General features: G+C 45.3%; 396 protein-coding genes, 4 tRNA genes and 2 pseudogenes (2 of these 402 running past the window's edge). 227 read left to right on the top strand and 175 right to left on the bottom strand.

All coding sequences use genetic code 11. From position 1 onward, the window contains the following. On the bottom strand, positions 1-635 hold the beginning of the coding sequence (locus FK220_RS05365; RefSeq protein ID WP_152573231.1) for an Rne/Rng family ribonuclease. 913 nt of this gene lie to the left of the window's left edge; 635 of the gene's 1,548 nt are visible here — the first part of the coding sequence; the start codon lies at positions 633-635; its stop codon lies beyond the left edge, outside the window. A 279-nt stretch (positions 636-914) separates the two neighbouring features. After that, a complete protein-coding gene (locus FK220_RS05360; protein ID WP_152573230.1) occupies positions 915-1,205 on the bottom strand; it encodes an HU family DNA-binding protein in 291 nt (96 codons plus the stop codon). A 120-nt stretch (positions 1,206-1,325) separates the two neighbouring features. Here FK220_RS05360 and mutY point away from each other — a divergent pair, with 120 nt between their 5' ends. The 13 genes from mutY to FK220_RS05295 all read left to right on the top strand — a co-directional run bounded on the left by mutY (position 1,326) and on the right by FK220_RS05295 (position 18,155). Then, positions 1,326-2,375, top strand: coding sequence for an A/G-specific adenine glycosylase (gene mutY / locus FK220_RS05355; protein ID WP_152573229.1), 1,050 nt, complete (start codon positions 1,326-1,328; stop codon positions 2,373-2,375). 101 nt (positions 2,376-2,476) lie between these two features. Then, positions 2,477-2,929, top strand: a complete 453-nt coding sequence (locus FK220_RS05350) for a single-stranded DNA-binding protein (RefSeq protein WP_152573228.1) — start codon at positions 2,477-2,479, stop codon at positions 2,927-2,929. A gap of 21 nt (positions 2,930-2,950) precedes the next feature. Continuing rightward, positions 2,951-4,279, top strand: coding sequence for a gliding motility-associated protein GldE (locus tag FK220_RS05345; RefSeq protein WP_152573227.1), 1,329 nt, complete (start codon positions 2,951-2,953; stop codon positions 4,277-4,279). After that, the gene (gene gldD / locus FK220_RS05340; protein ID WP_152573226.1) at positions 4,269-4,823 is read left to right on the top strand and encodes a gliding motility lipoprotein GldD; all 555 of its coding nucleotides are present in this window, start codon (positions 4,269-4,271) and stop codon (positions 4,821-4,823) included. Before FK220_RS05345 ends, gldD begins: the two co-directional genes overlap by 11 nt. 297 nt (positions 4,824-5,120) lie before the next feature. Further along, entirely contained in the window at positions 5,121-5,642 is a 522-nt protein-coding gene (locus FK220_RS05335; RefSeq protein ID WP_152573225.1) for an RNA polymerase sigma factor, read from the top strand. Positions 5,643-5,876: 234 nt separating this feature from the next. Further along, positions 5,877-7,055, top strand: a complete 1,179-nt coding sequence (locus FK220_RS05330; protein WP_152573224.1) for a FecR family protein — start codon at positions 5,877-5,879, stop codon at positions 7,053-7,055. Between the two features lie 104 nt (positions 7,056-7,159). Further along, complete coding sequence (locus FK220_RS05325) at positions 7,160-10,663, top strand: SusC/RagA family TonB-linked outer membrane protein (protein ID WP_152573223.1); 3,504 nt, start codon at positions 7,160-7,162, stop codon at positions 10,661-10,663. A gap of 13 nt (positions 10,664-10,676) precedes the next feature. Continuing rightward, positions 10,677-12,197 carry a SusD/RagB family nutrient-binding outer membrane lipoprotein gene (locus FK220_RS05320; protein ID WP_152573222.1) on the top strand — a complete coding sequence of 507 codons (1,521 nt, stop codon included), beginning with the start codon at positions 10,677-10,679 and terminating at the stop codon, positions 12,195-12,197. Positions 12,198-12,358: 161 nt separating this feature from the next. Then, positions 12,359-13,858 (top strand): mandelate racemase/muconate lactonizing enzyme family protein, encoded by a 1,500-nt coding sequence (locus FK220_RS05315; RefSeq protein ID WP_152573221.1) that lies wholly within the window; start codon positions 12,359-12,361, stop codon positions 13,856-13,858. Between the two features lie 299 nt (positions 13,859-14,157). Beyond that, positions 14,158-15,096 carry an RraA family protein gene (locus tag FK220_RS05310; protein ID WP_152573220.1) on the top strand — a complete coding sequence of 313 codons (939 nt, stop codon included), beginning with the start codon at positions 14,158-14,160 and terminating at the stop codon, positions 15,094-15,096. Positions 15,097-15,216: 120 nt separating this feature from the next. Then, positions 15,217-15,669: a nuclear transport factor 2 family protein gene (locus FK220_RS05305; RefSeq protein ID WP_166204781.1), complete on the top strand. Its 453-nt coding sequence runs from the start codon at positions 15,217-15,219 to the stop codon at positions 15,667-15,669. Between the two features lie 57 nt (positions 15,670-15,726). Next, the gene (locus tag FK220_RS05300; protein ID WP_152573218.1) at positions 15,727-16,836 is read left to right on the top strand and encodes a bile acid:sodium symporter family protein; all 1,110 of its coding nucleotides are present in this window, start codon (positions 15,727-15,729) and stop codon (positions 16,834-16,836) included. 41 nt (positions 16,837-16,877) lie between these two features. Next, positions 16,878-18,155, top strand: coding sequence for a mandelate racemase/muconate lactonizing enzyme family protein (locus tag FK220_RS05295; protein WP_152573217.1), 1,278 nt, complete (start codon positions 16,878-16,880; stop codon positions 18,153-18,155). A gap of 29 nt (positions 18,156-18,184) precedes the next feature. Here FK220_RS05295 and FK220_RS05290 read toward each other — a convergent pair whose 3' ends face one another. Beyond that, complete coding sequence (locus FK220_RS05290) at positions 18,185-19,132, bottom strand: RraA family protein (protein ID WP_152573216.1); 948 nt, start codon at positions 19,130-19,132, stop codon at positions 18,185-18,187. A 324-nt stretch (positions 19,133-19,456) separates the two neighbouring features. Here FK220_RS05290 and FK220_RS05285 point away from each other — a divergent pair, with 324 nt between their 5' ends. After that, the gene (locus FK220_RS05285) at positions 19,457-20,392 is read left to right on the top strand and encodes a threonine ammonia-lyase (protein ID WP_152573215.1); all 936 of its coding nucleotides are present in this window, start codon (positions 19,457-19,459) and stop codon (positions 20,390-20,392) included. 3 nt (positions 20,393-20,395) lie between these two features. Further along, positions 20,396-21,532, top strand: coding sequence for an MBL fold metallo-hydrolase (locus FK220_RS05280; protein ID WP_152573214.1), 1,137 nt, complete (start codon positions 20,396-20,398; stop codon positions 21,530-21,532). Between the two features lie 52 nt (positions 21,533-21,584). Here the strand turns inward: FK220_RS05280 and FK220_RS05275 are convergent, their stop codons facing one another. Beyond that, positions 21,585-22,016, bottom strand: coding sequence for a hypothetical protein (locus FK220_RS05275; protein WP_152573213.1), 432 nt, complete (start codon positions 22,014-22,016; stop codon positions 21,585-21,587). A gap of 69 nt (positions 22,017-22,085) precedes the next feature. On the opposite strand from FK220_RS05275, the gene FK220_RS05270 reads away from it, so the two are divergent. The 5 genes from FK220_RS05270 to rpmA all read left to right on the top strand — a co-directional run bounded on the left by FK220_RS05270 (position 22,086) and on the right by rpmA (position 25,545). Continuing rightward, on the top strand, positions 22,086-22,979 hold the full coding sequence (locus FK220_RS05270) for a DMT family transporter (protein WP_238718900.1): 894 nt from the start codon (positions 22,086-22,088) through the stop codon (positions 22,977-22,979). A gap of 156 nt (positions 22,980-23,135) precedes the next feature. Continuing rightward, positions 23,136-23,888, top strand: coding sequence for a head GIN domain-containing protein (locus FK220_RS05265; RefSeq protein WP_152573212.1), 753 nt, complete (start codon positions 23,136-23,138; stop codon positions 23,886-23,888). Between the two features lie 118 nt (positions 23,889-24,006). Then, the gene (locus FK220_RS05260) at positions 24,007-24,462 is read left to right on the top strand and encodes a DUF4199 domain-containing protein (protein ID WP_152573211.1); all 456 of its coding nucleotides are present in this window, start codon (positions 24,007-24,009) and stop codon (positions 24,460-24,462) included. Between the two features lie 99 nt (positions 24,463-24,561). Beyond that, entirely contained in the window at positions 24,562-25,245 is a 684-nt protein-coding gene (gene rplU, locus FK220_RS05255) for a 50S ribosomal protein L21 (protein ID WP_152573210.1), read from the top strand. Positions 25,246-25,284: 39 nt separating this feature from the next. Next, complete coding sequence (gene rpmA / locus FK220_RS05250; RefSeq protein WP_152573209.1) at positions 25,285-25,545, top strand: 50S ribosomal protein L27; 261 nt, start codon at positions 25,285-25,287, stop codon at positions 25,543-25,545. An 81-nt stretch (positions 25,546-25,626) separates the two neighbouring features. On the opposite strand, the gene FK220_RS05245 is transcribed toward rpmA, so the two are convergent. Further along, positions 25,627-25,773: a hypothetical protein gene (locus FK220_RS05245; protein WP_166204779.1), complete on the bottom strand. Its 147-nt coding sequence runs from the start codon at positions 25,771-25,773 to the stop codon at positions 25,627-25,629. Between the two features lie 17 nt (positions 25,774-25,790). Beyond that, positions 25,791-28,175, bottom strand: a complete 2,385-nt coding sequence (locus FK220_RS05240; protein WP_152573208.1) for a TonB-dependent receptor — start codon at positions 28,173-28,175, stop codon at positions 25,791-25,793. 231 nt (positions 28,176-28,406) lie between these two features. On the opposite strand from FK220_RS05240, the gene FK220_RS05235 reads away from it, so the two are divergent. Together FK220_RS05235 and FK220_RS05230 are read left to right on the top strand one after the other, a co-directional pair. Further along, positions 28,407-29,492 carry a sensor histidine kinase gene (locus FK220_RS05235; RefSeq protein ID WP_152573207.1) on the top strand — a complete coding sequence of 362 codons (1,086 nt, stop codon included), beginning with the start codon at positions 28,407-28,409 and terminating at the stop codon, positions 29,490-29,492. Between the two features lie 25 nt (positions 29,493-29,517). Beyond that, positions 29,518-30,276: a LytR/AlgR family response regulator transcription factor gene (locus tag FK220_RS05230; protein WP_152573206.1), complete on the top strand. Its 759-nt coding sequence runs from the start codon at positions 29,518-29,520 to the stop codon at positions 30,274-30,276. Between the two features lie 146 nt (positions 30,277-30,422). Here FK220_RS05230 and FK220_RS05225 read toward each other — a convergent pair whose 3' ends face one another. The 3 genes from FK220_RS05225 to FK220_RS05215 form a co-directional block, all read right to left on the bottom strand. Next, the gene (locus tag FK220_RS05225; protein WP_152573205.1) at positions 30,423-31,340 is read right to left on the bottom strand and encodes a polysaccharide deacetylase family protein; all 918 of its coding nucleotides are present in this window, start codon (positions 31,338-31,340) and stop codon (positions 30,423-30,425) included. 69 nt (positions 31,341-31,409) lie between these two features. Next, a complete protein-coding gene (locus tag FK220_RS05220; RefSeq protein ID WP_152573204.1) occupies positions 31,410-32,756 on the bottom strand; it encodes a M23/M56 family metallopeptidase in 1,347 nt (448 codons plus the stop codon). Further along, positions 32,749-33,132, bottom strand: coding sequence for a BlaI/MecI/CopY family transcriptional regulator (locus FK220_RS05215; RefSeq protein WP_152573203.1), 384 nt, complete (start codon positions 33,130-33,132; stop codon positions 32,749-32,751). Before FK220_RS05215 ends, FK220_RS05220 begins: the two co-directional genes overlap by 8 nt. A 275-nt stretch (positions 33,133-33,407) precedes the next feature. Between FK220_RS05215 and FK220_RS05210 the strand changes: the two genes are divergently transcribed. After that, a complete protein-coding gene (locus FK220_RS05210) occupies positions 33,408-33,806 on the top strand; it encodes a response regulator (RefSeq protein WP_152573202.1) in 399 nt (132 codons plus the stop codon). Positions 33,807-33,887: 81 nt separating this feature from the next. Here FK220_RS05210 and FK220_RS05205 read toward each other — a convergent pair whose 3' ends face one another. The 4 genes from FK220_RS05205 to ahcY form a co-directional block, all read right to left on the bottom strand. Then, positions 33,888-34,574 carry a metal-dependent hydrolase gene (locus FK220_RS05205; RefSeq protein WP_152573201.1) on the bottom strand — a complete coding sequence of 229 codons (687 nt, stop codon included), beginning with the start codon at positions 34,572-34,574 and terminating at the stop codon, positions 33,888-33,890. Between the two features lie 300 nt (positions 34,575-34,874). Next, positions 34,875-35,354 (bottom strand): hypothetical protein, encoded by a 480-nt coding sequence (locus FK220_RS05200; RefSeq protein WP_152573200.1) that lies wholly within the window; start codon positions 35,352-35,354, stop codon positions 34,875-34,877. 29 nt (positions 35,355-35,383) lie between these two features. Further along, positions 35,384-35,773, bottom strand: a complete 390-nt coding sequence (locus FK220_RS05195; RefSeq protein WP_166204777.1) for a hypothetical protein — start codon at positions 35,771-35,773, stop codon at positions 35,384-35,386. A gap of 516 nt (positions 35,774-36,289) precedes the next feature. Beyond that, positions 36,290-37,606 carry an adenosylhomocysteinase gene (ahcY, locus tag FK220_RS05190; RefSeq protein ID WP_152573198.1) on the bottom strand — a complete coding sequence of 439 codons (1,317 nt, stop codon included), beginning with the start codon at positions 37,604-37,606 and terminating at the stop codon, positions 36,290-36,292. A gap of 88 nt (positions 37,607-37,694) precedes the next feature. Here ahcY and FK220_RS05185 point away from each other — a divergent pair, with 88 nt between their 5' ends. The 8 genes from FK220_RS05185 to FK220_RS05150 all read left to right on the top strand — a co-directional run bounded on the left by FK220_RS05185 (position 37,695) and on the right by FK220_RS05150 (position 44,264). After that, positions 37,695-38,330, top strand: a complete 636-nt coding sequence (locus FK220_RS05185; RefSeq protein WP_152573197.1) for a 4'-phosphopantetheinyl transferase family protein — start codon at positions 37,695-37,697, stop codon at positions 38,328-38,330. A gap of 58 nt (positions 38,331-38,388) precedes the next feature. After that, positions 38,389-38,649 carry a thiamine-binding protein gene (locus tag FK220_RS05180; RefSeq protein ID WP_152573196.1) on the top strand — a complete coding sequence of 87 codons (261 nt, stop codon included), beginning with the start codon at positions 38,389-38,391 and terminating at the stop codon, positions 38,647-38,649. Continuing rightward, positions 38,633-39,271 (top strand): nicotinamide riboside transporter PnuC, encoded by a 639-nt coding sequence (gene pnuC / locus FK220_RS05175; RefSeq protein WP_152573195.1) that lies wholly within the window; start codon positions 38,633-38,635, stop codon positions 39,269-39,271. The genes FK220_RS05180 and pnuC overlap by 17 nt, the downstream gene beginning before the upstream one ends. Next, positions 39,226-39,798 (top strand): AAA family ATPase, encoded by a 573-nt coding sequence (locus tag FK220_RS05170; protein ID WP_152573194.1) that lies wholly within the window; start codon positions 39,226-39,228, stop codon positions 39,796-39,798. The genes pnuC and FK220_RS05170 overlap by 46 nt, the downstream gene beginning before the upstream one ends. Positions 39,799-39,802: 4 nt before the next feature. Next, positions 39,803-41,338, top strand: coding sequence for a DUF4301 family protein (locus FK220_RS05165; protein WP_152573193.1), 1,536 nt, complete (start codon positions 39,803-39,805; stop codon positions 41,336-41,338). A gap of 195 nt (positions 41,339-41,533) precedes the next feature. Continuing rightward, a complete protein-coding gene (locus FK220_RS05160) occupies positions 41,534-41,842 on the top strand; it encodes a hypothetical protein (protein ID WP_152573192.1) in 309 nt (102 codons plus the stop codon). A 394-nt stretch (positions 41,843-42,236) separates the two neighbouring features. Then, entirely contained in the window at positions 42,237-42,536 is a 300-nt protein-coding gene (locus tag FK220_RS05155; protein ID WP_152573191.1) for a hypothetical protein, read from the top strand. Positions 42,537-42,896: 360 nt separating this feature from the next. Then, positions 42,897-44,264, top strand: coding sequence for a sigma-54-dependent transcriptional regulator (locus FK220_RS05150; RefSeq protein WP_152573190.1), 1,368 nt, complete (start codon positions 42,897-42,899; stop codon positions 44,262-44,264). Here FK220_RS05150 and FK220_RS05145 read toward each other — a convergent pair. Next, positions 44,239-46,704: a hybrid sensor histidine kinase/response regulator gene (locus FK220_RS05145; protein ID WP_152573189.1), complete on the bottom strand. Its 2,466-nt coding sequence runs from the start codon at positions 46,702-46,704 to the stop codon at positions 44,239-44,241. The two genes, FK220_RS05150 and FK220_RS05145, sit on opposite strands and share 26 nt — an antisense overlap. A gap of 336 nt (positions 46,705-47,040) precedes the next feature. Between FK220_RS05145 and FK220_RS05140 the strand changes: the two genes are divergently transcribed. Both FK220_RS05140 and FK220_RS05135 read left to right on the top strand, forming a co-directional pair. Then, a complete protein-coding gene (locus tag FK220_RS05140) occupies positions 47,041-49,278 on the top strand; it encodes a TonB-dependent receptor (protein WP_152573188.1) in 2,238 nt (745 codons plus the stop codon). Between the two features lie 133 nt (positions 49,279-49,411). Further along, positions 49,412-50,395 (top strand): Gfo/Idh/MocA family protein, encoded by a 984-nt coding sequence (locus tag FK220_RS05135; protein WP_152573187.1) that lies wholly within the window; start codon positions 49,412-49,414, stop codon positions 50,393-50,395. Positions 50,396-50,484: 89 nt separating this feature from the next. Here FK220_RS05135 and FK220_RS05130 read toward each other — a convergent pair whose 3' ends face one another. Further along, positions 50,485-50,922 (bottom strand): Rieske (2Fe-2S) protein, encoded by a 438-nt coding sequence (locus FK220_RS05130; RefSeq protein WP_152573186.1) that lies wholly within the window; start codon positions 50,920-50,922, stop codon positions 50,485-50,487. A gap of 133 nt (positions 50,923-51,055) precedes the next feature. Here FK220_RS05130 and greA point away from each other — a divergent pair, with 133 nt between their 5' ends. Continuing rightward, positions 51,056-51,532: a transcription elongation factor GreA gene (gene greA / locus FK220_RS05125; protein WP_152573185.1), complete on the top strand. Its 477-nt coding sequence runs from the start codon at positions 51,056-51,058 to the stop codon at positions 51,530-51,532. Positions 51,533-51,601: 69 nt separating this feature from the next. Continuing rightward, positions 51,602-51,994: an HIT family protein gene (locus FK220_RS05120; protein WP_152573184.1), complete on the top strand. Its 393-nt coding sequence runs from the start codon at positions 51,602-51,604 to the stop codon at positions 51,992-51,994. Here the strand turns inward: FK220_RS05120 and FK220_RS05115 are convergent. Both FK220_RS05115 and FK220_RS05110 read right to left on the bottom strand, forming a co-directional pair. Next, complete coding sequence (locus tag FK220_RS05115) at positions 51,981-52,337, bottom strand: hypothetical protein (protein ID WP_152573183.1); 357 nt, start codon at positions 52,335-52,337, stop codon at positions 51,981-51,983. The genes FK220_RS05120 and FK220_RS05115 overlap by 14 nt on opposite strands. 29 nt (positions 52,338-52,366) lie before the next feature. After that, positions 52,367-53,515: a sensor histidine kinase gene (locus FK220_RS05110; RefSeq protein WP_152573182.1), complete on the bottom strand. Its 1,149-nt coding sequence runs from the start codon at positions 53,513-53,515 to the stop codon at positions 52,367-52,369. Positions 53,516-53,828: 313 nt separating this feature from the next. Here FK220_RS05110 and FK220_RS05105 point away from each other — a divergent pair, with 313 nt between their 5' ends. From FK220_RS05105 to aat, 3 genes are all read left to right on the top strand, one after another. Then, positions 53,829-54,710, top strand: coding sequence for a flavin reductase family protein (locus FK220_RS05105; protein WP_152573656.1), 882 nt, complete (start codon positions 53,829-53,831; stop codon positions 54,708-54,710). A 328-nt stretch (positions 54,711-55,038) separates the two neighbouring features. Next, a complete protein-coding gene (locus tag FK220_RS05100; RefSeq protein WP_152573181.1) occupies positions 55,039-55,416 on the top strand; it encodes a DUF3127 domain-containing protein in 378 nt (125 codons plus the stop codon). 133 nt (positions 55,417-55,549) lie between these two features. After that, positions 55,550-56,185, top strand: coding sequence for a leucyl/phenylalanyl-tRNA--protein transferase (gene aat / locus FK220_RS05095; RefSeq protein ID WP_152573655.1), 636 nt, complete (start codon positions 55,550-55,552; stop codon positions 56,183-56,185). On the opposite strand, the gene FK220_RS05090 is transcribed toward aat, so the two are convergent. The 6 genes from FK220_RS05090 to FK220_RS05065 all read right to left on the bottom strand — a co-directional run bounded on the left by FK220_RS05090 (position 56,174) and on the right by FK220_RS05065 (position 59,998). Next, positions 56,174-56,860 carry a DUF2490 domain-containing protein gene (locus FK220_RS05090; protein ID WP_152573180.1) on the bottom strand — a complete coding sequence of 229 codons (687 nt, stop codon included), beginning with the start codon at positions 56,858-56,860 and terminating at the stop codon, positions 56,174-56,176. The genes aat and FK220_RS05090 overlap by 12 nt on opposite strands. Then, complete coding sequence (locus tag FK220_RS05085; protein WP_152573179.1) at positions 56,847-57,428, bottom strand: hypothetical protein; 582 nt, start codon at positions 57,426-57,428, stop codon at positions 56,847-56,849. Before FK220_RS05085 ends, FK220_RS05090 begins: the two co-directional genes overlap by 14 nt. Positions 57,429-57,484: 56 nt before the next feature. Then, the gene (locus FK220_RS05080; RefSeq protein WP_152573178.1) at positions 57,485-58,051 is read right to left on the bottom strand and encodes a DNA-3-methyladenine glycosylase I; all 567 of its coding nucleotides are present in this window, start codon (positions 58,049-58,051) and stop codon (positions 57,485-57,487) included. Between the two features lie 35 nt (positions 58,052-58,086). Further along, positions 58,087-59,052 carry a sodium-dependent bicarbonate transport family permease gene (locus tag FK220_RS05075; RefSeq protein ID WP_152573177.1) on the bottom strand — a complete coding sequence of 322 codons (966 nt, stop codon included), beginning with the start codon at positions 59,050-59,052 and terminating at the stop codon, positions 58,087-58,089. Between the two features lie 13 nt (positions 59,053-59,065). Then, positions 59,066-59,368: a hypothetical protein gene (locus FK220_RS05070; protein ID WP_152573176.1), complete on the bottom strand. Its 303-nt coding sequence runs from the start codon at positions 59,366-59,368 to the stop codon at positions 59,066-59,068. Between the two features lie 321 nt (positions 59,369-59,689). Beyond that, on the bottom strand, positions 59,690-59,998 hold the full coding sequence (locus FK220_RS05065; protein ID WP_152573175.1) for a hypothetical protein: 309 nt from the start codon (positions 59,996-59,998) through the stop codon (positions 59,690-59,692). A gap of 97 nt (positions 59,999-60,095) precedes the next feature. Here FK220_RS05065 and FK220_RS05060 point away from each other — a divergent pair, with 97 nt between their 5' ends. Beyond that, a complete protein-coding gene (locus FK220_RS05060; RefSeq protein ID WP_152573174.1) occupies positions 60,096-61,022 on the top strand; it encodes a LysR family transcriptional regulator in 927 nt (308 codons plus the stop codon). A 485-nt stretch (positions 61,023-61,507) separates the two neighbouring features. Here FK220_RS05060 and FK220_RS05055 read toward each other — a convergent pair whose 3' ends face one another. Then, on the bottom strand, positions 61,508-61,891 hold the full coding sequence (locus FK220_RS05055) for a hypothetical protein (protein ID WP_152573173.1): 384 nt from the start codon (positions 61,889-61,891) through the stop codon (positions 61,508-61,510). A 45-nt stretch (positions 61,892-61,936) separates the two neighbouring features. Continuing rightward, a complete protein-coding gene (locus FK220_RS05050; RefSeq protein ID WP_152573172.1) occupies positions 61,937-62,308 on the bottom strand; it encodes a hypothetical protein in 372 nt (123 codons plus the stop codon). A 143-nt stretch (positions 62,309-62,451) separates the two neighbouring features. Here FK220_RS05050 and FK220_RS05045 point away from each other — a divergent pair, with 143 nt between their 5' ends. The 6 genes from FK220_RS05045 (at position 62,452) to FK220_RS05020 (ending at position 69,164) form a co-directional block, all read left to right on the top strand. After that, positions 62,452-63,138 carry a TetR/AcrR family transcriptional regulator gene (locus FK220_RS05045; RefSeq protein ID WP_152573171.1) on the top strand — a complete coding sequence of 229 codons (687 nt, stop codon included), beginning with the start codon at positions 62,452-62,454 and terminating at the stop codon, positions 63,136-63,138. Then, complete coding sequence (locus FK220_RS05040) at positions 63,131-64,798, top strand: peptidase domain-containing ABC transporter (RefSeq protein WP_152573170.1); 1,668 nt, start codon at positions 63,131-63,133, stop codon at positions 64,796-64,798. Before FK220_RS05045 ends, FK220_RS05040 begins: the two co-directional genes overlap by 8 nt. A 6-nt stretch (positions 64,799-64,804) precedes the next feature. Further along, a complete protein-coding gene (locus FK220_RS05035; RefSeq protein WP_152573169.1) occupies positions 64,805-66,160 on the top strand; it encodes an HlyD family secretion protein in 1,356 nt (451 codons plus the stop codon). Then, complete coding sequence (locus tag FK220_RS05030) at positions 66,157-67,560, top strand: TolC family protein (RefSeq protein ID WP_152573168.1); 1,404 nt, start codon at positions 66,157-66,159, stop codon at positions 67,558-67,560. The genes FK220_RS05035 and FK220_RS05030 overlap by 4 nt, the downstream gene beginning before the upstream one ends. A gap of 9 nt (positions 67,561-67,569) precedes the next feature. Continuing rightward, positions 67,570-68,454: a YitT family protein gene (locus FK220_RS05025; protein WP_152573167.1), complete on the top strand. Its 885-nt coding sequence runs from the start codon at positions 67,570-67,572 to the stop codon at positions 68,452-68,454. Positions 68,455-68,531: 77 nt separating this feature from the next. After that, positions 68,532-69,164 carry a thioredoxin family protein gene (locus FK220_RS05020; RefSeq protein WP_152573166.1) on the top strand — a complete coding sequence of 211 codons (633 nt, stop codon included), beginning with the start codon at positions 68,532-68,534 and terminating at the stop codon, positions 69,162-69,164. Here the strand turns inward: FK220_RS05020 and FK220_RS05015 are convergent. The 5 genes from FK220_RS05015 to FK220_RS04995 form a co-directional block, all read right to left on the bottom strand. Further along, positions 69,141-69,875: an energy transducer TonB gene (locus FK220_RS05015; RefSeq protein WP_152573165.1), complete on the bottom strand. Its 735-nt coding sequence runs from the start codon at positions 69,873-69,875 to the stop codon at positions 69,141-69,143. The genes FK220_RS05020 and FK220_RS05015 overlap by 24 nt on opposite strands. 78 nt (positions 69,876-69,953) lie before the next feature. Continuing rightward, positions 69,954-70,652 (bottom strand): tRNA pseudouridine(55) synthase TruB, encoded by a 699-nt coding sequence (gene truB / locus FK220_RS05010; RefSeq protein WP_152573164.1) that lies wholly within the window; start codon positions 70,650-70,652, stop codon positions 69,954-69,956. Next, complete coding sequence (locus FK220_RS05005; protein ID WP_152573163.1) at positions 70,649-71,434, bottom strand: undecaprenyl-diphosphate phosphatase; 786 nt, start codon at positions 71,432-71,434, stop codon at positions 70,649-70,651. Before FK220_RS05005 ends, truB begins: the two co-directional genes overlap by 4 nt. A 6-nt stretch (positions 71,435-71,440) precedes the next feature. Continuing rightward, a complete protein-coding gene (locus FK220_RS05000) occupies positions 71,441-71,704 on the bottom strand; it encodes a DUF3098 domain-containing protein (RefSeq protein WP_152573162.1) in 264 nt (87 codons plus the stop codon). Positions 71,705-71,839: 135 nt separating this feature from the next. Next, positions 71,840-72,718, bottom strand: a complete 879-nt coding sequence (locus FK220_RS04995) for a cell division protein FtsX (protein ID WP_152573161.1) — start codon at positions 72,716-72,718, stop codon at positions 71,840-71,842. 78 nt (positions 72,719-72,796) lie between these two features. Here FK220_RS04995 and leuS point away from each other — a divergent pair, with 78 nt between their 5' ends. The 5 genes from leuS (at position 72,797) to FK220_RS04970 (ending at position 78,638) form a co-directional block, all read left to right on the top strand. Continuing rightward, positions 72,797-75,643 carry a leucine--tRNA ligase gene (leuS, locus tag FK220_RS04990; RefSeq protein ID WP_152573160.1) on the top strand — a complete coding sequence of 949 codons (2,847 nt, stop codon included), beginning with the start codon at positions 72,797-72,799 and terminating at the stop codon, positions 75,641-75,643. A gap of 74 nt (positions 75,644-75,717) precedes the next feature. Next, complete coding sequence (locus tag FK220_RS04985; protein ID WP_152573159.1) at positions 75,718-75,972, top strand: SemiSWEET family sugar transporter; 255 nt, start codon at positions 75,718-75,720, stop codon at positions 75,970-75,972. Positions 75,973-76,119: 147 nt separating this feature from the next. Next, positions 76,120-77,220: an alanine dehydrogenase gene (ald, locus tag FK220_RS04980; RefSeq protein ID WP_152573158.1), complete on the top strand. Its 1,101-nt coding sequence runs from the start codon at positions 76,120-76,122 to the stop codon at positions 77,218-77,220. A 184-nt stretch (positions 77,221-77,404) separates the two neighbouring features. Further along, positions 77,405-78,100, top strand: coding sequence for a zinc metallopeptidase (locus FK220_RS04975; protein ID WP_152573157.1), 696 nt, complete (start codon positions 77,405-77,407; stop codon positions 78,098-78,100). A 91-nt stretch (positions 78,101-78,191) separates the two neighbouring features. Further along, positions 78,192-78,638, top strand: coding sequence for a GNAT family N-acetyltransferase (locus FK220_RS04970; RefSeq protein WP_166204775.1), 447 nt, complete (start codon positions 78,192-78,194; stop codon positions 78,636-78,638). Here FK220_RS04970 and FK220_RS04965 read toward each other — a convergent pair. Both FK220_RS04965 and FK220_RS04960 read right to left on the bottom strand, forming a co-directional pair. Beyond that, positions 78,628-79,098, bottom strand: a complete 471-nt coding sequence (locus FK220_RS04965) for an Lrp/AsnC ligand binding domain-containing protein (RefSeq protein WP_152573155.1) — start codon at positions 79,096-79,098, stop codon at positions 78,628-78,630. The genes FK220_RS04970 and FK220_RS04965 overlap by 11 nt on opposite strands. A gap of 180 nt (positions 79,099-79,278) precedes the next feature. Then, positions 79,279-80,649, bottom strand: a complete 1,371-nt coding sequence (locus FK220_RS04960) for a saccharopine dehydrogenase family protein (RefSeq protein WP_152573154.1) — start codon at positions 80,647-80,649, stop codon at positions 79,279-79,281. 82 nt (positions 80,650-80,731) lie between these two features. On the opposite strand from FK220_RS04960, the gene FK220_RS04955 reads away from it, so the two are divergent. Continuing rightward, a complete protein-coding gene (locus FK220_RS04955; RefSeq protein WP_152573153.1) occupies positions 80,732-81,118 on the top strand; it encodes a DUF423 domain-containing protein in 387 nt (128 codons plus the stop codon). A 68-nt stretch (positions 81,119-81,186) separates the two neighbouring features. Next, positions 81,187-82,803, top strand: coding sequence for a phosphoenolpyruvate carboxykinase (ATP) (pckA, locus tag FK220_RS04950; RefSeq protein WP_152573152.1), 1,617 nt, complete (start codon positions 81,187-81,189; stop codon positions 82,801-82,803). A gap of 190 nt (positions 82,804-82,993) precedes the next feature. Here the strand turns inward: pckA (FK220_RS04950) and FK220_RS04945 are convergent, their stop codons facing one another. The 3 genes from FK220_RS04945 to FK220_RS04935 are packed head-to-tail and all read right to left on the bottom strand — an operon-like array spanning position 82,994 to position 86,070. Next, positions 82,994-83,740 (bottom strand): uroporphyrinogen-III synthase, encoded by a 747-nt coding sequence (locus FK220_RS04945; protein WP_152573151.1) that lies wholly within the window; start codon positions 83,738-83,740, stop codon positions 82,994-82,996. Positions 83,741-83,745: 5 nt separating this feature from the next. Next, complete coding sequence (locus FK220_RS04940; RefSeq protein ID WP_152573150.1) at positions 83,746-84,402, bottom strand: DUF4271 domain-containing protein; 657 nt, start codon at positions 84,400-84,402, stop codon at positions 83,746-83,748. After that, a complete protein-coding gene (locus tag FK220_RS04935) occupies positions 84,403-86,070 on the bottom strand; it encodes an ArnT family glycosyltransferase (RefSeq protein ID WP_152573149.1) in 1,668 nt (555 codons plus the stop codon). A gap of 191 nt (positions 86,071-86,261) precedes the next feature. Here FK220_RS04935 and FK220_RS04930 point away from each other — a divergent pair, with 191 nt between their 5' ends. Genes FK220_RS04930 through FK220_RS04920 form a run of 3 tightly spaced genes read left to right on the top strand, consistent with a single transcriptional unit; the run spans position 86,262 to position 88,774 of the window. Beyond that, positions 86,262-86,990, top strand: a complete 729-nt coding sequence (locus FK220_RS04930; protein ID WP_152573148.1) for a polyprenol monophosphomannose synthase — start codon at positions 86,262-86,264, stop codon at positions 86,988-86,990. 1 nt (position 86,991) lies between these two features. Then, positions 86,992-88,329 (top strand): dihydroorotase, encoded by a 1,338-nt coding sequence (locus FK220_RS04925; protein ID WP_152573147.1) that lies wholly within the window; start codon positions 86,992-86,994, stop codon positions 88,327-88,329. Continuing rightward, positions 88,316-88,774, top strand: a complete 459-nt coding sequence (locus FK220_RS04920) for a DUF4296 domain-containing protein (RefSeq protein WP_238718899.1) — start codon at positions 88,316-88,318, stop codon at positions 88,772-88,774. The genes FK220_RS04925 and FK220_RS04920 overlap by 14 nt, the downstream gene beginning before the upstream one ends. Here the strand turns inward: FK220_RS04920 and FK220_RS04915 are convergent. Beyond that, a complete protein-coding gene (locus tag FK220_RS04915) occupies positions 88,755-89,762 on the bottom strand; it encodes an NAD-dependent epimerase/dehydratase family protein (protein WP_152573146.1) in 1,008 nt (335 codons plus the stop codon). The two genes, FK220_RS04920 and FK220_RS04915, sit on opposite strands and share 20 nt — an antisense overlap. Positions 89,763-89,864: 102 nt before the next feature. On the opposite strand from FK220_RS04915, the gene tyrS reads away from it, so the two are divergent. Continuing rightward, positions 89,865-91,163 carry a tyrosine--tRNA ligase gene (gene tyrS / locus FK220_RS04910; protein WP_152573145.1) on the top strand — a complete coding sequence of 433 codons (1,299 nt, stop codon included), beginning with the start codon at positions 89,865-89,867 and terminating at the stop codon, positions 91,161-91,163. Between the two features lie 51 nt (positions 91,164-91,214). On the opposite strand, the gene FK220_RS04905 is transcribed toward tyrS, so the two are convergent. After that, positions 91,215-93,812 carry a DUF3857 domain-containing protein gene (locus FK220_RS04905; protein ID WP_152573144.1) on the bottom strand — a complete coding sequence of 866 codons (2,598 nt, stop codon included), beginning with the start codon at positions 93,810-93,812 and terminating at the stop codon, positions 91,215-91,217. A 167-nt stretch (positions 93,813-93,979) separates the two neighbouring features. Between FK220_RS04905 and FK220_RS04900 the strand changes: the two genes are divergently transcribed. Beyond that, complete coding sequence (locus FK220_RS04900; RefSeq protein WP_152573143.1) at positions 93,980-95,647, top strand: formate--tetrahydrofolate ligase; 1,668 nt, start codon at positions 93,980-93,982, stop codon at positions 95,645-95,647. 68 nt (positions 95,648-95,715) lie between these two features. On the opposite strand, the gene FK220_RS04895 is transcribed toward FK220_RS04900, so the two are convergent. The 5 genes from FK220_RS04895 to FK220_RS04875 form a co-directional block, all read right to left on the bottom strand. Further along, positions 95,716-96,696 carry a LuxE/PaaK family acyltransferase gene (locus FK220_RS04895; RefSeq protein ID WP_152573142.1) on the bottom strand — a complete coding sequence of 327 codons (981 nt, stop codon included), beginning with the start codon at positions 96,694-96,696 and terminating at the stop codon, positions 95,716-95,718. Between the two features lie 103 nt (positions 96,697-96,799). Beyond that, positions 96,800-97,123 (bottom strand): T9SS type A sorting domain-containing protein, encoded by a 324-nt coding sequence (locus FK220_RS04890; protein WP_152573141.1) that lies wholly within the window; start codon positions 97,121-97,123, stop codon positions 96,800-96,802. Between the two features lie 172 nt (positions 97,124-97,295). After that, positions 97,296-97,604, bottom strand: coding sequence for a T9SS type A sorting domain-containing protein (locus FK220_RS04885; protein WP_152573140.1), 309 nt, complete (start codon positions 97,602-97,604; stop codon positions 97,296-97,298). Positions 97,605-97,750: 146 nt separating this feature from the next. Beyond that, positions 97,751-100,585 (bottom strand): TonB-dependent receptor, encoded by a 2,835-nt coding sequence (locus FK220_RS04880; RefSeq protein WP_152573139.1) that lies wholly within the window; start codon positions 100,583-100,585, stop codon positions 97,751-97,753. Between the two features lie 105 nt (positions 100,586-100,690). Beyond that, positions 100,691-102,139 carry an autotransporter outer membrane beta-barrel domain-containing protein gene (locus FK220_RS04875; protein ID WP_152573653.1) on the bottom strand — a complete coding sequence of 483 codons (1,449 nt, stop codon included), beginning with the start codon at positions 102,137-102,139 and terminating at the stop codon, positions 100,691-100,693. Positions 102,140-102,351: 212 nt separating this feature from the next. On the opposite strand from FK220_RS04875, the gene FK220_RS04870 reads away from it, so the two are divergent. The 9 genes from FK220_RS04870 (at position 102,352) to FK220_RS04830 (ending at position 109,020) form a co-directional block, all read left to right on the top strand. Further along, positions 102,352-103,041: a response regulator transcription factor gene (locus FK220_RS04870; RefSeq protein WP_152573138.1), complete on the top strand. Its 690-nt coding sequence runs from the start codon at positions 102,352-102,354 to the stop codon at positions 103,039-103,041. Positions 103,042-103,144: 103 nt separating this feature from the next. Further along, positions 103,145-104,200: a sensor histidine kinase gene (locus FK220_RS04865; RefSeq protein WP_152573137.1), complete on the top strand. Its 1,056-nt coding sequence runs from the start codon at positions 103,145-103,147 to the stop codon at positions 104,198-104,200. A gap of 36 nt (positions 104,201-104,236) precedes the next feature. After that, positions 104,237-104,908, top strand: coding sequence for a tRNA (guanosine(46)-N7)-methyltransferase TrmB (trmB, locus tag FK220_RS04860; protein WP_152573136.1), 672 nt, complete (start codon positions 104,237-104,239; stop codon positions 104,906-104,908). A gap of 2 nt (positions 104,909-104,910) precedes the next feature. After that, positions 104,911-105,540, top strand: coding sequence for a LysE family transporter (locus FK220_RS04855; protein WP_152573135.1), 630 nt, complete (start codon positions 104,911-104,913; stop codon positions 105,538-105,540). Next, the gene (locus FK220_RS04850) at positions 105,537-105,884 is read left to right on the top strand and encodes an MGMT family protein (protein WP_152573134.1); all 348 of its coding nucleotides are present in this window, start codon (positions 105,537-105,539) and stop codon (positions 105,882-105,884) included. The genes FK220_RS04855 and FK220_RS04850 overlap by 4 nt, the downstream gene beginning before the upstream one ends. A 190-nt stretch (positions 105,885-106,074) precedes the next feature. After that, entirely contained in the window at positions 106,075-107,217 is a 1,143-nt protein-coding gene (locus FK220_RS04845; RefSeq protein WP_152573133.1) for an Mrp/NBP35 family ATP-binding protein, read from the top strand. Position 107,218: 1 nt separating this feature from the next. Next, positions 107,219-107,458: a NifU family protein gene (locus FK220_RS04840; RefSeq protein WP_152573132.1), complete on the top strand. Its 240-nt coding sequence runs from the start codon at positions 107,219-107,221 to the stop codon at positions 107,456-107,458. Between the two features lie 78 nt (positions 107,459-107,536). Next, complete coding sequence (locus FK220_RS04835; protein ID WP_152573131.1) at positions 107,537-108,598, top strand: NAD(P)/FAD-dependent oxidoreductase; 1,062 nt, start codon at positions 107,537-107,539, stop codon at positions 108,596-108,598. A gap of 92 nt (positions 108,599-108,690) precedes the next feature. Continuing rightward, complete coding sequence (locus tag FK220_RS04830) at positions 108,691-109,020, top strand: 2Fe-2S iron-sulfur cluster-binding protein (protein ID WP_152573130.1); 330 nt, start codon at positions 108,691-108,693, stop codon at positions 109,018-109,020. Positions 109,021-109,097: 77 nt separating this feature from the next. Here the strand turns inward: FK220_RS04830 and FK220_RS04825 are convergent, their stop codons facing one another. The 4 genes from FK220_RS04825 to FK220_RS04810 all read right to left on the bottom strand — a co-directional run bounded on the left by FK220_RS04825 (position 109,098) and on the right by FK220_RS04810 (position 115,759). Next, on the bottom strand, positions 109,098-110,834 hold the full coding sequence (locus FK220_RS04825) for an ABC transporter ATP-binding protein (RefSeq protein ID WP_152573129.1): 1,737 nt from the start codon (positions 110,832-110,834) through the stop codon (positions 109,098-109,100). A 270-nt stretch (positions 110,835-111,104) separates the two neighbouring features. Then, positions 111,105-111,485 carry a hypothetical protein gene (locus FK220_RS04820; protein ID WP_238718898.1) on the bottom strand — a complete coding sequence of 127 codons (381 nt, stop codon included), beginning with the start codon at positions 111,483-111,485 and terminating at the stop codon, positions 111,105-111,107. Between the two features lie 52 nt (positions 111,486-111,537). Then, the gene (gene nifJ / locus FK220_RS04815; protein WP_152573128.1) at positions 111,538-115,068 is read right to left on the bottom strand and encodes a pyruvate:ferredoxin (flavodoxin) oxidoreductase; all 3,531 of its coding nucleotides are present in this window, start codon (positions 115,066-115,068) and stop codon (positions 111,538-111,540) included. Positions 115,069-115,405: 337 nt separating this feature from the next. Further along, the gene (locus tag FK220_RS04810) at positions 115,406-115,759 is read right to left on the bottom strand and encodes a 4Fe-4S dicluster domain-containing protein (protein ID WP_152573127.1); all 354 of its coding nucleotides are present in this window, start codon (positions 115,757-115,759) and stop codon (positions 115,406-115,408) included. A gap of 300 nt (positions 115,760-116,059) precedes the next feature. Here FK220_RS04810 and FK220_RS04805 point away from each other — a divergent pair, with 300 nt between their 5' ends. Beyond that, a complete protein-coding gene (locus FK220_RS04805) occupies positions 116,060-117,931 on the top strand; it encodes a 2-oxoacid:acceptor oxidoreductase subunit alpha (protein ID WP_152573126.1) in 1,872 nt (623 codons plus the stop codon). Beyond that, positions 117,928-118,944, top strand: coding sequence for a 2-oxoacid:ferredoxin oxidoreductase subunit beta (locus FK220_RS04800; protein WP_238718897.1), 1,017 nt, complete (start codon positions 117,928-117,930; stop codon positions 118,942-118,944). The genes FK220_RS04805 and FK220_RS04800 overlap by 4 nt, the downstream gene beginning before the upstream one ends. A 410-nt stretch (positions 118,945-119,354) precedes the next feature. Here the strand turns inward: FK220_RS04800 and FK220_RS04795 are convergent, their stop codons facing one another. The 19 genes from FK220_RS04795 to FK220_RS04705 all read right to left on the bottom strand — a co-directional run bounded on the left by FK220_RS04795 (position 119,355) and on the right by FK220_RS04705 (position 141,279). Continuing rightward, entirely contained in the window at positions 119,355-119,813 is a 459-nt protein-coding gene (locus FK220_RS04795) for an META domain-containing protein (protein ID WP_152573125.1), read from the bottom strand. Between the two features lie 252 nt (positions 119,814-120,065). Next, positions 120,066-120,815, bottom strand: a complete 750-nt coding sequence (locus FK220_RS04790) for a glutamine amidotransferase (RefSeq protein WP_152573124.1) — start codon at positions 120,813-120,815, stop codon at positions 120,066-120,068. 45 nt (positions 120,816-120,860) lie between these two features. Continuing rightward, positions 120,861-121,298 carry a universal stress protein gene (locus FK220_RS04785; protein WP_152573123.1) on the bottom strand — a complete coding sequence of 146 codons (438 nt, stop codon included), beginning with the start codon at positions 121,296-121,298 and terminating at the stop codon, positions 120,861-120,863. A gap of 919 nt (positions 121,299-122,217) precedes the next feature. Next, complete coding sequence (locus FK220_RS04780; protein WP_152573122.1) at positions 122,218-124,614, bottom strand: ABC transporter permease; 2,397 nt, start codon at positions 124,612-124,614, stop codon at positions 122,218-122,220. 474 nt (positions 124,615-125,088) lie between these two features. After that, positions 125,089-125,319 (bottom strand): prolipoprotein diacylglyceryl transferase family protein, encoded by a 231-nt coding sequence (locus FK220_RS04775; protein ID WP_152573650.1) that lies wholly within the window; start codon positions 125,317-125,319, stop codon positions 125,089-125,091. A 40-nt stretch (positions 125,320-125,359) separates the two neighbouring features. Further along, complete coding sequence (locus FK220_RS04770) at positions 125,360-127,168, bottom strand: hypothetical protein (protein ID WP_166204773.1); 1,809 nt, start codon at positions 127,166-127,168, stop codon at positions 125,360-125,362. Positions 127,169-127,271: 103 nt separating this feature from the next. After that, on the bottom strand, positions 127,272-128,102 hold the full coding sequence (locus FK220_RS04765; RefSeq protein WP_166204771.1) for an alpha/beta fold hydrolase: 831 nt from the start codon (positions 128,100-128,102) through the stop codon (positions 127,272-127,274). A gap of 264 nt (positions 128,103-128,366) precedes the next feature. After that, a complete protein-coding gene (aac(6'), locus tag FK220_RS04760; protein ID WP_166204769.1) occupies positions 128,367-128,810 on the bottom strand; it encodes an aminoglycoside 6'-N-acetyltransferase in 444 nt (147 codons plus the stop codon). 216 nt (positions 128,811-129,026) lie between these two features. Beyond that, positions 129,027-129,851: a class I SAM-dependent methyltransferase gene (locus tag FK220_RS04755; RefSeq protein ID WP_152573118.1), complete on the bottom strand. Its 825-nt coding sequence runs from the start codon at positions 129,849-129,851 to the stop codon at positions 129,027-129,029. Positions 129,852-130,047: 196 nt separating this feature from the next. Beyond that, entirely contained in the window at positions 130,048-130,398 is a 351-nt protein-coding gene (locus FK220_RS04750; RefSeq protein ID WP_152573117.1) for a nuclear transport factor 2 family protein, read from the bottom strand. Between the two features lie 181 nt (positions 130,399-130,579). Beyond that, the gene (locus FK220_RS04745) at positions 130,580-131,155 is read right to left on the bottom strand and encodes an electron transport complex protein RnfA (RefSeq protein WP_152573116.1); all 576 of its coding nucleotides are present in this window, start codon (positions 131,153-131,155) and stop codon (positions 130,580-130,582) included. Position 131,156: 1 nt separating this feature from the next. Continuing rightward, entirely contained in the window at positions 131,157-131,762 is a 606-nt protein-coding gene (locus FK220_RS04740) for an RnfABCDGE type electron transport complex subunit E (protein ID WP_238718896.1), read from the bottom strand. A gap of 4 nt (positions 131,763-131,766) precedes the next feature. Beyond that, positions 131,767-132,363: an RnfABCDGE type electron transport complex subunit G gene (locus FK220_RS04735; protein ID WP_152573115.1), complete on the bottom strand. Its 597-nt coding sequence runs from the start codon at positions 132,361-132,363 to the stop codon at positions 131,767-131,769. 2 nt (positions 132,364-132,365) lie between these two features. Further along, positions 132,366-133,376: an RnfABCDGE type electron transport complex subunit D gene (locus FK220_RS04730; protein WP_152573114.1), complete on the bottom strand. Its 1,011-nt coding sequence runs from the start codon at positions 133,374-133,376 to the stop codon at positions 132,366-132,368. Positions 133,377-133,378: 2 nt separating this feature from the next. Continuing rightward, positions 133,379-134,707: an electron transport complex subunit RsxC gene (gene rsxC, locus FK220_RS04725; RefSeq protein WP_152573113.1), complete on the bottom strand. Its 1,329-nt coding sequence runs from the start codon at positions 134,705-134,707 to the stop codon at positions 133,379-133,381. Beyond that, on the bottom strand, positions 134,700-135,590 hold the full coding sequence (locus tag FK220_RS04720; protein ID WP_152573112.1) for a Fe-S cluster domain-containing protein: 891 nt from the start codon (positions 135,588-135,590) through the stop codon (positions 134,700-134,702). Before FK220_RS04720 ends, rsxC begins: the two co-directional genes overlap by 8 nt. Next, a complete protein-coding gene (locus tag FK220_RS04715; protein WP_152573111.1) occupies positions 135,587-136,021 on the bottom strand; it encodes a SoxR reducing system RseC family protein in 435 nt (144 codons plus the stop codon). Before FK220_RS04715 ends, FK220_RS04720 begins: the two co-directional genes overlap by 4 nt. 169 nt (positions 136,022-136,190) lie before the next feature. Next, on the bottom strand, positions 136,191-138,518 hold the full coding sequence (locus FK220_RS04710) for a G8 domain-containing protein (protein ID WP_152573110.1): 2,328 nt from the start codon (positions 138,516-138,518) through the stop codon (positions 136,191-136,193). 46 nt (positions 138,519-138,564) lie between these two features. Beyond that, positions 138,565-141,279: a G8 domain-containing protein gene (locus FK220_RS04705; RefSeq protein ID WP_152573109.1), complete on the bottom strand. Its 2,715-nt coding sequence runs from the start codon at positions 141,277-141,279 to the stop codon at positions 138,565-138,567. A gap of 306 nt (positions 141,280-141,585) precedes the next feature. On the opposite strand from FK220_RS04705, the gene FK220_RS04700 reads away from it, so the two are divergent. After that, on the top strand, positions 141,586-143,781 hold the full coding sequence (locus tag FK220_RS04700; protein WP_152573108.1) for an acylase: 2,196 nt from the start codon (positions 141,586-141,588) through the stop codon (positions 143,779-143,781). Between the two features lie 106 nt (positions 143,782-143,887). Here the strand turns inward: FK220_RS04700 and FK220_RS04695 are convergent, their stop codons facing one another. The 5 genes from FK220_RS04695 to FK220_RS04675 form a co-directional block, all read right to left on the bottom strand. Then, complete coding sequence (locus FK220_RS04695) at positions 143,888-144,553, bottom strand: hypothetical protein (RefSeq protein WP_152573107.1); 666 nt, start codon at positions 144,551-144,553, stop codon at positions 143,888-143,890. A 108-nt stretch (positions 144,554-144,661) separates the two neighbouring features. After that, positions 144,662-145,726 (bottom strand): dipeptidase, encoded by a 1,065-nt coding sequence (locus FK220_RS04690; RefSeq protein ID WP_152573106.1) that lies wholly within the window; start codon positions 145,724-145,726, stop codon positions 144,662-144,664. Between the two features lies 1 nt (position 145,727). Then, the gene (locus FK220_RS04685; protein WP_238718895.1) at positions 145,728-146,843 is read right to left on the bottom strand and encodes a D-TA family PLP-dependent enzyme; all 1,116 of its coding nucleotides are present in this window, start codon (positions 146,841-146,843) and stop codon (positions 145,728-145,730) included. Between the two features lie 3 nt (positions 146,844-146,846). Continuing rightward, positions 146,847-147,314 (bottom strand): RidA family protein, encoded by a 468-nt coding sequence (locus tag FK220_RS04680; RefSeq protein WP_152573105.1) that lies wholly within the window; start codon positions 147,312-147,314, stop codon positions 146,847-146,849. 56 nt (positions 147,315-147,370) lie between these two features. Beyond that, positions 147,371-148,687 carry a gluconate:H+ symporter gene (locus tag FK220_RS04675; protein WP_152573104.1) on the bottom strand — a complete coding sequence of 439 codons (1,317 nt, stop codon included), beginning with the start codon at positions 148,685-148,687 and terminating at the stop codon, positions 147,371-147,373. A 146-nt stretch (positions 148,688-148,833) separates the two neighbouring features. Here FK220_RS04675 and FK220_RS04670 point away from each other — a divergent pair, with 146 nt between their 5' ends. Continuing rightward, positions 148,834-152,088 carry a VPS10 domain-containing protein gene (locus tag FK220_RS04670; protein ID WP_152573103.1) on the top strand — a complete coding sequence of 1,085 codons (3,255 nt, stop codon included), beginning with the start codon at positions 148,834-148,836 and terminating at the stop codon, positions 152,086-152,088. A gap of 44 nt (positions 152,089-152,132) precedes the next feature. Here the strand turns inward: FK220_RS04670 and FK220_RS04665 are convergent, their stop codons facing one another. From FK220_RS04665 to FK220_RS04595, 15 genes and pseudogenes are all read right to left on the bottom strand, one after another. Then, positions 152,133-152,588, bottom strand: coding sequence for a DUF1801 domain-containing protein (locus tag FK220_RS04665; RefSeq protein ID WP_152573102.1), 456 nt, complete (start codon positions 152,586-152,588; stop codon positions 152,133-152,135). Positions 152,589-152,879: 291 nt separating this feature from the next. Beyond that, positions 152,880-155,054, bottom strand: a complete 2,175-nt coding sequence (locus FK220_RS04660) for a xanthine dehydrogenase family protein molybdopterin-binding subunit (RefSeq protein ID WP_152573101.1) — start codon at positions 155,052-155,054, stop codon at positions 152,880-152,882. A gap of 18 nt (positions 155,055-155,072) precedes the next feature. Then, positions 155,073-155,546, bottom strand: a complete 474-nt coding sequence (locus FK220_RS04655) for a (2Fe-2S)-binding protein (RefSeq protein WP_152573100.1) — start codon at positions 155,544-155,546, stop codon at positions 155,073-155,075. A 241-nt stretch (positions 155,547-155,787) separates the two neighbouring features. Beyond that, entirely contained in the window at positions 155,788-156,309 is a 522-nt protein-coding gene (locus FK220_RS04650; RefSeq protein WP_152573099.1) for a GNAT family N-acetyltransferase, read from the bottom strand. 14 nt (positions 156,310-156,323) lie between these two features. After that, positions 156,324-157,814, bottom strand: a complete 1,491-nt coding sequence (locus tag FK220_RS04645; RefSeq protein WP_152573098.1) for a glycosyltransferase family 39 protein — start codon at positions 157,812-157,814, stop codon at positions 156,324-156,326. A gap of 91 nt (positions 157,815-157,905) precedes the next feature. Next, a complete protein-coding gene (gene ppk2, locus FK220_RS04640) occupies positions 157,906-158,670 on the bottom strand; it encodes a polyphosphate kinase 2 (RefSeq protein ID WP_152573097.1) in 765 nt (254 codons plus the stop codon). 19 nt (positions 158,671-158,689) lie between these two features. Next, complete coding sequence (gene ppk2, locus FK220_RS04635; RefSeq protein WP_152573096.1) at positions 158,690-159,538, bottom strand: polyphosphate kinase 2; 849 nt, start codon at positions 159,536-159,538, stop codon at positions 158,690-158,692. A gap of 203 nt (positions 159,539-159,741) precedes the next feature. Next, positions 159,742-160,104: pseudogene (locus tag FK220_RS04630) on the bottom strand (GNAT family N-acetyltransferase); the annotation flags it as partial. 21 nt (positions 160,105-160,125) lie between these two features. Then, positions 160,126-160,932: a DUF1801 domain-containing protein gene (locus FK220_RS04625; protein ID WP_152573094.1), complete on the bottom strand. Its 807-nt coding sequence runs from the start codon at positions 160,930-160,932 to the stop codon at positions 160,126-160,128. A gap of 147 nt (positions 160,933-161,079) precedes the next feature. Then, positions 161,080-163,398, bottom strand: coding sequence for an alpha-L-rhamnosidase-related protein (locus FK220_RS04620; protein ID WP_152573093.1), 2,319 nt, complete (start codon positions 163,396-163,398; stop codon positions 161,080-161,082). Between the two features lie 65 nt (positions 163,399-163,463). Next, a complete protein-coding gene (locus FK220_RS04615; RefSeq protein WP_152573092.1) occupies positions 163,464-164,879 on the bottom strand; it encodes a sulfatase family protein in 1,416 nt (471 codons plus the stop codon). A gap of 231 nt (positions 164,880-165,110) precedes the next feature. Then, positions 165,111-166,901 carry a PKD domain-containing protein gene (locus FK220_RS20175; protein WP_152573091.1) on the bottom strand — a complete coding sequence of 597 codons (1,791 nt, stop codon included), beginning with the start codon at positions 166,899-166,901 and terminating at the stop codon, positions 165,111-165,113. A 53-nt stretch (positions 166,902-166,954) separates the two neighbouring features. Beyond that, positions 166,955-168,430, bottom strand: a complete 1,476-nt coding sequence (locus FK220_RS04605; RefSeq protein WP_166204765.1) for a RagB/SusD family nutrient uptake outer membrane protein — start codon at positions 168,428-168,430, stop codon at positions 166,955-166,957. 9 nt (positions 168,431-168,439) lie between these two features. Beyond that, positions 168,440-171,967, bottom strand: coding sequence for a TonB-dependent receptor (locus FK220_RS04600; RefSeq protein WP_152573089.1), 3,528 nt, complete (start codon positions 171,965-171,967; stop codon positions 168,440-168,442). A gap of 152 nt (positions 171,968-172,119) precedes the next feature. Beyond that, positions 172,120-173,265: a FecR family protein gene (locus FK220_RS04595; RefSeq protein WP_152573088.1), complete on the bottom strand. Its 1,146-nt coding sequence runs from the start codon at positions 173,263-173,265 to the stop codon at positions 172,120-172,122. A gap of 119 nt (positions 173,266-173,384) precedes the next feature. Here FK220_RS04595 and FK220_RS04590 point away from each other — a divergent pair, with 119 nt between their 5' ends. Beyond that, positions 173,385-173,984, top strand: a complete 600-nt coding sequence (locus FK220_RS04590; protein WP_152573087.1) for an RNA polymerase sigma factor — start codon at positions 173,385-173,387, stop codon at positions 173,982-173,984. 73 nt (positions 173,985-174,057) lie between these two features. On the opposite strand, the gene FK220_RS04585 is transcribed toward FK220_RS04590, so the two are convergent. The 4 genes from FK220_RS04585 to FK220_RS04570 all read right to left on the bottom strand — a co-directional run bounded on the left by FK220_RS04585 (position 174,058) and on the right by FK220_RS04570 (position 177,665). After that, positions 174,058-174,573 carry a nuclear transport factor 2 family protein gene (locus FK220_RS04585; protein ID WP_152573086.1) on the bottom strand — a complete coding sequence of 172 codons (516 nt, stop codon included), beginning with the start codon at positions 174,571-174,573 and terminating at the stop codon, positions 174,058-174,060. 274 nt (positions 174,574-174,847) lie between these two features. Continuing rightward, positions 174,848-175,267, bottom strand: a complete 420-nt coding sequence (locus FK220_RS04580; RefSeq protein ID WP_152573085.1) for a DinB family protein — start codon at positions 175,265-175,267, stop codon at positions 174,848-174,850. A 164-nt stretch (positions 175,268-175,431) separates the two neighbouring features. After that, positions 175,432-175,878 (bottom strand): nuclear transport factor 2 family protein, encoded by a 447-nt coding sequence (locus tag FK220_RS04575; RefSeq protein WP_152573084.1) that lies wholly within the window; start codon positions 175,876-175,878, stop codon positions 175,432-175,434. A 560-nt stretch (positions 175,879-176,438) separates the two neighbouring features. Then, positions 176,439-177,665, bottom strand: coding sequence for a glycoside hydrolase family 88 protein (locus tag FK220_RS04570; RefSeq protein ID WP_238718893.1), 1,227 nt, complete (start codon positions 177,663-177,665; stop codon positions 176,439-176,441). 339 nt (positions 177,666-178,004) lie between these two features. Between FK220_RS04570 and uxuA the strand changes: the two genes are divergently transcribed. Genes uxuA through FK220_RS04535 form a run of 7 tightly spaced genes read left to right on the top strand, consistent with a single transcriptional unit; the run spans position 178,005 to position 184,866 of the window. Continuing rightward, the gene (gene uxuA, locus FK220_RS04565; RefSeq protein ID WP_152573083.1) at positions 178,005-179,198 is read left to right on the top strand and encodes a mannonate dehydratase; all 1,194 of its coding nucleotides are present in this window, start codon (positions 178,005-178,007) and stop codon (positions 179,196-179,198) included. 56 nt (positions 179,199-179,254) lie between these two features. Then, entirely contained in the window at positions 179,255-180,094 is an 840-nt protein-coding gene (kduI, locus tag FK220_RS04560) for a 5-dehydro-4-deoxy-D-glucuronate isomerase (RefSeq protein ID WP_152573082.1), read from the top strand. A gap of 9 nt (positions 180,095-180,103) precedes the next feature. Continuing rightward, on the top strand, positions 180,104-180,892 hold the full coding sequence (locus tag FK220_RS04555; RefSeq protein WP_394352407.1) for a gluconate 5-dehydrogenase: 789 nt from the start codon (positions 180,104-180,106) through the stop codon (positions 180,890-180,892). 13 nt (positions 180,893-180,905) lie between these two features. Further along, positions 180,906-182,084, top strand: a complete 1,179-nt coding sequence (locus tag FK220_RS04550; protein WP_152573080.1) for a DUF4861 family protein — start codon at positions 180,906-180,908, stop codon at positions 182,082-182,084. A gap of 24 nt (positions 182,085-182,108) precedes the next feature. Next, positions 182,109-183,086: a TRAP transporter substrate-binding protein gene (locus tag FK220_RS04545; protein ID WP_152573079.1), complete on the top strand. Its 978-nt coding sequence runs from the start codon at positions 182,109-182,111 to the stop codon at positions 183,084-183,086. Between the two features lie 21 nt (positions 183,087-183,107). Further along, positions 183,108-183,566 carry a TRAP transporter small permease gene (locus FK220_RS04540; protein ID WP_152573078.1) on the top strand — a complete coding sequence of 153 codons (459 nt, stop codon included), beginning with the start codon at positions 183,108-183,110 and terminating at the stop codon, positions 183,564-183,566. A 4-nt stretch (positions 183,567-183,570) separates the two neighbouring features. Then, complete coding sequence (locus FK220_RS04535; protein ID WP_152573077.1) at positions 183,571-184,866, top strand: TRAP transporter large permease; 1,296 nt, start codon at positions 183,571-183,573, stop codon at positions 184,864-184,866. A gap of 58 nt (positions 184,867-184,924) precedes the next feature. Here FK220_RS04535 and FK220_RS04530 read toward each other — a convergent pair whose 3' ends face one another. The 5 genes from FK220_RS04530 to FK220_RS04510 all read right to left on the bottom strand — a co-directional run bounded on the left by FK220_RS04530 (position 184,925) and on the right by FK220_RS04510 (position 191,096). Then, on the bottom strand, positions 184,925-186,004 hold the full coding sequence (locus tag FK220_RS04530; RefSeq protein ID WP_152573076.1) for a hypothetical protein: 1,080 nt from the start codon (positions 186,002-186,004) through the stop codon (positions 184,925-184,927). Positions 186,005-186,604: 600 nt separating this feature from the next. After that, positions 186,605-188,005 carry a glucuronate isomerase gene (uxaC, locus tag FK220_RS04525; protein WP_152573075.1) on the bottom strand — a complete coding sequence of 467 codons (1,401 nt, stop codon included), beginning with the start codon at positions 188,003-188,005 and terminating at the stop codon, positions 186,605-186,607. A 10-nt stretch (positions 188,006-188,015) separates the two neighbouring features. After that, positions 188,016-188,684 carry a bifunctional 4-hydroxy-2-oxoglutarate aldolase/2-dehydro-3-deoxy-phosphogluconate aldolase gene (locus FK220_RS04520; RefSeq protein WP_152573074.1) on the bottom strand — a complete coding sequence of 223 codons (669 nt, stop codon included), beginning with the start codon at positions 188,682-188,684 and terminating at the stop codon, positions 188,016-188,018. Positions 188,685-188,784: 100 nt separating this feature from the next. Continuing rightward, complete coding sequence (locus FK220_RS04515) at positions 188,785-189,825, bottom strand: sugar kinase (protein WP_152573073.1); 1,041 nt, start codon at positions 189,823-189,825, stop codon at positions 188,785-188,787. A 254-nt stretch (positions 189,826-190,079) separates the two neighbouring features. Next, positions 190,080-191,096, bottom strand: a complete 1,017-nt coding sequence (locus tag FK220_RS04510; RefSeq protein WP_166204763.1) for a nucleoside hydrolase — start codon at positions 191,094-191,096, stop codon at positions 190,080-190,082. Between the two features lie 187 nt (positions 191,097-191,283). On the opposite strand from FK220_RS04510, the gene FK220_RS04505 reads away from it, so the two are divergent. The 8 genes from FK220_RS04505 (at position 191,284) to fucP (ending at position 203,679) form a co-directional block, all read left to right on the top strand. After that, entirely contained in the window at positions 191,284-192,315 is a 1,032-nt protein-coding gene (locus tag FK220_RS04505) for a LacI family DNA-binding transcriptional regulator (protein ID WP_152573071.1), read from the top strand. Between the two features lie 190 nt (positions 192,316-192,505). After that, the gene (locus tag FK220_RS04500; protein WP_152573070.1) at positions 192,506-194,260 is read left to right on the top strand and encodes an L-fucose isomerase; all 1,755 of its coding nucleotides are present in this window, start codon (positions 192,506-192,508) and stop codon (positions 194,258-194,260) included. Positions 194,261-194,280: 20 nt separating this feature from the next. Continuing rightward, positions 194,281-195,951: a ribulokinase gene (locus tag FK220_RS04495; protein WP_152573069.1), complete on the top strand. Its 1,671-nt coding sequence runs from the start codon at positions 194,281-194,283 to the stop codon at positions 195,949-195,951. 27 nt (positions 195,952-195,978) lie between these two features. After that, positions 195,979-197,841 (top strand): right-handed parallel beta-helix repeat-containing protein, encoded by a 1,863-nt coding sequence (locus tag FK220_RS04490; RefSeq protein ID WP_152573068.1) that lies wholly within the window; start codon positions 195,979-195,981, stop codon positions 197,839-197,841. A 13-nt stretch (positions 197,842-197,854) separates the two neighbouring features. Continuing rightward, on the top strand, positions 197,855-198,901 hold the full coding sequence (locus FK220_RS04485; protein ID WP_152573067.1) for a glycoside hydrolase family 130 protein: 1,047 nt from the start codon (positions 197,855-197,857) through the stop codon (positions 198,899-198,901). Between the two features lie 37 nt (positions 198,902-198,938). After that, a complete protein-coding gene (locus FK220_RS04480; RefSeq protein WP_152573066.1) occupies positions 198,939-200,108 on the top strand; it encodes an MFS transporter in 1,170 nt (389 codons plus the stop codon). Between the two features lie 73 nt (positions 200,109-200,181). Further along, a complete protein-coding gene (locus FK220_RS04475; RefSeq protein ID WP_152573065.1) occupies positions 200,182-202,299 on the top strand; it encodes an alpha-L-fucosidase in 2,118 nt (705 codons plus the stop codon). A gap of 54 nt (positions 202,300-202,353) precedes the next feature. Next, a complete protein-coding gene (gene fucP, locus FK220_RS04470) occupies positions 202,354-203,679 on the top strand; it encodes an L-fucose:H+ symporter permease (RefSeq protein ID WP_152573064.1) in 1,326 nt (441 codons plus the stop codon). Positions 203,680-203,685: 6 nt separating this feature from the next. Here the strand turns inward: fucP and FK220_RS04465 are convergent, their stop codons facing one another. From FK220_RS04465 to FK220_RS04455, 3 genes are all read right to left on the bottom strand, one after another. Further along, entirely contained in the window at positions 203,686-205,770 is a 2,085-nt protein-coding gene (locus FK220_RS04465) for an alpha-amylase family protein (protein WP_152573063.1), read from the bottom strand. Positions 205,771-206,037: 267 nt separating this feature from the next. Further along, positions 206,038-206,184 carry a hypothetical protein gene (locus FK220_RS04460; RefSeq protein ID WP_166204761.1) on the bottom strand — a complete coding sequence of 49 codons (147 nt, stop codon included), beginning with the start codon at positions 206,182-206,184 and terminating at the stop codon, positions 206,038-206,040. A 23-nt stretch (positions 206,185-206,207) separates the two neighbouring features. Continuing rightward, positions 206,208-207,350 (bottom strand): response regulator, encoded by a 1,143-nt coding sequence (locus FK220_RS04455; protein WP_152573062.1) that lies wholly within the window; start codon positions 207,348-207,350, stop codon positions 206,208-206,210. 218 nt (positions 207,351-207,568) lie between these two features. On the opposite strand from FK220_RS04455, the gene FK220_RS04450 reads away from it, so the two are divergent. From FK220_RS04450 to FK220_RS04440, 3 genes are read left to right on the top strand one after another with little or no spacing between them, the layout of a single operon-like run. Further along, a complete protein-coding gene (locus FK220_RS04450) occupies positions 207,569-210,655 on the top strand; it encodes a hypothetical protein (RefSeq protein ID WP_152573061.1) in 3,087 nt (1,028 codons plus the stop codon). Further along, positions 210,656-211,879: a hypothetical protein gene (locus FK220_RS04445; protein ID WP_152573060.1), complete on the top strand. Its 1,224-nt coding sequence runs from the start codon at positions 210,656-210,658 to the stop codon at positions 211,877-211,879. After that, positions 211,876-213,411 carry a cellulase family glycosylhydrolase gene (locus FK220_RS04440; protein WP_152573059.1) on the top strand — a complete coding sequence of 512 codons (1,536 nt, stop codon included), beginning with the start codon at positions 211,876-211,878 and terminating at the stop codon, positions 213,409-213,411. The genes FK220_RS04445 and FK220_RS04440 overlap by 4 nt, the downstream gene beginning before the upstream one ends. A 194-nt stretch (positions 213,412-213,605) precedes the next feature. Here FK220_RS04440 and FK220_RS04435 read toward each other — a convergent pair whose 3' ends face one another. The 3 genes from FK220_RS04435 to FK220_RS04425 form a co-directional block, all read right to left on the bottom strand. Next, positions 213,606-214,841: a glycosyltransferase gene (locus FK220_RS04435; protein WP_152573058.1), complete on the bottom strand. Its 1,236-nt coding sequence runs from the start codon at positions 214,839-214,841 to the stop codon at positions 213,606-213,608. Between the two features lie 293 nt (positions 214,842-215,134). Then, positions 215,135-216,367 carry an oligosaccharide flippase family protein gene (locus tag FK220_RS04430; RefSeq protein ID WP_238718892.1) on the bottom strand — a complete coding sequence of 411 codons (1,233 nt, stop codon included), beginning with the start codon at positions 216,365-216,367 and terminating at the stop codon, positions 215,135-215,137. After that, positions 216,354-216,656 (bottom strand): STAS domain-containing protein, encoded by a 303-nt coding sequence (locus FK220_RS04425; protein ID WP_152573057.1) that lies wholly within the window; start codon positions 216,654-216,656, stop codon positions 216,354-216,356. The genes FK220_RS04430 and FK220_RS04425 overlap by 14 nt, the downstream gene beginning before the upstream one ends. A gap of 227 nt (positions 216,657-216,883) precedes the next feature. Here FK220_RS04425 and FK220_RS04420 point away from each other — a divergent pair, with 227 nt between their 5' ends. Then, positions 216,884-218,944, top strand: coding sequence for a tetratricopeptide repeat protein (locus FK220_RS04420; RefSeq protein ID WP_152573056.1), 2,061 nt, complete (start codon positions 216,884-216,886; stop codon positions 218,942-218,944). A gap of 651 nt (positions 218,945-219,595) precedes the next feature. Here the strand turns inward: FK220_RS04420 and FK220_RS04415 are convergent. The 6 genes from FK220_RS04415 to FK220_RS04390 all read right to left on the bottom strand — a co-directional run bounded on the left by FK220_RS04415 (position 219,596) and on the right by FK220_RS04390 (position 224,666). Then, a complete protein-coding gene (locus tag FK220_RS04415) occupies positions 219,596-219,802 on the bottom strand; it encodes a hypothetical protein (protein WP_152573055.1) in 207 nt (68 codons plus the stop codon). A 465-nt stretch (positions 219,803-220,267) separates the two neighbouring features. Next, on the bottom strand, positions 220,268-220,972 hold the full coding sequence (locus FK220_RS04410; RefSeq protein WP_152573054.1) for a LytR/AlgR family response regulator transcription factor: 705 nt from the start codon (positions 220,970-220,972) through the stop codon (positions 220,268-220,270). 2 nt (positions 220,973-220,974) lie between these two features. Continuing rightward, the gene (locus tag FK220_RS04405) at positions 220,975-221,295 is read right to left on the bottom strand and encodes an Hpt domain-containing protein (protein WP_152573053.1); all 321 of its coding nucleotides are present in this window, start codon (positions 221,293-221,295) and stop codon (positions 220,975-220,977) included. A gap of 2 nt (positions 221,296-221,297) precedes the next feature. Next, positions 221,298-223,652 carry a PAS domain-containing sensor histidine kinase gene (locus FK220_RS04400; RefSeq protein WP_152573052.1) on the bottom strand — a complete coding sequence of 785 codons (2,355 nt, stop codon included), beginning with the start codon at positions 223,650-223,652 and terminating at the stop codon, positions 221,298-221,300. After that, a complete protein-coding gene (locus tag FK220_RS04395; protein WP_152573051.1) occupies positions 223,645-224,187 on the bottom strand; it encodes a heme NO-binding domain-containing protein in 543 nt (180 codons plus the stop codon). Before FK220_RS04395 ends, FK220_RS04400 begins: the two co-directional genes overlap by 8 nt. 77 nt (positions 224,188-224,264) lie before the next feature. Further along, on the bottom strand, positions 224,265-224,666 hold the full coding sequence (locus FK220_RS04390; RefSeq protein ID WP_152573050.1) for a response regulator: 402 nt from the start codon (positions 224,664-224,666) through the stop codon (positions 224,265-224,267). Between the two features lie 207 nt (positions 224,667-224,873). Between FK220_RS04390 and FK220_RS04385 the strand changes: the two genes are divergently transcribed. After that, positions 224,874-226,280, top strand: a complete 1,407-nt coding sequence (locus tag FK220_RS04385; protein ID WP_152573049.1) for an ADP-ribosylglycohydrolase family protein — start codon at positions 224,874-224,876, stop codon at positions 226,278-226,280. A gap of 176 nt (positions 226,281-226,456) precedes the next feature. Here the strand turns inward: FK220_RS04385 and FK220_RS04380 are convergent, their stop codons facing one another. The 3 genes from FK220_RS04380 to FK220_RS04370 form a co-directional block, all read right to left on the bottom strand. Further along, positions 226,457-227,062: a hypothetical protein gene (locus tag FK220_RS04380; protein ID WP_152573048.1), complete on the bottom strand. Its 606-nt coding sequence runs from the start codon at positions 227,060-227,062 to the stop codon at positions 226,457-226,459. Between the two features lie 75 nt (positions 227,063-227,137). Further along, positions 227,138-227,773, bottom strand: coding sequence for a response regulator (locus FK220_RS04375; RefSeq protein WP_152573047.1), 636 nt, complete (start codon positions 227,771-227,773; stop codon positions 227,138-227,140). After that, positions 227,763-229,769 (bottom strand): tetratricopeptide repeat-containing sensor histidine kinase, encoded by a 2,007-nt coding sequence (locus tag FK220_RS04370; protein WP_152573046.1) that lies wholly within the window; start codon positions 229,767-229,769, stop codon positions 227,763-227,765. Before FK220_RS04370 ends, FK220_RS04375 begins: the two co-directional genes overlap by 11 nt. Positions 229,770-229,965: 196 nt before the next feature. Between FK220_RS04370 and FK220_RS04365 the strand changes: the two genes are divergently transcribed. The 10 genes from FK220_RS04365 (at position 229,966) to FK220_RS04320 (ending at position 243,531) form a co-directional block, all read left to right on the top strand. Beyond that, on the top strand, positions 229,966-230,580 hold the full coding sequence (locus FK220_RS04365; protein ID WP_152573045.1) for a porin family protein: 615 nt from the start codon (positions 229,966-229,968) through the stop codon (positions 230,578-230,580). A gap of 111 nt (positions 230,581-230,691) precedes the next feature. Beyond that, positions 230,692-231,114 carry a hypothetical protein gene (locus FK220_RS04360; protein WP_152573044.1) on the top strand — a complete coding sequence of 141 codons (423 nt, stop codon included), beginning with the start codon at positions 230,692-230,694 and terminating at the stop codon, positions 231,112-231,114. Positions 231,115-231,119: 5 nt separating this feature from the next. Continuing rightward, complete coding sequence (locus tag FK220_RS04355) at positions 231,120-235,064, top strand: M4 family metallopeptidase (RefSeq protein ID WP_152573043.1); 3,945 nt, start codon at positions 231,120-231,122, stop codon at positions 235,062-235,064. Continuing rightward, complete coding sequence (locus FK220_RS04350) at positions 235,061-235,783, top strand: fibronectin type III domain-containing protein (protein WP_152573042.1); 723 nt, start codon at positions 235,061-235,063, stop codon at positions 235,781-235,783. The genes FK220_RS04355 and FK220_RS04350 overlap by 4 nt, the downstream gene beginning before the upstream one ends. A gap of 28 nt (positions 235,784-235,811) precedes the next feature. After that, positions 235,812-237,104, top strand: a complete 1,293-nt coding sequence (locus FK220_RS04345; protein WP_166204759.1) for an outer membrane protein assembly factor BamB family protein — start codon at positions 235,812-235,814, stop codon at positions 237,102-237,104. 350 nt (positions 237,105-237,454) lie between these two features. Further along, on the top strand, positions 237,455-237,625 hold the full coding sequence (locus FK220_RS04340; RefSeq protein WP_166204757.1) for a DUF6747 family protein: 171 nt from the start codon (positions 237,455-237,457) through the stop codon (positions 237,623-237,625). A 223-nt stretch (positions 237,626-237,848) separates the two neighbouring features. Continuing rightward, entirely contained in the window at positions 237,849-239,063 is a 1,215-nt protein-coding gene (gene dinB / locus FK220_RS04335) for a DNA polymerase IV (RefSeq protein WP_152573040.1), read from the top strand. Between the two features lie 201 nt (positions 239,064-239,264). Next, positions 239,265-242,273: a DNA polymerase III subunit alpha gene (locus tag FK220_RS04330; RefSeq protein WP_152573039.1), complete on the top strand. Its 3,009-nt coding sequence runs from the start codon at positions 239,265-239,267 to the stop codon at positions 242,271-242,273. Positions 242,274-242,355: 82 nt separating this feature from the next. Beyond that, the gene (locus FK220_RS04325; RefSeq protein ID WP_152573038.1) at positions 242,356-242,796 is read left to right on the top strand and encodes a BLUF domain-containing protein; all 441 of its coding nucleotides are present in this window, start codon (positions 242,356-242,358) and stop codon (positions 242,794-242,796) included. Between the two features lie 351 nt (positions 242,797-243,147). Continuing rightward, positions 243,148-243,531 carry a hypothetical protein gene (locus tag FK220_RS04320; RefSeq protein ID WP_152573037.1) on the top strand — a complete coding sequence of 128 codons (384 nt, stop codon included), beginning with the start codon at positions 243,148-243,150 and terminating at the stop codon, positions 243,529-243,531. Positions 243,532-243,552: 21 nt separating this feature from the next. Here the strand turns inward: FK220_RS04320 and treF are convergent, their stop codons facing one another. The 3 genes from treF to FK220_RS04305 form a co-directional block, all read right to left on the bottom strand. Continuing rightward, a complete protein-coding gene (treF, locus tag FK220_RS04315; protein WP_152573036.1) occupies positions 243,553-245,151 on the bottom strand; it encodes an alpha,alpha-trehalase TreF in 1,599 nt (532 codons plus the stop codon). Between the two features lie 43 nt (positions 245,152-245,194). Next, positions 245,195-246,373 carry an acyl-CoA dehydrogenase family protein gene (locus FK220_RS04310; RefSeq protein ID WP_152573035.1) on the bottom strand — a complete coding sequence of 393 codons (1,179 nt, stop codon included), beginning with the start codon at positions 246,371-246,373 and terminating at the stop codon, positions 245,195-245,197. Between the two features lie 93 nt (positions 246,374-246,466). Continuing rightward, positions 246,467-247,558, bottom strand: a complete 1,092-nt coding sequence (locus FK220_RS04305) for an aromatic ring-hydroxylating oxygenase subunit alpha (RefSeq protein WP_152573034.1) — start codon at positions 247,556-247,558, stop codon at positions 246,467-246,469. A gap of 82 nt (positions 247,559-247,640) precedes the next feature. Between FK220_RS04305 and FK220_RS04300 the strand changes: the two genes are divergently transcribed. Both FK220_RS04300 and FK220_RS04295 read left to right on the top strand, forming a co-directional pair. Continuing rightward, positions 247,641-248,954: an amino acid permease gene (locus tag FK220_RS04300; RefSeq protein ID WP_152573033.1), complete on the top strand. Its 1,314-nt coding sequence runs from the start codon at positions 247,641-247,643 to the stop codon at positions 248,952-248,954. A gap of 12 nt (positions 248,955-248,966) precedes the next feature. Continuing rightward, the gene (locus tag FK220_RS04295; protein WP_152573032.1) at positions 248,967-249,845 is read left to right on the top strand and encodes a dimethylarginine dimethylaminohydrolase family protein; all 879 of its coding nucleotides are present in this window, start codon (positions 248,967-248,969) and stop codon (positions 249,843-249,845) included. Between the two features lie 4 nt (positions 249,846-249,849). Here FK220_RS04295 and FK220_RS04290 read toward each other — a convergent pair whose 3' ends face one another. Further along, the gene (locus FK220_RS04290; RefSeq protein WP_238718890.1) at positions 249,850-250,509 is read right to left on the bottom strand and encodes a tRNA1(Val) (adenine(37)-N6)-methyltransferase; all 660 of its coding nucleotides are present in this window, start codon (positions 250,507-250,509) and stop codon (positions 249,850-249,852) included. Between the two features lie 176 nt (positions 250,510-250,685). Here FK220_RS04290 and FK220_RS04285 point away from each other — a divergent pair, with 176 nt between their 5' ends. Further along, a complete protein-coding gene (locus tag FK220_RS04285) occupies positions 250,686-251,903 on the top strand; it encodes a CHRD domain-containing protein (protein ID WP_238718889.1) in 1,218 nt (405 codons plus the stop codon). A gap of 72 nt (positions 251,904-251,975) precedes the next feature. Here the strand turns inward: FK220_RS04285 and FK220_RS04280 are convergent, their stop codons facing one another. The 3 genes and pseudogenes from FK220_RS04280 to FK220_RS04270 all read right to left on the bottom strand — a co-directional run. After that, positions 251,976-253,409, bottom strand: coding sequence for a sulfatase family protein (locus FK220_RS04280; RefSeq protein ID WP_152573030.1), 1,434 nt, complete (start codon positions 253,407-253,409; stop codon positions 251,976-251,978). Between the two features lie 84 nt (positions 253,410-253,493). Next, positions 253,494-254,021, bottom strand: a complete 528-nt coding sequence (gene rimM / locus FK220_RS04275; RefSeq protein ID WP_152573029.1) for a ribosome maturation factor RimM — start codon at positions 254,019-254,021, stop codon at positions 253,494-253,496. Positions 254,022-254,220: 199 nt separating this feature from the next. Further along, positions 254,221-254,808 (bottom strand): annotated as a pseudogene (locus FK220_RS04270) (30S ribosomal protein S16); the annotation flags it as partial. 283 nt (positions 254,809-255,091) lie between these two features. Here FK220_RS04270 and FK220_RS04265 point away from each other — a divergent pair. From FK220_RS04265 to FK220_RS04220, 10 genes are all read left to right on the top strand, one after another. Then, positions 255,092-255,547, top strand: coding sequence for a ferritin-like domain-containing protein (locus tag FK220_RS04265; protein WP_152573027.1), 456 nt, complete (start codon positions 255,092-255,094; stop codon positions 255,545-255,547). Positions 255,548-255,699: 152 nt separating this feature from the next. Beyond that, positions 255,700-260,085 carry a DNA polymerase III subunit alpha gene (dnaE, locus tag FK220_RS04260; RefSeq protein ID WP_152573026.1) on the top strand — a complete coding sequence of 1,462 codons (4,386 nt, stop codon included), beginning with the start codon at positions 255,700-255,702 and terminating at the stop codon, positions 260,083-260,085. Positions 260,086-260,142: 57 nt separating this feature from the next. After that, complete coding sequence (locus tag FK220_RS04255) at positions 260,143-260,577, top strand: hypothetical protein (protein WP_152573025.1); 435 nt, start codon at positions 260,143-260,145, stop codon at positions 260,575-260,577. Positions 260,578-260,663: 86 nt separating this feature from the next. Next, positions 260,664-261,323 (top strand): multiheme c-type cytochrome, encoded by a 660-nt coding sequence (locus tag FK220_RS04250; protein ID WP_152573024.1) that lies wholly within the window; start codon positions 260,664-260,666, stop codon positions 261,321-261,323. 175 nt (positions 261,324-261,498) lie between these two features. Continuing rightward, positions 261,499-261,816, top strand: coding sequence for a thioredoxin (gene trxA, locus FK220_RS04245; RefSeq protein ID WP_152573023.1), 318 nt, complete (start codon positions 261,499-261,501; stop codon positions 261,814-261,816). 135 nt (positions 261,817-261,951) lie between these two features. Then, positions 261,952-262,881, top strand: a complete 930-nt coding sequence (locus FK220_RS04240) for a DUF58 domain-containing protein (protein ID WP_152573022.1) — start codon at positions 261,952-261,954, stop codon at positions 262,879-262,881. Positions 262,882-263,013: 132 nt separating this feature from the next. After that, positions 263,014-263,087, top strand: a tRNA-Asp gene (locus FK220_RS04235). A 329-nt stretch (positions 263,088-263,416) separates the two neighbouring features. Further along, positions 263,417-263,557, top strand: coding sequence for a hypothetical protein (locus FK220_RS04230; RefSeq protein WP_166204755.1), 141 nt, complete (start codon positions 263,417-263,419; stop codon positions 263,555-263,557). A 9-nt stretch (positions 263,558-263,566) separates the two neighbouring features. Then, positions 263,567-263,764, top strand: coding sequence for an integrase core domain-containing protein (locus FK220_RS04225; protein WP_152573021.1), 198 nt, complete (start codon positions 263,567-263,569; stop codon positions 263,762-263,764). Positions 263,765-264,160: 396 nt separating this feature from the next. Beyond that, a complete protein-coding gene (locus tag FK220_RS04220) occupies positions 264,161-265,600 on the top strand; it encodes a sulfatase-like hydrolase/transferase (protein ID WP_152573020.1) in 1,440 nt (479 codons plus the stop codon). A gap of 533 nt (positions 265,601-266,133) precedes the next feature. Here the strand turns inward: FK220_RS04220 and FK220_RS04215 are convergent. Then, a complete protein-coding gene (locus FK220_RS04215; RefSeq protein WP_152573019.1) occupies positions 266,134-267,675 on the bottom strand; it encodes a right-handed parallel beta-helix repeat-containing protein in 1,542 nt (513 codons plus the stop codon). An 822-nt stretch (positions 267,676-268,497) separates the two neighbouring features. On the opposite strand from FK220_RS04215, the gene FK220_RS04210 reads away from it, so the two are divergent. From FK220_RS04210 to FK220_RS04180, 7 genes are read left to right on the top strand one after another with little or no spacing between them, the layout of a single operon-like run. Next, positions 268,498-268,821: an ArsR/SmtB family transcription factor gene (locus FK220_RS04210; protein ID WP_152573018.1), complete on the top strand. Its 324-nt coding sequence runs from the start codon at positions 268,498-268,500 to the stop codon at positions 268,819-268,821. 1 nt (position 268,822) lies between these two features. Next, a complete protein-coding gene (locus FK220_RS04205; protein ID WP_152573017.1) occupies positions 268,823-269,281 on the top strand; it encodes an SRPBCC domain-containing protein in 459 nt (152 codons plus the stop codon). Between the two features lie 11 nt (positions 269,282-269,292). Continuing rightward, a complete protein-coding gene (locus FK220_RS04200; protein WP_152573016.1) occupies positions 269,293-269,679 on the top strand; it encodes a DoxX family protein in 387 nt (128 codons plus the stop codon). Between the two features lie 3 nt (positions 269,680-269,682). Beyond that, positions 269,683-270,324, top strand: a complete 642-nt coding sequence (locus FK220_RS04195; RefSeq protein WP_152573015.1) for a YdeI/OmpD-associated family protein — start codon at positions 269,683-269,685, stop codon at positions 270,322-270,324. Continuing rightward, positions 270,325-271,059 (top strand): helix-turn-helix transcriptional regulator, encoded by a 735-nt coding sequence (locus tag FK220_RS04190; RefSeq protein WP_152573014.1) that lies wholly within the window; start codon positions 270,325-270,327, stop codon positions 271,057-271,059. 36 nt (positions 271,060-271,095) lie between these two features. Next, positions 271,096-271,506: a DUF6157 family protein gene (locus FK220_RS04185; RefSeq protein WP_238718888.1), complete on the top strand. Its 411-nt coding sequence runs from the start codon at positions 271,096-271,098 to the stop codon at positions 271,504-271,506. Between the two features lie 6 nt (positions 271,507-271,512). Next, entirely contained in the window at positions 271,513-271,908 is a 396-nt protein-coding gene (locus FK220_RS04180; protein WP_152573012.1) for a putative quinol monooxygenase, read from the top strand. 30 nt (positions 271,909-271,938) lie between these two features. On the opposite strand, the gene FK220_RS04175 is transcribed toward FK220_RS04180, so the two are convergent. Continuing rightward, the gene (locus FK220_RS04175) at positions 271,939-272,916 is read right to left on the bottom strand and encodes a GlxA family transcriptional regulator (RefSeq protein ID WP_152573011.1); all 978 of its coding nucleotides are present in this window, start codon (positions 272,914-272,916) and stop codon (positions 271,939-271,941) included. A 139-nt stretch (positions 272,917-273,055) separates the two neighbouring features. Here FK220_RS04175 and FK220_RS04170 point away from each other — a divergent pair, with 139 nt between their 5' ends. From FK220_RS04170 to FK220_RS04115, 12 genes are read left to right on the top strand one after another with little or no spacing between them, the layout of a single operon-like run. Further along, positions 273,056-273,469 carry a VOC family protein gene (locus tag FK220_RS04170; protein WP_152573010.1) on the top strand — a complete coding sequence of 138 codons (414 nt, stop codon included), beginning with the start codon at positions 273,056-273,058 and terminating at the stop codon, positions 273,467-273,469. A 13-nt stretch (positions 273,470-273,482) separates the two neighbouring features. Continuing rightward, positions 273,483-273,992, top strand: a complete 510-nt coding sequence (locus tag FK220_RS04165; protein WP_152573009.1) for a DinB family protein — start codon at positions 273,483-273,485, stop codon at positions 273,990-273,992. A gap of 32 nt (positions 273,993-274,024) precedes the next feature. Beyond that, positions 274,025-274,447, top strand: coding sequence for a VOC family protein (locus tag FK220_RS04160; RefSeq protein ID WP_152573008.1), 423 nt, complete (start codon positions 274,025-274,027; stop codon positions 274,445-274,447). Between the two features lie 10 nt (positions 274,448-274,457). Further along, positions 274,458-274,850 carry a DUF1801 domain-containing protein gene (locus tag FK220_RS04155; protein ID WP_152573007.1) on the top strand — a complete coding sequence of 131 codons (393 nt, stop codon included), beginning with the start codon at positions 274,458-274,460 and terminating at the stop codon, positions 274,848-274,850. 3 nt (positions 274,851-274,853) lie between these two features. After that, complete coding sequence (locus FK220_RS04150) at positions 274,854-275,243, top strand: VOC family protein (RefSeq protein ID WP_152573006.1); 390 nt, start codon at positions 274,854-274,856, stop codon at positions 275,241-275,243. A gap of 2 nt (positions 275,244-275,245) precedes the next feature. Beyond that, the gene (locus FK220_RS04145; RefSeq protein WP_238718887.1) at positions 275,246-275,659 is read left to right on the top strand and encodes an SRPBCC family protein; all 414 of its coding nucleotides are present in this window, start codon (positions 275,246-275,248) and stop codon (positions 275,657-275,659) included. A gap of 7 nt (positions 275,660-275,666) precedes the next feature. Next, complete coding sequence (locus FK220_RS04140) at positions 275,667-276,041, top strand: nuclear transport factor 2 family protein (protein WP_152573005.1); 375 nt, start codon at positions 275,667-275,669, stop codon at positions 276,039-276,041. A gap of 40 nt (positions 276,042-276,081) precedes the next feature. Continuing rightward, complete coding sequence (locus FK220_RS04135; RefSeq protein ID WP_152573004.1) at positions 276,082-276,480, top strand: VOC family protein; 399 nt, start codon at positions 276,082-276,084, stop codon at positions 276,478-276,480. After that, on the top strand, positions 276,477-276,899 hold the full coding sequence (locus FK220_RS04130) for a VOC family protein (protein ID WP_152573003.1): 423 nt from the start codon (positions 276,477-276,479) through the stop codon (positions 276,897-276,899). Before FK220_RS04135 ends, FK220_RS04130 begins: the two co-directional genes overlap by 4 nt. Before the next feature lie 6 nt (positions 276,900-276,905). Further along, entirely contained in the window at positions 276,906-277,295 is a 390-nt protein-coding gene (locus FK220_RS04125; RefSeq protein WP_152573002.1) for a VOC family protein, read from the top strand. A 9-nt stretch (positions 277,296-277,304) separates the two neighbouring features. Beyond that, a complete protein-coding gene (locus tag FK220_RS04120; RefSeq protein ID WP_152573001.1) occupies positions 277,305-277,688 on the top strand; it encodes a VOC family protein in 384 nt (127 codons plus the stop codon). After that, complete coding sequence (locus FK220_RS04115) at positions 277,685-278,659, top strand: DinB family protein (RefSeq protein ID WP_152573000.1); 975 nt, start codon at positions 277,685-277,687, stop codon at positions 278,657-278,659. Before FK220_RS04120 ends, FK220_RS04115 begins: the two co-directional genes overlap by 4 nt. 623 nt (positions 278,660-279,282) lie before the next feature. Here FK220_RS04115 and FK220_RS04110 read toward each other — a convergent pair. Next, on the bottom strand, positions 279,283-280,809 hold the full coding sequence (locus tag FK220_RS04110) for a bifunctional GNAT family N-acetyltransferase/carbon-nitrogen hydrolase family protein (RefSeq protein WP_152572999.1): 1,527 nt from the start codon (positions 280,807-280,809) through the stop codon (positions 279,283-279,285). Between the two features lie 496 nt (positions 280,810-281,305). Further along, complete coding sequence (locus FK220_RS04105; protein ID WP_152572998.1) at positions 281,306-281,728, bottom strand: TerB family tellurite resistance protein; 423 nt, start codon at positions 281,726-281,728, stop codon at positions 281,306-281,308. Between the two features lie 184 nt (positions 281,729-281,912). Between FK220_RS04105 and FK220_RS04100 the strand changes: the two genes are divergently transcribed. From FK220_RS04100 to FK220_RS04060, 9 genes are all read left to right on the top strand, one after another. Then, entirely contained in the window at positions 281,913-282,536 is a 624-nt protein-coding gene (locus tag FK220_RS04100) for an RNA polymerase sigma factor (protein WP_152572997.1), read from the top strand. Further along, positions 282,533-282,706, top strand: a complete 174-nt coding sequence (locus FK220_RS04095) for a hypothetical protein (protein WP_166204753.1) — start codon at positions 282,533-282,535, stop codon at positions 282,704-282,706. The genes FK220_RS04100 and FK220_RS04095 overlap by 4 nt, the downstream gene beginning before the upstream one ends. 110 nt (positions 282,707-282,816) lie before the next feature. Next, the gene (locus FK220_RS04090) at positions 282,817-283,878 is read left to right on the top strand and encodes a pyridoxal-phosphate dependent enzyme (protein ID WP_152572996.1); all 1,062 of its coding nucleotides are present in this window, start codon (positions 282,817-282,819) and stop codon (positions 283,876-283,878) included. Between the two features lie 2 nt (positions 283,879-283,880). After that, entirely contained in the window at positions 283,881-284,954 is a 1,074-nt protein-coding gene (locus tag FK220_RS04085) for a DUF1611 domain-containing protein (RefSeq protein WP_152572995.1), read from the top strand. Beyond that, a complete protein-coding gene (locus FK220_RS04080; RefSeq protein WP_152572994.1) occupies positions 284,951-286,462 on the top strand; it encodes a hypothetical protein in 1,512 nt (503 codons plus the stop codon). The genes FK220_RS04085 and FK220_RS04080 overlap by 4 nt, the downstream gene beginning before the upstream one ends. Beyond that, the gene (locus tag FK220_RS04075) at positions 286,459-287,253 is read left to right on the top strand and encodes a creatininase family protein (protein WP_152572993.1); all 795 of its coding nucleotides are present in this window, start codon (positions 286,459-286,461) and stop codon (positions 287,251-287,253) included. Before FK220_RS04080 ends, FK220_RS04075 begins: the two co-directional genes overlap by 4 nt. Then, entirely contained in the window at positions 287,253-288,314 is a 1,062-nt protein-coding gene (locus FK220_RS04070; RefSeq protein WP_152572992.1) for a mandelate racemase/muconate lactonizing enzyme family protein, read from the top strand. Before FK220_RS04075 ends, FK220_RS04070 begins: the two co-directional genes overlap by 1 nt. 251 nt (positions 288,315-288,565) lie before the next feature. Then, positions 288,566-289,255: a hypothetical protein gene (locus FK220_RS04065; RefSeq protein WP_152572991.1), complete on the top strand. Its 690-nt coding sequence runs from the start codon at positions 288,566-288,568 to the stop codon at positions 289,253-289,255. 21 nt (positions 289,256-289,276) lie between these two features. Then, positions 289,277-289,534 carry a hypothetical protein gene (locus FK220_RS04060; RefSeq protein WP_152572990.1) on the top strand — a complete coding sequence of 86 codons (258 nt, stop codon included), beginning with the start codon at positions 289,277-289,279 and terminating at the stop codon, positions 289,532-289,534. 118 nt (positions 289,535-289,652) lie between these two features. Here FK220_RS04060 and FK220_RS04055 read toward each other — a convergent pair whose 3' ends face one another. Then, on the bottom strand, positions 289,653-289,916 hold the full coding sequence (locus FK220_RS04055; RefSeq protein WP_152572989.1) for a hypothetical protein: 264 nt from the start codon (positions 289,914-289,916) through the stop codon (positions 289,653-289,655). 954 nt (positions 289,917-290,870) lie between these two features. On the opposite strand from FK220_RS04055, the gene FK220_RS04050 reads away from it, so the two are divergent. Together FK220_RS04050 and FK220_RS04045 are read left to right on the top strand one after the other, a co-directional pair. Next, on the top strand, positions 290,871-291,179 hold the full coding sequence (locus tag FK220_RS04050; protein WP_152572987.1) for a hypothetical protein: 309 nt from the start codon (positions 290,871-290,873) through the stop codon (positions 291,177-291,179). 500 nt (positions 291,180-291,679) lie between these two features. After that, the gene (locus tag FK220_RS04045) at positions 291,680-291,910 is read left to right on the top strand and encodes a hypothetical protein (protein ID WP_152572986.1); all 231 of its coding nucleotides are present in this window, start codon (positions 291,680-291,682) and stop codon (positions 291,908-291,910) included. A 65-nt stretch (positions 291,911-291,975) separates the two neighbouring features. Here the strand turns inward: FK220_RS04045 and FK220_RS04040 are convergent, their stop codons facing one another. The 9 genes from FK220_RS04040 to FK220_RS04000 form a co-directional block, all read right to left on the bottom strand. Further along, positions 291,976-292,158 carry a CPXCG motif-containing cysteine-rich protein gene (locus FK220_RS04040; protein ID WP_152572985.1) on the bottom strand — a complete coding sequence of 61 codons (183 nt, stop codon included), beginning with the start codon at positions 292,156-292,158 and terminating at the stop codon, positions 291,976-291,978. A gap of 69 nt (positions 292,159-292,227) precedes the next feature. Continuing rightward, positions 292,228-293,616 (bottom strand): TolC family protein, encoded by a 1,389-nt coding sequence (locus tag FK220_RS04035; RefSeq protein WP_152572984.1) that lies wholly within the window; start codon positions 293,614-293,616, stop codon positions 292,228-292,230. 4 nt (positions 293,617-293,620) lie between these two features. Further along, positions 293,621-296,938 carry an efflux RND transporter permease subunit gene (locus FK220_RS04030; protein WP_152572983.1) on the bottom strand — a complete coding sequence of 1,106 codons (3,318 nt, stop codon included), beginning with the start codon at positions 296,936-296,938 and terminating at the stop codon, positions 293,621-293,623. After that, positions 296,935-298,068, bottom strand: coding sequence for an efflux RND transporter periplasmic adaptor subunit (locus FK220_RS04025; RefSeq protein WP_152572982.1), 1,134 nt, complete (start codon positions 298,066-298,068; stop codon positions 296,935-296,937). Before FK220_RS04025 ends, FK220_RS04030 begins: the two co-directional genes overlap by 4 nt. Before the next feature lie 6 nt (positions 298,069-298,074). Further along, on the bottom strand, positions 298,075-298,539 hold the full coding sequence (locus FK220_RS04020) for a MarR family winged helix-turn-helix transcriptional regulator (protein WP_317168303.1): 465 nt from the start codon (positions 298,537-298,539) through the stop codon (positions 298,075-298,077). Positions 298,540-299,033: 494 nt separating this feature from the next. Next, positions 299,034-299,231 (bottom strand): ASPIC/UnbV domain-containing protein, encoded by a 198-nt coding sequence (locus FK220_RS04015; RefSeq protein WP_152572981.1) that lies wholly within the window; start codon positions 299,229-299,231, stop codon positions 299,034-299,036. Then, positions 299,228-300,808 carry an FG-GAP repeat domain-containing protein gene (locus FK220_RS04010; RefSeq protein ID WP_152572980.1) on the bottom strand — a complete coding sequence of 527 codons (1,581 nt, stop codon included), beginning with the start codon at positions 300,806-300,808 and terminating at the stop codon, positions 299,228-299,230. Before FK220_RS04010 ends, FK220_RS04015 begins: the two co-directional genes overlap by 4 nt. Before the next feature lie 175 nt (positions 300,809-300,983). Then, positions 300,984-302,063: a phosphotransferase enzyme family protein gene (locus FK220_RS04005; protein ID WP_152572979.1), complete on the bottom strand. Its 1,080-nt coding sequence runs from the start codon at positions 302,061-302,063 to the stop codon at positions 300,984-300,986. Further along, positions 302,051-302,938, bottom strand: coding sequence for a nucleotidyltransferase family protein (locus FK220_RS04000; RefSeq protein ID WP_152572978.1), 888 nt, complete (start codon positions 302,936-302,938; stop codon positions 302,051-302,053). Before FK220_RS04000 ends, FK220_RS04005 begins: the two co-directional genes overlap by 13 nt. Before the next feature lie 174 nt (positions 302,939-303,112). Here FK220_RS04000 and FK220_RS03995 point away from each other — a divergent pair, with 174 nt between their 5' ends. Further along, positions 303,113-304,471, top strand: coding sequence for a Gfo/Idh/MocA family protein (locus tag FK220_RS03995; RefSeq protein ID WP_152572977.1), 1,359 nt, complete (start codon positions 303,113-303,115; stop codon positions 304,469-304,471). A gap of 72 nt (positions 304,472-304,543) precedes the next feature. On the opposite strand, the gene FK220_RS03990 is transcribed toward FK220_RS03995, so the two are convergent. Continuing rightward, a complete protein-coding gene (locus tag FK220_RS03990) occupies positions 304,544-305,332 on the bottom strand; it encodes a 3-keto-disaccharide hydrolase (protein ID WP_152572976.1) in 789 nt (262 codons plus the stop codon). Positions 305,333-305,431: 99 nt separating this feature from the next. Between FK220_RS03990 and FK220_RS03985 the strand changes: the two genes are divergently transcribed. The 6 genes from FK220_RS03985 to FK220_RS03960 all read left to right on the top strand — a co-directional run bounded on the left by FK220_RS03985 (position 305,432) and on the right by FK220_RS03960 (position 313,507). Further along, complete coding sequence (locus tag FK220_RS03985) at positions 305,432-306,121, top strand: NUDIX hydrolase (RefSeq protein ID WP_152572975.1); 690 nt, start codon at positions 305,432-305,434, stop codon at positions 306,119-306,121. A gap of 167 nt (positions 306,122-306,288) precedes the next feature. Further along, positions 306,289-307,986 carry a ribulokinase gene (locus tag FK220_RS03980; RefSeq protein WP_152572974.1) on the top strand — a complete coding sequence of 566 codons (1,698 nt, stop codon included), beginning with the start codon at positions 306,289-306,291 and terminating at the stop codon, positions 307,984-307,986. After that, positions 307,973-308,680, top strand: coding sequence for an L-ribulose-5-phosphate 4-epimerase AraD (araD, locus tag FK220_RS03975; protein ID WP_152572973.1), 708 nt, complete (start codon positions 307,973-307,975; stop codon positions 308,678-308,680). Before FK220_RS03980 ends, araD begins: the two co-directional genes overlap by 14 nt. A gap of 26 nt (positions 308,681-308,706) precedes the next feature. After that, a complete protein-coding gene (locus FK220_RS03970) occupies positions 308,707-310,332 on the top strand; it encodes a sodium:solute symporter (protein WP_152572972.1) in 1,626 nt (541 codons plus the stop codon). Between the two features lie 60 nt (positions 310,333-310,392). Next, on the top strand, positions 310,393-311,889 hold the full coding sequence (gene araA / locus FK220_RS03965) for an L-arabinose isomerase (protein WP_152572971.1): 1,497 nt from the start codon (positions 310,393-310,395) through the stop codon (positions 311,887-311,889). Between the two features lie 10 nt (positions 311,890-311,899). Beyond that, positions 311,900-313,507: a sulfatase family protein gene (locus FK220_RS03960; RefSeq protein WP_238718886.1), complete on the top strand. Its 1,608-nt coding sequence runs from the start codon at positions 311,900-311,902 to the stop codon at positions 313,505-313,507. Positions 313,508-313,513: 6 nt separating this feature from the next. On the opposite strand, the gene FK220_RS03955 is transcribed toward FK220_RS03960, so the two are convergent. The 3 genes from FK220_RS03955 to FK220_RS03945 all read right to left on the bottom strand — a co-directional run bounded on the left by FK220_RS03955 (position 313,514) and on the right by FK220_RS03945 (position 316,899). Beyond that, positions 313,514-314,911 (bottom strand): Gfo/Idh/MocA family protein, encoded by a 1,398-nt coding sequence (locus tag FK220_RS03955; RefSeq protein ID WP_152572969.1) that lies wholly within the window; start codon positions 314,909-314,911, stop codon positions 313,514-313,516. A 168-nt stretch (positions 314,912-315,079) separates the two neighbouring features. Further along, positions 315,080-316,276, bottom strand: a complete 1,197-nt coding sequence (locus FK220_RS03950; RefSeq protein ID WP_152572968.1) for a hypothetical protein — start codon at positions 316,274-316,276, stop codon at positions 315,080-315,082. A 410-nt stretch (positions 316,277-316,686) separates the two neighbouring features. Then, the gene (locus FK220_RS03945) at positions 316,687-316,899 is read right to left on the bottom strand and encodes a hypothetical protein (RefSeq protein ID WP_152572967.1); all 213 of its coding nucleotides are present in this window, start codon (positions 316,897-316,899) and stop codon (positions 316,687-316,689) included. 304 nt (positions 316,900-317,203) lie between these two features. Here FK220_RS03945 and FK220_RS03940 point away from each other — a divergent pair, with 304 nt between their 5' ends. Next, positions 317,204-318,361 carry a homogentisate 1,2-dioxygenase gene (locus FK220_RS03940; protein WP_152572966.1) on the top strand — a complete coding sequence of 386 codons (1,158 nt, stop codon included), beginning with the start codon at positions 317,204-317,206 and terminating at the stop codon, positions 318,359-318,361. A gap of 1 nt (position 318,362) precedes the next feature. Here the strand turns inward: FK220_RS03940 and hutG are convergent, their stop codons facing one another. The 4 genes from hutG to hutH are packed head-to-tail and all read right to left on the bottom strand — an operon-like array spanning position 318,363 to position 324,215. Continuing rightward, entirely contained in the window at positions 318,363-319,319 is a 957-nt protein-coding gene (gene hutG, locus FK220_RS03935; RefSeq protein WP_152572965.1) for a formimidoylglutamase, read from the bottom strand. Between the two features lie 2 nt (positions 319,320-319,321). Next, on the bottom strand, positions 319,322-321,328 hold the full coding sequence (locus tag FK220_RS03930) for a urocanate hydratase (RefSeq protein ID WP_152572964.1): 2,007 nt from the start codon (positions 321,326-321,328) through the stop codon (positions 319,322-319,324). Between the two features lie 10 nt (positions 321,329-321,338). Continuing rightward, complete coding sequence (gene hutI / locus FK220_RS03925) at positions 321,339-322,589, bottom strand: imidazolonepropionase (protein ID WP_317168302.1); 1,251 nt, start codon at positions 322,587-322,589, stop codon at positions 321,339-321,341. Between the two features lie 45 nt (positions 322,590-322,634). Next, a complete protein-coding gene (gene hutH / locus FK220_RS03920; RefSeq protein ID WP_152572963.1) occupies positions 322,635-324,215 on the bottom strand; it encodes a histidine ammonia-lyase in 1,581 nt (526 codons plus the stop codon). 91 nt (positions 324,216-324,306) lie between these two features. Here hutH and FK220_RS03915 point away from each other — a divergent pair, with 91 nt between their 5' ends. Next, the gene (locus FK220_RS03915; protein WP_152572962.1) at positions 324,307-324,861 is read left to right on the top strand and encodes a nitroreductase family protein; all 555 of its coding nucleotides are present in this window, start codon (positions 324,307-324,309) and stop codon (positions 324,859-324,861) included. Between the two features lie 2 nt (positions 324,862-324,863). Here the strand turns inward: FK220_RS03915 and FK220_RS03910 are convergent, their stop codons facing one another. Further along, positions 324,864-325,373, bottom strand: coding sequence for a DUF456 domain-containing protein (locus FK220_RS03910; RefSeq protein WP_152572961.1), 510 nt, complete (start codon positions 325,371-325,373; stop codon positions 324,864-324,866). Positions 325,374-325,526: 153 nt separating this feature from the next. On the opposite strand from FK220_RS03910, the gene FK220_RS03905 reads away from it, so the two are divergent. The 16 genes from FK220_RS03905 (at position 325,527) to FK220_RS03830 (ending at position 340,265) form a co-directional block, all read left to right on the top strand. Further along, positions 325,527-325,922, top strand: coding sequence for a BlaI/MecI/CopY family transcriptional regulator (locus FK220_RS03905; protein ID WP_152572960.1), 396 nt, complete (start codon positions 325,527-325,529; stop codon positions 325,920-325,922). Further along, positions 325,919-327,874, top strand: coding sequence for a M56 family metallopeptidase (locus FK220_RS03900; RefSeq protein ID WP_152572959.1), 1,956 nt, complete (start codon positions 325,919-325,921; stop codon positions 327,872-327,874). Before FK220_RS03905 ends, FK220_RS03900 begins: the two co-directional genes overlap by 4 nt. Before the next feature lie 9 nt (positions 327,875-327,883). Next, entirely contained in the window at positions 327,884-329,041 is a 1,158-nt protein-coding gene (locus tag FK220_RS03895; RefSeq protein ID WP_152572958.1) for a tetratricopeptide repeat protein, read from the top strand. Between the two features lie 108 nt (positions 329,042-329,149). After that, the gene (locus FK220_RS03890) at positions 329,150-329,626 is read left to right on the top strand and encodes an energy transducer TonB (RefSeq protein WP_152572957.1); all 477 of its coding nucleotides are present in this window, start codon (positions 329,150-329,152) and stop codon (positions 329,624-329,626) included. An 8-nt stretch (positions 329,627-329,634) separates the two neighbouring features. Beyond that, positions 329,635-330,189, top strand: coding sequence for a crossover junction endodeoxyribonuclease RuvC (ruvC, locus tag FK220_RS03885; RefSeq protein WP_152572956.1), 555 nt, complete (start codon positions 329,635-329,637; stop codon positions 330,187-330,189). A gap of 93 nt (positions 330,190-330,282) precedes the next feature. Then, a complete protein-coding gene (locus FK220_RS03880; protein WP_317168301.1) occupies positions 330,283-330,573 on the top strand; it encodes a four helix bundle protein in 291 nt (96 codons plus the stop codon). Positions 330,574-330,707: 134 nt separating this feature from the next. Beyond that, complete coding sequence (gene hemW, locus FK220_RS03875) at positions 330,708-331,841, top strand: radical SAM family heme chaperone HemW (protein WP_152572955.1); 1,134 nt, start codon at positions 330,708-330,710, stop codon at positions 331,839-331,841. A 47-nt stretch (positions 331,842-331,888) separates the two neighbouring features. Next, positions 331,889-332,626: a cyclase family protein gene (locus tag FK220_RS03870; protein WP_152572954.1), complete on the top strand. Its 738-nt coding sequence runs from the start codon at positions 331,889-331,891 to the stop codon at positions 332,624-332,626. A 36-nt stretch (positions 332,627-332,662) separates the two neighbouring features. Beyond that, the gene (locus FK220_RS03865; protein ID WP_152572953.1) at positions 332,663-333,334 is read left to right on the top strand and encodes a DUF4230 domain-containing protein; all 672 of its coding nucleotides are present in this window, start codon (positions 332,663-332,665) and stop codon (positions 333,332-333,334) included. A 90-nt stretch (positions 333,335-333,424) separates the two neighbouring features. After that, positions 333,425-333,748 carry a Dabb family protein gene (locus FK220_RS03860; protein ID WP_238718884.1) on the top strand — a complete coding sequence of 108 codons (324 nt, stop codon included), beginning with the start codon at positions 333,425-333,427 and terminating at the stop codon, positions 333,746-333,748. A 181-nt stretch (positions 333,749-333,929) separates the two neighbouring features. Continuing rightward, a complete protein-coding gene (locus FK220_RS03855; RefSeq protein ID WP_152572951.1) occupies positions 333,930-334,286 on the top strand; it encodes an MmcQ/YjbR family DNA-binding protein in 357 nt (118 codons plus the stop codon). Positions 334,287-334,294: 8 nt separating this feature from the next. Continuing rightward, on the top strand, positions 334,295-334,768 hold the full coding sequence (locus FK220_RS03850) for a DinB family protein (protein WP_152572950.1): 474 nt from the start codon (positions 334,295-334,297) through the stop codon (positions 334,766-334,768). 45 nt (positions 334,769-334,813) lie between these two features. After that, the gene (locus tag FK220_RS03845) at positions 334,814-336,586 is read left to right on the top strand and encodes a MutS-related protein (RefSeq protein ID WP_152572949.1); all 1,773 of its coding nucleotides are present in this window, start codon (positions 334,814-334,816) and stop codon (positions 336,584-336,586) included. A gap of 15 nt (positions 336,587-336,601) precedes the next feature. Beyond that, positions 336,602-337,603 carry a metal-dependent hydrolase gene (locus FK220_RS03840; RefSeq protein ID WP_152572948.1) on the top strand — a complete coding sequence of 334 codons (1,002 nt, stop codon included), beginning with the start codon at positions 336,602-336,604 and terminating at the stop codon, positions 337,601-337,603. A gap of 8 nt (positions 337,604-337,611) precedes the next feature. Beyond that, positions 337,612-338,220, top strand: a complete 609-nt coding sequence (locus FK220_RS03835; RefSeq protein ID WP_152572947.1) for a DUF998 domain-containing protein — start codon at positions 337,612-337,614, stop codon at positions 338,218-338,220. Positions 338,221-338,423: 203 nt separating this feature from the next. Further along, positions 338,424-340,265: a DUF5060 domain-containing protein gene (locus FK220_RS03830; protein ID WP_238718883.1), complete on the top strand. Its 1,842-nt coding sequence runs from the start codon at positions 338,424-338,426 to the stop codon at positions 340,263-340,265. A 34-nt stretch (positions 340,266-340,299) separates the two neighbouring features. Here FK220_RS03830 and FK220_RS03825 read toward each other — a convergent pair whose 3' ends face one another. The 5 genes from FK220_RS03825 to FK220_RS03805 all read right to left on the bottom strand — a co-directional run bounded on the left by FK220_RS03825 (position 340,300) and on the right by FK220_RS03805 (position 347,057). Next, entirely contained in the window at positions 340,300-341,400 is a 1,101-nt protein-coding gene (locus FK220_RS03825; protein WP_152572946.1) for a DUF4407 domain-containing protein, read from the bottom strand. 214 nt (positions 341,401-341,614) lie between these two features. Beyond that, complete coding sequence (locus FK220_RS03820) at positions 341,615-343,771, bottom strand: M56 family metallopeptidase (RefSeq protein ID WP_152572945.1); 2,157 nt, start codon at positions 343,769-343,771, stop codon at positions 341,615-341,617. A 1-nt stretch (position 343,772) separates the two neighbouring features. After that, entirely contained in the window at positions 343,773-344,138 is a 366-nt protein-coding gene (locus FK220_RS03815) for a BlaI/MecI/CopY family transcriptional regulator (protein WP_152572944.1), read from the bottom strand. Positions 344,139-344,298: 160 nt separating this feature from the next. Continuing rightward, a complete protein-coding gene (locus FK220_RS03810) occupies positions 344,299-345,660 on the bottom strand; it encodes a lanthionine synthetase LanC family protein (protein WP_152572943.1) in 1,362 nt (453 codons plus the stop codon). Between the two features lie 8 nt (positions 345,661-345,668). Further along, a complete protein-coding gene (locus tag FK220_RS03805) occupies positions 345,669-347,057 on the bottom strand; it encodes a dipeptidase (RefSeq protein WP_152572942.1) in 1,389 nt (462 codons plus the stop codon). 109 nt (positions 347,058-347,166) lie between these two features. Between FK220_RS03805 and FK220_RS03800 the strand changes: the two genes are divergently transcribed. Continuing rightward, positions 347,167-347,248 (top strand) — tRNA-Leu (locus FK220_RS03800). A gap of 780 nt (positions 347,249-348,028) precedes the next feature. Here the strand turns inward: FK220_RS03800 and FK220_RS03795 are convergent. The 5 genes from FK220_RS03795 to rpiA all read right to left on the bottom strand — a co-directional run bounded on the left by FK220_RS03795 (position 348,029) and on the right by rpiA (position 353,819). After that, positions 348,029-349,795, bottom strand: coding sequence for a serine hydrolase (locus FK220_RS03795; protein WP_152572941.1), 1,767 nt, complete (start codon positions 349,793-349,795; stop codon positions 348,029-348,031). Between the two features lie 320 nt (positions 349,796-350,115). After that, positions 350,116-350,898 (bottom strand): Fpg/Nei family DNA glycosylase, encoded by a 783-nt coding sequence (locus tag FK220_RS03790; protein WP_152572940.1) that lies wholly within the window; start codon positions 350,896-350,898, stop codon positions 350,116-350,118. 307 nt (positions 350,899-351,205) lie between these two features. Beyond that, positions 351,206-352,366 carry an iron-containing alcohol dehydrogenase gene (locus tag FK220_RS03785; protein WP_152572939.1) on the bottom strand — a complete coding sequence of 387 codons (1,161 nt, stop codon included), beginning with the start codon at positions 352,364-352,366 and terminating at the stop codon, positions 351,206-351,208. 108 nt (positions 352,367-352,474) lie between these two features. Further along, positions 352,475-353,056 carry a Crp/Fnr family transcriptional regulator gene (locus FK220_RS03780; protein WP_152572938.1) on the bottom strand — a complete coding sequence of 194 codons (582 nt, stop codon included), beginning with the start codon at positions 353,054-353,056 and terminating at the stop codon, positions 352,475-352,477. A gap of 67 nt (positions 353,057-353,123) precedes the next feature. After that, a complete protein-coding gene (rpiA, locus tag FK220_RS03775) occupies positions 353,124-353,819 on the bottom strand; it encodes a ribose-5-phosphate isomerase RpiA (protein WP_152572937.1) in 696 nt (231 codons plus the stop codon). Between the two features lie 130 nt (positions 353,820-353,949). Between rpiA and FK220_RS03770 the strand changes: the two genes are divergently transcribed. Together FK220_RS03770 and FK220_RS03765 are read left to right on the top strand one after the other, a co-directional pair. Beyond that, positions 353,950-354,687 carry an HAD family hydrolase gene (locus FK220_RS03770; RefSeq protein ID WP_152572936.1) on the top strand — a complete coding sequence of 246 codons (738 nt, stop codon included), beginning with the start codon at positions 353,950-353,952 and terminating at the stop codon, positions 354,685-354,687. A gap of 136 nt (positions 354,688-354,823) precedes the next feature. Beyond that, complete coding sequence (locus tag FK220_RS03765) at positions 354,824-356,203, top strand: mercuric reductase (RefSeq protein ID WP_152572935.1); 1,380 nt, start codon at positions 354,824-354,826, stop codon at positions 356,201-356,203. 355 nt (positions 356,204-356,558) lie between these two features. On the opposite strand, the gene FK220_RS20170 is transcribed toward FK220_RS03765, so the two are convergent. From FK220_RS20170 to FK220_RS03755, 3 genes are all read right to left on the bottom strand, one after another. Next, positions 356,559-356,687 (bottom strand): hypothetical protein, encoded by a 129-nt coding sequence (locus FK220_RS20170; protein WP_262887890.1) that lies wholly within the window; start codon positions 356,685-356,687, stop codon positions 356,559-356,561. 150 nt (positions 356,688-356,837) lie between these two features. Then, the gene (locus tag FK220_RS03760) at positions 356,838-358,184 is read right to left on the bottom strand and encodes a sugar porter family MFS transporter (RefSeq protein WP_152572934.1); all 1,347 of its coding nucleotides are present in this window, start codon (positions 358,182-358,184) and stop codon (positions 356,838-356,840) included. A 368-nt stretch (positions 358,185-358,552) separates the two neighbouring features. Then, positions 358,553-359,788, bottom strand: a complete 1,236-nt coding sequence (locus FK220_RS03755; RefSeq protein ID WP_152572933.1) for a 3-deoxy-D-manno-octulosonic acid transferase — start codon at positions 359,786-359,788, stop codon at positions 358,553-358,555. 96 nt (positions 359,789-359,884) lie between these two features. Between FK220_RS03755 and FK220_RS03750 the strand changes: the two genes are divergently transcribed. The 4 genes from FK220_RS03750 to FK220_RS03735 all read left to right on the top strand — a co-directional run bounded on the left by FK220_RS03750 (position 359,885) and on the right by FK220_RS03735 (position 364,081). Beyond that, a complete protein-coding gene (locus FK220_RS03750) occupies positions 359,885-361,039 on the top strand; it encodes a DegT/DnrJ/EryC1/StrS family aminotransferase (RefSeq protein WP_152572932.1) in 1,155 nt (384 codons plus the stop codon). 127 nt (positions 361,040-361,166) lie between these two features. After that, on the top strand, positions 361,167-362,186 hold the full coding sequence (galE, locus tag FK220_RS03745) for a UDP-glucose 4-epimerase GalE (RefSeq protein WP_152572931.1): 1,020 nt from the start codon (positions 361,167-361,169) through the stop codon (positions 362,184-362,186). Positions 362,187-362,266: 80 nt separating this feature from the next. Then, positions 362,267-363,541, top strand: coding sequence for a metal-dependent hydrolase family protein (locus tag FK220_RS03740; RefSeq protein ID WP_152572930.1), 1,275 nt, complete (start codon positions 362,267-362,269; stop codon positions 363,539-363,541). Between the two features lie 183 nt (positions 363,542-363,724). After that, positions 363,725-364,081 (top strand): hypothetical protein, encoded by a 357-nt coding sequence (locus tag FK220_RS03735; protein WP_152572929.1) that lies wholly within the window; start codon positions 363,725-363,727, stop codon positions 364,079-364,081. A 17-nt stretch (positions 364,082-364,098) separates the two neighbouring features. Here the strand turns inward: FK220_RS03735 and FK220_RS03730 are convergent, their stop codons facing one another. Then, entirely contained in the window at positions 364,099-364,629 is a 531-nt protein-coding gene (locus tag FK220_RS03730) for an alpha-ketoglutarate decarboxylase (RefSeq protein WP_152572928.1), read from the bottom strand. A gap of 162 nt (positions 364,630-364,791) precedes the next feature. Between FK220_RS03730 and FK220_RS03725 the strand changes: the two genes are divergently transcribed. Both FK220_RS03725 and odhB read left to right on the top strand, forming a co-directional pair. Further along, positions 364,792-367,587 (top strand): 2-oxoglutarate dehydrogenase E1 component, encoded by a 2,796-nt coding sequence (locus FK220_RS03725; RefSeq protein ID WP_152572927.1) that lies wholly within the window; start codon positions 364,792-364,794, stop codon positions 367,585-367,587. Between the two features lie 19 nt (positions 367,588-367,606). Next, the gene (gene odhB, locus FK220_RS03720) at positions 367,607-368,884 is read left to right on the top strand and encodes a 2-oxoglutarate dehydrogenase complex dihydrolipoyllysine-residue succinyltransferase (protein WP_152572926.1); all 1,278 of its coding nucleotides are present in this window, start codon (positions 367,607-367,609) and stop codon (positions 368,882-368,884) included. 73 nt (positions 368,885-368,957) lie between these two features. Here odhB and FK220_RS03715 read toward each other — a convergent pair whose 3' ends face one another. Both FK220_RS03715 and FK220_RS03710 read right to left on the bottom strand, forming a co-directional pair. Continuing rightward, a complete protein-coding gene (locus tag FK220_RS03715; protein ID WP_152572925.1) occupies positions 368,958-370,298 on the bottom strand; it encodes a cytochrome-c peroxidase in 1,341 nt (446 codons plus the stop codon). Positions 370,299-370,416: 118 nt separating this feature from the next. After that, on the bottom strand, positions 370,417-370,872 hold the full coding sequence (locus FK220_RS03710) for a retropepsin-like aspartic protease (RefSeq protein ID WP_152572924.1): 456 nt from the start codon (positions 370,870-370,872) through the stop codon (positions 370,417-370,419). A gap of 58 nt (positions 370,873-370,930) precedes the next feature. On the opposite strand from FK220_RS03710, the gene FK220_RS03705 reads away from it, so the two are divergent. The 10 genes from FK220_RS03705 (at position 370,931) to FK220_RS03660 (ending at position 377,404) form a co-directional block, all read left to right on the top strand. Next, positions 370,931-371,698, top strand: a complete 768-nt coding sequence (locus FK220_RS03705) for a TatD family hydrolase (RefSeq protein WP_152572923.1) — start codon at positions 370,931-370,933, stop codon at positions 371,696-371,698. Between the two features lie 31 nt (positions 371,699-371,729). Beyond that, the gene (locus tag FK220_RS03700; protein ID WP_317168300.1) at positions 371,730-372,761 is read left to right on the top strand and encodes an asparaginase; all 1,032 of its coding nucleotides are present in this window, start codon (positions 371,730-371,732) and stop codon (positions 372,759-372,761) included. Positions 372,762-372,830: 69 nt separating this feature from the next. Further along, a tRNA-Ser gene (locus FK220_RS03695) sits at positions 372,831-372,918 on the top strand. Positions 372,919-372,992: 74 nt separating this feature from the next. After that, positions 372,993-373,739: a MotA/TolQ/ExbB proton channel family protein gene (locus tag FK220_RS03690; RefSeq protein WP_152572922.1), complete on the top strand. Its 747-nt coding sequence runs from the start codon at positions 372,993-372,995 to the stop codon at positions 373,737-373,739. Positions 373,740-373,764: 25 nt separating this feature from the next. Continuing rightward, positions 373,765-374,196, top strand: coding sequence for a hypothetical protein (locus tag FK220_RS03685; protein ID WP_152572921.1), 432 nt, complete (start codon positions 373,765-373,767; stop codon positions 374,194-374,196). An 11-nt stretch (positions 374,197-374,207) separates the two neighbouring features. Continuing rightward, on the top strand, positions 374,208-374,828 hold the full coding sequence (locus FK220_RS03680) for an ExbD/TolR family protein (protein WP_152572920.1): 621 nt from the start codon (positions 374,208-374,210) through the stop codon (positions 374,826-374,828). 25 nt (positions 374,829-374,853) lie between these two features. Further along, a complete protein-coding gene (locus FK220_RS03675; protein WP_152572919.1) occupies positions 374,854-375,339 on the top strand; it encodes an ExbD/TolR family protein in 486 nt (161 codons plus the stop codon). A gap of 82 nt (positions 375,340-375,421) precedes the next feature. Further along, complete coding sequence (locus tag FK220_RS03670; protein ID WP_152572918.1) at positions 375,422-376,108, top strand: porin family protein; 687 nt, start codon at positions 375,422-375,424, stop codon at positions 376,106-376,108. A gap of 189 nt (positions 376,109-376,297) precedes the next feature. Then, positions 376,298-376,909 (top strand): ExbD/TolR family protein, encoded by a 612-nt coding sequence (locus FK220_RS03665; RefSeq protein WP_152572917.1) that lies wholly within the window; start codon positions 376,298-376,300, stop codon positions 376,907-376,909. 15 nt (positions 376,910-376,924) lie between these two features. Then, positions 376,925-377,404 carry an ExbD/TolR family protein gene (locus FK220_RS03660; protein ID WP_152572916.1) on the top strand — a complete coding sequence of 160 codons (480 nt, stop codon included), beginning with the start codon at positions 376,925-376,927 and terminating at the stop codon, positions 377,402-377,404. Between the two features lie 16 nt (positions 377,405-377,420). Here the strand turns inward: FK220_RS03660 and FK220_RS03655 are convergent, their stop codons facing one another. The 6 genes from FK220_RS03655 to pyrH form a co-directional block, all read right to left on the bottom strand. Continuing rightward, positions 377,421-378,026: a phosphatase PAP2 family protein gene (locus FK220_RS03655; protein WP_152572915.1), complete on the bottom strand. Its 606-nt coding sequence runs from the start codon at positions 378,024-378,026 to the stop codon at positions 377,421-377,423. Continuing rightward, on the bottom strand, positions 378,026-379,483 hold the full coding sequence (gene rpoN, locus FK220_RS03650; protein WP_152572914.1) for an RNA polymerase factor sigma-54: 1,458 nt from the start codon (positions 379,481-379,483) through the stop codon (positions 378,026-378,028). The genes FK220_RS03655 and rpoN overlap by 1 nt, the downstream gene beginning before the upstream one ends. 44 nt (positions 379,484-379,527) lie before the next feature. Beyond that, a complete protein-coding gene (asnS, locus tag FK220_RS03645; RefSeq protein ID WP_152572913.1) occupies positions 379,528-380,961 on the bottom strand; it encodes an asparagine--tRNA ligase in 1,434 nt (477 codons plus the stop codon). A gap of 90 nt (positions 380,962-381,051) precedes the next feature. Then, on the bottom strand, positions 381,052-383,451 hold the full coding sequence (locus FK220_RS03640; protein WP_152572912.1) for an efflux RND transporter permease subunit: 2,400 nt from the start codon (positions 383,449-383,451) through the stop codon (positions 381,052-381,054). A 255-nt stretch (positions 383,452-383,706) separates the two neighbouring features. Continuing rightward, complete coding sequence (gene frr, locus FK220_RS03635; protein WP_152572911.1) at positions 383,707-384,264, bottom strand: ribosome recycling factor; 558 nt, start codon at positions 384,262-384,264, stop codon at positions 383,707-383,709. Between the two features lie 72 nt (positions 384,265-384,336). Continuing rightward, positions 384,337-385,044 (bottom strand): UMP kinase, encoded by a 708-nt coding sequence (gene pyrH, locus FK220_RS03630; RefSeq protein ID WP_152573639.1) that lies wholly within the window; start codon positions 385,042-385,044, stop codon positions 384,337-384,339. A gap of 154 nt (positions 385,045-385,198) precedes the next feature. Here pyrH and FK220_RS03625 point away from each other — a divergent pair, with 154 nt between their 5' ends. From FK220_RS03625 to FK220_RS03595, 7 genes are all read left to right on the top strand, one after another. Further along, positions 385,199-387,067, top strand: coding sequence for a M61 family metallopeptidase (locus tag FK220_RS03625; protein ID WP_152572910.1), 1,869 nt, complete (start codon positions 385,199-385,201; stop codon positions 387,065-387,067). Positions 387,068-387,213: 146 nt separating this feature from the next. After that, entirely contained in the window at positions 387,214-387,768 is a 555-nt protein-coding gene (locus FK220_RS03620) for an RNA polymerase sigma factor (RefSeq protein ID WP_152572909.1), read from the top strand. Positions 387,769-387,770: 2 nt separating this feature from the next. Beyond that, positions 387,771-388,574, top strand: a complete 804-nt coding sequence (locus tag FK220_RS03615) for a HEAT repeat domain-containing protein (RefSeq protein ID WP_152572908.1) — start codon at positions 387,771-387,773, stop codon at positions 388,572-388,574. A gap of 64 nt (positions 388,575-388,638) precedes the next feature. Next, complete coding sequence (locus tag FK220_RS03610; RefSeq protein ID WP_152572907.1) at positions 388,639-389,511, top strand: DUF4097 family beta strand repeat-containing protein; 873 nt, start codon at positions 388,639-388,641, stop codon at positions 389,509-389,511. Positions 389,512-389,587: 76 nt separating this feature from the next. Beyond that, positions 389,588-390,400 (top strand): DUF4097 family beta strand repeat-containing protein, encoded by an 813-nt coding sequence (locus FK220_RS03605; RefSeq protein ID WP_152572906.1) that lies wholly within the window; start codon positions 389,588-389,590, stop codon positions 390,398-390,400. Positions 390,401-390,494: 94 nt separating this feature from the next. After that, positions 390,495-391,898 (top strand): serine hydrolase, encoded by a 1,404-nt coding sequence (locus tag FK220_RS03600; protein ID WP_152572905.1) that lies wholly within the window; start codon positions 390,495-390,497, stop codon positions 391,896-391,898. Between the two features lie 8 nt (positions 391,899-391,906). Continuing rightward, the gene (locus FK220_RS03595; protein ID WP_166204751.1) at positions 391,907-393,355 is read left to right on the top strand and encodes a serine hydrolase domain-containing protein; all 1,449 of its coding nucleotides are present in this window, start codon (positions 391,907-391,909) and stop codon (positions 393,353-393,355) included. Positions 393,356-393,581: 226 nt separating this feature from the next. On the opposite strand, the gene tsf is transcribed toward FK220_RS03595, so the two are convergent. From tsf to rplM, 4 genes are all read right to left on the bottom strand, one after another. Then, the gene (tsf, locus tag FK220_RS03590) at positions 393,582-394,406 is read right to left on the bottom strand and encodes a translation elongation factor Ts (protein ID WP_152572903.1); all 825 of its coding nucleotides are present in this window, start codon (positions 394,404-394,406) and stop codon (positions 393,582-393,584) included. A 68-nt stretch (positions 394,407-394,474) separates the two neighbouring features. Continuing rightward, positions 394,475-395,707, bottom strand: coding sequence for a 30S ribosomal protein S2 (gene rpsB / locus FK220_RS03585; RefSeq protein ID WP_152572902.1), 1,233 nt, complete (start codon positions 395,705-395,707; stop codon positions 394,475-394,477). 219 nt (positions 395,708-395,926) lie between these two features. Beyond that, on the bottom strand, positions 395,927-396,313 hold the full coding sequence (gene rpsI / locus FK220_RS03580) for a 30S ribosomal protein S9 (protein ID WP_152572901.1): 387 nt from the start codon (positions 396,311-396,313) through the stop codon (positions 395,927-395,929). Then, positions 396,313-396,768, bottom strand: a complete 456-nt coding sequence (gene rplM / locus FK220_RS03575) for a 50S ribosomal protein L13 (RefSeq protein ID WP_152572900.1) — start codon at positions 396,766-396,768, stop codon at positions 396,313-396,315. The genes rpsI and rplM overlap by 1 nt, the downstream gene beginning before the upstream one ends. A gap of 256 nt (positions 396,769-397,024) precedes the next feature. Between rplM and FK220_RS03570 the strand changes: the two genes are divergently transcribed. The 6 genes from FK220_RS03570 (at position 397,025) to FK220_RS03545 (ending at position 405,720) form a co-directional block, all read left to right on the top strand. Continuing rightward, positions 397,025-399,658: a DUF5916 domain-containing protein gene (locus FK220_RS03570; protein ID WP_152572899.1), complete on the top strand. Its 2,634-nt coding sequence runs from the start codon at positions 397,025-397,027 to the stop codon at positions 399,656-399,658. An 87-nt stretch (positions 399,659-399,745) separates the two neighbouring features. Beyond that, positions 399,746-400,204 carry a DUF5004 domain-containing protein gene (locus FK220_RS03565; protein ID WP_152572898.1) on the top strand — a complete coding sequence of 153 codons (459 nt, stop codon included), beginning with the start codon at positions 399,746-399,748 and terminating at the stop codon, positions 400,202-400,204. 117 nt (positions 400,205-400,321) lie between these two features. Further along, entirely contained in the window at positions 400,322-400,828 is a 507-nt protein-coding gene (locus FK220_RS03560; protein ID WP_152572897.1) for a hypothetical protein, read from the top strand. A gap of 128 nt (positions 400,829-400,956) precedes the next feature. Next, positions 400,957-402,099: a DUF4249 domain-containing protein gene (locus tag FK220_RS03555; RefSeq protein WP_152572896.1), complete on the top strand. Its 1,143-nt coding sequence runs from the start codon at positions 400,957-400,959 to the stop codon at positions 402,097-402,099. Between the two features lie 46 nt (positions 402,100-402,145). Next, positions 402,146-403,291 (top strand): DUF4249 domain-containing protein, encoded by a 1,146-nt coding sequence (locus FK220_RS03550; protein ID WP_152572895.1) that lies wholly within the window; start codon positions 402,146-402,148, stop codon positions 403,289-403,291. Between the two features lie 14 nt (positions 403,292-403,305). Then, positions 403,306-405,720: a TonB-dependent receptor gene (locus FK220_RS03545; RefSeq protein WP_238718881.1), complete on the top strand. Its 2,415-nt coding sequence runs from the start codon at positions 403,306-403,308 to the stop codon at positions 405,718-405,720. 1 nt (position 405,721) lies between these two features. Here the strand turns inward: FK220_RS03545 and FK220_RS03540 are convergent, their stop codons facing one another. The 3 genes from FK220_RS03540 to FK220_RS03530 form a co-directional block, all read right to left on the bottom strand. Continuing rightward, positions 405,722-406,069, bottom strand: coding sequence for a T9SS type A sorting domain-containing protein (locus FK220_RS03540; protein ID WP_152572893.1), 348 nt, complete (start codon positions 406,067-406,069; stop codon positions 405,722-405,724). Between the two features lie 86 nt (positions 406,070-406,155). Then, positions 406,156-408,990 carry a DNA polymerase I gene (gene polA / locus FK220_RS03535; RefSeq protein WP_152572892.1) on the bottom strand — a complete coding sequence of 945 codons (2,835 nt, stop codon included), beginning with the start codon at positions 408,988-408,990 and terminating at the stop codon, positions 406,156-406,158. Positions 408,991-409,046: 56 nt separating this feature from the next. Beyond that, positions 409,047-410,036 (bottom strand): isoaspartyl peptidase/L-asparaginase family protein, encoded by a 990-nt coding sequence (locus tag FK220_RS03530; RefSeq protein WP_152572891.1) that lies wholly within the window; start codon positions 410,034-410,036, stop codon positions 409,047-409,049. A gap of 39 nt (positions 410,037-410,075) precedes the next feature. Between FK220_RS03530 and FK220_RS03525 the strand changes: the two genes are divergently transcribed. The 3 genes from FK220_RS03525 (at position 410,076) to FK220_RS03515 (ending at position 412,471) form a co-directional block, all read left to right on the top strand. After that, positions 410,076-410,798, top strand: coding sequence for a copper homeostasis protein CutC (locus FK220_RS03525; RefSeq protein WP_152572890.1), 723 nt, complete (start codon positions 410,076-410,078; stop codon positions 410,796-410,798). 54 nt (positions 410,799-410,852) lie between these two features. After that, positions 410,853-412,082 carry a metallophosphoesterase gene (locus tag FK220_RS03520; protein WP_152572889.1) on the top strand — a complete coding sequence of 410 codons (1,230 nt, stop codon included), beginning with the start codon at positions 410,853-410,855 and terminating at the stop codon, positions 412,080-412,082. A gap of 92 nt (positions 412,083-412,174) precedes the next feature. Further along, a complete protein-coding gene (locus FK220_RS03515) occupies positions 412,175-412,471 on the top strand; it encodes a thioredoxin family protein (protein ID WP_152572888.1) in 297 nt (98 codons plus the stop codon). A 204-nt stretch (positions 412,472-412,675) separates the two neighbouring features. Here the strand turns inward: FK220_RS03515 and FK220_RS03510 are convergent, their stop codons facing one another. Then, positions 412,676-416,056 (bottom strand): DUF2723 domain-containing protein, encoded by a 3,381-nt coding sequence (locus tag FK220_RS03510; protein ID WP_152572887.1) that lies wholly within the window; start codon positions 416,054-416,056, stop codon positions 412,676-412,678. 187 nt (positions 416,057-416,243) lie between these two features. On the opposite strand from FK220_RS03510, the gene FK220_RS03505 reads away from it, so the two are divergent. Beyond that, positions 416,244-416,315: transfer RNA gene (locus FK220_RS03505), tRNA-Gln, on the top strand. Positions 416,316-416,370: 55 nt separating this feature from the next. Here FK220_RS03505 and FK220_RS03500 read toward each other — a convergent pair. Further along, the gene (locus tag FK220_RS03500; RefSeq protein ID WP_152572886.1) at positions 416,371-417,774 is read right to left on the bottom strand and encodes a cation:proton antiporter domain-containing protein; all 1,404 of its coding nucleotides are present in this window, start codon (positions 417,772-417,774) and stop codon (positions 416,371-416,373) included. A gap of 377 nt (positions 417,775-418,151) precedes the next feature. Here FK220_RS03500 and rimP point away from each other — a divergent pair, with 377 nt between their 5' ends. The 3 genes from rimP to infB are packed head-to-tail and all read left to right on the top strand — an operon-like array spanning position 418,152 to position 422,568. Next, positions 418,152-418,613 (top strand): ribosome assembly cofactor RimP, encoded by a 462-nt coding sequence (gene rimP, locus FK220_RS03495; protein WP_152572885.1) that lies wholly within the window; start codon positions 418,152-418,154, stop codon positions 418,611-418,613. A gap of 10 nt (positions 418,614-418,623) precedes the next feature. After that, on the top strand, positions 418,624-419,856 hold the full coding sequence (gene nusA / locus FK220_RS03490; protein ID WP_152572884.1) for a transcription termination factor NusA: 1,233 nt from the start codon (positions 418,624-418,626) through the stop codon (positions 419,854-419,856). A gap of 42 nt (positions 419,857-419,898) precedes the next feature. Then, positions 419,899-422,568 carry a translation initiation factor IF-2 gene (gene infB / locus FK220_RS03485; protein WP_152572883.1) on the top strand — a complete coding sequence of 890 codons (2,670 nt, stop codon included), beginning with the start codon at positions 419,899-419,901 and terminating at the stop codon, positions 422,566-422,568. 79 nt (positions 422,569-422,647) lie between these two features. On the opposite strand, the gene FK220_RS03480 is transcribed toward infB, so the two are convergent. After that, positions 422,648-423,019 carry an SPOR domain-containing protein gene (locus FK220_RS03480; RefSeq protein ID WP_152572882.1) on the bottom strand — a complete coding sequence of 124 codons (372 nt, stop codon included), beginning with the start codon at positions 423,017-423,019 and terminating at the stop codon, positions 422,648-422,650. Positions 423,020-423,259: 240 nt separating this feature from the next. Here FK220_RS03480 and FK220_RS03475 point away from each other — a divergent pair, with 240 nt between their 5' ends. From FK220_RS03475 to FK220_RS03435, 9 genes are all read left to right on the top strand, one after another. Beyond that, the gene (locus tag FK220_RS03475) at positions 423,260-424,642 is read left to right on the top strand and encodes a cytochrome c3 family protein (protein WP_152572881.1); all 1,383 of its coding nucleotides are present in this window, start codon (positions 423,260-423,262) and stop codon (positions 424,640-424,642) included. A 33-nt stretch (positions 424,643-424,675) separates the two neighbouring features. After that, complete coding sequence (locus tag FK220_RS03470) at positions 424,676-427,846, top strand: TAT-variant-translocated molybdopterin oxidoreductase (RefSeq protein ID WP_152572880.1); 3,171 nt, start codon at positions 424,676-424,678, stop codon at positions 427,844-427,846. Between the two features lie 43 nt (positions 427,847-427,889). Then, positions 427,890-429,638: an NrfD/PsrC family molybdoenzyme membrane anchor subunit gene (gene nrfD, locus FK220_RS03465; RefSeq protein ID WP_152572879.1), complete on the top strand. Its 1,749-nt coding sequence runs from the start codon at positions 427,890-427,892 to the stop codon at positions 429,636-429,638. A 2-nt stretch (positions 429,639-429,640) separates the two neighbouring features. After that, positions 429,641-430,174, top strand: coding sequence for a DUF3341 domain-containing protein (locus FK220_RS03460; protein ID WP_152572878.1), 534 nt, complete (start codon positions 429,641-429,643; stop codon positions 430,172-430,174). A gap of 2 nt (positions 430,175-430,176) precedes the next feature. Continuing rightward, entirely contained in the window at positions 430,177-430,737 is a 561-nt protein-coding gene (locus FK220_RS03455) for a c-type cytochrome (RefSeq protein ID WP_152572877.1), read from the top strand. A 16-nt stretch (positions 430,738-430,753) separates the two neighbouring features. Then, positions 430,754-432,100 carry a quinol:cytochrome C oxidoreductase gene (locus FK220_RS03450; RefSeq protein ID WP_152572876.1) on the top strand — a complete coding sequence of 449 codons (1,347 nt, stop codon included), beginning with the start codon at positions 430,754-430,756 and terminating at the stop codon, positions 432,098-432,100. 32 nt (positions 432,101-432,132) lie between these two features. Next, positions 432,133-433,233 carry a cytochrome c oxidase subunit II gene (locus FK220_RS03445; RefSeq protein ID WP_152572875.1) on the top strand — a complete coding sequence of 367 codons (1,101 nt, stop codon included), beginning with the start codon at positions 432,133-432,135 and terminating at the stop codon, positions 433,231-433,233. Between the two features lie 63 nt (positions 433,234-433,296). Continuing rightward, positions 433,297-435,126 carry a cytochrome c oxidase subunit I gene (locus FK220_RS03440; protein ID WP_152572874.1) on the top strand — a complete coding sequence of 610 codons (1,830 nt, stop codon included), beginning with the start codon at positions 433,297-433,299 and terminating at the stop codon, positions 435,124-435,126. Between the two features lie 117 nt (positions 435,127-435,243). Further along, the gene (locus FK220_RS03435; protein ID WP_152572873.1) at positions 435,244-436,065 is read left to right on the top strand and encodes a GIN domain-containing protein; all 822 of its coding nucleotides are present in this window, start codon (positions 435,244-435,246) and stop codon (positions 436,063-436,065) included. Positions 436,066-436,072: 7 nt separating this feature from the next. Here the strand turns inward: FK220_RS03435 and FK220_RS03430 are convergent, their stop codons facing one another. Beyond that, positions 436,073-438,337, bottom strand: a complete 2,265-nt coding sequence (locus tag FK220_RS03430) for an acyl-CoA dehydrogenase family protein (protein ID WP_152572872.1) — start codon at positions 438,335-438,337, stop codon at positions 436,073-436,075. Positions 438,338-438,445: 108 nt separating this feature from the next. Next, the gene (gene pckA / locus FK220_RS03425) at positions 438,446-440,032 is read right to left on the bottom strand and encodes a phosphoenolpyruvate carboxykinase (ATP) (RefSeq protein ID WP_152572871.1); all 1,587 of its coding nucleotides are present in this window, start codon (positions 440,030-440,032) and stop codon (positions 438,446-438,448) included. Positions 440,033-440,192: 160 nt separating this feature from the next. Between pckA (FK220_RS03425) and ruvB the strand changes: the two genes are divergently transcribed. Next, positions 440,193-441,215 carry a Holliday junction branch migration DNA helicase RuvB gene (gene ruvB / locus FK220_RS03420; protein WP_152572870.1) on the top strand — a complete coding sequence of 341 codons (1,023 nt, stop codon included), beginning with the start codon at positions 440,193-440,195 and terminating at the stop codon, positions 441,213-441,215. 37 nt (positions 441,216-441,252) lie between these two features. Further along, positions 441,253-442,638 carry a cytochrome P450 gene (locus FK220_RS03415; protein WP_238718880.1) on the top strand — a complete coding sequence of 462 codons (1,386 nt, stop codon included), beginning with the start codon at positions 441,253-441,255 and terminating at the stop codon, positions 442,636-442,638. A 193-nt stretch (positions 442,639-442,831) separates the two neighbouring features. Here FK220_RS03415 and FK220_RS03410 read toward each other — a convergent pair whose 3' ends face one another. Both FK220_RS03410 and FK220_RS03405 read right to left on the bottom strand, forming a co-directional pair. Next, positions 442,832-444,010, bottom strand: coding sequence for an ABC transporter permease (locus tag FK220_RS03410; RefSeq protein ID WP_152572869.1), 1,179 nt, complete (start codon positions 444,008-444,010; stop codon positions 442,832-442,834). A 3-nt stretch (positions 444,011-444,013) separates the two neighbouring features. Continuing rightward, complete coding sequence (locus FK220_RS03405; RefSeq protein WP_152572868.1) at positions 444,014-444,769, bottom strand: ABC transporter ATP-binding protein; 756 nt, start codon at positions 444,767-444,769, stop codon at positions 444,014-444,016. A gap of 234 nt (positions 444,770-445,003) precedes the next feature. Between FK220_RS03405 and FK220_RS03400 the strand changes: the two genes are divergently transcribed. From FK220_RS03400 to sov, 8 genes are all read left to right on the top strand, one after another. Further along, positions 445,004-447,871: a hybrid sensor histidine kinase/response regulator transcription factor gene (locus tag FK220_RS03400; protein ID WP_152572867.1), complete on the top strand. Its 2,868-nt coding sequence runs from the start codon at positions 445,004-445,006 to the stop codon at positions 447,869-447,871. A 180-nt stretch (positions 447,872-448,051) separates the two neighbouring features. Further along, positions 448,052-449,065: a hypothetical protein gene (locus FK220_RS03395; RefSeq protein WP_152572866.1), complete on the top strand. Its 1,014-nt coding sequence runs from the start codon at positions 448,052-448,054 to the stop codon at positions 449,063-449,065. Between the two features lie 169 nt (positions 449,066-449,234). Beyond that, entirely contained in the window at positions 449,235-449,825 is a 591-nt protein-coding gene (locus FK220_RS03390) for a c-type cytochrome (RefSeq protein WP_152572865.1), read from the top strand. Between the two features lie 21 nt (positions 449,826-449,846). Continuing rightward, positions 449,847-450,764: a tRNA epoxyqueuosine(34) reductase QueG gene (gene queG / locus FK220_RS03385; protein ID WP_152572864.1), complete on the top strand. Its 918-nt coding sequence runs from the start codon at positions 449,847-449,849 to the stop codon at positions 450,762-450,764. Between the two features lie 166 nt (positions 450,765-450,930). Continuing rightward, the gene (locus tag FK220_RS03380) at positions 450,931-452,247 is read left to right on the top strand and encodes an MFS transporter (protein ID WP_152572863.1); all 1,317 of its coding nucleotides are present in this window, start codon (positions 450,931-450,933) and stop codon (positions 452,245-452,247) included. Positions 452,248-452,450: 203 nt separating this feature from the next. Beyond that, positions 452,451-454,754 (top strand): NADP-dependent malic enzyme, encoded by a 2,304-nt coding sequence (locus tag FK220_RS03375; RefSeq protein ID WP_152572862.1) that lies wholly within the window; start codon positions 452,451-452,453, stop codon positions 454,752-454,754. A 79-nt stretch (positions 454,755-454,833) separates the two neighbouring features. Beyond that, positions 454,834-455,415 (top strand): Holliday junction branch migration protein RuvA, encoded by a 582-nt coding sequence (gene ruvA / locus FK220_RS03370; RefSeq protein ID WP_152572861.1) that lies wholly within the window; start codon positions 454,834-454,836, stop codon positions 455,413-455,415. 5 nt (positions 455,416-455,420) lie between these two features. Next, on the top strand, positions 455,421-461,373 hold the 5' portion of the coding sequence (gene sov, locus FK220_RS03365; RefSeq protein WP_152572860.1) for a T9SS outer membrane translocon Sov/SprA. It continues 1,304 nt past the right edge of the window; the window shows 5,953 of its 7,257 coding nt (coding positions 1-5,953); it begins with the start codon at positions 455,421-455,423; the stop codon falls past the right edge of the window.

Below are 461,373 nucleotides of genomic sequence, written 5' to 3'. Positions count from 1 at the left end.
CATTTGTTCAGCAAGTTCTCTAGATCTTTATCGAGTTCCGCGACTTTCTTGCCTTCTGCTACGGTGCGGATGATAACGCCAAACCCTTTAGGCTTGATACTCATTACCAATCGCTTAAGCCTATCTTTTTCTTCTTTGCTACTTATTTTCTGCGACACGGAAACACGGTCGGAAAAAGGTACCATGACAAGGTATCTTCCAGCAAAGGAAAGCTCCGAGCTTATTCTCGGGCCTTTGGTAGAAATAGGTTCTTTTACGATTTGCACCAGTAAAGATTGATTGGCTTTGACCACATCCGTGATAACACCATTCTTGTCAATATCTTTTTCAAAAGGAAAATTTTTGAGGTCATAGTCCCTCAACTTTCCGGAACTCACACTTTTAATGAATTTCAACATAGAGGCCAATTGGGGCCCGAGGTCGTGGTAGTGGAGAAAAGCATCTTTCTCGTATCCTACGTTCACAAAGGCGGCATTTAGGCCGGTGACGGGTTTCCGTATCTTGGCTAAAAAAATATCGCCAACGGAAAAGTTGTTGTTGTCCTCGTCTTTATGCAATTCAGTGAGTTTTCCATCTTTAAGCAATGCAAAATCAACGGCATCCGAACTAGATCTTACGATTAATTCTCTATTCACCTGAATGTATTTATAGTTATCCCTGGAATGGTTTCGATAAAACCGACTCCCTTTAGGGATAAATAGATTAAACAATGATAGAAACAGGTCTTTTATACCTGCCGAAATTCTTTTTTGAATCTCTATGTCAAAGAACGTATTAAAATGAAAAAGTAGTCGGAACAACTACTTTTTCTTGTGTCGGTTGGCTCTCCGGCGCTTTTTTCGCTTGTGGGTAGCCACCTTATGTCTTTTTCGTTTTTTACCGCTAGGCATAAAGTTATACTTTTAGATTATTGATTATTTTACTAGAACGTTACTCTTTACACCTTCTACAAAAACCTTTGCTGGTTTGAATGCCGGTATGTTGTGGGCAGCGATTTTAATAGTCGTGTTTTTGGAGATATTTCTACCTGTTTTTTCCGCCCTGGTTTTGATAATAAAACTTCCAAAACCTCTTAAATAAACATTGTCACCACCTTCCAAAGAAGCTTTTACCTCTTCCATAAAGGTTTCAACGGTCGCTTGTACATCACCTTTTTCCATTCCCAGTCTTTCCGAGATTTTTGCTACAATTTCTGCTTTCGTCATCGTTAAATTATATAGTTTGTTTTAAGGGATGCAAATATATAAATTAAATTGAATCTTTCCGTTCAAAGAATCAATTTTAAGTCTATAAACCACTACTTTAGCACTTTAAGAATGCAGAGAATGTCGTTTTCCAAAATTATCCTGCAATGGTATTCAGGGCATAAAAGAACGCTTCCCTGGCGAGGCTCAAGGGATCCCTACAAGATTTGGCTTTCCGAGATCATACTACAGCAGACCCGAGTGGCACAGGGTACCCCGTATTATCTCAAATTCGTCGAACACTTTCCCACGGTTACCGACTTGGCCATGGCCTCGGAAGCGCAAGTATTGAAATTGTGGCAGGGGTTGGGGTATTATTCCCGTGCCAGAAACTTACATGCGACCGCTAAGAAGGTGGCGTTTGATCTAGGGGGGAAATTCCCTTCAACTTACGAAGAATTAATGAAGCTCAAAGGGGTTGGCGACTACACGGCCAGTGCCATTGCATCGATATGTTTTGATGAACCCCAACCTGTGGTCGATGGCAATGTTTATAGGGTGTTGGCCCGTTATTTCGGAATTGACAAGCCTATTAATGATAGCAAGGGGTCTACCTATTTCAAGAGATTGGCGAGGGAAATAATGGATGTCGAAAACATACGGGACTATAACCAGGGTATAATGGAGTTCGGAGCCATACAATGTGCCCCCCAAAATCCGTATTGCCTCCATTGCCCCCTGAACCAAAGTTGTGTGGCCCTGCAAAAAAACGTTGTGAAGGAGTTACCCGTAAAGTTAAAAAAAACCAAGGTACGCCATCGGTATTTCAACTATTTGGTACCTATAACCAAGAACGAAAATGGCGCGAACAGTACCTTGTTACGACAGCGAAAAAGCAAAGGTATTTGGCAAAATTTATGGGAGTTCCCATTACTGGAATCGGAAGGTGACATCGATCTTTCCCAAATAAAGGCAAGAATTCCAGAGGTACTGCCTTTACATGGTAATTCCGAGGTGGAACTTTTTAATGAAAGCCCTATAGTTCACAAACTATCGCACCAACATCTCTACACTAAGTTTTGGATAGTGCAATCGAATACCGATTTGACGGGTGCGATACCCTTCGATGCGCTGGAGGAATATGCTGTGCCGGTTTTGTTGGCGGATTTCATCAAAACATATAAAATTTAGTACTTTTGCCAAGGTAATTGTCCCTTTTGAGGCATTGTTTTGAGCGATCATATTTTTTGCATATCACAGGGAGCCGTTTAGAAATTATACAAGTAGAAAAAATGAGTGGAACATTGAACAAGGTGATGCTAATCGGGCATCTGGGAGATGAGGTGAAAATGCATTATTTTGAAGGTGGGGGCTGTATTGGACGATTTCCATTGGCGACCAATGAAACCTATACCAATAAACAGACAGGTGAACGGGTGACCAACACCGATTGGCATAATATCGTCGTGCGAAACAAAGCGGCCGAAATCTGTGAAAAATACTTGAGCAAAGGCGATAAGGTATACGTGGAAGGTCGTTTGAAGACTCGTCAATGGCAGGGTGAAGATGGTAATACCCGTTATTCTACCGAGATTCAAGTGCAGGATTTCACTTTTTTGACTACAAAAAAGGAAAGTCAGGCCGGAAATACTCCACAACAACAGCCTACTACCAAGGCTGCTATCGAGACCCAGCAAGCTGCTCCGGTGCAAAAACCGGAACAAGAAGATGATTTGCCCTTCTAATCAATAAAATATTCACCAACGTTGGACCCCGATCCCTATAGTTTACTATTGAATTTCATTGTTTTTGATAGTGCCATAGCGGTAAAGATTGGCTTCTTGGTCATACTGCTGCTATGTTCCGCATTGATTTCCGGGGCCGAGGTGGCTTTTTTTGGTCTCTCCTCTACCGATGTCAATGAACTAGTGGAAAGAAAGACAACCAAGGCCAATATTATTAATAAACTACTGGAACGTCCCAAAAAATTGTTAGCAACCATATTAATCGCCAACAACGCTATCAATATTGGGGTTGTGCTTTTGTTCAGTGCTATTGGTGATGTATTGTTTTCAAGCATTAACTACCAATTATTCGGATTTGTCTCGGTTCGGTTTTTGTTGGAAGTGGTAGTAGCCACTTTTCTGATATTGATGTTCGGGGAAATTTTACCCAAAGTGTATGCCAATCGCAATCGCATGGCATTTTCACACTTTATGGCCTACCCGTTGAAAGTGCTTGATTTTCTTTTCTCCCCTCTTAGCCTGCCCATGCGCTCAGGTACCATTTTCCTCTATAAGAGGTTGGGCAAGGAGAAATCGAATTTGAGTGTAGACCATCTCTCCCAGGCCTTGGAATTAACTTCGGAAGGAGATACCAGTAAAGAGGAACAAAAAATTCTAGAGGGCATCGTATCTTTTGGAAATACGGACACCAAACAAGTAATGCGGCCCCGTATCGACATTTTCGCTTTGAACGAAGAGATGAAGTTTCCGGAAGTATTGACCGAAATCAAAAAGCATGGATATTCCCGTATTCCGGTCTTTTCCGAAAGTATGGATAATGTGCTCGGTGTACTCTACGTGAAAGATCTCTTACCCTACATCGATAGAAAGACGTTTAATTGGATGTCGTTGATCAGGGAACCCTATTTTGTACCTGAAAATAAAAAGTTAGATGATTTGTTATTGGAATTTCAGGATATGAAAAACCACTTGGCCGTTGTGGTCGATGAATATGGCGGCACTTCCGGAATCGTTACCTTAGAGGATATCATCGAGGAAATTGTAGGGGATATAAGCGATGAGTTTGATGACGAAGATCTCATTTTCTCAAAACTGGATGATTTGAACTATGTTTTTGATGGTAAAACGGCACTCAAGGATTTTTATCGTGTGGTCAAAATCGAGGATGAAGAGGCTTTTGAAACACAGAAAGGCGAGTCCGAGACTATTGCAGGTTTTGTGTTGGAAATAGCAGGAAATTTTCCCAAAAAGGGCGAGAAGATCAGGTTCAACGACTACCAGTTCGTGGTGGAAAGTTTGGACAGAAAGCGATTGAAGCAAATAAAAATCACCTTGCCATATGAACCATAAATTCTTTTTGGGCTTTATTCCCATTTTTACGCTGTTCGTCAGTTGCAAGGATGAGGTGCTTCCCAAGCCACAAGCCCAACTACGCTTGGAATATCCCGAAGCGAAATTGGGAATTTTGGAGACAAACCAGTTTACATTCCAATATAATCAAATGGCTAGGGTAAAGGATCAAACCGCGGAATCGCTGACCTTGGATTACCCCAATATGAAGGGCACTATCTTTATCAACTATAAAAAGGTCGATGACAATCTGGAAAAACTATTGGTCGATGCCCAAAAGTTTAGTTACGAGCATGTAGTCAAGGCCGATGCGATCGATACGAAGGTGTTTCAAAATGAGGAAGACCGGGTGTACGGGCAGTTCTTTTCGGTCAGTGGCGATGCTGCTTCCCAGGCGCAGTTTTATGCTACCGATAGCACAGATCACTTTGTGACCGGATCGCTTTATTTTTATGCAAAACCGAACTATGATTCGATTTATCCGGCAGCCGTATACCTACAGAATGATATACTTACTATTATGGAGACCCTAAAATGGAAGTAGGCGCGTAATTATAGGTAAACTGGTGACAGGCACCCACCCATCTTTCCCCCTTGATATAACGAAACGATAATTAGCGCCCATTGGGATTTCTTCTTATTCCCTGTAATTATTTGCTTACGAGGTTTCGAGAAGGACCTCAATATTAATCCATCATTTTTTTACATAAATTCATGTTAATTTAGTATATTGGTAAGGCAAGAAGTAAGAATAACGCAAGAAAAGTGTTGACTACGTTTTGTTGACAGGTTCCCCCATCCCAATTCTTTTGCAATAACAATCATACAGCACGCAACAGCCATGGATGCCGATCAACTTAAAAGAATTGAGGTGCTTTTTGTAGAGCATTATCATGAATGGTGCATGTTGGCCTTTAGTTATCTTGGTGAAAGTTCCGCGGCGGAAGATGTGGTTCAAGAGGTTTTCCTGCGTATGATACTGCCCAAGAGAAACCATATTGTCCATTTAAGAGGTTATGTAAAGGTTTCCATTCGCAATGCCTGCCTCAAGCATATTCGAAAACAAAGAAGGCAGATTGCTTACAGCGATCACGAGGCTGTGGTACCTTCTTATGAAATTAGCCTGATTGATTCGGAAAGAAAGGCCATAATCAACAACAGTATCAATGCATTGCCTGAAAAAGCCAGAAGAATCTTTCAACTGTGCGTTATCCAAGGCGTTCGATATAAGATGGCCGCTACGACATTGGGATTATCGGTCAATACCGTCAAATATCATCTGAAAAAGTCTTTCAAGTCCCTTAGGCTTTCTTTGAGGGATACGTATTTCACCTTCCTGCTGTTACCCTTTGTATGCTTGTAGAACGCCAGGAAACCTTTCTTTGGATAGTAATAGGTTTTCTTGGAACTTCCTACGTGATTTCCGGTAGAAACAACCCCTTTTCCCATAACATTATTCGTATAGGCAGTACCGAGGTAAGTCTATCTTCTCCAAAGGGTGAAGAAGTATGATTTTATTTTTCCTTTGTCTTGGGACTACCCTTTTCGGTAACTAGGTACTCTTAGTAGTATAGACTATAAAAGTGTATACCGTACCATGCATCCAAACCAACTGATAAGAAAAAAACTACTAGAGGATCTCAGGCCCGAGGAGCAGCGACAACTAGATCTATGGCTTTCGGAATCGGAGGAGAACATGCGTTTATACCACCGCCTTCTCGATCTTCAAAAAAGAAATATTGTCATCCCGAATTTTGATCGGAGTGAACCGACCCTTGTTTGGCAGAAGCTGCTCAGGGAGCAGGAGAACCGCAAACAAAAAAAAATACAATACCAGAGAATGGCATTTCGTTTCGCGGCGGTGTTTGCGGGATTGGCTTCAATACTTTGGGTAATATGGATACAGAATCGCTCGGAAGGTGACCGACAGCGGACGACCTCGGAGATAACCCTGCAACTATCGAACGATTATTCACAAACCATTAGGATAGGGGGCGAGGAGCCGATTTTTGACCAAAATGAAAGATTGATGGGAATCAAAAGGTATGATGTATTGAACTACGGCCATTATCAAACCGATGACGAATCGGTTTATCATAGCCTTTGGGTGCCAAACGGGAAGCAGTTTGCTATACAGCTGCCCGATGGCACTCAAATTCGTCTTAACTCCGGTTCTTCGATACGCTATCCAGTGAATCAAGGCCATGAGACCGTCCGCGAGGTGGCGTTGACCGGAGAGGCTTATTTCAAGGTCTCAAAGAACAAGAAGAGGCCCTTTGTGGTTTCCAGTGGAGAAGTCAGCATACAGGTAATGGGAACCGAGTTCAATGTTACTGCCTATGAAGACGACTTTCAGGTCAATACCGTGTTGGTCGAAGGTTCGATCAGCCTTTACGGGGGTGGTGGGAAGGCACTGGCAACACCTATCCGCTTGGTTCCGGGACAAAAAGCGACCTGGAACAAAAGTAACAACGAGCTAAAAACGAAGAACGTAGATGTGGAACACTACACCAGTTGGCGTGAGGGAAAGCTGGTTTTTAGGAAAACTAGTTTTGAGGCGATTTTGAGGCGATTGCAACGAAAATATAATGTGAAGATCGAGAATCGATTCGAGGCGTTGCGCCACCGTATTTTTTCGGCCACTTTCGACAAGGAAACCATATCGGAGGTACTCGACACCTTCGCCGAGGAAACCTATTTCGAGTACCGTCTTGAAGATAAAAAAATTGTTATCGAAAAACCACGGGAACACTTAAAAATGAACGCCTATGATTAGAACCTTTTGAGAATTTCAATCCATAAAAAAAATCGAGAAATGCGGACACATTTCCCGATTAAGGATATCAACTAACACGAGTTAATTAATAAAACTACGAAGATATGAAAAACTATATCAGTGCCGAGGCCTTGGTGCCTCGCCCGTTAAAGTTCGGTGTGCTCATGAAACTGACCATATGCTTTCTTGTACTTTCCTTGTTTTCCACGCGGGCATACGCCTATTCCCAGAAGACAAAGGTAACCTTGAACCTAAAGGATGCAAGCCTCCAACAGGTTCTTGACCAAATAGAGCAGCAGACCGACTTTAAATTCCTGTATGACAATACCAAAATTGACACGGAACGAAAAGTATCGGTAATCGTCGAGAATAAACCGGTATTGGAAGTGTTATCAATCCTTTTTGAAGGAAGTAATACGGCTTATGTATTCAAAGGCAAGCAAATTGTCTTAAAAATACGTCCTGTGGCTACCATCGTGAATGATTTTGAAGGTTCTACCTTCCTTCACAATTCGGAAGCGCCCATACAACAAGAAATTAGTGGTACCGTTACCGATACCGAAGGAATGCCTATCCCAGGAGTTTCAGTAGTAGAGAAAAACACTTCGAACGGAGTTGCTACCGATTTTGATGGCAACTATCGTATAGTTCCAACAAGTTCAGACGCCATACTGGTCTTCAGTGCACTGGGATATGCGACCAAAGAAGTCACAATAGGAGCCTCTAGTAGACTGGACATAACATTGGAGGAAACGACCGAGAATCTCGATGAGGTCGTAGTTACGGCCTTGGGTATCAAAAAGGATGCCCGTAAGTTGGGGTATGCCGTTTCAAAGGTCGAATCGGAAGAATTGACGGTTAACCGAACCACCAATTTCATGAATACCTTAACAGGAAAGGTAGCAGGGGTAAATGTTTCAAATCTGGGATCAGGACCGGGAGGCTCATCAAAGGTACGTCTAAGGGGACAATCTTCCCTAGGGGGCACCAATACGCCCTTGATAGTCGTAAACGGGGTGCCTATTGATAACAGCAATTTCGGGACTAATCCCAGGAGTACCGGGGGCGAACCGGGTACCAGTGGTGGAGGGGTCACCTCAGATGGGGGTGATGGTTTCTCCAGCATTAACCCTGATGACATTGAAAGCATGACCATACTAAAAGGGGCGGCAGCAGCAGCACTTTATGGTTCCCGGGCAAAAGACGGCGTCATTATGATCACTACAAAAACACGTGGTGAGGGCCAAGGTCTGGGAATTACTTACAATTTGAATGTCACAAACAATACGCCTCTTGACTTTACTGATTACCAATACGAATATGGCCAGGGGGAATTCGGGGTGCGACCTACGAGTCCCAATCCAGCTTCGGGACAATGGTCTTTCGGGGAGCGTTTCGAGCCTGGCTTGACACAGGTATTGTACGATGGCATCGAACTTCCCTATGTCCCGCAACGCGACATTCTTCGTGATTTTTATCGTGATGGTGTCAATATTACGAATTCCATCGCTATTTCAGGAGGTGGTGAAAAAGGAGGTTTCAATCTTTCACTATCCAATCTTTCGAGCGAAGGAATCACCCCGAATAATGAATTTGAAAGGCGTACGGTCAACTTGGGCCTTAGCTATGACCTTTCGGACAAAGTCAATGTTACGGCGAGTGTTAACTATTCGAATGAAGAAAATACGAATCCACCTAACATAGGGCAACAAGACAACACTATACCTACTACCCTTTTTGCCTTGGCGAATTCAATGCCCTTGGATGTTTTACGGGATAACGCCTTCGACGAAAATGGGGACGAAATTTTCTATTCGCGTTTTAGAAACCGTACCAATCCTTATTTTATTTTGGAGAAACAGTTCAACAATATTGAACGTGACCGTATTTTTGGGAACGTCGCCCTCAGTTATAAGGTCCTGCCATGGCTTTCGGCCCAGGCGAGGGTCGGGCAAGACTTTTGGTCGCGCGATCAGGAGTACAATGGGTATCCTACAGGTCAAGTATCACGGCCCCCGGCTCCCGAGGGCTTTGTAAATGGTACGTATACCCAGGAGGTGCGTCGTTTTCGGGAAACCAATGTTGACGTGTTATTGACCGCGACCAAGGAGTTCGGCGATTTTGGTATCGACGTCAATTTGGGGGGTAACCTCATGGAACAACGCAATCAGCTGAACCGGGTCAATGTGACCGATTTTGTGATTCGCGACTTGTACACCGTGCGAAACGGAAGGGTAAACCAACCCATCTATCAAGATTTTACACGGGGTGTCAATTCTGTTTACGGGGCGGCCGAGTTTTCCTATCAAGATACCTACTATCTTAATGTAACTGGGAGAAACGATTGGTTCTCGACGCTTTCTCCCGAAAATCGAAGTATTTTTTATCCATCGATTACCGGAAGCTATATTTTCTCCAATACCTTCAAACCCAGCTGGCTAACTTTTGGTAAGATAAGGGCCGCTTATGCCGAGGTGGGTAGCGATACCGACGTTAGGCCTTTTTCCGATCAGTTGTTTTTCGAGATTCAGCCTAACTTATTTCCCGGGCCCAATGGTCTTAGTCCTGTTGGTAGGCCCAGCTCCGATGTGCTGCCCAACCCTGACTTGCGTCCGATGCGGGTTCAGGAAATCGAGGTGGGTCTCGACCTCCGGCTTTTCGACAATCGGGTGCGTATAGATTTGGCCGCGTATCAAAAAACTACCTTTGACCAGATCATCAATGCAGAGATATCTAATTCATCGGGTTTCAGAAGTACCTTGATCAATAGTGGGGAAAGTCGTAACCAAGGTATTGAAGCCTTATTGAGCGTCAACCCTATTCAAACGAATGACTTCAATTGGGATGTTACGGCAAACTTTGCTTATAATAAAACAAAGGTCATCAGTTTACTCACCGACGAGCCTGGAGAGCGTATTTTGGTCGGCCGACATATTTTCAACGGTTTTTTGTTCCAGGTCGTAGGAGAGGAAATGGGCCAACTGGTCGGTACGGGATATCGGTTTGATGAGCAGGGCAGGCAAATATTTGCCGACGATGGTCGACCGCTACCCAGTGAAGAAGATGTGTTGTTCGGTAGTGCATTGCCCACACACGTCGGGGGTATTACCAATACCTTCAACTACAAGGATTTTAATTTTTCTTTTTTGATTGATTTCCGGTTGGGTGGCCAAATGATTTCTGGAACCAACTTTAATGCCGTACGTCACGGCCTGCATCGGATGACATTGCCCGGTCGTGAAGACGGGGTAATCGGTGTAGGGGTCAACCAAGCAGGCGAGCCGAATACCGTTGCCGCTAATAGTCAGGCTTATTGGGAAACCATACGGAACTTTGGTTTGGTGGAACCTGTGGTTTATGATTCCGGCTTTTGGAGGTTGCGACAAATTACCTTAGGATATAATTTTCAAAGGTTCATTCCTGAGAATTCGTGGTTGAAGGGTGCAACTTTGAGCTTGGTGGCCAACAATGTGGCAATACTCAAGAAATGGGTGCCGAACATTGATCCGGAATCTTTTGGTTTCACCTCTGACAATGTTGTCGGCTTGGAAGCCCCTGGTGTTCCGACCACCAGAGATATCGGTTTTAACTTGAATTTGAAACTTTAAAATGAATATGACCATGAAAAATATTAGAAGACTTTTAGGCGTATTCGGCATTTTGTTTATTATAGTTTCTTGTGAAGAAGATCTGGATAGACTAAATACCAATACAGTTGATCCCACAGAGATTGATGAGGTGTTCTTATTGAACAATGCCATTATTGAGACCTCCTTGCCTACGGCACAACTCGTTTATGAAATGGGTATTGTCCAGCAGATCATTAGTCCGAATTCCGGGGTTTTGACGGGTGCCAACTTCAATCAAGATAACCGTAACGTTACCTTACAGATATGGAACAACCACTATCAAGACCTGATCCAGGTGACTGGACTGATCAAAAGCTCACTAGCGGATAATCCGGATCGTGCCAATTTGCTTCGGATGACAGAAATTGTCGAGGCACATGCTTTTATGGTGCTGACTGATACCTATGGCGATGTTCCTTATTTCGAGGCAGGTTTGGGCCGGGCCGAGAATATTGTACTTCCCGCCTATGACGACCAGGCCCAAATCTATCCCGATTTGATCAGTCGTGTTACTAATGCCACCACAGGTCTAGACCCGAACGGTGATACGTATCCCGGCGAAATCTTGTATGGGGGCGACATATCAAAATGGCAAAAACTGGGAAACTCTTTACTGGTGCGGTTAGGAATGCGTTTAACCGAACGAGATTTACAGCTGGCAGAGTCTACGGTGACCGCAGCGTTTAGCAGGGGAGTTCTTGAATCGAATGACGACAATTTTGTGGTACGTCATGATGGCAACTATGTTAATGACCTCGGGCGTCTTTTGAACTCTACCGAAGCCAGTAATTTTTATCTGGCGGCACCCTTTGTCAGTTTTCTTGCGGACAATAACGATCCCCGTCTCGGAGCTATTGCCGTTCGTTACACGGGGGCGGAATCTGGTGCAGATCAAGTACCGGAGGTTGAGAACACCGATCCGGCCGATCAAATCGGGATGCCCTTGGGTTTTGATAATGGTACCATAGTCGGGGTAGCTGATGATCTTGGCCTAACAAGTTTCTACGAATTCAGTCAGGCAGACCGTAATCGTATCGCGAATACATTTACTCCCTTCTTCATATTAACCCACGCCCAAACCCAATTGCTTTTGGCCGAAGCGGCCGAAAGGGGCTGGATTACTGGAGACCCGGCAAGCTTTTATAACGAAGGTGTTCGTGCGCATATGGAGCAAATGGCATTGTACAATCCGACCATCGCCATAGCGGATGCCGATATCGATGCCTATTTGGCGGCCAATCCGTTTGATGCCGGCAACGCCCTAGAGCAAATCAATACCCAATATTGGGTTGCTTCTTTCCTCAATGGTCCGGAAGCTTTCGCCAATTTTAGACGTTCTGAATTTCCGGCCCTGACACCCAATCCATTTCCCGGGCAGGATATTTCTACGGATTTTATAAATCGATTGACCTATCCGCTGGACGAGCTCGCCGTCAATGGTGCAAATGCCCAGGAAGCCATCGCTCGCCAAGGGCCCGATAATCTTGAAACAAAGGTTTGGTGGGATGAATAACTGCTAAAAACGAAACCTGTGTCGGTTAACCATGTAACGGATGCATGTTTCCTTTCAGCTATTGATATTTGGGGGAAAGATTGTTAACTTAATCCAATTGAATGGAAAATTGGATGTTACCCATTCAAAACGAGAAACAAACCATTTGAACCGTACGAACTATGAAAAACAGACTCCAGGAACTGATTGCACAAAACAAAGAGGCCGAACGAAAATATACAAAGACACGGCAGGCCGAAATCGAAAACCCAAAAACGGGGGATGACCGTCGAAATTTTTTGAAAAAGACCGCTCTGGGTGGTATTGCCCTTTCCAGTTTTATGGGGTATTCGTTCGAGGATACGGTTGCCGAGACCACCTCAAAGGTCAACCGTGCATCGGCCCCTTCCGAACTCAAGATTACCGATATGCGATATACCTTGGCGAAGGTGATGGGTGGCACCGCCATTATCCGGATCGATACCAACCAGGGCATCTATGGGTTGGGCGAAGTGCGGGATGGTGCCGACCCCCGTTATGCCCTGATGCTCAAGAGCCGAATTTTGGGTCGAAACCCCTGTAATGTAGAGAAGATATTCAAAATCATCAGACAGTTTGGTGGTCCGGCACGTCAGGCGGGCGGGGTCTGTGCCGTAGAAATGGCCCTTTGGGACCTTTGCGGTAAAGCGTATGGGGTGCCAGCCTGGCAATTGTTGGGTGGGCGGTACCGCGACAAGGTGCGGCTCTACGCCGATACGCCGGAAGCAAGCTCCCCGGAAGAACAACAGCGGTTGATCAATTTTAGGGTCAAAGAGCAAGGGTATACCTGGTTGAAGATGGATGTCTCGATCGGTGAACTTAAAGGAAAACCAAATACCGTCGTCAATGGAAAGTTCTGGGAAAACGAAAAGGGAACACTGGCACAATGGGGCGATCAACGTAATTTCATGTCCTATGGCAATACCATGCATCCGTTTACGCAGATTCAGATGACCGATAAGGGATTGGAACACCTTCAGGAAGTCGTAGAGAATGTTCGCAATATGGTCGGCTACGAAATACCGATTTCTACCGACCACTACGGACATTTCGATTTAAACAATAACATCCGCTTGGCGAGGGCACTGGAAAAATACCGTCTGGCCTGGTTTGAAGACATGGTGCCATGGCAATATACCGAACAGTGGAAGACTATAACCGATTCGATTGAAACGCCTACCACAACGGGGGAGGACATCTATCTGTTAAAAGACTTTAAACCCTTGATCCATGCTAGGGCAGTAGATATCATTCATCCCGATCTGGCTTCTTCGGGCGGTCTCTTGGAGACCAAACGGATTGCCGATTACGCCGAGGAATTTGGTATCGCCATGGCAATGCATCAGGCGGGAACCCCGGTGTCCTTCATGGCCAATGTACACTGTGCCGCGGCCACCCAAAACTTCTTGGCCTTAGAACATCATTCGGTCGACCTTCCCTGGTGGGAAGATTTGGTAAAAACCGTAGGAGGTTATAAAATGATAGAGAACGGATTTGCTACCGTACCGTTGACCGCACCCGGTCTCGGTATCGAGCTCAATGAAGAGGTATTGAAAAAGCATATCGATCCTAGGGACAAAAGCTATTTTGCCCCGACCAAGGAATGGAACGAGCAGCGTTCCCATGATCGAACCTATAGTTAGCATGGGCACCCGTGACAAGTTCATAGAAAAAACAAGGTTGCAATAGCCTATTGGAAGGTAGAGTTTGAGTTAGTTGAAGTTTGGTTGTTGGGCCCCTATTCTTGAGTAGGGCGCCCAGCCCCAAGCTTTTTAGTACCTTGCCAATGCGCCCAAAAGGAACAATACGGATTTTTTGAGTAATTTAAGAGATCGTGTAAAAGTGTCTTAATCATTTCAAAAACTACCTTTTTTACGTGTAAGCCAAAATAACAACTTATAAAAATATCAAATAAACCAAGAACGACAACAAACCATATCACATGAAAAGCATCCAATTCATTCTGACCATTGCATTTTTAACCTTCTCTTCGGTCCAATCCCAAGGAGTAGCGGCTACGCCGGAATATATCATGGAACTGACCGCCGACTGGAAGGGAGAACGTTTTCCCGACGGTAGACCCAAGGTATCCGATGCACTACTCAAACGAATGAAGAATATCCAAATAGAGGAGGCCTGGGGATACTTACGAAGAAAAGGATACCACAATCAGTACGAGGGTGACTGGAAAATTCTTCATCCCGACAGGGTCATGACCGGGCGTGTGGTTACCGCCCAATATATGCCGTTGCGTCCCGATTATAAAGAGTTGATCAAAGTCAAGGGTGCCCAGGAAAATCGGGATACCATTGGGGGAAGCAACTCATGGCCGATTGAAATGCTGGTTCCTGGCGATGTGTATGTCGCCGACGGCTACGGACGGATAATCGATGGCACATTGATCGGTTCCAACCTGGGAAATGCCATTTTTGCGAATTCGCAAAATGGGGTCATTTTCGATGGCGGCGTTCGCGATGTAGCCGGACTATTGGAAATCGAAGGATTCAACGGATGGTATCGTGGGGACGACCCCTCTTTTTTAGCAGAGCAAATGCTGAGCGAGATCAACACTCCCATTCGTATAGGGAGGGCGACCATACTTCCGGGAGATGTGGTACTCGCCAATCGACATGGAACCATCTTTATCCCCGCCCATCTTGCCAGTGAATTGGTACTTTCTTCCGAGGTGGTAGGGCTAAGGGACCAGTTCGGGTTTCAACGGCTTCGGGAAAAAAAGTATGCCCCGGGCCAGATCGATACGAAATGGACCTCAGCGATAGAGGCAGATTTCCGGAATTGGATCAAAGAATATCCAGATAACAAATTACCGATGACACGAAAGGAATTGGACGACTATCTCAATAATACCGATAAAGAATAAGATATGGGATTGTTCCGCTTAAAAGAACACCACCGAAGAGGTTATTGTCCTATTTTTTTTAGCCTTGTAGCCACCAACATATCATCCTATCGATGGTACCATCCTTTTAAATATTTTGCCATGGGGATATTCCATAAATCTGTCATTCCGAAAATTGTTCCTTACCTATTTCTGATTTCAAATGTTCTGGTCAGCGCGCAAAAGGTAGAACCTGGGGAAAATACCTTGGAGGAAACAGTGGGTACTTTTTACCAGGCCATGATCGACAAGAACGAGACAGTGCTCAAGACCTTGACATTACCCGAATTGAGCTATGGTCATTCTAGCGGTACCATAGAAAACCATACACAGTTTTTGGAAGCGGTGATCAAAGGCCCTTTTGAGTTTTTGCACATCGATACGGAAGAGCCTAAATATTCGGTATTGGACGATGTGGGTGTGGTGCGCCATATCTTGCAGGCCGATGGTGCCGACGCAGGGGAGGCTACCAATGTGCGGATAGGAGTGATGATGATTTTTAAGAAAACAGGAGAGGGCTGGAAACTATTGGCACGACAGGCTTACAAACTGTAGCGTCGAGTTTTCGTCCCGTCATATAGGCCCCGGAAACACTTTTAACATCTAACTATTTTGAAAAAAACAACGGTTTACGCATTTTCGCTTGGGATTGCAGCCCTTCTGTTCCTATGGATTGTGGTCTTGATCGTTACCGGAAAAATTCATCAGGCAGGTCCGTTTTTCCTGGGCTTCTTTGCAACCCTAGCTTTTGGATTCAGCGGATATAGGGCCTACAACGGACTCGTATTTACTACCATGATTTTTGCGGGGGTTTCCGTGGCACTCTATTATCCGGAACTCTTTACCGAAATAGCGGGATTTAAGTTGACGGGTCTTATTATTCCCCTGATACAGATTATCATGTTCGGCATGGGAACCAGCATGAGCGTCGGGGATTTCGCAGCGGTTTTTAAAACTCCGAAAGGTGTCTTGATCGGGGTTTCGGCCCAGTTGTTGATCATGCCACTGGTGGGTTTTACCTTGGCCAAGACCAGTAGCTTTCCTCCGGAAATCGCGGCTGGTATCGTGCTGATCGGATGTTCGCCCAGCGGAGTGGCCTCCAATGTCATGGCCTATCTGGCCAAGGCGAATGTGGCGCTCTCCATCACCATTACTTCAATTGCTACACTTTTGGCACCCTTTATTACTCCGGTGTTGATGAAGTTACTGGCCGGGGAGTTTATTGAAATTGATATTCTGGCGATGATGTGGAGTATCGTCAAAATGATTATCCTACCCATTGGCGCAGGACTTTTGTTCAATAAGTTGAGGGGCGATGGAGCCCAATGGCTCGATAGGGCAATGCCGCTGGTCTCCATGCTGGCCATTGGCTTGATTATTACGGTGATTACCGCTGCGGGCAGGGATAGCCTGTTAGACATAGGAGGTATTCTGATGCTACTGGTATTGATCCATAATCTTTTTGGCTATACCCTTGGGTATTGGTACGCCCGTCTCTTCCGGATGTCCGAGCAGGATGCGCGTACGATTGCCATAGAGGTCGGCATGCAAAACGGAGGACTCGCTTCGGGTATAGCCGATTCTTTAGGAAAAATTGCGACTATGGGGCTGGCCCCGGCCGTGTTCGGGCCTTTGATGAATATCACCGGTTCCATATTGGCGTCCTATTGGAGCGGAAAACCAACGGACGAAGCGGTAGGGGCGGTCCCTGAAAAAAGATAGGGGACTCGTTTAAGTTGAACCATCGATAAATTTGAAAAACCATGAAAAATTCAAGAAGAAGCTTTTTGGGGAAAGTGGCGGCGACCGCTGCCCTGACCGGAATGCCTTTTACAAATTACGGAATGGAGTACGAACGTGCCATTGATAGTACTTCCAAGAAATCAGCACCTTCCGATTTGAAAATAACCGATATCAAATGTGGTTACATCCGTGGAGGACACAGTCTCTTTGTCAAAATTTATTCCAATCAGGACATCGTGGGCCACGGTGAGGGGGTCGATGCCACTCCTGGCACCTATCACCTGGTCAAGATTTTTGGAGACCGGCTCAAAGGAAAAAATCCCTTGAACGTTCATCGTTTGTTTGAAGACCTGAGAAGACGCGGATTTTTTGAGGGAGCACAGGCGGGGATGTATGTATCGGTATTGACCGCGGTCGAATCGGCTTTGTGGGATTTAGCCGGAAAGGCGTTGGGCCTGCCCGTGTACCAATTACTCGGCGGCAAGTTTCGTGATCGTATTCGTGTCTATATGGACACTGCCCTTTACCAGAACAAACTTCCCAGTCCAGAGGATTTCGCCAAATCGGCGAAAGAGGCTGTCGATATGGGCTTTACGGCGGTAAAGTTCGATTTGGACCAAGGCAATGACCCCAATAAATATGACCAATACAATTGGACGGCGAGCCCGGCCGAAATCCAGCGTATGTACGATCAAATGGCAGCGGCCAGGGAAGCGGTCGGTCCGAATATCGATATTTGTGCCGATATGCACGGTCGCTACGACACGACCTCCGGGGAACGGGTGGCCAAAGTGTTGGAGCCGCTCAATTTGATGTGGTTGGAAGAGCCCATCCCTGCGGAAAATGTGGAAGCCTACAAAAAAATTACCGAATCGACCAGTACACCCATCTGTGCCGGGGAGAACCACTATCTAGCTTACGGATTCCGGCCACTGTTGGAAGCCGGGGCGGTCGATATCGTCATGCCCGACCTTCAAAAGGCCGGAGGGCTGGGGGAAGCCCAACGCATCGCAAATTTGGCCAACCTATATTATGTGCCCTTTTCACCACACATGGTCGCATCCTATCTTGGTGCCATGGCCTCTTGTCATGTATGTGCGTCGATACCCAATTTTATGGTATTGGAATGGCAAATATATTTTCACAAAAACCCCATGTTCAAGGAAATTGTAACATTTGATGGTGCTATGGTCGAGAATGGATTTATACCGCTGTCCGAAAAACCGGGGATTGGGGTGGAGATCAATGAGGAAGGAATGCGCAAGTACGCGGTCGAGGGAGTCCCTTTCTTTGAATAGGGCCGGTATTTATTGCCCACCGGACCCCTCTACCAAGTACGTGTTTTCAATAGTTCCTGAATCTGTTCCTTGGGTACGGGAAGTTCGTCGATATGGTCGTTGAGCCATTTCGAGAAATCCTTTTCAATTTCATCGCTCCATCGGCTGTCGATTTGTCCGGGGGTATATTTTTGTTCTCGAAGACGCTGATGTCCGAACATATCCCTTAATCGAACGATTTCAGACGTTTTCACCACTTTTTCGGCCAAATGGGGCGGAATAAAAATGACTCCTCCATCCCTTCCCAAAACTACGTCGCCGGGCATAACCGTAGCCATTCCGATACGGGTAGGGGTATTGATGCCGATCAGTGTGGTATTGAGTTCCCCATCCGGGTTGTTCAAGTGATGCGACGGATGGTATGTACGGAAAAACGACGTAAAACCACCAATTTCCTTAAGGCCATCGATATCTCGAATGGCCCCGTCATAAACAATGCCGTTCCCTGTTTTTGCAAAGATTGAATTTCCGAGGTTATCCCCAATGGTAGGACCATCGATGTGTGCGCTAAATTGGTCCACCACATACACATCGGCTTTTACCAATAAGTCGATTGTCCAGGCATTCTGGGATTTGATACGGCCATCTTTATTATGGCCACGGTCGTCAATGGCCCGATGTATATCCGGGCGGCCCGGGACAAAGGTGGCGGTCACCGCCCTTCCGACCAGTACACTATCAGGATTGATCGTTTGCCATCCTTCGGCATATTGGTGTTTGAAATTGGCTCCTTTCAGTACGGCCCAGGCTTCTTCCAAAGTGACCAGTTTCATTCGTTTCAACAAGGCGTCAGGCACTTTGGGCCTTCCATCCTCGAAACGCTCCCCTTTCCATTCCGGGGTCAAAAAAATCAGTTCTTCCTTACTGATTTGTTGGGAGTGAAGATGAAAAAAAAGGCCACCGACAAAAAAAATCAAAATACCACATAAATACTTCATAACCTACCATTTTTAATCCATTGAAAACTTTGCCAAAAAGCGGGCAGAGTTGTCTTGCCAAGGTGATAACAAGATAGCAAAATATTGGGATATTCTAGCGTATTTAAAGGTCATAAAACGCTAATAGTCATAAAATTAAATTAACAAAAGTGTGTCATAGATAGTCTCGATATCTACCCGATTAAAATAGGTGGCGACATATTCACGATGTATTTATCCAACGAGGCCCATTTCTTGTTAATTCGATTTGAATATACCCTAAAATAGTTTTCTATAAGCACATCTCTTACCTTTACGGTATCATAAAAGCTATTCTCCCAACATATGAATTCTCAAACCCTCCTAGACTGCCACGCAAGGATCAAACCCTATATACACAATACCCCGGTATTAAGTTCCAGGCTCATCAATAAGGCAGTAGGGGCGGAGGTCTTTTTCAAATGCGAGAACTTTCAGCGGGCAGGAGCCTATAAGATGCGAGGGGCGACCAATGCCATTTTACGGCTCACCGACGAAGAACGGGGGAAAGGGGTCGTTACCCATTCATCGGGTAATTTTGCCCAAGCGTTGTCTTTGGCGGCACAAAGTTTGGGAATTACCGCACATATCGTAATGCCGACTTCCGCACCGGAGGTCAAGAAGGTAGGAGTAAGGGAATATGGTGGAAAAATATATGAGTGTGAGCCCACATTGGCTGCCAGGCAAGCCATGGCAGATCAGATTGCCCAAGAAACGGGCGCTACTTTTTTGCATCCTTCGAATCAGCTCGAGGTTATTCTAGGACAGGGTACCGCAGCCATGGAGCTGCTTGAGGAACATCCTGATTTAAATGCCATTTTCTGTCCAGTCGGAGGTGGCGGACTCATTGCGGGTTCGGCTTTGGCGGCTCATTATTTTGGAACCGACTGCAAGGTATATGGGGGTGAGCCCTTTGAAGCGGATGATGCCTATCGCTCCCTACAAAGTGGAATAATAGAAAGCAACGAAACTACCAATACCATTGCCGACGGACTCCGTACCACCCTCGGGGATCAAAATTTCCCGATTATCAAAGAATATGTAACGGAAATCATTCGGGTGACCGAAGACGAAATCATTGCAGCCATGCGTATGGTCTGGGAACGTATGAAAATCATTATTGAACCCTCCAGTGCCGTAACTTTTGCGGCCTTGCTCCGCGAACGGCGACAGTTCAGAGGGTTAAAAGTGGGTACTATCATCTCGGGAGGTAATGTTGATCTGGGGAACTTGCCATTCTGATGTATGCGTAAACTCAAAAAAATTCTGAAAAAAATGGGGATGTTCTTTTTAGCGCTTGTCGTTTTCCTGGTTATCGTTGCGGTATTGTTTTTGAATTTTAGTCCGCAATTTGGGGGAACCCCCAACGAAGCTGACAGAACAAGGTTTACCCATTCCGAAAACTATAAGGAAGGCGTTTTTGTCAACAGGGACGGCGTTACGATGGAGATGGGTTTTGACAAGTTTTTTAAATCCCTTACGGGCTATTTCAGTCCACAGCCCAACACCAAACCCGAGCGAGACCTTTCGGTCGAAAAGATTGATTCCCTTAATATAGCCGATTATGAGGGGCCAACACGAATGATATGGTTTGGCCACTCCACTTTTTTGCTTCAGATGAATGGAAAGATTCTCTTGATCGATCCCATGTTCGGTTTAGTGCCGGCACCACATCCTTGGTTGGGAGCGAACCGTTTTAGTGCAGAGCTGCCCATTGCCATGGAAAAACTGCCAAAAATCGATGCTGTTATCTTTTCACACGACCACTATGATCATCTAGATTATGGGTCGGTACAATTGCTCAAAGATAAAGTAGCACGGTTTTACGTTCCTTTGGGAGTAGGTGCCCACCTTCGGGAATGGGGTGTTTCGGAAGATATCATTGTGGAGTCGGACTGGTGGGATGAAATCCAGTTTCAAGACTTAAAGTTTATTTGTGCTCCTGCCCAACATTTTTCGGGTCGAGGATTGAACGATCGGGGAAAAACCTTATGGTGTTCTTGGATCATCCAATCGACCAAAGAAAATATTTTCTTCAGTGGTGATAGTGGGTACGGGCTACATTTTAAGGAAATAGGCGCCCAATATGGGCCATTTGATTTCGCCATGATGGAATGCGGGCAATACAACGAACTTTGGAAAGAAATTCATATGATGCCCGAGGAAACCGTACAAGCGGGAATCGATGTCCAGGCCCAAACTATCATGCCGATTCACTGGGGTTCCTTCAAACTGGCCATGCATCCATGGACCGAACCCGTGGAACGCCTGACCCAAAAAGCGAATGAATTGGGAATACCATGGACAGTCCCAAAAATAGGGGAACCTATCTATTTGAATGGCGATAAGCCGATCCAAGAAGATTGGTGGACCAATTTTTGATTTTCTTATAATCTAGCGGAAAGCGCTAAATCAGCACAAGCAGTAGAACGACCTATTGTTTTAAAAGTGCCTCCGCCTTTGCAATGCTCGAATTGATTTTCTCCTTTACTTGGTTCATTTTGGCCTCTTCCTCATCGAGCCATCGCTGTTTTTCTTCCGACAAGGCTTTTCCGTTCAGGATTTCGTCGGAGTCGAAGCGGTTTCCGAAACCCTGCATCCAGTCCATCATCGATTTATTGGCATCCTGAAGGTCTTTCATGGCTTTTTCATAGGCCATCCCTTGCTCCGTGGAATCGATTTTGCTTTTCAGTTCGCCAACAAGCCTTCCAATTTTGCCCATCTTTGGCATTACCTCGTCATGAACGGCCATCACCTGCTCCATCTGGGAAGGCCCTTCTGATTGCGTTGCTTTTTTTTCCTCTTTGCAGGAAAAAATAAAAAAGAAGATAAGTACTGAAACCAGGTAGTTTTTGAGCTTCGCCATAGAATCGTTTTTTATGTTTGATAAAATTACGAAATAAGCCTACAAATCTTTCTTTGAAAAGTAGCACTTTTGCCAGAAATTATCTCTTTGGGCGATTATGCAAAAAAATGGTTGTATTTAGCACTCCTATCGTTGATTTGGGGTTCATCGTTTATTTTGATCAAAAAGTCGCTACTTGGTATGACCGCCCTTCAGGTAGGAGGACTTCGAATCGTTTTCGCCTCTTTGTTCTTACTGCTTTTTGGTTTTCGAACCTTGGCTTTGCCAATGCTGAAGGATTGGAAATGGTTGGTAATGGCCGGGCTCCTCAGCAGCTTTTTTCCGCCTTTTCTGTTCGCCGTCGCCCAGACCGAATTGGATAGTGGGGTGACTTCCATATTTAACTCCACGGTACCACTGCTTACCACTCTGGTCGGTATCGGTCTATTTGGATTGGTAATCACCAAAAGACAGTTAGTGGGGGTTTTTATCGGTCTGTTCGGTACCCTGTCATTAATTATTACGGGTATGGAATTCAGCCCTGATCAAAATTATTGGTATTCCATATTTATATTGCTCTCGGCCCTTGGATATGCATTGAACATCAACATCATCAAGACCAAATTACAACATTTGAGTCCGTTGGCAGTGACCACGGCAAGTTTTGCGGTGGCTATATTGCCAGCGATTGTGTTGGTGTCCTACTCTGGTTTTTTGGAAGAAATCAACAGTGATGAGGCTATGAAAGATGCTATCTGGTATCTACTGGCACTTGCGCTTTTTGGAACTGCTATTGCCAATATCTTCTTTAATAATCTTATCAAGGTGTCGAGTCCGGTCTTTGCGGCTTCCGTCACCTATTTGATTCCTCTGGTCGCTATACTATGGGGTCTATGGGACGGAGAATCCATTAATGCGTATCAATTGGTTGGAGGACTCATCATTTTGTTCGGAGTGTGGTTGGTGAACAAGAAGAGGCGCTGAAGAAAGGACCTGAACCCATATTGTTGCCTGCGATAGTCGATACAAAACTCTCTTGGCTGTCCCAAGTCTGGGATGAGGGATTAGGTATTGTTAAAAACTGTAACAATTTTATTCCATTACTATCTTTAAAGGGAATCAATCATAAATTAATAGAAAATGAAAAAGTTGACAGTATTCACAACAGTGCTGATGATAACTGTATTCAGCCTACAAAGCGTCAGTGGCCAATTGGAAGCTATTCCGGTAAAATCGTTTGAGAAACTAATCGTTAGTCCACATATCGAAGTAATACTCAAAGAGGGGAACGAAGAGTCGGTGGTCATTAACGAGTCAGAGATTTCCAAGGACAAAATTAATTTTGAAGTATCGGGAAAAACACTACGGGTGTATTTGGATGGCGCCAGGGTAATCACCAAATCCGAAAGGGTAGCTTACGACAACTATGAGGGCCGTCGTTCGATTTACGACGGTACCATGGCTAAAGTAACCATTACTTATAAAAGATTGAAGAACTTGTCGATACGGGGTGAAGAGAAGGTACATGTGGCAAGTGCCATGAACCAAAAAAACATGAAACTCACCATCTTCGGGGAGTCGAAAGTCTATTTTGATAATCTGATTGCAGAGAATCTCACAGTCGCCATCTATGGGGAGAGCTATTTGGAAATCACCGATGGTTCCGTCAACCATCAGGTGTACAGGGCCTATGGGGAAAGCGAGGTAAACGCGTCCGAAATCCGTAACAGATCGACCAAGATTACCGCCTACGGGGAAAGTAATTTCAGGGTGAAGGTATCGGATCGCTTAAAGATTACCTGCTTTGGGGAAGCGACCATTAACTATGCTGGAAATCCCGAGGTCGAAAAGGGCATCGTGATCGGGGAAGCATCCATTCGTAAAGTGGGTTGATTGCACCATTTTTGGACGATACGAATCCCCCCTTTATCAAAAAAGGCTTTAACAAAGAATTTATAGGGAGTTTTAAAAGTATTTCTTAACTTTTGAGCATAATGTTAAAACTCCCTATATGAAACAATTTACGCTGCCCATCCGATTTGGTATCGCGGTTAGTGGGTCGTTGATCGCCTATTTTCTGATACTTTCTTTGTTCAATCTACATACCAATATTTTTTTTAGTTTGTTCAACGGGGTCATCACGGGATTTGGTATTTATGAGGCCATCCGGTATCGTAGAATAGAAGACCCGGAGAAGTTCGATTATCGCAGGGGTTTTATGGCAGGAGTGGTAACCGGTTTCGTAGGGACTTTGATTTTCACCATTTTTTTCGCCCTGTATTGTACCGAGATCAATCCGGAATTTATGCAGCAGATTGCACAGGCTTGGTTCAAGTCATTCAAGAGTTTTGAGGCTATTCTTTTCTTTACTGTTGCCATCATGGGGTTCGCGACCACATTGGTGTTGACTTTGTCTTTTATGCAATTGTTCAAGTCTAGCAATAACCCAAACAAAAAACCGGTCTAAAAACCATCAAAATAGCTTGTGCATTCGGCATTTAGCAGTATATTTGCATCCGCTTATTGAAAAAAATGAGCGTTTATCAATAAATATAATATACACGCTATGTATGCAATTGTAGAGATGGCAGGGCAGCAATTCAAAGTTGCGAAAGACCAAAAAGTGTATGTTCACCGTTTACAGACCGAAGAAGGTAAAAAGGTAACTTTTGACAATGTACTTCTTTTGGACGACGGCAAGAACATCACCGTAGGCGCCCCAGCTATAGACGGCGCAGCCGTAGAGGCGAAAGTCGTGAAGCACCTTCGTGGTGACAAGGTAATCGTTTTCAAAAAGAAAAGGCGAAAAGGGTACAAAAAGAAAAACGGACATCGCCAGTCGTTGACCGAAATCGTGATTGAGAGTATCGTGGCCAAGGGAGCTAAAAAGGCTGCACCGGCGAAGGCGGAGAAGCCTAAAGCGGCACCAAAGGCCAAAGCCGAGGCTAAACCCGCGGTTGAAAAAGAGGCTCCAGCGAAAAAGGCCCCGGCAAAAGCCAAGGTCAAAGCAGACGATTTGAAAAAAATTGAAGGCATCGGTCCAAAAATTGCAGAGACGTTGGTGGCCGGCGGAATCGCTACATTTGCGGATTTGGCCAAGGCGAAGCCGGAAAAACTTTCTGAAATCATTGCCGACGTTCGTGGAAACCACGTTACCGACACATGGCCAGAGCAGGCAAAATTGGCGGCCGAAGGCAAGTGGGATGAGTTGAAGAAATGGCAAGACGAACTGGACGGTGGTAAGGCATAAGTACTTGTCACTAAGTAAAACAATATAAAACCATAAGATATGGCACATAAAAAAGGGGTAGGTAGTTCGAAAAACGGTAGGGAGTCGGAATCGAAACGCTTAGGCGTTAAGATTTTTGGCGGCCAAGCGGCAGTTGCCGGTAACATTATCGTTAGACAGCGTGGTACCAAGCACAATCCAGGCGAGAATGTGTACGCCGGAAAAGACCATACATTGCATGCGAAAGTTGATGGTCTCGTAAAGTTTGAAAAGAAAGCAGGAGGAAAATCCTATGTTTCCGTAGAGCCTTTTGAGGCTTAAGAACCTTTTGAAAGTAAGTTAAAAACCCCGGCATTTTTGTCGGGGTTTTTTGTTTCGTTATGAAAAAAGCACATGACCCCGTTAAACGGTACTTTTGAGTTTAACGACCGAGTCTGTACCCCAGCCCCACCATAATTTCTGCGATAACCTATTTCTTATCTGTTTCTTTTTAAGCCCGATCGTAGTTGGGTTCAAGTCCAATTTCTGTATTTCTTTTTTGTTGCTCATTACATGTGTTTATGAGATTAAAACTGAAAGCGATACCCAAAGTCCGGGAAGAACCCGATTTGGTTCACCTGGTCTACCTGGTTGGTCAAACGGTTGTAGCGCCGAACGAAAATATTCTCATTTGCGGTCACGTTCTGGAGGTCCACATAGAACTGGTGGGAACGTTTTTTCTCCTTACTATTGATTTTGATGCCGAATTTCACATCCCACCGAAAGTAGGGGTCGTACTGTTCGCTAAAGGCGATATCTTCCCGTAAGACTTCGAATCCTGCTTGTTGTGAGGCCTCGAGATTTACCGGGGTGGCGTACCTTCCGCCGGAAGTGGTCAACCGCGTATCTAGGAATAGGATGTTTTTTCCTGCTTTGCCCACCTTGAACTCCCTTCCGGCGAGAAGGTTTACGACATACTCGTTGTTGAAGGGGGTATTACGTTCAATCCCATCACTACCGGCGTATTTGCTTTCAAAAAAGGAGCCCGTTAACAGTCCATAGTATCCTTTATTAAAAAACCGTTCCAAGGTAAGTTCGATTCCCTGATTGGTTCCGTTGCCTTTGTTGACCAGGGAGACCCTGTCGTTCTCAAAACCAAAATCGGCACCTTCGGTAAGGGTAGAGTAACTTGATGCGAACGATTCTACCCCGGCCTTGTCGATATCCTGGTAATAGACCTCTATCTTACCGCGCCAGTTTTGGGATATTTTTACATCATATCCTAGTACGAAATGGTTGCTTCGAACAAAATCAAGGTCCTTGTTGGTCTGTACTAAATTTCCGTTTACCTCCTCATTGAGGAATAGGATGGGTAGGGGCAACTGCTGTTGGTGTAAACCATATCCCAGACTTATGCGGTGGGCGGGAGCTACCTGATACCCTATGGCGGCACGGGGTTCCAAGGCGAATTGGCCATTGAGATTACTATACTGGGCGTGTAGTCCGGCGTTTACGGTTAGTGATTCGGTCAACCTAAATTGTCCCTGTATGTAGGGTTGCACCAATAGGACGCTTTCATCGATATCACGGAATGTGAATAGGTCGGGGTCACCATCTGCATTCGTATCGGGTTGTTCCGTACGATCCTGTAATAAGCTCTTCACTTGAAAGTTTTCTGCTAATATTCCGAGACGTAAGGTACTTCGACTGCTTAATTTGGAATTGAAGAGGGTCGAAAAGGTAAAGCGGTTTTCCGACTCGTCGGCCAAGGTATAACGGATGCTTCTTTCTTGGGGCGTGTTTTGTTCGATGAAGCGATCGACCGTAAAATCATTTCCCGAAAAAGAGCGGGACAGAATGCTTCTTAGATACGAGTTCGTACCAATATTGATACGGTGTTTGATGCCAAGTACGCCAAAACGTGATTCGACAAAGGTGTTCTCATCCTCGGCGGCAAAAAGGTCGTCCTCATCGATATCATCACCCAGGAAATCGATATCCGAAGATCCCAAAATACCGAAGAGCGATAAATTCCCCAGGTTACCGTTGCCAAAATTAAGATTGAACGAAAGGTCGTTGTAGTTTGGGGCGGCAGAGGTGCCACCTGCCCCGACACCCAATAGGCCTACTAAGGAGTAACGGTAGGCCACTAAAAAGGACCCATTTTTTTTCCCCATAGGTCCTTCGGCCATGGCTTCCACTCCGGTGAATATTCCTGTTTGTAAGGTGTATTCATAATCGTCGGTGTTCCCGTTTCGAAAACCAAGATCAAAAACGCCGCCAACGGCATTTCCATATTCCGCTGGGAAGGCAGACGTAAGAAAGTCTGAATTTTTCAAGATGTTGGGATTCAAGGCGGAAACAGGTCCGCCCGTGGTGCCCGCCGTACCAAAGTGGTTCGGGCTTGGAATGGGTACTCCCTCCAATCGCCATAGCAAACCGGTCGGGGAGTTACCGCGTACAACGATATCGTTTCGGCTATCATCGGGAGCGGACACCCCGGCAAAATTGGCCGCTAGTCGACCCACATCGCTCCGGCCTCCCGAGAACCGGGTCACTTCTTCCAATCCGAATTGTCGGGTAGATACCGTAGACATCTTGTTGAGGGGCTGGTCTTTGTTGGTATTGGAGGTCAGTACCACTTCATCCAATTGATTAAAGGCTTCGGTAAGGGCAATGTTTAAAAAAACATCCTTCCCGCTAGTAACATCGATATTGGGTACCGAATAGGTTTCAAAACCGATATAACTAACCTGTATCCCCTGTCTTCCTACCGGGATGTTATTTAATACAAAACGACCGTTTTCGTCGGTGACGACACCGGTGGCATCGGCGGTATTCAGAAGTTCCACAGTGGCACCCATCAAGGGTATTTCCGATTGCTTGTCAACGATAAGACCTTTGATGGTCCCGGTTTGGCCATGGGCCAATAGCCCGAATAGTAGTACGAGTAAGAGGAGTTGATTTTTCATTGTCTTTGTTTTTAGATACCCAAAGATGAAAAACCAAATAGGCGGGAACGGGTCAAAAACGCACAACCGTAAAGGAATCATTTGGACTGTTATTTTAAGGCTTGTACTGGAAAATAAAGCAGACCAAGGATTGTTTTCAGTTCAACAACACCTTTCGACGGTTCAGGTCAAAATATGACGATACATCGGTTATCCTCTTAAGATTCTTTCCATATTGGCTACTTTTATGTCATGGCAAAACAATTGGTAAGCAAAAAAGGACTTCACAAATTCGGTTTTCGGCTGCTCGTGGTCGTCCTGATTTTTTTTGGCGTCAAGCTGACCATTGATCATGGGGAACAGGATGCCCTTTTCGATGCGGCTTCCATCTTTTATTTTTCTACCGCCTTTTTTCAGGTGATGTTTACCTGGGAGTTACACGATTGGTTGGTTAAAAGACAACTAAAGAAGCCAAACGGACTCGATTTGCCAGGAAGCCTTAAAACTTTGGGTCTTACCCTGTTGTTCTTAGCCCCGACGGCGGCTATCTTATATTATATGGGCCTATACGAACTCGATGACATTTGCCAAATCCCGGCAGAGGACAAGGCCCTACAATTTCGGGTCGATTGGATGCGTGCCATGGTAGTGGGGTGTGCCATAATGGTCTTTAATCTGCTCTATTTTTCGGGAAAACAGAAAAAGGATTTGGAACTCAAGATGAACGAGTTACAGAATGAAGTACTCACTTCCAAGTACAAATCCCTAAAGAACCAAATAAGTCCGCATTTTTTATTCAATAGTCTGAACACGCTAACTTCCTTAATGTACGAAGATCGAGATTTAGCCTCTGACTTCGTTACTAGATTGGCCTCTACCTATCGTTATATTCTGGATAACAAGGAGGAAGACGTCGTAAGTCTGGAGAAGGAATTGAATTTTCTGGATTCCTTTATCTTTATGATGAACGTACGCCATACCGATTCGATTATCATCAAGACGACTATCGGAGTAGATGCGGCCGAATACGCCATACCTACCTTATCCCTGCAAATGCTGGTCGAAAATGCGATGAAGCATAACTATTTTTCGAACGAAAGACCCATGCATATTAATGTCTATACGGTCGGTAAGATTGCCTTGGTGGTCGAGAATACATTGCGAAAGCGAAAATTGGAGGAAGCATCGACCCAGGTAGGCATTAAGAATATTCAGAAGCGGTATGCGTTTTATACCCATCAGGAGGTAGCGGTCGAAGTAGACGGCGCTACGTTCAAGGTGACGATGCCGTTGTTGGGAAAGGATGCCGTAACGAGGCCTGTGCTATCGGTTTCTTAGCAAAAGGGTTTAATGAAATAAAGATTTGAAAGCGGTTATAATAGAAGACGAACACATTGCCTCTAGACGACTGGCCCAATTGGTAGGGGAACTCGCCCCTGAAATTGAAATTGTGGGACAGTTGACCTCGGTTGAAAGTGGTTTGGCCTGGTTTCATGAAAATACGTTGCCCCAACTTATTTTTTTGGATATCCAGTTAAATGATGGGTATGGTTTTGATATTCTGGATCAATTGACGGAACATCCGCCGGTCATCTTTACTACGGCCTATAATGAATACGCAATTCGCGGATTTAAATACAATGGGTTGGATTACCTTTTAAAACCTATAGACAAGAACGATTTGCGAACTGCATTGGACAAGTTTCGCAAAACCAATGACAACAGCCAAAAGGTGTGGGGTGATCAGAAGCTCGAACAGATTCGGAACTTCTTTCAGAAAGAATACAAGCACCGTTTTATGGTGAAGGTAGGCAACCAGTTCAAATCGTTCAATGTGGAGGACATCGCGTATTTCAAATCAAATGAAGGGCTCATTTTCTTGTATGCCCATAATGGGAAGTCCTACCCTGTGGAATATACCATCGATCAATTGGAGGATATCCTAGATCCGGTGCAATTTTTCCGTATCAATCGAAAGTTTATGGTATCGGTAAAGGCGGTCGAAGAGATCCATACCTATTTCAACAGCCGATTACTGCTCAAATTGCTGCCCAAAGAAGAGGGGCAGGTAATCGTTTCCAGGGAACGGACCGGCAATTTCAAACGTTGGTTGGATTTGTAGTGAAAGGCGACAGAAAATTTTTGTGGGTCATCGGCCAGGTAAAATGTTACGGTTTCCCGTTGAAGTGGGTGGTCGGGTTTTCAAACTATGGCGTGGTATCTTGGCGGGCGACCATTAGGGAAAAGGAATAGTATTACGGGATGGGTCTACAGCCCTAGCCTATCCATAGCTTCTTTCTCATAACGACCATCTTCCGCGGGATACCTTAATAAGTTTTTAAAATCACCGGAATCCTTTGCCATTGCATAGATAAGGCTTTCACCCGCGTACCTTGGTGTATACCCAAAAATGGGGTCGGTAAATGCCTCTTCCGCCGATACGATCTTCCAGCCCTTTTCCTGGAACATTTTAATCAGGTCATCAATAAATAACGCGGCCAACAGATTGTGATGCAATAATAGCGTGTGTTTAATGTGTCGACCGTTAAGTTCATAGGACAAGTTCTCATAAAATTGGGCACGCTCCCAGATGTGTTGCAGATAATAGTCCCTATAGGCATCGAGGTCGGTCGTTTTGTTTGATTTAAGTCTATCCACCAATCGATTATCAATGTACCAATCGGATGCATCAATCGTGACATACCCATTCTTATAGTCGTTGCCTTTTAGAAATGCCCTAAAAGCATCGATTTTTTGAGGAGTATTGCCCTCTTTTAAATATGGGAACCTAAAGAATTTTCTAAAATTCGAATAAGTACGGAGAAGGGAATCGCCCCGTAGCATGTCTTTGGCAAAGATATCGAAGGTTATCGCTGAATTATTGTAGTTATGATGTTTCCATGTATGATTGGCCAAAAAATGGCCATTATTGTTCCATGAACTTAATAGCTGTGTTCCTCGTTTGGTATCCTTTCGACGTCCGGCAATGAAGAGCATCGCCTTGATATCCGCTTCCTTCAGTTTTTGTAATAATAGATTGTTCCACTCTTCAAAGGAATATTCAGGAAAATCTGCCAGCATCCCATCGTCAAAGGTAAAACTTACCGTTGGTTGGGCATGGCTACCCATTACCATGGAGAGCATAAGCACGAAGAAAAACAAAGGATAGTTGTTACGATGTTTCATCAAATTTTAAGTTTCCCAAATGGCCACTAACTTCCAAAGGCCGGTTTCGATTGGAGGACCATCTGGAAGTTATTCCTTTATGAACTTCATCGGGTCGAGTCGCTTCTTATCCTTGTGAACCTCGTAGTGCAGATGCGGGCCGGAAGAAAGTCCGGTGCTGCCCACATAACCGATTACCTCCCCTTTCTGTACGACCTGATTTTCGGCGACATCAAAACGTTCCAAATGTGCATACCAAGTTTCGTAACCATCGGAGTGACTGATTACAACCAGATTGCCCCAATCGTTCTTCAAATTGGCCATGGCGATGATGCCATCCTCGGTAGCCAGTACGGGTGTCCCTTTGGGCACCTTGATATCGATTCCTTGATGAACGACGATAGTACCTGTTTTTGGTTGTTTGGTTTTTTGGCCGAAGGAACTTGTGAGGTATGCGATTTTAAAATTTTCTATGGGAGCCATGGAAGGGGGGATTGCCACTTTTTCCACGGAGGCCATGGCTCCATTGGGTGTCGGTTCCACCGTCGGCATTGGATTCGAAAAAGCGATTGAAATGAAAATAGCGCTCGGTAAAAGCATTAGGTAGTATAGCGCAAACCCTTTTTTTGATTTTGATTTTGTCATCATGTCGATTCGTTTTTTGATTAAAGAATTATTGAAATAGCTAAATGAGGGGTGGTTATTTTTGTTTTGAATGGTTACCAGCATCAGTTGCAAATAGTCCGAAGGCTTTACCTTTTGATTTAGGACCGCTTCGTCTGCCTGAAATTCGTGCAATGCCTTTAGACTTTTGCGATACAAAGGAATAACGGGATTCAACCAAAACGCAATGGCGTAGAGGTCGGCGAATATTAAATCCAACGTATGTTTCAGTTTTATATGGGCGCACTCATGTTCTAGAACGAGGGCATGTAAATTGCCGCTTTGGTTCTCTGGGATAAAGATCCATTTGAAATAGGAGAATGGTGTGGCTACAGTGGTCAAAAAGACGTCGACTCCACCTATCTTTTGTTTATAAGCCTTTTTTCTAATACTAAAGACAGCCAAATGCCCAGAGACGGTTCGAACGAGAATGGTTGCAACGCCGATTACATAAACGAACAGGAGCCCATGTAAAAAGAGATTATCTTCGGGACTAATTTTTTCCCCGATGTTTGGATTTAGGGCAGTTTCCACGGATGGTTCCAAATAAAGGAAAGACGCCTCAAAGTCTGGAATAAAGATTTCGCTGCTATCTATTCCATAAAAAAAGCCCATATCCCAGATGGGTAAAACCATCGATAAAATGGGCAACAGCAGTAATATGAAGCGGTTGACCTGGTGAAAGGTGAGCTTGCTAAGAAAATACCGGTAGAACAAGGTAGTAGCCTTAAAAATGATACTGACCTCGAGCACGTACGTGAAAAAATTACTCATTGTTCTCTTTAAGCCTTTTAATTTTATGTTCGATCAGTTGTTTCATTTCCTCTAACTGCGTTAGGTTCAAATCTTCATCTTCCGTAAAGAAATGGGCAAATTTGCTTTTGGAGCCTTCAAAGAAATTCGCAATCATGGAATTCATATGCCTTTTAAAGTAGTGCTCTTTTGAGATGGAAGGATAATACTGCCGTATTTTGCCAAACGTATTGAATTTAATGAACCCCTTTTTTACCAGAACCCGAACTACGGTGGATATGGTAGTATAGGCGGGTCGGGGTTCGGGAAATTTTTCTACTATCTCCTTTAAGAAGGCTTTTTTGAGTTCCCAGAGATAGTGCATTACCTGCTCTTCGGCTTTTGTAAGTTCGTTCATAAGGCAAATATATAACTATTTCTTAATAACAACTATAAATATAGTAATAAAACTATAAATATAGTTATCGGTCATATCAACTCTAGTAATGCTTTCCTCAAAGCTCACCACCAACCCCTATCACCTAAGGTTTTGGGGAACGAATCACTTTAAAAATGCAAAAATCCAGCCTATTGGTACTACATCGATCGCTTTATACACTTCATCTGTTTTTAGTAAGATATCCCTTTAAAACACAGTTTTAATACTACATAACCACCTAAAACATACTTGCTATGAAACTACGTGTAATCGTTATCGACGACTCGCCGGTACAACTCCTGATGGCTGCACGGCTGATTGCACAAAATGAACATTTGACCCTGTTGGGAGCCTATGCCAATCCCCTTTTGGGACTCATGGCGGTCAACAGTATGGAGGTCGATATGGTACTTTTGGATGTAGAAATGCCCGAAATGGATGGGTTTGAACTCAAGGCGCAGCTAACAAAACAGGTACCTGTGGTTATGAACTCCACCAGACCCACGTTCGAACCAATGGCCTTCGAGGCGGGGGCCTCTGATTTCCTGTCGAAACCCTTGACTGCCTCCGGACTGGAAGGCATCGTATCAAAAATCAGGAAATCCAGGGAGATCGAGCTAAACGAAAAAGTAGTGACGGCCATTGCTAGCTAGCCAAAGAACATTGCTACTTAGGCACATGCCAGCGCTTTGGTGTAACCGATACGTATTACTTACCCTAAATAGCGGTATTGATCAGACGATAATAGTGATGGTTTCCCCGATGGCAGGGAGCAACAGCTCTTTGTTCTCGTTGCTAAATACATCCTTCGCCTTGATTTTATCAATTTCAATGGGAGGAAAAGTGTCGTAATGATATCCCATAATCTTGCTACACTGAATGTAGTCGCTGGCAATCAGGTCGTCCTCATACCCCATGGTAAAATTATCTCCGATCGGCAAAATTGCCAGGTCTAGTTTGGGACAGGTCTTGGGAATGAGTTTCATATCTTCGGTCAGGGCGGTATCTCCCGCGATATACAGGCAAAGCTGGTCCGACCATAGCACAAACCCGCCTGGATTGCCGCCATAAGTGCCATCGGGCAACACGCTGGAGTGGATGGCGTTGACATATTTGACCGTTCCGAAGGGGAACGAATATTTGCCCCCGTGGTTCATCGGATGGCCTTTCAGTCCCTTTTCCCCGTAGTAGGAAACAATTTCATAATTGGATATTAAAGTAGCACCGGTGCGTTGGGCGATGGCCTCTACGTCCAAGACATGGTCTTGGTGCCCATGGGTAATCAAGATATAGTCCGCTTCAAGATCACCGATTTCGATGTTTTTAGCCAAGGGATTGCCGCTGATAAAGGGGTCGACGAGAATATGGGAACCATTCAGTTCCAGTGAAAGGCTAGCGTGACCGAGATAGGTGAGTTCCATAATGCGTTTTTTAGATACTGGCTTTAAGTTAAAGAAAATAGGGGAATGATGCGAACACTTGGTTGTTGAATTTGGGAGAAACCGACTAAGGCAAATCTTGTTATATCATCTGGTTTTGAAAGAAGTTATTGCTTGAGGTAGATTATCACAACTTTAGAGTATTAAGCTCGTTCTAGGATATGTTTTAAGGAGTACATAAAACCGAATGGCAATGACACTAGACCTTTCCTTGCGACAAAATACCTGAAAAAAGCAGAAGGTTGGCCCTCTAATTGAACTAGATTTACAACGTGATAAACGCTATTCAAACTTATGCGACCTAAAAATAGCCAATACCGTTTGCTCATCTTTTGGGTCAAAGATGTAGAGTCGGTTTAACCGTTGGCGATCCCCGGCATCAAGGTATACCGAGAGCCGTATCTCACCGTTGGATTCGCCTTCCGGGGTATATTCCTTTTCGATAATGGCAGGAACCCCGTTAATAGCGGTAGGTTGAAATGAGATGTTTCGCGCGCTTTTCTCCACTAATTCCAATCCTCCAAAGCTGAGGTACCCCATATCAAAATAAATGGTGTCCTCGTTATTAAAGATTCGGCCAATAAAGGTATCGATGCCCTGGTCTTGCTCCCACTCCCAACCGGAAGGAGCCTGCACGCTAAAACTAGAAATGACCAATTCTTGGGGAAACAATGGGTTGTCGACCTCGGAAGTACTGTTTGAACAACCTCCTAGAAATAGCATGAACGATAAGCCTAGTAAGGCTAGTGGTCTTTTTTTCATGGGAACGGCTTTATCAATAGACCCAGAAATTAATCAATGGTTGCTTGTTGTGAGAAGTAATTGGCAACAATGAAACAAAGTGCCCCAAGCAGCAGTGACATGCCAGGTAGGGTACCCCCCAAATAAAAAGCCAATAGCGCATCGAGAACAACAAGTGCGGACAGTAAAAGCAACACTCTTTTGGCATCTGTTTGTAAAAACAGCGCCAATATTCCAAAAGCGGCCAGTCCGGCAAGGTGCACTGATGGATGCGCAAATAAAACCGGAACGATTTCTTTGAGAAAACCATCCGCGTTCGATTTCATGATCGTATCGCTTACATACCAAAAACCGCTTCCGTGAAATACTGCCATTAACAGTAGCAGAAAACTGCCGGCTAAACAGAGGCCTCTGTACACGCTGGTTTTCTTTCTTTTCAACTCATCCATTGTTGTCGGGACTAGGTTACCAATTACTTTTATAGACATACGATTTCCCCAAATAGTTGCCTGGACCGGATTTAAAGGAAGATAGATTGGGGAAGATACCCCGTGAAATTTGCAGAAATGGCAACGGGTTGTGTTGACAGGGTATATTCCTTATTGTGAGTGGCTCTCTTCCACAAGGTACCGATGTATGTAGCCAAGTATGGGACTTGGAGCAAATAGATAGCGGACGACCTCGTTCCAGGAAACAATCGTGTTGTGGGTGGGAAAGAATGCGAAGCGAAACCAAATAAGGGCCCAATAAATGGGCAAAGAAGGATTTTAAAGGACTAAGTGAAAGGTTGAAGATGTCCGCCAGAGAAGAGTAGCGGCTTTGTACAAACTTAAGGAATGACCAAAAGTTTCTGTCGAATATTAATCTCCCTTGCCATTGCCGACAAGGTAAAAAACAAAGACCCCTGCCAACAATGGCAGGGGTCTTTTTGAAAATGGTTTTCTAAAGGCTACAGTCTAGTACCTATAGTATTCCGGTTTATACGGCCCGTCGACAGTTACCCCGATATAGTCCGCCTGATCTTTCTTCAGTTCGGTAAGCTCGGCCCCTAGACGTGATAGGTGTAGCTTGGCTACTTTTTCATCCAAATGCTTGGGTAACATGTATACCTTGTTCTCGTACTTATCGTTGTGGTTCCACAGTTCGATCTGTGCCAAGGTCTGGTTGGTGAACGAGTTGCTCATCACAAAACTAGGGTGTCCCGTAGCACAACCTAGGTTTACCAATCGACCTTCGGCCAAGATGATCACATCTTTCCCATCAATGGTGTACTTGTCAACCTGAGGTTTGATCTCGTCTTTGGTATCGCCGTAGTTGTTGTTCAACCAGGCCATATCGATTTCGTTATCGAAGTGTCCGATATTACATACGATCGCCTTGTCTTTAAGGGCTTTAAAATGTTCTGCGCGGATAATGTCTTTATTCCCGGTAGTGGTGATAACAATATCGGCGTTTCCGATGACGGTTTCCAACTTCTTCACCTCAAAACCTTCCATACAGGCCTGTAATGCACAGATCGGGTCGATTTCGGTAACGGTCACAATAGCTCCTGCGCCTGCAAAGGAAGCAGCGGTACCTTTCCCGACGTCCCCGTAACCTGCAACGACCACACGCTTACCGGCCAACATCGTATCCGTTGCGCGGCGAATGGCATCCACGGCACTTTCACGACAACCGTATTTGTTATCGAATTTCGATTTGGTGACCGAATCGTTTACGTTGATGGCGGGCATGGGCAAGGTTCCGTTTTTGAAACGCTCGTACAACCGGTGTACTCCTGTAGTAGTTTCTTCGGAGAGTCCTCTGATGCCCGCTGTAAGCTCTGGAAATTTGTCGAGTACCATATTGGTCAGGTCACCCCCATCGTCCAAGATCATGTTGAGAGGTTTACGATCTTCACCAAAGAAGATGGTTTGCTCTATACACCAATCGAATTCTTCCTCGTTCATTCCCTTCCAGGCATACACTGGGATTCCTGCTGCGGCGATCGCAGCGGCGGCATGGTCCTGGGTCGAAAATATATTACAGGAACTCCAGGTCACCTCAGCACCCAGGGCGACCAAGGTCTCGATCAACACGGCAGTCTGGATGGTCATGTGAAGGCATCCTGCAATCCGCGCACCTTTTAATGGCTGCTCTTTTCCGTATTCTTCACGCAAGGCCATCAATCCGGGCATTTCAGCCTCGGCCAGGTTGATCTCTTTTCTTCCCCAATCTGCCAAAGAGATATCTTTTACTTTATAGGGTACATAAGGAACGGTTTTCGTGCTCATATTATTTTTTATTTTTTACTTTCGTTAATGGGCCTTACAGCCCGGCTTTTTTTGCAGATGCAAAGTTACAAATAATAGTAGTATTTCCATGCCCCTTTACAAGACAATACATGTCAGTTCGTCGATTATTGTCCATATTTGGAAAATCCAAGAGTCTGAAAATGAGCTTGGGAACGGTATCGTACTTACGGATCATTGTCAAAATCGTATGATGCGGATGAAATCCGAATTGCATCGGCGGGGGTTTTTGAGCATTCGGCATTTGATGGCCGAAGCAGGCTATAGAGACCACGACCTGTACTACGACGATTTTGGCAAACCCCATCTTAAGGATGGCACCCACATTTCGATTACCCATTCGAACCATTTCACCGGAATCGTGGTCAGTGAAGCGCAGGAAGTTGGAATCGATATTGAAATGCAGCGTGAGAAAATATTGCGCATTGCCCATAAGTTTACCCCGATCGAGGAATACAACACCATCGCCAATACCGAGGCCTTGATCCGAAAGCTAACGGTCGTATGGGGCGCCAAGGAATCGCTCTATAAGATTTATGCCGAACCGGGACTCAGTTTTTTGCACCATATCGACATTCACGATTTCTCGCTATCGGATGCCAGGACCACGGGGGAGGTCCTTTATCACGGAAAAAGGTCCACCTACGAAATCGACTTTTTAGAGTTTGAAGGTTTTACCTGTGCTTATGCCGTCAGGAATTCTTAACTCTATTACAAAATAATTGGGAATCTTGCACTTGATTCCTACACTTGGAACTAAAAAAATGAAAATCTCCGTAGAGCTTACCTTTTCACCCTTACAAGACGATTATGAAGATCATATCATCGCCTTCATCAAGAAATTACGGACCTCAGGACTCACCTTTTTGGAAAATCCTTTGAGTACCCAAGTATATGGGGAATATGATGAAGTGATGAAAGTGTTGAATACCGAAATAAAAACGGCGTTTGAATTGATGGACAAAGGATTGCTGTATCTAAAAATCGTAAAATCGGACCGAAGTGCCTATGAGCCCCATTTTTGATTTTTTTCTGGATAGTTACAGGAATAAGGAGACCTACGTTATCGGCCTGGAAGCAATTGTTTTTATAGCCGGTATCGTTAGTGTTTGGTATGCCCGGAAGGAAAATATTCTGGTATATCCGACCGGTTTGATCGCCACTATCATTACGGTATATCTTTTTCTAAAAGATGGATTGTTGGGCGATATGATGATGAATTTCTATTGGTCGGCGATGAGCATCTACGGTTGGTGGAATTGGTCAAGAAAAAAGAATAATAAGAAAATAGTACAAATATCCAGGACCACCCCCAGGGAAAAAGGAATCGGCATTGGACTGTTCGTTTTGACAATGATCGTGAATTATTCGGTATATCGGATCTTCGATTATGAAATCGAGGCGTCCAATTATATCGACATCCTAACCTCGGGTATTTTTTTCACCGCCATGTGGTATATGGCATTAAAGAAATTGGAGAATTGGACCCTCTGGATTCTAGCAAACATTATCACTATTCCACTATACGCATACCGCGGTTGGGGCATGCTTTCGCTCCAATATGTTATATTTACCGTATTGGCCGTTCAAGGTTATCTCCTATGGAAGAAAAGTTTAGACAAGAGCCCTCAACTATCGTTAAAGTAGTACTGTTTGGTCCCGAATCTACCGGCAAAACCACCTTGTCGGAACAATTGGCGCGCCATTATAACACCGTTTGGGTACCGGAATATGCACGGGAGTATCTTCAGGACAAGTGGAACAACGAGCGCAAGACTTGTGAACCGAAAGATTTATTACCAATCGCGGCCGGACAGATACGTTTGGAAAACCAACTTGCCAAAAAGGCCACGGATGTGTTGATTTGCGATACCGACCTTTTGGAGACCAAGGTATATTCGGAGGCATATTACCTAGGGTACTGTGATCCGTTATTGGAGAAATATGCCCTTGAAAACAGCTATGACCTTTATCTCCTTACCTATATCGACGTACCCTGGGTAGGGGATGACTTAAGGGACAAACCGAACCAAAGGGAACGAATGTTCGCCTATTTCAAGAATGCCTTGGAGAAATATCAACGAAATTTTATTATTTTAAAGGGTGATAAAAAAACGCGATTGTCAACTGCCATTGCCCACATCGATCGACTCATAAACAACAAAGCTGCCTAAACGTATGAAATTTTCCGAAAGTGATTTGCAACAACTTGCCCAAAAGGGAATTTCTAAAGAAAAAGTACTTGATCAGATAGAAACGTTCAAAGAAGGCATTCCTTTTGTGCGTCTGGAAAAGGCAGCAGTGGTTGGCGATGGCATTGCTCGTTTTTCACCCGCCGAGGTAGAGGCGTTAATCGATATATTTGAACAGTCGAGGAAACATCTTTCTTTGCTCAAGTTTGTGCCCGCCTCAGGTGCGGCGTCCCGGATGTTCAAAGCACTTTTTAACTTTTTGGAAACCTATGACCCCTCCAGGGAGGGCTTTAAAGACTATGTCCACAGAACCGGCAGCAAAGATATCAAGGCTCTTTTTGAACAATGGGAATCCCTTCCCTTCTATTCCCTCATTCAGGAAAGAATCAAGGACATCGCTCTGTCCAAGGACGAAGAAAAATACCTTTTTGTTAAGGAGATGCTTTCGGAGGACCGGTTGAATTATGGTTTTTATCCCAAAGGGTTACTTCCATTTCATGTATATGACGACTATGTCGTGACCGCCTTTGAAGAACATATGAAGGAAGCAACCCGCTATTCGGAAACAGACGGTAAAGCCCGACTGCACTTCACGATTTCTCCCCAACATGAGTTCCTTTTCAAAAAGGAATTCGAGATAGCTCGTGCCCGGTTACGCCATCAGACCGGAGTCGATTTCGAAGTGACCTTTTCTTTTCAAAAGCCGGCTACCGATACCATTGCGGTCGATATGGGGAACAACGCTTTCCGGGACACAGACGGCTCGATACTATTCAGGCCCGGTGGGCACGGTGCCTTGATCGAAAACCTTGATGAGCAAGAAGCCGACATTATTTTTATAAAAAATATAGACAATGTGGTGCCCGCGAGATCCCTTGACGTAATTGTTAATAGCAAAAAGGTATTGGCCGGTGCGTTGTTAAAGGTGCAAGGGAAGATTTTCGAATACGCCAAGCTCATGGAGAACGGTATTGCGGATGCCTCCCAACTGATCGAAATCAAACAATTTTTGGAAAAGGAACTCAATGTTCGTTTTTCGGATAGTTTCGACCATTTTAGTCTTTCTGAACAGATCAAGGTGCTTCAAGATAAGATGAACCGGCCAATACGGGTATGTGGTATGGTGAAAAACGAAGGTGAACCGGGTGGAGGACCATTTTGGGTAACGGATACCCACGGGAATATCTCGTTACAAATCGTAGAATCGGCGCAGGTCGATAGGGATGATGAAAAACAGGCTTCCATTCTAAAGAGTTCCACCCACTTCAACCCCGTTGACCTGGTTTGTGGTGTCAAGAACCATAAGGGTGAAAAGTATGATTTATTAAAGTTTGTAGATGCTAGTTTGGGATTTATCACAGGAAAGACCCAAGAAGGTAGGGAACTCAAGGCTTTGGAATTGCCTGGACTTTGGAACGGGGCAATGGCCTATTGGAACACGCTATTTGTCGAGGTGCCCATTACTACCTTTAATCCTGTAAAAACGGTGAATGATTTGTTGCGACCTTCGCACCAGCCGTAATCCTACGTTGTATAAAAATTACACACTTTCAAAAGGATTACACATCATTACACAACAATTGGAAAAATCATCCGCTATTCAATATATTGATTATCAGTTTATTATATATTTTATTGTCCCATACACCAATTGGCACTATTCTTCCTATAAGTAAGTGAATCAAAACAATAACAATAAATTTTAAACACGAACAAAATGAAAAAAGTATTTTTAGTAGCGGCTCTTTCCCTAGGAACTATGACCGCATTCGCACAAGAAGAAGAGGCCACCGAAGCTGTAGCTGTAGCAACAGAAGCAGTGGAAACACAAGATGGATTTGCTGAAGTGGCTTTGGAAGAACTGCCAGAGGCTATCTCCGCTGCTTTGGAAGCTGCCCATCCTGGAGCCACCATTTCCAAAGCGTACGTTAATGAGGCTGCCCAATATAAGTTGGAAGTTACTAAGGAAGACGGCGAAGCTGTTGAATTGTATGCCGATGCCGAGGGCAATTGGATTGAAATGTAAACAAGCCCCACTTTCTTATTGCGTATATTTAGTTAGTTTAAGTTAAAAGTCCCGACAGTCTCCTGTCGGGACTTTTTTTTTGCGAAACCCATACCTACCAAATTCGTTTTCCTTGAATTTGGGTAGGGAAACGGAAAGTCTCGATATGATGAAGCGGCCTTTTGAACTTGATTGATTTTGGAACTATAAGGCAAGCACTTGATTCCTACCATACTTCATATCGAAAAATGATTTTCGTGTATGTTTTATACGATTTCACACAGCGGTACACACATTTACACAGTCAGGAAAAACTTATAAATACACATCTCTTTGATAATCAATTTATTACATTTTGTAGCGGGTTTGGTACTATATTTTCTTTAGATAAAGGGAATAAATAAAATTGAGAATCATGAAAAAAGTATTTTTTGTATTAGCATTATCTCTAGGAAGTTTAACAGCTTTCGCCCAGGATGCAGACGTTGTAGAAGCTACTGCTACTGAAGCCGTAGCCCAGGATGATTTTACTGAAATCGCCGCTAGTGAGTTGCCTGAGGCCGTTACCGCCGCTGTTGCCAAAAACTATCCTACGGCGACTATCGATAAAGCATATGTCAACGAGGCAAAGCAGTTCAAATTAGAGGTGTCTTTGGAAGATGGTACTTCCGGTACCTTGTACGCCGATGAGAACGGAAACTGGATTGAAATGTAATAACTTGAGTTATTTGTTTTGTATCAAGTTGGTTTGGTCGGAAAGGGGTCGTATAAAATGCGGCCCCTTTCTATTTTTAATGAAACCCCGAATACGGGTATTACTTTTGTAATGCTCCTATTCGGCTGGTCGAATTTACCCCGACCGGAGCGTCGAAGTCTTTCGCATACTTTTTTTCTCCGTCGCCTTTCCTTTGACTACCAAATCCTAGCCGGAAACGGCGCTGATCATCAAATTCGACAAACATTCTATTTAGCATAGTTTTAGCAGTCATTTACTACTTCTTTTAAGATAATTTTGGGGTGCTCTCGACTATCAAGTGGTATTTTTACGTAGATACTAAACAACAAGTAGCTCAATATGCCGAACATCTTGATTATTGAGGACGATGCCGCATTCTGTCAAATGTTGCAGAAGTTCTTGACCAAACACAATTATCAAGTAGAAACGAGTTTTACCGCGCCCGATGCCAAGGTCAAATTTTCCGAGACCAACTTCGACGTGGTACTGACCGATTTACGTCTTCCCGACTATGACGGCATACAAATGCTTACCGATATCAAAGAGGTGAATTCAAAGACCCAGGTCATTTTGATGACCGGCTACGCCGAGGTAGGTTCCGCAGTCAACGCTATGAAAAAAGGAGCCTACGATTATATCTCCAAACCCTTCACGCCCGATGAAATCGTGATGGTCATTGAAAATGCATTGAAGGCCCGGCCATCGGAAAGTTTGCCGAACCATGGAGGGGTTGCCAAAACAAGCAACACCAATAGCGCGAAAAGCAATCCTATTGCAAGCCAACATACTATCACAGGTACTAGCGAAGCCTCCAGAAAGTTAGCCGAATACATTAAACTGGTCGCTCCTACCGACATGTCGGTCTTGATTACCGGTGAAAGCGGTACCGGAAAGGAAGTAACGGCAAAGGCGATACATGATCAGAGCAAGCGCAAGGATTTTCCCTTCGTTGCGGTCGATTGTGGAGCCATCCCAAAAGAATTGGCGACTAGTGAGTTTTTCGGACATGTTAAAGGAAGTTTTACGGGAGCTGTAGAGGATAAGAAGGGGAATTTTGAAGCGGCCAACGGAGGTACACTCTTTTTGGATGAGGTGGGCAACTTGTCCTACGACAACCAAATACAGTTACTCCGGGCACTACAGGAGCGAAAAATAAAGAGAGTGGGAAGTACGCAAGAAATCTTGGTCGACGTACGCATCATTACCGCAACCAATGAAGATCTTACCGAATTGGTCGGGAAAGGAAGTTTTCGTGAGGATCTTTACCATCGATTGAACGAGTTTTCCATTGAACTACCTTCCTTACAAGATCGTTTTGAAGATTTGATGCTGTTTGCAGAACATTTTTTAGAGAAGGCCAACCATAACCTAGACAAGAATGTAACCGGTTTTTCAAAGGAAGTTTGGAACGCCTTTAAACGCTATCACTGGCCGGGAAATCTAAGGGAACTCCAAAATATTATCAAACGGTCGGTACTATTGACCGCTGGCGATGAGGTGCAAATCGAGGCCCTTCCTCAAGAAGTGAGGCAACCGTCCCCCAAAAATAAGGTTAGAGACCGGTTTTCAAAGGCGGAATTCGAAAAAGACCGAATTATCCAAGCCCTAAAACGCACAAATTTCAACAAGTCGGAGGCGGCCAAACTTCTCCAGGTAACCAGAAAGACCCTTTACAACAAAATCAGTCATTATAAGTTGGACTTGTAGCCAGTCGATTCTCGAGGGCAACAATGAGGATAACCACACTTTCTTTAAGGGTTCTTAGACTATTGTCCAAACTTACGGCATCCATATCGCCCGGAGTGGCCACTTCCAATCGTTCCAGAATAGGAACACAGCTCGCAACCTTCAATTGCCGAAACATGGGGAGCATACGATGTGCAACGCTGTTTATTTGGGCATAATCCCTAGCCGTAACGGTTTCGTTCAACAACTTCATATTGGTCGAGGTATCCATTAAAAAAGTCTCCAAAACATCATGAATGGCATCTTCGTTGGTGCCCAAGAAGGAATGAATAATATCAAGGTCATAGACTTCTGCGGTGGTTGTTTTTTCCTTTGGGGTCAATTCCTTTCCTAGGTTTTTAGTATGCAACCCCAACAGTTTCAGTATTCCTATCAATTCCCCTTTGGAAAATGGTTTTTGAAGTACTTGGGCAAATCCCAGGGAAGTATAGGCTTCGGATTCCAAATCCCTTCTACCGGTCATCGCGATAATTGGCTGATTCTTATAATGCTTGTATTCGCCGGCCCTCAACCGTTGCAATACCTCAAACCCGGTTATTTGAGGCATTTGAATATCGGTAAGCACCAGATCATAAGCCAAATGCGACTCTTTTTCAACCTGTAAAAAGTTTGAGAAAATATGTGCGCGTATTCCCATACTCCCGGTCAATTCTTTTAACATCCGCAGCAGAGCGGTATCATCATCGATTATAAGCATCCTCAGTTTTGGTGCCATATAGGGAGCCTCGGTTTTTTCGACCGCTTCTATTTTGGTAATCTCCAAGGGGATTTTAAGGATAAAGGTGCTCCCACGGCCGAACTCACTTTCCAATTGCAAGCTGCCGCCGAGCAATTCGGTCAACTTCTTTGAAATGGTCAACCCAAGTCCATAGCCGCCGAATTTTTTATCGGTGTTATCCTCGCCCTGGGCAAACTCTTTGAAAATCACCTGCTGTTTCTCCTTTGGAATTCCAATGCCAGTATCCTGGATCTCGATATGGGTGTTACTATTTTTGCCTTTTCCAATAGCCTTGGCACGAATTTTTATGGATCCCTCCTCGGTAAATTTGAAGGCATTCCCGATCAGGTTGGTGAGTACTTGCCGAATTCGGAAGGGGTCTCCCGACACAGTTTGTTTTAGTTCAGGATCGATTTCCAGAAATAGACTGAGTTTTTTGTGGCTGTAAAGAGCCTGCAGGTTTTCGGCGGTCTCCTGTATCAAATGGGCGGCTATAAAGGGTACTTTTTCAACCTTAAGCTTGCCGGCCTCCAGTTTAGAAAAATCTAACAGGTCGTTGACCAGATTATTCACGTATTCCGAAGAGGATTTGACGTTTTTCAGGTACTGTTTTTGTTTTTCGCTCAAGGGTGTACTTTCCATCAGCTCGGTGTATCCGGTAATGGTATTCAGTGGGGTACGAAGGTCATGGCTCACCGTGGAGATGAGTTGTTCCCTACTTCTGAGCAACGATTCGGAAAATTTCTTTTCCTTTTCCAGTTTTTGACGATAGGTCTGTATACGCCAGAAATCCCTGTTGATGAGAAAGGTAAAGAGCGCTACGACCAAAAAACCAAGGACTGCCGCAAATCCTGCCAAACGCATACTTTTGCGAAAAGCTGCCTGTCTTTTTAAACTTTGGTTGTACGAATTTAATAGCACTTCCTGTTCAAAAGCCGAAATGATGGTACGAAGCTGTTGGGAGAGTTCCAAATCGTTCCTATTGATCTCTTCCTCTTTTTGAGCTAGAAAACGCTGTGTTTTGGCATCTTTCATCTTGGCTTCGACCAACAATACTCTAGAAGCATTGATAATCGAGTCTATTTTTTCAGAATCGGGTAAATCGGAGCTGTCGGCGGGAATGTTATCGTTCAGGTAGGTCACCCAATCCTCCAACACCTTTCGTTCATACGATGATAAACTCTCTGGATTAGGATGAATGTCATAGGCGGTAAGCTTGCCGAAAGACGATTCCATCTTGCGGAATTCCTTTAATGCGATGTCAATGGAATTGTTCGCCTCGTTCTGGACTTTCAGATTACGTAGCTCATTGCTGTTGTCTACCTTTTTACGTAATAGCAGTTGCACACTATCGAGCATGCTTTTTTGGTGTTCGTCCCCCGAGAGCTGTTTTAGGGTATCGATATCCATAGAAAGGGTATCGATTTTGGCGGCATAAGCGTTGAAATTTGCTTGTGTCTTGTTCTGTAGGGCCAATTTTGAAAGGCTTTCGGCCTCATATAGTTCTGTGACCAAAGCTCCGGTCTTGAGTAATTTTATGTCGGTTTCCTCGGCAGTGTCGTTATACAGGATTACTCGAATTTCGGAATAGATAAAATAGCCTGCCACCAGAAAAAGCACGGCCAATACCAGATAGCTGAAGATGATCTTGAAGGTAAATCTGTTTTTGGATTCGTCTTTCATAGAGTGGTCGTAAAACCAGAGGTTACTATAAATACGTAGCAGACGCCTGGATTGTTTATAATGATTCGTTAATATTTACTTCGATTTTTATGGTAGTCTAATATTACCGTGCTACCTTTGCACTATCTCAAAGGGGTGCTTTGGCCCCGAACTTGAAAGGGAAAGGCCCTGAATCAAGTTCAGGGCGGGCTGAGATCATACCCAATGAACCTGGGCGGGTAATGCCGCTAAGGGATGCGTACAACGCTGTTTTGGAATTTCAAAGGTCCTTGGGTGGGCCGAAAATCATGTTTTACTTGGAATAATAGCCCCTTTTATTCGTAAAATTTTTTACGAATGAAACCTATTGTTATACTGTTTGCCCTTATAGGGTTTGGCACCGGTCTCTTGGCCCAAGACCAGCAACCTACCGATTCGCTTGAAGGAAAACAAGTAGTACTTGACGAAGTCTTCGTCTCGGCGGTTCGGGTGACGAACGAGACACCGGTGACCTTTTCCAATTTTAAAAAAGATGAATTCGCTCCGCGAAACCTGGGGCAGGACATTCCGATCCTGATGAATTTCTTACCCTCGGTCGTCACCACCTCCGATGCCGGGGCCGGGGTGGGCTATACCGGTATACGGGTTCGGGGAAGCGATGCAACCCGTGTAAATGTTACGATCAACGGCATACCTTATAATGACGCCGAATCGCATGGTACTTTTTGGGTAAACATGCCCGATTTTGCTTCCTCCACCGAAAGTCTGCAGTTACAAAGGGGCGTTGGAACTTCTACCAATGGGGCCGGGGCGTTCGGAGCTAGCCTCAATCTATTGACCGATGCGGTCTCTGAAGAGGCATACGGACAAATCTCCTCTTCGATCGGAAGCTTCAATACGCTACGAAATAACCTAAAGTTCAGCACAGGCCTTCTTAATGACCATGTGGAAATAGCGGGCCGTTTGTCAAGAATTACCTCCGATGGATACATCGATCGGGCATCTTCCGAACTGGACGCCTATTTTCTACAAGGGGCCTATAAGGACGATAATACTTTGATCAAGGCCTTATTGTTCGGTGGTCATGAAATCACCTATCAGTCATGGTACGGATTTGATGCGGCGACCATCACGGCAATCGGTGAAGATGGCAATATCGAAACCAATAGAACCTTTAACATTGCCGGGGCCCGATTCGATGCGATAGGAAATTCAGAAGGTTTCTATGAAAATCAAGTCGATAATTACAAACAAGACCACGCCCAATTGTTGTGGAACGAACAACTATCGGATGCTTGGAACCTCAATCTGGCCCTTCACTACACCCACGGAAGAGGCTTTTTCGAAGAATATGTAGACGATTGGTACTACACCAACGTCCTCTTTTCAGGGGATTCGCAGTTAAGCTTTATCGGTCGTGAAAACTTTACCTTGAACGGTACGGAAATTACCGCTACCGATTACATCAGAAGACGTTGGTTGGATAATGATTTCTACGGTACCGTGTTTTCCGCCATCTACAGCCAAGAGAAATTGAACCTTATTTTGGGGGGAGGATGGAATCAATACGAAGGCGACCATTTTGGGGAGGTAATCTGGACCAGGTTTAACAATGGCAACGACTTACGGGAGCGCTACTACGATGACAGCTCGAAAAAGACCGATTTGAACCTATATGCCAAGGCTAATTACAGGCTGGATAGTAAATGGAATCTCTTTGGTGACTTGCAGTACCGAACGGTCGGCTATCAGGCCAACGGAAACGAGACAGGTCTTGTCGATGATACCTTTAACTTCTTTAATCCGAAGGCGGGGCTTACGTACGACCTAAATCGTAACAACAACTTTTATTTAAGTTACGCCGTGGCAAATCGGGAACCCAATCGAAATGATTACGAGAATGGTAGCCCCAAACCGGAACGCCTCCAAGATATTGAACTCGGTTGGCGGTATGTTGCCCCCAGCTTTCAAGTAAATACCAATCTTTATTATATGCGATACAAAGATCAATTGGTGTTGACCGGGGAACTGAACGATGTAGGGGCGCCTCTGAGGGCCAACGTTGGTGACAGTTACCGTCTGGGGCTCGAGGTAGATGCGAACATTGAATTCAGTAACCAATTCCAATGGCGCCCTAATGTGGCAGTGAGCGATAATCGCAACATTGATTTCGTCTTTCAACGCGATGGGGTACTGCAGAATTTGGGCAACACAAATATCGCCTACTCCCCTTGGCTGGTCATCGGCAATTGGTTTACCTATTCCCCTTGGGAGACTTTGGATATCTCTTTTCTGTCCAAATATGTGGGCAAGCAGTATATGGGCAATATCGACTCCGATGCTTCGGTTCTGGAGGCCTACTCCCAGCTCGACTTCAATGTGCAGTACGTTTGGAACATCGATGCCTTTATTGACAGTATTACCTTCTCGGGGATGATCAACAACGTGGCGAACGAGGACATTATCTCGAACGGGTATTTTTATACCTTTGATGACGACTTCAGTGATCCCGGAACCATCACGACCGTTGAAGGGGCAGGATACTATCCTCAAGCAGGAAGGAATTTCTTGTTGGGGGCGACTATTCGATTTTAGGGGAACAATTACCTTCTCGATTCCTGCCTTTACAAAGAAAGGGCGAGAAAGTTTCTGCGTCTACGAATAGGTAGGTACCATCTTATTGTTGAGCAAACAAGGTCTTTGATTTTAATCAATACTTTTGTACCGTATGGATAAAAAGTCAAACACCATTCGATGGGGAATCATCGGTTGTGGTGACGTCACCGAGATAAAGAGCGGACCGGCCTACCAACAGGCCAGCGGTTTTGAATTGGTCGCCGTGATGCGCCGTGATGGTAAAAAGGCCGCCGATTATGCCAAACGACATGGGGTTCCCATATATTATACGAATGCCGAGGATTTGATTTATGACGACCGGGTCGATGCCGTCTATATCGCTACACCCCCCGATACCCATAGGCTGTATGCCCTGAAAGTGGCCGAGGCAGGAAAGCCCTGCTGTGTAGAAAAACCAATGGCACCCAGTTATGCGGACAGTTTGGAAATATATCGTGCCTTCGATGAAAAAAAGCTGCCCCTATTTGTCGCCTACTATCGCCGATCGTTACCCCGATTTGAACAGGTTCGCGAATGGCTACGGGAAGGGCAGATAGGTACTCCACGCCACGTTCGATGGCAATTGGTCAAACCGCCTTCGGAGCTTGACAAGGGTGGTACGTACAACTGGCGTACCGATGTTCGAATAGCCCCGGGCGGCTATTTTGATGATTTGGCCAGTCATGGCCTCGATCTATTTGTATACCTGTTGGGAGAGATCGAAACGGCAAAGGGTATTGCCCTAAACCAACAGGGATTGTACACTGCCAAGGATGCGGTGACCGGCTGTTGGGTACACCAGGGCGAAATTACTGGGGAGGGAAGCTGGAATTTCGGGGGTCATGAACATCGCGATGAGGTCGAGATCATCGGTAGTCAAGGGACCCTTCGTTTTGCCATCTTCCATGACAAGCCACTGACACTTCAAAATCAACAGGGCATAAAGGAATTGGAAATAGCGCATCCCCGACACATACAAGAATTTCATGTAAAAAACATGGTGGGGCATTTAAAGGGGGAAAACGTTCACCCCTCCTTAGGTGCCTCTGGTTTACACACGAGTTGGGTGATGGACAGCATTTTGGGCACTTTATAGGTTGTTCGATTGGGTTTTAAAAAATCTTTGGGAATACCTCGGGTATCTTCACCGGGACTGCTTGGTCAAGACCTATATCTATTAGCTTCTTAGTTGGAAACACTCACCACCCCGCCGTTAAAGACGGCCCGGTATTCCAACATATCGTAGTAGCGGTTGCCGTCATCGGGCCGAGATAACTGCTGGCCTGTAAACAGACTGTATTCATAGTCTTCACAGGGGCAAACCGCTGTTTGTCCGTTCAACTCCATGGTAGAACAATCGTTGGGCGGGTGGTTGGGACAACTCGCCTCGAAAGCCCGAAATTGATCAAAGCCGGCATTGATTACAAAAACACCACGGGTACCTACCCCATTGGCACCTACGTAGACCGCGTTGCCTGTATTGGTCAAGGGGCTATAGAGCGGCAGGCTCAGATTTAAATCGAATCGAAAACCGATTTCCTGCAGATACGGATTTCGAGTACCTCTATCATTATCACAGGAAAACAGAAATATCATGAATAATAGGCCCCAAATGCGTTTCATACTCCCTGGTCTATTTAAGTGTATTCGAACAAAATTGAGCAAAAATTATGTATCTTTGCGTTAAATCCTCACTAAAAACCATGCATTGCATCGTAGAAGTAGGGGATTTTGTTATTTATTAAACGAAGATAGTATGAGTAACGTATCTTATTATACAGCGGAAGGGCTTAAAAAGTTGAGGGAAGAGCTAAATCAGCTGCGGGATGTGGAGCGGCCCAAAGCATCACAGGCCATCGCCGATGCCCGGGATAAAGGCGATCTTTCTGAGAATGCAGAGTACGATGCGGCCAAGGAAGCCCAAGGTCTTTTAGAATTGAAAATATCTAAGATGGAAGAAACCCTTGCCAATGCCAGACTGATCGATGAATCGCAGTTGGACACTTCCAAAGTGTTGGTGCTTTCTACGGTAAAGCTTAAAAATATGAACAACAAAATGGAGATGACCTACACGCTGGTGGCCGAAAGTGAGGCCGACCTCAAATCCGGAAAAATCTCGGTAAATTCCCCAATTGGTAAAGGTCTCTTGGGAAAAACCGTGGGTGAAATAGCGGAGATTACCGTTCCCAATGGCACGCTCAAGTTCGAGATTTTAGAAATTAGCCGGGCGTAAGGCCGATTAATTTTTTATATTTAATCCTGCCAACGGCGGGATTTTTTATTTTTGTTCATACCGTGTGCAATGCCGACCCTTTTTACAAAAATCATCCAAGGGGATATTCCCTGCTACAAGATTGCCGAGGACGAGGACTTTTTTGCGTTTTTGGATATCAATCCGAATGCCGTAGGCCATACGCTCTGCATTCCAAAACAGGAGGTGGATAAGATCATGGACCTGGACGAAACTACTTACCTGGGTCTTATGGCCTTTGTTCGTAAAATAGGAATGGCCATCGAGGCGGCACTGCCTTGCAAACGTGTAGGAATCTCGGTTATCGGGTTGGAAGTGCCCCATGTACATGTGCATTTGATTCCTTTGAACGACATGAGGGATGCCACCTACCAACATAAGGTGTCGCTTACAAAGGAGGAATTCGAGACGGTGGCAGCAAAAATCCGTGCTAAAATTGAATGATTCCTTCCAGAAACAGATAAGTCCCAGCTCCGACAAGCACGACTAGAAATAGTACAAGCCCGTAAAACAAGTTGGTGAATTTGATCGACGCCTTTTCGGGGGTCACCATTTTTTGGTAGTATTCAAAAATTCGTTCGATATCATCGGTCCACTTGGCCGGGTAAATATGGGATCCACATTTGTTACAGGTGATTTGATGGGTTACCTCACCGGTGGTTCTGTGAAACAGTTTACCGTATTTGTGTTTTTGGTAGAAAGTAAGTGCCAGTTCCTGGTTGAAACACTCCGGACAGTTGTTCTTAAGTTCCGCCTCTCTAATAACTTCTAATTTCTCTTTTGCCATATTACAATGGGTTCTTACTAAACAATGCTTTACGCCACAACCTGAAGCGATACTTGCATGATGGTTCCACTTTTGCCCGATGACAACACTTTTACTTTTCCTTTGTGGTACTCTTCAACAATTCGCTTTACTAGCGACAGTCCCAACCCCCAGCCACGTTTTTTGGTAGTGACCCCAGGATTGAAAATCGTTTGATAATCGCTTCTGGGAATGCCATGGCCACTATCCGATACCTGTATATGTACGTAATTATTGTCTTTTGCGATTTCAATGGAAATATTTCCTTTTCCCCGCATCGCATCGATACCATTTTTAACCAAATTTTCTATGGTCCACTGATATAGTGACGGATTTAAAAGTACCGTGGCCCGTTCAATTTGCGTGTTGAACGAGAAACTTATAAGCTTGGAGCTCCTATGTTTCAAATAATCAAAGGCATTCTTAGTCTCGGCAACAATGTCGTGTTTTTCGAGTGTGGGAAGCGAGCCTATTTTTGAAAAGCGCTCGGTAATGGTTTCCAGACGCGCGATGTCCTTTTCGATTTCCTTGGTGATTTCCGGGTTGATATTCTCGGCCTTCAGCAGTTCGTTCCAACCTAATAAGGAAGAAAGGGGCGTACCGATTTGATGGGCCGTCTCCTTGGCCATCCCGGCCCAGAGCTTGTTCTGCTCGGAAGCCTTGTTGGTCTTGAAGAAAAAAAAGATGACCGTACCGAACAAAAAGATGATCAGTAAGAGCGCCAAGGGATAGTATTTCAACTTATTGAGTACCTGTGAATTTCCGTAATAAAGGGTCGCCAGTTCCTCTCCTAAATAATCGATGACGATAGGCTGGTTTTCTTTTTTGAACTTTTCGATGGCACGATCGATGTATTCTTTGTCATTGGCCTTTTCCTCGGGCATGTTGTGCGTTTTGGTAGCGCCATCCTTATCGACCAAGATCATGGGGGTCGAGGTATTGTTCTGGAATATTTTGATGGGAAGTTCACCGGGGTCGGCATCCAAGGGGGCCTGTAACAGTTCGGAATGGGCCGTTGCCCATATCTCCATTTTATGCCGCTCCTCTTCCTTGAACTTTTTAAAGAAACTATTGGTGTTCCACAAAATTAGGCTCACGATAACAAATGATGCTATCAATAAAACGATGTTGGAAGCTTTCTTTTTAGGACTAAAGTTCATCCAAAGGTTGTCTTTGGCACGGTTTTGAAATTACGGAACCGTGCCATATTTCAAAGATAGCGTAAAATGGCCTAACATGGTACAAAGGGTTTGCCCAACGGCATCTGCGGGCTATCGTGAAGCCCCGTGAGGGATGGTAGCGGTTACCCTTCGGCCCCGTGGGCGAGGTGTAAAAGCAAACAGCCCGACCCTGGTAAGGCAATAGCCTTTGTCAGCGGCACGCAGGAAAAATGCCTGAATGTTCAAACTATACCATCGCCAAAAAAGAAAAATCCGGCAGTGAATTGTGTACCTTTATCATATGAAAGTTTCTATGATTTCCATTACCCCAAACGAGTTGCCAACCGCTAAATTACACGGTTATTTACTAGGAGCGATAGGGCCGCGCCCCATTGCATTTGCCAGCACGATCGATGGCGAGGGGAGGCCGAACCTAGCGCCATTTAGTTTCTTCAACGTCTTCAGTGCCAATCCACCAATCCTTATCTTTTCCCCTGCAAGAAGGGTCCGGGACAACACGGGCAAACACACCTTGGAGAATGTGTTGGAGACCAAAGAGGTGGTCATCAACATCGTCAACTACGACATGGTTCAGCAGATGTCATTGGCAAGTACCGAATATCCTGAAGGGGAGAATGAGTTTAAAAAAGCAGGACTCACCATGCTACCCTCTGAAACGGTAAATCCCTTTCGAGTGGCCGAATCACCGGTGCAATTTGAATGTAAAGTGACTAAAGTCGAAGCCCTCGGGAATCAGGGCGGGGCGGGAAATCTGGTTTTCTCGGAAGTGTTGAAAATACATATCGATTCCTCGATACTGGATGAAAACGGAAGCATCGACCAGCATAAGATTGATCAAGTGGCCCGGATGGGAGGTAATTGGTACAGTAGGGCAAAGGAAGGACTTTTTGAAGTACCCAAACCTCTTTCGACTATCGGGATCGGGGTAGACCGAATACCCGAACACATACGGCATAGTAAGGTCCTCACCGGTAACGATCTGGGTCTCCTTGGCAACGTAGCGCAACTGCCAACACCACAGGAAGTAGAAAATTTTGTGGCAGAAAACATAGAGATACGCGGTATCCTAAGGGCAGGCGGGCGGGAAGTATTGGAACAAAAAGCAAAGGACTATCTGGATAGGAACGAGGTGTTATCGGCTTGGAAGATATTGTTGGCCCAGGAAAAAGAATAAGGAAAACGGCCAGGCAGAATGCCGTTTTCTTTTTGAATAACCAGATTAACAAACGCGGATCCCATTAAGTTTCGATCGGGTATCTGAAACGGATACAACTTTTTGGGTTCGAAGATCTTCGCTGGTTTCCGACTTGGTTGCGAACGTGTATGACCCATCTTTTAGTGGTTCTTCTTAAAACTATGGGTATCGATCTGGTGTTGGCTGCATTTTAGCCGAAATTTCAAAGCGGGATAACCTTTGATAACTTGTGTTGGTTTTTTTAGGTGAATTATGGGAATAAGGCTATTTTTAGCTAGTTAAAATTTTAGTCATATAATTCATAGTCATGGAAGTAGAAGGGAAAATAAAGTTGATTGGGGAGACCCAAACCTTTGGGAATAACGGTTTTAGAAAAAGAGAAGTGGTAGTGACCACCGAGGAACAATATCCCCAGCATATTATGGTAGAGTTTGTTCAGGACAAAACCGAATTGTTAAATAATTTCACGGTAGGGCAACCGGTGAAAATAAGTATCAACCTCAGGGGCCGGGAGTGGACAAATCCACAAGGTGAGGTAAAATACTTTAATTCGATACAGGGATGGCGAATCGAGAGCCTACAACCCGCGGAATCGACGGAAGGAATGCCACCCGTACCCGCGGCTGAGGCTTTTGAACCCGTTGATAACCTGAACGAGGAAGATCACGACGACCTCCCGTTTTAAAGAAATGATAACACTCCCATAGATATGGGAAATTTAGGCTCCAAAGGTTTTTGAAACCCTTGGGGCCTTTTTTACATTTGTTTATCTTTAAGAATAAAGAAACGGTTTGAAAAAAGATAGGGCGCATAATCCGATGTTCTTTCTGAACGAGCGACTGGAATTTCCACCTGTGGAGCATGCCAATGCCGAAGGGCTATTGGCTGTTGGGGGAGACCTTTCTCCCGAGCGTTTGATATTGGCCTACCAAAATGGGATATTCCCCTGGTTCAATGAGGATTCATTGATTTTGTGGTGGAGTCCGGATCCGAGAATGGTATTATTCCCGTCTAAGATCAAGATATCCAAAAGCATGCGAAAAGTAATGCGTAGCGGACAATTTCGACTCACGAAAAACACTTGTTTTGAGCAGGTACTTAGTCATTGTGCGACCGTGAAGCGTGCGGGTCAACAAGGAACTTGGATAACCAATGACATGAAAAAGGCCTATATCGCCCTCCATGAAAAAGGGCTTGCCTGTTCGTTTGAGGTATGGGAAGGTGACCGACTGGTGGGTGGCCTGTATGGAATCGATTTGGGACACGTGTTCTGTGGGGAAAGTATGTTCAGCCTAGTGGACAATGCCTCGAAATTTGCTTTTATCAAATTGGCGCAGGAGCTCGAACAAAGAGAGTACGAGTTGATCGATTGCCAATTGTATACGGAACATTTGGCCAGTTTGGGGGCAGAGGAGATGCCCAGGACTACATTTCTCAGTTATTTAAAACGATAAGATCAAAGAACTTAGGATAAAGAACACTTCTTGTGTAGAGCCACCGATGTAATCTTCGAAACGATATTCCATTCCAGCCTGTATCCTGGTCTCTTTTGATAGTAATGCTCCCAAACTTACGGTAAACCGATGGTCGTACTGGGGGCGATTACTTTTAGCCACGCTTAAAAGGGTTTCGGTAGAGCCAATCAAATAAGGTTCCCCAATGTCTAATTGTTCCCCCCGTAATGGAAAATCCAATGCAAAACGGTATCGAAAGCGGTGAATGGTAATTGAAGACTGAATTCGCTGCTCAGAGCGAACTCGGTGCCCGAAACGTATCACCGATGGTTTTGAGGTACCATTGTATTGTTGGGTAAGCCTTAATTCGTTTTCCCGGTCGTTCTCAAAGAGTTCCCGGAACCGGTATTGAAGACCTATTGCCAAGCTTTGGTTGACACGTATCTTCAGCTTAGAAAAATGAACCAAATCAATTTGGCGGGAGCGGAGGCCATAAGCACCCTCATCATAAAAATAGGTACGTGTCGAGATTTTAAAGTTATGATCGTAATTGGTGGCTGCCTCATAGTTTACCGAAATATCGGGCTCTATATAACCGGTGTAGTTGTTTTGTGCCATTAGGGATGAGACCACTAAAAGGGAACCCCATAGAAAAAGCCCTCTAATACAATACATGATCGTAGTTGGCGGGTAATGATTTTCGTAGTTTTTCAAAATTGCCTTTGTTGTCGAACAAGACCTCATATTGGTGGTATTCCTTATCCTGTTTTCCAGCTACTATGAACTCATATTTGATACTGGGAAGCATCAAGTTTTGAAAAGCATTGTTTATAGTCGTTTCCGGTGAATCCCCACCGAGCGGATATTGCTGCTGCATTCGCCGAATATGGTACTTGGTAAATTCTTTTTGGAGATATTGTTGGATTCTGGCAAAGGTGTCGTTGGGAATATCTACCTCCTTTATTAGGATTTCCACATCTTCCAAAACGCCTTCCTCACTGAACTCCACACTGTATCGGAGCCGGTCTTTTTTAAACTTGACCTCATAGCTGACCTTAGTGCTGTCAATTTCCTTGTAAAACCGTATTTTCTTGGCCCCTACCAATTTTTCGGAAATATAACTCAAGGCCTTTTCGGGAAATTGTGCTTTTCGGATGCGATGTTCCCGCTCATACTTATTTTGGGCGATGCCTGAAAAACTAATTAAAAATAAGGGTATGAATAAACGTATCGCTAATTTCATTTTGTCGCTTCTTTTTTTGTTTCCTTCTTCAGTTTTCGGTCAAATTCCTAAAATAGCTAAGATACTTCATGGTATCGAAAACAATTTACTTCATGGTCGTTTACCATGCCGGTAGCTTGCATATGGGCATATACCACGGTGCTGCCTACAAATTTGAAGCCCCGTTTTTTTAAATCCTTGCTGAGGGCATCTGAAATAGGGCTGGTTGCAGGTGCATTTTTATAATTTCTAATCTTGTTTTTTATGGGTTTTCCATCGACAAATCCCCAAATGTATTTGCTAAAACTGCCAAACTCTTCCTGTATCCTCATAAATGATTGGGCATTGGTAATAGTGGCGTGTATCTTTAGTTTATTTCTGATAATGCCGGCATCCTGTAATAGGGCATCGATTTTCGCTTGATCGTATGTTGCTATTTTTCCGTAATCAAAATGGTCGAAAGCCTTTCTAAAATTTTCCCTTTTGCGCAGCACGGTGATCCAACTCAGTCCTGCTTGAAAGGTTTCCAAAATTAGAAATTCGAAAATAGTGGCATCGTCCATTACGGGAACACCCCATTCCCGGTCATGATAGGCCTCATACAATGAATCGCCCTGGCACCAGCCACATCGATGTTTCTCCATCAGCATTGTTTAGGGCCTAAAGATAAATCAATAATTTAAAAAGCTTGGATGACGTACAGGTACAGCGGCATGCCCAAGGTGATGTTGAAGGGAAAGGTAATGGCTAGGGCCATGGGAAGGTATAAACTCGGATTCGCTTTCGGGGCGGCCAATCGCATTGCGGCGGGCACTGCAATGTAGGAAGCGCTGGCCGCTAAAATGGCAAACAAAAAGCGATTGCCTTCGCTCTCGGTAAAAAGGGAACTAATAAATGCGACAGTAGAACCGTTGATGATCGGGACTATGACAGCAAAAAGAAAGGCGAACCAGCCTTTTTTGAGAAAGTCTGCCAGTTTCTTTCCGCTAGAGATGCCCATATCCAAAAGAAATACCGCTAAAAATCCTTTGAAGATATCAGTGGTAAAGGGTTCAATTCCCCTTGCCTGTTGGTCGCTGGCAAGAAAACCGATTAGAAGGCTACCTAAAATTAGCAGCACACTACCGTTTGTCAACGAATGGTGTAGTACACTTCGAATTGAAATTTGCTTTTCTTTCTGTTCTTTTTGAAAATAGGACATGAGCAGTACCCCAATGATTATGGAAGGAGCTTCCATCAACGCCATAACGGCGACCATGTGTCCGCCAAAATCGATTTGTTCAATTTCCAAGAAAGAAACGGCAGTTACGAAGGTCACGGCGCTTACCGACCCATAGGCGGCGGCAATGGCCCCCGAATTGGCAACGCTAAACTTACGGCGTAAAATGAAATACGTATATAAGGGTACGAATAAGGCCAAAAAGATACCAAAGAGCAGACTCCAAAAAATCTCCATATCCAGATGACTATGGGAGAGTTCCAAGCCCCCTTTGAAACCAATGGAGAACATCAAATACAGGGAAATAAACTTGGAGGAATTAGCAGGGATTTCCAAATCGCTTTTGACCTGTACGGCAAAGACGCCTAAAAAGAAAAACAGCAGGGCAGGATTGGTCAGATTGTCCAACAATAATTTAAAATCCATATATGGCGGTAGGTTACGAAGGAAGTTGGTTTTGGGAAGTTTTTACCAGAGCTATCGAAATTTCCCCATTTATCTGTAAATGAACCCCCTCATCCCTAGCTTTAATAATCAGCTGTTTTGAAAGATTTTTAGATTCGGTAAGCGATTGGATACGTTTTTGTGACAAAACGAGGTCTTTGCCAGCAAGATTCTGAACGCCCAACATTTGCAGCTGATGAAACTTTATTTTGTCGCCAATCAATGAAAAGAGTACATCCGCCGCATCCGCCGGACTAAATGTACCTTCTACAAGGGTAAATTGATGTTTGGTTTCCATTCGAAAATCGAGTCATTGATAATGTGTTTGAACGAGTCGGTAGCAACGTAAAACCGTATCAAATCCATCACTAGGGTACGGGGATACATTTTTATCCTTTACCAAGGGTTTTAACCATAAAGGTACACGAGAGAATGCCGGTAGAAATTAATAGTTGATCCATGAATAGGTTGTCGTGTACGTGTGAGGTGATTATACACGCTACAAAGAGCAAGGCAGCGATAATCAACAAAAAATGTGTTTTTTTCTGATGCATATTTTGATGTCAAATAGTGGGTTACAAATATTTTAAACGATAATCATGTATTGGAACCAGTAGGTCTATTTTTCCACGGAAATTTCTAACGTACCGTTTATTTTTATGGTCGCCCCCGTATTTCTTACCTCTTTGAAAAAGGCCTTCGCGATTTTTTTCTCCTGTTCCAACTCCGCTATTCGGCCATCCGGATATAAGGTATCGGCGGTAGCAAGACCTTCGCAGAGTGATAGGCGTTGTAATTTGTGAAAGTTGATTTTTTCATTAATTAAGGCCGTTACGACATCGTTGGCCTCCGAAATGGTGAAGGTGCCGTCTACCAATTGAATTTTTTGTTGGGTGTTCACTGCCTGCGCTACTGTGGAATTTTTCATGGAAATTGAATTTTATAAGTTTATGTCGATGCAAAGTTTGGTATTTAATTTCATAATATTTTATTTATATTTATTATAAGAAACATATATAAAATTTATGAATTACACGTTGCATCAGCTACAGGTGTTCCTGAAAGTGTCCGAAAAACAGAGTATTACCAAGGCCGCGGAAGAGCTATTTTTGACCCAACCTGCGGTATCGATTCAGCTGAAAAATTTTCAAGATCAGTTCTCCATCCCACTGACCGAAGTGGTCGGAAGACAGCTTTTTGTTACTGATTTTGGTAAGGAAATTGCGGTAGCCGCCCAGAAAATCATAGATGAGGTGGCAGCTATTAATTATAAGACCTTGGCGTATGAGGGCATGCTTTCGGGGCGATTAAAAATCTCGGTAGTCTCTACAGGAAAGTATGTAATGCCTTATTTTCTATCCAGTTTTATGCACAATAATAAGGGAATCGATTTGAACATGGATGTGACCAACAAGGCCAAGGTTGTCAAGAGCCTGGAAAAAAACGAAGTGGATTTTGCTTTGGTTTCCGTGTTACCTACCCACTTAAAAATCGAACGGGTCGCACTGATGGAGAACAAACTGTTTTTTGTAGGCGGCACCAAGCGCAAAATTGACAGTAGGCTCAGCAGGAGAAAAATGTTCGAAACCTTACCTTTGATCTATAGGGAGCAAGGGTCGGCTACCCGAAATGCCATGGAACGGTTTATAAGTGGCCACGGTTTCCCGGTAAGGAAAAAAATTGAGCTTACTTCGAACGAGGCGGTGAAACAGGCTGTTATTGCCGGGTTGGGGTATTCGATTATGCCGCTGATAGGCATAAAAAATGACCTGAAGAATAAGGACCTACAAATCATCAGGATGCAAGGGTTGCCCATTAGTACTACCTGGAATTTGATATGGCTTTCCTCTAAAAAGCACTCGCCGGTCGCGACTGCTTTCTTGGAATATATCAAGGGAGAGAAGGAAAAAATAATTCAAGAGCATTTTAACTGGTTCCAAGATATCGGTTAAGTGCCCTTACTTTTTAGGCTCGGACGTTGGCCGTGTTTTTGCGAATGTAACGCGTCTGAACGTCGTCTATAAATCTCAGGGGCACCGCATAAAACTCAGGAATGTTTTCAGGGTACTCCTCCAAAAGTTTTTGATTGATTGTTTGGAACAACGTTGGCTTCGTCTTGCCTATGATAAGTGTTTGCTCGGAACGCACCAATACTCCTGAGAGCGCCTCTTCGTGATACCTTGTTTTCTCTAGGAGCAGTTCCGTGCCAAGTAGTTTATGATGGCTAGTGCTTAAAATAGTTCGTCGATCGAAAGGCTTCCAAGGAGTATGTAACGAGGGAATACACTAAACCTTCATCCAAAAGCCGAACGGGCCGTACTACCCCGATTCGACATCCACAACATGGTTAAAGTTAAACACCGGTCATAGCTTCTTCAAATCGGCTAGCGAAAATCGATTTTAATATGACCGGTGTAACAGAGAACAAATAAACACTTTACTTTTGTGCCAGTTGGTTCTTAGTTGGTTCCGCTGCTCTCAACTCACCGCGCTCCAACGCTTTTTCCAAATTGGCATCGACTGTGGGAAAGAACCTAAAAAAGGGCTTTCCATTCTTACGTTTCAAAACGACATACGTATTTTCCGCTCCACTTTTTACTTCGGATACGACCAACTGCTCACCGATTAATTCGTTGAAATTTGCAATTGCCCCTCGTTTTATAATAATGTTTTTTCGTGGAAACTTTATATGGCGGTAATTATCGCCATCAACGGCGGCTAACGTAAATGTAGTACCTGGTTGTATCATAGTTTCCTTTTCTTGGGCGTTCACTAAAAATGAAACCGCCAAAAATACTGCAACAAAAAATGACTTTTTCATGTTCGATAAAATTTATGATTATACTTCGTTGTTAATTCATCATTATTAGGGTACTATTTTTGCACCGCGTTCCATGTGTATAGGTACCAACCGGGCCCGTAAGGTTGGGAAGAGATTAAAAAAATCGAGTCCGTCTTCCCTCCGGAGGACCAATCTAGTGATACCGTCAGATCCCAAATCCGCACTTTCAATAATCAATTTACTTCCAAATACGTAGATATAGTTATTCATGCCATCCCATTGATCGAGCCCCCCCACTACCGGGATAACCTGTTTGCCAGACATCTTTATCAACTGATTCGTCGGGCTTGGTATTGTTTCGGTCTGCTGATATTCATCTACGATAAGCAACTGTTGCTGTGCCATTAAGGGACTAACACTTAACAGTAAAACAAAAATAAGGTAGTTATATTTCATATATCGTAATTTTTGTAACCTATTCTTACAAATATACTAAGGAATGCCGAATAGAAAGTGTCACTTTCGTTAAATATTAGTTAAACTATTAATATATGATAGTAATACTATTATATTTGTCCAGGTAAAAAAATGGCAACGATATGGATCGTTTATTGCAATCGGTAAAAATTAGTATTAACGAAAAAATCTTTCTCAAAGATCCCCAATCCTCCGATTTGGGAAAACGCATCATACAGGAAAGTATTTTAATGATCAGCGAGATGGGTTTTGAAAGCTTTACCTTCAGGAAATTGGGCATGCGAATTGGCTCCAATGAAAGCTCCATCTACCGGTATTTTGAAAATAAACATAAATTATTGCTTTATCTTACCTCTTGGTATTGGGGATGGTTGGAGTACCAGTTGGTTTTTTCCACAAATAGCATGGCAGATCCGGTCGAAAAGTTAAAAAAGGCGATTGAAATCGTGACACGTGCCACAGAGGAAGATTCCGCATTCTCCCATATCAACGAGGTGCTTCTAAATAAAATCGTTATCAACGAATATTCAAAATCCTATTTGACGAAAGAAGTCGATGCCGATAATAAAGATGGTTATTTCGTGATCTACAAGCGATTGGTTTCCAGGATCAGCCAAATGATCCAAGCGGTGAATCCTTCCTATCGCTACCCCTCGAGCTTGGCAAGCACCATTCTGGAAGGGTCGTTGCACCAACATTTTTTAAAAGATCATTTTACTTCCTTAACCAATTGCCATGGAAATGTGGCGCCCACTGACTATTTCATCGATTTGGTATTCAATTCCCTAAACAAGGACCTCAATGGCTAAAAATATTTTGACAGCTTGGCAACGCCTTTTGGGCTTGCTCAAACTGGATAAGAGAGACGTGTTCCAAGTATTCTATTACGCAATCTTTGCAGGTCTTGTGAACCTATCGTTGCCTTTGGGTATACAGGCAATCATCAATCTTATACAAGGGGCACAGGTGACTACCTCATGGATCGTTCTTGTGATTTTGGTGACTTTGGGGGTGGCTTTTGTAGGCATATTACAGTTAATGCAGATTAGGATCATTGAAAACATACAGCAAAAAATATTCACTCGATCTGCTTTCGAGTTTGCCTACCGTTTTCCCAAGATTAAGATGAGCCAGCTGCGCAATTTTTATCCACCCGAATTGGCGAATCGCTTTTTCGATACCCTGAACGTTCAGAAAGGACTTTCTAAATTATTGGTCGATTTTCCCGCAGCGCTCTTACAGATTATCTTTGGGTTGCTATTGCTATCTTTTTACCACCCGTTTTTTATTATCTATGGTATTCTCTTGATACTGCTCATCTATGTGGTCTTCAAATTTACCATCCAACGGGGGCTCGATACAAGTCTGGCGGAGTCGAAGAGCAAATACAAAATTGCCCATTGGATTCAGGAGGTAGCCCGATCCATTATCAGTTTTAAGCTCTCCGGCAACACAGATTTGGCCCTTCGAAAGAGCGATCGTTTGGTGAACAGCTATTTGGAATCCAGGGAAAGCCATTTTAGGATTCTAGTGCTTCAATTCATCCAAATGGTCGGGTTTAAGGTTTTGGTCACGGCGGGGCTTTTATTGATTGGTGGGCTATTGGTGTTGAGCCAGGAAATGAACATCGGACAGTTTGTGGCAGCTGAAATTATCATTCTTTTAGTAATCAATTCCGTGGAAAAACTCATTTTAGGACTGGAATCCTTCTATGATGTCCTTACCTCCCTGGAGAAGTTGGGTCAGGTGGTCGATAAAGAGTTGGAACCGCAGAAGGGAGAGCAACCCTTTAAGGAAACAGAAGCTTTTACCGTGGAGCTAGAAAAGGTGGTGTACCATATCCCGGATACCACTCAACGGATACTGGACGGGGTATCGCTTTCGATTACCCCTAATTGTTCTATTTTGATCAATGGCGCCAATGGTTCCGGAAAATCGACACTGCTGAATTTGATTGCGGGAATCATCACCGCCGATGAAGGTAGCATTTTTGTCAACGGACGCAGACTCGAGAATCTGAACCTTAATTATTATCGCTCACATGTAGGACAGTCATTGAGCGGCGAATCGCCCTTTGAAGGCACTCTTTGGGAGAACATTACCTTCGGTGATACCTCTATCGGTGAGGAAGACATCTACTGGGCCATCGAAAATTGTGGGCTCTCCGACTTCGTGAAACGCCAACCGAAAGGACTGCAGACCTTCATTTATCCCGAAGGCAAGCAAATTTCCTATACCACAGGTAAAAAGATCGTATTGGCTAGAAGTATCGTTAAACGACCTAGGCTTTTGTTGCTGCGCAACCCTTTGGATCAATTCGATGAGGTCGAATCCCTAAAAATCATGAAGTTTTTGGTATCCCCGGAGCGCCCTTGGGCACTCATTGTCGTCAGTCAAGACCCGAAGTGGCTTACCCAATGCGGTCGAATCCTGACCTTGGAAGCGGGAAAAATAATCAGTGAAAAATAACGGACCATGCTCAATATTTCTAAAAACAGCGTGAACAAGAATGTAGATCTTTCGGGATATAGATCGCCCGAAAAGGTCTTTCATAAAAGGCATTACAAACACTTTAACAGATTCTTGCTCATTTTTTCGTTGGTCGCCCTTGTCGTACTTTTCTTGCCATGGACACAGAACGTCACAGGAACGGGCTTTCTGACGACACTGACGCCGGATCAGCGACCACAGACCATACAATCGCCCATTCCGGGCAGAATCGAAAAGTGGTACGTTCGAGAGGGTGATTTTGTAGAGAGGGGAGATACTATCCTGTTCATCTCCGAGGTGAAAAACGAGTATTTCGACCCCAATCTGGTCGAGCGTACAGGGCAGCAAATAAGGGCTAAATCTTCGGCTGTTGCCTCCTATGAAGGGAAGGTGAAGGCCTTGCAAAATCAAATCGGCGCACTGATCAGCGAACGGAAGTTAAAGCTGGAACAAGCCCGAAACAAACTCTTGCAGTCCAAATTGAAGGTTCAAAGTGACAGCATCGACCTGGAAGCTGCCAAGACCAACATTAAAATCGCCCAACGTCAGTATGATCGAACCGAACAACTAGAAAAAGAGGGTTTAAAGGCAGTGACCGATGTCGAAGAGAAAAGATTGAAGCTCCAAGAGACCCAGGCAAAACTGATTTCGCAGCAGAACAAATTACTAACGGCCAAAAATGAGGTCATCAACGCCGAAGTAGAGATCAATCGGATACAGGCCGAATACACCGATAAAATATCCAAAGCCCAGAGCGATATGTACACGGCCCAATCGAACCAGTTCGATTCGGAGGCCCAGGTGACCAAACTGGAGAATGAGTTCACCAACTATGAAATGCGCAACAGTCTATATTACATCAGGGCTCCACAAAGTGGTTATATCAACAAGGCACTTCAGGGAGGGATCGGCGAGACCTTTAAGGAAGGGGATGCCTTGGTGGGCATTATGCCGGCCAAGTACGATATGGCGGTGGAAACCTTCGTAGAACCCCTTGATTTGCCATTGATCCACTTGGGCGAGAAAGTACGAATTCAATTCGATGGTTGGCCCGCCATCATCTTTAGTGGTTGGCCTAATGTCTCGTACGGGACCTATGGCGGTGAAGTGGTCGCCATAGAGACATTTATCAGCGATAATGGAAAATACCGGGTACTATTGGCTCCCGACCCCGACGACCATCCCTGGCCCAAGGATATTCGTGTCGGCTCCGGTGCCAATACCATCGCCCTTCTGGAAGATGTACCGATTTGGTACGAATTATGGCGACAACTGAATGGATTCCCACCCAATTACTACCAGCCGGAGGATTCCAAAATGGCTAAGACCGATAAAAAATGAGGCAGTTCCTCTTTTATATATGCTGTAGCCTTACCTTCCCCTTATTCGCCCAGGAAGCGGATACGCTCGTACTCGATTTTAAGGAGTACATGGGGTATGTGAAAAAATTTCATCCCGTTGCTAAACAGGCCGCCTTGACCATCGATATCGGTCAGGCCAACCTGATGAAGGCACGAGGTGGTTTCGACCCCAAATTGGAAGCCGATTATGAGCGAAAGGTCTTCAAGGATACCGAGTACTGGGATCGGTTAAATGCAACTTTTAAAATTCCTACCTGGTATGGTATAGAACTCAAGGGGAATTTTGAACAAAGTGAGGGAAACAATATCAATCCGGATGAGGATTTTCCAGACAACGGTCTCTACAGTGCCGGGGTGTCGGTGTCGGTGGCGCAAGGGCTTTGGATCAACGACCGTATGGCGACCCTGAAACAAGCAAAGATTTTTAGGGAGCAGACCAAAGCGGATCGTGACCTCTTGGTCAACCAAATCCTATACGAGGCTTCTTTGGCCTATTTCGATTGGCTACAGGCCTATTTGGATGCGCAAGTATTCGATAATTTCCTGACCAATGCCCGTATCCGATTCGAGGGTATCAGAACCAGTGCCCTGGCGGGCGATATTGCCGCTATAGACACGGTCGAAGCGAAAATAGCTGTCCAGGATCGGGCCTTGAGCCTCGAGCAGGCGAATGTAAAATTGGTCAACAAAAGTCTGGAACTGTCCAACTTTTTGTGGTTGGGCGACAATATCCCGGTGGAATTACAGCCCAATGTAAGGCCCGATACCGATTTGGAAGGTGATATCGACACCACCCTAGAAATTTTAGGGAAACCGTTGGATAGCTTTACCATTGAAAACCACCCAAAACTACGCTCTCTGGGCTTTAAGGTAGATGGCCTGCTGGTCGAAAAACGACTGAAAGCCAACAAACTGTTACCCAAAATTGATTTGGAATACAATTTTCTGACCGAGACTCCAGAGCTCATTAATTCATTTCAAACCGAACAGTACAAGGGGGGTATCAATTTTGAGTTTCCCTTGTTTTTGCGAAAGGAGCGGGGCGACTTGAAATTGGCAAAGTTAAAGTTACGTGATGCCCAGTTTGATCTGGACCTCACCGAGGTAACCATACGAAATAAGGTCTTTGCCATCTATAATGAGCTGGAATCCTTCCAATCCCAGAACCGACTTATTTTCGATATCGTGGATAATTACGGCACGCTATTGGCCGCCGAGGAACGAAAATTCAGTTTTGGGGAAAGTTCGTTGTTCCTGATCAACTCCCGTGAGATTAAATTGATTGAAGCAAAGCTTAAGCAGAATTCGGTACAGAAGAAATATTACGATACCAAGGCAAAATTGTTCAATAGCCTTGCCATTAATCCGGAAAACCTTTAGGAAAAACATATGATCGTATCAACCATTGATTTTATAAAGGGAACCGATTGGCGATTGATGGTGAAGGATACGTTCTTTATCGTGACCGGAGTTTTTGGGGCAGCATTCGGCCTGGAAAGCTTTTTGTTCCCGAACCGTTTCATAGATGGTGGCGCGACAGGTATTTCGTTATTGGTGGCCGAGGTCACCGGTTTATCCCTTCCCTTACTGATTCTTCTAGTGAACATTCCTTTTATAGTGCTTGCTTTTCGCGTTATCGGGAAAACCTTTGCCATTAAGGCGACCATTGCGATTATCCTTTTGGCCCTAGTGCTGGCTACGATAAATTTTCCGGAAGTCACGCAGGACAAACTGTTGGTGGCCGTGTTCGGGGGCTTTTTTTTGGGAGCGGGAATCGGACTATCCATTCGTGGAGGGGCGGTGTTGGACGGTACCGAGGTGCTGGCAATATTCTTGAGTAGAAAAATGGGCACCACGATCGGCGATGTGATTATCATGATCAATGTGTTGGTTTTTTTGGCAGCTGCGTACCTTTTGTCCGTCGAGACGGCCTTGTATTCTATGCTGACCTACTTGGCGGCCTCCAAAACACTTGATTTTGTAATCGAGGGAATCGAGGAATATACCGGGGTCACCATTATTTCCGATAATAGTGATGACCTTCGATTAATGATTATCAATAAATTGGGGAGAGGGGTCACCATTTATCCGGCGAAAGGAGGTTACGGCAAAAACGGAGTGCACAACGAATACGATGTGCTTTTTACAGTGATTACAAGGCTTGAAATCAGAAAACTGAATATAGAAATCTCCAAGATAGATCCCAAAGCGTTTGTGGTCATGAACAAACTCAACGATACCCGAGGGGGTATGATCAAGAAAAGGGTTTTGTAAGGAAGCGACCAAAATCCCTACCAACCCAGCCAGAGCAGTCAATTTAATATGCTGCATTGCCTTAAAAATGTCGCCTTATGAACACCCTCCAAATAGATAGTATGCAAACGACCAACAAGGAACTGATCCGGCTAAGTTTATCCAGCGCCCTTTCCTATTCCGAGTACAGAGCACTGGTAGAAAGTCTTGCCAAGGAGGGCCGCACCACCGGTTCGGAACAAACGGAAGCCTTGGTCAACTACACCCGGTTGAACGATCGAAGGATGAAACGGTGGGATAAGACCCTCAAGTTCGATTCGGGAACCGTAGACACGATTGCGAAGTTCAACAAGAAGGTTACGTGGTTGGTGCTTACCGAGAGTTGGTGCGGTGATGCTTCACCCTCAATGCCAGTGATGCATAAAATAGCGGAATTGAATCCGAACATATCGTTTCGTATTGTACTCCGGGATGAAAATTTGGAGTTGATGCAACGTTTTCTCACCCACGGGGCGATGTCTATTCCCAAACTGATTGTCATCGATGATTTAAGCGGGGAGGTCTTGGATACATGGGGCCCACGGTCTGAGGCCGCCACGAAATTGGTCGAGGATTACAAGGCAACCCACGGTGTACTGACTCCCGAATTCAAGCAAGAGCTTCAGCTATGGTACAACAAGGATAAAGGGAAGAGCGTGGTCGAAGACTTAACGGGTCTTTTGTTGAAATAAATAGGTAATGGTACCTTTTTGGGAAGCTCTTGAAGAAGAACTGAACTTCGCTTTTAGTGCATATGCAATGGCGTTGTCGACCAGACATCCGTTCGAAGTGCCTGAACTCTTTTCATTGAAATTGGCATCGACGACATTGCCCAACGCATCCACTTGAATGTTAACCACCACTTTCCCACCTTCAATACAGGTATAGATGGGTGGGGGCAGTCTGTAGTTGTTACGATCCACCAAAGAGTAGGAGACCGAAGTACGGCGTTTGGCCAAATTATTGGTAAATTCTTCCTTCTGCGCTTCTTTTTCACCTAGAAGCTGTTTTTTCTCCTCGCGTTTTTTTGCTAATTCCTTTACCCGCTCCGCGTATTCGGAATCCGCCATTAGGTCTGTGGGATCGCCCTCGTCCGAAGAGGCTTCTTTTTCCGCCATCAATTCCTCCAAGGTCTTCAACGGTTCCGGATTCCCGAAGCTGGGTTTGGCAGTTTCGTTAAAGGCCATGTGACTTTTGATGGGATCGGCGTTGGCTATTTCTTCCAACAGTTTCTCTTTTTCCTCCAAGAGCTCCTCGATATCCTCCTCCGCTAAAATCATCTCCACCACATACTCGTCCTCCCTCTCTCCTTGCCCCATACTGATATTGAATAGAATCAATACGATGATCGACAGTGAAAAAAGCGTAATCAAAAACGATAGTTGTTTACGATTGAGACTCATAGTGCTATAACCACAATTTCCTAAAAATATTTTAAATAATCGTTGAACGGAAAGATTCCTACATGTTTCTTGCAATTATCATGCCTTTCCGAGCAAGTTTTCCGCAAAAACGGAGGGAGCAAGGGCATTATTTACGTTATAATCGCCTATTTTGGTTCTTCTAAGTTTCGACAAATGTCCGCCACTTCCCAAAGCGGCTCCAAAATCATGTGCTAAAGACCGAATATACGTGCCTTTGCCGCAAACTACACGAAATTGTACTTCGGGCATCGAAATACCGGAGATTTCAAATTCGTGTATCGTAACTTTTCTTGATTTAACGGTAACTTCCTTGCCTTCCCGCGCATATTCGTACAAGCGTTTACCCTCTTTCTTCAGGGCCGAAAATACTGGCGGTTGCTGTTCGATTTCACCGAGGAATAGAGTAGTTGTCTCAGCAATAAGCCCTTTCGTAATATGTTCGATAGGGTAACTTTTATCGATCTCGGTTTCCAGATCATAAGACGGAGTGGTAGCCCCTAAGGTAATCGTCCCCGTGTATTCCTTTACTTGGCCCTGCAATTCATTGATTTTCTTGGTGAATTTTCCCGTACAGATCAACAGCAACCCGGTAGCCAAGGGATCCAAGGTACCGGCATGGCCGATTTTAATTTTCTTTAAATCGAATTTTCGACGGATGGCCCATTTGATTTTGTTCACTGCTTGGAACGAAGACCATCCCATTGGTTTATCGATCAATAACAACTGCCCCTCGAGAAAATCCTCCTTGGTCATCAGATCACGGTTAGGGGACGTATAAAATAGTGAATGAGCAAGAGGGCGATGCCGACAACGATGCGGTAGTAACCAAAGACCTTAAAACCATGCTTGCTTAGGTATCCTATAAAGGTTTTTATGGCGAGCATGGCGACCAGGAAACCTACTACATTCCCAATGATGAGCTGGTTCACCTGTTCAGAAGTCAGGGTAAATCCGGCATTGTAATAGTCGTAGCTTTTCTTCAAGGTCGCTCCCAGCATGGTAGGCACGGCAAGAAAAAACGAAAATTCCGCTGCTGCCGTCCGTGATAATTTTTGTGTCATTCCCCCTACGATACTGGCACCGCTACGCGATACTCCCGGAATCATCGCCAAACATTGAAAAAGCCCAATTTTAAAAGCGGTTCCATAGGAAATATCAGTTTCTTCGGCATCACCGAACCAGTCGTCGACCTTTAAAAGCACAAAACCTCCAAGTACCAAGGAAACCGCCACGGTAATCGGGTTTTCCAACAACGAATCGATGACATCGCTCAATAAAAGGCCTAAAACTACCGCTGGAATAAAGGCAACGAGTAGTTTGAAATAAAAATCGATGCTTTGAAAAAACCGCTTAAAATAGAGAACGACTACCGACATGATGGTACCTAACTGTATTACAATCGTGAAAAGTTTGGTAAAGTCTTCCTGGGCGATCCCATAAAACGAGGAGGCGATGATCATATGCCCGGTTGAGGATACAGGCAGGTATTCGGTAATCCCTTCTATGATCGCCAATACAATGGCTTGCAGAATATCCAAAACTGGTTACTTCTTATGCGGATTCAACAAAATAGCATACACCTCGATACCCAGGCCGATAAGCACTAAAGTAGGGGCCAGACGTATTCTGCGGAAGTTGTAGATCTCCTCGTTGAAAACATTGGGGTCGTCGGTACCACCACCGCTCATCAAAATGAAGCCCAAAGCGATGCAGGCAATGCCTATAAACATAAACAGATAGTTCTTCTTCTGGAAAATGAATTCCTGCTGTGCACGCTGCTCGGGTTGGTTGTGTTTATTTTTTGCCATGGCGCAAATTTAGGAAAAAGTTATTGGTTAGTAGGCTCCATTCGTAGTACGCTGTCAGGATATTGCGTTTTGAGTGTCCAAAATCCGTCGATTGAAACCTTGCTTCCTATTATCGGTAGCCAAATAAGGCTATTTCTAATAATAGAGCTCGTCGGTTCGGAGATTCAAAAAGCGTTGGGTGGCGAAAAAAGTACTGATCCATGAAATCAAAATGCCTAAAACGAACACCCCACCGAACAGAACCCCCAGTACCATCGCATCCCCAAAAAGATTCAGTTCCGGGAAGGTGGTGTCCAAATAATAAAGGAGTCCTGCCAAGGCCAACATCGCCAATACGGCACCAAGCATCCCTAGTTGAATGTTCGTCCAAATAAAGGGTCTGCGAATAAAGGTCTTGGTCGCTCCCACCATTTGCATGGTCTTGATGATAAACCGTTTTGCATAGATGCTGAGGCGAATGGAACTGTTGATCAATAAAACGGCGATAAAGGTAAAGACACCGCTTGCCACGAGGATCCAAAAACTGATTTTTTTTACATTGTCGTTCAACAAGCCTACCAAGGGTTTGTCATAGCTTACTTCGTCTACATAGCCTTTCGTCGAAAGGTCCGCAGCGATTTCCTCGATTTGTACGGGAGAAACGAAATCGGCCTTAAGTTTAACGTCTATGGAATTCTTTAGTGGATTATAACCGAGAAATTCCATAAAATTTTCCCCGATTTCCTCACTGTGCTGCTGGGCGGCCTCTTCTTTGGAGATATAGGTGGCCGATTTTACATAGTCGGCCAGCGCCAAACTTTTCTGAAGTTGGTTCACTTCTACTTCCTTGGCACTTTCCTTTAAGAAAACCGAAATCGTAATCTGTTCCTTGAAGTGGTCGGCCATTTTCTTGGTGTTGAGTACCAAAAGCCCCAAAACACCCAGCAAAAAAAGTACCAACCCAATACTCAGTACCACTGAGAAATAGGAAGATATCAACTTTCTTTTTTGATAGCTTTCAAACGATTTGCCCATAGGAGGTATAAAGTGTAAAAATAGGAAAGTAAATCTAATAAACTTATTTTTGCGCGATACAGAAAAGAAACTCCTGAAATGCAATACGATTTCAATAGAATAGAGGCCAAATGGCAGCTATATTGGGCCAAGAACCAAACGTTTAAGGCGGAGAACAGCTCGGATAAGGAAAAATTCTATGTATTGGATATGTTCCCATACCCCTCGGGAGCGGGCTTGCATGTAGGGCATCCGTTGGGCTATATCGCCAGTGATATCTATGCGCGCTACAAGCGTCATCGGGGTTTCAATGTATTGCACCCGCAAGGGTATGATTCCTTTGGGCTTCCGGCGGAGCAGTATGCCATTCAAACGGGACAGCATCCAGCGATTACGACCGAGGCCAATATCAAACGGTACCGGGAGCAATTGGATAAAATCGGATTTTCGTTCGACTGGAGCCGTGAGGTGCGCACTTCCGACCCCAAATATTACAAATGGACCCAATGGATCTTTATTCAGCTTTTCAACTCATGGTACAATAAGGGTTCGGATAAGGCAGAGGATATTACCGGTTTGATCGCCCTTTTTGAAAAGGAGGGAAATAGTAAGGTCAATGCGGTTTGTGATGAGGATACGGAAGTTTTTTCAGCGGAGGAATGGAAACGGTTTTCAGCAGGGCGGCAACAAGAAATTCTTTTAAAATATCGGTTGACCTATTTGGCGGAAAGTGAGGTCAATTGGTGTCCGGCGCTCGGTACCGTATTGGCGAACGATGAAATTGTTAACGGTGTTTCGGAACGTGGGGGGCATCCGGTCATTCGAAAGAAAATGACCCAATGGAGCATGCGTATTTCTGCCTATGCGCAACGATTATTGGACGGACTCGAGAAAATCGATTGGCCACAACCTCTCAAAGATTCCCAGACCAATTGGATCGGTAGAAGCGAGGGAGCGAGTGTTACATTTAAAGTACTGGATTCGGAACAGGCATTCGCTGTTTTTACCACCCGTCCGGACACTATTTTTGGGGCAAGTTTTATGACGCTGGCTCCCGAACATGAATTGGTTCCGTTGATTACCACCTCGGAACGAAAAGCAGCGGTCGAAGCATACATCGAAACTACTGCAAAACGCTCCGAGCGCGATCGTATGGCGGACGTAAAGACCATTACCGGCGTTTTCACCGGTGCCTATGCAGAGCATCCGTTTACCAAAGAACCCATCCCTATTTGGATAGGTGACTATGTATTGGCAGGCTATGGCACTGGGGCGGTAATGTCGGTTCCCTGTGGGGACCAGCGTGATTATGATTTTGCAAGGCATTTCAATATTCCCATACCGAATATCTTTGATGGGGTCGATATTTCAGAGGAGGCCTTTGCCGATAAGGAAAAGACCGTAATCACCAATTCGGGCTTCCTGAACGGGCTACCCTATAAAAAAGCGGTACAAAGGGTCATAGCCGAATTGGAAAAAATAGGCCAAGGCAAAGGAAAGGTCAATTACCGTTTGCGTGATGCCGTGTTCAGTAGGCAACGGTATTGGGGCGAACCGTTCCCCGTATATTACGATGCGGATGGCATGCCCCGGATGATAAATGAGAAATATTTACCGATCGAGCTTCCGGAAGTCGAAAAATACCTTCCTACCGAAACCGGGGAACCTCCTCTGGGCAATGCGACCCACTGGGCATGGGACATTGAAAGATCGGCAGTTGTCAGCAATGATTTGATCGATCACAAAACCGTTTTTCCGTTAGAGTTGAATACCATGCCCGGCTGGGCGGGAAGTTCCCAATACTTTAATCGGTATATGGATCCACATAACGAAACGGAAATCTTCTCCCGGGAGGCCATCGACTATTGGCAAGACGTAGATCTTTATATCGGAGGTAGCGAACATGCCACGGGGCACTTACTGTATTCGCGCTTTTGGCAAAAGTTTATGTATGACAGAGGGTGGGTACCCAAGGATGAATATGCCAAAAAATTGATCAACCAAGGGATGATTACGGGGACGAGTGCATTTGTTTATAGGGAAGAAGGTTCCGGTAAAGTTATTTCCAAAGGCTTGATTACGGATAAAAGGGTGACGCCTATTCATGCCGACGTTTCTTTCGTGAATGCATCGGATGAACTCGATGTCGACGCTTTCAAAAAATGGCAGCCCGAGTATAAGGATGCAGAGTTTGTTTTGGAAGATGGAAAATACGTGGTAGGCCGCGAAATCGAAAAGATGTCCAAGTCCAAGTACAACGTCGTTAATCCCGATGAAATCTGCGAACAGTACGGAGCGGATAGCCTACGGCTGTATGAAATGTTTCTGGGCCCTTTGGAGCAGTCCAAACCCTGGAACACCGCAGGAATCACTGGGGTACATGGCTTCCTAAAAAAATTATGGAGACTTTATCATTCCGGTCCAAACGGGGAATTTTACGTAGAAGGTGCCTCTCCTTCAAAGGGGTCGGTGGAAGACCTCTCAGCCGAAAGTCTGAAAACACTTCACAAAACCATCAAAAAAGTGGAGGAAGACATTGAGAACTTCAGTTTTAATACCTCGGTCGCTACTTTTATGATCTGTGTAAACGAACTTACCGCACAAAAATGCAAGAGTCGCACTATATTGGAACCCCTGGCCGTTTTGGTCGCTCCCTACGCACCGCATATCTCCGAGGAACTCTGGGAAAAGCTGGGGCATTCCGAATCGATTGCGACCGCCTCTTGGCCCACTTTTAATCCGGAATATTTGGTGGAAAGTACCAAGGAGTATCCGATCTCCTTTAACGGTAAAAAACGTTTTACTTTGGAGTTGCCGGCCGATATGGATAAGGAAGCCATCGAAACGGCGGTCATGGCACACGAAAAAACCCAAGAACAACTACAGGGGCGTACACCCAAAAAGGTAATCGTGGTCCCGGGGAGGATTGTGAATATCGTAGGGTGACCCGACTTCGTAATATAGTATCTCCAATTTGTCATTCCTAGACATGAGGAGTGCCGAGAGTAACAAAAAGCACGATGGACAATCTTGAAATCATAGGCCTCATCGCCGCTGCGCTCACCACTTCGGCCTTTGTGCCCCAAGTGTACAAAGCTTGGAAACTCAGGTCTACCAAAGATATTTCCTTAACGATGTATTTGGTCTTTCTTACCGGAATCATATTGTGGCTCTTCTATGGCATCCAAATCGGAAGTTTAAGCATGACGATTGCCAATTCGGTTACGGCAGTACTCTCCCTTATAATCATCATGCTTAAAATTAAGTATAAATAAATTTAGAAACTATACCCCCTAATTTTTAGGGGGTAATCTGGCAAATACTATCTTTTTATCCCTATAACCCCCTATTTTTGTCGATTATATTTTTATTATTGTTGCAATTGTCACAATTTTGTGTTGTAATCTATAAATAATCAACAGATGACTGTAGGAGTTCCAAAAGAAATAAAAAACAATGAAAGCCGGGTGGGGATGACCCCGGCCGGTGTGTACGAACTGGTAAAAAACGGTCATACCGTATACATACAATCTACTGCGGGGGAAGGCAGTGGTTTTTTTGATGCCGACTATAAAAAGGCTGGTGCCATCATCTTGGATACGATCGGTCAGGTATATGCCATGAGCGACATGATCGTAAAGGTAAAGGAACCTATCCAAGAGGAATACCAACTTGTACAGCCAAACCAAGTGGTGTTCACTTATTTTCATTTTGCATCAAGTGAGCCGTTGACAAAGGCGATGATCGACAGCAGCGCCATTTGCATCGCCTATGAAACCGTGGAAGACGATGAGGGTACCCTGCCGTTGCTTACCCCTATGTCCGAGGTGGCGGGTCGAATGGCGATTCAGCAAGGAGCCAAGTATTTGGAGAAACCGGTCAAGGGCCGAGGGGTACTTTTGGGAGGGGTTCCCGGAGTGGCGCCGGGAAAAGTACTGGTGCTTGGAGCAGGTGTCGTGGGAATTCAAGCTGCAAAAATGGCAGCCGGACTCGGTGCTCACGTGACCATCCTCGATATCAATATGAAGCGATTGCGTTATGTAAACGATGTGATGCCCCCACATGTCGTTACCGAGTTTTCGAATGAGTTCAATATTCGCAAACACATCAAGGATCATGATTTGATTATCGGTGGGGTATTGCTGAAGGGAGCAAAGGCACCCAACCTCATTACGCGGGATATGCTTAAGGAAATGAGGGCGGGAACGGTCATTGTCGATGTTGCGGTGGACCAGGGAGGCTGCGTCGAAACGACACGGCCCACTACCCATGAAGATCCGGTGTATATCATCGATGACGTAGTGCACTATTCCGTAGCAAATATGCCCGGGGCGGTCCCATATACCTCTACGATGGCATTGACCAATGTTACCTTGCCCTACGTATTGAAACTGGCCGATTTAGGTTGGGAAAAAGCGACCGAAACCGATGCGTCTTTGCAAAAAGGCCTTAACATCGTGAAGGGTAAAGTGGTTTACGAAGAAATAATGGAAGCCTTTGGGTGGGAACCCGTGATGGCATAAAACGTACATTCTGTCAGTTCAATCCAGCCCCGTCACTTCCTTTTGACTAATTCAGGAAGAATGGCGGGGTTTTTGCTATATAAAGACATGTTATTCCCGTGAAAATGGGAATCGTTAATTAATGGGATTCCTTCAAAAAAGGAATCTTTAGTATCTTTAATAAATTTTTAAAAAGAGAATCGTTATGATGGGATATTATATATTAATCGGAGCTATTGCCTTGGTCAGTTGGCTGGTAAGTAGCCGATTAAAGAGCAAGTTCAAGCACTACAGCCAAGTGCATTTGCAAAACGGAATGAGCGGTGCCGAAATCGCTGAAAAAATGCTTGCCGACCATGGCATCCGGGATGTAAAAGTTGTTTCTACAGGTGGTATGCTGACCGACCACTACAATCCGGTGAACAAAACGGTCAACTTGAGCGAAGGAGTTTACAACCAGCGCAATGCGGCCGCAGCGGCTGTTGCGGCACATGAATGCGGGCACGCTGTGCAGCACGCCCAGGCCTATGAATGGTTGACCATGCGTTCCAAATTGGTACCAGTAGTTCAGGTGACCTCTGGAATGAGCATGTGGGTAGTTTTTGGCGGACTCATGTTGGGAGCCGCTGCAGGAGTCGGATTTGGCTATTGGGTAGCCATCGCAGGCTTGGTCATGATGTGCTTGGCCACCTTATTTAGTTTTATAACGCTACCAGTGGAATACGATGCCAGTAACCGTGCATTGGCATGGTTAAAGTCAAAAAACATCGTGACCCAACAAGAGTACAAAGGTTCTGAGGACGCGCTCAAATGGGCGGCCCGCACCTATTTGGTGGCCGCTATTGGTTCCCTTGCCACGTTGGTTTATTGGGGGATGCAGGTATTGGGAGGAAGGGACTAGAGGACCAAAACCGGGAACCGGAGACGATACGAAGCCTGCCGTGATTGGTTCACGGCAGGTTTTTTTATTTCATACCTTTAACTATAATTGTTTGCGAATTTTGGAGCATCTTGAAATAAAAGTAGCGACAACGGAAGATTTGACCGCGCTGGAAAAAGTCGGGGAGCGATTGTTCGATTATCCCATCAAAAAAGAGAGAACGGTTGAATTCCTATCCGATCCTAGACATCATTTGGTTCTTGCCTATGACGGAATTCAGCTGGTGGGGATGGCCTCCGGGTTTCATTACGTGCATCCGGACAAAGATCCACAGCTTTTTGTGAACGAGGTGAGTGTCTTGGAGGGGTATCGCAACAGGGGAATTGGTCGACGATTAGTGCAATTTCTGGTGAAGGAAGGTCAAAGATTGGGATGTGTAGAAGCTTGGGTCGCTACCGAAAAGTCGAATAGGGCCGCTCAAAAAGCATACCTGGCCGCTGGGGGAACCGAGAGTCGGGAAAGGGTGGTCCTTTATGGGTTTGCAATGGTTAAATCGTAATCTGTCGATCGATTTGCTGTGCCAATGATATAAAGGTCTCGGTTCGGGAGACCCCCTCTATCTGTTGAATTTCGTTGTTTAGTACCTGCATTAAGTGTTCGTTGTCACGACAGAGCACTTTGACCAGAATAGACCAATCCCCAGTGGTGTAGTGGCATTCCAATACTTCGGGAACCTTTTCCAATTGTTTCACGGCTACGGGGTTGCTCATCGCTTTGTCCAAATAAATACCGACATAGGCCATGGTGGTGTAGCCCATTACCTTGGCATTGATCACAAACTTGGAACCCGCCAATAATCCAGAGGCTTCCAATTTGCGGAGTCTTTGGTGAATGGCGGCTCCAGAGATACCGATGCTCCGTGCGATTTCCAACACGGGTTTTCGGGCATCGGCCATCAAAAACCTTAGAATTTTCTTATCGATGCCATCAATCTTTAGCTTTTCGTTATTGAATTTCATGATTCTGGTTATAGATTGATAGTTGAAATATCAAATATAGTATAAAAATTTATCACTTAAGTTACTGACCACTCCGGCCAATCGGGAAGACATCCACCTATTTAGGCCTAAGTTAAAGAAATTGGAGGGTAGACTATAGGGCTATCCACTATTGTTAGGTCTGACAAAGGAAGGAATTGACTAGCTTGCAACAGAGTCCGGGTTGTACCCCAAATAGGGCACTTCGAATTCCTTGAAAACGACCCCATACTTTTGGAGCTCCGCAAGAATAGGTTCGTAGACTTCCCGGGTAATCGGAATCTGTACCCCAGGCGTGGTTATTTTTTTATTCAGGATCAACAAGGTGGCGATGGCTACCGGAAGTCCGACCGTTTTCGCCATGGCAGTGTGCGTGTGGGTTTCCCCGATAACCACCATATTGGCGTCAATTTGCCGTTTTTTACTATGAAGCTCGTACCCGAATTTGTGATACATTACAATCATGTCCTTATCATCTTGCGCGAGCGTCCAACTATCCTCCAAAATGGTCTGTAACACTTGGGCCGGGGTTGCATTTTTCAGGCGAATGCTCTTTTCATGGCTAAAAAGGTCGAGCTCCACTAATTTGTCCCACATGATATCGTCCTGATCGATTTTCAGGTAGTGGCGTAGTTTAAGTTCCACCGAGTCGGTAGGGGAATAGGGCAGGAACAGGTTTACGAATTCGCGATATGACATGCCCTCCGAGTTTTCGATATGATAGCTGTCGTCGGTCATGCCCAATTGTACGAACATGTTCCATGCTTTGGAGAAACCTACGCGCCGCATGGTGCCTCGGTAAAGGGTAAGCACGTCTTGAAGGCCATAAGCCTCTCGATAGTCCAACGAATCCCGATTGGCATATCCTTCAAAGCGCCCATAGCCTTCGATATCGAAAAATTCGGTGCGTCGAAACAGTTTGTGATAGGGGATGTATTTGTAACTTCCCTCCTGAAGGAATTTGGCGGTGCCGCCCTGTCCTGCCACTACCACGTTTCGAGGATTCCAGGTAAACTTGTAGTTCCACAGGTTGTCATCGCTCTCAGGAGCCACCAGTCCGCCTGTAAACGACTCGAATAATAACATCTTTCCTCCTTTGGCGCGAATGCGGTCGATGACCTGCATGGCACTCATATGGTCGATACCAGGGTCAAGGCCAATCTCGTTCATAAAGACCAGGCCTTTCTTTTTGGCCTGTTCATCCAAACTCTTTATCTCCTTGCTAACATAGGAGGCAGTTACCAGGTGTTTTCCAAACGCAATGCAATCGATCGCGACCTTACCATGAAAACGGGCCGGAAGCATCGATACCACGATGTCGGAGGCCTGAATTGCCTTCGTACGTTGTTCATCCTTGAAAATATCCAGGGTAATAGCAGTACAGGAAGGATGGTTTTTTACCTTGTCGGAAATTGACTCGGGATGCAAATCGCCAATGGTCAAATGCAACTTTTCCGTAGGTGCCTTTTCCAGAATATAATCCAATAAATAGGAGGTTGATTTGCCCGCTCCGAGTACCAGTATATTGTGCATGCGCTGTTATGATTACCTTTGTTGTAACGAAATACGAAGGTATCAAATTGTGATATTTTTAATGAAAAGTGATTGTAAAGTTATGAACAGAACAATTTTTGTGACAGGTTGTATACTAGGTGCGTTAGCTGTGGCATTGGGGGCCTTTGCGGCACACGGATTGGAAAAGCTCGTTGATACGGCGGCAATCGATACCTTTCAGACAGGTGTGCGCTACCAAATGTATCATGCCCTCGTGTTATTGATTTTGGGCAAGCTCGGACAGTTGCCCGATACACGCAAACGATGGATTTTTTATGCGCTGCTGACCGGCATCCTACTTTTTTCTTTCTCGATTTATTTTTTGGCGACCAATGAGCTCACCAGCTTTGATTTTAGGACAATCGGTTTTATAACCCCGGTAGGAGGTGTCTTTCTGATGGTAGGTTGGGGCTTGTTAGGCTTTGGTTGTTTACGCTATTTCGACTAATATATTCTCAAAATTTATAGGCCAAAAATATATTTATGATAATTTTGCCCCATCAAATCCGCTACTGAATGAACAATTCGAAAAACCGACCAACTTCCATCTCTCTGGAATCGTATGGAATTACCCATGCCAATATCAACTATCAACTCTCTCCCGATGATTTACACCAAATTACCTTGGAGAGGAAGATGGGCCGGGAGGCTTCCTCGGGAGCCTTGGCCGTGAATACCGGGGAGTTTACCGGGCGATCTCCCAAAGATCGGTTTATTGTAAGGGATGCCATTACCGAGGATAAGGTCTGGTGGAGCGATATCAATATTCCTTTTACACCCGAAAAGTTCGATGCGTTATACGACAAAGTAATTGCTTATTTAAATGATAAAGAGCTTTATGTAAGGGATTGTTACGCCTGTGCCGACCATAATTATCGGATGGACATCCGGGTGGTCAATGAATATCCGTGGTCGAACCTATTCGTCTATAACATGTTCATTCGCCCAACCCAGGAAGAGCTAAAAGACTTCGATCCCGAATGGACGGTCATCAATGCGCCCGGCTTTATGGCAGATGCCAAGGAAGACGGTACCCGACAACACAACTTTGCCATATTGAATTTCACAAGAAAAATTGCTTTAGTGGGTGGAACGGGATATACCGGTGAAATTAAAAAAGGCATCTTTTCCGCGCTGAATTTCATTCTTCCCGTTGAAAAGAATACATTGCCGATGCACTGTTCGGCCAATGTGGGCAAGGATGGTACTACTGCTTTGTTTTTTGGACTTTCGGGCACGGGAAAGACCACTTTGTCGACCGATGCCTCCAGAAAGCTTATCGGGGACGACGAACATGGATGGAACAATGAGAATGCTGTCTTTAATTTTGAAGGGGGCTGTTATGCAAAGGTTATCAACCTATCCAAAGAAAAAGAACCTGAGATTTATGGGGCCATTAAAAAGGGAGCCATATTGGAAAATGTGATTATGGATGGAAACGGGGTGGTCGATTTCGCCGACACGACCATCACCCAAAATACCCGGGTGAGCTACCCTCTTTACCATATTGAAAACGTACAGCGTCCCTCCATCGGAAAAAATCCAAAAAACATCTTTTTTTTGACTGCCGACGCCTTTGGGGTACTGCCTCCGATTTCAAAACTGACACCAAGCCAAGCCGCCTATCATTTTATTTCGGGCTATACGGCTAAAGTTGCCGGTACCGAAGCGGGAGTAGTAGAGCCCATTCCTTCTTTTTCGGCCTGTTTTGGGGCACCTTTTATGCCCTTGCATCCTGCAAAATATGCGGAGATGTTGAGTAGAAAGATGCAAGACAGCGGGGTGAGCGTTTGGCTTGTAAACACCGGTTGGACCGGTGGTCCGTACGGGGTAGGTACCCGAATGAAACTTCAATACACCCGTGCTATGATCAACGCGGTGCTGAACGGTGATTTGGGACTGTACTCCTACGACGATTACCATATACACTCCGTTTTTGGAGTGGCCCAGCCCAGAACCTGTCCTGGTGTCCCGACCGATGTGCTGAGTCCCCGGACCACATGGAACGATGACAAGGCATACTACACCACGGCCTTTAAACTGACCAATGCCTTTCGTGAAAATTTCAAGAAGTTCGAAGCCTATGCTAGCGAAGAGATTCGAAGAGGCGGCCCGCAGCGGTATGCTTTTTGACCTGAAAACACCACCAAATAGAAATGTTGGTTTCTTAACTCCCGCTTTGTAAAAATAAAACCCTGTGAAGTACTTCACAGGGTCGGTATCTTTAACTAACTGTTTTCCTTGTACATTCCGATAAAGCTTGCTGTTGGAAAGAACAAGCTGGTTTTATTCACCAATCGAGATTTAAATGTTCCGAGGTTGTTTATTTCTTGTTGACAGTAGTTATATATTTTTGAAGTGCCATGGTCATTGAGGGGGTTTCGGGTGTAGGAGCCTGGATATCGATTCGTAGTCCGGCCTCGGTGGCGGCGGTAACAGTCGAATTGCCAAAAACGGCGATTCTGGTATCGTTCTGTTCAAAGTCGGGAAAATTCTTCAATAACGACTCGATTCCCGAGGGACTAAAGAATACCAAAATATCATAATAGACATCCCTAAGATCTGATAGATCACTGATGACCGTTTTGTAAAAGATGCCCCTGGTCCAATCAACACCCATTTTGTCCAAGGTTTCCGGTACGATGGGTTTCAAGGAATCCGAGGAGGGTAACAAGAACTTTTCATCCTTGTACTTTTTGAACATGGGTACCATGTCGGTAAAGTTCATCTTCCCAACATAAATTTTCCGCTTCCGATACACCACATATTTTTGCAAATAGTAGGCCACCGCCTCTGATTGGCAAAAGTATTTCATCGTGTCCGGCACCTTATACCTCATTTCTTCGGCCAAACGAAAATAATGGTTGACCGCATTTCTACTGGTTAGGATTATGGCGGTATAATTGTTGAGGTCTATTTTTTGCTGACGTACTTCTTTCGCGTCAACCCCCTCAACATGAATGAAGGGCCTGAAATCCACTTTTACTTTTTCTTTGTCAATAAGTCTTGCGTAGGGGGAGTTCTCCATTTTCGGTTCTGGCTGGGAAACCAAAATCGTCTTTACTTTCATATCTATCAGCGGTTTAGGTAACTTCCTATTATCACCAAGGGTGAAATTTCAAGTGCGCAAAGGTACAAAATAAAATAGAAAAAATGAGTCGCAATGAATTTTTGATGATTCCTTAGTGTAGTGACCAAACCAATGGCATTCACCAACAGAATTAGGAATATCGCTAAATAAACTACAAAGATTGCGTCCCGTAAAACAAAAGAAAGGGTCACATTCGCAAGGAACATGATTACACCGCTATAGTTGAGGTACGATAGCTTTTTGAAAATAATCTCGGAAATGACTTTTCTGGAGCCAAAAATATAGCCGTTGCCCAATTGCAATGCGACTTTTAGGAGTAAAAAAAGTAGTAGGAACGCCAAAATAATCAAGAACATGCCAGGGTATGAATCATGACCAACATCCAAGAGGATATTTTGAGCCAGATAAATAAAAAGCGCAAAATTGATGGTCTGGAAAATAGTAAAGAAAACGTGAAACCAATTTATCAAGCGATCTTTTTTGTTATACATAAAAACGTACTTGTTGTTGAAGGGCAGAATAATGAAGTTCAGAAATCTGCTATAGAACATGCTTTTGGCCATTACAACGAAAAGAAGGCTCGAAAAAATCAGGATGGTGATCCAATCAGTGTTAGTTGCCGTTCTAAGAATGGGTTCCATTTATTCTAATTTGATACTGTTTCCGTTGAGTCCATATCGCAGACCGTTCTCAGAGATCCCTATTCTAAAGTATCCAGGGTCTTTCATTTTTGGTTTCGGAAGTTTAAACGTAAAATTCGTCGTATCATTTGATTTCAAGACCACAATTTTCCCATCGATCGGTCGAACGCTCATCGGAATTATATCCTTGATGCGCTTGTAATCGTTCAAATATCCCACTGCAAACTTCAATTTCGATAAATCGATATCGGTATCATACGGGTTGTAAACCTGTAGCAAATGTTCCTCTTCGCTCGAAAGGGTAAAGGTTTTGGGTTTTACATAGGCGCGTAGCTTTCGGAACGACTCAAAGTTTTCGATATACTTTCCATAGTAAATATCCCCTTTTAAATTGGTAAAGGCCACTTCTTCGTTGGTCATGAATGGAGATACATAATAGACGTTCCGATGCTGCACGGTACGTTCACTTTCATCTATGGAGTATTGGTTTTGCCGGTAATTGATATTGTTCAACGAATAGGTTGGGACATCCCTATAAAAGGCATACATCGGTGCCAGCCGGTACGTATTTTCGAAGACTACAGGGATATCTCCTATCTTTGATTTCAGTTCGCCTGTCCATAGCTTGTTACCATGGCTTTCGTAATGTACGGGAAATAGAGCGGGGATTACCAAGCCTAAGCGCAGATACAGCAATACCGCAATGTTGATCAGTCCCATTCGGAAAATCCATTTTCGCGTCTTGACATCCTTGATTAAATGGTAGAACACCAGAATAACGAGAGGAATCGAAACCACGATAATCCATTGCGTCTGTACACGTCGGTTAAAGCTCGAAACGAAAAAGAACAGCAACACCCCATAGGTAAGGAAAACCAAGGCCCGTGTGAAAGTATCCTTAGGCCGGGTTTTAAATAGCGCACGGTACACCCATGGGAAAGTGAGCCCAAAAAGAGCTACTAGATTGACCAAAAAACCAAGGGTATATTTGTCGAATCGATAGGCATCGTTCGGTCGCTCGAATAAGTGGTATTTGATCGAGATGAAGTTGTTTTGGTATAACCATAAAAAATGGGGTAGGTAAGCGAGTAACGAAACCGCCACGGCCAGCCAGGCGTATTTATTGGTCAGGAGTTTTAAATTGGAAAGCAGCACAAACACAATGACCAGTACTGCGTGGTACTTACTGTACATGAGCGCTGCCATTACGAGGCCTAAAAAAATGCCCGCTAAAGCCGAGGGTTTCTCGGTAAATCTTTTATATACCAACAAAAAAAGTGCGGTAAAAAACAAGAGTGGTGTATCGGGAAGGGTGAAGAATCCGTAGGCATTCAAAAGTGTCATAGAGAACGCCAGGATGAAGAAATGGGGTATGAAATCGTTTTTTTTGGGGTGGTCGATGGTCAACCAAAGTGTTGCCAGTGTTGCAACGGAGAATAGGCAGCTAATAAAACGTACCCCGAGTTCCCCTTCAAAAAAAAGACAACCGGCCCGAATCATCCAAGCGACCATGGGCGGATGATCAAAATAACCAAAGGCCATATCCTGTGCATAGTGCCAATAATAGGCTTCGTCGAAAATAAGTTCCGTAAAGTGTGCCTGCAATAGATTGATGGCCAAAATAGCCCCTAAGAGATATAAAAAGATTTTGGGAAATTTTGATGGCATGTATCGTGGCTGATTCAGAAATCAAAATTACAAATTCTTGCCTATCCCTATCCTCTAAAAAAAGCATAAATACCGTTCACCTATTTTAACACCCTGATTGAAAATACTATTTTTGCCAAAATGAATTTGTTCGCATCTTTCTTTTTACCCACAAACCAGAAACTCGGATACGTTCAATAGTTTAAAAATTAATGTCCGACAGTCTAGTAATTATCCCAACTTACAATGAAATCGAGAACATTGAGGCGATTGTCAAGGCCGTCTTCTCCCTGAAAAAGGGTTTTCATGTACTGGTTGTCGATGACAATTCACCAGATGGCACGGCTGCACGGGTCACCGAAATGCAGCACGAATTTGGAGACAAGCTTTTTTTGGAAGTACGAAAGGAAAAATCAGGTTTGGGCACGGCCTATATTCACGGATTCAAATGGGCCATTGCCCGTAAGTACGATTACATCTTTGAAATGGATGCGGACTTTTCCCATAATCCGCAAGACCTGGAGCGACTTTACCAAGCATGTGCCAATGGGGCCGACATGTCGATAGGCTCTCGCTACAAAAAAGGGGTCAACGTGGTCAATTGGCCACTATACCGCGTTTTGTTATCGTATGGTGCCTCATTTTATGTAAAAATGATTACGGGCATGCGGGTACATGACCCTACCGCCGGTTTCGTGTGCTATAAGCGTCATGTTTTGGAAACTATCGACCTTGATTCGGTTCGTTTTATCGGCTATGCCTTCCAGATAGAGATGAAGTTCAGAACCTATCTTCAAGGATATAAAATCGAAGAGGTGTCGATAGTCTTCCGCGATCGGGTGAAGGGGAAATCCAAAATGAGCGGATCAATTATCAAGGAGGCCGTTTGGGGGGTCTTTGTAATGAAATTGCGTAGTATGTTCCAGAAAAAACGATTTTAATATGGGGAAGCAGTTGCTTAAAAACGTGATGTTGGTCAATGAAAATCGCATCCATGAAAGTGATGTATTGGTAAAGGACGACATCATTCTCAAAATTGACCGTGATATCAGCGACCCGCAAGCAAAGGTGTTTGATCTTCATGGACACTATTTGCTGCCCGGCGTAATCGATGATCAGGTACACTTTCGGGAACCCGGCCTCACCCATAAGGGGACGATTGCAACGGAAAGCAGGGCGGCGGTTGCCGGGGGTATTACCACCTTTATGGAACAGCCCAACACCAACCCACAGACCACTACCATCGAGAAACTGGAGGAAAAGTTTCAAATAGCCGCCCAGAGTGCCTTCGCCAATTATTCCTTTCTGTTTGGCGGTACCAATGACAATTTGGAAGAAATAAAGCGTTTGGATAAAAATGCCTGTTCCGGGGTGAAGCTGTTCCTGGGTTCCTCAACGGGCAATATGTTGGTCGATGACGAGGCGGTCATAGAGCAGATTTTTCTCAATACGGAAATGGTCATCTCGGCACACTGTGAGGACGAAAGTACCATTAGAAAAAATTTGGCGAACTATATCTCCCGTTACGGGGATGACATTCCGGTCAAGTTTCATCCCGTTATCAGAAGCGAAGAAGCGTGTTATCTTTCTTCCTCAAAGGCCATTGCGCTGGCAAAAAAAACGGGGGCGCGTTTGCATGTGTTCCATTTATCTACGGGAAAGGAGACCGAATTGTTCCGAAATGACATCCCACTGTCACAAAAGAAAATAACGGCAGAGGTATGTATTCACCATTTGTGGTTCTCCGAGGCGGATTACGACACCAAAGGAACCTTGATCAAATGGAATCCTGCCGTGAAAACGGCCGCGGACAGGGAGCAGCTATGGAAAGCCCTTTTGGATGATCGTTTGGATGTCATTGCCACCGACCATGCGCCACACTTACTTGAGGAGAAAGACAATGTCTATACAAAGGCCCCGTCAGGAGGACCTTTGGTACAGCATGCCCTACCTGCCATGTTGGAAAAGGTTCATGAGGGGGCGATTTCCTTGGAAAAAATGGTGGAAAAGATGTGCCACAACCCCGCGATTCTTTTCGAGATACAAGGACGGGGGTATTTGAGGGAAGGCTACTATGCTGATATGGTAGTGGTCGATATCAATAATCCTTGGAAGGTAACGCCTTCGAATAGCGTATATAAATGTGGATGGTCGCCTTTTGAGGGGACGACTTTTAAATCACAAATTACCCATACTTTTGTAAACGGACATCTGGCCTACGAGAAAGGTCGTTTTTCCGAGCTGCGAAAGGCTAAGAGATTAACTTTTGAAAGAGATTAAGAACCATCCAAGTTTTTTTTTGCTGTTGGGGGCAGTGATACTGTTTTCCTGTGGGGAGCAGGTACTGGAGCCACCAGAAAGACTAATTCCCAAAGAGAAAATGGTGGAAATGCTCACTGATTTGAGCTTGATCAACGCGGCAAAGACGACGAATGTATCGGTACTAAGGGAAAACGGTATCGAACCGATGCCCTATATTTTTAAGAAATACGGGGTCGATAGTGCACAGTTTGTACAGAGTGATCGCTACTACGCGTCCTTACCGGTCGAGTATGAAGATATTCATACCAAGGTAAAGGAACGAATAGAAAAACAACAAGAGGAAGTAGTGCGACAAAAAAAAATCAATGATAGTCTTAAGTTGTTGGAACGTGAACGGAAAAAATCATCTTCGCCCAGCAAAATGAAAAAGGAAATCACGAAAACTACCGATTCTCTTCCATAAACTTTGAACAGGAGAAACCAATCGCCGCATTCAAGGGCTCAAAACTAAAATCGAAATCTCTTTGGATTTTTGAGTTGTCATAAGACTCCTGATGTCTTAATGAATGGATGCTGTTTTTGGTAAGTCGTCTGCCGCGGCCAGATATACTGTGCCAGAGCCAGTCAAGTAGTCGAAAAAGCCCTAGTTGCCAAAATTGAAGCTGTTTTGTAGGTGCTTCCAAACCGAGGTTGGTCTGCAACAATGTCATTATTTCCCGATAACTCCGGTTCTCGGATACGGCCAGATACCGTTCGTTAGTGACATTGGAATGCATCAATCGATATAACATTCGAACCACATCGTTAACGCCAACAAAACCTGTTCCTCCAGGGAGGTAATAGGAATACCCTTTCTTTGCAATTGCAAAGAGCGTTCCGCTTCCACCTTCCCAAAAACCGGGACCGATAATGATACCGGGATTTATGATAACAACGGGAAGCCCTTCCTGTGATCCGCGCCACACTTCCAATTCCGCTTGGTATTTGGAACGGGCATATACATTGGCATGTAATTCCAAAAACTCATTTTCTTCGTTGATTTTGGCACTATCCGCACTACCTCCCATAGTGGCTATACTGCTCACGTAACATAGTTTTTGTACGCGCTTCGCGAGGCAAAGGTTAACGATGTTTGCCGTTCCCCCCGCATTGATCTTTAGTAGGGCATCATAGTCATTGGGATCAAAAGAGATGAATGCGGCCGAATGATACACCCGGTCGATACCTTCAAATGCGTTTTCCAAGGCGGGAATATCATTGACGTCGGCTTCGACCCAATCTATTTTCTGAAATAGTTCAGTGGGATTCCCGACATAATAGGAAAACACTTTCCGTACGCGCTGAAGATCGCTTCCCTTACGATGAATGGCCCTTACCGAAATACCATTCCCCAACAAGTGCACCAGCAAATGTGACCCCACCAAACCTGTACCGCCAGTGACCAAAACCATGGGCTAAAGTTAGCGATTTGGGCCGGATTATTTTGCTTGGGGCAAAAGACAAAACCCAAGGGGAGTTCTTTATATTTGCAGGATAAACACAAATCAGGAAGCATGGCTTTTAATTTTGTCGAAGAATTAAAATGGCGGGGTATGTTGCACGATATGATGCCCGGTACCGAGGAGCATTTACTGAGCGGAATGCAAGCTGCCTATGTGGGAATCGATCCAACGGCCGACTCCCTCCATATCGGCCATTTGGTCAGCGTGATGATGCTACGACACTTTCAGCTGGCCGGGCACAAGCCCTACGCCTTGGTCGGTGGGGCCACTGGAATGATCGGGGACCCCTCGGGTAAATCCGCGGAGCGCAACCTGTTGGATGAAACTACCCTGCGCTATAATCAGGAAGCCTTAAAGGCACAATTGGCCCGATTTTTAGACTTCGAAAGCGATGCCGAAAACGCGGCGGTCTTAGTGAACAACTACGATTGGATGAAAGATTTTTCATTTTTGGATTTCATCCGCGATGTTGGCAAGCATATTACGGTCAATTATATGATGGCGAAGGACTCGGTGAAAAAACGCCTTTCTTCGGATTCCAAAGAGGGTATGTCGTTCACTGAATTCACGTATCAATTGGTACAAGGCTATGATTTTCTGTACCTCTACCAAAACCACCATTGTTCTCTGCAAATGGGCGGTAGCGACCAATGGGGGAATATTACCACAGGTACCGAACTGATTCGAAGGATAGCCGGTGGAAAGGGTTTTGCCTTGACCTGTCCGTTGATCACCAAGACCGACGGGACCAAGTTTGGGAAGACCGAAGGCGGCAACGTGTGGTTGGATGCACACCGAACCTCTCCCTATCGATTTTACCAGTATTGGTTGAACACCTCGGACGAAGATGCGGAGAAATACATCAAGATATTCACCTTTCTTTCGAAGGGGGAAATCGAACAACTGGTTGGGGAACATCGAGGGGCCCCACATCTACGATTGCTTCAGAAGAAGTTGGCGGAAGAGATTACCGAGATGGTACATTCAAAAGAGGATTTGGAGAACGCTGTGCGGGCGAGCGAAATTCTTTTTGGGAAATCGACCTCCGAGGATTTGAAAAAGTTGGACGAAAAAACCTTCTTAGAAGTTTTTGAAGGGGTGCCTCAGGCCGAAATAGCAAAGTCCGAATTGGAAAACGGTCTCGATATGATCGGGGCGTTAGCCGCCAAAACAGGTTTTTTAAGCTCGAACGGGGAGGCTCGCAGGGAGTTGAAACAGAATTCGATTTCGGTCAATAAGGCAAAGGTCAAGGAAGACCATTTAATTACTTCGAACGACTTGATCAACAATAAGTTCGTGCTATTACAACGGGGAAAAAAGAGTTATTTTGTGTTGGTCTTTGACACCTGAATTTTACAACTTTTCTTCTCTTGACATATTGCTAACATGAATTTATTGGTTTCAGGGTCTGTATTTTGAATGCTCATCTTTAATCGGTGGCGTGGTCGGATTTAATGAGATTTGGTTTTGCTCGATTGAGGAGTCTTGCTTGGAAGCACTATGTTTTTTGATAAAAGTTTCCTTTACTCTTTGGGACGTTAAAAAATATGGAATCCAAATCGCCGCGCCGACAAACCTCTTTCCAATATCGGCATATAAAGCTTGACCGTCCGAATCACTTAACAAGTTTGATGCCAACAGCTTCGTCAAAAAAAGGTCTACTATGGGAACCACTAAGCTAGTACCATAAAAGATGATCATTAAAGTGGGTATGCTTGATCGCTTTTGAAAAAACAATATGATCAATAACACGGAAAACATCAAAAATAAGTAATTATATAGTTGTTCCACCCCGTAAAGGAGCACTAGTGCAATTGGGCTTTCTGTGTCCGCCCGATATAGGGATAGCCATGTATTATGGTTTAAGGGGTCTTCTGTAATTATCTGTACAAGAACCACTATTGGGGTGAGTATCAAGCCAAGTGCCGGTAAAATAAGCCAGCCACCAATAGGTTTTTCCTCAATGTACTGATGTGACTCTGGATTATAGTCCCGATAAAGTTTAAGAAAAAAGAAAATCCCAAGACCAAGTGCGAGTATTAATACTAGAATAGAGGCCCAACTATACTTAAATCCTTCCAAGTTTTTATCATAGCTAATCATAAAGGATAAATCCTTAGTGATTTCATCATTTTTTGTCAACAGGTCCGAGACCTCACTTCCATCGATTGTTTCTATTTCGAGCTCGTAGGAGTGATCGATTGTGATTCTACTTCCAAGCCCTTGAACCGAACTTTTATAGGTAAAACCTTTCCCTTCAATAATTTTATCCGTGTCATTTACGTTCCATGGTTCGGGAAGATTGATAATGGTTTTTTGGTTAAAAGAATGGGGTTCCCCCAAATAGTAGGGCATACTTCTTTTCGCAGAGACGGGATAATTGATGAGCGATTCCAGTACTAAGGGATAGGCTTCGAAATAAAGGACACCTTGGTCGGTAGTAGACCACAATTTATTTATGCGGTAGGTTTCTTCGATATATAAACTATTATAAGAATTTCTAAGTCCATCATTTATCTTAATATCACCAGCAGGTTCTATCTCGTTATACAAACTACTATAGAAATTGGCATATTCCTTTTTAATTGATTCTTTCGAATTTGAGTTAAAGTAACCTCTAATGTAGTCGGCCTTGGCACCGGTGTACTCTGATTCTATCTTAATGAATCCGCTGCCTCCAATAGAGTCGATATTTATAGTCTCTGTAATCGATAAAGTGCTTTTGTCTCGGTTGGGAATAGGAATAAGTTGATTGGTATTAGGTTTTATCACAAGACCAAAATCGTAAGTTGGAAAACTTATGTTTTCAAGGTTTCCCCCTTGGTTGGATACCGTTGGATCAACAAAATAGTCTTGGTTTTCAAAGTTAAAGTATACAATACAATGATCGAACAGATTATGACTTGGTAATAATTCTTTTATCTCCTTTTTTAATTGCGTATTTACCAATAATGGATAAGCGCTCACATCGAGATCGGTCAACAGCGAAACCAACAGCAGCGATTTGTCCTTGCAGTCGCCATAGCGTTGTTTGTAAACTTTTGTTGGACTATTGGGTTTATAGGCTCCCATCCCCGATTCGAGGCCAAGATAGCGTACTTCATCTTGAACAAACCGGATGAGTGTCGTTATTTGTTCGTTCTTGGGGATATCCTCGATATCGAGGTCTTGCATAATATCAAAGTTGTTCCTAGGGTATTTGTACAACTCTTTTGCCCAGTCCACTACTTCTTTCCAGTTGTCGAGAGTAGAGACCGATACTCTTTTTTGCTTATTTATCCAGCTTGGTACGTTGTTATCATATGAAAAATAGTCGTGTCCCTCATTATCCCAAATGTATTCCCTGTATCGTCGGGATTCGATGATTTCAGGTGGTTTTGCATTATTAAAAAGTTTGAAATTCAACTTTCGCGACTTATCGAGTACTACACGGCTATAAATCTGATTTACTGGTGCAGTATACTCTTGATAAAAGGTAGTCGAGTAATGATTTTTATTGATAGGATTGAAACCTCGAATACTATAGGAATATTCCAGAATATCGCCCTCACGAACATCGGAGAGATTTATTACCGCGGTCAGGGAACCATCATATAGCGACCTTTCCATATTGGTCTCCCTTTGAAACACATTGATTTCGCTATCGGCAAGCTTATCCATTTCAACACCTTCCCGAATCAGACTTATCTGGTGGAAATATAGCTTTTGATAGGAGGGATCGTAGGAGGCACTGATGTCTGACACTGCCTGCACTCCTTCCGAATTGATTATCTTAATGATATAGTGGCGATACAATTCCTTATCGGCTACATTGTCCTGAAAATCAAGAAGTAGGTATTGAAACCCACCTTGGTCTTCCAAAAGTTTGTGAGTTGTGTTTTCGGGGCGTGAAACGGGAGCTACCCAGTTTGGATGTGTTGTTTTGGATACTTTTTGGGCAGATGCCCCTAAGTTCCAAAGTAATAGGGCAAGTCCTATGGTTTGTATGAACTTGGACATAAAGTTTGCTGGTCTGCTGGTTTGGTTATGAAACGGCTAAAATAGAATTATATTGAGAAATAAGACGAATTTTAGCACAATCCTTGAGGGATTGTGCACCTCAACGATAAAATCGTTATCTTCTTAGTTATTTTGTGAATTCATACCAACCATTTACATAAAGTTACATGACCGATATCGAGATTGCCAAGGGAGTTACACTCGAACCAATTACGGAAATTGCCGAAAAATTCGGAATAGCCTCCGATGAAATTGAGATGTACGGAAAGTATAAGGCAAAGCTACCACTCTCCAAAATCAGTAAAACCAAGGCCGAACAAAGCAACCTTATCCTGGTCTCGGCGATATCGCCTACACCTGCCGGAGAGGGCAAGACCACCATTTCCATCGGTCTGTCGGAAGGGCTGAACCGCTTGGGCATGAAAACTACGGTCGTGCTTAGGGAACCCTCGTTGGGCCCTGTTTTTGGAATCAAAGGGGGCGCCACGGGAGGTGGGTATTCCCAAGTATTGCCCATGGAGGATATCAACCTCCATTTCACCGGTGATTTTGCGGCTATAGAAAAGGCCCATAACCTACTGGCAGCATTGATCGATAACAATATTCAGAGCAAGATCAATTCTTTGGGACTCGACGCCCGTACCATTTCTTGGAAGCGGGTATTGGATATGAACGACCGAGCGCTTCGACGAATTATCGTAGGTCTTGGGGGTACCACCTTCGGCGTTCCCCGTGAAACCGGTTTTGATATTACCGCGGCCTCGGAGATTATGGCCATTCTATGCCTGGCAGATGATTTGATAGACTTGAAAAGACGTCTGGGGGGAATATTTATCGGATACACCTTCGACAGAAAACCCATCTTCGCAAGGGATCTGAAAGCCGAAGGGGCCATGACCGCCCTTTTAAAGGATGCTATCAAACCGAATTTGGTACAGACGATCGAAGGGAATCCGGCTATCATCCATGGGGGGCCTTTTGCCAACATTGCCCAGGGCACCAATTCGGTCATTGCCACTAGGATGGGTATGTCGTTTTCCGAATATACGGTGACCGAAGCCGGGTTTGGTTTTGACCTAGGTGCGGAAAAGTTCTTTGACATCAAATGTCAAAGTGCGGCACTTTCACCCAAAGCCGTGGTATTGACTACAACTATACGGGCCCTGAAATATCATGGTGGGGTAAGCCTTACTAATTTGACCGATGAAAATTTGGAGGCATTGACCAGAGGGATTCCCAACTTGGAGAAGCATGTAGAGAATATTCGATTGTTCGGTTTGCCCTGTGTGGTAGCTATTAACCGTTTCGCTACCGATACCGACGAGGAAGTGGCACTACTTCAGCGAGAAGCGAAGAAATTAGGGGTGCGCGTGGCCGTAACAGAGGTTTGGGCCAAAGGTGGCGAGGGTGCCTTGGAATTGGCCAAAGAAGTGGTTGAACTAATCGAGACCAATGGTAATGGGTTTACTCCCTTATACGACTGGAACATGGATGTGCCATCAAAGATTGCAACGATCGCCACAAAAATTTACGGGGCAGAGCATGTAGACTATACGGCAAAGGCCAAAAATGATCTCAAAAAAATCACCAATCTGGGCCTTGGGAACCTACCTGTCTGCATTGCCAAAACCCAGAAATCGCTGTCGGACAATCCCAAACTCCTGGGAAGGCCAAAGGATTTTATCATTACGGTGAGGGAAATCGAAATTGCCGCCGGTGCAGGATTTTTGGTTCCGATTACGGGGGATATCATGCGAATGCCCGGTTTGCCGGCGCATCCTTCCTCGGAACAAATAGACATTGATGCCGAAGGAAATATCACGGGATTGTTCTAAATCCGTTTACTTTCCACAGGGGTAATTTTTCACTTTTTACCTGGGCCGGAATACTTTGGATGTTTTGGTCAGAGAACCATCAGATTGCATCCCCGGATATCGGAATGATCGAATCGGCCCGAGATTTCAAAACTACCGTCCTTCAGTACTTTTCCCAAATCTTGGGTAGCGATAAACGAACAGGAGTTGGCATTGGCCAAATCGATGATATTGATGCCTCCTGTTTTCCCTGATGTCTGATTGGTGAGAGGGTCTTCGGTATCCCGAACCATTACCCGCATCCAGGGTGGTGTATTAAAAACACCATTGCCTTTGGAGTAGGCTTGGGATAACAATTCGGTCATCCCATATTCGGAGTGAATGGTGTCCAGGCCAAAGCCCTCACCAAGGAGGAGATGCAGTTCTTTCCGAATCATTTCTTTTCTTCGGCCCTTCATACCTCCCGTTTCCATTACAACCGTATGTTGAAGGTCAAAACGATGTTTTTCCACCAAATCGAGTAGCGCAAAAGACACTCCTATCAGTAGCACAGAAGTTCCCCGGGCATCCAGCTTTTTCAAGGTACTTGCCAAACGATCAAGGTCACCGAGATAAAAACCACTTTCAGGATGTCCGCTTTTTTTGATGAGATCGTCGACCATATACACTAAGGAGGAGCCCTCGCGTTCAAGATAGGAAGGCAGTAGCGCCAATATACAGCAGTCCGTTATGGGTCCGTAGAAATGTTCAAAACCTTTGGTGTAGCTCTGTTGGTACAGTTGCAAATCTGTCACAAAATGTTTGCTGGTACTACTCCCTGTGGTACCACTACTTGTAAAAATGGCTTGGGGCGTCCTGTCATTGGACAGGATTTTTTTGGATTTGAAAAATTCTATGGGCAGAAAAGGAATGTCTAGAACCTGTTCTACGGAAGTGGTGGTGACACCTAAATGGTCACAAAATTGTTGGTAAACAGGATTTTTTTGATACTGATACCGAAAAACTTCCAGGGCAATGGCATCAAATTCCGCCGCGCTGCCGATAGTAAAGATTTTCCGGATGCCGATCATTAAGCAAAATTAGCCAATTTGGCTTTCACTCGATACCTTAAAGGAAAGATAGGTAGCTACTAGCGATATAAAGTAGTTTAGGTATTGAACCGAAAAATCGTGTTTACTTCACTACTAGTTTTCGCGTGCTCGTTTTTTGCGCTTCCATCACTTGAAGTACGTACACCCCTGGGACCAAATCGGAAATGTTCAAGATGTTGTTCTTGATGACATCCCGAAGTACGACTTCGCCAAAGACATCGTAAATGGCTACGGTCTTTTGCGCATTGCGGTCGGTAGTGATGTATACTACATCGTCAAAAACGGGATTGGGGTATAGTTTAAATCCAGGGACCCCCTCGTTTTTGGAGTCCTGTCGTGAAGGCGGATCTTGCCCAAAGGCATGCAGGGTAAACACTAAAAATAGCGCAGCGTAGAATAACTTCATAGGTATTGATTTGGGATCAACATAATAAAGGTAGTGAAAGGGGAAACCTACACCTTAAAATTGTTGTGAAATTCGACAAAATGTAGGTCAATGAAAAAAGGAATGCATTTCATCGGATTTTCTGGCGATTCGGGAACTAAAAAATGGTCGGAGGGCCATTCGGAAGAGGCACTTACTTCACAATCAACTTTCGCGTAGCTACTTTGTCTTTTTCAAAGACACGGAGCACATAAACACCGGTGTCTAGGTCGGAAAGACTCAATTCGGCACCAAAAATAGTCGTTTGGAGCACTTGGGTACCCAGGACATCAAAAATCAGTATTTTCTTGGGGGCATTGGCCGCCGTATTGATAAACACCTTACCATCGGTCACCGGATTTGGGTATAGGGTAAACCCATCAATTTCACCATTCGCCTTGGAGTCTTGGGCCGAGGCAAAAGTGATGAAAAGAAAAGATACAATTAGGTAAAAGTGCTTCATCTACAATAATATACGCTAAAGATACTAAAAATGATGTTTTATCATTACCAAATATCCATAATTGAGCAAAAATCCGGCCAAAATGCAAAGTGACCGCCCAATTGGTTTTGGACGGTCATTTATAAATTATTATAATTGAAACATGATTAAAACTGCATGCTGTACCCCAAAGAAATAGTTTGACCTGGGCTTCTGAACGAGAATATTCTATCTTCCGCCCCGAAAGATTTATAGAAGCTTTCAATATCGTCGTTTAGAATATTGGAGAAATTTAAGGATATTTTATGTTGTATCTCTTTCCCAAATTCCTTACTAAAATTCAATTTTAGGTTATGGAAAGGTTGTGTAAAAACATCTGGAATATCCCCGTTGCCCACAATTTCCAAAGTTTCTCCTTGAACGTTATAAAACAATCCTGCTTGCCATCCATTGTCCTCATTATCATAATTTACACCAAAGTTGATGAGATAAGGAGACTGACCTTGTAACTGCCTGTTATCATCCAGCGTTTCTCCCTCTCGGAGGTTGTCTCTCCTAGCATCTTCCTCATTTTCGCTGAAGTTTTGTTGAGATTCAATGATTGATATATTGGCATTAAGATTGAAGTCTTCCCAGCCTGGTATGAAACCCAAGTTTCTCCTAATTTCCAACTCAGCTCCAAAAACTTTGGCATCACCTAAATTCAAAGGCCTGAACTGACCTCTAGCTTCACGAATAAACTGCACTTCAATCGGGTCATCAAAAGTCTTATAGAAACCACTTACGGCGAAGAAGTTGTTTCCCTCCCCGTAACTCTCGAACCTGATATCGTAATTATTAATATAAGTAGGTTGTATATCGATGTTACCAATGAAAAATGTACTTGAAACCGGGTCAAATATCTCAGCAATTGAAGCCTCTTTGAAAGATGGGCGTGCAGTAGTCCTCGAATAGGAAGCACGTACCTTTTTATTGGCATCTTCATTCAAGTCGTAGATAAAATTTGCCGATGGAAAGAAATCGGTCTTGTCTAATATTTGTTCATCTTCAAGTCGGGTTCCATCCTGTCGTTCCCCCGTATACTTCAAGTCGAACATCTCCATTCGTACGCCCAATATGGCATTTAATCTTGAGGATAGTTTAAATTCTTCCGAAAGATAGGCGGCGGAAACGCTTATTTCTGAATCAAAGGTATCCGAAATATTGGAATCCCTTCGAACATAGGTTCCTTCGCCAGTGTCCAGGGCATAAATATTATCCAGTGCTAAAACCTGATCGGCATCGCCTCCGAACTGTAGACTGAAGTTAGAACCTCTTGACTGTACGGGAAATGCAAACTGGTCTACCACAAAATCTCGTTGTTTATAAGTGTAGGCACCTCCGAACTTCAATTTTGCATCCCTTCCGAACAATTGGTGTTTTCTAGTGATATCCAATTTACCGGCTAGATTGATTTCTTGCAGATCCCTCCAAATGCGGGTGGGATCACCGGCCTCACTTGGTGAAATGGTAAATGTTCCGTTGTCGTTGGCGAGAAAAGGTGTGACCCTAAAGTCCTTATCGTATATTCGGGATAAGGTAGGAGCTATTTTCCATTCAGTAGACCAACTGGCGTCCTGATTGGTATGCAGACCGTTCAGCAAAACATTGGTAATTGAGCGTTCTGTGTATACAAGAACATCTCTGAAGTTTACGTTGGAATTAACACTAAAGTTTTCCTGACGAAGATAAGAGGCATTGCTTTCCCCGTTTTGTATATGAAGCACGTTGAGTTTATATTTTGACTGTTCGGTTTTAAGTGATATACCTGCTAAACCGTTTAGCAATATGCTATTGATTCCCAAATCACCGATTTGCGTTCTATCATCGATCAGCTCGAGAACAGATCTATCTTGGTCATCTTTCCTAAAAACTTGCCCATTTATGTAATCCTCATAAAATTCTGTGGTATTTCTGTAGGAGATTGAGGCAAGGTAACCCAACCTTTTTGTGCCATCCTCGTTTAAATTATACTGATTTCCCGCGGTGAAGCCAAAATTGAAATTCATCAAACTCTGTTCTTGTTGGGCAGCCAAGGTAGACTCAAACCTCCGGGTTAGTTGTCGTACCGTTACACCATCCTGTGCTGGAATAGGAATCTCAGTACTTTGTTGAATTGGCAAATCCCTTAATCCATCGTCAAACCCTAGAAAATCGGTATCGCTACCTTCATAACTAAGATAGTCGTTGTTAAAATGCATCGTGGAATTGTAGCCTACCCCCAAAGAAATACTATATTCCTCCTTTGTTGGAAGGTCTTTGGTAACAATATCAACAACTCCTCCTGTGAAATCGGCAGGTTGATCTGCGGTAGAAGACTTAACGACGATGATATTATCTAAAATGTTAGTCGGGAAGATATCTAGCTGCAACGTGTTTCTATCCGGGTCTAGTCCGGGTACGTCAACACCGTTAAGAATGGATTTCGTGTATCTATCTCCCAAACCACGGACGTACACAAACTTTCCCCCTTGAACCGAAACACCAGGAACACTTTTCACAGCGCTTGCTATATCACTGGCACCCGAACGTTTAATGCTCTGAATTGATAGCCCATCCAAAAGCGCAACGGATCGTTTCTGCAGATTGAGTACCGAAGCTTCAGTATTCTTTGATGCCGTGGTTACTACGACCACTTCATCCAGTTGGCTGGAGGCAGGATTTAGTGTTACGTCCACTATGGTTTCCGACCCAGGATTTACATTTACCTCCGTAATTTCCTTGGTTTCATAACCGAGAAACGAATAAACAATGGTGTAAGTGCCAGGCTCGAGGTTCAATGTATACTTTCCATCGAAATCCGATGTCGTTCCTTTTGAACTGCCTTTAACCAAAACATTTGCAAAGGGCAAAACATCATTAAACTCGCCATCGTTCACGGTACCCGATACAGTTCCTTGTTGTGCCGATCCATAAAATATCGACAAAAAAACAAAGAAGACAAATGTGATTCTGAATTTCATAAAATTCTATCTTAACTCGATTTGTTAATAAATGAATTGCCCGCCTTTGCAAAAAAGACGAGCAACTCATATTAATTAATTCCTTTTTTTAGGAAGACAGCTTTCTTAAAATCCAAGATTAGCCGTGTTGTTGGAATAAGTCCATGAAAACGCAGAGGTATTGGCACCTACTGTAGCTGAGGCTGTATCAGCAACAGAGGAAGAGAAGGTGGCGGCATCTGTCTCAAACGAAGATCCAACATCCGAGCGGTCGTCAAAAATCTCATCAGAAGAAGTAACACCTTCGGGAAGAACAATTTCCCATGCTGAAAAAGTTAGTTCTCCAGCAGTATAGTTTGCAGCTACCCCATCATTATCCAGTTCTACGTCAGACAAGACCAAATCTGTCATTTCGCCATCTACTTCAATCTGTCCTATCCCAGTGAATCCTGTAACTAGTACATTACTGGTAGATCCTTGGGCATTTGAACGATAATCCGCAATTTCACCCTCAGACACATTTTGATCCAAACCAAATAATGTTACATCCGTAAGGGTGAAGGCTCCATCTAAAGAACCTTCCGGACCATCAATCTCTAGAGCATGATCCGAAATGTTTCCTTGTACCACTACTACATTAGTGATGGTTCCAGAATACGCCTGATCAATATCGATGGCATCATCTCCCTGTGCCCAGACGAATAAATTTGATGCGTTGACGGAACCTCCAAAGAATTCGATTCCATCGTCGACGTTGCCCACTACTTCCACATTATCAATGGTAGTACCGCTACCTACTCCGCCTAAAGTAAGTCCATTAATTTCATTTCCTTCACCGATTAAGGCTCCACCGTGTCGAATGGAAACGTACTGGATAGTTCCGGAATCATCAGCATCATCATTCCCTCCATAAAGACCGTTGGTGTCACTAGCGGGTATTCCTTCTATTTGGGCCTCCGTGGCATCGCCATCCAAAGAAACAGGAGCGTTGCCCAAAACTATCAATCCACCCCACAAACCTCGATCATTCTCGGTAAGATTGGTACCGGCAGTCTGTCCAAGTTCGATATTATCAGCTACAGATGTAAACACAATAGGCTGTGTCGCTGTACCCAATGCCTCGATATTCGCACCCCGTGCTATAATCAATACGGAAGCGTTTGCCCCTGTACCTGCAAAAGCCTTGATAATAGTACCAGCCTCTATGGTCAAAGTGGCACCATTCGTTACCGTAATTCTACCTTGCAACTCGTAGATATTGTCAGCGTTCCAAGTAGTATCCGAGGTAATATTTTCCGATACCTCGATAATACCTCCGGTAGTGTCACATACTTCTGGACATGAACCACCACAATCTACCCCGGCTTCATCGCCATTTTGGATACCGTCGGTGCAGGTTGGCTCCACCTCGCAGGCTTGACAGTTTGGCCCGCCGCAGTCGAGGCCTGTCTCCCCTTGATTCTGAACCCCGTCATTACAGGTCGCTACAGGCTCGATGGGGTCATTGTCATCGTCGCCACAAGAGACTAACGCCAACATTCCAACAATTGACATAGCAAAAATTACTTTTTTCATTTTTTTAGATTTAAATTTCATAATTAATGTTTGAATTCACTCTTTTTGAACCACTGCAAATAAACGGGGCTGCTGTAAAAGCCGTGTTACCCCTTTGTTAAACCTTTATTTTCTATTGGTTAATTAAATGTTACGATATTAAATGAAAGTTAAGCGGTTTTGCCCTTAGCGTATTATCTTTACATTTGACGGAGTATGCAATCCGCGAACAGATGAAAAAAAGTGAAACAAAAATCCTGTTAATAGACGACGAACCCGACATTTTGGAGATTGTTGGGTATAATCTCTCTGCAGAGGGCTATCAGGTGTTTACGGCCAAAAATGGGGCCGAAGGAGTTGAAAAGGCCAAAAAGAAGCAGCCGCACTTGATTATTCTTGATGTGATGATGCCGGAAATGGATGGTATCGAGGCCTGCGAGATTATTCGGGGCACTCCAGGACTGGAACACACGATCATCACGTTTTTAACAGCTAGGGGCGAAGACTATTCCCAAGTAGCTGGTTTTGATGCGGGGGCCGACGATTACATTACCAAGCCCATTAAGCCCAAAGTATTGGTAAGTAAAGTAAAGGCACTGCTTAGAAGATTGAAAGAGAACGATAAAAAAGAGGAGGAGGACATTTATCGGGTGGGAAACTTGGTCATAAATCGGGAGGAATACAAGATAGTGAACGAAGGAACCGAAATTATTCTTCCCAGAAAAGAATTCGAGCTGTTATCCCTACTTAGTTCAAAACCCAACAAGGTCTTTAAACGCGAGGTCATCCTGGATCGGGTCTGGGGCAATGAGGTGGTGGTCGGCGGGCGTACCATTGATGTACATATTCGAAAACTACGCGAGAAAATCGGGGACGAACACTTCAAGACCGTTAAAGGGGTCGGCTACAAGTTCGTTATATAGGCAATTGTTCGAAATTTACCTATTATTGCCTGGGGTTCCTCCTTTAGGAATAAGAGTGCCTTTGTTCTTTCAAGAAGGTGCCCATGCATCAAAACAATCCTGAATGGCCATTAAACTCAAAAAATCATACAAGTTTGCCTTACGGTCGGCTTTTCTGTTGACCTTGTGTTCGGCGATATTGTTGGGAGTGTTTTTCTATGTTCAGCGGTCGTTCGATGGGGTTTTCCTGTTGCTCTTTAGTATTTTATTTTTCATCCTTTCCTTTGTCATACTCCAATATCGGATACAACGGTACATCTATCGAAGAATTAAAAAGATTTATGACGATGTGGCACTTTTGGAGTCCTCCTCCTTGACATCGGATCCCATTACGACCGATATGAAAACCCTGACGGCGGAAATCGAAAAGTTTGCCAAGGACAAAAAAATCGAAATAGACACCTTAAAAATCCGGGAAGAGTATCGAAAAGACTTTCTCGGCAATGTTTCCCATGAGCTAAAAACCCCTTTGTTTACCGTACAGGGGTACCTTGAAACACTGTTGGAAGGCGCCATTAACGATAAGAACGTACGTAAAAAATATTTACAGCGCGCCAATAAGGCAGTGGAACGTCTCATCTACATCGTCAAAGACCTGGATCTGATTACCAAGTTGGAAGCGGGGGAGCTGAACGTGGAACGTTCCGACTTTGATATCATCGAACTGATTCAAAGTGTTTTCGAACTGTTGGAGATGAAGGCGGCCAAAAAAGAGATTACCATGACTTTCGACATGGAATATCCCGAACCCATTTATGTGAACGCGGATCGGGAAAAAATACAACAGGTACTGACCAACCTCTTGGTTAATTCCATAAAATACGGGCAACCGCAGGGTACTACCGAGGTGAGTGTTGAAAACCTCATTCGAAACAAAGTGATCGTGCGGGTAACCGATAATGGGGAAGGTATTCCAGAGCAATATATTCCTAGGCTCTTCGAACGGTTCTATCGTGTAGACCAGAGCGGTAGTCGAAAAGAAGGCGGATCGGGTCTCGGACTATCCATTGTGAAACATATTATCGAGGCCCATGGTGAAAAAATCTATGTTGAAAGTGTGGAGAAAGTCGGTTCGGAGTTTTCCTTTACGCTGGAGAAAGCAACCCCTTCCAAGGAATAGTTTTTTTCTAGTTTTGTACCAATAAATCTGTGTCCGGTGGGTAGTAAGAACAAGCTCAAACGATTCAAGGAGAACGAGACCTTCCAAAATGTGATTCAACCCAAAAGGGAGGAAGTCCTGAACGGACATTTTCCCCTCAAGGGTCAATGGTCCGAACATTTTGGGAACAAAAATCCTATTGTACTGGAACTCGGTTGTGGTAAAGGAGAGTATACCGTTGGCCTGGCAAAGTTGAATCCTACCAAAAATTATATCGGTATCGATATCAAGGGGGCCCGTTTTTGGCGTGGAGCGAAAACTGCCTTGGAAAAAGGGCTCGAAAACGTAGCCTTTCTACGCTCCCAAATCGAATTGATCGATGCGCTCTTCGGCGAAGGGGAGGTCGATGAACTATGGATCACCTTTCCAGATCCGCAAATAAAATACAAGCGTACCAAACACCGTATGACCAATCGACATTTTCTCGATAAGTATAAAACAATCCTTCGCCCGGGTGGACCGATCAACTTAAAAACCGATAGCGAGTTTATGCACGGTTATACCCTCGGATTGCTGCACGGATTGGATTTGGAGATCGTCTATGCCAACCACGATGTGTATAAAAATGAAGGTAGCCCCAGAGAGGTTTTGAACATCCAGACCTTTTACGAACAGCAATACCTGGAACAAGGAAAACCGATTACCTATATACAATTCAAGGTTCATTGACCATGCAACACCTATTGATCTTGTTTTTTGCTACATTCTCCGCTGCTGCCATGGCGACCGTACCTCCGGGATTGCTCAACATGAATGCCGCCAAGGTAAGTGTCGAAAAAGGGAAGCTGAACGGGATCATTTTTAGCTTGGGTGTATCGAGCATGATATTGATTCAGGCCTATGTGGCCGTAATGATCTCCAAGTTCCTATACCGAAATCCAGAGGTCATCGATTGGCTGTTAAAGATAGCCTTGGGTGTATTTGCCTTTTTCGCGGTATACTTTTTTGTCGCGGCCAGACGAAACCATGAACAGAAGCCAAAAGAAGTAGTAGTCAGTAAAAAGAACAGTTATTTCAGGGGCTTTTTATTAGCTGCGGTCAACCTATTGACAATTCCCTATTACAGTGGGCTCAATGCGATGTGGAATGCCTCCGGTTGGATCAAATTCGAGTTTGCCGATATCCTTACCTTTATTTTGGCCGCTGGCCTGGGTACGTTTTCCGTTTTGTACCTGTATGTGTTTTATTTTAACAAATTGGAACGAAAGACCGATGGCTTCTCACGTAACAGCAACTACATCCTAAGTGTCTTGATGCTGATGTTATTGGTCATCACTATTTTTAGAATATTTTATCGATGACAAATCCCGACAATCAAAATTTTTTCCAAAAAGTTTACAAAGTGGCCAAACAGATTCCGTATGGCCGGGTTACTTCCTATGGGGCGATCGCCAAGTACCTCGGTGCCGCGAGGAGTGCCAGAATGGTTGGGTGGGCGATGAACGGGGCGGGCAACATGCCCGAGGTACCGGCGCATCGAGTGGTTAATAAAATTGGTTTGTTGACCGGAAAGCACCACTTCGGAGGCACCAATTTGATGCAACAATTATTGGAGAACGAAGGCATTAAGGTCGTGGACAATCAGATACAGGATTTCGACAAACACTTTTGGGACCCCTTCAAGGAATTGGGAACCGATTTCTAAACCCCCTTAAATAGTTTAATTCTCAGGCTCCGCAAAATATATCCTGGAATCGTCACAAGTTCAATAGAAAGCATCACATCAGCCCGCCCTATCGTACCATATTACTTTTCAATCGCAACCCTTTAGCTTCTCGCGCCGATACTGTATCTTTGTAATTTAGAATCAGTTTGAATAACAGGCAGTTGCGGATATGAAAATAGAAAAGAAAGAAATTCTTCGAGCACTCGAAAAGATTACCGTACCCGGGGAAGGCCAAAATATGGTGGAAAGCGGGTCGGTAAAGAATGTGCAGGTTTTTGGGGATGAGGTCGAAATCGATGTCACTATCGGAAACCCGAGCCTTCAGGCGCGTAAAAAGACCGAAGTGGAGATTTTAAAAATTGTTCATCAGGAGGTCTATGCGAAGGCAAAGATCAAGGTGAATATAAAGGTCGATGCTCCTGCCGGCAAACCCAAGGTGAATGAAATCAAGGGGAAACCGATTCCAGGCATCCAGAACATCATTGCCGTGGCTTCCGGTAAAGGAGGGGTCGGGAAGTCTACGGTAACCGCTAATTTAGCGGTTACGTTGGCCAAAATGGGCTTCAAGGTAGGTTTATTGGATGCCGATATTTATGGTCCGTCGATGCCTATTATGTTCGATGTGGCGCATGAAAAACCGCTGGCTGTAACTGTCGAAGGTAAATCGAAAATGAGGCCGATTGAAAGTTACGGGGTGCAATTGTTATCCATTGGGTTCTTTACCCAACCCAACCAAGCCGTAATCTGGCGTGGCCCTATGGCGGCCAAGGCCTTGAATCAGATGATTTTTGATGCACACTGGGGCGAACTCGATTTTATGCTTTTGGATCTACCTCCCGGAACCGGGGACATTCATTTGAGTATCATGCAGGCCATGCCTGTAACCGGAGCCGTGGTCGTTAGTACACCACAGGAGGTGGCACTGGCCGATGCCCGAAAAGGAGTGGCGATGTTTCAACAAGACTCCATCAACGTGCCTGTCCTGGGGATTGTGGAGAACATGGCGTATTTTACGCCGGAGGAACTACCGAACAACAAGTACTATATTTTTGGGAAGGAAGGGGCCAAACATCTGTCCGAGGACTTGAACGTACCTTTCCTGGGAGAGATTCCGTTGGTGCAAAGTATCCGTGAGGCAGGTGATGTAGGAAGGCCGGCTGCGTTGCAGACGGCGACTCCGGTCGAAATGGCTTTTGAGCAGTTGACAAAGAATGTGGTCCAGGAGCTGGTGAAGCGAAACAAAAGTCTTCCTCCGACCGAGGCAATCAAGATAACAACAATGGCGGGATGTTCCGCAGTGAAAAAAAAGTGACATGACATCGGAAGAACTTAAAATAAATGTAGAAAAAGCCTTGGACGAAATCCGACCCTTTTTGCAGAGCGATGGAGGGAATATTTCCTTGGTTTCCATCGACAACGACAGCTCTGTAAAGGTACGTCTGGAAGGTGCCTGCGTCGGTTGCACTGTCAACCAAATGACCTTGAAGAGCGGAGTTGAAATGACTATAAAAAAATACGCCCCTCAAATCGAGGAGGTCATCAACATTTCCTAACACCTTAAACGTTGATGGCTGTTATCATATCACGACAACCTATCAATATTTTGCCATTATTCTAAACGGACGTAGTTAATGATTGAAACAGATATATTGATAATTGGCGCGGGACCTACGGGTCTTTTTGCCGTATTTGAGGCAGGTTTATTGCAGCTCAAATGTCATTTAATTGATGCCTTGCCACAGCCAGGGGGTCAGTGTACCGAGATCTATCCCAAAAAACCCATTTACGATATTCCCGGATTCCCAGAGGTATTGGCCGGTGAATTGGTGGACAACCTCATGGAACAGATCAAACCCTTTCAGCCAGGATTCACCTTGGGGGAACGTGCGGAGACCATTGAAAAAATGGAGGACGGTTCCTTTGTGGTCACTACGAATAAGGGTACCCGGCATCATGCCCCTATTGTCGCCATTGCCGGCGGATTAGGTAGTTTCGAACCGCGAAAGCCCTTATTGCAGAACATCAATGATTATGAGGAGAAGGGTATCGCGTATTTCATCAAGGACCCAGAAATATATCGTGATAAAAAGGTCGTGATTGCCGGAGGAGGCGATTCGGCCTTGGATTGGAGCATTTTTTTGACCGATGTGGCATCGGAGGTTACCTTGGTGCATCGTCGCAATGAATTTCGAGGGGCCTTGGATTCCGTCGAAAAGTTACAGCAATTGAAAAATCAAGGAAAAATCAACCTGATTACCCCTGCCGAAATCGTAGAATTACAGGGAAGGGACCTACTGGAAGCTGTCTTGATCCGAAAGACTACCAATGGTGATGACGACATTCGATTAGCGGTCGACTATTTTATTCCGCTATTCGGACTTTCCCCGAAACTGGGCCCTATCGCAGATTGGGGACTTGAAATCGAAAAGAATGCCATCAAAGTAGATAATACATTGGATTATCAAACCAATATACCGGGAATTTATGCTATCGGTGATGTCAACACCTATCCGGGAAAGTTAAAGCTCATTCTTTGTGGCTTCCACGAAGCTACGCTCATGTGCCAGAGTGCCTACCAACGTATTTTTCCGGATAAAAAGTATGTCATGAAATATACGACCGTAGGAGGCGTTCAAGGTTTTGATGGCTCTAAAAAGGAAGCACCCAAAGCCGTTGTAAAGACGATCGACTAATTTCGACCAACTATCCAATAAAATTGTAATTTTGCCGCTTGTTTCCATGTTGTTGGAACAGAATCGATGTTTGTAAGAGCAGAAATATATCTATGTCAGACATAAAAATTAAGATTACGGATAGGGAGGGCGTTCCCCATGAAGTACATGCCCCGACCGACATGAACATGAACCTGATGGAATTGGTGCGCACCTATGAGCTCGCCCCGGAAGGTACCATAGGGGTCTGTGGCGGCATGGTCATGTGCGCCTCTTGTCAGTGCTATGTCAAATCGGATCATGAACTTCCCGAAAAAACCGACGAGGAGGATGCCATGCTATCCGAAGCTTTCTACGTGGAGGATAATAGCCGGTTAGGCTGTCAAATACGTATTACCGAAAACTTGGAGGGACTCGAGGTGGTGCTGGCGCCGGAGAGTTAAGTTGTTTTAAATACAACACAAATTCTATGGTCAAATACAAGATTGAAACTATTGCATTTGAGCTTGAGGTGTGAGTTTTATATCCTGGCCTGATAGGTAAAGAGGTTAAAATATCTCCCTTCTTTGGCTATCAATTCCTCATGCGTGCCCTGTTCCGCGATTCTTCCTTCTTCGATGACCAAAATTTGGTCGGCTTTTCGGATCGTACTGAGTCGATGGGCAATCACAAACGTAGTTCGTCCCTTGGTCAATTCAGCCAAACTTTTTTGAATCAAAGCTTCACTTTCAGTATCCAAATTGGAGGTTGCCTCATCCAAGATTAGGATTTTCGGGTTGGCCAGCACTGCCCTGGCGATGGCAATCCGTTGTCGCTGCCCGCCGGAAAGTTTGATGCCGCGCTCCCCGATCAAGGTGTCTAGCCCGTCTTCAAAGCGATCGGTAAACTCATCGACATACGCTGCCTTTACGGCCTTTTGCAAGTCGCTATCGCTGGCATCCGGTCGAGGAAAAAGAATGTTCTCCCGGATGGTGCCTTCAAATAAAAAATCATCTTGGAGCACCACTCCCAAGTAGTTCCGAAAACTCTCCAGGTCTACTTTCGACAAATCATGCCCATCGATTCGCACCGTTCCTGCCTGTGGCGTAATAAAACTGGCCGCCAAGCCTGCAATAGTACTCTTGCCGGAACCGGAACTACCCACCAGGGCAACCACGGAACCCGATTTTACCTCGAAACTAATGTTGTGCAATACCTCCTTGTCTTCCTCGTAAGCGAACGAAACATTGTCGAAAACCATATCGCCTTTTACCGACGCCAATTGAACAGTACGCTGTGATTCATCCGCTTCCGCTGTCTTGTTCATCAATTCCTCGGTACGGTCCAGTCCTGCCAGTGCTTCGGTCAATTGGCTTCCGATATTGCTCATCTGTACAATGGGTGCCACCATGAGCCCCAGTAAAAAGGTGAAGGTGAGGAATTCGCCAACGGTCAGCTCATCCATCATAATCTTGTATCCACCAATTCCCATAATCCCTGTCGTGGCAACCCCCAAAAGAAAGATAGAGGAACTCGTCATCGCCGCTGTCGCGGTCAAACTCTTCTTTACATTTTGGTAGAGCCGGTGTACACCCTCTTCGAAAACATGGTGTTCCTGACCCTCCGCCCCAAAACCTTTAATGATTCGAATACCGCCCAAGGTTTCCGTGAGTCTTCCAGTAACCTCGGCGTTGATTTTGCCCCTATTCCGGAAAATGGGACGGATGACTTTGAATGCCTTTAAGGCGATGATGGCAAAAATAGCTAGAGGAATCAACGCAAAGAGGGTCATGCTCCAGCTGATATTCAACAACAAGATCAAAGAAACTACGGCCGTGACGGTACCCCCTACCAATTGTACCAAACCTGTACCGATCAGGTTGCGCACCCCTTCTACATCGGTCATGATGCGGGAGACCAATTCGCCTGATTTGGTGTTGTCAAAAAAGCGAATGGGGAGTGACAATACTTTTTTTTGAACCTGCGCCCGTAATTCGGAAATCATGTACTGGGCCTGGACGCTGAGGATTCTTGTCAATAAAAAGGAGGTGACCGCCTGTACAAAAATCGCTAGGATGACTACACCTACCAGTAATTTTAGAAAGTCGATATCTTTGTTGGGAATGATATCGTCCATCAAGTATTTGAGCGACATAGGTGCCACAAAACTTGCCGCTTTGCTAATGACTATCAATAGCAGCCCTATGAATACCAGGTTTCTTCTGGGCCAGATGATAGTCTTGAATGCTTTGAGAATGCTAACTTTTTTGTCGGCCATGAGGCAAGGAATTCATTTATAAAGGCCACAAAGTTAACGTAAAAAGATGGAGGGTCGGCCGTGTTGCCGGAATGGTACAAATAGAAGTCTCCAAAATTCCATTTTAGGGTCATTCCGGGCTCGGTAGAAAAATATACTTCGGCAAATTAAGCATGTTTTCACAGCGTTTCGGAGTGCATACGATGACAGGATGTTTTTGGATGGAAACCTTCCGGGCACCTCCTAACACCTATCTTCAAATTCGTGACTACGACCAAGTGTACTATTCGCCTAGCGAATGATTTTCTCCCGTCTTAAGAACGTATCCAGGCTATCGGCAATATCAAAACAATGGCTAAATCTCGAAGAGGCATTACAAAACCGGGAGTCTTCCTTGTGGGCATTGCATTCGAAACCTTCTAAATACACTTCTTCGAAATGGTTGTTGATATCTTTGCATTTTTGGTACAGGCTATCGATGGTTTCGTCAGCATCCAGATTGGTCCCATTCAGCATTAGAAATCCTTTTAGATAGTTTTGAATGGCAAACTGGGAATTGCTACAGACCAAAGCTGTAACTACGTCTTCTTCCGGTCTGCAGAGCTCATCATTGGCCTCCCTTAATTTTTGAATGGCCTCATCAAATAATGTGGTAGCTATATCTTCCATCATCGGTCTATTTTAAAGGTTAAACATTGTTCATTATAGGTTCATTCAAACGCGATTACATACTTCTAAAAAGCTCCAATCGTTCCCATCGTGTTTCTACTTCTTCCTGGGCCTGTTGTAGCAGTGCCTCCCCTAACTCGGCATTTTCCTTGACAACTCTTGAAAAACGGGTTTCGTTATACATGAAATCGCTAAGGGGCGCGGTGGGTTCTTTGGAATCCAGTTTAAACTTCTTGCCTTTGGGTTTCGAGGGGTCGAAACGGAACAAGGGCCAATAACCGGTCTCAACGGCTTTTTGTTGTTGCAGGGCTCCATCCTTTAGATCATAGCCATGTTCCCCACAGTGAGAGTATGCCACGATCAACGAAGGTCCGGGATAGGCTTCGGCTTCCTCGATTGCTTTGAGCGTTTGTATATCCTTTGCTCCCATGGCTACCTGGGCGACATAAACGTTCTCATAGGATACCGCCTGCAACGCCAAACTTTTTTTACTGGTGCGTTTGCCCGATACCGAAAACTTGGCACTGGCCCCAAGGGGGGTCGCTTTGGAGGTTTGGCCACCCGTATTCGAATAGACCTCGGTGTCCAGGACCATAATATTGATATCCTCCCCGGATGCCAGTACATGGTCTACACCCCCGTATCCAATATCGTAGGCCCAACCGTCACCACCCAAAATCCAGACCGATTTCCTTCTGAGGTACTCCGTCATTTGGCGTAATTTCTTGGCGTTGGGATCTTCGCTGGTTTTCAATAGTTCCTGAAGGGCCTCCAGTTGCTTGAATTTCTCGTCCCGTTGCGTTTCGTTCGCTTCCTGGTTGTTCAGGATAGCTTCCACGAGTTCGGTGCCTACCAAGGATTCCAATGATTGGAGCAATTGTACCGCTATCTCCTGTTTTTTGGATAACGCCAGTTTCATACCGAAACCAAACTCGGCATTATCCTCAAAGAGCGAATTGGCCCAGGCGGGACCGCGCCCTTCCTTGTTCTTTTTATAAGGAGTGGTGGGTAGGTTACCACCGTAAATTGAGGAACATCCAGTGGCGTTGGCAATCAAGATACTATCCCCATAGAGTTGGGTCAGCATTTTAATATAAGGGGTTTCCCCACAGCCCGAACAGGCCCCTGAAAACTCAAAGAGCGGTTCTAGAAACTGGGACCCCTTGACATTGGTAATCTGCAAGGCGGTTCGATCGTAGTCCGGTAAATCGATGAAGTATTCCCAATTTTTATCCTCTACAGCGTCAAAATCGATTTTTCGATGCATATTGATCGATTTGAAATCTGCTATTTCCTTGCTTTCTGCAGGACAAACCGCTACACAAAGATCACATCCGGTACAGTCTTCCGGCGAAACCTGTAGCACATAGGATTCCGTTTCACCGTTAAACGGTCTTCCTTTGGCCGGCACGGCTTTTAAGGTGGTAGGCGCATCTATCAAATCTTCGTTGCGCACCACTTTGGCGCGAATGGCCGCATGCGGACAAATAGCCACACACTTGTTACATTGGGTACAAAGACCTGCATCGTCCCATATCGGTATATAATCTGCGATGCCTCGTTTTTCGTACTGGGAAGTGCCCGTGGGGAACGTCCCATCGACAGGGAAGGCACTGACCGGAAGCTCATCTCCTTTCCCAGCCAATATTTTTCCCAAGATATCCCGGACGAACGGGTCGTCGGTGCCTGTCATCATAGGCTTGAGCTTCCTGTGATTGGTCACCCGTTTCGGATAGTCGACCTTTTGTAGATTTTCCAAGGAGGTATCCACCGCATCGAAATTCATCTGCACGATCTTATCCCCTTTGTGGGCATAAGATTTTACGATGGCATTCTTAATTTTTTCGATGGCCTCCTCTTTTGGTAAGATGCCCGAAATCGCGAAGAAACAGGTCTGTAGCACCGTATTGGTGCGTTTCCCCAATTTTGCCTCATGGGCTACCTTGGTCGCATCCACGACGTAGAATTCCAGCTCGTTTTCGATAATTTCCTCCTGCATCCGTTGGGGCAGTTTGTCCCAGATCCCCTCCTTGGAATAGGGAGCGTTCAAAAGAAAGGTACCTCCTTTTTTGATGTTCTTGAGGATGTCATACTTTTCAATAAAATTGAATTGATGGCAGGCGATAAAATCCGCCTTGTGTATCAGATAGGACGAGTAAATCGGTTTTGGGCCAAAACGCAAATGGGAAACCGTTTGGGCACCCGCTTTTTTGGAGTCGTACACAAAATATCCTTGTACATAGTTGTCCGTGGTTTCCCCGATGATTTTGATGGAGTTCTTATTGGCGCCTACGGTACCATCGGAACCAAGCCCATAGAACATACAATTAAACGTATTCTTGACGGTCTGCAAGCGTTCACCGACTTCAAGACTGGTATGCGACACATCGTCGTTGATACCGATGGTGAAGTGTTTTTTGGGTGTTGGTTTGTCCAGTTCGTCATAAACGGCCTTCACCATGGCGGGGTCGAATTCCTTGGAAGATAGCCCATATCGGCCTCCGATAATGGTAGGCATGGCCCTCTCACTTTCGGCAAAGGCTGCAACCACATCCAAATAAAGGGGCTCCCCAGTGCTACCGGGTTCCTTGGTTCGGTCCAAAACCGCCACTTTTTTGACGCTTTTCGGTAGGGCGTCGATAAAATGACCGATGGAGAAGGGCCTGAACAATCGAACGATGATAGCACCTACCTTTTCGCCATTTTTGACCATGGTATCTACCGCCTCGATGACCGGACCTTGGCCAGATCCCATGATGACGATTACTTTTTCGGCTTCTTCATGGCCGACGTAGTAGAACAAACTGTACCTACGACCAGTATGCCCGTAAAACTCGTTCATGGTGTCCTGAACGATTTCCGGTACCTTCCCATAATAGGTGTTGGCCGCTTCCCTTGCCTGAAAGAATACATCGGGATTTTGCGAGGTGCCTCGCACTACCGGATGGTCGGGATCTAACGACCTATTTTTATGAGCCATGACGGCCTCTTCAGGTATCATCGCTTTGATAACGTCGTCCGGAATCGAATCGATCTTGGAGATTTCATGGGATGTCCTAAACCCATCGAAAACATTTAAAAATGGCACACGTGATTTTAAGGTAGCTATTTGGGCAATCAGGGCGAAATCCATCGCTTCCTGTACCGAACCTCCGAACAACATGGAAAACCCGGTTTGCCTGGCTGCCATGACGTCGGAATGGTCCCCGAAAATGGAGAGCGCGTGGGTCGCCACCGTCCGCGCCGCCACATGAATGACCGAAGGTAGTAGTTCCCCGGCTATTTTATACATATTGGGAATCATCAAAAGCAATCCCTGGGATGCCGTAAAAGTGGTGGTCAAGGCACCTGCCTGTAGCGATCCATGAACCGCTCCCGATGCGCCGCCCTCACTCTGCATTTCCACGATTCTCGGAACATTGCCCCAAATGTTCTTCTCACCTTTGGAACTGAACACATCTACATGTTCCCCCATGGGGGAAGCTGGCGTAATGGGATAAATGGCGCAAACTTCATTGGTCTTGTGGGCTACTCTTGCAACCGCTTCGTTCGCGTCACAAATGAGTTTTGGAAAGTCTTTTTTCATCAGTAAGGAATTATTGGGCCGGACAAGCTTACCAGCATGTAGGTCGACTTCTCCGGACACCCGTATTGGTTAACTTCGTAGCATAGGACGAAAAGCTATTCGAACTGTATGCCATTGTATTCCCGCAACGTTTTTCACGGCAGGGAGTTTCAGTAAATTGTTATAAAAATAGCCCGCAAATTGCGGGTAGAATATGATTAATGTCAGCTAATACGCTAGGATTGGCCCTCAAAAGAAGCGCCCTGATCTTTTTGGGATCAGGGCGCTCGCAGAAGTCATGTCGAACTACATCGACTAGGAAGTTAGGGTATACACGGATTGGTATATTTCTTGTTATTTACTCATTATACAACCACGCCTTTTTGGCTAGTAGTTGTTCCTCGGTCTCCACATGGTCCTCATCGGGCACACAGCAGTCGACCGGACAAACGGAAGCACATTGAGGCTCATCATGAAATCCTTTGCACTCGGTACACTTATCGGGTACGATGTAATAGAATTCATCGGAAATAGGGTCGTTTGGGGCATCCGCATCCACTTCGTGCCCATTAAATGGTACGGTAACGGTACCACTGAGATCGGTGTCATCGGAGTAGGACCATTCCTCATCCGGTTCGTAAATCGCATGGTTGGGACATTCGGAAATACAGGCATCGCAATTAATGCATTCGTCGGTGATGATGATAGCCATTGGAATCGGTTTTAGAATATAATGCATAAAATTACTGCTCTTAAACCCTCTTATTAATGATAAAAATCATGTTTCATCTTAATTGGTAAAACTATTTTTGGGTAGTATTCACATATCTAAGTCGTTTAGACTTTTTGTTTGTAACCGAAAATTTTGGCTTTTGCGCCGTAATGAAGTGATTTTTTGTAGCATAGTCATTGCTACGGTACTCAAAAATGACAAAATTAGGGTGTAAAATGTATAGTTTGCAGGTAAAGCAAAAAGTTTAAAGGACTTCATCATTCTTAAACTGAGTGTCCTATGGCCATCCCACGTCTTTTAGCCGATGCCGAGAAAGGCAATGAAATCTTGGAGGCGGTCGTGATCCGCTTTGTAGGGGACTCCGGAGACGGTATGCAATTGACCGGTACCCAGTTTACCGATACCTCGGCCATGTTTGGCAACGATGTGGCCACCTTTCCCAATTATCCTTCTGAAATACGGGCACCGCAGGGCAGTCTGTACGGCGTTTCCGGCTTTCAAGTGCATATCGGAAGTATCGAAGTGAGCACCCCGGGCGACAACGTCGATTTGCTGGTGGCCATGAACCCGGCGGGATTAAAAACCAATTTGTATGCGGTAAAACCCGGACATACCATTATTGTGGATACCGATTCCTTCAGTAAAAAGAACCTGGAAAAGGCGAAGTACGATTCGAACCCCTTGGAAGATGGGAGCCTGGAAAACTATCGGGTCATCGAGGTAGAAATGACCTCCTTGACAAAGGAGGCTTTAAAGGACATAGAAGGCATCGACAACAAAAGCATTACCCGTAGCAAAAATATGTTCGCCTTGGGGATGGTCTACTGGATGTACCACCGTTCCCCGGAATACACCATTGATTTTTTAAACAAAAAGTTTAGGACACAACCCCTGATCGCAGAAGCCAATACCAAGGTCCTGAATGCGGGCTATTACTTTGCGGAGACGTTGGAGTTGATACCCAACTCCTATACCATCGCACCAGCAAAAATGGAGCCGGGCACCTACCGCATCATCTTGGGAAACACGGCCACTGCCTGGGGCTTTTTGGCCGCGGCCGAAAAATCGGGTTTGGAACTCTTTCTGGGTTCCTATCCCATCACCCCGGCCACCGATATTTTGCACGAGCTGGTAAAACATAAGCATTTTGGGGTAAAGGCCTTTCAGGCCGAAGACGAAATTGCCGGAATCACTTCCGCCATCGGGGCGGCCTTCGCTGGCGATTTGGCCATTACAACCACCTCCGGCCCCGGTCTTGCCCTTAAAACGGAGGCCTTGGGTCTTGCCATGATGATCGAACTGCCCCTGGTCGTGGTGAATGTGCAGCGTGGGGGGCCCTCCACAGGACTGCCGACCAAAACGGAGCAGTCCGATTTGCTGCAGGCCCTCTACGGCAGAAACGGGGAAAGTCCGGTAATCGTTATTGCGGCGAGTACGCCGGCGAACTGTTTTGAATATGCCTATCAGGCTTCCAAGCTGGCCTTGGAGCATATGACCCCGGTAATTCTGTTGACCGACGGCTATATCGCTAACGGATCGGCCCCATGGAAGATCAAGACCGTGGCCGAAATGCCGGAAATCAGGAATAATAAAGTGACCGGGAACGGGGAAGAGTGGCATGCCTACGACAGGGATGAAGAGACCCTGGCCCGCAGTTGGGCCGTTCCGGGAACCAAGGGCTTTGAACACCGCATTGGAGGGCTGGAGAAGGATCAGGTCACCGGCAATGTTTCCTACGTCCCTGAAAATCATGAGTTCATGACCAAAATACGGGCCGAGAAGATCAAACGGGTCGAAAACTATATCCCGGACTTGACCACCGAATTTGCGGGGGAAGGGGATGTACTGGTCATCGGTTGGGGCGGTACCTATGGGGCTTTGCATACCGCCGTAAAGCAGTTACAAGAAGAAGGGGTCGATACGATTGGATTTGCACATTTCAACTACATCAATCCCCTGCCCAAAAACACGGAGGCCATTCTTGGAAAGTTCAAAAAAATCGTGGTATGTGAACTGAACAACGGGCAGTTCGCCAAAGTGTTGCGCATTCACTTTAGCCGCTTCGAATTCTTACAGTTCAACAAGATACAGGGTTTGCCCTTTGGCAATGACGAGCTGATTCAAAAATTTAAACAGTTACTCCCCAAATGATGGAAACGACTACGGAAGAAAAATATATGTTCAAGGATTTTGTCAGTGATCAGGAAGTACGTTGGTGTCCGGGCTGTGATGATTACGTCATCTTACGTTCCCTACAAAAAGCCCTCCCCGAGATGGGGGTGCGGAAAGAAGATGTTGTCTTTATCTCGGGTATCGGTTGCTCCTCCCGTTTTCCCTATTATATGGATGCCTATGGCATGCATGGCATTCACGGGCGTGCGCCGGCCATCGCTACGGGGGTCAAATTGGCCAACCCCGACCTGAGTGTTTGGGTGATTACGGGCGACGGGGACAGTATGGCCATTGGGGGCAATCATTTCATTCATGTGCTGCGTAGGAATATGGATTTGAACATCATCCTGTTCAACAACGAGATTTACGGACTCACCAAGGGGCAGTTTTCACCTACTTCGTTAGTGGGGCAGAAAACAAAATCGTCGCCTTATGGCAATACCCAACCCCCCTTTTTACCAGGTGAATTGGCAATAGGCGCCCAAGCGCGTTTTTTTGCACGCATCGGGGGCAATATGCCCAAGGAAATGACCCAAATTTTTATCGAGGCCGAAAAATTCAAGGGTACGGCACTGATAGAGGTGCTGCAAAACTGTGTAATTTTCAATAATGGCTGTTTTTCGAAATACACCGATAAGACGGTTCGCGATGATCAGCAGTTATTCATCGAACACGGCAAGCCAATGCTGTTTGGAAAAGATAGGGAGAAGGGATTGGTCTTGAACGGACTAAAACTGGAGGTGGCCACCATCGGCGAAAACGGGGTGACCCAAGAAGACATTTTGGTCCACGACGCCAAAGAGCAAGACCCCACGCTGCACCAGATGTTGGTACGGTTGGAATATCCTTTGGTGACCGGCATCATTCGTAGTTTTGTGGATGTGACCCTAGGGGAGCGCGAGGATGCGCTGACCGCACAAGTAAAGGCCGATTCGGAGTTTACCAAAACGGACGACCTCTTCTTTTCCGGGGAAACCTACGTGGTGAAGTGATCAATACCTTTCTAAATACACTACCGAGAAAATCATCATTTTCCTTGACTACCGGGAAGCCGTTGTGTTCGGGTTGTCGATTTTAACTCGATAATCCAGATTTAGATGCTTGGACATCCTAACGAAAGGTGTACAAATCTACGTTGAATTTCCATTTAATGCCTTGTGGGCTTGTCCACGCCTTCGCGGAGCCGTTTGTGCCTCCGCTAAAGCTATGGCGACACACGGACGGCGGACGAGGGTCCCGAGGTCGTTTACTATGATTTTGTCGTGGACATTCCCAATAGGAAATGTTCTTAAGAAATCCAGTCGAATTACTAGTTCATAGGTTGAAGTTGATAAGCATGTCGTCATGAAATGGTGGCCTTGTTGATAGTTGGTTTTTTAACGGACCTAAAAGCGCTAAGATCCTAATTACTATCAAAGACAATTACATTTTCCTGGTCATTGTAGTATATGAAAAGTCTTGAGTTTTTTATTTCGTAATTAGTTGCCCCGCTGATGCGAAATAAATCCGTCCATTCGGGTTCATTGATAAATGTTGTTGAGATTGGTCCGATTGAGATTTTTCCGTTCTCTCCAATTGTATAGCTGCCCTGATATTGATTGGTCACCCTAATCCCAGAAATAGCTCCTTCACCGCGGTCATTCGGTTCTGTAAAATTCGCGGTAATGTCCCCGTTATTGATGTCGGGCCAAGTATTTTCGTCCGTTTTACTTATTTTCCTATCACCGTCTATGTAATAGATTACCTTCCAACTTCCGGTCAAATCATAAGAAATGTCATTGTCGTCTTTTGAACAATTACCGAATGCGATTAAGGTAATTGCTGAAAGTAATAAAATCCTAATGGAGTAATAAGCTTTCATATGTTGTTTTCTTCAATGATATGAAATCAATGATACGGTTGCGTTGATCCATGGGTCAGTTTGGTGCCAATACGATTCTTTGAGCGGGATGACCCTACCCTTTGGTACCTCTAATCGTCCAAACCAGTATACAGCATAGGAAAATAACAATCGCCATGCATTTTTCAAAGTAGGTTTCGATGAAAATGTTTCCAAGAGTGTTGATGGCGATAGTCGGATTCGATTCAAAGGTCCTTTTGACTGGGTTGCTCGTTACCCGGATGTTTTATAGCGTGCTACAAAACGTTGGAGTAGTATTTTGGGGACGGGCGTATGGGTGCGGCGAACCGCAGCAATTAAACTTTCGGCTTCTTCCGGATCAAAATAGCCATGGTTCCTATAGGTGTGGATACGGAGGATAAACTCATCGGCATCGGCTTCCGGATGGAATTGGGTGGCGTAGATGTTCTTGTTTACCCGGAACATCTGAACAGGGCAGGTGGGGGAAGAACCTAAAAGCACTGCACCCTTGGGTACGATATCACAGGCTTCCTTGTGGCCTACCAAGGCGGAAAAAGTGCGTGGCAGACCCTTTAACAGCGGGTCTCGCATTCCTTCTTCGGTCATGGTCACGTCGACACTCCCGATAGGTTCGCCATAGGTAGTCGATATAGGTGTCCCACAGTAGCTGCCTAGGAGTCCGTTGCCCGAGCAAGCCCCCAAAAAAGGGAAGTCCGAAGGGACTACCTGGTCGAATAAACCGTGATAGAAGACCTCGATGGCTTTTTGGGTATTGCTTTTGTCCTTTTCGGGCAAACTGACGTCAAAAGGGCTCCCACCGGCAATGATGGCCGAATACCGCCGAAGGTCGATGCTGGGAATGCCCTGTTCCAGGCGAAACCGGTCTACTTCGTAGGGCTGTAAACCGCCCACGCGTAGAAAGGCTTCAAATTCGCTATCGGCGGCGACATCCTCGGGCCGCATTTGCAGCAGTAAAATTTTTTTGTCGGAAGCTATTTTCATGTATCCCAAAGGTACAAAGCTCCTTTGTATGCCGGGCAGGCATTTCTAAGATTCCAAAGGAACGATCAAAACGGGAATGTTCGATTTTTTAATGATTTCCCTGGAAACGCTTCCCATAAGTGCCTGGTACAAAAAACCGTGTTCATGGTGTCCCATAATGATAAGATCGATATGGAGTTTTTTAACTTCTTCCATAATCGTTGCGATGGCAGCGCCCTGTAACAATAGGGCCGTGGCCGTTATCCCTTGTTTCTGAAGTTCGGTCGCGTATTCCTGTAATTGCCGATGTTTTTTTCGAAGTTGTGATGCACGGCTGTCCCTAGTGTTTTGAGGACCGATATCGTAGCCGACAAACGCGGGATCGGCTGCGGCCACATGGATGAGCCATACTTTTGAATCAAATTTTGTTGCCAATTGAACGGCCTTGTCCAAGAGTGGGGTTTCGTCCCCATTAAAATCAATCGCAACCAGTAGATTTTCCATGTCTTTTGTTTTAAGGAGTTTCTCGGGCAAGGTTCCTATCTCCCACAGGAAACAGCTAGGGCACAATCTTGCATAGTGCCCAGCCCTAAGGTAGCAAAAAAGTGTATATTTCCGTAACTCGATGACGGAGCATATGGAGCAACGATTCTCTAAAAGAAAATGGTTTTGGACCGAAGGGCATATACCCAGTCTTCGGGAGTCCCCCGCGGTGTTTTCACCCGTACTCGGGATTTATTTGCTCCTACGCCTGCCCTGACTGTGAACGTCAAGCCTCGTGTCGAATTGAGTGTTGGTGCCCTTGGTTCCTCAAAGCCTTGTTTTGCCTTCACCTAATTGCTGCGACGAACAACGTTTCCGAGGTAATTTTCCGGATACGTCGTTGAAAAAGGTTATCAGTCGACCAAAGGGGCCATGTTCCTCCAGCGCATCGAGAACTACCGTTGGTTTTTTGATATGAATGTGGTGTCCGCTATCGACAAGGAGTTACCCAATTTTTTTATTTTAATATTTAGCAAAAATTCCTTCCCCTCATTGGTTCTACAGAATCGTTCTTATCCGCATGCATTTGGTTCCATTTTGCCAAATGCCAAGTCCTATCCCATTGTGTATTCCTGTTCTTCTTTTGTTTCCTGCTGTTCGGCATGGTCACCACAGTACTTGGAAAGAAGCGGGATGCTTAAACATACCTGTCGACGAAAGCTTCCATCAAAAAAGTACATTTTAAAAGTAAAATACCATGTTTAAATAGTTCCGCTACGTCCGCACATCCAGCCAAAAATAAAATAGTGTAAAAGAGCTTAATATCTAGAAATGAAACGTCAGCATACATCCATTCAGTCCATAAAACAGCCGTTTATGGGACTGGTACTAGTACAAACCCAAAACTTCAGATAGGAAAGGCGTACATAAAGAAGGATTCCTATTCCTCCCTCAGCGAATTGACCGGGTTGGCAAATGCCGCTCTTAAAGACTGGAAGCTACAGGTTATCATTGCAATCATCAGTGTTAGAAGACCACCACTTAAAAACATCCAGACAGATAATTCGATACGATAGGTAAAGCTTTCAAGCCAGACCTTGCCAAAATAATAAACAAAGGGGGCCGCAATAACGAATGCCACCGAAATCAAACCAATAAATTCCCCTGTGACTACGGAAAAAATCTGTGGGATACCTGCCCCTAGCACCTTACGGATTCCAATTTCTTTTTTCTTTCTGGCAACAATAAATGACATTAATCCGAAAAGGCCCAAACATCCAATGCCTATAGCGAGAATTGAAAGAATGGTGAACCCATTAAAAATCAACTGTTCCACCACATATTCCTTTTCGATGGAATCATCCAGAAAGCTGTAGCGAAAAACGGAAGAGGCAAAGGTATCTTCCCAATTGGCCTTTATGAATTCAAGCGGCTTGCCACTGTCGATTTTTATAAAAGCCTGGTTTTGAAAATAGGTCCAGTTCATAATAATGCAAGGGGAAATATCCCTCTGAAGGGAATTATTATGAAAGTCCCTGACTACCCCAACAATAGTGGCAATACCCTCGTTAATTTGAATTTTTTTACCTATGGCTTCCCGAGGGTTCCAACCATATGTTCCTAAAAGGGTTTCGTTGACTATGAATTCGTCAAAAGCTTCTTTGTTGGTAGTAAAATTTCTTCCAGACAAAAGTTCTAGATCATAGAAATCCAAATACTTCGTATCCCCGACTTTTATCTCTGCTTCCAAAGCATGCTCCGGAGATTGTTGTGGGAGGCGAAAGCTAGTGCCCAACTGAAGCCCTTCCACCGCCATAGGGGGGCCGGAACCAAAGGAAACCTTGGAAATTTCGTTGTTTTCCAAAAGAGAGTTCCTGTAGACCTCCAATTTTTCAAACTCCGGGGCCGAGGTGATGACAACGGCGTCGGACGAGAAACCCATGGACTTACTTTTGAAATAATCCATTTGCGATGCTAAAATAATAGCCGCGATAACGAAAAGCTGTACGATTATAAATTGAACCGTAACCAATGACTTGCGAATACCTATACCGTCTTTTTTGGAAAACCGAATTTTATTCTTCAGTGCCGCAATGGGTTTGAATGCCGAAAGAACCAAAGCTGGATAAATTGCTGCCGAAAGTAAGGTCAGCAAACCGATGAAAAGAATAAGGCCGACATGGTTCCAGCCCAACGCCAGTTGTAGGTCGATAACAGACAAATTTTCATTCAGTTGGCCCAATACGATGTTGAGAATGGCAACGGAAAGCCCCAAAGAGCCCAGTAGTATGATACTGTTTTCAAAAATGAACTGGAGTATCAAATTCAACCGGTTACTACCGAATATCTTTCGGATACCGACCTCCTTTGATCGCGAGGTTGATTGGGCGGTTAGTATATTGACGAAATTAACGATAGCTATTGTCAAGATGAACAATGCGACGATTGTAAGCATATTAAGTGTGTTCGTGGGCATAACGTAGCCTCCGATATTGCTTCCGTACAAGGTATCGTTATGAATATCGGCCAAGGGTTGAAGAAAATAAGAAATACGCATATCATCTTCGGGCTTAAGATACTTTTTCTTCCACGATTCGATTTTGGATTCCAGTGTATTTTTAAGCGCGCTATTTTGCAAGACTACAAATGTCGTTCCTTGATGGTTGCCCGACCAATTCCCGGAGACATCTGGATTTTTTGCCTTAAAAAGTGCATACGGGATGAGCATGTTAAAACGTTGGTTGGAATTTCCAGGGACATCCTCTATGATGCCGGTAATTGTAAGCGGTTCATTACCATGTAATAGTATGGTCTTTCCCAGTATTGAGCGATAATTTTCTTCGATCTTTCCGAAATACTTCCTTGCAAGTTTTTCAGTAAGTACTACCGAATGCATATCCTTTAATGCCGTAACGGGATTTCCGGATATCCACTCCATATCAAATGTCTTTGGATAGAAAGAATCCACGTATAGCACTTGTGTTTCTTCGAATGTATTCAAATCAGGACCTTCTACGATACCAAATTCCTGAGTTATGGGCCCCATTGTTTGTGTTACCAGATCAATTTCCGGAAAATCATCCCTAAGGGCCTCTGCCAGCGGATAGGCAGTAGTGTTCCAATACAATGTTTGGTCTGGTAAGTTGTTGTGCTGTACCACCCTGTAGGTGTGTTCCGATTTGGAGTGGTATTTATCAAAACTAGATTCATATCTTACGAAAATAAGGATGGCCATACATGCGCTTATTCCAATCGACAAACCCAAAATATTGATCGCGGAACTTATCTTATTCTTTAAAATGGTCCGCCAAGCGATTTTTAGATAGTTCTTGAGCATTCTTTTTCCGATTAAATGTAGTAGGTTAAAGCAATTTTTGAATCCAATTCTATGCCACGGAGCTAAATTATTGGTTATCAACTAATTGAAAGGAATTTTTAGAAAGTATAGAACGATTACCGTCAAGATATTTGACGGTTTATGTCCAATATTTTTACAAGGTTCGGAAAAAATCGGACTAAAGAAGGTTTGGGGACAAAATGGTATTAGACCTTCAAAAAGACAGCATCCTAAATTTATTGATTCTTTACCCTTCGCTCGATGCTATGGGCCGTAAAGCGTGTTGGTGCCCAACCCTACGCCGGCCTTTTAAATTACTATTTAGATGGTAGGCGTGGTAGGGAAGGGATTGGAAGGAAGAAACCCCTCACTTCCATGAACACTTCAACCCGAGTTTTCCTATGTTGTTTTTAATAGCACGCCAACGGGAAAACTAAAGGGTTGGCGTACCTAGCAGGTGTTTTATAGTCCCGTTTAAGACTTTCCAACCACTGGGGCTGCCCTACGTCCTTTTCGCCAGAAAATAATCACCAAACCTACAATGATGAACGGAATACTCAAAATCTGGCCCATATTCAGGGTCATCGCATCCTCAAATCCGACTTGATTTTCCTTGAAAAATTCAATCAGAAACCTTGCTAAAAAAAACACAACCAAAAACACACCTAAAATCAGCCCGTTGGGTTTTTGATGTTGGAATGCTATTTACCTTGGCATACGCTTTCCTACCCTTGGTTGGGTAGGGTTACTCCATGGAAAGGGTTTCCCAATTTCCCGATAGAAATGCCTTATCCACTTGGATGACCTTGTCCTCCTGCCTTGTTTTTGTAAAATAAGTCCTCAAATCCCAATAACAGTAGAAATTAACCCAATAGCCATGGCTGTATTTTTCGCGCAACGATCCGGGTTGTTTGTAAAAGGAATACCATCGGGTGTTGAGGCCCCATTTTTCCAAGGTGGCCACTGCTTGTTCCGCTTTCCGCCATTGCCGCTCACTCATGTCACGGTATAAATTGGAAAGGGAGGTATAATCGGAAGCATACATCTCGATAATATCGTTCACATCGTCGATTCCCAGTGCCTCAAAGGAAAGCGTATGCTCGAATACCGTGTCCCCATCCAGGTCGTACTCGATGAGGTCGATAAAACCATTGCCGTTCGTATCGGAATACTTGACCGTTGCATAGCGCCCTGCCGGGTATTGGGTGCGGGTATAGCCCGACCGGTCGTATAAGCCCCCATAGCCCTGATAGGAATAGGCATCTTGATCCACGCGCCAGGCGCCCCACTCGGCACCGTATAGATGCAGTCGTCCGTCAAACGAACCCAGGTACAGATTCCCTTTGCCGGAGTTGTCCAGATCGAACTCCCCCCGATCTCCCATTTCATCCGCTTGGGGATTGTGGTCCAAGCCCTCTTGAAGCATTCCATGCTTAAAAATGGCTTTGGGCTGCAAGAGCTCCACGCGTTCCCAACGGTTGCAATCGTCGTCCTCATCAAATACAAACCAGCATTCTTCCCAGTTCCCGTCTTTAAAGAGGATGTCCCAGGTGGCCTCCCGATGCGGATAGATTAACTCGGTTAAATGGCGCCAGCGCGCATCGAACAGCAGGTCATCGGCCTCCTTAAGTCCATCGATTGATTGGAAGGGATGTTTCATATGGTTGTAATCGTACCCCTCGTCCCCGTTGAACTGCAGGCTCATGTCAAAATCAAATTCGTTGCCGGGCCCGTTGTCGTTGTCCAGGTCAAAGGAGATGTACACCTTGTCCAGCACACCGATGATGGTCGCATCGATGTCGTCGTCCAGCTCTTTAAAAAGTTCATTGTCGACCCGGCCGTTGATATTCTCGGGCTTGTCCTTGAAAACGGGCGTATCCTCGCACCGAATGGCTATTTCGCTATGGGAATCGCCATCGATATCAAAAAAATAAAACGGATTTTCCCAACTGTAGCGAAAATCGTGGAACCGAAAACTGGAAACATTCATTTTGGTAAAGGCGTTCTGTCCGTGGTAGTCTGCATAAAAATTGGCATGGCCGTAATGTTCCCAGAATTTTAAATCCATTTTGTCCCAATTGATATAGGCAAAATGGGCATCCTGCTCCCCATCATCGATAAACCATACGATGTTCGACGACCAGTCCCACTGGCTCCGTAAGGCGCTATCCCCGTTCTCAACGAGGAGCTGCAAATCGGCCATGCCATCCCCATCTTCATCCCCAAAATCGATGCTCAGGTCATAAGGGCCGGCAAACAGCCCGTCTTTGTTGCGGTCGATAAGCACACAGTCATTATCTAGGTCGCCTTCCCAGTCATCGGGTTTCATATCGTCATCGTCATCGATCCATAGTACGGGCATATCGCCGTGTATCGTATACTTGATGGCGTCCGGGTCGCCGTCCCGATCAAAATCGAGCCGTTCGATTTTTTCCAAATCGTCGGGGAGGGGCATCCGAAAGGGCAGTAGCAGGGAGGATTCCTGCGCGTAGGAAATATAACACCAAGGGATTGCACAAAGTAGTAGGGTTAGGAAATAGAATTTTCTATTCATTAAGTCGGTTTGCATCACTCAAGCTTTTAATATGGTTAAAGGTTCGGTCTATTCCTATAGGATTTCGACTCTAATTTCCGCCAGTTGCAAAGTAGCATAAGGGCTAATTTTTAACAGTGGGTTTCCGGTAATCGACAAGCATCCCTTTGATGGCAGCTATGACGAGTTCGGGTTCGTCCCGTTGCACAAAATGGCCACTTTTTACGGTGGAGATGATGTTGGTTTGAGGCACCTTCCTTTGAAAGTCCCTATACAGTCTTTTCTGAATTTCAATGAGTTTTTTGTGGGACGGGTCGTCCCCATCCACCTTGTTCGATTCTATGAGGGTTATCGGAATATCCGTGTTAATTGAAAAGGTTTTGAGAAGGGAATCGTGAAGGGGGTAGGCAAGGACCTCCATTTGAAACCCTTTGGGAATTAATTTTATTTGTTCCAATAGGATGCTGTCTTCCCTCATGATTTCCTTTTGCGTTTGCACTTTTCGATATTCGTCATTAAGAAATTCGCTTCCTGGATCGATCAATACCATGCCCGCTACATTTTTCGGATACCGGTGCAGGTAATACCGTGCTACGTAACCGCCCATGGAATGTCCGACCAATATCACGGGCACGTCCACGATTCCTTCCTTTACCAATAATTCCCGAAGCTCTTCCACTACATTTTCCAGTGTCCTGGGAACATCGATCATTTGTGATTTTCCAAGACCGGGTTTGTCGTAGGAAAAGGTTTTTGTAATCTGGGCGATTGATTTCTGAACGATTCCAAAATCTTGAAGATCGCTACCCCCACCGTTTAAAAACACTACCACCGGTTCCCCTTTTCCCCAAGTCAATACATGTTGTGGTTTTCCTTGAACATCAATGAAATGATGCTCTGGCCCTTTTTTGCAGGAATGTAGTGTGGCAATAAATAGTAACAGAAGACGCACCATATTTTTCATAAGCAAAAGACCCGCCAATCATTTTGTATCCATGTTCTATGGTTGCCTTCTACCGACAAATGGATGTCTCAAGAGGAAGGGATTTTTACGGTGACTGGCAGCCTGACTTTAAAGATAACCAATTACAGGAATTTCCAAATTTGCGTTTGGCAAAGCCGAAGTATGGAACATCCGACAGCAACCTATCCATCGGTCCGGCGGTGTTAAGAGTACGCTCTTAGTGCCCTTTTTAAGAAAGCTGTTGCTGTCAGACAACTACAAAATAGCTTTTGCAAAGCAGACCACCCGATTGATTTCCTTGAAACCGATTCCTTTGTGGAAAGCGATACTCGCCCTATTGTTGATTTCGGTATCGGAAGCAATTTCGGTGCAATTCATTGCTTTTCCCCAACTTTCCGCTTTATGGATCAATAGTTCGGCATAACCCTTTCTCCGATGGGGAGGTTCCACGTAAATACCTTCGATATAGCACACGGGTTTGGATTTCGTTCCTTCGACAAAGTCATTTCGTAATGAGACCAGTACGAATCCTATACTTGTGGTCTCCATCGTTAAGAGAAAAGCGGTGTGAGTGGTATCGGAAATACAATGATGAAAATACTTCTTTTCTTCTTCTAGCGTACTATCAGGCCATAGTTTGGATGCCAAACGGGCGATTTCCTGATAGTTTGAATGTGCTATTTCAACGATTTCGGCCATCGGAAGGATTATTGTTGTCTGGGTTTTCTGCCAATGCTTGGGTTTTATTTTTTTGTGCCTCCGACAAACAAATACGGATAACGCATCCATCGGCAACCGCTAGTTTTGGAATGCCGTTAATTCCTAAGATACGAAATATGTCATGGATTTTGCCTAGCGTTTGGTAGTTACGTGTTAGACTTGGCTTTTGCTTTTATGGGCCGCTTGTCGCCACCCTTATTTTTGATATGTTCCACTTATCAATTCAAGATCGCCCTTCTTTAAATGGGTCAGCAGATTCGTTATTTTTTGTTCGGTCGTTCCACCCATCAGAACGTTCAGCCCTAGTGGCGGAGGCCCGCTCGTTTTGAGTCGTTCGATGAGGGCTTCAAAAAAATCGATTCCTGCCCGGGTCTGATCGTTGGTTTCTTTTTTGGTGAATCCGAGCGCCTTTAAAAATCCCTCCATTTGCGCTGCCGTAAACAGAAAACTGTGACCGGCATCGCTTGCCCAGGGCATGGGATAGGCGACCGCTCCGTCTCCCTTTTTGAGGATCTCGTAAAAAAGAAAGTACCCCCCTTTTTTCAACACCCGCTTTATTTCCGAATAGAAAGCGTTCTTATCGGGAATGTTCATTTGCGCATGTTGGGTCCACACCACCTCAAAGCGCGCGTTTTCAAACGGCAGCTCGGTGGCATCTGCCCGGATGAAGGTCGTTTTGTGGTCTAGACCAACGAGTTTTGATAGTTTGGCAGCGGTTCGCACGTATTCCTGGCTCAGGTCGATACCGGTCACCGTACACTGATATTCGTCGGCCAGCATTCTGCAAGGTCCGCCCAAGCCGCAACCGACATCCAAGACATGAAGACCGTGCAGGTCAATGGAATTCGCCAGTTCCTTGGATACTTCGGCGCCCCGTACATGAAACTCGTCAACCCCCGAAATGTGCGATCTTTTGACCTGGTCAAGGGCAATCTGTTGTTCCTTTAAGCGTTGCAGGATATCCTCAAACAGCCCTGCTTTCAAATAATGCCGCTCTATATTTTTATGGAGCTTGTTCATTTTTTTGCGTAGCTTCTAATGGTGCCAGCGGTCGGGCCAAATCTCTTCTTTCCTTAGACAAGCCCAAGCCATTGGGGGAGCGGAAGGCACTTTGAATTAAGTAATAGCGGCAATTGCCGTTGGTATTAAATGTAGCGAAAATTATTCGGGAAAGAAGGAAAGCAAAAAAATTTTAGGCATTGTCAGGCACGTTTGTTCACTGATTACCTCTACCCAAATACGCTCTTATGGATTTTATTTTCCCCTCGGAATTCATGGTGATGACATCTACCACATAAAGTTCTTCGATCGAATCGACGGTAATTTTCAGCTCGGCTGCTACGGTGTCCTCGTTTTCATACGTAGAAAGAACTTCTATCGCTATTGAAGCTGCAGCTTCGAAATTTTTACGCGTTTCCTTGAGCGCATTTTCCTTTCCCTCGACACGAATTTTCCAGTCCCGTAATACGATATCCTCCGAAAACATTTTTTCGATACTATGGAGGTCCTTTTCCGCATAGCGGTTCAAATAGGAAAGACAGCGCTCCTTATTGGAATGTTCAGGCATTGACTTGTTTTTTTCTTTGATTGGTAAAGACCTCTCTATTTCATTTTCGGGGGTTCTCAGTTAGGGGCCATTACAACGTGACGAAAAATGACACTGCATAGTTCTTTCATAATTACGGCTAACTCTATTACAGGAACCACCCCAATGTACTACTTTTTGTTAAAAAAGTAAACGAAAAAGCCTACACCAAGCCGGCAAATCCCAAAAAGGCCAGAGAGAGGAGTCCGGCTACCAGCAGATTAATGGGAACGCCTTTCATGCCCTCCGGAATATTCGCCAATTCCAAAAACTCGCGAATACTGGCAAAGACGATCAGGGCCAAACCAAAGCCCAGCGAATTGGCAAAGGCGAAGAAGACCGCCTTTAACAAACTGCCATTGTCGAGCCCCAAAGCCAAAATAGCGACCCCCAACACGGCACAGTTGGTGGTGATCAAGGGAAGAAACACGCCGAGCGCCTGATAGAGGGGCGGACTCACCTTTTTCAAGACGATTTCGACCATTTGTACCAGGGCGGCAATGACCAGAATAAAGGTGATGGTACGTAGGTATTCCAACCCCGAAGGGAGCAATACATAGTGGTGTAGCAAATAGGTGACCGTGGTGGCGATGGTCATTACGAACAAAACGGCCCCAGACATCCCGATGGAGGTCGATACCCGGTTCGACACCCCCAAAAAGGGGCAGATGCCCAAAAACTGCGAGAGTACGATATTGTTGACAAAAACCGCGGCGATGAGGATAACAAGATAGTCCATATCAAGCTGTTTTTAGGGTGAGGCGGTTGAACAAAATGGCAAGGTAGGCCAAGGCGATAAACGCCCCTGGTGGTAAGATAAAGAGGATTAAGGTGTTCGCATCCTCGGAGACAAACTTCCAATCAAAAATACTCCCGTTGCCCAGTACTTCCCGTACGGCCCCTAGCACGGTCAGCGCGATGACAAAGCCCAAGCCCATTCCCAGGGCGTCCAAGACCGAGGATTTCAGCGTGTTTTTGGAGGCAAAGGCCTCGGCCCGCCCCAAGATGAGACAGTTCACCACAATCAAGGGAATAAAAATGCCCAACTGTTCGTACAAGAAAGGAATATAGGCTTCCAGTACCATTTCCACGATGGTCACGAAGGAGGCGATGATGATGATAAAGGCGGGAATCCGCACCTTATTCGGTATCTGGGACTTCACCAGGGAGACCACGATGTTCGACATCAACAACACGAAGAGCGTCGCCACGCCCATCCCGAGTCCGTTAAAGGCCGAGGAGGTCACCCCCAATGCGGGGCACATGCCCAATAGCATCACGAAGACGGGGTTCTCCTTCACGATGCCCTTGAAAAAATTTTGTTGTTGATCAATAGGTTTTGCCATGCGCTTATCGGTCGGTTGTAGTGATCAATTCCTTGTTTTTGACGAATTCTTCGTAGGCCATTTGAGCGGCCTCCGTAAAGGCCCTGGTACTGATGGTCGCCCCGGTAAGGGCATCGACCTCCCCACCATCCTTGGTGACCTTCAACTCAAAATTAGCAGGATGCCGATCCCGGAACTGGCGTAGGAACTTTTCCCCCTTCATCTTGGTCCCCAGCCCGGGGGTTTCCTTTTGTTCCAGCACCACGATGTTGTGTACGGTGCCATCGGGCTCAAAGCCCACCATGATTTTCACGAGGCCGCTATAGCCTTTTTCGGAGGCCCCGACGACCGCGGCCCCGACAAACGCCCCCTCCTTGAAAGCCGGATAAATCTCGACGCTGTCTTTGGCACCTTCCACTTTCACTAGTAGTATTTCGGATACGGGACGGTTATCAAAGTCGGGCAGCACGCGCTCCAAGGCAGTCATTTTTTTGGCCAGTTTCGCCTTTGCTTTGGGTTCCAGGGTGATGTCATTCACGTAGCCCAGGGAGAATCCGGCTACCACCGTAATCACGATCAGTGCCAGCACCATATTCAATAAGGTAGATTCGTTTCGAACCATCGCTATACAATTGTTGCTTTGATCTTGGAGCCAAAGCGTCTCGGTTTAAAAAATTTATTGATCAGGGGTACAAAGGCGTTCATAATCAGGATGGCGAACGAGATGCCTTCCGGATAGGAACCGAATAACCGAATGACCACGGTAATCAACCCAATACCGATGGCAAAAACGACCATGCCCTTTTTGGTAACCGGGCTGGTCACCAGATCGGTCGCCATATAAAAGGCCCCCAAAATGGCACCCCCGGCCAATAGGTGAATGATAGGGCTCACGTATTGGGTAGGATCTGCCCACCAGAAAATTCCGGTCATAACCGCCATCGTTGCCAAGACCGTCACCGGAATATGCCAGGAAATTACCTTTCGGATGATGAGGTACAGGCCGCCCAGCAGCAGGGCCAAGGCCGACATTTCCCCTAGGGAACCACCGGTAATGCCCAACAACATGTTCATGTTCGAGGGGAGTTGGGCGCTGATGGTGCCCATCGTTTCCCCTATTTGCAAACCGTCTTTGATGATGCCCAGGGTCGTCGCCCCGGAAATGGCATCTACCAACGAAGTATTGTTCTCCACCGGGGTTGGCCATAGCGTCATCTGTACCGGAAAACAGATCAATAGGAACACCCGACCGACCAGGGCGGGGTTGAACACATTGTATCCGAGTCCGCCAAAGGAAAGTTTGGCGATACCGACGGCGACCAAACTACCCACGATGATCATCCAAACGGGTAGCGTGGCGGGCAGGTTAAACGCCAAAAGAATTCCGGTAATCAGGGCCGAACCGTCTAAAATGGTGACCTCGGTCCTTAGGAAATATTTTTGAATGAGGTACTCGAACAAAAGGCAGGAGCCCACTGCGGCGGTAGTAGCGATCAAGGCATGGATGCCAAAGACATAGACCGACACTAAAAAGGCGGGCACCAGGGCGATGACCACGTCGTACATGATCCGTTTGGCCGTTCTGTCGGAATGCACATGGGGCGAGGCGGATATGACGATAGGGGGGCTATCCATGCTCAATTCTTTGAGGTTACCATTTTTTTCGCGATGGATTTTCCAAAGCGAATGTAATCCAACAAGGGTCGGTGGGAAGGGCAAACATAGCTGCACGACCCGCATTCGATACAGGTAAGGATATCTTCCTGGGCCGCTTTTTCATAGAGTCCCTTTTCCGACAGGTTCATCAAGAGGTGGGGTTCCAGTCCCATGGGGCAGACATCGACGCAGTCCCCACAACGGATGCAGGCTTTCGGTTCGCCTCGGCTGGCCTCGTCCTCATGAATGACCAGAATGCCCGAAGTACCCTTGGTGACCGGCACATCGGTATTTTTGATGGCCTTGCCCATCATAGGGCCGCCGTTCACTATTTTGCGGGTTCCTTCGGGCAAACCACCTACTTCCTCAACGAGGTCTTTGATAGGGGTGCCGATCTTGACCCAAAAATTGGAGGGTTCTTTCAGTTGTTTGCCGGTAACCGTCACGACCCGCTCGATGAGGGGCTGCTGGTGTTGAATGGCCTGGTAAATCGCAAAGATGGTTCCCACATTGTGCACGACCACGCCGACATCGAGGGGCAGTCCGTTTTTGGGGACCTCCCTTTTTAAAATGGCCTTCACCAATTGCTTTTCACTTCCCTGGGGATATTTTACCCGTAAGGCGGCGACTTGGATTTCCTTTTCGTCAGCGGTCAGTTTTTTAAAAACTTCGATGGCATCCCGTTTGTTGTTTTCGATACCGATGACCGCCCGATGCAAGTGCAGCGCCTTCATTAAAATTCGGATGCCTACCAGGATTTCTTCCGCCTTCTCCAGCATCAAGCGATGGTCGGCGGTCAAATAGGGTTCGCATTCGACCCCGTTGACCAGCAGACAATCCAGTTTTTTATCTTCCTTCACATTCAATTTCACGTGGGAAGGAAAGGTGGCCCCGCCCAAACCTACGATGCCGTAGTCCGAAATACGCCGTACGATTTCCTGGGGCTCCAAAGTGATTTCCTTTTTCAGTGGATAGTCGATCTCCTCGAAGTTGGTTTCGTTCTTCACATCGGTTCGGATAACGATGCACTGTTTTTTATAGCCGCTGCTGTCGACGATCATATCCAGTTTGGTGACGGTACCGGCCACCGGTGAATGGATGTTCGAAGAGACGAAGCCGCCCGATTTGGCGATCACCTGCCCGAGCTCGACCTTGTCCTTGCGATCGACCACGATTTCCGAGGGGATTCCGATATGCTGGGCAATGGGCACGTACACCACCTTGGGCACGGGCATGCGTTTGATGCTATTGGAGGAGGTCAGCTTGTTTTCGGGAGGGTGGATTCCCCCTTTTGGGAAGGTCTTAAGCATCGTTCATCAGATTTACCGATTTCACTTCTATCCCTTTATCCACTTCGACCTTTTTTACCTTTTTCTTTGGGAAATTGGTCTCGATAATCGATTCGGTCGGGCAAACGGGAACGCATTTTCGACATAACGTACAATATTCGGGGTCGATATAGGCCAGGTTATTGACCATGGTAATCGCCTCTTTCGGGCAAACGTCGAAACATTTGGAGCATCCGATACAGGCGACGGCACAGGCTTTTTTGGCGATACCGCCCTTGTCCTCGTTCAAACAACCGACGAAAATTTTGAGGTCCCTTTTGTGTTTGGGGCGCATTTCGATAATGTCGCGGGGACAGGCATCGACGCACATACCACAGGAGGTACACTTATCGGTAATGACCACGGGGAGGCCGGTAGCCTCGTCCATATACATTGCATCGAACTTGCACACAGCGACACAGTCCCCATCGCCCAGACAGCCGTATTGGCAATCGGTTTCCCCACTGTAGATCATCGCGGAAATAGCGCAGGACTTGGGTCCTTGGTATTCGGTGGTCTTGGGCCGTACATCACACCCGCCCTGACAGCGCACTACGGCGACCGTCGGGTCTTGTTCCACTACTTCCTTGCCCAGGATTTCGGAGACCGTTTTCATGACCTCGTTTCCCCCCACCGGACAGAACAGGCCAGAAATATCTTCGGTAGCCACCAGCTTTTCGGCAAAAGCCTTGCAGCCGGGAGAGCCGCAGCCCGCACAATTGGCGGCAGGTAGTACGTCCTCGATCTCTGCGATCAGCGGATCTTCGTACACATAAAACTTCTTAGAGACGATAAACAATACCATGCCGGTAACCCCTCCCAAAGAGGTCAGCAAAAAAACGCTATTGAGGATCGAATCGGTCACGACGATAGTTTTAAAACGGCGATTCGGAAGGTCTTCTTAAACGCATCCCTCAGCACATAGAGGGTCAAATAATAGGGGACAAGCACCCCCAATGATAGGAGGCCGGCCAACCATTCCTCCAAAAAAACGGAACCGATCAGCAGTGTCGCCAGCATTAGGATAAAGGGGAACACATAGGCCCAGAAAACCGCTTTTAGACCCAATTGTTTTTGGAGCACCACCTGTACCGGTTCGTGCATTTGAAAGATGCCTTCCGGATCCGTTATTTCAATCTGTTTGGTGGTAGCGTCGGTAATCCCACAAGTGGCCTTGGCACGGCACGATTCGCAGTGCACATTTTCATCCAAGGAGACGACAAGCGAACGATCGCCCATTTTAGAAATGATGCCTGTATGCGAATAGGTATCGGTATTTGACCGTGTTGGCTGCATGGCATATCGTATCAAAGTATTAAAAGTACGGGATTCAGTAGGCGGATAATATGACTTATGTCAGGTATTGGAGCAGGTCGGACCCCGAACTGATTTGGTACCGGAGTGGTTTTGTCCGAATGGTCGGAAAGAGGGTACGGATTACAGGCCGTTGACCGGCACTAAAGGGCTAATAGGCATAGACCGGACCCTTGTGGGTTTGGTCGTTTACCGTAAGGAAGTAAAGAAAGACCCCTTTTCGCACGTCGTATTCCTGAAGACTGAAGGCAGTTGAAATCTTTCCGGAATCGGAAATCCCTGTATGTAGGGTTTTCAAGGTGTTCCCATAGTGGTCTGCCAACAGCAGCGTAGACGGTAGCGCTTTGGGGAGTTCATAGGAAATAACGACCTTGTCTTCCCGCAGATCGGTGTACATGCTGAGCGGCACTTTTTTACCATCGATCTGTATTTCCGTAAGGATATCGGAACTGTAAATTACCAGTTCGTCCCGGTTGCCGTCATTGTATATTTTTACAAAGACTGTTTCCGTAGCCGCATCAAAATAGTAGGAAGTCTGGTTTTGGTGCATCAAATTGTGCATCGAGGCGGCCCTATCGATCAAACTGCCAAATGATCGTAGCCCTTGCACATTGGGGTGGGTATAGCGGAACTTGAGCATGATCCAATTCCCTTTCGGCGCGTCCCATTCAAAACTCAGATCGTAGAGCGGCCTGTCCGAGCGCCCGTAGTCAAATTCGTAGAGCGTATTCGCCGCCAAAAAGAACGACTCATTGTCTACCGCCTTTTCCTTGGTCATTATTTTTTGGGTATCGGAATTCCGGAGCCAAATTGAATTGAAGATCTGTCGATGTTCGTGAACGGGATCTTCCAGACCAAAACCGGTCGAAATGGTCAGGGTGCCAAAATTAGTGGCGGATGCGGTGTAGATTGACGGATTGGAGGGGTACGGACGGCTGTTTTTGGTGTTGAGAAATGCGTCTTGGTGAAATAGATACAATCCTTTTAAGGGCTGCTTCCCCGCATGGTGGTCATGGCCAGGGACCGCTGCTCCGGGTTCTGGAACCACCTCGGGGGCCTTGGTCTGTGTGAGACTCCTGTCTTTGTCGTACAGAAAGGAGGTAGCATCCATCTCGTTAAATTTTAGCAACCTGGGTACGCCCCGGTAGGTGATTTTTTCAAAATAGTTGTTGGCGCCTGGGGTACCTTCGATTTGAAAACCGATATCGGATCCGGTGATTTGAAGGCCCGAGATTTTTGGGGCCGAGGCTCCCATGGCATCCGTCACCCAAACGGCGGTGGACTTCCCATGGTTTGCATCGTTCAAGAATCGACTGTTTTGTAGGTAGGCGACCCCGGGAATCAGGCCAACGGTATTGTGTTCAAAGCTATAGCCATCCAGCACCGTATTTTTGGAATAGGTTTGAAGTCCCAATCCAAAGTTGGCAATTCGGTTGTTGGTGCTTCTCCAGATAGCCTTGTGATCGAAGGCGTCTATTTGGATCCCTACGGTGCCCGGGACCGGGTGGGCCCCTTTGGCCTCAACAGTATTGTGATTTAAGGCAAAGGTCTTCGTGGGTTTTTCCCACTGCACGTTTTTATGTTCGTTTTGTAATAGGATACCAATGCCAGAGGTCGGCCCGCTGACGGTGATATGGTTTTGGGTCACTGTTTGATAAGGATTGTGAATGGCCAGGGCAAAAATGTGGTTTCCGGTCGTATTCACGATGCGGTTTGAATGAATCCTATTATCTGTAGCGTTTCTGGAGGATGCGCAATAAATGGAGCTTCCCTGTCTGGAGATAAACAGATTGTTTTCAATAACGGCCCCCGCCGTAGCCAAAAAAAGGTCGGTATGACGGGAGTCGACAAAAATGGAATTCCTAATCACCCCGGAATCGGACTGGGTACCTTGCCAGGACAGGACGGGATGCGTTCCCGCTACGCCAAGCCCACGTAACTGCACGCCATCGAATACGGCTTCGGCGGCTTCCGTCAGCCGTATAAAACCAAAATTTCCTTGGGAGCTGATCACGATGGGTCTGGAAGGAACCTCCTTTTCCGTATCCAGATGGATCTCCCCTTCGCCGTACACTTCCGTGTTTCCGAAAAGCAAAAGCCTACCCCCGTTTTTAACCGTCAACTGCGCAGGATGCGCTTCGCCACCGCTCAAATCGATTAAAAATGAATGGGATATTGGTTTTTTAGAAGTTCCCGCCCGCAAAGTCCCACCATCTATTTCCAATACGGCCACCGATAGGTCGAAGTTGTTATGGTCTTCGAATACCAAAGTACCCTTTACCAATAAGGTGTCGACTTGCAGCGACTTCCCGCTTAAAACAAATCGATCGCCTTTTTTAACAATAATCTTGGTTTCGATGGGTTCGGTATGGGATACCGGGTTCGATTTGGGGGTCCGTGGTTCCTTGGCTCGCACAACTGCAAGGCTGCCCGTTAAAAGCAAGCATACTCCATAGACAAAATACCTCTTAACGGCCATCGTAGCTTAGGTTTGTATTCATAACACCCGTACCACTCGATTTATTTTAGGGCTTTATGATTTTTATCGGGAGGGAACTCACCAGAAAATTAATATCCACGACATAGGTACCCGACTGCATCACGTGCTCACCGATAGGAACGCTGTGAAAACCGTCTTCCTGTTCCTCGACCAGCAGCGTCTTCACTTTTCTTCCCAGAATGTCATAAATGGAGATGGCCACTACCTGATCTTGCAAGAGGGTGTATTCCAATCGCGAATCGGCGCTTAGGGGGTTGGGGTATACTTTCGCATCCAATACAAACTGGCGGATGTCCCCGTACTCGATGCCATAGTTGTTTCCTGTTTTTTCGCCCTGTGGTATTAGGTTGATGTTTGAATACCCCGTTTCATCTGTTACCATTTTAAGATACACGGCCCCTTGGGCGGGATCAAAGTAATAGGCCGTAGCCTGTTGGGCATCCAGTTCAGCAAGGCTGTTAACCTGGGTAATGGGATTGTCTTCCCTGTCCAATACCAGGATTCCGGTGTAGGGGAACGGATGTTTAAAGGTCGTCCATTCGCCTTCCTTTTCCATGACACTGCGTAGCTCCAGATAGTTATCCTTCTCGTCGATTTCCCACTGCCCAACGATGGTATAGCTCTGTTGTCCGAAAAAATTAAAAAACCGTTGATGGGCATGTTGTTGTTTGGGAATACGCAATCGGTCAAAATCCCGTATTAGGGACACTTCCTGCTCCAGGTCAAAACCGATGCCGTTCATTTTGAGTTGCATGGCACCCTCGGCCTCTAAAATATACGCCTGCCATTCTTCCCGATACTCGATGGCATCATGGCGAAAGGAAGAGTAGGGGTGCGCAATCAACACGGGTCGATCGTATCCGGTGAGACTCCCATCCTCATCCAACAAAAAGGAAGAGTTCTCATTATCGCCCTTTGATCCCCGGGTGCTCATCCAAACGGGAAGGGTTTCGCCTTTAAGTTGTACGCTCCGGAAGAAGTTTTTTCCTCGATGTCCACCATGGCCTATAACCGCGGCGGCGACCTTTCCTTCCTCTACATCCTTATTGATATCGATAAAGGTGACGTTGGTCAATTTGGGTTGTTTGCGACCACCTTGCGCGATGGAGTAATAGCCGGCCCTTCGGTCGCCGTGTCGTAAATGACGGTTCTTTCCACCAATGGTATTGGCCGATTTTCCGATCACAACGGTATTCTGCACATGCGATTCGGACGATAGCAGTCCGATGGCATTGTCGGCAATCATAAAATTGTCGAGGGTCACGTTGGTAATTTCCGTCCAAACCCCGCTCATGGCATTTTTATAGCTGGTGAAATTATTGAAGGTCCACATCAAGTCTCCTGGATTGAACGTGGTCATAAAAAATCCATGTCCGTGTCCTACTTGACTGTATAAGGCCGTGTTCGAAATCCCTTCGTTTCCTAAGTTTCCAGGCACTGAACAGGAGTGGGCGACATTGCCGTCGAACACCACCTCACGGGGCAACAGATCGATTTCCCTGAAATCCCGGCTACGGCCCCTGGTGTCAAAAAAGAAACCGGTGCCCCTTTCCGAACCGGCAACATGGTTGTCAATCAAATTGTTGTGTACGTTGCGCATCCAAAACCCGCCGACGCGTTGTTCCCCTTGGTTACTGCCGCCACCGCCATCGCGCGGGAATGCAAAAAAGCCTTTTTCTGGTTTGCGCACTAAAATGGCCAGATTGTGCCGAAAGGTGTTGTTGATCTCCGGGCCATCCTCGGCAGGGATAAACACGTGGTTGCGTACGTTATAGGCGACCACATCCTCGACCAACACATTGTCGGTGCGGTGAATGACCACCCCTCTTTGCAGGCTATGGTGAATACTGGAGTTCTTAATATAGTCCCCCTCCCGGTCACCGGCCAAGTGCCAGTGCATATTGTAGCGGGCTTCGATACCGGGCTGCCCCATCAGGGTAAACTCGACCCCTTCGATGTGGATGGGTCCCGATTCGTTCAAGATCATGGTATGCCCCCCGAAACGTTGTTCTTCGGAATCCTGGGCTCCCCGAATCTTGATGTTCCGGGTCAACATACCTACCTCGGCCCGTTCGTCCAATAATTTTCCCTCGTATTCCTGGATTTCGCCAAAATGGGGGAATTGCAGGGCCGGAACAAAGGAAATCGTATTTCCCGCAACGCCGGTGATGGTCAGTTCCTCGGCCTCATACGGCTCATAACCGCTGGGTGCAATGGCGATTTTATCCCCGGTCTCCCAACCTACGGGAGTTTGGTCTAAAGTAATGCTTGTAGCTCCCGGCTGAACGGTACCTTCCAATTGTCCCCAACTAAGTTTGGCGGCGCTGGCACCGTGTAGTTGTAACGACCCGCCCGATAGGGTAGTCAGGAAACGGCCACCAAAAACTTCCTCATCGACCTTGGGGCCGTTTAAGGTAATGGTAGCATTGCTTTGGAACGGGGTTTCGGCGGTTCCTATCTGAAGCAGCCCCATCACCTTGATGGTCTCTGCCGTCAAGGAGAGGTTTTTGTCCTCAAAAATAAGACTTCCCTCAATGACCAAATTCCCCAGGTTTGGTGGTGATACATCCAAGAGAATCGTTTTGTCGGCGGGAATCCTAATGTCCTGATTCGCCTTTGGCACCTCTCCGGAAGCCCATGAAGAGGGGTTCGACCAGTTTTGCTGCGCAAGAAGAGTGCAGGGAATTGCCGTCAGGGCAAAAAACAGATAAAGGAAACGAGCGGCATTTTTGTACGTCATAGCTAAGTCGGTTAAGTTGTAGGAAGGTTGGGGCCAATCCTGTTTCTTAAAGCATAAGAATTTAACGTTTGAAATGTTAAATTGATATGTGCATAACAATGGTATATGGCATTACCCTACTTTTTTTCGATGAAATGCACAGTTTTTTTAAAAAAAGTGCATCGAATTTCAACGGCGAATCCCATGGACAGCTACCCTTATCGGGGAATAAGATCTATATTTAAACACTAAATTAAGTTTGGAATACGTGGGACAAAAAGCTAAGGCAGCTTTTTTCGACCATCCAAGCGAATACCAGGGGTGCTTATGAAACAAGGATGTATTTATTTAGTGGTTGTAGTAATGGTCGGAAACTTTCTCTCCTGTAAGGAACGAGCAGTAGTCCAAACAGAGAAAGATCGTTGGCAGGCTCAGGCCGAGCAGGTCACGATCATCCGGGATGATTTTGGGATACCCCACATCTATGGAAAGACCGATGCCGATGCCGTTTTTGGACTGCTCTATGCCCAATGCGAGGACGATTTTAATCGGGTGGAACAAAACTATATCTGGGCCACGGGCCGATTGGCCGAGGTCGAAGGGGAAGAAGCCCTGTATAGCGACCTTCGCGCCAAATTGTTTATGACCGAGGAGGAGGCAAGGACCAAATACGATAAGAGTCCGGAATGGCTCAAAAAACTCTGTGACGCTTTTGCCGATGGAATCAATTACTACCTCCATACCCATCCCGAGGTACGGCCAAAACTACTGACGCGTTTCGAGCCCTGGATGCCGATGTATTTTAGCGAAGGTTCCATTGGAGGGGATATTGAACGGATTTCCACCCAAAAAATAAAGGCGTTCTATGAAAGTGACATGGAAATTCCGGAGGCCCAGGAGATGGAAATGAAAAAAGAAGCGGAAATGGCCGAGCCCCAGGGGTCGAACGGCATCGCCATTTCCGGAAAACTAACACAGTCTGGTGATGCGATGTTGCTCATTAATCCGCATACGTCCTTTTATTTTCGGGGGGAGGTACATGTGGTCAGTGAGGAAGGCTTGAATGCCTACGGGGCCGTGACCTGGGGGCAGTTTTTCGTCTATCAGGGATTCAATGAAAAAACCGGTTGGATGCATACTAGTACCTATACCGATGTGATGGATGAGTTTAAGGAAACCGTTATGAATATCGATGGAAAATTGCTGTATCAATACGGAGAGGAACTACGTCCGGTGGAGACTTCCGAAATTACTTTGAAATATAGTGAGGGTGACGACCTCAAGGAAAAAACCGTTCCGGCCTACCATACCCACCATGGGCCCATCACCCATTTGGAGGAGGGCCAATGGACGGCCTCCGCGATGATGTGGGATCCGGTAAAAGCCTTGGAACAATCTTTTATCCGTACCAAACAGGATGGGTACAAGGGATTTCGTGAGATGATGGACATCCGTACCAACTCCTCCAACAATACCGTTTATGCCGATGCTGAGGGGAACATTGCCTATTTCCATGGTAATTTTGTTCCGAAACGTGATGTTTCCTTCGATTATTCAAAACCCGTTGATGGGAGCAACCCAAAGACCGATTGGCAGGGCCTACACACGGTCGATGAAAACATTCTACTCCTGAACCCTGAAAACGGATGGATACAGAATTGCAATTCTACCCCCTATACCGCCGCTTTGGAGTTTAGTCCAAAAAGGGAAAACTATCCCTACTACATGTCCCGCGACCAGGAAAACTTCCGGGGGGTACACGCCATCGGATTGTTAAAAGATAGAAGTGGGTACACCATTGACAGTCTGATTCAATTGGCCCACGACCCGTATTTGCCTGCCTTCAAAGCCTTGATTCCGGGATTGATCAAGGCCTACAACCTGTATGACGATAAAAATCCCATAGTACGTGAACCGATAATGCTTTTGGATTCATGGGATTATACGACCTCCAAGGAATCGGTAGCGATGACCTTGGCGCATTATTATGGCACCGCCATGGGGCAACGGGCGATACGACCCGAGGGCATGGGTGGTATGGAGTTGATTACCTATTTCGGAAGTGATTCGCCCCAAGGGGAACGTATCCGAATTTTTGAGGAGGTGATCGCCCAACTAACAGCCGATTTTGGCACTTGGGAAATGCCCTGGGGGGAGGTAAACCGTTACCAACGCCTGAACGGCGATATCCGTCAGGCCTTTGACGATAGCAAGCCCAGTATTCCCATCGGTTTTGCCTCCGGTCGTTGGGGAGCCTTGGCGGCCTATGGCGCCCGCTACGATAACGACACCAAAAAAATCTATGGCACCCGAGGCAATAGTTTTGCGGCGGTTGTGGAGTTTGGGGATAGGGTTAAGGCAAAAAGCATTTTGGCGGGCGGACAGAGCGGGGACTCCGATTCGCCGCATTTTGATGATCAGATCCAACGGTATGCCGATGTGGATTGGAAAGAGGTGGCATACTACCAAGAGGATGTGCAAAAGCGCGCTAATGAAACCTATCGACCGGGAAAGAGAAACTAGTTGATTCATGTTTCAACACCGCAATTGAATCATTTGAAAATCCCGGGTCGGTTAGGGGGAAGACACCTATTGGGCAAGCTAAATGGCGATGAGGTGCGCCAACCGATTATTCTTCTTCTTCTGCTTCCTTTGTGATGATCAAGGTCGCCTTTGATCCGGAGGAAAGGAGCCACTTGTTCGAGTAGATAAGATTTCCCTGATCGTCATAGACGTCCACCTGTGCGGTATTGGGAGAGGAAGAACCCTCGTTCAGGGCGACAAAATCAAGCCGGTTGAAGCCTACTTCCAAATCGACGTTAATGCCTTTGAAACTGCCTGTGAGCAACGTGTTCGGATCTATAACCCTATCGTTATGGACGATTTTGACCCGATCGCCATCCACGTATTCGTGATCTCGACATACGATGCCCACAAACTTTCCGTTGTTCTTGACGTCTCCTAGATACATATTCCCAAAAAAATCCGAGGAACCTTCCTTGGCATTTCGAGGCCCCACTTTGGGGTCGATTTTCATTCCGGTACCTGCTTGCACCAACTTGCGATCAGGCAACATCTTGACCGGTTTTCTGGCATTGGGGTCTTCTAGATTAATTTCCGGGGCATCCCCCACTACCGAAGGTATTTTAAGCGGTGTCCCTTTTTGTTCCTTCCCTTTGGTGTCCAATTTATTGGCGGCCTCGATTTTCAGGGGTTTCGCAGTCGGGATATCCGTCTGCGCCGCTCCTAGAAAAGGGAGTAGGGAGAAAACTAAAAAGAAGCGTAAAGGTCGCATCACCTTGATTATCGTTTTGGTTTATAAAATTAACAAATACCCTGCCACGGGCACTTAAATCGCTGTTAAATTCGATAAATGGGAGGATAATCAGAGTTTTCCGATGCTTTACGACCACGTTCGTTGTAGAAAGGCAATGAAGTTTCCGTGCATAATTTTGAGGATGTCTTGTTCGGAACAGCCTCTTTTGGAAAGCAAGGGCGGAATTTTTTGTAGGTCGGCAATCGTATCGATATCCGAAGGGCATTGCTCCTTCCCGAAACCACCGTCCAAATCGGTACCGATACCCACATGGTCGGCGTTGCCTGCCAGCTGACAGATATGGTCGATATGGTCGATCATATGTTCCAAGGTTAGCCCCATGCCCTTTGGGGTAGAAACCCCCTTCTGCCAGTGGGCAACCATCATCCAGGCATCCAGAGCCACTCCGATGACCGCGTTTCGTGCAATGAGTTCCTTAAACTGTTCGTCCGAAAATTGGCGATTGTGATCTACCAAAGCCCGGCAGTTATTGTGGCTGGCCCAAACGGGCCCGTGGTACACGTTCATGGTTTCCCAAAAACTCTGGTCGCATAAATGGGTGGCGTCCAGGATGAGGTTAAAGCGTTCAATTTCTTTCAAAAGCGCTTTTCCCTTGCTGCCGATACCCCCGACCGAGTTGGTGCCATGGGCATAAGTTCCCGGGCCGTAGTGGGCCGGACCAATAGCTCGGAGGCCTTCTTGATAGGATTTTTCGAGATAGCCCAGGTCGACGATACTGTCGGCACCCTCCAAGGTCAAGATATAACCGATCGGTTGGGTATCAGGGCTTTTTTTCCAAGCCCGCAAATGGGTCTCCAATTGTTCGCTGTTCGTGATTTGTGTCAGCTCCCCTTCCGCTTCCATCGCTCGGTACCATGCCAGTTGTCCCTGGGTTTGTGCCCAGGCCTGGTGGGGAGATTTCCAACCTGGAAGAGTACTTTCCGGTTTTACGTAGCGCGCAATTTGGGTAGCCATGCAGAGCCCGATATTGCCTTTGCGCATGGCTTCAAAGGAAACGGTATTGTGGCCACGATCAGGTTTATCGGTCATTCCCTGTTCATGCTGTCGAATGGCCTCGACCGACCAGCGGAGGTCGCGGTTCCATTCCATGGCGTTCATGGCAAGGTCTAAATGGGCATCGAATAGGAACATGTCAAATCGTGATTCTTTGATTTCTGGCCGCTACTTTCCAAGAACCGGTGACGGCCCCATCGGTGACGGTGAGTACCTCCTCGTACTTGGCCACCGTCGGACATATATGCATCGGGATGGCATAAAATGCGTCACCTACTTCAAACTCATTGGCCCTAGTGCTTCTTACGACGAGGTGCTCTTCGCTCTGTCCGATTTGTTCGCTGTCTTCCAAACCTAAAATACGTACCCGGGGAAAATCCATTTCAGGGGCAACCGATTTATGGCCAAGGTCAAAGCATAGGGTGTCTTCGGTGGGTTTGCTGATGATTCTTATGAACAGCACGGCCGCATGTAAAAAATGCATGTCGGGGAAAAGGTCCCCATACCGGGCATCCCATAATAAGGTGGTGCCAGGGCTAGCCTCCACCGAAGGTCGCTTGCTATGAATGGGAAAGGAGGGCGACCCTCCAGCAACTAAATTGGGAACTATGACCCCGTCTTTTTTGATGGCCTCCTTGAGCTTTAGTATTTGATCAAATGCGGCATTACAACGTCGGCTGCGTTCTTCGATATCGCTGTCCCGGATATGACCGTCGTACACATGCAAACCCTTCGCCACGATATGGGGGTGTTCTTCCATGGCACGATATAGTCGTACGGCCTCGGCGTCCGGTAGGCATCCGGTCCGGTTCATGCCGTTGTTGATATCGAGATACAGGAAGGCGATTTTGCTTTCTGCAGCAGCGGCCTCCCCAATCTCTCCCAACGTATGTTGGTTATCGACCAAGGTAGCGAACTGTGTGCTGGGAAAGGTAGCCATTAATTGAAAAAAACGCTGGATGTTCGACCCCACAGGCTGCATGGCCAATAATACGTCTTCGGCCTTGCACCTGCCCAATAGCTCTGCTTCGGCGATGGTGGCACACTTGAATTTTTGAATACCATGGCGTTGCTGCATCTGTACGATTTGGGCCATTTTGTGGGTCTTGATATGGGGGCGTAGCATGGAGTAGCCACCTGCCATTGAAATCATTGTCCGGATGTTTTCCTCGATACGTTCGGGATATACCAGTAGAGAAGGGGAATTGACGTTGGAGGTATCCTTTAGGGCATACCAGTTAGTGTCTGACATCATATTTTAGGTGTGAAGTTCGAACATGGCCTCGATTTCTACGGCCACTTGACTGGGGAGCATCATGCCTACGGCACTTCGGACCCCGACTCCATCATCGGGACCGAAGACGTCGGACATTAATTCGCTATAACCGTTGATGACCAGTGGTTGGTCTCCAAAATTGGGGGTACAATTCACCATTCCCAAGGTTTTTACCAACCGTTTAATTCGATCCACATCCCCAAAATGGGTGGTAATCGTTGCCAACATGGTCAACGCTACTTGACGGGCCGCCTCTTTCCCCTGTTCCAAGCCCAGGTCGTCACCCACGCGACCGGTATACAGGGTACCGTCGTTGCGCATGGGCCCCTGACCTGAAACATAGAGAAAATTATCGACCACCAAAACGGGTTTGTACAAGCCGGCCGGTGGTGGGGCCGGTGGAAGTACCAATCCCAATTCCTTGATTCTTTCCGAAGGTTTACTATTCATTTTTTAGCATTTTATAGTACGTAATTTTTAACAATACACTACTTTTTTTATCCTTTTCAAAGAAATATATCCAACACCAACACCCCCAATAACCCCATCACCCCGACCGTGGTTTCCATCACGGTCCACGTACGAAGGGTATCCTTGACCGAAAGGTTGAAATATTCCTTATAGAGCCAAAAGCCCCCGTCGTTTACATGGGAGAGCATCAAACTTCCCGAACCAATGGCAAGGACCATCAATTCTGGGCTTACACCCGAATTTGCCAATAAGGGTGCCGCTATTCCCGCCGCCGTCAAACCTGCCACCGTAGCGGAACCGACACAGACCCGGATGACGGTAGCAATCAACCAAGCCAAAATCAAGGGGGAAATAGTAGACCCTTTGAGCATGTTCCCGATATAGTCACTCACCCCACTGTCGATCAATACTTCCTTTAAGGCCCCGGCTCCGGCGATAATCAACAATACCATGGTAATTCCCGCAACCGCGCTGGACACCGAATCCATGACCTCTTTCATATTTTTACCGCGAGCCAGCCCCAAGGTATAAATGGCGACCAAAACGGAGAGTAACATGGCAATGACCGGGTCGCCGAGTATACCGGTAACTTGGGCCATCGTACTTCCTTCGGGGAGCAATACCTTGAAAATGGCCGCAATTCCAATCAAAATCACGGGTAACAAGGCTGTAAAAATACTGATAAAGGTTCCGGGCATCTCCTCTTCCGTCAATACCCTTGGATTTAAAAATTCCTTTAATGGTGTGGCCTTTATTTTTTTGATGGTTCTTGAAAATAAAGGCCCTGCGATGATAATGGCCGGGATGGCAACTACGATTCCGTATAGCAACGTTTTACCAATATCGGCCTTGAACATCACGGCAATACCTGTCGGGGCAGGGTGGGGCGGCAGGTAGCCATGGGTCACCGAAAGCGATGCCAACATGGGAAGGCCTACATAGATCAAAGGAAGTCCCGTCGCAGCGGCTACGGTAAAAACCAAGGGTACCAATATCACAAAACCCACCGTATAAAACATGGGAATGCCTACGATAAAACCAGTAAGCACCACAGCCCATTGAATGTTCTTTTTCCCAAATTTATCCACTAGCTGAGTCGTAATTCGTTGCGCGGCCCCACTGTCGGCAACCAACTTTCCAAGCATGGCTCCCAGGCCTAAGATCATGATGAGCCCGCCCAAGGTCTTGCCCAGACCTGTCTGTATCGAATCGACAACCTTGAGGACCTCCATCCCTTCCGCAACACCCACAAAAAGTGAGACGATGATAAAGGCGATAAAGGCGTTGAGTTTGAATTGGGCGATTAGGACAAAAAGGAGGATAATTCCAATGATTACGATGGCGAGCGGCATTGTTGGCTATAAATTGGATAGGTTGTAGCCCCTAAGATAGTAAAATAGAGCGACGTTGACGAACCTTAAAAAGGCTTTCGAGCCTTTCCGTCGGATACCCTTTTTTTTGTAATTTCAGGGCTGGCTAAATCAAAATTCTAACAGAAATGAAAATGAAGAAAAATACCTTTTATGTATTCTTGCTTTCCCTCCTACTAAACGGATTAATGGGATTTTCCCAAGATGAATCAACCGATCTTTGGAACGAAAAAACCTTTTCGGGATTAAAATTTCGAAGCGTTGGTCCGGCTTTCATGTCGGGACGGTTATCGGACATCGCCATTGACCCTACCAATGAAAATGTCTGGTATGCCGCGGTTTCCTCAGGAGGTTTGTGGAAAACCACCAATGCCGGTACCACTTGGAAACCACTGACCGATAAGGAGTCGTTCTACGCGACCGGATGCGTCACTATTGACCCCCATAACCACAATACCATTTGGTTGGGAACGGGAGAGAACAACGGCGGCCGTCATATTGGGGTGGGCCACGGGCTATACAAAAGCGAGGATGGGGGCAACACCTGGACGAATATGGGCCTGAAGAAATCGGAACATATCTCGAAAATCATCGTGCATCCCGAAGATCCGGACGTGGTTTGGGTCGCTGCCCAAGGGCCCCTCTGGAGCCCTGGGGGTGAGCGGGGCCTTTACAAAACCACCGATGGGGGCAAAACGTGGAAAAATACCCTGGAAAGTAACGAATGGACCGGCGTTACCGATTTGCTTATAGATCCCAGAAACCCCGATGTGCTCTATGCAGCCACTTGGCAACGACATCGAAATGTAGCCGCCTACATGGGCGGGGGTCCCGGAACCGCTTTGTACAAAAGCACCGACGGGGGTGAAAACTGGACAAAATTGGAAACGGGCCTTCCAAAGGAGGATATGGGAAAAATAGGATTGGCGATGTCACCCATGAATCCTGATGTGCTTTACGCGGCCATTGAACTAAAACGAAGAACCGGGGCCGTGTATCGTTCCGAAGACGGGGGTGCCAGCTGGAAAAAAATGTCCGATACCGTGTCCGGTGCTACCGGCCCCCATTACTACCAGGAGTTGGTGGCCTCTCCCCATGTTTTTGACAAGATTTACTTGATGAACGTCCGGGTATTGGTCTCCGAGGACGGGGGAAAAAACTTTTCGACACTCACCGAGGAGGATAAGCATAGCGATAACCATTCCCTCACCTTCAAAAAGCAGGACCCCAATTATTTGTTGATGGGCACCGATGGAGGTATTTACGAAAGTTTCGACGACGCCAAAACCTGGAAGTTCGTAGGCAACCTGCCCATTACCCAGTTCTACAAATTGGCCGTAGACGATGCGGAGCCCTTCTACAATATCTACGGCGGTACGCAGGACAACAATTCCCAGGGGGGACCTTCACGCACTTTTAGTACCCGTGGTATTGCCAACCAAGACTGGTTCGTATTATTGGGCGGCGATGGGCATCAACCTGCTACGACTCCAGGGAATCCCGATGTGATGTATGCCCAATCACAGCAAGGAAATTTGCACCGAATCGACCGTACTACCGGAGAAGCGGTGTACATTCGACCCCAATCGAAACCAGGGGAGGATTACGAACGGTTTAATTGGGATGCGCCCATTCTGGTAAGCAACCACGATCCCAAGCGATTGTATTTTGCCTCCCAAAGAGTGTGGCGTTCGAATGATAGAGGTGATAGCTGGACACCGATTTCCACGGACCTTACCAAAAATCAGGAGCGCTTGACACTACCCATCATGGGAAAAAGGCAAAGCTGGGATGCGGTATGGGATGTATATGCCATGTCGACCTATAACACCATTACTTCTTTATCCGAGTCGCCCCTGGACGAAAATATCCTGTACGCAGGAACCGATGACGGACATATCCAGTATACGAAGAACGGAGGGGATAGTTGGACGAACATCAATGTAACCCAATTGCCGGGCGTTCCTGCCTCCGCCTTTGTGAATGATATCAAGGCCGATTTGCACGATGCGAATACCGCTTACGTCGCGCTCGACAACCATAAATTTGGGGATTACGCGCCCTATCTGTACAAAACCGTGAATGGTGGCAAAACCTGGAAGGCCATTACCAACGGGCTGCCTAAAGGAACGCTGGTTTGGCGGTTGGTGCAGGACCACGTCAACAAAAATCTACTGTTCTTGGCCACGGAGTATGGCATCTATGTATCCTTTGATCAAGGAGGGAAATGGATCAAGTTCTCAAACGGTCTCCCCACCATCTCGTTCCGTGATCTGGCCATTCATAAAAGGGAAAACGATTTGATCGGGGCCTCCTTCGGAAGAAGTTTTTATGTCTTTGACGACTACAGCCTATTACGGGAAGTATCCGAAGAAATGTTGAAAAAGGAAGCCACCTTGTTCAAGCCAAGAAAGGCCCTTCAGTACATCCAAATACGTGGGGGAAGTGCTAGTCAAGGCGGAAGTTTCTTTACGGCCGACAATCCCCCTTATGGAGCGGTGTTCAACTATTACCTGTCCGACGATTACAAGACGACGGCCGAGGTACGAAAGGATAGGGAGAAGAAATTAGGAACTGGGAACGATGTTCCCTTTCCAGGATGGAAGACCGTCGAAGCTGAAAAAAATGAGACAAAACCGACCGCTATTTTAGTGGTCAAAAATGGGGAAGGCCAAGTGGTTGCCCGTGTAAACGGTCCCCTGAAAAAAGGGTTCCAACAGGTATCCTGGGATTTGACCCAACCCGTGGAGATGACATTGGATACTTCGACGGAAGAACCGGAAAATCGTAGGTTTAGAAGAGCGATCATGGTAGACCCGGGAACGTACACCGTGAGTTTGTACAAATCGGTCGACGGAACCGTTACCGAACTAGGGGATTCGCAGTCGTTTACGGTGGAACGGATCCGTAAGAATGTATTGGAAAATCCGTTGGAAGTACAGATTTCCGACTATACCGATCGATTGATCGATTTTGGAAGAGAGCTGGCGGTGACTCAACATCGTTTTCGCAAGGCGACAAAAAAGGTAAAAGCCTTTGACAATGCGTTGCGATATGCGAAAAGTGCTCCAGGGGCCTTGGAGAAGGAAGTGGCCGATTTGAAAACCGCGATGTTCGAACTTGAAGGCGCTCTATTCGGTAATTCTGCCAAGGCCGAAGTAGGGGAGAAAGACGACCCTACGGTGCAAAGTCGTTTGGGAGTGGCTCAAAGAGGGTATTTTGGGAATACCTACGGACCGACCAAGATGCACATGGAAAGTTTTGAAATGGCGAAACAACAGTATGCAGGATTGGAATCGAAACTGAGCCAATTTTTGGATACCGATGTACCAAGGGTGGAGAAAATGCTATTGGATGCCGGTGTCCCGCCCATAGTAGATTGATACCAGTCGACTTTATCGTCTTATTTAATGAAATACGGCCGCTATTATTTTGGCCGTATTTTCTTTTCGGATATTGACATTACGATACTTTTGGGGTTCGATTTGCAATCAACCAATTCAGGGTGAAGCTGCTCGGAACGTGCAACGGCATCTAATAACAGTTTGCGGACTCCCTCTTGTGGAAAGGTGTCAAAGTGGTTCACCTTGATATGACGGATGAGTTTTCCCTTGCCAAGCAGTGGAAGATAGTCGCTCGATAGTTCCGCACCGCGATTAAAGCCGAAATTAACATGTTTTGCATACACTGCAATATGACAAAAGGCGTCACGGAGTCGCTCCGACTTGGAATAAGCCAATGCAACGGCATTGTAATTATCCCATAGCAATTCATTCGTTTCGGGAACCGAGTCCAGAACAAACGTCCTCAATTGAAGTGTCAACTCTCGAATCGATGGGGGATAAGGTTCCAAAAAGGCCGATAAGGCAGGGTTTGCTTTCATTTGTCCAATGACCAATTTATAGTGTCCTGTTGGTCCAAGTCCTGAAGCTTTGTCCGGGACAGACAGGTCGGGGACCGTGTTGCGCTTTGACGTTTCCGGCTGTTCTTTGTGAAAGGCATTGTTTATAGCGATGTAAGTGATTCTTTATGCAATCGTGCCATGTCAAAGCTATTTTGTCAGTCCGAGTGTGTCGAGGACCTTTTATTGCGCTTTGACACTTCGGCCTTGCTTGGTGCAGGCGAACCCGGCGTGACATTGATGCTTCTTTTTGGCTAACGGACTTTTCTACAACTAACTATTTAAAACTTCCAACACCCTTTCGGGGGTAAAAGGCAAATGACGCAGTCGTTTCCCGGTCAACCGTAAAAAAGCATTCGCAATGGCACCGGCCACCATGGGGGTTGCCGTTTCGCCCACCCCTTCCGGGTGGTCGTAGGATGCAATGAGGGCAGTTTCGATACGATCGGGAATGTCTTGCATTCGAAGTAATTGATATGTGTCAAAATTGGACTGCTGTACTCTGCCATCTTCGATGGTAATCTGTTCCTTAAGCACGCTGCTCATTCCCATGATGATGCCCCCTTCCATTTGGGCCTTTACATTGTCGGGTTGAACGATGACTCCCGCATCCAAAGCAATCCAGAAGTTATGTACCTTGATTTTTCCCGAATTCCGGTCTACCGAAATTTCGCAAACACCAGTTCCTAAGGATCCATGTTCTACAAATGCCACACCCTTGGCCCGACCCTCTTTAACAGGTCCGTTCCAATCGGATAGTTCGGCAGCCTTTTCCAAGGTGGCCAATGCTTTGGGCGATTTGGCCATTAGTTTTCTTCGCAAGTCTACAGGATCTATTTTTTGATCCATGGCGACTTCATCCAACAAACATTCAATGGCAAACTTGTTAGGACCATGGCCTACGGAACGCCAATGCTTGAGGCGAATTCCATGGGTGGCCTCCCGCCATTCGACCAATTGATTGGGAATATCGTAATGATCGTTTCGCGCTCCGCTGGCTACTAGATTCCCCCCGTCACCGACTACACAATGGGACAAGCCGGTAATGTTAGCTGTGGCATCCACCGTGGCCTGAAGGCGTTGTAGCGATAACGGACGAAACGTCCCGTACGTAATATCATCTTTCCTGGTCCATATCAGTTTTACGGGACGAGGGGCCATTTCCATGGCCAATACGGCGCATTCCTCCACAAAATCGTTCATACTTCTTCGTCCGAACCCTCCCCCAAGATATTGTAAATGAACGGTTACTTTTTCGGGTAGAATCCCCAAAAGTCCGGGTACACCCAGCTTGGTATCGGGTCCCTGTTGGCTGCCAACCCAAACTTCGGCACTTTGTAGGTCTTCTGCCACTTGGACTACGGCATTTAGTGGTTCCATTTGCGCGTGGTACACATAGTCGTTTTTAAAATCGATCATATAGGTTTTTGACGCGGAGCGCAGCGCGTTCCCCACATCCCCGATTTCGACCGTGACCTCACCTTTTTGTCGCCGGTCTGCTATTTTTTGATATTCAGCGTAGATTTGCTGGGAATTGTAACCCGACGCTTGGGATTTGCTCCAATCGATTCGCAGCTGTTTTTTGGCGTCCAAGGCCTGTTCGAGGGTCTTGGCGATGACACCAATGGCATAATCGAAAGGGACAATTTTCAAGACGCCGTCCATAGCCAGGATTTCCTCCTCATTGGTCAAGTCGGGTTTGGCACCGTGAAGGTTTCCACGTTCCAACACCCCGTAAACCATTTCGGGCAAACGGATATCACAAGCGAATTGGGCGGTACCATCTACCTTTGCAGGGATTTCCGTTCTGGCAATTTCTTTTCCGATCAATCGAAAATCCTTTGGATTTTTCAACTGGTCCTCCGCGAAATCGGGCAGGGTCTCGGGCATCTTCAAAAAAGGGACCAATGCGCCATAACCTATTTCGCGATTTGTTTTTTGATGAACGACTTGGCCGTTGGTAGCGCTCAATTCCGAAAGGGGAACATCCCAGTGATCGGCGGCGGCGGTCAACAGAACATAACGCGCCTGTGCCCCTGCTTTTCGCATTGTCGAATAATAACTATTGGTGGTGCGACTACCTACGGTAAACATAAGTTTGCTGCCCGGTCTCCATCCCTCACCGCCATAGATTTCCGCCTCCTGCGGTGAAAATTCGACTTTTACCTTAGACCAGTCGGCATCCATCTCTTCGGCAAAAATCAACGGAAGGGACGTCATAGACCCTTGTCCCATTTCAGCGGCGGGATTGTAAATGGTCAGCTCTCCCGCTTCGGTCAATTGCACCCATGCGGTCAGCCGATGTTTCTCCAACTGTTCCGCAAGTTTTTTTGGTTCCTTACAGGAAATCAACTGAGGTAAAATGCCGGAAACCCCAATAAAAAGGGCCACGCCACTGGAGGATTTTAAAAACTGCCGACGGTCGATGCGCTTTGAAGTAATTGACATAACGTTTCTTTATAAGGATTAGTTTGTCGGGATTTTTGCTCCAGCCGCTAGTTCAATCGCTTCCAAGATGCGGAGATAGGTACCACAACGGCAGAGGATACCGTTCATGTATGTTTTGATTTCTTCCCGTGTCGGATTGGGATTTTCTTTCAACAGGGCAACTGCCTGCATGATCTGACCGGACTGGCAATAACCACATTGTGGCGCTTGGGCCTCGATCCATGCCTTTTGGACAGGATGGTCCCCATCATCGGACAGCCCCTCGATGGTTTTGATTTTTTGTCCTTCGGCAACAGTATCAACCTGCAGGATGCATGCTTTCATGGGGGTATCGTCTACATGGATGGTACAGGACCCACATTGGGCGATACCACAGCCATATTTAGTGCCCGTAAGGCCCAGATGTTCACGGAGTACCCAAAGCAGGGAGGTGCCCTCCGAAACGTCGACCTCATGTTTGATATTGTTAATATCTAGCGTGTAAGTGGCCATTGTAATGTGTTATTTTAGGGTTAAGTTACAGAAAAAGAAGGGAGCAATAGCTATAAATCAACTATTTTGAACGGGGCTAAGGGAGTTTCCCTCCCACTTGCCGAACTAGGGTCACTTAGTATTTCGGGAGCCTATCGCTTTCTTTGGTTTTTTTTGGTCTCAGTAAGTTTTAGGACTTCTTCCGAGTGAAGGGTAGAATAGAAAGTATAAAACTGTTTTCTTCCTATGGTTTTACGAAAAGTCATTGGTCTAGCTTTTTGCTCATTACCCAGTTTTTGTAGGTATTCGATTCCATCGGGAAGTCTACCATCCCTAGGGTGGTATAGCCTTGTCTTTTGTAAAATGAAATCGCCCTGTCGTTGTGGACATAAACTTCGAGGTTCAATTCTTTATGTCCTCGTAAGGCTAGCTGCTTTTCCACTTCCTTCAACAAGCCGTATCCCATTCCCTTTCCATAAAAGCGTTCGAGCAGATATAGCTTGCTTAATTCGGGTACAGAAATGTTTCTTATAGGACAGTTGCTCTCGTAAATGATTTCCGCGACTCCGACCGGATTTTCATTAAAACAGGCCAAAAGCACTCGGTCGGGATGCGCTCTAATATTCTTTTCAATCAGTGATGCAGCGAATCGATTCGTGATAAAATTGGCAAACTCGAATGTAACCCCCTCCACCGCGTATGTTTGAACATAGACCGTTTTCAATAAAACGGATATTCGCAACGAATCGGATGGTATTGCTTTTCTGAATGAAATTTCAGCCATATGCTGTCTTTGATTCAATCGAATATATGTTCCTCATAGTCGCCCCACCAGGTTTTAATGTCGATTTTAGGTTTTCTACAGATATATAGGGGAATCCCATTTTCCTCCCCGATGGCGTATTTGTGATAGATTACTTTCACCAGTGAAATCTCTTCGAACACCTGTTCGACCGTGGGTGTCTCGTTCCCCAAGCTGATCCAGACGGCTGCCTCTTTGTTGCCGTACCCCCAGCTCCAAAAACTACCGTGTCTGCTAATCGGATTCGGGAGGCCGTATTTCTTTCCAAGTATCTTGAGGGCACCCGCCTCCCCATAGTTTTCGGCCCATAAAATGCAATTGTTTCTCTCCTCGGGAGGTAGCGATTGGTATACACTATCGACCAGTTTCACCTGTTCTTCCCAACCGAACATGTCGGCATAATCCCCCGTAAGTTCAATACGCCCCTCCTCGTTTTCTTCCAGACCCCAGTATTTCTCGAATTTACGGATGGGCAATACCGGGGTCGCCTCGGGAATAAAATAGAGGGATGGTAATACTATAATACCCGCTATTATATAGGTCCATACCGGTTTCTTGGCAAGCAACGCCTCGATTTTTACCGCCCCCCCGGCAAACAAGACAGGATAGATGGCATATACATAGTAGGCCTTGGACTTTAAGATCCAGAGAGTGCCGAAGATTACCAAGGCCGCTACACCAACGGTCCTATATTTTTGCAAAGTATTATCGAACAGAAATGCGTAAACGCCAAGCAGACTTACTGCCAATGTAAAAGGAAGTTCGAGTTGTTGCAAAACAAAATCCCAGGGACCAATCGCTTCAAGCTGGTTTTTATTCAATGCTTGAAGGTGTCTCAGAAGTGGAAAATCGTTTTGGAACTGCCAGATGATATTGGGCAGGAAAATCAACAACGCCAAGAGTCCGGAAAGATAGAACCATTTGTTTTTATATACCTTCCCTTTTTCATGGAAAAACAAGCCTACCAAGAGGCCGAACGCCCAGACCAGCATGGTATATTTATTTAATAGACCTAAGCCTAAGGTTATTCCCAGGAAGAACAGCCACTTTTTGTTTTGTGAGTTGATCCAGCGGATGACAAAATAAAAGCCGAGCGTCCAGAAAAATTGGTCGAAAGCCACAGGTTGGAACAAGGTATGGTTTCGGTAAAACGGAAGAAAGGCCAGCACACAGATTCCAGCGATCAATAGCGCCTTTGACCTTCCGCCCAGTGCTTTGGCGATCGAACAGCATAGCACCAGAATCGCTACCCCGGCCAAGGTCGGAAACAATCGAACCCCAAAGAGGGAGTAGTCAAAAATCCAAAATGCTATTTTACCCAGAAACCCAATAAAGGGGGGGAATTCCATAAATCCCCAATCCAAATGCTCGCTCACGGACAAATGAAGCAGCTCGTCGCGATGAAAACCATAATTGCGATTGCCAAAAAACTGGATTGTCAATTTAATAATGGCAAGCGGTAGAATGATAGGGAGATAACGCTTCATCGTTTGGGCTCAAGGTTCAAATCTTTTTTCGATCAGTGGGCAGCGGATGTACTGCGGTAAGGAAATAGCGGTTTATGATAGACCCTATGACTTAGTGATAAAGTATTGTTTTGAGTACGTGGGAAACGGCATTCAAGCGTGCCTGTGTCTTTTCGTTGGCATCCACAATCACCCATGGGGCATGAGCGGTGTTGGTTTGCTCGAACATTTTCTCTTTGTACCTGCTATAATCGTCCCAAAGGTCTTGGGCCTTCTCATCTACCGGGGTCATCTTCCAGCGTTTTAAAGGGTTCTTTTTTATCTCCTTAAACCGTTTTGCCTGCTCCTTTTTATTGATGGAGAAATAAAACTTGATAAGGTGGGTGTCCGACTCGATCAACATTTTTTCAAAATCGTTTACATGCGACATGAAGATGTTGTATTCCTTTTCCGTGCAGAATTTGTTCACGGGTTCTACCACGGCCCGATTGTACCAACTTCTATCAAAAAATACGATTTCCCCCGGTTTGGGAAGCTGGTTGATATAACGTTGAAAAAACCATTGCTTTCGTTCATCATCCGAGGGGATGTCAAGGGCAACGATGCGAAAATGCCGTGGGTTGATATATTCGGTTAATCTGCGAATCGCGCCACCCTTTCCTGCGGCATCCCGACCTTCGAAAAGAATGACCACTTTTTGGTCATTTTCTATTACCCAATTCTGAAGCTTTATAAGCTCCTCCTGTTTTTTTCGTAACTGGGTTAGGTATCGGGCCTCTTTCAGGGCACTTTTCAGATTCACCTTTTTGTTTCTCAACAGTGCGTGAAGCCCCACTTTGGAATTCAGGAGGGCTACATCTTCGTCCGTTAGTTTCATGTTGGTCATGGTCGGGTCATTAAATATCGATTTGTATCACACTTCGATGGTATCTCATAATTACGTTGGGATCCGGTAAGAGCGAAATGTTCGACTCCCCTTTCCCGTCATAGTCGAATTGTGAAAGCACGTATCGAATGCTTTCTAGGCGTGCTTGTTTCTTATCGTTTGTCTTTACAATGATCCAAGGGCTGAAGTTGGTATGGGTTTTACTGAACATCTGTTCTTTATAGTGGGTGTAATCGTCCCATAATTCCTGTCCCTTCATATCGACCGGACTAAATTTCCAACGTTTTAAAGGATTGTTCAGTCGGGCCTCGAAGCGTTTTTGTTGTTCCTCTTTGGAGATGGAAAACCAAAATTTGATGATTTTCAGGTTGTCCTCATAGAGCAGGTGTTCAAATTCCGGGACTTGTACTATGAATTTGTCGTACTGTTCCTTGGAACAAAACCCCATAACAGGTTCTACCACGGCCCGGTTATACCAACTTCTATCAAAAAAAACAATTTCCCCTGGGTTGGGTAGCACCTTGATATAACGTCTAAAATACCATTGCCCCTTCTCGACCTCGGTGGGTTTCGTTAATGCAACTACCCTCGAGGAGCGGGGATTTAAATGCTCTTTAAATCGTTTGATGGAACCTCCTTTCCCGGCCGCATCCCGACCTTCAAAAATAATGGCGACCCGCATCTTGTTTTGTGCAATCCACTTTTGGAGGTTAACAAACTCGGATTGGAGCAGTGCGAGTTCAGCTTCGTACCTTAGCTTATCAAGCGTTTTTGAAATGGCAATATCATTTTTTTTTGCAAAGGCAAGCAGGTCTTTTCTTGTTTTGGCATTTACCAACTGTTCTGCGTTAAATTGCATATCTGCGGTTAGCGGTTTGGTTATCAAAGATTTTGAACAAAATGCGGGATTATCCCTAAGTTGTGGTTGATGGGTCTACAGGCGACAAAATAGTTTTTAAAATACTAAACCGTAAAGTTAGCTTTTTGTCTCAAATTTATGGTATGGAAAGCTACCTGACGCCAATTTTTACCATCTTGATGTTGCGTTATTCATTATTATCACTATTGGGCGCTTTTTTCGATGATATACGTTTCGTTCTCCTTACTTTTTTTAGGCATCATGGCCCGTTCGGACTCCGATAATTTTCGACCGTTAATTTTTTCGACTGCCTTTTGAGAACGAATATTTTGTTTGTCTACATAGAAGATGACATTTTGCACGTAGTTGAAGGCATATGTCATCATTAAGCCTTTGACCTCTTTGTTACAGGTTCCTCCCCAATAGTTTCGGCCAAGAAAGGTCCAGCCAATTTCAATCGCATTTGGACGTCCTTCAACTGTGTTAAATTGGGAACTTCCGATGATATTTTCGGTTAATTTATCCAAAATGGCCAAAGCACCTTTTGACGTGATGGATTCCGCAAAGAATTTTTCAAACTCCTTTCTTTAGTATCGTTTGCTCGGGTGTTGTTCCCATATTTTCGGGTCCTTGGCAACTTCATACAAGGGTTCCAAGTCCTGATGTCCCAAAGGTCTAATTTTTACCCGTTCGTTTTCCAAGGTGGGTTGTAAATCCATTTTTACGCTATACGCTGAGTTCTCTTTTTGATGGTGTTTCCCAATATACCTGTGCGACCCATCACAATTCGGCATTCGCTTTGAATGATCACAGATACAATCGCGCAATCCCTTACCGTTCATAACCCTTTCCGTATATTGGTCGATTCTTGCAATACGGGTTTTGGATTGTTTCGGTTTTGAAAAATAAAGTATATATCCTTTTTGTCGTCCTGGTGTCAGCGCTTCAAAGGCATCCTGAAAATCAGGGTTCTTTTCGAATTTTTGTTGTAGTTCATCCGGGATACAGAAATCAGATGCCTCCTTTATCTTTACCTGGAGTCCTGCTTTTTCAATCCCGATCGCCTCGAAGATGTACCTTTTGAGGGTTGGTTCCAGTTTTTCGATTTCAATTGCATTGGTGAAACGCAATTGCCGCGCAGCTTGCACATTTTCGGTTTGTTGTACCAAGAGATGATTCGTGTCTTTCAACAGAGCGCCTTTGTGGAATAGCACGGCACAATATGCCTTAAACCCGTGAATCAAAACGATATTCTTCTTTTGATAGGTGTAGCAAGGATGCATCCATTTAAATTCTTCCGTCAAACCGCAATCCAGAATGATTGTTCGCAGTTTTTTTAACTCAGTTTGCCAGCGGTCGACGTTTTCGGGGTATTTGTCAACTTTGGGGTTCACGCGATGTGTTGTTCGGGTTTAGGGTGCTTTTCAGACATTTGGTTGCTATAGAGTTGTTTCATAAATCGTATCGACATGATACGACCAAGATACCAAATCTATCAGGTATATCGGGAATAATCCAAAGTAAACAAACGCCCGATAACTTTATCTTGCCTTGAACACATGCTCACCCGAAGCAACTTCTATCTTGAAGTATTCACCATAAAGGGTTGCCGGGGTTTCTCGTCCGTTTTGTTCGATTTTCTTGTATTTGGAGGGAATAAATACGGTTGCAGTGGTTTCCTGGGGCACGGTAATACTCATTCTAAATGTATCGTCTTGCTGAATGGTTACCCTAATTTTGCCCCTTATCGAGGGAACCGTGGCCTGTACATTTTTTAAAAAGCCCAGCTGCGGTCGTATCTGAAAGGTTTCGTACCCCGGATCGGTCGGATAGATGCCGGCGACGTACTGGGAGAGCAGGGTGAGGCCCCCGCCCGACCAGGCGTGATTGGTAGTGCCGCCCCCGAAGCCCTCGGCACCGATACCCCAACCTTCCCATAGGGTGGTCATTTCGGGGTGTTCGACCATCTTTTCAAAACGCTTTTTCATCCGGTGCAATGCAAAATCGGCATACCCCATTTGAAACAAGGCTTCTAGAATGTATTTTTCCATATACGGACTCGCATGCATTTGCGTTTGGAGTGTGTGATAGATGGCCTCAAATTTGTCCGGGTCGGCTAATCCCGCTACTACCGCCAAGCCCTGCGAGCGGTCATCGGTCTTACCTTTATAATCTCGCGAGCGATAGTGGTCGTGTTGCCAGAAGGTTTTGTTAAAGGCTACTTTGAAGGTTTTCATTTTGGCCTTCAAAGTTTCTGCTTCGGTAGCCTTTCCCAAGGCTTCCGCCATCAATTGTTGTCCCTTTAAAGCCATATAGTACTGGGTATTCATCAACAAAGGAACATCCTTGTTTTTCCCCCAGTCTCCCCATGTCCAACCACCTTCGCGAAGCATTACGGTGCCGTCGCTTTTTACCTTCCACACGCCCATATAGTTCTTGACCGGGTCGTAGATTTTCCTCAGGGTCTCCAGATCACCGGTATGCCAATAGTAATTCCAAAAGCCGTAGTACCCGACGCTCGCCAACATTTGTCCCGGCAGTTCCTTGTCCCAATTGCCGGTCGGCAACGGCGAAAAAATGGTACTATCGGCCCGTTGCCAATACATCAGTTCCAAGATGCCCTTTCGCACCAATAAATCGGATTTACGGTCCAATGCGTAGAAGGCCTCACCACTTTCCAATACCTCATCGCCCCACCATTGGGCACGTTCCCTATCGGGGCAATCCATATAATTATCGCGCATGGTTACATAGAGTGTCCGCAAGGCCTTTTGCCATAATCGATTGTAGAAAACATCGTCGCACTCAAAGCTACCTAAAAACTCGGTGTTATAACCTGTTTCCCTAAATTGTAGGTCCAGCACTTCGACCCCTTTTGGAATCACGTAGTACATCATTTCCCCGTTGATCCATCCGAGCGATTCGTAGGCCTGCTCCCCATCACCGGTGATATATTCCGAGCGCATATTGTAGGCCGATCCGCCTTGATAATGGTCGGTAAGCATCGTGATCCGATGACCAGGAGCGGCCCTGACCTTCAGGTAAGGGGTGACCTGCGCATTGTGTGGAAGTTTACAGGAAAGGGTGTCCCCGGTACTCATGAAGGGAAATGACAGGTTGTTTTCGTAGGCACGATACCCATAATCTTTCCAAAACGGAATCGGTCTTTTCACCAGGTTGTTCCAGGGTTCCGAACCAGCCTTTCCAATGGTTTTGGCCGAGGGCCAATCGGTATCATCAAAATTTGGAAGTTCCCAATTGGGAATGTCTTTTCGGGCATCGAAGACAATATTCGATTCCGGAAGGCGCCAATTGGGTTGGGGACCTGCACTTTCCGATGCATAGGCAGGATGTGGAATGGCTTTCCAACCGGTATCGGTCTGCGTGACCAAACGGTTTCCTTGCCACAGCTCGGCAATCAACGCTGCCCTGCCGCTCGACTTATGACTCATGCCTTCCTTACCAAAATACCATACCAGTATGGCCAAGGTATTTTGCCCCTGTTTCAGTTTTCCGGTGAGGTCTACCTCATCGTAATAGGTATCTTCCGGTGTTGGCCCTCGTTTTAGGCCACCTTCGAAGACGACAAGTTCGCCATTCAGATACAGCCAATATTTGGAATCTACGGCTATACGGAGCTTGACGGAATCGGTTATGTTTTTATTGATAAAGCTTTGTCGATAGGCGATCCACGCATTTTTTTCGGGAAGACTATCCTGCGCGGTGATCCAATCGGCTTTCCAAGAACCTCCTATTGCGGACCCTTCAAGAGGAAAGGCCGCACTACGGTCCTCAGGACTACTCTGACATGCCAGGAGGATCATGATGAATCCTCCAAAAAAAAGCTGTTTGAACGCCATGTTAGGATATTATCTGGTTAATTGGATTGAGATGAAGATGGGCGCCCATGACGAAGCATCTTCGGCTATTCCGCCGATTTTTTGAGTTCTACATACTTTTGTCTCAGACTTGCTTCCAGTTCGGCCGCTTCCCACTGTCCCGATAGATTATTGATTTCGAGCGGATCTTGCCCCAAATCATATAGTTCCTCAAAAATGATATGGGTCGTATCCCTGTTCATAAAATACTTCATGTATTTTTTATCCCCGGAAACAACCCCTTCGGTGCTGGGAATATAGTATTGGTCCGAAGACTGCCATAAATGTTCGTAGAAGAAGGAATCCCGCCACTCCCTTTCTGGATTTTGAATCAGCTCGGTCAAATCGCTTCCTTGCATAGTGGAAGGTATGGGGACTCCTGCGAAGGATAAAATAGTCGGCGCTATATCGATATTCAATACCTTGTGGTCAACCAGTTTCCCTTTTACCGCCTTGGGTCGGGGATCATAGATGAGCATAGGCACCCGAATCGAAGGTTCACTGCCGTACCACTTGCCGGCAAAACCGTATTCCCCCAAATAAAAGCCATTATCACTGGTAAACACGATAACGGTGTTCTGATCCTTGCCGGTTTCTTTCAAAGTTTCCAGAATTTGGCCGACCACTACATCGACTCCGTGAATCAAACGGTAATAGCCCTTGATGGATTCCTGTTGCATCCCCAGAGTCTTGAAACGTTGCTCCCATCGATTTCGGGCGACGTTGTTGGCGGTAAATGTTTCAGGGAAATAGTCAAAATAGGTTTCGCTCGACGTTATCGGAACGGGGATGGTATCGCTGGCATATTCGCTATGGTAGGCTTTGTCGAACAGGAAAAATCCGGGACCGTAACTCTCATCCACATGGGGCGCCTTAAAGCTGATCGATAGGCAAAAAGGGGTGTCGCGTGTTTGTTGGCCAGTAATAAATTGTATCGCCTGCTTTCCCATTTTTTGGGTCAGGTGTACCGAATCGCCTTTGTCATCAACGGCTTTGAAGGTACCTTGCCCCGGAAAGCCCCGCCAATAGTTAAAGGCTTCCTTCGGCATTTTGTTGCCGACCCCATATTTACCGATAAAACCCACGGTGTACCCTGCTTTTTTAAGGAGCATCGGATAGGTGTTTGCGAATTGTTCTTCGGACAGATTCTTGTCAAAACCCCAAATGCCATGCCGGCGGGCGTATTGTCCTGTTAAGATGCTGGCCCTGCTTACCGCACAGATGGAAGTCGTAACAAAGGCATTGTTAAAGTAAACCCCATTCCTTGCCAAAGAATCCAAATGGGGTGTTTTTAGGATGGTGTTTCCCGCAAAACCCAATGCGTTAAAACGCTGGTCGTCGGTCAATAGGAAAAGGATGTTCGGCGGTTCGTTCCCGTCGCTTGCCTGCCTTACATTCTTCGTGTCGTTCTTGCAAGCGAAAGAAAACAAGGTTAGATAGAGTAGAAGATACTGATATTTCATTGTTTCGGGATTAGAAAAAAAGCGGCATAACCCAAGATGCGGATTATACCGCCAAACTAACCAAACTAAACTAACTCAAATTAACTCGATAATCGAGATGTAGGTACTCCGACGTTTGCTTCGAAATGAAATGTTGACTTTCTTTTCGTCGTCTCATAGACTTATCCCAAGATTGTCTGCCCGCTTTTAATGATTCGGTATTTGATTACCGACCTGGATTCTGTTCGTTTCTTAATAATTTTCAGGGGTAACATCCGCAAAGCGATATCCCAGGTAAATGTCATCAATTTTCGCGGTGGTGGCACCTCCATTAAATTTAAAACCGATACCCTGCCAGCCTCCGTTCAGTTCAGGGGCGGCAAAGGATACTACCTCTGTCCCGTCCGCAGGTGCGGTACCTGGGGTAGGATTGACAAACACCCGTACCAGGTCAGGCTCAGCGGTTCCATTGGTTTCGATCTTGGCCACCACCCATAGCGGTCCATCCTCTACGCTTACATCTGTCGCGTCTATGTTATTAAAAGGGCCAAAGGTCATGATGCCAAGAGGAGCACCTGGGGTAATGGTTTTGCCGATGCCCAAAAATTGGCCATTTCCTCCACCCCCGCCGAAGGTCTCCGCATCATTATCGACCAGCATGACCACTAATTCCCCAGTGTCTTCGGTTGCACCGTCAAACTCTGCCTGGAAGGCAAACCAGTACGTACGGCCATCATCCAAAAAGGCTTCCGATAGCCCTCTTTTATAGCGAGAAGCACCGACCGTTGCATCGAGCAATAGGGAATTCCCCGTTGTTTCTACTGACAGCGTGCCATTGCTAACGCCGCCTGAAACCACATTTACGGCACCCCCGGATAATTGTGTCCACGGACCGGCCCACCCATCCGCTGCGGTACCTTGTCCCGCCACGGTAGCGTCAGCGGTATAGCTATCGAAGGTTTCAAAAATCGGTGGTGGAAGGTCTACATAATTGAGGGGCGTCACATCTTGGTAGGTGTTGCCTACATAAATGTCATCGATGGTCACCGAGGAAGCATTGCCACCAGCATATTTAAAACCGATACCCTGCCAGCCACCGTTCAGTTCAGGCGCGTTAAAGGTAACTACCTCTGTTCCCTGCGCAGGTTCTACGCCTGGAGTAGGATTGACGAACAATCGGACCACATCGGGATCTTCGGTGCCATTGGTTTCAATTTTGGCTACCAACCATAACGGGCCATCCGCCGTCGCTGTTGTTGCCTCTACATTATTGAACGGGCCGAAGGTCATGATACCTAGGGCACCAGGAGTGATGGTCTTACCGATGCCCAAAAATTGGCCATCGCCTCCACCAGCTCCAAAAGCTTCTGCATCGTTATCGACCAACATGACCTGTACTTCACCACCATCAATATCAGCATTGGCAAACTCGGCATGGAAAGCGAACCAGTACGTATTTCCATTGTCCACATACGGCGTTGCGAAATTACGTTTGTAGCGCGTGTTGGTACCACTGGCATCGAGTACTAGTGAATTTCCTGAGGTCACCACAGCAATGTCGTTGTTGATAATAACTTTAGATACCACATTGAGGTCATCCCCGGTCAATTTTGTCCACGCACCTGCCCAACCGTCCGAGGCACCACCTTGTCCTTCTACCGTAGCATCGGCGGTATAACTATCGAAGGATTCAAAAACTACCGGTGGTAGCGGTTCTTCAGGTTCCGTAACCGAAACTGTCCTTTCAAATTGGTCTTCTCCTGAACCATTACTAGCCGTTAGAACAACCGTGTAGGTACCCCCTTCTTGATAGGTATGGGTGGGATTTACTTCGGTGGAGGTTTGCCCATCGCCAAAATCCCAATTGTAACTCTCGGGATTATCCGTTGATCCATTTCTAAAGGCGACTGTAAGATCAGCCACTTCAAACGTAAATAAGGTGTATGGCGCATCTGCGGTTGGATCGTCCTCCTCGCACCCTATTAAAATAACAAAGAATAGGAACGAGAGAGGAATCAGCGCCGAATTAAGTTTGGTCTTCATATCGTCTCATTTTTTTAATTTATTGATAATCATAATTTGGTAAGCAAGATGCACTACCAGCCTTCATTTTGCGTAAAACCAAATTCCTGCACTTGACCCAGAGGAATGCCCAGTAGGGTTCTAATGTTGGTATAAGCTTCGGCAGGGACGTTGGATTTTTGCGCTTTTTGGTCGATACCATGGGCGGTCATCACCTCGACCAACTCACCACGGCGTAGCAAATCGAAATAACGATGATTTTCGAAAGCCAATTCCCTTCGGCGTTCGTCGGCAATGGTTTGATCGAGATCGGCTAGTTCGGCCGCACTTAGACTTCCATCGGCCAGCGAGCGTGAACGCACTTGCTCTACCAAGGCCACCGGATCACCCCCGCCAACTTCATTATATACTTCGGCCAACATCAATAGGGCATCGGCATATCGAAACATGGGAAAGTTTACACTTTGGGTGTTGGGACCCAATGCTTCAAAACCAAAATTGAATTTACTCATCCAGGGTTCGACCACGCCGTTAGTACCTGTGTAAAAGCCAATATTATGCTGAAACCGGACATCTTCAGGGTCATACAGATCAATTAAACTTTGGGTAGGTTGGTTTTGCCCGGCCCTTGAATTTGCCGGTCCGTTTTCCCCTAAAATATCATTGCCGCTATTAAAGGGCACAAAACGCGAAACAAAATCAGACCCTTGACCTAGGCTAAAATCGTATTGAATTTCAAAAATTGACTCACTACCCTCATTGTTCGCCGGGTCTGGGTCAAATACGCTAGCGTAATTCTCTTGCAGGGAATACCCCATGGTTTGTAGCGTTTCAAGCGCCGCTCGGGCTGCCTGAAAGTTTTGACGTACCATTTGAATTTTGGCGAGTAACATCAAGGCGGCCCCCCGACTGGCCCTACCGGTGGCGGTATTGGCTTGCGTGGGTAACAAGTCTATCGCTTGCCCAACCTCCTCGATGATAAAATTGTAGACTTCTTCAGCGGGCGCCCTTTGTAAAAATTCATCGGTTAAAATAACCTCCGGTGAGGTGCCGGGGGAAGTGACCAGGGGCACATCACCATAAAGCTGCACCAAATTAAAATAAAACCAACTGCGCAGGAACAAAATTTCTCCCTTACGGGCATCGCGAATATCTTCATCGCTAAATTCTACGGCATCGATATTGGCCAGGGCAAAATTAGCCCTGGAAATACCCGTGTAAGATCTGTTCCAGTAGCCGCTAAGATTGTCATTGGCCGTCAACATTAAAAACAAATCAACTGGTTCATCATTAAGTTCACCACCTCTGTCGTTCACGTTGTATTGAAAAGAAGTGTTGTCGGATCGATTTTCACCAAAGCGCCAGTGCTCATCGTTATTTAAAGCGCGATTCGTATTGTAAATAGCAGCCACCGCCTCATCAATTTGCGCCTCGGTCTTAAAGAAATTGGTCGGGGTTTGAAAGGTTTCAGGACTTTGGTCCAAGAAATCATCACAAGACCAGAGGAGTATAAAGGCAATCGATAAAATAATATAGTTTTGCGTTTTCATCTTCATAGTTTAAAAAGAAACATTAACACCCAAAGTAAATACCCGAGCAATCGGATAAGCCCCGTAATTTACGTTTCGCACCAATGCGGTGTCGGCCGAGCGGTTTACTTCGGGATTCCCATTTTCGTACTCGGTAAATAAGAACGGATTTTGAATACTGGTGTACAACCGTATGTTCGAAACGACATTATTGACCATACTCCCAGGCAGGCTATAGCCTAGGGTAATATTTCTCACCCATAGATAACTGGCATCGTCGACGGAAAGGGAATTGGGCAAGCGAAAACGTTGACGGCTGGTTGAACTTGCGGTACCGGGTATCACCGCGAAGTTGGGGTCATCACCGGGTCGCCAGCGATCAAGCTGTCTTCGGTCAACATTGAACACCCCATCCTGGTTGCCATTGTACTGATTGGTGCCATTGAACACTTGTTCCCCGACAGACCCGGCAAAAACCAAACTCAAATCGAGATTTTTATAGGCAAAATTGTGAACCATACCGTATAGAAAATCCGGATTAGGGTTCCCGATGATTACAAAGTCTTCCTCGTCGCCCAAAATACCATCGCCATTGCCATCTTCATATTTTAAAGAGCCTACCACCTGTGAATTATCATTGTACTTGGGTACGTTGGGATCGTCCAAATCTTCTTGTGTGAAGAGTCCGGTAACGTTGAACCCACGATACAGACCCACTTCTTCCCCGATGCGGGTTTCGGTAAACTGACGGGCAATGGCACCACGGCGAATAAAGCCCGCTTCGGCGGCCAGGTCTAATACTTCACTGCGATTTCGAGTAAAATTGAAAGTGGCGTTATAAATGAAATCGTTGCTATTGAATACATTGTTGAATTGCAATTCTACTTCAAAACCCTCGTTTTGGATACTTCCTAAGTTCGTCAAAACTTCAGAAAATCCAGAAGATCTTGGCAATGGCAATCCCGACAAAAATCCGTCGGTTTCAATATTGTAATAATCAACGCTTAGAGCCAAACGGTTGTCCAAAAACCCGAGATCCACTCCAAAGTTGGTTTCCTTGGCCTCTTCCCAGGTAACCAGCGTGTTGGGCAGTACGGTTACGGCACTACCGGCTGCAAATTGTCCCCCAAAGATATAATCTGGGTTAGGGTCCCTGGGGTTTGCCGGATTGATTCGCCCTTGGGCCTGAAAGTTTCCGATATTGGCATTACTACCACTGATACCGTATCCCCCTTCTAATTTAAAATCCGAGATTAGGTTGCGAATACCTTCCCAAAAAGGTTCGTTCGATACCCGCCATGCCGCGGCCACCGAGGGGAAGTTTCCGTAACGGGTATCAACCCCAAAGCGGGAAGAGCCATCACGACGAATGGTACCGGTTAGGTAGTATTTGTTTTTAAACGAGTAATCAAGCCTACCGATGAGTGAAACTAGACTATTCTCATCAGCCTGCCCACGCCCAGTGAAATTGTCAGGATCGGCCGGGTCGACATTATCGGAATCAGGAATGATTCTAGATTCATCGATCAGGTTTCGGGCGTTGATGACGGTATTGTCAGCGCGACGATTTTCCATGGTAAAACCGGCCAATGCCTCGATACGATGGTTTTCACCCAAGGTAATGGAATAACGGAGCGTGTTTTCCCAAATCCAATTGAAATTGGTAAACTCGTCAATGCCCGCACGAGCTTGACGCGTACCTTCCAAGTTGGGTTGTAAGGCTGCATCACCGGGGAAATCAGAAGGTTCGAACGAATTGTTTCTACGGTCGATATACTGTATGGACCCAAAGGTTTTGGCAGTGAGTCCCTTTAAAATATCAACCTCTAAAAAAGATCCTGCCAATACTTGATTGGTACGCCGATTATCGACCCGACCTTTCAATAGATAAACCGGATTTACATTATAAAAGGGTATCACATTACCTAGGGCAACGTTGGTCAGTTCACCGTTCCCATCAAAGACAGGGGCCGAAGGATCGGTCCACCGCGAGAGGGGTACCGCCGCGAAAATGTTGAAATTTTGGCCTCCGGCATCGGTTCTACCTCCGGTAGCGATGGTTTGGGTAGGTGCTAGGTTCAGACCGAAACGAATTTTATCGCTCACATCTACATCAATATTGGCCCTGACGCTGTACCGCTTAAAATTGGTATTGATCAAGGTACCGTCTTGATTGGTGTAATTCCCCTGAATGCTATAACGCACATTCTCGGTACCGCCACTTACGCCCACATTATATTGGGATAGGGGGGCTTGTCGGGTAATTTCATCAAACCAGTTCGTGCCAACCCCTTGATTACCTAAATTGATCAAACGGTCTAACTCGGCTATCTCTCCTTGTCCTAAAGTACCTGTCGCAAAACGTTGGTCTTCAAAAAACTCTATTCTGTACCGTCGTAATTCCTCTGCATTTAAAACATTGGGTTCTTCAAAGGATGGAATCGATTGAAAACCGGTCGATACACCAAAGGTAATTCGGGGTTTCCCGGTCTTCCCCCGTTTGGTGGTGATGACGACCACTCCGTTCGATGCCCGCGACCCGTAAATAGCTTTTGAAGAAGCATCTTTTAAGATACTGATCGATTCGATGGAAGAAGGGTCGATTGAACTCAGCACAAAATTATCGCGCTGACTGTTGACATTGCCCAGAGGTATACCGTCGACCACGTAAAGCGGCGCATTATTATCCCCGGTGGAGGCAACCCCGCGAATTAATACTTCCGGCCCACCACCGGGGGCACCGTTTTGGCGCAACTGTACCCCAGATACCTGCCCCGAGAGCGCTTGTTCGAAAGTAGTTACCGGCAATTCGGAAATACCTTCGGCCTGTACCGTTGATACTGCTCCGGTAAGATCGGCTCGGTTCCGGGTTCCGTAGCCAATGATCACGACCTCATCAAGACTTGCGGCAGATTCTCTAAGTTGCACCGTTATTTCGGTTTGGTCGCCAACCGCGATTTCCTGGGTGGCAAAACCGAGATAGGAAACTACCAAAACCGGATTTTCAGTGGTCAAGCTCAAAGAGAAATTACCGTCAAAATCGGCATTGACTCCGTTGACCGTCCCTTTTTCAACAATATTGGCCCCTGAAAGTGGTACCCCATCGGTATCGGTTACCGTTCCAGTCACCGTTTGGTCTTGTGTTACGGTAATTGTCGTAGCTACGTCAGGGCTCGTAGTTTCGGCTTTTTTCTTCTCGCTTCTTTTTAAAAGAATTTTTCGGTCGTCAATTTCAAAAGCGGTGTCCACATTTTGAAAAAGGAGTTTCAGAACATCGGCGACCGGGCTTTTTGCCACGCGTATGAATACTCTGCGTTCCAGATCTACCGCTTTGGTATTGAAAATGAATCGAAACTCGGTTCTTGCCTCGATTTCGTCCATGACCTCTTCCACGGTGACATTGTTCATGTTCAGGGAAATCTTGGTCCGCTGGCCATAGGTAGAATTTGCTTGTAAGGCAAAGGACATGAAAAGAACCAGTAGAAGCGAAATTTTCATTTTCCAATCAAAATTGAAGTCCATGGCACGGGAAGTCCCGGACTCTAGTTGTTTTTTCATAATTTTGAATTTTGCTAGTGATTACTCGTTTTGGTTTAATCACTTCATCCTAAATCGGGAAATGTGCCAGCATTTTCCGATTTTTTTCTCTTTGGTTTCGAGGAGTGGACCAAGTGATTTTCAGGTGTTGTTCATTTCATGGGCATGCCGGTTTAGTTGATGATAATTTTGTTCTCGATAATGGTGTATTCTATTTGATGTACCTTGTTAAAATAACCCAGTACTTCCTCGATCGTATCGTAGTTTGTCTCGAGCGTAGCGGAAAATGTTTCCTTGGCCAGTTCCTTGTTGCTATTGAAAATTTCAACATTGTAGATGCGTTCCAGCTTTAGGATAATATTCCCAAAGGATTCATTGCGGAAAACGACGCTTCCGTCCATCCAGGAAACATAAGAGGCGGTATTCACTTTTTTAAGGGTGATGCCGCGATTCAATTTGTGATAGCTTCCCTTAAAGCCTGGATCTAAAAGAACGGTATCCGTGGAGTCTTTGGCAGTGGATAATTCCACGACACCCTCGAGCAGCACCACTTCGGTATCGATTTCCTCTGGATAATTGGAAAGATTGAAGGTGGTTCCCAAAACCTCGACCTGTAGTTCCTCGGACACTACTATGAATGGATGTTTTTTGTCATGCGTTACGTCGAAAAAGGCCTCTCCCTCTAAAAAAACAGTTCGGTCGTGGCCCTCCACGAAGGCCACTGGAAATCTCATAGAGCTTCCAGAATTCAGGAATACCTTGGTACCATCGGAAAGCTTTATCGCGAACCGCTTGCCAAAGGGTACTTTGAGCGTATTGAACACCAATTCGTTTTTGGCAGCAGTACTCTTGTAAATGAGGGTATCCCCTTCCTGTACACCGATGAGGTCTCCTTCGGAATCGACCAAACGCGTGTTTTTGTCCTTGCCGACGATTTTCATCTTGCCATCCTGCAACTGGAGCGTAATATCATCGTCTTTGGGAACCACGCTGGGCGATTGGTCGAAAAGCGATTGGCTCAAAAAATAACCCACTCCCATAAATAAAAGGGCCATCGCGGCATACTTCAAAAATGAATTTCTTTTAAGGCGATGGTAAAGGTTTTTTTCCTTTCTGATTTCCTGTAATAATCGCTCTTTGATCTGTTCTTTTTCAGGTTCGTTCATGGCTAGTTCTATCGCAAAATAGGTATTGACATAGTCTTTGAAAACCTCCTCATTTCTTGGTTTTTGAATCCATTTATCAAGGATATCAAGGTCATTGGCATCCGCAGACTTGGTCAAAAATTTAATGATATGATTTTCGATATTCGGTGCCATTGGTGGTTCGGTCTTGTATTAGTTATTACAGAGCCAATTGACAACACCCTAACTTTTTAATTACTTTTTTTTCATATTCCTATTATATTTACGCAATAATTTGAGTATTCATATTGCTAATGGATTATAGGAACAACGAGGTTTTAGTAGCGCATCTACGGAAGGGGGAGGAAAAGGCTTTTATTTTTTTGCTGGATACCTACCACCGAAGGCTCAATGCATATGCCCTCTCGTTGATCGGAGATGGGGCCATGGCGCAAGACATCGTACAGAACGTTTTTCTACGAACGTGGCAGTTTCGGAAAAAGCTCAAAAGCGAGTATCCGATCAGCAGTTTTTTGTACAAATCGGTGTACAACGAGTTCGTGAACAAGTACCAGAAAGATAAATCGATGATGCTACTGCAAAAAAAATATCTGGAATCTTTGGAAGCGGTGGTAGAAGCGACCGACGAATCGGCACTAAATCGAATGATCGCCATCGTAAACCAAGAAATTCAAAATTTGCCTCCCAAATGTAAGCGTGTATTTATGCTAAGTAAAAAAGAAGGACTCACCAATGTCGAAATCTCCGAGCATTTGAACGTCTCTATTAAGACGGTTGAGGCCCAGATTACCAAGGCGTTTCTCATCTTGCGCAGAAAGCTGGGCGATAAATATGAGATGATACTGATGTTTTTGCTTCACGGTCGCAAAATAGCTATGACGGGAAACGGATAAAGCAGGAGTAGATCTTGTAGGAAGCGATGCTCAAAATCTTACGTGGGGGTCTTGTAAAGCAATTTTGAAAGGTTTATTCTTCCCTTTTGAAGCCATAGATAGTCGTTTGCATACTGGCAATTTTCCATGTCCCATCTACTTTCTCCATGAGCCTTGTTTCTCGTTTTAAGCCCCTTAACGAATCTTTTTGTTCATAGGTTACCCATGCTCCATTCCCGTAAAGGCGTACCTCTATATCATCAAGCAATGCTGGAAGCGGTTCCGGTTCGGGATGTTCTTTAAAAAAGTTTTTTACAAAACCGCTGATCTCTTGCCATCCGATGGCCTCGGTAAAACTGCTATCGGCAAAGTTGATGTAGGTCTTGGAGATAGTAGGGTCGTGCACCCATTTTTCCTTCCACCCTTCATAGTCCCTTTGAAATGCGGCTTTCGTTTCATCGTTCAAGGTTTGCAGGATAGCGCTCTTCTCAGCTTCATGGCTTACGGCTATATTTGTGGTTTCCTTCAGCTCTTCTTTATGTACCTCGCGGCAATTTATTGCAAAAAGCAAGGTTGAAAACACTAGCAATGCTACCTTTTTATATGACATACTCGAATTTTTTCAGGTCATTTCCATTGACCGGTTATGGTCTATGGACTAGTTCAATTCAACCTTGTCGAATTAAAACCTATTGTAGAGCGAATATCCAGGGGGCATTACGTCGTTCATTCGTTAACAGGATATAGCTTGGGCTCTGTGATGTGCCGTATGACTCGCTCCCCGCAAAATTAATCTAAATTGGTGTGGACCTATAAATATTCCGGTTTTTCTTTGTTTTCCCCTTCGGTCAACATTTTATCGCTTAGGTTGCCTGAACTGGAGATCACATAATCAAACGATCGGCATCATATTTCGATACCAACGCTTTATTAGTTTTTGGATTTCTTTTTTTTAAGTAATCCGGTTGGAACGAGTTGATTTGGTCTGGAGGCTGCATCAGGAATTCGGCTTCCATGAGCGCGTAAAAATCCGGATACGTTTTGGAATCCACTATTATTCCGATGTAAGAACTATTTACAAAACTCAAATGCATAAAGTGCTGGGCAAAACTCATCTGATCCCTTGAGGGTGTAAACTCCATTTGATCTGCTGGCATAGCCTCGAATACCGCCATGGTGTATTCCTTGGACTTTTTCCACCTTTTTATAAGCGTATCCGGGATGGAACGATCCGTTGGAATTTTGGAAGAAATGAGTGTTAGGGGAGCGAGTCCGATGAGACTTACAAGTAACCTTCGCGTCATGTTGACGCTTTTAAGGATTGCATATGTGATAAATGTATCCATCAAAACTAAAACCGAGAAGAGAAGGTCGGCAAATTGGCCGTAACAAGCTAAAAATCAGACGGGACTAGTGCTTTTTTCGTATCAGGGATTAAGGTGTTATGGTGTTTTGAAGTTCCGGTTTTTTAGTCTTGTTGGTTGAAAAGTTCCTTTTGCTGTATCACATCAACTCTCGAAATTTTACCAAGATCATTGAATGTAAAAATCTCGACAATATCACTACCTTCCACAACCGTTGGATTCAACCACACCTTATCATGCATGATCACCCGATTGTCTATTTCGGCCAAATGTTGGATTTCGTTTCGGACATTGGGGTACCTTTTAAAATGATCCGACCTATTATTAAGTAAGGCCTCGAGACCGTCAATACGGAGTTCAAACTTCTGGTTTTCGTTATACATGTAAACCTTGACATCCTTGGAGAAGTTTTCTACATATAGGTTCGCATCCTTTTGATTAACAGCTATAACTATATTTTTGGCTCTTTCAATTTTTGAGGGTTCTTGGGAACTGGCATAGTGGGTAATCAGGGTTAGTAGTGCCAATGCTATCCATTTTTTCATCTTCATTTTAGATATTTTAAATCAAAACCTAGGTGCCCTTGATTTATGAAACTTCTTATACTTTCAATTCAATTTTAAGTTTTTTAAAATAACATATATCCTCTATTATTTTTTAAACTAAACTATATAATTAATTCAATAATGGTGTTCGCCATATGGGCCATCATTGCTGTCGTAAAAAGGTCAACCTTAATTTTTCAGAATAGTATTAAACGTAAATGCAAATTTGGATTTCAACGAATTCATCGAGTTTTTCCAGGATAGTACTTTCATTAAGAGAAGAATCTATAACGACGGCACTAGTACCGCTGGGGGAGACTACCTATAAAAGGAATTGGAGCAGGGAGCTTTTTTTGAGCTTAGCTTCACCTACGAGAGCCATCTTTTCCAAAGTTGCGTAGCATCACCAGTAGAAAACCTAAGAATTCTGAGCGATAAAGAGCTTTACAATGGAAGCTATCTCCTATACTATGGTCCCGGGTATGGCTATCGTCTGGTAGATTAGCAATCGTATGGAGAAACTTATAGGTCTTTTAGTAAAAACTAAATTTGGCCATTCTTTTTCGCTATTTTTCATTTCGCCGTATCATGGCTTCCAAAAAGTAATAATCGGCATATACAATAGGCACGTCGATTTCATCATTAGCGGGCCAGTTGCCCGTACTATGGTCAAGAATGAACGGTATTTCCAAAGAAGGTTCTAGTACATATTTATCCGATCGCAAGCTTTCCAATACCTTTTCAGAGTATTTCTGGTAGGCCGAATTTTCCGTGTATTTGGACAACTCAAGCAGTGCCGACGCCACGATGGCAGCGGCAGATACATCCCTAGGGGCTTCTGGAATTGCAGGGTCGTTGAAATCCCAATACGGAACGCCATCTTCCGGTAAATTGGGATGGTCGATAAAGAATTGGGCGCTTGCTTCCGCTTGAGCCAAATACGCTGGATCTCGGGTGTATCGATAGCACATGGTAAAGCCATAAATTCCCCAGGCTTGTCCGCGTGCCCATGCAGACTCGGCATTGAATCCCTGATGGGTCACTTTTTCCTTTACGGCCCCTGAAATGGTATCGTATACCACTACATGCACACTACTGTGGTCGTCCCGAAAATGATTTTTGAGGGTTGTATTGGCATGTTGGACAGCTATTTCGTGAAAGGTACTATCCCCTGACATACGGGTAGCTATGAAAAGCAATTCCAGGTTCATCATATTGTCGACGATGACGGGAAATTCCCAGACATCCTTATTAAAATCCCAAGAGCGAAGGCTGCCTACATTTTCGTTAAAGCGGGTCGACAAGGTTTTCGCACTTTGCAAGATGATATCTTTATAAACTTGGTTGTCCTCTACTTTTAATCCCTCACCAAAACTGCAAAAAATCTTAAACCCCATGTCATGGGTGCCGTCATTGAACTTTTCTTTTTCGATGAATGTGGTCCATCTCATGGCCCTATTTTTAAAGTTATCATCGCCAGTAAGCCGGTATAGATGCCATAAGTTCCCTGCGAAGAAACCACTGGTCCAGTCTTTGGAAGGCACACCGCGCACCACGCTAGCGGACTTCGTGTAACTTCTAGGAATTTTGGTGGAATCGAGTGGATACTCCAAAAGTTTCTGGTAGCGTATTTGTAAAACAGAGTCGATTGAAAGGGTTTCCGCTCCTGTCCCGGCTTTTTTTGTTTGATTGCAGGCAATCATAAAAAATGAACATAAGCCCAGGGCAATGACCCAAGTCAATCGGTGGGCTCTATCCCTGACAGATAGGAAAGTACTTTTATCGTTATTCATAACTATGGTATTTGCAACCTTTTATTTCCGATGGATTTAGTTTTTTCCGACCTTTCGGTTCGGTATAAAGGGTCAAATTTCTGGAAATCAAATCGTTGTTGATGATATGTTGATAAGGTCAAACAATGTTACGCATATCGGAATAACTGTGCAAACAGATTTATCCATCACTAAATATTCCCGTTGACACAGTAACCAGGTCGGTACCTTATCAAAAAAATCCATGGAACTAGTGTAATAGCCGAGGAAGTATTATCTTAACCAACAGAGGGAAAAATGGCCCCGAATCTCTGGTCAACCTTATCTTTTAATATCCTAAAATACGTAGTGCCTTTAAAAATGGTTTCTGGATTAGAACAAACATGGCGGTGGTACGGGCCGGATGACCCGGTATCCCTGGCGGATATACGTCAGGCCGGGGCGACCGGGGTGGTATCGGCGTTGCACCATATTCCAAATGGCGACGTATGGCCCGTTTCGGAAATCAAAAAAAGAAAGGAAATCATCGAGACGGCCGGACTCACTTGGTCGGTCGTGGAAAGTGTACCCATTCATGAGGCCATCAAAACCCAGGCCGATGGGTATCGACAATATCTCGAAAATTACAAAGCCACCCTTACCAATTTAGGAGCATGTGGCATCAATATAGTGTGTTACAATTTTATGCCGGTGTTAGACTGGACACGCACCCACCTCGATTATGAGGTAACGGATGGATCTACAGCCTTGCGATTCGAAGCTGTGGCAATGGCGGCCTTTGAGTTGTTCCTGTTAAAACTCCCGGGGGCTGCCGAAGCCTATACGGACCAACAGAAAGAAGCGGCAAAAAATTATTTTGAAGGTTTATCCGATAGCGAAAAACAGCAGCTTGCCGATACTATTATCGCCGGACTTCCAGGAGCTGAAGAAGGCTACTCCCTGGATCGTTTCAATGACATTCTGGCTACTTACGAGGGAATCGGGCGTACCAAGTTGAAAAGGCACTTGTTCGAGTTTTTGGAACAAGTTGTTCCCGCAGCCGAAAAAGCAGGCGTGTTGCTTTGCATCCATCCCGATGATCCGCCGTTTCCGATTTTGGGACTACCCAGGGTGGTAAGCACCGAACAGGACATCATGGACTTGTATTCGGCCGTGGATAGCCCCCATAACGGGCTTACTTTCTGCACGGGTTCCTTTGGGGTAAGACCGGATAATGATTTACCGGGGATGGTAGAACGTTTGGGCCATCGTATCCATTTCATCCATCTCCGTAGTACACAACGGGATTCGGAAGGTAATTTTCATGAGGCCAATCACCTGGAGGGCGATGTGGACATGTACGCAGTGATGAAAGCATTGGTCGCCGAACAAGGGAAACGTAAGAAGGAGGGAAGGGCAGATTTTCGCATGCCGATGCGCCCCGATCACGGGCACAAGATGCTCGATGACCTTCATAAAAAGACCAATCCAGGCTATTCCGCCATCGGCCGTTTGCGAGGCTTGGCCGAACTGAGAGGCCTTGAAATGGGAATCCGTAGAGCGCTGTTTACCTAAGGAACCAAACGCTATCGGAAAATTTAAAATTTATTATCTAACTTCTAATATTTAAAATGGCAACAACTTACGAAACGCGCTATGCTTCAAGCCCCGAAGCCGTAAAAAAATACGACACTACCGAATTGCGTGATGAATTTCTCATCGATAATTTAATGCAAAAGGGAAAAATCAATCTGACCTATACGCACTATGACCGCTATATCGCAGGTTCGGCGGTTCCCGAAGGTCCGTTGAAGTTAGAACCCATCGACCCGTTGAAGGCCGAATTCTTTTTGGAACGCCGCGAACTGGGAATCATCAATGTTGGTGATAGTGGATCGGTAGAAGTCGACGGAACCTCATACGCGTTGAATCGCAAGGATGCCTTGTACGTGGGCAGGGGTGCCAAAGAAATCGTGTTTAAAAGCGACAATGGGAGTACACCGGCCAAATTCTATTTGAATTCGGCTCCTGCGCACACAAGTCACCCCACCAAAAAAGTAGGTTTGGCCGAGGCCAATAAGTTGGAGTTGGGTTCTTTGGAAACCGCCAACCATCGCACGGTAAGCCAAATGATTATTGGAGGAATCGTCACCACTTGTCAATTGCAGATGGGCATGACCGAACTGAAAACGGGAAGCGTTTGGAATACGATGCCCGCACATGTACATGACCGGCGTATGGAAGTATATTTTTATCTGGATGTCCCAGAGGGGCAATCGGTTTGTCATTTTATGGGGCAACCCCAGGAAACACGTCATATCTGGATGCAAAACCATCAAGCGGTTATCTCTCCGCCCTGGTCGATTCATTGTGGGTCCGGTACCTCGAACTATACCTTTATTTGGGGCATGGCCGGTGAAAATTTGGATTACAGTGATATGGATGTCGCCAAAATAACCGACTTGAGATAAAGTATGGCTATGGAACTATTTAGTTTAAAAGGAAAAGTAGCGCTGGTGACGGGTAGCACCCACGGACTGGGAATGGCCATGGCAAAAGGATTGGGAAAAGCCGGTGCCACCATCGTCGTCAACGGGAACTCCTCCCAACAAAAAATAAACGACGCCGTGTTGCATTATGAGCGGGAAGGTATCAAAGCGGTCGGATACAAATTTAATGTGGCAGATGAAGCACAGGTAATCGATGCAGTAAACAAGATTCAGAGTGAAGTAGGCCCCATCGATATCCTTGTCAACAATGCCGGAATTATTAAAAGAACCCCCCTTGAGGAGATGGAAGTGGCCGACTTCAAGGAGGTCATCGACATCGATTTGGTAAGTCCGTTTATCATGTCAAAGCATGTAGTAAAGAGCATGATGGCACGCAAGCAGGGAAAAATTATCAATATCTGCTCTATGATGAGCGAGCTAGGTAGAAATACGGTGGGTGCCTATGCGGCCGCCAAGGGTGGACTCAAGATGTTGACTCGGAATATGGCAACGGAATGGGCCAAATATAACATACAGATCAACGGTATCGGACCTGGTTATTTTGCCACTTCCCAAACCGCCCCCATTCGGGTCGATGGGCATCCGTTCAATGAATTTATCGTGAATCGAACTCCTGCCGCCAAATGGGGGGATCCGGATGATTTGGCAGGGGCTGCGATTTTTTTGGCATCACGGGCCAGTGATTTTGTAAACGGACATATTTTATACGTAGACGGGGGTATCTTGGCAACGATCGGAAAGCCCTCCAACGAAAATTGAAATTTAAATAATCATGCAAGGAGCCAACCTTTTCCTAATGCTCTTCTCCGCAATACTCGTGATATCCTGTGGGGAAGAGACTAAAACCAATAAACAAATCGTGGTAAAAAACACCATGGACGCCAATCGTGCATTTGAAACGGTTTCCGTGGATATCGCATCCCTCGACCTTGATAATACCAATGGCGGAATCGTTCTGAGGGATGCTGCCACCCAGGCCGAGGTAGTGTCTCAAGAAATCGATTCGGATGGTGATGGAAAGATGGACGCTATTTTATTTCAGCCGGAAATCGGACCAAGCACTGAAAAGATATATGAGGTAACGGTTACTGATCAAAAAAAAGAAAAAGACAGTGTCCCAGCTTGCTATTCGAGATTTGTTCCGGAAAGAACCGACGACTATGCTTGGGAAAATAACCGGGTTGCCTTTCGGACCTATGGGCCAACCGCCCAAAAAATGAAGGAGGATGGCATACCGGAGGGTACGTTATCCAGTGGTATCGATGCTTGGTTGAAACGGGTCGATTACCCCATCATCGATAAATGGTACAAAAAAGAATTGGAAACCGATGGCAGTTACCACGAGGATACCGGGGAGGGTCTTGACAATTTTCATGTGGGCATGAGTCGTGGGGTAGGAGGTATCGCTAAAAAAGTGGATACCACTTATCATATTTCAAAAAACTTCGTCTCTTGGAAAACATTGACCAATGGACCAGTGCGAACAAGTTTTGTGCTAACTTATGCCGATTGGGATGCTGCCGGTAAGGTCCTCTCCGAAGAAAAAAAGATTTCATTGGATTATGGAAGCAATCTTTCCAAATTCGAGATTACATTAAAAGGCACCGACACCATTTCCGCCGGACTCACCCTGCACGAAAAGGATGGTGAAATAGGGGTCAACCAGCAAAATGGCTGGATCAGTTATTGGGAACCCCACGAGGATTCGGAATTGGGAACGGCGATTGTAGTGCCGGGAAATAGGATGGTGGGCCATGAGCACTACAGGACCGATAGAAAAGACGAAAGTAACCTGTACGCCCATCTGGGAACAAATGATGGGAAGGCCGTTTATTATGCTGGTTTTGGGTGGAAAAAAAGCGGCCAATTCGTCAATAAGGCCGAATGGGAAGCCTATATCGACCGCTTTGCGGAACGGTTGAAAAATCCTTTGGAGGTAACGGTGAGGTAGTGATGTATAACCAAACGATCAGTTATGAGGGTTAGAAATTTTATACTGTTTATCGTTCTAATGGGTATTGTTAATTCGTGTTCCCGGACCGACGGTGCAAAAACCCTGCGATTGGGACATGGGCTCGATGTAAGCCATCCGGTCCATAAGGCCATGGTGAGAATGGGGGAGGATTTGGAAACACTTTCCAACGGAAAACTACTACTAGAGATTTATCCCAGTCAGCAATTGGGTACCGAACGTCAATGTCTGGAATTATTGCAGATTGGAAGTTTGGATATGACCAAGGTCTCCGTGGGGGTGCTTGAAAATTTTGCTCCAAAAATGAAGGTGCTGGGCCTTCCTTATTTATTTCGAGATAGAGAACACTCCTTTCGTGTGTTGGACGGGCCTATCGGACAGGAATTGCTTGACGAGGGCACGAAATATTGGTTGAAGGGCTTGGGCTATTACGATGCCGGAAGCCGCAGCTTTTATACGAAAGACAAACCTGTAAATAGCCCCGCTGACTTAAAAGGCCAAAAAATAAGGGTGATGGAAAGTGTGACCGCGATGGATATGGTGAGCGGTCTGGGAGGTTCCCCAACCCCTATTTCATGGGGCGAGTTGTACACCGCTTTGCAACAAGGGGTCGTTGACGGGGCAGAGAACAATCCTCCCAGTTTTTATCTATCACGACATTATGAGGTTTGTAAATATTACTCCTTGGACGAACACTCGGTAATCCCCGATGTGCTCTTGGCCGGCACGCATTTATGGGATACGCTCACGGAAGAGGAACAGGGCTGGCTAACGCAAGCGGTCCAAACCTCCGTCGTTTACCAGCGTAAATTGTGGCTCGAGGCAGAAAATGAGGCCTTGGAAGCTGTTAAAAAAGCGGGGGTAGAAGTCATACGCCCTAACAAAAGCCTATTTTCCGAGAAAATCAAGGATTCGTTCGAAAAATACAAGGAAGACAAGGAACTGTACCAGTTGATACGGGAAATACAAGCCACCAAATAATACCACTTAAGTAACCAAGCCATGCAACTACGCCAAACAATCGATAAGCTACTCGCCAATTTTTTGATCATCATCATGTCCGTTATGGTCATCAATGTATTGTGGCAAGTTGCCAGTCGTTATCTATTGGGCGCTCCCAGTTCGTTTACCGATGAACTCGCCCGCTACCTTATGATATGGATCGGTATTTTGGGTGCCGCCTACGTATCGGGTCGCAACATGCATGTAGCGATTGATGTGCTCCCTTCCCGCCTGAATGGGAAAACCCAGAAACGACTCAAGCTAATCGTACGGGTATTGATTATCCTATTTTGCCTAGGTGCCATGGTCATCGGAGGGTCACGATTGGTATATATCACCCATGTATTGGATCAAAACTCCCCGGCACTGCAAGTTCCTTTGTCTTTGGTGTATGTGGTCATTCCGATTAGCGGTATTCTTATCATCTATTATAAATTATCGGACATCTTAGAAAGCTGACCCCATGGAATATATACCAATACTCGTTTTAGTGTTAAGTTTTGTCTGCTTGTTGGCCATAGGAACGCCGGTGGCATGGAGCATCGCTATTTCCTCGTTGTTGACTTTAATGGTAAGCATACCTTTTGTACCGGCCGCTACCACTGTCTCACAACGAATGGGAACCGGGCTCGATAGTTTTGCCCTCTTGGCAATCCCGCTCTTTATACTCTCTGGCGAGTTGATGAATAAGGGAGGTATCGCCCACCGGTTGATTGCCTTTGCGAAAACCTTGGTGGGTGCCTTGCCGGGTGGTTTGGCCTTGATAAATATTATCTCGGCCATGTTGATGGGAGCGATCGCAGGATCAGCAATGGCGGCCGCTTCGGCCATGGGTAGTATTTTAGGTCCTGAAATGGAGAAAGAAGGGTATTCCAAACAATTTGGGGCGGCGGTGAACATCACTGCGGCGACTACCGGATTGGTAATTCCGCCCAGCAACGTGTTGATCGTATATTCCCTCGCCAGTGGTGGCGCCTCAATCGCGGCCTTGTTTTTGGCGGGATATATTCCAGGAATCCTTACCGGTTTGTTCCTTATGATCGTTGCCTCCATATGGGCCAAGAAAAAGGGGTACAAGGTCGGGAAACGAAGTAGCTTAAAGGAAATTTTTAAAACCTTTATCGATGCCCTACCCAGTTTGTTCATGCTGGTCGTTGTTATCGGCGGCATAGTAACAGGAATCTTCACGGCTACCGAGGCTTCCGCCATTGCAGTACTCTACAGTTTGTTACTGGGGCTTTTTTACCGGGAAATTTCTTTCCCAAAGCTACCTCAAATTTTGTTGGATTCCACGGCCACTACGGCCATTGTGATGCTTTTGATAGGGGCATCCATGAGCATGTCATGGGCCATGAGTTACGAAAACATTCCACAGGAAATCAGTACAGGCTTATTGGCCCTGAGCGATAATCCCATCATCATCCTTTTGATAATCAATTTGCTCCTGCTGTTTGTAGGGGTTTTTATGGACATGACCCCGGCCGTGCTTATCTTCACCCCGATTTTTCTCCCGGTGGTTACCAAGCTCGGCCTAGATCCCGTACACTTCGGAATCATTATGGTACTCAATTTGTGTATCGGCCTGTGTACACCGCCCGTAGGTTCGGTCTTGTTCGTTGGGGTGGGGATTGCCAAAACCACCATTGAAAAGGTGGTGCGGCCTTTGCTCCCGCTCTTTATAGCGATGATCTTCGCACTCTTTTTGGTCACCTATTTCCCCGAACTAAGCCTGTGGCTGCCCCGGCAGTTTGGGTTTTGATGGATTGAGATTTGAATTTTAGACCGTAGGAAAATAGAGAAGCTTACAGCAAATGTTTTTATTTAATAGTTATTTCCCTCAGCTTCTTAAAAAAGGCTCTTTTCCTTTCTGAATTAATACCCCAATCAACGGGAACACTTTGGAAGCCAGATTCAAATCCTTCATCTTTCATTCTATAGTCAAAGAGACCCCAGGATGCATATGCTTTAACTGCAGTGACAAAATTGCACGAGTCGGACTCGAAACCGTAGTGATCGTCTTCATTAAAAACTAGAGGTTTTGCCGTGTACCCAACAACATTCCTGGTGGCTTCGATTAATCCGGTAATTTGTGACGGCTCATCCACGTCATTACCGTGTAGTAAAATAAAATCTGCGGCGGTTACAACAGATGGTTCAGGAACATAACCACCCCCATAACTGGTACTAACAAGCAGATTGTATCCGTCCTTTTTTGTATGCTGAACTCTTCTGATCAGCTCATGAACTCGTTTGGGTTGTAGTATTTCATGATCATACTTAACATTGCATTCATTGTTTATCTCAATCAAGATGTTCTTGTACCCTTTGTTTAGTATCCAATTGGTAATATTGTCCGTTGAATTGATTACTGCCTGCTCATTTTCTAAATGCTGATCCTGACCAAAATAAAAATATCCTAGAATTACAACCATTTGCAGCTCGTCAGCTTTGTCCAGTATACGTTCGAGTCTCCCCATATAATCCGACCTCAATTCACCTTTCTCATCAAAAGCCGAGTTGATCCAATCTTTATTTCCATATCCCAAGGGACTCCCTCCTTGAAGATTAAGGGTAAAAGAAAGTAGGCCATGCTTATGCCATTCTTCCATATTGGAAACAAATTCATTCGTATTTCTGTCCGCATCCCAAAGTTTGGTGTCGGGGTAGGCAAATTGAGCCCGCGTATCGGGATTTAAATCATCAAAGATTCCTTGAACCATTCTGGAATTGAAAAGAAGACCTTCAATCTTATTGCCCTTCCAATATCTTTCTTTATAGGTGAGCTCTCCATTAATTAAAAACTGATTCCCGGATATGGTTACGATCGTTTTTCGTTCATCGTTCGAGCATGAAATAAATGCAAAGAACAGAACAGGTACCAATAATTTGATTTTCATAGTTTCCAATCTAAATCTATGCCAATGCAGCACTATGTGCACTCCGCGCGATGTTTATGGAAAGATAGCGAAAATCCCGATAGGGTTTTCAGCGGTATTGGGAATAAAATCGTGCGGTCCATCCGAGCGTAGCGAACACATGAATTCCTTTAAAAAAATAATATGACATGAATAAATTGCATACCCGCCTGCCGGTCGGGCAGGTAGGGTCCTGATGTGTTCTTGCCTCCGACGAGCAGAGGGAGAGGAAGGCACCCAGGCCGTCGCGGCGTTGTCGGCCGGTAGACCTAGCGCCTACTGCGACTGCAACACCATCACGTAAATAAGTCTGTATTTGTGATGGTACTTGCCAAGATAGTATTTATTTCGTATCTCCTACAAATAGGGGCATACGAAAAAATTCTTAGTCATGCATTTTATATATCATTGTTTGTGTTCCCATAGCGACTGATATATAAAATACCTGCTTCGTTATACAAGATGCCCGTCTCTTTTAGAAGGAAGACATGACTAATGCCCAGCTCAAAATAGACCGAACAGACATAGTGTATGGCTTTGCCCTACGAAACACGTTTAATTGGGTCATTACGGCGGTGGGTACTATAATCCAAAATACCCCTTCGCATTGTGGTAACAGATATCCCCAACGATTTTCCCCAACCATTTTTCATCTGCCGGGAGTTCCCCGTTTTCCACATCAGTGCCGATAAGGTTGCAAAGAATCCGCCGAAAGTACTCGTGTCGGGGGAAGGAAAGAAAACTACGGGAGTCGGTGAGCATGCCCACAAAACAACTAAGCAATCCCATATTGGAAAGGGTGTTCAATTGCTTTTCCATGCCGTCTTTTTGATCTAAAAACCACCAAGCAGATCCGTATTGCACCTTTCCCTTGATGCTGCCGTCGTTGAAGTTGCCGGCCATGGTCGCAAAGACCTCATCGTCAGCCGGATTCAAATTATAGAGTACGGTCTTCGCCAGTTGGTTGGTGCTGTCGAGGTCGTTTAGAAAACGGCTCAGCGCCTTGGCCTGTGAAAAATCGCCCATGGAGTCAAAACCGGTGTCCGGCCCCAAAATGCCCAATAGGCGTTTGTTGTTATTTCGAAGTGCCCCGAGGTGAAACTGTTGTGTCCACCCCTTTGCATGGTAGGCACGACAGAGAAAAACAAGGGTGTTGGCCTTAAAGTAGGCTACCTCATCGGGCGTCAATTCCCGGCCTTCTTGCACCTGTTGGAACAGCTTTTCGCAATCGTACCGTTTTTCGTCAAAATAATAAAGCTGTTCCAGGCCATGGTCGGCCAGTCGGCCGCCCTGTTCGTGGAAATAGTCGATGCGGTTTTCCAGTGCCTGCAACAAATCGGCGTAGGTGGCAATAGTACTGTTTACCGCGGTTTCCAGCTTTTGAAGGTAGGCCTTGTAGGCAGTCGCATCCTCTACCGCAAAAGCCTTATCGGGACGAAAGGTGGGGTAGACCTTGGGAGTGCCTTTTTGTGTCCGAATACGTGTATGGTGTTCCAAGCTATCGGTCGGGTCATCGGTGGTACAGAGGTATTCCACTTTATGCTGGTGCAACAGCCCCACGGTGTGGTGCGAGGCCTCCTGCAGTCGGTTGGAGGTGGTTTCATATACCGCCTCGGCATTGGTCGCCGATAATAGGCTGTCAATGCCAAAATACCGATGCAGCTCCAGATGGGTCCAATGGTAGAGCGGGTTGCGAACGGTGTAAGGCACCGTTTCGGCCCATTTTAAAAACTTTTCCTTGTCCGTCGCGGCACCCGTAATATAGTGTTCATCAATGCCCAGGGCCCGCATGGCCCGCCATTTGTAATGGTCGCCCGCCAACCAGACCTGGCTGATATTTTCAAAGACCCGATTTTGTGCAATCTCGGCCGGGGGCAAGTGGTTGTGGTAATCGATGATGGGCAGGTCTTTGGCATGGTCGTGGTACAGCCGTTTCGCAAACGCGTTTTGCAATAAAAAATCGTCCGTGATAAAAGTCTTCATCCCTATTCTTTTACGAGCGTAACGTTTGTATCAAGGCCAAGGTGTCGCGTACCAGTTGCTCCAACTTGTCAAAATCTTGCTGGGCCAACAACTCCTTGCTGATCAGTTTGGAACCCATGCCCACACAGGTAACCCCGGCATCGAACCAAGCCCGAAGATTCGCCTCTTCGGTGCTTACACCACCGGTTGGCATGATACTGGTCCACGGTTGGGGTCCACGGATGGCTTTTACAAATCCCGGTCCGTAGGTAGCACCCGGAAAAAGTTTGATGATTTCACAGCCGAGTTCCTCGGCCCTATTGATTTCCGTCAGCGAACCACAGCCTGGGGACCAAAGTACCTTTCTGCGGTTGCAAACAATGGCAATATCTTCCCGAAGCGAGGGGGTCACCACAAAATTGGCGCCCATTTGTAGAAAAAGACTGGCAGCGGCGGCATCGGTAATCGAACCCACGCCCAAAATCATTCCAGGGAGCTCATTGATCGCGTATTTATTCAATTCGGAAAAAGCCTCAAAGGCAAAATCGCCTCTGGCGGTAAATTCCAATAAGCGGGCACCTCCTTGATAACAGGCGTTCAATACTTTTTTTCCCAGATCGATGTCTGGATGGTAGAATAAGGGAACCATCCCGGTTTCCCTCATGACCGTTGCGACTTCAATTCTTGAATATTGTGCCATCTAAATTGGTTTATGTTCAACCCGCCAAGGCAGGAACCTACTAAAAGCGTTTACATAATCCCCAAATGTATGGAATCTTCCATGGAGTATGTTTACGAGCTTATCGAGCTACCCTACCCGAGGCATCGCCGCCCATTAATTTTTCTACTTCCGAGACGGTTACCAGATTGGCATCGCCCTTTATGGTGTGTTTTAAACAGGAAGCGGCTACTGCAAAGTTCAGGGCATTTTGATCATCATCGGGATATTGAAGGAGCCCGTATATCAATCCGCCCATAAAGGAATCACCGCCCCCCACGCGATCTACAATATCGGTAATCTGATATTGGGGTGATTCATACATCGTTTTACCGTCGTACAAGACGCCTGCCCAAGTGTTATGGGACGCCGAGATAGATCCCCTTAAGGTGGTGATCACTTTTTTGGCACGCGGAAACTTCTTCATCATTTGTTGGCATACCGATAAAAAGGCTTCGGCCTTTACGTGTTCGCCTTGGGTGGTAATGTCCAACCCCTCAGGCTTGATGCCAAAATGCTTTTCCGCATCCTCTTCATTGCCCAGGATAATATCGCAATAGGAAGTGAGTTCGGTCATGATGGCTTCCCGATCACCATCGTAATTCCAAAGTTTAGCCCGGTAGTTAAGGTCCGTTGAAATGGTAACCCCCGTATTGCTGGCGACTTTCACGGCCTCCAAACAAGCATCGGCGGCTCCTTGGGAAATGGCGGGTGTGATGCCTGTCCAATGAAACCACTCCACCCCCTTAAAAACCGTTTCCCAGTCAATCATCCCTTCTTTTATTTCGGCAATGGCAGAGTGTGCCCGATCATATACTACCTTACTCCCGCGACTCACGGCTCCCGTTTCCAAAAAGTAGATGCCCAAACGGTTCCCCCCATAAATAATATGGTGGGTGCCTACGTTTCGTTTTCGGAGTTCCATCAAGGCACATTCCCCAATATCATTTTTGGGCAGGCGTGTCACGAACTCAACCGGCACCCCATAATTTGCCAACGAAACGGCTACGTTCGATTCCCCCCCTCCATAGACAACATCAAAACTAGTGGTTTGTGAAAACCTTAGAAAACCGGGAGGGGACAAGCGTAGCATAATTTCACCGAACGTAACGACTTTTTTCATAAATGGTATTCAAGATATTAGACGAGTTCAAAGCTACTAATTTTTGGTATGAGAATCGTTCATATTGGGTGCTCAGTCGTACAATACCGCATCCTATGGGAAATGCCGGACATCGTTTGCCTCCTGCGCGGGACGAAGCTGAGCTACTTTTGTATTTGACCTGTCCGGACGTAGTAGATACGAGCAATTCATTCACGCTGCTCCGTTTCATCCGACGCGGGTGGGTCCTTGGGCCCGCTCTGTAACTGATCCCATTACTGCTGCGACCGGGCCTCTGTCATCAACAAGGGTTCAATAATGGTATCGGCGTAGATCTTTGGATCCATTTTGGCTACGAGGTACGAATGCTGCTTATCAGGTTGGGATTGCCATCGGTTGGTCCCATCTTCTTCGAGCTGGTTGTATCCCTCCGAAACCACATCAAAATAATCCTTTGCTCCTGTGACAGCCATTTGTACGGTGATAATATCCCAGATAGACCATGGAGCGATGGTGTCTGAGGAGGCTAGACCTGTCCACTTTGGTGGATTGCGAAAGAAGTAACCATAACCCGCTTTCAGGATGTGCCCATCGGGCCATTCGTTGATTCGGGTTCCGGTACTGTACCCAAATTGGGAGCCACCGATTTCCCCGCCGTTGAATATGATAGGTCTCGGACAGTGTTCGATAACATATTTGCTCACTCCTGGACCACCATGTTTAAAATTGGCTTCCTTTTCCAATCCCTCGGTGTAGATGCCGCCCATGATAAAAAAGCGGTCGACCTTTTTGGAAACGAGCTCCACACCGTCTAAGGATGAAAACCGGTCCGGCTGTGACTTGAACAGCTTGTAAAGGTTATTCATCCGCCCTGTTACCACAATAGTGGTACTGTGGTCTTCAGCTTGGGATAGCAGTTGGCGATACAGTTCCGTGGCCTTCATAGAGGTGGCATGCGTTTGATCGCTTTGATAATTTTCACCAAGGTACCAGGTATATTCCTCCTTGGCAAACACTTCACCTTCGTGAGCCCCGATTGGAATATCAGGTCTTCCAAAATAGGTATTCACGGCATCGATACCGGTAACATGATGCTGCATCGACCAGGAAGACATAATGGCTTCGATAGTACATTGACCCTGATCTGCATACACGTGTAGGGCGTACAGGGCACCCAGATCATCGATATCCCCGCCGATATCGGTATCAAAGATAATTTTAGGAATGTTTTCGGGTTGCGATTGTCCCAGTACGGGAGTCGCACTAAGTAAAAGGAGATAGAGGATTCTCACATGAATTTATTTTGGCAATGCTTTTATAATAATAGGTCTAAGGTTTTTTTCAAAGAGTTTGGAATCAATAGCTGGGTACTTTAAAGGTACGTAAAACCACGGTAAAAAGGAACTACAAAAAGCCCTTCCTCCCCTAATATTCGATACTTTATAGCTTTTAATATATCTTTGCCTCACGAACCAGCCCATGAAAAAAAAACAAGTATCCCTCAAAGATATTGCGAAAGAGGTAGGGGTTTCGATAGCGACCGTTTCTTATGTACTTTCCAAAGGAAAAGATAGCCGGGTCAGTGATGCCATGTCCGAAAAAATTCGGGAAGTGGCAAAAAGACTCAATTATCAGCCGAACATCATCGCCCAAAGTCTCAAAAGTGGCACCACGAACACCATTGGGCTAATCCTGGCCGATATATCGAATCCTTTCTTTGCCAATTTGGCCCGGGTCATCGAAGATGAAGCAGCCAAGTACAACTACACAGTAATTTTCGGAAGCTCGGATGAAAAAGCTACCAAGTCAAAACAGCTCATCGATTTTTTGTCGAGTCGGCAAGTGGATGGTTTTATCATCGCTCCCTCAGAGGGTTCCGAAGACCAGATACATGCCTTACAACAGCAGGGTATTCCAGTAGTTCTAATCGATCGGTTCTTTCCAAATATTTCAACCGATTATGTAATCATAGACAACTATGAATCATCGTATCGGGTGGTAGCGGAATTGATACGTTCAGGCCATCGTAGAATAGGAATGTTGGCCTACACTGACGGACTGTATCATATGCAGGAACGAATCCGGGGTTATCAAACCGTTTTGAGCGATAATCAACTCGTTGAAGCACCGGAGTGGTTGGGAAAGATTTCTTATACCAATGGAAAAAAGGAAATTGAGGCGGCCATTGACAGTATGCTTGCAGGTGACAAACCTATCGATTCTATTTTTTTCGCCACCAATACCTTGGCCATACATGGACTTAAATATTTAGGAAAGCTCAATAAGAAAGTACCCGATGACATCGCGGTGGTGAGTTTCGATGAGGGTGAGGCCTTCGATTTTTATTACTGTCCGTTGACCCACGTTAGGCAACCTTTGGAGGAGATGGGCAAGGCAGCCGTACAATCCTTATCGAACCGCATCAAGAATCCAAAAATTCCACAGCAAGCCATCTGTTTATCTGCTGAGGTAGTGGTGCGTAAATCTTCCTCCACCACGACCTCCAAATAGCAAGACACCGCCATACCTTTATGGTATTCATTTTGAATGCATTGATTTTTTTGTTTAAACGATTAAGCATATCTTTGGTAAAAGGGCAAAAGGGATTCCGTTGCTACGTTTGGTAGTCGTATGGTTCTCACAAAAAGACAAACCCTTACAACCAAACTTTCTAATTCTATTATCAAACTAACCAGTAGCTATGTATCCTAAAATTGGAATTCGTCCGATTATCGATGGCCGATTGGGCGGTGTACGTGAATCACTCGAAGAAACCACCATGAGTATGGCGCGCAATGTGGCGCGTTTTTATACCGAAAATCTTAAATATCCCGATGGGTCGGCCGTACAATGTGTGATTGCCGACAGCTGTATCGGTGGAGTCAAGGAAGCAGCCGACTGTGCAACCAAGTTTCAATCGGAAAACGTGGGGGTATCCCTTTCGGTCACCCCCTGTTGGTGTTATGGTACCGAAACCATGGATATGGATGCCGCCATCCCAAAAGCCATTTGGGGCTTTAACGGCACGGAACGTCCGGGAGCGGTTTATTTGGCAGCTACCCTGGCAGGACACAATCAAAAAGGGCTTCCCTCTTTCGGAATTTACGGTAGGGACGTTCAAGATTTGGGTGATGAGGCAATTCCCGAGGATGTACGCGAAAAACTCTTGAGTTTTGCCAAAGCAGGCTTGGCCGTTGCCATCATGAAAGGCAAATCGTACCTCGCCATCGGTACCGTTTCCATGGGAATTGCCGGATCGGAGATTCAATCCGATTTCTTTCAATCCTATTTAGGAATGCGGAACGAATATGTAGATTCCACGGAAGTAATGCGTAGGATCGAACAAAAAATCTATGACCAAGAAGAATATGTAAAGGCCTTGCAATGGACCAAAGACCATTGTCAGGAAGGGGAAGATTTTAACGAAGCCGCCAAACAGCGTTCGCGTGAGCAGAAAGACAAAGACTGGGAATTTGTCGTTAAAATGACCCTGATTATCCGGGATTTGATGGAGGGCAACCCCAAACTGGCCGAAATGGGCCATGGGGAGGAGTCGTTGGGACATAACGCCCTGGTCTCAGGATTTCAAGGGCAACGACAGTGGACCGACTTTCTCCCCAACGGGGATTTTTCGGAGGCAATTCTTAATTCTTCCTTTGACTGGAATGGCATTCGCAGACCGTTTATGGTTGCGACCGAAAACGATTCACTGAACGGTATTTCCATGTTGTTCAATTATTTATTGACCAATACCGCGCAGATATTTGCCGACGTTCGTACCTACTGGAGTGCGGATGCGGTGGAACGCGTCGCTGGTTGGAGGCCCAGTGGCCAGGCAAAAAATGGTTTTATTCATTTGATCAATTCCGGTTCCGCAACCTTGGATGGCTCAGGACAGCAACGCGAAAACGGCAGTCCTGCCATGAAACCCTTTTGGGAAATCACCGAAGCCGAAAAACAGGCTTGCCTGGATGCGACGACCTGGTACCCTGCAGATTTGGGCTATTTTAGGGGAGGGGGGTACTCCTCCAATTTCTTGACCCAGGGAGGTATGCCCCTGACCATGTGCCGGATCAATCTGGTCAAAGGTTTGGGACCTGTACTACAGATAGCCGAAGGATGGAGTATTGACCTGCCCGAAAAAGTGCATCACACCTTGGATGTGCGTACCAACAGAACATGGCCAACCACTTGGTTCGTACCCAATTTGACGGGGAGCGGAGCCTTCACCGATGTCTATTCCGTCATGAATAATTGGGGTGCCAATCACGGTGCCATCAGCTATGGCCATATCGGAAAAGATTTGATAACCCTCGCTTCGATGTTGCGCATTCCGGTCTGTATGCACAACGTACCGGACGAGAACGTATTTCGGCCAGCGGCCTGGAACGCCTTTGGAATGGATAAGGAAGGGCAGGATTACAGGGCCTGCGACACCTACGGACCTTTGTACTAACCAGTTCAAGTTACTGCACCATGGCATCACCGGAAAATTATGTGATCGGCGTCGATTTTGGTACCGCTTCCGTGCGGGCCATTGTCGTTGACGCAGCCAATGGGGAGCAAAAAGCATCCGCGGTCACTACGTACGAACGTTTCGGCCAAGGGCGCTATTGTGATGCCGCCAACAATCAATTCAGACAGCATCCACTGGATTATTTAGAGGGCCTGGAACAATCGGTGACGGAGGTCTTGAACGACTGTGACACAGCGGTGCGGAAGAACATCAGGGCCATTTCGGTCGATACTACGGGCTCGACTCCGGTAGCGGTCGATGAAAAGGGAATGCCGCTGGCGCTGCATCCTGAATTTAAGGACAATCCCAATGCGATGTTTTTCCTTTGGAAGGACCATACGGCCTTGAAAGAAGCCGAGGAAATCAACCAACATGCCAAAAAACAAAAAACGGACTATTTAAAATATGTCGGAGGGATTTATTCCTCCGAGTGGTTCTGGGCCAAATTGTTGCATATGCTGCGGAACGATGCAAAAGTACGTAAGGCAGCCCACTCCTGGGTGGAGCATTGCGACTGGATTCCTTTCTTATTGACGGGGGGAAGTAGTGCCAAAGAAATAAAACGCGGTGTATGTGCAGCGGGCCATAAGGCAATCTGGTCCCGGGAATGGGGCGGGTTCCCGCCCGATCATTTTTTCACCGGCTTGGACCCCCTGCTCGAGGGTTGGGCCGACCGTTTGCCCAGTAAAACCTTTACAGCGGACGAATGTGCTGGTAATTTATGTGCCGAATGGGCCGAAAAATGGGCCTTGAATACGGATGTGAAGATTGGTATAGGAGCCATGGATGCCCACATGGGAGCCGTAGGCGGACAAATAGCCCCCTCCTATCTGAGTAAGGTGATGGGGACCTCAACTTGTGATATGCTGACAATGCCCCCTGAGGAGGTCGGGGAGACCTTGATTGATGGTATTTGCGGACAAGTGAACGGTTCCGTAATTCCTGGAATGATCGGGATGGAAGCGGGTCAATCGGCTTTTGGCGATGTGTATGACTGGTTCAAGCAAGTGTTGGCGTGGCCGCTTCAAAACTATCGGTCGAGCCAAAAGGGCGCAGCATCCCAAGTGGAGCTCTTGCAGGAAATCGAGGATGGTATCCTGAAAGGATTGAATACAGCGGCAGCGGCGATTCAGCCTAATACTGACACCGAACTGGCACTCGATTGGCTCAACGGTAGAAGAACACCCGATGCCGACCAGACGTTAAAAGCGGCCGTAACGGATTTAAGTCTGGGTTCCGATGCGCCAAGAATTTTCAGGGCGTTGGCCGAGGCCACCTGTTTTGGCGCCAAAAAAATCGTGGAACGCTTCCAGGAACGAGGAGTAACCATTAAGGGAATCATCGGGGTGGGAGGGGTCGCGAAAAAGTCGCCTTTCATCATGCAATTGATGGCCGATGTGCTTGAAATGCCCATACGGGTACACCGATCTGAGCAAACCTGTGCCTACGGGGCGGCGATGTTCGCTGCGACCGTAGCCGGCATTTACCCTAGGGTAGAAACCGCCATGCAGCATATGGGCCAGGGATTTGAAATCGAATACCTTCCAAATACGGAAATGTCTGTGCTCTATCGCGAACGGTATGCCCGATATAAAAAATTATGTGCGTTCATTGAATCGGATACAAAATAAAATGAGCCACTCTAAAAAATTAGCTGAATGCCAATAACCGTAACCACCAATGGTACCACCTTGCTTGAAGCTATCGCCGCATGCAGGCAACTTCCGAAATCGGAACGAAAAATTACTTTATCCGAAGGGAATCACTTTGTAGGTGAAACCATTCGATTGGGGGGCATGGATTCGGGTCTTGTAATCAAGGGAAGCGGTGATGCAAGGCTCTATGGCGGTCAGCGCATCGCGAATTGGGAGCCGAAGGGCGACACGCTGTGGCGTGCCAAACTTCCCGAGGTACTAGCGGGCAAATGGGATTTTCGAATGCTGATGGTCAATGATCGTTATGCCGAACGTGCCCATTTTCCGCAGAAGGGTTTTCTAATTCACGAGACCGACTTTGACGTTACCTGGAAAAGTACCTATGAAGGCGGATTTGAGCGGGAGCCTACCTATGAAGAGCTGACCACATTAAAATTCAAGCCGGCGGATATTCCCACTAGTTTTGAGCCTAAAAATGCGGAACTTACGGTATTTCACATGTGGGACGAGTCCTTGGTTGGGGTCAAACAAATTGATCGCGGGTCGAACACCATTATGTTTTCAAATCCGGCAGGCTGGCCGCCGGGGGCGTTTGCCAAGTATTATCAATTTGACAAACGGTATGTTGTATGGAATACCAGGGAGGGCCTTCAAAAACCGGGACAATGGTATTTGGACAGGGCCGCCGGCGAATTGGTTTATTGGCCCCAGGAAAACGAAGATATGGCCAAAGTGGAAATCTACGCACCCGTGCTCGAAAATGTACTGGTACTTGAAGGGGACGATCATAACGATGTAGCGGATATTGAACTACAAGATTTCACGGTAGCCCTTTCCAACGCCCCTTTGATGAGCGGTGCCTTTGGGGCCAAACTTTTTGACGGGGCGATAGCCCTGCGTGGCGCAAAGAATTGCAAGCTAGAAGGGCTTACCATTAAGAATGTGGGCGCCCATGGAATCAAGGCAGATGGGGACGATATCAGCATAACATCATGCCAAATATACAATGCCGGTGCCGGTGCCATTCGGATTACCGGATCCCGGGCCAACATCCACAATAACTACATCCATGACATTGGCAAGACCTTTCCCAGTGCCATCGCTCTTTATGTAGGTGCCACGGATCCCAATGTACTGGAAGAGTGGGAGGCCGGCAAGGCGTATACCGATTGTGTCATTGCTCATAACGAACTGCACGACGTACCCTATGCGGCCATTTGTGCCGGTGGTAAAAATCTGGTCATTGAAAAGAATCTGATATATCGGGCCATGCAGAACCTGTACGATGGAGCCGGTATCTATATCACTTTCTGCACCAACTCCATGGTGCGTAACAACTTCATCCGAGATATTAAGGACGCTCCGGGGGCAGGTACCTCGGCCTATTATTTGGATGAAAAAGCAATTGACTGTCTGGTGGAAGGCAATGTCGAAATCAATGTACCTCGGGCAAGTCACAATCACATTGGAAAGAACAACACCTTTCGCAATAATTTCTTCTTTATGAAGGAGAAGGGTCGATTTTCCATGGAACGCAGTGAGGGTTATGTTTTTGAAAAAAACGTAGTGGTCACCGGAACCGGTTTTGAGTTTTACGACCCTGCGACCTGCACCGATTTTAACAATAACATTCTCTTTGCCGGCTCGGGAAAAGTAATCGGGAAATCCTTGAACAGATACGAAGTGATTGACGAGTTCGAATTACCGCTCACTGATGGCAATACGGATGAGGACCCTCTGATTTTGGAATATGAGGAAGGAAAGATTCGGTTCGCCCCAAATTCCATAGCCCACGAATTGGGCATTCAGGAAGTAGATGTGTCCGACGCAGGACGGATACCTCTTAAAGAAACAAACAACCTATAATCCATACAATACAATGAAAGTAACGCGCTCGGTAAAAAACCCGATTATTGCCCCGAAAGATGTAAAACCGTCCAGGGAAGATTTTGAAGTAGTATGTGTCTTTAACTGCGGGGTGATTCGTTTTCAAGGAAAAGTGCTCTTGATGCTTCGTGTGGCAGAACGACCCAAAGCAAGGCACGGGAATGAAGTCCGGACGGTTTTTTACGACCATATTCAAGAAAAGATTACTGTCAAAAGCTTCGAAAAGGATATGCCCGGCATCGGCCTGCACGATAGTCGGTACATCTACACGCCTGAGCGTATTTACTTATCCTCCATGTCACACTTCCGCTTGGCGACCAGCACCAACGGAATCGACTTCGATATTGATGAACAACCCTGTATGGAAGCGGCCAATGTCTACGAAATGTATGGTATCGAGGACCCCCGTATTACCAAAATAGGGGATGATTATTGGGTCAATTACAGCGCCTGCTCTACTATCGGCGGCGTTACCACCTGTTTGGCAGTCACCAGGGATTTCAAAAATTTTGAGCGAAAAGGGGTCATGTTTACGCCCGACAATAAGGATGTAGCAATTTTTCCTGAAAAGATCCATGGAAAGTACTATGCGCTAAACCGTCCCATATCGGCAGAATACAAGTTAAAGGATATTTGGATTTCCGAATCTCCCGACATCGAGGCCTGGGGCAACCATCGGTTTCTGATTAGTACCCGGGAAGGTTATTGGGACGATGGCCGAATCGGATGTTCGGCGGTACCTTTTCGTACCGAAGCTGGTTGGTTGGAAATCTATCATGGAGCCTCTAAGGACAACGTGTATTGCCTGGGAGCGGTGTTGCTCGATTTGGAAGAACCTTGGAAGGTCATTTCCCGATCGGAAAATCCGATCATGCTGCCAGAGGAAGACTATGAAATCAACGGTTTCTTTGGCAATGTCATCTTCAATTGTGGCGTATTGGTCGAAGAGGGAATCGTTAAAATATATTACGGTGCGGCCGACACCTACATTGGTTATGCCGAGGTAGCGCTCCAAGACATTTTGGACGATTTGAAATAGTGTTCAGGAGCCTTTCATTTCATTTAATTCAACCGTTATGACCAATAGTATTCGGGCATTTTATTTTTTATTTCACGTGGGGCTCGGCTGTGTCTTGGCTTTTCTACCCACCTACTTAAAGACGGAAGGGTTTACCGGTACGGAGATCAGTTCGGTGATGTCGTTAGGGGCCTTGTGTGGCCTCTTTGGGGTGCCCATGCTATGGGGCTATATTTCCGACCGGATCGGGAAGCCCCAACTAATCCTAAGGATATTGGCTTTCGGCGTGTTTGCGGGGAGTTTGCCGCTTTTGTTTTTGAAAGACTACTGGCTTGTTTTCAGCACGTTTTTCGTGTATTCCTTCTTCTCGATCGGTATCATGGGTATTTTGGATTCCATCGCTTCCGTACGGGCCAAGGAACAAGGATTGGACTTCGGCAAAATGCGGTTGTTTGCCCCTGCTGGATGGTTCGTAGGTTCCGTAGCCCTGGGATACTATATTGAATTGAGCGGTAAATCTTGGAACGACTTGTCCGTCATCATCGCCTTTGTTTTGAGCTTTGGATTGATGTTCCTCAGTTCATTAGGACTTAAAAAAACCACTACCGAGAACCAGGAGCGACCGACACTAAGCGAAATCAAGGAGCTGTTCCAAAATAAATATTTGGTCTTGTTCTACATCATGGGGCTGCTCAACTTAGCAAGTGTGTCGGCCTATTTGGTCTATTACGGCCCCCTCATCGAACATTTGGGGCTCAAGCCTTCGGTGGTAGGACTCAGCATCGGCGTGGGCACCATGGCTGAAGTTGTCTTTATGTTCTTTTTTGACAAATTCAAAAAGTGGTTGGGACTGGACCTGTTGATTCTGATTTCCATTGCCCTTAGCATTACACGTTGGGTGGTCATTGCCAATACGTCCAATCCGGCCGTATTGATCGGGATACAGGTATTGCACTCCGAAATCGCCCTCTTTACCTTAGCATGTGTTACTTTTATTACGGGGAATGTTCCGGGGAAATTGGTAACCACTTCCCAAACCATTTTTTATTCCTTAACCTATGGAGTAGGCCAGTATCTGGGCATCATGTTGATGGGCTATTTGTTCGATTATTTTGAACAGCCCTCCAAATTGTTTTTGGTGGCCGCGGTTATCCAAATGGTTCCTTTGGCCTTGGTGTTGTATATTTTTTATGTAAAAAGGAAGGCAAACGGATTTGTCCTGAAATGAATAAAACGGTTGAAGGTTTCGATGGAAGGTGGTTGCCCAGCTAATTTGAATACGGACGAAAATTAAAGAAAAGATGAGAACTAAATTATTATTTTATATCAGTGTTCTTGGAATGCTGTGCGCCTGTACTTCAGAAGAAAAGGATACCATAAAATTCAAGGACCTCAGTGAAAATCCAAAGCTGGTTTTTGAAGAACCTACTCGGCAGATCCATCTTGATTTCCATACTTCCGAACTCATCGACAGCATCGGGTTTAAGTTCGACAAGCAACAGTTTCAACAGGCATTGAAAGCAGGTAAGGTGAATGCCATCAATGTTTTTGCAAAAGGGCATCACAGTTGGAGCTATTATCCCACCAAAATCGGGATGATGCATCCGAAGCTCGACTTTGACCTCTTAAAGGAACAGATAGCGGCCTGTCGTGAAATAGGGGTCGAGGTATTCGCCTATTTTACGGTCGGCTGGTCGGCGAACGATGCCAAAAACCATCCCGAATGGGCCGTGGTACGTAAAGATGGTTCCAATGAATATCGCGACCAACTAAGGGATTTGGGACCTGACGACCCCTTTCGGGGATGGGAATATTTGGAACCCTCGGGGCCCTACGCTGAATTGATCTATGCACAGACCGAGGAACTTATTAAAAATTACGATTTGGATGGTATTTGGTACGACATCCACCAACCCGAAAGCCTCAATTACAATGCCTGGAGTCTTCGGGATTATCTCACCAAGGGCATCGATGTGAACGATTCCATAGCGGTGGTGAAACGCACCAATGAAAAGTATGAGGAATTCTTTCAGAAGACGGGTGCCATCATCAAGAAGCACAAACCCGACGCCACCATTTATTACAATGGTACGACAAGAACCTATAACACGGACAATATCAAACTTTTTAAGCATGGATTTTTTCAATACAATACCAAACATGATTTAGAGGATTTGCCTACGGCCTGGGGCGGGTATGATATCTTCCCCTGGCGATCCAAATATTTCGCCAACACCGGGAAAGATATCGTTGCGATGAGCGGTAAGTTCCATAAGGCCTGGGGAGAGTTCGGTGGCTTCAAACACAAGGACGCACTGCTATACGAAGCCGCATCCATGGTGGCCTTTGGAGCCTCCTGTAATATGGGAGATCAACTCCATCCCTACGGGGAAATGGATATGGCCACTTATGGGAATATCGGGTATGCGTACGACTATGTGGAGAAAATCGAGGATTACGGTATCGGTGCAGACCACGTGGCGACCACCGGATTGTACATCGGGGAAGATTTACCGGCCATTGAAGGGGCGGTGGCCATGTTGCTTGAAAGGCAAGTAAACTTTAATGTTGTCAATACGCTGGAGGATTGGTCCCCCATTGAAGTTATCGTCATTACCAGTGGCGGAGTGTTGGCACGCGATGTTCCAAAACTGCAGCAATTTGTACAGAAAGGCGGAAAGGTCATCGCCATGGGAGATGGTATCTTCCAAGAGGGAAAACCCATCATCGATATCGGGGCCGACTATCTAGGAAAGGCAAGGTATGACATTGATTATACTGTTGTGGAACCGACCTTGGGCGATGGTTTGGTGACCTCTCCCTTCCTCAATTACAACGCGGCCTTAAAGGTACGGCCCAAAGATGAAACCGAGGTATTGGCAGCCATACAGGAACCGTTCTTTTCACGTGGGGTGGCACACTACAGCTCGCACAACAATACCCCGAACCGTTTGAACAGAGCGGAACATCCGGCGGTCATTCGCAAAGGAAATATCATATACATCGCTCATGACCTCGATAGGCAATACAGCAAGGAAGGGGCACGTATGCATCGAGACCTGTTCTACAATGCCTTTCAATTGCTCCGGGAGCGACCGATGCTGGAAACCGATATGCCCAGTATGGGGCGCATCAATCTACTACATCAGCCAGAACAGAAACGGTACGTCGCCCATTTGTTATATGCCTCCCCGATCCAACGAGGGTCGGTGCGGGTCATTGAGGATTTGGTGCCCTTGTACGATATTCCGGTAAAGCTGAACGTTCCAGAGCAAATTAATGAAGCCTATTTGATCCCTTCGGGGGAACTGCTGCCTCTTAAACAGGTTGACGGCCGCCTGCAGGTAACGGTACCGGTTGTGGAATGCCATGCGGCCATAGTATTTGAATATCAATCTGACCAACCTGAGGCCAAATGAGCTTCCTAAAAAACGAAACTTTGAAAGAGTCGAATCGCCATCTATATCCCATCAATGTCTGAAACAAGTCACATTCCCGTTGTTCGAAAGCAGTTGCTTTTTCCCTTTATTGCCATTACCTCCCTCTTTTTCCTTTGGGGCATTGCCAACGATTTGACCAACCCCATGGTATCGGCCTTTAAAAAAGTGATGCCGGAACTATCGAACTTCGAGGCCGCCCTGGTTCAGCTCGCTTTCTATGGGGGCTATGCCACGATGGCGATACCCGCGGCGCTATTTATTCGAAAGTACAGTTACAAAAAAGGGATTTTATTGGGTTTGGTGTTGTACGCCACGGGCGCATTCCTGTTCTACCCCGCCGCGGCTTACGAGGAATTTGGCTTCTTTTTGGCATCCTTGTATATCCTTACTTTTGGATTGGCATTTTTAGAAACGACCTCGAACCCCTTTATTCTCTCGATGGGAGATGCGGAGACCGCCACACGGCGGTTGAATCTTTCACAGGCCTTTAATCCCATGGGTTCCCTATTGGGCATGCTGGTGGCGCAATTGTTCGTGATTCAGTCCCTGAAATCGGACGATTACTCGGCAGAAGCCTATGCCGCCCTGAGCGTAGCGGAAAAAGCCGGGATTCGGGAAAATGACTTAAACATCATCAGTTTCCCCTACATCGCTTTGGGCATTTTAGTGGTTATCATCCTGTTGGTCATTGCTTTAACTAAGTTTCCGTTGTTTCGTGAGGAATCGAAAATGTCGCTGAAAACCTCTTTTTCCAAATTGATCCGTAACCGCCGCTACTATGAAGGGGTGTTGGCACAGGCTTTCTATGTGGGTGCTCAAATCATGTGTTGGACGTTCATTTTTCAATACGTAGACCATTTGAACGATTCCCGTGGCCCCGACGAACAGTTGACAGCTACTTGGTATAACATGGCCGCCATGGCTTTGTTCCTTTCAGGACGTTGGCTTTGTACCTGGTTGTTGAAATATATCAAAGGTCCAAGATTGATGTTGTTTTTTGCCTTGGCGGGAATCCTGTTTGCGGCAGGGACAATTTTACTTCCCGGAACGGCCGGGCTGTACTCCTTGGTCGCCATTAGTGCATGCATGTCGTTGATGTTCCCGACCATCTACGGCATCGCCTTAAAAGGGATGGGCGATGAGGCCAAGTTGGGTTCGGCCGGGTTGGTCATGGCCATCGTCGGCGGTGCTTTGATGCCGCCTCTACAGGCCGCTATTTTGGACTGGGGTGGTCCCGGTTTTTCAGAGGTAATGGTCGCAGGAAGTATCCCCGAGGTAAAATTCTCATTTATTTTGCCTTTGCTATGTCTGGCAGTGGTTGCCATTTATAGCTTTCGGTCCTTAAATGTCAGCGACTAGGCAGTATTACTCGTACTTAAATACGATGGCGGTATGCATCGTAAAAGTGGGTACGGTCACCTTCACGGTGCTTCCTTCTTGGGCAAAGGGAAGTGGTGTGCCGTCCGGAATTTGAACGACTTCCTTGATAGATTCTGGAACCGCTAGCGAAAGTTCCACTCCCGGAACCGGTAAAAAATCCTCCAAAACACTTACTTCGCCCCGCAGCAACGGCGGCCCGTAGAGCAAATGTGCCACATACCGATTTTTAGCAGCCTGCTTCAAAAGGCTCACGCGGCCCGCACTGGGCAATTTTGACACCTTTAACAGCGGTTTTTGATAGAGTAGTCGAATCGCATTTTTGACCAACTGCCGATGTAGGAGCACCCCGTCGGTGTAATAGAGCTGGTCTAAGGGATGGGCAAAAAAGAGCACATTGCCATTTTTCACAATGGCCGGATAGGAGGCATCCTGTAAGCGATAGGGTGTTTCGCGATGTCCGTTGAATTTATCATAGGTGCGATTGAAATAGGGTTCCCGGATGCTGGCGAGCACCTCGCCACTGGTAGTTTGGGTCATTAAGCCCGCATCGTAATTGAGAAAAGGAGTGGAAACGATATTAGTGGTTAAATCTTTTTTTACCACGGTATAGTCAAATTGGAAGTCGGACGGCTTTAGATAGGTGGCCCCGACATCCAATAAAAAAGAGCTGCGATCCTGGTTCAAGGCACCGTCGGCAAATACGATCAACTTCCCACCCTTCTGCACCCATGTAGCAATTTTTGCGGCCTGTTTCTCGTTCAGGGACGGTTCGCTCGGAATGATCAACAGTTCGAGCTGGTCTAAGTTTTGTTCATCGGCCACGATAAAGTCTTCGTGAATTTCCAACAACATGTTTACTACCCCATGATCGGCCGCTTCGTTGAGGGTCAGCCACATTCCCAATTTGGAAACAGGAACACCTCCCGGTCCATAGTCCTCTATTTGCTCCACGTACTCATAAGCATGGCCGATATTTTTATAGGTCTCCATATCCATCTCGCCCGACGGGTGTAATTGATCTCCAAAATTGCAGGAGGCCCCGAACGAGATCATGGCAGCCGCCTCGTATTTGATGGCATCCGGATTTTTAAATCCGCCAAACTCACCCCACGCTTTATGAAATTTTCCACTCATCCCTGCCGCGGGCACTCCTTGTTGCAGATGGTATTTGGCATCCAAAGGCAATTTGTTGTAGCCACCCCAGGTGGTCGGTAAATCTTCCAGGTCTTGATGTGTGTCCATATCAAATAGTCGTTCCTTGAAAAGAAACACATCTTCGATACGGGTCACCGCATTGAAGTAGACGGTCGCCTCAGGCTTGTATTTTGCTACGAGTTCCCTTAGGGCTTTCATGTGCGCCTTTAAGGCCAGGGCATGGCTGCGTTCCACCGCCAATGTATCATTGATATCAATACCTTCCTTCTTCATGCGCTTCATCGCGTAGGAGTTGTAGTTTCTTTTGGCCACATGGTAAATATCGAACCAAAAACCATCGAGGTCGGGATAGCGCTGGCAGATTTCCTCCACCTGTTTCATGATTTGCTCGTGATAAGGGGTACCGATACTCGGATCGAGCCGCTTCCATAAATAAGTGGGCCGCTCGGTATCCGGAGTGGCAGCCCAATCATAGCCAGGGGCATTGATAGAACCGTCTTCATTGCGAATGGTCCATTCGGGATGCTCGCGTGCATCAAGTTCGCTCCAACCAATGGTAAAATAAAAGGGCGCCTCGACCCCTATTTCGTGACAGGCTTCCAATTGGGCACCCAACAGATCAAAATCGAGGTTTGGGTGTGTTTTTCCGATTTTGGTGGGGTAGTACGACCAACCGTGATGGCCTTTGCTAAAGATGTTGATATGATTCACATTCCCGACTTTCAAGGCCTCTTGAAATTGCTTTTTGTCAAATCGCGTACCGATATCGGGAATATACTCGGAGGTATGAAAGTCAAGATGCACCTGTCGGGTCGGCATTGGATTATCAATAGTACGTTGCGATTGTGCTTGTAGCAGGTGGATCATCATACAGAACAATGACACAAGGAACAGGTGAAGCTTCGTTGTTTTCATGTTGGTTAAACGTTTAACCAAAGATACGAAAGTTCTTTCGAATGTGGGAATGAATCAATGCCGTGATGTACTAAGAGCGGTATACTACCTTGTGGCGAGCCCACAAGGCATTAAAAGGAAATTTAAAATTCAATTTCCCACGCAGGGCTACATGAACGTTTGTCGGCATGACCTGACCTGACATCCGTCGTTTTGGCGTCGGAGTATTAAATCTCGATTATCGAGTAAAAACCGGTAGTGCCAAGAGCGACTACCGGCCTATTTGAGTTAGATGAGTTGTAAGACGGTGGGGGTCAGGACACTCAGGATAATTTCCTTTTTGTTGATGTGTACCTCACAAATTTGATAGACTTCTTTGGTGGCATCCATTCTAATAAATCCCTTGTTTCTTTTTTTTCTTCCTGGTGTTTTCATTTGGTCTATTTTAAGATTATTGATCACTTTTGATAATGTATGGCAATCCGGGCCAGTTGCCCTACAATTTTTACGGAATCCGTCATCGAGAGCTTCGAACCGTCGGCATGGATCCATCTTCTTAAAGGTTGTTCACAAATAAACTGTTGAACCCGTTCTTTTCCGAAATGTTTTCGCATACGGATGAAGATTTCGACATCGAACAGCCAACGGGTAATGAACGACTTTTCGAACACGACGGGGACTAAGGAACGCTCCATAATCTTGGCTCCGCATTGGGTATCCTTAAAAGGCATCCCTACGATGTTCCGGATAATCAGGTTGATGGTCTTACTAATTACCTTTCGGGCCGATTCCTTAGTGATGTCGGCCCCCATGCGGCTGATACGTGATCCACTGACAATTTTGAATTCGGAACGGTCTATGGTAGCCACCAAATCATCAAAGTCGCTGAAATCGGTCGAAAGGTCGGCATCCAGGTAGCCAATATAGTCGAGCTGGGAATCCTTGGCGAGATATAACATTCCCCGCCGCACCGCCTCTGCCTTCCCGCCATTTTTTTCGCAGTTGTAAATACTGATCATCGCCTCATTGCCCTTTCGCAGTTCTTCCAAGACCTCTAACGTATTGTCGGTACTTCCATCGTTGACGAAGCACAAATGGTATCCTAGGTTTTTTTGTGCAAAGGATTGAAATACAGTGCTTGAAAGCCGTTCTTCTTCGTTGTAACAGGGAATTACCACTCCCACACAATACTTCTGAAGCATTTGTGTTTCAATAGAGTTTCTTACAGGGATTTTATCGGGTCGTTTACCCAAAATACGTTCGACACGGGCCACCATTTCATCCAGGCTCACCGGTTTTTTCATGTAGTCGTCGATGCCTAGATGGAATCCGTTCATAATAACGGTTTCGTTGGTATTGCCCGACATCACCAAAATAGGAGTTGGAAGGTTTTTGGTAATTCGAATGTGTTTGACGACCTCTAGTCCGGACATATCGGGCATATTGATATCCAAGATGACCAAATCAGGTTGAAACGAATCGAACAAAACCGTCCCTTCTTGTCCACTCTCGGCAGTTAGCACCTCATAGCCCCTTTCGGTCAGTTTCTTTTCTACGGATAAACGAATCAGTTGTTGATCGTCGATAGCTAAAATTTTCATAGGTCAAGTTTTAGGTTTTTAAGTATTTGGGTTTGGAAATCGATTGGTTTTAGCTGATTTCCGAAGCAAATATATCCTCGATAGACTGCCGATTCGCGGCCAAAAAGTTCGATGGTCGCTTTCTGTAGACGAACGGTCGTTTCGGTTCGATGGCCGATAAGCGGAAAGCTCCACAATATTCCTAGCTTTATCCTGTTATATTTTCCTACAGTTTTGACATGCAGCGAACAAATGTTTTACTGATCATTTCACTGTTCATAGGACTGGCCTTTCACGGTTCAAGCATCTTTTTCACCTTGGAGACGACCTATGATGCACTGATCCATCTTTTTTTTGCCGATCATTATGCCGATAGTTGGTTCGAGCCGTGGGAATATCGGTGGTACACGGGATTTACGGTACAGGGCTATCCACCATTGGTGCATCAGTCAATGGCTTTGTTATCCTATATCGGCGGACTCAAGTTCGGATTGTTTGCGGTCGCCTTGATCGCCATAGTACTCTTTATCACAGGTGCGTATCGTTTCGGATTGTTGATATCGGGAGACCGCAGGGTTGCGGGTTACACTGCTCTGTTGGCTGTTTTTTCCTCGACCTTTATCGAGACCTTACATATTTTTGGCCAGCTGCCCAGTATCGTGGGGCTCTCGGTGTTATTGCACGCCCTGCCGGAAATCTATTCATGGATCAAAACGGGGACACCGCGGTATTTGGCTACCAGTCTTTCTTTGATTGCTGTTACCGTGACCTCGCATCATGTGACCCCTATTTTCGGGATGGTCTTTTTTATTTTCCCGTTGATCGGGATGGTCATCATGGATGCGGCCAAAGACCAGGTACAAATGTATAAGGCAGTAACCTTCAAGATATTTCTGGGGGAATTTAAAAAGTTGTTTTGGCGCATCGTGGGCTTTGGTTTTTCATCGCTTCTGCTGATTGTTGTCTGTATTTTACCATATTGGATCAATTCGAAGAAAAACCCGATTACACAGGTGCCGATTCCCCATGGGTCCCGGGATAATTTTTTGGAGGTCACCTCTTCGGGAATGGTCTTTTTCTTGATTCCCTGGGGAATACTGTTGTTCGTATTACCCTATCTCTTGTATCGGTATTTCAGCAAGCGTTATCTTTTTTTTGGACTTTCTTTTTCGATGCTGGCACTTTTGGGAACGGGCGGTACCACCCCGATTCCTTTAAAACTACTTGGAGAAACCGCGTTCAACATCTTGACACTGGACCGCTTTACCCTCTGGGCCACGATTATGGCTCTCCCCATTTTTGGGGAGCTTGCCTATCGATTGGTCGAAGGGGATCTTCGGACACAGCTACAGGAACGTTTTGGCAGTGTGTACCATCGGATTATAGGCGGACTTTTAACAGGGGGGCTGCTCTTCATGGTGCTGTTTACCATGAGCCTAGGATACTTTCGGCCATCCCAGCCCCAAAAGATCAATATGCTACCCATCGTCAACTTCTTGAACCAGGACCAGCACGATCATTGGCGTTATCTGCCCCTAGGGTTTGGAGATCAGATGGCGTGGTTGTCGGCACAGACCAATGCTATGACGGTGGATGGCAACTACCATTCGGCCCGTAGATTGCCCGAACTAACGACCCGTGCCATTGAACGGATAGAAAATTCCAAGTTCCGAGGGGTGGAAGGTATCGGTTCCTTACAGCAGTTTCTAACGGTTCCCGAAAAATACCATTTGAAATATATTTTTTCCAACGATAAATTTTACGACCCCATTCTTTATTTCTGCGGTTGGCAACGTCTGCAACAGCTGGAAAATGGAATCATGGTATGGGAAAAACTAAACGTACCACCCCTACCGGCCCTGATCTCCAGGGAAGAAGTGCCCTTAGAGCTAAAAATGATGTGGGCGCTGATTCCGTTGTCGACCGTGCTATTGGCCTTTATGATCAATATTCAGTGGGTCTGGTACCGCATGCTTAAATCAAGACCGCTGCCCGATGGCGTTTACCTGAATTACGCGATATCTTACAAAGGGTTTTCCCGGACCTTGGTGAACCTGAACCATTTTTGGGCCGTGGCAGTCTTACTATGTCTGGGCTATGGCCTCTATCATTTTTATCTTAAAAATACCGCTCAAATCGCTCCCGAAAATGTAGTGAAAGCCTATTATGACGCTTTGGATTTTAAGGAATTCGAACGGGCCCATTCGTATTTAGACCCGCAAAGTGGAGTAGATTTGTCGCAGTACATGCTCCAAGTCTCTGTCACCGACGGTATTCTAAGCTCTTATGGAAAATTGGATGCCATTAAAGTTACCATTGTTGACAGCACAGCGAGCACGGCAAAGGCCAAAGTGACCACCCAATGGATTACCCCTTTGGAAAAAATACACAAAGCATATGATCACCTGTTGGTCGTGCGCGATGGCTCTTGGCACATTGTCCCAAAGGAGTTCGATAATGATTTACCACCTGATCAGCTCTTCAGTGACGCAGGTACGACATTTTTGAACCACGGTAGACGACGGATTGCGACCCAACAAACCCATCATGAAGATGTACTACAACAACCCGTTCTCGAAATCCTGTCCGCCAAATTGGTGCAGCATGAAGGGCGGTACAGCATTATCGGGGAGCTTCAGAATATCGACAACGTACCGGCCGATGCGGTCATCAAGGGCACTTTGTATAACGACAATCACCTGGAGCTGGCAACGTATGCGGCCAAGCACCATATCAAACACAAACTGATGCCCAAAGAGACCACCCCCTTTAAGGTCGATTTTGAAGGGATTGCCTGGTCCTCCACTAAGGATACCTTGCCACCGACCTTTGACCCGGACGAGTTCACACCTGTGTCTTTGGCGGAGCAGCCGACGCAGTTTAATTTGCAATGTGCCGGGAATATTGCCAACAGGGACCTTTACAAACAATTGGCCCTCCAGCAATTGCGTTTGTCTGCCGATAAAATGGATGGCATACTTTTCAACTCCGGGGTGCAGGAAGTGACGATTCCCCAGTTATTGATCTCCTATTACGATGAGGCAAAGGAATTGATATGGGTCGACCATCACTTTTTGGAAGAGGGCGTACGGGTGCAACGGAAGCAATTATTTGAATACGAACCCAGTGATTTGAAAGGGTTAAAAGTGATAGCCTCCAATCTGAAAAATTGTTTCGTGAACGGCTTGCCCAACACGGATATTGCGAGCAAACTGCTTCCGGACCGTAACCTGCTGCACAGGAAAGCAATGTTGCAACCAGTGGAAGGAAAAGGGTATTCCTTTATCAAAATAGATATCAATAGCTATATCGGAAACCCCAACTAAATGAAAGCGTTTCGAACCATCATCATCGTGTTTGCGTTGCTTCAAGCCTGTACCGAAACAACTACGGTTTCCCGAAAGCCCGAAGTGCCGGTACGACTGCTTACGGAACAACACCATTACAAGGCAGGGGATTCCGTCGAACTACAGTTTGAATCCGACCTTGGAACAGCTGCTTTTTTGGTCGTGCGCAATGGTATAGGGACTTCAATTCTGACACCGGAAGCGAAAAACGACACCCTCCGATTTCGGATACCTGACCCTTACGTCCAAAAGGCGGGGCCTTGCCAGTGGGAACTTTTTATCCGACAAAACAGCAAGGCATCGGGTACCTTGTACATCCGACCGGCCATCGGGAAGAAGTTACGGATAGAAACCTATCTGGGACCCAGAAGTATTAGTGCGGGGGGCGATGATTATTCCATGTTGGTATCGGTACCTGTCGACCGTTACGATAATCCGTTGCCTGACAGTACCCTAGTGGTCGCTAAAAAGCAATTTAAGGAAAAATATATCGAAAAAGTACTGCGCACCCAACATATGGTGGCATGGACAACACTTTCATCTCCAAGCCAGACAGGACGATTGTTGATTTCCGCTGCTTGTGGCGACGTTATTTCAAAGGAACTGACAAGCAAGGTGTACGCCGCCAAACCTGTCGATTTTCAAATCGCTTATGAACGCAATCATGGCTTTGCCGATGGCAACCAAGTAATTACCTTCCGTACGGATCGCGTTCATGACGCTTTCGGCAATACCATCGGCGACGGTACCTTAGTGGCTTTCGAGGTGATCGATGAGGCAGGTCATCGGCTGCAAACCACGGGAACTAGCTTGAACGGAATCGCGCAAGCCCGATTACTGCATCCTATGCAACGTACCCATTGGAAAATAACCGCCTACATTGCCGGTGCGGCAAAGAGTAATACGTTAAAGGTAGAATTTGAATCGGCGGTGTTGGACTATCAGGTGTTGTTTTCCAACGACTCGCGAACCCTGACCATTGGTCCATTGAAGAGCTTTATGGGGCAGCTGGTTCCCGACGGAATGCCTATAAAGCTTACCATTACCAACGACAAAGGCGATTTGGTCAAGCACTTACGAACGACCAGCCGAAACGGTTTGGGTATTTTCGATTTTTCGGCAGGTTTTTGGTCCGAGGGAACTTATCAATTGCAGGTCGAGACAGCGGGCATACGAAAGGTCAAAACCATCGATTTGCCATGAGGGGAAACAAGACCACATACCGCATTGTGCTACTGCTCTCCTTTTTAGGATTGAATGCGGCCATTTTAGCCGGTATCGGCTCGGTTTGGTCGTATCTTAATACCGGGGCGGACCGCACCTCGATCTTGCATTTGCCCAAAGCACTTGATCAGGCCTACCTGCCCAAAATGGTCTGGGATTCCTTGCAGGTCGAGGGCCGGCCGATGGAATCACCAACACTTCAAGAAATAGAACGGGATTATCTCAGTGCCTGGTACATTCGCAACCGGGCTTTGGAGACCAATTCAGCAGAAGGCCTGGCCGACTATTTTACCGATAGTGCCCGTACCAAACTTTATAAGATTCTGGATTTCAACAGGCAGCAAGGAACCCATGTGAAGGTCACTACTTTGGAACATCACCCGCGGCTTGATTTTTACAGTGCCGACGGCAAAATGGTGGTTCTGACCGATTATCAGGTTCGAACCTATGAAGAGGTCTACCGGAATAAGTTATTGGTAGCAAAGCGCCGTAGTATACGAAGCTATCAGATCTTGCTATTGCTGGAGGATGGTTTCTGGCGTGTGCGTCATTGGCAGGAAATAACTTCGGAACCGGATTCGAAGACTTCAATCACCGAACCTTCCCTAGGGGAGGAAGAGGCCATCCAACAAATCAAAGGAATCAATTACTATCCCCAACAAACCCCTTGGAATATGTTCGGGACAAATTTCAACGACCGTATTATCCAAAGCGATTTTAAGAAAATTCGGGACATGGGATTGAATACCATCCGTATTTTTGTTCCGTACACAGCTTTTGGAAAGGCGAAGCCAGATGCTGAAAAATTGGAGCGGTTGAAACAAACCTTAGTGTTGGCCGAAGCAAACGATTTGAAGGTAGTTGTGACACTTTTTGATTTTTACGGGGATTATTCCTTGTATGATTGGACCTTGACCCACCGATATGCCGAACAAATCGTCAATACTTTAAAAGAATCCAAAGCCCTGTTAGCATGGGACTTAAAGAATGAGCCGGACCTGGACTTCGAGTCGAGGGGAAGGGAGCGGGTACTAAAATGGTTGCGGCAGCTGATGATTGAAATGCGCCGGTGGGACTCGGAACATCCGATGACCATCGGTTGGTCCAGTCCCGAGGCGGCGGTCTATCTTTCCGGGGAAGTCGATATGATATCGTTTCATTACTATCGGGAAGCGGTACAATTTCCGAAGGCGTATACCCGTTTGCGCGATGCTGTTCCGAACAAGCCACTGGTCTTGCAGGAATATGGTTTTTCTTCCTATGATGGACTTTGGAATGCATATACGGGATCAGAGGAAGAGCAAGCAGCTTACTATGCGGAGATACAACCGTTGCTGCAAGCCGAGAACATTCCCTTTTTATTATGGACTTTGTACGATTTTGAGGAAGTACCCTCTTCCGTGGTGGGGCGATTGCCCTGGCGTACGGAGCGGCAGAAACATTTTGGGATCCTCGACTCAAAAGGGACCCCAAAAGCTGCGTACAATTACCTCTGTTTCGATTGCCGTTAAACAAAAAGGGAAACAGCTAACCAAGCCATTCCCCTCTTCTACTTAACCTAACCTAAAATCATTCTTGAGACCCGAATTTCAAAAGCTTGGGCGCCTTGAAATTCGATGGGTATTGAACCCCGCCGCTTTCGGTCGGGGTCTGTTCTTAATGCCGACCTATAGGTCATTATCTGTCCGGAAAACAAGTGTGCGCTTTAAAGAGTGTTTGTGGGTTGTTCTTTCTTAATAGTGAGGTTGACATCGAATCCGGTCGATTTGGCAAATTGTATGCCCTTAAAGTAATCGATGTAACGTTCCGTGATTTCCGACATGGGTAGGGAACAGGCCGCTTTGTAATTGGTCATTCCAAGATGTACGCGATAGGCATCATGGGCCAGAATATTCTGGATGGCATCTGCCAGCGATTCGGTGCTCCCGGGATCAAAGAATTCCCCTAGGTATCCTTCCTCTTTGACCAAAATGCCCAGGTCACCCAAATCGGGAAGGGCTACGGCCTTTCCATAGCTTCCTGCCTGGTGCAGTACCCCGGAACTTCCGGTCGTCGATGTGTACGGAAAAACCACTACCGCACTTTGACCAAAGATATCCGGCACTTCTTCCTCCGCTACATATCCCGTAAACCGAAGCTGAGATACATATTGATACTGTTCTTTCATTCTGTCCAAATAGCCCGGAGTGTTGGGACTATCGGTTCCGGCAATGACGATTTCGATATCTTCTTTGGTCCGTTCGCGGATCAGCTCGACCGCTTCTATCAGGATTTCCACTTTTTTGTAGGTACCGAATTTACCGAAGGCCATCACTTGCTTGGGACCTGAAGGGAGGCGATAATCGGGCTCGGGGGGTGTTTCAAATGCTCCATGGGGTACCAAGGCGACATTACGGGCCTTGTATTTATTTTCAAGAATGGTTTTGTATTTGCTGATGGTCACGGCCAGCACATCGGAGGCCAAAACGAATCGGGTGAGGGTGCTTCCGATGAAATTATAGGCCTTTTGTAACCACTTATTTTGAGTGATCCCTGCATTCTCCAAATCTACCTGTTCCAATATGTTATGGAGTAAGGAGATGGTCGGGATGCCTTTGAGTCTGCATATCAACGGAAGCATCAGACCCAGGGCTGCAGGGATTTTTTTATCCCCGAACTTCAGGAACTGTAGGTTGAACAAGATGGCATCGGGTCGGGTCTCCAAAATTGTTTTGGAAATGTTGATACTATTCAGATAGCTGTTGAAGCGCCAGCATTCCCTTACGGTGATCTTGCAACCGTCTTCCTCAAAGGAGAGGTCTTTTTCACCTTCTGTACGGTCGGTGATCAAAACTATTTCGGATACTTCCTTTTGTAATCGAAAGTGTTTTACCAAATGGTACCCGTACTCCGTCAGGGTTACTTTGCTCGGTGGATAAGCGGTTACGATGGCTAATTTCATAAGGATAGGTTTTAATGGATATTGGGTTGAAATTCAGCTACAAATATCCGTTTTAAGCCTTGTTTTTGTAGATGGTTTGGGATGGATGGGGGGTTGCTGTAGACGAATGGGAAAGTAGTATCGATAAGGCAAAAATCAACGGTTACAACCCATCCGGGTTTTTACGTTCCGGGTTGTATCCAATCGCTTTATGGTATGTTGGAATCCCTGCAGAAATAGGAAAAACAGAAAGCCGGAAACAGGTTGGAGGTGTTTCCGGCCAGGCCATGTTGGCCACCATAAAAGCAGGTAAACTATAAGGTCTTTTTGGCGAAGTAGATCAGTTGTGTAATCAACAAGGCGACCATCGCAATGATCTGTGCTTGAACGACCTCTAGTAGGCTATCGTGAAAATATACGATCAATATAATTTGGGAAACGCCCAGCACACCCGATAGGATTACCGGAACGTATTGGTCGAGAGACAAAAAGTAATAGGCAAAAATGTTCGAGATGGCAAAGAGCGAGGTGGCCAGGGCGTACTGCCATAGAAGTCCGGCCATGTCGATATAATCCTCCCCGAACAAAAGTTCAATGATCGTTTCAGGAAAGAGATAACTGGCCATCACGATGGTCGTAGATAAAAGCGACACATAGCCCACATATTTAAAGAGAACGGGGGTGGTAGCCTCCCCATCTTTGTGTTTTTGCACCACCGCTGGCAAGAGCAACATAACGAACATCCAGGCTACAAAGTACACTACGCGCCCGATGAGGGCCAGCGAGGCATACAGGCCGGCTTCCGTAGGGTCGAAAAAATGCTTTACCAGTAAGATATCGCTGTTGTTAATCATGATTTGGGTAAGCTCATAACAAGCCGTCAATACTATGAATCGGGATACGAGTTCCAGATTTTCAGGGGTCAAGTGTTTGGTTTGGTGCCACTGAAGGTTTTTGATGTCGGAAGGAATCAATCCGAACAGGCAGGAAAATGCAATACCCAAAGCAACCAATAAGGACGGGTGCATGGGAGCCACGAACAACAAGGCCAACGTGAGCAACAAGCGGCTCCACATTTCAGTCTGGTAGGTAATTGAAAGCTTGGTGAAGAGCTGCCGGCCTTGATAGGAACCCCTGTTGACCGACATCAAAAAGTATAATGGCACACCCAGGCCGAAAATGATGAACATGCTGGGGGTAGCGGTGTTGAACACGACTTGCAGTTCGCCCGCAAAAAAGACCAACAAAGCACCCGCAAAACAACCAATGATCAGCGCATACCGGTACATGATTTGCTGAAAGGCCTGCCATTGATCATGTGAGAACAATACGGCAAATTTGGCGGTGGTCAATTGAAAGGTCATCCCGACAAAGGAAAGTACCAGTAATAATGTAACCATCAAAGCGGCATCGGCAAAGGCTTCAGGTCCCAAAAGGCGACCCAGGACCAGGTTGTACAGATAGTTGCCCCCGTTCACCAACAGTACACTCCCCATGAACAAGCGTTCGGGCGACAGTTTTTTTTGTGCGATATTAAACACGGTCATGGCTCAAGATATAAGAGGTTCGTGTTTTGTGCATCGCTGGAAGAATACGTTCGTTTTCCTGCCCGATGATTATGAGAATGCAGTTGTTGCGCATGGCATAGCGATACAACCGCTGTAGCATATAGGCGGCAGAAGCGTCCATATCCTTAATTTTTTCCAGGTTGAGGATGATTTGGCTGCGTTCGTGCAGGTATCGTAGGATGTGCGAGTGCAAGGTGCGCGAGGTCTCGGCACTTAGCGAACCCAGTACTTGGAACATGCCATGGGTTTCTGTGATTTGTAAAGCCATACTGATTTTGTTTTAGGTTACGTATGATTTGGGTTTATGCTGGCAAATATCCACCGATTTGACGCTCTATTGGGATGGATTTCGACGGATGGCGATTTACTGTAGGTCAATGGTAGATTTCACACTTCCGGTGCGGGAAGGCCTGCCGTACCTTTATATCACCTAAATCATACGGGCAAACCAGGTTCTTTTTTTCTGTTTTTCCCGTAGCAAAACCTACTTGACCGATGTTACGAACAGCACTTGTTTACACCTTATTGATGTCCTCGCTTTTTACTTCGGCGCAGGCCCCTTTGGAGAATGGCTTTACCCTTTTGGAAAAGGGACGTTTTGAACAGGCCGAATCTTTTTTTGGCACGTACCTACGATCTGACCCCGATAACAAGACCGCCCAAATCTGTTATGGTCGGGCAGTAGGGCTTAGTGGTGAGCCCCAAAAGGCCACGAGTTTGTTCGCCGGCCTTCTGAAAACCTATCCCGATGATTTTGAGATACGGATCAATTACAACGAATCGTTCCTATGGGGAGGGGAATACGATAAGGCCAAGCCCCTTTATGCAGAGTTGGTAGCCCGGTATCCAGAGAATTTCGGGGCGTTGTTGGGCTATGCCAATACCTTGGGCAACCTAAAAGAGTACACAGTGGCCCTAGAGTGGATCGAGAAGGCGTTGGCACTACAGCCCGGGAACGAAAGCGCCAAAGTCTCCCGAAAGTACATACGTCTTGGATATGCGAACACTTTTGTGAACAAGCAAGACTACCCTCGGGGAAAGGAAATGTTGAAGGAAATCTTTACGGATTTTCCCGAAGATAAGGATGCGTTGCTCAACTTGGCCAATGTATATTTGATCACAAAGGAAACGGACAGTGCCAAAGCTGCCTACCGGCGTTATGCCACTACGCCAAAGGATTCGATTACCGCTTTGAACGGTATCGCCCTTGCGGAACATATCGGGGCGCACAATAGGGAAGCCCAGCGGGTGGCCGAAAGTGCGAAAATAAAAGTAAGAACCTTCAAAGACACCGAGCTTATCGAGCGAACCTATGAACGCCATGTGCAGGCCTTGATATGGAACCGCAAGTTCGGCAAGGCACGGCAGCAGATCGATAGCCTGTCTGTCACCCATTCCGGACGTAACTGGGTCTTGGCCTTAAGAGCGACTTTGGGCATGTACACGGGGGATTTTAAAACGAGTCTCCAGAGTTACGATGCCATTTTAGCGAACGATAGTACCTCTTTCGATGGTAATTTGGGCAAGGCGAACGCCTTGTTCGCTTCCGACCGGATTGTTTCGGCCTACAAATCCGCTTTTCAAACTTTAAAGGTATTTCCCCATCAAAAGGATGCGATGGGCCTTATCGAAAAAATGAATGCACGGTATGCCCCGATGATAGGCCAACAAGCCGGATACACCTTTGACAACGGTAATAATGTGGTCTATTTTACGAATACAACGGCGAACATCCCCTGGGCGACCCGATTTCGGACTACCTTATCCTACCAATACCGCAGCACCGAGAATACGATAAGCACGAACAAGGCAAATTCGCACATACTCTTGGCCGGTTTCGAATACAGCCCCTTTCCGAATACCCGATTAAAGACGGTGGTGGGGCTGAACAATTCCCGCTTTATGACAGAAGCATATACACAGCCCGTTTTGGACGCCAAATTAGTGCTGAAGCCTTACAAGTTACAAAACCTGGAGTTGGGCTATCAACGGGAAGTGCAGAATTTCAACGCCGATTTGATCGAACGGGAGATCGTCATGAACCACTACGGAATCAACTATAACCTAGGCACCAACTTTAACCTGGGCTGGTATACCCAAGTGATGCATACCCGGCAGACCGATGAGAATAGCCGCAATCTTTTGTTTACTTCCCTTTACTACAACTTATTGCATAAACCGGTTTTAAAAGCGGGCGTTAACTATCAATATCTCAGTTTTGAAAAACAGGTACCCTCCATTTATTTTAGTCCGGAGGAGTACCAAGCATATGAGCTCTTTGCCGACTTTCGTGGCGACCTTTCGAAAAAAACCGGTTTTTGGACCAGTGTCGCGACTGGGTTGCAGCAAGTAGAAGAAGACCCCCAAACCACCATTTTCCGTGCAGAGGCCGGACTCCGACACCAATTCGGCAAGCGGTTGAGCGGCAATCTTTATGGTAAGTACAGCAATATCGCTTCGGCCACCGCCGCTGGATTCGAGTTCACCGAGTTAGGGGTGCAGTTGAATTGGTTGTTGACAAAAAGGCCCTTGTTCTATGGGAGGGTAGGGAAGTAGGATTATGATGTTGAGCGAAATCTTTTGTTGATAATTACGTTCTCGACGGAAGCTATTTTCGGGTAATTTAAGCACGCTCCGCCGCAAGGTGCTACCACCGCATCCAATTAGTCGATCTAATTATTATTCAGTCCAAGATTCATCCGATTCAATAGCTAGGTACTATGCTACCTGATTTGCATAATTTTATATTCTGCTTACTTAAGTCGCATTAGATCGCTATCCCTATAGGTATGCCGAATCTGTATCAGGGAACAATTTGTGACGCTACAGGGCCAGTTTCATTGTCCTTCGGTTAATTTAATCTTCATATACAATAGAAGATTTTTGTTTAAATATTCTGTTGAACATTTTCAAAGAACCTTGTAGCGTTGGAACAATTAGGTCCTCGTTTCAAAAAGATTGAGCCCTTGTCCCTTTTTGGGAAGGGCAGCCTCGCGGCATCAATTGGTTTCGTAAAAGAGGTTGGGTCCCATGGGTGGCCAAACTAGGAACACCGGAAGTTCCAAAACCCTTAGAATTTATTTAACTATCCAAATAAAATGGTCCCGCGATTTCACGGGACCATCTTCATAAGAAACCTAAAAAAAGACCCTCCCCCCGAACCCAAATTTAAAAGGGGGAGTGGTCTTAAGGGAGGAACTATCTAATTTATTGTTTCAGCAGTTTACGGCGATACGTTTTACCGCCCTGTATGTCGGGAAGGCGATACAGATAAAGACCGTAGGGCGGGCGTATAGTTTCCAAGTGCACGGTTTGGCTACTGTACAAGCTATAGTTACGTATGCAGCTCTGATTTTGTGCTGTGGCCAGGGCCATGCTTAGCAGGGTCGTGATGAGAAGTAAAAATCGTTTCATGATAAGTAGGTTTCAATTCTATAGACAAATATCAAATGAATTATGAGGTATTTAGCACCGTTTTCGGTGGATGGCGGTTTAGTATGGATTGATGGTACCTATAGGGGGGTAAATGAAAAAAGGTTTTGAAAACACTTTTGGACCTGTAAACGGAATAGTTGACACAAAAAAAAGCCCCTTTCCGGAGCTCTTTAATAAGTGGGTATACAGATGTTAGATCAACCCGACCAGCGAGAAGGTGGTAGCGATGGCAACGCAGGACAAAACACCCATCAATCCGGTAATCAAGGTTTTCAAAGCAGTATGTAATACGGATAAAGCTTTCATAACTTTTATATTTAGATGAAACATTGTTTTTAATATTTAATCCAAATGTATGTAGCTTCCATTTCTTTTTGTCAGCGGCTTCGGTCAATGGCGCGTTCCTTTAGACCGATGGTAATATGAGAGGGGGGAACCGATTGCCTATAGCAAGTTCAACCGCCGCATCAGCTCTGGCCGGTTCGAACGGCTAATGGGCACTACGTTCTTTTCGATAAGGACGCTGTTGTCCTCAATATCGATAATCTTGGTAAAATTGATGATATAGGAACGATGAATCTGCAAGAAGGTTTTTTCGGGTAGTTTTTCCTTGATTTTCTTCAGCGTATTATGTACCCGATAGCTTTCCGTATCGGTTTTTACTTCGATATAATCCCCTTTCGCCTCGATCAATTGAATCTCGTTCATTTTTAGTTTGATGAGCCTTCGGTCAATATTGATGTAGAGGTCTTCCCCGGTATCCGAGGTAGCCTCCCCCGTTTTGGAAGCAGGGCGTACGGTCGTATTCTTGATTTTTTGGACCGACTTTTCAAAGCGCTCCATGGTAATCGGTTTTACGAGATAATCAACGATTGCTTCGTACTCATAAGCTTCGATAGCAAAGTTGGTATCCGAAGTGGTCAGAACGATTTTTGGAGGATTTTTTAAAGTCTGTACAAAATCAACCCCCGTGAAACCTGGCATATGAATGTCGAGAAACACGACATCGATGTTCTGTTGGTTGAGAAATTTGATGGCATCGATGGCATTGTCGAATTCCTCGATAACGTCGAGGTCCGGTACTTGGGTGCATAGTTGGGAGACAATCGCCCTGGCGGCCGTCTCGTCGTCTATAATGATACAGTTCATGGTCAAATGGTTTTAAGGTAGCGGGTAATTGTATCGAGTATTTTTCTGAAATCAAGGTCATGTTTCATGTCGCCAATTTGTAGCTGTTCTTCGTATTCAACAGCGAATGCATAGGCTTTTTCCATACTCAGAATATTGAATTTGTGTTTAAGCTTGTGCACGATTTCCGCGGCGGCCCTAGGTTCATCATGACGAATATGGCTTAAATACAGCGTGGCCTCGTCGGGAAATTCCTCTTTGATGATTTGAATGAATCTTTGCTCAAAATCCGTATCACCGGCGGCAAGGGTTTGAACGTAGGATAAATTGGGACATTCTTCCATAGCTATTTTTTTAAGGTAAAGTGAAAAGTGGTTCCTTGGCCAATGGTACTATCCAACCAAATAGAACCCTCATACAAGTCGATGATTTTTTTAACGATCGATAGGCCAATACCTGTCGAGCGTTCGCCATTCCCGATCGATTGAAATATTTTGAAGATTTTTTCATGGTACTCGGGGGCGATGCCAATGCCGTTGTCCTTGATATTGAATTGCCAGTGGGTCCTTGTTTCGCTGGAACTGATTTCCACAAGACCTTGTTCTGCTTCGATATGTACCACGGCGTTTCCGATCAAATTTTGAAATAATTGATATATTTTGGTGCGATCGGCCAATACGACAGGTAGCGTATTCATAATCAACACATTGACATGTTCTGGAATGAAAATAATTTCACGTATCTCATTGACTACCGCATTCAAGTCTACTTGTGTATGTTCCGATGTATCATGGCTGATGCTCGAGTATTTCAAGATACCACTGATGAGACGATCCATGCTCTCGACCTTTTCTTGCATCTGCTGAAGATTGAAAAGGCCGTTATCGTCGAGTACTTCTTTATAATCTTCTGCGAGCCAAGAGGCTAGGGCACTGATCGACCGCAAAGGCGATTTAAGGTCGTGCGATACAATATGCGCATACTCTTGGAGCCCTTGATTACTGGACTCGAGCTCTCGTAGCAGCTTCTCTTTTTGTAATTCCAATTGCTTCTGATCCGTAATGTCGAGATGAATCCCAATCGAACCAACAGCCTGGCCTGCCTCATTGTAACGGGGTGCCCCGCTTATGAGCCAATGCCTCGTACGGCCATCTTTATGGGCGACACGTACCTCATAGGAATCGGACTCACCCAGTAACCGTTTTTCATTCTTTTCTTTCAGCAAATCCCGCTCTATAAGATTCAACACTTCCGAGGCTTTTTGTCCTACCAACTCCGTTTCGGCAAAACCGCTCATGTTACAGAAACTTTGGTTTACCAATTGTATGGTGTCTTCCAGGTCTACTTCGATGAGCCCTAAGTTCATATTGGCGATAATGCTGCTGTATTTTTCCTTTTGAGCTTCCAGATTGCGTTTGTAGTTCTTTCGCAAGGTCACATCTTGGTAGGTCCATAGATGTCCTTTGTAGATATCCTGATTAAAAATGGGGATGTAGTCCCGTTCCAGGATACTCCCGTCGATCATCTCCAATTCGTCTTTCAGCACTACTTTACGGTTTTGTAATATCGTTTCGATCCGGTTTACAAAGTTCTCCGGGTCCTTGAAATACTTTTTGTTGTCCTCGGCGGCATTGCTACAGTCGGCTCCTTTGAGACTTTCAGGGGTTACTGGAATGTGGAACAAGTCGCAGAACATTTGATTGGTCAATGAGATGGTACGATGCTCGTCTTCCAGAAGCACCCCGGTCTGTAGATTTGAAATCAGGGTGGCCAATCTGTTTTCTGAAGCCTTCGTCCGTTCCTCTGCCTCCCTTTCTTTGCTTATGTCTTCTACAAGGGCAACTTGATAATCGACGTCGCCTCTATGGTTTTTGACGGCACTTACAGTAGTCTTCGCGAATAGGGTAGTCCCATCTTTTCGAAGGTATTTTTTAACGATGGAAAAGGTGTCGAGTCGCCCCTTGTTCATTTGATCGATGAGTCGAATACTTTCCTCATTTTCTTCCGGCACCGTAATATCTTTAACATGCAACCGTTTTAATTCGTATTCCGAATAACCCAATAGGTTCTCAAAGGCGGGGTTCACTTTGATGATTTTGCCTTTGATGGTGAGTGCGATGCCCAAGGGAGAATTACCAACAATGATATCGAGTTGTCTTTTTTGCTCGTCCAACAACTGTCGTATCTCGGTTTCATTTGTAATATCGCGTATGATGCCTTGTGCGGCGATGGGTTTCCGCTCCTTATCATAAATTAAACTACTATTGATTTGGACCCATTTTTCGGTACCGTCTTTCGAGAATATTTTGGCACGATAGTTTTTAAGAGTCCCAACCTCCAATAACGATTGAATCGACTCCCAGGTATATTCGAGGTACTCGGGGTGCACCAGCTGTTTCAAATTCAGTCGTTCACGGTTGTGGTCATATCCCAAAAATTCTTTGGCCGATCGGTTCATGTTGATGACATTGAACTTCAAATCCATCACTACATAGGGGTCGATGATATTGATAAACACTCCGTCGAGCTCCGAGGTTTTTTCATTTAATAGATTCTCTAGTTGACTGTTGGCTTCTTTGAGATGTTGGGTCACGTCATACAGTTCCTTAGACTTTTCCTCCAGGATTTTTTCTGCTTGGATACGTGCTTTTTTCTGTCGTTCCAAGGCTTTTTTAAGAAGCAACACTTCTTTTTCAGCCATTTTGCACAACATCAAATTTTACTTCTGTCCCGTCTTCCTTCAACAGCTCGTACGAAATGTCTGCGGTACCATTAAAATGTACAAATGTTTTTTCGATGAGCCCATGGGCCAAGCGGTATAAACCCCTCGAAGAACTGTAGACCATCGAGATCGACGTATATGTCTTTTCCAGTATCTTGAAAGTGGGCAGTTCGGCATCGGGATATAGTTTTTTTACGTGCACATGTATATGGTCTTCAATGGAATAGAGCAGCCCCAAAGGAGAATTATAGCTTTGGATTACTTCTGGATGAGCTTTGCCTAAACTGTCGAATAGGTATAGTCCAAAGGAATAGATGAGGTCTCCGGCCGGAAGCTGGGTTTCATGGCTCAGTTGGGTAATTAGGCTCACCATTTCATTAAAATCATACGTTCCGACCGAGGTATAGATACCTTCAGAAGGCAGCGTGCCATTTTCAATAATGGTATCGACCATTTCGAGCCCGAATTTCGACTCGACCATTTCCATAAACTCGGTAAAGACAATGCCTTTCATATTTGGTAGATTTGGAAGTCGAAAGTAGGAAAAGTAATACGTACTGAATAATTTTTGTTGTGAAATGCACTTTTTTGTTAGGCTTTGACCAATTCGTTGATGTCCCAGTATGCCAGTACTTTTTGCAGCTTCAATTCGTAGTCTTCGTATTTCAAGGGTTTAATGATGTACCCGGCAATACCGATTTCGTAACACTCCAACAAGTCGGCCCTGTTTTCCGATGTGGTGAGAACAATGGTCGGCAGGTATTTTAACCTGTGGTCGGCCTTCAATATCTTGAGGAATTCGATGCCACTCATTCGGGGCATGTTCAGATCCAATAAGATAATATCCGGAAGAGCGTTGGTAGACTCAAGAAGGGATAGCGCCTCTTCCCCATTTTTCGCCTCGAGTATACCGTGCCTCAATTGCAATTTGGAAACGGTTCGCTGCAATTTCATCGTTTCGATCGTGTCGTCCTCAATCAGTAAAATGTTCATAGATACCAAGCTTCAATTTAATCTGCAATATGCAAACAGAACGTTTCATTTTGGGGAGAAGTATAGACGAATGGAAATTTGCTGTAGACGAATGGTACTTTTCGACCGACGACTTTTTTAGAAAACCGGAACCATTCACATGAAGCGCTGTCTTAAGGATTATGTGTAAATTGTAGTACGATCGAATTTCCACCAAAATCAGTATCAATGACAATCCGTCCAAGTAAAAGCTTTCTGAAAACCACGTCGCTTATCCTTATACTCCTAAACCTATGTTGTAAACAAAAAGAGAGGAAGCCACAGGAAGTCGTTCAAAATACAATGGTCGATTCAATGCTGACCTATTCGGAGTACATTCCAAAACCGACCGACATGCAACTTTCACGGGCCGACTATGCGGACAGATTATACGGATTTTGGTTGGGCCAATGTATTGCCAATTGGACCGGCCTGGTGACGGAAATGGACAAGATTGGGATCCCGACCAAGGAGGGGAAAGGAGCCGGATTTTATACAAGGGAAGACTGGGGAAAACCTGACCAGCCCAATTTGTGGGGTTCGAATAACTATTCCGACACTATCGACTTTCTTTTTGCGGACCAAGACAGTATCTGGGGAGCCGATGACGATACCGATATTGAATACATCTATCAGGATTTACTGTACCGAAACAGGACCGGTATATTGAGCGGAGAGCAGATAAGGGAGGGTTGGTTGACCCATATCAAGACCGAGGAAGAGAATTATTTGTGGGTGTCGAACGAAAGAGCACTCAAGTTAATGCAGGAAGGATTGGTACCGCCGGCAACCGGAGCGCCGGAAAACAACCCCGATTATGAAATGATCGATGCACAGTTGACTACCGAGATTTTTGGTTTTTTTGCACCTGCTCGCCCCGATGTTGCCTTGAAAATGGCCCGATTGCCTATACGGAACGTAGCCAGGTATAATGCGGAGTGGATATCCGAATTCAATGTGGTCATGTACGCTATGGCACCGCTAGCGGATTCTTCCAAGACCATCAAGGAAAATATACTATGGATGGCGCGCGAAGCGCGAAAACGATTACCCGATGATTCCTATTCGGCCAAAATGTATGATTTCGTCAAGGCCCAATACGAATCGGGAGCTACCTGGGAAGAAGCCCGTGACAGCCTGCACGAAAAATACCAGATTCGACAGGAAGATGGATATCTGTGGGCGACCAAAGACGAATCGTGCAACGGTTGCTTTGCAGCGGGCATTAATTTTGGGGCAAGCATCGTGAGCCTTTTGTACGGCGAAGGGGATATCAAGGAAACTATTAAAATCGGGGCGTTGTGCGGATGGGATTCCGATAACCCCACAGCCACCTGGGGCGGATTATTGGGTTTCATGTTGGGGAAAGAAGGGGTCGAAGAGGCGTTTAACCGAAAGTTTTCCGATAAATTCAATATTCACCGAACCCGCATCGGATTTCCGAATAACGGGATCGACACCTTTGGAAACATGGCCAAAAAGGGAGTGTATATCGTCGACAGGGTCGTTCAGGAGGAATTGGGCGGTGGTGTGGATTTGGAGAAAGACGTTTGGTACATTCCCCAAACGGATTATCAGATCGAACCGGGCTCTTGATTTCGACCACATGGGTTATCTGCACTAAGCGTCAATCTGCGGTCTAAAAGGAAGTGATTGTGAACGAGTAAAAAAGCAACATGGACAAAGTTCGGACAAGAAGTGTACCCCTTCCCCTCCCCTCTGTACAGTTGTTGGGTTGATTTAACCAAGAATGAAAAGTTTAGACAGGGGGTCTACGGGCAGTCACCGGTGTCTACGTATTGCCTGCCTGCCCATATACCATGTAATAGCGCCTGCCAGTTGTTGAAGCCGGAATCAAGAGAACCAAGATAGGTATCGCATGCGCAGGCCGCGGCATTGGAATCTCTGAAATCCCGGTAGTAGACTTCACAGGCACTTGGGCGTTCCGAAAAATCGGGTAGGTAGGGGGGTAACAAAGGCAATTCAGGAAGCATAGGCCGAGCGAATTTGAACAACGGATTGTGGGTATAGTGAATTTCAAAGGCCTCCTTTACATCTCGAAGGGGAAAGTCTTTTTTCGAAAAACTATGTTCGAAAATTGCGGAGAGATTCATTTCATCCACTTCGGTCAGGTATTTTTCAAAGGCTTCCTTCCCGATGGGGTACTCCAAATCGACCAATGCCTGGATACTGGTTAACACAAGGTGGAAATCGGTCTCGGCAGGCTGATTGAAATCGGTTTTAAAAGACCTGGACTCTATGTTTGTTCGATTTGAAGTCGAATCAAATACAGGTTCGGTATTTTCATGGGTACAGGATACAACCACCAGCATAACAATCGCAGCACTAATAATTGGGTAATTCAAGACGGTTCTCATAAGACTACACATTTAAGGTTTCTATGTAGCTTTATGTTTATGTTGTACGAGAGGTTAACATGAAATGAACGAAATTTAAATCAATTTTTTTTCCACCGCGATCTTTATCAGGGAAGCGGCGTTGGATACCTCCATCTTTTGCATGAGGTTTCTCCGGTGCGTCTCAACCGTCAACGGACTGATGAAAAGCTCTTCGGCAATGTTGTTGGTAGTCTTTCCCTCGGCGATCAATCGCAATATGTGGGTTTCCCGACGGGTGAGTTTCGGCACATCCACCTTTTCCTGGGTAACCGAATCGGCCAATATTTTCTGCACTTCCGTCCCGAAGTAAAAGTCGCCTTGGTGCACCCGCGTAATGGCATTGACCAATTCGTCGGAGGTCGCATTTTTTAATAAGTAGCCCTTGACCCCGTTTTTGATCATCTGATTAATGATGCTGGGTTCGCTATAGGTACTTAATCCTAAAATTTGTATGGTGGCCCGTTTGTCCAGTATCAATTTTACCATTTCAACCCCATTGATGTCCGGTAGGTTAACGTCCAGTAGAATTACATCCACGATTTCCTTTTCCAGAAAGGCGAGCGTATCCTTTCCATTGGTAAAATGGGTTTTTACCACCACCCTTTCGTCGTCGCTCAAGAGCGTTTTGAGACCCTCGATAACCATTGGGTGATCATCTACGATTAAGACGCTTATCGGCTTATGCTGCATCGATATTGATATGTACGTTAACGGTAGTGCCTTCGTTTTCTTCACTATGAAAATCCAAATCCCCCTTTAAATAGGCCACGCGGGTCTGTAGGTTCGACAAGCCCATTCCCTTGCCCCCTTCTTCCTTTATTTTTTGGTCGGCCATGCCAATACCATTGTCCTCTACCGTAATGTCGATTTGGTTGCCTTCACGTATGTACTGGACCAAGACTTCGGAGGCCTTGGCGTGTTTAATGGCATTATTGATCAATTCCTGTATAACGCGGTACATAGTTACTTGTTGGTTGAGGTCGATACCCTTATCACTCCCATAAAATTGCAACATCACCTTGGTGTCCTTACCGGTCATACTACTACAATAGTCTTTGAGCGCGGCCTGTAATCCAAATTTAACCAGGGTCTCGGGCATGAGGTTTCGTGCGATGCCCCTTAGCTCGGTCAACGAATCGTCCAAGTCTTTCATCATTTTCCGCAACTGTTTTTTGGGGTACTCTTTCGGTTCATCCTTATCGAGTTTGGACAGGTTCAGACTAATCCCCGATAACCTTCCGCCTAAGCCATCATGTAAGTCAATGGCCAGTCGTTTACGTTCTTTTTCCTGCCCCTCGATCATGGCGGAAAATATTTGGTTCTGTTGTTCCTGTTTCAGGAGGGCTACTTCCGCTTCGCGCATCCGCTCTTTTTTTTGGGCCTTTCGTAATTTGGAGCGATAAAACAAATACCCCATCGTCAACAGGAAACCAAGGGCGCCTATGATAATCGCCATCAGATACGCTTGTGATTTTCGTTTTTCAAGTGCTAGGGCAGCCTCGTTTTTCTCGTTTTTTAACGCCAGAATTTCTTTTTCCTTGGTAGCCGTTTTGTATTCTATTTCCAATTGTTGCATATCCTTTCCCAATTCACCGACCCGCATACTGTCAAAGGCAACGATATAGGATTGTAAGTATTCGTAGGCTTTACGGTAATTACTAAGGCCTGCCTCTTGCTTGGCCAATCTGTAATAAGACCCTACGATGTCACTGTTGGAATGCTCCCGATCATAGAAGTTTAGGTATCGTAGCATGTAGTCCTTTGCTTTTTGGTAGTTCCCCATTTTCTCATGGATGTCGGAATACCGCTGATAAAGGAGCTTAAGATAATAATGGGTAGGGTTGCTTTCAAAATAGGCGTAGGATTGGTCGAGCGCCTCCAGGGCTTTTTCGTACTCGCCTATCCCACCGTAGTAAAGTCCGAGTTCGCCGTAATAATTTCCTTGATAAAAGGAATTCGGTATTTTATCCAGATTTTTCTTGGCCAGGTCCAAGACCGACTTCAGACGTGGCAAGGAGTCCATATTGGCCAAACAGGTGGCAAAGGCGAGACAGTGGTAGACCATGTCTTCCGGACCGCCAATTTCCTGAAACTGCCTTTGGCTTAAGGTAAACATATCATAGGCCTTGCCGTACAGTCCCAGGTTGCTGTACTTTATTCCCAGATTCGTATTGCCGTTGGCCACAAACATCTTGTCGCCCATACGCTCGGCAATGGGAATGGTTTTTGACGCCAGTTCGATTTCTTTTTCCACATTACCTTCGAACCCATACGCTACGCCCAAGTTATAGACTCCTCGGAGCCATATTTTTACGTGGTCTCGAGCCGAGTCCTTGGCAATCAATTTGTCTGCAAAACCGTTTCCGATTCGATAATATTTTTTGGCATTTTCAATGTCAAAATAGTCGAGATAGACACCGGCCACATCGATATGGGATATGGCCATTCCCTTCAGGTATTGCAAATCTTTGCTCAGTTGAATGGCTTTGAATCCGTTTTGAAATGCCTTCAAGGAATCGACCCCTCCGTACACTCGCGCCATTTCGCTAAATACGAGCACTTTGGTGGTGTCATGAATTGCTTTTTTGAGCTCCTTTTCAAGACTGTCGATTCGCTTCTCGCGCCCAGTTTGGGCCCGGCCGAAAAGTATGAACAGCATTGAGAAAACAGCAATAAAAATTCGCATTACGCTCGATTTTTTACAGTTGGTATGGCCAATATACTACAACTATACGGGACTATAAATACCTCGAATTCAATATACTGGAAAACCAGTAGAAAAAAATACAACCTAAGGGGTATTTCATAAACGGGCATTTCAAAATACCTTGCTATCAGAAAATCGGAACAGATTTCAATCACTAAATTTTAACTAAACTATTATGAAGAAAACAATCAAAGTATCGGTGCTACTGGTAATTGCGCTAGTCGGTTTAAGTGCTACCGCCCAAGTGGGTATCAAAGCGGGTCTGGGGGTTTCCAATTGGGTCTTAAAAGACAATGATGTAGACGTAAGTGCCGAGTTGTTCGATGCAGGTTTTGCCTTTAGCACGGGGGTAGGATTTGAAATCGACTTTTCGGACAACATCGCTCTGGAACCCGCCTTGTTATTTACACAAAAGTCGTTTAGTGCCGACCTCGATGAATTTTTTAAGGTCAAGACCAACTTTATCGAATTGCCGGTCAACCTAAAGGTCTACATCCTTGACCTTGGAGATGTCGGTAGACTTTACGGCCTAGGTGGTGGATACGTGGCTTATATGTTCTCAGGAAAATCCAATGATGTTAAAATCGATATCGGTAACAAAAGCACCGACTTCTTTAAACCGCTCGACGGCGGTATCAATATTGGCGCGGGAGTACAGTTTTTCGAGGCTCTCAATGTAGATTTTTCAGGGAGTATCGGGGTGGCCAACCTGTCGAACGACCGTAGCAATGGACTGAAAAGTCGGTTAAACGTAGTACGTCTATCCGTTACCTATCAGTTTGGAGGCTAGAGGGGTTTTCAATGATGGAAAGGTGAAATGGTTGAGAGGTGTATTCGTGACCTACATCATTTTTCCAATAGGGTTCGATAGTTTGACACCATTAACTTTTAAGATTAGACCATGCGACGAGCACACGTATTGAAACTACTGCTACTGTTATCCTTGTATAATTGTAAGCCACAACAATATACGTTCGGGAATCTACCCCAAAGACAATTGGTCTTTGGAAGCGGCGGAGGCATCACCGGGGGCTCGGACAGTTATATATTATTGGAGAACGGACAACTGTTCCATACCAATTCGTTCACTCGTGAAAGCGAGGAGCTGCCCTCGGTAGGTAGGGAAAAAGCAGGGAAACTCTTTAGTGAACTCGTACAATTGCAACTTGCTGAAATGGACGTTAACCATCCCGGCAATCGCTATTATTTTTTGGAGTCCGTCGACAGGGATGCAGTGCATAGGGTTACATGGGGTTCAAACGATTACGAGGCTCCGGCATCCTACAAAACATTGTATAAAAAACTGGTCGCCACCATAAAATAACGATTATGAAAAGAACACTACTCTTCTTACTCCTCCTTTCCTTTTTGTTACCGGTCGTGGGCGTATTAGCCCAAAATACCTTTGATGACAAAAGGCATAAAAAGGGTATCGTCTCCAAAACGGTAAACCCCAAAAAGTTTAACTATCCAAAAACAGGGGCCGAAAAGAGGCAACGGTATGTATCTACAGGACGCACCAATTTTCAAATGCCCTCCGTTTTCCAGGTAGACCAGACACCTGCTCGCTATATGCACCGGGTATTGCAGCGATCTGGCAATGGGCTCCCTCTGTTTATTCAAAGCGTTCCCAGTGCAGAAACAGCCCGATCGGTGGCACGACAGTCCGTTGAGGTCATTGCCAAGGAATATATGGCCGATGTAGGCCGATTACTTCAGGTCGAAGATGCCGCCGGTGAATTCGTACTGGCGGCCCAGAAAACCGATGCATTGGGGCAGACCCATATAAAGATGCAACAGGTTTTTCAGGGAATCAAGGTATATGGGGGCGAGATGGTGCTGCATCTTGATAAAGGCAAGCAAGTGCGATCCCTAAATGGAAGAAATCGGCCAACCCCTGTACTGACGACCACAAAGCCGAAATTATCCGAGGCAAATGCTTTGGATCTTGTAGAGAAAGACCTAGGGGTACCCTTGCCAAGGGTTTCGGCAGACATCGACAGTTCGATGATGAGTCGCCCCGTGCATGAACAAGAACTGTTGATTTACCAAATGGACGGAAAGGACGTATTGGTAAGACATCTAACGGTATACCCTAACATTATGGATCGTTGGGAGTATTTTGTGGATGCGCAGTCAGGGAAAATCATCGATAAATATTACCATACCTGTGCATTTCATGCCTATCCGTTGGAATATTCGGAACCGACTATGGAAGAAGCCTCCCCTCCTGAAACAGGGTCGGGCACCGACCTGAATGGCATTACAAGGCAATTGAATACCTATAGTGTCAATGGTACCAATTTCATGGTCAATACCTCGAAGCCGATGTTCAACGCTGCACAATCACAAATGCCCGATAGGCCCGTTGGAGGTATTATGACCTTAGATTTGCGAAATGAACCTGCCCTTGAGGGAGTGCAGATCTTTCATGTGACGTCCACCAGCAACACCTGGAACAATCCCACGGCGGTATCGGCCCACTACAATGCGGATGTATCCTACGAGTACTTTAGGAACACGTTCGGACGAAATTCCATTAACGGACAGGGAGGGACTATTATTTCCTTCATCAACGTTGCCGATCCAAACGATGGCGGACCCTTGGAAAATGCCTATTGGAACGGACGGGCCATGTTCTATGGTAATGGCCGTGTCGCTTTTGAACCTTTTGCCGGTGCCCTTGACGTGGGCGGGCATGAAATGTCGCATGGGGTGATTCAAAACACCGCCAATCTGGAGTACCGCTACCAATCCGGTGCGATCAACGAATCGTTTGCCGATATTTTTGGGGTGATGATCGATCGCGACGACTGGCTGTTGGCAGAAGATATTGCCAATACCCAATACTTTCCCTCAGGTGCGATGCGCGACATGCAGAATCCAAACAATGGCCGTACCCAGTTGGGCGAACCGGGTTGGCAGCCCAAAGATATGACGGAATATTACACCGGCGATCGGGACAACGGAGGGGTTCATATCAACAGCGGTATTCCCAATAGGGCTTATTACCTGGTCGCCACGGATATCGGAAAAGACAAGGCCGAACAAATTTATTATCGTGCCTTGGAGACCTATTTGACCGTATCGTCACAGTTTATTGACTTGCGGTTGGCGGTTATTCAATCAGCCACGGATTTACACGGTGCAAATTCTCTAGAGGTACAGGCAATCCGAAATGCGTTTGATACCGTCGGGATTACAGATGGTGCCCCGACCGATACCGATAACGATGTTCCCGCGGCTGAAGGGGATGACTTTATTTTGAGTCTTGATATCAGGGACACCGATCCCAATACCTTGTACATTTCCGATACACAGGCTACGGAGTACTTCCCCTTAACGACTACCAGGGTCTATCGCAAACCAAGTGTTGCCGATGACGGAAGTCTGGCCATTTACGTCACTGAGGACCATACGATCAATGCCGTTACCCTCGACCGCAACAATCCCGAAGAAACAGTGATTTCCGAAGAACCCATCTGGGCGGCCGTGGCCCTTTCAAAAGACGCCACCAAGTTTGCGGCAGTACCGAACGATGAGTCGAATGTTGTATATATCCTTGATTTGGTTGGAGGTGATTTTAGGGAATTTGAATTGTACAACCCCACTTCGGCCGATGGGATAGCGACTGGGGAAGTACTATATCCCGACGCCTTGGAATGGGATTATTCAGGCCAATACCTTATCTACGATGCCTTGAATCGCCTTGAAAACCCAACCGGCCAAGATATCCAATATTGGGATGTCGGTGCCATGAAAGTCTGGGACAACGCAACCAATACCTTCGGCGACGGTACCATCCAAAAGATTTTTTCCGACTTGCCCGAAGGAGTCAGTATTGGAAACCCATCGTTCTCCAAGACTTCCGGAAATATATTGGCTTTCGACTACTTGGATGAATTGAACGATGAATATGCCGTAATCGCCGCCAATATCGAAACCGGGGAAATTAAAACAGTCTTCTCCAATAACAAATTGGGTTTTCCCAATTATTCAAAGAACGATGATAAGATGATTTTCGACACCTTTAATGGAGGTGATGAGGACATTGCGGTCATCAATATAGCAGCCGATAAAATAAGTCCGTCCGGTAATGCCAGTGAATTGATTCCGAACGGCAAATGGGGCATATGGTATACCGTCGGAACACGAAGCACCTTGAGTAACGAGAAGGAAATTACCGATTTCCGGTTCAATGTGACCGCTCCACCCGCAGTAGGTGTCATTTCGGGTACTGAGATTACTATTGATCTTCCGAACAACATCAATCCTGCCAATTTGGTGGCCACTTTTGCCCATTCGGCACGGTCGCAGGTCTCGATCGGAGGAGTCTCGCAACAAAGCGGGGTCACGATCAATGACTTTACCAACCCGGTGGTCTATACCGTAACGGCCGAAGATGGATCGTCGAAAAACTTTACCGTACGCTTGGGGAACAGTGCGCCGAACGATCCGAACGACGAAGATGGTGATGGGGTGCCCAATACTGCGGATCAATGTCCGAACACACCGGCAGGGTCGGTGGTGGATGTTACCGGCTGCGGGATATTTTCCCTTCCATCCGATAATTTCCGGGTGCTGGCCAAAGGCGAGTCCTGTATGGCCGGCAACAACGGGAGCATACACATCGATGCAGCGCAAAACTTGAACTATACCGCCAGCCTAGAGGGAAATGGATTGGATCTTAGCTTCAATTTCAATACCGGTATTCTATTTGAAAATTTGGAAGGCGGAACCTACAATGTCTGCATAACGGTACAGGGTCAGGCAGGCTATGAAAACTGTTTTGAGGTAGTCGTCGACGAGCCGGAGGCCCTTTCGGTGGCCTCAAAGGTGAATCTGGATTCAAAAGAAGTGACCTTGGACCTATCGGGAGGGGAAACCTATACGATCGCTTTAAATGACGAAATCGTTGTTACGAAGGAATCCAGTATTACCTTGCCCTTGAGTGCATCTGCCACCAAGCTGACGGTGAAAACCGATAAGGAGTGCCAGGGCACCCATGAAGAGACCCTAACGCTCTCCGATAAACCGATCATTTATCCAAACCCGGTACGAAGCGGCACGATTACCTTAGTGATGGATGTTCCTTCCGATGGTTCCACGAGGCTGCAGCTACATACGTTGAGCGGACAGCTGGTGATGCAAAAAATGGCTGTGCCGAATACCAAGGTCATCGAAATCGATGTAGACCAACTGGCCAGCGGCACCTACCTACTATCGGCACAAATGAATAGTGAAACATTTACTTACAAAATAATAAAGCAATGAAACTATTGAAAATAACCATTTTGATTGGGGCAATGCTAAGCTTCACGGCATGTTCGAAGAGCAATGGAGGCGATTCCGAAATCGACCCACCCAGACTGCCAGGTGGAGGGGGAGGAGACCCCGACGGGGTTTCCTTGATATTCCCCGAAAACAATTCGGAATGTACCGAGGGTGTTGTTCGGAACGACCTACAGAGCAGTGTCACCTTTGAATGGGAGGCCGGGGAGAGCGTGGATAGTTACGAGTTGCACTTGCGCAACCTGGAGAGCAATTCATCGGCTACGACCACTTCACAGAATAACGAGGTGACCATCGATTTGGAAAGGGGTCGACCCTACGAATGGTTCGTTGTGTCAAAAAAAGAAGGGACCGATGAGAGCCCTAGCAGTGCCAAATGGCGTTTCTACAACCAAGGACCCGGCGTCGAAAATTATGCGCCCTTTCCTGCCGAGGCGATTGCACCGACCCGTGGACAAACAGTAAATGCTACCACCAGTATCGTTCTCGAATGGCAGGGCAGTGATGTGGACAATGACATAGTGGGGTTCGAAGTGCTGTTCGATACAAACCCGAGTCCGGCTACAAGTCTTGGTACTACGAGCCAAAATAGCATCGATGCCAACGTTGGTTCAGGCCAGACCTATTTTTGGAGAGTGATTACCAAGGACGCTGCCGGCAATACCTCCCGGTCGGAAGTATTTGATTTTATCGTACAGTAGTGAACCAGCGAATTTAAAATGAATGAATATGAAAAAGACATTTTCGGTTTCCCGTATTCCTCTATTATGGTTGATTTTAACGACGGTTGCTTTCGTCGGATGCTCCAAAGATTCAGATGGCGAAACAGCGCTACTGGAAAACCCTGATCCAGGAGGCGAAACCGGTATCGTTTCAGGTAATCCCGAACTAAATACTTTCTTGATTACCAGCAATGACGAAAGTGTAGTAACCGTTGATGCCCAGACCGGTGAGGAAGAGGTCATCTTCACCTTTGAAGACCTCACAGAACTGGAGGTCATGCCGGAATATGACAACGGACGCATTTTTATCTCGGCGGATGATAATTCGGTCAACGCCATCGACTTTGAAAACAGAAGCTTTGTTTGGGATACCCCGATGCTGGAATACGATTTTAATAGCTTGGGGGTAACCGAACCTGTTTGTCTTGAAGGTATCTGTTACGCGGTCGGTGGAACGGGAGTAGTGGTCGCACTGGATGAAAATACGGGCGATGTGAAATGGTATTATTCAACAAATCCGGATGGGGAACTTGATGACGTGCTAAGTGAAGCGGATACACCCATTGTATATGGTGATAAAGTATACCTCTTTTCCGATGAGGGCTTTATTAGTGATTTGCCTCCCTACTTGCACATACTCGATAAAGAAACTGGAAATCTAGTGGAAAAAATCGAATTGCCCTATGAGATTACTGGAACCCCACTGTTTATAAACAATACGCTATACCTACCTGCCAAAAATTTATATGCGGTAGATGCGGTTACTTTGGAGACCCTTTGGGTGTTTGAGGCAGAGGCGGTGGGCACCCCGGCCGTTTCAAACGGACTCGTGGTATTTCAGGCGAATCCGCTAAACGACGGTATATCCTCCAAATTATACTGTTTGGGAGCCGATACAGGAAATCTACAATGGCAAGTAGATACCGGCTTTGATAGGCTGTGGAGTCCGTTAATAGTTGAAAACGTCGTATTCGGTGTATATGACGAAGCGACAGAATTTGCTTTTTCCCGATCAGGGAGGCCTTTTGCCGTAAGTTTGTCCGATGGACAACGGTTTTGGTCCCGTGATGACGTGTCTATCGACCACAGTCCTGTTTATGCGAACGGACGCTTGTTTTTTCACGGGCACGATTTCAATCGCACCGATGATACCGATAACAACGTTGGACTATTAAGTATGGATGCCAATACCGGGGAGGTACTGTGGCTTAACAATAGTTTTCGGTATCAGTATACATTGATACCTTTGGTAGTAGCTCAAAATGGGGTGTTTGGACCGTCGTACTATAGGGGAAATTGAAAAAGAAAATGTTTCGGTACTGCCAATGGCAGAAGTGTTTAGTTAGTTTGAGTTAGTTTGTTTGGGAAGGCTTCGTTCCGTTTTTAGGGATGGGGTCTTTTCGTTTCTCCGAAATTTGATAGCACGTTCCTTATTCATACCTCGAACTAAATCACCCGTGCTTTTCCGAAAATGGTATGAAATGTATGAAAACACGTTTTTTAGAGCAATGGCGATTAGGTTGTTCTTTTCGGGAAAAGAAGTAGTTTGTCCGGTTTTTTGATGTCTTTGACCAATATTTAAGCCCGATTTTAATCCTAGCACAACTCTTGGTATCCAATGGATATGTGTAACGATTAAATGAAAAGGATATGAAAACGACATTACTTATTAGGGAAATTTATTTGGAAGGATTTAGGAATTTGGGACATTACCTACTCAAAAACTATATGAAAGCATTCGCATGGTTTAGTTTTGTCCTGGTAGGCGTAGGACTGTATGCGTTGCTATTTAGAATGTTGACCGGTTTTGCATTTGATTAGGGACGTCTCGTACAGCTACTTGTCATATGGGTTACATAAAAGGATGATTGCCAAGTGGCACATCGTACCTTGACCATCATGAAAGGCCTTCGGTACAATCCGAGGGCTTTTTATGATTTTATATATTGGAAATATTCCAAAAAATAGGAAATATTCCATATATTAGCTATCCGATTTTTGGATAGCCGATGAATTCGCATTTGCTATCCTTTTTAGGCTAGCAATGACCAAAACCATCTTACATATCGATTTGGATACGTTTTATGTATCCGTGGAGCGGCAGCTGAACCGTGAACTACAAAATAGGCCTTTATTGGTCGGCGGCACGGGCGATCGTGGGGTCGTAGCGGCCTGTAGTTACGAGACCCGAGGCTTTGGAGTGCACTCGGGCATGCCCATGAAGATGGCCCGGGAACTCTGTCCCGAAGCAGTGGTCATTCGTGGCAATGCGGGTACTTATAGCCAATACTCCGATGTAGTCACTGAAATTATCAAGGAAAAAGTGCCCCTCTTCGAGAAATCGAGTATCGACGAGTTCTATGCCGATCTGTCGGGAATGGACCGCTTTTTTGGGGCTTACAAGTATGCGACCGAGCTACGACAAAAGATTATAAACGAGACCGGCCTCCCGATTTCCTTTGGGTTATCGGTCAATAAGGTGGTTTCCAAGGTCGCCACCAATGAGGCAAAGCCCAACAATCAGTTAAAGGTCGATAAAGGTTGGGAAAAACCCTTTTTAGCCCCTCTATCCATCAAAAAAATACCGATGGTGGGTGATAAGACCTACCAGACCCTTCGGAATCTGGGCCTGCGACAGGTGCGTACCGTACAGGAAATGCCGATGGAAGTGATGCAGCGTGTGCTTGGTGCCAACGGCACCGTCATCTGGAAACGCGCCAATGGAATGGACAATACCCCCGTTATCCCCTTTTGTGAGCGGAAGTCGATTTCGACCGAGCGCACCTTTGATCGCGATACTATCGATGTACACAAGTTAAAGGGGGTTTTAATCGCCATGACCGAGAATTTAGCGTACCAACTGCGCCGAGGGGAGAAGCTCACGGCCTGTATCTCGGTGAAGATCCGTTATTCCGATTTCAATACGTATTCCAAGCAGTTGCGCATTCCTTACACCAGTGCCGACCATATTCTGATCCCTAAAATCCTGGAATTGTTCAAGGCGTTGTATAATCGGCGGTTGCTGGTGCGATTGATAGGGATTCGTTTCAGCCATTTGGTAAGTGGTAACTATCAGATCAATCTGTTCGATGATACCGAGGAAATACTAAACCTGTACAATGCCCTGGATACCATTCGGGAACGTTATGGCGATAAAAGCGTTATCCGTGCCGCGGGCCTAGGGGCAAAAACCATTGGCCGAATGCACAACCCCTTTAATGGGCAGCCACCTGTGGTGTTGGCGCATCGGAAACAGTAATCGGTAAGCAGTGAGCAGTTGGCAGTGGCAGGGAAGGTTCAATCCTCGATTTCGCTCAGGGCGAGGGTTCAATATTCAATTTAGTTCCTGCGTTCCGGGTCGTACTTGAATTTGCGTTTGAACTTGAGTTTGAATTTGCGTTTGAACTTGTCACTCGCGCTTGAACTTAAAAAGTCTAATATCTAAAATACAACATCTAACATCTATTTAAATTGTCACACATATTACAGCCTTCGCTACGGTACCTTTTCGGAGGAGGAGCTTTTGCGATTGGCGCAAGGGAACCAGGTAGCCCAATTGGTATTGACCGATATCAACAATACCTCGGCATGCCTCAATTTTGTCAGGAAGGCCCCTGAATTTGGTATCAAACCCTTGTTGGGTGTCGACTTTCGCAACGGGGTCGATCCCTGTTATGTTGGAATTGCCAAGAACAATGAGGGATATTTGGAACTGAATAATTTCTTATCGGAACACCTACACCGGGAAAAGGAATTTCCGCCCGTTGCCCCCTGCTTTGAAAATGCGTATGTCATTTATCCTTTTGAGAAGGTACTGCTCCATGAAATAGCATCCTTCCGGGAACATGAATTCATCGGTATTTCCGTTGCCAACCTCAAAAGATTGCGTTTTTCGAAGCTTGTTGGTTTCAAGGAAAAACTGGTAGTTCAGCAGCCCGTTACATTTCGGAACAAGCGAGACTTTAACGCCCATCGGTTGTTACGTGCCATTGATAATAATACGTTGCTGAGCAAGCTATCGATTACTGAGCAAGCTAGTGAGGAGGAGAAGATGTTCCCTATTAAAAATCTGGCGGCGGTCTTTGCCGAACACTCCTTTATATTGGAAAATACCGAACAACTATTAAACGCCTGTAGCATCGAGTTCGACTTTTCCGAGGGACGGGAACCGCAGAATCTAAAGACCTATACCGGAAGTAAGGAGAAAGATGTAGTATTGTTGGAAAAACTTTGCGAAGAAGGCCTGCCCTACCGCTATCCGGAAGGGGGAGATGCCGTGAAAGCGCGTTTGGACAAAGAATTACAACTCATCAAGAAAATGGGTTTCGTCTCCTACTTCCTGATCAATTGGGACATTGTTTCCGAAGCGAGGAGAAGAGGTTTTTACTACGTAGGCCGCGGTAGCGGGGCAAACAGTATTGTCGCCTATCTGCTGCGTATTACCGACGTGGATCCCATGGAGCTCGATCTCTATTTTGAACGGTTCATCAATCTCTATCGGGCCAATCCGCCCGATTTTGATATTGATTTTTCACATCGCGATCGGCCCATCATGACCGAGTATATTTTTAAACGGTTTCAACATGTGGCCCTGTTGGGTACTTACGTTACGTTCAAATGGAAAGGCATGGTGCGCGAGTTGGGAAAGGTATTCGGACTCCCCAAGGAGGAAATCGATGCCTTGTCCGACGGTCATTTTCAAATGTCCCGTTTAGACGGGGTTTCCTCCTTGGTAGTCAAATACACGCGACTGCTCGAAGGCATGCCCAATTATCTGAGTATTCACGCAGGAGGTATCCTCATTAGCGAAAAACCCCTACACTGGTTTTCGGCCACCCATTTACCGCCCAAAGGGTTCCCCACCACCCAATTCGATATGGTCATCGCCGAGGATGTAGGGCTTTACAAGTTCGATATCCTTGGGCAACGGGGATTGGCGAAAATCAGGGAAAGTATGGAAATCCTGGAACGGGATCGTCCGGAGGACTTTGCCAAAATCGACATACATGACATCAAGCGGTTCAAGGAGGATTCTAAAATCAACGACCTGATCAAGACTGCGCAATGCATGGGCTGTTTCTATGTAGAGTCGCCCGCCATGCGCATGTTACTCAAAAAGTTGGAGGTCGATAACTATCTGGGTCTCGTAGCCGCTAGCTCCATTATCCGCCCCGGGGTCGCTAAAAGTGGTATGATGCGGGAGTATATTCTACGGCATCGAAACAAGGGTAGGGCCGAGGAAAAGGCACATCCTGTGATGTTGAATATTATGCCCGATACCTATGGGGTGATGGTCTATCAGGAAGACGTGATAAAAGTGGCCCACCATTTTGCCGATCTTACCTTGGGTGAGGCCGATGTATTGCGCCGAGGGATGAGCGGTAAGTTCCGTTCCCGGGAAGAATTTCAAAAAGTAAGGGAGAAGTTCATCGACAACTGTCGAAAAAAAGGCTATGGCGACGAACTGATTTTTGAGATCTGGGACCAGGTGGCCAGCTTTGCCGGCTATGCCTTTGCCAAGGGGCATTCCGCTTCGTACGCTGTTGAAAGTTATCAGACGTTGTTTTTACGGGCCTACTATCCATTGGAATATATGGTAGCGGTGCTCAACAATGGCGGGGGCTTTTACCGCTCCGAGTTTTATATCCATGAGGCACGTATGCTGGGGGCTACGATCCACCCTCCTTGTATCAACAGCAGTTTTGGAACCAACCGTCTTTATGGGAAACAACTGTATCTGGGCTTTGGGTACCTCAAAGACCTTGAAGCCCGGGTAACCGAGCGGATCCTGAAGGAGCGTATCCTGAACGGAATCTTTCTTTCGTTGGAAGATTTTCTAGATCGGGTCTTGATATCCATTGAACAGTTGGGCATCTTGATCCGCATCGATGCCTTTCGGTTTACCCATACCAATAAGCACGAGCTCTTATGGAAAGCCCATCTATTTTTAGGAAAGTCAAAAAAAATCGACCATCCCAAGCTGTTCGCTCCCAAGCAGCAAGATTTTCGAATCCCCCGGTTGCATACCACAGACCTTGAAATGGCCTTTACGCAGCTGGAACTGTTGGGTTTCTGTTTGTGTAGTCCGTTTGAACTGTTGCAGGAGCCCCCGATGAATGCCAATGGCAGTAAAGACCTGGCACGGTATCTTAATAGGTATATCGATATTTACGGCTATCTGGTTACGGTTAAGAACACCAGCACCCACAATGGTAAAAAAATGCATTTTGCGACTTTGGTCGATCAACAGGGCGAGGTGTTCGATACGGTGCTCTTCCCACCAGTGGCGGCAAAGTACTTTTTTAGGGGTAGGGGGGTGTATCGCTTTTATGGCAAGGTGGTCAGTGAATTTGGTTTCTTGAGTATCGAGGTAATCAAGATGCGCAAGGAAGATTATGTTCAAGATCCCAGGTATGCCGACATGAAAACGGCCAATCGGGAACTGTTCCTGAAGAAGGATAGTAAATAAATATCAATCCCGAACGGTTCTTTATATTATGTTTAATGAAAAATGAGTATCTTTCAACGTATTACCAATAGGACTACCGCTTATGTTTAGTCTCGTATATCGCTCCAAGGCACGTCCAGGGTTTGGGCAATCGAATATCCAAGACATGTTGGAACATTCACGAACTGCGAACAAAGCGAATGGCATCACCGGATGTCTGCTATTTTATCAGGGAGAATTTCTACAATATTTGGAGGGAAGTCAGATCAAGGTGCTTCGGCTTTTCGATAAGATCAAGGAAGATGACCGGCACACCGATATAGAGGTGCTGGCGCATGGCGATATCGAATCCAGGGAATTCGATAGTTGGGAAATGGCGTATGAGAATTTTATGGGGACCAACCATCAATTGCAATACCTGATTTTATTAGTGAGTTCCTATATCGAGAATCCCGCCAAACCCATGGACCTGAATCCAACCTCCAGTAGTTTTTGGAATACCGTCGCCAAACTGCTCAAGGCCAAGTCGACCCAAAGCTACTAAGGCAATCACCACTTCGCTCGTTCGTTCCCACGACAGACCTTGGTTTTCTTTTTTTTACATCAGAGTTGACCAAACATTTTTATTACTAAAAAGAGCCCTATCTATAAAGACGGGCTCTTTTACGAGAACACTATATGAAAATGAAAAAATTTACGTTTCGTTGATTACGGTGTAAACATACCAACAAGGTTCGAGGGAAGAAAAAAAATGATGTGTAGCCCTTATATTCTGTGGTGTGTTTCTATGTTTTTAGTGGTTTGGGATTATTTTTTTTCGAAAAAATCGCTTGGGCACGATACTTGTGCCACAAATAGTACGTTATAGTAATGGAGGTACCACCACTTAAATGAAATGAAACGAATAACCACCTTACTTCTTGCCGTCCTCTTGATGGCCTCTTGTTCCAAAGGCAGCGATGATATCGTTAATGTAGAATTGGAAGGAAAATGGGAATTGACCAATGCGTTTTGTTTTTGCTTTTTCGACCCTGACACCGATTTTTCGGTGCATGGTATTTCCTTTGAGGGCAGCATGCTTACAGTAACAAATTCCGAAGAACTCCGATTCTTGGGAGCTTCCGGTACCTATTCGTATGCCGCCGACGGAAATTTGATTACCCTTGAAAATGGCAATCAATACCGTTATGTGATAGAAGATAATGTTTTAAGGCTTACTTATGTAGACAATCCCGATATCGCGGATGATGAACTGGTATTGGAGTACATTCGGGATTGAACATGTTGAAAGGGCTGTTTCTTACTTCTTTTCCAGATGGGATTTTAAGGCCAAGTACACCCCGTTGCTCCAGCCAAAACCATCCTGAAGGGGATATTCTCCCCCTCCGGCCTCAAGACCCATATCCTCCACATTGTATTTCTCGACGAATTTCCCCGTATTACGGTATACTTTTTCGTTTAAGGCCACCCATCTTTCGGCAATGGTACGGGCCAAATCATGATGCCCGTAATTTTCAAGACCAATGATAGTCATCCATTGCAAAGGCGCCCAGCCATTGGGTGCGTCCCATTGCTCTCCGGTATTGTTCAGGGTGGTGACGACCCCTCCCGGCTTCAGAAAGTGTTCCTTAATATAACCGGCTACCGCGTCGGCCTGTATTTGACTGGTCATTTTAAAGTACAACGGATACACCATTGCCAACGATTGAACACCAGTTCTTTGTTGTCGTACCCAGTTGAAATCCTCATAAATCCCCTCCTTGGCATTCCAACAATAGGTATCCAAGAAGGTGGCACGATTCGCCATACTAGTTTTTAAGGCGGCTACATAGGCTGCATCATCGGCATAGCATACCGTCAACACTTCTTCAAGTCCGTAAAGCAAGGCATTTAGGTCTACGGGAATAATATCGGTGGTTTCGATGGTCTCGATATCCTTTTTATTGGCAAACCACCGCGAGGTATAGTCCCAGCCCGATTCGGCCCCTGAGCGCAAATCCCTATACATTTTTTTACCCCCTGCGAGTTTTTGTATTTGGAAGAAGTCCTCCCGATACGATTCCTGCCTCGGGGTGTCCCCTGAATCATAATACCGGTTTACGATCCCGTTCGGGGTGTTCACGCAATGCCTGATCGGTTGATTGGTGGCCATACGGCCATCCATCCAGAATTCATACTCCTTTTTTAAGGCTTCCTTATATTTTGTGTAAATGGTATCCCCTTTTTCCTTGGCCAACAGTTTTACCATCTGCGCGAAAAAGGGAGGTTGTGACCGGGTGATGTAGTACGTCCGATTTCCGTTGGGGATATGGCCCACGGTTTCAATGAGGTGCGCGAAATTATCGAGCATGTTCCCAATCAATTCAAATTCACCACTTTCTACCAATCCGAGCATGGTGAAATAGCTGTCCCAATAGTACACTTCGCGAAAACGGCCGCCGGGAACAATGTAGGGTTTGGGTAAGGGAATCAAGGTGCTGCCTTCTTGATTGCTGTCCGATTCCCGTTTTAAAACCGGCCACAATACCTTCACATGTTCTACGGCCGATTTATTGGGATCTGATTTAAAATCGGAAGATACGGAAGGTGGAATATCAAAATGGGATGCAACAAATTGTTTTAGATCAAAGCCTTCCTTCTTCTTTTCCGTATTGTATTTGACCCGTATCTCCTCATAGGGGTATTTCGCGGTACAATCTACAAATGTTTTGCTGTCTGGGAAAACCTCCTGTAATTGCACATCGATGAATAGACTGCCCAGTAGAACATCCGGGGGCTGTACTCCTTTATTTGGTTGACTTACGAAATGTTCCGAGGAGGTCGATGTCTCGGCTTTTTGATTGGTTTCGGTCTTGCACGAAACGAATAGCAGAAAAAGAAATGCTAAAAAGTATCTCATAAGGAATCATCAAAGGTGTTTGACGATGCCAAAGTATTACTTTTTATTGAAATGCGGGCATTCCGGTGATATCGGCGCCGGTGATGAGTAGGTGAATGTCATGTGTTCCCTCGTAGGTAATCACACTTTCCAAATTCATCATATGTCGCATAATACTGTATTCACCGGTTATCCCCATACCTCCTAGAACCTGACGGGACTCCCTGGCGATTTTGATGGCCATTTCCACGTTGTTACGCTTTGCCATGGAGATTTGCGCAGTAGTAGCTCTCCCTTCATTTTTTAATTGCCCCAAGCGAAAGGCCAATAACTGTGCCTTGGTGATTTCAGTGATCATTTCGGCCAGTTTTTTCTGCTGCAACTGTGTGGCCGCAATCGGTTTACCAAACTGGACCCGCTCTTTTGCATAGCGAAGAGCCGTATCATAACAGTCCATCGCAGCTCCAATGGCACCCCATGAAATGCCATAACGGGCAGAATCCAAGCACCCTAAGGGCGCGCCCAATCCGGTCTTATTGGGAAGTAGGTTTTCCTTGGGCACTTTTACATTGTCGAATATCAATTCTCCTGTGGCAGAGGCGCGCAACGACCATTTGTTGTGGGTCTCCGGGGTGGAAAACCCTTCCATACCTCGCTCCACAATGAGTCCGTGAATGCGTCCTTCCTCATTTTTTGCCCATACCACTGCGATATCTGCAAAAGGGGAGTTCGAAATCCATAACTTTGCCCCGTTCAGAAGATAATGGTCACCCATATCTTTGTATTTGGTTTCCATGCCGCCGGGATTGGAGCCATGGTTGGGCTCCGTAAGACCAAAACAACCCATTAACTCCCCGGTGGCCAGCTTAGGCAAATACTTTTTACGCTGTTCTTCCGTACCATAGGTAAAGATAGGGTACATGACCAGGGAAGACTGTACCGAGGCGGTGGAACGTACCCCACTATCGCCCCGTTCGATTTCTTGCATGATGAGGCCGTAACTTATTTGGTCCAAACCTGCACCACCGTACTCCTCCGGAATATAAGGCCCAAAGGCCCCTATTTCGGCCAAACCTTTCAAGATTTGGTTTGGAAATTCTGCTTTTTGGGCATATTCCTCGATGATGGGTGACACATCCCGCTTTACCCACTGGCGAGCCGCATCGCGTACGAGTTTATGTTCTTCCGATAGTAAATCGTCAAGTTGGTAGTAGTCGGGTGCTTCGAACAAGTCGGGTCTCATAGCTGAAAAAATTTTAGCAAAGGTAAGAATGAAACGTAACATGGCATGGGTATATTGTTACCTTTTTAATCCATGTTCCGGTGAAAGGTCGTACTAAACGGTATTCAAAAAATTAGCCAATAGGGAATGAAAATGGTGTACTCCTTTTTCCCTGGTTGGGGAGAATCGACCTGCTTTGTAAAATCTGGAACGAACACCTTTCTGCACCCCATGAACAACCTTCTCGTCTTCGAGTTCGACCTTGTCCAAGATGGCTCCCGCTCCTTGATCCAGTTTAGAGGCGTCCCATACATAGCTGAGGAACGATACTTTCGTGCGACTTGTTCCCAAAGGCTGCACCAGATTTATCGAAAGGCCCCAAGGATAAAAGTTGAACATCATATTGGGAAATACCCAATAGTAATACGCCGCTACTTTTTTGCCATAATCCATATGCCCTTCCGGTAGATCAAAAACATGTTCGCTACCTTCCGAATACCCTATCTGTAGATTCATGTATGGATGCAACACCGTATCATAGTCTCCGTAATCCAATACCGCATCCAGGTCTTCATGCACAAAGGGAATATGGAACCCCTCTAAATAATTATCGCAATACAGGGCCCAATGGGCGTCGACAAAATAGTCCTTACTTCGGCTTATGTCCAGTTTGAATTCTTCCAGAGGGAGAAAACCGACCCGGTTGTTCATACCGTCGATGACCTGTTGAAAATCGAAGGAAGGTTCCAGCCCGGCGAACAGAAAAGGGCCCCAATGTCGCAAAGGGAACCGATACAAGTGATCACAGGGTCTTGGAAAATCCCGGGTCTCCTTGAATTCGGGCATGTGTTCAAAACTACCATTCAACGAAAAACGCCTTCCATGATAGCCGCAAATCAATTTCTTTGTTTTTCCTGTTTGATCGACTACTAAATTACCACGGTGGGTACAAACATTACTCAAGCAATGTAAATGCCCTTCCGAGTCTTTGGTCAAAACCATGGGTTCGGTCAAAAAACCATCTAAAAGCACAAAGGGGTGGACGTTGGCAGCTTCATTTAACATATTCTCATGCCCGATCCACTGCCATGATCGATAAAAAATGGCCTCTTTGAGTTTCTCGAAGACCTCGGAGTCTCGATAAAATGAGGCCGGTAAGGTCTCGGCTTTGGTAATGTCCTTATCGATATGGAAGGGCTTTGACATGATTTTTTTATTTGTACTTTGGGGCGTAGCTTACCAAATGTAATTATTTAGAACCGAACATTAAACCAGGGGCAAACGAATAATGAATTCTAAGAAGGGTAAAAAGTTAGGCCTTTGGATGAGCACTTCCCTGGTGATAGGGAATATGATAGGGGCGGGCGTATTTTTAATGCCTTCCGCCCTGGCTAGCTTTGGGGGTATTAGTATCATAGGATGGCTGGTTTCCTCATTGGGCGCATTGCTTTTGGCAATGGTATTCGGCAAGCTTAGCACCATGGTCATTAATAAAAGTGGCGGCCCTTATGCTTTTGCCAAAGTAGGGTTTGGCGATTATGTAGGTTTTCTGGTAGCCTGGGGATACTGGATCTCCGTATGGGTTGCCAATAGTGCCATAGCGGTTGCCTTCGTAAGTGCCTTAAGCGTTTTCTTTCCAATCTTGGAGCGAAATCCGCTAGTGGCGGTTCTGGTTAGTCTTTCTGCAATCTGGGTTTTGACTTGGGTCAACACGAGGGGTGTGCGCACTTCGGGAAAAATCCAAGTGGTAACCACCATGCTCAAACTGGTACCCATAGTAGTCATAATCATAGGTGGTTTCTTCTTTTTTAATTTCGATAATTTTATGCCTTTCAACAGTAGTGGCCAATCGTCTTTTTCCGCTATTGCCGTCACTGGTACCATGACGCTTTATGCTTTCTTGGGCCTGGAAAGCGCTACGGTGCCCGCAGATAAGGTTGTAGATGCGGAAAAAACGATTCCAAGGGCTACTATTTTGGGTACCATCGTTACAACGGTCATCTACATACTGAGTACGATAGTGGTGATGGGCATGATACCCTTGGACCGGTTGGCGGAATCACCCGCTCCCTTTGCGGATGCCATGCAAATCATGAGTGGCAAGATAGGTGCCGAATTCGTGGCCGCCGGTGCTGCCATTGCTAGTTTTGGAGCCTTGAACGGGTGGATATTGATACAGAGTCAGGTGGCCAGGGCCACGGCGCAAGATCGACTATTCCCCAAAATTTTTAGGAAAGAAAATAAGATGGGAGTTCCTGTTTGGAGTTTGATTATTGGAAGTGTTTTGAGCTCCATACTCATACTAATGAATTATTCGGAGGGTTTGGTAGCTCAGTTTCGATTTATGATATTGCTATCGACCCTATGCTGTTTGGTTCCCTATCTATTCTCTGCGGCGGCCTATGTTTCTATTGCTGTTCATCGTTCTTCCAAGGGAAATTCCGTTATCAGTATTTTTGTATTGGGGAGTTTGGCCTTTGCCTATGCCCTATGGGCCATTTACGGAGCCGGCGAAAAATCGGTTTTTTGGGGATTTATACTGCTGCTTCTGGGAACGCCTTTCTATGTATGGATGAAATGGAAAAATAAAGATGGATATTAAAAGAAAGTACCCATGAAGTTCACCTGTCACTCCGAGTACGGAAAATTACATTCGGTTTATATTAAATCCGTGGAGGCGGGTTTTGTAGGACGCCAAAAACTGGATAAGGAGTGGGAAGCTCTGCATTATACTTCCATGCCAGACTTTGAAAAGGCGAAGGAGGAGTATGCGATCTTTCGCAAAATTTTGGAACAATCGACCAGGGAAATCCATTATTTTACCCAGGATGGTTCGGTGACCATTGATGCAATCTACTGCCGGGATGCATCGATTGCAACAGACTATGGGATGATACTGTGTAGGATGGGTAAGACGGATAGAATGCCCGAACCTGCTGCGCAGCGAGCTGTTTTGGAAAAAAACGGACAAAAAATATTGGGAGCTATCGTATCGCCCGGTACCTTGGAAGGAGGTGATGTTGCATGGATAAACGACCGTACATTAGCCGTTGGACTTACCTACCGCACCAATGAAGAAGGCATCAGGCAATTGAGGCAATTCCTTTCACCTTTTGGAGTAACCGTGATCAGCGTAGACCTACCTCATTACAGGGGCGCCGAGGATGTATTTCATCTCATGTCGATTTTCAGCCCAATAGATAAAGATCTAGCAGTGGTCTATTCGCCGCTTATGCCCATTCGATTTCGAAATTGCCTATTGGATATGGGATTCGATTTGGTAGAGGTCGCCGATACGGATTTCGATAGCATGGGATGTAACGTGTTGGCATTGGCGCCACGAAAATGCCTTATGGTGAGCGGTAATCCGATGACCGAAGCCGCGTTACGAAAAGTAGGTTGTGAGGTCATTACCTACAAAGGGGAGGAAATTAGCTTGAAGGGCGGCGGCGGACCTACATGTCTTACGAGGCCTATTCAAAGATTGTTATAAGGGGCTATAGCTTCAAATAAAATTCCCGGGTAAGGGCGATGTATTCAGGGGTATACTTATGGCGTTCGATTTCAAGGGTCAGTTCATCAAACCGGGTCTCCGTTTCCAAACGGCATAGTTCCAACAAACTTCTTTTGATTTTTGATGTGGGGGTTCCTCTTACACGGGTAATACGTTTTGGAAAGAGATTGACGCTTAGGGCCAATCCTAAAAAATCGGCTTCCTCCTTAAAGGGAATAATCGTTGCAAATACGCCGTTTTCGGAAAGTAGTTTTGAAACGGCGTCCAGGAGCTGGTCAAAGGGTAGCGACTGGCTTTGCCGGGCGACATCCCTGGCTAGATTACCGCTCGAGACGTTCTCTGGATAGAAGGGTGGATTGGAAACGATGAGGTCATAGCACTCTTCAATCTCGTCGACAAATTCGTCAAGGCCGGCATGGTAGCAGAATAAACGGTCGCTCCAAGGGGAAGCTTCAAAATTATCCACGCACTGCTCGTAGGCGTTTTCATCTATTTCGATGGCATCAACCACCTCGGCAGCGCTACGCTGTGCGAGCATCAACGCGATGAGGCCCGTTCCGGCCCCGATATCCAATATCAACGTAGGATTGTTGTCCAAGGAAGACCAAGCCCCCAATAAGACCCCATCGGTACCTACCTTCATCGCGCAACGATTTTGATTTACAGTGAATTGTTTGAATGAGAAGCGATCAGACTTCATAAGGGGCATATTGGATATGTGTTCAATGTCCAATAATTTTTCTATAGCGGCAAGATTTTTTTGAATTGGGCTAATGGGGCTGGTGTAGAAAACATAGCTTCCTACAAAAATAATATATTATGAAAAGATATTTGGAAAAGCTTGCAACCATGACCTTTGGAGTCATGATTTTATTTTTTGTATCCTGTAGCGACGACGACGACCAGGGCGCGCCAATAGATCCCGTAATCGGTGATACCAAGGTGTATGAGCTTCGGTCAGTGACCGATCCCGACATATCGGGAACAGCTACTTTTGCGGATAATGGCGATAACTCCGTCACGGTAACGATAGCGTTGGTGAACACTCCTGATGGGGGACAGCATCCGGCACACATCCACTTTAATACGGCGGCCGAAGGTGGTGGTATTGCAGTAACCCTTGGTACAGTGGACGGAACCACTGGTGAAAGTGAGATTACCTTTTCGGAATTGGATGATGGTACCCCGATTTCCTACTCCGATTTATTGACCTTCGACGGTTACATTAACGTACATTTAAGTGCCGACGATTTGGACACTTTGGTCGCACAGGGCGATATTGGTGAAAATGAATTGGGCAATGAGTCGGTGACGTATGATTTGGGTAGCGTCGCTGTTGAGGATATTCAGGGAACCGTCACATTTACAGAGCGAACGAACGGGCAAGCTTTGGCAGAAATTAGCTTGGAAAATACCCCTGAAGGAGGTATACATCCCGCGCATATTCACTTCAACACGGCTGCCGAGGGCGGCGCGATCGCCTTCACCTTTAACCCTGTGGACGGTACGACGGGCAAAAGTTTCACCAACGTAGAAGTACTGGACGACGGTCTCACCGCCTTTTTATATGATGATGTTGTTGGATATGACGGGTACGTTAACGTGCATTTGAGCGCCGATGATTTGGGAACATTGGTTGCCCAAGGCGATATTGGACAAAATGATCTAATGGAAGACACCAAGACCTATACGCTGGCCACAGTGGATGTGGATGGCATTGAGGGTACCGCAACCTTTACCAAAAGAATCAATGGGGAAGCATTGGCTGTTTTAGAGCTGGTCAATACCCCTGAGGGTGGTGAACATCCGGCCCATATACACATGAATTCCGCAGCGGAAGGCGGCCCGATCGTTTTTACCTTTACCCCGGTCGATGGGGACAGTGGTACGAGCAAAACGAATGTGAGCGCGCTGGATGACGAAACTAATTTTAGATATGATGATGTATTGCAATACGACGGTTATATCAATGTACACTTGAGTGCGGATGATCTAGCCACCTTGGTGGCCCAAGGCAATATCGGAAGCAACGAGTAACAATACGTATAGTTGATTTAAAAAAGGAAACCATCGCTTAGCGGCGATGGTTTTTTGGTGGTAACGATTTTCCTATTCTACGATTCCCGGTGGTCTGGTTTCCGTTCCTTCCAAATCCAACAAAGCATCCCCTAATCTCGTGCGCATGGTAGTGGCAAGCAGTTTTATTTTTTCCACCACTTCCTCATTCTCGGCGGCCACATCGTTGGTTTCGCTAGGGTCTTTTTCTAGGTCGTAGAGTTCGATTTCTTCTAAATCGACCATTTTGTACGTTCCTGGTAAACCATCTTTTCCAGGTTCCTGTCCCTCCATGCTGCGATAGGTGTGCGGAAAATAGAGCTTCCATTTACCGTATCGCACCCCGAAAAGCTCATTGACGCGATAATAAAAGAAATAGGCCTCCTGCGGACTCTCATCGCTCTCCCCGGTGAAGACCTTCCAAACACTTTTGCCGTCAATTGTTTTTTCGGGAAGTTTAGTGTCTGTTATTTCAGCAATCGTAGGGAGGATATCGATTGCCATAACCGGCACATCAATTGTTTTTCCTGCTGGTAGCTTGTCGAGATAGCGTATGATAAAAGGTTCTCGCTGACCTCCTTCCCAAGCCGTACCTTTTCCCTCCCGAAAAGGAAGGGCACTTCCGGCATGGTTGCCATAGGCCAACCATGGTCCGTTGTCCGAGGTGAAAATCACCACTGTCTTCTCGTCCAGGCCGTTTGTCTTGAGCGCATCCAGGATCTGACCCACCGACCAATCGATCTCCATTATGACGTCCCCATATAGCCCCCTGTTGGACTTTCCCTTAAACTTCTCCGATACGAAGAGGGGAACATGGGGCTGCGGATGGGGCACGTACAGAAAGAAAGGCTGATTTTTGTTGCTATTGATGAACTCAACACTGTGTTCGGTTATTTGGGTGGTGAGATTGGTTTGATCGGTCAAGGTGTCGATGACCTGTTCGTTGCTATAGAGCGGCAACGGACCAAAGTCAAAGACCGGGCCTTGTAGCGGGTGCAATGGCCACATATCGTTGGAGTAGGGAATGCCGAACCATTCGTCGAATCCGTTTTTGGTGGGAAGGAAATCAGGATGATCCCCGAGATGCCATTTCCCAAATATACCGGTTCGGTATCCCTTACCCTTGAGCATTTCTGCCAAAGTGGTTTCGGACGGATGCAATCCCTTATTACTATTGGGCATCATGGCGTTGTGAATACCGATTCGATTGGGGTAGCAACCGGTCAAGATTCCGGCCCTTGAAGCCGAACATACCGCTTGTGCCGCATAGTAACTTGTCAATTTGACTCCTTCTTTGGCCAATTGATCGAGATGGGGAGTAGCGATGTCATCGGCACCAAAGACACCTACATCACGATAGCCCTGGTCGTCGGTGAAAATCAAAACGATATTGGGAGGATTTTCAGGAGTGGATTCAAGGGACTTCGTAGCTTTTTCTCCACACGAGAAAAGGAGGATTATGGCAAAAATTAGGAATAGTCGGCGCATAGCATAACAGCCTTTGGTTTGCCTAAATATAAGCGAAATGGAAATGATTGGAAAAGTTAATTGGTTGCGGGCGGCATTTTGAATTCAACTCAAATACAGATCTACCAAGCCTTCGGGTGTGGTAACATGAATGGTCTTGTTGTCCCGGTCGACCTTTGTTATAATGTCATCGGTGATGGGAATCAATAGTTGCTTACCATCCTTATCGACTTCAAACAAGGCTTGGGTGGTAGTATCGTTGACCCCGGTGATGATTCCGATATCGCCATGAACCGAATCGGAAACGCCAAAACCGATGACTTCGTGAAAGTAGAATCGATTGCCCTCTAATTTGGGTAGAAAGGAAAGCGGCAGGTAAAGCTCCGATCCAATCATCTTGTCGGCTTCTTCTTCGGATGTCACTTCCTCGAAATCGATCCGTAACAAGGCCGACTTATGTAGTCGGCTTCTGGTAATAAAAAATGGAACCAGATTGTTTCGCATTGAAACGAATACTGATTCCATTTCTTCGTATAGTTCGGGTTCATCGGTATCGAGTTTTACGAGTACCTCACCCTTATAACTGAATTTTGAAACGATTTTACCGAGGTAGAAGCATTCTTCTTTTCGCATCCGTTTCGGAACTTGTTTATTCCTCCTCGCTCGAAGCTTCTTCGGCAGTAGGGGCAGGTTGTACCTCCTCGTCGCTAGCCTCCATTACTTCCTCAACGGACGGTGCTTTCTTCATATCCTCGTTCGCCGCCACGACTTCCTCTTCCACGACGGGTGCAACCGGGGTGTGGTCCGCATTCTCCTTATCGGGCTGGGGCACTTCCGGAGTTTCGACTACCTCTTCTACGACAGGGGCTGTTTCCTCTGATTGTGCAACCTCTGCCTCGGGGGCCGGGGCTTCTGCTACGGCCTCTACTTCAGCGGCTGCATCCTCTCCTTCAGGGGTGTCCGGCAATTCGGCCTCCGCGGCTGCCAGGGCACGTTTTTCGTTCGCTTCTTTCTCCGCTTTCAAAGCAGCCGCCCTCGCGTCTGCCTTCGCTTTATCCAAGTTTCCGACTTTGGCCTGAATTCTTCCTTCCTTTTCTTCCAACCAAGCCTGAAATTTCTTTTCGGCCTGCTCCTCTGTAAAAGCCCCTTTCTTGACTCCTCCCAATAAGTGCATTTTCATCAGTACCCCTTTGTACGATAAAATAGCCCTAGCGGTATTGGTAGGCTGAGCGCCATTTTGTAACCATTCCAAGGAATGATCTAAATTGAGGTCTATGGTAGCCGGATTGGTGTTGGGATCATAGGTGCCTAACTTTTCGAGGAATTTTCCGTCTCTTTTGGCGCGGCTATCCGCGGCAACGATCCAATAAAATGGTTTTCCTTTTTTCCCGTGTCTCTGTAATCGAATTTTAACTGGCATATCACATTAATTATGTAGGGTGCCCGACCCTCGGTTATTAATTCTTTAAGTGTGCTTTCTTTAAAGCGGATGCAAAGATAGGTTTTCTTTTTTGATGTTACAATGAATATGGAACGGAAAAAAAAGCCCTTTAATTGTTAAGGGATTTAACATTGTCCCAACAAAATGTTAAGATAACGCTAAACCCCCGTAAATATTAGGTTTTCCGGGAATTTTTGTTATCTTATAAATAGTTGTTATTGAAAAACAATAACCGTTATTAACTTAAATGATAAGAGATAAAATGAAGTATTCTGAAAAAGTTTCAAACAAATTAAATGAATTATTGGAAAAAACGTATGACGCTGAAAAGGGTTATAGGTTGGCCCAGGATAAGGTGGATAATCCATCCATCAAAAAGTTCTTCGGAGAACGCGTACAACAGCGCTATAATTTCGGACATGAGTTGAAAACCGAGATAAGTAGTTTCGGACAACTACCGGAAAAAGGCGGAAGTGTAAAAGGAAGCATTCATAGAACATGGATGAATTTAACTAGCTCCCTCTCCTCAAATGAGGAAGAACGAATGTTGGAAGAAGTAGCACGCGGCGAGAAAAAAACGGTCGAGGAGTACAATGAAATTTTAAACAATGATGAATTTGTATTACCAGAATCTACTAGACAGTTGCTGACAAGGCAGCGGGACGCTATTCAAGCTTCTATTGAAGTGGCCAAAAAATACGAAGAACTAGTATCCTAAAAATAGGATTAAGTTCCAAATCTAGAGAAAATCCGAGTGTGGGGACACTCGGATTTTTTGTGCGTTGATAACTCGTTAAAACTCTTCTTTTACAGGGGAGGCCGTTTTGTTATTTTTATAGGCTTCTAGTTAACGACCATAAACCCGTCTGGATGTATTTGATTTTTGATACCGAAACCACTGGTCTTCCCAAACGCTGGGATGCGCCCATCACCGATACCGACAACTGGCCTCGATGTGTTCAAATCGCTTGGCAGTTGCACGATGCGATGGGAAATCTGTTGGAGCATCAGGATTATTTGATACGGCCCGACGGATTCAACATCCCCTACGATGCGGAACAGGTTCATGGTATCTCTACCGCACTTGCCGAAGCCAAGGGCGTACCCATGGTCGAGGTGCTGGAAAAGTTTAATGCGGCCATGGCCCGGACCAAATTTGTGGTCGGGCAGAACGTTGGCTTCGACTTGAACATCATGGGGGCCGAGTTTTATCGTGCAGAAATCGATAATGCCTTGCAAGAACTGCCCGTATTGGACACCTGTACCGAGGAGACGGCGGCACTTTGTCAGATTCCGGGCGGACGTGGCGGTAAGTTCAAGCTGCCCACACTGACCGAACTGCACGAGTATCTTTTTAAGGAACCGTTCGATGAGGCCCACAATGCGACCGCCGACGTCGAAGCGACCACCCGCTGTTTTTTGGAGTTGGTCCGAAGAAAACACTATCCGGCGGAAAAATTGGATGTACAACCCGACTATTTCCACAACTTTTCGGAGGCCAATCCCCAGGAGATTGAACTGATCGGTCTTAGGCATATCAACCTTAAGAAGGCTTCCAGGAAGATTGCCGACCAACTTTGGGAAGAAGATACCGGTGGGGTGTCCGAAGCGCAAATGACCAAAAACCTCGAGACGCTCGAGGAGGCTGCCTTTGCACACCTACACAACCATTCCCAGTTTTCGGTATTGCAATCCACGATTAACATTAAGGCCTTGGTAAAGGCGACCGCCGACCATCAAATGCCCGCCGTCGCCCTCACCGATCACGCCAATATGATGGGGGCCTTTCATTTTGTAAAGGAAATCGGCGCCCATAACAAATCGGTTAGGGAAAGGAATGCCGAGGCCTTTGAAAAAGGGGAAGCACCGGTCGCCAAGGAAATTATCCCGATTGTCGGCTGTGAATTCTTCGTATGTGAGGACCACACCAATAAAAATGTAAAGGATTACGGGTATCAAATCGTACTGCTGGCCAAGAATAAGAATGGTTATCACAATCTGGCCAAAATGTCGTCCATCGCTTATACCGACGGATTCTATTACGTGCCCCGAATCGATAAAAAAGTCATTGAGCAATACAAGGAAGATATCATTGTACTCACGGGAAACCTTTATGGCGAAGTTCCCGGAAAAGTGCTGAATATCGGTGAGAACCAGGCAGAAGAGGCCTTGCTGTGGTGGAAAGAGCGGTTCGGAGACGATCTCTATCTTGAAATCATGCGGCATGGGCAGGAAGATGAAGATCGAGTGAACCAAGTGCTTATCGAGTTCGCTAAAAAACATCAAGTGAAACTGGTCGCTACCAACAACACCTATTATTGTGCCAAGGAAGATGCCGACGCGCACGATATTCTGTTGTGTGTGAAGGACGGGGAGAAGCAAGCGACCCCCATCGGTCGCGGTCGCGGATATCGCTACGGATTACCCAATCAGGAGTACTACTTCAAGTCGCAGGAAGAGATGAAAGCCTTGTTCAAAGATCTTCCCGATTCGATATTGAACGTTCAGGAGATTATCGATAAGATAGAGCCCTACGAATTGGCCAGGGACGTGCTCTTGCCCAAGTTCGACATCCCGGAGGAGTTCAAGGAAGTGGAAGACGAATTGGACGGTGGCAAACGGGGCGAGAACGCCTATTTGCGACACATCACCCACGAAGGGGCAAAGGAACGCTATGGGAAAATCACCCCCGAAATTGAGGAACGCATTGATTTTGAGCTTAAGACCATTGAAAACTCGGGATATCCCGGCTACTTTTTGATCGTAGAGGATTTTATCCGGGAAGCGAGGAATATGAATGTGTCAGTTGGGCCAGGGAGGGGTTCCGCGGCCGGTTCCGTAGTTGCCTATTGCCTTAAAATCACCAATATAGATCCCCTCAAGTACGATTTGCTTTTTGAGCGGTTCCTTAATCCCGATCGGGTATCGATGCCCGATATCGATATTGATTTCGATGATGAGGGTAGAGGCCGGGTGATGGAGTATGTGATCAATAAATATGGCGCTAATCAGGTGGCCCAAATCATTACCTATGGTACGATGGCGGCCAAATCATCGATACGGGATACGGCCAGGGTGTTGGATCTACCCTTGGGCGATGCCGACCGTATTGCCAAGTTGATTCCGACCATGTCGAAGCTGGGGAAGATTTTCGGGGTTTCCGAGACAGACCTCAAAAAAAAATTCAGGGCCGACGATTTGGAAAAGGTCCACCAACTGTTGAATATATCCGAAGGGGACGATTTGGAGGGCCAGACCTTGAAAATGGCCCGCGTGCTGGAAGGTTCGCTCCGGAATACCGGTATCCATGCCTGTGGTGTCATCATTACTCCAGACGATATTACCAATTTTGTTCCGGTAGCTACTGCCAAGGACTCCGACCTGTACGTCACCCAGTTCGATAACTCGGTCGTGGAAAGTGCCGGACTCTTGAAAATGGATTTCCTGGGGCTCAAGACCTTGACCTTGATCAAGGATACGGTGAAGATCGTGAAGGCCAAACACGGCATCGAGTTGGTGCCCGACGAGTTTCCTTTGGATGACGAGAAAACCTATGAGCTGTTTCAACGGGGTGATACCGTAGGGATTTTCCAATATGAATCGCCTGGGATGCAAAAGCACATGAAAGACTTGAAACCTACGGTTTTCGATGACCTCATTGCCATGAATGCCTTGTACCGTCCTGGTCCTATGGAATACATACCCAGCTTTATTGCCCGAAAGCACGGTCGGGAGGAGATTTCCTATGACCTGCCCGATATGGAGGAGTATTTAAAGGAAACTTACGGGATTACCGTGTACCAGGAACAGGTGATGTTGCTTTCCCAAAAGTTGGCGGGCTTTACCAAAGGTGAGGCCGACGTGTTGCGGAAGGCTATGGGGAAAAAGATATTTGCCGTGCTCCAAAAGATGAAGCCCAAGTTTTTGGAAGGGGGCGCCGCCAATGGGCATCCGACCGAAACCTTGGAAAAGATATGGAAAGATTGGGAAGCCTTCGCTTCCTACGCCTTTAATAAAAGTCACTCTACCTGCTACGCCTACATCGCTTATCAGACCGCTTATTTGAAAGCGCATTACCCGGCGGAATACATGGCGGCCGTGTTGAGCAACAACATGAACGACATCAAACAGGTGACTTTCTTTATGGAAGAGTGTAAACGTATGGGTCTCGATGTGCTGGGACCCGATGTGAACGAATCGTATTACAAGTTCGCGGTCAACAAGGAGGGTGCTGTGCGTTTCGGAATGGGTGCGATCAAGGGAGTGGGCCGTTCCGCCGTGGAGACCATTGTGGAGAACAGAAAAAAGGACGGTCCCTACCGATCGGTCTTTGATATGGCGAAGCGTGTCGATCTTCGGGCGGCCAATAAAAAAGCATTTGAAAACTTGGCAGTGGCGGGCGGATTCGATTCGTTCGGAACGGCCCATCGGGCCCAATACTTTCATGAAGAGGGTGATGGCATCACCTTTTTGGAAAAAGTAATCAAGTACGGGGCCAAGTTTCAAGAGAACGAAAACTCGAGCCAGGTAAGCTTGTTCGGGGATGCCAGTGAGGTACAGATTCCAGAGCCGGTCGTGCCTCCCTGTGAGGAGTGGGGTACCATGGAAAAACTGCGACGCGAAAAAGAAGTAGTGGGCATTTATATTTCCGGCCATCCGTTGGATGATTTTAAGACCGAGATCAATGCGTTCTGTAATGCCAGCGTCTCCCATGCAGCCAATTTAGAGGAGTATGTGAACCGGGAACTTTCCTTTGCCGGGGTCATCACCGATGTGCAGCACCGTACCTCAAAAAACGGGAAGGGTTGGGCTGCGTTCACGATGGAAGACTATACCGATTCATTCGAATTCAGGATTTTTGGGGAGGAATATCTCAAATTCCGCCACTTTTTAATGATCAACTCATTTGTGTACATCAAGCTGTTCGTCCGAGAGGGGTGGGTGAATCGCGAAACCGGAAAAAAGGGCGATCCGCGAATGCAGTTCAACAGTTTTATGCTGCTACAGGAAGTCATGGAGGCCTACGCCAAGAAATTGACCATTAAACTGAATATCGACGAATTAAAGGAGGAGCGTATCCATCGATTAAAGGACACGTTGGTGTCTCACAAGGGCAGCCATCCTTTGAACTTCGTGGTGTACGAGATGGAAGAGGAAATCAAGGTCAACCTTTCCAGTAGAAAACAAAAAGTACAGATTACCAGTGAACTGTTACATGTTTTGGAGGAACAGGAAGTACATTATAAATTGAATTGATTTTTACCGCTCCCCTTGTCTGTGTACCTTCCACCTTATAATGATGGTGTGAACCTTATGAATCGATTTCTTGACGTACGGCAGATTCTTGGATTCCTAGGAGTCTGGGGATTGGTCTTGTTGGCACTAATCGTTTTTGATGCCTGTAAAGAGTCCGGTCCCTCATCGGCTTACGTCGATTTGGAACCGGTTGCCTACCATGAAAATGGTCAGGGTTTTGTGGGGTCCGAAAGTTGTCGTGAATGCCATGCGGATCTGTACCGATCTCATATGAAAACGGCCCACCATCGGACCTCGAGCGTCACCGATAGTGGCTCGGTCAGAGGAAATTTTGAGGCCGGCCGGAACACGTACAATCTGAATGACTCCCTTGGTTTTAGGATGGTGGCGGATCCAAACGGTTGGTACCAAGAGTCGTATTGGACAAAGGAAGGCCGAATGGCCTCCAGGGATACCTTGGATATCGTCATTGGCTCTGGCACCAAGGGGTAGACCTTTTTGAGTTGGGAAGACGATGCCCTGTATCAACTACAGGTATCCTACTATCACCGACGGACGAATGGACGAACAGCCCGGGAATGTCTCGCAATCAGTTTGTCGATTCCAGGCCGGTGAACAGTTCTTGCTTGGAATGTCACGTCACCTTTGCCAAAAGCACGGCGCTCTATGGTATAGGAAATACCTTTCGGAAGAAGGAAATCCTCTATGGAATCGATTGTGAACGCTGCCATGGACCGTCGGAGGCCCATGTAAAGTTTCATCGAAAACGACCCGGGATGACCACCGCCCATGCCATGATTGCCTACGATACCTTAACCAGACAACAACGTTTAGACGCTTGTGCCCTCTGTCATTCAGGGGTACGGACTCCTCTTAGACCGGCCTTTCTTTTTCTTACTGGGGACCGGCTATCCGATTTCTCGACCGTGGACGAAGCCGTCCTGAACGATCCTGCCAGCTTGGATGTACATGGTAATCAGTATGGAGTATTGACCGCAAGCAAGTGTTTTCAAGGTTCTGAAACCATGGATTGTAACAGCTGCCATAGTCCTCATGAAAATCAACGGGGCGACTTGCCTACCTTTAATCAAAAATGTGTTCAGTGTCATCAAGGGACGGGACCTCGGGCCCATTGCTCCGCCGAGGAGCGACTGGTTTTAAGGAAGGGTAACAATTGTATTGGCTGTCATATGCCGCTCCTCGATTCGAAGGATGCGGATTGCGTTAGGCGACGATAGCCTGGGTACCGCTGTGCAGGTGCGTACCCATTTAATCGCGATCTATAAACAGGGGGGTTAAAGAGCTCTTGGATATAGTTTTAACCAATACCGTCATAGGCAATATGAATGTTCTTTGGGTAAGGAAAACGGCAAATATTTGACTAACTTTGCGTAATTAATAAAAGATACAGTCATGGCTTTAGAAATAACGGATGCTACTTTTGACGAGGTAGTTTTAAAAAGTGATAAACCGGTTGTGGTAGACTTTTGGGCCGCTTGGTGCGGACCCTGTAGAATGGTCGGACCGATCATCGATGAGGTGAGCAACGAATATGAAGGTAAGGCAGTAGTCGGCAAGGTCGATGTAGATGCCAATCAGGAATTTGCCGCCAAGTACGGGGTACGTAACATCCCAACCGTTTTGGTATTCAAAGACGGGGAAATCGTGAACAGACAAGTAGGGGTTTCTCCCAAAAAAGTCTATACCGATGCGATTGACGCCGTTTTATAAGAGTGAAAATGAAAGCATTTGAAATCCCGCCTAGGCGGGATTTTTTGTTTCCAGTCGAAAAAGTAGCGGTTGGCTTCCATTATATCTGATAACGAGCATCCAGCTTCCTTCTTCTTTTTGCTGTATCTTAGTACTATGAACCTTCAATCCGAATTAAACAAGGCCTCCCTTTTTCAAAATCTGGAACTGTTGGCACAACAGGTGGTCGAGGGTTTTATCAGTGGCATTCATAAGAGTCCGTTTCACGGGTTCTCCGCGGAGTTTGCCGAGCACAAGATTTACAATATCGGGGAAAGCACCAAACATATCGATTGGAAACTCTTTGCCAAGACCGATAAACTTTACACCAAACGGTACGAGGAGGAAACGAACTTGCGGTGTCATATGATTTTGGATAGTTCGGCCTCGATGTATTATCCCGAGGTCAAGAAGTTGGGTATTGATCATTTGAACAAAATCGGTTTTGGGGTATTGGCCATCGCCGCTTTAATGAATATCTTGAAAAGACAACGCGATGCGGTGGGGCTCAGTGTCTACTCCGATGCGTATCATTTTTATTCCTCCGAAAAGGGCAGCGAACGCCATTATCAACGGTTATTGGCAAAGTTGAGCGAAATCAGTACCGATAGTGTCCCGGCCAAGAATACGGAGACTTATTCCCATTTGCATTTAATTGCCGAAAAAATCAAACGTCGCAGCTTGATCTTCTTGTTTACCGATATGTTCCAAACCGCCACCGATGACGAAAAGCTATTCGATGCCTTGCGACATTTAAAGTATAACAAACACGAAGTGGTCTTGTTTCACCTACTGGATAAATCTACGGAATACCATTTTGATTTTGATAATACCCCCAAACGCTTTTTAGACGTAGAGACCGGAGATCATATCGATCTCTATGCCGATACCATTAAGGAAGCCTATGAAAAGGGGGTAGAGACGTATTTTGCCGCGCTGCGCTTAAAATGTGCGCAGTACAAGATCAAATATGTCGAGGTAGACGTACAAGCGAATTTCTCCAAGGTTTTGAACACCTATTTGGTCGAACGGCAGAATTTTCTGTGAGGGCGGGTTATTTTTGAATGAATTTGTTTGCGCAATTCAATAAGCAATGTATATTTGCACACGCTTTGCAAAAAGCGTTGAACAAGATTTGTATCTGGCTGTTGCCGGGGTCCGTTTTAGGATAAAATCATTGGTCTGGTAGTTCAGTTGGTTAGAATACCTGCCTGTCACGCAGGGGGTCGCGGGTTCGAGTCCCGTCCAGACCGCAATAAGTAAAACCCTTCGCACAATGTGCGTGGGGTTTTTTTAGTTTCGAAAACAAAAAGCTCGCTTTTGGAATTTGAGAAACTATAAAAAAGTATGCCAACGATGTTGGCATAAGGGTTTGAGTATTGAAGGGCCACCCTTTGGGCCGCTTCCGAATGCAATGAGGAAGCAATCCCGTCATCTAGTGAATCAAAGTACATCTTCATGCTGTTGCGCCAATAGAGCCAACGAAGTTGGGATAAGGTTTGAGTATTGCAGGGCCGCCTGTAAGCTTCCTCAAAAAATCGAACTGTTTAAAAGTAGAATATTAATCTTAATTTTAAACAGTATGAGAGGGAGCTTCAGTGTCTTCGACCTGATGGGCGACTTTAACCGAGAGGCCCTTTGTACGAAGGGAAACTTCTCCATTCCGGGGCTTCGCATCGTGGAATATCGAAGGGATGCGATAGAGATTCATGGCAAGCCGTAGGCCATTCGTGTGGCCAATGGAATCGAGTTTCTCTTAAGAGTGTGCGTGAACTACCGTGAAGTCGAGGACATCGAGATGGAATACATCCAACCGGGCCATAACGGGTACATCGAACTGTTCAACCGCACCTATAGAGAGGATGTACTAGACGCCCATTCTTTTAGGGACATTGAAGAGGTGAACCTGGAGACCGAGCGGTTGAGGTAGGAATACAACTGTTTCCATCCACATAAATCGTCGGGACGGAGCGGCCCGAAAGAATATTTGGAGGAATTTTCAAAGGGGCTTGCCCCTTTGAAACATCATTTTGTTTAATTTACCGCTGTATGAAAAGGGATAAGTCTTCACTTTTGCTTTAAATGTTGCAGAGCACTGATAGCATAAGTAGGTTCTATGCGAATAGCGTGCTTATAAATTTGGGGATTTACCCTTTCATTAATAATATGGGAATGAAGACTTGGAATATGTAAAACAAAATTTTGATGCACTTCAGAACCATATGAGAAGGCTCCTAAACTAGCAGGGATAACTAATTATTGACCTATTTTCATAGATGTACACACAACTCGATTAAAAGAATATAATTGCTAATCAACTGAACCCGTGCAACCAAAATCAATAGTTGTAATTTTTATTTTGTCGGCAGCACTCGCAATCGGAGTACGTTGCCAAAAGGAAAAAATTCAGAGTACTGAAGATATAGCGATTCCTCCAAACGTAATAGTATTGTTAGCTGACGACTTGGGCTATGGAGACCTATCTATATATGGTAGTCAGTCGATTGAAACTCCAAATATTGATTCTTTGGCGAGATTAGGAATGAGATTCTCAAGTTTCTATGCTGGATCTGCAGTATGTTCACCATCAAGAGCCTGCCTACTTACGGGAAAGTTTCCTTTGCGTTTTGACATCAGACGGCATTTCACCGATGAAGAGGAGCATCTACCAACAAGCGCTACAACCATTTCCGAGATTTTGGGCAGGGCCGGATACTTTACTGCCCATATAGGCAAATGGCACCTTGGTGGGCTACGTCCTAAAGATTATAAGGCTCGGAACCTAGGTCAAAAAGCAAATCCAGGCCCTTTGCAACATGGTTTTGACCATAGTTTGACAAGTATTGAAGGAGCGCCCATAAGACCTGATTTAATAAACAAAAGGCAATTGTACCGTCAAGGCGGAAAATATATGGTTCGCAATGATCAAAGAGCCAAAGAGAATTCAGGACACTGGACTGAAATAAAAGTTGACGAGGCTATAGAGGTAATAGATATGAGCACCAAGGCCCAGAAGCCTTTCTTTTTGAATTTATGGTTTGATGTGCCCCATACACCTTATGAACCGGCACCAGAACCGCATTACTCAAAATACAAAAGACTTGGTGTTCAGGGTGACCAATTAAAATTTCGATCCATGGTTTCGCATCTTGATGCAAATATTGGACGTTTAATTCGTCACCTGAAAGGAAAGGGGATATTTGAAAATACACTGATACTATTTACCTCGGATAACGGTCCGGCATATGAGGGTAGTCCGGGTCCTTTTAGGGGAGGTAAAACTGATTTACATGAAGGGGGCATTCGAGTTCCCATGTTTGCTGTTTGGAAAAATAAAATCCCACAAAATTCGCACTCTTTTAACACCATACATATGGCGGACCTTTTGCCAACGGTATGCGATGCGGTCAACATCAAAATCGAGGACTCTTTAAATCTGGATGGTAAAAGCCAATGGAACGTTTTTACAGACAATGAGGGATATACTTTGCGAGAACCTCTATTTTGGCAAATGGATCTCTACAAACATTTTCAAAATCAAGGACCTAAACCAAAGCCATTTTCAACTTCTGTAGTCATTGAAGGTAAGTGGAAAATGTTGGCAGATAGTATAAATCCTGTTGAATTATTTAATTTACAACAGGATCATAGAGAACTTTACAATTTGCTTGGATCAGAACCAGAAATCGAAAGAAGTTTATCGGGCAAATTGGAAGATTTTTTGCAAGCAGAAAGAAACAGATCAGGTTTTTTGGAAAGTAACTAACTCAAGTTACCTAGTATAATATTGTTTTCCTAAACTGGAAGGCCGTTACGAACAATATCGGCTTACTATTAATTTCATACCTCGCACGTCCTCCACCCATAGGGTTGAAATATCTTTTGTGACTAGGTCTTGCAAATCTCTGTAACGCTCGCTAAGAACCAAGGGGTATGAGCCGAATAATTTTCCTATTCGGCTCAAAAACTACGAAATATGAGCTGATTAGGAGTGTTATTTGGCTCAACCCTTTCGCCTTTAGTATATAAAAGGATGACCGAGTTTATAGCAAATGAAAATGACTTTTTTTAATAAACCATTGGTCGAATTTCAGCGTATGGATAAACGAAGGATATTCCTTACTTTTTGAAATTCTCATCACGTTGTATCGAGAATTATGATTGAAAATGTAAAGAAAAATAAGCGCCAGTTAGGTCACCTTTAGACTTGAAGAATAACCAAAAAGCCCGAAAACTTTTAGTTTCCAGGCTTTTGTTGTAATGAACTCCAGGTATAGCCGGCATGTCCAGTTTTTCCATTTATTCTCTGAACTTTTCCAAAATCTCCATTCGTTTCCGGTTCCTATCTTTATGTCGCTGGCCGAAATTCTTGTAGCTCTTGCTCGCCATCTCATAGGCCATTTTAGTGTGAGATTCACAGGCCTTCCAGCCAGCAATATGATTTGTACCACCAATGTCGAGCACCTGGTCACATAGGTCAGTCCCAGCAGGAAATTTTTTCTCAGAAACGAAGTTCTCCATAGCAAAGGGCTCTTCAAAAGGAAATCCATCTGAATCAAACCTCTGGATGAAATCTAAGAGCAACACAGCACCTATGGATCCCGTATCCTCTGACCAGCCAGATACGCCCGTTTGGCCGTAGTCATTATTGCTGAAATGATTTCCCTCATTTAGGGGATCTGGCGTATTTAAGCCATCGTTAAGATGCCAGTTGACCGTTGAGACCAGGGTAGCCGCATCTTGTTGTACTGGTGCAAATCCACCTCCTGGTATGGGTAGAACGCTTCCCAATTTGTTGTTTTGGAAATGGTTGTTCCTACCTCCATGCAACCAGAGTTGCGGCCCATAGGTCGTTAACCCGCTAAGATCATTGTTGATGAATCTGTTATTGCGACCATAGGGTTCTTTCAATAGACCGGAATAACCTCCTGTACCGGTTATTACATTGCCCTTGACCAAGGTGTTATTAATACCGTGGGCGGAAGTGCCAACTATAATCCCCGCTGCATCAATACCCTCAATTTCTATGGTATTATCTATGATCCTGACCGGTGGGTTATCGCCCCAATCCGGTCCTGTCTCGGTAGTTACTTGCCATGATCCAATGAACATGCCCTCAAATGCAAAAGAATTAGTGCTCATGATATTGTCCAGAATATCGAGTTTGTGGTCAAATCCGAATATAAAGACACACTCAAAACATTCCTGCATCTCATTCTGAACTATCTCCGTATTTCCGGTGGTTTCAATGGCAAGGTAAGGGTAGAAGGCAGATATTGTATTATTCAGCACTTTGATACCACCCGGGGTAGCTGCGATTGCCACTCCACCCCCAAATTCACCTACACTAACCGTATTACTGTAGATGACAACCGGTTTCCCATTTTCTTGTACATAAACAAGAATACCGTCGTGGTTACAGTTGAATTCAATGTCTCGCACCTCCACCCCTGGCGCACGAATACTAATGGGGACTCTTAACTTTCCAAGTTCCGGGACACTTTGTGTCTTCGCCCCATTTAATATGGTAGCCGGCCCTTTTAAAATGACATTGGGTCTGGTGATATCCACACCCCCGGTAATTTCGTCAGAACCGAAGTCGAACACTCCGCTCAGTGTGATTCTGTCGTAATTGTCTACGGCATTTTGCACGGCAGGAAGGTCTACTACTGGGTTACTCTGTCCTATGACGGTAAAAAACTCTTTTGAAGCAGCCAGGTCAACCTTGGTAGTTGCATCTCCTGCTTGTGTTCCTTCTAAAATCTTTGAATCCAAATTATCTTTCTCACAAGAGACCAAAGGAATTAAAAGTAACATCAAATAATATAAATACTTTTTCATTGGGTAAGATTAAATGATGATGTAAGGAAAAAATGAAGGGGGAAGTTGTCAGCTGGTTTATGAATAGTAGATCCAAAGCTTGTGCTTAAAGCATGTTAAAAGTAGATTTATATGCATTTTCTGTCAATGACCTGCGTCATTCACTACATATTTTCTTTAACAAAGATTTGCCTATTAAAAGGAAGCTAAAACCCTTTACCATTTTAATACAGTTTATGCACGCGGTCTTATACTTAATTATTGTTCTTAATTCATAGAGTTGAAAAAACGATGATTTTCATTCTTGCTGATGGTTGATATAGGAAACTCCTTCAAACGTTAAACTTCGTTAAAAGGTAAGCCTTGCGGTGAGCCTAAAAAACGCCCCCTTGGCAGGCCTTTGGAATAGGGGGTTTTGAAGAAAAGTTCCCCCGAGGCCTTCCAGACCGCCGATAAAAATAAGGCCTCCGAAAGATTTGGGGGCCTTTTTTATTGTGTAAAATTTAGCTTTGTGAAAAGTTTTGGTAATAGCCCATTGAATTCCGAATAAAATGTAGCTCGAAATATAGACGTAGTGCTTCGATAAAACCAAAATCGTTCATATCACAAGTTCTTCACGCAGGGGGTTCACCGTATTAGTTTGGTCTTGAATTCAAAATGTACCATATAAGATCAATTAGCGATACAACCAAGAATGACCAGAAATGAGGCTACACTAATAATTGCTTTCAGTTCTTTTACTTAGTGCAATAAAACGGACATTTTACAAGAGGAAAATTCCACATACAAATTTGCGCAGTCAAATGATTGCATTTTGTATATTTGCAGTCAAATGACTGCGTAATGAAATTAAGAAGAGATGTGTTTCAAGCTATTGCCGACCCAACCAGGAGGGTTATCATTTCAATGGTCGCTGTTCAGGCAATGACCCCAGGGGCTATAGCTGAAGAATTTGATTTTTCAAGGCAGACGATATCCAAGCACATTCAGATACTCACCGAATGTGAGCTACTGAAACAGGAACAGACAGGTAGGGAAATCTATTATCACTTAAATCCTGAAAAGTTGAAAGAAATTGCAAACTTCATTGAACCTTATCGCAAGATGTGGGATGAACGTTTTGATAAGCTTGAGACTATTATGAAAAACCAACCAAACAAAGCATAGTATGGAGCAAAAGACCAAAGTAGTTGCCGAGGAAGGCAAACAAGAGATACGAATTTCACGAGTGTTTGAGTTGCCATTGGAATCTCTTTTCAAAGCTTATGTTAACCCTGAAATTGTGGAACATTGGATGGGAACAAAAGTTATAAAACTGGAAAGCAAAAAGCACGGAAGTTATCACTTCGAAACCACTGACCCACAAGGAAACAAGCATGGCTTTAATGGTACCATCCATGAATTTGAGCCCAATCAAAAAATCACTCGGACTTTTGAAATGGAAAACACAACCTTTCCTGTACAATTGGAGTTTCTCGAATTTCAAGAAATCAACGAAAATAACAGCAAGCTTGAAATGCTTATTGTCTTTAAATCTATTTCCGACAGAGACAACTTGTTAAAACTTCCGTTTGCTTTTGGTCTCAATAGGGCACATAACAAACTCGAAGAACTCCTTTCCAGCTAAAACTAATGCACATGAAAAAAAGGAATAAAATAATTTACTGGATTGCCACTGTTTGGTTATCACTAGGGATGGTCTCCACTGGAGTCGTTCAATTGATACCCTTGGATGAAGAGGCAGAAAAAATGGCCCAATTAGGTTATCCTCTTTACTTGCTTTCAATAATTGGAATCTGGAAACTATTAGGCATTATTGCCGTTTTGATACCGAAGCTTCCCTTAGTAAAAGAATGGGCCTATGCCGGTTTTGCCTTTCTGATGTCTGGAGCCATCTTTTCACATCTAGCCGTTAATGATGGATTGATGGAATATTTTGGGGCGACACTACTCCTTATTCTCACAGTGGTTTCCTGGTACTTCAGACCAGAAAGTCGAAAACCTATATCAAAAATAAATAGCTAACTCATGAATCCAAAAGTTGATAATTATTTAGAACAGGGATGTATGCGTTGTGAGTTAGGCGGAACTCCTGACTGCAAAGTCCATGCATGGACGGCTGAACTGGAAAAACTAAGAACAATCGTCTTGGACTGTGGGTTGACAGAAGAGCTAAAGTGGGGAGTGCCATGCTACACCTTTAACAATAGCAATGTGTTAACTGTAAGTGCGCTCAAGAACTATAGTGTCATAAGTTTCTTCAAAGGTGTTCTATTAAAGGACGCTAAAGATATTTTAGAAATGCCTGGGCCAAACTCCCAATCGGCACGTTACATCAAGTTTGTAGATGCTGAGAGAATTCCTGAAATGGAAGCTGTTGTAAAATCATACATTTATGAAGCCATCGAGGTGGAAAAGGCAGGCCTTAAAGTACATTTCAAGAAAAACCCTGAGCCCATTCCTGCAGAACTGGAACATAAGTTCGAAGAGGACCCCGTCTTAAAGTCGGCATTTGAATCGTTGACCCCTGGAAGACAACGAGGGTACATTCTTTATTTCTCACAGCCCAAACAATCAAAGACCCGTGAATCTAGAATCGAAAAATGTACCGGAAAAATTTTGAATGGAGAAGGCCTTCACGATAAATATAACAGTAGAAAAAAAATCTAAATGTCGTATTCAAGCAACATATCCAGACTGTCACGGCTGACATCCATTCTGCTTAAACTGCAATCCAGACCCGCAGTAAAAGTGCAGCAATTGGCGAATTCCTTTGGCGTCAGTAAAAGAACTATATACCGTGACCTAACGGCTTTGGAACAGGTCGGTGTGCCCATAGTCTCTTTGGAAGGTGAAGGTTACACGCTAATGGAGGGCTATGTTATTCCACCGGTAATGTTTACCGAATCGGAAGCCAACGCTTTAATCTTTGGTAAGAAGATGATTGATAAGACCAAGGATGAATCCCTGATTCGAGAATTCAATTCCGCAATTGACAAAATCAAGGCCGTTTTAAGAACGAGTGAAAAAGAAAAAGCAGATTTTCTTGCTCATAGGACCATTATTGGTAAAAACTGGCAAGACGAAACAACAAGTACTTTTTTAGCAGAAATTCAAAAGGCACTCACAAACTTTCTCGTTATTGAGATACACTATAAAAAGGCCGGTGAAAAGAAAATCAGCGCTAGAGATATTGAACCATTTGCCATCTATCACAACATGGAAGAGAATTGGGTAGTAATTGCCTGGTGTCGATTACGAAACGAATATCGAAACTTCAGATTGGACAGAATCCAGAAATTGACCTTAAAGGATGAGCACTTTCCTCCCCACAAAATGACGATGCAAGAATACGAAAAGACACAACGCGATAACCATTTCAATGTACCTGCGACAAAGGGTTGACACAGCGCCTGCTTATTTTTACCAAAAACGATAGACATGCATTCAATAAACTATTACAACACCTTTATCGAAATAGCTCCCGACAGTCCAACAGCTAAAGGTGAAATGCCCCCACTTAAAGGGGAAAAGAAGTCCATTGCCAACCTACAGTTTGAAATGTTACATGAGAACCCCTACAAGTATACTTCAGACGATGTGCTATTTGGTGTTTTCGCCACAAGGCAAAATTTTGATGAACACGAGTTGGAAGAACAAAGGGAGCAGTACTTTTCAAAGGGTCGCCCTTGTCTTCGAGCTTCACCACTGACCAAAAAATTTGGCTGGGGAGTACATGCTGATGAAGAAGGTAAAATTGCCATCTACGGGGCAGAAACCGAGGAGTACAAAGATTTTTTAGAAGATGATTCCATAAAGAAAGTCAAAGCAATGCGTACAAAGCGTAAATGAATCTACATGAAAAAAGTCTTCTACATAATCATATGCACAGCACTCTTTATTCAGTGCTCGCCAAGATTGGGTTTTACCAATCTGGAAAACAATACTTCTTACGGGCTGCATGGAAAACTGACTGCCAAGGAAGGAAAAGGACAAGAGCTTTCCAGCATATTACTTGAGGCGGCTAAACTGATGGAATCGGCTAAAGGTTGCAGATTGTATGCAGTGGGTGTTGATAAAACATATCCGAATGAGGTATGGGTAACGGAGATTTGGGATAACAAACAAGCACATGACAATTCTCTGAATGTTCTCGGAGTGAAGGAACTTATTGGAAAAGCCATCCCAATACTGAAAGGAAGTCCGCAAAAAGGGAAAGAATTAGAAGTAATTGGTGGGTTAGGAATTAGATAACATTGAGGATTGATGGTGTATGTGGCTGATTCAATGAACAGGAACACTATATTTCTTTTGATATTGCAAAGGCGACATACTGGTCACTTTTCGAAATACATCCCGAAAGGCCTTGGCATCGTTATAGCCCACAGCATACATAACCTCGTTGACGGTTTTCCTGCCTTTTTCGAGTTCCTTCTTGGCGGCCTCGATTTTGACCCGTTGCAAATATTCCAGCACCGTATTGGAAGTGGCGTTTTTAAAACGACGCTCAAAAGTCCTTCTGCTTAGCGCCATGTCTCCACAAAGGTCATTGACGGAAATCTTGTCCTGATAGTTCTCTTCTATGTACTCCTGTGCTTTGAGTACCATATCATCCTTGTGGTTCTTTTGGCCGGAGAATACCATAAAAGGCGACTGGCTGCTTCGCTCAATATCAACCATAAATCCTTTGGCGGCCATAACCGCTGTTTCCCTTCCTGCATACTTTTCAATAAGATATATGACCAAATTGGTAAACGCATAGGCCCCACCACTGGTATAGATACCATCGGCATCGGTTACTATCCGCTCATCGGTGAGGATTGCTTTCGGAAAGTGCTCCCTAAATGTTTGGGCAAATTGCCAATGGGTTGAACAGGGCTTGCCATCCAGCAAACCGGTCGCTGCCAAAAAGAAGGAAGACACACAAAGGCTTACGATTTCTGCCCCCTCTTTGTACTGCCCCACGATCCAAGGCATTAATCTCCTGTTTCTGTCCAAGACCGTTTCAAAATCGTCATGAATGGCGGGTATGATGATAAGGTCGGTTTTAATGACATCTTTAATGCTAACTTCTGGTTTGGTCGCAAAAAGGCCCCCTTTGCCATCTACTTCAGTGTCCAGCCCCACCAATTGAATTTGGAATAAGGAATCTCTTCCAGTTTCCTCATAAAATTGGTTCACCCAAGTCAACATTTGATGGGTTCCGGCCACGTTGACCACGCTAACGTGTCCTTTTGGTATCAATATGGATATATGCTTCATCACTTGATTGTTTTGATAGCTAAAGATAATTTAAACCCGTGTCGCAATCAACCCCTCAAATTGACGGAATCACAATGTCAAAATTCCATCTTTGTCATGTATCTTTAAGGTAACTATTTGAACAACAAACCAATATAGAATGAAAACAATCTGGTTGAACTTACCCGTCAAAGACCTACAAAGGTCCAAACAATTCTTTAGGAACATTGGTTTTCGTGAGAATCCAATGCATCGAAACGCGGAGCATTTGGGCAGTTTTTTAATAGGTGAACATGACTTTGTAGTGATGTTGTTTCCACAGGAACAAATGAGCCAATGGCTTCAAAAAAAGGTGACCGATACGAATGAAAGCAATGAAATGCTTATCAATATCGATGCCCAGAGTAAGGATGAAGTGGATGCTTTTGCCGAAGCGGTTAAAAAAGCAGGAGGAACCGTTTATCAAACTCCCCAAGAGGTCGATGGCTGGATGTATTTGTTCAGTTTTGGCGATTTGGACGGCCATTGCTGGAACATGCTGCATATGGACATAGAGAAAATGCCTAAATCTTAAACCAAATTAATATATGCTAGAAGAATTAAAAAACAGTCTTTGGCAACAGTTCGGTGCCAGTATCGATATGTTGATCAATGCACTTGATGCGTGTCCTTCAACCCTGTACAAAACCAATAAGCGCTTTTTCTATATGGCCTATCATGCTATTGTTTTTCTGGACTATTACCTGACTGTTCCCCCGACAGATTTTGAACCACGTCTACCATTTACCATTGTAGAAAAGGAAGATATGCCCAAGGAGGCCTTGGATGATGTGCTGCCCAATGAGCATTACCCCAAAGAACAGCTTTTGGAGTACATCAAATCAAGCAAGAAGAAGTGCCTTAGTTTAATTATGAGTATTAAGGAAAATGGGAATCCCCGTTTTATGGAGGATGTCGAAGTTGGTAAAATGGACTATTCCCTTATCGAAATATTGCTCTATAACCTACGGCACATTCAGCATCATGCCGCCCAACTGAATATGATACTAAGAAATGAAGGACTTGAACCCCCAAAATGGGTGGCACGAGTCATTTAAAACAACAATCAAAAATCAATAAATATCAACACATGAAAGTAAATCCTTATCTCAATTTTGACGGCAATGCAGAGGAAGCATTCCGTTTTTACAAATCCATCTTCGGAGGGGAGTTCATTTCCCATATGAAAATGAGCGATGCCCCCGATACGGACAAGCTTCCGGAAAATGAGAAGAATCGTACCATGCATATCTCGCTGCCCATAGGTAACAACACCATCCTCATGGCTTCGGATATTCTGCCCTCTGTGGGTCACAAGTTGAATGCTGGAAACAACAATTACATATCCATACACCCAGAATCCCGGGAAGAAGCCGACAGATTGTTCAACGGGCTATCAGCAGGTGGTGACATCGAAATGCCCATGGAAGACCAATTCTGGGGCGATTATTTTGGCGCTTTTACCGATAAATTCGGGGTCATGTGGATGGTGAATTTCAATCCCGATTTCTAAAAAATATGGAATGACATCCGAAATCGCTTCATACCATACTGCACAAACCGGGGACGACCGATGGATCTGTGAGCAACTAGAGCAACTCATACGACAGTTCTTGCCTGAGGCCCAAGGCAAAATCTGGCATGGGCACCCTGTTTGGTTTTTAAACGAAAATCCCATTGTAGGATACAGCAAGCAGAAAGCAGGTATTCGTTTGATGTTTTGGAGTGGAGCCAGTTTTGGGGAGCAAGGGTTGAATGTGTTGGGCGCAACCTTTAAGGACGCTTCTATCTTCTATACAAATGTTGACCAAATTGACCCAAAAACCTTGAAAAGGTGGCTCCAAAAAGCTAGGGAAATCCAGTGGGACTATAAGAACATCGTCAAAAGAAAAGGAGAATTAATTCGATTAAAATAATTAATGGAAACAAACTTTAAACCCGACGGCTACAATTGTGTTTCCCCTTATTTCATTGTCGATGACCCACAATGCTTCATCGACTTTCTGAAAACAGTTTTTGATGGAGATGTAACGCGATGCTTTACAAAAGATGATGGACAAATCAACCATGCCGAAGTCAAGATCATGGACTCCATTGTCATGCTGAGTGGTACAACAGCAGATTATCCTGCAAACAGTCTTTTGCTTCATGTATACGTCCCCGATGTAGACAAAGTATATGAAAAAGCCCTTAGAGCAGGTTGTCAAGGCCTTGAAGTGCCCAGGAATAAGGACGACGACCCTGACAAGCGGGGAATGTTCCAGGATGATATGGGAAACACTTGGGCCATTGGCACACAAAAGCAATAAAGATGATGAAAACAATCACGGTAGCGACAAAAGTTAATGGTGGTATCGACAAAATCTGGGAGTGTTGGACCAACCCCGAACATATCGTCAATTGGAATTTTGCCATCCCTGAATGGCATTGTCCAAAAGCGAGTAACGACCTGGAGGTTGGAAAGTCATTCAATTACCGTATGGAAGCCAAAGATGGTAGTATGGGCTTCGATTATGAGGGCACCTATACCAAGATGGAACCAAGATCATCGATTGCGTATGTGCTTGAGGATGGAAGAAAGGTCAGCATCAATTTCACGAAAGTGGGTGATACCGTTTCCATTGTCGAAACCTTTGAAGTAGAGGACATCAATACCTTGGAGCAACAACAACAGGGCTGGCAGGCTATTTTGGATAATTTTAAAAAGTACGTCGAATCCAATTGAAACCGAGATGACCAAAATCAATATACAAGCCGATTGTGGCAATTCGCCAAGAAAAGAATTCTTGAAAGAACTGAATATCGCTTTCGCCAAAGGAAATGCTAATTTCATTGTAGAACATGCCAGTGACGATATGGTTTGGACCATTTATGGTGACAAGAAAATTGAGGGCAAAGAAGTATTTCGTGAGGAAATCCACATCATGAAACAATATACAGCTGATGAAATGACTTTGAATAGCATTATTACCCATGGAAGGGAGGCTGCAGCCAATGGTGAGATGCGAATGGGGGATCATACCTATGTCTTTTGCGATGTCTATTCCTTCACCAACACAACAAGTATGGTTTTGAAGGAAATGCAATCCTATGTCGTCAAACTTTAACACGGTCCTTTGGCTGAGATAACCTTAAAAAAATGGAATCATGAATCCCGTAGTACATTTTGAGTTTCCCTATAAGGACGGAGAAAGAATATCCGCATTTTACAAAACGGTTTTTGGGTGGGAATTGACCCCTTCGGGAGCGGACTTTGGTAGCTATATTTTGGCCACGACGGCAGAAACAGATGCCAAACCGGGTTCGCCAGCTGGGACAATAAATGGCGGCTTCTTTCCTTTAAATCCTAATAGACCAGGGCAGTATCCGTCGGTGGTGATCGGTGTCGGGGATATCGAGGAATCCATGAAGGCCATAAAACAACATGGCGGAGCCGTTTTGGGTGAACCCCATAACATTCCAAATTTTGGTTTTTACGTTGCCTTTTATGATACGGAAGGGAATAGAAACAGTATTATTCAGCCATCTAAAATGCAGACTTTATGAAGAAAATTTTTGAAACCTATAGACCAGAGGGATTCGGCACTGTAAATAGCTATTTGTTTATTGAAAATCCTGAAGAGCTGATAGATTTCCTGAAATATGCCTTCTATGCCGAGGAAATAAACCGTTCCATAAACCCTAAAAACGGAGATATTGCCAATGTGATTCTTAAAATTGGAAATTCCTGTTTTATGATAAGCCAAGCAAGGGGTCAGTTTTTGAATATGCGAACGGCGTTTTATCTCTATGTTGAGGACGTCGATGAAATGCATAAAAGAGCCATTGAACATGGAGCCATCAGTGAACTTGAGCCTTCAGATATGGATTATGGTGATCGACAATCTGGAATTGTTGACCCTAGTGGAAATTATTGGTGGATTTCAAAACGACTCGTTAGAAAAGGGTATCACGAAAATCAATAACTCAAGATGCAAATAGACCCAATCATTGCCGTAAAAGACGTAAATATCAGTGCCCAATGGTATGAATCCGTATTTGGGTATGCAAGAAAGCATGGCGGGGATGAATTCGCCGTTCTAGTTGACAAGAATGATGACATCATGCTCTGCCTGCATCAGTGGGGAGCACATGAGCATCCAACGATGATGAATCCAAATGTTACTCCAGGAAATGGACTCATATTGTATTTCCGGACGGATCAAATGGAAGAAATACGAAAGAATGTGGAGCAAATGAAGTACCCAGTTGAGGAGGAAATCCATGTAAATCCGAACTCACAAAAAAAGGAATTTTCGCTTCGTGACCCTGACGGATACTATCTGACAATCACGGAGTTTCATAAATTTAAAGGCTACTAATAGAGACAAATGCTACGGGAAAGCTACACCTTCAACTCCTATGCGACCAATAACATCGAGTCTTCAAAAAAATTTTATGGAGAAACCTTGGGTTTGCAAGTGGTTGAAAACGAAATGGGTATCTTGGAAATCAAAGCGGGCGGTAGCAATAGATTTGTTATCTATCCCAAAGAAAATCACCAACCTGCCACCTTTACGGTGCTTAATTTTGAGGTAAAAAACATACAAAGTGAGGTGGATGATTTGATTGCCAAAGGAATCACCTTTGAGCAATATCCGGAACCCATGAAAACGGATGAAAAGGGTATCTGTCGCAGAGATGACCGATTCGCCATAGCCTGGTTCAAAGACCCAGCAGGCAACATAATATCACTAATTCAGGAAAACCAATGAGAGGTCTTGGGGAAATAAAGAAAGACTTTTTGGATGACCTGAACAAATGGCAAAGCATCGTTCAGGAGTATGAACTTAATGTCCTACGAAAACAACCAACGCCTAAACAATGGTCAATTGGGCAGCTTATCAATCACCTCGTCATTGAAACGGACTGGTATTTTTTACAGGCGAGGAAAGCTTTGGTCGACACCCAACATCTTCAAAAATCAAAAAGTCCAACAATTGCGGCATGGTTTATAGCGAATAGCTTTCCTGATGAGCGCTTTAAAGGGCCGGAAGATATGGACGAACCGAAGCAACCCAACTCTATAAACGAGTTGGTCGACAAATTGGAAAGACTCAAAAGTGATGTACGACAAATGACCGATACCATTTCAACAAGTAACTCGAAGGGCAAGTCCAAACATCCTGGCCATCAATTTTTGACTGCCCATGAATGGTTTCAGTTCGCCGAGATGCACTGCAGGCACCACTTTAGGCAAAAGAAAACAATAGACCAGCAATTAAAAAACAAACAGATGAAAACACTGCATTTTGAAACAAAAATCAACGCGCCAGCATCGAAAGTGTATGAAACGATGTTGGGCAAAAAGACCTTTGAAAAATGGACCGCTGAATTCAGTCCCACTTCGCGCTATCAGGGAAGTTGGGAAAAGGGCTCAAAAATCCTCTTTTTGTCGGATGATGCCGATGGGAAAGCCTGCGGAATGGTCAGCCGTATCAACGAAAACCGACCCAACGACTTCGTGAGTATTGAACATACCGGAATTTTGGAGGATGGAGAAGAAATAGTTGTAGGGGAAAAGGTAGATGCCTTCTCAGGTGCTTTGGAAGAATACACATTTGTTCAAGAAAATGATATAACTATCCTAAAAGTACGAATGGATTCCGCGCCAGAATGGGAAGAATATTTCAAAGAATCTTGGCCAAGGGCCTTGTCCAAACTCAAGGAAGTTGTCGAAAGGTAATATTTTTAAGGCTCTATAGATGGGACCGTTTGTGTGATAAGTTCGGAAAGGGTAACTATATACAGAATAGGCTGGCTTATATTGTAATAGGTAAGACTTAATCTGACAATCTTAATAGATTGGGTTTAACCCTTACATTGGATTTGTCAGATGATTGGAGCGGAAAAAATCGTCAAACCCAAGTTGGGATTACTTGAATTGGTCTAGCAATCGGGCAAATTTCCAGCCTTGCAATATCATGGGGCATAGCCTAGATTTTTTTTGATAGCTGCTAAGAAGTTAATGAACGGGTGGGAGCGATGGCCCTACAGGAATGTTGTTTCTCGAGCAACCCCATGACCTGAAGACGTTAGTCTATCGAAGTGGGCTTCTGGGATATCCCGCCAAACAATTAACCCAAATAGAACGATGGCGCCACCGTTTCCCCCAAACTTATTGGACTTGTAATCGAAATCAAAACGCCCCGACTTGGCAAACGTCGCCTGGCTGCCTTAGAAATCGATATCCTGCTATTGACACTTATTTCTTGCCATTTTCGCACCCAAGGTATACACACAAAAATTTTATGTGGGGAGATGCTTTCTAAGGGGTAAGGACAAATGAAACGCCGTATTTTTCAAAGATTACTTTTTTCTGAGTTCAAAAAGGTCTTTTCTTCTATCTTTTAAATTGCGAACGGCCCCAAATTGATTGAGCTCACGTAGTAAGTCGATATCCACATCCGCAATCAAAATCATTTCGGTATTGGGTGTCGCCTCTGCCTTTATGCCATTCGTGGGAAACGAAAAATCACAGGGAGTAAATACCATGGATTGGGCAAATTGGATGTCCATATTTTGGACGTTGGGCAAGTTGCCCACACTACCGGCTATAGCCACATAGCATTCATTTTCTATGGCGCGCGCCTGTGCACAGTTTCGCACCCTGGAATAGCCATTCTGAGTATCGGTCAAAAATGGAATAAACAAAATATCCATACCCTCATCAGCCAAAATCCGGCTCAGTTCGGGAAATTCACTATCGTAGCAGATGAGTACACCTATTTTGCCGCAATCGGTATCGAAAGCCTGTAGTTGATTTCCACCTTGCATACCCCAAACTTTGGCTTCGTCCGGGGTCACGTGCAGTTTTTCGTATCGTTCCATACTACCATCCCTTCGACACAAATAACCAACATTGTACAGGCGCCCATCGACCACCTCTGGCATACTGCCCGTTATGATATTTATATTGTAGGAAATGGAAAATTCCGAGAATTTCTGGACAATGGCCTCCGTATGCTTCGCCAATTCACGAATGGCATCCGGGGTAGACAAATGGTTGTCCTTGGCCATTAAAGGCGCATCGAAAAATTCGGGAAATAGGGCAAAATCCGAGCGGTATCCAGATACGGCATCAATGAAGTATTCGGCCTGTTGCAATAGGGCCTCGAGGTCCTTGTACGGGCGCATCTGCCATTGTATCAATCCCAACCGGATTACCTTCTTCTTGGTAGCCGCCTTTTTGGTAGGCTTGTGGTAATAGATATTATCCCACTCCATCAAAATGGCAAAATCATTTGATGCATTATCTCCTGGAAGGTACCCTTTCATAACCTTGGCAGGGTGAAAATCATTACTGATTTGAAAGTTGAGGACTGGGTCTTGGATCTCCTTCCGCTTCACCTTTTCGATGTATTCCTTTGGAGTAAACGTGTCGGCATACCTGTGGTAATTGGGCATACGCCCTCCAAAAAGAATACTTTTAAGATTCAACTTCTCACAGAGTTCCTTGCGATAATCATACAATCTGCGTCCCAATCGAAGCCCTCGAAACTGTGGTTTTATAAACACTTCGATCCCGTAAAGCACATCGCCGTTGTTATCATGGGTATCAAAAGAGTACTTACCGGTAATTTGCTCGTAGGTGTGTTGGTCATCAAAGGTTTCGTAGTCTACTATGATGGATAAGGCAACCCCGGCCAATTGACCATTGATCTTAATGACGACCTGTCCCTCCGGAAACTTTTCGATCAATGATTTTATATGTTCTTCTTTCCAATAGGCTCCGTTCATGTTCGAATAAGCAGCGATCATTGCCTTTTTGAGGTCTTGATAATCATCCAGTGTCAAAAACTGAAGCTCTATATTTTCAATTTCCTTTATTTCCATACTTTATTTAATCATAAAAGAGGTTCTTTTTGATTGTCTGAATGTAAGACAAGAATTTTGATTATTTATATTTAAACAAGGGATTTATTCCAATTTTTCGCACGGGTCATGGAGGTGCCCATATTTCTTCCGTTTTCTTCCGTCTTATCCTTAAATTACTTTTTGCGTTAGGATCGTCGAACATTAAAAGTCCGGAACCCACGTCCCGGTCCATTTGTCACATCACCATTTTCTACTGGCATCAATCCAACCAGTATCATTTCAGCTTGCTTAAGAATAATCCTGGGAACTATTGCCCATCGCATCATCAAAAAGCGCTCATCCACTCAAGCTGAAAAAAGGTAATGGCTATGGATAATAAATTTGCAAAGGCCAGTGATTCACAAGCCCCTTTGTAGTTTCCCGGTGCTCACCGGAGAACTTTTTCGACCCTGATTTTGAAACCAACGTATGGGAATCGATTACGGTCTGATCGTATTGACTTGTGTTGTCACAACTATTGATTCATAATAAGTTCATAGTCCTCAAAATCAATTTTACCCCCAAAAATTTTTATTGATTTTTGAATAATCTTAGCGGCTTCCTTTTCGGTAAAACCAAGCTGTATGGCATACTTTCTCAAAATTTTCTGCTCCACTTCGTTTATATCATGATCTGCATAAATGATTTGAAACAAATCATGAATGTATTCCAATCTTTTTTTGGTTTTGTATTCCGGAGATTCTTGTACATCGGCGGCCCAGCTTAGTATCTCATTGTATTCTTCATGGCCAATATCCAATTTAAGGGCGAGCTTTTCCAAGACCTTTTTTTCTTCTAAGTTGATTTGTCCGTCAACAGCGGCTAGATGGACTATTGCGGTGAAATGGGTAGATTTGCTCAATTGCTCACCCGATTCGAACAGATTTTTTATGGACATGCTTTATTTTTTGGTTAAATTAAATGAATCGCAATGGCGATTTTGAATCGATCACCACAGGGTTGTTTTTTGGTTCGTTAATCCACGCACTGGGGTTAAAAAATTGGTAACACGATAAATTTATTTTTTATTTATACACCGAATCTCTGGGCCGTCACTTTTATTTAACACACTACGGGAAAGAATGCATTTAAAAAAAGCTCTTATTTTAAGCCTTGTCAGCGATAGTCCCGGAGGTGATTATCGAGATGCCAAAAACTGGACCGACGATGAGTTAATAGACAAGATCGTGGAAAAGAAGGATAGCCGGCTTTTTGGGGTTTTGTATGATCGCTACTCCAATAAAGTGTATAACAAATGTATCGGTTTCACCAAAAATCAGAATGAGGCCAAAGACCTCGTTCAGGATATTTTTCTCAAAGTATTTACAAAGTTGCAGCATTACAACAAGGTCAAGGCGTCCTTCTCCACATGGCTGTATGTTATCGTATATAATCATTGCACGAATTATGTGACCCGGGATAAAAAGAGATGGCAAAACACATTCAAGGAATCTTCCATAAAAGACTATGGAGATAGTGGGGACGTTATTGAACTGGAGGAGTTGAATGGCTTGGACGAAGAGAAGTTTTCAGAGGCTTTGTTGAAACTCCCTCCGGAAGATAAGGCCTTGTTACTACTACGCTATCAGGATGACGTACCCATAAAGGAAATCCAGGAACTATTGTGTCTTAACGAAAGTGCCGTTAAAATGCGCATTAATAGGGCGAAAAAAAAAGTGGTCAAAATTTATGAAAGTAGCCGATGAAAAAGAACATTTTTAAAAGAATCGAGACCGATAAGGAGCTTCCAAAAGAAATCAAGGAAGATATCTTAAGTACTCTTCCCGAACTTGATGTGTCGGATTTGAACGAAGAAACTGATTTGGAAGATACCTCACCCTCTAGCAATCGGGAAGAAGTAGCAGAGGACGAATAGCGAAATAGGATTGTTTTTTGGGCAGATGAAGGCGTTATGTGACCTTCTTGTGTTTTCGGGGTATCAATGGGAATAGTTTTTTTATTGATTTTAAATTTTATGCTAAGTACATGAACCTTAGGGATGGTGTAAAGTCGGTCGAAATCAAAATGTCATCGGAAACGATGAAACTCAGTGATTTTGTGAAGGATAAAAGTAAATCGTCCATAGACCGTTTAGAGAGTTTTGAGGACATTATCAATATTGAGGTCGGCGATACGGGACTAACCCGCGCCAAAACCTTGGAGCGCGAATTTGACATCAGACAACTTTATATCAAATACGAAGGCGACAACCCCACGGGTACCCAAAAAGACCGCATTGCGTTCGCCCAGGTATATGATGCATTACGGAGGGATTACGATACCATTTCCCTCGCAACCTGCGGCAACTACGGGGTTGCGGTTGCATTGGCCGCAAATCTGGCCGGTCTCCATTGTAAGGTGTTCATCCCTGAAAGTTACCGTACCGAACGAATCAAGGAAATAGAAGGGCTCAATGCCGAAATCATACGCCTTGACGGCAGCTATGAACATGTGGTACGGTCAAGCAGCGATTATGCCATACAATACGATTGGTACGATGCCAATCCTGGAGGGGCGAACACCCCGTTGCAGATAACCGCCTATTCCCAAATTGCTTCTGAAATCGTGGAGGATTTGGGCGATGCACCCAAATACTGTGCGACCCCTGTATCGAACGGAACCTTGTTGGCCGGGATTTATCGCGGCTTTGTTACTTTGCATAAACGAGGTAAAACATCGAGAATTCCGAAAATGATCGCCGCTTCCTCAACGCGTAAAAATCCTATAATTATTTCGTTTAAAAATGGTTTGGAACTCTGTGAGGACCTAGACCCGGCTACTATCAAGGAGACCATATACAATGAACCCTTGATCAATTGGCACAGCTTTGACGGCGACGAGGCGCTTTACGCGCTTCGTGAGTCAAAGGGAGAAGCCTTTCATATCAGCGATAAAAAAATGAAGGAAATGGCTTCTTTTGTCCTAAAAAAAGAAGGGCTACGCATATTGCCCGCCGCCACCGCCGGTCTCATCGGACTTTTGGAACTGGACCGACAGTATAATTTTGAACCAGATCGCTTTGTGGCGATCCTCACGGCAAAAAACTAAACATGAAGAAAAAAATCGATGGAAGAGCCCTCGTTTATTGCGAAGGAGCCTTTAATACCCCCAATGGTAAAACCGCACATGGCCTAGTCCGTTTTACCGAACGGTACGAAATAGTGGGCGTTATTGACAGTACCTATACCGGACAAGATGCCGGAAAGATACTTGACAATAAAAAAAATGGGATTCTTATTTTTAAGGACATTCCCTCGGCGGTGCGGGAACTTCGCGATAAGGGATCCCTGCCCAAGTGCTTGGTTATTGGTCTTGCTCCCGACGGGGGACGATTGCCATCATCTGCCAAAGAGGCAATTAAGAAGGCCTTGGCCCTAGGCTGGAATGTAGATAGCGGATTGCACGATTTTCTGACCAGCGACAAAGAATTGGTACAACTGGCCAACTCCCATGGTTGTCGACTAAGGGATATTCGCAAAACCCCTGATCGAAGCGACCTACATTTTTTCTCGGGAAAAATAGAAAAAGTAGATTGCCTGAAACTAGCGGTGCTGGGAACGGATTCAGCTTTGGGAAAACGGACCACTGCCTGGATCCTCGTGCACGCCCTTAGAAAAAACCGTTTGAATGCCGAAATGATCGGGACTGGACAGACTGCATGGATGCAAGGGGCCAAATACAGTATGATCATGGACAGCTGTATCAACGATTTTGTATCCGGCGAAATCGAACATGCCGTGGTCAGTGCCTATGAAAACGAGGACCCGGATGTCATCGTGATCGAAGGACAAGGAAGTCTTATGAACCCCGCATATCCGGGCGGATTTGAAATTTTGGCCGCCGGTAGGCCCGATTATATCCTATTGCAACATGCACCGAAACGAAAGGAATATGACGGTTTCCCAGGGTACAAAATACATCCGCTAAAACTGCAGATCAGGGCCTTGGAACTGATATCGGGCAAGAAAGTCCTGGCCGTTACCATCAACCATGAGGATATGGCCCCGGAAGAAATTCTTCCCGCCTGTGAGGCCATTACAAAACAAACCGGCCTGCCCGCTTTTGATGTGTTGGCACATGGTGCGGATGAACTGGTCAAATTGATAAAGACCAAACTAAAATGACAACCATACGGTCCCTTGTAGTATTTAAGACCTTAAAAGTACATCAGCTGGTCGTCGAGCCCAAGCGTGTAAAGGCTACCTATACCATCGTAAAAAAGGATAATAGTGAAGTATGCTCCGAACTCATTTATAGCTACAATGATCGGTACTTCGATCCGAAAAACGCTTCTGACGTCAATCTGGCATCGATGATGGTCGCACAGGTCGCCCTCAACTATGGATTGTTCTTTGAAACCATTTTGTTCGACGGATGGTTCGACGAAACAGATAGCCGTTTCATTCGGGACATGACCGAAAATACCTCCAGGGAAATTTTAGTACATAAATTTTTTAGTAAAAATGAATTCTTGAAAGCTCCTTTCGATACCATTCAACGGGAAAAATTGGAACGGTACACCGCGGCAAACATAGTGTTTGTCAACACGCAATTCGCCTCCCTGGAATTGATTATATCCGAATCCGCAATCGATAGGAACGCCTACGCCATTTTAAGTAGCGGGGGAAAGGATAGCTTGTTAACCTACGGACTTATCAAGGAAATTGGCGAACCCCATCCTGTTTTTATCAATGAAAGTGGTCGCCATTGGTTTACCGCTGTCAATGCACATCAATATTTTAGGGCTTATGAGCCCAATACCGTGAAACCTTGGTGCAATAGTGATCGGATCTTTAATTGGATGGTGAAGCAAATGCCCTTTATCAAAGAGAACTTTCAAAATATCCGCTCCGATAGCTACCCCATTCGATTATGGACGGTGGCCGTTTTTCTTTTTGGGGTACTGCCCGTAGTGCGCAAAAGAGGTTTGGGAAACGTGTTGATCGGCAACGAATACGACACCACGATAAAAGGCAACTACCAGGGTATCACCCATTACCATGGTTTATATGATCAAAGCAAATACTTTGACAATGCCATGACCCGATACTATCGGAGAAAAGGGTGGGATGTGTACCAGTATTCCCTGCTGCGTAGCCTATCCGAGCTATTGATCCTAAAAATATTGGTAAAACGCTATCCAGACCTTCAAACCTTACAGGTTTCCTGTCATGCAGCCCATGAGGAGAACGGTAAAATGCGCCCTTGCGGGAACTGCGAAAAATGCCGCCGGATCGTTGGAATGTTGTCCGCTTTGGATGAGGACCCCAAGCGTTGCGGCTATACGGATTCCCAGATTCAAAAGGCCTTAAAAACGTTGGCGCAACGAAGTGTGAAACAGCTAGGGAGCGATGCCGCACAACTATATCATTTATTGTTAAGTAAAGCCATAATCGAAACGAATGACCATACCAAGAAACTGGCGAAAGAACACAAGGAAATTATGATGCTACGTTTTGACAAGGAACGTAGTACGCTTGCCGATTTGCCAACTTATATTCGAAGACCGCTGTTCGCGATCCTGGCAAAATACAGTGAAGGGGCTGTACAATTTCAAGACCGAAAATGGCAAGCATTTACAATAAAAAACGACAATTGGGGGATGCCCCATTTCTTAGATAAAAACGTATGAAAACAACTAAAAAAACCTTCCTTTGGGAAGAAATGACTTGGCCGGAACTGGAGTCCTATCTGAAAATAGTAGATACTGTAATTTTGCCCTGTGGCGCTATTGAACAACACGGTCCCCACCTACCTGTCGATATTGATTACTTTGATGCCAAGTACATGGCCTATAAGGTAGCCGAGGCCTGTTCCGACCCAAAACCGCTGGTATTGCCTCCTATTCCCTTCGGTGTATCATACCATCATGATGATTTTAAGGGCACTTTAAGCGTTACTAATGAGGCCTTGTCAAAATTTGTATATGATCTTGGGATGAGCTTGGTAAAAAACGGCATAAAGAAAATCATTATCCTCAACGGCCATGGTGATAATGCGCCTACTTTAAATTATGCGGCACAAATGATCAATAGGGATGGTAAAATTTTTGTTTGTGTAGACACGGGAGATACCAGTGATATTGATCTTTACAAACTGATAGATACTCCAAACGACATACATGCCGGGGAAATAGAGACGAGTACTACCTTGGCGATAAGACCCGATATGGTACAAATGGACAAGGCGGTCAACGAGACCATTCGTTTCGGTAGCAAGTTTCTAGATTATGACGACGAACGGAGCGTGAATTGGTATGTGAGAACCAGCAAACTTTCTGAAAGCGGTATTATGGGCGATGCGACCAAGGCAACGGCAGAAAAAGGACATGAAATGTGGGAACTGATGATTCACCATATGGTTCATCTTGTGGAGTCTATTATCAATACTCCTCTAGATGACCTCTATCAGAACCGTTATTGATGAAAATAAGAATGGTTTCATATGAGCGCCTGAATTTACCACTAGTGGAGCCCTATACCATAGCCTATGAGACCGTAGCTGAAGTGGTCAACTTTGTTCTCAGGATTGAAACCGATACGGGGCTGGTGGGTTATGGCTGTGCAGCTCCTGACAAAGTAGTGACCCTTGAAACGCCGGATCAAGTCGAAGAAGCGATTAAAGCCACGGTGATTCCATTTTTAAAGGGAAGTAATCCCTATATGTTTTCCCGGCTTATAGAGGAGGTTGCCGGCCTTCTCAATCAGCAATCTTCGACCTTGGCAATGGTGGATATGGCCCTGATGGACCTACTCAGCAAAAAAATGGACGTTCCGCTTTATCAATTTCTGGGAGGTTATCGAACCAGTATTCCAACCAGTATTACCATTGGTATTATGTCGATTGACGAAACCATGAAACGGGCGAAAGATTATGTAGAACAGGGATTTTTCATTCTAAAGGTCAAGGGAGGGAAATCCCTTTCCGAGGATATTGAAAAAATGGTCTTGCTGCGTGAAAAGTACCCTTCCATACATTTAAGGTTCGATGGTAATCAAGGGTATTCCATTCAGGATGCTTTGGTATTTTACAGGGATACCCATGACTTGAATATCGAGATTTTCGAACAACCCACGAGAATCGGCAAAGACTACAGGATGGGAAAAATACGTGAACAAATAGATATCCCCATTATGGCGGATGAAAGCCTTAAAACTTTAAAAGATATTTTTAGACTTGCCAAGAACGAGCGGGTTGATATGATCAATATTAAATTGATGAAGGTTGGCGGGATCCAGCGCGCCATTCAAATGAACGCGGTGGCAAAGGCAGGAAATATCGAATCAATGGTCGGTTGTTTGGACGAGTGCCGCTTGGGAATTTCGGCCGGGCTGCACTTTTCGCTGTCACGGCCAAACGTAAAGTATGCCGATTTGGATGGACACTTTGACTTACAAGGCGACCCTTTCCGAAATCTTTTTAGGCTTGAAAAGGGCATATTATACCCGAACACCTCGCCCGGACTCGGAGTTTTAAATCCATAGGGTATACGCGGAAGGATATTGGCAACGGGAAAATACAGGCAAAGAAACCCTGCCACCCCGCCAGTCAGATATCCTTTTTCCGTAAGATTCGGCCAAAGCGAATATCAGACTTGGTTTAGGTATTTCTTTGGCTTGCGTCATGCAGTCGATTAGAACGCATCTGTAACCGCCTACCAAGTATCCCATTCACTGCCTTGGTGACCTTTTTTATTTTAAGTGTATCAAGTATATACCGCAAAATAGAATATCAAATGAAACTAGATTGTAAAGTCGATGTATGGGATTTCAAAACAATACGAAAAATAGAAGGGTTTTGGACACCGCAGAAATACGTTGATCTTTTAAACCGTATGGACTATTCCGATACCGCTTCCGTGGCCGTGGATGAGCTAGAGGAAATGTGCCTTTTGGCCTTGTCCGATAACCGACCCGAGGAAAGTGCAGAGCTGGTCTTGAGTTACGTTTTTGGCGATGCCCTGAGAATAGGTCAGGTGAAAGCCCTTGCAGATGACATAATAGATGAAAAACTATGGGTAGAATATGCCGATATATCAAAGCATGAACAGTTTTTTAACTGTGGGCAGCTGCTATACGAGGCGTATGGGGGAACGTTTCCAAAACCCGAAGCCGTATCGTTTAAAGTTCGAATTACTTCAAAAGCCACAGAAATAAAGGCTTTTGGCAATGACAACATAGAAACCGACCTGATTCGGTTGCTGGCACAGGGTATGCCCGAGAACGGGCTGATCAATCGGCTATTCGAAAAACAACTAATCGAGGGTAATTTCACTGAGGCCAAAGATATTATTTGGCATTTATCGCAGAGCCAGACAGGACTAACAAAAGAATTCAAAATTATATCCTCGGGGTATTGGTTCGATGATTTGAAATTTACGGATTCGTTCCGAGCGGTCCTAAAGTTATATACCGACAAGGTTTAACAAGCTATTAAATAGGAAAAAATGAAAGACAGTCATGCGCTTCATAAAAAAGAGTACAAACAATTTTTGAAACAAGTAAGGTCTAGTCAGAGGCAGGTTGGTATCACCAAGGTAAATCGTAAAAAGCAAATTGGCTTTGAGGAAGCGTTGATTACCAATTCGACCAGGGCATTGGTTCGCATCCGAAATTACTTTGAAAAGCATGCAGCATCCTTTCTGATTGTACTCATAACCATGACCTTTTTGTTATTGTACATATTGTTCAACTGGATAGGATAAAAAAATTGGGGCTAGATTATTTTTCTAGCCCTCACTCAACTCCTATGATTTGACAGAATCTCTTTTAACGTGTGATGTGTTCAAAGAAATATCTTTTGAACGGATTGGAACTCCAATCTTAGAGCCCTGCATCCGGTGCTTCAACCAAATAGGGGGAATCATATTCCCTGTCTTTCGGGATTCCACTGAGCGAAGTCAACGCCGATCGTTTAATCAAATACACGGTATCTCCTACAACTAGTTTTATCCTTTCCTGTTTTTGTCCGTTGTTCAAGGTAAATTCAATAACCTCGCATTTGGTAAATAGGTCGGGAAGGTTGGTCGCCAATGTTTGTAAACTTTCCAGACTGCTACATCCAACATCGATTTTTACTTTTTTCATGACCTTAATGACTTTTGTTCTTAATAGATACACATCTGGGGCTAGTTTGTCACCACATTTGCGAACATATCTTCATAGGGACGACAAAATTTTAAAATTTCGCAGGAATTTGAATTCAGTGGAGTTCCTGCATTGTAGCCTACATAAGTGAATGGTAAGCCTATGAATTCAAGACTATTCTGTCTTCTATCCGATAGCCTTTGGGTACTTTGACAAGGGCTTGGGTAGACTTGCCGGATCAAATTGCAGATAACAAAATTCTGCCATCACGAAAAACGTCGGATACGGCCTGACGCGCAACGCTAAAATCTGGCTGACTTCGCTTGCCGGTTGGAATCGATGGATTACCCCAAAAAGAATGGTGGTGGCATCGTTTATCTCAAAGATTCCGCAGAACGTTCCTATTACCCGAGCCAATGGGAGTCTTATGATGCACGTTATAGGCCTACCCAAAACTGCCAGTTTAATGGTAGCTATCAACGCAATCGAAAAGGGCGGAATTAAAAAGTTTCGGGCATTTAAAAAGGAGATGCGACCAATAATTGGCATGTGTAACAACGAGCTCTCGATACGATTGATCGATAGGGTGGTATACCAAAAAAAATCCAAAAGGTTATGGCCTATCTCAAATCTGGGTTCTACGATGAGGACAAAGGTATTGGACTTGAGGCATACAAGTGCTTCCGTAGGTGTAACACCAGCGAATGTCAGAGTATGGAAGCCGGTTATTTTTGAAGGCCGTGATGTTTTTTATGGGAATCATTGTTTGTTTTGTTGGTTCGACCAAAAATAGTTGGGCCAGTCAGGAGAGCCAAAAACAACGCGATGAATGGATTTTTCATTGGATGGTTTAAGAGTTGGGTCGAATTTTGGATCAAACTAATGAAACAAAGGTGACCTTTTATAGCTTTTGTGTATCAATGTTGTATTTAACATTAACTTTTTCGATAAACAATGAAAACAAAACTTTTGACCATCCTTGCACTTATGATTATGACTACCACAGCAAAAGCGCAGGAAAAAGAAACTGTGAAGGCCACCTTCGAGACAGTAGAGGATGGAACCTATTACTTTTTGGACGCCGACGGCTTTTCTCTTGAATTTGATGAAATAGCTGAGGAAGTTCGGAAATCATTTAATCTTATGGATGTGCAATACCAGGGCAAAACTTTCATAATTACTTTTGAGTCGGAAATGGAAACTGACGATGAGGGTGAAGACATTATGATATCAAAAATCGTTGGGCTAACATTGGATGAATGAAAATTGAATGTAAAGTGGTTCGCTGAAAGAATAGGTCGAAGAAATTCGGCCTTTTTTTATGATAAAGCCATCGCTTTTCTAATGCATCGGTATGGTCCAGACTAATGAAAAGTGTTGCATTTTTGGCAACTAAAGCCATACTTGCTTTACAGCATGGAAACTAAAAACCCGTTTGGGTATACATGTAGCTTGGGTTGTAGTGACCTAAGGGCATTGAAATGGTCATTTGGAAAGACACCTTATGGGCCGATGTTCGAATAGCGCTCGGAACTCAGTCCCTGACAAACCTATAAGTTTCAAAATCATCGGTTGGGACTTTACAGGATCACGAATAAATTTCAGTACGATGAGCCGACCTGGACTTCTTTAATACTTACAGGCTTCTTTTTCTGCTGTAAATAATAGATTCCTATCGAGAGCAGTACGATCAAAAAAACCATCCCCCCCAATCAAGAAGGCCGTGGTCGTTATACGTTCAAACAATAGTCCGCCTACAATGAATGCCAGCTTGCTGGCAAAACTGCCCATGCTGTTCCGATAACCTTGAATGGCCCCTTGGCACCGAAGATTCCATAGATAAGACCATTGCCGCCTATATCGACCACCATGAAAATAAGGATGGGGATAACGATGCCATCACCGGGGAACCCGATAAAGTTTACCGAAAGAAGGGGGAATATTTTGGCAGGGATGGTATCGGACAACTTCATGAAGCGGCGGACTTTCTATAATAATCCTTGTTTCAAAGAGGAAGTAGACCTTTCCAAAATTCCAATGCCACGCAGTATTATTTGGGTTATTGCTCGATGTCCCGGGCCTCAAAACCTACCAAATCGTTTTCTTCGAACACAGGGGTCACTTCGATGGGATTGCAACAGACCTCACAGTCTTCCACATAGGTCTGCCGGGAGACGGAAGGGTCTAGCAACATCGAAATATCTTCCCAGCAATACGGGCATTGAAAGAAATGTTCGTACATGGGTTAAGCGTAAAGAGGTTAGAGAATAGAACAAAGACAATGAATACAGTCTTTGTTCCATTTTTCTTTTTAAAATTCCACATTCAGTAATTGCCCTGTTAACTGCAGCAATTGCAGTTCGGCGAGTTTCGCATCGTATTTGGCAAGGTTTTTATTGGTCTGGGCATTCAATAGATTGATCTGGGCCTGCCGGAATTCGATGGAAGTAATACGCCCCAATTGAAACTGCTCCCGCGAACGCTCAAAATTATTTTGATTGGTGATGACGTTCTGTTCTTGGATTTTGTAGATGTTCAAGCGGTTTTCGTAAATCGCCAAGGCATTTTGGATGTCCCGGTCCACTTCCAACAGCACCTGTTGTTTTAGAAGCTCTTGGTTCTCGTAGGCAATTTTGGCGTTCTTTACCCGCACGGCGGTTCCTCCCCCGTCGAAAAGGTTCCATGTAAGGGTAGCTCCTAAATTCGTAGTATAACTTGTATTATTCACACCGGGAAAGAAAGCGCCATCAGCGGTTTGGTTGAGATTCCAGCCGTAGGAGCCACTTAACCCAATGGTAGGGAGATAACCCGATTTGTTCACCTTGATATCATATGCATTGATCGACAGATTCTTTTCTGTTTGGAGCAACGCCACATTGTTGAGATCGGATTGGGAGACAAATTCTTCCAATTGTAATTTAGGGATAAAGTTCACCAACGTATCCACTTGAAAGGTCTCATTCAGATTTTGGCTTAAAATAACATTGAGATCCCTTTTAACGTTTGCCAACTGTTGTCTCGTATTCAACAAATTTATACTGTCGTTGGTGACGTCAACTTGGGCGTTCAAGATGTCCAACTTTGTATTCTGGCCATATTCAAATGCATATTCCGCACGCTGCGTGCGTTGGGAGGAAATACGCAAGGCTTCTTCCAAGACCCGCTCATTTTCAGACAATCGCGCCACTTCAAAATAGATGCTGAACAATTGAAGCATCGTATTTTCGATAGTCTCCCTTGCTTGCAATTGACTTAACTGAAATTGTTCCTTTAATCGTTTGTAGTTATAGAAACGGCCCAGTCCGTCAAAGAGGGTATAATTAAGGGTCAAACCGGCATTGTAACGTTGGCTTTCTGCCTGGTCTAAAATCAAGTCCTCCCTCGGTAACTGATTCCCTGTGTCCGGATCGATGATGGGATTTCCCTCCCCGTCGGTCTGAAACTGGCCCGGGAACTCAATGGTGGAATCGTCCCGATTGTAGGTAGCACCAGCGTTGCCGGTAAGAATGGGTAAAAACCCGCTATTCAAAACGCTTTGGTTGTTTTCGGCAATGGCCACCTGGCCCTGCGCGACCTTGATCCCGAAATTATTCTCCAAGGCCAAGTTAAAAGCCTCTTGTTTGGATAGTAATTTCTCTTGTGCGAAAAGTGATGTTAGCCCTACGAAAAAGAGTAGGCACGGTAAAGGTGTTTTTTTCATGTGGTCAGGGGTTCTCTACTGGCGTCTCAGTGGTACTTTCTTTAAATAGTTCGCTGGCTTTGACTAACTCGTGTTCTGGAATATCTTTAGACTCTCCATTAACATGCACATGGTCTAACGCGCCCAAGTGCGCTTCTTCCTTTTGTTCCTTAATGGCCCGCTCTACCTCTTCCTTCGTGATCTCGTTCCCGGTTTTCAACCATTTGGCACTAACTTTTACCCTATTGCTAAACGATAGGAATAAGGGAAGCATCAACAACGTGAGAATGGTGGCAAAACCGATACCATAGGCGATGGAGATGGCCATGGGAATCAAGAATTGCGCCTGCCTACTGGTCTCCAACATCAAAGGGGCCAAACCTGCGATAGTCGTTAAAGAGGTGAGAAAAATAGCCCGAAAACGGGACTTTCCTGCCTCGTATATGGCATCATCGAACGTCATGCCCAGACGAAGGTTGCTATTGAACCTACCTATCAGGACAAGACCATCGTTGACCATGATTCCAATGAGGGCTATGATTCCCAACATCGACAGAATGTTAATGGGGAAATCATGGATCCAATGGCCCCATGCGACACCGGTAAGACTAAACGGAACCAGAAGCAACAGCATCAAGGGTTGGCTAAAACTTCTAAAAGTAAAGGCAATGGTAATATATATCAACGCCAGTACAGAAAGCCCCACGAAATTAAGCGAGTCGAACAACTTGTTACGCTCTCGATTCTGCCCCTCGTAGGATGCGGTTACCGTAGGATATTTTGATTGAATCTCGGGCATGATGACCGTTTTGATTTCATTCATTATATCCACGGGACTGGTCGCTTTAGGGTCTTTGAGATCGGCCGAAATCTGAATTTCCCGTTGCCCCTCCAATCGATTGATGGCGACATCACCCCTTTCGATACTATAGGTGGCGATTTCCTTTAGGGGCACCCTGCTACCACTAGGGGTGACAATACGCATATCGTCAAGATCGGCAATGGAAGAACGGTTCTCCCGGTCATAACGCACCCAAACCCGAATTTCATCCTGACCTCGTTGAAAGCGCTGGGCCTGGGCTCCAAAAAAACCGGCACGTACTTGGTTCATAACGGTTCTCAAATCCAAACCTAGCAGATAGGCGTTTTCCTTGAGCTCCAATCGTATTTCCTTGATTCCCGCGGGATCGTTATCCGCGATGTCCTTTAAGGCGGAATTGTTCAACATGGCATCCTTCAGTTCTTTTTTGGCCGCCTTTAATTCCTGGATATTGTTTCCAAGGAGCGATACGGAAACCGGACTTCCCCCAAAGTTGCCTCCAGAACCGTAGATAAGACTTTCCACGCCGACGACGGGACCAACCAATTCTTCGAGCCTGGTCGTAATGAGGTCTGCCCGAATCGCATCGGGGCGCTCTTCCCCTGGTAGTAAGTTAATCGTTAAAGTGGCCGCTGACGATCCCGGGCCAATTCTTTTAATCACATTTTCAAAAAGTACCTTATCGGTTCCCTTCAAATATTGTTCGGTAAGTTCTTCGTTGACAATTTCGGACTTTTCCTCGATCAAACTAATGATCGAATCGGTCACCTTTTCATTCGTGCCATTGGGCATCAACAATTCTACCTGTACCCTGTCGCTCGCAATCCGCGGGAAGAAGGCAGTACGGATGATACCTCCGCCTATTGAACCCAAGGTAAGAATCAAGGCTGCTGCAAATATTGCAAAGGTCAACAGCTTGTTCTGTAGCGTAAACTTTAGAACAGGGGCATAGGTTTTGTCCCGCATATAGGACATAAAGCGATCTCCCGACTTATTGATGATTCGCAACTTGGCAAATGCCTTGGCAACGCCTGTTTTGGGTTTCTTATCTACAGGCTGAAGGGCCTTGGAGTGCGCCAAGTGGGCGGGTAAGATGATCAGTGCCTCCACCAAGGAAACGACCAAGGTCAAAATTACGATGACCGATACCTCCCCGAAAAAATCGCCGATCCGGCCATCTAGAAACAGGAATATCGAGAAGGCCAATATGGTGGTGATGATCGCCGATACGATTGGTGGTATTACCTCCATCGTGCCATCGATGGCAGCCTGAATCGGTGATTTCCCTTTTTCATAATGCTGATAAATATTTTCCGCGATGACGATACCGTCATCCACTAAAATACCGATGACGATGATCATCCCGAACAGCGAAAGCACGTTGATGGTCACGTTAAAGAAACCAGCGAAAACGAACATTCCTAAAAAGGCGATGGGCAGACCGAAGGCAACCCAAAAAGCCAATCGGGTATTCAGGAAAAGCGAAAGAAATATCAATACCAATGCCATACCCATAATGGCGTTCTCCGTAAGCAATTTGGTACGCTGGGTGAGCGTAGTGGAAAGGTCCCTGACCACATCGAGTTGTACATTATCGTACTTCTCGTTGAACGCCGTAATGTACTCCTTCACCTTTTCCGCGGAACCGATCAAATCTTCGGTATTTGTACTGGTAATCGTGGCATCAACCGACAGGTTACCATTAAAATACGTGGCATTCGGATTCTCGGAAAAGCGATCTCTAATAACGGCAACATCACTTAACCGTACGGACCGGCCCGAAGGGTCGGCCTTGATAATAATGTTGGAAAGCTCATCGCCGTAATACGAACGGTTGTTCGCCCGAATCAGATATTCCTCGGCATCGGTCTTTATATTTCCACCAGTTACCAAAATATTGGCGTTTCCGACCGCTTGTGCCACCTCGGTGAAGGAAATATTATAGGCCAACAAACTATTTTCGTTCACGGCTATCTCGATTTCCTCTTGCGGATACCCGCTAATTTCTATTTGGGAAATACCATCGATGGCACGAATATCGTTTTCGATCTGTCGTGCGATCTGTTTGAGTGTTGCCAGGGGAATGTTTTCGCCGCTCACGGCAAAACTGATGGTCGGTCGTACCGCTTCAAGCTTGGAAACGATCAAAGGCTCCATCCCACCTGGGAAGGTAGGTACGCGATCAACGGCGTTTTTGACTTCGAGCAGCATAAAATCAATGTCCCGCCCTTTTTCGATTTCCACATTGATGCTACCGCTGTTTTCCCTTGAGGTCGAAGTAACGCGGTCCACTCCTTCCAATCCCTTTAGGTTGTCCTCTATTTTAAGTACGATTCCTTCCTCGACTTCTTGGGGAGACGCTCCCGGATACGTGACGGTGATAAAGACATTCTTGGATTCGGTCAATGGAAAAAAGGAGGATTTCAACGAGAGGGCCCCTACGACTCCAAAGATTAGAAATGCAATCACGATAACATCGACGGCTACGTGGTATTTGATAAAATAGGAGATTAACTTTCTCATGATCCCTGGGTATCGGTGGTTTTTTCTTCGTAAATCTTGACCGCCATTCCGGTATAGGCCCCTATCAAGGGTTTGGCCATAATCGTAGTGCCATCCGGAACTTCCTTGATGACTACTTTCTTATCACTGAAGTACACGGGTCTTACGTCGATCAGGTCTAAAATGGAATCGCGAACCACGAATATCTGATTACTTTCCAATAAAAGATTTCGATCTATTTCAATGGCATTGGGCTCTTCCTTGGCATCTAAATTCGCCTCTAGATACATCCCTTCTTTTAAGGAATTGTCTTTCACCTCGATAAAGGCCTGTATGGTTTGGGTGGCTTGGTCGATATTGGCATTGATCCGTACCACTTTGCCCGTATAGGTTTTTTCACTGTCTAAACTAGTGAGCTCCACGGCCTCCCCGACCTTTAACATGTCGCTGTAGGTTTTGCTAACAGCTACTTCCAACTCGTAGACATCGGTGTTGATGAACTCCCCCAACTTTTGACCGGCACGAACCAAAGTGCCCTCTGTGACCAAAGCTTCGGTGAGTACACCGTTAAAGGGTGCGGCAATCCGGTATTTGGAGAGTCGTTGCTCCAAGTTTTTAACGTTGTAATAGCTTGTGAGTATTCCTCGACCCGAGATAAAGAATTTTTCTTTTTCGGATACCATTTCCGGAAGTTCGGGAGTGCTTTCGGCCAGATCGAATCCGTTGAGATAGGCCTCCCATTTAGGGAAGATATCGGGATAGTCTAATCTGAGGTCTGGCATTATGGAGGTGAGCTGATTGTAAAGATTGCTTTTTGCCGATTGTACACTGGCCGCATATTCCGCAGCGTCGATTCGGATGATGGTTTCCCCTTTCCTAAAAGCCGTACCCGTCTTAAACAGTTTGCTTCCTCCTTTAAAAACGCCTTGTACCTCCGAATACAATTCAACGCGTCTTTTGGCACGGAGATTTCCGTTGGCGGGAACGACAATGGGAACTGTACCATTTTTCACAACCTCCGTAAAAACGGTTTTTACGACCTTTTCCGCTTTTGGGCGAAAGTTCTTTTTGCTCGCGATGATCGCTTTTGCACCGAAAAAGGCCCCTACGATTAATAAGAGACCTAAAACAGATAAAATTATTTTTCTCATGTTTTGTTATAAGTTTGCGGTTTTCCCTGTAAAGTTGAATTGTACTTTTTTAAGTATTTGGATAATATGATGTTTTTCCTCTTCGGTGAGGTCCTGTTCCATGGTTTCCAGGTGCTCCTTGATGGCAGGACGCGTACGATGAAAAATTCGGCGGCCTTCGTCGGTCAAAAAAACTTCGTTACTTCGCTTGTCTTCCTCACTTTGCTTTCTAACAATGAAGTTTTTGGCCTCCATCTTTGAAAGTAAACGTGCCAACGACGATTTGTCCCGATACGTAAGCGATGCCAATTCGTTCTGCTTAAGACCGTCTTGGTCATGCAATTTTTTTAAAACAATCATCTGTTCCTTGCTCAAGTCGAGTCCGTGCCGCGACATCACCTCCTGCATGTAATAATCCATAATCTTGGTGGTCTTCCCAATCCAAGGACCAATGGAGTTTTCAAAATCGATTTTGGGTTCCGCTACTTTCACGGGGCTAAGCTAGCTAAAAAACAAAAGGTTGCACATGCAACCATAGTTAAATGTTTATTAATTTTTTAATTACGTTAAACAGTGTGTTTTTCACTTAGTCCTATCACCTCGATTCTTTTGATTTCCTGTACCTAAAAGCATAGAACCGTAGTATCACCAATCAGACCACTGAAAAAGAATACAAATGAGAAACACCGACGGGTGTTGCTATTTTTTTAGGTGGTATAAAAGTGGATGTATTTTGGATAACTCTTAAACTATAATTTAAAAGAGGATAGCCCTGCTTTGTGTTTATCTTTCAGGGGAGCTGTAAGAAAAATCGAATAAGGGATCGCTTCATGCCCAACGAAAAAATTGAAACCAGAAAAGAACGATAACAAAGTCGATGAGCCCTTTCTTTTGCTTCAATAAAGAGGGCGTCGACGGATCAAAAGATTGAATTTCCTTTCCGGTTTGAATTTCAATAGTCCACACTAGACTTGCCCGTACCTGTTTTAAGACAGTTTTTTTCCATTGGGCCAAGTAACGCTCAGGGAATCGACCAAGCTGTCGGGAACCCCAAAATGGATCAAGGGTTCCATTGACGAAAGATACCCTCGTATTATGGATTGAAAATGATGCTGTACTTTTCCTTGGTTCCAAAGCGTAATTTTGGCTCCGACGCTATGAGGATTCTTTTTAGTCCCGTTCATTGTATTCTTAAATAGTCGGTTTCTTCGTTGTTGTTGGAGGTATTTTCCAACAAATAAGCTGGCTCATTGATATTGTTGACGACTAAATCCAAATCACCGTCCCGGTCCAAATCGGCATAGGCTACCCCATTGGAATACGAGGGTTTGCCTACGACCCAGTTATCCGAGACATCCGTAAAATGTAAAGCCCCGTCATTTTCATAGATAAAGTTGGGAAGATATATGCTGTCCAGTTTCTTGGTAAATTCAATTTGTTTTGCAATCCGTTGTTCCCTCGTGCCGAACATATTGTTTTGGCCCGAATAGTTGATATAGTCCAAATCGGCCACATCTTTTACGTACCCGTTGGAGATGTAAATATCCTTATCGGCATCGTTGTCCAGATCCACCATCAGGGGTGCCCAGCTCCAATCGGTGCTGGCGAGGCCCTTCAGAAAGCCTATTTCACTTGCCTTTATAGGTTTTTCATGTAGCTGCCCATTGTTGATTTGAAGGGTATTGTGTACGTATTGTAAACTGTAGCCGTTACGCAGGGAGAGCAAGTACTTGTCATAGTTCATCATACCCAGCATCTTTTTATGGCGCCCATAATCCTGGGGTAACATGTCTAACACCAAAATATCGGGTCGCGTATCATTGTTGATATCTTGAAAATCGATTCCCATGGCATTATAGGTCTCATGACCCAATAGCTGCTTGCTTTTCTCCTCAAACCAGGGCTGTAGACTATCCCCGTGTCTTTTTTGGATGTACAACAGATCTTCGGTGATGAAATCGTTCGCCACATAAATATCGATAAGTCCGTCACCGTTAAAATCATTGATACCCACACCCAGTCCAAATCCACCATGAACGATTCCAACGCTTTCAGACACATTGGTAAATACGGGATGTTCGATGCCTTCCTTCGTATCGTTTCGTAGTAAAAAATCCTTTAGGTGGGGTGGCATATACTGTTTCGGAACGGGATTGTTCTTGTCGATGCCGGAGTTGCCATTATGAAGAATATATACATCCAGATCCCCATCCCCATCATAGTCGAAAAAGACCGACTGTTGGGCATAATTTCCGTCATCAAGGCCGTAGGCGGTTGCTTCTTCGGCGAACCGAGGAACGCCATTCTCATCAAGGCCTTGGTTAACGAACAATAGGTTGTTACAATCTCCTTTACAATCGGAACCACCGACATTTAGGTAAATATCCTCGAGACCATCCGAATTGATATCTACGATCGATACCCCGGTTGTCCAGCTACTGGTCTTGAAATTCGCTTTTTCCGAGACACCCTCAAAGGATAGCTCCCCTTGGTTGAGGTACAGCTTTGAGGATACTTGATTTCCGGTAAAAACGATGTCGGTGAGTCCGTCATTGTTGAAATCGCCCATCCTGACTCCGCCCCCGTTATAGCAGTACTGAAAATTGACTGCGTTGATACTGTCGTTTTCGGTTATCCGGTTGACGAAGTCGATACCTGTTTTCGAGGAAGCCAGATGAACAAATCGATGGTCTTTTTGTTCTTTTTTACAACCGAAAACGGTTAAGAGTAGTAGAAAGAATCCGATAAGATGTTTAGACATCCGCAAGCAGTATTAATAGTAATACCAAGGTACTAAAATTGATGTTGAACGGCTTGTCGGTATTCCTTGTTTTCCTTGGAATTTTGAATTTGAGAGTAAAAATAGGAAGCTGCTTGGGAACGTTTTTTTGGCGGTCACAGTCGACCTGCCAGCATTCCTCGAGAAAGTTGATTTACTAGCTTTTTGGAGATAATTTTTTGAGGGCTATTTGGGCCATATAGTCCATTTCCCGTAGTGCCTTTGCTGTAAAATCGAACAAGCTCAGGCATCTATCCAGATTTTGATTTTCATACGCTACTTTGTAGTAGGTGTCGTTGTTCAGATAGTCGGTCAAGGCTCGAAGCCCATGTAGGAAAGGCATCAATACTACCCCATAAGGCAAGGCTTTGATTTCCCCTTTGGTGAGAAAGGGCGCATTGGAGGCCAGACCATCGACAAAGGCCTCGAACAACCTGTTTTCAAAAGCAATTTTGCGATGATCTTTTTCATCTTCGGCGGCGGTATTGACAATCGTGCGTACCGCATCACCGAAATCGTAATGGAAATACCCCTTCATCAAAGTATCGAGATCGATGAGGCAAAGTGCCTCACCGGTTTGTTTTGAAAAAAGAATGTTATTGAGCTTCGTATCATTATGGCAAACCCTAGGGGGTAAGGGGGTTCTGTCAAAACCGAGAAGCTCTTTGATCGTATCTTTGGCAAAGGCGATGGCGTTCTTTGCTTCGTTTAGCCTTGCAGTCCTTGCCCTTCCAAGGGAAGTTTCGAACTGTTGGTTTCGAAGGTGTAAATCATGAAAACGGGGGACGGTATCGAAAAAGTCATCGGGGTCTACGTCTTGTAGCAACAGATGAAACGTCCCTATTAGACGTCCTGCTTCCCGAGCTATTTTCGAATCTTGGGTGGTGTCGTACGCGATAGTACCGGAAATATAGGTCATCAAACGCCAATATCCGTACACTTCATGCTCGAAATAGGTACTCCCGCTGCCAGTACGTACCAATGCTATTGTACGATAGGAGTCGTGCTTGAGATGTTCAAAGGCTTTTTGTATGTTGCCCATCAACTCCTTCACATTAGGAAATACCTCATGGTTGATTCGCTGCAAAATATAAAGGGGCTGCGTATCGGAAAGTACTAAAAAAGTATCGTTGATAAAGCCCTGTGTCAGCGGCTGAAATCGGTAGTCCGTCCGCGGGGTCTGAAATTCCTTAAGCAGGATATTTAGGGTCTTATCACTATACGTTACATTGACCATAAGGGGGTAATGTACTGTCCTTCGGCGGTCTTTTGTTTCAGACTGGCCACCGCTGTTTCCCGGTCACTGGCATAGGTTACCCCAAACCACTGATCTTGGGCAGGGACTACCTTGACCTTCGCAAGTCCATCCTTCAACATTTTTTGAACGGTCTTGGGAATGTAGAGTTCACCGGTTTTAACTAGTTGGTCGTCTTGTAGAAACTCTCGAAATTCTGTTTCTATGACCCCAAAAATAGAGGGCCTACATATCCAGAAATTCATACTGGCCAATTCATTTCCGGTATATTCCAATCCCGAATCGGCATCGACCACTTTGTCGCCCTTTTGTTCCAACTTTAATCGTTCATCAACCGAAACAAGGTCATCCCCACTGGTCATACAGACCCCACGGGACACCGAACCATGTTCGGATAGGGTGTCTTTTAAGATATAACCTACTAGGGCGTAATGGTCTTCTTGAGGGTGTTCCCTGATAAACTTCGCTGCGTTTTCATAGGCCGATTGGCCGTAGAAATCATCGGCATTGATAACACAAAAAGGATCCTTGATTACATCTCTGGCTGTCCATACGGCATGGGCGGTTCCCCATGGTTTTAGACGTTCCCCGGAAAATTCCATTCCGTCCGGTAGGTCGCTGATTTCTTGGGAGAGCACATCCAATTTTACGGTCTTGGGAAGTCTTGCTTCCAGGTGTTCCCTTAAAAAATCGACATTCTCTTTTTTAGTGATGACCACGATGTGCCCGAAGCCATTCTTTATAGCGTCGTACATCGCAAATTCCATCAGAAATTCACCTTTGGGGCCCAAGTCATCGAATTGTTTTAGTTTTCCGTAGCGGCTTCCACTCCCGGCGGCCATTAATAATAAGGTCATGTGTTTTCTGTTTTTACCTTGCAAAAGTAAGTTTTTGAATCAAAAGAAGCATCGAAGATGCGGTCATTTCCAATAAAAATGGCTGTCTGAAACGATGCAAGCAAAAATTTTTATAATTTGATCGAATGGTTGATAGGTAGCCAAAAAAAATCTCAAACAAAAATAAAGGACAAAATGGGCTCTAGAAGAAATTTTATACAGAAATCCGCAATGATAGGAACCGGACTAGCGCTAGCACCTGGCTTTGGCTACGGGATGTTGCCTGCCGATCAGAATGAAAAATTGAACGTGGGTTTGATCGGTGCCGGACTGCGAGGTACCAACCATTTGCAAAACCTTTTGTCGAGGAAAGATGTAAACGTCACCGCTGTCTGCGATATTGACCCGACTAGGATTACAATCGCCAAAGATCTTATTTCCAAAGCCGGGGGCAAGGTGCCAAAGACTTTTGGAAGCAATGACTACGACTATCGCAATTTACTTGATTTGAAGGAAGTAGATGCGGTCATCATCGCTACACCTTGGCTATGGCATACACGAATGACCGTCGATGCGATGAAGGCTGGGAAATATGCAGGGGTCGAGGTTTCTGCATCGAATACCTTGGAAGAGTGTTGGGATTTGGTGAACACCCATGAAGCTACTGGCACCCACATGATGATTCTGGAGAACGTGAATTATCGAAGAGACATCATGGCCGTGTTGAATATGGTCAAGCAAAATATATTCGGAGAGTTAGTGCACTTTAGGTGTGGCTATCAGCACGATTTGAGGGAAGTAAAATTCAACGATGGCAAACAGCCTTACGGTGGTGGGGTAGAGTTTGGGGAAAAAGCTATTTCAGAGGCCAGGTGGCGTACTGAACATTCGGTAAAGCGCAATGCGGATGTCTATCCGACCCACGGATTGGGACCTATCGCCGTGATGGCCGACATAAACAGGGGGAATCGTCTGGTTTCGATGACTTCCCATGCGTCGAAAGCGATAGGATTACATAATTACATTGTGAAAATCGGCGGAGAAGATCATCCAAATGCCAAGGTAAAGTTTAAGCAGGGCGATGTGATTACTTCTACCTTGGAAACCGCCAATGGAGAAACCATCATTATCACACACGATTGTAATCTGCCACGACCTTATTCCCTAGGGTTTCGTGTGCAGGGTGCAAACGGACTCTGGGAAAACGATGGTGATCGTATCTATATTGAAGGAAAGTCGAAACCGCACAAATGGGATCCGGACAAAGAATGGTTGTCCCAATACGACCATCCATTATGGAAAAAGTTTGGTGAATACGCCCTGGACGCCGGACATGGCGGAATGGATTTTTTCGTCATTAATTCGTTCGTGGAGTCTGCCAAGGCGAACGTTGCCCCACCTATGGATGCCTATGACGCCGCAGCATGGAGTGCCGTGACCCCTTTGTCGGAGGCCTCTATAGAAAACAATGGCGCCCCTCAAGATTTTCCTGATTTTACCCGTGGTCTTTGGATAAAAAGAAAACCCTACCAGTGGATCAAGGATGCCTATTAAGGTCCTTTTTGGTAAACCAAAACGTTTTCTAAGAGTCTCTTACCGCGATGTATTGATTCCAGTGGGCGCCCGTCACAGTTTTTGGAGTTCGATGTTGCGGTAAAAAAGTTCCGCACCTTCCGCTTGGATCATGATTTTACCCTCTGTTAGGGGCTCCCAGGCGGTATCGGTTTTCGACCAATAACGCATATCCAGGGCTTCGTTTACTACTTTTCCGTTTACTAGAAAAACGGCGTTGTTCTCCTTGACATGAATTTCAATGGTATTCCATCCCGGAACCTCCCAACAATAACTTCGATGAAAGCGTTGAAAGGTTTGTAGGGTGTCTCCCCTCGTTGTCAAAGTACCTTTGGGGTCATAATTGCGTACCACATCCTGAATTGTTGAACTGACCTTGGAGCCAATGGCCCATACATCTCCCGTATCGCCTTCTTGGATCTGACATTCTATCCCATAAGGCCAAATCATTTCCTTACCGTGCATGTGAAAAATGATTCCGGCATCACGAACGGCCCCATGTCGTGGTCGAAACTTTTTTTCGCCCCATTTGTATTCCATCCGCAATTTGTAGTTGTCATAGGTTTCTTCCGTAACGAGTCCGGCGAAAGTCTGTAGCGAGTGCGGTTCTTGTCCGGGATAAACATGTATCGCATCCTCTTTTACCGCAAAAATTTCATCCACCGTTCCGGTGAACGAACTGTCTTTGACTACCATGTACCAACCGTCAAGATTGGTTCCATTAAAAAGGGGCTCCCATTTGGGGTCTTGTAAATCGGTTACCCAGCCCTTTTTTGCCGAAGGGTTGTTTAGAAAGGGGACAGCTACGAACAAAAAAAGCAGACAAACCGGCAAAATCTTCATTGGAAAAGGATGAATTTAGTTTTAAATGTATTAAAAATAAGTGTATATAATACACCTAATATTTATTTTATATATTTGAAAGACTTCGCTACGTAAAAAATGACGAGACACCTCAATCGAACTTATACGGAAATACAACAGATCACCTTGGCGGTAGACTGTATTATTTTTGGATTTAATAACAAAAAACTGGAAGTGCTGTTAATCCATAGAGGGTTTGAACCCGAAAAAGACCGATGGTCATTAATGGGCGGATTTGTAGGCAACGAAGAAGATTTGGACAAGGCTGCGTATCGAGTGCTAAAGGAGCTATCTGGCTTGGAGGATCTTTATATGGAACAGGTGCGGACGTTCGGAAAATCGGACCGTGATCCGTATGAAAGAGTTGTATCAACTACGTATAGTGCTTTGATACTAAAGGAAAACTATGATGCTGGGCTTGTAGAAAAATACCGGGCTCGGTGGTTCCCCGTCGATGCCTTGCCCAATTTAATTTTCGACCATGAAGAAATGATCGCTTCCGCCTTAAGAAGGTTACGGCGCCGAGTAAGGACCGCACCCGTCGGGTTTAATCTTTTACCCAAAAAGTTTACCCTTCCCCAATTACAGCGTCTGTACGAGGTAGTCTTGAACGAAGAAATTGACAAACGGAACTTCAGAAAAAAAATCATGATGATGGATTTTTTGATAAAGCTGGACGAGAAGGACAAATCCGAGTCTAAAAAGGGCGCTTTTTTATACCAATTTAATAGAGTGAAGTATGAACATGCCAAAAGCTTTAGTCTATGATAGCCGTTGCAACAAAGACACCAAAGCCTTTTTTGAGAACAAAGATTAGGGGAGTTTGCTGGGGGACTTGTTTAAGACCTGATGCCATATACTGGTCCCTTTCAACTTTTGAAGTTGGTCAGCCCATTAAAATTACCCGTTAAGAGAACCGTGATATAACTGGAACCATGGCCCAATTAAAATACACCATAGGTATCGATTTTGGTACTGATTCGGTACGCTCGCTTCTGGTCAATACCAGTACGGGGGAAGAACTCGCTTCAGCGGTACATGTTTATACACGTTGGCAAAAGGGACACTATTGTGACCCCTCCACGAATCAGTTTCGACAGCATCCCTTCGATTATATTGAGGGAATAGAGAACACCGTCAAAGCGATTACCGATAAGGTCGGGGAATCCGTTGTGGAAAACGTTGTTGGCATAGGGGTCGATACCACCGGATCTACTCCAGTAGCTGTCGATAAATCAGGTACTCCTTTAGCCTTGCTCGACAAATTTACAGATAATCCTAATGCCATGTTTGTGCTTTGGAAAGATCATACCGCGATTCTTGAAGCGGAGGAGATTAATACACTTTGTTCCCAATGGCCCATCAATTATTCGAAGTATGAAGGAGGTGTCTACTCGTCGGAATGGTTCTGGTCTAAAATTCTACATATATCAAGGCAAGATGCCGGAGTATATGAAGCCGCGTACTCATGGGTAGAACACTGCGATTGGATTCCCTTTTTGTTAACTGAAGGGTCCGATGTTTCCCAAATAAAGAGAAGTCGCTGTGCTGCCGGACACAAGGCACTTTGGCATGAATCTTTTGGAGGACTACCTTCGAACGACTTCTTGACCACTTTGGACCCGTTGTTGAACGGACTTCGAGACCGTCTGTATACCCGCACGTACACTGCCGATGTTCCGGTAGGAACACTATCATGGGAATGGTCACAACGGTTGGGATTGCCAGATTCGGTAGTCGTTTCCGTAGGCGCCTTTGATGCCCACATGGGTGCCGTAGGGGCGAAAATGGAACCCTATTTTCTTACTAAAATCATGGGTACTTCTACCTGCGATATTTTGGTGGCCCCGGGGGTGGGGAATGAAAGACTCGTAAAGGGTATCTGCGGACAGGTAGATGGCTCTGTCGTACCAGGTATGTCAGGGCTCGAAGCGGGTCAATCGGACTTTGGAGACATCTACGCTTGGTTCGAACGGGTACTTTCTTGGCCATTGGGTGAAATTCTGGAAACTTCTGATCTGATAGATCAGGCCACGAAACAAAAACTAATCGAGAAAATGAGTTCGGAATTGATTCCTAAATTGAGTGAAGCGGCCTCCACAGAACCTATCGGTTCTGCTGGGGAGCTGGCTTTGGATTGGATGAACGGAAGACGATCACCCGATGCCAACCAGTTCTTAAAAGGTGCTATAGTCGGTATCAACCTAGGAAGTACGGCCCCCAAAATCTTCAGGGCCTTGGCAGAAGCCACTTGTTTTGGAGCCAGGAAAATAGTGGAACGCTTTATCGAAGAACAGGTTCCGATCAATGGAGTAATTGCCTTGGGTGGCGTGGCAAAAAAATCGCCTTTTATCATGCAAATGATGGCCGATGTACTTAATATGCCGATAAAAGTAGTAGCTTCGGAACAAGCCTGTGCCTTGGGAGCTGCTATTTTCGGTGCCGTAGCGGCAGGAGTCTTTGATGATGTGACTACCGCTATGCAAAAAATGGGGAGTGCGTTCGAGCGAGCCTATTTACCAATACCCGACCATGTGGTGCAGTATAGTCAAGTGTATGCAAGGTATGATACTCTCGGCAAGATCATGGAGCAGCACATTATGAACGAAAAAAAGAGATATGGGCAATTATAAAACATTGAAAGAAGAGGTATATGAGGCCAATATGCAATTGCCCCGATTGGGTCTAGTGCTATACAGTTTCGGCAATGCCAGCGCGGTCGATAGAAATAAGGGAGTTTTTGGCATCAAGCCCAGTGGGGTTCCCTATGCCGAGCTGCGTCCAGAGGATGTGGTCATTTGTGATTTTAATGGCAAACCTATCGATGGAAACCGAAGGCCCTCTTCCGATACCAAGACCCATGCAGTCTTGTACAAGGAATATGATGCTATCGGTGGGGTAGTGCATACCCATTCCACATACGCTACCGCCTGGGCACAGGCCTTGAAGGATATTCCTGTTTTTGGTACTACCCATGCGGATTATTTGATAACGGATATTCCCTGTGCCCTGCCTATGAAAGATGATTATATACAGGGAGATTATGAACACATGACGGGATATCAGATTTTCGACTGTCTCAAGGAAAGAAAGTTAGACTATAAGGAAGTACAAATGATACTGGTGGGCAGTCACGGCCCGTTTACATGGGGCACTACGGTTGGCAAAGCGGTATACCACAGCGCGGTCTGCGAAGAAGTAGCCAAGATGGCCTACCTTACCTTGCAAATTAATCCGGATGCCCTACCTTTAAAAGATACTTTAAAAAGAAAGCACTTTGACCGAAAACACGGTAAAGATGCCTATTATGGTCAGGGGTGCCGGTAAATATAGCAACCAACTAAATTTTACAGATGAAGGGACTGGATACATTGGATTGGGTAGTAATTGCCATTTACTTTCTAATACTTTTAGGAATTGCTTGGTGGGTCATTAAACAAAAGCAAAAAGATACCGAAGATTACTTCCTGGCAGGACGCAATATCGGATGGTTCGTCGTAGGGGCCTCCATTTTTGCCTCCAATATCGGTTCGGAACACGTTGTTGGTCTGGCAGGAAACGGTGCGGGTGACAAGATGCCACTCCTAATTTACGAATTACATGCCTGGATCGTCTTGATGCTAGGCTGGGTTTTTCTTCCTTTTTACGCCCGAAGTGGGGTGTTTACCATGCCGGAGTTTTTAGAAAAGCGTTTCGACGCACGGTCCCGATGGGTGCTGTCGGTCGTCTCCTTGATCGCCTATATTTTGACCAAGGTATCGGTAACTATTTACGCCGGTGGTATAGTAGTTTCAGCCCTGTTGGGCATTCCATTTTGGATAGGGGCGGTCGCCACGGTCGTATTAACAGGTTTGTACACCGTGCTGGGAGGTATGCGTGCAGTGGTCTACACCGAAACCATCCAGGCCATGGTGCTGGTGGTCGGTGCGGGGGTACTCACTTTTATGGGCTTGGATGCCGTTGGAGGATGGGGAGAGCTCAAAGACACCGTAGGGGTCGATTATTTTAATATGTGGCGGTCGAACTCCGATCCGGACTATCCGTGGTTTCCGCTCTTTTTTACAAGTAGCATTGTAGGAATATGGTACTGGTGTACCGATCAGGTGATCGTACAACGGGTATTGACCGCCAAAAATATCAAGGAAGGTAGAAGGGGAAGCATTTTCGGGGCACTTTTGAAATTGATGCCCGTTTTCCTCTTTTTGATACCGGGAGTAGTGGCCTTGGGATTAAAGATGCAGGGAAAGCTCGATTGGGATAGTCCCGATGAAGCCTTTCCCGTTTTGATGAGCAACCTGCTGCCTTCCGGTCTTAGGGGATTGGTAGCGGCCGGACTACTAGCGGCCCTAATGAGTTCCTTGGCCTCGGTCTTTAACTCCTGTTCTACCCTGTTTACCTTGGATATCTATAAAAAGCTAAAACCGGACAAACCGGAGGAACAATTGGTGAAGACCGGTCGCGTCGCTACTTTTTTCGTTGTGGGCTTGGGCTTGTTGTGGATTCCGATCATTACTACTTTATCCGATGGATTATACGAATATCTACAGAACGTACAGGCCTATATTTCACCGCCGATTACCGCGGTATTTCTTTTAGGCATTTTTTATAAGCGCATCAACGCCAATGGGGCAATCGCAACTTTGGTAGGTGGATTGATTATTGGATTTTCAAAACTTACCTTGGAGATTACCAAGTCAAGTTTCAGCGAAGGCAGTTTTCTATTTGCTATAGCGGATATTAATTGGCTCGTTTTTGGGGCCTATTTTTTTGCCATGTGCATCGCCATCGCGGTTACGGTAAGTATGTTTTATCCCAGGCCTTCGGAGGCCCAGTTACAGGGTCTTACTTTTGGTACGGTGACCGCAGAGCAGAAAGCGGCCAATAAGGCGAGCTATAACATTTGGGATATTGTTGCCTCTGTGGTGGTAGTTTTGATCGTATTGTATATCATGGTATCCTTCAGTACGCTTTCGTTATAAGATACTTTATCAATTTCCTTGGTTTACGGGGAGGTTGCCTGTTATGAATTACATACCGACATGATAGATCTCGATAAATACGAAGTTTGGCTGGTAACGGGAAGTCAGCGCCTTTATGGACCGGAAACCTTGCGGCAAGTGGCCGATCATTCCCAGCGGATTGTAAGTGCCTATCGGTCACAAAATTCCATTTCGGTACAGCTTGTTTTTAAGCCGGTAGTGAAAACGGCAGATGAAATTCTGCACTTATGCAAGGAAGCCAACAACCATATTAGTTGTGTTGGCCTTATTGTTTGGATGCATACCTTTTCGCCCGCCAAAATGTGGATCACTGGTCTTAAAGTCCTTCACAAACCTTTCCTTCATCTTCATACACAGTTCAATAGGGATATTCCTTGGGATAGTATCGACATGGACTTTATGAACCTCAACCAATCGGCCCATGGAGGCAGGGAGTTTGGTTTTATCGTCGCACGCATGGAGATACAACGCAAAGTAGTGGTCGGCCATTGGGAAAATCAAATGGTCATCGAACAACTCGACCGTTGGTGCCGTGTAGCCTGTGCCTTGGCGGATTCCCAAAGCATGAAGATAGCCCGGATAGGGGACAATATGCGCCAAGTAGCTGTCACCGAGGGTAACAAGGTCTCCGCTCAGATCCAGTTTGGATATGAGGTCAATGGGTACGGACTTGGAGATCTGGTGCCTTTTATAAATCGGGTGACAGATAAAGAAATCAGAAGGTTAATCGAGGAATATAACGATTCATATGCCCTCGCCGATTCGGTCAAACAAGGAGGCGAACGGCATAGGTCGCTTCGCGATGCCGCCCAAATTGAAATTGGTCTGAGGGCCTTTTTAGAGGAAGGCGGATTCACTGCGTTCACCAATACCTTTGAAAATTTACACGGGTTAAAGCAGTTACCCGGAATCGCTACACAGCGCTTAATGGCTCAAGGATATGGTTTCGGGGCAGAGGGTGATTGGAAGACGGCCGCCTTAGTGCGAAGTATGAAGGTCATGGCGGCCGGTCTAAAAGGGGGCAATAGTTTTATGGAGGACTACACCTATCATTTCGAACCCGATAATAGTGCTGTACTAGGTTCCCATATGTTGGAGATTTGTCCTTCCATCGCAAGCGGTACTCCCAAGTTAGAGGTACATCCTTTGGAAATCGGGGGCAAAGAAAATCCCGCACGATTGGTCTTCAATGCCGGACCGGGAAAAGCAGTAAATGCAACCATGATCGATTTGGGGCATCGGTTTCGTCTCTTGGTCAATACGGTAGCGGCTTTGGAAATACAAAACGATATGCCCAAACTACCGGTAGCAAGAGCCCTATGGCGACCTGAACCCGATTTGCCTACCGCCGTCGCCGCATGGATTCTGGCGGGAGGAGCGCACCATACCTGTTATAGTCAAAATATTCTAGCGGAACAGTTAGAGGATTTTGCCGATATGCTGAACATTGAATTTTTACTGATCGATGACAAGACCGATCTTTATCGGTTTAAACAAGAGCTACGATGGAATAATGTAACTTATGGTAAACTATAAACTATCCATCATGAAGATGAGATATATTTTTTTTCTCGTCTGCGCCATTTGGCAAGGCATCGGGTATGCCCAAGAAGACATACGGCCAAATATCTTGGTCATCATGTTCGATGATGCGGGACTCGATATGGGTGCCTACGGAAGTACCTATGTGAATACACCCGCTTTTGATGCCATTGCAAAGGAAGGAATACTTTTTAGTCGGGCCTATACCCCGAATGCCAAATGTGCCCCATCTCGCTCCTCGGTGATGACCGGGCGTAACTCTTGGCAGTTGGATGCTGCTGCCAACCACTATATTTACTTCCCGCCCAAATTCAAGACGTATCAGGAGGTGCTATTGAAAAATGGGTATACCACAGGCCATACGGGCAAGGGATATGCCCCGGGGAAGACCCTGAACGAGGACGGAAGCCAACGGGAGGTCATGGGCCTGGCGTACAATGATAAAAAGCTGCAGCCTGCAACCTCCGGTATTTCCGATAACGATTACAGTGCCAATTTCAATGATTTTTTAGAGAAGGCCCCTAAAGACAAACCATGGAGTTTTTGGGTAGGCTCCACCGAACCGCATCGTGGCTATGAGTATGGTACGGGCTCCAGATTGGGCGGAAAGACCATCGACATGATCGAGAACTTCCCGCCGTATTGGCCCGATAATGAAATTACCAGAAACGATTTATTGGATTATGCCTATGAAATCGAGGATACAGATCGGCATATCGGCAACATTATGCAAATCCTTCGGGAACGCAATTTACTGGGGAATACATTGGTGGTAGTAACTTCCGATCACGGCATGCCGTTTCCAAGAGTAAAAGGTGATCAGTACGAAAATGCCAATCACGTTCCGATGGCCATGCTTTGGAAGGAAAAAATGCAACAGGGAGGAAGGGTGGTCGACAACTACGTTAGCTTTATAGATTTGGCCCCAACTTTTTTGGAAATGGCAGGAATCGATTGGAAGGTATCTGGAATGCATCCGGCCTCGGGAAGGAGTTTAATGAACATCATCGAATCCTCAAAATCGGGACAAATCGAGATCGATCGCAACTACGTGCTGGTAGGAAAGGAACGCCACGATACCGGAAGACCCGATGATATCGGCTTTCCCATTCGAGGCATGTACAAAGACAGTATGCTGTATCTAAGGAACTATGAAACAGATCGATGGCCATCGGGAAATCCTGAAACGGGTTATTTGAATTCCGATGGAAGTCCCACCAAAACGGTAATCCTGAATATGAGGCGCAATGGGGAGGATGCGCGGTATTGGAGACTAAACTTCGGAAAACGGGTTGCCGACGAGCTTTACAACATTGGAACGGACCCCTTTTGTATGGTGAATCTAGCCCAGGATGCCCAGTACCTAAGCATGACAAATACACTCCGCCAAGAGATGGAGGCCAAACTGTTGGAACAAGGTGACCTTAGGATGGTAGGCTATGGACATTTGTACGAACGGGCACCCCTTGCGGGAGGAAGGGATTTTTACACCCGTTATATGGCAGGTGAAAATCCCCAGGCCCCTTGGGTCAACAATACCGATTTCGAGACCTTTTACCTTGATGGGGATGGCAATACCCTTGAAAAAGTGCCTCTCAAACAAAAGGATTAATCGTTTTTAGCCTTCAATCAACTTCATGACCGTTGGGTTCCAGTTGACCGGCTTTCCTTGGAAATAACTCTCATTGGCCAATAGGGCCGCCCCGGCGGCACGTAATCCAAAGGTCGGATCTTGGATTACCGGCCCCTTGCCACGAACGGCTTGGAAAAAGTTGTAAAAATGATCGTAGTGGGCTCCCTTATAATCCCTAGGGGCTTCCCATGTGGTGGTTCCTGTGTTTAGTTTGGAAGCTCTTGTCTCCAGGTTTTTTTTGGCATACGATTCCCGTATCTTCCCTTGGGTCGCTTCGGTATAGGCAACCATCGAATAGCCGCCTGGAACCATACCCAACTTGGAACGTGTCAATTTTACGGAGTTCTGGCCTACTTCCATTTCACCCTCCGTTCCGATGAGCTTGAACCCGCCACCGCCTCCACCGCCGGCAATAAAATTAATTCGGAATACGGCATTGAAGGCCGCATGGGTATCGGTTTTAGGATAGTCATATAAGGTAATGGTCACATCGGGTACGTCGCGACCATCGTTCCAATAGCGCAAACCACCCGTAGCCAATGCCCTATTGGGTCCGTTTGAGCTGATAACGTGATTCAATGTGGAGAAAGCGTGTACGAACAAATCGCCTGCAACCCCCGTGCCATAATCTCGATAGTTCCGCCACCTAAAAAAACGTTTTGGCTCATAAGGTACTTTGGGTGCACGTCCCAGGAAAGTGTCAAAATCAACGGTGTCGGGATTGGCATCGGGGGGAATGGGATACTGCCATGCACCTTCGGCCGAATAGCGGTCGTTGTACATATCCAGCATTACAATTTCACCGATAGCACCTTCTTCGTATAATTGCTTGGCCTTTTCATTTCCTAGCGACGACATGCCCTGACTACCTACTTGACATATAGTACCGGAAGCTGCTTGGGCTTTGATAATCTCTTGCCCCTCATCGAATCGTTGTACCATGGGCTTTTCGCAATATACCGCTTTTCCGGCCTTTAGGGCATCGATGGTAATTCGTTTATGCCAGTGATCGGGAGTCGCCACAATGACGGCATCGATATCGTCTCGATTTAAAAGTTCCCGATAATCCCTGGTGGTGAAAATGTCATCGCCCCAGAGCTCTTTGGCCCGTGTGTGACGACCATCATAGAGGTCGCAAGCAGCCACTAGTTTTACACCATTAACCTTTAGTGCCGCCGTAGTATCATAAATACCCTGGATTCCAGACCCTATCAATCCCAAATTGATTTGATCATTTGCCTCATAACTTATAGACTCGTAGTTTCTGGATAATTCTAGTTTTTCATTTCGTGGAGACCCCATCACATAGGGAGTAGCGGTCAAGGCTGCGGAGCCTAAGGTTGCTTTTTTAAGGAATGATCTTCTGGAGTTGTTTTTTTTCATCTGGATATGCTTTCGGATGGTTTATAGCACGTTGAATTTACGTTATTTCAGTTCAGAAGACAAGGGCACGGTAAAAATAGCCATCAGGTAGCCCGGTTAGGTGATTTTTGGGCTTTGTGGCAACCCAATGGCTCAGAGAGTATCATAAATCATACGCAACAATTACCTTTACTCCTGAATCCAAAACATATCCGATGTGGGAATGTTCTTTTCATATCCTATCGCAAAAGGGTCAAATCCTGTTTTTGCAAGAAGATACCAGGCAGTCGAGGAGAGTGCCGGAGTAATATCGGCACGGTCCCAAAGAGGATTGGGCCCATACGTACTCCCATGGTTGCTTGTGTATGGAATGCCTTCGGAATCTTTCATCGTAGTACTGGCAATGAACGTTTTTTCCAACTCTGTCAAAAGCTTTTCCGTTTTTGGAATATCGTCCAGTTGTTTGAAAGCCAATGCCATTTGTGCGGTGCCCTCAAGCCAAATAACGTCTTTATCCACATCGAAACAGTAACCAGTGACCTCTTTCCCTGAAACCGTTGCCATTTGTGAGGTGATAAATAGTTCATCGGCGTAGTACAATTGTTCTTTGGGAAAATTTTGGAACACACCCTGCCCGATAGCGTGCAAATCCAGGGCATTTAGGTATTGGGGATTTTCTGGCCATGCGATCAGTGTTTTTTTGTTCGGGTCCCAACGGTATTGTTCCAAATACTCCAGTATCTTTTTATGAAAATCGTCATAGCCCGGGACGGCGTTGAAAGCCGTGGCAATGCCTTCGGTTACCTTATGTATGGGCGTTCCATCTTCCTCGGTTCCTCCCCATAGACCGCCATCCTCATCCTGTAACGACCGGATCCATAGTTCCAATTCCTGGGCCAAACGGTGGTATTTTGGATTGCCGCTTGCTTCATGATAATTATTAACGGCAATTAGGAGCCAAGCATTGTCGCCAAGCCATTTACGGCGGCCATTCGTTCCTTCTTTGTTTCTAAATTGGTAAAACCCGCCTGAATCTGCCATCAGCTCACCGGAAACCCTAGTGTCGAAAAAAGCAAGGATTTTTTCAGCCTTTTCCAATTCCCCTTTCTGAATGAAGACCAAGGCGGCCAAGGCATTGTCATAGAGCGATACAAAGTCGGTGTTTTCCGAACTTTCCAACAAGCCATTTGAATGCTGAACGTTGCTGATCCAATTATAGGACAACTCTTCCAAAAGTACCTCTTCCAAAACCACTTCTACCCCTTCATTGGGCTCAAGGGGTACTACCGTGTCGGAATCTCCTATACCGACTTCTTCCAGATCCTCTACACTACAGGAGAAAATGGTAAAAAATAGTACAATGGCTAAAAGTAGTTTTTTGAGCATAAGCGCTTAGGTTTCCTGAAATTCGAAAATTGACCATAAAATTAGCCGCTGTCTGTCTTATGGGATGTATTTTGCGATTGAATGCCAAGAAGTTCGATGAGTGCATAGCGACAGTGCCGCTTGTCTGGCTTTTGTGCCATATACCCGAAAGTCATTTTTTACCCACAACGATTAAATAGGGCGAACACCGATATTTGTTGCCCTCGGCAGTCATCAACCAAACAATGGTCCAAAGAAGGAATAGTACAGATTTAGCCGGTAAACATTAAAAAGTAAAAAACCTTTCCTATATTTGCCTCGTTGTGTTGTGACCCATTACCTTTTTTTGAGGTGAGGGCCAATGAAAGGCTTTCCAAATTGGGAGGCTTTTTTTGTTTGGAGAGGTTTTAGGTCACACGGTATTGGATGTCTTAAGCGATATCCCGAAGATGGTCCTTCCCCTTTTTTCCATTCTCAATGCGGTCTTTGGAGAAATCTTTTTGAGCTGTATCGTTTTGTGGATTAGGGTGTTGTTCCTGTAGGGATAAATCACCATGGATTTTTTGAACCTTTCTGGATTCTTGGAGTAGCTCCCATTCCTCCATGGCCTTTCTGGCCTTGGCTTCGGTACTTTTTTCCTTCATTTTCAGTTCAGTTTGGCCAACGTCCAAAGGTGTTCAAGCTTTTGGGCGCAGTGGTTAGCATGCACAAACAATGTATAAGGGTATTCATTGGAATACCATAATCATTCAGGGAATGATTACCTCTATAGTCAAAAGGCACATACAATATAAATAGGATTTCGGTAGAGAGAAATTTTTTTCGATAAAGGGTCAAAACTTCGATTAAAAGGGATTCTTTTAAAAGGGATAAAATTGACTTGGGAGAATCAAGCGGTTCCTCTAAAATATCGTAATTTTAGACTTCTAATTTAATGTCATTTTTTGTATGCCTTTATATCATAAATTGGGAAAAATACCCCAGAAACGACATACCGTTTTTAAAAAAGAAGATGGTTCGCTCCACTATGAGCAGCTGTTCGGAACCGTCGGTTTCGATGGTATGTCTTCGTTAATGTATCATCTCCATAGGCCTACCCAGGTGAAAGAGGTAGGAAACACCCTCGACATTGCTCCGCGGGCAGCCGTTGACCACAACATAAAATCGCGATTGCTAAAGGGCTTTGAGGTGCGTCCTGAGGACGATTATTTGGAGAGTCGAAAAACGGTGTTGTTCAATAAGGATGTACACATAGGTTTAGCTGCCCCGAGAAAATCAATGACCGACTATTATTACAAGAATGCCGATGCCGATGAATTGCTTTTTGTACATGAGGGTACTGGAACGCTGAAAACGATGTTAGGCGAAATTCCGTTCGAATATGGGGATTATCTGTTGATTCCCCGAGGAATGATCTATCAAATCGAGTTCGATAGCGATGACAACCGGTTGCTGGTCACTGAAAGTTATCACCCCATATACACCCCGAAACGTTATCGCAATTGGTTTGGTCAACATTTGGAACATTCGCCTTTTTGTGAGCGTGATTTTAAACTACCCCAAAATCTAAAGGCTTACGACGAAAAAGGTGATTTTTTGATCAAGGTGAAGAAAGAAAGACAGTTACACCATATGGTGTATGCTACCCATCCTTTTGATGTTGTAGGTTGGGACGGGTATAATTATCCTTACGGATTTTCCATTCATAATTTTGAGCCTATTACCGGACGAGTACATCAACCACCCCCAGTGCACCAGACCTTTGAGACAGGGGCATTTGTGGTTTGTTCCTTCTGTCCGCGATTGTACGACTATCATCCTGAGGCAATTCCGGCACCCTATAATCACTCCAATATCGATTCGGACGAGGTGCTCTATTATGTAGAGGGGGATTTCATGAGCAGAAAAGGAATTGATAAGGGATACATCTCACTGCATCCTGCCGGTATTCCACACGGCCCACATCCGGGCACCTATGAAGCCAGTATCGGAAAATCAAAAACAGAGGAGTTGGCGGTGATGATCGATACGTTCAAGCCTTTGCAATTGACACAGGCAGCTTTGGATATCGACGATGGGAAGTATTATCGCAGTTGGTTGGAGTAAGTCAGTATCTATGAATGACGAAATGAATCAGGGATGCCGCTAATTTGGCCGTACGGTCATCAATATCGTAGGCAGGGTTCATTTCGGCAAAATCGATGCTGATCAATTTCCTGGAATCGATAATGAGTTTAAGACACTCCAATACGATATCAGGTGAAAACCCCATTGCCGACGGGGCACTGACCCCTGGGGCGTAGGCAGTGGAAAACCCATCCAAATCAACCGTCACGTAAAGGCAATCCACATCTTCGATAAACTGGATAAGACGAAGCTGAACATGTTCCAGATAGTGCATTTGGAAATGGTGACGCTCTAAATAGTGCACTTGTAACTCCTCGGCAGTTTTGTAAAGAACCGGGTCATTGGCGTCTTGTCGAATGCCTAAACAGAAATACCTGAATTCGGAACCTTCTTTTTTGCAATCTTGGGCGATTTGGTAAAAAGGGGTTCCTGAGTTGTTGCCGTTTGTTGTGTCGCGTAAATCAAAATGGGCATCAAAATTGATGATACCGATTGCTTTTTGTGGCCCTCGATGTTTTTTGATTCCATTAAAATGTCCATATGCGATATCATGGCCGCCTCCCAAGAGAACAGGGAAGACTCCCTTTTCCAACAGTTGATCAACCAAGTGGCATAGCTGTGTTTGTGTTGCTTCCAGGTCCCCATCGAGGCAGCCAATGGTACCGACATCCAAAAAACGGGTACCTTCGGATAAATGATTGGGCATTTTACCAAGGGCGCCCCGAATGGCGTCGGGTCCGGAGACCGTTCCCGTTCTCCCTTGGTTTCTTTTGACTCCCTCGTCGCAGGCATAGCCAAGAAGTACGATCGTTTTTTTGGGGGATTTCTTGATTATTTCTTCCTGGAAATCAAGACAAATCAACTTTTCATGCAGATAAAGCTGCTCTTTGGAGCTTCGACCCTTATATATTTCCGGACTGGTTTTTTTATAGGTCATTATTATTCATCAAATAATTCATCCAACAACCGGTCTTCCACCAAATGCGGCAGGGTTACCTTCAATTCGGGAGTACGCTTCATTTCCCTTTTGATAGCGAACAACGCTTCGGTATTTCGAGCCCAGCTCCTTCTGGAAATTCCGTTGTTCACATCGTAGAACAACATATTCCTTAAGCGGTCGGAAGCTGCCTCCGATCCATCCAAGACCATTCCAAATCCTCCATTGATGACTTCGCCCCAACCAACACCACCACCATTGTGGATAGAGACCCAAGTAGCCCCCCGAAAACTATCACCAATGACATTATGGATGGCCATATCGGCGGTAAATTTACTTCCATCGTAAATATTGCTGGTCTCCCTGAACGGGGAATCGGTACCGCTGACGTCGTGATGGTCCCTTCCCAGAACAATGGGGGCGGAAATGTCCCCGGCTTCGATAGCACGGTTGAAGGCTTCGGCTATTTTGATCCTTCCCTCGGCATCGGCATACAAAATTCTTGCTTGGGAACCCACGACCAACTTATTTTGTTCCGCCTCTTTTATCCATTTGATATTGTCTCGTAGCTGTTGTAGGATTTCCGACGGGGCGTCTTTTTCAATTTCCTGCATCATCTGAAGTGCCAAAGCATCGGTTTTCCTCAAATCTTCAGGGTTTCCCGAAGTACAGACCCACCGGAAAGGTCCGAATCCGTAATCGAAACACATAGGCCCTAAAATATCCTGTACATAGGAGGGATATCTAAAATCGATTTGATTTTCGGCCATAACGTCGGCGCCTGCTCTTGAAGCTTCCAACAGAAAGGCGTTGCCATAGTCAAAGAAATAGGTGCCTTTCGCAGTATGCTTATTGATAGCGGTGGCATGTCTTCGCAAGGATTCCTGGACATGATTTTTGAAGGTTTCCGGATGCTCACCCATCATTCGATTAGACTCCTCAAAAGATAGGTCAACAGGATAGTACCCTCCGGCCCATGGATTGTGCAACGAGGTTTGATCGGACCCGAGGTGTATAAAGATTTCTTCCTTATCAAAGCGTTCCCACACGTTTACGATGTTACCGATAAAGGCCAGCGATACGGTTTCTTCCCGCGCTACGGCTTTTTTGGTTCGTACCACCAAGGAGTCCAAATCTTCTATCAACTCATCGACCCAGCCTTGTTGATGTCTTTTCACGGCCGCGGCACGATTTACCTCCGCGCAGACCGTGATGCATCCAGCAATGGTTCCTGCCTTGGGTTGGGCACCACTCATGCCGCCCAGACCGGCTGTCAAGAATATCTTCCCTTGGATGGATTGCTGAGCTTGTAACACTTTCCGAAAAGCGTTCATTACGGTAATGGCAGTGCCATGAACAATACCCTGTGGGCCAATGTACATGTAGGATCCAGCGGTCATTTGCCCGTATTGGGTCACCCCCAGTGCGTTGTATTTTTCCCAATCATCGGGCTTGGAATAGTTAGGAACCATCATTCCGTTGGTGACGACTACTCTTGGGGCCTCTTTGGCGGAAGGAAAGAGCCCCATCGGATGTCCGGAATAGACGTGCAGCGTCTGTTCCTCGGTCATGGTGGCCAAATATTGCATGGTAAGCAGGTACTGTGCCCAATTTTGAAATACGGCCCCATTGCCCCCGTAGGTAATGAGCTCCTCCGGATGTTGCGCCACTTCAGGGTCCAAATTGTTCTGGATCATGAGCATGATGGCCGCTGCCTGTGCCGTTTTTGCCGGATAGGCGTCGATAGGACGGGCATACATCTCGTAGTCAGGTTTAAACCGATACATGTAAATGCGACCGTACAAATGAAGCTCCTCGGCAAATTCCTTGGAGAGTTCCCCATGCCAATCCCTGGAAAAATACCGGAGTGCATTGGAAATAGCCAATTTTTTTTCCGCCAAGGATAAAATGTCTTTTCGTTTTGGGGCGTGATCAACTTTCGATAGATACTCCTTCTTCGGGGGAAGTGTTGATGGAATGCCCTGTAGTATTTGTGATTTGAAATCCACGTTGTTTCGTCTAATGCTTGTGTTTGTCAAAGACCAATTCCCCTTTTTTCCATACCATACAGGGCTTAAAGTTGCCTTGGTTGTACAAAATCTCTTGGTAATTATCGGAATGGAAGCCACAAAAATCGGCCAACTTGCCTTTTGCCAATCGCCCACGATCCTTCAGATTCAGGGCAGCAGCCGCACGAAAAGTAATGCCGGCCAAGACCTCCGCATTCGTCAATTTTTCAAAAGCCCCAAGAATAGCGGCCTGTGTCAACAGGTCACCCATGGGCGCAGATCCCGGATTATGATCACTGGCAATGGCCAAAGCACCTCCGGCATCCAAAATCTTACGGGCTGGGGTAAAACCGCAACCCAGTCCCAAGGAAGCCCCTGGCAGCGCCGTGGCGATGACATTGCTTTTCGCCAATAATTCGATTTCCTTCTCCGTGCTCGCCTCCAAATGGTCGGCGCTGAGCGCGTCGAAGCGTACGGCCACCTCACTGCCACCGGTGGAAAACTGATCTGCATGTACGGTAAGGTCAAACCCCATTTCCTTTGCCTTTTGGAAATACGGCAGAATGTCGTCGCTTGAAAAAGCACTTTCCTCGATAAAGGCATCGATGCGGTTGGTCAGACCTTCCTTCTTGATTCGTGGAAAAAGCGATGTGCTAATTTCGGAAAGGTATTCCTCGGCGTTCCCTTGGTAATCCTTGGGAACCATATGCGCGGCAAGACAAGTGGTAATCAGGTCTGTGGAAATAGTTTCATTGGCTTCCTTAATAGCCCGTAGTATTTTGAGTTCTTCTTCGATGGAAAGGCCGTAGCCACTTTTTACCTCGATAGTAGTCACTCCATTTTTAAGGTGGCGGTTGGCCAATTTCCGGGTGCGTACGGTCAAGGTCTGCTGCGAAGCTTTCCGTGTTTGGGTCACGGTGTCCCAAATACCGCCTCCGCCCTTGGCGATTTCCAAATAGGTTTTGCCCGCGTTACGCAGAGCGTAGTCGTTGGCCCTGGAACCCGCAAAACAAATATGGGTGTGCGCGTCGATGAAGCCTGGAAGACAAACATGGTCGCCTTTGAGTTCTTGAACTTCGACATCCTTTGCATTTGCCAACAACGAGGTGTAAGGTCCTATAGTACTTATCTTTTCATCATGTATCAGAATCCCTGCATCCTGCATTAGGGTCAAGTCACCGTCTGAAATCGGTCCTTTGATGGCCAATCCCGTCATGGGGACAAGTTGTTTGAAAGGGCCTACAAGAATTCTTTTTTTCACCTTTTTAATTCTTTATGCTATCCTGTTTCTTCTTTTTTCTCCTTCTTAATATACCTCAAATTCATCGGAGTATTTTGTCTTCAAGGAAATTTTCTCTTTTTTCCGAACACGATCAATAATGTCTAGTAAGACTTGGCCACGAATCATTTGTATTCCTTTTTCGATGTCGTCGGCAAATACCCGATCTTTGTCCGCAAAGGATACTTTTTTACGAACCTCCAGATGTACTTCCTCTAAGAAAATTCCGGATTTGAGCGGTTTTCTGTATTCAAAGGCTTGTGCGGCTGTCAATAGTTCAATGGCAAGAATTTTTTCAACATTATCGAGCACCCGCAGTGCTTTTCTTCCACTAATTGACCCCATACTTACATGGTCTTCCTGTCCTAAGGAAGTTGGGATGCTATCTGCACTGGCCGGAAAACATAATCCTTTATTCTCACTGGCGAGCGCCGCCGAGGTGTATTGCAGGATCATATAACCTGAGTTGATACCGGTATCCTTCATCAACAATTTGGGAACCCCGGGGCTGTTGCCCTCCAAAGCGAGATAGATACGGCGGTCGGAGATATTCCCGATTTCGGAAGCCGCCAAGCACGCGTAATCCAAGGCCATGGCCAGGGGTTGTCCGTGAAAATTACCACCACTGATTGTTAAGTCCTTATCAATAATCACAGGGTTATCGGTGACGGCGTTCAGTTCCACTTCAAGTAGTTCTTTCAGATGCAACCACGTATTGCGGGAGGCCCCATGCACTTGTGGAATACAGCGTAGGGAGTAGGGATCTTGAACTCGTTCACAATCGATATGGTCCTCTAAAATTTCCGAACCCTGCAATAGTTTTCCGATCCGTTTGGCGACATGTATATTTCCCTTGAACGGGCGGAGTTGATGCAGTTTTTCATAAAATGGTTTTACCGAGCCTTGGAGGCCCTCGATCATCATGGCCCCAATAATATCGGCTTGTGAAAGACAGGAATGTAGTTTCTCTACCACCCGTATCGCATGGGCTGCAATGAACTGTGTTCCATTAATAAGCGCAAGACCTTCCTTGGGACCAAGGGCTAAGGATTGGAGCCCCGTTTTTTTGAAGAATAGGGGTGTATCCATTGTTTTTCCCTCAAACTCCACTTTTCCCAGACCAATTAAGGGAAGGAATAAATGGGAGAGTGGTGCCAAATCTCCCGAAGCACCGACCGAACCTTGGGAAGGCACTATAGGAATCGCGTTATTTTCTATATGCCAAATAATGCGATCGAGCGTCGCTTCCGAAATTCCTGAAAAGCCCTTTGCCAACGAATGTGCCTTTAGCACCAGCATGAGTTTTGCGATTTCCCCGGCAACAGGTTGGCCCACCCCGACGCTATGGCTTTGTAGGATGTTGGTCTGCAGAATGCTTGTTTCTTCCTTTGATATTTTGGTAGTGCATAAGGGTCCAAAACCTGTGTTGATTCCGTAAACGGGATGCCCTTTGTCAACGATCTGCCGTACTACCTCGTAGCTTGCAACGACCTTTTTTTTTGCGGTCGAAGAGCATTGTAATTTCATATCGCCGCGGGCAATCGCCAGGGCAGTACCGGCGGTGAGTAAGTCTTCGCCCAGTCGAAACGTGTTGGAGGTGGCAGTCATCTATTTTTTGGATAAGGTGCCCTAAAAGTATTTAATCCATTTGAGAATGACCAGTGGAATGACGTAACTTTATCCTATTAAATCGTTGCTAATGATTTTTGAATTGATAAAGAACCGGCGATCGGTCTTCCCGGCACAATACAACGACGTACCGATTGCGAAAGCGGATATCGAAAAAATACTGGAAGCGGCCAACTGGGCCCCCACCCATAAAAAGACCGAACCTTGGCGTTTTAAGGTATTGCAAGGGGACTCCCAAAGGCGATTGGGGCAATTTTTGTCGGCCAAATATCAAGAAATTGAGGAACGCCCCAAACAGATGAAAATTAGGAAACTCAAGGAAAACCCTGTAAAATCGGGAGCGGTCATTGCTATTTGCATGCAACGTGATCCCAAGGAAAGTCTACCGGAATGGGAGGAAATTGCGGCGACCGCCATGGCGGTACAAAATATGTGGTTGTGCTGTACCGAACTCGGTATCGGTTGCTATTGGAGCTCCCCTGGTTTGATCAAGCACATGCATGAATTTTTCGAGTTGAAGGAAGGGGAGAAGTGTTTGGGGTTTTTCTATATGGGGTACTATGATGGCGAACTGCCTAAGGTAGAACGGGGTTCCATGACCGAAAAAGTGGTTTGGATGGGATAATATTAATCAAAAAATGGAAAAAGGGCCGCTTTATAGTCCCAGGCTGTCGAGAGAAACAGTCCTAAAAAGATGATGCTCACAAGGAACTTCATAAAAGTACCTGTGAGAAAACCCAAAAAAGAACCAAAAGCCGCCGTTAAGGCGGTTCTTCTATCGGCCTTATTGGAGAGTTCCCCGATTAAGGCACCCAAAAACGGACCGATAATGATGCCACCCGGAATCGGCAAGATAAGCCCCACGATGAGACCGATGGTGGTGCCGATCATCCCAGCCCGTGTACCACCGAATTTCTTGGTTCCAATAGCTGGAATAATGTAGTCAAGGGCGAAAACTACCAACGCGATCACAGCAGTGATTCCCAAAAACCACCAATCATCCGGTACCGCTTCGGTGAGGGATAACAACAGTAATCCCAACCAGCTAACGGGGGGACCCGGCAATACGGGTAGAAAACTTCCCAAAATTCCGACCAGCATCAGAAGGAGTCCGATCATTAATAGCGCAATGTCCATTCAAATTGGTTTGTTGTTTGACGAAGATAGAAACGATTTGTTACAGGAATCCAGTTTTAAACGGAAAGCTCCGAAAAATTATTCAACTAAAAAATTAGTTTAAACTAAGAATTTAGTTATATTTGTTTTTTTATAACTAAAAATTTAGTTCAAATGAAGCAGTTAACCAAGGCTGAAGAAGAAGTTATGCAGGTTCTCTGGCAATTGCAGAAATGCAATGTCGCCGCTATCATCGACCAACTTCCGGAGCCCAAGCCTGCCTACAATACCATATCCACCATCGTACGTATTTTGGAAAGCAAGGGATTTGTAAACCATGAAAAAGAGGGGAAGGGCCATATATATTTTCCGCTGGTCAAAAAATCCGATTACAGCAACCAATCGATCACCAAATTGGTCGATGGCTATTTTCAGGGCTCCTTCAAGAGTATGGTCTCTTTTTTTATGAAAGAGAACGAAGTAAGTCTTTCCGAATTGGAATCCATTCTAAAAGATATTAAAAAATCTTCTGACGATGTTGGCGAAGACCCTAAAGAAATAGACCTATGATACAGTATATTCTTGAGTGCATCATCTTTCAATTGGTATTCCTTAGTATCTATGACCTTTTGTTGAAAGGGGAAACCTTTTTTCAGTGGAACCGTCTTTATTTGATAAGTACGTATTTGTTATCCTTGGTACTGCCTTGGATCAAAATCGAGGCTTTAAGCACTCAGCTGCCCAAGGAATACCATGTATATCCGGCTTTTCTAATGGAACTGGACCAAGCTTCTGTCGTAACTGTCGCTTCGGAAAACCAAGGACTACAACTTACATGGCTACAAGGTGTGTTCTTTGGTGGCATGTTCCTGGCCACTATTCTTTTTACTTACAAATTATACAGGATATACCGCTTCCGAAAAGAGGGGACCGTACACTATTTTCCTGATTTCACCAAGATAATCATTGCCAATACTGATATTGCTTTTTCTTTTTTCAAATCTGTTTTTCTGGGAGACCGTGTATTGGAAAAGGAACACCAGGGTATCATCCTACACGAAATGGTTCATATCGAACAAAGGCATACCTGGGACCTACTTTTTTTTGAATCGATGCGGATTGTGGGATGGTTCAACCCTTTGGTGTACCTCTATCAAGGCAGGATTGCGGAACTACACGAATTTATTGCCGATGCAAAAGTCGCAAAGGCCGACAAGAAGGGGCAGTATCAGCTACTGCTGTCACAGGTATTTCAAACGCAGCATATCTCATTTGTAAACCAGTTTTTTAAAACATCATTAATCAAAAAACGAATTGTCATGTTACAGAAAGCGAAGTCCAGAAAAGTTTTTCAACTAAAATATTTGATTTTAGCACCTATTGTTTTCTGTATGCTATATTATACTTCCTGCGTCAGCGAGTTAGATCAATCCGAAGGTATTAAAGAAACCTTTGTGGTAGGGGATGTTGCAAATCTAACTCTCGATGAAGAATCAAGGATTTTTACACGGTTGATCGATCTTTCCGTACAGTCTAAAAACTGGAACCTGCTATTGAAGGATACTTCGTCATCCATTGAATTCAGTAGCCCGAACGATGAAGCCTCGTTTATCTCCGGTCCCGGGGGCATTCCGATCAAAGCGAAAATGCAAATTGAATCCAGCATTTTGGAGGAAGATTTCAGTCTTTTTGATGCTGCTTCCAAAAATATACAAATCGTCATAAACGAAAACTCCGTCCCTTTTGGAGTCGTTGATGAAGTGCCTATTTTTCCAGGATGTGACAACAAAACCGATAAAAGGGCCTGTTTTCAAGATGGGATACAACGGCACATCAGCAAAAATTTCAGATATCCTTTAGAGGCTCAAAAGCAGGGTATTGAGGGGAGGGTCAATGCAATCTTTGTTATCACTAAAGACGGTTCCGTTCAAGGTCTGAAAATGAGAGGACCCGATAAGCTATTGGAAGCCGAGGTCGCCCGGATTCTTTCCAGACTCCCTCAAATGACCCCTGGCAAACAGGACGGGAAAGCGGTGAATGTACCTTTTTCCATTCCCATCACCTTTAAGTTACAACAGGGAAGCTTTAATGGGATCAATGAGGATTCAGAATATGAAAAGGTAAAGGCTGCACAAATAGCCGAAATGCCCGAGGATCTAAAGATTGAATTTCAGAATGCGGTTCCTTTTGGAGAAGTAGCCCAAGTACCCATTTTACCAGGATGTGAAGATGCCTCCGATGGCAGGGCGTGCTTCATGGAAAAAATGAGAACGCACATCATGAAAAACTTCAACTATCCGACGAAGGCGAAAGAGCAGGGTATTCAAGGAAGGGTGAATGTCATGTTCTTGATTTCCAAGGAAGGAGAGATTACCAGTATTGCGAAAAGAGGTCCCCATACCTTGTTGGAAGATGAGGCGGTTCGAATCATCTCAAGATTGCCCAAAATGCAGCCTGGAAAAAAAGCGAATGGCCAGCCTGTGAACGTACCTTTTTCCATTCCCATAACCTTTAAGTTGTAAAAGTGTACCATGCGCATATTTTCCATCCTTTTTATGTTCAATCTGTTCTTCGCTTGTGCACAGACATCCATTAAATTCTCGTCTGACCAAAACTTAAAAATTGCTGACAGCCTCTATACCATAGGGAATTACACCGCAGCTATCAATTTCTACGCCAAGGTAGGCTCCCAAAATTCAAACTTACAAATTGCCAGGGTCTACAATGCGATGGGAAATTACGATAAGGCAATTGATCAATATCGAGACGTGGTTGGCAAGGATTTAGGCCTGGAGATTGCCCGATTCGAACTAGGCAAGCTTTATTTGAAAACCAAGCAGTTCGATGAAGCACGAAAGATTTTTTCTTATCTCGTAAGCACGAACAAGACCAACCCTGAATATCGCTATTATCAAGGAGAAGCATTTCGGGAACTAGATCAAATTGCCAGTAGTCTTGTGGCCTATAAAAAAGCTGTTGACCTAGACAGTACCCATCTACGTAGTCTGTTTCGATTAGGGAAGTATTATACGGTAAAACTGGAGCGGGGTGCCGCCCTTAAGTATGTAAACAGGGGGCTTGAATTCTATAAAAACGATGTGGCACTTGTAAATCTAAAGGCATTGATTCTCTATAATGATGACCAGTTCGAAAACGCCATTCCATGGTTCGAAAAGGTATTGGAACTGGGCGAAAAGAAGGAGTATATCTATTCCAAACTGGCCTATTGCTACTATAAGAACTGGGAATTTGACAAGGCAAAGGCGATGTATCGCATCCTCTCTGCTATTGACGACACCAATCCCGATGCTTATTTTGGCCTTGGTAGCGTGTACTTGAGGAACAAACAACTCGATAGCGCTGAAATTAATTTTAAGACCGCAATAGAAGTTAAAGATCCAGCGCTGGACCGGGAGTATAATGCCTTGGCAAGTTTAGCGCGGGAGCGGAACGATTTAAAGTCGGCCTTGGAATATTATCGATTGGCCTATCAAGAAGATACTACCAGTAGTACCGGGTATTATCAAGTTTGCACCGTAGCCGATCAATACTATGAAGACCCTAAAATTCGGTTGGAGTATTATGAAAACTTCCTTCGGAAATTTGGAAAAGAAGTCCCTTACCTTTCCAAAACCGTCCTTAGGCGTATTCGGGAACTGAAAGAAGAACTGCACTATAAGCGAGATTGATCGAACACCCCTTGCGCCATTCGGATTGTTATTCGAAGCTGCCGTCCGGCTGAAATCTGGCCGGAATGTCCCTAAATTGTTGTAATTTCCACCTAGAATAGGGGCGTGATGAAATATCTTTTGGTTGTACTTTTTTCAGGTCTGCTGGTCTCTTGCAATCTTTTTGCCTCAAAAGAAAAGAAGATGCGAAAGCTAGTGGAGCAAGAGATGCGCGACATCAATTGGAACGATATCGATAGCTACCCACTTTTTGGGAATTGCGATGAGACCCAAACAAAGAAAGGCCAACGGGAATGTTTCGAACAGGAAGTCCTTTTACACTGTTCTAGAAGTTTGAAAGAGTTTGAATTCGTGCTCTTAAGCGGGACCAACCCCACGGTGCAAGTGGATTTCTTGGTCGATCAAGATGGACAAATCTCCGTTTTGGATATTCAAAAAGATGCTGCAATCGATTCCCAGATGCCCGAATTTGACCAAATCATAACGCAAAGTCTTAAAAATATGCCACCTTTGGCCCCGGCGTTGAAGAGGGGTATTCCTGTGAAGGCGAAGTTTCGAATTCCCATCATACTTAATACCGAGTAAAACAAGTTTTGACAAGCGAAAAAATTATATTAGGTATCGACCCCGGAACGACCATCATGGGTTTTGGACTCATCAAGGTGGTGAATAAAAAGATGCAGTTTGTGCAAATGAATGAACTGCTTTTAAAAAAGTACGACGATCCCTATACCAAGCTTAAATTGATCTTTGAGCGCACCATCGAACTTATCGACACCTACCATCCCGATGAAATCGCTATCGAGGCACCATTTTATGGTAAAAACGTACAATCAATGTTGAAACTGGGCCGTGCCCAAGGGGTGGCCATGGCAGCCGGACTCTCCCGTCAAATTCCCATTACCGAATACCTTCCAAAAAAAATCAAAATGGCGATTACGGGCAACGGGAACGCCAGTAAGGAACAGGTCGCTAAGATGCTCCAGGGTATATTGGGTCTCAAAACACTTCCTAAAAACCTGGACAGCACCGACGGCCTTGCCGCAGCGGTATGCCATTTCTACAATGAGGGAATAGTTGAAGTGGGCAAAAACTATTCGGGATGGGAGGCTTTTGTAAAGCAGAATGATGGAAGGGTTAAAAAGTGAGTAGTAGTCAGTACTACGTAAAAAGAGGTAGGTGAAAAGTGATTGGTCATTAGTCAACAGTAAGCCGTATTGAGTAAACAGTAAACAGTATTTATGAAATTTCAAGATCTTTTGGCCTATCAAAAAGCACAAGACTTGGCAATGCAAATTTTTAAAGTCTCAAAACAGTTTCCTAGAGAGGAATTATATTCTTTGACCGATCAAATAAGAAGGTCATCTCGCAGCACTGCGTCGAATATAGCCGAATCTTACGCCAAACGCCTTTATCCAAAACACTTCATTGGTAAACTGTCCGATTCGGACGGAGAAAACTTAGAAACACAGGCTTGGTTGCAATTTGCCTTGGATTGTGAGTATTTAGATAGCCGTAGTTTAACGGATTGATGGAACAAAACTTCGAAATAGGTAAATTGATTTATTATATGAGAAACAACCCTGGTAAGTTTGGTTCAAAATAGCGATTTGCCTGTACTCATTATGTTCACTGTTTACTCAATACTGTTCACTTATTACTAGAAATGTCCGGCATCTATATCCACATACCTTTCTGCAAACAGGCATGCCACTACTGTGATTTTCATTTTTCAACGAGTATGGGCAAAAAGGACGCCATGGTAACGGCTTTGTGCAAGGAGCTGGAACTGCGCAAGCAGGAATTCCGGAACGGGCGTGTAGAAACCGTCTATTTGGGAGGTGGCACACCATCGGTATTGCATGTGGGCGAAATCCAGTCCATCATTGATACTATCTATCGGCACTACGAAGTAACAGAGTATCCCGAAATCACCTTGGAAGCCAACCCTGATGACCTGTCTGCCGAAAAAATCAAAGAATTGGTAGACACCCGGATCAACCGTTTGAGTATTGGTGTCCAGTCATTTTTTGAAGAAGATCTAAAACTAATGAACCGGGCGCATAATGCCCAGGAAGCGGAAGCTTGTATCAAGGAGGCTTCCAGGTATTATGATAACATTTCCATCGATTTGATTTACGGAATTCCCAATATGACCAACGACCGGTGGAAGCGGAATCTGGAAAAGGCCTTATCGCTCAACGTTCCCCATATTTCCAGTTATGCCCTGACCGTGGAGCCCAAAACCGCCTTGGCCCATTTTATCGAGAAAGGTATTGTGCCAGGGGTCGACGATGCAGTCGCCCACGAGCATTTTACTATTTTATCGGACACCTTGGAAGCGGCCGGATTTGAGAGCTATGAGATTTCCAACTTTGGGAAACCGGGCTATTTCTCCAAAAACAATACGGCCTATTGGCAGCAAAAAAAATATATCGGTATCGGGCCGTCTGCCCACTCCTACGATGGTGAGCGTCGTGGCTGGAACGTTAATAACAATCCTACATACTTAAAAGCCATCGAAAAGGGGCAACTGCCTATGGAAACCGAGCTACTTTCCACCACCGATAAATACAACGAATATGTGATGACGGGCCTACGGACGATCTGGGGTGTTTCTATGGATAAAATCAAGCGGGACTTTGGAAAAAACTATGCGGCATACGCCTTATCACAAGCAGCGAAATACCTGGAAGACCACTTACTGTATTTAGACGGGGATACGCTTTTAGCGACCAAAAAAGGACGATTTTTGGCCGATGGTATTGCCAGTGACCTGTTTATGATTAAATTGGGTTAGCCATCGCTCCCGAGAGTGTACAATGACAGTGCGATGCATTCAATCCTATGATAGCCAAAATAAAAAACCATACCATCGACCTTTCCAAACCCTTGGATATCTCCATTCCGTTGCGGGGTGATGCTTCCAACGTAAACGCTTGGTACATAGGTCCTCCCAAAATAACGCCACATACAGAGGGGGAGTTTGTCGGTAAGGTTTCCAAAGGAGCTTCCACCAATTTTAACGATATCTGGTTCAATCCCCATGCCCATGGCACCCATACGGAGTGCGTAGGCCATATTACCGAAGGCTTTCATTCCATCAATCAAAATTTGAATCGATTTTTCTTTTTGGCCGAGCTGATTACCATTGCCCCCGAAAAGTATCAGGATGATTTTGTGATATCAAGAAAACAATTGCAATATGCCCTGGGGAACAAAAAACGGGAGGCGGTCGTTATTAGAACCTTGCCCAATTTAAAGGAGAAGCTTTCCAAACAGTATTCCCACAGCAATCCGCCCTATCTTTTGGAACAAGCTGCACGATTGCTAGTTGCAAAGGGAGTGAAACATTTGTTGATCGACCTGCCTTCGGTCGATAAGGAAAAAGATAACGGGGCACTATTGGCGCATAAGGCCTTTTGGGATTTTGATGGAGACCTACGAAAACAAGCAACGATTACCGAATTCATATTCGTGCCCAACCACATCGAGGATGGAAAATATTTTTTGAATTTACAGGTAGCCCCTTTTGAGAACGATGCCAGCCCCAGCAGGCCTGTACTTTACAAAATAGAATCATAGCCTTCGGTACTGTGCTAATCTTCTTATATTTATCGAATGGATAATGTGTTGGATTCTTTACTAGGACTCGCTTTGGGTGCCATCGTCACCTATTGGGTCTATTCCTTTTTTCGAAAAAAGCAGGGAAGGGAAGTGACCAAGCACCAATCGACCGTTTTATTGGAAAAAATCAAGAGTGTCTGCAAATTGATTTCCGTGGAAGGGGAGTTTGCCGAAATCTATACGTACGAGAATACCAAGCAACGGTTCCTAAGTATGATCAGTAGTAAGAAAAAAGCGCTCATCGTCATCAACGCCAAGGCCCATATTGGCTATGACCTATCAAAGATCGCGATGAAGTCCGATGTGGAAAATAAAAAAGTGACGCTTACGGATTTTCCCCAACCCGAGATACTGTCGATAGAGCCCGAGCTGGAATTCTATGACATCAAAAATGGTATGTTCAATTCGTTTACACCGAATGACTTGAATGTGCTGAACCAAGAAGCCAAACACCATATTCGGGAAAAAATACCCCAAAGCGGATTGATGGAAATGGCCAGAAAGGAAGCCTTGGATACCATTCTTTTAATTGAAAACCTAGCGGAGACCATCGGTTGGAAGTTGGATTATTCCGCTTTGGAGATAGGAAGTAAAATTGACAAGCTCCCAAAAGGCAATGCCTTGTTGGAATCAAAAAACGAAGCATCCGAACGATCCAGTAAATAGTACTTTATCAATAAGATCATGAAAAAAATCGCCATTGTATTTCTATTGCTAACTTTAGCCATTTATGGTCATGGCCAAACTGAAAACACTATGAAAGAATTCGATGCCAATTTTGTACATACCGTTTACTTTTGGTTAAAAAACCCCGATAGCGAAGCGGACCGCACTGCTTTTGTAACCTCATTACAGAATTTTCTGGACAATTCGGCTTATGCAAAAACCAAGTTTATCGGCACCCCTCCCAGGGCAAGTCGGGATGTGGTCGATGGCTCGTTCACCTATTCGCTGATCGTAACCTTCGATTCTGCCGAGGCACAACAAAAATATCAGGACGAGGCACCGCACAAATTGTTCGTCGAGGAGTCGAGCAAATTATGGACTAAAGTCATCGTGTACGATTCGATGGGCTTGTGATTTTGTGGATAATTCCGAATGAGAGCCGCCAGTTGGTCTGACCAGTGTATTGTTCACACGATCATCTAGATTTAAACGCTGCTCGGCTTGTCGGGGGTTTGATTACTTAGGGGGCCATTTAAAATAACAATAAAGTAAGGTCCTCTCTACCCATGTAGGACAGGATTTAGGAGCGTAGACCATGAATATCGAAGCATTCCGCGAGTACTGTTTAGCGAAAAAGGGCGTCACCGAAGAATTTCCATTCGATGAACACACCTTGGTCTTTAAGGTAATGGGCAAAATGTTCGCATTGGTTCCTTTGGAGCGCCTACCATCACAGGCCAACTTGAAATGTGATCCCGAAAGGGCCATTGAATTGAGGGAGGAATACGATGGGGCCATCAGCCCGGGCTATCATATGAGCAAAACACATTGGAATACGTTGTTCCTGGAACAGCTTCCCCCAAAATTGGTGAGCGGGCTGATTGATCACTCTTTTGAACTGGTAGTCGCAAAATTCCCCAAAAAGCTTAGGGCCGAATTTGATAGCCTGTAAATTACGATATGGAAAGTCGCTTAAAGACCATTATAGATAATTTGAAGGAGTGCTTTGATGGAAAACCTTGGTACGGGGACTCGGTGATGAAAAAGTTGAACAGCATCGATTGGCAACATGTAAATCACCGACCCTCTGGCGTACGGTCTATTGCCACCCTGCTTCGACATATCATCAATTGGCGCATCTTTGTGTTAAAAAAGTTACAGGGAGATGCTACCTACGATCTCGTAATCGACGGTCCGAACGACTGGTCCGATGTTCACATCAAGAACCAAGGGGAGTGGGAGCAACTGAAACAGGAACTCATTCAAACCCAAGATGACTTGTTGGCAGTACTGGGCCGTTCTACCGACCCGATTTTGGAAACCGAAGTGCCGGGAAAGCAATACGATTTTGGCCCCGTACTCAACAGTATTGCGCAACACGATATCTATCATTTGGGGCAGATAGCCCTAATCGATTCAGCGGTAAGAAGCTAAGGTAGAAAATGTATCTTTGACCCCAAATAAGTCTTTAGGCCTACCATGAATGAACCCCTTCATTTCTACCAAAATCAAATACGGAAACATACCCAGGCCCTGTCCGCCGTAAAAAAAAGGCTCTTTGTTTCCAGCATGCTGCGATTGATGGTTTTCGTGGGTGCCGTAATCGGAAGCTATTTGGTTTTTTGGAATGCGAAAGCCGTCGTAGCAATTGTTTTGTTGGCGATTGCACTGTTTTTGTTTTTGGTTTCAAGACATACCGATCTGGAACGAAAAAGAGATACCTTAAAGGCGCTTTTGGATAGTAATGAAAACGAAATTCGGATGCTTAACCGTGATTTTTACCATCGGCCGGAAGGAAACCAGTTTAAGGACCCGACGCACTATTTTAGTCAGGACATCGATTTGTTCGGAAGGGGATCTTTTTACCAATATGTTAACCGAACGGCATTGCAACAAGGTAGCGAGACCTTGGCGCAACTGTTTTTGGAGAATTCGATTGAGGACATTTTGCAAAAACAAGAAGCGGTAAAAGCGCTGTCAAAAATACCCGAATGGCGTCAGGAGTTTTCGGCCATCGCCTCCCTGACCAAAGCTGAAACCGGGGTGGATGTCATTCATCAATGGTTGACCCATTATACCCCCTTTGTTCCGAAAGCGATGCGTTGGCTACCATGGCTTTTCTCCGGGGCCTCGCTATTGTTTTTAACATTGTACTTTTTGGGTATTCTGCCGGGATTGGTTCCTTTTTTATGGGTGTTCACAGGGCTTGGGATGTCATCGATTTACACCAGGAAAATTACGAAGCTCGGAGTCAATGCTTCGAAGGCCCATGGCACCTTCACTCAATACAATCAATTGATTCAATTGATTGAAAACCACGAATTTGAAGCCCAGTTTCTGTCAGAACAGAGACGGTCGGTGATGCGTGAAGGAGAAAAAACCTCAACCCTCATCCAACAGTTTTCAAGGCTCCTCAACGGCTTGGATAAGAACAACAATGTATTCTATCTAATTTTGGCGAACGGCTATTTTTTAAGGGCACTTACCTATGCCTATCAAACGGAGCAATGGATTCAAACCTATGGGAATTCTGTAGAGGAATGGTTCGATACCATCGCTTTTTTCGATGCCTACAATAGTTTGGGGAATTTCGCCTTTAACCATCCCAACTATCAATTTCCTCGATTGACCGATGAAAAGGAAGTACTGAAGGTGAAAGGTGCAGGGCATCCGCTCTTAGATCCGAAGAAGAATGTTTTAAACGATTTTCAAATCGATGATCAAGCTTTTTTGATTATCACAGGAGCCAATATGGCCGGGAAAAGTACTTTTTTGAGAACGGTTTCCTTACTCATTCTTATGGGGAATATAGGCTTGCCGGTTTGTGCGGATTCGGCGGAATACCAACCTGTCAAATTGATTACAAGTATGCGGACAACAGATTCCTTAACCGACGAAGAGTCGTATTTTTTCTCGGAATTAAAACGGTTGAGATTTATCGTTGACGAGATTCAGAACGACCGTTATTTTATCGTGCTTGATGAAATTTTAAAGGGTACGAACAGTACTGATAAGGCCAAGGGTTCGCGTAAATTTGTAGAACGCTTGGTACGCTCAAGGTCTACCGGTATCATTGCCACCCATGATTTGAGTTTGTGTGAAGTAGCCAAGAAACTACCGCAAGTAAAGAATTACTATTTTGATGCGGAAATAGTCAATAACGAATTACATTTTGACTACCACATAAAGCAAGGTGTTTGCCAGAACATGAACGCTTCGTTTTTGCTGAAAAAGATGGGGGTCGTGGAATGAAATTGAACGTAACAAATGGATTCACTGACACAAATTGTATTAGGTGCCTCGGTAGGCGAAGCGGTGTTGGGTAAAAAAGTGGGTAACAAGGCAATGCTCTACGGTGCTATTGCCGGGACCATTCCCGACCTCGACGTTTTAATGAAGTATTTTACCGATACGGTGACCGCTATTGAATGGCATCGGGGTTTTAGCCACTCCATCGTCTTTAGTATCGGGTTTGCCCCTATTTTTGGTTGGTTGGTTTGGAAGCTCGAAAAAAAGGGGGAGGCTTCATGGAAGGAATGGTCATGGCTCTTCTTTTGGGGGCTTTTCACCCATCCCATTCTCGATACCTTTACGACCTGGGGCACCCAACTTTTTTGGCCTTTTGATACCCGACTTGCTTTTCAGAACATTTTTGTGATCGATCCGCTGTATACGATTCCGTTTTTGATTTTTCTTATATCGACGATGCGACAAAAGCGAACCGCTCCCCTAAGGAAAAAGTACAACCGGTTGGGACTGCTGATCAGTAGTTCCTATTTGATATTGACACTGGCCTTAAAGGGTTTTGCCCATTCGAGATTTATAGATAGCCTAGAATCACAACGTATTGCGTATGCGCAAATCGATACACGGCCAACCCCGTTCAATACGATACTTTGGACAGCCAATGTCGACGTGGGAGACGCCTATTTGATAGGTAATTATTCCTTTTTTGATTCAAGGGAGATTCAGTTTACCGCCTATTCAAAAAATCATCAGTTACTGGGTGACCTGAAAAATAACGACAAAGTAAGTCGACTCATTGAAGTAACCGAGGGCTGGTATACCATTAATCAACAGGAAGACCAACGCTATCTGAACGACCTCCGGTTCGGGTTACTCAGTCTCGACCCGACCGAAACCCGCTTTGCTTTTAGTTACGAACTAGAACAAACGAAGGCTGGATTGAAGATTCGGGAGACGCCGAAATTCAAGACCGATACCAACCGTTTGCTATCGGCACTTTGGATACGAATGTGGGGAAATTAAGGTACAATATGATCAAAAAAGTCACTTTTGTTTTCGGGCTGTCCGGTGCTTTCATTTTTGCTGTTGCTTCCGTTTTTGGCGGATTGCAAATCGAAGGCTACAGCCAACTGGAACAATATATAAGTGAGAGCTATGCTACCGGCATGCCAAACGCCGCGTATCTGCAATATGCTTTTATCATCAGTGGAATGCTTTTGGCGTTTTTTGGATTTCTATCCGCCAGGGTGTATGTGAAATCGAAAAGTGTAAAAATAGCGTTTGTCCTATTTGCCATTTTCTACGGTTTGGGGACCATCATTACGGGCATTTTTCCCTGTGATATCGGATGTGTGCCCAATGGGGAAAGTCCAAGTCTATCCCAATTCGTGCACAACCTTTCAGGGACACTGACCTATTCGACCGTACCTTTTTGTATGCTGGCGGTGGGTTTTGGACTTCGAAAAGAAGTTTCATATAGGTACATGTCCAGGTTCTCCTTAGGCGCAGGGGTTGTTGCATTGACTTTTGTTGTATTTTTATTCGGGGATGCGAACGGACCTTTTAAGGGGATATACCAACGAATTATTGAAGCGAGTGTCCTTTCTTGGGTATGCGTTGTCAGTTTTTTTGCTCGATGATCGAGATTTGAATGCTCCGACACCCCTACGAAAGGTGTTCGGGCAGGCTTGCGTAGAAACCTATGTTGATTGCTTTGAGTGCCTCGTGGGCTGTCACGCCTTCACCTAGCCATTTGTGCCTCCGCTAAAGCTATGGTGACACGCGGACTGCAGACGGAGGCCCCGAGGTCGTTTACCATAAAACCATCTAAAACCGATATATCTTGAAAAATTTTCGATTGTTTACCTACTATCTAATCGTGGCGCTCTTTTTTGGGGCCTGTGCCGAAGAACAAAAAGAGATTTCGTTACCGGAACATCACCAATGGCATACGGTCACCCTCGATTTTGAAGGACCGGAGACTTCTGAAAAAGCTGCGGAGAATCCGTTTCTAAACTATCGCTTACAAGTTGAATTCAAACATGCCGATACGAATTATACGATTCAAGGCTTCTATGCCGCCGATGGCAATGCGGCCGAAACAAGTGCGGATTCTGGAAACATCTGGCGGGTACGGTTCACTCCGGATAGGTTGGGGGAGTGGTCGTATCATGCCGTGCTGCAACAAGGAGACTCGATCGCGCTTAAGGAAGACTCGGAAACAGGAAATACAATTGACATCACCGATGCCGATGGAGCCTTTTTAGTGGTACCCTCGGACAAACAAGCCCCGGACTTTCGTTCCAAGGGACGATTAAGAGTGTCTAACGGATACTTTCGTTTTGGCGATACCGGCGACTACTGGATCAAGGGAGGCGCCGATAGTCCCGAAAACCTATTGGCTTACGAGGACTTTGATGGTACGTATCGGATGCAGACCTCCAATTCCGAGGGGGAAGCAAGCACCAATGATACCATTCATTCGTATACCCCGCACTTAAACGATTGGCAGGAGGGAGACCCTACTTGGCAGAATGGCAAAGGGAAAGGCCTGATCGGCGCGTTGAACTATTTGGCTTCCAAGGGAATGAACGCGGTGTACTTCTTGGCGATGAATATCGAGGGCGATGGCAAGGATGTTTGGCCCTACGCAGCCCCCGACAATTTTACCCGGTTTGATGTGAGCAAACTGGAGCAATGGGAAATGGTATTTCAACACATGCAATCCAAAGGAATGTTACTGCATATGGTATTGCAGGAAACCGAGAACGAGACCATGCTCGATGAGGGGGATACTGGTCCGCTTCGACAATTGTATCTGCGCGAATTGATGGCTCGTTTCGGGCATCATCTTGCGCTGCAATTTAATTTAGGGGAAGAGAACGGTCCGGCCGATTTCACCCCGATTGCCCAGAATGATGTACAACGAAAGGCCATGATTCGCTTTCTTACCAAAATAGACCCCTATGATCATCCCCTCTTGTTGCACACCCACTCCCACGAGCCCGCACGTACCGATGTACTCGATTCAATTGTTGGTTTTAAGGATTTGGACGGACTCTCTCTACAGGTCGATAAAAGGGAAGGGGCCGCGGCGGTAGTGGAAACTTGGAAAGAGAAGTCCCGAGAAGCGGGACATGGTTGGTTGATTTCCATGGATGAAATCGGCATGTGGCACACTGGAGCCGTTCCTGATGCCATAGACCCCGAACATGATAGCCTACGAAGGTATGTGTTGTGGGGCACTTTATTATCGGGCGCTGCTGGGGTGGAGTGGTATTACGGTGCCAGAAATCGCTATAACGATTTGAATACCGAAGATTGGAGAACCACCGACCGTCTTTGGGAGTTGACCCATTATGCGATGCGATTCTTTGAAGACCATTTGCCGTATTGGGAAATGCAGCCCGAACACACGCTTGTGAATTCGAAAGAGGCCTACTGTTTCAGGAAAGCAGGGGAAGTGTATGCCGTATACCTACCGGATTATGAAGAATATAGCATCGATTTGAGTTCGGTCGAGGGTACATTCACCGTGCAGTGGTTCGATCCTTTAAATGGGGGCGATTTACAACAGGGGTCACTTACTACCCTGACCGGTGGTAGTGTGCAAAACTTGGGACTTCCGCCGAAAGCCGATAAAAAGGACTGGGTGGTACTGCTAAGGGTAGCCAAGGAAAAATGATGACGAGAAGCAAAACGATGACATATCATTTCACTTACAATCGCTTCACCTGCATATCGTGAAAGGCATCGGCCTGTAATCGCATGAGTTCCTCCGCTTTCTGCTTTTTATATGCGTATACTGCTTCTTCCTCGGCGATTTCGCCGTAGATTTTCTCATTCAATTCGGTATCGGTAACGAGGATTTTTTGACGTTCCCTCACTTTCTGGGTCACCCAAGTTTTGATAGCGGTTTCCTCGTCTTCCAACTTCAGGTCATATTCCCCTTTGGGCGCCAACAATTTAGCGATAATGGGCGATGTCTCGATTGCCAAAAATAATAGAAAGATAAAAAAGGAGGGAAACCAGGGCAGTTCCCCCAAAGCGTTGATACGGGCCATGAGCCCGTCGAAACCGTCGATAATAGGCTGGGAGTTCTTGACCACTTCGGCATATTCAATGTTAAGAGCCGTGATTTGGGATTCGATTCCGGCAATCTTTTGGGCGTTGGTTTCCTTTAGCTGCGCCAATTCTGCCAAAGAGGCATCGTGCTTTTGGCGCTTTTCAGCATATACGGGACCCTTTCCCAATAGCATGGTGCCAGCCCTCCCCTCCGCTTCCGAGATATAGGTGTCATAGAGGTCATTGGTTTCGGCTTCCTTCGAAGCGATTTCAGCTTTAAGGGCTGCAATATCCCCGTTTAGTTTTTCTACTTGGGGCGTATATTGAAGGGCAAGCTGCTCCTTATTGGCCAAGGTCAGTTCGTTTTTTTGCTCCAACAATACTTGGTTGATTTCCTTTTCAAAAATCTTCATTTCCAGTGGCTTGGAAATGACCACGGCGATGATGACCGCCAAAAGAATTCGTGGACTCGCCTGTAGCAATTCGCTTCCGAAGCTACCTGTTTTCTTAATCGTGGAGACAATAAATCGGTCTAGATTAAAAATCAATAAACCCCAGATGAGTCCAAAAAATATAGCGGTATACACGTTGTCAAAAACGGTATACAGTGCATAGGCACTGGCGATAAAGGCCATTACCGCCGTAAAGAACACCGTGGCTCCGATACCGGCGTATTTGTTCTGTTCCCCTTCGGAACAGGTTTTTAGAATGGATGAATCGGCCCCTGAGCAGAGAATAAAAAAGTTTTGTAGCATCGTGTTCTGGTTTGATACTGAAATAGCTTCAGTAGTTGATTGATGAAAAATGGCGATGGTCTCGTTGGGGAATCGATTGTTCTCGACTCCCGTTGAACCTACTACCCAAGGGAACAACCCTTAGGATAGCATAGTATTAGAACGTTCCCTTGCGCCATTTGTTACAAAAAAAGCCCTCGAAATGAAGGCCTAGGGTCATAATTTATGATTTTATTCAGTTTTCGATGAAAATGGAATTTTTTGAAATCCTTACCTCAGGGTGTTTGCCCCCGGAACCCCTAGAGTCGATGTTCAGGTTTTTGTTATTCTTTAGAAGTTCAATGGCCCTATCTGACGAAACCTTTTGGCCTTCATAATAGAAGGTGGCACCTTTTTTGGCCATTTCGATTACATGGTCCAAAGGGGATGGCGGACTTGGCGGAGCGGGTGGTAATTCGATGATTTCTTCCATCTCATCCGCTTCTTGCATTTCTTCTGCTTCCTCGACTTGATCAACCTGTTGTAGGGGCGCCATGGCCGCTTGCGGCGCTTGTGGTGGAGCAGGGCGTTTCGGAAAATCCGGAAAGGGTTCGGCGTCCTGTTTTTGCTTGTCAGACATCAGGTCGTAGATATAGGTCATACGGTCTAGCTCTTTTTTCTTGATGCGAATGCTTGTATCACTGGCCAACATAGCATTATACTTCTTCGCCAAGGCATTGTACTCGCGCATTTCTTCCCTACTGGCACTTTGTTGTTCGCGACGGCTTGTGTTTTCTTTAGGACCAACGATGTCGATCATGGCTACTCCGTACGATTCCAATGCGGCTTCGATTTCTTGCAAAGTCGTCTCGGAGACGTTAGCCTTGGTATTGATATAGGACCGAACATTGTTTTGTCGCTCTTTCCGGTCGATTTGTACATTGAATTTTGGCAAAAGTATAGCGAGTTCATCAAGCGTTATCGGCTCCCCATTGACCAGCAGTTGTTCATCGTCCTGAATATAAATATGGATGTTCTCTATCGTTTGACATTCGGGAAATGGCTGGGCACTTTTCTTTTGTAGGGCGGTCATCTTTTGATAGATGGCCTCGAGTACCTGCAGGTCTTTTAGGGGAACCATCCTATTCTCTATAGGTTGCGCACTGTATTTTTTTGCCAGGCCGTTATATTTGATCAACTGCTGTTTTGTAGCCCCTTTTTGCGAAGAGGAGTAGGTATTGCCATTTTCTGGCCCAACGATGTTTATTGTGGCAACTCCATAATCCATTACAATTTTGTTTACCTCTTCGATAGTCCGTGGAGGAACATTCTCTTTGGGATATATCGAAACCCTCAATTGGTTCCTACGTTCTTCTTTGGATAGATCGGTACCGTAGTTTTCCAAAAAGTCTTTTAAATCTTCAAGAGCGACGATTTCTTCCTGTAGGGTTAGCCGACCTTCATTATCTATAAAAATTTCGATGTGCCCTGCGGGTGTTATCCGCTCTGATGGGCTGATTTTTCCTGCTGGAATCTCTACAATCTTGGTTTCGGTGAAAGCACCAAATAACAAGGCGAGCAAAGGGAGCAGTAGCGTACTTCTCAGGAAAATCGACTTTTTTGATGTGTGTGTTTTCATGACTGTAAATCGTTTTTTGATTGATGAATAATTGATGGCATTGACGAATGCCTGATTACCGGTGGGGGTCATAAAGGACAATAAGGTGTTTTGATAGGTCGATGAGGCCACACCTTTTTTCAATACTGCACTATCGGCAAGAAATTCGTGATTGAGTTTAATGGATTTTCGAAGGACGTATACCAAAGGATTGAACCAAAGGATGACCTGTAAAATTTCTATGAGAAGTACATCGATACTGTGTTTCTGTCTCGCATGGGTTTCCTCATGCAGCAACACTTCGTCTGGAATGGTGTTCGACTCTAGTTTGCCCTTGTTTAGAAAAATATAGCTGAAAAAAGTATGGGGCGGCATGTTTTCGCCGAGTAATACCCGAATAAAAGGTGCCACCCGTACTTTAGGATTGCTTCGGATCCTGCGGACGATTTGGACAAGGTTTTTAAGGAAGCGAATGCCAAAAAAGGCCAATCCCAGAAAATAGGCCGTCCAAAGTAAAACGGAGAAGTCCGTCATATCCGCCTCCAATTTTTGGGGTACGCCGGGAATCGGATTCGTATTGCCGTACGTGACCGACGACGTGACTGTTTCAACGGATGGATATAGCATCACCACTTCCTCCTTGAAGACCAAAGCTGGAACCATGAGGGAAAACAACAGGGCCCCGAGTAGGTAAAAGCGTTTAAAAACGTGAATGCTCTCGCGTTCGAGAAAAAGCTTGTAGAAAAGAAGTAGGACAGCAAGACAAGCTGTGGATTTAAAAAGATAGAGCCACATATTACTTTCTTTTAATTTCGTTATCGATCAGTTTTTTAAGCTCTTGTAACTCCTCTTTGCTCAAATTGGTCTCTTGTGTAAAGAACGAAGCGAATTGACTCGCGCTGTCGTTGAAAAAGTTTTTGATCAGCGAGTTCACATGCCTGGAGAAATAGTCTTTCTTTTTGACCAAGGGATAGTATTCCCTGGATCTTCCGAAACTTATGTAGGCCACAAACCCTTTGTCGGTCATTCGTTTCAACAAAGTAGCAATGGTAGTGGTCGCCGGTTTGGGTTCCGGATAGGCTTCCAACAGGTCTTTCATAAAAGCCTTTTGCTGCTTCCACAGGATGTTCATTAATTCCTCCTCTGATTTTGATAGCTGCATATTTTACATTCTTTAGTCCCGAAGTTTCGGAATTGTTCTACAAACATAGAATAAATATTTTAATTCTACAAGTGTAGAGTAAAAATCAACGAAAAAACATTTAAATTACGACATTCTGATTGCAGGTAACATAAAGAATGCCTTCAACGCGCTGAAGTTTTTACCCTCCAATTTTAGGTTCGTCAGGAATCCGAATTGAGGTAATTGTATCGAGTTGCTGCGCGTTTAATTTTAAAAACCAGAGTCCTATACCCGCCGACCCCTGCATTAATCCGGTTTGAGCTGCTAGCTCGTTAGGGTTTAGCCTGTTTTCGGCATGTATCCATTTGATTTGATTTTCTTCGTAAGTGGCTCTATCAAGAATATTTTGAGTTAGTTTCTCTGCAAACTCCCAGTACTTGTTATCACCAGTAATATGAAATAGAGAGAGATAGTAGTCACCTAGCGAAGCAGTACCACAGCACCTGCCGACGTTATTCCAATAACCTGGGGTTTGTCTTTTTTCTATTCCCTCTTTTAACAGGTTATCGGCTGGCTTTTTAATCTTATCCATCCAATTTGAATCTCCGGTAATCCTGTATAGGTTGTAGTAGAGTCTGCTGGTACCGGCCGGTCCGTGGCACCAATTCAAATAATAAAGGCCCTCACCTCCTGGCAAGTGGTGGGGTATATAACCCTTGTCATTTGATATGGAATCAAGTAACCTGGTGCTCTTAATGGCTGCATCCAGATATTTCTTGTCTTTGGTTCTCTTATAGGTCTCAGCCAAAAAGTAGGCCACTCCCGAGGTTCCGTGAGAGAAGTTATCCATATAATAGCGGTGATTTGGTCTGAACTTCCAACGTAGACCATTGGGGGATTTATCGGCGAGATCTAGCACTCCATCAGCAGCTTTAATTGCCAATTGGTCTGCTTTATCATAATCGAGTTCCTTCGCAATGTAGTGAAGATACAAACCTATTCCGGCACTTCCATAAATAATGTCAGGTATCGAATCCCAATGAATACCGTTCTTTGATACCATTGCCATTTTTTCTAGCAGGTTTACAGTTTTTAAAGCTGCTTTGGCATATCGTTTTTCTCTGGTATTCTTGTAAGTTTCTGTTAAAGTGAAACCCGTTCCGGCTAAACCAGTATACAACCCAGCTCCGGAAAGACCAAAAACAGAATCGTTCAAGGATCTCAACAAATGGTTTGATCCTTTTACAGCTTCATTTAAGTAGGTACTGTCTTTTGTAGCATTGTAAAGCTCGAGATAGAAAAGGACCACCCCCGCCGTGCCACTGTAAAGCGTATTGTCGGGACTTATTTCCAAACTGTCGGGCATTACTTTCCAAGCCTGACCGCCATCTGCTGTGCTGTATTTTGCCTTTTGTAAATAATTCTCTGACTTTTTAGCCAAGACAAGCCATTTACTTTCCTTAGGTTCAGGATTATCTTTTTGCGAACAACAGCAGAAAATTGTTGGAGTAACAAATAGTATTAGCGCCGGTATATACAATATTGTATTAATCTTTCCCATATTATGGATTAAGAATACATCTCCGAAAAATATTGGTAGAAATAGGGGATGGTCTCAATGCCTTTGAGGTAGTTCCATACCGCAAAATGTTCGTTGGGAGAGTGGATGGCATTGCTATCGAGCCCAAAGCCCATTAAAATGGTCTTGCTTTTTAATTCCTGTTCAAAAAGGGCTACGATGGGAATGCTGCCCCCACCGCGTTGTGGCACCGGTTTTTTACCAAAGGTGGTTTCATAAGCCTTTGAGGCAGCTTGGTAGCCAATGGTATCGATTGGGGTCACATAGCCTTGCCCACCGTGGTGGGGGGTTACTTTCACCCGTACCCCTTGGGGCGCAATTCGTTCAAAATGTGTTTTAAAGAGTTCGGTAATTTCCTGCCAATCTTGGTGGGGTACCAACCGCATCGAAATCTTGGCATAGGCCTTACTGGCAATGACGGTTTTGGCTCCTTCCCCTGTGTAACCGCCCCAAATACCGTTCACATCCAATGTAGGGCGTATCGAGTTCCGTTCGTTGGTACTATAGCCTTTTTCCCCGTACACTGCTTCGATACCCAATGAGTTCTTGTACGCTTCCAAATCAAACGGCGCCTTCGCCATTTCGGCCCGTTCTTCTTCGGAAAGTTCCTCTACCCGATCGTAAAACCCGGGAATGGTTATGTGGTTATTCTCATCGTGAAGGGAGGCGATCATCTTCGCCAGGATGTTGATCGGGTTGGCTACCGCACCCCCATAAAGTCCGGAATGTAGGTCGCGATTGGGTCCAGTGACCTCGACCTCGACGTAGCTTAGGCCTCGGAGTCCGGTGGTGATCGAGGGTACATCGTTGGCAATCATTCCGGTATCCGAGATGAGGATAATGTCGTTTGCCAGCTTTTCGTGATGCTCCGATACATAGGTAGCGAGGTTTTTGCTCCCCACTTCTTCTTCCCCTTCGATCATGAACTTTACATTACAGGGTAGTTGTCCTGTTTTGATCATGAACTCCACCGCCTTGATGTGCATGTACATCTGGCCCTTATCGTCACTGGCGCCCCGTGCAAAAATGGCTCCCTCGGGGTGGAGTTCCGTAGGCTTGATGACCGGCTCAAAAGGCGGGGAATTCCATAAGTCGGTGGGATCGGGGGGTTGTACGTCGTAATGACCGTAGACCAGCACGGTCGGTAGGTTGGGATCAATGATTTTTTCGGCATACACAATAGGGTACCCGGCAGTTTCGCAAATCTCAACGGCATCGCAACCGGCTGTTTCCAAAGCTGTTTTCACGGCGTCGGCCGTATCCAAGACATCTTGGGAGAAAGCGGAATCGGCGCTAACGGAGGGTATTTTCAGCAAGTCGATCAATTCGTCGATAAAACGTTGTTTGTGTTGCTCCAGGTACTCCTTGATCTCTTGCATGCTTTTTTGGTTTAAAGAATGATTAAATGTAAGAAAAGAAGTTTTTAAAAAAGATGCATTTCCAAATTGAATTTTATTTTATATTTGCATCCCCAATTTATGGGGATTTGCAGGCGTGGTGGAATTGGTAGACACGCTAGACTTAGGATCTAGTGCCGAAAGGTGTGAGAGTTCGAGTCTCTCCGCCTGTACAGACGAAAGACTTCTTGGCAACGAGAGGTCTTTTTTTTATGAACAGAGTTGTTTCTGAAATTCAGGCAAAGGAGTGACGAGAAGCCTGTCCCAAGCGAAGTCGAGGGGAGTCTCTCCGGCTGTACAGAAACAAAGCCCTTCGGAATCGAGGGGCTTTTTTGTTTTCATAAATTTGGAATTTTGCTTGGGAGATGGGCAGTTTAACCGAGTACTTGAGTTTTATTCAATACAGGCACCTTCGCAGGGAGTCTCGGGGTTTATACCGAGCGAGTATCCTGCAATTTAAACTGCCTTTTCGAAATGGGCTGAAAGAGACTGAAGATGAGGATAAACTTTGGAATGCCTGTTGCTTTCAGGCAAAATTGTTTTGGCGTCTAAACCTTCTGCCCGATTATTCAATGAAAAATGCCTTAAACAATTAGTTGCTCACTAAAATCAGCAAAACTCAATACAGAGTTACATCGATTTTTTATTTGGTAAGTATTGGTAAAGAGAAGGTTTGGGGTCTATTCATATCCCTGATGCAATCAGGTCGGTAACCGGTGGCTATGAAAAGTAAAAGTATTTCAGGGATGAAGTTTTCTTTACAAAATTATATGATAAGCATCAGTACCAATCCATCCAAAAAGATTCATTTGAACGGTTCTTTCTTGAATACGAAAGCGGTCACCAACTTGCTGAAATTTACGAACTGTCCCGATTTACTTGCTTGAAACTCGAAGGTGAACACCTACCGATAACCAGTACGAACACCACTATCTAAAAATATTTCATAGTCTTTAATTTGCTGTTTTGACGGTATACGGAATGTAATTGGACCACTCCCAGGGAGTGTATTTGTCCGCAATGGCAGCCTCCAACAATTCTTTATAGATACGCTCCCCATTATCGGAGTTGGTCATAATTAGCATCCCTTTGCCCAATTCTGGAAATAGTATGGAATAGTGTTGAAATCCGTCTCCGTGACCTCCTTTGGAGACCGCTGTTCCATAAGGGGTTTCAAAATAAATCCATCCCAATCCACAGCTCAAATTAATGGAGTCGTACTTGGTTGTAGCGGTGGTGGCGTCTTGTCCAAAATGTTTTAAGGAACGAATTCTTATTTGAGGGCTAAAAATTTCTTCGTAGGAGGTTTTACTTAAAAGTTCCCGATTCAAAATAGCGGTCAAGAATTTGATATAATCACCTACTGTTGTTTCCAAAGTACTGCCGGACCTGGGTTCATTGTCGATATCTTTTTGATGGATTTCTCCGTTGTTCATATGACCATAGGCAAAGTCCTTTTCGAACCTCGGTTGCCATTGATAAGAAGAATTATTCATTTGCAATGGTTCGAAAATAATTTCCTGCGCAAGTTCCTCCAACCCTTTTCCAGTAAGTTTTTCCAGGACAACCTGTAGGTACACGAAACCCTCCCCGCTATAGCTATATTTTGTGCCCGGAGTATAGTGGACCTTTAATTTTTGGTCCGGTTCAAAAAATCGCCAGTTGGCAAATCCGGTGGTATGTGCCAAACACATTCTCGCAGTTATTTGTGGATACAGACTGTCTGTCTTTAGATCGGAATAATTATCATGCCAACGTGTTTGTGGTTCGTATTCATATATCTTTTTGGGAAGGTAGGACTCTAAGGGGGTATCCAGATCAAGGACGTTTTCCTCCACCAACTTCATGACCAATACACTAAAAACAGCTTTGCTCAAAGAGGCACCATAAATATTTGTGGAGTCGGTTAGTGCCAGCCTTTTAAGATAGTCCTTATATCCAAACGTTCTTTGATAAACAGGCATATTTTCATTGAATATGGTAACTGCCACCCCATGCACCTCGGCGTCATTGACAAGCTGGTCGATTTTATCGGTCAACGAATCCTTGGATATCCCGGTGCCGTCCAAACGTATAATCGTATCGGTCTTTTGTGGTTTACAGTTTATAAAAGTGAGTAGGATGAAAAGGAACAGCAATGACTTAACGGTTTTGCGTTTTTGGAATCTTAAAAACGGTATCGCCAACGGATAGTAACATTTGTACTCTTTCACAGCGTATACAATATTGCCCAGTACAATCAGGGCGCTCAACGGAATGATTGAAATAAAAAAGATGAACCCCCATTTCTCAATGGTCAATAGGGCAATAAATGATAGCACATACGACAAGAGAACAGTGATTTGAAAATTGATGACCTTGATGCCATGTCGGTCATAAAGCGGATTATCTTCACGTTTGTGAATCCATAGGAACAGTGGAAAGAGCACATTGCAGAAAGGGAGTACAAAACCCAATAATGGCGTGCCGTGTAAAAGCAATAACCATTTCTTTTGAATCGCTTCTTCTTTCGGGTTTTCGAGTTGAAGTAGGTCGTCTACGTCAATTTCGAGGGCGGTCGCCAGCAACTTTACGGTTTGTAGGTGCGGGTTCACATCCCCTTTTTCGATACGCTGGATAGTACGCACCGTTACGGCTGTTTTCATTGATAGTTCCTCTTGGGTAAAGCCTTTGAGTTTTCTTTGGTAAATAAGGTTCTTTGCAATCGAATGATTCTCCATTGAGTTAAAATTTGTTTGGTTCAAAGCTATCGATATCCCTTGGTTTTTTTTACGACATTTAGATGTCATCTTTGTGTCATTTGTCTCTAATGACCCCTGTTTATAGGGAATTGAGGTCATCAATCTCAAAATTTGGAGAATCGGTACTGAAGAATATGATATAAGAATCCTATTAAAACACAATGTCATAAAAGGCCCATAAGGGGTCTAAACGAATCGGTAATTACGGGAAGCGCCACAGTAAACCCAAAACCTCTTTTGCGTGGAACGTCCAAAAATTGGAATTGGATAGGTTTTTCCTATTCAAGGTATTTCCCTCCTTATAACTCCTGCCATTCAGGGGAAAAATAAGTAGATCTCCCACCCACCTTCATCTTTTTTATCTCAGCACCGGTGTGATGGCACGTAGCCCCTTCCTTTCTAAAATGCATTAAAAAATCGTTCGGAAAATCATTGTAGTGCGCATCGTGTTCGATGGCGACCTCAATCACCTTTTTCATCGCATCGAATACCGTTTCGATATGCTTTTCGGACATATCCTCCACCTTTTTCTCGGGGTGTATTTTGGCCTGGTATAGAATCTCATCCGCCATCCAATTACCGACTCCGGCAGCTACGCTTTGGTCCATGATGATTTTTTTGATATGCGTTTTGCGATTGTTTAAAGAGTTCTTGAAGTCCTCCAACGATAATTTCCTGGCATCTATGCTAAGATCATGCTCCTGTCGGTAGTCTTCGATCGAATCGGTCAAATCCCACCAACCAAACTTTCGCTTGTTTTCAAAGGCAAAATGAAAACCATTGTCAAATCGCAACACAATATGGCCAAATTTTGGGCGATCGTCCTCATCTTTATAATAATTCGGCCTCCCGGTCATCCCAAAATGCATTACCAGAATTTTTGATCCACTTGTCTTAAGAAACAAGTATTTACCGATGCGTTCGGTCCCTGTAAGTTGCTCGTTTAACAGGTATTCGGTAAAAGCTTCCTTTGGCTTCTTGAGTAGCTTGGTGTCCCGACAGTCAAAGGATGTGATGGTTTTATGCAATGAGGTACTATCGATGTAGACTTTGTATCCGTGTACTTCCGGTAATTCTGGCATTTCTTGGGTTTGTGGATATAGTTTTTTATCCGCTGTTTGCAAATTTAGAAAATGTATTTCTTTTTTTGACCAAAATGCTGAGGATGCTATTTGGCCACATGGATAAACGTTCTGTTAACCCTAAAAAGAAGTTTCAGTGATATTGGCAGAAATCTTGATACAGACTTTGAACGGTTTTGCCAAAATTGAAATATCACGAAATAGAAACTTTCGTATCGAGCTGTGACCACAAGGTATAGCCACTTCCTGTTTGGTGAAAGTCATACTATTGGGGTACACTACCGACTCCTTTTGTCAATGTGTTTACCTAGTAAGCCATCTCCACAATTTCCGCGGCGACTTCAGGGGTAATGTCCTGATGCTCCCCAAGTGCTGTCAACCCATGTTCGGTAAGACTTTTGGCCACCGTTTGTGAAAATCCGTCATAGGCATCCGTATAGGCGCGCAAGCGGGTCTGTATGCCCAATGACTGATAAAATTCTTCGGTTTTTTCAATAGCTTTTTTGGCTTTTTCCTCCATAGTTCCCGATTGTAGATTGAATACACGTTCCGCATATTGCGCAAGTTTGGCTTTTTTCTGTTCAAACTTCTTTGTGTAGGCACTAGGAAGTATAATCGCCAACGTACGGGCGTGATCTATTCCGTAAAAGGCAGTAAGCTCATGGGCGATCATGTGAACGCTCCAATCGGTAGGCACTCCCTTCTGTATATACCCGTTGAGGGCCATGGTGCAGCACCACATAAAATTGGAAGCGGCCTTATAGTCGTTCGGGTCTTTCATCACTGCTGGCGCAATTTCGAGTAAGGTCTGTAAAATGGACTCCGAGAATCGATCCTGCAGCGGGGCATCGGCAGGGTAGGTCATATACTGCTCCAAAACATGGGTGAAGGCATCGGCCAGACCGTTTGCCAGCTGCCTTTTCGGAATGCTTCGTACAACCGTGGGATCACAGATTGAAAACTCGGGGAACAGACCAGGTCCGCCCATCACCAACTTTTCGTTTGTTTCAGAGCGGCTGACCACGGCACCACTGTTCATCTCGCTCCCGGTGGCGGGTAAGGTCAGTACAGTACCAAAGGGGAGGCCCTTAAAGGTTCGTATCCTTTTGGAGAGAATATCCCAAGGCGTATCTCCTTCGTACAATGCGGCCGAAGCCAAAAATTTTGTCCCATCGATAACGGAACCTCCTCCGACCGCCAGCATATACCCAACGTCCTCTTTATTGATTATTTCCAATGCTTTCAGAAGTGTCGTATATTCAGGATTGGCCTCGATTCCCGAAAACTCGATAAAATCATGATCTTTTAGCGCCGCAACGACCTGATCGTAAATACCATTCTTTTTGATGCTTCCGCCTCCATATAATAATAATATCTTTTTATCGCTTGGCACTTCGGCAGCCAACTTTTTGATTTCTCCCTCCCCAAAAATCATCTTCGTGGGCACGTATAATTCAAAGTTTCTCATCGTGTATATTTTTCTAATTGCACTGAAATTTTATTTACCCTGCCAAAATTGAATATTTGACATGGATAAAAAATTGATGTATGGTAAGAAATCAACGTACGTTATTTTTTACTGCTCGGAGGCGATTCGCTGCTTTCTCAAGCGACTCAGACTTTCCGGTGTAATGCCCAAATAAGAGGCAATCTGATAATTTTTGACCCGCTGTCCCAAATCGGGATAGTTTTTGACAAAGAGGTCATACCGCTTTTCGGCCGTTAGATGTAGACTGGATAGAATTCGCATCTGAAAAGCGACAAAGGCATTTTCCAATTGCTTTCTAAAGAACCGCTCGACTTGTGGAAGTTCTTCGAACAATTGGTGTAAGTCATCCACATGGATTTTTAGCAACTCAGAATCTTCTAGACACTCAACAATCAAAACGGAGGGAATATTTTTATAATAAGAAATATAGTCGCTGACCCACCAATTTTCAATAGCGAACTGAATGGTATGTTCCTTGCCGTCGGCATCAACCATGTAGGTCCTAAGGCAACCGTTCAATACAAAATGCTGATGTTTTACAATAGTTCCTTGATCGATCAACCGATACCCTTTCTTGACTTCGATACCATGGAACAGCCGCAACACCCTCTTGAAATCATTCTCGCCAAGTGCTACGTGTTTATTGATATGTTGATGCAGGGGGTGCATATGATGGCCATCAGAACGCCTTATCGTATAGGTGTAGTCGTAAATGTTTTACCTAAAACTAAGAAAATTAACTCGACTCTTTCGCATTGAAAACGACTATTTTATCCCTCTTGCCCATTATGATAATGTCTGTTGATTCAAGGAAAAGACCGGTTTCCACCACACCGGGAATGTGAAGAAGATTCCGATTTAATTTTTCGAGGTCTCGAATGTCCGAGATATCAATATCCACAATGAAGTTATTTTCATCGGTTTTATAGGTCTCCCCGTTTGTTTGTCTTAACATGGGTTTTAAGTGCATTCCCGTTAGCTTTTTGATGATGTTCGCAGTAGCAAAGGGAATAGCCTCCAAAGGCAGTTTATAAGCACCCAACTTGCTTACTTGCTTACTTGAATCGGCAATAATCACATTGAACCTCGAATTGTCCGCGAGTATTTTTTCCCGCAAAAGTGCGCCACCACCGCCCTTGATCAAACGAAATTCGGTGTCAAATTCATCGGCGCCGTCGATATTGATATCCAAAAAACCCGCCTCCTCCAAAGTAATTATCGGGATGCCTACCTCTTGTGCCAATTGTGCGGTTTTCTTTGAAGAAGGTACTCCGGTAATGGCGAGGCCTTTTTTTACGTTCTCTCCTAGCTCTTTAATCATATAGGCCGAGGTTGATCCGGAACCGAGACCTACGATCATCCCGTTTTTAACCATAGCGGTCGCATGAACGGCCGCCAATTCTTTCTCGTTTTCAACATAGGTCGATTTCATGAAAACACGTTTGTAGGGAAAAACTGTGTTGAATACGAATGTAAGCAGAATTGTAGTCCCTCAATGGTTTTATTACGGGCAAAACTGCATTTTGCAGTAAAATTGGACATATTTTGGTAACATTGTAACAATGATAAAAGCGGTGATTTTTGACCTGGACGGTACCTTGGTCCAGACCGAAGTACTCAAGGCAACCTCATATGCAAAGGCGATTCATTTTCTCACGAACAAAACTGTTGCGGAAGAAGCCGTGATGGATGTCTTCGGGAAATATGTAGGGTTGTCAAGACGAGAGGTGGTAGTGGGACTGTACGAAGAATTTCGAGGGCAACTTCAGGCAGGGCTCGATAATGGGGATTCGGAATACTTGCAGGATAGACTTATCAAAAAAAGGTTGTCCATCTACCATGAAATCTTGGACGATGTCGAACTCTTATCCTCGCATTTTTGTCCATACAACCTGGGACTCTTATTTAAAATGCATGCCGAGGACTTTAGGGTGGTATTGGCCACGATGTCGCATCGCAGGGAAGTCAACAGAATTGTCGAATTAATGGGGATTCGAGATGCGTTGGATTTTATTTTGACCCGTGATGATGTGCGAGAAGGAAAACCGAACCCTGAAATTTATCTTAAAGCCAAGGATGAGCTTGGTATCGATGCGAATGAATGCCTGGTCATCGAGGATTCGGTAAATGGTATAAGGGCCGGACTCTCTGCTAAAATGCATGTTTTGGCAGTGACCAACAATGTGACAAGATCATCGGTTCATTCATCGGGTCTATTGAACGGGAAACACATTGTGGATGAGTTGGAAGAGCTGATCGACACGGTGGAAGACCTTATCGAGAATCAAAAAAAACAGTGAAATTTAGAACAGCTACGCGGCATTTCACTTTACCGATTCCTATCGCAAATAAGGAACAATGGTACATGCAACCAACGGAAAATTCGCAATCATCCCACGAATTTGTACCTTATACCTGCAATAACCATTCATTTCAATGAAGACATACGACCATATCATTCTGGGTACCGGCCAGGCTACCGGAACCCTATTGGGAAGATTGATATCCACTGGAGATTCTATCGCAGTTATCGAAAAGAATAAAGTCGGAGGCAGCTGCGTGAATTACGGATGTACCCCCACCAAAGCCTTGGTGGCAAGTGCGCGTGCCATTCATATGGCTAGAAGGGGCTCGGAATTCGGCTTTAAAAGCTCAGATGTGGAAGTAGATTTTCCGGCCATTCGAAGTAGAATGAACAAAATCCGAAACGATAGTAGTACTGGATTAAGGAATTGGATCGAAAATACGGAGAATGTGGATTTCTATCAGGTCCAGGGCGAATTTGTGAGTGACAAGACACTTCAGGTTGGCAAAGAACAAATTCGTGGAGAGCATATCTATATCAATGTGGGAACGCGTCCCCGAGTCCCAGAAATTGCTGGAATTGATGAGGTATTTTGGATGGATAGCGCCAGACTTTTGGAAAAATTGGAACTGCCAAAACATCTAATAATCATTGGGGGAGGATACATCGGAGTGGAGTTCTCCCAAGTCTATAGAAGATTCGGTTGTGAGGTGACCATAGTACAGAGGGGAGGGCAGTTGATGCCAAGGGAAGATGAAGATGTGGCCGATGGAATCGATAAGATATTGACGGATGAGGGCATTAAAATTCTATACAATGCAGAAGCGGTTTCTGTTTCGGAAGGGGTGGATGGCATTGAACTGGTTGTGGAAAAAGACGGAGACCGGCAAGCAATAGCGGGCTCCGATTTGTTGTTGGCGGTAGGTCGTATTCCCAATAGCGATACAATCGGATTGGAACACACCTCGATAGAGACTGACGAAAGAGGCTACATTCAAGTTGATGACTTTTGTAGCACAGGGGTCGAGGGAGTGTATGCTCTGGGAGACGTGAATGGGGAGGGAGCCTTTACACATACTTCGGTGAACGATGCAGAGATTGTGTTGGACAAGCTATTTGGCGGTACCCGCACGATTTCGCAACGCATACCCATCTACGGCTTGTTCACTGACCCTCCTTTAGGACGGGTGGGAATGAGTGAAAAAGAAGCGTTGAAATCGGGTAAAAAGGTATTGAAATCCACCCATCCGCATAGTAAGATAAGTAGAGCGAAGGAAATGTCCGAAACCAAGGGTTTTACCAAACTTTTAGTGGATGGTGAGACGGATCTGATTCTCGGGGCCTCAATCCTTGGGGTCAACGGGGATGAAATCATCAACATGTTCGCGGCCATTATGCATAGCGGCATTGAGTGTCGCAATTACCGCGAGGTAGTACTGGTACATCCAACAATTTCCGAGCTGATGCCCTGGATATTGGATGGCATCAAGGAAGCCCAGTCTCAAAACTAGTATGGCGGTTACCCTATTTGTAGAAAGGCTTTTTGTTTAACAATCACAAAAAAGACGAACAATCTTTGATGAGCTAGTCCCACTGGTAGTATCAGATAGGTTGTTTTAAACGCTCGAACCATAAATTGCGGATACCATCCTGCTTGACGAAAAACCCGGTGATGGTTCCCTGGGGGTCCCTTTGAAAGGATATACTGCTTAAGAACCAAAAGGTAACGGAAAAAGTGTCTCTTACTCAATTGTGGTCCATAAAAAAGCCCCACTGGCAAAGTGAGGCTTCATGGCATTTGTCAAAATCTAATTAAAAAACAATAAATAGGGGCATAAGATCTTTTGGGGAACTAAAATCGATGGTCTAAAAGAACCCGAAGGCCCAAAGAATAAGGGCAACGACTACTGACAATAAAATGCCGACCAGTACGACTACCATTACACTCAGGAAACCGTTGAGAACTCTTTCACCAAAAGTAATTTCACGTTCCATATTTGTGTTATTTACCTTGTAAATTACGGAATTTTTGGCTTCGAATCCAGATTTTTATCCAATATTTCGACCAAAGACCCCATTTTAAGTATATGTGCTCGATGTGTGACCGATTTTTTCGATAAACTGCTGATGTACAAACGATAGGGGCTATTTCTTTCGACTTAAGATGTCGCTCAGTTCCTCCAGGGATACCCCTTTGGTTTCCGGCATTTTAAAGAGAACCCAAAGTAGTTGCAAGACCATCATTCCTGCAAAGAAGATGAATATAGGCCAAGGGTTCTCTTTGAAGATACCTTTGTCCTCATCGAGAAAAATGGGAGTTATCAATGTGATAATGGCAGCGAATACCCAATGTGTCCCCGTACCCCATGACTGTCCGTAGGCCCTAACCTTATTGGGAAAGATTTCCGAGATAAAGACCCATATGACAGCGCCCTGTCCAACAGCATGCGAGGCTATGAAAATCAATACGAAAGTGAGCAACAACATAGAGCTGGCCGAGGTATAAAAACACCAACCTACCATGGCCAAACTAAGAATATAACCTATTGAACCGATTTTCATCAACTGCTTTCGGCCCAACTTATCGATCAGGCGCACCCCGACGAAGGTGAAAATCAAGTTCACGATTCCTATGGAAATAGAACTAAACAGCGACTCCTGGGCGGCAAGCCCCGCCCTTTCCAAAATTTCCGGGGCGTAATAGAGTACAAAATTAATACCCGAAAGTTGATTAAAGAAGGCCAATAAAAAGGCCAGCATGAGCGGCACCGAATATTTGCCAGAAAACAATCTTTCCTTTTCGACCGTTTCGGGATTATGCTCTTCGATTTCCTTCAATTTCTCCTGAGCCTCTTGCTCCGTAAAAAGGAATCGTAGCGTTTTTAACGCACCTGCTTCATCTTGCTTGGTGATGGCCAACCATCGTGGGCTATTGGGGATACTGATGACCATGATTGTATAGATAATAGCCGGGATGGCCTCTATGCCCAACATAAAGCGCCAATCGTTTTCGCCGCCTACACCCTTGAGCAAATAGTTCGATATGAAGGCTATTAAAATACCAAGTACCAGGTTGAATTGATAGAGTGCTCCCAGTTTGCCTCTGTTTTCGGGTGATGAGATTTCCGAAATATAGATAGGGGCCGCAACGGAGGAGGCACCTACGCCCAAACCTCCAATGAATCTGAAGAACGAAAACATATACGGGTCGGTTGCCAAGCCGGAGCCCAGGGCGGAGATAGCGTAGAGTACACCGATCCAAAAGAGTGTTTTCTTTCTTCCAAAACGATCGCAGGGGATTCCTCCAAGAAGTGAACCGATGACCGTTCCCCAAAGGGCCATCGACATGATAAAGGTACCGTGAAACCAAGGAGAAGTGTCCCAAAGTTCCTTGATGGGAAGGTTGGCCCCACTGATCACTACGGTATCGAAACCAAATAAAAATCCGGATAGGGCAGCGGTAAGGGAAATTCGAAAAAGTTTGGAATTCATCAGCTAGGTTTGTTGGTTTTCGTAAATCTAGCTAAAAATAACGAACCGTATTTCATCGGCATCATTTTGAAGTTGCATTTTTAATTTCAGAAGTCGAATAGGGAAAATTCGAGAGCAACCAAACTAGGCTCTTTTTGGTTTTAAGGTATCCGAAGCTTTTGGTTTTCTTTTTTTGATCGATGGTCGGCGGAGCGAATCTTTTTCGCGCTTCATCCTTTGCAACTCGACATCGTCTCTTTTCCGAAAGGGCTCCTCTTCAGGTGCTGCTTGTTGACCCCCTTTACCAAAAGGGTTGCAAGCACCTATGAAGAAAACCAAAAAAACCAATAAAATCCGGGAAAAACGCATGGTCACATTGAATCATTACATCAGAGTAATGTACGTAGACGGTCCATGATTTGGATGCTTGCCCCCTTATTTTCCGAGATGTAATACGCATTGATTAGGCCTGTTTTTCTCCGGAACTCAGGATCGTCGAGCATTTTTTTCATGACTTCACCAAAGCCCCATTTGTCGGTTATTGATATAATGCCTTTTTTCGAGACCAGTTCCTCTGCTTCGCGAAAACCGCTGTATTGCGGACCTATGATCACCGGAATCCCAAAAACTGCCGGTTCCATGGTATTGTGCAGACCCGTCGCAAACGCCCCGCCGACGTAGGCAATATCGGCATAGTGGTAAATCTTCGTCAATACCCCGATATGGTCTACAATCAATACCTCATAGTCGCCTAGGGAATCGAGATCCATCTTGGAATATAGAACCGTTTTTTTGGTTAGGGATCCGGCAAGACCCAATATTTTATCTTTCTTTATGGTGTGAGGGGCAAGCACATACTTGAGTCGCTTGGGGGCGTGGTTGATGTAGTCGATGAGAATCGATTCATCTTCGGGCCAGGTGCTTCCGGCTACGAAGCACAGCTTGTCTTTCTTAAAGATATCCATAAAATCGAGGGTATTATCCCTTTCCAAAATTTCGGAGACCCTGTCTAACCGGGTGTCCCCACTCACGGTGACCTGAGCAATGCCTATCGATTTCAAAAGTGCTTCCGAAGTATCGTTCTGCACAAAAATGTGGGAAAACGATCTTAAGGAATTTCGCATAAACCCACCATAGCCCTTGAAATAGATTTGTTTTTTTTTGAAGAGCGCCGATATCAAAACTGTCGGTATCTTTTTATCCTTCAATGCCTTTAAATAATTGGGCCAAATCTCGTATTTGACGAAGATGGCCAATTCGGGCCTGACAATCTGTAGGAACGATGCAACATTTTCTCGGGTATCCATTGGAAGGTAGGTAACTATATCGGCAACTTGGGTATTCTTTTTCACTTCATAGCCCGAAGGGGAAAAAAAGGTGATCAGAAATTTGTGGGAGGGGTAGGCAACTTTCAGTTTTTCCACGATCGGAAGACCTTGTTCAAATTCACCCAGCGATGCCGCGTGCATCCAGAAGACTCGGTCTGTTTCTAGAATACGTTCCCTAAGAACTGCCAAAGCCTGCTTTCTGCCTTGTACAAAAAGTTTCATTTTTCCACTGAAGGGTGCCATAATTTTCAGGAAGAACCATGAAATGTGAACGATTAGATTGTAGAATGTGAACACGGTAGGCGATTTTACGGCTAAATTACATTTCTTTCCAGAGAGTTCATTGATACCGGTTTCGTATTTTTGTACGAAATCTTTTAAAAGCGATGTCCCATGAAGAAAATTCAAATGGTCGATCTAGGGGGTCAATACCAGGCAATCAAGGAGCAGGTAAATGCCGCTATCGAATCTATTATGGAAACTTCGGCCTTTATCAATGGTCCTGAGGTACATGCCTTTCAAAGAGATTTGGAAGATTATCTAGGGGTTAGGCATGTAATTCCATGTGCCAATGGTACCGATGCCCTGCAGATCGCCATGATGGGCTTGGGACTTCAACCAGGGGACGAGGTCATTACGGCCGATTTTACTTTTGCCGCGACAGTAGAGGTCATAGCGTTGCTGCGGTTGACCCCGGTTTTGGTCGACGTGGACCCGGATACCTTCAATATTGACATCAATGCTTTGGAAAAGGCGATAACTCCAAAGACCAAGGCGATTGTTCCTGTACATTTGTTCGGACAATGTGCCGATATGGATGCAATCTTGGCACTGGCTAGAAAGCATGATTTGTATGTCGTCGAAGACAATGCACAAGCAATAGGTGCAGACCATACCTCCAAGGACGGTACCAAACGGAAAGCGGGAACCATGGGACACGTTGGTGCTACCTCTTTTTTTCCCTCCAAGAATCTTGGTGCTTACGGTGATGGAGGTGCTATTTTCACCAATGACGATGCCTTGGCGCATACGCTCAGGGGAATCGTGAACCACGGAATGTACGAACGGTACCATCACGATGTAGTGGGGGTAAATTCGAGGTTGGATTCGATCCAAGCGGCCGTTTTAAGGGCGAAACTCCCGAAATTGGATGACTACTGCGACCGAAGAAGGGATGCCGCCAGAAAGTACTCAAAAGCCTTTGTTGGGCAACCGAATATCCTGGTTCCCAAAACAGTCAATGGTTGCGAGGGCATTTGTGATACCTGTGACTGTCACGTCTTTCACCAATACACTTTAAAAATCACCAACGGAAAACGCGATAGCTTGGTAAAGCACCTAGGTGAAAAGGGTATCCCGTGTGGCGTATATTATCCGATTCCGTTGCATCGACAAAAGGCCTATGCGGATGAGCGGTATCGGGAGGAGGATTTTCCGGTAACCAACCAATTGGTAGAGGAGGTTATCTCCTTACCCATGCATACCGAGCTAGACGACGTGCAGATTGCCTATATTACCGAAGCCGTCATCGATTATGTCAGCGGATAATCCGGGGATAGCACTAGCTTTATCGAAGGAATTTTGTAGTATGGCGAAATGGGATTCTTGCAGGTTTCCCCCATACCCACTAAAATGAAGTTCCAACTGCTCGAACAAATAATTTAAAAATCAGTACATGAAAATTCTTGTAACCGGGGGTCTTGGGTTTATAGGTTCTCATACGGTTGTCGAACTCCAAAATGAGGGATTTGACGTGGTCGTGATAGACAATTGCTCCAATGCCGATGAAAAAGTATTGGATGGGATAAAAGCCATTACCGGGAAGACCCCGATTTTCGAACAACTGGACTTGAAGGAGAAGGCCCGTGTCCAGGATTTCTTCAAAAGACATCCTGATGTTGAAGGGGTCATCCATTTTGCCGCTTCCAAGGCGGTGGGTGAAAGTGTTGAAAAGCCGTTGTTGTATTACGAGAACAACTTGGGTACCCTGGTGTATGTCTTGAAGGAACTTATCAAGAAAAACAGGGCGAACTTCATATTCAGTTCTTCCTGCACGGTATACGGCCAGGCCGATAGTATGCCGATTACGGAAAGCGCTCCCGTAAAACCGGCAGAATCACCTTATGGGAATACAAAGCAAGTTGGTGAAGAAATAATTATAGATACCTGCAAGGTAACTCCTAATCTACAGTCCATCGCCCTGCGTTATTTTAATCCCATGGGAGCCCACCCCAGTACCGAAATAGGGGAATTGCCCATTGGCGTGCCGCAAAACCTTGTACCTTTTATCACACAGACGGGCATGGGTATTCGGAAAGAACTCTCCGTTTTCGGGAATGATTATCCCACCGGCGATGGTACTTGTGTAAGGGATTATATTCATGTGGTCGATTTGGCCAAGGCACATGTCGTGGCGCTACAGCGGTTGTTGAACCACGACAACGAAAGCAACTACGAAGTATTCAATATAGGTACGGGAAAAGGCAGTTCGGTGTTAGAGGTGATTCAAAGTTTTGAGCGTGTATCCGGTAAAAAGCTCAATTACAGAATAGTGGGCCGTAGACCTGGTGATGTCGTGGAGGCCTATGCCGATACAACGAAGGCCAATGAGGTCTTAGGCTGGAAGGCCCAGTCTACTCTGGACGAAGCCATGAGATCGGCTTGGGCGTGGGAACAAAAGATTCGAAGCCAATAAGTACTCTTATTTATTCTAGGCAATAGAGTAAAGGGAAATATGCGTATATTTCCCTTTGTTAATTTGAAGACCGACCAAAAATGAAAAACCTCTTTCTTTATCTGGCACTTTTGTTCATAGTGCCTATTTGTGCACAGGACATCTACCTTTACTGTGGAACGGTCATAGACACCGATACTGGTGACATGCATCCTGCAAAGACGATTATAGTTTCAGGCAACAAAATAAAAAGTATTCGAGACGGCTATGTGACTGGGGCGGGCGACCATCAAATCATCGACCTTAAGGATAAAGTGGTACTGCCAGGGCTCATCGATATGCATGTGCACATCGAATCCGAGTTTAGTCCACAAACGTATATCAAACGGTTTACGAACAACGACGTCGACGTAGCCTTTGAGTCCACTGTATATGCTAAGCGCACCCTCATGGCCGGTTTTACTGCAGTGCGCGACTTGGGAGGTTCGGGCGTTAATATCGCCTTGCGGAACGCCATCAACAAAGGCCTCATAGAGGGCCCCCGTATCTTCACCTGCGGAAAGGCATTGGCGACCACGGGAGGACATGCCGACCCTACCAACGGGATGAAACGGGAGCTCATGGGAGATCCCGGACCTAAGGAAGGGGTGGTAAATTCGAAGGAAGACGGCAAAAAAGCGGTACGCCAACGGTATAAAAATGGGGCCGATGTGATTAAGATTACGGCGACCGGAGGGGTGCTCAGCGTGGCCAAAAGCGGCCAAAACCCTCAATTTACGCTGGAGGAAATACAGGCGATTACCAGTACCGCTAAAGACTATAGTTTTTCGGTCGCTGCCCATGCCCATGGAGACGAAGGAATGAAACTGGCCGTTTTGGGCGGGGTGAATACCATTGAACACGGTACCTTGATGAGTGAGGAAACGATGGAGTTGATGAAGGAAAAAGGATGTTATCTGATACCAACTATCAGTGCCGGAAAACAAGTGGCGGAGAAGGCGAAGCAGTCCGGATTTTTCCCAGAGGTAGTGGCAAAAAAGGCGTTGGAAATAGGTCCTAAACACCAGGCGACGATGGCAAAAGCCTACAAAAAGGGTGTGCCTATGGGCTTTGGAACCGATGCAGGCGTCTTTCCCCATGGCATGAACGCCATAGAATTTGGTTATCTGCTCGAAGCCGGGATTCCGGTTAGGGAATCGTTGAAAGCTGCCACTGTCACGAATGCGGCACTTTTAGACATGTCCGATAGTCTGGGACAGTTAAAAGAAGGTTTTCTGGCGGATATTATCGCGGTAGAAGAAGATCCCACCAAAGATGTAAAATCCTTGGAAAAGGTGGTTTTTGTGATGAAAGATGGCCTTATCTACAAACAGTAGTTGCTACCTGTTCGGCTACCATGGGGAATGCATGTACCTGCAACATGTGTGATAGACTAGTAATACCTTTTCGTATACGGCAGCTGCAAAGAGGCGCCCGAACGAAAATCATAATTCCGTTTTTAACACTGCTTTTGCCGTCTACTTAACAACCAAAATGGAATAAGGGCACGTACATCCTATATGCATATAGATTTCCCAAACAGTATCGAACTGCTTACACATGCCTCGGAAAACAAACGCTACCAAAGGCTGATAGCACAATTGGAGAAAGACTTTGTATTGGCCAATGTTTCCATAGACCTTGGTCTCGGCATGCGCCCTGAAGACTTGAAAGCTACCCTCCAAGAAAAGATTTATCAATTGATCATGGAACGGTTCAACGAATATCTCAATCTACTTTATGTAATCGATGTGCCCGAGCGTTTCTTTAAGGAGATTCAGGTGACCGATGTAGTAGAGGTCGCGGATCAGGTATCGTTCTTGATTCTGAAAAGAGAGCTGCAGAAGGTCTATTTGAAGGAGAAGTTCAGTGCGTGAGCGTACAAAAAGTATTCCTAGAAATAGACCCTGACAAAAGGCATCCACGCATTGGCATAGATGCTTTGGTTGTCGTCAAACAAGATATCATATCGAATACCGATGGTAGCAAATTGATTGGTATAGCCAATGCCAAGGAATAGCGCTGGAGACCAATAATTGTCCTCAATAGTGCCCACGAAGGTCTCTAAATCGCGGTTCACCCTCAATTGCTCCATTTCTACCGATAGTTGTAAAAAGGGAATAGGGTTATAAAGTGTCAACACACTGCCCCCATAGGCCAAAAACTTGCTGTCATTGAATTTGGCATAGTTGAAGCTCAGGCTTATGCCCGTGGCAAATTCATCGGTTACCTGATAGATGGCGCTTGGGGCGATAGAACCATTAAAACCACCGTTCGTAAACCCAAGACCGATTCCTCCCCCAAAACGAACCCTGTCCCAAAATTGGCCTTTGGAGGTTGGGTTTTGGGCCATAGTGCTTAAAGTGGCCAAAGTCAAAAGAAAGCCAAAAAACAGTTTTTTACGTATGGTTATGTGAGGAATCATTTTAGTATCTTTATCGATTCAATAATGCCCTCTAAGATACCTTTATAAATGGGAATTGTTGTATTTTTGATAAAATTTTGTGGTTGAAAAGCTGTTATAAAAATCTGCCCTTGGCAGTACATCAAGAGTATTTGACCGATATCGAACTAGAGCCATTTTTGCATGGATAAGTATTCCTTTTTAAATGCCGCGCATTCCTCTTTTTTTGCGGAGACATACGATAAATATTTAAAGAATCCGGATAGTGTGGAGCCCAGTTGGCGGGCTTTTTTCCAAGGATTCGATTTCGGCACCGAAAGTGCCCTGGAAGAGTTGGAGATTCATGGTGAAAGTGCGGCACTGTCGTTGGCGAACGGCCAGCAAGTTGAAATTCCACAATCACTTCAAAAAGAATTTCAGGTCATTCGATTGATCGATGGTTATCGCAGTAGGGGCCATTTGTTCACCAAGACCAATCCGGTAAGGGAGAGACGAAAGTATTCCCCAACACTCGATATTGAAAATTTTGGCCTTTCCGAAACCGATTTGGATACGACTTTCAGTGCTGGTGAGATTATCGGGATAGGAAGTGGCACCCTGAGAGAAATCATAAAGCATTTACAACGAATTTACTGTGACGCGATAGGCGTCGAGTACATGTATATTCGAAAACCGGAGCGGGTACAATGGATACAGGACTGGTTGAACGTCAACGACAACCACCCAAGTTTTGATGCCGACCGAAAAAAACACATCCTTCGAAAATTGAATCAAGCTGTCTCGTTCGAATCCTTTTTGCACACGAAATATGTGGGCCAGAAGAGATTCTCCCTAGAGGGGAACGAATCCTTGATTCCCGCCTTGGACGCTATTGTGGAACGTGCCGCTGAATTGGGTGTCAAACAATTTGTCATGGGTATGGCCCACAGGGGCCGGTTGAATGTACTGACCAATATTTTTGGGAAGTCTGCCAAAGATATCTTTAGCGAGTTCGATGGGAAAGACTATGAGCAGGAAATTTTCGACGGAGATGTAAAATACCATTTGGGATGGACCAGTGATCGCAAGTCGGACAATGGAAACAAAATAAAAATGAACATTGCCCCCAATCCGTCACATCTTGAAACCGTAGGCGCGGTTGTCGAAGGTATTACAAGGGCGAAGCAAGACGCCCATTTTCCGGATGATTTTTCGAAAGCACTCCCCATTGTTGTTCACGGTGATGCCGCCATCGCAGGTCAGGGAATCGCCTACGAGGTAGTACAGATGGCTAGCTTGGACGGTTACAAGACCAACGGAACGATTCATATCGTCGTCAACAACCAAATCGGATTTACCACGAACTATTTGGATGGTAGATCTTCTACCTATTGTACAGATGTGGGGAAGGTAACCTTGAGCCCTGTATTGCACGTCAATGCCGACGATCCGGAAGCAGTGGTACATGCATCTCTTTTTGCGCTCGAGTATCGGATGCGTTTTAAGCTCGATGTGTTCATCGATTTGTTGGGATATCGAAAGTATGGCCACAATGAGGGCGATGAACCGAGGTTTACACAGCCCAAATTATATAAGGCAATCGCCAAGCATAAAAACCCCAGGGATATCTACGCCGAAAGACTGATGTCGGAAGGGGTTATTGATGGGAACCATGTACGTAGACTCGAAGAAGAGTATAAGGCTTCTTTAGAGGAGGAATTGGAGGATTCCCGTAAAGAGGACAAGACAATTATCACCCCTTTTATGGCCGATGAATGGAAAGGCTTCGAACATGTTCGGGAATGGGAGATGATGGAAACGGTCGATACCACCTATGATAAAAAGAAACTGACCAACATTGCCAAGGTGATTACCGAATTGCCCTCGGACAAAAAGTTTCTGCGCAAGGTGGAAAAGTTAGTAAAAGATCGTCAAAAAATGTACTTCGAGACCGATAGGCTCGATTGGGCCATGGGAGAGTTATTGGCCTATGGGACCTTGTTAGAGGAAGGGTACGGGGTGCGCATGTCGGGTCAGGATGTAGAGCGGGGGACCTTCTCGCACCGCCATGCAGTGATGAAGGTCGAGGAAAGTGAGGAAGAAATACTGCTGCTCAATCATATCTCTAAAAAACAAGGGAGGTTTCAAATCTATAATTCCCTTTTATCGGAGTACGGAGTGGTAGGCTTCGATTATGGATACGCCATGGCGAGCCCGAACACCCTCACCATTTGGGAGGCGCAGTTTGGGGACTTCAGCAATGGGGCCCAAATTATGATCGACCAGTATATCTCTGCGGCAGAGGACAAGTGGAAACTTCAAAACGGACTCGTGATGTTATTGCCCCACGGCTATGAGGGGCAAGGGGCCGAGCATTCCTCGGCTCGAATGGAACGGTATTTACAGCTCTGCGCCCGCGATAATATGTATATCGCCGATGTGACCACTCCTGCGCAGATGTTCCATATTCTACGAAGACAAATGAAGGCGAATTTCAGAAAGCCTTTAATTATCTTTACCCCGAAGAGTCTTTTGCGTCATCCGAAAGCCATTTCCTCTATAGATGAATTGGCATCGGGAAGTTTTCAGGAAGTAATCGATGACAGTAGTGCGGAGGTTAAAAAAGTGAAGAGCCTGGTATTCTGTACCGGAAAGTTCTATTACGATTTAATGGCTGCAAAGGAAGAACATGACAGAGACGATGTGGCATTGGTAAGGGTAGAGCAATTATTTCCGCTACCAACCGACCAAATGCTCGAGCTTATGAAAAAATATAAAAATGCGGATGATTTGGTTTGGGCCCAGGAAGAACCTAGGAATATGGGCGCTTGGAGCCATCTGCTGATGCACTTTGAGGAAGCGCATCGATTTAGGGTGGCCTCGAGAAGGTTCTACGCGTCACCGGCGGCAGGTAGTGCGGTGCGTTCCAAGATGCGTCACCAGCAGGTCATCGATTATGTTTTCGATAAGTCCAAGGACAACTCAAATAGAAACAAATAACAAAGCAAACGATAATAGAATGATTCTAGAAATGAAAGTCCCATCACCGGGAGAATCGATTACCGAGGTGGAAATTGCAGAGTGGTTGGTACAAGATGGGGATTACGTCGAAAAGGACCAAGCCATTGCAGAGGTCGATTCCGATAAGGCTACTTTGGAACTGCCTGCCGAGGAAAGCGGAACCATAACCTTGAAGGCGGAAGTCGGTGATGCCGTAGCTGTGGGCGCCGTGGTATGTTTAATCGACACAAGTGCCGAAAAACCTAGTGGAGCCAGTGCCGGGGCCGAAAGCACCATGGGTGGGGGCGATGAAGGTTCGGGAAGTAGCGCGGAAAAGGACTTGAAGCAACAACAGGAAGCTACCCCAAGTAAAACGGATAGCGAAAAAGCTCCACAGCCTGCCCAAGCAAAGGAAACCTATGCGTCGGGTGTAGCGTCACCAGCGGCCAAGAAGATATTGGATGAAAAAGGAATCGATGCAGCAACTATAAAAGGTACCGGACGGGATGGCCGAATTACCAAGGACGATGCCGTGAAGGCCGTTCCGTCCATGGGAACCCCAACAGGAGGCTCCAGGGGGGAGACCCGCTCCAAATTGTCAATGCTGCGTAGAAAGGTGGCAGAGCGTTTGGTTTCCGCCAAAAACGAAACGGCTATGTTGACGACCTTTAACGAGGTCGATATGTCGCCTATTTTTGAGCTTCGAAAACAATACAAAGAGGCTTTCAAGGAAAAGCATGGGGTGAGTTTGGGATTCATGAGTTTCTTCACAAAGGCGGTAGTCCGTGCCCTCGAAATGTATCCGGCAGTCAATTCGATGATCGATGGGAAGGAGATGATCAGTTACGATTTCTGCGATATCAGTATTGCGGTTTCAGGCCCCAAGGGACTTATGGTACCTGTTATCCGAAATGCCGAGAACCTGACTTTTAGGGGCGTCGAATCCGAAGTGAAACGGTTGGCCATTAGGGCCCGGGAAGGCGAGATTACAATCGATGAAATGACCGGGGGTACGTTTACGATCACCAATGGGGGTGTATTTGGATCTATGTTGAGTACGCCGATTATCAATCCGCCACAAAGTGCGATTTTAGGAATGCACAATATTGTGGAGCGGCCCATTGTCAGGGATGGCGCCATTGCTATTGCGCCCATTATGTACGTAGCGTTATCCTATGACCATCGAATTATCGACGGAAAGGAATCGGTCGGATTTTTGGTAGCGGTAAAGGAAGCCTTGGAAAATCCGGAAGAATTATTGATGGATAATGATGTTCAGAAGGCTTTGGAGATGTAGCACAGTTTTAAAAGGTAAAAAAAACCTGATGGCAACATCAGGTTTTTCTGTTTTGCAATTTGATTTGGCTTGTTCAATTACATCCAAGATCAGCCTTGGCCTGATCATCGGCCACCGGAAAACAATTCCCCGTTGGTAGACTTTCCGGCACATATCGATGAAGGTTCGGATCGTAGAGCCCCTTCTCGACAAATGCGGTAAGCTGATCAATTTCCGTCTCGCTGAGGTTCAATGGTGCAAAAAACGGTGATAGCTTGTTGGCGGGCACTAGTACGTTCTCGGACACGGCCTTGTTCTTGTACACTATGACGTCCCTAATGCTTGAAAAACTTGCTCCGTGGCCTAAAAATCGAAGATTCCTTAGATTGTATAAGGTGGGTGTTTTAAAACGGTATTCGTCTTCTGGATTTTTGGTAAATCCACCCCGCCCTTTTCGGGTATCCTTATCAACATTCCCATGGACATCTGCTCCCTCAAGATCTTTCATTCCCAGTGCATGGAAATCCATTCCGTTCAAACCGGGACCGGAATGACATTGGTAACACTCCCCTTTTCCATAAAAAAGTAGGGCCCCTTTGATTTCGTTAGCGCTTAGGCTATTGGGTACCCCCCGTAACCATTCCTGAAAAGGGGCCTGGTTGGCCATCACTGTTCGTTCGTAGGCGGCAATGGCTAAGGCGGCATTCAGTTTGGAGTATCGCTCCGATTCAGGAATGGCTGGATAAGCGGCATCAAATAGTGGCTTGTAGCCACTGTTTTTCACCATATCGGGATCACATCGGAGTCGGTGTACCTCCAATCCGGCAATCGCTTGGGTTTCCAATCCTTCAAACCCTAGATTATTGGTCTCTTTGGGAGTGCCCTCGGTCCATTCGGTTTCTGTACCCAAATTTGATTTGGTTGCTCCGAACTGGCCGTTCCAAAGCATTACATCTTGAAAGGCAGCATTCAAAATAGTAGGAGATCGTATCGGTTGTACATCGATGGTCGTGTCTTCATACTCCATGCTCATGACCCTTGATTCCCCTAGCAGGCCAAAGCCCACGCCCCCTTCGCCAATTCCTTGTTTTGAACCACTTTGAAAAGCAGCTGCCGCGTGATGACAACTTGCACAGGAATACGTGTTTAATCCCTGTGGTTTTGTCGGGTTCAAGGCCAAGCCGGTTTCGTGAAAAAGCAGTTTTCCCAGTACTACTTTCTCGAGCGTAATCGGATTTTTGGGGTCGGCGGGGATTGTGGTGAAGTCACCGCTTTCAGGCATGATTAAGGAATCTAATGAGCCATAGCGGGCTTCGAGTAGTGCCCTTAGTTCGTTTTCTTCGGTAATGGGCGAATAGGAAACATCATCCTTTGCACAGGAAGTCAGGAATAGAAGCGGCCCGAGTAGGGCTAGCGGAATATGTATGCGTTTCATCGCAGATAGGTTGAGATTATTAACAGAACCACATCTACGAAAGATCATTGCCGTTATTCTACCAAAGGTCCTAAATAGTCGTTTAATGTGCCAAAGTCGGACAGCCTATGGACTTTTATTATTTGGATTTTTTGGTTTTTACTTTGAGGTACAAACAGCATTTGTTGTAATCAATAATCGCCTTGGTTTTTTTCAATAGATCGGCGCCAATGATTCCATCTACCGGGAGCGCCTTATGGGCCGTGAGCGCCTCGTTCACGTGCACCAGATCAAAAAGAACGATTTTTAACTTTCCTTTTTTCCAATCACCGATAGCGATTTCATTTTTGGTGGATATCAAGGTATCCATATTGGTCGCACCTGCTCCGGCTGCCTTTATTTTTGAGGCTTTGGAAGTGAGTTGGAATAAATCGATTTTATCGAATCCCACACAGGTATTCGAGGCCCCCGTGTCCAATATGAAACGACCTGTGATGCCGTTGATGGTAGCTGCGACTTCAAAATGATTCGTCGCTGTGAGCACCAATGGCACTTTGATGTAATTTTTCTTTTTCAGGAACTTTTTCAGACCCATTTTTCAATTGTCGTTTTGTTCATCTTTCGTTTCACAAAGATAAGCCTATTTTTACAGCATGATTTTGACCGATACCCATACACATTTGTACAGCGAAGCTTTTGAGGGCGATAGGGATGCCGTCATTGATAGGGCAATCGCTGTGGGCGTGCAACGTTTTTTCATCCCGGCCATCGACTCTACCTATACAGATGCAATGTTGGCACTTCAAAACAGGTATCCCGACCAAATGTTCTTGATGATGGGACTGCACCCTACGCATGTAAAGGACCACTTTGAGGAAGAATTGGAACATGTTAGGGAGATGCTTGATCAGCGTAAATTTTATGCAGTAGGTGAAATCGGTATCGACCTGTATTGGGATAAGAGTTTTTTAGCACAACAGCAAGAAGCCTTCCGAATTCAAATCGATTTGGCAAAAAAGCACAGGCTGCCCATCGTTATTCATTGTAGGGAAGCTTTTGACGAGATTTTTGCGATTCTAGAGGAAAAGAAGGATGACGACCTTTTTGGTATCTTTCATTGCTTTACGGGTACTTTGGAGCAGGCACATAAAGCCATATCCTACAATATGAAATTGGGGATTGGCGGAGTGGTCACCTTTAAAAATGGAAAAATAGATACTTTTTTGCAGGAAATTCCCCTGGAGCATATCGTTCTTGAAACCGACGCTCCCTATCTGGCGCCCATGCCCTTTCGGGGAAAGCGTAACGAAAGCAGCTATCTGCTCCATGTAGCGCGGAAATTATCGGATATTTACAACAAGGATATCGAAGAGATTGCTGAAATTACCACACGGAACTCGAAGGCTGTTTTTGGGATTTGACCAGAGCATAGCAACTTAAAACAAAGTATTTGTGGAGGACAAGGTGACCAAAATATTACTGATTTACACCGGCGGTACCATCGGAATGGTAAAGGATTATGCGACGGATACCCTGAAGGCATTCGACTTTAAAAAGCTGTTGAAGCATATTCCTGAGCTCTATCAATTGGATTGTGCAATCGATACCGTCTCTTTCAAAAAACCCATCGATTCTTCCAATATGAACCCTGCCCATTGGGTGGATCTTGCCACCATCATCGAAAGCCATTACGACACCCATGACGGGTTCGTGGTGCTTCACGGCAGCGATACCATGAGTTATACGGCCTCCGCCATTGGTTATATGTTGGAGAACCTGACCAAACCCGTCATCTTTACCGGTAGCCAATTACCCATCGGTGATCTGCGGACCGATGCCAAGGAAAATTTGATTACCTCGGTACAGATCGCGGCGTTGACCGAGAAAGGAAAGCCCGTAATTCAAGAGGTAGGACTTTATTTTGAATACAAGCTTTTGAGGGCCAATAGAACCACTAAAATCAATGCAGAGCATTTTGAGGCCTTTCAATCACCGAATTATCCACCACTTGCCGAATCCGGTGTTCATTTAAAGGTATTCAAGGAAGCCTTGTTACCACGCAAGCGCCAAAAACGACTGGTGGTACATAAATCTATGGATACCAATGTTGGCATTTTGAAGTTGTTTCCCGGCCTTTCCCCGCAGTTGCTCCAAAATGTGCTCGATACCCCGGGCCTAAAAGCATTAATTCTGGAAACCTACGGCTCCGGGAATGCACCTACGGAATCATGGGTGACGGATATATTGAAAAAAGCGATACAACGGGGCATACATATCATCAGTGTTACGCAATGTGTCGGAGGTGGGGTGCTCATGGGACAATACCAGACCAGCCAGCACCTAAAAAAACTACACGTGGTCAATGGAAAGGATATGACCTCGGAAGCCGCCATTACCAAACTCATGTACCTTTTGGGGAGAGGGGTCTCGGGAAAGTCTTTTAAAACAATCTTTGAAACCTCGATCAGGGGCGAGATGGCATAAAATTTACACTATTAATTTCCTCAACTAATATTTTTTTCGTTATTTGGGCACCCCTTATAATTACTGATTAGAGAGGTGGCCGAGTGGTCGAAGGCGCACGCCTGGAAAGTGTGTATACACCAAAAGTGTATCGAGGGTTCGAATCCCTTCCTCTCTGCAAAGTTTTGCTTTCATTATTGCGAAATTTTTTTATCTTTAGCATTATTAACTAACTAATTTAAGTTTGAAAAAATGAAAAAATTATTCTCTACCCTAACTGTAAGTGGTTTGTTTATATTAAGCACCAATACGGTAAATGCCATGGCAACTGCCGCTACAATGTTCCAGGACGCACCGGAAGAGGCCTCCAAAGGTTTCACCCAAGTGTTGAAAGAGCAGTTTATACAAGGAGGTGCCGGTTTCATGGGTATCGTTCTTTTGTGTTTGATTCTTGGTCTTGCCGTTGCCATCGAAAGAATTATCTACTTGAACTTGGCGAGCACCAATACCACCAAATTGAAGCAGCAGGTTGAAGACGCTTTGGCTTCCGGCGGTGTGGAAGCGGCCAAGGAAGTCTGCAGAAATACCAAAGGTCCCGTTGCCTCTATCTACTATCAAGGTTTGGATAGGGCTGGGGAAAGCGTGGAGTCTGCTGAAAAAGCCGTTGTAGCCTATGGGGGGGTTCAGATGGGCCAATTAGAGAAAAACGTGTCTTGGTTGTCGTTGTTTATCGCAATTGCCCCGATGCTTGGTTTCATGGGTACGGTAATTGGTATGATTCAGGCATTCCAAAAAATTGCCGCTGTCGGTAACCTAAGTGCTTCATTGATTGCAGGTGACATCCAGGTGGCGCTTTTGACAACGGTATTTGGTCTGATCACTGCAATTATCCTTCAGATTTTCTACAATTATATCATCGCAAAAATTGATAGCATCGTAAACGATATGGAAGATTCTTCCATCTCTTTGATCGATATGTTGGTAGACCATAAGAAATAAGTCGTACACCCTAAACAATAGAAAGATGAGTAAGATTGTAAAAATAGCTTTAATAGCGGTGGGGTTGATAAGTGCGGTACTTTGGTTAATGCTTCCCGATTCCAACATGCCCCCTGCGGAGGCGGCTCAAAGTGGGGCGATGAACGCCATGTTTTGGTTAACCTATCTGTTATTGGGCATCGCGGTGGTATTTAGCCTAGGTTTTGCGTTGAAAAATATGTTTTCAAATCCTGCTGGACTAAAGAAAACCTTATTCGCAATAGGAGGTTTTGCCCTAGTCGCCATTATTTCCTATGTGATGTCCAGTGGAACCGATGTTGCGCCGGAATATATGGAAATGTCGGATGAAAGTACCGTTAAGAAGATCGGGATGGGGCTGTACGTATTTTTTATCCTTACGGCCATTGCCGTGATACTGATGATAGTACCATCCGTAAAGAAAATTTTTAGTAAATAAAAGTATAGATTATGCCTAGAAGAGCAGGAGCACCGGAAGTGAACGCAGGGTCTATGGCCGACATAGCATTCTTATTGCTTATCTTTTTCTTAGTGACTACCACTATTGAAACGGATGCCGGTCTGGATCGGATGTTACCGCCTATCGAACCGCCTGAAACCGATGTGGTTATCAAGCAGAAAAACATCTTCCAAGTGAACATCAACAAAGCCGGTCAGTTACTGGCTGATGGAGAGTTGATAGAACTGAAGAACTTGCGTGAAAAGGCGAAAGCTTTTTTAGAGAATAACGGTGATGGTAGTTGTAATTACTGTAGTGGCGGTAGAAGGGATGCATCTTCTTCGGACAACCCCACAAAAGCGATTATCTCCTTGAAGAATGATCGTGAGACGAAGTACGGTACCTACATTACCGTTCAGAATGAATTGGTAGGTGCCTATAACGATTTGCGGAATAGGGAATCGGAGCGCCTTTTCAATCGTAAGTTCACTGATATGGAAGCGGACTACATTAAGCAGGAAACTCCTCCCAGTGTCAAAGAGGAGCTCAAGGAAAAAATTACCAGAATCCAAGAAATGTTCCCACAGAAGTTATCCGAGGCGGAAACTACCTCCGGAGGTTCCAGTAGCTAATAAGAAGCATTAAAAACTATTAGATATGTCTAAATTTGCAAAGAAGAAAAGCGGTGAAGTTCCGGCGGTGTCAACAGCATCCTTGCCCGATATTGTTTTTATGCTCTTGTTCTTTTTCATGACGGTGACCGTTATGAAGGATAGTAGTGTAATGGTTGAGAACGTATTACCGAATGCGAGCGAAATCAAAAAACTAGAAAAGAAAGATAGGGTCATCACTATCTATGTCGGTGCGCCCACCCAAGAGTATCAGAAGGTGTTCGGTACGGAATCCAAGATACAACTGAACGACAAGTTCGCTAACGCTTCCGAAGTTGGGGATTACATTTTGATGGAAAGGGCCAAAAAGCCTCAGGAACTACAAAATGTATTGACTACTTCATTGAAGGTCGATAAGAATGCAAATATGGGTTTGATTGCTGATATTAAGCTAGAATTACGTAAAGTAAATGCCTTAAAGGTCAATTACACCACTTATGAAGGTGATGCCTTCAGAAACATTCAGAATTAAATCAACGTTTCAAACTTAGTTATAGTAGTACGCTCCAAAAAACACTTTTTGGAGCGTTTTTTATTTATTTACCTTTATATTTATGAAGTTATATCTTGTCGGGGTGTCTTTTATTTTAGCGCTAGGTGTCAGGGCCCAGACATTACAGGATACAATTTCCACCGATGATCGCTATCTTGAAGATCAATTCTATTTGGGCATCACCTATAACTTTCTATTGCAACAACCGGAAGACGTTACCCAACGAAGCCTATCCTATGGCTTACAGGCCGGATTCATAAAGGATATCCCCTTAAATCGTACAAGAACTACCGGACTGGGCATAGGGCTGGGTTACGGGGTCTATTCCTATTATTCCAATCTGGTAGCTTCGGAGACTGCCAACGGTATTGAATATGAGGTAGATGGGGGTGGAGCCAACTTCAATCGAAATAAACTGGAGACCCATATGTTGGAAATGCCGATCCAGTTTCGTTGGCGTACTTCGACCGCTACGGAATATCGATTCTATAGGATTTATGCCGGAGTGAAACTGGCTTATCTTTTGGGGGCAAGGTCGAAGCTGGTAACCGACCAATTTAAAGACTCATTTTTTAATACCGATGTACGCAAGTTTCAATACGGGCTTGCCCTCAATTTGGGATATCATAGTTTTAATATACATGCCTATTATATGTTGAACAATCTTTTCAACGATGGTGTTCAGGTCAATGACCAGGATATCGGCCTTCGACCACTGCGGATCGGCTTTATTTTCTATATTCTATAGGTCTCTTTTCGGTTTTTTCCGTAGCCATCTGTTCCATGGCACGGATCTTGATATTTTTTTAACTCCATCACTTTCCTATAAACTGCTGTATCCACAGCATTGTTTAACTATTCTATACGCCCCCCTAATTGATTGCCATAGCTTTTCCGAGCATGGAAAAACTATTGTTGAACGATTAAATTTAGAATCATGGGAAAAAGAACACAGATCCCTACCGTAAATGCAGGTTCAATGGCCGACATTGCATTTCTATTACTAATTTTTTTCTTGGTCACCACTACGATTGAAACCGATGCCGGTATCGATAGAAAACTTCCACGTGAGAATACCGATCCGATTGCAATTGAATATAAGAGGAAGAACCTCTTTCCCGTATGGGTCGATGGAGAAGGTCGATTACTGGTAAAAAATGAGCGAATAGACCTGAAGGAGTTGCGCTCCATGGCTATTTCGTTTATCGATAACGGGGGGGCAGACCCGAACCATCCAGACTACTGTGACTATTGCATGGGTTTAAGGGACCAAACGTCTTCCGATAGTCCATCCAAAGCGATAATTACCATCAATACCCAGCGTGAGACGGAGTACGGTGTCTATATTGCCGTACAGAACGAACTAGTAGGTGCCTATACCGAACTTCGAAATAGGGAAGCGAATCGTTTATACCATCGGAATTACACCGATATGGAAGAGCAATACCAAAATGGCCAAACGAGTTTGCTTGTCAAAGCCGAGTTGAAAAAGAACATACGGTATTTAAGGGATTTGTATCCTTTGAACATAGTAGAACCACAACAATAATAAAATCATACCGTTATGTCAAAATTCAAAAAAAATAATACGACCGTTCCAGAAGTTTCAACTGCTTCCCTCCCCGATATTGTATTTATGCTACTATTCTTTTTTATGACGGTGACCGTGATGAAAGACGACAATCTGAACGTTAGTAATGAGTTGCCCAACGCCAGCGAAATCAAGAAACTCGAGAAAAAGGACCGAGTGATCACGATACATGTGGGCAGGCCGAACGATCGACTGGTACCGGTGCTCGGCAAAGAACCCAGAATACAACTAGGCGATAAATTTGCCCACTTGTCCGAAATCGGTCCCTATGTGCTCTCGAGGCTAACATCGATGCCGGAGGCACTTCGTCCGTATGCGGTAATTTCACTAAAGGTCGATAGAAAGACCCATATGGGATTGATTAAGGATATTAAGCAAGAGCTGCGCACCGTCGGTGCGCTTAAGGTCAATTATACCACCTATGAAGGGGACGTGTTTCAGAATTTGGAGTAGCATAAGTACATGCGAATTACAGCCAGAACCGCACCGTTAACAATTGCGAAAGAAGTCCGATCAAAAAGCCTATCAGTACCTCGGTTTTGGAATGTACATTAAGATAAAGTCGCGAGGTGGCGACTAGACCGGTTGCTAGAATGAAAAACCCCAATGCAAGGGTGATATTAATTTCAAAATGAACACTTAGGCATATCAGGTACATGAACAGACTCGCCATACCGGTGACATGCAAGCTGGTTTTAAAGTTCAGAAAGAGTAAGAGCAAAGAGGCGGCCGATGCCCCTATTAGCCCAACAAAATAATAATACAATTCGATGGTATAATTGTTGGGAACCACTTTATATACCACCATCAATAGCAATAGAATGGCAATATAAAGGGAATAGCGCCTTTCTTTCGCATCCGGATTGAAAACGGAACTAACCACCCCCAAATTGGTTAAAATAAGGTAAGAAATGATAGGTATGATTACCGTTAATATAAATATCGGAAGAATATTGCCACTCTGTAGTTCTAAAGGGCTATACTTTGGGGTTATCAGAAAATAGGCCAAAGTACCGGCGATGGGAACAAAAATTGGATGAAAAATATAGGAAATAGCCCTTAAAAACAGTCTCATTATATCTGTTTTCGGAGGCGGGCAACGGGAATACCCAATTGCTCTCGATATTTAGCCACGGTTCTCCTCGCAATCGGATATCCTTTTTCCTTTAAAATTGCCGCCAAACGGTCATCGGTCAAGGGCTTTTTCTTTTGTTCATCCGCAATGACCGTTTCCAATATCTTCTTGATTTCTTTTGTGGAAACGTCCTCTCCCTGTACGTTTTTCATCGATTCGGAAAAATATTCCTTGATTAACTTGGTGCCATAGGGAGTATCTACATATTTGCTGTTGGCAACCCTAGAGACGGTTGAAACATCCATATCGATTTCATCTGCGATATCCTTTAGGATCATGGGTCGAAGATTGCGTTCATCACCCGTCAAAAAATACTCTTTTTGATAGTGCATTATGGCGTTCATGGTGATAAACAAGGTCTGCTGTCGCTGTCGTATTGCATCGATAAACCACTTTGCCGCATCGAGCTTCTGTTTGATGAATAGAATGGCGTCTTTCTGTGATTTTGATTTGTCCTTGGCATCCTTATAACCCTTGAGCATGTTGTTATATTCCCGCGAAACATGAAGTTCAGGGGCATTTCTTCCGTTAAGTGTAAGCTCTAGTTCGCCTTCTACGATTCGAATGGAAAAATCGGGCACTACGTGTTCTATGATCTTGTTGCTTCCGGAATAGGAGCCACCTGGTTTTGGATTCAGTTTTTCAATTTCGGAAATCGCTTCCCTAAGTTGCTGTTCCGTAATGCCGTGCTTTTGAATCAGTTTCTTGTAATGCTTTTTGGTAAACTGGTCAAACGACTTTTCGAGTATTTCAATAGCAAGTTCAATCGTCGGTGTTGGTTCTTTTCTTTTTAATTGGATAGTGAGACATTCTTCCAGTGACCGTGACCCGACCCCTGGGGGGTCTAGCTCTTGTACCATTTTTAAAACCCTTTGGATGGTCTCTTCATCGGTGTAGATATTCTGGGTAAACGCTAAATCGTCAAGAATGTCGGATATGGGTCTTCGTATGTACCCACTCTCATCGATGCTCCCTACCAAAAACTCCGCAATGCTCCACTCCTCATCACTTAGATAAACAGTATTTAACTGATTCATCAGATATTGGTTGAACGAGATGCCTGCAGCGTAGGGTACACTTTTTTCCTCGTCGTCTGCACTGTAATTGTTGGCCTTGGTACGATAATCGGGAATCTCATCATCGCTTAGATAATCGTCGATGTTGATGTCTTCCGCATTAATCGATTCGCTATCGTCTCCCTCGTCGTAACTATCCCCAAAATCATCTTCCATGATATCGCTATCTTCCTTGCCGGTTTCCAAGGCGGGATTTTCTTCCAATTCTTGTTTTAGCCGCTGCTCGAATGCCTGAGTGGGCAATTGAATGAGCTTCATCAGCTGAATTTGCTGAGGAGATAGCTTTTGGGATAACTTGAACTGTAAGTGTTGCTTTAACATTGGGGTTTGTTCTTCCTACTCTTTATAAAGTTACAGAAATCAATTTAAAATTCAGCATTCTGGGGAGTTCTGGGAAAGGGGATTACATCCCTGATATTACCCATTCCGGTAGCGAAAAGTACCAATCGTTCAAAACCCAGTCCGAAGCCACTATGAACCGCGGTACCAAACTTCCTCAGGTCTAGATACCACCAAAGTTCCTCTTCCGGGATACCAAGGGCCTCCATCTTGCTTTTGAGTACATCCAACCGTTCCTCACGCTGGGATCCACCAACGATTTCCCCGATACCGGGAAACAGGATATCCATAGCACGGACGGTTTTTCCGTCTTCATTTAAACGCATGTAGAAAGCCTTTATCTTGGCAGGATAATCAAACAAAATAACCGGACATTTAAAATGCTTTTCGACCAAAAATCGCTCGTGTTCACTTTGAAGGTCCGCGCCCCATTCGTCAATAGGAAATTTGAATTTTTTCTTTTTGTTGGGTTTGCTGTTTCGAAGGATATCAATGGCCTCCGTATAGGTAACCCTTTTAAACCCATTGTCGACTACAAATCGCAGCTTTTCGATCAATGCCATTTCACTACGTTCTGCTTGAGGTTTTGTTTTTTCCTCGTCTAAAAGCCGTTTTTCCAAAAAATCAAGGTCTTCCCTGCAATGCTCCAAGATGTAGGTGATCACGCTTTTTATGAAATCCTCCGCAAGATCCATGTTGTCTGCCAGGTCATAGAACGCCATTTCAGGCTCTATCATCCAGAATTCGGCCAGGTGCCTGGAAGTGTTCGAGTTTTCGGCCCTGAATGTAGGGCCAAAGGTATACACCTTGCCAAGCCCCATGGCATAGGCCTCTGCCTCTAACTGTCCTGATACGGTAAGGTTGGTTTCCTTTCCAAAAAAATCTTCCCTATAATCAACTTTCCCGTCCTCTGTGAGCGGAGGGTCCTTATCATCCAAGGTGGTGACACGGAACATTTCTCCCGCGCCTTCGGCATCGGATCCGGTGATGATAGGAGCGTGGAAATAATAAAATCCGTTCTGGTAAAAATAGTGGTGAATGGAGAAGGAGAGTGCCGATCGTACCCTCATGACCGCTGAAAAGGTATTGGTCCGTACCCTTAAGTGTGCCTGTTCTCGAAGAAACTCCATGGAGTGTTTCTTAGGCTGTATGGGATAGGTCTCCGGGTTCGACCCCCCATGTACAAAAATATCCTTTACCTGAATCTCCACTTTCTGGCCCCTTCCTTGGCTTTCTACCAAGGTTCCGTTGATTTTTAGGGCGGCACCGGTATTGATTTGCTTAAGGGTCTCCTCGTCAAATTGTTCAAAATCGACCACACATTGGATGTTCGCTAACGAAGAGCCATCATTCAAGGCGATGAAGCGATTGCTTCTGAAAGTTTTGACCCATCCGTTGATGACCACTTCCTGTGACAGAGGTTCGGCAGCGAGTAACGCTTTGATGCTGGTTGACTGCATGATAAATGGCTTCAAAATTAAAAGGGCAAAGATAGGTTATTGCGCCTATTTTTGTTTTGAATCCACGATATTTTGTATCACGAATTCAGACTATTGGTCTTCGTCCAGATTCACCTCTTCCTTCGGTAGGATATCGATCTGCGGTTCTTTGAGAATTTCCTTGTTGGCAATAGTACGCTCTAAGGATAGTAGCAGTGACGGCAAAAGAATCAAATTGGCCAGCATAGCGAACAGTAGTGTGGCAGAGACAAGGGCACCCAAAGCCACCGTACCGCCAAAATTGGAGATGATAAATACCGAAAAGCCAAAAAATAAAACGATCGAGGTGTAGAACATACTTACTCCCGTCTCCCTTAAAGCGGCGTAAACCGAGGTCTTGATGCGCCATTTGTGCGCAGTCAATTCCTGTCGGTATTTCGCCAGAAAGTGAATGGTATCGTCTACCGAGATACCAAAAGCAATGCTGAATACCAAAATAGTGGAAGGTTTAATAGGTACCCCTACAAAACCCATAACCCCGGCGGTAATCACCAGTGGAAGAAGGTTGGGTATCAGGGAGATAATAATCATTCGAAACGAACGGAACAAATATGCCATGAACAAGGCAATGAGGCCTATTGCCAAGGTTAACGAAAGAATCAGGTTTTTTACGAGATACTTGGTGCCTTTCAGAAAAATGAGGGCGCCCCCGGTCATATACACGTTGTAACGTTCCGATGGGAAAATTTTTGCTATGTTTTCGTTGAGCTCGGCTTCAATGGCCTCCATTCGTTCGGTGGCTACATCCCTCATAAAAGTGGTCACACGGGCCGATTGGCCGATACTATCTACAAAAGATTGTAACATATCACCATTTTCCGATGATTTGCGGGCCACATCCATAATGAAAGTGTTCTCCTGTGAGGTAGGCAATTGATAGTATTTGGGGATGCCATTATAAAAGGCCTGCTTCGAATATTTGACGAGATTAACGACGGAAACGGGTTTTGAAAGTTCGGGAATCTCTTCGATTACAGTACTCAGGCGATCCATCCGTTTCAGGTTGGCCGGTCTTAAAACTCCCTTCGGGGATTTGGTGTCGACTACAATCTCAACGGGCATAATGCCGTCGAACTCCTTCTCAAAAAATCGTATATCCTTAAAGAACTCGGTCTTTTTGGGCATATCCTCAATAATACTTCCAGAAATCTTAATTTGGTAGATACCGATAATGCTGGCAATCAAAAGAACTAAAGAGGTTACGTAGACCGTTATTCTTCGTTCACGAACAATACGTTCCATCCAATTGACAAACGTATCGATCCATCGTTTGTTCAAATGCTTGAGATGCTTGGTCTTAGGCAAAGACATAAAACTGTAAACAATCGGAATGATCAGAAGGGATAGAATAAAAATTCCAAGGATATTGATGGAGGCAACAATTCCGAATTCCTTCAAAAGCTTGCTATCAGTGATGATAAAGGTGGCAAATCCGGAGGCCGTGGTCACATTGGTCATTAAGGTTGCATTGCCTATTTTGGTAATCACCCGTTGCAGCGATAAGGCCTGATTGCCGTGTTTTTTTACTTCCTGTTGGTATTTATTGATCAGGAAAATGCAGTTAGGGATGCCTATGACAATGATCAAGGGCGGAATCAATGCCGTGAGGACGGTAATCTCGTATTGTAGAAGACCAAGTACTCCAAAAGCCCACATCACTCCGATAATGACCACGAACATCGAAATAAAAGTGGCCCTAAAACTTCTAAAGAAAAAAAAGAAAATCAGGGAAGTGACCCCAAGCGCCGCCAGGATAAATTTACCAATTTCGTCAATAATGTTCTGAGAGTTCATTGTGCGGATATAGGGCATCCCCGATACATGGACATCCATACCGGTTTCCTCCTCAAAACTGTTTACCACATTCCTAAGGTCTTTTAGGATAAAATCTTTACGTACAGAAGTATTGACGATATCCTTGTCAAGATTGGCTACCGTTCGTATAGTGCCGCTCTCGGCATTGAACAATAGGTTGTCGAAAAAAGGGAGCTCGTTGAAAAGATGATTTTTAATACTGTCAACCTCTGCTTTGGTCCGTAATTGCGATTGAATCATAGGACGAAGTACAAACTCCTGTTTTTCCTGATCTTTGACCAATTCCTTAAGATTATCGGTGGAGATAACCAGGTCGACTTCGGGAAAGGCCATTAATTGTTTACTGAACTTATTCCAGCGGTTGAAATTTTCGGGCGTAAAAAGCGCACTGTCCTGAATGGCGAAAACGATAGTATTACCCTCTTCACCAAACTGTTCCAAGAATGATTGGTATTCCAAATTTACGGGATGGTCGTCGGGCAGAAGGTTGGCCTGCGAATTCGAAAACCGCATGTTCTCCCATTGAAAGCCTAGGAAAACGGTCATTGCGGTCACCATCAATAAGATCAGAATCCTATTGCGCAGGATGATCCTAGCAGTCTTTGCCCAAAAACCTTGTGTAAGTTTCGCTACCATTTCAGTAAGACTTCTTTTGCCGAAGAGACGTGTATACCCTGGAAAAGTTAGTTCTAATCAACACCGACTTCCGCAGGTGTCTTTCTGTTTTATTTACAAAACCCGGCAAAGGTAGAAAATGATGGGTTGTGTTCCTAAGATGAACCAGTGAAATCAATAAACCATGGGCTCATTATTCCCGGGGAACCCCGCTTTTAATAAAAAAAGCGACTTCTTCTTGAAGTCGCTCTCCGCATTCGGCATGTTGTGGAATGCTTAAACTTTCATTATTTCCGCTTCCTTGGCGGCGAGGAAATCATCGATTTTTTTGCTGTATTTATCGGTAAGTTCCTGTATATCGGTCTCAAGGTTACTTTTAAGGTCTTCAGAGGCTTCCTCCAGTCCCCTTACCTCCTTGTTGGCCTCTTGTCGGGCGCTTCTTACCCCTACTTTGGCGTGTTCGGCTTCGGCCTTGGCCTGTTTCGCCAAATCCCGGCGGCGCTCCTCGGTCAAAGGGGGTACATTGATGATGACGGTCTCCCCATTGTTCATCGGATTAAAGCCCAGGTTGGCATTCAAGATGGCTTTTTCGATTTCAGGCAGCATGCTTTTCTCCCAAGGCTGTACGGTAATCGTACGACCATCGGGTGTGTTGATGTTGGATACTTGGGACAAAGGTGTTTGAGACCCATAATATTCTACCATTACCGAGGAAAGCATTGCCGGACTTGCCTTGCCCGCGCGTATTTTTACGAATTCTTTCTCCAAATGTACAATTGCGGCTTCCATGGCCTCTTCGGCCGAAGCCAGGATAAAATCGATTTCTTCTTTCATTTTTTAAAACGGTATTTGTCATTGGCTTACTATCCACAAATAGTAAACCAAACCTGTCTACCGACAGGTAGGTTACATATTTACTACGGTACCTATATTCTGGCCATCCACTATTTTGAGTAGGTTGCCTTTTTTATTCATATCGAACACCACGATGGGCAGTTGGTTTTCCTGACTTAGCGTAAAAGCAGTGGTGTCCATCACCTTTAATCCCCTGTTCAAAACATCCTTAAAGGATATGGTGTCGAATTTGGTGGCATTCTCATCTTTTTCAGGGTCGGAAGTATAGATTCCGTCCACCCTCGTACCTTTAAGGATAACGTCGGCCTCTATTTCGATGGCCCTCAATACCGCAGCGGAATCTGTAGTAAAATATGGGTTTCCAGTACCTCCCCCAAAAATGACCACCCTGCCCTTTTCCAAATGTCGCATGGCACGTCTCCTAATAAATGGCTCCGCTACTTCATTAATTTTGATAGCGGATTGCAAACGGGTCTGCACGCCTTTGAGTTCCAAGGCACTTTGCAGGGCGAGTCCGTTAATAACCGTCGCCAACATGCCCATGTGGTCTGCTTGAACACGATCCATGCCCGTTGCAGCACCCGAAAGGCCGCGAAAGATGTTACCCCCACCGATAACTATGGCCACTTCGATGCCCTTGTCGACCACCTGTTTGATCTCATCGGCATATTCCTCTAACCGTTTGGAGTCTATTCCATATTGTTTTTCACCCATCAGGGCTTCACCGCTGAGTTTCAAAAGAATCCTTTTGTAATGCATCATTCGCTTTTAAGTCCGAACAAAAATAATCAAAAAAAGTTATGTCCAAGAGGGGTCTTTATTCGCAATCCAAACCTTAATTAATTGTAAATAAATGGGGTTCGAACGATTAATTTTAGTAATCTTGCGGGCCATTAATTACATAAACAATCCCATGAAAAAGTTTCTGATAGTTCCCTTATCGATTTTGATGCTGTACGGATGCGGTACCTCCAAGGCGATACTGACTGCAAGCAAAACCCCAATTTTGACCAGTGTGGATCTGGTCAATGTACAAGAAGACAAGGTGATGGTAAGCATCGATCCCGGTGCCTTTACCAGAGAAGAGGTATCTTTCTTTATCCCCAAGACCGTTCCCGGAACCTATAGTTCCGATAATTATGGAAAGTATATCGAAGATTTCAAGGCTCTTGACTATGAAGGGAACGAACTGGCAGCTACCAAAACAGATGACAATACATGGAAAATATCCAACGGAAAAAGTTTGGACAAAGTGACCTATTGGGTAAACGATACCTACGATAGCGAAAACGAAGTGAAAGATGCGGTGTTCTCTCCTGCCGGAACCAATATCAAGGCAGGTGAGAATTATGTGCTCAACTTGCATGGGTTTGTCGGCTATTTTGACGGACTTAAGGAAGTTCCCTACGAGATTGGCATTACCAAGCCGGCGAATTTGGTTTCCACCACTTCGCTGATGGAAAAGACCATGGAAGACCAGCCCCCTACGAAGGAGGTGTTTTTGGCCGATCGTTATTTTGAGGTAATCGACAACCCCATTATGTATGCAGAGCCCAATACGGAAACCTTTCAAATCAATGATATCGAAGTAACCTTGAGCGTGTACTCCCCTAATGGGGTCTACACTGCTGCAAGCATTAAGGAATCAATGGAAAAAATGATGGCTGCCCAAAAGGCTTTTTTAGGCGACATCGACAGCACCAAAGAGTACAATATTTTGTTGTACCTCTCTACGATGGATCAAGATGCCAATGGTTTTGGCGCCTTGGAACACCATACTTCAACAGTGGTAGTATTGCCGGAAGTTATGCAGAAAGATGCCTTGGAGCAGGCGATGATCGATGTGGTTTCCCACGAATTTTTCCATATCGTGACACCCTTGAACGTACATTCCGAGGAAATCCAATACTTTGACTTCAACGACCCCAAGATGTCCAGGCATCTATGGATGTACGAGGGAACCACCGAATACTTTGCCAATCTGTTCCAAATTCAACAGGGGTTGATCGATGAGGCCGAATTCTATAAAAGGATTATGGATAAGATCGGCAATTCGAAGTCCTATGATGATGCCATGTCTTTCACCGAGATGAGCAAGAATATTTTGGAAGAGCCCTATGAAGATAATTATGCCAATGTTTATGAAAAAGGAGCCCTCATCAATATGGTACTGGACATACAATTGCGGGAATGGAGCAATGGTGAAAAGGGAGTTTTATGGTTGATGAAGGAACTGTCTAAAAAATATGGTGACATGACGCCTTTTGAAGATGAAAAATTAATCGGTGAGATAGTGGCCATGACCTATCCGGGGTTGAAAGACTTTTTTGATACCTACGTCATCGGTAACACTCCAATCGATTACGGGACCTTCTTTGCCAAAGTGGGATTGACAACGAAAACCGAAGAGGAACAGACCGGATATTTCCTAAAGGGAGAAGTGCCATTCATCGACGTAGACCAATCGAATGACAATGCCATTTTTGTTCGAAAGGGAATTGAATTGAACAGTTTTTTCAACAATTTGGGAGCACAGGCCGGTGATGTCATAAAGAGTATCAACGGTACCCCGATTAATCTGGATGCGATAAGGCCTATCATTGGGCAAAGTTTTGGATGGTCTCCCGAAACCGACATTCAAATGGTCGTAGAGCGCGATGGCGAGGAATTGACCTTGGAGGGTAAAGTAGGTACCCCTATGGTAAACGTTACCAAGATCGTTCCCGTGGAAGATGCCAGCGAAGCGCAGATAAGCCTTCGGAAAGCTTGGATGAAAGGCTGATCCGACCCGTTTGCAAAGACTTCAAAACGGCTCTGTGAAAACAGAGCCGTTTTTTGGTTTAAAAGCGGTACCTTAAAAAAGCGCTTATTTTTTTGTAACCATTTCAAGAAAACGCAGTTTACCCTTTAGAAAACCTAATAGCCAGAATGCATTCACTAACCGACAACGCTTTAATGCTGCAAGTAAAATCGGGCGACTTGGGTAAACTTGGTTTGTTGTATGAGCGTCATAAAAAACGGTTATTCGGTTTTTTTTACAACATGAACGGCAACGCTTCCCTTAGCGAGGACCTGGTGCAAAATGTGTTCGAGCGTATGCTAAAATACAAGCATACGTTTACCGGGGATGGTACCTTTACGGCATGGATGTTCACAACGGCAAGAAATGTGAACTACGATCATCACAGGAAACATAAGCCGACGCTGCATCAAAATGACGTAACAACTATGGAATACAAACTTCAAGACCCGGAAGATGTAGAAAGGGGAATGATTAAAGAAGACGAAAATTCCTTGTTACAACAGGCGCTCAAAAAACTAGCTCCTGAAAAGCGTGAAATTTTGGTGTTGAGTAAGCTAAAGGAAATGAAATTTAGTGAAATCGCCCAGGTATTGGGTTGTAGCGAAGGGGCGGCAAAAGTTAAGGCACATAGGGCCTTAAAAGATTTAAGAACAGTTTTTATGCAATTGGAAACCGGATAGTTATGCAACAAGAAAAATTTGAAACCAAGATGATGGAATATTTGGCCGGGGAATTGGATCAAGAAGGCAGGGCTGAATTTGAACGCGTGTTGAAGGATTATCCGGAATATAAGGATGAATTCGATAGTTTGTGCCATGCCTGGGAACGAATGGATGAAACGACGGTTCCGGAACCTTCGGAACGGATGAACGAAAGTTTTTTTGAAATGCTGCATGCGAAAACGCAAAAAGATAAAGCAAAACCAAAAGACCTTTGGAAAGGGGTACGATCATTATATTATTTTTTGTGGCGTCCACAACTGGCTTATGGTATGTTGCTACTGACTATTGGTTTGGGGGTCGGCTACTTTTTAAATCCTGGCAAAACAGACGACTCGGTTCGAACAGTTGCGGTTTCCGATGCGGAGACCGTGGAGGTACGTGAGCAACTGGTGTTGACCTTGTTGGAACAATCTTCGGCAAATAAACGGTTGCAGGGTGTAAATGAAGTCAATAAAATACAAAAAGCCGATGAAAAAGTGATCAAGGCTCTCTTACAAACACTGAATAAAGACGCCAATGTGAATGTACGTTTGGCCGCTATCGAAGCATTGATCAATTATGTCGAAAACCCAATGGTAAGGGAAGGTTTGATACAATCGATTGTGCATCAAGAATCACCGATCGTTCAAATTACCTTGGCTGATTTAATGGTGGCCTTGCAAGAGAAGAAATCAGTCGAATCCTTCAAAACCTTAATGCGGACAAAAGAGCTCGACAGTTCGGTAAAGCAAAAACTAGAAAATTCCATAGATCAAATTATTTAAAAAAAGTAACAATACATGCCCAATTTATTAGGGGTTTATTCATCAATCATTAAATCATAATCAAATGAAAAAAGTAGTCGTGTGCACCCTAGTGGTATTGGCCACCATGGTACAAAGTGTAAAAGCGCAAAAAAAGGAGTTTAAGGAAGAAATCAAAAGGGAAGTGTCTTTTGATTCCCCTGGCAATAGTGATAACGTACTGATCGTTCAAAACTTGAACGGCTCGATAGCAGTGGAAGGATATGACGGAAATCAAGTTCAGCTTTTGGTCGAAAAATCGATTTGGGGCAAGACTTCCGAAAAGTTGGAGCAGGGAAAACAGGAAATCGGGATTAAGGTATTACGGCAAGGCAACGAAATAGTGCTTCACGCCCAAGTGCCCAACATGGAGTATAAAGACGGACGGTTATCTTCCATCGATCACCACAAATGGGTGGCGCCATCCTATGACCATCGATTGGATTTCAAGGTTCGGGTTCCTCGTAACATCCAATTGTCGGTAGGTACCATTAACAATGGGGAAGTTAGGGTATCGAATATGGCCGGTAGCTACATTAAGGCCAACAATATTAATGGCGGTATTGAGTTGGGAAATGTCACCGGCAAGACCGATGTGCATGCAATCAATGGTGAAGTGAAAATTTCCTATGCGGCCAATCCCAAAGAATCCTCGACCTATTACAGTTTGAACGGGGATATCAATATTAGCTATCAGGATGATCTATCGGCCGAAATCGCCTTTAAGAGTATGAATGGGGAGCTGTTCACCGATTTCGAGATAGCCCGGCAATATGCCAAGACCAGCAAGAACGAATCGGGAAAAGGAAAGAAGGCCAAATATCGATACGAGGCAAAACCGATCGTGCAGATCGGGGATGGGACATTGTTCCACGATTTTGAGACCTTGAATGGGAACGTATTCATCAAAAAAATATAAAAACAAATCAGACTTCCGCTAAATCGATTCCAGGTGGAAACGAGAAAAAGCAGGAATTAAAATAAAACGAATCATCATGAAAAATATAAAGACGACCCTACTATTGATAGTGCTCGTTATTCTAGGGGCAAAAGCACAGGACACCAGTGTAGAACTTTTTTCAATTCCCTTGAGCAATCCGGGGCAACCGGGAAAATTGATTGTAGAACAAATTGCTGGCTCCATAACGGTGGCGGCCCATGATGGGAGGGAAGTCATTGTGAAGGCTTCTTTTGGAAACAAAAAAGCCCATTACAAAGATGACAAGCCGAAGAACGGCATGAAACGCATTTCCAATAGTTCGCTGAGCATCGGCGGGGAGGAGAAAGACAATGTAGTCCAGATCATCAATGAGCAATACAATAGAACCACCAATTTGGATATCAAAGTACCTAAAAACTGTTCGCTAAAATTGAAAACCGTCAATGAGGGTAATATCGATGTCGAGGGGGTGAACGGGGAATTTGAGATCAGCAATGTAAATGGGGAAGTAACCTTACTGCAGGTGAATGGTTCTGCATCAATCGATACAGTGAACGGCGATATAAAAGTGGTGTTCAATTCGATTGCTGCCGATGCCAACATGGCCTTTAGTAGCCTTAACGGTGATTTGGATGTGACTTTTCCCAAGTCTATAAGAGCCGATATGAAACTACGCACCGATATGGGTGAGATTTTGACCGATTTCGATATGAAGGTCATACCCCAGAAAACTCAAGTAGAGACCAGCGAAAAGTCAGATACCTACAAAGTAAAACTGGAGCAATGGGTTCGTGGGGAAATCAACGGCGGTGGCCCAGAAATGCTCTTTAAGACCTGGAATGGCGATATTCTGATTCGAGCCGAATAACCAAACCCCGACATTTTTAAAAATCAATCAGCGTACTGGTTCATGCGTTCGCTCAACGGCCGTGTGGACAGCTACACCCTAAACCTTCCTAAAGATGAATTGGATTTCAAGTTTTTTAGTATTGTTTTTTATCACCTCTTCGATAAAGCCACAGAGCAATTCGAATAAACCGTTAGACAAACAATTGGATATGTATTTAAAAACGATTGCCGAACGCTACGAGATTCCAGGAATGGCCCTGGCAGTGGTTCGGGATGGTTCGGTAATTCACGAAAAATACTACGGAAAAGCGGATTTGGATAGTGACACTCCTGTGGAAGCGAATACACTTTTTAAGCTGCATTCCCTTTCCAAAGTTTTTGTCGCTACCGGAGTTTTTCAACTGGTTGAAAAAGATAAGCTTGACCTGGATGATTTCATAGGGGAGTACATCGAGGATTTACCAGCTGCTTGGCAAAAGGTTCAAATCAAACACTTGTTGACCCATTCTTCCGGTTTGCCAGATATGGTACGTTATGAGGCGACAAATGAGATTGAACACAAGGCTAAAGTGTTTAAAGGGGCTATCGAATTCAAGCCGGGAGCACGTTTCAGTTACAACCAAACCAACTTTTGGCTGCTGAACCGAATGATTGCCAAGATCTCCAAAAAATCGTTTGAAAACTTTGTATTGGACCATCAATTTGAAGGAAGAAAGAATGCCCTGATATTCGCCCAAAATACTCAAGCTAGAAACAGGGCTACGGAATATTTTGCCGATGGGAAGGGCATTATGAAAGAAAAAAAGTTCGATGTTCCCGAATACATGTACGGTGCGGCAGGTATTGCACTGACACTTCGGGAGTTTATTGATTGGAACCTCCGGTTAGATAATAATGAGTTGCTAAAACCCGAGACCAAAAAGCGTATGTGGAGCCCATTCCAATACAAGAACGACCACCAGTTTGCCTATGGTTGGGGTGTTAATAGTGTCAATGGGCATTCCGTGATCGGTTTTTCGGGCGGAACAATCGTCAGTCTCAAAAAATTTGTGGAGGATGACCTAACCATTATTCTATTGACCACTGGCTATAAATATTTTTCAGGGGTAAATAGCTCGGTGATGCATATAGCGGGTTTGATAGACGATACGTTGTTGGATAGGGATGTAGCCATTCGTTTCGAATTAATGAATCATATACTGCAGAAGACATTTGATCAAGTGAAACAAGAATACGAGCGATTGAAAGCAACGTACCCAGAGGCGAATTTTGAGGGTATCATCAATTCCTTGGGATACGAATTGGTAGGTAGGAACAGGATTCGGGACGCCATAAAATACTTTATGATGAATGCCGAAGAGTATCCAGATTCTTGGAATGTGTGGGACAGCCTTGCGGAAGGCTATGAAATGTCGGGAGATACCACAAATGCCCTTATCAATTACCAACGGTCGGTCGAACTGAACCCCGACAATAGGCATGGGCTGGAGAAACTGAAAAGTCTAGGGAAAAAATGATACATACGATGATGAGGTTATGGTGGATTGTTGGGTTGCTATTCCTTGGATGCAGAACCGAACCCGACAGAACAAGGGAGACCAACACCCGGAATTCGATTGAATTCAAAAAAGTAGATGCATATATGGCAACTATTGCCGAACGGTACGGAATTCCTGGTGCTACCTTGGCTATTGTCAAAAATGGGAAAGTAATTCATAAAAATCACTTCGGGCATGCAAATCTGGAACATCAAGTACCGGTTTCGGACAGTACGATCTTTAGGTTGTATTCCTTAACAAAACCCTTCACAGCCGTAAGTGCTTTTCAACTCGTTGAGGAGGGGATACTTTCTTTGGAAGATCCGGTTTCGAAGTATATCGGTGGTTTGCCAGCTTCATGGAACGATATCCAAATCAAACACTTGTTGACCCATTCTTCCGGTTTGCCCGATATGGCTCCCTACTATGAATTTCAAGATTTGACCGAGACCGAAGCAAAAGCAAAGGTATTTGGTCAAAAACTCCGATTCAATAAAGGTGAAAAATATGACTATAATCAAACGGGATTTTGGATGCTTCAACAAATTATTGAAAAAGCTTCAGGAATTAATATCGAAGAATTCGTAGGGAAACATCAATTTAATGGGGCCCCGATGAACAAGGATGTTCTTTTTTCCTCGGATTCAAGGGATATCGTGCAGAATCGCGCAACACCTTATTTTTTCTTTAGTAAAGGGAAGCTTACTGCCGACCTTTCCTATCTTCAGGGAAGATATCTTCTGTCGGCCAATGGTTTGAATATGGATGTGCAGCGTTTTGTTAAATGGGACAAAGCCATGGGGAATGATATTTTAATAAAGGCGGAGACCAAGAGGAAGATGTGGTCCTTGTTCGACTATGCACATTCGGATAAACAATTCACCTATGGTTGGGATTATCATGGGGTAAACGGTCATGCCTCCTATGGCTTTTCGGGTTCTTTCGTGACGGCGTATAGAACTTTTCCATCGAATGGTCTAAGCATCATTTTGCTTTCCAATGGATTAGGGTCTTGGTATAATATTGAAAATGCTATTAATCATATAGCAGGCTTGGTAGATAGGGATTTAAGGATAGAGGATAATTTTATTTTTGAGTCGTTACTAGAGAAAAGTCTAAAGAGCGACTTCGATACATTCAAAGTTTACTATCAAGAATTGATAGCTGATAAAAAGTATTTGAAAGTGAACTTTGAAAGGCTATTAAATAGCATAGGTTATATGTTATTAAATCTGAAAGAGAACAACAAAGCCTTGGATATTTTTAAACTAAATACCCAAGAACATCCTACATCTTGGAACGTGTGGGATAGTCTGGGTGAGGGTTACGAAAGGTCGTTTGATACGATAAATGCCACTAAGTTCTATCAGAAATCCGTTGAACTGAATCCGGAAAATACACACGGGCTGGAGAAACTAAAGATGCTAAATGAATGATTTATAAATGAATGCTGCTTTGGTTGATTGGTTCGGATACCTCATTGGTTGTCCCATTTTTTGAAGAGTTGATGAAGGTTTTAACTGAATAAAATATCAAAGTCACCACTACTTTTTTATATACAATAGTAGTATCTGAACATTGATTTATCCGTTCCATGAACTGTAAAAAAAACCGCCCTGACATTGTTGTCAGGGCGGTTTTTCTGATTTGGTTGGCACTGTCCTATCCTAGAGCGACCCTCTTAAATCCGATAACTTCCAAGTTGGAATCGACCGATTTTAAATACTGGGCGACACTCTGCTTTCCGTCTTTGATAAAATCTTGGTTGACCAAGGTATTGTCCTTAAAGAAGCGTTTTAGTTTTCCTTGTGCAATTTTATCCAACATTTCTTCCGGTTTCCCTTCCTGACGCAATTGATCTTTGGCAATCTCGATTTCCTTGTCGATGACCGATTGGTCAACACCTTCTTCGTTCAAGGCCACAGGATTCATTGCGGCCGCTTGCATGGCCACGTCCTTGGCTGCAGCCTCGACACCACTAACAGCAGCCGAAAGCCCAGTTAGGACGGCAATCTTGTTTCCTGCGTGAATATAAGATCCAACGAAAGGAGCGCTCAAGGTTTCGAAACCACCGATTTCGATTTTTTCCCCGATGACACCGGTTTGCTCGGTCAACTTATCCTGGACCGTCATCCCGTTAAAGTCGGCCGCTAAGAAAGCCTCTTTACTATCATAGCCCAAGGCCAGGTCTGCCAGTTCGTTCGCCAAGGTTACGAAACTATCGTTTTTGGCGACAAAGTCGGTCTCGCAGTTCAATGAAATAATGACACCACTGGTATTGTCCGAATTTACCTTTGCGATAGCAGCTCCTTCGGAAGAATCCCTATCGGCTCTTTTGGCGGCTACCTTTTGACCTTTTTTGCGAAGGATTTCGATTGCCTTATCGAAATCTCCCTCCGCTTCCACCAATGCTTTCTTGCAGTCCATCATTCCAGCACCGGTCGTTTTTCTTAATCTATTTACTTCTGCGGCTGTGATATTTGCCATAGCTAAAATTTATTTTTTTAATTCCCTGTCATGGGAAGCCTTACTGATTATTTGATATATGCGTAAACTTATTCAACTCCCCCTTTGGCCTTGTCTTGCCACTCCTTTAACTCGTCCCATTTTTCATCGGCCGCCATTTGAGCTTGTTTTGGCCATGAGGTAGGGTCTAAATGAGCCATTCTCGAACTGGCCTCGGTAAGAATTTCCTTGATTTTATCCGCATCGGCCTTGGCCAATTTCCCAAATGTTTCAAATCCGGCGTTCGCTAAGGCCTCGGCGGCTTTTGGTCCCACACCTTCGATTTTGGTCAAATCATCCGATTTCGATGCTTTTTTAGAGGTCGATTTTTCCTTCGCTACTTCTTCTTTGACTTCCTCTACATCGACTTCGGTCCTGGGATTTTTTGCGACTACCGGCGGCGCTTTGGTTTCCACGGTTTCCGGCGTTGGTTCGGGTTGCGTGGTGTCCGCTACTACCGGTGCTTCCTCTATTTCCTTTGTTTCGTCTTTTGCGATGGGCTCAGTCTCTACTTTAGCGATTTCAGGCGCTTCCTTAACAACTTTTTCTTCCTTTTTAGGTTCGGCACCTTCGCTCTCTGCTTGTTTTTCAGATTTTCTTTCTGATAATCCTTCTGCAACGGCATCGGTTACCGACTGCATGATGATCTCGATAGATTTAGAGGCGTCGTCATTGGAAGGAATCAAGAAATCGATATCCCTTGGATCCGAATTGGTATCGACCATTGCGAAAATAGGGATGTTCAATTTTTGGGCTTCCTTTACCGCGATATGCTCACGCATGGTATCAACGATAAAGATAGCACCCGGTAAACGGGTCATTTCCGAAATAGAACCCAAGTTCTTCTCCAATTTGGCACGCAAGCGATCCACTTGTAAACGCTCCTTTTTAGAAAGCGTTAGGAACGTACCATCTTTTTTCATACGATCGATAGAGGCCATTTTCTTCACCGCTTTTCGAATCGTTACAAAGTTGGTCAACATACCACCAGGCCAACGCTCCGTAATGTACGGCATGTTTACGTTTGCCACTTTTTCGGCAACGATGTCTTTTGCCTGCTTTTTGGTCGCGACAAAAAGAATCTTTCTTCCTGAGGCAGCGATTTTTTTGAGAGCCTCATTGGCTTCCTCTAATTTCGCAACTGTTTTGTAAAGGTTGATAACGTGAATCCCGTTACGCTCCATGTAGATGTAGGGCGCCATGTTGGGATTCCATTTTCGTGTAAGGTGGCCAAAATGCACACCTGCTTCCAATAAATCTTTTACTTCGACTTTTTTAGCCATTTTTAATTTAGTTTACGTTCTTTTGAAATAGCAATGATAAAGTGGTATCCCGAATTTGGGTTCGAGAAGCCTCTACCATTTAGATGCTAAACTAACTTACCTTACTGCTTCCGCGAATAAGGATTTTTAAGTGTCTCCGCCAAGTAGCGGAAACTTTCAATGAACTTGGTTATGAATATAAAATAAGGTGCTTCGTACGAAGCACCTGAAAACTCTTTCCTAACGTTTGGAGAACTGGAACTTCTTACGCGCTTTTTTCTGACCAAACTTCTTACGCTCTACCATTCTCGGATCCCTGGTAAGTAATCCTTCCGGTTTTAAAGCAGCACGGTTTTCCGCATCTACCTCGCACATGGCCCTGGAAAGAGCCAATCTAATGGCTTCCGCCTGTCCGGTAATACCACCACCATATACGTTTACCTTTACATCGTAATTGTCCTCGTTGTTTGTCAACGCAAAGGGCTGTTTCACCTTGTACTGAAGGGTAGCGGTAGGAAAATAATCGTTAAGCTCTCGGTTATTGACGGTAATGGTACCTTTTCCCTGGGATACATACACCCTGGCTACAGCTGTTTTTCTTCTGCCAATTTTGTGAATTACTTCCATTACTTAAATTCTTTTAAATTGAATACGGTTGGTTTCTGTGCTTCTTGGTGATGCTCTGCACCCACATATACCTTGAGGTTCCTGAACAATTCGGCACCCAATTTGTTTTTTGGAAGCATTCCTTTTATCGCACGCTCTACCACGCTTGCAGGCTTTTTCGCCAAAACCTCTCTTGCGGTAGCGGATCGTTGACCACCTGGGTAACCCGTATAGCGCAAATAGGTTTTGTCGTCCCACTTGTTGCCGCTTAGGTGAATTTTTTCGGCATTGATAACGATTACGTTGTCCCCACAATCTACATGTGGAGTAAAGTCAGGCTTGTGTTTCCCTCGTAACAATTTGGCGACTTTGGAGGCGAGGCGCCCCAATGTTTCTCCTTCAGCATCTACTAATAACCATTGTTTGTCAACGGTTTTGCGATTGGCCGAAATAGTTTTGTAGCTTAATGTATCCACTACTTTTATTTTAATGATTAAACATTTCAATCCCCATAAGAGGGCTGCAAATGTACAACTTATAAGTTGAAATGCAAATGCTTGTTTCTGATTATTTTCAAGATTTTTTAAGGTCGGTGGGTCCCAATTTTAAGTCTTCACTTTTCGGGAGCGATTCCATTTCTAAACGCTGTTAAAAAAACATTGAACGGCACATCACTGTAACAATCCATCTATCTTCGCGTCTTTAATCCAAACCACAAACCACTCCTTGTTCATGGGAAAGATATATTTCCTAGTTGCCATTCTCTTTTTCCTTCATGATTCGGTTTGGTCCCAGGATAACCCTTCAGCCGCTGTTGCGAGGCGTATTTATATAACCCAAGAGCTCCCCGATACCGCCGGTATAGAAATCGATGGTGTCTTAAACGATGACGGGTGGAAGGTGGCCGAATGGGCAGGGGATTTCACTGTATTTGATCCGGACAACGGAAAACCACCAAGTCAACAAACAACTTTCAAGATTGTCTATGATGCCAAGAATTTGTACGTGGGTGTTCGGTGTTATGATTCCATCCCGGATAAAATTGAAAGAAGATTGTCTCGCCGGGATAATTTTGCAGGGGATTGGATCGAGATCAATATCGACAGCTACAACGACAAACGTACCGCTTTTTCTTTTAATGTTTCGGCCGCGGGTGTCAAAGGGGATGAGTTCGTTTCCCAGAATGGTGATAATTGGGACCCCAGTTGGAATCCGATATGGTACACCGCTTCCAATATAGATGATGATGGTTGGACCGCCGAAATGAAAATACCTTTCAGTCAGTTGAAGTTTGGAAAACAGGAGGAACAGATCTGGGGCCTGCAGATGAATCGTAGGGTTTTCAGGGAAGAAGAGCGTTCGCTTTGGCAACACGTTCCGCAGGATACCCCGGGATGGGTAAGTGAATTTGGAATTTTACGCGGGTTGATGAATATTCAGCCACAAAAACAATTGGAAATACAGCCTTTCTTCGTGAACCAGTTGGACACCTACGAGAAAGAGCAAGGCAATCCTTTTCGGGATGGAAGCGATTTTATCTTCAATGGCGGTCTGGACGCCAAAATAGGGATTACTAATGATCTCACCTTAGATCTTACCGTAAATCCGGATTTTGGTCAGGTCGATGCCGATCCGGGAGCAATAGCCCTGGATGGTTTCCAGATTTTCTTCGAAGAACGACGCCCCTTCTTTATCGAAAACAAGAATATTTTCGATTACCGGTTTGCCGGTAGAAACGACAACGTGTTCTACAGTCGTCGTATTGGCCGTAATCCGCAAGGGGCGGTTAATTCGGTCGATGGCGAGTTTGTTGACGTGCCTACCAATACCACTATCCTAGGGGCGGCCAAGTTTTCGGGAAAGACCAGAAAAGGATGGTCTTTGGGGCTCTTGGAAAGTGTTACGGGGGATATGTTTGCCGAAATCGACAATGAAGGGGAGCGTAGAAAAGAATTGGTGGAGCCGCTGACCAACTATTTGGTAGGAAGGGTTCAAAAAGACTTCAATGAGCGCAATTCGTACGTGGGGGGGATCTTCACCGCTACCAACCGCAAATTGGAGCCCAATATCGATTTTCTAAGAAAATCGGCATACACCGCGGGATTTGATTTCAAACACAATTGGAAAAATCGTAATTATTACGTGGAGGGCAATCTGGTTACCAGTCATGTCACCGGAAGCAAAGAGGCGATTACAGCTACCCAACAAGAACTCACCCATTTGTTTCAACGGGTCGATGCGGACCATGTCGAGGTAGATACTGAACGTACCTCTTTGACCGGTACCGGAGGTAGGCTCGAAGCCGGCAAGGCCGGCGGGGGCAATTGGCGCTATTCCGGTGGATTGAACTGGAAATCACCCGAACTGGAACTCAACGATGTCGGGTTTTTGAGGCAGGCCGACGAGATTAGACAGTATGCCGAATTGAATCGTTTGTTCTTAACACCTACCAACCTCTACCGAAGGGCGCAAATCGGAATCGAACAATTTACGACCTATGACTTTGAGGGTAATTACAATAGGATACAATATGAATTGGAAGGTTTTATCAATTATAAAAACAATTGGTTTACCGAGCTAGGTGCTGCCCATAAACCGAGGATTTTCTCGAACACGGTCCTTCGTGGCGGACCTCGATGGCGTTGGTCCGAAGAAAATTTTGCCTACCTATTTGTCGGAAGTGATCGACGAAAGAAGTTCAACGTTACCTTAGGGTATATAAATAGTCAGGCAAAGCAGGATAATTTCTCCTTGCTTCGCTACGTATTCCGCTTTCGCTATCAACCATTTGATGCCTTCAGTTTGTCGGTTTCCTCTGAATACGAGGAAAATCCCAATAAGACTCAATATGTTACCGAGACCTCGTTCAACGGTACCCCGCGATACATCACCGCCAATATCGATCAGCGCACTTTCAGCACCGCCATACGTTTTAACTACAGCCTCAATCCAAATTTATCGATACAATTTTATGGGGAACCATTTATTTCAAGAGGTACGTATACCGATTTTAATTATGTGAACAACGCCCTTGCAGAAGACTTAGGGGAAAGGATTACGCTATATGACAGTAGTCAAATCACACGAAATAATGCCACCGATTCCTTTCTGATAGACGAGGATTTTGATGGTGCCACCGACTACGAATTCGGGGATCCGGATTTCGCTTTCGTGCAGTTCCGTTCGAACTTGGTTTTACGTTGGGAATACATCCCGGGGTCGGAAGTGTTCTTGGTATGGTCGCAAGGGTTGAGTGGTTTTGGCGATCCGATGGACTCTTTGGGAAGTAATCTGGACGGTCAGATTTTAAATCGGAAACTGGACAATACGTTTTTGATAAAAGCCACCTATCGCTTTATTTTATAATCTCTTCGAGCAATAGCAAGGGCCAAAAGTAGATAGCTACCCGCCTTTCAGTTTATTTTTTATCTTTAACTGATACAATGATATGCTATGAAATATCTTTTTACGCTTTTGCTAAGTGTGTCGCTTTTGGTCTCCTGTTCATCGGATGAAGATGAAACCGGAACTCCCTCAATCGTTGGGGAATGGGACGCCACCTCGTTCACCACTTCGCTTTCCTTTGATCTAAACGGTGATGGGCAGAGTTCCAATGACATCATTCAAGAACTGGATTGCTATACCTCTACACTCACCTTTAATGAAGACGGAACGTTCACTTCCTTCACTTCCGATATAACATTGGAACCTGTCGGCGATGGAACTTTCTTGGGAGATTGTGAAGTAGCCCCGACGGTTTCAGGTACTTATACGCTCTCCAATGCAGCTCTGACTACCGTAACAGGGGACCAGACCATAGAATCCCAGGTACAGATTGGTAATACGGAAATGATATTGAGAGGTCAAGATCAAGATTTTGGAAGTTTGACCATTATATACGAACGACAGTAACTGATAGGGTACCGTTTGACTTTTTGAAAAAGGTGAAGGCGTTATGGGAATGGATTGAATTGTAATATTAACCTGATTTTGACGTTCATTAGAGTAAACTACAAAATATCGAGTCCCATGAAATATAATATTTTACTATTTGTTATAGCTACCACGCTGTTATTCTCCTGTTCTTCCGATGATGGAGGGCAAACCGAGGAACCGGACCAAAATTCAATTGTAGGTGTTTGGGATGCCGTCGAATTACAGATCGATGATCAAACGGCCAGCGACGATGCAAAAAATGGCAGGGATGCCCTTAACTTTTTAACTGCAAAGGACTGTTTTATCATCACATTCACTTTCAATCAGGATTTGACGGTCATCGCTGAGAATTCGGTTAATTACCTGGAAATTGGAGTGAACTCGCAAGGTACCGGTATCGATATTCCTTGTCCGACCGAGAAAGACACCGACACCAGCACCTATACCTTTGATGGTACTGAATTGGCGATTGTTGATGACCAGGGTATGACGATTACCACGAACGTCACCATCAACGGGGATACGATGGCTATAGATGCCAGCGATTTGGATGTAGCCAATTTTAACGCTAGCGGAGAATTGATATTCAAGAGAAGATAAATAATTCCAATTATTGGATGTAAGACCCTTTTGCAATGCCAAAAAGGGTCTTTTTTTTTTTTTGGAAAATGTTTAAAATCAATTAATAAAATCACCTCACTTCGCCTATCTTTAAGGAGTAATCTTTGATGATGGGAAAAAAGAGACTACTCAAAATTTTACGATATACTGTCGTAGGATTCCTTTTGGGATGTACAGATCCCATAGAGCCTGAATTCGAATTTCGTGAGGGTCTGGTATTTGTAGAGGGCTTTGCATCCACTGCCCCCGGTGCCTCCTTTGTTACGATCAATACATCGGCCATTGAATTTGGGGTATATGTGGTTAATTTCTTGGAAGGTGCTACGGTTAGTTTTGAAAAGGTAAATGACGGGGAATCGATTATATTGACCGAGATCGATGGGACCTATGTCGCACCACCTGATTTTAGGGTAGTTCCTGGGGAAGAGTGGAAACTGAAGATTGTACTGCCCAATGGGGTACGTTATGAGTCGTTCCCGGAAACCGTATTGGAATCGGTACCGGTATCCAATATAGAGGTCCGATATGATCCCGAATTGGAGTTCAGGGAACTGTTCGGGGGGAAATTTGTGCCGGGCCATGAAGTGTTGGTTTCCTTTGACGACCCTCCAGATCGCGATAATTATTATTATTGGACTTATAGAACATACGAAAATCTGGATTTTTGCGAGAAGTGTTTCGAGGGGGTCTTTCGGGAAGGGGAATGCCAACGTTTGGGACCGGGATTTGCCGGATTTCCTTATTTTGACTATACCTGTGAAAGTGAATGTTGGCGTATTCGTTTTCCGGAAAGCATTGCTATTTTTCAAGATGAATTTGCCAATGGCAAAAATGTTTCCAACTTATCCATAGGAAATCTACTTCTCTATACAAAGGAAGATATGGTTGTAGAGGTGCAACAGTTTTCACTAACCCCAGAAGCCTATCGCTATTATAAGGTATTGAAAGACATCATTGATAATAGTAGCGGTCTTAATGCACCACCCCCTGCAGCATTGGTTGGCAACATGTTCAATCCCGAGGACGGCGAAGACTTTGTTTTTGGGAGGTTTACCGCCGCGGCTACCGCTACGGCCGCTCTTTTCATCGATCGTACGCTTATTGAGGAGCAGCCCTTGGAGACGAGAGATCCCGTTCGTTTGGAACCTACATTTAATTCGCCCTTGCCACCGCCGCCGACCACCTCGGCCCCCTGTTCGGAAACAAGGTTCAGAACCGCCATACGACCTGAATTGTGGATAGATCAGTAGGTTCTCGGACAGCTTGGCAGCAAGACGGTATGATAGAAACAGTTATATGAGGAATCATTACAGGATAAAATTTTCGCCTCCGGTAAGTGCCATTTTTGCATTACTGCTATTTGTAGCGTGCACCGACCCGATAACGCCTGAATTCGAGCTGAAAGAGGATTTGGTATTTGTAGAGGCTTTCGCAACTACCGTCCCCGGCATGTCCTTTGTCGAGGTTGAGATTTCAGCCTTTGAATTTGGAAAATATGTTGTTAATGTCGTTGAGGGGGCGGATGTCAGTTTTGAAAATGTTGTTTCGGGATATTTTGTACAATTGACCGAAATTGAAGGCACTTATTTTCCACCCTCCAATTTTATTGTTATTCCTGGGCAGCAATGGAAACTTCATATTCTAATGCCGGATGGTAGAAAGTTGGAATCTGGGATTGAAACAGTGCTGCAACCACTACCCATATCCGATCTTGATGTTCGCTATGATGCCGAACTCGAGCCTTTGCCATCTTCAAATGGCACATTCGTTCCAGGGCACGAGATTTTGGTTTCTTTTGAAGATCCGCCGGGTGAAAGGAATTTTTACTATTGGCGTTATAAGGCATTTCAAAAGATTGTTTTATGTGAGACTTGCATACAAGGCTACTACCGGGAAGGAGAGTGCAGGGCGTACGGTCCTAATATTGTGGGGGATCCTTTTTTTACCTACGCTTGTGAGCAAGACTGTTGGCAAATTGTGTATCCAGAAGGCGTTGCACTGTTCGATGATCGATTTTCCGATGGTAAACCTACGACCGAGTTTTCCATCGGGAACGTGTTATTGAACACAAAGGAAAATATGGTTATAGAGGTGGAGCAATTAATATTGACCCCTTCCGCTCATGAATATTATAAAGTGCTCAAAGATTTGATAGATAACAATAGTGGATTAAATGCTCCTCCACCAGCAGCGTTGGTCGGCAATATGACCAGCGCGGATAGTGAGGAATTTGTGTTCGGAAGATTTACGGCCGCGGCGAGCACAAGTAGTTCAATTTTTGTGAATCGCAAGGGAATCGAAGAGGAGGCCCTCACATCCTTGGGGCTCACAAATTACGAAGAGTTCGGGGATCCTGTCCCATCGCCGATTACAGGTACGGCGGCTTGCAACGAGTCAAAATATAGAACCGCGATACCTCCCCCGGGATGGATTTCGCAATGAAAGCATTTCAAACCATGACCAAAAAAACATTGATATTGACAACAGTCCTTTGTTTTCTGTCCGGACTGTTTTATGTACAGGCCCAGGAATATACCTTATCGTTCGAAGTGTTGGCAGCCGAAACGGGTCTGCCGTTGGATGATGCCTCTATTTCCATCACACCCTGTGCCTGTGGCGGGGTTACCAACTCGTCCGGTCGGTTCTCCATTAGTCTTCCCGGGGAAGTATACACTATTAGGGTATCGTTTATTGGATTCAGGGATTATTCAAGAACGGTGGAGCTCTACAGGAATTCGATTCTGCGAATACAGCTGGATGAAGCAGAAGAGCAATTGTCAGAGGTGGTCGTTCGGGCAAAGAAAAGATTGGATTTGGTAGAGACTCCCCAAATGGGTGCGTTACAATTAGATGCAAAAGACTTGAAAAAAATACCCGCAGCGGTCGGGGAGTTCGACGTACTGCGTGGTATGACCTTGGTAGCCGGGGTGAATAACGCCGGAGAGGTAAGCAACGGTCTTTCCGTACGGGGAGGCTCCTTAGATCAAAACCTATTGTTGTACGACTATGCACCCGTTTTCAACCCCACCCATCTCTTCGGCCTTTTCTCGGTATTCACTCCGGATATGATTTCAACGGTTGATCTGTACCGGGCGAACATCCCCGCAAGGTATGGCGGCCGAATTACCTCGGTCTTGGATGTGAAAGTGAAAAACCCTTATGTCGAAAAAACGAGGATTTCAGGTGGAATCGGTATTGTTTCAAGCCGTTTTACTTTGGAAACCCCTTTAATTAAGGACAAACTACTATTAAACATCGGGGGTCGAGGCGGATTTACGGGCTTTCTTTTGCCCCTATTCTCAGAGCGTCTGAAAGATACCAAGGCGAATTTCTATGACACAACGATGAAGCTGCTCTATTTGCCTACCGAAAGGGATCAAATTTCCCTTACCGGTTTTTACACCAAGGATTTTTATCAATTAGACCTAATTTCCCAAGTGGAAAATATCAATGCGCGCAACAACCAGTACGACTTTCAGACCCTTAATGGCACCTTGAACTGGACCCATACCTTTGGGGATGAATCGAATCTTCGAAATATTTTGGTCTACAGTCATTATACCCCCAAAACCATTTTTCCGGAAGTGGATAACGATAATGAAATTACCTATGATGCCACCATCGACTATTTAAGCTTTATTTCGGAATACTCAAAAACGGTCAATGACAACCTGGATTACTATGGAGGTATCCAAGTTAATCAATATCAAATCATGCCGGGATCCCTGGATCCCGGTTTCGGCAATAGCATTGTTCCTGTTTCCCTAGAAACGGAAACGAGCTATGAAATGGCCGCCTTTGCCAACCTCAATTGGAAGCCGTTCGAACAATTAACTCTTTCAGGGGGGCTCCGGTTCAACCATTTTGTATTTGTTGGTCCTTTTATCGAAGCTACTTTTGATGATGTTACGGGTAATCTTTTAGGTTCCACGGTGTTTGGAAAAGGCGATGCCGTAAAGACGTATAACAGCCTCGAACCAAGACTGGGAGCTAATTTAAAAATCGGTGAGAATACGTCGATCAAGGCAAGCTACGCACGCACCAACCAATATCTTCAAAATATTTATAACACAACGACTCCTTTACCGACTTCTAGATGGAAAACCTCCGATCCCGACATCGCACCACAGCGGGCGGACAATTATGGCCTCGGAATCTACAAGAATATCGCCGACAACAGCATTGAAGTAGGTTTGGAAGGTTATTATAGAGCTACCCAGAATAATTTGACGTACAAACCGGGTGCCGATTTTTTTCTGGAGGAGTTTTTACAAAGGGATGTTGTTCAGGCAGAGGGCGAAGCCTATGGGGTAGAACTAAGTTTTAAAAAACCGAAAGGGGTCTTCAACGGCTGGTTTAACTACACTTATTCCAGAAGTCTCCTGCGTTCCCAAAATGAAAGGCTTGCCGACAGGATCAATAACAATGAGTGGTATCCCTCCGAATTTGACAGACCCCATGTATTCAACGGAACGATTAATTTTGAGGGCAACAAATACAATACCTGGAGTTTCAATTTTACAGCCCAGACCGGTCGGCCCTATACGGTAGCAAATAGTGTATTCGTTTTGGAAGATATCAACGTGCCTATTTTCATAGAACGAAACAATGCGCGTCTTAGGCCTTACCATCGACTAGACTTCTCTTGGAAAATAAAGTATGGAAGAAATCCCAATCGAAAATGGGTAGGCGATTGGACATTTACGGTCTATAATGTCTATAGCAGGAGAAACCCCTTCAATGTATATTATGCCCAACGGCAAGATGGCGTCGATTCAGATGTGTTTTTGGGAAGTCCGTTAGGGACCTATGAACTGTCTATTCTCAATAGTCCACTGTTCGCCGTTACCTACAATTTTGTCTTCGACTAAACTATTGCTTGTAGAACTTGGTCTGTACCTGTTGCTCCTCCGAACGAATCGCAATAATATAAATTCCTGGATGTAAATCTGAAATCGGGATGTTCACTGCATGGTTTCTAACGGCCCATCGATGTTGAAGTACGATGTTTCCGTATACATCCGACACGGTTATCTCGGCCCGGTTCGTATTGGAAAGCCCAAGTATGTTTACTACACTGGTAGCAGGATTGGGAAATACCTTTACCTTGGGTTGTACCGTTACCTCGGTTCCAAGCCTTTTTTCTTGCTCCCGGTCCGTTTGGGCCATTCCGTTGAAAGAAAAAATGAGAATTGGCAGTAATAGAATTAATGTTTTCATGGCGAGACCTGCTCAAATAGTATGCTAAACTATAGTAGAACAGCCATGAAATAAAAAAATTGTTGCGAAAGAGGGTTTTTTGTATGTCAGTGCGCCTCTAGCCAATCGGTTCCGACACCCATTTCCACATCCAAGGGAACGGTAAGCTTATAGGCATTCTCCATCTCGGATTTCACCATGGACTTTAACTTTTCCAGTTCAGGTTTGTAGGCGTCGAACACCAGTTCATCATGTACCTGTAGTAACATCTTACTTTTAAAGCTGTCCTCTACCAGTTTCTTATGGATGTTGATCATCGCAATCTTGATAATATCAGCGGCACTTCCTTGAATCGGGGCGTTTACGGCATTCCTTTCCGCAGCACCACGTACCACCTGATTTCCCGCATTGATGTTCTTCAAATACCGACGCCTTCCCAGAACGGTCTGGACATACCCGTGCTCACGGGCAAAATCGATTTGGTCACTGATATAATTACGTAGCTTGGGATAGGTTTTATAATAGGTATCGATTAATTCCTTGGCTTCAGAACGCGAGAGGTCGGTCTGGTTACTGAGTCCAAAGGCCGAAACCCCGTAGATGATTCCGAAATTAACCGTTTTTGCGTTGCTTCGTTGCTCGCGGGTGACTTCCGAAATGGGTACATTGAAAACTTTGGAAGCGGTAGAGGCATGAATGTCCTCTCCATTTCTAAAAGCTTCGATCATCGTAGTTTCATCACTTAGCGCAGCGATGATTCGAAGTTCTATCTGGGAATAATCAGCAGCTAGCAGTACATGATTTTCATCCCTTGGAACAAACGCCTTGCGTACCTGGCGACCCCGTTCGGTACGGATGGGGATGTTCTGTAGATTGGGATTGTTGCTACTCAGACGCCCGGTAGCGGCGACTGTTTGCATGTAATCCGTATGTACCCGTCCTGTGGAAGGTTCCACCTGTTCGGGCAATGCATCGACATAGGTGCTTTTTAACTTGGTGAGTCCCCGGTACTCCAGAACATTTTGTATGATTTCGTGGTCTTTTGCCAAATATGAAAGTACGTCTTCCGCAGTGGAGTATTGTCCGGTTTTGGTTTTTTTGGGTTTGTCGACCAACTTCATTTTATCGAAGAGGATTTCCCCCAATTGTTTTGGCGAACCGATATTGAATTCCTCCCCGGCAGCTTCATAAATCTTCTTTTCAAGCGAGGCAATGTCACTGTTCAACTCATCGGAAAGGGACTCTAAAAATACTTTATCCAGATTGATGCCTTCTAATTCCATATCCGCCAACACCCTTAATAACGGAATTTCGATACTGTTGAAAAGCTCTTCTATCTTCGCCTCGGCCAACTCAGGTCGAAAGTGTTGTGCCAACTGAAAGGTGATGTCGGCATCCTCTACCGCATATTCGGTTTGCTGCTCCAAAGGCACATCGCGCATGCTCAGTTGGTTCTTTCCTTTTTTGCCGATCAGCTCGGTGATCGAAACAGGTGTGTAGTTGAGGTAGGTTTCTGCCAGTACATCCATGTTATGGCGCATATCAGGATTGATAAGGTAGTGGGCCAACATAGTGTCGAATAGCTTTCCTTTGACCGATAGGTCGTACTTGTGCAATACCTTGATGTCGTATTTGAGGTTTTGGCCAATTTTTTCGATGTCTTGCGACTCGAAGAAGGGGCGTAATTGCTCGATGATTTCCTGAGCCTCCTGCCTGTCTTCCGGAAACGGAATGTAGAAACCTTTTCCCGACTCCCAAGCAAACGCGATTCCTACCAATTCGGCTGTCAAGGGATTGATTCCCGTTGTTTCCGTATCGAAACACACAGAAGATTGCTGCAATAGATTCTGTATAAAGAGTTTCATTGCCATGCCCGGGTTGACAGTTTGGTAGACATGGGGAACATCTTTAATGGTCTTCCTGCTAGAGCTTTCCTTGATGGTGGCGGCGGCGTTGCCATCGTTGCCAAAAAGCGAAAACTGTCCGCTGCCAGCTGGCTGTGCCTGTTTTTTGGCCGTTTCGGTGCTGGTAACTTGGGTCTGCGGGGTATCTACTTCCCCAGAGAATATCTTTAGAAACTGGTCTTTGAGCCTCCTGAATTCAAGTTCCTCAAAAATCTCCTGCACCTTTTCGGCATCAGGAACCGAAAGTTCATAATCCTCAGCGTTGAACTTCACGTCACAATCGGTGCAAATGGTTGCCAATTTTTTGGAGAGCAGTCCCAGTTCCTTGTTTTGCTCTACCTTCGCCTTCATGGCTCCTTTGAGCTTATCCGTGTTTGCAAATAGATTTTCCATCGACCCGAATTCAGCAAGGAATTTCTTGGCCGTCTTGTCGCCGACTCCGGGTAAGCCCGGGATGTTATCACTCGCGTCGCCCATCATTCCCAAATAATCGATGACCTGTTCGGGCTTTTCGACACCGAAACGCTTTTGTACTTCGGGAATGCCCCAAATCTCGATGCCATTGCCCATACGGGCAGGGCGATACATGAATATATTTTCCGAGACCAGTTGTCCAAAATCCTTGTCGGGAGTTACCATGAAAACTTTGTAATCTTCCTTTTCGGCCTGTTTGGCCAAAGTACCGATGATGTCATCGGCTTCCCAACCCTCCAGCACTACGGAGGGAATATGCATGGCCTCTAGGATTTTTTGGATGTAGGGTATGGCGATTTGAATGGCATCGGGGGTCTCGTCGCGATTGGCCTTGTATTCGGCAAAAAGTTCGGTGCGTTCCACGCTTCCTCCCTTGTCGAAGCATACCGCCAAATGGTCGGGCTTTTCCCGTTTAATGACGTCAAAGAGCGAATTCATGAAACCCATGATCGCAGAGGTGTCCATACCCTTTGAATTGATTCTCGGATTTTTTATAAGGGCGTAATAGCCCCTAAAAATCAGGGCGTATGCATCGAGTAAAAAAAGTCGTTTTTGTTCAGCCATTGGAAGTGTTCTTGAAGGATATCAAAGCTACGAAGATTATCTACTTTACGGAAAATTTAGATGGTGATATAGGAACTTGCGGGATTGTTCCTATGCCCGACCTCGGAATAGGTCCTGTAGGTAAACCCAGGTTGAATGCAGTAGCCCCCTGTTTCGCCCTGTTTGTTGATGGCAATAAACCCTATTTGAAAGTCGGTATGGTCCTTATTTTTGGCTATGATGCGTCTTACGCCCTCTTCACAGGCCTCTTGGGGCGATTTTCCCTGGCGCATCAATTCTACGATCAGAAAACTCCCTACCGTTCGTACGACCTCTTCCCCGACACCGGTTGCCGTGGCCCCGCCTACTTCGTTGTCGACGAAAAGTCCGGCCCCTATAATGGGGGAGTCTCCTACCCGCCCCGCCATTTTATAGGCCATGCCACTCGTAGTGCAGGCTCCTGCGATATTCCCGTCTTGATCAATGGCGAGCATCCCGATAGTATCGTGGTTTTCAATATTGATAATCGGCCTGTACTCGGAGGTTTTTTTCCATTCCTGCCATTCCTGGCTCGATTTTTCCGTTAGCAAACGTACCTTTTTAAACCCCTTTTCATAGGCGAACTGTTCAGCTCCCTTTCCGGCCAGCATTACATGGGGGGTTTCTTCCATTACTTTTCGGGCGACCGAAACCGGGTGGGCTATGTTTTGCAGATAGAGCACGGCCCCGCAATTCCCATCCTTGTCCATGATACAGGCATCCAAGGTCACGTTGCCGTCGCGATCGGGTCTTCCACCTACCCCCACTGTCTGATTGTCCACGTCGGCTTCTTCGACCATCACACCCTGCTCTACGGCATCTAGCGCACTGCCACCTCTAGACAGAACCTCCCAAGCTTTTGCAGAGGCATTCATGAAATCCCAAGTGCAGATAACGATGGGCCGCAACGGATTGCCGGTTTGGGAAATCGCCGTCGTTTTTTTCTCTTGGCAAGAACCTAGCAAGGGGGTCGAGAGTAGCCCCGCGGTGGCTGCGCTGGAATTTTTTAGAAAGTTTCTTCTTTTCATGGATAGGATGGTTATTTTTAGTGCCTTAAATATAGGTAAATGCTCGTAGAAGTTTGTGCCAATTCCTTGGAGTCAGCACTGAATGCCGAAAAAGGCGGGGCCGATAGAATCGAGCTCTGTTCCGAATTGGGGGTAGGGGGAATCACTCCCTCCTACGGACTCCTAACGCTGGTAAGGGAACAAGTGTCGATTCCGGTTCACGTGTTGATCCGCCCTAGGGGTGGAGACTTCTCCTATTCCAAAATGGAATTCGAGATAATGAAAAAAGACATAGCAATTTGTGTTGATCTAGGTTTTGAAGGAATCGTATGCGGCGTACTACTAGACGATTTTTCGTTGGATGAAAAGCGCACCGAAGCCCTCGTAACGGCAGCCGAAAACCTTTCGTTTACTTTTCACCGGGCCTTCGATTGGGTGAACGACCCCTATGTGACCTTACGACGGTTGGAAGCTATGGGTGTTGCAAATATTTTGAGTTCCGGGCAGCAAAAGAGTGCCTTGGAAGGGATAGACCTACTGCATGATCTGCATCGAGAAGCCACGACTAGTACGATCTTGCCGGGTTCGGGAATTAGTTTGGATAATGTGGGGCTGTTTCGGGAAAGGGGATTCAAGGCGATTCACTTATCGGGCACAAGGGTTCGGCAAAACATACAAGGTACGCCTAAAATCCCGATGAGTGCTGGTCGGTATGTAGCGGACGGTTCGGTGCAATTGACCGACACAGAACTGATACAAGCAGTAGTATCGAGCGTTAAATAAAACGAAAAACGGCTACTGGCCAAAAGATGTAGTGATATATTTGCCAAAAAAAGAATGCTCCGTTGGATTATCTTTATCGCTATCTATCTTATCCTAGGATTTTATGCCTTGCAGGCGATTAAGACTACCACCCGCTATCCTTGGGTGTATTATGCCTTTATTGCCTTGTCACTTTTGGTATTGGGTAATTTTGTGTACCAGTTCACCGTTGGGGAAGAACCTGGAAGGGTTTTAAGCAGACCAAAAAGCTATGCATTTGGGCTGTTGCTCACGATGCTTACCTTTAAATTGATTACCGTTCTATTTTTATTTTCAGAGGATATCTTTAGGTTGTTGGCAGGTGCCTATGCAAAAATATTCGGGAGTGCCAAGGAATTCAACCTCCCCCAGCGCAGACGTTTTTTAAGCCTTATGGCGCTGGGTATTGCGGCGGTTCCTTTCGGAGCGCTGTTGATGGGTATGTACAAGGGTAAGTATAATTATAAAGTCTTACGCTACGAAATGGAATTCGATGATTTGCCCGAAGCATTTCATGGGTACAAAATCACCCAAATTTCCGATGTGCATAGCGGTAGTTTTGACAATAGGGAGGAAATCGAATATGCGGTGGATTTGGTGAACCAACAGCAAAGCGATGCTATACTTTTTACCGGGGATCTGGTAAACAACAAAACCGAGGAAATGTATCCATGGAAAAATCTTTTCGGAACGCTTGCTGCCAAAGACGGTGTGTATTCTGTACTGGGAAACCATGATTATGGCGATTATGTTCCTTGGGAAACACCCGAGGCCAAGGCAAAGAACCTAGAGGAGCTTAAAGATTTGCAAAGGGAAATGGGTTTCGATTTACTGCTCAACGAGAGCCGCTATTTACAAAGGGGTACGGACCGTATTGCGTTGATCGGGGTCGAAAACTGGGGTAAGGGCGGATTCAAAAAGGCCGGGGACCTAGATAAGGCAACAGCGGCAATTTCCAAAGATGATTTCAAAATCTTGATGAGCCATGACCCCTCACATTGGGAGGAACAGGTAATTCCGCACGACTACCACTATCATATTACTTTAAGTGGCCACACACATGGGATGCAGTTTGGCATAGAGATTCCCGGATGGATTAAATGGAGTCCGGTAAAATGGCGATACAAGCAATGGGCAGGTATCTATGAACAAGGAGGACAGTTTATTAACGTGAATCGTGGTTTTGGTTTTCTTGGGTATCCGGGCCGGGTAGGTATTTGGCCCGAGATTACGGTGATTACCTTAAAAAAGAAATCCTTAACATGATTTTAACTCGTTCTGCGTAGCACAAAACCTCCCGTTGGTACAGCAATTTCACATTTTTTACTACATTTGGCCTATAACCCAATGATATACCTATGTCAAAATTTGGTGAACTGATAGATACTAAAGTTCCCGTACTGTTGGATTTCTACGCAGAATGGAACGAACAATCTACCTCGATGCATCCGGTCTTACGCGATGTTGCGGCCGCTTTGGGCGATAAGGGAAAAATTATAAAAATCGATGTCGACAAGAACAAGGAGCTATCCCAAGCTTTGCGGGTAAAAGGTTTGCCAACCCTAATGATATACAAAAAAGGGGAGATGGTCTGGCGACAAAGCGGAGAACAAGATGCGAATACTTTGATCGGAATCTTGAACGAATACGTGTAAGCCATAACAACTTACCATACCGATTCGCTATTTTCCTCTAGAATGAAGGCACAATATCATTAGTGTCCGCTAGAAATTGACGCGGTCATCTTAGCTGCTATCTAAGCTTATTTACTTATGTAATTTACGAACCGTGTCCGCTATCGTTTTAAGCGGCATCCATATCCTTCGATTTGGCGGGGTAAAATCAAAAAACAGTAATCCTCAATTTTCTTCCGGGACCAAGACCGAATCCTGTACGCTCGTTTCTACCTTGGTATTATCCACTGTGTTGGTGTCGGATACGGGAACGGTGTCGATCAAGTCAGGGTCGCTATCCAATACCGGAGGTTCTTCCTCCAGCAATTCGTTTTGATAGAAGTGACTAAATTTGTCGATGTACTCATTAAATACCAAAGTCTCTTTTTCGGCAAGTTCACGGTCATCATTGGCAATTAGGATATCGATATTTCTACGGTAGGCTTCCATGTCGGCTATGACCTCATCGATTTTACCATATTGCTCATCAAGGGTAGTACCTGCGTAGTAGATGAGTCGTTCTTGGTAAATGGTTTTTAATTTTTCAAAGAGGGCACGTGCCTTGGAGGTTTCGCCTACCTTATAATATCCATCTATAAACGGTTCCACAAACGTATAGTACCCGAAGTATTCCACGGGCATTTTTTCCATGGCCAAATCGATGATCTCCTTGGCCCTATCGGTTTTGTTTTCGTCCAATAGTTGTTCCACCAACCTCGCTAGGTTTCCGCGATAGGAAAGTCCCTGAATCCTGGTCTGCGGGTCGTGATATATATCCGGGCTTCCCGAATTTCCCCAATCCCATTTTTTTACGATATCGTACATTAGGTCCGAATCGATTCGTCCCATTTCAAAACTACTCTTCCGTTCGGTTCGTATAGGAACAAGTTTGTACGCCATACCATCCAACTGCAAATAGTCTTTCATCCAGATATACTCTGAATCGTCGAAGCTTCCGCCAGAGAAATAAATGGGGCGTCTCCAATCGTTATTGGCGATGATATCAAGCATCATCATACTCTTTTTGGTTATGGCGCTAGTTGGCAAGTCGATATCTATGAAATCGACAATTAAATCGGCATCCTTTTGCTTTACTAAACCGCTCTCCAACACGTTTCGTTTATTAACGGGAATGCGAATTTTGTTGGTGGGATAGTACACGATGTTAAGACTGTTTTCGGAATAGGCCTCCAAATCGGCATTTTGCTTTTGTATGATGTGCTTGAGCTTGGTCTGCGATTTGTCACTATCGATCCAATTGATAAAGTCCTTGATCATCCACCGGTTTTTTGATAGCTCCCTGTTGAACAGCGGGTCTACATTTTGATAATACAGTACATCCCTTGAGCCCCATCGGTATTTGTCGTGGCCAATCTGGGAAGGAATCGGATCGCTCTCATATGCCTTCTTTTTCATTTGATCGATATACCAGTCGGTTTCGAAAAGGCTGGTACAAACGATGCGCACATCGGTTCGATAACCCTCTATTTCCTGGGCATACCAAAGAGGAAAGGTATCGTTGTCCCCTATAGTGAACAGAATGGCGCCTGCATCTTTTTGACAGGAGTCCAAATAGGCTTTGGCGGAGGCATTCGCTGTAAAGCGATTGGAGCGATCATGATCGTCCCAATTTTCATAAGCCATCACCGTAGGAACTGCCAACAGGCAAACGAAGGTTACGGCCGGAGCCAATATTTTAGGGGTCAAGTATTGTTTCAGACCGTCGAACAGGCCGTAGACCCCTATGCCGATCCATATAGCAAAGATGTAGAAGGACCCTACTAACGAATAGTCACGTTCCCGTGGCTGAAAAATGTAGGGATTGGTGTAGAATTGTATGGCAATTCCTGTGAACATAAAGAACACGAAGAGTACCCAAAATTGTTTCGGATTCTTTGATATTTGGAACACCAGTCCGATAATCCCCAAAATAAGTGGTAAAAAATAGTAGGTGTTTCGAGCCTTATTTTCGAGTACCTCGGTCGGGAGATTATCTTGGCTTCCCAAACGAATGCCGTCGATAAAACCGATGCCGCTCAGCCAGTTGCCCTCTCCATTATATCGGCCCTGCACATCGTTTTGTTTACCCGAAAAATTCCACATGAAGTAGCGCCAATACATGTAGCCGAACTGGAACTCGAACATGTATTGAATATTCTGCCACAATGAAGGTGGTTCTACCTCTAGATAATCGCCAAAGCGACGGATAAAACTAATATACTGGTCCGCATCGATTTCCCCATTGTCAAAACCGGTCTTCACCTGCTCGACCGCCTTTCGAAGCTCATCGTTATTTTGGGTCATCCTAAAATCGAGCCGCCCGAAGTACCTCATATAATTTTCTGCGTGTTGGCCACTCCACATTCGGGGCAGCAGTCCCGTATGTTTTTCGTTAGGACCGAAATCGGCATCCTTGTAATAGTTTACGATTACATATTTCCCTGCTTTTTCATCTTTTTCGTATTTGGGTTTTCCATCCCTTTTCTCTCCTTGGGGAGCAAACATATCGGAATAATAGGCGCCGTATACGGGACTATCGGTACTCGGATACTGTTCCCTATTGTAGTAGGCCAACAGGGATCGTGCATCTTCCGGATTGTTCTCGTTGATCACCACTTTGGCATTGGCACGTATGGGCAACATCAACCAAGAGGAAAATCCTAGAATCAGGAACATAAGGCACAGGATAATGGTATTGGCGGTTCTGAAATCATTCTTTTTAGTATACCGCAGACCGAAATAAAAGGTAGCGATAAAGAGGAGCCCCATGATGATCGTTCCTGAATTAAACGGGAGTCCAATACTGTTGATAAAGAAAACCTCGCTCCAACCGAACAGCTTCAATACGTAGGTGAGCGAAAACTTATAAACGAGCATCAAAATGCCCACCACGGCAATATTGGCGATAAGGAAGTTGGGGACGGTCGTGGTCTTGTATCTTTTAAAAAAGTACAGCAATCCTATGGAGGGAATGGCTAAAAAGCCCATAAACTGTATTCCAAAGGTGAGTCCCACAACGAAAGAGATGAGTACGATCCAGCGATTTCCACGGGGGTCATCCAAAGTATCGGTCCATTTGAGACCCAACCAAAGTAGGAGCGCCATAATAAAACTGGCCATTGAATAGACTTCGGTTTCCACCGCGTTGAACCAAAAACTATCCGAAAAAGTAAATGCCAAACTTCCTATGAGTCCGCTTCCTAAAATCGCAATAGCCTTGCTATTGGTTATCGGTTCCGACTTTGCAATCAATTTTCGGGTGAGATTGGTGATGGTCCAAAACATAAAAAGAATGGTAAAGGCACTGGACACTCCCGAAACATAGTTGACCATTCGGGCTACCTGTTCGGGTTCAAAGGCGAACATTGCGAAAAAGGCCCCGATCATTTGAAGCAAAGGAGCTCCCGGTGGATGTCCTACCTGCAATTTGGCCGAAGTGGCAATGTATTCCCCTGCATCCCAAAAACTATTGGTCGGCTCAACGGTAATAGCGTAAACGATAAGGGCAATAAAAAAGACGGACCATCCAAGGATACGGTCCCATTTTTCAAAGTTCGTTGCAAACATGAAGTCTATGGTTTTACCAATGGGGCGAATTTACTAATTAAAATAAATATGGGGCTGGAATTTTGATAAAGCTTTAACAACGCTCAAAGCGTATTTTTTATTGGAATCTATATCAAAATGTTTGTGCAAACCAAACTTTGTTCTAAATTTGCACGCTCTAATACGGAACTTGTTTTCGTTTTGGTAATGGCCCATGGTGTAATTGGCAACACAGCTGGTTTTGGTCCAGTCGTTCTAGGTTCGAGTCCTAGTGGGCCAACTTAAAATTGAAATAAGTCCCGATGCCGATTGGCATCGGGATTTTTATTTGTACCCTATGAATCCTTTTCCGGTGGTCTTCTTTCCGCTTCTTCCGAATCGCTACCCTCATCACCGGTTAGGCCCCCCGGAGCGATACCTGCGTTACCCGATTGGATAGTATCCGGAACATCGCCAATATCGTTGATAAGGGCCACCGGGTTTTTCTCGTGTAATATATCTTCCGCTTGGTTTCGTTCCCTTATTTCCTCGTCGATCTCATCCAGTAGCGTACCCATTTTGCGTTTATCTTTGATCATCGCCCAGGTCATCACCAAACTGGTGGCGATAATTACGAACAGCAATACCCCTGATTCGAAGGTTGCGATCTGGGCTTGTTTGGGAATCGCATAGAATAACAACACGGTTATCAACCCCCTTGGGGCAATAAATAGTTGGGGAAGAATGTCGCTTCCAATAAAGACGCGGAGAATCACAAAGCGAATGGCATAAATCGAAGCGATGATTAATACGCTGATCAAGACGACGTTTAAGCTGTACAAGGAGGCAATGGCAATAGTGATACCAAATATGACAAAGAAAAAGGTGCGTACGATAAAAGCTGTTTCCAAGGTAATGATATGAAGCTCATGGTAGATTTGATCCATCCTTTCCTTATCCAAAAATATGGCCGTCTTTCCCGGAAAGAAGAGTTTAATGTTCTTGACGATCAGGCCAAAAATCAAAATGATGATAAGCGACGAGAGGTGCAATTTCTTTCCAATGGCGTACAGCAATAGCAGTACGGAAATCAACAGGAACAGCTTCGCCTGGCTTTTGATTCTTTGAAAAATGAGGATGATGGCATAACTGGCTACGATGGCAATGACAATCGTGAGTACGATGTTGCCCGCAAAACTTCCCAGTCCGGCATCTTGGGCAGGGTCGAATTCGGCCGCTAAAAAATAGAACATCATGATTCCCATGATATCCGAGAAGGTGCTCTCGTAAATATGAAATTCTTTCTTCGATTCCGAAAGTCCGCCTACACTTGGAATGATAATGGCACTGGAGAGAATCGATAACGGAGTAGCGTACAGCCAGGCCGATGCCATGGTCATATCGGGAATAAATTGATAAATAATTAGTGCGGCCACCCAGGCCGACGCTACGAGACCGATAAGGGCGATGGCCATCGATTTAAGAATGGGTACAAGTTTCTCCCGTTTTAATTCGAGCTCCAAGGCGGCTTCCAAGACGATCATGATAAGCCCTACGGTACCCAAAATCTCCAAGGAAGCTTCAAAATCAGGAAGTCTTTGTACAAAGTATTTCAGTACATATTGTAAAATGACACCTAGTACGATAAGCATTAACACCGAGGGAATGTTGGTTTTTTTAGAAATGCCGTTGAACCAAAACGACAGGATGACGATAATCGATGCCTCTATTATGACATTGTAGGAAGATAGGATGTCCATGCTTGGTCGGTTTAGATGAATTAAGAATAAATGTACTACATTAACAGCAATCACGGTGATATTATTGTCACTGGGAAGGAATCGCATGGACGTTTCTATCCTTTGGATACAGTTGTTTCCCAATCGTTGGTTTTTACGGTCCGAGATCTGAACCATCTATTGTAGAAATCAATAAAAAATATGTATATTTGCACCACTGAAAGGATATTTAAGTATTCATGAGGGGACATTAAGTCCTCTTTTTTGTTTGCTGGAATTTCTTTTATCTGCGTCAAGTACGAAGTAAAAGAGACCAATCGAACAACTTACTTTGAAAGTGAAACCGGGTGAAAACGAATATCCAAAGGGGAACGAAAGAGGGTCAAATTTTAAGGCAGATGTTAAAAGACAAGGTAACTACTCTTTTAAACGAAGCGCTCGCTGAGGAAGCATCGTTGTTTTTGGTCGACTTTTCGATGGGAGCCGACAACAGGATAAAAGTGGTACTGGACGGTGATCAAGGGGTAACATTGCAGGACTGTATGAAAATCAGCAGGGCCATTGAGCACAATCTAGATCGCGAAGAAGAGGATTTTTCACTGGAGGTGACCTCCGCAGGGGCTACTACGCCTATGACCATGCCAAGGCAGTATGCCAAGAATGTTGGCCGAAAGTTGACCGTCGTAACCGCCGAAGATAGTTTCGAGGGCAAGCTCGCCTCTGTTACGGAGGACGGAATTGTGTTGGAATGGAAAGCAAGGGAACCCAAACCTATTGGGAAAGGGAAAGTGACCGTGCAGAAAAAAAAGGAAATTGTTTTTTCCGATATCAAAGAAGCAAAAGTTATATTGAAATTTTAATTGTAGTACAATGGAAAATATTGCGTTAATCGAGTCTTTCTCGGAGTTTAAAGACGACAAATTCATAGATAGGGTGACGCTCATGGCCATTCTGGAGGATGTTTTTAGAAGTGCTTTGAAAAAGAAGTTCGGGTCCGACGACAATTTCGACATTATCATCAACCCCGATAAGGGCGACTTGGAAATTTGGCGCAATCGGGTCGTTGTGGAGGATGGGGAAGTAGAAGACCCCAATGAGGAAATATCGCTCAGCGAGGCCCGTAAAATTGAACCCGATTTTGAAGTAGGGGAAGACGTTTCCGAAGAAGTGAAGCTGATCGATTTGGGAAGAAGGGCGATTCTCGCGTTGCGTCAAAATCTGATTTCAAAAATCCACGAGCACGACAATACCACCATTTACAAGCAGTTTAAAGATTTGGAAGGTGAGATATATACCGCCGAAGTACACCACATACGTCATAAGGCCATTATTTTATTGGATGATGAAGGTAACGAGATAATTCTGCCAAAAGATCGGCAGATACCTTCGGACTTTTTTAGAAAGGGCGACAATGTGCGTGGGATCATCGAAAGTGTGGAATTAAAGGGAAGTAAACCCACCATCATTATGTCACGAAGCTCCCCCAAGTTTTTGGAGCAACTTTTCTTCCAGGAGATTCCGGAAGTATTTGACGGACTGATCACTGTAAAGAAAGTGGTGCGAATACCTGGAGAAAAGGCAAAGGTTGCCGTTGATTCCTACGACGACCGTATTGACCCAGTGGGTGCCTGTGTCGGGATGAAGGGGTCTAGGATACACGGAATCGTCAGGGAACTGGGCAATGAAAACATCGATGTCATCAACTGGACCGGGAACCCTCAGTTAATGGTGACAAGGTCGCTTAGTCCGGCCAGGGTTTCCTCGGTAAAATTGAATGATGAAAAGATGACTGCACAAGTATACCTGAAACCGGAGGAGGTTTCCAAAGCGATTGGTCGGGGCGGACACAACATACGATTGGCCGGGCAATTGACAGGGTACGAAATCGATGTGTTCCGTGAAGGGGTTGAAGAAGATGTGGAACTTACGGAGTTTTCGGATGAAATCGATAGCTGGATCATCGAGGAATTCAAAAAAATAGGGATGGATACTGCAAGAAGTATCCTGGAGCAAGATGTTGATGAGTTGGTGAGACGAACCGATCTTGAGGTGGAAACCATCACCGAAGTGGTGCGGATACTAAAAGAAGAATTGGAAGAATAGCTATATTAGCGACGAATAAAAGAATTTAGGGAATAAAGATTTATGGCAGAAAATGCAAAAATAAGGCTTAACAAGGTCCTGAGGGAGCTTAATATTTCGTTGGACAGGGCTGTCGATTACCTTGCCTCACAAGGTCATACTGTTGAGGCCAGGCCGACCACCAAAATTTCCAATGAGGTGTATCAAGTGCTTCAAGATGAGTTCCAGACCGACATGAGCAAAAAAGTTGCATCGAAAGAGGTAGGCGAAGAGAAGCGGAAGGAGAAAGAAGCCATACGGGTACAATTGGAACAGGAACAGGAAGACAAACGGTTACAAAGGGAGAAAAGGGCCGCTGCTACCTCGGAAAGAGTAATTAAGGCAAAGGCCGCCGAGCTAACCGGACCCAAAACGGTCGGTAAAATTGATTTGGATGCACCTAAAAAGACTGCAACAAAACCTACGGAAGAAGAAAAGGCCGTATCCCCATCGGAAAAACCTGCGATAGAAAAGTCTACCGAGACAATAAAGGCAAAGACCGATACTGTCAAGGATGCTGGGGAAGTACAAGCCGAACCTGAAAAGCTCACCACCCAATACCAGAAGCTTTCCGGACCCAAGATCATGGGCGACAAGATAGATTTGGCGAAGTTCGAAAAACCCAAAAAAAAGAAGGAAGACGCCAAGTCATCGGATGGTCCGGGTAAAGATCGGAAGAAGAGAAGAAAACGGATTATCAGCAGCACCGGAGGTGCCGGTAGCGACCGCGGAAGACCAGGGCAAAGAAAAGGAGCGGTCCAACGTTTTGGAACACCAAAAGTTGAACCTTCCGAAGAAGACGTGCAAAAGCAGGTACGGGAAACCCTCGAAAAACTACAGGGAAAATCCAAAAAAGGGAAAGGAGCCAAATACCGTAGGGATAAAAGAGACCAACACCGCCAGCAGACCGAGAAAGACCTTGAACAGCAAGAACTTGAAAATAAGATTCTTAAGGTAACCGAGTTTGTTACGGCAAGTGAAGTGGCGACTATGATGAATGTTTCCACCACAGAGATTATATCGGCCTGTATGTCGTTGGGTATGATGGTAACAATGAACCAACGTTTGGACGCAGAGACCTTATCGATCGTTGCCGAGGAATTTGGATATGAAGTGGAGTTTGTTACCGCTGAAATTGAGGAGGCCATCGAGGAAGTCGAAGACGCTCCGGAAGATTTGAAGCCTAGGGCTCCTATAGTAACGGTGATGGGTCACGTAGATCACGGAAAGACCTCGCTATTGGACTATGTAAGGGAAGCAAACGTAATCGCCGGGGAAAGCGGTGGAATCACACAACACATCGGCGCTTATGGGGTGACCCTCGGAGACGGGCAGAAAATCACCTTCCTCGATACGCCGGGTCACGAGGCTTTTACGGCTATGCGGGCTAGAGGGGCGCAGGTGACCGATATCGCGGTAATCGTTATCGCTGCAGATGACGATATCATGCCACAGACCAAGGAAGCAATTAGCCACGCGCAGGCAGCGGGCGTACCCATGGTATTTGCAATCAATAAAATAGATAGGCCTACCGCAAATCCCGATAAGATAAAGGAAGGTCTTGCCAATATGAATCTTCTGGTAGAGGATTGGGGCGGTAAGATACAATCACATGATATCTCTGCAAAAACCGGTGACGGGGTCAAGGAATTGCTGGAAAAAGTATTGCTTGAAGCAGAATTGCTCGAGTTGAAGGCCAATCCCGATAAATTGGCCTCAGGAACCGTAGTGGAAGCCTTTCTGGATAAGGGACGTGGTTATGTTTCGACCATACTGGTACAGGCCGGTACGCTCCAAATCGGGGACTATGTGCTTGCAGGTACCCATAGTGGAAAAGTGAAGGCGATGTACGATGAACGCGGCAAAGAAATACAGAAAGTAGGACCGGCCGCTCCAGTGTCTATTCTAGGCTTGGATGGCGCTCCTCAAGCAGGGGATAAGTTCAACGTGCTTGCCGATGAACGGGAAGCGAAGCAAATCGCCTCTAAAAGAGCGCAATTGTTCAGGGAGCAATCAGTACGTACGCAACGCCATATTACCCTCGATGAAATTGGAAGACGTATCGCCCTGGGCGACTTCAAGGAGTTGAACATTATCCTCAAGGGCGACGTGGACGGATCTGTAGAGGCTTTGACCGATTCGTTCCAGAAACTCTCGACCGAGGAGATACAGGTAAATATCATCCATAAAGGGGTAGGGGCAATTACAGAATCCGACGTGTTATTGGCTTCCGCCTCCGATGCGATTATTATAGGATTTAATGTCCGTCCGATGGGGAATGCCAGGGATATTGCCGATAAGGAGGAAATCGATATTCGAATGTACTCCATTATTTACGATGCCATCAACGATTTGAAAGATGCGATGGAAGGCATGTTGTCCCCGGAAATCAAGGAAGAGATTACCGGGACCGCCGAAATCAGGGAGACTTTCAAAATCTCTAAAGTGGGTACGATTGCCGGATGTATGGTGACCAGCGGAAAAATATTCCGTAACGCGGGAATCCGTTTGATTCGTGATGGGGTAGTGGTCTACACTGGCGAACTGGCATCCTTGAAACGTTTTAAGGATGATGTCAAAGAAGTCTCAAAGGGTTATGATTGTGGATTGCAGATCAAAAATTACAATGACATCCATGAAGGAGATATCGTGGAGGCCTTCCAGGAAGTTGCGGTCAAGAAGACGCTGAAATAGCCGGAAAGCAAAACCCAATGGTACTCATGCGTTTCTCGTAACAGACTTATTACAAAGGGAATAAAGAACAAAATCGACCTTAACGGGTCGATTTTTTTGGTTTCAATAACATCGCATCCGGATATTTTTGACGCACTTCGATAAACTTGCGTTCCGCTTCTATCCGTGTTTTGAAGCGGCCCAAACGGACCCTGTAGGTAGGGGAATCAAAATCGATTTTTGAGGGCATCAAGGGGAAATCCTGCTCTACTTCCGACTTAATGCGTTGCGCTTTATCGTAGGAGCCAAAACCGACCTGAATTCGATAATAGTCAGCATCTGAAATGACTGATTTATATACTTCCAGGAGCTCGGTAATTTTATCGTCTTGTTGAATGTTTATTTTACCTTTTTGGGCATTGACGGACAAGGTTCCAACTGCAATAATGATACTGTATACAAGTGTTTTCATAGAAACTGCTAACTTAGGAAAAAGTATGGCTAACAAATGTAAATTTTTAAAGATCAAACAGAAATAAATTTGACTTATTTAGAACAATTATAAATTAGAAATTATCAAACCTTTAAGATTTCCCAAATAAAGTCTATGTCTTATTTTTGCAAGCAATTTGGGTAGTGATAAAGCCAACCTATAATCATTACGTAATTATAGGAAAAATCATGCCAGGATTAGGATTGAAATATGCTACTTATGAGAAAGGTTCAGTACCGCAATCAAATTACCAAGTTCCTTGGTTTAAGTTTTTTAGTCTCCTTCATTTTTACCGTTTCCGTTTCTGCACAGGATGATACCGCTGAGGTAGCGGAAACGCCTGTCGCCGAAACAGCGGAAGCATCGGCCGGCGGGGATCCCGTTAAAGGTAAATCCCTTTTCCAGCAAAACTGTGCCGCGTGTCATGCCCTTAATCGAAAGATGACCGGACCCGCTTTGGCGAATGTCGAAACCAGATTGGCCGAGGAAGAAGGTTTGGATAAGGAGTGGCTCTATGCGTGGATCAAGAACAGCCCGGGAATGATAAAGTCCGGTGACGACTACGCTGTTCGTATATACAACGAATACAATCAGGCGGCCATGACCGCTTTTCCGACCCTTTCGAATGCCGATATCGATGATATCTTGGCCTACACGGCGGCGCCTCCTCCGGCAGCCGCTACTGCCGCCGCTCCAACAGAAGTTCCTGGTGGTGGGGGAGCCCAGCCCAGTGGCATATCCAATGAGATTATTTTAGGGGCATTGGCCTTGGTGTTCGCCTTGCTGATTTTTATGCTCTACTCCGTCAACAAAACCCTGAGGAGGGTCATGGCGGCCAATGACTTGGAAGTGGAACAGGAGGCTGCACAAAAACGTACGCCAATTTGGAAAGCCTTCGCCCAAAATCAGTTTTTGGTATTGGTTACGGTCATCTTTTTACTGCTCGGCAGTGCCTATTTTGCCTACGGATGGATGATGCAGGTGGGGGTAGATCAGGGATATGCGCCCATTCAGCCCATCCATTATTCCCACAAGATTCATGCAGGGGCAAATAAAATTGAATGTAAGTATTGTCACTCTTCCGCACGGGTTTCAAAGCATTCCGGAATACCTTCCTTGAATGTTTGTATGAATTGCCATAAGTCGATTTACGAATACACGGGAGGTCCCGACGGTCCAAGCCAAGAGGATTTGGCGAATGGGTACACCAATGAATTCTACACTAACGAGATAAAGAAGCTTTACAAGGCCGTTGGTTGGGACGAAGAGAACCAAAAATATACAGGAGAAAGTCAGCCAGTCGAGTGGGTAAGAATCCATAATCTTCCCGATTTTGCCTATTTCAACCATTCGCAGCATGTTTCCGTTGCCGGTATCGAATGTCAAACCTGTCACGGACCGGTAGAAGAGATGGAAATCATGTATCAGTACTCATCATTGACCATGGGTTGGTGCATTAATTGCCACCGAGAGACCAATGTGAAGGTCGAAGGCAACGAATACTACGAAAAAATACACGCGGAGCTTTCCAAGAAATATGGGGTTGAGAATCTAACTGCCGCGCAGATGGGTGGTTTGGAATGTGGAAAGTGTCATTATTAATCACAACAAGCAGCTAAATACAGAAATAAACGTATGGCATCAAACAAAAAATATTGGAAGAATGAAGCGGAATTAAATCCGAACGATTCCATTGTTGAGGCGCTGAGGCAAAACGAATTTGTTGAGGAAATCCCAGTGGATGATTTTTTGGGAGACAAACAAAATTTGTCTACTTCCAATACGAATCGTAGAGACTTCCTGAAATATGTCGGTTTCAGTACCGCTGCGGCCACTTTGGCCGCTTGTGAGGGTCCTGTTATCAAATCCATTCCCTATGTGGTGCAACCCGACAGAATTGTGCCGGGGGTTCCAAATTTTTATGCCACCACGATTGCAAATGGTTTCGATTTTGCCAGTATTCTAATCAAAACCCGCGAAGGGCGACCAATAAAAGTAGAGAACAATACCGAAGCCAAGGTTGCCGGGGGTGCCAATGCCAGGGTCCAAGCTTCCGTGTTGGGCTTATATGATAGTACCAGGCTGCAAGGCCCTATAGCCAACGGAGAGCCTATTGAGTGGCAAGCGTTGGATGCTGCGGTAAAGTCTAAATTGGGTTCTTTGCAAGGTTCCGGAAAGCAGGTGGCTTTATTGACCCAGACCTATGCGAGTCCGTCAACTTCACGATTGGTAGCCGAATTCAAGGCCAAGTACGGCAATGTAAACCACGTAACGTATGATGCTATTTCGGAAGATGCGGCATTGACCGCTTTTGAGGCGCGATATGGTGAGCGGGCCTTGGCGGATTATGATTTTGAAAAGGCAGAGATCATTGTCTCTTTTGGAGCCGATTTTCTGGCCGACTGGCAAGGGGGTGGCTATGACAGTGGTTACTCCAAAGGGCGTGTGCCCAAGAACGGAAAAATGTCTCGCCACGTACAGTTTGAGGCGAATATGTCGTTGACCGGGGCCAATGCCGATAAACGCGTGCCCTTGACACCGTCGATGCAGATGATCGCTTTGGCGAAGCTCTATGCCAAACTGAACGGAACCAGTGCGGGTGGGGAGCTTCCGCAAAATGTAGAAATGGCCATCGAGAATGTAGTGGCCCAAATAAGAAAAAATAAAGGTGGGGCCGTCGTAGTCACTGGAATCGATGATATAAATGCCCAAGCGGTGGTACTGGCCATTAATGAAATGTTGGGAAGTAAGGCCTTTGATACAAAAGCACCTCGCTACGTACGTCAAGGAAGCGACAAAGCGGTAAACGCTTTGGTCGCCGACATGAAGGCTGGTAAGGTAGGTGCCTTGATCATGGATGGTGTCAATCCTATGTACACACTTCCAAATACCGCTGATTTTGCGGAGGGCATTCAGAATGTAGACCTGTCCGTGCTATTCTCCACCAATTATAACGAAACCGCCGAAGTTACCCAATACACCGCTGCAGCGAATCATTATCTGGAATCTTGGGGCGATGCCCAAATCAAAAAAGGGCATTACAGCCTTATGCAACCTACCATCAGGGAGCTTTTCGATACGAGACAGTTTCAGTCTTCCCTTTTGAATTGGATGGGAAGCGATAGTAGTTATTATGATTACATCAAGGAAACTTGGAATACGTTTATATTAAGCGGCAATGATTGGAACAAGGCATTGCATGACGGTGTCTTTGCAGCTTCTTCCGAGGCGACAACGAATGTAGAAGATGCGGCATCAGTGGCAGACCCCATGATGGTCATGACCGATACCGATAAAGAGGAGGCTGATCAATCCGAGGAAACGGAAATGGAGCCTGCAACTTCCATTTCAATAGACTCCGCAGTACGCAGCTTGGCGAATGCCAATACCGCAGGAATGGAGCTTACACTGTATTCGAAAGTAGGCATGGGCGACGGTCGACAGGCCAACAACCCTTGGCTACAGGAATTCCCTGATCCGATTACCCGGGTCACTTGGGACAATTATATTACCATTTCCAAAGCAGACGCGGAAGAAATGGGATTTGTAAACGAACATGTCGCAAACGGAGGTTTGGACGGCAGTTATGCCAATGTAAGCGTGAATGGGGTTGCAGTAAACAATGTACCCGTCATTATTCAGCCCGGGCAGGCAAAAGGTTCTATAGGCCTATCCATGGGATATGGTAAAAAAGCCGGGATGAAATCTGAAATGCAGACAGGGGTGAACGCCTATCCGTTGTATCAAAACTTTAAGAGTATTCAATCCGTTACCGTTGAAAAGGCTGCGGGCATGCACGAGTTTGCTTGTGTGCAGCTGCATAAAACATTAATGGGTCGTGGTGATATCATCAAAGAAACTACCTTGCAGATTTTCAACACCAAGGACCATTCGGAATGGAACCACGTACCACAGGTATCATTGAATCATCAAGAAGTTCCCGCGACATCGGTAGATCTTTGGGACAGTTTCGACCGTTCCATTGGGCATCATTTCAATATGTCGATCGATTTGAACGCCTGTACAGGATGTGGAGCTTGCGTTATTGCCTGTCATGCCGAAAACAATGTCCCTGTAGTAGGAAAGAAAGAAGTGCGAATGTCCAGGGACATGCATTGGTTACGTATCGACCGATACTACTCTTCGGAAGATAGTTTTGAAGCGGACAATGTGAAAAAAGAGGAATTGGACGGCTTATGGGGCGAGAAAGGTTCCTTAAGTGGTTTCGGTGAAATGGAAGACCCGTCTACCAATCCACAAGTGGCGTTCCAACCGGTCATGTGCCAGCACTGTAACCATGCGCCTTGCGAAACGGTGTGTCCCGTTGCAGCCACTTCGCACAGTCGACAAGGGCAAAACCATATGGCCTATAACAGGTGTGTTGGTACAAGGTATTGCGCCAATAACTGTCCGTACAAAGTACGTCGTTTCAACTGGTTCCTATACAACAACAACGACGAGTTCGATTATTATATGAACAACGATTTGGGTAAGATGGTCGTGAATCCCGATGTGAACGTTCGTTCACGTGGGGTCATCGAGAAATGTTCGATGTGTATTCAAAAGACCCAGCTGACCATTTTAGAGGCAAAACGGGAGGGCCGTTTGATCAAGGATGGTGAGTTCCAGACCGCTTGTTCTTCCGCATGTAGTAATGGGGCCATTGTTTTTGGTGATGTGAACGATACCGAAAGCAAGGTGGCCGAGTTGGCGAAAAGTGACAGAATGTACCACTTACTGGAGCATGTTGGGACGAAGCCAAATGTATTCTACCATGTAAAGGTGAGGAATACCAACGAAGCATAAAAAACAACCAATACAATAAGTTAAGTAACTATAATCTACATCTATGGCGTCGCATTACGAAGCACCAATTAGAAAACCCTTAGTAGTTGGGGACAAAGGCTACCACGACGTAACCGTGGATATTGCCGCTCCAGTGGAGGGAAAGGCCAATAAACACTGGTGGATTGTTTTTTCCATTGCCTTGGTGGCGTTTCTATGGGGTGTGGGCTCAATTATTTATACTATTTCTACAGGTATCGGTACTTGGGGGTTGAATAAAACCGTAAACTGGGCCTGGGATATCACCAACTTTGTCTGGTGGGTAGGTATCGGTCACGCGGGAACCCTTATCTCTGCCGTACTCTTGTTGTTCCGTCAGAAATGGAGAATGGCAATCAACCGCTCTGCCGAAGCTATGACCATCTTCTCGGTGATACAAGCGGGCTTGTTTCCCATCATCCACATGGGTCGCCCTTGGTTGGCATACTGGGTATTGCCGATTCCTAACCAATTTGGGTCTTTATGGGTAAACTTTAACTCGCCCTTGCTTTGGGACGTGTTTGCGATATCTACCTATCTGTCCGTATCCCTAGTGTTTTGGTGGACAGGTTTGTTGCCCGATTTCGCCATGATCCGGGATCGTGCGGTATTGCCGTTCCAAAAGAAAATATACAGTTTATTGAGTTTTGGATGGAGCGGACGCGCCAAGGATTGGCAGCGTTTTGAAGAAGTGTCGTTGGTATTGGCTGGTTTGGCCACACCACTGGTACTGTCCGTACACACCATTGTATCCTTTGACTTTGCCACCTCGGTAATCCCTGGATGGCATACTACGATTTTTCCGCCTTACTTTGTGGCCGGAGCGATCTTTTCCGGTTTTGCCATGGTGAACACGTTATTGATTATCATGCGAAAGGTCTGTCATCTGGAGGCCTATATCACCGTACAGCACATCGAATTGATGAATATCGTAATCATGATTACGGGTTCGATCGTAGGCTGTGCATACATTACCGAGTTGTTTATGGCTTGGTATTCCGGAGTGGAATATGAGCAGTACGCATTTCTTAACAGGGCTACCGGTCCCTACTGGTGGGCTTATTGGGCAATGATGACCTGTAATGTATTCTCGCCACAGTTCATGTGGTTCAAGAAATTACGTACCAGTATCATGTTCTCGTTCTTTATTTCGATCGTAGTGAACATCGGGATGTGGTTTGAGCGTTTTGTAATCATCGTGACTTCCCTTCATCGGGATTACCTCCCTTCTTCTTGGACGATGTTTTCACCAACCTTTGTCGATATCGGGATTTTTATCGGAACCATTGGGTTTTTCTTTGTATTGTTCCTTTTGTATGCGAGAACTTTCCCGGTTATCGCCCAGGCAGAGGTCAAATCGATATTGAAATCTTCGGGAGAACGGTATAAGAAGCTCAGGGAGGCAGGGAAACCTCTTTATACAATCGAAAAGCTAAAGGTTGACACCAAGAAGGCAGAGCCGATAACCGATGACGTACTCATGGGCGAAGTGGTGCCGACGGTGGGAGACAAGGTTGGCGTGAGCGAACTCCTGAGTACTATAGGAACATTTGATCCTGCAAAAGAAACCGCCGATGACTTGAAAAAGATTAAAGGGGTTGGGCCAAAAATGGAAGAGACCTTGAATGAGATCGGTATTTTTACCTACGCTCAAGTAGGTCGAATGACCGAAAGGGAATACGATTTGTTGGATTCGTTGACGGAGGCCTTCCCAGGAAGGGCGCAAAGAGATGATTGGGCCGGTCAGGCAAAACAGTTAAACGCTAAAAAGTAAGTATGTCAGCAAGTAAAGTTATACAGGCTTATTACAATGACGATGACGTGTTGATGCACGCCGTTAAAAAAGTAAAGGCGGGAAAGCACCATATCGAAGAGGTATACTGTCCGTTTCCGGTGCATGGTCTGGATAAGGCCATGGGACTGGCCCCGACCCGAATCGCGATTACTTCATTTCTGTATGGTTGCGTAGGTCTTACCGTTGCCATAGTAATGATGAATTACATCATGATCGAGGATTGGCCCCAGGATATTGGCGGTAAGCCCAGTTTTAGTTACATCGAGAACATGCCTGCCTTTGTACCGATCATGTTCGAGCTTACGGTTTTCTTTGCGGCCCACTTAATGGTAATAACATTTTACTTAAGAAGTAGATTGTGGCCTTTTAAAAAGGCGGAGAATCCCGATGTGCGTACCACCGACGATCATTTTGTGATGGAAATCGAGGTACATGGAAATGAAAACGAATTGAAAGAATTGCTGGCCGATACGGGAGCGGTGGAAATCAATATATCAGAAAAAAACAGTCATTGAATATGAACAGTTTTGCAAAAATAGGGGCAGTTGGGGTATTGTTGGTTTTAGTTGCCTCCTGCGCCGATAAAAGTAGACCAAATTACCAATACATGCCCAATATGTACGAACCGGTAGGCTATGAAACATATGAAGAGGTCGATTTTCTACCAGACGGGCAAGAGGCACTGCTTCCGGCCGAAGGAAGTATTTCTCGTGGATGGATGCCCTATGGATTCGAAAATACTCCGGAAGGGAAGGAGTTGGCCCGTTTGAATACGAGCCCCTTGGACTCAATGCAGCAGGAAAAAAATCTTGCGGTCGGTCAAGAGCTTTACGGCTATTATTGTGCCATTTGCCACGGTAATAAAGGGGACGGAAAAGGATGGTTGGTACAAAGGGAAAAAATCCTTGGGGTACCCAGTTATGCCGATGCGGCACGAAACATCACGGTTGGTACTACCTACCATACCCTCCAGTATGGTTTGAACTCCATGGGTTCCTACGCCTCCCAGATGAACAATCATGAAATGTGGCAAGTCTCGGAATACGTTATGAAGTTGAAACAAGACCTAACAAAATAATACATAGAACAACGATATGTACACGATTTCAAACAGATTAAAAATAGCTTCCTTTATTTTAATGGCTGTGGGGCTTTTGGGAATAGGAATTGGTTTTGTCTCCGCGCCAAGTACGGTGGAAGAGGCGAAAGCCATGGTCGAAGCCCATGATGACGGACATGGTGGTGCCCATGGAGAGGAGGCTACCCATATGACAACCGATACACGGGAGAAGGTCACTCCTAGTGCAGAGGGCCATGGGGAAGAAAGTCATGCAATGGATCACGATGAGCATCTGTTACACCAACTACAAAATAAGCCATGGGCAGCATTGTATGTAGCCGCTTTCTTTTTCTTCATGATCGCTCTTGGTGTCTTGGCATTCTATGCCGTGCAACGTGCGGCGCAGGCAGGTTGGTCCCCCTTGCTGTTTCGAGTGATGGAGGGCATTACGGCCTACATGGTACCGGGCGGAATCATCGTTTTCGTGATTCTGGTCTTATCCGTACTGCACATGAATCATCTTTTTGTTTGGATGGATGCCGAGGTGGTGGCACACGACAAACTATTACAGGGAAAAGCAGGATATTTGAATCCGGTCTTTTTCTTGATTCGAGCTGCCATTTTCTTGGGGGGATGGATTTTATACCGTGAATACTCCAGAAAGCTTTCCTTGAAGCAAGACGAATCCGATGACAACTCCAGTTTCAAAATGAACTTCAGGATCTCGGCGGCCTTTTTGGTATTCTATCTCATTTCGGAATCGATGATGTCCTGGGATTGGATTATGAGTGTGGATCCACACTGGTTCAGTACCCTGTTCGGATGGTATATTTTTGCCAGTATGTTCGTGTCGGGTATTACCGTCATAGCCATGGTGACCATTTATTTAAAGTCAAAAGGATATTTGGAACAGGTGAACGATAGCCATATCCACGATTTGGCCAAGTTTATGTTCGGTATTAGTATCTTCTGGACCTACCTTTGGTTCTCACAGTTCATGTTGATCTGGTATTCCAACATACCCGAGGAGGTTACCTATTACGTAACCAGAATTGCCGATTATAACCTTCCCTTCTTCGGCATGGTGGCGATGAATTTCGTGTTTCCGTTGCTACTTTTGATGAATAGCGATTACAAAAGGATAAATTGGTTTGTAATCATGGCGGGCATTGTTATTTTGGCGGGTCATTATTTGGATATATTCAACGCCATTATGCCTGCAACAGTGGGAGATCAGTGGTTCATAGGAATTCCCGAAATCGGTGCGATATTATTTTTTGCGGGATTGTTTATTTTTTGGGTATTCAGGGCGTTGGCGACCCAACCTTTGCAGCCCAAACGAAATCCGTTTATTGAGGAGAGTAAACATTTTCATTACTAAACAAGACTTAACGTATAACAGTAAAACATACGATGACTACATTACTGATATTAATAGTTCTAGCGCTGGTGGCGATTGCGATTTGGCAAATGACCAAAATATTCGAATTGTCCCAACTGAAGACCGAAAGCTCCCAAATAGCGAATGATGACGATAACAAGAACAACGGGTATATGTTGTTCGCCTTTTTGATATTCATCTACGCCATAACGATTTTTAGCTTCTGGAAATACTCTAAGTTTTTGTTGCCCGAAGCTGCATCGGCACATGGTGCGGATTACGATTATCTAATGCTCGTCTCCTTTGCAATTATCTTCTTTGTACAGACGATAACCCAAGCGCTGTTGCATTACTTTGGATACAAGTATCGTGGAGAAAAGAACAAAAAAGCGCTATTCTATGCAGATAATGACCGGTTGGAGTTCATCTGGACCATCATTCCCGTCATTGTGTTGGCAGGATTGATTTTATGGGGATTGTACACTTGGACGAACATTATGGACGTAAACGATGAGGATGACCCACTGATAGTGGAGTTATACGCACAGCAGTTTAACTGGACCGCAAGGTATGGGGGAGAAGATAATGTGCTGGGAAAAGCGAATGTGAGAATGATCGATATCGACCGGGCAAACGTGTTAGGGTTGGACGAAGCCGATACCTATGCCGCCGATGATGTGATTGTGAAGGAGTTGCATCTTCCCGTCGGTAGAAAGGTGAACTTTAAAATGCGCTCACAAGATGTGTTGCATTCCGCCTATATGCCCCATTTTAGGGCCCAGATGAACTGTGTTCCCGGAATGACGACCGAATTTTCGTTTACACCGATTAAAACTACCGCGGAAATGCGACAAAACGCCGATGTGGCCGATAAGGTAAGGCGCACAAATGCAATTCGTGCAGAGCGGGCGGCCAACGGCGAGGATAATTCGGATCCTTGGGAATTCGACTATATTTTATTGTGTAACAAAATATGCGGGAAATCCCATTACAATATGCAGATGAAAATCATTGTGGAAACCCAGGAGGAGTATGAGGAATGGATGAAGTCACAACAAACCTTTGGCCAGTTGATGGCAACCAATGAACCTGGGCCTGCGTTTAACACCCCGCTCGGGGCAGATAGGAATTAATCTGAAAAGCATTATTTTTGAAAAAGCTAGAAAAAGAAAATTAATAAACAAAAAATTGAAGTTATGTCGGTTACAGCACATGCACATGTAGAAGATCACGCACACGACGATCATGCACATCATCATCATAAAGAGACCTTTGTAACAAAATATATTTTCAGTCAAGATCATAAGATGATCGCAAAACAGTATCTGATTACTGGTTTGATCATGGGCTTTATCGGTATCGCCATGTCGTTACTGTTTAGAATGCAATTGGCTTGGCCCGGGGAGTCTTTCCCCATATTCGAGGCGGTACTTGGTAAATGGGCACCCGATGGAGTAATGGATGCCGATATGTATCTTGCCTTGGTCACCATTCATGGTACCATTATGGTGTTCTTTGTATTGACTGCAGGACTCAGCGGTACCTTTAGTAACTTATTGATTCCGTTACAGATCGGGGCACGGGATATGGCCTCTGGATTTCTGAATATGTTGTCGTATTGGATGTTCTTCACCTCCTCGGTCATCATGGTAATTTCCCTTTTTGTGGAAGCCGGTCCGGCCGCCGCAGGGTGGACGATTTACCCACCGCTTAGTGCCTTGCCGATGGCACAGCCCGGCTCTGGGATGGGAATGACCCTCTGGTTGGTCTCTATGGCAATCTTTATTGCTTCTTCCCTATTAGGTTCATTGAACTACATTGTCACCGTTTTGAATCTAAGAACTAAAGGGATGTCGATGACGCGACTGCCTTTGACCATTTGGGCTTTCTTTATTACCGCTATTATCGGTGTCATTTCATTCCCTGTATTGTTATCGGCCGCTTTATTATTGATTATGGATCGGAGCTTTGGGACTTCCTTCTTCCTATCCGATATCTTTATTCAAGGGGAAGTGCTGCACTACCAAGGGGGCTCTCCTGTACTATATGAACACTTGTTCTGGTTCTTGGGACATCCTGAGGTATATATCGTATTGTTGCCTGCTTTGGGGATTACCTCCGAGGTTATGTCGACTAATGCGCGTAAGCCGATATTTGGATATAGGGCAATGGTTGCCTCCATTATGGCAATCGCCTTCCTATCGACCATCGTTTGGGGGCACCATATGTTCATTTCCGGGATGAATCCTTTCTTGGGCTCGGTATTTACGTTCACAACATTATTGATCGCCATTCCGTCAGCGGTAAAGGCCTTCAACTATATCACGACCCTCTGGAAGGGTAATCTGCAACTGAATCCGGCGATGTTGTTCTCCATAGGTCTGGTGTCGACCTTCATTACCGGGGGGCTTACCGGTATCATTCTTGGAGATAGTACGTTGGACATCAATGTACATGATACTTATTTCGTAGTGGCACACTTCCATTTGGTAATGGGTATCTCCGCCTTATATGGATTGTTCGCCGGTGTATATCATTGGTTCCCGAAAATGTTCGAGGGAAAGATGATGAACAAGAATCTTGGATATGTGCATTTTTGGGTCACGGCGGTCTGTGCCTATGGCGTATTCTTTCCGATGCATTTTGTAGGAATGGCCGGGGTACCTAGACGATATTATCAGAATACGGCATTCCCAATGTTCGATGAGTTGACCGATGTACAGGTATTGATGACTGTTTTCGCGTTGATAGCCGGGCTTGCCCAACTCGTCTTCCTCTACAACTTTATCAGCAGTATTTTCTATGGAAAAAAAGGACCTAAAAATCCTTGGAAGTCAAATACCTTGGAATGGACAGCCGAGGTCAAGCACATTCACGGAAACTGGGATGGTCCCATTCCGGAAGTACATCGTTGGGCGTACGATTATAGTAAAGTAGACGAAAACGGTGAATACATCATACCGGGTCAGGATTTCGTGCCACAGACGGTACCGCTCCAAAAGGACGAGGAGGAATTGAATCACTAAAATTGATGTCAAAAAATAAAAAATGCCCAACTGAACAAGTTGGGCATTTTTATTGATGGGGAGTAGGGAAGAAGGTATAACTTTTTTATAATATCTTTAAATCATAGAACATACGAAATGAAAAAAGGACTTTTTTTAATTGCCGTGATATTCTGTTTTCAGGCCTATTCCCAGCGCAAACCCAAAATCAAAGGGAATCGAAGTGTAGTAGAGGTACAGGAAGATTTACCGGCTTTCAATGCAATTGAGCTCAATGATGATTTGGAAATTATGTTAAAAAAATCTTCCCGGGAAGGATATGAGATCGAGGCGGACGATAATTTAATCGATGTGCTGAAGTTCAAGGTAGAGGACAGCACGCTCTTTATTAGTTCTTTTTATAAGATTATCGGGAAGAAGAAATTGAAAATTACCGTTAACTACACCGAATTAGTTGCAATCACGGCCAACCAAGGTGAAATAGAAAATTCGGATGTCGTGTTCGCAGACGAGTTGGAAGTGAATGCTTTTGGGTCTTCCAGATTGATACTCAATGCGACGGCCGATATCATGGAAATCAGCATGGAGGGAATGAGTTCCGGGGATTTCAACATCGCCAGTGACTCTTTGAATATCGTATTGAAGAATAGGGTAGATGCAAGAATCTATTCGGTAGGTGAGAGTAGCTACATTTCCATGTATAACAATGCTTCCGCCAAATTGGAGGGCACCGTGGATGACTTGAGGGTAGATTTATATGAGGATGCCAATTTAAAGGCTGAAAAGCTTGAGGCAACCCGTGTTTTGGCCAATCTACAGGATTCTCCCTACGCCAACGTTTATGCCAAAGAGGAGTTTGATCTTTCGTCCAAGGGATCTTCAAAGACCCATCTTTATGGAAATCCGAAAATTACCTTGACAGACTTTCTGGATACTTCCCAGTTACATAAGGAAAAGTAAGCGCTTTCTACCTTGCGATAGGGGCGGTCATACAATGTTCCGGAATTCCAAACCCATCGACCAATACCCCTATGTGGGGTCTCAATTCCGTGCAGAGACGTTCTACCCGTTGTCGAATCGCTTTTGATTTGGTACTGCCAAGATACCCCTGTTCCAAGAACCAATCCGCATCTTTTCGGATTTCATAGAGGGCGTAGAGGGTACCCAGTTTTTGAAATAAGAGTCGGTGTTTCTCCGCTGGAATATCCGCTACAAAGTCGACAAAGGTGTTATAGGCCAACTCAACACTATAGGCTTTGCCCAAGGCCAATAAATGGGTCTGTACTTTCAGAAACGCCTGATACGATGGAATTCCCTTTTTAATGTAATCACGGATTCGCATAGCTGCGGTATAGGTCAATCGACGGGTACGATAATCAAAGGCATGCCGATGAAATTTCGGATTGTAAAGGTGCTCTTTATCCACTTTGTTGGAATAAACGGGATTGATAGTGGCCAATTTATCGGTCAATTGTGTGCCCAATAGCTTTAGCACCGAAGAAAATCCGGCACTGTTGAATTCTGCCTTAAAATCAGAGAGTACCCCTTTGGCGGCCAGTTGCAGTAGCACGTTGTTGTCTCCTTCGAAAGTGGTAAAGATATCTACATCGCCCTTCAGGTCGGCAATCCTGTTTTCAATAAGATACCCTTTTCCCCCGCAAGCTTCCCGGCATTCCTGAATGGCATCATTGGCATACCAGGTAATAATCGATTTAAGTCCGGCTACTTGCGTCTCGACTTTGCGCTTGTCGGGTAGTGAATCATCGCAATAGACGGCCATCATGTTATCCAAGGCGGCGTGGTACACATAGGCACTGGCGACTAAGGGTGTCAATCGCAATTGATGGGATGGATAATCCATCAACAAGTCTTCCTGTATTTTAATGCTATCGTTGAACTGTCTTCTTTTAAGCGAATGCCTGATGGCGACAGCCAGGGCCATTTTGGCTCCACCCAATCCCGCCCGGGCCACACAGATGCGACCTCCGACCAGTGTTCCGAGCATAGTAAAAAAGCGTTTGTTCGGGTTTTTGATATCCGAATAATAGGTTCCTTCATCGGTGATGTCCCCATATTTATTAAGCAGATTTTCCCGTGGAACCGATACTTGGTTGAACCATATTTTCCCATTATCAACTCCGTTCAATCCCAGTTTATACCCGTTGTCCTCGACAACAATGCCCGGAAGCAGTTCGTGTTTATCGTTTCTCAATGGCACCAAAACAGCATGTACACCTTCATTTTTTCCGTCGACGATCAGCTGTGCAAAGACGGAGGCCATTTTGGAATGAAGTGCATTGCCGATATATTCCTTATTGTCATTTTTACCCGGGGTATGAATGATGATGCAATCCGTTTCCTGATGGTAGGTTGCCGTGGTCTTGATGCCCCGTACATTGGAGCCATGTCCGGTCTCCGTCATGGCAAAACAACCTAGAAGTTTCGCCTCCCCCGCACGCTTTAGATAGTGGTCATGGTGTTTTTTGGTGCCTAATTTTTGAATGCTTCCCCCGAAGAGTCCGAACTGTACCCCGAATTTGATGGTGAGGCTTCCATCTACATACATCATATTTTCAAAAATGGCCGCATAGCCCTCCATATCACCTGTGCCACCATAGCCTTTCGGATAGGCTATCGAACCGTATCCTTTATCCGCCAAAAACTGTACTTGTTTCAATACCACTTCGCGAAATTCCTCTTTGGTACGATGTATATCCCACTTAAAAAGAGGATTCTTGACCACCTCCCTAAACCCATCGATGACCATGGCATGCCTTCCTTTTAGGATAGTATCGATTTCCTTGGCATCGTAGTAATGCGAGGTTGTTTCATGTTCGACTTCCACATCGAACAAGTGGTTGTAATGATTGGGTTGAATACCCAGGTTGACCTCGATATGTTTTAATTGGTCGTTAAACGGACATACTTCCTTATAATGGCAAACGACATTCTGACTAAAAGTGGATAAAGGATAGGTGTCGCTTTCCACCAGTTTTACTTTGGAGTTGCTAATGGTATGCTTCCATTGCTTTAATTCACCATTTGGAGGCGGTTGTTTTACATCTAGCCAAGCATGCAATTGTATCCTATCTTGATTACTTAGGGACGTATCTTCATTGATGGCTTTTTGTACCACATTGATTTCGGAAGCCGATACGAGGTCATCGGACCAAATGACGTAAAAAAAGGGAATATATTGAAGAATGCCAGGGGAGTACGTTTTCTTTTCCATAACCTGAAAATACGACTTAAAAAGGAAATCGTAAACAAGGTACGAATCAAAAAAATCCTCGTTATAATTTATACAACGAGGATCTTTTCACAAAAAGAGCGTGCTTAGTTAGGCGGTTTCGGTAATTTTCGGACCAGCCGCTACTATTTCAGGATTCACGTTAGCCTTGAATTTTTCAAAGTTTTTGTTGAAAAGGTTTATCAACTTGTTTTTGACTTCGGTGTACTTGGCCTTGTCCTCCCATGTATTCTTTGGCACCAATACCTCCTCGGGTACGTTAGGACAACTTGTTGGTATCTGGAAACCAAATTCTTCGTCGGTAATGTAATCGACATTGTCAAAATCGTGATTATGGATGGCATCGATCATTGCCCTCGTATATTTTAATTTCATACGGTTGCCTGTGCCGTTCCAACCGGTGTTGACCAACCAGGCCGTCGCTTTGTGCGTTTTTATTTTTTCGGCCAGCAATTCGGCATATCGGTTCGGATGCCACATCATGAAAGCAGCTCCAAAACAGGCACTAAAGGTCGCTTGAGGCTCGGTTACACCCATTTCGGTACCTGCGACCTTTGCGGTATAACCTGAAATGAAGTGGTAGCTTGCCTGCTCGGGCGTTAGTTTACTCACCGGTGGCAGTACCCCAAAGGCATCACAGGTTAGGAAAATGATATTTTCAGGATGCCCTGCGATACAAGGTATCTGTACATTATCAATAAATTCAATAGGATATGAGGCCCTGGTGTTTTGTGTAATTGAGGTATCGCTATAGTCCACTTTTCGGGTTTCCGGGTCGTAAACCACGTTCTCTAGAACGGTTCCAAAACGAATGGCATTGTAGATATCCGGTTCATTCTCGGCACTGAGGTCGATGGCCTTGGCATAACAACCTCCCTCAATATTGAAGGTTCCATCATCGGTCCAACAGTGTTCGTCATCACCGATTAGTTTGCGTTTTGGATCGGCACTCAGGGTAGTCTTTCCTGTTCCGGAGAGGCCGAATAAAATACTCACATCGCCTTTTTCCCCTACGTTGGCCGAACAGTGCATGGGCATTACCCCCTCAAGTGGCATAAGATAATTCATGACACCAAAAAGACCTTTCTTCATCTCACCTGCGTACTGGGTGCCCAGTATCACGATTTCCTTGCGCTCCAAGTTTACATCGATACTGGTTTTAGAGGTCATTTCGGAGGTATAGCGGTTTGCAGGGAACCCACCTGCGTTCAAAACAACATAGTCGGGTTCGCCGAAATTGGCCAATTCCTCTTTGGTCGGCATGATCAACATGTTTTGCATGAAGAGCGCGTGGTAGGCGCGGGTACATATAATCCTTGTCTTGATTCGGTATTTAGGGTCCCATCCGGCGTAGGCATCGACCACAAATAGATAATCGCGTGTGTTTAGATAATCCAGTGCGCGTTCGTGGTTGACCATATAGGTGTGTTCGTCAAGACCGATGTTGATGTCACCCCAGTCGATATTTTTTTCTGAATCGGGGTGTCTAACGATTCGTTTATCTTTTGGACTTCGCCCTGTTTTTTCCCCTGAGTAGGTCATCAAGGCCCCCACGTCTGAAATCGCGGTACCCTTTTCCAAACGAAGACCTAGTTCGTACAAAACGGGGACACTGCTGTTTCGATATATTTTTTCGGTCTCTATGCCGTATTGTTTAAGATTGAATGCTTCTGCCATTTTTTAATGTTTTATGTTGGGTGTTATTGGAATGAGTTCTGAACTTCTCCGCAAAGTTTAAAAATACGAATTGTAAAAAAGATGACAATTGTCATGTTAGCACTATTATGCCTTAAATGCCTTAATTTTCGGCACATGATTTTAGTATCTTTGTGCGGATATGAATGAACACCTAGACCCCACTACTGACGGTTTTTCAAGCGAGGAGCTTGATATTGAAAGAGCCTTGCGCCCCATTACCTTTGATGATTTTACCGGGCAAGAGCAGGTCTTGGAAAATTTGAAGGTGTTCGTTGAGGCGGCGAATCAGCGAGGAGAGGCCTTGGACCATACCTTGTTTCACGGTCCTCCGGGATTGGGAAAAACCACTTTGGCCCATATTTTGGCCAATGAATTGGGCGTAGGCATCAAGATTACCTCCGGTCCTGTGCTGGATAAGCCAGGTGACCTGGCAGGCCTGCTTACCAATTTGGAAGAGCGCGATGTGCTGTTTATCGACGAGATACATCGATTGAGTCCGGTGGTCGAGGAATACCTCTATTCGGCCATGGAGGATTATAAGATCGACATCATGATCGAGACGGGCCCGAATGCTCGTTCGGTGCAGATTAATTTGAACCCGTTTACCCTGATAGGTGCTACCACCCGATCAGGACTCTTAACCTCGCCCATGAGGGCGCGATTCGGTATACAGAGCCGTTTACAATACTATTCTACCGAACTGCTTTCCACCATTGTTGAACGCAGTGCCGATATTCTACGGGTGCCTATTAGCAATGAAGCTGCAATCGAGATTGCGGGTCGTAGCCGTGGTACTCCCCGAATCTGTAATGCCTTGCTTCGAAGAGTACGGGATTTTGCACAGATTAAGGGCGATGGCAACATTGATATCGAAATCTCCAGGTTCGGTTTGAAAGCTCTAAATGTCGATGCCCATGGCTTGGACGAAATGGATAACAAGATACTGACCACTATAATCGACAAGTTTAAAGGAGGTCCGGTAGGCATTACAACCTTGGCGACGGCAGTCTCTGAAAGTGCGGAAACCATCGAAGAAGTCTATGAACCTTTTTTGATCCAACAGGGATTTATTATGCGTACGCCCCGCGGGCGCGAGGTAACAGAGTTGGCCTATCGACATCTTGGAAGAATTAAAGGAGGTCAACAACCGGGGTTGTTTTAAGTCTTTAAACTCACTTGGGGAGATAACCGTATATTCAATGAAAACCTCACCCTCCATAAAAACGGCTCCGACCAAAAAAACAGTACCCATGCAAAAACCCATGGTCACAGTTTCCCAACTTACCGTTTTCAAGAACCGTTCCCGAATTCTTGCCAATCCACTTCCGTTTCATCGCGAAAATTTTGACAAGCATGGTGATACTTTCATGGTAAAGATTGGGCTTGGTAATAAAGTGGTATTCACCCGGAATGCCGAAACCATCAAATACATTCTTCAAAAGAATCACAAGAACTATCACAAATCGACACTACAGACCAAGGATTTGGGAAAATACATTGGTCAGGGGCTACTCACTTCCAACGGGGAATTCTGGCGTGTTCATCGTAGAATGATACAGCCCGCTTTCCATAAAAAAAAACTGGAAGGCTTGCTGGCCATCATGTATGAGGCGATTACCACCGAGTTGGAACCATTGGAACGCGGTAAGGAGTTCGACATATTTCCGTTAATGGGGGACCTCGCTTTTCAGGTCGTGGCCAAATCGCTTTTTAGTGCAGGGGACATTCGCGAGCGAATGCGAAAATTACAGGGGATTACCACCATCAACCAAAAAATGTTGATTAAGGAGATGCGACAGCCTTATTTGAAATGGTGGTTTCAGCTATCGGGTGATATCAATAGGCATTTGGATTATGCAAAAGATGCGAGAAACTTACTGGATAGGATTATTCAAGAAAGGGTAGATTCCAAAGTTGATAAAGACGATTTACTCGACATGTTGCTTAAGGCACGTTATGAGGATGGGTCTCCTATGTCTAGAAAGCAATTGATCGATGAGGTGCTGATTCTCTTCACCGCAGGGCACGAAACCACTGCGAATGCCCTGAGCTTTGCACTGTTTTTATTGGCGAAACATCCGAATACTCAGGAGAGGCTGTTTCAGGAGGTCGGGGGGGTCGATTTTAAAGACGACGATTTAATGCGATTAATGGGTCAACTACCTTATACAAAACAATGTATCGAGGAAGCCATGCGATTGTATCCGCCTGTGTATGTAATCGATCGAGTAAGCCTGGCCGAGGATACGATCAATGGCCATACCTTTAAAAGGCGTACCGTTTGGTTGATGAGTATGTTCGAGCTGCACCGACATACCAAGTTCTGGGAAAACCCGACGGAATTTATTCCCGAACGTTTCGACCCCAAAAACAAAAAGGACTTTTCAGACTATTATTTTCCATTTGGGGCAGGTCCCCGCATGTGTATCGGTAATAATTTTGCGATGTACGAAATGATGATGGTGGTCGCGACTTTGATCAAGAAATTTCGTTTGTCTTCTTCCTTGGACGAGATAACCCTAAATCCGTTGATTTCGTTAAAACCCAAAAAGGTGCCGATACACTTTACACCAAGGGACCTGTAAATCCATGATGGTCGTCATATCAAGATTAGGTTTAGCTCTTGCGGCTGAGGGCTCATATGCACATACAGTAAAATTTATTTCATTTATTCCCACGCCAAATTCTCACTAACTTGTCAATCCTGTTTCTATGACAAAGCAAATTGTTTTGTAGGCAGTCTGGTTTCTTATTACAGCAAATAGTTGCATATATCGATTACTTCAAAATGGCGTTTTCATCCGAAAATCTCTTATAGCTAAAATAGACGGCCAAAACGGCGAATGCAATCAATGACGCCAGTATGGTAAAATACTGCAACATATCGATGGTACCTGCCATAATTTCCTTGACGCCCAAACCGATATTCAATACCGGCACCAAAACGGTCGCCCAACTTAGTTCGATTCCGGGCATCATTGCCAATACCAATGGGATAATGATTACCATAATAATGGGAGTGGCCTTGCTTTGGGCCTCCTTGAAAGTGGTCGCACCGGCCACCAAGGCGATGATAAAGCCTGCCAAGAACAAAGCGAACGGAACTAACAGTAGTAAAATAAGGGCCACCGATTGAAAATTCAACATTTCGTTGATAGCTGCTTTAAACGTGTCGGGTATACCATCGATTAGTTTTAGGCCGGCAATAATACCCAGTAGGTTCAATACGGCGGGAATGAACCCTAGAAGGGACGCTACGATCGACTTTCCCATTAGTACCGTAAACTTGGATACGGGCAATGAGAGTGTGGTTTCAATGGTTTTGCGCTCTTTTTCCCCTGTGACCAAATCAATGGCGGCCAATAGGCATCCGCCCCACATGGTCAGGATAAAAAGATAGGGGATAAACCCTCCGATACGCTTGCCGATCAGTTCCTTTTGTTCCCCAACCTCGACATAATCCTGTCGTATCGGATTCAGTTTTTCTGCAGAGATGTCCAATTGCGACATGCGCGCTTCCTTTAGGTTTGCAGCATAGGTATCCATTATTCCGGATACCCGTTCATTCACGTTATCTTTCGTCCCGTTGCGATAAATTTGTACCGCACCGGTTCGAAGGCTGTCCATCTGCGCTTTCCAATCGCCGGGGAACACTACCGCCGTTTGAATCGTTTCCTCATCGATAAGGGTTTTAAAATCGATTGATTCGTCATATATGGTTACTTGGTTTAAGGTGTCGCTTTCCACAATATCCATAAAATTTTGGGGCGCATTTACCAATCCGATTTGAATGGTTTTTTCCTTGGCGTTCTGGTCGATTATTTTGCTTACCTTGATAAATCCGAATAGTAAAACAGGGCCCAACAAGGTGGGCAGTACGATGGAATTGATTATGGTTTTCTTGTCCCTTAGAAGCTCCGAAAGCTCTTTCTTGATGATTATCAGTAAATCCCTCATAGTTTAGGCTTCTTTAACGCGGTTAATAAATTCTTGGGTCAGGTTGTCGGCTTTCATTTCCTTTTTAAAATTTTCAAAAGTATCGTTGTAAATAATCGACCCCTTGCTAATGATGGCCAGATCATCGCAGAGAAGATCGACTTCGCTCATGATATGTGACGAAAAAATAACTGTCTTATTATTCTCTTTTGACTCCCTGATGAGGTCGATAATGCTGTCTGCGGTTATAACGTCCAGTCCTGAGGTTGGCTCATCGAAGATGAGTACCTCGGGATCGTGAATTAAGGTTCTGGCGATGGAGACTTTCTGTTTCATACCGGTACTCATTTGTCCCACGCGTTTTTTCCGAAACTCGTTGATGCCCAACTTTTCAAAGAGGTATTCCTTTTGTTCCGTGAGTTGATGCTCGGGAAGCCGATAGAGCTTTCCAAAAAAATCGATCGTCTCATCAGGATTCAGGCGTTCGTACAGTCCGGTAGATCCTGTTAGAAACCCAATTCGTTTTTTGACTTCGTGGTTGCCGTTTGAAATATCGATTCCGTCGACGATGGCGGTACCCGAGCTGGGGTTGATGATACCCGCTATAATCCGAAGCGTGGTGGTCTTCCCCGCTCCATTGGGCCCTAAAAGGGAAAAAATTCGTCCAGGCCGGCACTCTAGGGAGACTTGGTTTACTGCATTTACGGTGGTCATTTCGCTTTTGAACCCTTTTGAGGTTTTGGTGGTAAACGATTTGGTGAGGTTCTTTAGTTCTATCATAGTGTGGTTGAATTAGCTACATACCTTTAGTAACAAAAATCCTAAAATGTTACACTTTGTCCAAAATATCTTTGGGTCGGCATGATGCACCGCGCAAGTTCTTTTTTTTTTGGTGTGAACTGTTATCCCGTGCTACGGAAAATACGGTTTGTTGCAAGCACTTTCCAAAATAACCCCAAAAATTAATATCTTGTAATCACTCCCTCGATTGCATTTTGACCGCATTTTAAGCTCATGAGGTATCACTATCTTGGTTTTCTCGTATTGCTCACTTGGGTGCATCATAGCACGATGGCCCAGGAGGTATATGAGTTGGATACCTTATTCCCGGTACATTCCCTAGATCACGTACTTCGGGTATATCCGGATAAAGAAGGCCTATTATCCCGTGAACAGATTTTAAATGACACTTCCTCAGCATACCTCAAAGGTGATGAACTACCCCGTAACCTCAAGGTTGGTACCGTGTATTGGGGTAAACTAACCCTAATTGCCCGACAACCTTTAAAGGACTGGCGACTGCATTTTCAAGATAAGAAAATCGGAATTCCGGCATGGGGAAAGAGCAACGGTAAGGGCGACGTGTATTTTTATGTCGATGATAAGTTGTTATTTCATAGGAAGACCGGGGTAGAGTATGACAAAGACGCGCGAAACGTACAAGCCAACTGGGTGTTGAACCAGGTCGACCTGAACGGAATACCTTTGAATACTCCAGTGACATTGGTAATTAAGGTAACCGGAAATGCACTGGGTCACCCGGCCTACTTCAATCTTACGGCAAGGAATTCCGAACAGCCCTACTATCATCAGATCTATCAGTTTCACAATAGCTTTAACATATTTATGTTTGGGGTGGCCTTCATCATTTTTATTTATCATTTGCTGCAATTCTTTTATCTCAAAGACCCGGTAATGATGTGGTTTACCATTTGGCTTGGTTTCTGTATGGGTACCTTCGCCATGACCGTCGGACTTTTCATCGGGGATTTTACAAAGAACCGCTTTGAGGTATGGCTACTGATTGCCAACGGTGTCTTTTATTCCTATTGGTTTTTCGGTCGGGCGTTTATCGATTCGAAAAGGAAGTTTCCGAAACTGGATAAGTTTATCCTCGGCCTGGCGCTTTTAATTTTGTTTGAAATTATACTGGTTGCGGCCTATTCCTTTGTTTTTAAACCGCAGACGTTCTATTCGGGCGTCGGTATACATTTTAATGTGCTTCAAATCTATACGATTGCCAGTTTGGTACTATCCATTCTCCTCGTATTCAAAAAAGATCTTTTTGCCCGTTATTTTGGCTGGGGGTCTATTATTGGATCAACCTGCCTTTTAATAGGGACTTTATGGGCCATGCAGATCATCCGGCCCCAGTCTAAATACTTTGTAGATCCATTCGCGGCCGGCATGTTTCTTCAAATGGTCATTTACTCTTTCGGAATGGCCTACCGAAGACAAACGCTCGCCAAACAGGCCGAAAAGGGCAGATTGGAAGCGGAACGTTCCAAATCCGAAATGTTGCGCATCAGGGACCTCGATACGATGAAGACTAGATTTTTCACCAATATCAGCCATGAGTTCAGGACCCCTTTATCACTAATTCAAGGCCCTATCCAACAGGCCAAACGAAGGTATTCGAGCAACGGGGATGGAGCAGGGGTTGCTTTGGCCAAGAGTGATTTCGAGATGGTCCTGAGAAATACCGACCGGCTACAGTCGTTGGTCGATGAACTGTTGGAATTATCCAAACTCGAAGGCGGACAAACAAGGCTCGCTCTTACCTTTCAAGATATCCTGCCTACCATCAAGGCAATCGTATATTCGTTTGAGAGCATGGCGGAAAGGGAAAACATCGACATGGAGGCTACATTTCCGGAAGGGGAGATCAAGGGCTATTTTGACAAAGCAAAACTTGAAAAGGTTATCTACAACCTCCTTTCGAACGCCTTTAAGTATACCTCTTCCGGGGGAACGGTGAAAATCGATACCGAGACGGGGGAAGAAGGATTCAAATTCACCGTCACCGATACGGGAAAGGGAATACCAAAAGCAGATATACCCCATGTTTTTGATCGCTTTTATCGGGTCGAAGGGTCTGAAGAAAAAGGGTCGGGTATTGGGCTGGCGTTGACCAGGGAATTGGTCGTATTGCATAACGGTACTATTTCGGTGGAAAGCGAATCGGGTAAGGGAACCATTTTTCGTATGAACCTTCCCCTCACTTTGGATAGGCTTCCAAAAACGGCAAAAGTAGTCTCAGATGACAATAAGCGAACCGTCATACCCGACAAAAACAATTCGCTGAAAGCTCCTCAGGAAAAACTTCAGAAACAAGAGGATACCTCCTTGCCCATGGCCTTGATCGTGGAAGACAATCCCGATCTGCAATCCTTTATCAGTAACATTCTGGCCAATAGTTATCAGTTGTTGACGGCCGAGGATGGGGACAAAGGTGTGAAACTGGCTGTTGAACACATTCCTGACATCATCCTTACCGACGTCATGATGCCTAAAAAAGATGGGTTCGAATTGTGCAATATCCTGAAAAATGACGCCAGGACAAGCCATATCCCCATTATCATGCTCACTGCCAAGGCCGGCCAGGAAAATAAGATGCAAGGCTTGCAGCAAGGAGCCGACGCCTACGTGACCAAACCATTCGAGGCTGAAGAATTGTTGGTACGGATGCAAAATCTGTTGAACGCTAGAAAACGTCTTTGGGAAAAACTGAAGGATACCCAGGGTATTCTGGTCGAGGATTTGGAGCTTACTTCAATCGATGATGTATTCTTTCAAAAAGTGACGGCTGCTATTGATGCGCATTTGGATGATGATCGTTTTTCGGTGGAGATTTTATCGAAGTCCGTCGGATTTAGCCGTTCCCAATTGCATCGAAAACTAAAGGCACTTCTGGACAAAACACCGAATCAGTTGATTACCGAAATGCGATTGAACAAGGCCAACGAGCTACTAAAAAATAGGGCTTGTTCAGTTTCGGAAGCGGCCTATTCGGTAGGATATGGCAATTTGTCCTATTTTACCAAAAGCTTCAAAGAAAAGTTTGGAATACCTCCTAGTAAAGTGGCAAGTTTCAAAAAATAACACTTCCTCTAGAACTTTTTAAATATTTAATTCGTTGATAATCAACTAAATAAATCGATTGACACAAAAGTGTTAGTCGATGCGATAATAGTGGTAAACCAATCGGTGGCTTCTTTGGAATTTAGCCATGCCATTCCCCTGGAAGTTATACTGAATGTTTCACTAAAAAAAAATTTGATTATGAAAGCGAACGTTAAAGCCGTAGTAGGCGGATCATGCATACTACTGAAATCAACCTTGACCTTAATCGGAATGCTACTCCTCGTGCTATGGGCCGCATCCTGCTCCAAAGATGACGATGGTCCCAGTTTACCAACGGAAACGTTGGATACACAAATAGAGGCCGTTGAACTAATGGCCTTGTCGTACCAAAGTTTTGCAAAGGCCGAGGAGGATGGGTATGCCGTGTTGTCGGAATTCAATCCGTCTCCCTACGTTCCCCAAATGGGTTATCATTATACCAACCGAGCGTTATTGGATGCGACATTTGAAATGGACAAACCAGAAATACTGCTGTATGTCCCGAATGAAATGGGTGTCCTCGAGTTGGTCGGGGTCGAGTATGCAGTTCCCGAAGCCCTTTCGGCCACACCCCCCGAAGGATTTTTAGGAGATGAGGATGTCTGGGAACTCAATCCGAATGTGGCAGGCGGGGCGTGGACCTTGCACGTGTGGGTCGTTATGGACAATCCAAATGGTGTATTTGCGCCCTCGAATCCGAATGTGCCGTCAAGTGATCCTTACATTAAAGCTCAGGAAGAAGCTTTGAAAAAACAGCTGGAAACGGTGACCGAGGTAGCCTTGCCCTATCAGGATTTCTCCAAAGCCGAGGAGGACGGCTACGCCGTGTTGTCGGAGTTCAATCCGTCGCCTTATGTGCCCTACATGGGGTATCACTACACGAATGGTAATCTGCTCGATGGGGTATTTGAACTGGAAAAGCCCGAGATTCTCCTTTATGTGCCCGATGAAGCGGGAAACCTCGAGCTAGTAGGGGTTGAGTATGCGGTCCCGGAGGCATTGTCGCCAAATCCTCCTGAAGGATTTATCGGAGACGCTGACGAATGGGAGTTGAACCCGAATGTAGCGGGAGGGGCATGGACGCTGCACGTGTGGGTGGTTCTGGAGAATCCGGATGGGGTATTCGCTCCGATGAACTCTATGGTTCCGGCCAGTGACCCTTCAGCGGATTGAGGATATTGCTGCTGAAGTACCATGAATCGGTCTTTGTGGCCCTACTAGCTTTAGACGGCCTATACATGAAAGAAAGCTTTTCATAAGGTTTAAAGTGCAGGCTGTACAATACTGCTTACCAAAAGCCCCTTTTTGATTATTTTTAAGTAAACCATCAAAACAATAAATTATGCGATTAAAAATAAACGCTTTATTGACCGCCTTGTTCCTGGTGTTGTTGGCCTGTAAAGACCAAAAACCCACAGAGACCGTCGCCATGGCCAACGACACCATGGAGCCGGAGAATCTGATCGACCGTGGCAAATACATGGTCGATGTTTTGGGCTGTGCCGACTGCCACACTCCAAAGAAAATGACCGCTCACGGACCTGAAAATGACATGTCGCGATATTTAATGGGGTTTGATAGTGCTGAGGGACTTCCACCCGTGCCTGAAAATGTACCCATGGGTCCCTGGGTTTTGTTCAAGGGAGATTTAACGGCCGCCGTGGGTCCGTGGGGGACCTCTTATGCGGGAAATCTGACCCCCCATGAAACAGGGATTGGTACTTGGACGCTGGAACAGTTTACGAAGGCGTTACGGGAAGCCAAGTACAAGGGGCTGGAGGATTCCCGCCCTATGATGCCCCCAATGCCCAGACATTATGCCTATTTGACCGACGAGGATATTGCAGCCATTTTCTCGTATTTAAAATCGATCAAACCACTAGAAAATGTAGTGCCGGGCTATCAACCTCCGTCTACGCCACCAAAATCCTGATTAAATGTGTAATTTCGATCTATGGGTCGAGCGCAGTATACCAAAATGATAAAAACCGAAGCCAAGCGCCTCGGTTTTTTGTCATGTGGTATTTCGAAAGCAGATTTTTTGGAGGAAGAGGCACCCCGACTGGAACAATGGCTCAATCAAAACATGCACGGGGAAATGGGCTATATGGAAAACCATTTCGATAAACGCCTTGATCCCAGGTTATTGGTGGCTGGCGCAAAATCGGTGATTTCCTTACTGCTCAACTATTACCCACAGGAGAAGCAATCGGAAAACACCTATAAAATTTCCAAGTATGCCTATGGTCAGGATTATCACCATGTCATCAAATCGAAATTAAGGCAACTTCAGGAGTTCATTTCAGAACAAATAGGAGAGGTCAACGGTCGGGCTTTTGTAGATTCGGCCCCGGTGTTGGACAAGACCTGGGCCGCGAAAGCCGGACTTGGATGGATAGGGAAACACAGTAATCTGCTTACCCAACAAGTGGGGTCCTATTATTTTATTGCAGAGCTGATCATTGATTTGGAACTGGACTATGACGCCCCCGTTACAGACCATTGCGGTACCTGCACGGCCTGTATAGATGCCTGTCCTACCGAGGCCATCGTAGCACCCTATGTGGTTGACGGAAGCAAATGTATCTCCTACTTCACGATTGAGTTGAAAAATGAAATTCCCAACGATTTCAAGGGAAAATTTGATGATTGGGTCTTTGGTTGCGATGTATGCCAAGACGTTTGTCCCTGGAACCGTTTTTCCAAGTCGCATAACGAACCCCTGTTCAACCCGCACCCCGACTTACTCTCGATGAATAAAAAGGATTGGGAAGAGATCACGGAGGACGTTTTCAGAAAAATATTCAAAAAGTCCGCAGTCAAACGCACGAAGTTTTCAGGCCTTAAAAGAAACATCCGATTTCTAAAATAACAGAAAAGAAATTGAAAAAGCGCCCAAGCCTTCTATCGAGAACACAGCTTAGCCCTACTACAACGTTTTCGCTACTGCACTGCTGGTTTTTACTGTTAAGTTTAAGTTACCTAAACATTTAAAATCTTATATTGTTCGACAGATTAAATCGACCATACCTTTCATTATGACGCAAATGATCAAAAAACCAAGCTTGACCTTTTGGCAGATTTTCAACATGAATGTGGGATTCTTGGGAATCCAGTTCAGTTTCGGATTGCAGCAAACGGCAATCAATCCGGTTTTTTTATTCTTGGGTGCTCCAGAGGATATGTTGCCCATTTTGAACATTGCAGGGCCGGTTACAGGCTTAATAGTGCAACCGCTCATCGGCGCGATTTCCGATAAGACCTGGTCGCCACGCTGGGGTCGGCGAAAGCCCTTTTTCTTGATCGGGGCCATCATTGGCAGTCTGTGTTTGTTCGCATTTCCTTTAAGTCCCGTATTGTGGTTCGCGGTAGGGTTGTTATGGATTTTGGATGTAGGCAATAATATGGCGATGGAGCCTTACCGGGCGTTTGTTGGGGATAAATTGCCTGAAAAGCAGTTGAGTCTGGGCTATCAGATGCAGAGTCTTTTCGTAGGGGCGGGTATCGTATTGGCCAATGCATCTATTTTTTTATTTCAAGATTGGTTCGGTGGGGGTGAGGTCGAAGTTGCCGGATCTATTCCCAAGTGGTTGTATTACTCATTTTTCATCGGGGCTGTTTTGTCGGTGACCACCATTTTGTGGTCCGTACTAAAAACGCCGGAAATTCCTCCTTCCGATGAAGAGCTGGCCGAAATCAATTCGCACAAGGCTTTGCCTTTTTCGGAACGTTTTAAAATGCCTTTTAAAGAAATTTCAAGTGCCGTGAAGGAGATGCCAAAGTTTATGTGGAAACTATCGGCCGTGTATTTGTTTCAGTGGTATGCCTTGTTCGTTTATTGGCAATTCATAACCCCCTTATTCAGAACCACGATGGGATATGACCTCTCACAGGCAGCGGCTCAAGCAGCGAAAATGAGTACTACATACAATATTGCCACGGTGGTAGTGGCCCTGATGCTTGTGCCCCTGACCCTGAAATTTGGGGGAAAGAAAATATATGCGGCCAGTTTGTTCGCCACCGGATTGGCTTTGCTATCGATTCCCTATATAAATGATCCCGTGTACGTATTGTTTCCCATGGTCTTCTTTGGAATCGGTTGGGCCGCCATGATGGGAATTCCCTATACCATGGTATCCAAAATCGTACCCCAGGAACGACGGGGAGTATACATGGGTATTTTAAATATGATGATTGTAATCCCAATGGGAATCGAAACCTTGACCTTTGGGCCCATCTTTAAAAACCTATTGGGAGCCAATGCTGTCAATGCCATGTTGTTCGCAGGGGTCTTCTTTCTTATCGCCGCGGTATTGGCACTACGTTTGAATGTTCAAAAGGCAAAGGAGGAATAGGAAGCCAACGTTACTTCTGAGGGGCTTTAAGGCAGCCAGGCTTCTTTGTTTTGGCATCCCTACACGACGCTCTAAAATGTATTATTAGTTTTAAAGAAAGGTATTGAATTGGTATGCAGTCGTCAATGGTCACCGAACTTTGAACCTAGAACCTCTTTTTTTCCAAACAATACCCCTAAATTTGCTTACCAAAATTGAACTACATGAGCAAAAGGAAGCAACGCCGTGAAGCCTTGATCTATCATGCGAAACCACAGCCGGGTAAGATTAAGATCGTACCCACCAAACCCTACGCCACACAACGCGATCTCGCGTTGGCCTATTCTCCGGGGGTTGCCGAACCTTGCTTGGAAATTGCAAAGAATAAAGACAACGTTTATCGATACACGGCCAAGGGAAATTTGGTAGCTGTTATTAGCAATGGTACCGCGGTATTGGGTTTGGGCGATATAGGCCCGGAGGCTTCCAAGCCTGTGATGGAGGGAAAGAGCCTGTTGTTCAAGATTTTTGCCGATATAGACAGTATGGATATCGAGGTCGATACGAAGGATGTCGATAATTTTGTGGATACCGTAAAGAGAATCGCACCCACATTCGGGGGCATCAACTTGGAAGATATCAAAGCTCCCGAGGCTTTTGAGATTGAGCGGAGACTAAAGGAAGAATTGGACATTCCCGTGATGCATGACGATCAGCACGGTACGGCCATTATATCGGCAGCGGCGCTATTGAATGCATTGGAACTCGCACAGAAAAAAATAGAAGAGGTACAAATCGTTATCAGTGGCGCCGGTGCTGCTGCGGTTTCCTGTACCAAATTGTATAAGGCATTTGGGGCCAAAGCGGAAAATATAGTAATGTTGGATAGCAAAGGAGTTATTCGTAAAGATGCGAAGAACCTTTCCGCTTCCAAGCTTGAATTCGCAACGGATCGAAAAATCGATACCTTGGAGGAAGCCATGAAAGGCGCCGATGTGTTCATAGGCCTTTCCATTGCAGACATCGTGAGTCCTGAAATGTTGAAGAGTATGGCCAAGAATCCCATCGTATTCGCCATGGCCAACCCCGATCCGGAAATCAAATACAATCTGGCGGTAAAAACACGCAAAGACATTATTATGGCTACGGGCCGATCCGACCATCCAAACCAAGTGAATAACGTGCTCGGGTTCCCTTTTATATTCAGAGGTGCCCTAGACGTTCGGGCAACAACCATAAATGAAGAAATGAAAATGGCGGCGGTAAAGGCCTTGGCCGAACTTACCCGGGAACCGGTTCCCGAACAAGTGAATATCGCCTATGGTGAAACCAGACTTACTTTTGGTACGGATTATATCATTCCCAAACCCTTTGATCAACGATTGATCGCCGAAATCCCCCCTGCGGTGGCCAAAGCCGCAATGGACAGCGGTGTTGCCAAATCTCCGATCGAGGACTGGGACCGCTATCGGGAAGAACTATTGCAACGTTCCGGTAGCGACAACAAGCTAGTACGTTTATTACACAGTAGGGCCCGAGTAAAACCCAAACGAATCGTTTTTGCGGAGGCAGATCAGATTGATGTACTGAAAGCGGCCCAAATAGTATATGATGAGAGTATTGCCATCCCGATCTTACTCGGTAACCAAGAAATCATCGCCGAGCTGAAAAACGAGTTGGAGTTCGATGCCGACGTCGAGATCATTGACCCCAAGCATCCTTCTTCCAAAGAGAGCCGCACGAGGTATGCGACCAAATTCTGGGAAAGGCGTCACCGAAGTGGCACTACCCTTTACAGCGCAAAAATACGAATGAAGGAACGCAACTATTACGGCGCCATGATGGTTCGTGAAGGAGATGCCGATGGAATGATATCGGGCTATTCCAGAGCGTATCCTACCGTAGTGAAACCAATTTTTCAGGTGATTGGAAGAGCGGCAAATGTGAAACGGGTTTCCACAGTGAATATCATGAATACCTCCAGAGGGCCTTTATTCTTGGCCGATACTTCTATCAATATCGATCCAAATGCCGAAGAAATTGCCGAAATAGCGCAGATGACCGCGAATGTAGCATCGACTTTTGGGTTTGATCCAGTGTTGGCGCTGTTATCCTATGCTAATTTTGGGTCGTCTTCCCACCCCCATGCACGAAAGGTTCGGGAAGCACTTCGGATTCTCCACGAGAATAATCCCGATCTCGTGGCAGATGGTGAGATTCAAATCGATTTTGCGCTGAACCGAGAGCTACATCAAAGCCAGTTTCCTTTTTCAAAGCTGGCCAGAAAAAAAGTAAATACCCTAATTTTTCCAAATCTAGAATCGGCCAATATCACTTATAAGTTGCTAAAGGAATTTAATGGCGCCGACTCAATAGGGCCCATTATGGTGGGGCTGAGCAAATCGGTGCATATTTTACAGCTAGGTGCCAGTGTAGACGAAATGGTCAATATGACCGCCGTGGCCGTTATCGACGCCCAAGAACGTGAAAAAAGGAAAAAGGCAAAAATGGCAAACAGTGAAGCATAGCCAATATATGGTTTATAGCCCATCTTACTCCTAGGATGCCAACTATCAAACAGACAACACCAACCAAGAAGCCTCGTTTATGATCGACCACCTTAAAGGAAGACTAATAGAAAAGAACCCCACCCATGTGGTAATCGAATGTGCCGGTGTAGGCTACTTTGTGAATATTTCCTTGAATACATACTCCAAGATCGGTGATACGGAAAACATTCAACTTTTTACCCATTTGCAGATTAAGGAAGACTCACACACCTTATTTGGGTTTTACGAAAAGTCCGAGAGGGAGATTTTCCGCCTGCTACTTTCGGTTTCCGGAATCGGATCGAGCACCGCGAGAACCATGCTTTCCTCATTGACGCCCATACAGGTCCGGGATGCAATTGCGGGCAGTGATGTGGCTACCATACAAGGTATCAAGGGAATAGGTGCGAAGACCGCCCAGAGAGTGATTCTGGACCTCAAGGACAAAATTTTAAAAATCTACGATGTAGGTGAAGTTTCCCTTCCTTCAAACAATACAAATAAAGATGAAGCGTTATCTGCTTTAGAGGTACTTGGATTTGTCCGAAAACAAGCCGAAAGGGTTGTTGACAAAGTGCTAGCCCAAGATGCCACTCTAAGCGTTGAGGACATCATAAAACGTACGCTTAAAAATTTGTAAAAAGTTTGAAAACAGGGGCAAAAACAATACTTAAATCTTCATTTAAGGGTTTCTTTCTATTCGCGCTATTTTTTTTAGTTGCGAATGAGGCCTTTGCCCAAGACGATCCCCCCAAAGACGAACAAGAAACAGATTCACTTTTACAACAAGTCGATTCGGTAAAGACAGGATTCGATTTGGGTAAATTGGTGATGGAAAACCCGGAAAGTATAGTTTCCAAATATGTCTACGACCCGAATCTCGATGCTTATATCTATTCCGAGAAAGTGGGCGATTTCAACATTGGATATCCCATAATGTTGACTCCGGAGCAGTATTTGGAACTGGTTCGAAAAGAAGGAATTAAAGATTACTTTAAGGAAAAAGCGGATGCCTATTCCGGTAAGAAGGAGGGTAGCGAAGAGGCAAGAAGAAACCTTTTGCCCAACTTCTACGTCAACAATAACTTTTTTCAATCCGTTTTTGGAGGCAATACTATCGAAGTTATTCCGCAGGGTTCCGTGGCGATGGATCTGGGCGTTATCTGGCAAAAGAACGATAATCCCGCGCTTTCCCCAAGAAACCGTACCAATCTTTCATTCGATTTCGATCAGCGGATCAGTCTGAGCATGTTGGGGAAAATTGGTGAACGGTTACAGGTAACCGCCAATTATGATACCGAGGCTACCTTCGATTTTCAGAATATCGTAAAGCTCGATTATACCCCCACCGAAGACGACATTATCCGAAAAATAGAGGTTGGTAATGTGAATATGCCGCTGAACAGTTCATTGATTCAGGGCGCGCAGAGTTTATTTGGGGTAAAGACCCAACTACAGTTCGGAAAAACTACGGTCACTGCCGTATTTTCCGAACAACGTTCCCAAAACAACACCGTGGTGGCCCAAGGCGGTGGTACCTTGAACGACTTTTCACTTTCGGCCCTGGATTATGATGAGGACAAGCATTTTTTCCTATCACAATATTTTAGGGACAACTATGACGAGGCCTTGGAGAACTACCCCTATATAAAAAGCCAGATTCAGATTACCCGATTGGAGGTGTGGGTCACCAACCGCAGTCAGCAGACCTTGAATGTAAGAAATGTGGTCGCCTTGCAAGACTTGGGAGAAGCAGCTCCGGAGCAAACGCGGGTGGGGCGGCAGAACGGGGTGGGGCTTTCCTTTTTCAATACCGATGCGACCATCGGGAACCTACCAAGGAACAGCGCGAATGACTTTGACCCAGCGTTGATTCTTGCCGGTTCCGGAGCATTGAATAACAGTATACGGGATATCGCTACCGTGGATAACGGGTTTAATCTGGTCGCCTTTAATGCCGGCTATCCCATAAGTCAAGGTACCGACTACGCCATTTTGGAGAATGCCCGAAAATTAGAGCAAGGGAGGGACTATGATTTCAACTCACAACTGGGGTACATATCACTCAACCAACGTTTGAGCAATGATGAGGTCTTGGGTGTGGCATTTCAGTATACCTTCAATGGAAATGTGTACCAGGTTGGTGAATTTGCCAATGGAGGATTGGACGCTACATCGGTCGGTTCGGGGGTCGAACCGATTATCAATAACAATACCCTGATATTAAAGCTTTTGAAAAGTAATATTACCAACATCAGTGATCCAATTTGGGACTTGATGATGAAGAACATTTACGCCACCGGGGCCTTTCAGCTGAGTCAGGAAGATTTCAAATTGAACATCCTGTTTTCCGACCCGACTCCGCGAAACTATATTACGCCTGTCGTAGATGGGCCGGGTAGTGGATGGCCAGAAGGACTGGAAGAACGTATTTTGTTGGATGTGTTCAATCTAGACCGATTGAACATCTACAATGATCTTCAGCCTGGTGGGGACGGATTTTTTGATTTTGTGCCTGGACTCACGGTCGATACCCGGGGGGGACGGATCATTTTTACGAAGGTAGAGCCATTTGGGGAATACCTGTTCGAGACCTTGGCCAATGGCAATGAAGACCAATATGCTACACCCGCAGCATATAATGTGAATCAGGAACGTTATGTATTCAGGGATATGTATGCCCTTACCAAGGCCGCAGCGTTACAGAATCCCGAACAGAATAAGTTCATTTTAAAGGGTCGCTACAAATCGGAAGGAAGCAACGGGATCCCCATTGGAGCCTTTAACGTTCCCAGGGGATCGGTTCGGGTGACTGCCGGTGGAAGACAATTGCAGGAAGGAATCGATTATGTGGTGAACTATCAGGCCGGTACCGTACAGATATTGGACCCCAGTTTGGAAGCTTCCAACACGCCCATCAATATATCCGTAGAAAACAACGCGGTTTTTGGTCAACAGACGAGACGTTTTACAGGGGTAAATGTGGAGCACCAGTTCAACGAAAACTTTGTATTGGGCGGAACCTTGCTCAATCTCAATGAGCGGCCCCTGACCCAAAAAGCGAATTTTGGGATTGAGCCGGTGAATAATACTATTTTTGGTCTTAATGGAAACTTTTCGACCGAAGTGCCCTTCTTGACCCGTTTGGTCAATAAATTGCCCAACATCGACACCGATGTACCTTCGAATTTCTCCTTTAGGGGTGAGGTTGCCGTCTTGCAGCCCAGTTCTCCCAAAAATGCCGATTTTGAAGGCGAAACAACCTCTTATCTCGATGATTTCGAAGGGGCCCAAGCCCTTATCGATATTCGTTCCTCCTTAGGGTGGGTTTTGGCCAGTCCGCCAAAGGTTTTCGCGGATGCGGCGGCCAATAATCTCGAAAAAGGGTATAATCGGGCAAGATTGGCTTGGTACACCATTGACCCGATATTTTACACCAACCAGCGACCGTCCAGTATTAGTGATAGCGATATTTCGGATAATACGGCTCGAAGGGTCTTCATCGATGAGGTTTTTCCCCAAGTAGAAGTAGCCCAAGGGCAGACCCGACAGCAAACTACTCTGGATTTGGCGTACTATCCCCGTTTAAAGGGCCCCTATAACGCCAATCCAAGCTTTACTGAAGGGAGCGAGCAGAACTGGGGAGGTATCATGCGTTCGTTGAGCAGCACCAATTTTGAGCAGGCGAATGTAGAGTTCATACAATTTTGGGTGATGGATCCCTATGCCGATAATATCGGTACCAGCCCTGGAAAGTTGGTTATTGACTTGGGAAACATCACCGAGGACGTATTGCCCGATGGGAGAAAACAGTACGAAAACGGACTCCCGGTCACCCCTGCGGATACCCCGGCAAGGGATACCGAATGGGGTCAGGTGCCCCAGACGCAGGCATTGGTGTATGCTTTCGATGTCGATGAGGCGAGCCGACAGGCACAGGATGTCGGTTTTGACGGCTTGCTCGATAGTGAGGAAGCGGCAATCTATGGGAACGATAATCCGGAGGATCCCGCCAATGATAACTACGAATATTTTTTACAACGGGAAGGAAGCATCCTCAATCGCTATCTACACTTTAACAACACCCAGGGGAATTCCCCCATCGAAGTAACCAACGACAACAGGGGAAATACCACTTTGCCCGATGTAGAGGATATTGATCGCGACCTAACCATGAATACGGTCGATAGCTACTACAGTTATGAAATCGACATAGAACCCGGTACCGATATCGGAGATCGGTACGTAACCGATGTGCGTGATACGGTGTATGCCGCTCCTAGAATCCCGGATGGAAGTACGCGAAGGAGCCGTTGGATACAGTACAAAATTCCATTGAGCGATTTTACCGATCGAGTAGGGGGCATTAGCGACTTTCGTTCGATCAGTAGCATGCGTATGTACTTGACCGGATTCACCGATGATGTGGTGCTGCGTTTCGCTACCTTGGATTTGGTACGAGGCGATTGGCGTACCTATACGAAATCGCTTCGAACGGCTAGCTTGGGTGCCGAACTTCCTCCCGATGAGACGGGAAGTACCCTGGACGTCAACGCGGTGAACATCCAGGAGAATGAGCAGCGAAGTCCCGTCCCCTATGTACTGCCACCCGGGGTGCGCAGGGAACAGCTGAATAATAACAACACCATCGTACAACAGAACGAACAATCCCTTTCCTTGGTGGTCAACAATTTGGGCCCACAGGATTCTCGCGGGGTGTTCAAAAACCTGAACATCGACCTGCGGCAGTATGAAAATTTGAAGATGTTCATACACGCCGAGGAGGTCGGAATCGAGTTACGACCTTCGGTAGCCCCTTTAGCCGGTTTCCTCCGGATTGGAACCGATTTCTCCGAGAATTTCTATCAAATAGAGTTACCCTTGGAATTTACTCCGTGGGGGTCTCGTTCGGAAGAAGCGATTTGGCCCACTGCCAATCGTATGGATATTCCATTGGATGATTTGAAGAGAATCAAATCGTTGCGTATCAACCTCAGAAGCGATAACGTTCCGTTGAGTGAACTCCGCTATTATGAGATTGTAAACGGGGAGGTCGTACCGGTCGGGGAGTTCGATCCGCGAACGCCGGGGCGTTTACGCATCGGAATCAAGGGAAACCCCTCATTGGGAAACATTCGCAGCATGATGGTGGGTGTTAAAAATGTCAGTGATCAAGTACAGGCGGGAGAGGTTTGGTTCAATGAGTTACGGCTCGCAGGCCTTGATAATCAAGGGGGCTGGGCCTCGGTTGTGGCAATGGACGCCAACATTGCCGATTTTGCCAACGTAACCGCGACGGGTAGTACCAGCACTTCCGGTTTTGGGGCTATCGACCAAATGCCGAACGAAAGGGCCAGGGAAGATGCTATCTCCTACGATATAGTTACCAACGTCAACCTTGGTCAATTACTACCTCCGAAGTGGGGTATACAACTGCCCTTCAACTACGGCATATCGGAACAATTGATCACCCCGGAATTCGATCCCGAGTTCGACGACCTGCGATTGGATGACTTAATTGATACCGCAGTCAGTGAGGAAGACGCTGAAAATATACGGGAACGGGCCGAGGATTATACAAAAAGGACCAGCTTGAACCTCATTGGGGTACGTAAGAATAGGGGAGAGGAAGCCGAGGCGAATTTCTATGATATCGAGAATTTCACCTTCAACTATTCCTACAATGAAACACAACACAGGGATTTTGAGATTGAAAGCTTGAACGACCAGAGTGTCGTTGCCGGATTTGTTTATAACCATAATTTTAAACCGGTGGAGGTGGCGCCCTTTGCCAAAAATGATTCCCTTTTTACGGGGAGGTACTGGCAGTGGCTAAAGGAATTGAACCTGAGTTTATTGCCCACAAGTGTCTCGGTCAATTCGGATATCAATAGGCAATTCAATCGACAGACCTTTCGAAATGTTATTCCGGCCGGTGAAGACCCCGAGAACTTTTTATCGCTTCCCGAATTACAGCAACGCAACTATTTATTCAATTGGCAATACGCCGTGAACTATAGCCTCACCAAGTCTTTGCGGTTGAACCTCACGGCCTCCAACAACCGTATCGTCCGCAACTATTTGGAAGACCCAAACAATCCCGAATCCGAGATTGATAAGGCGCTGGGACTATGGGACGGTTTTTGGGATTTGGGAGAACCCAACCGGCATTCCCAGCAAATGCAGTTGAACTATGAGATTCCCTTTGCCAAGATTCCCGCGCTGGATTTTATCAATGCCCAGTATTCGTACACCAGCAATTACGATTGGCAGCGGGGGGGCGATGCCCTCAATTTGGCGGTCGCCGAACAGCAGAATCCCGATGTGCCCAGAGAGAATCTCGATATCGTTTCGATCAACAACATTCAAAATTCAAATTCGCATAACATAACGGCCTCCATGACCTTGCAGAAGTTCTACGACCTAATCGGTCTAAAAAAGAACGATGGTAAGTCGGTAGCCAGCCAAGCTCCGGTACGGAGGGACAAAGCGGGTAATCCCGCTGAAGGCACGGGAAATACCCCTAAAAAGACAAGTGGGCTTTGGAATACCGCTGTTGATATCGTGACCATGGTAAAGCGGTTGAATGTCAATTATA

This window comes from Pelagihabitans pacificus (assembly GCF_009371985.2).
Lineage (GTDB): Bacteria > Bacteroidota > Bacteroidia > Flavobacteriales > Flavobacteriaceae > Pelagihabitans > Pelagihabitans pacificus.
The sequence above is the reverse complement of the archived record's forward strand: the minus strand, read 5'-3'. Positions and strand labels throughout refer to the sequence as shown.

Bases quoted from the DNA above. Each gene is read 5' to 3' on its own strand.
- FK220_RS03690 (WP_152572922.1), top strand. From the start codon at position 372,993: ATGAAAAAATTATTCTCTACCCTAACTGTAAGTGGTTTGTTTATATTA.
- FK220_RS03470 (WP_152572880.1), top strand. From the start codon at position 424,676: ATGGCATCAAACAAAAAATATTGGAAGAATGAAGCGGAATTAAATCCG.
- FK220_RS04590 (WP_152573087.1), top strand. From the start codon at position 173,385: ATGGATTATAGGAACAACGAGGTTTTAGTAGCGCATCTACGGAAGGGG.
- FK220_RS05360 (WP_152573230.1), bottom strand. From the start codon at position 1,205: ATGACGAAAGCAGAAATTGTAGCAAAAATCTCGGAAAGACTGGGAATG.
- rpsB (WP_152572902.1), bottom strand. From the start codon at position 395,707: ATGGCTAAAAAAGTCGAAGTAAAAGATTTATTGGAAGCAGGTGTGCAT.
- fucP (WP_152573064.1), top strand. From the start codon at position 202,354: ATGTCTGAAACAAGTCACATTCCCGTTGTTCGAAAGCAGTTGCTTTTT.
- FK220_RS04745 (WP_152573116.1), bottom strand. From the start codon at position 131,155: ATGGACTATCTTGTTATCCTCATCGCCGCGGTTTTTGTCAACAATATC.
- FK220_RS05080 (WP_152573178.1), bottom strand. From the start codon at position 58,051: ATGGAGAAACATCGATGTGGCTGGTGCCAGGGCGATTCATTGTATGAG.
- FK220_RS04420 (WP_152573056.1), top strand. From the start codon at position 216,884: ATGTTACGAACAGCACTTGTTTACACCTTATTGATGTCCTCGCTTTTT.
- FK220_RS04050 (WP_152572987.1), top strand. From the start codon at position 290,871: ATGAAAACAAAACTTTTGACCATCCTTGCACTTATGATTATGACTACC.
- FK220_RS03555 (WP_152572896.1), top strand. From the start codon at position 400,957: ATGATGGGAAAAAAGAGACTACTCAAAATTTTACGATATACTGTCGTA.
- FK220_RS04570 (WP_238718893.1), bottom strand. From the start codon at position 177,665: ATGAATAACGATAAAAGTACTTTCCTATCTGTCAGGGATAGAGCCCAC.
- FK220_RS03835 (WP_152572947.1), top strand. From the start codon at position 337,612: ATGATCAAAAAAGTCACTTTTGTTTTCGGGCTGTCCGGTGCTTTCATT.
- FK220_RS03880 (WP_317168301.1), top strand. From the start codon at position 330,283: ATGAAATTTCAAGATCTTTTGGCCTATCAAAAAGCACAAGACTTGGCA.
- FK220_RS04040 (WP_152572985.1), bottom strand. From the start codon at position 292,158: ATGTACGAACATTTCTTTCAATGCCCGTATTGCTGGGAAGATATTTCG.
- FK220_RS04135 (WP_152573004.1), top strand. From the start codon at position 276,082: ATGAATCCCGTAGTACATTTTGAGTTTCCCTATAAGGACGGAGAAAGA.
- FK220_RS03790 (WP_152572940.1), bottom strand. From the start codon at position 350,898: ATGCCAGAATTACCGGAAGTACACGGATACAAAGTCTACATCGATAGT.
- FK220_RS03570 (WP_152572899.1), top strand. From the start codon at position 397,025: ATGGGAAAGATATATTTCCTAGTTGCCATTCTCTTTTTCCTTCATGAT.
- FK220_RS04940 (WP_152573150.1), bottom strand. From the start codon at position 84,402: ATGGAACCCATTCTTAGAACGGCAACTAACACTGATTGGATCACCATC.
- FK220_RS04035 (WP_152572984.1), bottom strand. From the start codon at position 293,616: ATGAAAAAAACACCTTTACCGTGCCTACTCTTTTTCGTAGGGCTAACA.
- FK220_RS04410 (WP_152573054.1), bottom strand. From the start codon at position 220,972: ATGAACTGTATCATTATAGACGACGAGACGGCCGCCAGGGCGATTGTC.
- FK220_RS04535 (WP_152573077.1), top strand. From the start codon at position 183,571: ATGGAATATATACCAATACTCGTTTTAGTGTTAAGTTTTGTCTGCTTG.
- FK220_RS04905 (WP_152573144.1), bottom strand. From the start codon at position 93,812: ATGTCCAAGTTCATACAAACCATAGGACTTGCCCTATTACTTTGGAAC.
- FK220_RS04705 (WP_152573109.1), bottom strand. From the start codon at position 141,279: ATGACGTACAAAAATGCCGCTCGTTTCCTTTATCTGTTTTTTGCCCTG.
- FK220_RS04645 (WP_152573098.1), bottom strand. From the start codon at position 157,814: ATGAAGCGTTATCTCCCTATCATTCTACCGCTTGCCATTATTAAATTG.
- FK220_RS04145 (WP_238718887.1), top strand. From the start codon at position 275,246: ATGATGAAAACAATCACGGTAGCGACAAAAGTTAATGGTGGTATCGAC.
- FK220_RS05305 (WP_166204781.1), top strand. From the start codon at position 15,217: ATGGGGATATTCCATAAATCTGTCATTCCGAAAATTGTTCCTTACCTA.
- FK220_RS04870 (WP_152573138.1), top strand. From the start codon at position 102,352: ATGAAAAAAAGTGAAACAAAAATCCTGTTAATAGACGACGAACCCGAC.
- FK220_RS05295 (WP_152573217.1), top strand. From the start codon at position 16,878: ATGAAAAATTCAAGAAGAAGCTTTTTGGGGAAAGTGGCGGCGACCGCT.
- FK220_RS05025 (WP_152573167.1), top strand. From the start codon at position 67,570: ATGATCGTATCAACCATTGATTTTATAAAGGGAACCGATTGGCGATTG.
- FK220_RS04695 (WP_152573107.1), bottom strand. From the start codon at position 144,553: ATGCGACCTTTACGCTTCTTTTTAGTTTTCTCCCTACTCCCTTTTCTA.
- FK220_RS05285 (WP_152573215.1), top strand. From the start codon at position 19,457: ATGAATTCTCAAACCCTCCTAGACTGCCACGCAAGGATCAAACCCTAT.
- FK220_RS03445 (WP_152572875.1), top strand. From the start codon at position 432,133: ATGACTACATTACTGATATTAATAGTTCTAGCGCTGGTGGCGATTGCG.
- FK220_RS04150 (WP_152573006.1), top strand. From the start codon at position 274,854: ATGGAAACAAACTTTAAACCCGACGGCTACAATTGTGTTTCCCCTTAT.
- FK220_RS04490 (WP_152573068.1), top strand. From the start codon at position 195,979: ATGCCAATAACCGTAACCACCAATGGTACCACCTTGCTTGAAGCTATC.
- FK220_RS03415 (WP_238718880.1), top strand. From the start codon at position 441,253: ATGAAAACCTCACCCTCCATAAAAACGGCTCCGACCAAAAAAACAGTA.
- araA (WP_152572971.1), top strand. From the start codon at position 310,393: ATGATAGATCTCGATAAATACGAAGTTTGGCTGGTAACGGGAAGTCAG.
- FK220_RS04995 (WP_152573161.1), bottom strand. From the start codon at position 72,718: ATGGGCAAATCGTTTGAAAGCTATCAAAAAAGAAAGTTGATATCTTCC.
- FK220_RS03810 (WP_152572943.1), bottom strand. From the start codon at position 345,660: ATGGGAAAGATTAATACAATATTGTATATACCGGCGCTAATACTATTT.
- FK220_RS04130 (WP_152573003.1), top strand. From the start codon at position 276,477: ATGAAGAAAATTTTTGAAACCTATAGACCAGAGGGATTCGGCACTGTA.
- FK220_RS04965 (WP_152573155.1), bottom strand. From the start codon at position 79,098: ATGAAATTCAATAACGAAAAGCTAAAGATTGATGGCATCGATAAGAAA.
- FK220_RS03550 (WP_152572895.1), top strand. From the start codon at position 402,146: ATGAGGAATCATTACAGGATAAAATTTTCGCCTCCGGTAAGTGCCATT.
- FK220_RS04740 (WP_238718896.1), bottom strand. From the start codon at position 131,762: ATGGCAAAACCTATTGATCAACAACAAAATTTTTTCAAGGGCATCGTG.
- FK220_RS05145 (WP_152573189.1), bottom strand. From the start codon at position 46,704: ATGAAAGACGAATCCAAAAACAGATTTACCTTCAAGATCATCTTCAGC.
- FK220_RS03850 (WP_152572950.1), top strand. From the start codon at position 334,295: ATGGAAAGTCGCTTAAAGACCATTATAGATAATTTGAAGGAGTGCTTT.
- FK220_RS05105 (WP_152573656.1), top strand. From the start codon at position 53,829: ATGATTTCCATTACCCCAAACGAGTTGCCAACCGCTAAATTACACGGT.
- FK220_RS04110 (WP_152572999.1), bottom strand. From the start codon at position 280,809: ATGGAAATAAAGGAAATTGAAAATATAGAGCTTCAGTTTTTGACACTG.
- FK220_RS04550 (WP_152573080.1), top strand. From the start codon at position 180,906: ATGCAAGGAGCCAACCTTTTCCTAATGCTCTTCTCCGCAATACTCGTG.
- FK220_RS04185 (WP_238718888.1), top strand. From the start codon at position 271,096: ATGCATTCAATAAACTATTACAACACCTTTATCGAAATAGCTCCCGAC.
- FK220_RS04515 (WP_152573073.1), bottom strand. From the start codon at position 189,825: ATGAAAAAAGTCGTTACGTTCGGTGAAATTATGCTACGCTTGTCCCCT.
- FK220_RS04140 (WP_152573005.1), top strand. From the start codon at position 275,667: ATGACCAAAATCAATATACAAGCCGATTGTGGCAATTCGCCAAGAAAA.
- FK220_RS04845 (WP_152573133.1), top strand. From the start codon at position 106,075: ATGAAAATAGAAAAGAAAGAAATTCTTCGAGCACTCGAAAAGATTACC.
- FK220_RS04620 (WP_152573093.1), bottom strand. From the start codon at position 163,398: ATGGCGTTCAAACAGCTTTTTTTTGGAGGATTCATCATGATCCTCCTG.
- FK220_RS03545 (WP_238718881.1), top strand. From the start codon at position 403,306: ATGACCAAAAAAACATTGATATTGACAACAGTCCTTTGTTTTCTGTCC.
- FK220_RS03670 (WP_152572918.1), top strand. From the start codon at position 375,422: ATGAAGTTATATCTTGTCGGGGTGTCTTTTATTTTAGCGCTAGGTGTC.
- FK220_RS04430 (WP_238718892.1), bottom strand. From the start codon at position 216,367: ATGACCGTGTTTAATATCGCACAAAAAAAACTGTCGCCCGAACGCTTG.
- FK220_RS04665 (WP_152573102.1), bottom strand. From the start codon at position 152,588: ATGAAAGCAAACCCTGCCTTATCGGCCTTTTTGGAACCTTATCCCCCA.
- FK220_RS04195 (WP_152573015.1), top strand. From the start codon at position 269,683: ATGAATCCAAAAGTTGATAATTATTTAGAACAGGGATGTATGCGTTGT.
- hutG (WP_152572965.1), bottom strand. From the start codon at position 319,319: ATGACCTATAAAAAAACCAGTCCGGAAATATATAAGGGTCGAAGCTCC.
- FK220_RS05000 (WP_152573162.1), bottom strand. From the start codon at position 71,704: ATGGCAAAAAATAAACACAACCAACCCGAGCAGCGTGCACAGCAGGAA.
- FK220_RS04580 (WP_152573085.1), bottom strand. From the start codon at position 175,267: ATGACGCGAAGGTTACTTGTAAGTCTCATCGGACTCGCTCCCCTAACA.
- FK220_RS05310 (WP_152573220.1), top strand. From the start codon at position 14,158: ATGAAAAGCATCCAATTCATTCTGACCATTGCATTTTTAACCTTCTCT.
- FK220_RS03950 (WP_152572968.1), bottom strand. From the start codon at position 316,276: ATGCTCAAAAAACTACTTTTAGCCATTGTACTATTTTTTACCATTTTC.
- FK220_RS04405 (WP_152573053.1), bottom strand. From the start codon at position 221,295: ATGGAAGAATGTCCCAATTTATCCTACGTTCAAACCCTTGCCGCCGGT.
- FK220_RS04325 (WP_152573038.1), top strand. From the start codon at position 242,356: ATGTTTAGTCTCGTATATCGCTCCAAGGCACGTCCAGGGTTTGGGCAA.
- FK220_RS03845 (WP_152572949.1), top strand. From the start codon at position 334,814: ATGAATGAACCCCTTCATTTCTACCAAAATCAAATACGGAAACATACC.
- FK220_RS03890 (WP_152572957.1), top strand. From the start codon at position 329,150: ATGAAATATCTTTTGGTTGTACTTTTTTCAGGTCTGCTGGTCTCTTGC.
- FK220_RS04600 (WP_152573089.1), bottom strand. From the start codon at position 171,967: ATGAAAAAACAACTAGAGTCCGGGACTTCCCGTGCCATGGACTTCAAT.
- FK220_RS03610 (WP_152572907.1), top strand. From the start codon at position 388,639: ATGAAAAAAGTAGTCGTGTGCACCCTAGTGGTATTGGCCACCATGGTA.
- FK220_RS04450 (WP_152573061.1), top strand. From the start codon at position 207,569: ATGCAGCGAACAAATGTTTTACTGATCATTTCACTGTTCATAGGACTG.
- FK220_RS05100 (WP_152573181.1), top strand. From the start codon at position 55,039: ATGGAAGTAGAAGGGAAAATAAAGTTGATTGGGGAGACCCAAACCTTT.
- hutH (WP_152572963.1), bottom strand. From the start codon at position 324,215: ATGACTGCCACCTCCAACACGTTTCGACTGGGCGAAGACTTACTCACC.
- FK220_RS04045 (WP_152572986.1), top strand. From the start codon at position 291,680: ATGCCAGCTTGCTGGCAAAACTGCCCATGCTGTTCCGATAACCTTGAA.
- nifJ (WP_152573128.1), bottom strand. From the start codon at position 115,068: ATGAAAAAAGACTTTCCAAAACTCATTTGTGACGCGAACGAAGCGGTT.
- FK220_RS04400 (WP_152573052.1), bottom strand. From the start codon at position 223,652: ATGGCTGAAAAAGAAGTGTTGCTTCTTAAAAAAGCCTTGGAACGACAG.
- FK220_RS05215 (WP_152573203.1), bottom strand. From the start codon at position 33,132: ATGAACGAACTTACAAAAGCCGAAGAGCAGGTAATGCACTATCTCTGG.
- kduI (WP_152573082.1), top strand. From the start codon at position 179,255: ATGGCAACAACTTACGAAACGCGCTATGCTTCAAGCCCCGAAGCCGTA.
- FK220_RS04795 (WP_152573125.1), bottom strand. From the start codon at position 119,813: ATGAAAGCTTATTACTCCATTAGGATTTTATTACTTTCAGCAATTACC.
- uxaC (WP_152573075.1), bottom strand. From the start codon at position 188,005: ATGAAGACTTTTATCACGGACGATTTTTTATTGCAAAACGCGTTTGCG.
- ppk2 (WP_152573096.1), bottom strand. From the start codon at position 159,538: ATGCAATTTAACGCAGAACAGTTGGTAAATGCCAAAACAAGAAAAGAC.
- FK220_RS04925 (WP_152573147.1), top strand. From the start codon at position 86,992: ATGGGGAAGCAGTTGCTTAAAAACGTGATGTTGGTCAATGAAAATCGC.
- FK220_RS03615 (WP_152572908.1), top strand. From the start codon at position 387,771: ATGCAACAAGAAAAATTTGAAACCAAGATGATGGAATATTTGGCCGGG.
- frr (WP_152572911.1), bottom strand. From the start codon at position 384,264: ATGAAAGAAGAAATCGATTTTATCCTGGCTTCGGCCGAAGAGGCCATG.
- FK220_RS04730 (WP_152573114.1), bottom strand. From the start codon at position 133,376: ATGGATAGCCCCCCTATCGTCATATCCGCCTCGCCCCATGTGCATTCC.
- FK220_RS04295 (WP_152573032.1), top strand. From the start codon at position 248,967: ATGAAGTTCACCTGTCACTCCGAGTACGGAAAATTACATTCGGTTTAT.
- FK220_RS04650 (WP_152573099.1), bottom strand. From the start codon at position 156,309: ATGGCTGAAATTTCATTCAGAAAAGCAATACCATCCGATTCGTTGCGA.
- FK220_RS04985 (WP_152573159.1), top strand. From the start codon at position 75,718: ATGGACAATCTTGAAATCATAGGCCTCATCGCCGCTGCGCTCACCACT.
- FK220_RS04435 (WP_152573058.1), bottom strand. From the start codon at position 214,841: ATGAAATTAGCCATCGTAACCGCTTATCCACCGAGCAAAGTAACCCTG.
- queG (WP_152572864.1), top strand. From the start codon at position 449,847: ATGGGTCGAGCGCAGTATACCAAAATGATAAAAACCGAAGCCAAGCGC.
- FK220_RS04935 (WP_152573149.1), bottom strand. From the start codon at position 86,070: ATGCCATCAAAATTTCCCAAAATCTTTTTATATCTCTTAGGGGCTATT.
- rpsI (WP_152572901.1), bottom strand. From the start codon at position 396,313: ATGGAAGTAATTCACAAAATTGGCAGAAGAAAAACAGCTGTAGCCAGG.
- FK220_RS03540 (WP_152572893.1), bottom strand. From the start codon at position 406,069: ATGAAAACATTAATTCTATTACTGCCAATTCTCATTTTTTCTTTCAAC.
- greA (WP_152573185.1), top strand. From the start codon at position 51,056: ATGAGTAACGTATCTTATTATACAGCGGAAGGGCTTAAAAAGTTGAGG.
- FK220_RS04810 (WP_152573127.1), bottom strand. From the start codon at position 115,759: ATGGCTATCATCATCACCGACGAATGCATTAATTGCGATGCCTGTATT.
- FK220_RS03750 (WP_152572932.1), top strand. From the start codon at position 359,885: ATGAAGAAAATTCAAATGGTCGATCTAGGGGGTCAATACCAGGCAATC.
- FK220_RS05325 (WP_152573223.1), top strand. From the start codon at position 7,160: ATGAAAAACTATATCAGTGCCGAGGCCTTGGTGCCTCGCCCGTTAAAG.
- FK220_RS04755 (WP_152573118.1), bottom strand. From the start codon at position 129,851: ATGAACAAGCTCCATAAAAATATAGAGCGGCATTATTTGAAAGCAGGG.
- FK220_RS04205 (WP_152573017.1), top strand. From the start codon at position 268,823: ATGGAGCAAAAGACCAAAGTAGTTGCCGAGGAAGGCAAACAAGAGATA.
- FK220_RS04655 (WP_152573100.1), bottom strand. From the start codon at position 155,546: ATGGCCACTTACACGCTAGATATTAACAATATCAAACATGAGGTCGAC.
- rpiA (WP_152572937.1), bottom strand. From the start codon at position 353,819: ATGAAATCGACCTATGTTGAAAACGAGAAAGAATTGGCGGCCGTTCAT.
- FK220_RS05120 (WP_152573184.1), top strand. From the start codon at position 51,602: ATGCCGACCCTTTTTACAAAAATCATCCAAGGGGATATTCCCTGCTAC.
- asnS (WP_152572913.1), bottom strand. From the start codon at position 380,961: ATGCAGTCAACCAGCATCAAAGCGTTACTCGCTGCCGAACCTCTGTCA.
- mutY (WP_152573229.1), top strand. From the start codon at position 1,326: ATGTCGTTTTCCAAAATTATCCTGCAATGGTATTCAGGGCATAAAAGA.
- FK220_RS03515 (WP_152572888.1), top strand. From the start codon at position 412,175: ATGTCAAAATTTGGTGAACTGATAGATACTAAAGTTCCCGTACTGTTG.
- FK220_RS04075 (WP_152572993.1), top strand. From the start codon at position 286,459: ATGAAAACAACTAAAAAAACCTTCCTTTGGGAAGAAATGACTTGGCCG.
- FK220_RS04250 (WP_152573024.1), top strand. From the start codon at position 260,664: ATGTCTCGCAATCAGTTTGTCGATTCCAGGCCGGTGAACAGTTCTTGC.
- FK220_RS04545 (WP_152573079.1), top strand. From the start codon at position 182,109: ATGAGGGTTAGAAATTTTATACTGTTTATCGTTCTAATGGGTATTGTT.
- nusA (WP_152572884.1), top strand. From the start codon at position 418,624: ATGGAAAATATTGCGTTAATCGAGTCTTTCTCGGAGTTTAAAGACGAC.
- pckA (WP_152573152.1), top strand. From the start codon at position 81,187: ATGAACAATTCGAAAAACCGACCAACTTCCATCTCTCTGGAATCGTAT.
- FK220_RS03475 (WP_152572881.1), top strand. From the start codon at position 423,260: ATGAGAAAGGTTCAGTACCGCAATCAAATTACCAAGTTCCTTGGTTTA.
- FK220_RS05060 (WP_152573174.1), top strand. From the start codon at position 60,096: ATGAATTACACGTTGCATCAGCTACAGGTGTTCCTGAAAGTGTCCGAA.
- FK220_RS04105 (WP_152572998.1), bottom strand. From the start codon at position 281,728: ATGTCCATAAAAAATCTGTTCGAATCGGGTGAGCAATTGAGCAAATCT.
- FK220_RS04080 (WP_152572994.1), top strand. From the start codon at position 284,951: ATGACAACCATACGGTCCCTTGTAGTATTTAAGACCTTAAAAGTACAT.
- FK220_RS05330 (WP_152573224.1), top strand. From the start codon at position 5,877: ATGCATCCAAACCAACTGATAAGAAAAAAACTACTAGAGGATCTCAGG.
- FK220_RS03820 (WP_152572945.1), bottom strand. From the start codon at position 343,771: ATGTGGCTCTATCTTTTTAAATCCACAGCTTGTCTTGCTGTCCTACTT.
- FK220_RS03640 (WP_152572912.1), bottom strand. From the start codon at position 383,451: ATGGTAGCGAAACTTACACAAGGTTTTTGGGCAAAGACTGCTAGGATC.
- FK220_RS04290 (WP_238718890.1), bottom strand. From the start codon at position 250,509: ATGAAGGTAGGTACCGATGGGGTCTTATTGGGGGCTTGGTCTTCCTTG.
- FK220_RS03985 (WP_152572975.1), top strand. From the start codon at position 305,432: ATGACGAGACACCTCAATCGAACTTATACGGAAATACAACAGATCACC.
- FK220_RS04065 (WP_152572991.1), top strand. From the start codon at position 288,566: ATGAAACTAGATTGTAAAGTCGATGTATGGGATTTCAAAACAATACGA.
- FK220_RS05200 (WP_152573200.1), bottom strand. From the start codon at position 35,354: ATGAAAAAAAGACCACTAGCCTTACTAGGCTTATCGTTCATGCTATTT.
- FK220_RS03840 (WP_152572948.1), top strand. From the start codon at position 336,602: ATGGATTCACTGACACAAATTGTATTAGGTGCCTCGGTAGGCGAAGCG.
- FK220_RS04880 (WP_152573139.1), bottom strand. From the start codon at position 100,585: ATGAAATTCAGAATCACATTTGTCTTCTTTGTTTTTTTGTCGATATTT.
- FK220_RS04170 (WP_152573010.1), top strand. From the start codon at position 273,056: ATGAAAACAATCTGGTTGAACTTACCCGTCAAAGACCTACAAAGGTCC.
- FK220_RS03625 (WP_152572910.1), top strand. From the start codon at position 385,199: ATGAAAAAGTTTCTGATAGTTCCCTTATCGATTTTGATGCTGTACGGA.
- FK220_RS03525 (WP_152572890.1), top strand. From the start codon at position 410,076: ATGCTCGTAGAAGTTTGTGCCAATTCCTTGGAGTCAGCACTGAATGCC.
- FK220_RS04100 (WP_152572997.1), top strand. From the start codon at position 281,913: ATGCATTTAAAAAAAGCTCTTATTTTAAGCCTTGTCAGCGATAGTCCC.
- FK220_RS04175 (WP_152573011.1), bottom strand. From the start codon at position 272,916: ATGAAGCATATATCCATATTGATACCAAAAGGACACGTTAGCGTGGTC.
- polA (WP_152572892.1), bottom strand. From the start codon at position 408,990: ATGGCTGAACAAAAACGACTTTTTTTACTCGATGCATACGCCCTGATT.
- FK220_RS03460 (WP_152572878.1), top strand. From the start codon at position 429,641: ATGTCAGCAAGTAAAGTTATACAGGCTTATTACAATGACGATGACGTG.
- FK220_RS03715 (WP_152572925.1), bottom strand. From the start codon at position 370,298: ATGAAACGCATACATATTCCGCTAGCCCTACTCGGGCCGCTTCTATTC.
- FK220_RS03915 (WP_152572962.1), top strand. From the start codon at position 324,307: ATGATTTTTGAATTGATAAAGAACCGGCGATCGGTCTTCCCGGCACAA.
- FK220_RS04495 (WP_152573069.1), top strand. From the start codon at position 194,281: ATGGCATCACCGGAAAATTATGTGATCGGCGTCGATTTTGGTACCGCT.
- FK220_RS03410 (WP_152572869.1), bottom strand. From the start codon at position 444,010: ATGAGGGATTTACTGATAATCATCAAGAAAGAGCTTTCGGAGCTTCTA.
- FK220_RS03725 (WP_152572927.1), top strand. From the start codon at position 364,792: ATGGATAAGTATTCCTTTTTAAATGCCGCGCATTCCTCTTTTTTTGCG.
- FK220_RS05115 (WP_152573183.1), bottom strand. From the start codon at position 52,337: ATGGCAAAAGAGAAATTAGAAGTTATTAGAGAGGCGGAACTTAAGAAC.
- FK220_RS03440 (WP_152572874.1), top strand. From the start codon at position 433,297: ATGTCGGTTACAGCACATGCACATGTAGAAGATCACGCACACGACGAT.
- FK220_RS04055 (WP_152572989.1), bottom strand. From the start codon at position 289,916: ATGAAAAAAGTAAAAATCGATGTTGGATGTAGCAGTCTGGAAAGTTTA.
- FK220_RS04800 (WP_238718897.1), top strand. From the start codon at position 117,928: ATGATGGAAACGACTACGGAAGAAAAATATATGTTCAAGGATTTTGTC.
- FK220_RS04790 (WP_152573124.1), bottom strand. From the start codon at position 120,815: ATGAAAATAGCTTCCGACAAAAAAATTTTACTGCTGCAAATGCGGCCC.
- FK220_RS04585 (WP_152573086.1), bottom strand. From the start codon at position 174,573: ATGTCATATAAAAAGGTAGCATTGCTAGTGTTTTCAACCTTGCTTTTT.
- FK220_RS03480 (WP_152572882.1), bottom strand. From the start codon at position 423,019: ATGAAAACACTTGTATACAGTATCATTATTGCAGTTGGAACCTTGTCC.
- FK220_RS05075 (WP_152573177.1), bottom strand. From the start codon at position 59,052: ATGGATTTTAAATTATTGTTGGACAATCTGACCAATCCTGCCCTGCTG.
- FK220_RS04960 (WP_152573154.1), bottom strand. From the start codon at position 80,649: ATGCACAATATACTGGTACTCGGAGCGGGCAAATCAACCTCCTATTTA.
- FK220_RS03710 (WP_152572924.1), bottom strand. From the start codon at position 370,872: ATGGGTCTGAAAAAGTTCCTGAAAAAGAAAAATTACATCAAAGTGCCA.
- FK220_RS03565 (WP_152572898.1), top strand. From the start codon at position 399,746: ATGAAATATCTTTTTACGCTTTTGCTAAGTGTGTCGCTTTTGGTCTCC.
- FK220_RS04825 (WP_152573129.1), bottom strand. From the start codon at position 110,834: ATGGCCGACAAAAAAGTTAGCATTCTCAAAGCATTCAAGACTATCATC.
- rsxC (WP_152573113.1), bottom strand. From the start codon at position 134,707: ATGCTTAAGACCTTCCCAAAAGGGGGAATCCACCCTCCCGAAAACAAG.
- FK220_RS03990 (WP_152572976.1), bottom strand. From the start codon at position 305,332: ATGAAGATTTTGCCGGTTTGTCTGCTTTTTTTGTTCGTAGCTGTCCCC.
- FK220_RS05160 (WP_152573192.1), top strand. From the start codon at position 41,534: ATGAAAAAAGTATTTTTAGTAGCGGCTCTTTCCCTAGGAACTATGACC.
- FK220_RS04390 (WP_152573050.1), bottom strand. From the start codon at position 224,666: ATGAACATTTTACTGATTGAGGACGACACGATCGAAACGATGAAATTG.
- FK220_RS04710 (WP_152573110.1), bottom strand. From the start codon at position 138,518: ATGGCCGTTAAGAGGTATTTTGTCTATGGAGTATGCTTGCTTTTAACG.
- FK220_RS03895 (WP_152572958.1), top strand. From the start codon at position 327,884: ATGCGCATATTTTCCATCCTTTTTATGTTCAATCTGTTCTTCGCTTGT.
- FK220_RS04500 (WP_152573070.1), top strand. From the start codon at position 192,506: ATGTATCCTAAAATTGGAATTCGTCCGATTATCGATGGCCGATTGGGC.
- dnaE (WP_152573026.1), top strand. From the start codon at position 255,700: ATGTATTTGATTTTTGATACCGAAACCACTGGTCTTCCCAAACGCTGG.
- FK220_RS03905 (WP_152572960.1), top strand. From the start codon at position 325,527: ATGAAGCAGTTAACCAAGGCTGAAGAAGAAGTTATGCAGGTTCTCTGG.
- FK220_RS04660 (WP_152573101.1), bottom strand. From the start codon at position 155,054: ATGTCAATTACTTCAAAGCGCATCGACCGTCGGCAGTTTTTAAAATCC.
- FK220_RS03560 (WP_152572897.1), top strand. From the start codon at position 400,322: ATGAAATATAATATTTTACTATTTGTTATAGCTACCACGCTGTTATTC.
- FK220_RS05320 (WP_152573222.1), top strand. From the start codon at position 10,677: ATGAAAAATATTAGAAGACTTTTAGGCGTATTCGGCATTTTGTTTATT.
- FK220_RS04370 (WP_152573046.1), bottom strand. From the start codon at position 229,769: ATGCGAATTTTTATTGCTGTTTTCTCAATGCTGTTCATACTTTTCGGC.
- FK220_RS05150 (WP_152573190.1), top strand. From the start codon at position 42,897: ATGCCGAACATCTTGATTATTGAGGACGATGCCGCATTCTGTCAAATG.
- FK220_RS04785 (WP_152573123.1), bottom strand. From the start codon at position 121,298: ATGGAAAATCTACTGGTTGCGATTGATTTTAATGGGGACGAAACCCCA.
- FK220_RS05205 (WP_152573201.1), bottom strand. From the start codon at position 34,574: ATGGAACTCACCTATCTCGGTCACGCTAGCCTTTCACTGGAACTGAAT.
- FK220_RS04895 (WP_152573142.1), bottom strand. From the start codon at position 96,696: ATGATCGGCATCCGGAAAATCTTTACTATCGGCAGCGCGGCGGAATTT.
- FK220_RS04375 (WP_152573047.1), bottom strand. From the start codon at position 227,773: ATGCAGCATAAGCCGATAAGCGTCTTAATCGTAGATGATCACCCAATG.
- FK220_RS05055 (WP_152573173.1), bottom strand. From the start codon at position 61,891: ATGAAAAAGTCATTTTTTGTTGCAGTATTTTTGGCGGTTTCATTTTTA.
- FK220_RS05335 (WP_152573225.1), top strand. From the start codon at position 5,121: ATGGATGCCGATCAACTTAAAAGAATTGAGGTGCTTTTTGTAGAGCAT.
- FK220_RS03400 (WP_152572867.1), top strand. From the start codon at position 445,004: ATGAGGTATCACTATCTTGGTTTTCTCGTATTGCTCACTTGGGTGCAT.
- FK220_RS04380 (WP_152573048.1), bottom strand. From the start codon at position 227,062: ATGAGAACCGTCTTGAATTACCCAATTATTAGTGCTGCGATTGTTATG.
- FK220_RS04350 (WP_152573042.1), top strand. From the start codon at position 235,061: ATGAAACTATTGAAAATAACCATTTTGATTGGGGCAATGCTAAGCTTC.
- FK220_RS05020 (WP_152573166.1), top strand. From the start codon at position 68,532: ATGAACACCCTCCAAATAGATAGTATGCAAACGACCAACAAGGAACTG.
- pnuC (WP_152573195.1), top strand. From the start codon at position 38,633: ATGAGCCCCATTTTTGATTTTTTTCTGGATAGTTACAGGAATAAGGAG.
- FK220_RS05140 (WP_152573188.1), top strand. From the start codon at position 47,041: ATGAAACCTATTGTTATACTGTTTGCCCTTATAGGGTTTGGCACCGGT.
- FK220_RS03730 (WP_152572928.1), bottom strand. From the start codon at position 364,629: ATGATTCCTCACATAACCATACGTAAAAAACTGTTTTTTGGCTTTCTT.
- FK220_RS04280 (WP_152573030.1), bottom strand. From the start codon at position 253,409: ATGCGCCGACTATTCCTAATTTTTGCCATAATCCTCCTTTTCTCGTGT.
- FK220_RS04900 (WP_152573143.1), top strand. From the start codon at position 93,980: ATGACCGATATCGAGATTGCCAAGGGAGTTACACTCGAACCAATTACG.
- galE (WP_152572931.1), top strand. From the start codon at position 361,167: ATGAAAATTCTTGTAACCGGGGGTCTTGGGTTTATAGGTTCTCATACG.
- FK220_RS04770 (WP_166204773.1), bottom strand. From the start codon at position 127,168: ATGAATAGAAAATTCTATTTCCTAACCCTACTACTTTGTGCAATCCCT.
- rimP (WP_152572885.1), top strand. From the start codon at position 418,152: ATGTTAAAAGACAAGGTAACTACTCTTTTAAACGAAGCGCTCGCTGAG.
- FK220_RS04060 (WP_152572990.1), top strand. From the start codon at position 289,277: ATGAAAGACAGTCATGCGCTTCATAAAAAAGAGTACAAACAATTTTTG.
- FK220_RS04240 (WP_152573022.1), top strand. From the start codon at position 261,952: ATGAACCTTCAATCCGAATTAAACAAGGCCTCCCTTTTTCAAAATCTG.
- FK220_RS03960 (WP_238718886.1), top strand. From the start codon at position 311,900: ATGAAGATGAGATATATTTTTTTTCTCGTCTGCGCCATTTGGCAAGGC.
- FK220_RS05240 (WP_152573208.1), bottom strand. From the start codon at position 28,175: ATGAAAAATCAACTCCTCTTACTCGTACTACTATTCGGGCTATTGGCC.
- hemW (WP_152572955.1), top strand. From the start codon at position 330,708: ATGTCCGGCATCTATATCCACATACCTTTCTGCAAACAGGCATGCCAC.
- FK220_RS04715 (WP_152573111.1), bottom strand. From the start codon at position 136,021: ATGCAGCCAACACGGTCAAATACCGATACCTATTCGCATACAGGCATC.
- FK220_RS03970 (WP_152572972.1), top strand. From the start codon at position 308,707: ATGAAGGGACTGGATACATTGGATTGGGTAGTAATTGCCATTTACTTT.
- FK220_RS03865 (WP_152572953.1), top strand. From the start codon at position 332,663: ATGGATAATGTGTTGGATTCTTTACTAGGACTCGCTTTGGGTGCCATC.
- FK220_RS04310 (WP_152573035.1), bottom strand. From the start codon at position 246,373: ATGAGACCCGACTTGTTCGAAGCACCCGACTACTACCAACTTGACGAT.
- araD (WP_152572973.1), top strand. From the start codon at position 307,973: ATGGGCAATTATAAAACATTGAAAGAAGAGGTATATGAGGCCAATATG.
- FK220_RS04440 (WP_152573059.1), top strand. From the start codon at position 211,876: ATGAGGGGAAACAAGACCACATACCGCATTGTGCTACTGCTCTCCTTT.
- FK220_RS03815 (WP_152572944.1), bottom strand. From the start codon at position 344,138: ATGCAGCTATCAAAATCAGAGGAGGAATTAATGAACATCCTGTGGAAG.
- FK220_RS03685 (WP_152572921.1), top strand. From the start codon at position 373,765: ATGAGTAAGATTGTAAAAATAGCTTTAATAGCGGTGGGGTTGATAAGT.
- FK220_RS05070 (WP_152573176.1), bottom strand. From the start codon at position 59,368: ATGGAAACCAAACATCAATTTACCCTTGTAGAAGGTACATTTAGTCCG.
- FK220_RS04160 (WP_152573008.1), top strand. From the start codon at position 274,025: ATGAAAGTAAATCCTTATCTCAATTTTGACGGCAATGCAGAGGAAGCA.
- FK220_RS05225 (WP_152573205.1), bottom strand. From the start codon at position 31,340: ATGAAACATCGTAACAACTATCCTTTGTTTTTCTTCGTGCTTATGCTC.
- FK220_RS04090 (WP_152572996.1), top strand. From the start codon at position 282,817: ATGAACCTTAGGGATGGTGTAAAGTCGGTCGAAATCAAAATGTCATCG.
- ruvB (WP_152572870.1), top strand. From the start codon at position 440,193: ATGAATGAACACCTAGACCCCACTACTGACGGTTTTTCAAGCGAGGAG.
- odhB (WP_152572926.1), top strand. From the start codon at position 367,607: ATGATTCTAGAAATGAAAGTCCCATCACCGGGAGAATCGATTACCGAG.
- FK220_RS04215 (WP_152573019.1), bottom strand. From the start codon at position 267,675: ATGAAAAAGTATTTATATTATTTGATGTTACTTTTAATTCCTTTGGTC.
- ahcY (WP_152573198.1), bottom strand. From the start codon at position 37,606: ATGAGCACGAAAACCGTTCCTTATGTACCCTATAAAGTAAAAGATATC.
- FK220_RS04830 (WP_152573130.1), top strand. From the start codon at position 108,691: ATGTCAGACATAAAAATTAAGATTACGGATAGGGAGGGCGTTCCCCAT.
- FK220_RS03910 (WP_152572961.1), bottom strand. From the start codon at position 325,373: ATGGACATTGCGCTATTAATGATCGGACTCCTTCTGATGCTGGTCGGA.
- FK220_RS03855 (WP_152572951.1), top strand. From the start codon at position 333,930: ATGAATATCGAAGCATTCCGCGAGTACTGTTTAGCGAAAAAGGGCGTC.
- FK220_RS05050 (WP_152573172.1), bottom strand. From the start codon at position 62,308: ATGAAATATAACTACCTTATTTTTGTTTTACTGTTAAGTGTTAGTCCC.
- treF (WP_152573036.1), bottom strand. From the start codon at position 245,151: ATGAGATACTTTTTAGCATTTCTTTTTCTGCTATTCGTTTCGTGCAAG.
- FK220_RS04355 (WP_152573043.1), top strand. From the start codon at position 231,120: ATGAAAAGAACACTACTCTTCTTACTCCTCCTTTCCTTTTTGTTACCG.
- FK220_RS04765 (WP_166204771.1), bottom strand. From the start codon at position 128,102: ATGGTGCGTCTTCTGTTACTATTTATTGCCACACTACATTCCTGCAAA.
- FK220_RS03980 (WP_152572974.1), top strand. From the start codon at position 306,289: ATGGCCCAATTAAAATACACCATAGGTATCGATTTTGGTACTGATTCG.
- FK220_RS04200 (WP_152573016.1), top strand. From the start codon at position 269,293: ATGAAAAAAAGGAATAAAATAATTTACTGGATTGCCACTGTTTGGTTA.
- FK220_RS04320 (WP_152573037.1), top strand. From the start codon at position 243,148: ATGAAACGAATAACCACCTTACTTCTTGCCGTCCTCTTGATGGCCTCT.
- FK220_RS03995 (WP_152572977.1), top strand. From the start codon at position 303,113: ATGGGCTCTAGAAGAAATTTTATACAGAAATCCGCAATGATAGGAACC.
- FK220_RS04190 (WP_152573014.1), top strand. From the start codon at position 270,325: ATGTCGTATTCAAGCAACATATCCAGACTGTCACGGCTGACATCCATT.
- FK220_RS03530 (WP_152572891.1), bottom strand. From the start codon at position 410,036: ATGAAAAGAAGAAACTTTCTAAAAAATTCCAGCGCAGCCACCGCGGGG.
- FK220_RS05290 (WP_152573216.1), bottom strand. From the start codon at position 19,132: ATGAAGTATTTATGTGGTATTTTGATTTTTTTTGTCGGTGGCCTTTTT.
- FK220_RS04285 (WP_238718889.1), top strand. From the start codon at position 250,686: ATGAAAAGATATTTGGAAAAGCTTGCAACCATGACCTTTGGAGTCATG.
- FK220_RS04855 (WP_152573135.1), top strand. From the start codon at position 104,911: ATGCAACACCTATTGATCTTGTTTTTTGCTACATTCTCCGCTGCTGCC.
- FK220_RS04385 (WP_152573049.1), top strand. From the start codon at position 224,874: ATGACAATCCGTCCAAGTAAAAGCTTTCTGAAAACCACGTCGCTTATC.
- FK220_RS04475 (WP_152573065.1), top strand. From the start codon at position 200,182: ATGAGAACTAAATTATTATTTTATATCAGTGTTCTTGGAATGCTGTGC.
- FK220_RS03595 (WP_166204751.1), top strand. From the start codon at position 391,907: ATGATGAGGTTATGGTGGATTGTTGGGTTGCTATTCCTTGGATGCAGA.
- FK220_RS04210 (WP_152573018.1), top strand. From the start codon at position 268,498: ATGAAATTAAGAAGAGATGTGTTTCAAGCTATTGCCGACCCAACCAGG.
- ald (WP_152573158.1), top strand. From the start codon at position 76,120: ATGACTGTAGGAGTTCCAAAAGAAATAAAAAACAATGAAAGCCGGGTG.
- pyrH (WP_152573639.1), bottom strand. From the start codon at position 385,044: ATGCATTACAAAAGGATTCTTTTGAAACTCAGCGGTGAAGCCCTGATG.
- FK220_RS04255 (WP_152573025.1), top strand. From the start codon at position 260,143: ATGAATCGATTTCTTGACGTACGGCAGATTCTTGGATTCCTAGGAGTC.
- FK220_RS04425 (WP_152573057.1), bottom strand. From the start codon at position 216,656: ATGGCTTTACAAATCACAGAAACCCATGGCATGTTCCAAGTACTGGGT.
- FK220_RS05130 (WP_152573186.1), bottom strand. From the start codon at position 50,922: ATGAAACGCATTTGGGGCCTATTATTCATGATATTTCTGTTTTCCTGT.
- FK220_RS03825 (WP_152572946.1), bottom strand. From the start codon at position 341,400: ATGCTACAAAACTTTTTTATTCTCTGCTCAGGGGCCGATTCATCCATT.
- FK220_RS03945 (WP_152572967.1), bottom strand. From the start codon at position 316,899: ATGAAGGAAAAAAGTACCGAAGCCAAGGCCAGAAAGGCCATGGAGGAA.
- FK220_RS05030 (WP_152573168.1), top strand. From the start codon at position 66,157: ATGAGGCAGTTCCTCTTTTATATATGCTGTAGCCTTACCTTCCCCTTA.
- FK220_RS03955 (WP_152572969.1), bottom strand. From the start codon at position 314,911: ATGAAAAAAAACAACTCCAGAAGATCATTCCTTAAAAAAGCAACCTTA.
- FK220_RS04955 (WP_152573153.1), top strand. From the start codon at position 80,732: ATGAACAGAACAATTTTTGTGACAGGTTGTATACTAGGTGCGTTAGCT.
- rimM (WP_152573029.1), bottom strand. From the start codon at position 254,021: ATGCGAAAAGAAGAATGCTTCTACCTCGGTAAAATCGTTTCAAAATTC.
- FK220_RS03765 (WP_152572935.1), top strand. From the start codon at position 354,824: ATGAAGACATACGACCATATCATTCTGGGTACCGGCCAGGCTACCGGA.
- FK220_RS04675 (WP_152573104.1), bottom strand. From the start codon at position 148,687: ATGCCGCTCGCCATCGTAATCATTGGAATTATCCTCCTTTTTGTCCTA.
- rpoN (WP_152572914.1), bottom strand. From the start codon at position 379,483: ATGTTAAAGCAACACTTACAGTTCAAGTTATCCCAAAAGCTATCTCCT.
- FK220_RS03795 (WP_152572941.1), bottom strand. From the start codon at position 349,795: ATGGAGAATCATTCGATTGCAAAGAACCTTATTTACCAAAGAAAACTC.
- FK220_RS04455 (WP_152573062.1), bottom strand. From the start codon at position 207,350: ATGAAAATTTTAGCTATCGACGATCAACAACTGATTCGTTTATCCGTA.
- FK220_RS04460 (WP_166204761.1), bottom strand. From the start codon at position 206,184: ATGAAAACACCAGGAAGAAAAAAAAGAAACAAGGGATTTATTAGAATG.
- FK220_RS04890 (WP_152573141.1), bottom strand. From the start codon at position 97,123: ATGAAGTTATTCTACGCTGCGCTATTTTTAGTGTTTACCCTGCATGCC.
- FK220_RS03660 (WP_152572916.1), top strand. From the start codon at position 376,925: ATGTCAAAATTCAAAAAAAATAATACGACCGTTCCAGAAGTTTCAACT.
- nrfD (WP_152572879.1), top strand. From the start codon at position 427,890: ATGGCGTCGCATTACGAAGCACCAATTAGAAAACCCTTAGTAGTTGGG.
- FK220_RS05265 (WP_152573212.1), top strand. From the start codon at position 23,136: ATGAAAAAGTTGACAGTATTCACAACAGTGCTGATGATAACTGTATTC.
- FK220_RS20170 (WP_262887890.1), bottom strand. From the start codon at position 356,687: ATGGAACGTGAAATTACTTTTGGTGAAAGAGTTCTCAACGGTTTCCTG.
- FK220_RS05155 (WP_152573191.1), top strand. From the start codon at position 42,237: ATGAAAAAAGTATTTTTTGTATTAGCATTATCTCTAGGAAGTTTAACA.
- FK220_RS04875 (WP_152573653.1), bottom strand. From the start codon at position 102,139: ATGAAAAAAGTAATTTTTGCTATGTCAATTGTTGGAATGTTGGCGTTA.
- tyrS (WP_152573145.1), top strand. From the start codon at position 89,865: ATGGCTTTTAATTTTGTCGAAGAATTAAAATGGCGGGGTATGTTGCAC.
- tsf (WP_152572903.1), bottom strand. From the start codon at position 394,406: ATGGCAAATATCACAGCCGCAGAAGTAAATAGATTAAGAAAAACGACC.
- FK220_RS05220 (WP_152573204.1), bottom strand. From the start codon at position 32,756: ATGAGTAATTTTTTCACGTACGTGCTCGAGGTCAGTATCATTTTTAAG.
- FK220_RS03510 (WP_152572887.1), bottom strand. From the start codon at position 416,056: ATGTTTGCAACGAACTTTGAAAAATGGGACCGTATCCTTGGATGGTCC.
- FK220_RS05085 (WP_152573179.1), bottom strand. From the start codon at position 57,428: ATGAAATTAGCGATACGTTTATTCATACCCTTATTTTTAATTAGTTTT.
- FK220_RS03600 (WP_152572905.1), top strand. From the start codon at position 390,495: ATGAATTGGATTTCAAGTTTTTTAGTATTGTTTTTTATCACCTCTTCG.
- FK220_RS04850 (WP_152573134.1), top strand. From the start codon at position 105,537: ATGACAAATCCCGACAATCAAAATTTTTTCCAAAAAGTTTACAAAGTG.
- FK220_RS03655 (WP_152572915.1), bottom strand. From the start codon at position 378,026: ATGAGACTGTTTTTAAGGGCTATTTCCTATATTTTTCATCCAATTTTT.
- FK220_RS04945 (WP_152573151.1), bottom strand. From the start codon at position 83,740: ATGAAAGTAAAGACGATTTTGGTTTCCCAGCCAGAACCGAAAATGGAG.
- FK220_RS04820 (WP_238718898.1), bottom strand. From the start codon at position 111,485: ATGATGGAAGATATAGCTACCACATTATTTGATGAGGCCATTCAAAAA.
- rplU (WP_152573210.1), top strand. From the start codon at position 24,562: ATGTATGCAATTGTAGAGATGGCAGGGCAGCAATTCAAAGTTGCGAAA.
- FK220_RS03665 (WP_152572917.1), top strand. From the start codon at position 376,298: ATGGGAAAAAGAACACAGATCCCTACCGTAAATGCAGGTTCAATGGCC.
- FK220_RS05015 (WP_152573165.1), bottom strand. From the start codon at position 69,875: ATGAGTCTCAATCGTAAACAACTATCGTTTTTGATTACGCTTTTTTCA.
- FK220_RS04915 (WP_152573146.1), bottom strand. From the start codon at position 89,762: ATGGTTTTGGTCACTGGCGGTACAGGTTTGGTGGGGTCACATTTGCTG.
- rpmA (WP_152573209.1), top strand. From the start codon at position 25,285: ATGGCACATAAAAAAGGGGTAGGTAGTTCGAAAAACGGTAGGGAGTCG.
- FK220_RS05245 (WP_166204779.1), bottom strand. From the start codon at position 25,773: ATGAGCAACAAAAAAGAAATACAGAAATTGGACTTGAACCCAACTACG.
- FK220_RS04975 (WP_152573157.1), top strand. From the start codon at position 77,405: ATGATGGGATATTATATATTAATCGGAGCTATTGCCTTGGTCAGTTGG.
- FK220_RS04700 (WP_152573108.1), top strand. From the start codon at position 141,586: ATGAAACAAGGATGTATTTATTTAGTGGTTGTAGTAATGGTCGGAAAC.
- FK220_RS03760 (WP_152572934.1), bottom strand. From the start codon at position 358,184: ATGAATTCCAAACTTTTTCGAATTTCCCTTACCGCTGCCCTATCCGGA.
- infB (WP_152572883.1), top strand. From the start codon at position 419,899: ATGGCAGAAAATGCAAAAATAAGGCTTAACAAGGTCCTGAGGGAGCTT.
- FK220_RS04155 (WP_152573007.1), top strand. From the start codon at position 274,458: ATGACATCCGAAATCGCTTCATACCATACTGCACAAACCGGGGACGAC.
- FK220_RS05090 (WP_152573180.1), bottom strand. From the start codon at position 56,860: ATGTATTGTATTAGAGGGCTTTTTCTATGGGGTTCCCTTTTAGTGGTC.
- FK220_RS05045 (WP_152573171.1), top strand. From the start codon at position 62,452: ATGGATCGTTTATTGCAATCGGTAAAAATTAGTATTAACGAAAAAATC.
- ppk2 (WP_152573097.1), bottom strand. From the start codon at position 158,670: ATGAAACTAACGGACGAAGATGTAGCCCTCCTGAATTCCAAAGTGGGG.
- FK220_RS05170 (WP_152573194.1), top strand. From the start codon at position 39,226: ATGGAAGAAAAGTTTAGACAAGAGCCCTCAACTATCGTTAAAGTAGTA.
- FK220_RS05210 (WP_152573202.1), top strand. From the start codon at position 33,408: ATGAAACTACGTGTAATCGTTATCGACGACTCGCCGGTACAACTCCTG.
- FK220_RS03680 (WP_152572920.1), top strand. From the start codon at position 374,208: ATGCCTAGAAGAGCAGGAGCACCGGAAGTGAACGCAGGGTCTATGGCC.
- dinB (WP_152573040.1), top strand. From the start codon at position 237,849: ATGACCAAAACCATCTTACATATCGATTTGGATACGTTTTATGTATCC.
- FK220_RS04120 (WP_152573001.1), top strand. From the start codon at position 277,305: ATGCTACGGGAAAGCTACACCTTCAACTCCTATGCGACCAATAACATC.
- FK220_RS04010 (WP_152572980.1), bottom strand. From the start codon at position 300,808: ATGTCTAAACATCTTATCGGATTCTTTCTACTACTCTTAACCGTTTTC.
- FK220_RS04480 (WP_152573066.1), top strand. From the start codon at position 198,939: ATGACCAATAGTATTCGGGCATTTTATTTTTTATTTCACGTGGGGCTC.
- FK220_RS04605 (WP_166204765.1), bottom strand. From the start codon at position 168,430: ATGAAAACGCAAAACTATATTATTTTATCGATTGCCTTTATACTCCTC.
- FK220_RS04835 (WP_152573131.1), top strand. From the start codon at position 107,537: ATGATTGAAACAGATATATTGATAATTGGCGCGGGACCTACGGGTCTT.
- FK220_RS04005 (WP_152572979.1), bottom strand. From the start codon at position 302,063: ATGGTCAATGTAACGTATAGTGATAAGACCCTAAATATCCTGCTTAAG.
- FK220_RS03675 (WP_152572919.1), top strand. From the start codon at position 374,854: ATGTCTAAATTTGCAAAGAAGAAAAGCGGTGAAGTTCCGGCGGTGTCA.
- FK220_RS04345 (WP_166204759.1), top strand. From the start codon at position 235,812: ATGAAAAAGACATTTTCGGTTTCCCGTATTCCTCTATTATGGTTGATT.
- FK220_RS04670 (WP_152573103.1), top strand. From the start codon at position 148,834: ATGAAAATGAAGAAAAATACCTTTTATGTATTCTTGCTTTCCCTCCTA.
- FK220_RS04485 (WP_152573067.1), top strand. From the start codon at position 197,855: ATGAAAGTAACGCGCTCGGTAAAAAACCCGATTATTGCCCCGAAAGAT.
- FK220_RS03870 (WP_152572954.1), top strand. From the start codon at position 331,889: ATGATAGCCAAAATAAAAAACCATACCATCGACCTTTCCAAACCCTTG.
- FK220_RS05065 (WP_152573175.1), bottom strand. From the start codon at position 59,998: ATGAAAAATTCCACAGTAGCGCAGGCAGTGAACACCCAACAAAAAATT.
- FK220_RS05185 (WP_152573197.1), top strand. From the start codon at position 37,695: ATGCCCCTTTACAAGACAATACATGTCAGTTCGTCGATTATTGTCCAT.
- FK220_RS04540 (WP_152573078.1), top strand. From the start codon at position 183,108: ATGCAACTACGCCAAACAATCGATAAGCTACTCGCCAATTTTTTGATC.
- FK220_RS04340 (WP_166204757.1), top strand. From the start codon at position 237,455: ATGAAAACGACATTACTTATTAGGGAAATTTATTTGGAAGGATTTAGG.
- FK220_RS03785 (WP_152572939.1), bottom strand. From the start codon at position 352,366: ATGAGAAACTTTGAATTATACGTGCCCACGAAGATGATTTTTGGGGAG.
- leuS (WP_152573160.1), top strand. From the start codon at position 72,797: ATGCAATACGATTTCAATAGAATAGAGGCCAAATGGCAGCTATATTGG.
- FK220_RS04015 (WP_152572981.1), bottom strand. From the start codon at position 299,231: ATGAACGGGACTAAAAAGAATCCTCATAGCGTCGGAGCCAAAATTACG.
- ruvA (WP_152572861.1), top strand. From the start codon at position 454,834: ATGATCGACCACCTTAAAGGAAGACTAATAGAAAAGAACCCCACCCAT.
- FK220_RS03455 (WP_152572877.1), top strand. From the start codon at position 430,177: ATGAACAGTTTTGCAAAAATAGGGGCAGTTGGGGTATTGTTGGTTTTA.
- FK220_RS04840 (WP_152573132.1), top strand. From the start codon at position 107,219: ATGACATCGGAAGAACTTAAAATAAATGTAGAAAAAGCCTTGGACGAA.
- FK220_RS03735 (WP_152572929.1), top strand. From the start codon at position 363,725: ATGCATATAGATTTCCCAAACAGTATCGAACTGCTTACACATGCCTCG.
- FK220_RS04505 (WP_152573071.1), top strand. From the start codon at position 191,284: ATGAAAAAAAAACAAGTATCCCTCAAAGATATTGCGAAAGAGGTAGGG.
- FK220_RS03770 (WP_152572936.1), top strand. From the start codon at position 353,950: ATGATAAAAGCGGTGATTTTTGACCTGGACGGTACCTTGGTCCAGACC.
- FK220_RS05280 (WP_152573214.1), top strand. From the start codon at position 20,396: ATGCGTAAACTCAAAAAAATTCTGAAAAAAATGGGGATGTTCTTTTTA.
- FK220_RS03900 (WP_152572959.1), top strand. From the start codon at position 325,919: ATGATACAGTATATTCTTGAGTGCATCATCTTTCAATTGGTATTCCTT.
- FK220_RS05350 (WP_152573228.1), top strand. From the start codon at position 2,477: ATGAGTGGAACATTGAACAAGGTGATGCTAATCGGGCATCTGGGAGAT.
- FK220_RS03500 (WP_152572886.1), bottom strand. From the start codon at position 417,774: ATGGACATCCTATCTTCCTACAATGTCATAATAGAGGCATCGATTATC.
- FK220_RS04115 (WP_152573000.1), top strand. From the start codon at position 277,685: ATGAGAGGTCTTGGGGAAATAAAGAAAGACTTTTTGGATGACCTGAAC.
- FK220_RS05165 (WP_152573193.1), top strand. From the start codon at position 39,803: ATGAAATTTTCCGAAAGTGATTTGCAACAACTTGCCCAAAAGGGAATT.
- FK220_RS05235 (WP_152573207.1), top strand. From the start codon at position 28,407: ATGGCAAAACAATTGGTAAGCAAAAAAGGACTTCACAAATTCGGTTTT.
- FK220_RS03780 (WP_152572938.1), bottom strand. From the start codon at position 353,056: ATGCACCCCCTGCATCAACATATCAATAAACACGTAGCACTTGGCGAG.
- FK220_RS03805 (WP_152572942.1), bottom strand. From the start codon at position 347,057: ATGCAAGAGATCAAGGAGTACCTGGAGCAACACAAACAACGTTTTATC.
- FK220_RS05135 (WP_152573187.1), top strand. From the start codon at position 49,412: ATGGATAAAAAGTCAAACACCATTCGATGGGGAATCATCGGTTGTGGT.
- FK220_RS05040 (WP_152573170.1), top strand. From the start codon at position 63,131: ATGGCTAAAAATATTTTGACAGCTTGGCAACGCCTTTTGGGCTTGCTC.
- aat (WP_152573655.1), top strand. From the start codon at position 55,550: ATGTTCTTTCTGAACGAGCGACTGGAATTTCCACCTGTGGAGCATGCC.
- FK220_RS03380 (WP_152572863.1), top strand. From the start codon at position 450,931: ATGACGCAAATGATCAAAAAACCAAGCTTGACCTTTTGGCAGATTTTC.
- gldD (WP_152573226.1), top strand. From the start codon at position 4,269: ATGAACCATAAATTCTTTTTGGGCTTTATTCCCATTTTTACGCTGTTC.
- FK220_RS05275 (WP_152573213.1), bottom strand. From the start codon at position 22,016: ATGGCGAAGCTCAAAAACTACCTGGTTTCAGTACTTATCTTCTTTTTT.
- FK220_RS04690 (WP_152573106.1), bottom strand. From the start codon at position 145,726: ATGTTCCTATTCGATGCCCATTTAGACCTTGCCATGAACGCCATGGAA.
- FK220_RS04165 (WP_152573009.1), top strand. From the start codon at position 273,483: ATGCTAGAAGAATTAAAAAACAGTCTTTGGCAACAGTTCGGTGCCAGT.
- FK220_RS05110 (WP_152573182.1), bottom strand. From the start codon at position 53,515: ATGAACTTTAGTCCTAAAAAGAAAGCTTCCAACATCGTTTTATTGATA.
- FK220_RS04750 (WP_152573117.1), bottom strand. From the start codon at position 130,398: ATGCCTGAACATTCCAATAAGGAGCGCTGTCTTTCCTATTTGAACCGC.
- FK220_RS04520 (WP_152573074.1), bottom strand. From the start codon at position 188,684: ATGGCACAATATTCAAGAATTGAAGTCGCAACGGTCATGAGGGAAACC.
- FK220_RS04575 (WP_152573084.1), bottom strand. From the start codon at position 175,878: ATGAAGATGAAAAAATGGATAGCATTGGCACTACTAACCCTGATTACC.
- FK220_RS04095 (WP_166204753.1), top strand. From the start codon at position 282,533: ATGAAAAAGAACATTTTTAAAAGAATCGAGACCGATAAGGAGCTTCCA.
- FK220_RS03860 (WP_238718884.1), top strand. From the start codon at position 333,425: ATGAAAGAATTCGATGCCAATTTTGTACATACCGTTTACTTTTGGTTA.
- FK220_RS04230 (WP_166204755.1), top strand. From the start codon at position 263,417: ATGAGAGGGAGCTTCAGTGTCTTCGACCTGATGGGCGACTTTAACCGA.
- FK220_RS04615 (WP_152573092.1), bottom strand. From the start codon at position 164,879: ATGAAATATCAGTATCTTCTACTCTATCTAACCTTGTTTTCTTTCGCT.
- FK220_RS04125 (WP_152573002.1), top strand. From the start codon at position 276,906: ATGCAAATAGACCCAATCATTGCCGTAAAAGACGTAAATATCAGTGCC.
- FK220_RS03395 (WP_152572866.1), top strand. From the start codon at position 448,052: ATGAAAGCGAACGTTAAAGCCGTAGTAGGCGGATCATGCATACTACTG.
- FK220_RS03740 (WP_152572930.1), top strand. From the start codon at position 362,267: ATGAAAAACCTCTTTCTTTATCTGGCACTTTTGTTCATAGTGCCTATT.
- FK220_RS03390 (WP_152572865.1), top strand. From the start codon at position 449,235: ATGCGATTAAAAATAAACGCTTTATTGACCGCCTTGTTCCTGGTGTTG.
- FK220_RS04085 (WP_152572995.1), top strand. From the start codon at position 283,881: ATGAAGAAAAAAATCGATGGAAGAGCCCTCGTTTATTGCGAAGGAGCC.
- FK220_RS05035 (WP_152573169.1), top strand. From the start codon at position 64,805: ATGCTCAATATTTCTAAAAACAGCGTGAACAAGAATGTAGATCTTTCG.
- FK220_RS03705 (WP_152572923.1), top strand. From the start codon at position 370,931: ATGATTTTGACCGATACCCATACACATTTGTACAGCGAAGCTTTTGAG.
- FK220_RS03405 (WP_152572868.1), bottom strand. From the start codon at position 444,769: ATGATAGAACTAAAGAACCTCACCAAATCGTTTACCACCAAAACCTCA.
- FK220_RS04000 (WP_152572978.1), bottom strand. From the start codon at position 302,938: ATGACCTTATTATTAATGGCCGCCGGGAGTGGAAGCCGCTACGGAAAA.
- FK220_RS04865 (WP_152573137.1), top strand. From the start codon at position 103,145: ATGGCCATTAAACTCAAAAAATCATACAAGTTTGCCTTACGGTCGGCT.
- trxA (WP_152573023.1), top strand. From the start codon at position 261,499: ATGGCTTTAGAAATAACGGATGCTACTTTTGACGAGGTAGTTTTAAAA.
- FK220_RS04680 (WP_152573105.1), bottom strand. From the start codon at position 147,314: ATGAATAGTAAACCTTCGGAAAGAATCAAGGAATTGGGATTGGTACTT.
- FK220_RS04445 (WP_152573060.1), top strand. From the start codon at position 210,656: ATGAAAGCGTTTCGAACCATCATCATCGTGTTTGCGTTGCTTCAAGCC.
- pckA (WP_152572871.1), bottom strand. From the start codon at position 440,032: ATGGCAGAAGCATTCAATCTTAAACAATACGGCATAGAGACCGAAAAA.
- FK220_RS04365 (WP_152573045.1), top strand. From the start codon at position 229,966: ATGAAGAAAACAATCAAAGTATCGGTGCTACTGGTAATTGCGCTAGTC.
- FK220_RS03520 (WP_152572889.1), top strand. From the start codon at position 410,853: ATGCTCCGTTGGATTATCTTTATCGCTATCTATCTTATCCTAGGATTT.
- FK220_RS04395 (WP_152573051.1), bottom strand. From the start codon at position 224,187: ATGAAAGGCATTGTCTTTACCGAGTTTATGGAAATGGTCGAGTCGAAA.
- FK220_RS03620 (WP_152572909.1), top strand. From the start codon at position 387,214: ATGCATTCACTAACCGACAACGCTTTAATGCTGCAAGTAAAATCGGGC.
- FK220_RS03430 (WP_152572872.1), bottom strand. From the start codon at position 438,337: ATGGAAAAGAAAACGTACTCCCCTGGCATTCTTCAATATATTCCCTTT.
- FK220_RS05180 (WP_152573196.1), top strand. From the start codon at position 38,389: ATGAAAATCTCCGTAGAGCTTACCTTTTCACCCTTACAAGACGATTAT.
- FK220_RS04930 (WP_152573148.1), top strand. From the start codon at position 86,262: ATGTCCGACAGTCTAGTAATTATCCCAACTTACAATGAAATCGAGAAC.
- uxuA (WP_152573083.1), top strand. From the start codon at position 178,005: ATGGTTTCTGGATTAGAACAAACATGGCGGTGGTACGGGCCGGATGAC.
- FK220_RS04805 (WP_152573126.1), top strand. From the start codon at position 116,060: ATGGCCATCCCACGTCTTTTAGCCGATGCCGAGAAAGGCAATGAAATC.
- FK220_RS04300 (WP_152573033.1), top strand. From the start codon at position 247,641: ATGAATTCTAAGAAGGGTAAAAAGTTAGGCCTTTGGATGAGCACTTCC.
- FK220_RS20175 (WP_152573091.1), bottom strand. From the start codon at position 166,901: ATGAAGACCAAACTTAATTCGGCGCTGATTCCTCTCTCGTTCCTATTC.
- FK220_RS04555 (WP_394352407.1), top strand. From the start codon at position 180,104: ATGGAACTATTTAGTTTAAAAGGAAAAGTAGCGCTGGTGACGGGTAGC.
- FK220_RS03435 (WP_152572873.1), top strand. From the start codon at position 435,244: ATGAAAAAAGGACTTTTTTTAATTGCCGTGATATTCTGTTTTCAGGCC.
- FK220_RS03940 (WP_152572966.1), top strand. From the start codon at position 317,204: ATGCCTTTATATCATAAATTGGGAAAAATACCCCAGAAACGACATACC.
- FK220_RS04030 (WP_152572983.1), bottom strand. From the start codon at position 296,938: ATGAGAAAGTTAATCTCCTATTTTATCAAATACCACGTAGCCGTCGAT.
- FK220_RS04070 (WP_152572992.1), top strand. From the start codon at position 287,253: ATGAAAATAAGAATGGTTTCATATGAGCGCCTGAATTTACCACTAGTG.
- FK220_RS04180 (WP_152573012.1), top strand. From the start codon at position 271,513: ATGAAAAAAGTCTTCTACATAATCATATGCACAGCACTCTTTATTCAG.
- FK220_RS03605 (WP_152572906.1), top strand. From the start codon at position 389,588: ATGAAAAATATAAAGACGACCCTACTATTGATAGTGCTCGTTATTCTA.
- FK220_RS04415 (WP_152573055.1), bottom strand. From the start codon at position 219,802: ATGAAACGATTTTTACTTCTCATCACGACCCTGCTAAGCATGGCCCTG.
- FK220_RS04780 (WP_152573122.1), bottom strand. From the start codon at position 124,614: ATGCTCAAGAACTATCTAAAAATCGCTTGGCGGACCATTTTAAAGAAT.
- FK220_RS04465 (WP_152573063.1), bottom strand. From the start codon at position 205,770: ATGAAAACAACGAAGCTTCACCTGTTCCTTGTGTCATTGTTCTGTATG.
- FK220_RS04360 (WP_152573044.1), top strand. From the start codon at position 230,692: ATGCGACGAGCACACGTATTGAAACTACTGCTACTGTTATCCTTGTAT.
- FK220_RS04305 (WP_152573034.1), bottom strand. From the start codon at position 247,558: ATGTCAAAGCCCTTCCATATCGATAAGGACATTACCAAAGCCGAGACC.
- FK220_RS04530 (WP_152573076.1), bottom strand. From the start codon at position 186,004: ATGAAAATCAAATTATTGGTACCTGTTCTGTTCTTTGCATTTATTTCA.
- FK220_RS05260 (WP_152573211.1), top strand. From the start codon at position 24,007: ATGAAACAATTTACGCTGCCCATCCGATTTGGTATCGCGGTTAGTGGG.
- FK220_RS04885 (WP_152573140.1), bottom strand. From the start codon at position 97,604: ATGAAGCACTTTTACCTAATTGTATCTTTTCTTTTCATCACTTTTGCC.
- FK220_RS05315 (WP_152573221.1), top strand. From the start codon at position 12,359: ATGAAAAACAGACTCCAGGAACTGATTGCACAAAACAAAGAGGCCGAA.
- FK220_RS04685 (WP_238718895.1), bottom strand. From the start codon at position 146,843: ATGATGTCAGACACTAACTGGTATGCCCTAAAGGATACCTCCAACGTC.
- FK220_RS04265 (WP_152573027.1), top strand. From the start codon at position 255,092: ATGAAGTATTCTGAAAAAGTTTCAAACAAATTAAATGAATTATTGGAA.
- FK220_RS03375 (WP_152572862.1), top strand. From the start codon at position 452,451: ATGAGCAAAAGGAAGCAACGCCGTGAAGCCTTGATCTATCATGCGAAA.
- FK220_RS04025 (WP_152572982.1), bottom strand. From the start codon at position 298,068: ATGAGAAAAATAATTTTATCTGTTTTAGGTCTCTTATTAATCGTAGGG.
- FK220_RS03450 (WP_152572876.1), top strand. From the start codon at position 430,754: ATGTACACGATTTCAAACAGATTAAAAATAGCTTCCTTTATTTTAATG.
- FK220_RS04735 (WP_152573115.1), bottom strand. From the start codon at position 132,363: ATGGTTCGAAACGAATCTACCTTATTGAATATGGTGCTGGCACTGATC.
- FK220_RS04595 (WP_152573088.1), bottom strand. From the start codon at position 173,265: ATGGCACCGAATATCGAAAATCATATCATTAAATTTTTGACCAAGTCT.